This window comes from Microbacterium sp. Leaf288, assembly GCF_001422925.1.
Classification (GTDB): Bacteria; Actinomycetota; Actinomycetes; order Actinomycetales; family Microbacteriaceae; genus Microbacterium.
In genome coordinates, this window is the sequence record NZ_LMNI01000010.1 from 453370 (window position 1) to 912187 (window position 458818).

The window sequence follows — 458818 nt, forward strand, 5'->3', positions numbered from 1 at the left end:
GTTCCCGGGCCCGGTGCACGGGCGTGGCGTCCCGACGCGCGAGACGCGCCAGGGCCTGCAGCGCCTCGTCGGGATCCGCCGCGTCGACGGCTCCTTCGAGCAGCGCGTCCCGCGGTACGCCGATGAGTTCGGACAGTTCGGCGAGGAGCGCCTCGGCGTCGGTGAGGCGGCTGAAGCCGAGGCGGGCGAGGGGGGTCAGGGAACCCGGCCGGTCGCTCGCAGACATGCGTCAGCCGGTCTCAGAGCAGCTCGAGGTTGCTCTTGAGCTCGAACGGCGTGACCTGGGAACGATACTCCTGCCACTCGCGGCGCTTGTTGAGCAGCACGTGATTGAAGACCTGCTCGCCCAGCGTCTCGGCGACGAGCTCGGACTCCTCCATGTACTCCAGCGCGTGGTCGAGGCTCGCAGGCAGCGGGGCGTACCCGAGAGCCCGGCGCTCAGCATCCGTCAGCGACCAGACGTTGTCCTCCGCCTCGGGCGGGAGCTCGTACTCGTTCTCGATGCCCTTGAGGCCCGCCGCGAGCATGAGTGCGTACGACAGGTACGGGTTCGCGGCCGAGTCGAGGGCGCGGTACTCGACGCGCGACGACTGGCCCTTGCTGGGCTTGTACAGCGGCACGCGCACGAGCGCCGAGCGGTTGTTGTGGCCCCAGCAGATGAAGCTGGGCGCCTCGTCGCCGCCCCAGAGCCGCTTGTACGAGTTGACGAACTGATTCGTCACGGCCGAGATCTCGTTCGCGTGGCGCAGCAGGCCCGCGATGAACTGACGGCCGACCTTCGAGAGCTGGTACTGCGCGCCTTCTTCGTAGAACGCGTTGACGTCGCCCTCGAACAGCGACATGTGCGTGTGCATGCCGCTGCCCGGCTTGCCCGTCATCGGCTTCGGCATGAACGTCGCGTAGACGCCCTGCTCGATCGCGACCTCTTTGATGACGGTGCGGAACGTCATGATGTTGTCGGCCGTGGTGAGTGCGTCCGCGTAGCGCAGGTCGATCTCGTTCTGACCCGGTCCGCCTTCGTGGTGGCTGAACTCCACCGAGATGCCGAGGTCCTCGAGCATGCGGACCGAACGGCGGCGGAAGTCATGGGCGGTGCCGCCCGGGACGTTGTCGAAGTAGCCGGCCGAGTCGACCGGCTCGGGGCCCTCGGTGCCGAAGGACGAGGACTTCAACAGGTAGAACTCGATCTCGGGGTGCGTGTAGAACGTGAACCCCGCGTCGGCGGCCTTCGCGAGCGTCCGCTTGAGGACGTGGCGCGGGTCGGCGACGGCCGGCTGCCCGTCGGGCGTGGTGATGTCGCAGAACATGCGCGCGGTCGGGTCGATCTCGCCGCGCCAGGGCAGGGTCTGGAACGTGGTCGGGTCGGGGTGCGCCAGGAGGTCCGACTCGTAGGAGCGCGTCAGACCCTCGATCGCGGAGCCGTCGAACCCGAGGCCCTCGCTGAAGGCCCCCTCGACCTCGGCGGGGGCGATGGCGACGGACTTCAGCGTGCCGATCACGTCTGTGAACCACAGCCGTACGAACTTCACGCCTCGTTCTTCGATGGTCCTCAGAACGAAGTCACGCTGCTTGTCCATCGCGTCCTCTCCGGTGCCGGATCCCCCGAGGCGTCTCTACCACCGCGGTGAAAGCCAGACTACTGGTCGTCGCCGCCCTCGCCGGACACCGTGTCGGCGCCCCAGGAGTCCTCGCGCGCCTCCTCCGCCGCCCAGGCGCGCGAGCGCTCCTTGATGACTTCAGGGGCGCTGGCCGCCTCCTCGGGAGTGTCGAAGGGGCCTGCGCGATCGGGGGCGGGCGATTCGAAGCCCTTCTCGACCTCACCGGTCTTGAGGTTGTACCAGTACTTGTCGCTGCCGCTCGTCATCGTGCACGCTCCTCGCATCGCGGGCTGGTCGCCGTCAGCACGATCCTACTGACGCCCGCCTCGTCGGCCACGGCTTCCGCGTCGATAGGCTGTCGACATGGCATCTGACGCGGCACGCGCCGTCGGCGTGGACATCGGCGGCACCGGGATCAAGGCGGGGATCGTCGATCTCGACAAGGGCGAACTCGTCAGCGACCGCGTGAAGGTCGCGACTCCCGCCGGGGCGCACCCGCCGGACGTGCTGGCGGCGGTGCGGGAGGTGCTGTCGACCCTCGGCGTCGCCGACGACCGGTCGGTTCCGCTCGGAGTGGCCTTCCCCGCGATCGTCAAGAACGGCCGCACGCTGTCGGCCGCGAACGTGTCGGACGAGTGGATCGACTTCGCCGCCGAGAAGTTCTTCGAGGACGGCCTGGGCCGCGACATCCACTTCGCGAACGACGCGGATGTCGCGGGCGTCGCGGAGGTCCGCTATGGCGCCGCCAAGGACCGTCCCGGGCTCACGATCCTGACCACGCTCGGCACCGGGATCGGCTCGGCGCTGCTGTACAACGGCGTGCTGGTGCCGAACTCCGAGCTCGGTCATGTGCAGCGTGCCCGGCACGGGAAGGATGCCGAGGCCTACGCCGCCTACTCCGCGATGGAGCGGCACGACCTCACGTGGGAGCAGTGGGCCAAGCGGCTGCAGTGGTACTACAGCCACATCGAGTTCCTCTTCAGCCCCGACCTGTTCGTCGTGGGCGGGGGCGTGTCCAAGCACGCCGACAAGTTCCTGCACCTGCTCGACCTCACGACGCCGATCGTGCCGGCGGTGCACCGGAACAACGCGGGGATCATCGGCGCCGCGGCGCTCGCGCGCGGCTGACACGACGGCCCGCGCCGCGCGAGCGGCGGAGAGGGCGAATGGGCCGGCCTGTACGCCGGGTTCTGTCCGGGGGCGTGAGCCCCGTGGACGGTCATCTCTCTCGGCGACACGTTGCCGTGCCGCTCCAGCGGCCTACCCGGGGACTCGGCGGGCCGCGTCTTCATCCCCTGTCTGGCCTTGCTCCGGGCGAGGTTTACCGTGCGGGTCGTGTCACCACGACCCCGGTGGTCTCTTACACCACCCTTTCACCCTTACCCGGCCGAAGCCGGGCGGTCTGCTTTCTGTGGCACTGTCTCGCGGATCGCTCCGGGTGGGTGTTACCCACCGCCCTGCCCTGTGGAGCCCGGACGTTCCTCGGCGCGGAGCGGCGAACCACCCGCGACGCGACCGTCCAGCCGACCCATTCGCTCGCCCGATCTTAGGCGATCCTGCCGAGGCGCGCGTGAGGACAGAGGTTCCGCCGGGCGGAATGTGGGAGTAGAATCACGCGCGCGCTCCTCCTGGGGAGGAGGATCGTCAACCGGGCCCACCCGAGCCCGGTCACGAGCCTCTGGGGAGGCAGTTGTGAAGCGTTCATCATTCAGTGTGCTCGCCGTCGTGATCCTCGTCGCGCTGGGAGCACCGGCATCCGCGCAGGCGGATTCCGAGGATTACACGCCCAGTGAGCATCAGACGCCGACCTTGGCCGGCTCGACCGCCGTCGGCGTGTGCGACAAGGATGCCCCGTGGATATCGTTCGACGTGAGGCTCACCGATCCGGACGAGCAGGTCACGAGCGACTCAGCGAGGCTCATCCTCACCGACGGCACCAACACCTCGACCATCCCGCTGGGCACGCTCGTCGACGGCAGGCTGGCGGGCCGGGTGCTGTGGCCCGGAGCCGCGGTCAACGCCGCGGGTGAGGCGACGGGATGGCCCGGCTGGGCATTCCAGAACGGGCAGTGGGTCGAGATCGACGGCAACTTCGCGTGGACCCGCGGCAGGATCACCGCGACCATCGAGGTCAACCCCTCGGTCGTCGTGCCGCTGTCGTACCCACCGGCCACCCCGCAGTGCGACGCGAATCCGCCGGGCTCACCCGCGGCGGCATCGGCCGCTCTGCCGGCGACCGGCTTGACCGCCGCCGTCGGGCCCATCGCGGCCGTCGGAGCATCGGTGGTGCTCGCCGGACTCGTCCTGTTCCTGCTGCGACGGCGCTCAGCGCGACGCTGACGTTCCTCGACGGCGATGGCGCGGCTGCAGAGGCGTCGCCGATGGCTCTGGGTCGGCGTGCTGTCCCTGGGCGTGCTCGCGATCGGCGCCGCCTGGCTCGGATGGCGCGTGTGGACGGTGAAGGGCGAACTCGACCAGCTCGCCTCCCTCTCGAGCGAGGCACGGGCGGCCATCGATGCCGGCGATCCGACAGAGCTGTCGGATGCTGCGCAGGCGATGGCCGCCGTCGCGGGCCGAGCATCCTCGGCCATGGCGGATCCGGTCTGGCGCCTGGCCGAAGGGGTGCCCGGTGCGGGACCCAACTTCACTGCGGTGCGCGTCGTGGCGGCGGAGCTCGGCCGGATCGCGGGAGCCGCACCAGCCGTGCTGACGATCGCGGACGGCTTCGAGAACCGCCCCGACGGCGCGGTCGTGGACACCTCCCGACTCGCTGCCGGCTCCGCGGACGCCGAGGATGCGGCGACGTCGCTCGAGGCTTCGTCGAAGGCGCTGGACGCGCTGCGCACCAGCGAGCTGATCGGCCCCGTGGCGCGCGGCGTGGAGCAGGCGCGCGACGCCGTCGACGAGCTCGCGCCGCTGGCCGGTGCCGCGGCGGGCGCCGCGCGCATCCTTCCGGGTGTGCTCGGCGACCGCGGCGAGCGGTCGATCCTCGTCATGGTGCTCAACCCCGCCGAGCTGCGGACAGGTGGCGGGATCTCTGGCAGCTTCGTGGAGATGCGGGCTGAGGCCGGCCGTCTGACACTGGTCCGCCAGGCGGAGTCGTCCGAGTTCGTCCCCGTGACGCATCCGATCGCGGAGCTTCCCGAAGCCACGACGGCGCTGTACGGAGACGGTGTGGCGCGCTATGTGCAGAACGCTGCGATGACGCCGGACTTCGCGGCCACCGGGCGGATCGCCTCGGCGTGGTGGGCGGGGCTGACCGGTCATGCACCCGACATGGTGCTGGCGGTCGATCCCTTCGTGCTGCAGGCGCTGCTGGCCGTCACGGGTCCTGTCGAGCTCTCCACAGGCGCGGCGCTGGACGCCGACAACGTGCTCGACAGCCTTCTCGTGGACCCTTACCGCTCATTGACCTCCGACGAGCAGACGTCGCTGTTCTCGAGTGCGGCGGACGCGGTGTTCACCCGTCTCGCATCGGGCTCCGCGGATCCGCTCGCACTCCTGCGGGCCCTGGAGCAGCCCGTCGCCGACGGGCGGCTGTCCGCCTGGAGCGCGCACCCGGTGGAGCAGCGGCTTCTCGAGCACAGCGTGCTCGGTGGTCCTCGAGCGCGGCAGGATGCTGCGGGCCCGGGGGCGTTCGCCGTGTACTTCAACGACGCGACCGGCGGCAAGATGGCGGACTATCTGGACATCGCCATCGACACGCGGACCATCGCCTGCCGCGGGGACGGCATCGCGGAGGTCGCGGTCACCCTGACGATGGCCAGCCGAGCACCCGCGGACGTCGCCTCGCTGCCGGTGAGCGTCACCGGAGGCGGACGCTTCGGGGTCGGTGTGGGCGACATCGGCACCAACGTCACGGTCACCGCTCCCGCTGGCTCGTACGTCGGCACCGTGGATGTCAAAGGCGAGCCCTACCCGGCGCCGACGGCGATCGACGTGGACCGTGCCGCCAGCACCGCGCGGGTGAACCTGTCTCCCGATGAAGTGAATGTGCTCGAGTTCCGATTCCTGATCCCCCGGAGCGGCGCCGATTCCCTGGCCATCGTGCACACGCCGCTCATGAGTCCGGCGGAGGTGCGCATCGGCGACGGGTGCGCGGGGGACATCAGTCCTTGAGCGCGGTCTCGGCGATGCGCACGTCGAGCCTGAAGTCGAGCGGGAAGCCTCCGAAGAGCAGGTGCCCCGCGGCGGCCGCCGCCTCCGTCACCGCCTGGGCGGCAGCATCCGCGTGCTCCTCGGGTGTGTGCACGATCACCTCGTCGTGGAGGAAGAACGCGAGATGAGGCTGTCGCTCGAACGCAGGGCCGGAGCGCGGCGCGCTCCGCTCCGCGGGCACGGACGGGAGGGCGGCCAGACGCCCGCGGAGGTCGGCCAGCCACGCGAGGGCCCATTCGGCGGCGGTGCCCTGCACGACGAAGTTGCGGGTGAATCGGCCCCGATCGCGCGCCCAGCGCCGGGCGCGGGTCTCGTCGGCTCCGGATGCCTCGGCCTCGGTCGCGCGCGACTGCGCGGCCGACCACTCCGGGGACGGCGCGGGTGACGTGCGACCGAGCCACGTGGAGACGATGCCGCCGTCCTCGCCGGTGCGCGCGGCGTCGTCGACCAGCCCCATCGCGCGGGGGTATGCACGACGCAGACGGGGGACCAGCCGGCCGGACTCCCCCGTCGTGGCGCCGTACATCGCGCCGAGGATCGCGATCTTCGCCTCCTGCCGGGTCGCCACCGCGCCGCTCTCGACGATCCCGGCGTAGAGGTCGCGTCCGCGTGCCGCAGCCGCGAGCGCGGTGTCGCCCGACATCGCCGCGAGCACGCGCGGCTCGAGCTGCGCGACGTCGGCGACGACGAGCCGCCAGCCCGGGTCGGCGCGCACGGCCTCGCGCAGCTGGCGCGGAAGCTGCAGGGCTCCCCCGCCCGACGACGCCCAGCGCCCGGTCACGACACCGCCCGGCACGAAGACGGGGCGGAACCGGCCGTCGGCGACCCACTCGGCCAGCCAGGTCCACCCGTTCGCCGACAGCAGTCGCGCGAGCTTCTTGTACTCGAGGAGCGGTTCGATGACGGGATGCCGCTGCTCGGCGAGCTCCCATCGGCTCGTGGACTCGACGAGCACGCCGGCGCGGTGCAGCGACCGCAGCAGCTTCGGCTGCGAGTCGAGGCTCGCCGCGGGGTCGCCCAGTGCTGCGCGGACGCGCTCCGCCGAGGCGGCGAGCTTGGCGGGCTGCGCGCCGCCGGGCCGGCGCTCCCCGAGCGTCTCGACGAGGATGCGGTCGTGCGCCTCGGCGTCCCAAGGGAGTCCCGCGGCGCGCATCTCCGCGGCCACGAGCGCGCCCGCCGATTCGGCCGCCGTCAGCAGCCGCAGGCGGCCGGGTTCGGCACTGCCGGCGATCGCGTCGCGCTGCCGCCGGAACTCGGCCAGCGCCGCGTCGGCGTCCGCGGGCGCACCGGTGGGGCGCCCGACGGCGTCCAGCTCGAACAGGGCCGGCGCGGCCTCTTCGGTGTCGACGTGCGGGGCGGCATCCCACTCCCGCGACCGTCTCACCGGGGCCGTCTCGGAGACCAGCGCGGAGTCGCGCAGGATCGCATGGCACAGGCGCAGATCATGGCATCGGGCCACGCGGATGCCGTCGGCGAGCAGCGCGGCGTACCACTGCGGGGTGTCGTGCCAGACCCAGCGGGGTGCCCAGCGGACCTCGGCGTCCGAGATCCACGACGTCAGCGCGCCGCCGTCGACCTCCTCACGCCCGAACTCGTCGGCGTTCGCGTCGAGCAGGATGACGGCGGCTCCGCGTTCGGTCCGCCCCAGGACGATCCAGCCCGGGGCGTCAGACACGCCCACCGCAGGAGAGGCCTGGTGCGGTCACAGCCCGGATTCGTCGTCGCGGACGAGGATGCAGCCGCACTCCGGGCACATCACGACGTCGTTCTCGCCGGCCTGGCGCAGCACCTGCAGGTCGGTGCCGGCGAGCACCATGTGGCAGCCCTCGCACGTGCGACGTCGCAGGAACGCAGCACCGGCGCTGCGGACGGCGAGGCGGTCGTACAGGGCGAGGAGGTCTGCCGGGACGCCGCCGGCGACGGCCGCGCGATCACGGGTGGCGGCGTCGAAGGCCGCGGTCGCCTCGGCGACGGCGCGCTTGCCCTCGGCGCTCAGCTCGGCACCTTCGGCGTTGGTCGCCGCGATGAGCGACTCCTGCTCGGCGACGGCGGCGTCGGCGATCTCGAGCCGCTCCATGATGGCGAGCTCCGCGTCTTCGAGGTCGTTCTTGCGGCGGGCGAGGGCGGCCAGTTCGCTCTCGAGCCCCTGCGCCTCCTTCGAGTTCGTCGAGGCGGCGAGGCGGTCCGAGTCGCGAGCCGCGCGGGCGTCGACGACGGCGACGTCGGACTCGATGCGCGACAGCTCTGTGCGCAGGTCGTCACGGGCGCCCAGACGCGTGCCGAGCTCCTGCGAGAGCTCCTGACGGCGGCCCAGCAGCTCCTGCACCCGACCGGCCTGAGGCGGGTTCTTGCGTGCGTTGTCGGCCTGGCGGATGCGGGCGTCGAGCTGGGCGACCTCGACGAGGCGGCGCTGGTCTGCGGGGCTGGCGTTCACGTCACCAACCTACCGTGGGGCATCGACGGCGCGAGCGGCGGGGACTAGCATTCGACGACCGGCCCTTCCGAAGACGAAAGGCGCGAGCCATGGGCATTCTCCGCACCAAGTCCGTCGAGCAGTCGATCGCCGACACCGACGAACCGGAATTCCGACTCAAGAAGTCCCTGACGGCCCTGGACCTCACCGTCTTCGGCATCGGCGTCGTGATCGGCGCCGGCATCTTCACCCTCACGGGCCGTGCCGCGCACGAGGTCGCGGGCCCCGCGATCGTGATCAGCTTCGTGGTGGCCGCGATCGCCTGCACGCTCGCGGCGCTCTGCTACGCCGAGTTCGCGTCGACGGTGCCCGTGTCGGGGTCCGCCTACACGTTCTCCTACTCCTCGCTCGGCGAGCTGTTCGCCTGGATCATCGGGTGGGACCTCATCCTCGAGATGTTCCTGGGCGCCAGCGTGGTCGCGCAGGGCTGGAGCGCGTATCTCGGGACGCTCTTCGAGCAGCTCGGGATGCCGATCCCCGCCGAGATCGGATACGGCGGCACCGTCGACCTCATGGCGATCCTTCTCGTCCTCGTGCTCGGCGGCCTGATGACCTTCGGGATCAAGGAATCGCTGCGCGTGAACATGGTGCTCGTCGCCGTGAAGCTCTTCATCGTGCTGTTCGTCATCGTCGCGGGCCTCTTGTTCGTGAATCCGGCGAACTGGTCGCCGTTCGTGCCGGCGCCCGCGCCGAGGGAGACCGCGACGGGACTGAGCCAGCCGCTGCTGCAGTTCTTCTCCGGCGTCGAGCCCACCGCGTTCGGCGTCGGGGGCATCTTCGCCGGCGCCGCGCTCGTGTTCTTCGCCTACATCGGGTTCGATGTCGTCGCGACCACGGCTGAGGAGACGCGGAACCCGCAGCGCGACCTGCCGATCGGCATCATCGCGTCGCTGGTGATCTGCACGCTCCTGTACTGCGCCGTCGCGCTCGTGGTGACGGGGATGGTTCCCTACCAGGACCTCGACCCGGCGGCCGCTCTCGCCAACGCCTTCGCCTTCCACGGCGCGACGTGGATGGCGACGCTGATCTCGGCGGGCGCCGTGGCCGGTCTCACCACGGTCGTGCTCACCCTGCTGATCGGGGCGACGCGCATCATCTTCGCGATGTCGCGCGACGCGCTCCTGCCCGTTCGGCTCGCGAAGGTGCACCCGCGGTTCCGCACGCCGTGGGTCATCTCGATCCTCGTCACGATCATCGTCGCCGTCGTCGCGGGCTTCACGCCGATCGGCCTGCTCGAGGAGATGGTCAACATCGGCACCCTGTCGGCGTTCGTGCTCGTGTCGATCGGCGTCATCGTGCTGCGGCGCAAGCGCCCGGACCTGCACCGCAGCTTCCGCGTGCCGCTCAACCCGTGGCTTCCGGCGCTGTCGGCGGCGATCTGCGTCTATCTGATGCTCAACCTCACCGTCGAGACGTGGCTGCGATTCCTGGTGTGGCTCGTCATCGGCTTCGTGATCTACTTCGCGTACTCCCACCGGCACTCGAGGATCGGCCAGCCCGGCTATGAGGAGTTCGCGCTGCCGCACGTCGTCTCGCACCAGCGCGACGACGGCGATCGGGACGGAGACGCCGATCCGCGAGCGGATCGGTCCTGAAGAGAGTTCGGTGGGCCCTGCCGGGATCGAACCGACGACATCCACGGTGTAAACGTGGCGCTCTACCAGCTGAGCTAAAGGCCCTCGCGGCCAGTCTACGAGGTGCGTCCGGACCGTCTCGAACTCGCTAGGCTGGCAGTTGGTGCGTTTGTGCAGGGCAGACAACGCCCGCGCCGCTCCGGTAGCGATTACCTGGCACGATCTGCCAGACGACGAAAGGTCTTCTGTGACTGTCAACGATCAGGATCCGTACTCGCAGGAACCCCTCGACAGCGATCCCGATGAGACCTCCGAGTGGCAGGAATCCCTCCAGCAGCTCGTGCAGGCGAAGGGCCACGGACGTGGCCGCGAGATCATGCTGAGCCTGCTGCAGACCTCCCACGAGCTGCAGCTCAACGTTCCGCAGGTTCCCACGACGGACTACATCAACACGATCGCCCCCGAGAACGAGCCCGAGTTCCCGGGCGACGAGGAGCTCGAGCGCCGGTACCGCCGGTGGATCCGCTGGAACGCCGCGGTCACGGTGCACCGCGCCCAGCGCCCGGGCATCGGCGTCGGCGGTCACATCTCGACGTACGCGTCCTCCGCGTCGCTGTACGAGGTCGGCTTCAACCACTTCTTCCGTGGTCTGGACGACCCGACCGGCGGCGACCAGATCTTCATCCAGGGGCACGCCTCCCCCGGCATCTACGCCCGTTCCTTCCTCGAAGGCCGCCTGAGCTCCGAGCAGCTCGACGGCTTCCGCCAGGAGAAGTCGAAGGCGCCCCACGCGCTGCCGTCCTACCCGCACCCGCGCCTCATGCCGGAGTACTGGCAGTTCCCGACGGTCTCGATGGGTCTCGGACCGATCAACGCCATCTATCAGGCGATGTCGAACAAGTACCTCACCAACCGCGGCATCAAGGACCTGTCGGACTCGCATGTCTGGGCATTCCTCGGCGACGGCGAGATGGACGAGGTCGAGAGCCGCGGACAGCTGCAGGTCGCGGCGAACGAGGGCCTGGACAACCTCACGTTCGTCGTCAACTGCAACCTGCAGCGCCTCGACGGCCCGGTGCGCGGCAACGGCAAGATCATCCAGGAGCTCGAGAGCTTCTTCCGCGGCGCCGGATGGAACGTCATCAAGGTGGTCTGGGGCAGCGGTTGGGACGAGCTCCTCGCCAAGGACACCGACGGCGCCCTCGTGCACCTCATGAACACCACGCCGGACGGCGACTTCCAGACGTATCGCGCGGAGGACGGCGCGTTCATCCGCGAGCACTTCTTCGGGCGCGACGAGCGCACGGCCGCTCTCGTGAAGGACTGGTCGGACGACGACATCTGGGGCAAGCTCCGCCGTGGCGGCCTGGACTATCGCAAGGTCTACGGCGCCTACAAGGCCGCGACCGAGCACAAGGGCCAGCCCACCGTGATCCTCGCCAAGACGATCAAGGGCTACGGCCTCGGGCATCACTTCGAGGGCCGCAACGCGACCCACCAGATGAAGAAGATGACCCTGCAGGACCTGAAGTACTTCCGCGACTCGATGCGGATCCCGGTCTCGGACGCGCAGCTCGAGGAGAACCCCTACCTGCCGCCGTACTACAACCCCGGATCGAACGACGAGACGATCCAGTACATGCTGGAGCGCCGTCGCGCGCTGGGCGGCTTCCTCCCGGAGCGTCGCTCGCACCACGTCGGGCTGCAACTGCCGGGCGACGACGCGTACGCGCTGCCGAAGAAGGGCTCGGGCACGCAGGAGATCGCCACGACGATGGCGTTCGTCCGTCTGCTCAAGGACCTCCTCCGCGCGAAGGACTTCGGCCACCGCATCGTGCCGATCATCCCCGACGAGGCCCGCACATTCGGCATGGACGCGTTCTTCCCCTCGGCGAAGATCTACAACCCGCACGGCCAGAACTACACGTCGGTCGACCGCGAGCTGCTCCTGGCCTACAAGGAGAGCCCGCAGGGTCAGATCGTCCACGTCGGCATCAACGAGGCGGGCGCGGTCGCCGCGTTCACCGCTGCGGGCACCTCGTACGCCACGCACGGCGAGCCGCTCATCCCGGTGTACGTCTTCTACTCGATGTTCGGGTTCCAGCGCACCGGTGACGCGCAGTGGGCGGCGGGCGACCAGATGGCGCGCGGCTTCATCATCGGCGCCACCGCCGGACGCACGACGCTGACCGGTGAGGGCCTCCAGCACGCCGACGGACACTCGCTGCTGCTCGCCTCGACCAACCCGGCGACCGTGTCGTACGACCCGGCGTACGGGTACGAGATCGCGCACATCGTCCGCTCGGGCATCGAGCGCATGTACGGCGGCAACCACCCCGACCCGAACGTCATGTACTACCTCACGGTGTACAACGAGCCGCTGGTGCAGCCGGCCGAGCCCGAGGGCGTGGACGTCGACGGCATCGTGCGCGGCATCCACCGCGTCTCGACCGCCGAGGGCGAGGGCCCCAAGGCCCAGCTCCTCGCGTCGGGCGTGGGAGTGCCGTGGGCGCTCGAGGCGCAGCAGCTGCTGCGCGACGACTGGGGTGTGCAGGCCGACGTCTGGTCGGTCACCTCGTGGAGCGAGCTGCGCCGCGACGGCCTGGCCGCCGACGAGCACAACTTCCTCCACCCGGAGGAGGAGCCGCACACCGCTTACCTGACCGAGAAGCTGAAGGACACCGCCGGCCCCGTGGTCGCGGTGAGCGACTTCATGCACGCGGTCCAGGACCAGATCCGTCCGTGGGTGCCGAACCGCTTCGCGACGCTCGGTGCCGACGGCTTCGGCTTCTCCGACACGCGCGCCGCGGCCCGTCGCTTCTTCAAGATCGACGGCCCTTCGGTCGCGGTCCGGACGCTTCAGGCTCTGGCGGAAGAGGGTGCGGTCGACCGCAGCCTCGCCGCGCAGGCCATCCAGAAGTACCGTCTGCACGACGTGACCGCCGGTACGAGCGGGAACGCGGGCGGCGAGAGCTGACCTGCGGATGGGCAAGTCCACCGAGGTGATGGACAAGGTCGAGACGCTCGCCTGGCTGCGACGCATCTCCGGCGACCTGGCGACCGTCACCATCAAGCGCCTCGAGGAGACGCTGCCCTGGTACGCCGAGATGCCACCAGCCCGACGGTCCGCCGTCGGGCTGGTGGCCCAGGCCGGAATCACGTCGTTCATCCAGTGGTACGAGGACCCGGCCTCGACGCCGTGGATCGCGTCCGACATCTTCGCGGCCGCCCCCCGCGAGCTGCTGCGCAGCGTCAGCCTGCAGCAGACCCTGCAGCTCATCCGCGTCACCGTCGAGGTGACCGAGGAGCGGGTCGCGGGCAAGGGCGAGCACCTGCGCGAGGCGATCCTGCTGTACTCCCGCGAGGTGGCGTTCGCTGCAGCCGACGTCTACGCCCGCGCCGCCGAGGCGCGCGGCCTCTGGGATGCGCGCCTCGAGGCGCTCGTCGTCGACTCGATCCTCACGGGCGAGGCCGACGAGGAGCTGCCGAGCCGCATCGCCGCCCTGGGCTGGCACGGCCACGGCGAGGTCGCGGTCCTCGTCGGCACGACTCCCCCGCAGTTCGACGTCGATCAGCTCCGTCGTACGGCGCGCAAGCTGGGTGTCGACGTCCTGATCGGTGTCCAGGGCTCGCGCCTCGTACTGGTCGTCGGGCGCTCCGAAGCGTCGACCGGCGCGGACGACCCCGTGCTCGACCTTCCCTTCGCCGAGATCGCGCGCCGCCTCGAGCCCGGCTTCGGTGCCGGGTACCTCGTGCTCGGCCCCACGGTGCCGGCGCTCGTCGACGCGAGCCAGAGCGCGCGCGCCGCCCTCGCCGGGTTCGCCGTCGCGCGCGCCTGGCGTCACGCGCCCCGCCCCGTTGAGGCTGACGACCTCCTCCCCGAGCGCGCCCTCGCCGGAGATCCCCTGGCCAAGCTCACCCTCGTCGAGCGCATCTACCGCCCACTCCAGGCCCACAGCGCCGACCTCGTGTCGACGCTCTGGGCCTATCTCGACAACGGCCGTTCGCTCGAGGCCACCGCACGCGAGCTGTTCGTGCACCCGAACACGGTGCGCTACCGCCTCAAGCGGGTGTCCGAGGTCATCGGCTGGGACGCCACCGGCCCCCGCGAGGCCCTGATCCTGCAGACGGCGCTGATCCTCGGATCGATAGGGACGGATGCCTCGCGCCGCCGTCCGCCGCCTCGACGCAACCCCGCGTGATCTTTCCGTCGGTGTGGGCCACGCACAAAGGAGCGCGTGATTCTTGTGACGGTGTCGCCAGAACGACCTTCCTGATCCTTGACAGGATGGAACGGTGAGAATCGCGGTCTTCCCGGGGCAAGGCTCCCAGTCCCCCGGCTTCCTGACTCCCTGGCTCGAATCGGACGGCGCGGCGGATCGCCTGGCTCAGTACTCCGAGTGGTCCGGCGTCGACCTCGTCGCAGCCGGCACCGAGTGGGACGCCGACCAGATCCGCGACACCCAGGTGGCGCAGCCGCTCATCGTCGCGGCCAGCCTGCTGTCGTGGAACGCGCTGCCCGACCGTGAGCGCATCGGCGGTGTCGCCGGGCACTCCGTCGGCGAGTTCGCCGCCGCCGCGGCGGCGGGCGTCCTCAGCGAGGAATCCGCACTCACCCTCGTCGGCATCCGCGGCCGCGCGATGGCGGAAGCGGCAGCTGCCGCCGACACCGGCATGAGCGCCGTGATTGGCGGGGACGAGGCATCCGTCCTCGCCCGCCTCGCAGAGCTCGGCCTCTCCCCCGCGAACTACAACGGCGGCGGCCAGCTCGTCGTCGCCGGCGCGCTCGACGCCCTTCAGGCCCTCGCGGCCGAGCCGGTCGCCGGGACTCGCGTGATCCCGCTGCAGGTCGCGGGCGCCTTCCACACCCAGTACATGGCGCCGGCTGTCGAGGCTCTGCGTGCGGCTGCAGCCGACCACGACGTGTCCGATCCGGGGGTCACGCTGTGGACCAACCGCGACGGCTCCGCCGTGGTGTCCGGCCGTGCGTTCGTTGACCTTCTCGTCGATCAGGTCGCCTCGCCGGTGCGTTGGGACCTCTGCATGGCGTCTTTCGCCGATGCCGGGGTATCGGGCATCGTGGAGCTGTCCCCCGCAGGCACGCTCGTCGGGCTCGCGAAGCGCGCGCTCCGCGGAGTTCCCGCCGTCGCCGTCAAGACGCCCGCTGACCTGGAGGCCGCCGCCGCGCTGGTGGCCGCCGACGCCTGACCGGAGTACCCCCGCATGACCCGCAGCCTCATCCAGCCCACCGGTGCCGCCCACACGCGCATCTACTCCTACGGCGCCGCCCGTGGCGAGATCGCGGTGCCGAACGACGACCTCGTCGGCCCGATCGACTCGAGCGACGAGTGGATCCGCCAGCGCACGGGCATCGTCACGCGTACTCGTGCGGTGGCCGAGACGGACGCGATCGACCTCGCGACCGATGCCGCCCGCGAGGCGATCGAGCGGTCCGGCGTCGACGCGTCGCAGGTCGACGCGGTCATCGTCGCGACCATCAGCAACCCGAAGCAGACCCCGTCGGTGTCGGCGATCGTCGCCGATCGCGTCGGCGCCAACCCCGCCGCGGCGTACGACGTGAACGCCGCATGCGCCGGCTTCGCCTATGGCGTGGCCCAGGCCGACGCGCTCATCCGCGCCGGCGCCGCGCACTACGCCGTCGTCATCGGCACCGAGAAGCTCAGCGACATCGTCGACCCCGCCGACCGCAGCATCTCGTTCCTGCTCGGCGACGGTGCGGGTGCGGTCGTCGTCGGCCCGAGCGAGACGCCCGGCATCGGCCCCACCGTGTGGGGCTCCGACGGGTCGAAGGCCGAGGCCGTGGGCATGAACCACACGCTGACCGAGTTCCGCGACGGCGTCGCGCCGTGGCCGACCCTGCGCCAGGAGGGCCCCACCGTCTTCCGCTGGGCGGTCTGGGAGATGGTGAAGGTCGCACGCCAGGCGCTCGAGGCCGCCGGGGTCGAGGCATCCGATCTCGCCGCCTTCGTTCCCCACCAGGCGAACATGCGCATCATCGACGAGTTCGCCAAGCAGCTGGGCCTGCCCGACACCGTCCTGATCGGCCGCGACATCGAGACCACCGGCAACACCTCGGCGGCCTCCATCCCGCTGGCCACGCACCGACTGCTCGAGGAGCACCCGGAGCTCAGCGGAGGCCTCGCGCTCCAGATCGGCTTCGGCGCCGGACTGGTCTTCGGCGCGCAGGTGGTCGTCCTTCCCTGACGCGGCGAACCGCGACCCTAGACTGATTCCCGGCCCGCTCGGGCACGCCTACCCCTAACAAACAGGAGAATCCCATGGCATTCACCAACGACGAGGTCCTCGCGGGACTCGCGGAGCTCATCACCGACGAGACCGGTATCTCGGCCGACGAGGTCGCGCTCGAGAAGTCGTTCACCGACGACCTCGACATCGACTCGATCTCGATGATGACGATCGTCGTCAACGCCGAGGAGAAGTTCGGCGTCACCATTCCGGACGACGAGGTCAAGAACCTCAAGACCGTCGGCGACGCCGTCACCTTCATCACGTCGAACCAGGCGTAGGACCATCCCGGTGGGGGCCGCGGGCCCCCACCGGCCATCATCACGAGGACTCTGATCTCCATGAGCACACCCCGTATCGTCGTCACCGGCATCGGTGCATCGACCCCCATCGGCGGCACCGCCCCCGAGAGCTGGTCGGCGCTGATGAACGGAGCATCCGGCACGCACACGATCGAGCAGGAATGGGTCGCGGAGTACCAGCTCCCCGTCACCTTCGCCGCGCAGGCGCTCGTCCGGCCCGACTCCGTGCTGGAGCGCCCCGTGGCCAACCGCCTCGACCCTTCGGCGCAGTTCGCGCTCGTCGCGGCGTTCGAGGCCTGGGAGGACGCGGGCAAGCCGGAGGTCGATCCCGAGCGGTTCGCCGTGGACTTCGCGACCGGCATCGGGGGCCTGCAGACCACGCTCGCGGGCTGGGACACGCTCAAGACCAAGGGACCTCGCCGCGTCATGCCGATGAGCGTCCCGATGCTCATGCCGAATGCGCCGGCCGCGGCCGTCTCGATGCACCTGAACGCCCGCGCCTACGCGCGCACCGTGGCTTCGGCGTGCGCATCGAGCACCGAGTCGCTCGTCAACGCGTTCGAGAGCCTTCGTGCCGGTCGCGCCGACGTCGTCATCGCCGGTGGCGCCGAGGCGGTCATCCACCCGCTCACCATCGCCGCTTTCGCCGCGATGCAGGCGCTGTCCAAGCGCAACGACTCCCCCGAGACCGCGTCGCGCCCGTACAGCGTCGACCGGGACGGGTTCGTCATGGGCGAGGGCGCGGCAGCGCTGGTCCTCGAGACCGAGGAGCACGCCAAGGCCCGCGGCGCGAAGATCTACGGCGAGGTCGTGGGCGGCGGCGTGACGGCCGATTCGTACCACATCACGGCTCCGGAGCCCGAGGGTCTGGGTGCCTCGCGCGCCGTCCGCCTCGCGCTCGAGCAGGCGGGCGCCACGCCCGACGAGGTCACGCACATCAACGCGCACGCGACGTCCACTCCCACGGGCGACATCGCCGAGTACAAGGCACTCCTGAGCGTCTTCGGCGACCGCGTCCACGAGATCCCCGTCTCGGCGACGAAGGGCGCGACCGGTCACCTGCTGGGCGGCACCGGCGCGCTCGAGGCGATCTTCACGCTCCTCGCGCTGCGCGAGCGCCAGGCGCCGCCGACCATCAACGTCACCACGCAGGACCCCGACATCCCGCTGCGCATCTCGGACGCCCCGATCGCCCTCGGTGCGGGCGATCAGCTCGCGATCAGCAACTCGTTCGGCTTCGGCGGTCACAACGCCGTCGTCGCCTTCCGCTCGGTCTGACGACCCGCGACGCGAAGACGCCCCCGGCGATGCCGGGGGCGTCTTTCGTGTCAGGCGGCGGTTCGCGGTCCCAGGGCCCGGGATTCATGGCCTCCGAGCCTCGGTAGTGGCGCCTCACGCCGCCTGCGGCTGTGGGTTGTGGGCGTCAGCCGACCTTGTGCAGCCAGACGACGGGCGCATCGTCGCTCGCGTGGCGGAACGGCTCGAGCTCCTCGTCCCATGCGGCGCCGAGCGCGACATCGAGTTCGCGCTGCAGCTCGAACGCGTCGCCGCCGGCGATCTCCATCGCGTAGCGGATGCGGTCCTCGCCGATGACGACGTTGCCCGCGGAGTCGGTCTGGGCGTAATGGATGCCGAGGCCCGGCGTGTGCAGCCAACGGCCGCCGTCGCTGCGGGGCGTGGGATCCTCGGTGACCTCGAAGCGCAGGTGCTCCCAGCCGCGGATGGCGGTGGCCAGGGCCGAGCCGGTCCCGGCGGCGCCTTCCCAGTAGAACTCGGACCGCCTGCTGCCGGTCAGCACGGGCTGATCCGCCCAGTCGAAGCTGACGGCGCGGCCGAGGGCTCGCCCCACAGCCCACTCGAGGTGGGGGCACAACGCTCGTGGCGCGGAGTGGATGAAGATCACCCCACGCGCCTTTTGTGTCGCCATGATCTCTCCGTTCGTCAGGTGCGTCTTCCCCTACGACCTGCGACGGTGTCACGACGTGCTGTTCGGTTGTGCTGCCGCCATTATCGCGGAGAGGGCCCGGGAATCACAAGACTGTGATTCCCGGGCCCCCTCGGATCAGGCGGGCGGTGCTCAGGCCTCGCTCATGGCCTGGACCTCGGCCTTGCCCTTGGCGGCGTAGTACGCGGCGCGTGCGGCGTCACGGCGGGCCTGCTCGGCCTGACCGGCGTCGAGCACCTCCTGCGCCACCTCGAACTGCGGCGCGGTCGGCACGGCGTGATACTTCTCCATGTATGCGTCGAGCTCGGGGCCCGACTCCCAGGAGGTGATGAGGCAGTAGCGCGGCTCGGTGCCGTCGTGGTGCACGGCGTGCCACAGGCGCTGCGTGTCGACGATGAGCTGGGCGCCGGCGGGCAGTGCCACGCGGTACTCGATGCTCGGGTCGGTGCGGTTCTCACGCAGCACGAAGTAGGTGTTCTTGTCGTCGGTGAGGTTGAAGAAGCCGCGCACGACCCAGCCGGTGCCGTCGGGGTTGAGGCGGTTGTTGTCGTCCTGGTGGAGGTTGTACAGCGCGTCGGCGTAGGTGTTGGGCTGCAGCTCGATGATGCGGCAGCGGCCGACGTTCGCGCCCGGCTCCTGTGCGCGACGCGTCAGGGTCGGCGCCTTCTCGGTCTGCTCGGGGATCCAGACGCCGTCCTTGTCGGTGCGCGGCGGCGTGTGGTTCCAGAACCCGTTGCACTCGATCTCGCCCTTGGCGGACGCGAGCGGCGCGAAGCGGGTGTCGCCCGACGACTTCCAGTCGACGTACTCGATCGACAGCCACTCCTGCGGGTCGATCTCCTCACCGTAGGAGTCGAGCACCACGAAGCCGGTCTCGTCGAGAGCGGCGGACTTGATGTAACCCATGACGAATCATGCCTTTCGGTCAGTGAGCCAGCACGTTTTAACAGGCTCAACTTAGGCAAGCCTACCTCGGGGGTCTGGACGCCCCCCAAGCCCGCGCCGTGAATAACCGGCGGCCGTCGTCCACCCGATTCGAGGCGGGGAGCCCGGCCTAGACTGGACGGGCCATGGTCACTGCCACGAACGTCGATGCCACTGCTGTCAACACCATCGGCTGGCTCTCCGCCGCGGACTGGACGATCGTCGTCCCGGTGTATCAGCGGCAGTACCGGTGGGACATCGGCGGGTGCGAACAGCTCCTCTCCGACATCCGTGCAGTGGCGGATCTCGACGATCGGCAGATGCACTTCATCGGCTCGATCCTCTCTTCGGCGAGCGGCGAGGGATCCGACGCCGAACTCGTGCTGATCGACGGGCAGCAGCGGACGACGACGCTCATGCTGCTGGTCGCCGCCCTCCATCACACCGTGCGCGAGGCGGATCCGGACCTCGCCGATCAGCTGCAGCGCGTGCTCGTCCATTCGCACGACGCGACGCGCACGAAGCTGCGCCCGCACCGCGCATGGGCCTCGGTGTTCGAGCGTGTCGTGCTCGATCTCCCCCTCGCGGCGGGCGAGCACCGAGATTCGCGGTTCGACGACAACTACGCGTTCTTCCGCAGCCAGATCAGCCTCGAGGAGGCGCCCCACATCTGGCGAGGGCTCCAGAAGCTCGAGCACGTGGCGATCACGCTCGGCGCCGGCGCCAACGCCCAGCAGATCTTCGAGAGCCTCAACTCGACCGGGGAGCCGCTGCGCGACCACGAGCTCATCCACAACTACGTGCTGATGGGGCTCAACCACTCGGAGCAGCGGGAGATCGAGGCCGACTACTGGCAGGCGATCGAGCAGAACACCGGCGAGTCGATCGCGGAGTTCTGGCGGCAGTACCTCGTCATGCGGACAGGCCGAGAGGTCACCGTCGTCGGCGGCCGCGGCGTGTACGACGCCTTCCGTCACGAGTTCCCGCGGCTCGACTTCGAGGCACTCCTGAGCCACGCCGACGAGTGGCGAGAGCTCTCCCGCGTGTACCGCATCCTGCTGCGGCCGAAGGAGGCGCCGGATGCCGAGATCACGCGTCACCTCGCCTACCTCGGCACCTTCGGCACGGGCATGTACCCGCTCGTGATGCGGGCGTACCGCGACTTCGAGCTGGGGTCGCTCGGGCGCGACGAGCTGATCGACACGCTCGAGATGGTGCAGTCACTGCTCGTGCGCCGCGCGGTGGTCGGCACCGGGGTGGATCGCCTGGTCGCGCGCCTCTGCCGCGCGCGCGAAGAGGGTGCCGGCGCGCTCGTGGCGGCGATCTCGCGCATCACGCCGTCCGACGAGCGGATCGCGGTCGCCCTGAAGTACTCGGAGCTCCCCCACGCGGCCTACGTCCTCGGCCGCATCTCCGGTGTGGACGGCGCGGGCGGGCTCGACGTCGAGCACATCTTCCCGCTCGCCCCCGGCGACGGCTGGTCGGGTGACGGCGTGCGCGAGTGGGCGTCGTACACGGACGACGAGCAGAACAGCCATCGCGCCCTCGCGAACACGATCGGCAATCTCACCGTCCTCGAGGAGGATCTCGCCCTCCGTGCTCTCGATCGCTCGTTCCCCGAGAAGCGGGCCCTCTACGCGCGCAGCGCCGTCGCCACCACCGCCGAGCTCGCCGCGCTCCCGTCCTGGGGCACGGCGGCGATCGCGCACCGTTCGGCGCAGCTCACCGGCCGGTTCGTCGAGGTCTGGAAGCGTCCGGGCGGTCCGGCGATCGACGACGACGGCCTCACCCCGATCCTCGACGCCGTCCGCCGTCGCGGATGGCCTCCCGGATGGCACCGGGAGTGGTCGTATGTCGAGTACTGCGGCGAGCACTGGGAGGTGCCCGACGTCAAGTACCTCTTCAACCGCGTCTTCAAGCGGCTGTGGGCGGATTCCCGCGAGTCGGTCGTCGCGTACAGCGCGCGCCGGGGTGGTCCGGTCTACACCGCGCAGTCCTGGAACGGTCAGTGGGACAGTCTCGACGACGAGCACTCGCTCTACATGGGCTGGGACTCCAGCTACATGCTCAGCGCCGTGCAGGGCGTGCTCGAAGAGGCAGGGCTGGCCCCCGAGGTCTTCGTGAAGTACTCCTACATCGGCAACGCGATGTGAGAGCGGGACGGATGCCTCGCCACGAGGCATCCGTCCCGCTCATCGCTGGGACGCCGGCATCACTCGAAGGTGACGGTCGCGTTCTCGTTGTTGAGCACGATCACCGGCGTGATCGAGGGGTGCCCGGCGGCCTGGATCTTCGCGAGGTCGAAGCGCAGGAGCGGCGTGCCCGCCGTGACCTTCTGCCCCTTCTCGACGAGAGTCTGGAAACCGTCGCCCTTCATGCCGACCGTGTCGATGCCGACGTGGATGAGCAGCTCGGTGCCGTCGTCGAGGACGAGCGCCACCGCGTGGCTGCTGTCGAACGTGGCGCCGATGGTGCCGTCAGCGGGCGCGACCACGGTGTCGCCGGTCGGCTCGATCGCGACGCCCGGGCCCATGATCCCCTGCGCGAACGTCGGGTCGGGCACCGCCGTCAGGGCCACGACCCTTCCCTCGAGCGGCTGGCGGAGCTTGACGGTCGTCGTGGCGGGAGCGTCGGTCAGGACCGCGGTGCCGGCCGCAGCGGGAGCGATGGCCGGCTCGGGCGCAGCACCGGTCGGGGCTGCCACCTCGCCCGCGATGATCTGCTCCATCGCGTCTTTGACGAACTGGACGTTCGTGCCGTAGACCACCTGCACCGATTTGCCACCGGGCTTCATCGTGCCCGCCGCGCCCGCGCGCTTGAGGGCGGTGTCATCGACCTTGCTGACGTCGTCGATCTCCATTCGCAGGCGTGTCGCGCAGTTCTCGAGCTCGAGGATGTTCTCTTTGCCGCCGAGTGCGTCGATGAAGCGGCTGCCGGTGATGAGGTACTTGTCGTCCGCGGCGTGCGTGTCGTACTCGGTGCCCTCGCCGAGGATGTCATCGTCCTCGCGGCCGGGCGTCTTCAGGTTGAACCGCTTGATGAAGAAGTAGAACACCCCGAAATAGATGAAGAACCAGAACACGCCCATCACGGGGATGAGCCACGGGTTCTGGGCCATCGGATTCATCCAGTTGAGGACGAGATCCACGAAGCCGCCCGAGAACCCGAAGCCCATGCGCACCGGCAAAAGCTGACTGATCGCCATCGAGATGCCGGTGAAGAGCGCGTGGGTCACGTACAGCACGGGCGCCAGGAACATGAAAGCGAACTCGAGCGGTTCGGTCACGCCCACGAAGAAGGACGAGACCGCGCCGGCGAACAGGATGCCGTAGGCGAGCTTCTTGCGCGTGGTCTTCGCGGTGAGATACATGGCGAGGGCGGCGCCGGGCAGACCGAACATCATGATCGGGAAGAACCCGGTCATGTACTGACCGGTCACGCCATACGTGCCTTCTCCGGAGAGGAAGTTGTTGAGGTCGTTGATGCCGGCGACGTCGAACCAGAACACCGAGTTGAGCGCGTGATGCAGGCCGACAGGAATGAGGAGCCGATTCAAGAAGCCGTAGATCCCTGTGCCGAAGGCTCCCAGCGTCACGATCCACTCACCGAATGTGACGAGTCCGCCGTACACCCACGGCCACACGAAGTACAGCGCGATGGCGACGACGAGCGAGATGCCCGCGGTGACGATCGCGACCGAACGCTTGCCCGAGAAGAACGACAGGGCGTCGGGCAGCTTGGTGTCCTTGAAGCGGTTGTAGCAAAACGCGCCGATCAGGCCGCAGATGATGCCGACGAAGACGTTCTGCACCTTCAAGAACGAGGGGTCGACCTCGTTGACGTCCGCCACGCCCGTGTACAGCGCCACCGTCTCCGGCTTGAGGAGCGTCGTCACCACGAGCCACGACACCAGCCCCGCCAGGGCTGACGTTCCGTCGGACTTCTGCGCCATGCCGAGCGCGATGCCGACGGCGAACAGCAGCGCCATGTTGTCGAGCAGCGATCCGCCCGCTGCGCCGAGGAAGGCTGAGGCGATGTTGGGACTCTTCCCGCCGTCGCTGATCCAGTACGAAATGCCGGACAGGATCGCAGCCACCGGGAGCACAGCCACCGGGAGCATGATCGATCTGCCGAGCCTCTGCAAGAACTTCATTGTTCGCCTCCAAAAGGCGCGAGGGACAGTTGCTGCCGCTGACGCTACAGCCAAACCACGGCGCGCGTCACTGGGTCCCCCTCCGAAAGTTAGGGGTATGAACGAATTTCTCATCGACCCGTGATCCGCACCCGGAGAGAAGTGAGGTCCATCGCAACCCGGTGGGTTGCGACGGACCTCGATACGTAGGGCGGGTGGGACTTGAACCCACGATCGTCGGGTTATGAGCCCGCTGCCTTGACCAGCTTGGCCACCGCCCCGTGCGCGTCTGGCGCGCGGAGACGAGCCTACCTGCCCGCCGTGCCCCCGGGCTCGTCCGCGCGGTCCTTCACGGGCGGTTCGGGCCACACCTTGGCGACGGCCTCGGTCACCTTGATGGATCCCGTGCGCGGGTGCGCAGCATCCGCCGCCCCTCCGGCACTTCCCCGCTGGATCGGGAGCTCCTGGCTTTCGCTCAGCACCTGGGGATGATGGCGGGCGAGCTGGAATACGCCCCACACCGCGACCGCGCCGACCAGCGCGAACGAGATGTAGACCCACAGCGGTGCGCCTGCCGCCTCCTGCAGCACCGTCAGGCCGATGAAGATCGCGACGATCGGGTCGATGACGGTGAGGCCGGCGACGACGAGGTCGGGCGGCCCGGAGGCGTACGCGTTCTGCACGAAGTACGCGCCGACGATGGCGCCCGCGATGAGCGCAGCGAGGCACGTGAACGTGAGCCAGTTGAAGTCCTGCGACTGGATGCGCACGATCACGACCTTGGCCAGCGTCGCGACGAAGCCGTAGATGACGCCGGCGGCGATGATGTAGAAGAGCGCGCCCATGCGCGAGCGCAGCCAGATCCACAGGCCCGCGAAGACGACGGTGACGATCCCGAGCATCACCAGGATCGTGATGAGCTGGCCGTTCGACACCGGCTTCTCGGTCGCGAACAGCGCCGCGATGGTCACGAAGATGAAGATGCCGCCCACGCAGGCGCCGATCGCGGTCAGCGAGCGTCTGGTCGGTTTGTGCCCGCTGATCTGGGCGTTCAGCAGCGTCGTGATCACGAGGGCGATCGCCCCCAGAGGCTGCACGACGATGAGCGGCGCGAACGCGAGCGCCGAGAGCTGGCACACGATCGCGAGCCCCAGCATGACGGTCCCGATCACCCAGGACGGTCGCGAGAGCAGCTTCACCAGGTGGTTCGCGCCCAGCCCGCCACTCCCCTGCGAGCCGTAGAGACGCTCGACCTTCGTCACGCCGCGGTGCTGGTACTGCGCGCCGAACGACATGAAGATCGCGCCGAGCAGGGCCAGCGGGATGCCGATGAGGATTCCGGGATTCTGGAACGCGCCGACGAGCTGATCGCCTACGTCCTCGAGCTCAACCGCCGTCCACACCACACATCGACACTAGCCGCAGGCACCGGTCGATAGGCTCAAGGCGTGGCTGTTCTCCCGATTCGCATCATGGGCGATCCCGTCCTGCACTCCCCCGCGTCCGCCGTCGAAGAGATCACGGACGAGATCCGCACCCTGGTCGCCGACATGTTCGAGACGATGGATGCCGCCCCCGGCGTGGGCCTCGCGGCCCCTCAGGTCGGCGTGCCGCTGCGCATCTACACGTACAACTACACCGACGACGACGGTGCGCCCTGGCGTGGGGTGATCATCAACCCCGAGCTGTGGATGAAGCCGCTCGAGCCGGGTGCGCCCGACCCCGACGAGGAGTCCGAAGGATGCCTCTCGTTCCCCGGCGAGCGGTTCCCGCTGCGCCGGTCGGACGAGGTGCTCGTGACCGGAACGGACCTCGCGGGCGACCCTGTCCGGGTCCAGGTCGACGGCTGGCGGGCGCGCATCATGCAGCACGAGTTCGACCATCTCGACGGAATCCTCTACGTCGACCGTCTCGATGACGGCGACTGGAAGACCGTGCAGAAGCTCGCGCGCAAGCGGGGATGGGGGCGTCCCGGCAGCTCGTGGACGCCGGGCGTCGACCAGATCGACGCCTGAGTCGTCCCTTTCCTCTATACCCTCTGGGGGTATGCCGCTAGACTCGTCGAGACGCTGAGACCGCGTCCCGACGTCGAGGGGTGAACGGATGCCGCTTCTGCAGCCTGAGCCTCGCTCGGCGCGGATCCGGCTCGGTGCGCACGCGGTGATGATCGCGGCCATCGTGCTGGGACTGCTGGGGATGCACGTGCTCGCGTCCCAGGGACCTCACGCGGGGCACGGACCGTCGATGGCCGTGATGTCGGCCGAGCCCGACACGGTGACCCATCACGGGCACGACGGCGCGATGACCGAGAAGGTCGGCACGCCGGCCGGGACCACCGTGCCGGGTGTGTGGGCGGTGATCTGCGTCCTCGCCCTTCTCCTCACCGTTGTGCTCGTCGCCCCGCTCGGCTCTTCGTGGCGGCTCGGTCGACGCGATGCGTCCTGGAGGGCAGCGGCCCTGGGCGCGCCCGACGACGCGCCGCGGCATCCGCCCTCCCTTGCACTTCTCTCGATCAGTCGGACGTGAGCCCCTCGGCGCCCGACCCGTCGGGCGCTCACGCGCCGCATCCTCACGACAGAGAGAAGAAGAGATGAACAACCACCGCAAGCGCGCCCTCGTCGCCGCACTCCCCCTGGCCGTCGCGCTCGGACTGGCGGGGTGCGCGAATGTCACCGCCGGCCCGGGGTCGATGCCCGGGATGGACCACGGATCCCCGATGCCCTCGAGCTCGGCGACCTCCGTTTCGATGGCCGACCAGATGTTCGTGACCATGATGATCCCCCATCACCAGCAGGCGATCGAGATGTCCGAGCTCATTCTCGAGAAGGACGGGGTCGACACCCGCATCGTCGAGCTGGCGGAACGGATCAAGGCCGCCCAGGGGCCGGAGATCGCGCTCATGAAGGGGTGGCTCGACGACTGGGGCGTGCCGCACGACCCGGACGCAACGGGAGGCATGGACCACGGCGACGGGATGATGTCGGAGGCCGACATGACCGCGCTCCGCGAGGCCGCCGGCCCGGAAGCCGGTCGCCTGTTCCTCGAGCAGATGATCGCGCACCACGAGGGGGCCGTCGAGATGGCGGAAGCGGTGCTGTCCGACGGACAGGATCCGGACGTGCTCGCCCTCGCCGAGCGGATCATCGACGACCAGACCGCGGAGATCGCGGAGATGCAAGGGCTCCTGGCGGACGTCTGACGCGCGCGCAACGGCGTCGTGGTCCGCATCGTCCTTCGGTCCGGACCACGACCCGTCGGCGGTCAGGCAGAGGTCGCCGTGCTCCGGCGGTTCTGGCGCTCGACCCACCGGCGCAGCTCCGCATCTGCTCCGGGAGGCGCCTGGGCGATGACGTTCATGCCCTGCCGCACGAAGGTCGTGCCGACGCGCATCGGGCCCCACACGCGAGCGGTGGAGAGTTCTCCGGTGTCGACGTCGCGCACCTGCACCTGGGTGGTGTCGGTGCGCTTGCGCGCACCGGGCTTGCCCGCGACATGCTGCACGACGAGCACCGGAAGGTCGTGCGCGGCGGCGGTGGCGATCACCGAATCGAGATCGTGGGCGGCCCACTGCCGGCGGATGCCCCGCACGGTCGAGAGGGCGATCAGGACGACGGCGATCGTGGCGATGCCCGTGGGAACGAGCCAGAGGCTCGCCACGGCGGACAGCAGCGACCACAGCGCGATCCCCCGGACGGCGAGCAGGATCGCGATGATCGACGGCACGAGCGCGAGGAAGCGCCAGGGCGCCGGTGCGGAGACCGGGAACATCCAGGGATCCCCGCCGAACAGCACCACGAGCCCGACCCACAGCACGGCGCCGCCGAAGACGGCGAGGGCGATCAGAAGGGGGACCGAGCGATAGACGGGCGCCGGCGCAGGGACCCCTCCTTCGACGGCCAGACGCGGCGAAGGCTGCGCGCGAGCCGCCATGTGCACTCCTCGATGTGTTCCCCGGAGACGAAGAAAGCCTCGGGGGTGGAGCCCCGAGGCTTTCGCTCCCCCACTTGGACTCGAACCAAGAACCTATCGGTTAACAGCCGATTGCTCTGCCAATTGAGCTATGGAGGAATGTTCCGCACTCTCGTGCGGGCAACCAGTCCATACTAGCAAAGCTCGAGCCGTGCTCATGACCACGCGGGCCCGATCAGGAGTTGACGACGCGTCGATCGGCCTGCCCGTCGGGCGTCCACAGCAGATCCTCGGTGCCGTGCCCGAAGGCGACGGCGTGGCCCGCGCGCAGCACCAGGACGTCCGCGTCCAGCTCGTTCACGACCTCCGGCTCGTTGGTCACGACGAGGGCGGCCATGTCGAGCTCGCGTCGACGGCGGAGCACAGCTTCACGTGCGGCCTTGCGCACCTCGACGTCCATGTTGGCGAAGGGCTCGTCGGCGATCAGCACGCGGGGCTGCAGCACGAGGGCTCGGGCGAGCGCCACGCGCTGGCGCATGCCCGCGCTCAGTTCGTACGGGTACTTGGGCGCCGCGCCGAGGGGCAGCATGAGCTCGTCGAGCAGTGACGCCACCCGCACCGCGAGTGCTCGCGCGCTGACGTGCCGGTCGCGACTGGTGATCGGCTCGCCGATCACCTCGGCGACAGTGAGGCGGGCCGGAAGATGGGCGCCCGCGGCCTGTGGGACGTAGCCGGCGTAGTACGTGAGGTAGCGGTGGGCGCGGCCGGGACGGCGCACCGCGACGCCTTCGACGATGCCGCGGCCCCCGACGACAGCGAGGCCGGGCTCATCGGCGCCGGCCAGTACTGCGGCGAGCGACGACTTGCCGGAGCCTGTCGGGCCCATCAGCGCCAGGATGCCGCCGTGCGGCAGTCTGAACGACACACCGTCGACGACGCGCTGCGACGGACCGCCGCGACCGGAACGGGCGATCGACAGATCCGAACAGTCGATCGCGACATCCGCATCTCGCCGGTGAGCCATCTCCTCATCCTGCCTGCTGACAGGCGTCGACGCCAGCCGACGGGACCGGATCAGGGGGCCTCGTCCGCGAGGGCCTGACGCTGGGCGTCGAGCTCGCGCAGGCGCAGCCTGATGGTGCGGCCTTCCTCCGACTCCGCGGGCACGCGCTGGATCGCCCCGAGCAGCTCCGCCTTCTCGCGGTCGAACCCGCGCATCACCAGCCTGCGCGCGAGGTCGCTCGCCGAGGAGACCGCCTCGTCGTCGCTCAGCGCCGGGAAATCGGCGGCGAGCAGTTCCGCTGCGAGCGACCGGTAGGGCTCGCGGACGGTGGCGACGGCATCCACGGCCCAGCCGGGCCGCTGCATGCCGGCGGCGTCGCGCACGGCGATGCGCACGGCATCGAGTGCCGGGTGCCGGAACGGCAGGTCGAGGGCGCGCGCGACGAGCGACGGGTCCATGCGATGGCCGAACTGCAGCACGCCCATCACGGCGCCTCGCTCCAGCCCGACCTCCGGGGTGCGTGGCAGGGTTGCGAGCGTCACGCGCAGAGCGCCGTCGTCGACCGGCGGCTCCGCAGGCCCGGCCGGGCCGGGCGCGGCGTCGCGCCGGCCGCCCCCGCTGCTGCGACCCGCCCGCTCGACTTCACGGCGGACGTCCTCGGTGTCCATGCCGAGTCGTCTGGCCAGCACCCGCACGTACTCCGGCTGCAGCAGCGGGTCGCGCAGTTCCGCGACGACGGGTGCGGCGGTGCGCAGCGCGCCGACACGCCCTTCGACGCTGCGCAGGTCGTAGCCCGAGATGCGCTGGTCGAGCACGAACTCGACCATCGGCACCTTCGTCTCGAGGAGCGCCCGCACTGCGCCGTCGCCGCGCGCGAGGCGCAGATCGCACGGATCGAGTCCTTCCGGACCCGTGGCGACGTACGTCTGCGCGTTGAACCGCTTGGCGTCGGCGAAGGCGCGCAGCGCCGCCTTCTGTCCCGCGGCATCCGGGTCGAAGGTGAACACGACCTCGCCGGCCGTGGAGTCGTCGCCCATCACGCGCCGGAGCACAGTGATGTGGTCGGAGCCGAATGCCGTGCCGCAGGTCGCGATCGCGGTCGTGATGCCCGCGAGATGGCACGCCATCACGTCGGTGTAGCCCTCGACCACGACGACCTGGTGCTGGCGGGACACCTCGCGCTTGGCGAGGTCGAGCCCGTAGAGCACCTGCGCCTTCTTGTAGATGGTCGTCTCGGGCGTGTTCAGGTACTTGGGGCCGTTGTCGTCGTCGAAGAGCTTGCGCGCCCCGAACCCGATCACCTGCCCGGTCACATCGCGGATGGGCCAGACCACGCGTCCGCGGAAGCGGTCGTACACGCCGCGCTGCCCCTGCGACACGAGGCCCGCGGACGAGAGCTCCTCGTCGGTGAAGCCCTGGGTGCGCAGCGCCTTGGTCATGCCCTCCCAGCCCTTCGGGGCGAATCCGACGCCGAAGTGGGCCGCGGCGCCGGCGTCGAAGCCGCGCTGACCGAGGAAGCGTCGCGCGATGTCGGCCTCGGGCGTCATGAGCTGCGCGCGGAAGAACTCCGCGGCCGCGGCGTTCGCCGCGTACAGGCGGGCGCGACCCGTGTGCTCGGGGGCGGCGCCGCCGTCCTCGTAATGCAGGGCGTAGCCGATGCGTCCGGCCAGGCGCTCGACGGCCTCGGTGAACGTCACATGGTCCATCGCACGCAGGAACGAGTACACATCTCCGGACTCGCCGCAGCCGAAGCAGTGGTAGAAACCGGCCTGGGAGCGCACGTTGAAGCTCGGACTGCGCTCGTCGTGGAACGGGCAGAGCCCCTTCATCGAACCCACGCCGGCGGACTTCAGGGCGACCCGTTCTCCGATGATGTCGGCGATGTTCGTGCGCGCCTTGACCTCATCGACGTCCGCCTGGCGGATCCGCCCCGCCATCAGTGCGCCTCGGACGCGCGGAAGGCGCGGGAGGCCGTGTCCATGGGTCGTGCGCCGGGAGCCCATACGCCGACGGATGCCGCGTCCACAGGTCCTACGAGCGAACCGTGCCACGCGATCGCGAGCTGATCGGTGAGGCTGGCGACCTGGTCGACGATCACACGGCGGCGCGCCGCATCCGTGTCGGCCGCTGCGAAGTCCTCGGCGTGGAGCGCGTCGAGCGCGTCAGGGTGCTCCCACAGGGCTGTCGCGACGCGCTTGAGGACGCGTCGCTGCTCCTTGTAGAGGTCCTTGCGACCTTCGATCGACACGACCGCGGCGCCGATGATGCCCTTGAGCACTGCCATCTCGGCCTCGACGATGCGGGGCACGATGAGGTGGCCGCGGTAACGGGTGAGCACGGATGTTGCGTACGACTCGCGTGTCGCCGTCGTCGCGGCGCGCGCGAAGCGGCCGATGAGGTCGGAGGTGAGGTTCTTCAGCCGCGCGAGCGCGGCGCGGGTGCCGTCGAAGGAATCGATCCACTCGGGCATGCGGGTGAGGCGGAAGAGCGCGTCCTCGAGCTCGTCGCGGGCGAAGTCGAAGCCGACCCACGACTGGATCGCGGTGAGGAGCCACTCGTGCTCGCGCGGGTCGACCAGGCGCGCCGGGTCGAGGTAGCCGTTGACGACCGCGTCCTCGAAGTCATGGACCGAGTAGGCGATGTCGTCGGAGAGGTCCATGACCTCGGCCTCGATGCAGCGGAGCCGGCCCGGTGCGCCCTCGCGCACCCAGCGGAACACCTCTTCGTCTTCGGGGTACACGCCGAACTTGAGCCGGCCGCCGGGATCGGGCAGCGGGTGATCGGCCGTCCACGGGTACTTGCAGGCGGCGTCGAGGCTCGCCCGCGTGAGGTTGAGTCCGAAGCTGCGCCCGTCGGCGTCGACCACTTTGGGCTCGAGCCGTGTGAGGATGCGCAGGGTCTGCGCGTTGCCCTCGAAGCCGCCGACGTCCTCGGCCCACTCGTTCATGGCCCGCTCGCCGTTGTGGCCGAAGGGCGGGTGTCCGAGATCGTGGCTGAGGCAGGCGGTGTCGACGACATCGGCGGCGAGGTCGAGGGCCGTCGCCAGCTCGCGGCCGACCTGGGCGACCTCGAGCGAGTGGGTGAGGCGGTTCCGCGCGAAGTCTGCGGGACTGGCGGGACTGAGGACCTGGGTCTTCGCGGCGAGTCGGCGCAGCGCGGCCGAGTGCAGCACACGCGCGCGGTCGCGCGCGAAGTCGTCGCGCTGTGAGCGGTGGCGCTCGGCATGGAAGCGGGCGGCATCGGCGTCGTCGTAGCCCATCGGGCGCTCGGACGCGCCGGCCAGATCACCCGCCACTGTGGTCGAGTTCCGCTTCGGCGATGGCGGTGGTGGCCTCGGCGCTGAGCTCGCGCGATTCGAGCCAGCGGTCGGGCAGAGCGGGGCGCTTCGGGGTTCCGGCGCGACCTCGCTGCCCTTCGGCCGCCGCGCCCGGGTACGGAGCGTCGGCATCGAGGGTGGCGAGCAGGTCGTCGATCTCGGCGAGGCTCGATGCGGTGGCGAGGCTCGCGCGGAGCTCTCCGCCCACCGGGTAGCCCTTGAAGTACCACGCGACGTGCTTGCGGATGTCACGGCAGCCGCGGCCCTCGTCCTCGAAGAACTCGACGAGCAGCTCGGCGTGACGGCGGAACGCGCGCGAGACGAAACCGAGGGTCGCGTCGACCGGCTCGGCCGGTGCGGCGCCGGGGCCGCCGAGCGCGCGGGCGAGATCGCCGAACAGCCACGGACGGCCGAGGCAGCCGCGACCGACGACGACGCCGTCGCACCCGGTCTCGTCCATCATGCGCACCGCGTCGTCGGCCGACCAGATGTCGCCGTTGCCGAGCACCGGGACGCTGGTGACCGTCTCTTTGAGCCGGGCGATCGCGGACCAGTCCGCCTGGCCGGAGTAGAACTCCGACGCGGTGCGGGCGTGCAAGGCGACGGCGGCCACGCCGGCGTCCTCCGCGATGCGTCCGGCGTCGAGGTAGGTGAGGTGGTCGGCGTCGATGCCTTTGCGCATCTTCACGGTGAGGGGGATGTCCCCGGCGGCGCGGGCAGCGCGCGTCACGATGTCGCGGAACAGGCCGAGCTTCCACGGGAGGGCCGCTCCCCCGCCCTTGCGGGTGACCTTCGGGACGGGGCATCCGAAGTTCAGATCGATGTGATCGGCGCGATCCTCTTCGACGAGGAGGCGCACAGCGGCCTCCGTCGTCGCGGGATCGACGCCGTACAGCTGGATCGAGCGGGGCGTCTCGGACTCGTGGTGGGTGATCAGGCGCATCGTCGTCGCGTTGCGCTCGACGAGGGCGCGCGTCGTGATCATCTCGCTGACGTAGAGACCGGCCCCGTATTCGCGGCAGAGGCGCCGGAATGCGGTGTTCGTGATGCCCGCCATCGGCGCGAGCACCACGGGGGCGTCGAGTTCGATGGGCCCGATGCGCAGCGTCGGCGCAGGGGCGAGGGCAGTAGTCACGCGTTCCATTCTCTTACAGGAATCCGTCCCTTGGCTGAACGGCCGCGCCTCTGTGCACAGGGCTTAGCCTGGGGGGATGACCGAGGCCACGATCACCGACCTGCGCGAGATCCCCTTCACCACCGCCGATGGCGGCACCGCGACCCTCTCCGAGTACGGCGACCAGGTGCTCCTCGTCGTCAACGTGGCGTCCAAGTGCGGCCTGACTCCGCAGTACGAGCAGCTCGAGCAGCTGCAGCGGGCGTACGCCGACCGCGGCTTCACCGTGCTGGGCTTCCCCTGCAACCAGTTCATGGGGCAGGAGCCGGGGTCGATGGATGAGATCCTCGAGTACTGCTCGGTCACGTGGGGTGTGACGTTCCCCGTCTTCGACAAGGTCCGGGTGAACGGCCCCGGCGCCGCTCCGGTCTACAAGGCGCTGAAGAAGTCGCGCGATGCCGAGGGCAAGAAGGGCCCGATCGTCTGGAACTTCGAGAAGTTCGTCCTGACGCCGGAGGGCGGCATCCACCGCTTCCGCCCGAACGTCAAGCCCGACGACCCGGCGATCGTCGAGGTCATCGAGGCGAACCTGCCTCGCTGACCCGCAGACATCGAACGGGCCCGCCGCGACGAATCGCGGCGGGCCCGTTCTCGATTCGGAGGTTCAGGCGTCGACGTCGGCGGGCTCGCGGTGCTCGGACCACACCTGCCGCACGATCTGCGCGAAGGCCTCAGCGGGCTGCGCACCCGACACTCCGTACTTGCCGTCGATCACGAAGAAGGGCACCCCGTTGATGCCGTAGGCCGTGGCCTGCGCCTGGTCGGCACGCACCGCGTCGAGGTAGCGGCCGCTCTCGAGGGCCTCCCGGGCGGCGTCGGCGTCGAGTCCGGCATCGGTGGCGAGGTCGACCAGTTCGTCCTGTCGCCCGAGGTGGCGCCCTTCGGTGAAGTACGCGGCCATGAGGCGCTCGGCCAGCTCGTGCTGGCGGCCGTGCTCCTTCGCGAAGTGCAGGAGCTCGTGGGCCTTCACGGTGTTGGTGTGCTTGAGGAGGTCGAACCGGTACTCCAGCCCGGCGTCGGCGGCGACGCCGGTCACGCGCTCGAGCATCTGCTGCACCTGCGCGCGCGGCATGCCCTTGTGCTTCGCGAGGAAGTCGAGCTCATCGCCCTCGAAATCGACGGGCGTGTCGGGCGACAGCTCGAACGAGTGGTACGTCACCTCCACGGCGGGGGCGTCGTCGTCCGCGGATGCCGCGGCCAGTCCGTTCTCGAGGTTGCGCTTGCCGATGTAGCACCAGGGGCAGGCGATGTCGCTCCACACGTCGATCTTGATGGCGTCCGTCATGCTGAGGACAACCGCGCGCGTCCGCGCATCTATTCCGCCGAATGCGTCGGTCCGGTGCGGATGCTCAGGGAACGGGCGGATCGGCGTCGGGCACGAACCGGAACCGCACCCGCACGTCGTCGTACGGCACCACCAGGGTCGAGGCATCCGGCGACCAGGCGTCGGGTACGAGGTAGAGGCGCCCGCCACCCTGCGCGAGCAGCCTCAGCCCGAAGTATCGGTATGCGAACGTCTGCGGCGAGGCCGCGGGATCTTCGACGGATGCCTCGTCCCCGAGCTGCTGGAAGGTGATGGCGTCGTTGCCCGGATAGAGCCGCTCGGGGGTGTCGAGCACGACGGCGGGGAGCGTCGTGAGGTCGGCGGCGAGCGAGCGGGCCTGCCCGAGGCCCCACCACTGCGCGATGGTCGCTGTCGACCAGAACGTGCCGGCGATCATCACCAGGACGAGGAGCACGACGACGCCTCGCCCGCCGCTCGAGCGGTCGAGGGCGCGCACGGTGGCCGAGGCGTAGGCCGCGAGGCCCGCGCCGATCGCGAGGAACAGCGGGGTGAGGAGCCGGCCGTATGTCCATCCCGGCAGGAACGGCACGAGGAAGGCCAGGACGAGGCCCGCGAGGATGAAGCCGATCCCGGTCCAGGCGAGGATGCCGATCACACGCCGTTGCGCGGGGCGCTCCTGGGCCAGCAGCCATTTCCGCAGGGCGCGATGGCCGAGGATCGCGGCGGCGGCGAGCAGGGTGAGGACCATGACCGGGATGAACAGTGCGCCGGGGCTGCGCATCACGAACTCCTGCGAGCTCAGCCCGATGATGTCGACGTCGACGCCGAAGTACCGGAAGAACTCGCGCGTCGACACGTAGCCGAAGTAGAAGAGCAGCGCGGTGACCAGGGTGAGCGGAGCCACGAAGGAGGAGAGGAAGCCCATCCACTTCTCGAAGCCGAGCCCGGGGTCGACCCGCAGCGGCTCCTCGGCCGTCGGCGCGGAGGGCCCGGCGGGTGCGGGGGCGCCGTGGCCCGCGGCATCCGCTGCTGTCGGGGCCGGAGGTTCGGGCGATGCTGCGGCAGGCGGGTGAGCTGCCATCAGCCGTCCACCTCTGTGGTGGGCGTGTCGGAGGGCTGCGGCTCCTGCTGCTGATCCGGGTCCTCGACCTGCTCCTGGTCCTGCTCGGCGGACGGTTCCGGGTCGTTGACGACGATCGGGGGTCCCGGGTCGACCTCGCGCGCCGCGACCTGGTCGCAGATCTGGGCGGTCGGGCAATCGAGAGTGCCGCGGAAGCTGATCGTGGTGCCGTCTTGGAAGTCGCCGCCGGGGCGCAGGACGAGGCTGCAGAAGATGCCGGACTCGTTCGCCGCGACGAGCATGCCGAGGCAGGAGCGGTCCGCGCCGCGGGTTCCGCAGACGCCGCCGTCGACCCGCAGGCCGGGTCGATCGGTCACCGCGTTCTCGAACGTGAAGCTGACGCCGTCCGGCACCGCGTCGCCGCCCCAGAACACCGCGATCGTCTTGCACCAGACCCCCGGCTCGAGGACCTCGGCGGTGCCCTGGTCGCCGTAGGCCGGTCCGCCGTACTGGGCGACGGGGCCGGTGCGGACGCGGTCCTGGGCGGGATCCTCTCCGCCGTCGGAATCCGCCTGGCCCTGGTCCTCACCGCCGGTGTCGGTCTCCCCTTCGGCCGAGGCCTCTTCGGTGGCGTCGGTGGACGGGGAAGGGCTTGCCGTCGTCGTGCGCCCCGCGTCCTCGGTGGTCACCGGCGTCCCGCAGCCCACCAGAGCGAAGGCCGCGACAAGGCTCAGGATCGCGGCGAGGCCCACCCGAGGCCCTGACAGCGCCATGACGCGCCTCCTGACCGGCCGCATGCGCGGCTCACGTCAATGATGAGGGCGCGAGGGCTCGCTGGATACCCCGTCGGACGCAGACGTGAGATCAGGATGTGGCGGCGTCGGGGGCGTCCACGGCGCCGCCGAATCGGCGATCACGTCCGAGGTAGGCATCGATGCCGTGCCACAGGTCCTCCCGCGTGAAGTCGGGCCAGAGCGTGTCGAGGAACACGAACTCCGCATACGCCGATTCCCACAGCAGGAAGTTCGAGGTGCGCTGCTCGCCGCTCGACCGCAGGAACAGGTCCACATCCGGCATGTCCGGGCGGTAGAGGCGTCGCTGGATCAGCTTCTCCGACACCGCCGAGGGCTTCAGCCGGCCCGCCGCGACGTCGTCGGCGATCGAGCGCATCGCATCGACGAGCTCGATGCGGCCGCCGTAGTTCACGCACATCGTGAGGGTCAGTGCGTCGTTGCCGGCGGTCAGCTGCTCCGCGAACTGCAGCTCCTTGATGACGCTCCCCCAGAGGCGCGGTTTGCGGCCGGCCCACTGGATGCGGACGCCCCACTCATTGAGCTGATCGCGCCGACGGTGGAGCACGTCGCGGTTGTAGCCCATGAGGAAGCGCACCTCTTCGGGCGAGCGCGACCAGTTCTCGGTCGAGAACGCGTAGACCGACAGGTGCTTCACGCCCGCCTGGATGGCGCCGGCCACGACGTCCAGCAGCGCGGCCTCGCCCGCCTTGTGCCCCTCGATGCGGGTGAGACCCCGGCGATTGGCCCAGCGGCCGTTGCCGTCCATCACGATGGCCACGTGGTTCGGCACGGCACCGCGGGGGTACTCCGGCGGGTAGACGCCGGTCCAGTCGAGCGGGCGGTACGGCACCGCGTCGCGGTGCGTGTAGGGCTTCGGGGTCACCTGGTGCCTTCCTGCGGGGCTGCCGAGACATGGGAGAGCGAACGGATGCCGCGCTCGAGGTGCCACTGCGCGTAGGCCGCGATGAGACCCGAAGCGGCGGCGGTCGACCCCGGCGACGCGGCATCCACCGCGTCCCACTCCCCCGCCATCAGCGACTGCAGGAGCGACACCGTGGCGGCGTCGACGCGTGCGGCCCCGGTCGGAGCGCAGTCGCGGCAGACGATGCCGCCCTGCTGGGCGACGAACGTGTCGTGGGGGCCGCGGCGACCGCAGAGCGCGCATTCGCCGAGGCCGGGCGCCCAGCCCGACAGCGCCATCGCACGCAGCAGGTAGGAATCCAGCACGCTGCGCGAGGCATGCTCGCCGCGCGAGAGGGCGCGGAGCCCTCCGACGAGGAGCAGGTACTGCTGGGGCGTGGCCTCGGCCTCGTTGAGGCGATCGGCCGCCTCGACCATCGCGTGCGCGGAGGTGTACCGGTCGTAGTGGGCGACGATCTCGGCGCCGTAGGAGCCGAGCGATTCGGCCTGCTGGACGATGTCGAGCGAGCGCCCCTGGTACAGCTGCACATCGGCGACCATGAAGGGCTCGAGGCGTGCGCCGAACCGCGACGATGTGCGCCGCACCCCCTTCGCGACGGCGCGCAGCTTGCCGTGACGGCGGCTGAGCATCGTCACGATCCTGTCGGCCTCCCCCAGCTTGTGGGTGCGCAGGACCACGACTTCATCGCGGTAGGTGGGCACGGGTCAATTATCCCTGCGCACCCGTCCGATCGGGCGGCACGGCCCGCGGGTGGCGCGGGCCGTGCCGCCGGCCATGCCGCTAGGCTCCGCAATGTGATGCTGCCGCGTGCCGCCGCCGTCCTGGGCCTGGTCGGGGTGCTCTCTGGGTGCACCGCCGCGGAGACGCCCGGACCGACGCCCACCGAAGACACCCGTGTGGCGGAGTGCGACGCGGCCGCGGCCGCCGTCTCGGACGCGGTTGCGGACGTCGTGGCCGGCTACGAAGGGCCGTTGGGTCCCGACGGATCGATGACAGCCGCGCCGGAGCCGCTGCCGAGCGCAACCCCCGACACCGAGGGGGCCGGCGACCCGCTCTCCGCCGCGGTCGCCGCGGCGCGGGAGACACGCGAACGCCTCGGCTGCGACGCCGACCGCTTCGAGGACCAGCTGCAGACAGGGCTCGACCAGGTGCGTCCGGAGGGCTCGATCGCGACCGCCGTCTGGCGCAGGGTCTCGGCGACGCTCCTCGGGCGCATCCCCGCGGACACGACGGAGCGCACGCTGGAGACGGGCGAGGATCTCGCCGAAGTCGTCGCCCAGATCCCCGAGGGCGGAACCCTCGTGCTGCCGGCGGGGACGGTGGAGGCGGACGACACCGTCGTCCTCCTCGACGGCGTGACGCTGCGCGGCGCCGGTCGGGACGCCACCGTCCTGCGCTCCTCGGCGTCCGACGCCGCCGTCCTGATCGCCGCGACCGGTCTGGTGCAGGTGGTCGACATGACGGTCGAAGTCGCGGGTCCCGATCCCGCATCGGCCGTCGTCGCCGGTCCGTGGGCGTCGCTCGTGCTGCGCGGCGCGCGGGTGGCGGGCGCGACCATCGCCGACGGCATCGGCGGTGCGGGCGTGTATCTGTCCGCCGGCGCGGACGACGTCACCGGCGAGCAGACCACGCTCGAGGTGACCGACACCCTGTTCGAGCGGAACGCGTGGGCGGGCCTCGCGGTGACCGGCCGGCACCGCGTGAGCATCGAAGCCTCCCGGTTCGCCGGCAACGGCGAGGTGGGACTGCTGTTCATGGACGCGACCAGCGGCTCGGTGCGCTCGAGCACGTTCGCCGACAACACGGTCGGGGTCGCGATCGCCGGCACATCATCGCCGACACTGTTGTCGACCACTGCGAGCGGTGGGTCGGTCGCGTTGCAGACGGACGATTCCGCGGCTCCCACGGTGGACGGGATGGACATCGGCGGCGCGACCACCGCGGCCGTGATCCTCGGGGGCGAGTCGGGGGGATGGATCGGCGGCGTGGCCTGCCATGACGTGCCGTTCGGCATCGTGGTCTCCAGCGGCGCCGCACCGACGATGGGACCGAATTCCTGCGCGCTGAGCCAGGGCGGCTCCTGAGAGCCAAGACCCCGGCGACAGCTTCGCGACACGCCGGCGAGCTTTCGCGACACGCCGTAGAAGTCCAGATGTTTGAGGATTTTGCTTGTACGCGATCCGAGGTCGGTGCCATACTCGGCGACGTCGACCCCACTTCGGGTGGTGGGGTCAGGCGTGGGGGGAATCGTGCCGTCGGGGGCCGCTGAATCGAGTGCGCGCAAGAGCGCCGCTCTTCGGCGCGCGCACGGTGCCGGCTCCGCCGCCATCGCCGCCCTCGTGAGCGTCGCTCTCGTCGTCGCCGGCGTCGCACCCGCACATGCCGCCGCCCCGGAGCCCCCCGCGGTCGAGCGAGCGCCGGCGGCGCAGACAGCTCCCGCAACGACTCCCGCGCAGACCCCGGCCGAGATCATCCACCTGCGCGACGCCGAGGTCGTCGTCGTCCAGGTGCTGCCCCGCGACGAGGCTCGCGCAGCGCTCGATTCCGTCTTCGCCGCTCAAGAGGACCGGCGCACGGAGGCGGCTCGTCGCGAGCGCGTCGTGCGTGCGCAGCAGAGCGCGTATGTCACGGAGCTGGCCGTGGCCCAGCAGGCCGCGCAGGCCCAGGCGGAAGCGGATGGGAAGCTGCAGGAGGCGCTCGCGGCGCTCGCCAAGGCACTCTCGACGAGCCAGTGCACCACCGTCGGCGGGACCAACGGGCAGCCCGCGTCGATCTCGTGCCCGATGGAGAACGGCGATGCGACGATCTCCGGCGACGACGGCGCGGGAGTGACGACGCCCCCGCCCACACCGACGCCGACGCCGACCCCGCCGCCTGCGGCCGAGGAGGACGACGCCGCGCAGCCCATGACCGCGTCCAGCGCGCCCGGCGACCCCGTCGGCCCCGACCAGTTCCTCGGCGCGGGCGCGCTCGCAGGCGCCCTGGCGCAGGTCCTGGGCGAGTGGGCGAACACCGGAGCGGACGTCTCGGGCATCACCGCGTCCGTCGGTTCGCTGCCGGACGGCCGCCTCGGCGAGGCATCCGGTCGCACGATCGTGATCGACGATGACGCCGCCGGCTGGGGCTGGTCACGCATGGACCTCCTCACGGTCGTGCGACACGAGGTCGGACACGCGCTCGGCGCCGGCCACGGCGGCGGGCTCATGGCCGAGACGCTGTCGCCCGGTGAGAGCCGGGGCGTGGACGCGTCGATCCTCCCCGCGCCCGAGCCCCCTGCACCGGCGGAGCCCGCCCCGGCGGAGCCCGCACCGGCGGAGCCCGCACCGGCAGAGGTGCCCGCGCCGGTGGTCGAGCCGACGGCAGAGGCGCCGGCCGCGCCCCACACCGTGGAGCCGTCCGCCGACACGCCGCCCACCGACGCGACGACGCCGGAGATGTCGGCGCCGCCGACCGCGGCCGGCCTCGGCTGGACCGTGGCCGACGGCACCGCGACCCTCGCCCTGACCGCGGCCGAGGCCGCAGCCGGCGGCATCGCCCTCGTCGGAGGGCGGATCGTCTTCACCTCCGGCTCCGGCGCGACCGTCGCCGTCGAGGCGCAGGGGCTGACCCACGTCGTCGTGCGCGGCGTCGACGGCGCCGCGTCGTTCACCGTCGACCTCACCGGCATCGCGGGACTCGCGCTCGCGATCGACGGGGCGCTCGACGCGCTGCTGGTGAAGGGCCTCCCGGCTGCTGTCGTGCTGTCGGGCGCGCCCGCCCGGCTGCGGCTGGACGCCGTGGTCGCGAGCCTGACCTTCCTCGCCCCGCGTGTGGCGGCGCTGATCACCGGCCGCAGCGCCGTGGCCGTCGACGGTGCCGTCGTCCTTCCGGGGGCTGACCTCATGATCCAGGCGCGATCGATCACGGTGCGCTCCGGCGCGTCGGTCGACACGACCGGCACCGACCGCGACGGAGCGATCACGTTCCTCGCGAGCGACACGAGCACGCACGGAGAGGATGCCGCTGCCTCCGTCACCGTCACGGGCGCGCGGCTCTCCGGCGGCGAGGTGACGCTGCGCGCCGACTCGACGGATGCGACAGGCCCGTGGTCGTCGTCGTCCGCAGGAGTCGCGGTGGTGGACTCCGCCATCTCGGCGACCGGCGACGTGCTGCTCAGCAGCTCCTCGACGACCGCCTCCTCCGCGAACGGCTTCGCAGCCCTGGTGAAGAACCAGTCGTCGGCCGTGACGCGCGTCGGCGGCAGCACCTCGATCACCACCCCCGGCAGCGTCCGCATCGAAGCGCGCAATGCCGCATCCGCGAGCGCGATCGCCGCAGGGGGCGCCGGGATCGGACTCGCCGAGGCAGACGTCGTGCGGCTCACTCATGCCGTCGTCGAGGGCGATCAGTCGATCACCGCGGCGCGGCTCTTCCTGCTCGCGACCGCCGCGGGATCGCTGCGCGTGGTCGCGGCCGGCACCGGTGGCTCGACCCCCGCGCAGTCCGAGCTCAGCGGGGCGGCGCTCGCGGCGAACCCGCACGCGGGAGCGGTCGCCGTCGGCCGCGCGTTCCTCGAGACCATCGCGCGATTCGCCCCGTCGGCGAAGGTCGATCTCGACGACACGCAGGCGACGGTCCAGGCGGACTCGTCCATCGACGCCACCGCGGAGGCCGCCGACGGGATCACGGCTCTCGTCGTGCGCGAGGTGTCAGGCGCCGCGGTCGGCGAAGGAGCCGAGCTGAGCGGCGTCTCAGATCTCACCGTTCGCGCCACCGCGCGCCACGCCGTCGCCGCTGACGGCGGCGCGGGATGGGCGCTCGTCTCGTCGACGGCGCTCACCTCGGCCTCGATCGACGGCGGCTCGCCGCTCACGGTCGCCGGCGACCTCTCGCTCCGCGCCGAGCAGACGGCGACCGTCCGCGCCACCGGCGCGGGTGCCGCCCTCGCCCTTGGTGTCCACGACGCCAGCGTGCGACTGGCGCGCGGCGCCGATGTCGCCGGGGCGGTGGAGCTCGCCGCGGTCGGGCGGTCGGACGCCACGGCCATCGTCGCGACAGGTCGTGCCGGTGCACCATCGACCGCGGTGTCGGTGCTCGCAGGCCTCGGCGGGGCGACGGCGTCGCTGCCCGCGCTCGCCCCGACCGCTGTTCCCGTCCGCGCCTTCGGCGGCGTCGCGATCGCCGCGACGGTCACCACCTCGCTCGGCTCGCTGGGTGCCGGGTCGGCGCCGCTGCGCTCCGGTGGCGGTGTCAGCCTCGCCGCCGTGAGCGGCGGTACGACGACGACCGGCGGCTCCGGAGCCCTGGGCGGCGAGACGTTCCTGCTCCCTTCCCCCGTGCGCGCCGGCACGGTACGCGTCAGCAGCCACATCCTGTCGGGCGGCGACGTGGTGCTCCACGCCGGGCGCGGCCCCCCGGGGGCCGACGGACCCGTCTCCCTCCGCGTCGACGTCGACGCCGCCATCACCCTCCTCGACCCCACCGCCACCCTCGAGGTCTCGCCCTCCGAGCAGACGCCGGCGATCACGCCGCCTGCCGGGGCCGTCCTCGTCTCCGCCGCCGCAGGCGGCACCGTCGCCCTCGGCCGCGCCACCCTCTCGTTCGCCGCCGGCGCACTGCCCGCCGATGCCTGGGTCTCGATCACCGCACGGGATGCTGCGGTCCCCGGCATCCTCACCCGCTCCGCCGTCTTCGACCTGCGGGCGTACGACGCCCGCACCGGCGCCCTGATCTCGACGTTCCTGATCGATCCGGTGCTGACCATCGCCGTCGCCAGCACGATCGGCCAGCCGCGCATCTGGTACGTCGCACCGGACGGCTCGGTGCAGGCGATCGCGACCACCGCGGATGCCGCAGCAGGCACGCTGACCGCCGCGCTTCCCCACTTCTCGGACTATGTCGCCGGTTCCCCGCTCGCCGGCATCGTCGGCGTCATCGTGCAGCAGCTCGAGGCGTACATCGCGAGCCACCCGTACGACCAGGACCTCGACGACATCGTGCTCGGCGACGCACTCTCGCTGACCGGCATCCACCTCTCGATCGCGCTGAGCGGGCTCACCTCGCCGTACACGGGGACAGCGAGCTTCACCGCGACGCTCCAGCTCGACCTCGCGGTCGGCGCCCTGCGCATCCGGGCGAGCGCCGCGGTGACTGCGACCTACACGCTCGCGGGCGCGACGACGCTCGACGCCGGGAGCCTCCTGATCACCCTGGGCCCGGCGGCCCCCGACACGTCGTTCGGCATCTCGGTGTCGTCGGGCGGCACCGAGATCGCGGAGCTGGCGGTGTCGTCGGCCACGCTCAGCCAGGACGGCTCCGACCTCACGATCACGGCCACCGGGGTCTCCGCCGCGTTCGGCGATGCGGTCGAGATCACCGGCGGGACGCTGCGCCTGGTCTCCCGCGACGACACCGGCGACGTCGACTTCACGCTCACTGGCGGCACCGTGAGCTTCACCGCCGGCGGATCCGGACTGACGGTGTCGAACGCCACGCTGAGCTACAACGGCACCGACGGGCTCTCGCTCGCGGGCGACATCGAGCTGGACATCGCCGACACCACGCTCACCGGCAGGGTGCGCATCACGCACGCGGCGGGCGTCACGACGCTCATCGTCAGTGAGCTCCGTGCCACACTCGCCTCGGGCAGCGCGCAGACCCTCGACCTCGCCGACGGCGGCGGCACCCTCGTGCTCGCGCCCGCCGGCGTCAGCGGCGTGCTCACCGCGACGGTCGTCGCGACGGGCCTGGTCACCGCGACGCTGGCCGGACGAGTCGAGATCGACACGGCGACCGGCACGACGACCGTCGCCATCGCGGCCCGGAACCTCGGCATCGACCTCGGTGGCGGCCTCGCGCTCACGGGCGCCGTCGTCGGCCTGTACGTGGAGTCGTCGGCCACCGGCACGGCGATGGCGCTGGACGCGAGTGGCACGGTCTCCCTCACCGGCTGGACGGACGTCTCCGTCAGCGGACTCTTCCGTGCGCGCGTGAACGGGTTCACCGGCGTCGTCGACGAGGTCGTGGCGCTCGGCGACGGCTCCGGAGACGTCACCATCTCGTTCGCCGCGGCCGAAGGCGACACCTACAGCGGGACCGGACTCACGATCACGGTGCTGGGACAGGCGATGACGGGCGACCTGGCGTTCGCCACCACGGCCGATGGATTCACGGTGACCGTCGCTAATCTGTCGCTCGCGTTCGGCGCCGGCGCGGCATCCGCCCGCTTCGAGAACGCCGGAGGCACCCTCACCCTAGACGGCGGAGAGGCCACCGCCACGCTGACCGGCGACCTGCGGATCTCGGTTCCCGGTCTCGCCCTCGACACGTCGCTCGACCTCGACCTCAGCACTGCCGCCGCGGATCGCCACGTGCGGGTGAGCGGAGCGGGAGTCGTCCTGGCGCTGGCCGGACAGCAGGTCACGTTCGACGAGTTCACGGTGGAGAGCGCTGTCGTCGACGGCGCGACCCAGACGCGGATCACCGTCGCGGGCGGCGCCTTCGCGATCGCGTCGGGCACGACCGACCTCCTCGCCCTCTCGGACATCACCGGATCCCTGACGATCACATCGACGGGCGTCGCCGGGCGGCTGAGCGCGGGCATCTCGTCCGAGGTCACCGGCTTCTCGTTCGCATCGCTGGTCGGCGTCGCGGTGAACACCGGATCCGCCGCCGTCGGAGATCTGCCCGCCGGACCGTATCTGCGCATCGAGGCCACGGGCACGGTGATCACGGTCGCGGGTCAGGAGCTCACCGCCGACGTGACCTTCGAACGCGGCGTCGACGCCGCCGGCGCGGTGGTGGTCCGGGCGGGGATCGCAGGCGGCCGGCTGGTGTACTCCGCGGGCGGCACGCCCGTCGTCACGCTGACGAAGGGCGCTGGGGCGCTCGTGATCTCGGCTGCCGGCGTCGCCGCCTCGTTCACCGGCGTCGTCGCGGTCGCCCTGCCGGGCGTCTCGTTCACGGGCGGCCTGGCGGTGCGGCTGAACACGACCGGCGCGGACGTCGACACCACCGTCACCGTGGGCGGGACGGACGTCGCGCTGGTCCTCCCGGCCGGAGGTGCGAGCTACCTGCAGCTGTCGGGCACCGGCATCGTGCTCACCATCGCCGGGCAGCGCCTCACCGGCTCCGTGTCGGTCGAGCGCACCGGTGGCGTGACGACGATGGGCATCACCGACGGCAGCCTCGCCTTCGGTGACGGGATCCTGACGGTCACCGGTGTGACGGCGACGCTCGGCGTCGGCGCCGGCGGTGTCTGGGGCTCTTTCACCGGCACGCCGGCCCTCGTCCTTCCCGGAGTGAGCATCAGCGCCGGCTCGCTCACCGTGGAATTCAACACGGACACCGCGGCGCACAGCGCGATCGCGCCCGGTGCGTTCCGCGTCGGAGCCTCCTCCCTCGCGGTCACCGTCGCGGGGGTGTCGATCACCGGCACCGTCTGGTTCGAGCGGACCGTCACGTCGGGCTCGGCCTCGTACCGCGTCGCGGTGACCGGCGGCACGGCGAGCCTCGGTTCGTTCGTCTCGGTCTCCGCCATCACCGGAACGTTCCTGATCACCCCCGCCGGCGTCGCCGGCAGCATCTCGGCGACCGCGAACCTGAGCGTGCCCGAGTTCCTCTCCGTGACGGGAACGACGGTGAGCGTCGCGGTGAACACGACGCCGGGGCCGCTCGACCCGGGAAGCGGCGTCCTGCCGGCAGGACCGTATCTTCGCGTCGAGGTGTCGGGGCTCACCGCGGAGATCCTGGGGGCGGGCACGATCGAGGGCTCGTTCGCCTTCACCCGATCGACCGCGCCGGGTGGGATCTCGGACACGATCGTCGCGATGACGGGCGTCGCCGTGACCCTCGACGGCGATTCCGACCCTTCGCTGTTCGACGGGTCGGGTGCGCTGATCCTCCGCGCCGACGGTGTCGCGGGCTTCCTGTCGGGGTCGGCGTCGCTCGGCGGCGGAGGCATGTCGGTCGACGGCACCGTGCTGCTGCAGATCAACACCACAGCGGCCGCCATCGACACGGTTCTGCGCGTCGGCGGCTCGGACCTGGTCTTCAAGCTCCCGGCGCCGGCGAGCGGCGACATCATCTTCAGCCTGACCGCATCGGACCTCACCCTGACGATCGGCGACTTCGTCACGATCGAAGGCAGCCTCACCTTCAGCGACACGGTCATCGGCGGCGTGCCCGTGCGCGTCGTCGCAGCATCCGGTCTCACGATCTTCCTCGGGCGAGGCCCGGCGTTCCTCGAGTCCGGGGCGCTCAACCCTCTCGCGATGGGAGTGCTCCTCACCGACGCCACGATCGGCCTCGTGGAGATGGGCGGAGGCCACGCGTTCGTCGCGACGGGCGTGGTCAGCATCATCGGCGTGCCCGGCGTCACGATCACGGGCACGACCAGCGTGCGCGTCAACGACACCGGCCTGGCGGTCACGCAGACCATCGAGATCCCCGGCAGCACCGCGCCGGGCGTGCTGGTCGATTTCGCCACGGATGCTGCGATCACCGAGTTCGTCGTCAGCGGGGCGACGCTCGCCTTCGGCGGGCAATCGCTGAGCGGCACGTTCTCGTTCGGCCGTGACGGCACCGATCTCACCCTCTCGGTCAGCGACGGGGCGATCGCCCTCGGAGATGCCGTCGCCGTCACCGGCATCCAGGGCGACCTCGTCGTGCGCTCCGGCGGCGTGGCGGGCACGCTGAGCGCCACGATCACGATCGCCGCCCTCGGCGTGAACGCCGTGCTCGCCGAGCTCGCGATCAACACGTCGGCGGCAGCCGTGACCGTGGGCACCACGGCGCTTCCCGCCGGTCCGTATCTGCGGGTCGGCCTCACCGGCCTCGACCTCACCGTGCTCGGGCAGGCGATCCGCGCCGACCTCGCCGTCGAAAGGGTGACGGCCGGCGGCGTCGCCACCACGGTCGTCGGGCTCACGAACGTCGCGCTCTTCCTCGGCGACGACGGCGGTACCCCTGGTGACACCGGCACCGCTCTCGACGACGACCTGGGCGTGCGGCTGAGCGCGGGATCCGGCCTCCTCGTGCTCACGGCGGCAGGTTTCGCCGGACGCATCGACGGCACGATCTCGGTGCGCCTCGGCGCCGAGGCGAGCCTCGAGGGCGAGTTGTCCCTCGTGCTCAACACCACGGGAGCGCGCGTGCAGGCGTCGGTGGTCGTCGGAACCACGGCGCAGGTGCTCGACGTCGCCGCCGGTCCGTACCTCCGCTTCGAGGGAGCAGGCCTCACGCTCCAGGTGCTCGGCCAGTCGCTCACCGCGAACCTGGCGATCGAGCGGGTCACGCCGCTCGGCGCGGGAGGTGCGCCGGACACCACGAAGACGCTCCTGCGGATCGCCGCCACGGACGTCGAGCTGCGGCTCGCCGGCGACGCCCTCGTGCTGTCGCACGGAGCCGCGCTGATCCTGCTGTCGTCCGCGGGCGCCTCCTCGACCTTCGCCGGCCGCATCACCGGTGATCTGACCCTCGACGTCCCCGGCGTCGCCTTCTCGGCCGGACTGGCCGTCGAGTTCAACACCGGAACGGATGCCGTCGACCAGACGCTCCTCGTCCGCGGCCAGACCCTGACGCTCGCGCTGCCGGCGGGCGGCGCGACCGGCTACGTGCGGGTGGCCGGCACGGGAGTCGCGGTCACGATCGCCGGGCAGACGCTGACCACCGACATCGAGGTCGTCGACGACGGCGGCACGCTGACCCTCACCCTTCGCAACACGCGGATCGTGCTCGGCGGAGCGGCCCCGCTGCTCACGGTGAGCCAGCCGGCATCCGGCACCGGCTCGACGGCGACGATCGTGCTCGCACCCGAAGGGGCGTACGGCGCGATCACCGTCGCCGTCGCGTTCGGGGTCTCCGACATCGCGGTGACGGGCACCATCACCGTCGCCTTCAACACGACGGGCACGGCGCAGACTGTCGCCGGGTGGTCGGAAGCCTTCCCCGGCGGCCTGATTCGCGTCGGCGGCGAGAACCTCACGATCACCGTGCTCGGGCAGTCGCTCAGCGCCGACGTGACCTTCGAGCAGGTGACCGGCGCGACCGGGACGGTGGTGCGGGTCGGCGTCGCGAACGTCGCCCTCGCCCTCGGCCCGCTCATGGTGAGCGACGGCTCGGGGCTGTTCGTCATCACCCCGAACGGTGTGGCCGGCTCGCTCGCGCTCACGGTCGGCGTGTCCAGCTCGGCTTTCTCCCTCGAGGGCTCCTTCGACCTGCAGGTGAACACGACCTCGCTCGCGGTGAACGACACGCTCCAGGTCGGCGCCGGCATCGTGACCATCGACGTCCCCGCGGGGCCGTACCTGCGCATCGCCGGGACCGGGGTAGTCCTGACGGTGCTGGATCAGCGGATCCGCGCGGATGCCGCGTTCGAACGCGCGACCTCCTACGGTGCCGACGGCGTCGCAGGCGGCACCGACGACTCTGTGGTCACCCGCATCGCACTTGCGAACGTCTCGGTCTCGATCGGTGCGGGTTCCGCCGCGCTCTCACTCACGGGTGGCGAGGCGGTCTTCGTGCTCCCGTCGACCGGCGGACTCGCGGGCCGCGTCACGGGCACGGCCGCGCTGACCGGTGTGCCCGGCGTCAGCATCGCCGCGACGCTGACGATCGAGATCAACACCACCTCCGCGGAGGTCGACGAGACCGTCCGGGTGGGTGCGGGCACCGTGTCGGTGAACCTCCCCGCGGGCGGATCGGGCGGGTATCTGCGGGTGGTGGGCGACGACGTCGCGATCGTCATCGCGGGCCAGACCCTCGCCGGGGACATCGAGGTCGTCACGCAGGGCACCGCGCTCACGCTGACGGTGTCGAGCGGCGTCATCATTTTCGGCACCCCGGCGTCGCCCCTCGTGCGCGTCACGGGCATCCAGGGGTCCTTCCGGATCACGGCCGCCGGCATGGCGGGGTCGCTCGAGGCCACGCTGGAAGTCACGGTGCCCGGGCTGGCGGTGAGCGGCGACGTCGCGGTGCAGGTCAACTCCGGCCTCGCCGCGGTGACCCTCGACCCGGGTGGACCTGCGGAGGTCGTCGTGCAGCCGGGCCTCAAGATCGAGGTGACCGGCGCGAGCATCGCGGTCGCGGGCCAGTCGCTCGGCGCCGCCCGCGTGCTCGTCAGCCGCACCCCGACCGGCGAGGTCGCCTTCGCGGTGACCGACCTCACGCTGCAGCTCGGGACGTTCGTGAACGTCACCGCGGCGCACCACTGGTCGGGTGCCCTGGTCGTGACGCCGGGCGGTGTCGCTGCCGGCTTCTCAGGCAGCGTGACCGGGATCTTCTCGCTCCCCGCAGGTCTCACGCTCGGCGGCGACATCGAGTTCGCGATCAACACCTCGACCGCGGCGGTGCGCCGCACCGACCTGGGCATCGACGTCCCCGCCGGACCCTTCCTGCACTTCGCCGTCACCGGCGGCGTGCTGGGCGTCGCAGGCGGCCCGTCGTTCTCGGGGAACTTCCTCCTCAGCCGTACCGCGACCGGAGTCACGACCATCGCGTTCAGCGACGTCTCGGTCGCCCTGACGCCTGAAGGCGGCGATGGGCTCGAGATCGTCGACGGTCGCGGTGCGTTCCTGCTGACGACCGGCGGCATCGTCGGCACGTTCTCCGGCGCCATCGCGGCCGCGGCGGGCGGGCTCGAGGCGGAGGCCACCGTCGCTGTCCGGTACAACGGCACGACGCAGCCGCTCAACCAGACGATCGCGGTGGGCGGAGTGGACGTGCCGCTCGTCTTCGCGGCCGATGAGATCGCCGACGCCGGAGGCGCCTTCATCGCCCTGGCGGTATCGGGCTCGATCAAGCTCGGCGACTTCGTCGAGATCATCGGCAGCGTCGACTTCAGCGGCGCCGAGCTCGCCGTGTCCGACCTCACGGTGTTCGTCGGGCAAGGTCCTGGATTCGTCGAGGACGACGCACGCAACCCCTTCGCCGTCGGCCTCTACCTCACCGGCGTCAACGGCTTCGTCAAGGGCACCACCGGCAGCCGCGTCGTCGCGATCTCGGGAACGGTCGAGCTCGTGGGCATCCCGGGCGTCACCCTCGCGGGCACGGCGTGGATCTCCTACAACGAGACCACCACCGAGCAGGTGCTCGGCACGGGCGACGATGCCGTCACGGTGGCGGAGGGCGCGGCGGGAGCGCCGCATCTGCTCGTGGTCGGCGACCTCACCCTCGCAGTCGCCGGGCAGGAGCTCACCGGTACGTTCGCCTTCGAGACGCTCGCCGGAGGCGGGCTGCGCGTGCGTTTCGGGGCCGACGCCCGCGACGGCGGATCGCCCCTCACCCTCAGCCTCGGAGACGGCGTCGCCGTCGCCACCGTCGCCGCCGGGACGCTCGATCTCACGCCGCAGGGCCTCGCGACGGTCCTTGTCGCGAATCTGACGCTCAACGCGGGCGACGAGGTCGACTTGACGGGCGACATCGGCCTGCAGCTCAACACCTCGACGGCGGCCCGCACCGTCGGCGGAGTGGTGCTGCCCGCGAGTTCGCTGCGCGTTCAGGTGGGCACCCTCGCGACGCCGGCGGCCCTCACCATCGCGGGCCAGACACTCTCCGGTGTCTTCGTCTTCTCGCAGGTGCGCGGGCCGGTGCTGCCGAGCGCTCCCCCGGGGACCCCCGCACCCACCACCACCGTGATTATCGCGTCGGCGCTGACGCTGTCGCTCGGCACCGCCACTGCGGGGGTCCGGCTGACCGACGGCTCCGCCGTGTTCCTCCTGCGGGACTCGGGGCTCGCCGGACGCATCACCGGCACGGTCCGATTCCTCGTCCCCGGGGACGCCGTGCAGTTCAGCGGCACGTTCACCGTCGCGGTCAACTCCGGCCCTGCGGTGGACGAGAGCTTCCAGCTCGACGGAACCACGGTCGCGCTCGACCTGCTTGCCGGCCCCTTCCTCCGCGTCGAGGGCGCCGATGTGGCGATCGTCGTCGCCGGCCAGCGACTCTCGGGCGACTTCACCTTCACCCAGTCCGGGAGCGGTCCGTCGGCGACCACGGTGATCACCATCGCGGACGCGAGCGCCGGGTTCGGCGACGGCACCACGGACTTCGTGTCGCTCACCGGGGGCGAGGGCGAGTTCGTCCTCAGCGCCACCGGAGTCGCCGGGAGGGTGAGCGGAACCCTCGCGGTGACGCTGCCGGGGATCCTCGTGAGCGGGGACTTCGCGGTCGTGCTCGACACGACCGATCCGGCGGCGAGCTCGATCTCCGTGGCCGGTGAGAACATCACGGTCGACATCGGTGGGTTCCGGCTCACCGAGGGTGAGGTCGCCTTCTCGCAGCGCACCGTCGGCGGCGTCAGGATCGTCGACATCTCGATCGCCGCGGTCGCCGATTTCGGAGCGCCGATCGGAGAGCTCTCGCTGGCGGGAGCCCTGCAGATCGGCGCCACGGGGCTCGCCGGAATCCTCGCCATCGAAGGTGCGAGCATCTCGCTCGGCGGCGGCGTCACGGTCTCGGCGTCCGCGCTGCGGTTCGAGATCAACCGGTCGGGCCAGGCTGTCGTGCTCGCCGATCCCACGCACACGCGACTGGAGGCCGGGCCGTACCTGCGGATCGCCGGCGAAGGCATCGCGGTCGTGATCGGCGACGTGACCCTCACCGCGAACCTGCTGTTCCAGCAGGCGACGTCGAGCGGCGGGGCGGCGCGCACCGTCATCGCCGTCGCGGGTGGCGCAGTGCGGCTGGGATCCGATGCGCCGATCCTCACGGGTGTCGAGGGGATCATCGTCCTGACGCCGGCGGGCATGGCGATGCGTCTGGGGGGAACCCTCGACCTCGGCGCGCTGCTGCCGTCCGGGGTGACGATCGCCGGCTCCTTCGCGCTGGCGATGAATCAGTCGGCCACCCCGGTCACGGAGTCCGTGACCGTCGGCGGACGCACGGTCGCGCTCAACCTGCCCGGCAACCTCGCCGTCCGCGTGAGCGGCACGGGCGTCGTCCTCGCGATCGCCGGCCAGTCGCTCACCGGCGACTTCGCGTTCGAACGCTCCGGGACGACGACCACGATCGTGCTCGCGAACGTCGGTCTGCGGATCGGTGACGGCGGGACGGACATCCTGATGCTCGCGGGCGGCACGGGCACGCTCGAGCTCGGGGCGACGGGAATGTTCGGCTTCGTGTCGGGCACCGTCGCGCTCACCGTGCCCGGCGTGGCCGCCTCCGCCGCGATGACGCTCTCGATCGACACCCGACCGGCAACCAAGGCCTTCGCCCTCTCGGTGAACGACCTCGCCCTCGACCTCGCCGGTCAAACCCTCACCGGTGACTTCACCTTCGAGCAGGCGGGCGTCGGCGCCTCCCGCGTCGTCAAGGTCACCGCATCCGACGTCCGGCTCTTCCTGGGCGACCCGAAGGGCGCCGGCGACGCCGATGACGTCGGGCTTCGCCTGACCGGAGGGAGCGGTGCGTTCCTGCTGACCTCCGCCGGCATGGCGGTCGACGTCTCGGCGAACATCGACCTCGTCGGCCTCGACGCCATCCCGTTCTCGCTCGGCACCGGGCTCGCGACCCGGCTGCAGATCAACACCGCGCCCACCGCGGTGAAGACGACGCTCGGCGCGCTGAGCCTCGACCTTCCGGCCGGCCGATTCGTGCGCGTCGAGGTGACCGGTGGGGTCACGGTGTTCGGCCAGTCGCTGTCGGGAACCTTCCTGTTCGAGCAGGTGCGTGGCGGCGGAGCCGACGGGCGCGCGGGCACGTCCGACGACGTGAACATCCTGCGCATCGCGGCGACGAATGTGGCGTTGTTCGTGGGCGACGACGGCGGAACCCCCGGCGACTCCCCTGCCGACGTCGCGGACGACATCGGCATGCGGCTCACGGGCGGCACGGCTCTCGTGCTCGTGACGAGCGCCGGCATCGGCGCGTCGATCACCGCGACGGCGTCGATCCGCCTCGGCCCTGGCCTCCAGGCCACCGCGACGGTAGGCGTGCAGATCAGCGACATGCGCCGGACCGTCGGCACCAAGATCGTCCCCGTCGCGGTGGACGAGGAGTTCGTGGTCGGGGGCCAGACGCTCACCCTCGAGCTTCCGGCCGGTCCGTACTTCAGGGTCGGGGTCACCGCGCTCACACTGACGATCGCCGGTCAGCAGCTCACGGCCGACATCTCGTTCGAGAAGTCCACGGCGATCGGCCCGGATGGCAGCGTGGGCACGCCCGACGACGTGACCACCCAGAAGATCCGCTTCGCCAACGTGTCGCTGCGCCTCGGGACTCCGGATCGCGACGTCGTCGTCGTGCGCGACGGCTCCGGCGCCTTCGACATCGTCGGCAAGAGCGGGCCGGTCGCCGGCGGCATCGCGGGGCGCATCCAGGCGACCGTGGAGCTGTTCATCCCCGGGGTGTCGTTCTCCGGAACGCTCGAGGTCCAGATCAACACCCTCGTCAACCCGTACCCGGTCGACGGCGCGACGATCGCGTCAGGGCTCAAGGTCGCGGGGCTCGACATCTCCCTCGAGGTGATGGGGCAGCGCCTCACGGGCGACTTCGCGTTCGCGAAGGAGACCCCGAGCGGCCGGATCACCCTGGCGCTGTCGGACGTGGTGCTGGAGCTCGGCGACGGCATCCGCACCTACGTGACCGCCACCATCTCCGCGGGGATCATCGAGGTGACCCGCGGCGGCATCGCCGGAGCGCTCGTCGCCGGGATCACGCTGAACCCCGCAGTTCTGCCCGGCGTCTCCGTCGACGCCGACATCATCGTGCAGGTCAACAACACACTGATCGACGCTAACCCGTCGCTCGAGGTCGGCGGATCGACGGTCGCGTTCTCCATCCCGAAGAACACGCTGCGCGTGCAGGTCGGCCTCGTCGGCGACCCGGCCGCGATCGGGATCCTCGGCCAGACGCTCAAGGGCGTCGCGGTCTTCGAGCAGACCAAGACCGCCGCCGGCGCCAAGATCGTGCGAATGGCCTTCACCGACGTCGAGCTCTTCCTCGGCGACCCGGGGACGGACCTCGCGTCGACCGCTGACGACGTCGGGGTTCAGCTGACGAACGGGCGCGGCGCGTTCATCATCACGCCCACGGGCATGGCGGGCGAGATCGCCGGCAGCGTCACCACCCCGGGACTGCCCCTCACGATCACCGCCGACCTCACGCTGCAGCTGAACACGCTCGTCACGAACGGCCAGGGGGTCGTCGTGAACGAGGTGTTCCAGTTCGCCGGCGTCTCGGTGGCGACGGTGGCCGACGGCAAGGCAGGCTCGGCCGAGGTACAGCGCATCACCGTGTCGGCGCCCAGCGGCAGCTTCACGCTCGCGATCGACGCCGACAAGGACGGCGTGCTCGAGGCGAGCGAGATCAGTGCTCCGATCGCGGTCGGGGCCGCAGCATCCGTCGTCGATGCCGCGATCGAGGCGCTCCTCGACTCGGATGCCGCCACCGATCGGGTGACGGTCGCCCTCGCCGGCAACCAGTACACCGTCACCTGGAACGCGAACGGCAACCAAGCGGCCCTGCAGGCCAATGTCCGCGTGCTGCGGCTGCCCAAGGGGCCGTTCCTGCGCGTGGCCGCCGAGAACATCGAGATCGGCATCCAGAACGGCGCCGAGACCCTCACGATCACCGCGGACTTCGCCTTCGAGCGGATCGGCTCGGGCGTCAACCAGGTCAGCAAGATCGCGCTCGCGAACGTGACGCTCGATGCCGGCGAGGACACCGGCGACGACAACCCCGGCATCGTGGAGGGCTCCGGCTTCTTCGTCGTCTTCTCCCCCGGCGCCACGACGTCGACCAGCCCGGTCAGGACGACGACCACCGGAGGCATCGCGGGCATCATCACGGGCAAGGCCGCGGTCGCGGTGCCGGGCTTCTCGGCGTCGGCCTCGCTGGGCTTCACCGTCAACACCACGGGCGCCGAGGTGACGCAGTCGATCGTCGTGGGCGGCGAGACCCTCACGCTCGACGTGCCCGCGGCGCCCGTCTTCCAGTTCATCGTGCAGGACCTCGACTTCAGCTTCGGCGACGTGCTCGAGATCCGCGCGGGTCAGTTCGCGATCAGCGGCGACGCGTTCTCGGGATCGGGCCTCGAGATCTTCATCGGGTCGGGGCCGTCGAAGCTCGCGGGCGGCGGGCTCAACCCCGCCGCGGTCGGCGTGCTGATCCGCAACGCCTCCGTCGACTTCAAGCGCGACGTCACCGGGTGGGCGCTGCGCGCAACCGGCGAGCTCGCGCTGCTCGGGCTCGACGGGCTCAACATCGTCGGCACGGTGCAGTTCCAGGTGAACACCTCCGACGCCACCACGTTCACCTTCTCGAGCGCCACCGGATCAGGTGCGAACGCCATCGCCGCGGGCTCCGTGGCGGCGGGCGCCTTCAGCTTCGCCGCGACCGGCATGGAGATCCGCGCGGGCGACACGGTGAGCCTGCGCGGCTCGCTCCGCATCAACCGTCAGATCGACGGAACCCTGGCGCTCGCGCTGTCCAACGCCTCGATCTTCGTGGGCTTCAGCGCCACCAGCGTCGCGAGCATGAGCGGCCTGGCGAGCTTCACGATCTCGCCGGTCAACGGCTTCCAGCTGGTGAACTTCAAGCTCACCGCGTTCTCCATGCTCTCGGCGATGCCGGTCGCGCAGACCGCCTGCGTCGCGGCGGATCCGCGGCCGATCTGCTCCCAGCCCGCTCCGGTGGTGACGGCGGATCTCGTCAACCCGGTCCGCGGCTCGGTGTTCAACGGATCGAGCATCACGACGCTGCGGGTGCGCTTCACGCCCTCGAGCGGCACGATCCTCGCGACCTCGGTCACCGACGTCGACCCCGAGTTCTCCATCAGCGTCGCCGGCGCCTCCGGCACCTGGACGCCCGGCACAGCGGTGGCGGTCGCGGGGATGCCGAACACCTGGGACTACGCGATCACCGGCCCCGCCCTGCCCGGCGCCGCGATCGTCACGATCACCTTCATCGACGGCAGCGTGACCGCGGGCGGCGCGTCGCTGGTCGGCGAACAGGAGCAGTTCTTCCGGCTGGCGCCCGTCGCGCCGGGCGGCGTATCAGCCCCGGTCGCGTCGATCGCCACGCCGGCGATCAGCCTCGCCCAGCTGAACGCGCAGGGCTACATCGACATCACGTTCACGAACCTGCCGAAGCCCGATGGGGCGGGCGGCACGCTGCCGGCAGGCCCGATCAGCAAGGGACCGATCGAGAACGCGACGGTTGCGCCGTTCACGATCAGCGGCCTCGTCGGAGACCTTGAGATGACGGGGTCGCGCCCCACGATCGTCGGAGCGCCGCTCCTGATCGCCGGCGCCGCCGCGAGCTCGACCAGCGTCACCTACCGGTACTTCCTCAAGGACAAGAACCCGAACAACACGCTGGGCCTGTTCACCGGCACCGGCACGATCTCGATCGTGCTCGACCGCGACGCGATCGTGCAGTCCGGCGGACCGACGCAGGGCACGCAGAGCCTGTCGGTCACGGTGTCGCCCGCGGCGGCCGGTGAGATCACCACCGGCGGTCCGCTCGCGCTCGGTCCGCTGACGCTGCAGGGCCCGACGATCGGCCTCGGCGGCTTCGGGTTCGCCGACGGCAAGGTGCTCGTCTCGGTGATCGTGGGCGTCCAGCGGGCATCGCTCGCCTTCGGCGGCAACCCGACCACGGGTCAGCAGTCGGCGGCGCAGACGAGCTCCGGCGTCACGGTCGACCTCATCGGCATCCAGGGCTCGTTCGAGCTCGCCGTCGACGTGTTCGGGCTCCTCGGCGGCGACGTCGACATCCGCCTCACCGGCAAGTGGGGTCTGCAGGTCGCCGCGCTCGATGCGCAGATCCCCGGGGTCGCACGCCTCCAGGCGACGGGCATCAAGATCGGCTACGACCCGAAGGGCGCCATCGACCAGGAGATCGTCAAGATCAACACCGCCACCATCACGCTCCCGTCCTTCGGGATCACCGGGTCGCTGCGGCCCTACAACCCGGCCGCGTCCTCCAACATCAACGCCAACAACGACGTCGCACTCGGGGCGGGGCTCATCCCCGGCCTGACCGTCTACGGCAACGGCTTCCGGCTCGGCACGGCCGAGCTGGCCTACGGCATCGCCCCGACGACCGGCGGCACGCCGGATCCGGGCAATACGCTGGCGCCGACGGCGGCGGACCGGAAGATCACACTCGGCGGGATCCTCGAGCTCGACGACATCCGTGTCGGCGTCTCCGGCCTCGAGGTCCGCTTCCCGCCGGCCGGCGCGCCGAGCTCCGAGACCGCCGGGTTCACCGGCCAGATCTACATCGCGACCGGTGGCGCCAGACTCTTCCCCGGCCGCGCCTACGGCGCCACCCTGACAGACCGTCTGACGGCAGACGACCGCCGGCCGGACGGCTCGCCCGACGACGAGGCGTTCCGCATCGCGCTCACCTTCAGCGGCGGCAAGGTCGACGCGTTCCAGCTCACCGTCGACACCCTCGAGATCCGCCTCGGCACGTACGTGACCCTCACGGCCCGCGACTTCCGCCTCGACACCGGCGCCGAGGGCGCCGAGTACATGGTCCAGCTGCAGGCCGTCGGCGCGAAGGTCACGATCGGCTCGCTCGTGATCGCCGGCGAGGGCCGCAACTTCGCGATCACCGGTGACGGTTCCTTCAAGGCTCTGCCGGGCTTCGGAGTGTTCCTCTCGGTCGGCTCCGCGACCGGGGACTCCTTCAAGTGGCCGGCGTTCCTCCCGGTGCGCATCGACGCGATCGGCATCCAGTGGGACGACGTCGAGAACCGCCCGGGCGACTTCGTGCTGATCCTTTCGGCAAGCGTGACCGGCATCCAGGGGCTGCAGGGCCTGCAGATCACCGGCGCCATCCAGGGCATCCGCATCCAGCCGTCGCTGCTGCTCGAAGGCAAGTTCCCGATCATCGGCATCGACTCGATCGGCGTCACCGTCAAGGGCAAGATGTTCGGCGGCGAGGTGTCGGCAGGGCTGGTCGGCGGCATCCTGAAACTCGATTCGAACTACTCGATCATCGGCGTCTTCGACACGACGACGGCGGTGCATCAGCGTGTGTTCTACCTCGGCCTCGAGGGGACGATCTCGATCGCCGGCCTCGCCGGGTTCGGCCTGCGACTGGGCCTTTCCGAGCTCGGTCCGCTGCAGGTCTACATCACGGCGAACATCCCGGGCGGCATCATGCTGGTGCCGCAGATCGGCCTGGTGCTCAATGACTTCGCCGCCGGCGTCGAGTTCTTCAAGACGCTGCCGTCGATCGAGGATCCGTTCGCCCTGCGCTCGTCGGCCTTCCAGCTGCCGACCGTGCTCTCGGCCGCCGAGTGGCTGGTGTCGCTGCAGAACCAGGTCGCCCTGCAGGCCCGGACGATCTCGACGAACCCGGGCCAGAGCGGCTTCGCCGCCGCGTTCACGTCGCCGATGGTGATCACCGGGTCCGCCCGCATCTATTCGATCTTCACGTCGCAAGCGGTGTTCAACGGTCAGGTGATCGTCAAGATCTCGACCGACGGCAAGATCCTGATCATCGGCAAGCTGAACTTCGCGCAGGACAACATCTCGATCAGCGGCCGTCTGTACGCGGATCTGTCGAAGGTCGCCAACGGCGACGCCACGGTGCTCTTCCTCGCGGACTTCCCCGACCAGGTGCGCCTGCTCACCATCTACGGGAAGCTCAAGATGGGCTTCCGGGACTCGTCCGGCAACGAGGTCGCGTTCGACGTGCTCGACGGTGCGGACCCGATCGCCACCGGCACACCGCCGGTGATCGATCTCGGAGGTCCGACGAGCAACGGCGGCACGATCGACGTCGGCGTCGTCAACGGGGCAGCCGGTTCGACGAAGTACCTCGACATCTCGTACAGGCCGGCACCCGGTGCGAGCCTCGACCTCGCGAGCGTCCTGACCGACCAGGTGAAGTTCACCCTCACCCGGGGGTCCGACCCGCCTCGGGTGTTCACCTTCACCCGCCCTGTGCCGATCCTCGCGGTGACGACCGCGGGCGGGATGACGCTCGCCGAACTGCAGGTCGACAGCACGGGTGCCTTCTACATGGCCGACGGCGCACGCGTCGACGTCCTGACACGCGCCTCGCTCGCCGAGACCGAGGGGGTCGAGGTCGACGCCATCACCGACTCCCAGCTGCTCACCGCGGCAGTGCGGATCAGCGGCACGACCCGCTTCCGCTACGCGATCGGCACGGACGACCTCGGCATGGGGCGCTGGGTGATCGACTTCGCGCAGGGCGCGGTCAAGAACGCCGACCTCACGACGGCCGCGGGGACGACGGCCGGCGCCCCGAGCGTCGCCACGCAGCTGTCCTTCACCGTGACCGGTGCGACCGCGGTCATCACGAACCCGACCCCGGGCGCCTCGGTCGACATCAACGTCGTGAACGGACGGGCGTGGATCACGGTCACGTTCACCAAGCCGACGCTCTTCACCATCGACCAGGCGTCGATCACCGATCTCGCCGCCGAGTTCCAGCTGTCGGGCCCAGGCCTCGGCACGATCCAGCTCGACGGCACGCAGGCGCCGCAGCTCGTCGACACGACCACGACCACCCTGACGTACCGCTACTGGCTCACCGGCCGCTTCGCGACCACCGGCGCGGTCAACCTCACGTTCCTGTCCGGCAGCTGGTCGTACCTGTTCACGCTCAGCGGTGCGCTCACCGTCACGGACGAACCCACCGAGACGGGCGCGGGCAGCGTCGGCATCCTGTTCCCGACCGGTGGACAGTTCGGGCTTCCCGCCGGCTTCACCGTCGACCCCGACTCCGTCATCAGCCGCCTCGCCGGCTTGACACTCGGCGGCACGGGCTGGGCGCTGACGCGCGACGCATCCGCGCCGATCACGGCGACGGGAACGCCCGGCGAGTTCCGCATCCCGGTCATCGTCACCATCGTCGGCAGCGGCGCGCTGACCGCCACGCTGGCCGCGAGCCCGCTCGGCTACCGGGGCACCGTCTCGGCGGGCGCCCAGCCGGGACAGGCCCTCACCGTCACGCCCACGGCGTACGTCGACGTCGATTTCGACGCCGCGGTGAACGGCCGGAACCTCGACATCGCCTCGATCCTCGACCTCGCACCCGAGTTCGAGCTCTTCGGCGAGGGCCTGGGCACGATCGTGCTGGACGGCACCCGTGCGCCCGCGCAGATCACCGGCGCGCCGGCCGGCACGCTCCGCTTCCGCTTCTGGCTCACGGGACAGTACGAAGCAGGCCTCTCGGTGCAGCTGACCCGGCTCGCGGGCGGCTGGTCGTACCTCGCGGCGGTCGCCCCGACGGCGTCCTCCGTCACGGCGCCGGCACCGGCACCGCAGCCGCCGCTCGCGTGGAGTGCGGAGATCACCGTGACGTTCCCGGATGCTGCGGGCGCAGGGCTTCCGTCCGGCTACGCGGTCGATGCAGCATCCGTGATCAGTCGTCTCGGCGCGCTCGTGTTCACCGCGTCGGCCGACGGCTGGACCGTGGTGCGCGACACGTCGCGCGCCATCCGCGCGGGCGCGGGCGCCTTCGAGTTCATCGTGCCGGTCGTGGTCGAGCGCGAGACGGCGGCCGCCTCGACGTCTTCCGTCACGATCGCGGCGGTGCAGGTCGGGTACTCCGACACCACGACGCCGGTTCCGGATGCCGCGTACACGGCGCCCGAGCGCGACTACATCGACGTGCCGTTCGCGGTTCCGACGGGACTGCTCATCGACACTGCCACCCTCATCGCGGGCCTCCCCGAGATCACGCTGGAGGTCAACGGCGCGATGGTGACGCTCGGAGCGCGCACCCTGCTGTCCAGCGAGGACGGGGTCGTCTGGGTGCGGTACCAGCTGGCCGAACCGCTGGCGGCGGGCGACGACGTGGAGGTCACCTTCCTGGCCGGCGGCTGGTCGTACACGCTCCCTGACGGCACCACCGCCTACACCGGCGCGCAGCCGTCCGCGGGCACCCCGGCGGGGGTCCCGCAGGCGGTCACGATCGACGCGGCGGACCGCCAGGTCACCTACCTCGACGTGACATTCATTCCGCCCGTGTCGGTCGGCGGGATCACCTACGCGATCGTCCCGGGCTCGGTCGACGGCGACGAGTTCGTGCTCAGCGGCCCTGGGGCGAACGGGGTGCAGATCACGGGCGTGGTCCCCCTCGGCGGCAACACCTGGCGGTTCCTCCTGCGCGGCACCTTCCTCCCGGGCCGCGTGGATGTGGTGTTCGACCTCACGGCGTTCACCGTGAATCCGGACCGCGGGCCTCCGGCGGGGACGACCCTCACCCAGTCCTTCCAAGTCGTGGGCGCCACCGGCGATGTCGTGCAGACGGTGCCGGACAACCCGTCCACGCCGACCACGAACGAGGCGACGGTCCGCCAGATCGCCGGCGCCACCATCGGCCGAGACCTCGTCAACGGCCTCAAGTACTTCGAGATCCGCTTCCGCGGCGCCTCCGGCTCCGGGATCGACCACTCGACCATCAACGGCGATGAGCTCGAGTTCCGCGACGCCGCAGGCAACCTGATCACCCTCTCCGCACCGGTCCGCGTGGGCACGAGCGACACCTACCGCTACTCCTTCACAGCGAACCTGGCGGTCGGCTCCTACACGATGACGTTCCGGGCCGGCAGCTTCGCCGACATCGGCGGGGTGCTCAACTCGGCCGAGACCGAGGCCTTCACGGTCACCGCCCCCACTGCGGCGCTCATCGACCCGACGCCGGGATCCGTGCTCGACGTCGGCGAGCTCGCGCAGCGCGGCTGGGTGGACATCACGTTCCACACCCTGGGCGGCCTCCCGATCGACGGCGCGACCATCACCGACGCCGACTCCGAGATCGTCGTGAAGGTCGGCACGACCGAGCTCGACGTCATCGGCGCCGCGCTCCTGGTGACCGGCACCACGTACCGCTACTTCTTCTCGGGCCACGTCGCGGGCGACATCACCGTGGCGTTCGTCGACGGGTCGTGGAAGAACACGCAGGGCGTCATCTACTCGGCGGCGAGCCACCCCGCGGCAGCGTCCGCCGAGGCGAACCTCACCGACGCCGTGATCCGGCCGCGCACATGGATCGGGGTGCGTCTCAGCCCCGTCGCGGGCGCGGCCGTCGACACCACGAGCCTGGGCGCCGACGACCTGACGCTCACCGGCGGCGGGACGCAGGCGATGACGTACGCCGGGGTGCAGTTCGGCGACGGCATCGCCCGCTACTCGTACACGCTGGCATCCGACCTGTCCGCGGGCACCGTCACCGTGACGTTCGCGCCGGGGGCCTGGCGCGACACGGCGGGCAACCTCGCCGACGGCGGCGTGCAGACCTTCAAGCTCATCGTCCAGGGCACGTCGTTCTTCATCGAGCTCTCGGGCGGCATCATGCTGCAGGCGGGCGACTTCCTCGACGAGCCGCTCCTGCACATCCACGCGGAGGTCGTCCTCGAGATCGACACGACGCGCAACCTGTTCATGCTGACGTTCGTCGGCCAGATCGAGGTCTACAAGCTCGGGACCCTCGGCGCCACCGCCGGACGCTTCGTGCTGCTCGTCGGCGACGAGTCGACCAACCCGATGCACCCGATCCCGCAGTTCTGGGGCGTCGCGTCCGTCGAGATGAACTTCGAGTTCCTCGAGCAGTTCGGCATCCACCTCGACGGCTCGGCGCAGCTGCGCATCAACCTCACGAACGAGGTCAAGACCGAGGTCATCACGCTCCCCGGTGTCGGTCCCGGCGGCTCCGATCTGACCGAGACCTTCGTCCTGCAGCCGTTCAGCTTCGGGTTCCAGATCCTCGGTCAGCTCATCGTCGCCCCCGGCGGCACGGAGCTCATGCGGGTGCAGGGCGGGGTGTACCTGAACATCTCGCTGGACCCCCCCACGCCGAAGATGGACATGTTCCTGACCGGTCACCTCTCGTTCGGCTACGGCTCGGCCAGGCTCGAGTACGGCTCCGTCACTGGTCTGCTGATGATCCGCACGGACGGCCCGCTGCCCGGCGTCGCCGGCAGCATCCGCGTCGCCACCGGCGTCGGCATCGGGCTGCCCAACGTCGGCTCGCTCTTCTCGGCCACCGGTTCGGTGAACGTCATCTTCAACACGACGCTCGCCGATCAGACCTTCGTCGTGCCCAACGCGTTCCTGCCGCTCCTGCTGCCGGGGCAGGCGCCGGTGTTCTACATCCCGGCCGCTCCCCCGGGGATCGACGGCCAGCCCGATCCGTCGGCGACCGGGCCGAGCATCTACGTCGTGGCCGCGATCCAGGCCGAGCTGACGATCGGCGGAGCGTTCACCCTCACCGGCTTCATCGGCATCACGGCGGCGATCGACCCGACGGGCACCGCCTATCTCAAGGTCGACGGCATGGTCGGCACGACGATCCCCTACCTCGGATCCCTCACCGGCGCGCTGAATCTCGCCGTCTACGTCGGCGCGCAGACCGGCGTGGTGGGGCGCGTGCAGCTCACCCTCGGGGTCAATGCGATCCCCGGTCTGTCGCTCAACGGCCAGTTCCTCCTCGAGATCAACACCTTCTCGAACGCGCGTCAGATCCGCACATTCGTGGTCGAGTCCCAGACCGTCAACGGCAGCCCGGTATTCGGCGGGTTCGCCCGCGACGCGCAGAACCGGCTCATCGTCGAGAACCAGACGATCAACGTCATCGCCGGCTTCCGCCTCGAGATGTACGGATCGCTCAAGGTGCTGAACGTGCTCGAGATCACGGGACACGTCGTGCTCACGATCAGCGCGTCCGAGCTGTCTCTCCTGGTCAACGGCCGCGCTGCGCTGGATCCGTTCGGCGAGCTCACGATCGTCGACTCCGGCTTCTCCATCACGAGCCAGGGCGTCGTCGCCCGGTTCGCGATCGCCCTCGACGTGGGCTTCGGCGAGGACATCGGCATCGGCTTCTCGGCGAGCGCGGTCATCCAGCTCAACACGACCGGGTCGGCGAAGCTGATCGGCTCGACGAGCGTCGCGCCCGGATTCCTGCTCCGGCTCGACGGGGCGATCGACTTCCTCGGCTTCGCCCGGGGCTCCGGCTTCGCCGAGATCCGCATCGCGGCCGGCGCCTTCGAGATGTCGTTCGGCGTCGACTTCAACCTCGCCGGGCTCACGTTCCGGGCCACCGGCCGGGCGGGGGTGTACGACGACGGCTTCGTGATGGCCGTGGCCGTCAGCGCCTCGGCCGATGCGTTCATCTTCAGCCTGAGCGCGAGCGGCGAGCTGCGCATCAACACCGTCGGCGAGCGCCGCAACGGTGTCGATCCTGGATTCAAGCTCCAGCTCACCGGCTCGGTCACGCTCCTGCGGCTGTTCAGCTTCGACGCCGGCTTCACGATCGAGGTCGGCAAGACGAGTGCGACCGACACGACGTACTCCTCCGGCGGCTGGTATCTCGATGCCTACGCGACGCTCAACTTCTTCATCGCCGACCTGTCCGGCTCGATCTTCCTGAACTCCGACGGCAACTTCAGCCTCAAGCTGTCGGGGCGCATGCAGCTCGGGGGCTCGTTCATGGGCATCCGCGGCGAGTTCCACCTCGAGGTGTCGTTCCTGAAGCACGAAGACGACGGCATCGTCTGGTACACGCTGTTCATCGGCGGCGGCGCCAGCGTCGAGGTGTACTTCGACTTCAAGATCTTCGAGATCAGCCTCGGCGTCGGGCTCGACCTCTCCGTCTCCGCAGATTCCCGCGACGGCGTCGACAGCGACGGGGACGGCTTCGGCGAAGTGCCCTTGCGCTTCAAGATCACGGTGCGGTTCAAGATCCTGGGCACCTGGTATTCGCGCAGCGACACCTTCACCATCGGGACAGTGTCGTTCCCGGTCGTGCCCTACCTCGCCAGCAACGGCACCACGGGCAACCCGGATCCGTACCACGACCTGCGCGCGTGGCGTTCGACCGATCGCGACCTCTACGTCAACGTGGGCGGCAGTCCGCAGCGCACCGCGAGGAACGTCGCCACCTCGGTGACGAACGAAACCGTGTTCATCGAGCAGATCGGCAGCCTGAACAACGGGCTCGCGACCATCCGGATCACGGCGTTCGGGTACTCCCGCACCTACGCGAACGTGCAGCGCATCCACGCGAACTTCGGCGACGGCGTCGACAACCTCGTCATCGACCCCAGCGTGGAGATCCCGGTCACCATCGACGGCGGGTCCGGCGACGACACGATCCTGCTGCAGGGCTCGAGCTCCGGCAGCGTGCTCAGCGGCGGTTCCGAGAACGACACGATCACGGTCACCGGCACGGCGAGCGCGACCGTCAACGGCGGCACGGGCAACGACATCCTGCGTCACACCGGCTCCGGCACGGTCACGCTCAACGGCGACGACGGCAACGACCAGCTGTTCGGCAGCAGCATCACCGACAGCCTCAACGGTGGCGGCGACAACGACACGCTCTCGGGTCTGGCCCGCCGCTACGACGGCGGGTCCGGCGACGACTTCATCACAGCGACCGTCGCGGTGTTCACGTCCGGCGACACGCAGGTCGTGATCGGCGGGTCCGGCACCGACTCGCTCACACTCTCGCTGAGCGGCGGAGCGGACCTGCTGACGGTCGCCAACCCGGCCACGAGCACGCTGAGCCTCGACCTCGGAGGCGTCGTCAAGACGACCTCGGGGATCGAGCGTCTCATCGTGGACGCCGGCGCGGGAGCCGACCAGATCACCCTCGACGACGTCACCGGCAACTCGTCGGGTCTGACGCGGGTCGACGTCGCCCTCGGTACCGGCAGCACGGATCTCGTGACCGTCCGTGGCTCGAACACGGCGGGTGACACCTTCGCGGTCACGACCGACAGCGGCCAGACCAAGGTCACACGCACGTCTGGCGCCGCGTATGCGGTCTGGATCTCGGGCGGCGTGCGCGGCCAGGGCGACGCGCTCGTCGTGGAGGGTCGTGGCGGCGCCGACTCGATCTCCGCCGCCGGCGTCACGGCGAACCAGCTCGCGCTGACCCTCCGGGGCGGCACCGAGAACGACACCCTCGTCGGCTCGATGTTCGATGACGTCATCGACTCCGGACTCGGCGACGACACGGTGACCGGTGGGGCCGGTCAGGACCAGTTCTTCGACGAAGGGGGCAGCGACACGCTCGTCGAGGCCTTCGCCACCGGCGATTTCGGTCTCTACGGCAACCTGTTCGTCGTGGGGCTGGCCGTCGGCACCGACTTCGGCGTGGGCTCGATCGCCGAGGATCTCAAGGGCATCTTCGAGACCGCGCGCCTGACGTCCACTGGTGGCGGGGCGACCACGATCCTCGTCGGCGACGCCGACGGCACGGTCACGGTCGCCGGGTCCGTCCGCGCGGCCACGCCGTGGACCGGGACCGCGTACCTCGACGCCGGGCCGGGCGCCGACCTGGTGCGCATCGAGCTCACCCGCTCGACCGGCCTGGCCGTGCACGTCGTCGACACATCCGGCGCCGACCGGCTCGAAGTCTGGGGCTCTACCGCTCCGGACGATCTCATCGTCGACGTGGTGGCCGCGCCACCGGCGGGGACGCAGGCGAACCGCATCCGCCGTGTCGCGTTCGACGACGCCGGCGTGATGACGACGCTCGGAACGATCACGCACTCCGGCGTGGAGCTCGTCGAGCTCCGCACGCTCGCCGGCGGCGACCGCGTGGCCGTGCAGGCCATCCAGGTCGAGCACCGCATCTTCACGGGTGAGCACACCGACCGTGTCGCGGTGGGCTCGCGGGCCGCCGGCGCCGGCACCACGAACACCACCTGGACGAACACCGGCGGAAACGTCAACGCGATCGCTGCGCTCCTGGTCGTCTCGGGCGGATCCGGCCCGGGCGCGATCCTCGGTGCCGACCTCCTCGCCGTGGATGACACCGGCGACACCGCGCCCAACACCGGTGAGCTGACCGCCGATCGCATCACGGGTCTCGGCATGACCGCCGGCATCACGTACTCGGGCCTCGAGGCGCTGACGATCGACCTCGGCTCCGGCGGTGACACGTTCACGATCCACTCCACCCACACCGGGACGACGACCCTCACCACGTGGAACGGCGCCGACACCGTCATCGTGCGCAGCGTCGCGGGCGCCACCACCATCAGCACCGGGGAGGGCAGCGACACCGTGCGCGTGAGCTCGACCCTCACCGGCACCGGCGGCGTCCTGACCGGCATCACCGCGCCCCTCGCCATCTCGGGCGGCTCGGGCACCGACACGCTGTTCCTCGACGACGCCGCGACCGTGCTCGATCGCATCGGTGTCGTGAGCAGCACGTCGGTGGCAGGACTGGGGATGACCGGAGGGATGCCGCGGCCCAGCCTTGTGCAGGTGGTCACCGTCGCGGGTGCGGTCGACGGCCGGTTCGCCCTCGCCGTCACCGGCCTCGGCACGACCGGGCAGCTCGCCTTCGACGCGACCGCAGCGCAGGTGCAGGCGGCGATCGCCGCGATGGTCGGCGCGGGCAACGTCGTCGTCACGAAGGCCGGCACCCGCTGGACCGTCGCCTGGACCGGCGCACTCGCGGGAGCCGCGGGGTGGGCGCGTCTGCTCACGATCACCGCGGTCGCCGGACACCCCCTCGTGCCGGCGGGTGCTTCCGTCACCACCGGGACACTCGCCATGACCGACGGCCGCGTCGACTATGCCGCGTTCGAGACGCTCGATCTCACGCTCGGTTCGGGCTCGGACGTGCTCAACGTCGACTCCACCCACGCGGCGGCGACGACGGTCCGGGCGGCGGACGGCGACGACCGGGTGTTCGTGGAGGGGCTCTCGGGTCCGACGACGGTCCTCGGCCAGAACGGGGCCGACTGGCTGGTGGTCAATGCCGCGCCCGGGCCCGTCGGCATCAACCCGATGGACGGACAAGTCCTCGACCTCGACGGCGGCGCGCACTCCGACCACTTCGTCATCGACCTGTTCGGCGTCGGCAACAGCCGGATCAACACGCGCGACGTGGCCGATGGCGGCACCAACGTCCTCATCGTCAACGGCTCGTCGCTCGACGACACGTTCCTGTTCCGCCGGAACGCGACCCGCGCCCTCGTCGCGGCGCTCTCGCAGCCCGCTGCGACCTCCGGGCAGTTCGGCTCGGCCGAGAAGGTGACCTACGGCACCGAGATGACGGGCGGCGTCCTGGTCAACGGCCTGACGGGCGACGACACGTTCGCGTTCGACGACACCGCCTCGGTGCTCACGGTCGACGGCGGGTCCGGCAACGACCGCTTCCGCTTCGGCCAGCTCTACACCGCGTACGTGCCCGACAGCGAGTTCCCGGCATCCGCCTTCTTCTCCTCCACACGCGGCCTGCTCACGCGCGGCGTGTCGTTCACCGCGAACGTCTACGGCGGAACGGGCGATGACACCTTCGAGGTGTTCCGCAACGTCGCGACGCTCAACCTGTACGGCGACGGCGGCGACGACACGTTCGTGATCCGCTCGTTCGTGGGCGAGTCGGAACTGACTTCCCTCAACGCCGGCGAGGGGCGCAACTTCATCCAGTACGCGTCGAACGCGCCCGTCAACATCGACGGCGGCGCAGGCTACGACCTCGTGGTGATCATCGGCACCGAGTTCGGCGACACCTTCGTGATCACGTCGGGCGGCGTCTACGGCGCCGGCCGCGTCATCCGGTTCGTCAACGTCGAGCGGGTCTCCATCTACGGGATGGAGGGTGACGACGTCTTCCACGTGCTGTCGACCAACCCGGCCGTCGAGCTGTCGATCTTCGGCGGGCTGGGCTCCGACCGCATCGAGGTCGGCAGCGCCGCTCCGGCCGTCCAGGCGAACGACCTGCTGGGCCACACCGGCCTCATCCGTCACGAGGTCGAGAGCACGGTGGCCAACAGCGCCTGGGCGCTGCTGCCCGTGGACGGCATCTCCACCGAGATCATGGACAACGATGAGCCGACCGTCGTGGTCGCGCCCGTCGGCGGTTCGCTGGTCCTCGCCGAGGGCGCAGCGACGGGTGCCGTGACCGTGCGTCTCACGCGCACTCCGAGCGTCGCGGTCTCGGTGACGCTCTCCGGCCCGGCCGTCGACCCGAGCTCGACGAGCCGTGCGCGGGCCATCGAGCTGTCGCTCGACGGCGTGTCGTGGAGCACGTCGGTGACCCTCACGATCGGCGACACCGCTCAGCGCACCGTGTTCGTGCGGGCCACGGGCGACCTGGCCGCCGAGGGTGAGAGGTTCGCTCCCATCGACGCGATCGTGGTGGGCGGCGAGTACAGCGGAGCGCTCGTCGCGACGACCTTCGTCCGCGTCATCGACGACGACGCACCCGAGGTTCCCGTGGTGCTGCCCGACGGCGGCATCCGCGTCGTCGAGCCGGTCGATGCCGCAGGCACGGGGGGCACCACCGCCACCTACGAGGTCCGCGTCACCGCGGCGCCCCAGGGCTCGGTGACCGTGCGCGTCTCGGCCCCGGTCGGCCTCCTGCTCTCGACGAACGGCACCACCTGGTCCCCGACGCTCGATCTCGTGTTCGTCGCCGCCGGCGCGCGCACCCTGTACGTGCGGGCGATCGACGACACCGCCGTGGAGGGCCAGCACGTGCAGGCCCTCACCGCAGCGATCCTGTCGAGCGACCGCCGCACCGGCACCGTGGCGGGAGCAGCCGGAGTCGCGAACGAGTTCGCCTTCTCAGGCGTCGTCGTGGCCGACGGCGCGCTGAAGGGCCACCTCATCACCATCACGAGCGGACCTGCCGCGGGCCAGGTGCGCCGCATCTGGAACAACACCGCGACGACGATCGAGATCGAAGGCGAGTGGGATGCTGCTCCCGGCGCCGGTGCAGCGTTCACGATCGTCGGGTACGCGGCGCCGCTCACCGACAGCGAGCTCGTCGGCACGGTCGTCGCGATCTCGGCCGATCGCCGCACCGTGACGCTCTCGGGCGTCACGCTTCCGAACACCGCAGGGGGTCTGAGCGGTTCGCTGCTGCGTCTCGTGGACGCCAACGGAACGGCGGCCTACCGCACGATCGCGGGCAACACGGCGACGACGATCACCGTCCTCGATCCGTGGGGCACCAGCCTCGTGGTGGGCGGACGGGTCTACGTGGCGGAGCTCGCAGGCACCGTCGTCGATCGCGTGAGCGTGCTCGTGCACGACGGCGACGCGGCCGGCGTCGTGATCACGCCTACGGGCGGTGACCTCCGCCTCGTCGAGGGCGCGACGACCGGGCAGTTCGGCGCGACCGCGTCGTACACCGTACGACTCACCAGGGCCCCCGCGGCCGGCGAGACCGTGCGCGTGACGCTCAACGCGATCGCCTCGTTCACGCTCGACATCGGCGGCGCCGACTGCGGGCTGCCGAACGGATGCCACGAGCGCCAGCTCGAGATCTGGAACGGCAGCGCCTGGGTCTCGTCGCTCACCCTCGCCTTCACGGCCGCGAACTGGGCATCGGCGGTCACCGTCACGGTGCGCGCACTCGACGACGCGCAGGTCGACGGCGACGATGTGCAGGAGTTTGCCGACGCCGCCCGCCGCGTGCACCTCATCCAGGGACCGCTGTACGTGTCCGGCGGCGACGACCCGAACCCGCCGGTGTCGCTCGAACTCGACGACTACCTGCCGATCGTGCTGCCCGGCGAGAGCTCGGGACACCCGACTCCCGTCACCGCCAGCACCGGCGAAGCGATCGAGTCCGCGCAGGTGGACGTCCTGATCGTCCACAACGAGGACAGTCCGGCGAACGACTCGGGCACGCTCACGCGCGACCGCATCACCGGCCTGGGCATGGCGGGCGACTACTCCCTCGCCGGCCGCCCCGTACTCGGCGGCATCCGCTACGCCGATTTCGAGGACCTCACCATCCGCCTCGGATACGGTGACGACCGGTTCACCGTCGAGTCGACGCACGCCGGCACGACGACGATCGACGCGGGTCCCGGCGACGACCTCCTCACGATCCGCACGATCGACGGCCACACCCGCGTGATCGGAGGTCCGTCGAGTGCGGCCGCGCCGCTGTACGGCAACACCGACGACGACACGTTCGCGGTGGGCACAGCATCCGGTGTCCTGGATCTGCTGGCGGCCCTGCTGGTGCTCGACGGCGGCGTCGGGACGGATGTCGCGAACCTGAGTGACGCCGGAGACACGAACGCCGACCTCGGCTGGCTCACGCAGGACACCCTCACCGGGCTCGACATGGCGCCGCGCACCGCCGTCGACGCGCTCGGTCGTCCGCTCGACCGCCTCTACTCGGTCACGCCGCGCGGCGGCGCGTTCACCGTCATGCTGTCGCAGGTGCAGGGCGGCGTGGCCACCGGCATCGGCGCGGTCACCTTCGCGGCCGGCACGTCGGCCGAAGCCGTCCGCTCGGCTCTGCAGTCCCTCCTGTACCCGCACACCGCCGGAGCCGATCCGGGCGTCTCGATGAGCTGCGGCCAGCAGGATCGCACCCGCTGCGCCGGGAGCGTCTACGTGTGGCTCGTGGGCGGCGCGTACCTCATCGGCTTCCGCGGCGAGGTCAACGAGCACCCGGCCGACCCGATCACGATCCGGCTGGCGGCCCTCGGTGCAGCCGTGGCTGCGCCGGCGACGGATGCCTCGGCGCAGGCGGGCATCCGCTACATCGGGCTCGAGACGCTCAACCTGGCGCTCGGCTCGGGCAGCGACGTGCTCAACATCCGCGGCACGCTGCCGATCACCAACGTCTCGTTCGGCCTCGGCGACGACCGCGTGTACATCTCCTCGCGGGCCGACGTGGGCGTCGCTCAGAAGCCGCAGTTCCTCGCCGGCGACCTCGACCTCATCCAGGGCACGCTCAACCTCGACCTCGGCGCCGGCCGCCACACTCTGCTCCTCAGCGACGAGGGTGCGGGCGCCGGTGACACGAACGTCCTCATCACGGATGCTGCCGCCGCCGCCATCGCCCGGGACGCGGCGCTCGCCCCGAACGGCGAGATCTTCGTCACCGGGCTGGCGCCGGCTGGGATCTCGTGGCGCGCCGCGGCCGACGGCACCTTCGCCGACGGCATCCGCATCTGGTCGGGCGGCTTCGCCGACACGATCCTGATCGACGGCACCCACGTGCGCGCCGGCGTGCGCACGACGACGTGGCTGAACACCGGGCTCGGCAACGACACCGTCACCGTGAACCTGTCCGCGGCGGAGGACGACTTCTTCGTCCTGAACACGCAGGGCCCGAACGACAACGTGATCGGGCTCGGCACCGACCTCGACGACGGCGACGAGCCGCTGCGCGCCGACATCGTCGCCGGCATCACCGTCACCCGCGCGGGCGTCACGACGACGATCGACTCGACGCTGTATGTGGTGTCGTCCCGCCTCGACACGGCGGGGCTGTTCGACTCCTTGCTGCCGGGCGACGTGGTGACCGTGCTGCTCCACCTGACGACGTGGGCGGTCCAGTCGACCGGCACCTACACGCTCGGCGCCATGGGCGACCTCGTCGGATACCGCGTGTGGGTGAACGGCCGCCTGCTCACGGCGTCCGAGCTCTCCGTGAGCGGCGGGATCCTGTCGTTCGCCACGGCGCCGCAGCGCGACGGCTCGGCGGCGCATGTCGTGATCGAGGTCACCCGGTCCTCGACCGTCACCGCGGTGATGCCCGCATCGGGCGCGATCCTTCCCGCCGGCACGACCGACGACGACGTCGTCAACGGCCACGCGTCGACGCTGCCGCTCGTCATCTTCGGCGGCATCGGCGCCGACACGCTCCACGGCGGCACAGGCGGCGACATCGTGTTCGGGGACCGCGGGGTGGTGCGGTGGGTCGACGCGTCCGGCAACGTCGTGGCGGAGTCCGGCCACGGCGGGGTCGGCGACGTCACTGACGGCGCCGTGCGCCCGCTCGGCTGGCTCGCCACGGTCGACCCGACGATCGGCGGCGCCGACGTCATCTCGACCGGCCTCGGCGCCGACATCGTCCTCGGCGGCGCGGGCGGCGACAGGATCACGACGAACCGCGGCGAGACTCCCACCGCCTCCGACGGCACCGGCATCGTCATCGGCGATCACGCCTCGATCGACTGGGCGATCGACGGCGCTCCGGCCGACATCGACCGCGTGTGGTCGATCGCCCCCGCTCTCGGCGGCAACGACACGATCACCACGGGTCGAGGCGACGACCTCGTCATCGGCGGCACCGGCGGCGACACGATCGCGGTATCGGACGGGCGCAACATCGTCATCGGCGACAACGGACGCTTCACCGCCGACAGCGGACCCGCCACTTCGCTCTGGAGCGGCGTCCCGCTCCCGGCGGGCCGCATCGAGACCACCGACCCGGCGATCGGCGGGGCCGACACGATCACATCGGGCTCGGGCATCGACCTGGTGCTCGGCGGCGCCGCCGGCGATGTCGTGGCCGCCGGAGCGAGCGCCGACATCGTGCTCGGCGACCACGGCCTGCTGCAGCTGGCCGTCCGCGCGAGCGCGCTTCACGTGATCAGCCTGGGCATCACCGACAACGCGGTCGGCGCGGGCGACACGATCCGCGGTGAGGCGGGCGACGACATCCTCATCGGCGGCACCGGAGCCGATCGGATCGACGGCGGCGCGGATCGCGACCTGATCTTCGGCGACAACGTCTCGCTCGACCGCTCGCTCACGTTCGGCAACCACACGAGCCCGCGCTTCCGGGTGCTGAGCAACGGCCAGATCTACAGCACGGATGCCTCCACCGCCGGCACCGCGAACGTGACGGCAGACTGGCAGAACGACCCGGCAGGTCCGACCGCCTGGAGCGACTTCCGCATCACCCTGCTCGATCACGAGCTCGGCACCGCGGCGGACCGGTTCGGTGCGGACGACATCGCCGGGGGCGCGCACGACGACACGATCTTCGGGCAGCTCGGCAACGACACCATCCAGGGCGACGGATCCATCGACGAGGCCGTGAGCGCTTCGCGCAACGCCGCCGGTGATCTCGTCCTCGACCCCTCGGTCGAGGCGGCGAGCGACGGCGACGACTACATCGAGGGCGGCGGCGGCTCCGACGTGATCTTCGGAAACCTGGGCCGTGACGACATCGTCGGCGGCAGCTCCGATCTGTTCTCGCTCGCCACGCCCGACCGGCGGCCGGACACGGGCGACATGATCTTCGGCGGCGCGGGCACCGACGTCGGCCGCAACGACGACACGGCTCTGCACGGACGCGACTCCGACAACATCGTGGGCGACAACGGCCGCATCCTCCGCCTCGTCGCGGCGGGCGCCGGCGGCGCGACCCAGTACCGCACATTCACCTACGACAACTACACCGGCGTCGGCGAGATGCGCCTGCTCCCCCGCGCCGTCGTGATGCTCGACTACACGCCCGGCGGACCGGACTTCGCCGCCGGGGCGCTCGCCGACGACATCGGCGGCGCCGACGAGATCCACGGCGAGTCGGGCGACGACACCGTGTACGGCGGCCGCGACGGCGACGTCATCTTCGGCGATGCGGGTGACGACGATCTCATCGGCGGATGGGGCCACGACTGGATCTCGGGCGGCACCGGAGTCGACGGCATCCTCGGCGACGACGGTCGCATCTTCACGAGCCGCAACGGCACCACCGAGCCCCTCAACGGCGTGACCACCGCGAGCGCGCAGGTGGAGATCACCACGCCCGGCCGCGTCCAGGTGGCGACCCTGTTCCCGACCGGACAGCTCACCAAGCGCGTGGACCTCACCCCCTTCGCGGCAAACGGCGACGTGTTCGACGTGGACTTCACGCCGCTGCACGCCAACGACGTGATCTTCGGCGGCTGGGACGCCGACTTCATCCACGGCGGCTCCGGCGACGACGCGATCTCGGGCGCCGAGGCGCTCCCGCTCGGCTACGGCGTGGGCGGCAAGCGCAGCGACTTCGCCCGGCCGTTCAACGACGGCACGCTCCTCGCCTTCGACCCCGTCACGGGAGAGTTCGACCGGTACGACGAGTACTTCCCGATGCGGAAGGTTCTCATCGACGGCGGAGAGTGGTTCCTCAACTTCGTCCACACCGAGGGCCGCCTGGTCACCGGCTGCTCCGCGTCGAACAACCAGGGGACGTGCACGGCGACCAGCACGGTGGCCTCCGACGGTGATGACATGCTGTTCGGCGACAACGGCAACGACTGGATGGTCGGCGGCACCGGCCGCGACACGCTGTGGGGCGGCTGGGGCAACGACCTGCTCAACGTCGACGACGTCCTGACGACCGCGGCCGGCGAGAACACCCAGCCCGACACGCACGGCACCTACGAGGATCGCGCCGTCGGCGGCGCGGGCCTCGACGTGCTCATCGCCAACACCGGCGGCGACCGGCTGATCGACTGGGTCGGCGAGTTCAACAGCTACCTCGTCCCGTTCGCGCCGTTCGGCCTCGGAACCGTGAGCCGCCAGGTGCCGCCCGCACTGTTCGAATTCCTGTACGCGCTGTCCGCGGCGCAGGGCGCGGACTTCACGGTCGCGCAGCTGTCGGGGCCGACCTACATCCCGCGCAACGGCGAGCCGTACGGTGAGATCGGCCTCGTCACGCAGAAGGACCCGCAGTGGCAGGACCAGACCGGCGGCCCGCGCGATCCGCAGCCCGGAAACGTGCCGGGCGGCAAGCGCGACGTGCTGCGGTCCGCCGGGTTCACCGACGGCGCGGAAGACTTCTTCGCCGACTCGGGCGTGTTCCAGGTGCAGGGCGGCGCCCTCACGGTCACCGCGGCCTCGACCACCGGCGACGCCGTCGCGGTGTACTACATCGACCAGTACCTGCCGATCTACTTCGAGATCCACGCGCAGGTGTACCTCACCAAACCGACGGGCGGCTGGAAGGCGAATGCCTACGTCATCTTCGACTACTTCTCCCCCACCGACTTCAAGTTCGCCGGCGTCGACCAGTCCACGAACAAGCTGGTCATGGGCCGTCGCACGTCGGCAGGATGGATGGTCGACGTCCAATCGGTCGTCACCGGCGGGGTGAAGTCGAACAAGTGGTACACGATGATGGTGGCGGTCAACGGCACCACGGTGAGCGTCGTGCTCGACGGCACCACCGCGTTCACGCACACCTTCGCCCCGCGGATCATCGACGGCGAGGCGGTCGGCCTCAACAAGGGCTTCGTCGGCGTCGGCTCCAGCCAAGCGCGCGGGCAGTTCGACAGCGTCTCCGTCCAGGTGCTGCCACCCACCATCACGTACGACGTGACCGAGGACTTCACGACCGGCCCCGGAATCGTCGGCCAGGTGCCGAGCGGCGCACTCGTACCCGGAACCGGAACTGTGAGCGGCACCGTGGCCGGCGGCAGGCCCGTGGTCGGACTCGCCGGCATCGGCGGCACGGTGTCGCCCAACGCCTACCTCGAGATCACCCAGGCGGTCACCCTGACGGCGGGCTCGCGCGCGGGCCTCGTGTACGACTACTACAGCACGTCGGACTACAAGTTCATCGTGCTGGATCTCGCGGCGCAGGCGGTCGTCTTCGGACACGTCGCCGGCGGACGCGTCGTCGTGGACCAGACGGTCAGCCGGGCCCTCACCGCCGGCACGAAGTACACCCTCTTCGTCACGATCAAGGGCGCCTCGGTGTCGCTGACACTCAACGGCGTCTTCATCGCGTCGCGCGCGTACAACGCCGCCCTCGCCGACGGGCGCTTCGGCCTCCTCGTCGCCGTGGGCTCCGCGCAGTTCGACTCGTTGCGAATACGCTCCGACGGCTATGCGCCGGGCGCGGCCATCACCGCAGCCGCGGCGCCGGTCACCCCCACTGCCCCGATTCCGGAGACATCGTCTCCGCCTGCGGAGCAGACGGTCACCCCTACGCCCGCACCGGCGCCGGAGCCCGCACCCGCCCCTGAGCCCACCCCCACCTCACCCGGCAAGGGCAAGAAGAAGTAGAGCTCGCACCCGCCGAGCGAAGTGGTGGCCATCCTTGATCATGTACTATGTTCACTATGTCCGGCACTCAGATTCTCGACACGCTTCTCGCGCTGTCCGGGGTGCTGAGCGCCGACCAGGAGCGCGAGCTCGACCGCCGAGGCCTCACGCCCGCCCGCACGCACATCCTCTGGCTCGTCTTCCACGAAGGCCCGCGCACCCAGGCGGAGCTCGCAACGGCGCTCGGTGTGACGCCCCGCAACATCACGACCCTCGTCGACGGGCTCGAGGCGACCGGTTTCACACGCCGCGAGCCGCACCCCCACGATCGCCGGGCCGTGCTCGTCACCTTGACGCCGCGTGGCGAACAGGCGATGCGCGCCATGGATGCCGAGCACACCGAGCTCGGCGCGCAGCTCATCGACGGCCTCGATCACGCGACGGCCGAGGCGACGCTGCGGGGGCTGACGCATGTCCTCGACCGGCTGAACGGGCTCATCGCGGAGCACGAGGCCCGGTCCACCGAGGAGGGTCCGTGATGAGCGCCGTCGACACTCCACTCGACAGCCCGGCTCGACCCGAACGATCGCCAGCCACCCCGGCACCGCGCGGATGGCGGACGAAGCTGGCAACCTTCGCGCGGCGCGCATGGAACATGGAGCTCGGGGTCTATCAGAGCGTCTACCGGTTCGTGTTCCGCAGGCCCCGCGTTCCGGTGGGCGCCAGCGCGTTCCGCTATCACTCCCCCGTGCTGACGCTTCTCGTCGTCTTCATCGTGCTGTCGGCCGTCGAGATCCCGATCGTCGATCTCATCGTCCACCGCTGGACCTGGGTGCGCATCCCGCTGCTCGTCCTCGGCATCTGGGGCGTGACATGGATGCTCGGCCTCCTGCTCGGCTACCTCACCCGACCGCATGCGGTCGGTCCTGCCGGAATCCGCGTGCGACAGGGTACGGAGCTCGACCTCGACCTGCCGTGGGAGGTCGTTCGGTCGGTCGAGCGCTCACCGCATCGGGTCGACAAGTCGCCCGCCGTCGTGGACGAGCCGGAGGGCCGCACGTTCGCGGCGCGCATCGCCAACGAGACCAACGTGCTGATCCGTCTCGAGCATCCGCTCGACGTGCGGGTTCCGCAGGGCCGCGACCGCGTGGAGGCGGTGCGGCTGTGGACAGACGATCTCGACGGATTCCTGTCGGCGGTGCGCACCCACATCCCCTGATCCCCGTCGACAATGGAGGGGTGGACGAGCCGGTCTTCGTGATCCCCCTGTGGGCCGACCTCATCGCCGTGGGTCTCGGCGGCATCCAGGGCGCGCTGTTCGCCTCAGGCTTCCGCGGTGAACGCCGGCTCGACCTGCTGGGCGTCGCGATCATCGGGATCGTCATGGGCATGGGCGGCGGTCTCATCCGCGACCTGCTGCTCAACGTCACGCCCACCACGCTGCAGAGCAATTGGTACCTGCTCACCGCGGTCGGCGCGGCACTGTTCGGGATGCTGCTCGCCGGCCTCTTCCAGCGCCTCAACGCCGTCATCGTCGGCCTCGACGCCCTGGTCATCGGCCTGTTCGGCGCGTTCGGGACCAGCAAGGCCCTCGTCCTCGGACTCCCGCTCGTGCCTGCCGTCTTCGTCGGGGTCTGTGCGGCGGTCGGCGGCGGCATCCTCCGCGACGTGATCATGGGCCTGCCGGTCGCGATCATGCACGTCGGCTCGCTCTACGCGGTCGCCGCGGGAGTCGGATGCCTCGTCCTCGCCACCTCGGAAGAGCTCGGCGTGAACGTGGTCATCGCCGCCGTGATCGGCATCGTCGTGACGACGGTGATCCGTCTGCTCGCCGTGATCTTCGACATCTCGCTGCCCGAGCAGCGGGCGCTCTACCGCCGCAAGGTGGCCGTGGAGACCTCGACGATCCCGATCGTCAAGCCCTGAGGCATCCGCGTTCAGACCCTGCGTCTCGACTCTGCGTTTCGACTCGCAAGCTCGCTCAACGACCGCGCTCCGCTCTCGCTCAGCGACCGGGAGCTGCGAACACCGACGGGCGCGCGCGGGGATCACCCGCGCACACCCGTCGACGGTTCGCGCTCAGACGCCCGCGAGGGCCCCGGAGCGCTGCCGCGTACGGATGGCGCGGTTCACGCCCGACACGATCGCCTTGAGCGATGCGGTCGAGATGTCCGAGTCGATGCCGACGCCCCAGAGGCGCTCGCCATCGACCTGGAGTTCGATGTAGGCGGCCGCCTGCGCGTCGCCGCCTGCGCTCAGGGCGTGCTCGACGTAGTCGTAGAGCGTCACGTCGAATCCCTGTGCGCGGATGATCTCGAGGAATGCGGCGACCGGGCCGTTGCCGCGACCGGATGCCTCGAACCGGTCGTCGCCGTCGCGCAGGGTGATGTCGAGCGCGACATCGCCCGACAGGTCGCTGCGGGTGCTGGTCGCCAGCAGCTCGAAGCGTCCCCAGCGCTCGTCGTCGACTTCCGACGGCAGGTACTCGTCGGTGAAGATCTTCCAGATCTGGTCACTCGTGACCTCGCCACCCTCGGCATCGGTCTTGGCCTGCACGACGCCCGAGAAGTCGATCTGCAGCTTGCGGGGCAGATCCAGCGAGTGGTCGGTCTTCAGCAGGTACGCGACGCCGCCCTTGCCCGACTGCGAGTTGACGCGGATGACCGCCTCGTACGAGCGGCCGAGGTCCTTCGGATCGATGGGCAGATACGGCACGGCCCAGTCGATCTCGTCGACGGTGACGCCGGACGCCGCGGCGCGGGCCTCCATCGCCTCGAAGCCCTTTTTGATCGCATCCTGGTGCGAGCCGCTGAAGGCGGTGAACACCAGGTCGCCGGCCCACGGGCTGCGCTCGTGCACGGGCAGCTGGTTGCAGTACTCGACGGTGCGCTTGACCTGGTCGATGTCGCTGAAGTCGATCTGCGGGTCTATGCCCTGCGTGAGCAGGTTGATGCCCAGCGCGACGAGGTCGACGTTGCCGGTGCGCTCACCGTTGCCGAACAGGCAGCCTTCGATGCGGTCGGCGCCGGCCATGTAGCCGAGCTCGGCGGCGGCGATCGCCGTGCCGCGGTCGTTGTGCGGGTGCAGCGAGAGGATGACGTTCTCGCGGTGCGCGAGGCGTCGGCTCATCCACTCGATCGAGTCGGCGTAGACGTTCGGCGTGGCCATCTCGACGGTCGCGGGCAGGTTGATGATGACCTTGCGCTCGGGCGTCGGCTCGAAGATCTCGATGACCTGGTTGCACACGCTCAGCGCGAACTCGAGCTCGGTGCCGGTGTAGCTCTCGGGCGAGTACTCGTAGAAGACCTTGGTCTCGGGGATGCGCTTCTCGAACTCGCGGCACAGGCGCGCACCCTCGAGGGCGATGTCGATGATGCCCTGCTCGTCGGTGCGGAACACCACCTCGCGCTGCAGCACGCTGGTCGAGTTGTACAGGTGCACGATCGCCTGCTTGGCGCCGGCGATGGACTCGTAGGTGCGCTCGATGAGGTGCTCGCGGGCCTGCGTCAGCACCTGGATCGTGACGTCGTCCGGGATGAGGTCCTCTTCGATGAGCTGACGCACGAAGTCGAAATCGGTCTGACTCGCCGACGGGAAGCCGACCTCGATCTCCTTGTAGCCCATCTTCACGAGGAGGTCGAACATGATCCGCTTGCGCTCGGGGCTCATCGGGTCGATGAGCGCCTGGTTGCCGTCGCGAAGATCGACGGCGCACCAGCGGGGTGCGGTCGTGATGCGCTGGTCGGGCCAGGTGCGGTCGGGCAGATTCACGGTGATCTGCTCGTGGAACGGCCGGTACTTGTGGGTCGGCAGGCCCGAGGGCTTCTGGGTGTTCTGCATGATGTCGTCGCTTCTCTCGTCTGTTCCGAGCTGCTGCCCGATCGGGGCGGCTCGATGCCTGATGATGCGGGCCAACGAAAAGCTCCGCGACGAGGAAGGCCCTAGAACGAGGTCTCGTCGCGGCGGCTAAGAAGGAGAAGCCGGCCGAAGCGCATGGATTCAGGCTACACCCCGTGACGAGCGGAGAGCGAACAGATGACGCACGGATGCCGCGGCATCCGTTTCTGAGACGATCGGCGTCGATGCGACACCATCCAGACATGAGAGGTCTTCGCCGCCCGCTCGGCATCGCCGCCACCGCCGCCGTCGTCCTGCTCGCCGCCTCCGCGTGCGCGAGCGGGAGTCCGGGCGGGACGCCCGCGCCGGCCTCGCTCGGGGCGGTGACGCCGATCCCGCCCGAGGGCGAGGTCGCCGCCACCGGCACCGTGCTCGACACCGGAGGGGCCGCGCAGCTGTGCCTCGGTGCGGTGGCGGAGTCGTATCCCCCGCAGTGCACCGGGATCCCGCTCGAGGGCTGGACGTGGGACGGGGTCGACGGCGCGGAGTCTTCGGGTGAGGTCACGTGGGGCGCCTACGCGGTGCGCGGCGCCTACGACGGCGAGACGTTCACCTCGACGCAGCCGCCGATCCTCCTCGCCCTGTACGACCCGATCCGGCCGGAGGACCCGACGGGTGGCAGGCCCGGCGCGGGCGACGAGGCGACCCTCACCGCCATCCAGGACGAGCTCCCCGACAAGCTCGGCGACGCCTACCTGGCCTCCTCTGCGCAGGACGGGTGGATCTGGGTCGACGTCGTCTGGGACGACGGCAGCTGGCAGGAGGCCGCGGACGCGGAGTACGGTGCCGATACCGTCATCATCCGCTCGGCGATCACCGAGACCGGTGGGTGAGAGACGCCGTCAGAAGCCGAGGCGCCCCAGCTGCTTGGGGTCGCGCTGCCATTCCTTCGCGATGCGCACGTGAAGCTTCAGGAACACCTTGGTGCCGACGAGCGGTTCGATCTGCGCGCGGGCGCGGGCGCCGACGTCGCGCAGCCGAGAGCCCTTGTGGCCGATGATGATGCCCTTCTGGCTGTCGCGCTCGACGACGATGTCGGCGTAGATGTCGGTCAGGTCGGAATCCTCGCGGGGCTGCACCTCTTGCACGACGACCGCGATCGAGTGCGGCAGCTCGTCGCGCACGCCGTCGAGGGCGGCCTCGCGGATGATCTCGGCGATGCGGTCCTCGGTCGACTCGTCGGTGACGACACCCTCGGGGTACAGTGCGGGGCCCTCCGGCATGAGGGCGAGCAGCTCGTCGCTCAGGACCTCGAGCTGGTCGCGCGTGAAGGCGGACAGCGGGATGACGGCGGCCCAGTCCTCACGAAGCTGGTCGACCTCGATGAGCCGCTCGGTGATCTCGTCACGGGTCGCGGCATCCGTCTTCGTCACGATCGCGACCTTCTTCGCGCGGCCGTACCCGCTGAGCGACTCCGCGATGCGGCGGTCGCCGGGGCCGACCTTCTCGGTCGCGGGCACGCAGAACCCGATGACGTCGACGTCGCCGAGCACCTGCTCGACGAGGTCGTTGAGCCGTTGCCCGAGCAGGGTGCGGGGCTTGTGGAGTCCGGGGGTGTCGACGATGACGAGCTGACCGCCGGGCCGATTCAGGATCCCGCGGATCGCCCGGCGCGTGGTCTGGGGCTTGTCGCTCGTGATCGCGACCTTCTCGCCGACCAGGGCGTTCGTCAGCGTCGACTTGCCGACGTTGGGGCGCCCGACGAACGTGACGAAGCCGGAACGGCCTTCATCGGACGCGCGGGTCGATTCCGCCTCGGATGCCGGCGTGGGGTCGTTCTCGGTCATGACGTCTCTTCCTTCCGAGGCAGCCGGATCTCGCCGGTGCGGGGGCTCACGATGCGGATCTCGCCCGTGCGCGGTGAGCGGCCGATGTCGAGAGCAGGATCGCCGCGCTCGACGAACACCGTCGAGATCCCGCGCCCGCGTCCGCGCGACGCACCCCCGGTGAGCACGAGGCCGGCGTACTCGGCCGTGGCGCCCGGCTGCGGCACGCGGCCCAGGGCCTTGCCCAGCAACCCGCCGATGGAGTCGACGTCCTCGTCCTCGAGCTCCAGACCGAACAGGTCGCCGACCTCGTCGAGCCCGAGGCGGGCGCTCACGCGGTAGTGACCGGGCTCGAGCTCGGTCACCTCCTCGGCGCGCGGGTCGTACTCGTCCGAGATGTCGCCGACGAGCTCCTCGATGAGGTCTTCGAGCGTGACGAGTCCGGACACGCCGCCGTACTCGTCGACGACGAGACACACGTGCACGGCATCGCGCTTCATCTGCTGCAGCAGCGTCTCGGCCTTCATCGACTCGGGGACGAACACCGCCGGCCGCGCGATCCGGCTGATCGGGGCATCCCGCCACCCGGTCTCGTCGCGGAAGCCGAACTGCACCAGGTCCTTGAGGTACAGCACTCCGACCACGTCATCCGCATCGTCGTCGACGATCGGCATACGCGAGACGCCCTTCTCGAGGAACAGCGTCATCGCCTCGCGCGTCGAGGTCGAGGCATCCACTGTCACCATGTCGGTGCGCGGCACCATCACGGCCCGCACGAACGTGTCGGTGAAGTCGAACACCGAGTGGATCAGCTCGCGGTCGTCCTGTTCGATGAGCTCGTTCTCGGCCGCCTCGTCGATGATGCTGAGCAGCTGCTCCTCCGACGCGAAGGACGATCCTCGCGACGCGCCCGGCGTGATGCGCGTGCCGAGCGCGACGAGCCCGTGCGCGAGCGGCCCCAGGATGATGCGCACCCCGCGGACCACCGGAGCCGCCCCGCGCAGCAGTCCGCGCGCGTGCAGCCGTCCCACCGACCGCGGACTGGCGCCGACGACGACGTACGAGACGCCGGTCATGAGCAGGGCCGCCGCCAGCATCGCCCACCAGATGCTGTCGAAGAGGTCGACGAAGGCGACGGTGACGAGTACGGCGGCCGTCGTCTCGGCCAGCACGCGGATGAAGATCACGGCGTTGGCGTGCGCGTCGGGGTCGTCCGCGATCTTCCGCAGCGACGCCGCGTTGCGGCCGCCTGCTCCGAGCTCGGCGAGGTCCGCGCGGGAGGTGACGCTGAGCGCCGCGTCGATCGCGACCATGAGGGCGCCGAACGCGAGCAGGAGCGCTGCGGCGACGAGAAGAAGGGCGGCGGTCATGCGCGAGGTCGTCGGCGTTCGGATGCCTGGAACGAGGTGATGAGCTCGCGCTGCAGTCCGAACATCTCCCGCTCCTCCTCCGGCTCGGCGTGGTCGAAGCCGAGGAGGTGGAGCAGGCCGTGCGTGGTCAGGAGGATGAGCTCGTCGAGCGTGGAGTGCTTCGCGGCCACCGCCTGGGTCTCGGCGACCTGCGGGCACAGCACGATGTCGCCCAGGAGGCCTGGAGGCGTGGGAGCGTCCTCCGTGCCGGGACGCAGCTCGTCCATCGGGAAGCTCAGCACGTCGGTCGGGCCCGGCTCGTCCATCCACTGGACGTGCAGCGCCTCCATCGCGCCCTCGTCGACCAGGAGGATCGCGACGTCGGCGTCGGGGCTGACGTGCAGTTCGGCGAGGTTGTGCTCCATGAGGCGCAGCAGGACCGTCTCATTGACGGCGATCCCCGATTCGTTGCCGATCTCGATGGTCATGGGCGTCCTCGCTTCGGAAGGTGGTCACGGGGTCCGCCGCCGCGCACGGTGGCGGTGCGGCGTTCGGCGCGGTTGGCGAACTCGGATGCCTCGTCCCGTTCGCGACGCGCGGCCATCCGGCGCTCGTCGTATTCGCTGTAGGCGTCGACGATGCGGCCCACCAGGGTGTGGCGCACGACGTCGTCGCTGGTCAGGTACGAGAAGTGGATGTCGTCGATGTCGCCGAGCACGCGGGTCACCAGCCGCAGGCCCGACGCGCCCTGCGGCAGGTCGATCTGCGTGATGTCACCGGTCACCACCATGCGCGTGCCGAAGCCGAGACGCGTGAGGAACATCTTCATCTGCTCGGGGGTGGTGTTCTGCGCCTCGTCGAGCACGACGAACGAGTCGTTGAGGGTACGGCCGCGCATGTAGGCCAGCGGCGCGACCTCGATCGTGCCGGTCGCCATGAGCTTGGGCACGAGCTCCGGGTCCATCATCTCGTTGAGTGCGTCGTACAGCGGGCGCAGGTACGGGTCGATCTTGTCGGTGAGCGTGCCGGGCAGGAAGCCGAGCCGCTCCCCCGCCTCGACGGCCGGCCGCGTCAGGATGATGCGGCTGACCTCCTTGCGCTGGAGCGCCTGGACGGCCTTCGCCATCGCGAGGTACGTCTTGCCCGTACCGGCCGGACCGATGCCGAACACGATGGTGTTCTCCTCGATCGCGTCGACGTACGCCTTCTGGCCGAGGGTCTTCGGGCGGATGACCTTGCCTCGCGACGACAGGATGGCCTCGCCCAGCACCTCGGACGGCCGCGGGCCGCCCTCGCTGCGGAGGATGCGGTTCGACGACGCGACGTCGTCCTCGCCGAGCGAGTGACCCGCTCGGGTCATCGCGACGAGCTCGTCGACCAGCGTCCGTGCCGCCGCGACGGCCGGCGCCTCGCCCGTGAGGGTGATCTCGTTGCCGCGCACATGCACGTCGACACCCGGGTGCTCCTTCTCGACGACCCGCAGCAGCCGGTCCTGCGGACCGAGAAGCTGCACCATCGCGACGCCGTCGACCTCGACGTGGTCGCTCACCGTCTCATGACCGGGGTGATCAGGCACCGACACTCTTCTCTTCGAGGCCTCCCGCGAGCACATGGGCGTGCACGTGGAAGATGGTCTGGCCCGCGTTCGGGCCGGTGTTGAAGACCAGGCGGAAGTCCCCGTCCGAATGATCGGCGGCGACCGTGTTCGCGAGTCCTACGAGCTCCGCCATGAGGTCCGGGTCGCCGGCGGCGAGCTCAACGACGTTGCGGTACTCGTCGGTCTTGGGGATCACCAGCAGGTGCACAGGCGCCTTCGGGGCGATGTCACGGATGGCGAATGCGTTCTCGGTCTCTGCGATGATCTCGGACGGGATCTGCCCGTCCAGGATGCGCGTGAAGATCGAAGGCTCACTCATGTCGCAAGTCTACCGACGGGGCCCTGCGACCGGCTCCGGGAGCGGTCGGTGACCCTGTCGGACCGTCACCACCGCCCGAGCGCGGTGCTGACGACGGCCAGCGCCGCGGGACCCGCGGTCGACGTGCGCAGCACCGTGTCGCCGAGACGCACGCCTCGCGCGCCCGCGGCCGCGAGGGCGTCGAGTTCTTCGGGGGCGATGCCGCCTTCGGGCCCGACGACGAGCACGATGTCGCGCTGCTCACCCGGGTCGACCGCGAGTGCACTGAGCCGCTCGGTCGCCGTCGGCTCGAGGATCAGGACGACGGATGCTGCCGCCCGGCGCACGAGCGCCGCGGTCGTGGTCAGCTCCGCCACCTCCGGCACCCACGCGCGGTGGGCCTGCTTCGCGGCCTCCCGCACGATGCTCGCCCAGCGGGCGCGGCCCTTCGCGGCCTTCGCCGCGTCCCAGCGGGACACGCTGCGCGCGGCCTGCCACGGCACGATCTCGTCGACGCCGAGCTCGGTCGCCGCCTGCACGGCGAGCTCGTCCCGATCCCCCTTGGCGAGGGCCTGCACGAGCACGATGCGCGGGCTCGGGGGCGCAGCATCCGTCCGTCCGTCGATGCGCACGACCACCTCGCGGGGCGCCACCGACTCGACCGTGCCGGTGAGCCACGTGCCGCGGCCGTCACCGACCGTGACCTCCTCGCCGACGCGCACCCGGCGCACCGTCGAGGCGTGGTGGGCCTCCGCGCCGGTGAGCGTCACGGTGTCGCCGGGAGCGGCGCCGACGGGCTCGTCGAGGAGGAAGTGCAGTGCCACGGGTCAGCTGTTCCGGAACCGATCGCGGAGCTTCGCGAACAGGCCCTGGTGGAACTCTGCGAGCTTGGGGGCCGGCGCCTTGGTGCGCTTCGCGAAGTCCTCGATGAGGGCGCGCTCCTTGTGGTCGAGACGCGTGGGCGTGACCACGTGCACGCCGACCTTGAGGTCGCCGCGCTGCGAGCCGCGCAGCGGCGTGATGCCGCGGCCCTTGATCGTCAGGATGTCGCCCGCCTGCACACCTGCCCGCACTTCGAGGTCGACCGGGCCGTCGAGGGACTGGATTGTCGTCGTCGTGCCGAGGATGGCGTCGGGCATCGACACTTCGAGCGTCGCCAGCAGGTCGTCGCCGTCACGGCTGAACACCTCGTGCGGCTGCACCGTGACCTCGATGTACAGGTCGCCGTTGGGGCCGCCGGCCGGGCCGACCTCGCCCGAACCCGGCAGCTGCAGGCGGAGTCCGGTCTCGACGCCGGCCGGGATGTCGAGCGACACGGTGCGGCGGGCGCGCACGCGGCCCTGGCCCTGGCAGGTGGCGCACGGGTACGGGATGGTGGTGCCGTAGCCCTGGCAGACGTTGCACGGCTGCGTCGTGACGACGTTGCCGAGGAGGCTGCGCACCTGGCGCTGCACGTTGCCGGTGCCGTGGCAGATGTCGCACGTGACGGGGCTCGTCCCGGGCTGGCAGCACGAGCCCTGACAGGTCTCGCACACGACGGCCGTGTCGACCTCGATGTCGCGGTGGGTGCCGAACACCACATCGCCGAGCTCGAGGGTGACGCGGACCAGGGCGTCCTGCCCGCGCTCGCGGCGCGATCGCGGCCGGCCGCCGCGCGATCCGCCCGCCGCACCGAAGAAGGTCTCGAAGATGTCGTTGAACCCGCCGAAGCCGCCGGCCCCGCCGCCGAACGGCGAGTCACCGCCGCCCATGTCGTAGCGGGCGCGCTGCTCGGGGTCGCTGAGGACGTCGTACGCGTGCGTCACGAGCTTGAAGCGCTCGGATGCCTCCTCGCCCGGGTTCACATCCGGGTGCAGCTGACGGGCCAGCCGCCGGTAGGCCTTCTTGATCTCGTCGGTGGAGGCGTCGCGTGAGACGCCGAGGACCTCGTAGTGGTCAGCCACTTTCGCCTTCCTGCCGCGGCCGCGCCGCGGGATCGTGTGTGCGCGCGTGCGTCAGCGGGAGCTGTCGTCCTGCTCGAGCATGCGCGTGAGATAGCGCGCGACGGCGCGGACCGTCGCGAGGTTCGTGGGGTAGTCCATGCGCGTCGGGCCCAGCACGCCGACGCGGGCGAGGGAGCCCGTCGCGTCGTAGTCGCTCGCGACGACGGATGCCTCGGCCAGGCCGAACGCCTCGTTCTCGCGGCCGATGCTCGCCGCGAGGCCCTGCTCGTCGGCGACCATCTCGCCCATCAGCCGCAGCAGGGTCACCTGCTCCTCGATCGCCTCGAGGAGCGGATAGATGCTGCCGCGGAAGTCGGATTCTCGGCGTGCGAGGTTGGCGCTGCCGGCCATCACGAGCTTGTCCTGGCGGAACTCCTCGAGCTCCTCGGCGACGGCGCGGACGATCTCGTCGGTCGCGCGCTCGTGCGCCGGAGCCTGCGCATCCGGTCCCTCGAGGCGCTCGGCGATGCGCTGGAGTCCCTCGCGGACGGGCCGGCCGACCAGCAGGGTCCCGAGCCCGGCACGGATGTGCGCGAGGTCGACGTCGTCGAATTCCTCGCCGACGAATGTCAGGCGCTGCGACACGCGTCCCGTGTCGGTGACCACGATCACCAGCATCCGTCCGCCGCCGAGCTGGACCAGCTCGACGTGCGTGACGGTCGCGCGCGCGAACGACGGGTACTGCACGATCGCGACCTGGCCGGTCAGCTGCGTGAGCGCGCGCACGGTGCGCACGAGGACGTCGTCGAGGTCGCCGGAGCCGTCGAGGAACGCGGCGATGGCCGCCCGTTGGGCCGGCGAGAGCGGCCGGAGCTCCGCGAGATGGTCGACGAAGACGCGGTAGCCCTTGTCTGTGGGCACGCGGCCCGACGAGGTGTGCGGTGCGACGATGAGCTCTTCGTCTTCGAGCAGCGCCATGTCGTTGCGGATCGTCGCGGCCGACACTCCGAAGGCGTGCCGTTCGACGATCGCCTTGCTGCCGACCGGTTCGCGCGTGTCGACGTAGTCCTGGACGATCGCCCGCAGCACCTGCAGACCTCGTTCGCTGACCATCCCGCCTCCCCACGCCACAGCTGGCACTCGCATGACTGGAGTGCCAATTCTATCCGATGCCCCTGCCAGGATCGTCGAGCGACGCCGGGATGGATTGCGAAGCCGTCCGACGCACGATCGCGCCGGGGCTAATCGGTGAGCGCCCGCACGACCGCGTCGGCGAGCAGCCGGCCGCGCCGCGTGAGCACGACCCTCCCGCGCAGCGCGGCGGGACCCTCGATCAGCCCGTCCGCGATCAGCGCGGCGACCGCGTGACGGCCTTCGCCGCGGAGCTCCTCGACGGGGAGGCCCTCGCGGATGCGGGTGCGCAGCAGCACGCTCTCGAGGTTTCGGGCCGCGGCATCCGGGATCTCCCGCCCAGCGGCCGGCGACTCCCCTGCGGACAGCCGCTGCGCGTAGGCGGCAGGGTGCTTGACGTTCCAGAACCGCACGCCGGCGACGTGGCTGTGCGCGCCGGGGCCGAAGCCCCACCAGTCTGCGCCGACCCAGTACGCGAGGTTGTGGCGGGAGCGGTGTGCGTCACCACGCGCCCAGTTCGACACCTCGTACCAGTCGAATCCCGCGCCCGCGAGCAGGTCGTCGGCGAGCTCGTACATGTCGGCCTGCACGTCGTCGTCGGGTGCGACGACCTCACCACGGCGGATCTGGCGAGCGAGCTTGGTGCCGTCCTCGATGATGAGCGCGTACGCCGAGATGTGGTCGGGCTCGAGGGACACCGCCGCCTCCAGCGACGTGCGCCAGTCGTCGAGCGATTCACCCGGCGCGCCGTAGATGAGGTCGACGCTGACGTCGAGCCCGGCCTCGCGCGCCGCGGCCACCGCGGTGCGGACGTTGTCGGGATCGTGCGTGCGATCCAGGGCCGCGAGGACGTGCGGGACGGCCGACTGCATGCCGATGGAGAGGCGCGTCACCCCGGATGCCGCGAGCTCGGCAGCAACCGCGGGCGTCACCGTGTCGGGGTTGGCCTCGACCGTGATCTCGGCCCCGTCCGCGACACCGAATGTGTTCCGCACGCCGGCCAGCATGCGTGCGAGGTCGCCGGGCGGGAGCAGCGTCGGGGTGCCGCCGCCGAAGAACACCGTGGACGCGGGACGGTTCCCGCCGGCGCGCTCGAGCACGGGCGCCGCCAGCTCGATCTCTCGAAGGAGCGTGTCGGCGTACTCGTCCTGGCGGGCGCCGCGCAGCTCGGAGGACGTGTACGTGTTGAAGTCGCAGTACCCGCAGCGGACGCGGCAGAAGGGGACGTGCAGATACACGCTGAACTCTGCGGCCGGATCGATGCGCGTGCCAGCCGGCAGCGAGCCGTCCGAGGGAACGGGCTCGCCGAGCGGAAGAGCGGAGCCCATCAGCGCCTCACGCGGGAGTCGTGTACAGCGGCGAGATCGCGCGCAGGTACCGCGTGAACAGCTCGCGACGACGGCGCTTCGTGAGCCCCGGAAGCATCCGGTACAGCACGGCACGGGGCGCATCGAAAGCGCGGACGGTGAACCAGACCTCGTCGTTGTCGTACCAGTCGAGCATGAACGACTCCTCGCCGCTCACGACGGAGTCGCTCACGGTCCCGAGCGCGAAGCCCACCCGCCGAGGCTCCTCGACGGCGAAGATGACGCGCAGCTCCGCGTCGGCTCGCAGCCCCTTGACGCGACCGTCGACGCGGATCGTCGTGCCGGCGCCGACGAACGGGGTGCCGTCCGCGTCGAAGCGCTGCTCGGCCTCGGAGCGACTGGGCCCCACGGGGTTGCCCTCGGCGTCGAAGCTCACCCCCGAGTACATGGGACCGGAGGCGGGCCGCACATCGGTGACGTCGAGCCCGGCACCGCGCTGCGCGGTCCACGACATCAGCGCCTCGCTCGCGGCGCGGAAGCGCGCTTCGCCGCTGCCGATCCGCCACGACTGCTCTGCCGGGATGCTGCGCTCCGGCGGATACTGCATCAGATCCGGCGCTTGGGTCGCCCCGACAGCGGCATAGTCGACGGTGTCGTCACGGAAGGTTCCTCGACGCATGGATTCCAGCCTACTTCGCGAGTCGCATCACTTCTTGGCAGGACCCTCGACGTCGCCTGAGAGCGCGGCGATGAACGCCTCCTGGGGGACCTCGACGCGACCGACCATCTTCATGCGCTTCTTGCCCTCCTTCTGCTTCTCGAGGAGCTTGCGCTTGCGGGAGATGTCGCCGCCGTAGCACTTGGCGAGGACGTCCTTGCGCATCGCGCGGATGTTCTCGCGGGCGATGATGCGGGCGCCGATGGCGGCCTGGATGGGCACCTCGAACTGCTGGCGAGGGATGAGCTTGCGCAGGCGCTCGGTCATCATCGTGCCGTAGGCGTACGCCTTCTCGCGGTGCACGATCGAGCTGAACGCATCGACCTTGTCGCCCTGCAGCAGGATGTCGACCTTCACGAGGTCGGCGGTCTGCGAGCCGGCGGGCTCGTAATCGAGGCTCGCGTAGCCCTGCGTCTTGGACTTCAGCTGATCGAAGAAGTCGAAGACGATCTCGCCGAGGGGCATGTGGTAGCGCAGCTCGACGCGGTCCTCGCTGAGGTACTCCATGCCCAGGAGCGATCCGCGGCGCGACTGGCACAGCTCCATGACGGTGCCGACGTAGTCCTTGGGGAGCAGGATGCCGACCTTCACGACCGGCTCCGACACCTCGGCGACGCGCCCATCCGGGTACTCGCTCGGGTTGGTCACGACGACGGTGTCGCCGGTGTCGGTCGTGACCTCGTACGTCACCGAGGGCGCCGTCGTGATGAGGTCGAGGTCGAACTCGCGCGAGAGGCGCTCGGTGATGATCTCGAGGTGCAGCAGGCCCAGGAAGCCGCAGCGGAAGCCGAAGCCGAGCGCCACCGACGTCTCGGGCTCGTACTGGAGGGACGCGTCCGACAGCTTGAGCTTGTCGAGGGCCTCACGCAGGTCGGCGTAGTCGCTCTGGTCGATGGGGTAGATCCCCGAGAAGACCATCGGCTTCGGGTCGGTGTAGCCGGCGAGGGCGTCGGTCGCGGGCTTGCGATGGTTGGTGACGGTGTCGCCGACCTTGGACTGGCGGACGTCCTTCACGCCGGTGATCAGATAGCCGACCTCGCCGACGCCGAGCCCCTTCGTGGGGACGGGCTCCGGGCTCGACACGCCGATCTCGAGGAGGTCGTGCGTCGCCTTCGTCGACATCATCTGGATGCGCTCGCGCGGCTCCAGCTTGCCGTCGACCATGCGGACGTAGGTCACGACGCCGCGGTAGGAGTCGTACACCGAGTCGAAGATCATCGCGCGGGCAGGGGCATCCGCGTTCCCCTTCGGAGCGGGGATCTGCTCCACGATGCGGTCGAGCAGCGTCTCGACGCCCATGCCGGTCTTGCCGCTTACCCGCAGCACGTCATCGGGCGAGCCGCCGATGAGGCCAGCCAGCTCTGCGGCGTACTTCTCGGGGTCGGCGGCCGGCAGATCGATCTTGTTGAGCACCGGGATGATGTGCAGGTCGTTCTCGAGCGCGAGGTAAAGGTTCGCGAGGGTCTGCGCCTCGATGCCCTGCGCGGCGTCGACCAGGAGGATCGCGCCCTCGCAGGCGGCCAGCGAACGCGAGACCTCGTACGTGAAGTCCACATGGCCGGGGGTGTCGATCATGTTGAGCGCGAAGGTCTGGTCGGCGGTGGCCCAGGGCATGCGCACGGCCTGCGACTTGATCGTGATGCCGCGCTCGCGCTCGATGTCCATGCGGTCGAGGTACTGCGCGCGCATGTCGCGGTCGGAGACGACGCCGGTGATCTGCAGCATGCGGTCGGCCAACGTCGACTTGCCGTGGTCGATGTGGGCGATGATGCAGAAGTTGCGGATCAGCTCGGGCGGCGTGGCAGAGGGCTCGAGGGGCTTCAGGGCGCGCGGTGACATGTCCAGACGATTGTACGGGTGCGCGCCGCTCGGCGAACCCCGGCGACGGCGTCCGGGTCAGGCAGGAGCGGGGATGCGGCTCAGCCCGTCGAGCAGCTCGTCGCGGTCGCTGGCCACGCACACGCGGATCCAGCCCTCGCCCGAGGCGCCGAACGCGCTTCCCGGGGCGACGGCGACACCCTGCTCATCGAGGAACCGCTCGCACCAGGCGACGACATCGCCGCCGGAGACGTGCGCGACGTCGATCCAGAGATAGAACGCCCCTGTGGGGTCGAGGTAGCGCAGTCCCCGGGCGTCGAGGAGCGCCGTCGCGGCGGCGAGGTTGTCGCGGTAGTGCGCCGCACTGCGGGCGACGGCCACCTGGTCGCCGGTGAGGGCCTCGGCGGCCGCCCGCTGCGACGGCTCGTCGACGCAGCTGACCACGGACTCCTGCACACGCAGCATGGTCTGCCGCCATCCCGGGGGCGTGACCAGCCACCCGACCCGCGCGCCGGTCATCGCGTAGGTCTTCGACATCGAGAACACCGACAGCACGCGGCCGTCGTCATCGAGCGTCGCGGGGCTCACGTGCGGCTCGCCCCACGTGAAGCGCTCGTACACCTCGTCGCTGATGAGCCACAGGTCGTGGCGGCGCGCCAGGGCGATGAGCGCCTCCAGCGTCGGGCGGTCGAACGTCGACCCGAGCGGGTTGGAGGGGGTGTTCACGATGATCGCGCGCGCCCGCGGGGTGACCAGCGACTCGAGCTCGGCGAGATCGGGCTGGAACGCGCGTCCGGGGCGCAGCGGATACGGCACCGGCGTCGCCTGCAGGAGATGGGCGTTCATCGTGAACGTCGTGTACCCGGGGTCGGGCACGAGCACTTCGTCGCCGTGCGAGAGGGTGAGCGCCATCGCCAGGTGCAGCGCCTGGGTCGCGCCGACCGTCACCCAGATCTGCTCCAGGTCGACGTCCAGGGCGTTCTCGCGGGCGAGCTTGTCCCGGATCGCTTCCCGCAGCGCCGGGATCCCGCCGTTCGGGGTGTAGCGGATCGCCCCCTCGCGCCACGCCTCGGAGGCGGCATCCCTGATCCGCTCCCCCGCGACCTCTGCGGGCTCGCCCACCGCGAGGATGATCGTGCCGGGGCGGCGCAGGGCGCGCTCGAGGATGTGACGCACGCCGGAGCCCGGCATGCGCGCGATGTGCGGGGCGATCTCGGGCATGCCGCCATGCTAAGCGGGCGTGCACGGCTACCCTGGCGTCATGGTCGTCCAGGTCGTGCTCGTGCACGGCATCCGGACGTCCGCCACGATGTGGCGCGCGCAGGTCGAGTACCTGGCGGCCCGCGGGAACCCCGTCACCGCTGTCGACCTGCCCGGCCACGGCTCGCGGATGACCGAGGCGTTCACCCTCGAGGCGGCGCTCGAGACGATCGATTCCGCGGTGCGTGCCGCCGCGGAGCGCGGCCCCGTGCTGTTGTCGGGGCACTCGATGGGCGGCCTGCTGTGCATCGAGTACGTCGGTGCCGAGGACCCGCCGCCCGTCGCGGGATTCGTCGCGGCGTCCTGCACAGCGATCCCTCGCGGCGTGGGGCTCGCGACGTACCGCGTGCTCGCCCGCGGCTTCGATTCCCTGCCTGATCGCGGGATGTGGCTGACCGACCGCATGCTCGATCGCATCCTCCCCGACGAGACCCGCGCAGACTTCGGCGCCGGCGGCTACGCGCTGGATGCGCAGGACATCGCGCTGCGCAGCCTCTCGGTGCTCGATCTGCTCGCGGCCCTCCATCGCATCGACGTGCCGCTGTGGTTCGTCAACGGGCAGTGGGACCAGCTGCGCGTGAACGAGAAGCTGTTCATGAGGGTCGCGCAGCACGCAGAGCTCATCGTCGTGCCGCGGACGACCCATCACGTGACGGTGATGCGTCCGCGCGTCTTCGACGCGGTGCTCGAGGTTGCGCTCACGACCCTGGAGGCGTCACACGGCTGACGGCTGCCGCTCGCGGCTGCCGATCGCGTATGTCATGAAGCCGCCCGCGATCGACAGGACGCCCCCCACGAGGAACAGCAGCCAGAAGCCGCCCACGAGGGCGACGAGACCGGCGCCGAGGAGCGGGCCGATGAGCTGGCCGAGGCTCGCCGAGACGTTCACGAAGCCGAGGTCGCGGGCGTGGTCCTCGGGGAAAGGGAGCAGGTCCGTGCCCAGGGCGAGTCCCACCGACATGTACGCGCCGTAGCCGACGCCGAGGAGAGCCGCCGCGATCATCGCGGTGGTGAGCGACGGCGCCACCACCAGGATGATCGACGCGAGACCCTGGACGACGGCCGACCACACCACGAACGGGATCCGTCGCCCGGTGCGGTCCGAGATCCACCCCGACGCGATCGAGGAGCCCACCACGAACACGGTGTAGACGAGGATCAGGAGCAGCAGCTCGTCCTCGGCCGTCGCGGGGTCGCGGTGCAGTCCGTACAGCAGGAAGAACAGCAGCAGGCCGGTTCCGAGCGCGTTGCCGATGTTCACGGTGAGGCGCCCGGCGAGCAGCCACGCGAAGTCGCGATCGCGCAGCGCCGCGAGCCGTTCGCCGAGCGTGCGCACCTGGCGGGCGACGGCGACGTCCGAACGCGCGGGCGGATCGGGCAGCAGGAGCGCCGCCGCCGTGCCCACCACCGCGAGGAAGCCGGCGAGAACGAGGTACCCGACCACCACGCCGAGCTCGAGCAGCACGATCACGCCGACACCCACGACGATGCCGAGGGCCTGCGATGAGGAGACGGCGGCGGATGCTGCTCCCCGCTGCGTCGTCAGCTGATCGGCGATGAGGGCGGTGAAGGCCGCCGAGGCCACCGCGACGCCGACGGAGACGCCGACCCACGCGAGGCCCACGCCCCACGGACCGGACGCGAACGCGATTGCGGCGAGCGACGCGGTGCCGAGCCACACTCCGCCGAGCGCCCAGGGGCGCCGGCGCCCCATCCTGCCGCGGGTGCGGTCGGACAGACCGCCGGCGACGGGGGCGGCGATCACGCCGGCGACGCCGCCCATCGCCAGCACGAGGCCGGACGACACCACACCCGACACCCACCCGTCGGCATCGTCCGGCGTGTTGAGCTGCAGCGGGATGAGCAGCTGCAGCGGCGTGAGCTGCACCGTCCACAGCGCGAGCCACGCGAGCGTGAAGAGCGTGAACCAGCCCGCGCCGACCCTGGCGCCCGGCCGGACGCTCACGCGCGTGCCTCCGCGATGAGGGCGCGGTACCAGTCGAACGACGCCTTCGGCGTTCGTGCCGAGGTGTCGAAGTCGACGTGGACGAGGCCGAACCGCTGGGACCAGCCGTCCGCCCACTCGAAGTTGTCCAGGAGCGACCACACCGTGTACTCGCGCACGTCGACGCCCGCAGCGGCGGCCGCGCCGACGGCATCGATGTGCCCCGCGAGGTACGAGATGCGCTCCGCGTCGGGGACGGGTCCGTCGACGTGGTCCGGCTCGGGGAACGACGCCCCGTTCTCGCCGATGACGAGCGATGGCAGGCGGTCGCCGTAGCGCTCGCGGAAATCGAGCAGGAGGCCCGTGAGGGCCGCGGGCACGATCGGCCACTCGGAGCCGAAGCCCGTGACGGGCGCGCCGGGCGTGGGCACGATCTCGAACGGGACGGGGCTGCCCTCGGGCGCGGCGGCGACCGTCGTCGGGTTGTAGAAGTTGATCCCGTAGAAGTCCCCCGGCGCTGAGATCAACTCCAGATCGCCGTCCTCCACGGGCATCGGCGGGATGCCGAACGCCTCGAGGTCGGGGTAGGCGCCGGTCAGTACGGGGTCGGCGAAGACGCGGTTGTGGAGCAGGTCGTACACGGCCGCGGCCGCGAGGTCGGCATCCGTCTGGCTCGCCGGGAGCACGAGGGTGTGATTGTTGACGAGCCCGACCTCCTCGGCGCCCGCCGCGCGCAGCGTGCGGAGGGCGAGGCCGTGCGCGAGCAGCTGGTGGTGCACGGTCGGCAGCGCGCCGAACAGCAGCTGCTTGCCCGGCGCGAGAGTGCCGACGGCATAGCCCTGCAGCGACGTCGAGACCGGTTCGTTGAGCGTGTACCAGTGACGGATGGTGTCGCCCAGCGACTGCGCGACGATCTCGGCGTACTCGCCGAACCGCAGAGCCGTGTCGCGGTCGAGCCACCCGCCGCGCTCTTCGAGGACGCTCGGTAGATCCCAGTGGTAAAGGGTCGCGAAGGGCGTCACGCCGGCCTCGAGCAGATCGTCGGCGAGTCGTCGGTAGTAGTCGAGTCCGGCCCGGCTGACAGGGCCGCCGGGCTCAGGCTGGATCCGCACCCACGAGATGGAGAAGCGGTAGCGATCGACGCCGAGCGCGGTCAGCAGCGCGACATCCTCGCGATGACGCCGGTAGCTGTCGGGACCCGGGTCCGCCGTCGCCCCGTCGCGCACCGCGCCAGGCGTCGCGACGAAGTCGTCCCAGATCGACCGCCCGCGTCCGTCAGCGGCACGCGAGCCCTCGATCTGGAACGCGGCGGTGGCCGCCGACCACCGGAAGCCCGGCGGGAACGGCGAGAGATCGACAGACGGATGCTGCGGCACGGCGGACTCCTTCGTCACGGAGCGCGCATCCCCAGCGGTGCGCGCACCCACGCGTAGATCATGCATCATCGAAGGGGTCTGCCGTGCAGGCCTGTGGACGTCCATGAGTGATCGGTTCACCTGGTAGAATCCTTGTTTGGCTTGCGTGTGGGTTCGCCCTCACGACCGCCGCGAAGCGCCCCTCTCTCGCTGACCGGCACATAAATCCGATTCACCTTCGAACGAAAGAACGTCGACACGTGGCGAACATCAAGTCGCAGATCAAGCGCAACAAGACCAACGAGAAGGCGCGCGAGCGCAACAAGGCCGTCAAGAGCGAGCTGAAGACGCACGTGCGTCGCACCCGCGAGGCCGTCGCGGCCGGCGACAAGGCCGCGGCCGAGAAGGCGCTGGGCACGGCGACCAAGAAGCTCGACAAGGCGGTCAGCAAGGGCGTCATCCACAAGAACCAGGCGGCGAACCGCAAGTCGGCCATCGCCAAGCAGGTCTCCGCTCTCTGAGCCTCTGACAAGCTCCGCGACCCTCGAGTCGCGTGAAGGCCCGTCCCGCGAGGGGCGGGCCTTTCGCTTGCGTTCGCGGGCGCCGCGTCAGGCGCCGTACGGTGCACGCGTGGCGATCACCGTGATCATGCGCTCGAGGGCGAACACCGCGTCGCGCGAGCCGCCTTTGACCTCAGCATCCGCCCGTGCCGTCGCCTGGATCGCACGGCCGAGGCTCTCTTCGTTCCAGCCGACCAGGTCGCGGCGCGCGCGATCGATCTGCCAGTCCTTCATGCCCAGTCGCGAAGCGAGGGCCTTCGCCGGCTCGCGGTTGCCCGCGACCCGCGCCATCGTGCGCAGCTTCATGGCGACGGCCGCGACGAGCGGCACCGGGTCGGCGCCCGAGGCCAGGGCGTGCCGGAGCGCGATGAGCGCCTCGCCGTAGCGCCCCGCGAGCGCGGTGTCGGCGACCGCGAAGGCCGACGTCTCGACGCGGCCACCGTAGTAGCGCTCGACCACCTGGTCGGTGATGTCGCCGGGGACGTCCGCGATGAGCTGCTGGCACGCCGCCGCGAGCTCGGTGAGGTCGTCGGCGAACGCGGAGACGAGCGTGCGCAGCGCGGTCGGCGCGATGCGCTTCTTCGCAGCCTGGAACTCGCCCGCGGCGAAGTCGAAGCGGTCCGAGTCGCGCTTGACGGCCGGGCATGCGATCTCGACGCCCGAGCCCTCCCCCGCACGGATCGCGTCGAGCAGCTTCTTGCCGCGCACACTCGCACCGGTGTGCCTGAGCACGACCGTCGCGCCGTCCTGCGGCGCGGCGAGGTAGGCGACGGCCTCGGCGAGGAACGTGTCGGAGCACTTCTCGACGCCGCTCACCCGGACAAGCCGAGGCTCGCCGAACAGCGACGGCGACGTGACGCCGAGGAGCGTTCCGGCGGCGTAGTCGTCCGCGCGGACGTCGGACACCTCGAGCGTCGGGTCTTCGGCGCGCAGGTAGTCGCGCACGCCCGCGATCGCCCGTTCGGCGCAGACCTCCTCCGGCCCCGAGACGAGCACGATCGGCGCCGGCTGCGGAGCCCGCCAGGACAGCTGGGGAATGGCGCTGCGCGCGGCCTTCGCGGGTGCTCGGCGTGCGGGGGAAGCCATTGCCCCAGCCTACCGACGCCCACCGACGGCGGCCGCCCTCTCCTCATCCGCCGCGGTCGCGCCAGATCGCCACGGAACCGGCCTCGGCGCTCCACAGCGCGATCGCGCCGTCGCGGTCGGTGCGTGCGATCGTCGCGTCGACGTCGGCGAGGATCTTGAGCGCCTCGTCGCGCGGATGCCCGTAGTCGTTGCCGGCGCCCACTGTGACGAGCGCGATCGACGGCCGTGCGGCGGCGTAGAGCTCTGCGTGCTGATCGGCGCTGCCGTGATGAGCCGTCTTGACGATCGCGTACGGCGGATCCAGCACCCCCGACGCCGTCAGGAGCCGCTGCGGCGAGGCCGAGAGGTCGCCGAGCAGGAGTGTCGGAGGGATGCCGCCGCCTCGGACGTCGAGCACGACGCTGGCGTCGTTGCCCGACGGGAAGGCGCGGCTGCCGGCCTTGGGCCAGAGCACCCGCCACCGTGCACCTCCCAGCGACCCGCTGAGGCCGGCCGACGCCTCGGTCGCCCGGGCTCCCCGCGCCGTCAGCGATGCGATCGCTGATTGCCCCTTCGCATCGCCCGGTCCGTGGAGCACCGTGCCGATACGACCGCGCACCGCGTCGAGCCCGCCGACGTGGTCGAGGTCGTAGTGGGTGAGGACGAGCAGGTCGATGCGATCGATGCCGGCTCGCGAGAGACAGGCGGCGAGCGCTTCAGGGTCGGGCCCGGTGTCGATCAGCGCGACGGCGCCCTCCGACCGGAGCAGGACCGCATCTCCTTGGCCGACGTCGCACGCGAGCAGCGCCCAGGTGCCGGGGAGGGTCCATCGGCCGGCGAGCGTGGTCAGGGCTGCGGCGCCGAGCCCGCCACCGGTGAGCACCGCGACGACCACGATCGCGATCCCGCGTGTGGCCCGTCGAGCCCTCGAGCCGCCACGCTCGAGCGCGATCGCGAGCCCGATCGACAGGCCGACCCCGGCGAGGGCCACCGCGCCCGGGATGCCCTCCAGCCAGGGCAGCGCGTCGGCCGGAAGCGTCGACGCGGTCGTCGCCGTCGCGGCGATCCACGATGCCGGCAGCCAGGCGAGCGCTGCGAGACCCGACTGCAGCCACGGCAGCGGTCCGCTGAGACACGCCGCGAGCCCCAGCACGGTCGCGGCCGGTGCGGCGGGTCCGGCGAGAAGGTTCGCGAGCACGCCGTAGACGGGCACCGTCGGCTCGATGAGGATCAGCAGCGGGCCGCACGCGAGCTGGGCGGCGAGGGGCACCGCGAGGGCGAGTGCCAGCGGCCGCGGGACTGCTCTGGCGAGGCCGGTGGCCAGCGGGCGCGCCCACAGCAGCAGCGACCCCGTTGCCACGACCGAGAGCGCGAATCCGAGCGAGGCCGCGAGCCACGGATCCAGCACGAGGAGCAGGGCGACGGCGACCGACAGCAGGGCCATGCCCGCACCGGCGCGGCCGAGCAGCACGGCGAGCATCGCGATCGCGGCCATCGCGGCTGCGCGCACGACGCTCGGCTCCGGCGTGACCAGCATCACGAAGCCGGCGAGGACCGCGACCCCGCAGGCGACGCGGAACCGCCGCGATGCGCCCAGCGCGGCGGCGAGGGCGAACGCGATGCCCACGACCAGCGCGCAGTTGGCGCCCGACACGGCGGTGAGATGCGACAGCGAGGACTCCTTCATCGCCGCGTCCAGCGACGGCGACACGACCGACGTGTCGCCCACCGCGAGCCCCGGGATGAGCCCTGCGCCCTCGCCGGGCAGACCGTGCACCGCCGCGACGAGCCCTCGGCGCAGCCCGCCGGCGACGGCTGCGGAGCCGCTCGGGGCCTTCACCACCTCCAGCCCGCGCGACGCCCACACCTCGAGCACCGCCCGCTCCCCCGGTCGCCCCGGCTTCGCCGTGCCGCGGGCGTCGACGGTGGAGCCGACGTCGAGCTGCCAGGGGCGGTCGACGTCCTCCGCTGAGACGCGCACCGTGATCTCGACCGGCGTCGGATGCTTCACGTCGCCGATCCGCACATGCGACGCCCGGGCATCGAAGGCGAGCGAGCCGTCGGCGCGCCGCTCGATCTTGCCGATGACGTCCGCACGGATGTCGACGGCCCGGCCGCCGGTGAGGGCGAGATCCTCGACGGCGGTCCGGGCGGGCTGCGCCAGGGCGACGTGGGACGCGGCTGCCGCAGAAGCCGCCCCCGCGAGCACGACGACCACGAGCGCACGGCGCACGGCGGGCCGAGGCATCCGGAATCGCGTCCGTGCGCCGCCGTGGCGAGACGGAACGCCCTCGCGTGTGCTGAGGCCCAGCACAGCCGTCGTCAGCCCGAGGACGAGCACCCAGAGGGTCAGAGCCATCCAGGGCGCTGCCGCAGGAGTCAGGATCGCGGCGGCGGCGACCGCCCAGCATGCTGCCGCGACCGGTACCAGCCGCAACCCGAGTCGGCGGCGCACGTCACACCGTCACGAGGTCGCGCAGCGACTCGAGCATCTTGTCGCCGATGCCGGGGACGGCGAGGAGATCCTCGACGCTCGTGAACCCGCCGTTGTCGTCGCGCCACGCGATGATGCGCTCGGCCAGCGCCGGCCCGATGCGTGGCAGCGTCTCGAGGACAGTCGCGTCCGCGGTATTGAGATCGACCCGTGTGTCGGCCGGTGCTGCGGGTCCGGGTGCCCCCGCGGTCGGCGGTGCCTCTCCTTCGCGCGGCACCGGCAGCTGTTCGCCGTCGTCGAGCGTGCGCGCCAGGTTGACCGCGTCGCGGTCCGCGTCATCGGCGAACCCGCCGGCGGCCGCGATCGCATCGACGACGCGGGAGCCCGCCGGGAGCATGTAGAGGCCGGGGGTGCGCACCGCTCCCGAGACGTGCACGTAGAGCCGGGATGCGGGCGTCGCCGCGGCCGCGGGCGTCTGGTCGATGACGACCTCGTCGACAGGGGCGATCGCGGCCCGAAGGATGCCGATCCCGACGGTGATCGCCAGCGCGGCGATCACGAGCACGACGACGGCACCGACCCCGAGGCGGCGACGCGCGGCGAGGCGGTCGGACGACGCGCCCTCGGAACGGTCGCCGGCTGTCACGGACCCACGGTAGGAGGCGGGAGGGGACGCAGACGCAGCGGGTCCCGGGGATGTGCATATCCCCGGGACCCGGTCCTCCTGTGGAGGAGGCTCAGTGCGTGCTGAAGCTCACGACCTTCGGCGGGCGGACGACCACCCGGGTGATCTCGCGTCCTGCGAGCGAGCGCACGACCTTCTCATCGGCGCGGGCGAGTCGCTCGAGCTCTGCGGCGTCGATGCGGGCGGGCACCCGGAGGGTGCCGCGCACCTTGCCGTCGACCTGCACGACCGCGGTGACGCTCTCCTCGACGAGGAGGGTCGGGTCGGCGGTGCGCCACGGCACCAGGCCGACGAACCGGTCGTACCCGAGGATCTCCCACATCTCCTCCGCCAGGTGCGGAGCGAACAGGTCGAGGATCATCGCCGTGGCCTCAGCGGCCTCGCGGACGGCGGGGTCGGCGGGCCCGGCGCCGGTGTCGATGGTCTTGCGCGTCGTGTTCACCAGCTCCATGAGGCGCGCCACGACGACGTTGAACTTGGTCTGCTCGACGAGCCCCGGAGCGTCCGCGAGCAGGCGGTGGGTCACACGCCGCAGCGAGACGTCGCCCTCGGCCCACACCACGTCGGGATCGCTCGTGACGTCCGAGGCGACCCGCCAGGCGCGGGCGAGGAACTTCTGGGCACCCGTGGTCGACACGTCCTCCCAGTTGATGTCGTCCTCGACAGGTCCGGCGAACGCGATCGCGGTGCGCACCGCGTCGGCGCCGGGATCGACCATGCTCGACGCGAACTCGACCAGGTTGCCCTTCGACTTCGACATCTTCGAGCCGTCGAGGAGCACCATGCCCTGGTTGATGAGGCTCGAGAAGGGCTCGGTGAAATCGATGAGCCCCATGTCGAAGAGGACCTTGGTGATGAACCGCGCGTAGAGCAGGTGCAGGATCGCGTGCTCGACGCCGCCGATGTACGAGTCGACGGGGGCCCAGCGGTCCGCCTCGCGCGACGGGAAAGCCTCGTTCGGGTCCTTCGGCGCCAGGAACCGCAGGAAGTACCACGAGCTGTCCACGAACGTGTCCATCGTGTCGGGGTCGCGCAGCGCCGGGTCGCCCGTCTCGGGGTCCGTCGCCCTCATCCACTCCGTCGCGCCGCCGAGCGGCGACGTGCCCTTGGGGGCGAGGTCGAGTCCGTGCGCGTCGGGCAGGCGCAGCGGCAGCTGGTCCTCGGGGACGGGCACGATACGGCCGTCCTCGGTGTGGATCATCGGGATCGGCGTGCCCCAGAACCGCTGGCGCGAGATGAGCCAGTCGCGGAGGCGATACGACTTCGCGGCGCGCCCGGTACCGCCGGCCTCGAGCTGCTCGATGATGCGCGCGATGGCGTTGCGCTTGGAGAGTCCGTCCAGCGAGCCCGAGTTGATGAGGCGTCCCTCGCCGGTCAGCGCGATGCCGGTCGTCGCGGGGTCGAGCTCGGACAGCGTCTCGAGGGGGCCCGGATCGATCGGCACACCCTCGTCGTCCAGCTCGATGACCGGGATCGCGCCCGTGATCGGCGCCGTGGTGTCGACGACGACCTTGACGGGCAGATCGAACGCCCGCGCGAAGTCGAGGTCGCGCTGGTCGTGTGCGGGCACGGCCATGACGGCGCCGTGGCCGTAGTCGGCCAGCACGTAGTCCGCGGCCCAGATGGGCAGGCGCTCCCCGTTGACGGGGTTGACGGCGAAGCGGTCCAGGAACACGCCGGTCTTCGGGCGATCGGTGCTCTGGCGCTCGATCTCGGTCTCGCGCTGCACGCTCTCGAGGTAGTCCTGGAAGCGCATGCGCACGTCGGCCGACGAGCCGGCGGCGAGCTCGGCTGCCAGGTCGCTGTCGGGGGCGACGACCATGAAGGTCGCGCCGTGGAGGGTATCGGGTCGGGTCGAGAAGACGGTGACCTTCTCGGCGCGGCCCTCGATCTCGAAGTCGATGTCGGCACCCACCGAGCGGCCGATCCAGTTCCGCTGCATGCGGATGACCTTCTGCGGCCAGAAGCCCTCGAGCTGGTTGAGGTCGTCGAGCAGCCGGTCGGCGTACTCGGTGATCTTGAAGTACCACTGTGTGAGCTTCTTCTTGATCACCTCGGCGCCGCAGCGCTCGCAGTGGCCGTCGACGACCTGCTCGTTGGCGAGCACGGTCTGGTCGTTGGGGCACCAGTTGACCGGGCTCTCCTTGCGGTAGGCCAGGCCGCGCTCGTAGAGGCGCTGGAACAGCCACTGGTTCCAGTGGTAGTACTCGGGGTCGCTCGTGTGGAGGATGCGGCTCCAGTCGTACGACGAGCCGTACTCGCGGAAGCTCTTCTTGTGCTGCTCGATGTTCGCGTAGGTCCACTCGCGCGGGTCGGCCCCGCGCTGGATCGCCGCATTCTCGGCGGGCAGGCCGAACGAGTCCCACCCGATCGGGTTGAGGACGTTGTAGCCGCGGTGACGCCAGAACCGCGCGACGATGTCGACGTAGGCGTAGCTCTCGGCGTGGCCCATGTGGAGGTCGCCGGAGGGGTACGGGAACATGCCGAGCACGTACTTGCGGGGGCGCGTGTCGTCGGCGCCGCCGGCGCGGAACGGGTCGGCCTCGGCCCAGCGCGCCTGCCACTTCTGCTGGATCGAGTAGGCGTCATAGCCCTCTGTGGGCGCAGAGGTGTCGGGGGTTTCGGTCTGACTCACGTGGAAAGTGCCAATCATGGAAGCCGGAAAGCGCGCGCAGCGCGCGAAGCGCGTCTTCCAGGTTAGCGGAACGGGCGGTTCACCAGCCCGGCGGCAATGCGGCGCCCAGCGCGGCAAGCGGCCCGCGCGCCTTGATCCCGACTTCGGCGACCTCGGCCGCGGCATCCGATCGCCACGTGATGCCGCCGCCGGCACCCACGTACGCGTGGTCGGGCCTGACGACGATCGAGCGGATCACCATCGCGAGATCGAGCGCGCCGTCGTCGCCGATCCAGCCGAAGCAGCCCGAGAACACACCGCGCGGGGCACCCTCCAGGCCGTGCAGGATGGTCATCGCAGACAGCTTCGGCGCCCCCGTCATCGAGCCCGCCGGGAATGTCGCCGCCAGCAGATCGTCGAGGGTCGCGCCGGTCGCGAGCGTGCCCGACACGGTGCTCACGAGCTGATGCACCGCGGGGTACGACTCGACCTCGAGAAGCGCGTCAACGCCCACGGTGCCGGCGACGCAGACGCGCGAGAGGTCGTTGCGCATGAGGTCGACGATCATGACGTTCTCGGCGCGCTCCTTCTCGCTCGCGCGCAGTTCCGCGGCCAGCGCGGCGTCCTCCCCGGCGTCCGCGCCGCGCGGCCGGGTGCCCTTGATCGGCCGCGTGTGCACGACCGCACTGCCGTCGGGTGCACCCTCGACGTGGAGGAACTGCTCCGGGCTCGCGCTGAGCAGAGCGGTGTCGCCCGAGCGGATGAATCCCCCGTGGGGCGCGGGCGTGGCCGCCCGGAGGCGGGCATAGACCGCGACGGGATCGACGGATGCCTCGACTTCGAAGCGCGTCGTCAGGCACAGCTGGTACGCGTCGCCCTCGCGGATCGCGTCGCGACAGCGTTCGATGAGGGCGGCGTACTCGTCGGGGCGGTGGCGGGCGCGGGCGACGGTGTCGCGGCCGGCTGTTGAGGGCAGGACGGGCTCGCCGGTCACCGCGGTGACTGCAGTGGCGAGCTCATCGACGTCCGTCGCGGAGCCGTACACGCGGACGCTCTGACGCGCGTGGTCGAATGCGACGAGACGTTCCACCCGCAGCCACAGGTCCTGCGGGACTCCGTCCGCCTCGCGGGACGCAGGCGCGCCCGCGCGCGCCGCTGCGTCGTCGTAGCCGGTCCAGCCCACCCAGCCGCCGCGCAACGGGCTCTCGTCATCGGCAGCAGTGGCGGCCGTGCAGGTCGTCGCCTTCACCTGCGCCGGGTCGTCCGGAGACCCCGCGCCCATCCAGCTCCATCCCTCACGCGCGTCGGGTCCGGCATCGAGCCAGAAGGAGTGCGGCTCGTCCGCGAAGACGGCGCTGAAGACGGATGCCGGATCCACCCAGTGCTCGACGTCCGCGGCGGCGAGGGGCTCCGTCATCTTCCCAGGTTAGAGGGATGCGCAGAGCTCTAGGCTCGTGGCGTGAACGAGTTCCTGACGTGGCTGCTCGACGCCGTGCAGAGCGTCGACCCGATCGTCAGGACGCTCCTCGCCGGATTCGCGATCATGCTCGAGACCAGCGTGCTGATCGGGCTCGTGGTTCCCGGCGACACTGTGGTGATCGTCGCCGGAACCGCCGTCTCGTCCGTGCTGGAGGGCGTGATCCTCGGGATCGCGGTGGTCATCGGCGCCCTCATCGGCGAGAGCATCGGCTTCTGGCTCGGACGCTACCTCGGCCCGCGCATCCAGCACTCCAAGCTCGGGCGCCGTATCGGAGACGAGAACTGGGCGCGCTCGGAGAGATACCTGCGGCGTCGCGGCGGGCCCGCGATCTTCATCTCGCGCTTCCTGCCGGTGCTGCACTCGCTCGTGCCGCTCACCGTAGGGATGAGCGGCTACCCGTATCGGCGGTTCCTCGCATGGACGATCCCGGCGTGCGTGATCTGGTCGACGCTCTACATCTCGGTCGCGGCCGTCGCCGCGGGCACGTACCGTGAGCTCGCGGACCAGCTCCACTACGCGGGCTACATCTTCGTGGGCGTCATCGTGCTGTTCCTGGTGCTCGTCTTCGTCAGCAAGAAGGTCATCGAGCGGGCTGAGCGCAAGCACCTCGAGCACGACGGCACTGACGAGTCCCCCGTGGCGGACATGAAAGACTGAAGGGGTGCCCCACACCGATCCTCAGCATGTGCGCGCGAAGGTCCTGTGGCTCGCACGCCTGGAGTACCGGTTCCACTCATGGCGCGAGCGGCGCGCGCGCCGTCGGGGCCAGACGCCCACCGTCACGCCTTTCCCCGGCTACGGAGGCCCCGGTTGGGTGCGCGTCCTCGGCCGCGTGATGATCGTCCCGCCGGCGAAGCAGACGACCACCGGCGAGTACGCCGGAGTGCGCGGCTGGCGCAGCTTCGCGGCCGTCCCCATCGGGTACGCGCAGGTCACGGTGACGATCGCGGGCCTCGACCACGAGGTCGTCGCCGATCGGGGCGGTGTGATCGACACCAGGCTCCCGGCGGACCTCGAGCCCGGGTGGCAGACCTTCACGGTGTCGGTGGAGGGCGGAACGCCGGTCGAGACACGGGCGTACATCGTCGCGCCGGATGTGAAGTTCGGCATCGTGTCGGACGTCGACGACACCGTCATGGTCACGGCCATCCCCCGCCCGCTCCTCGCGGCGTGGAACTCGTTCGTGGTGAACGAGCACGCCCGCCAGCCGGTCCCCGGCATGGCGGTGCTGATGGAGCGTGTCGTGCGAGAGAACCCCGGCGCCCCGCTCATCTACCTCTCGACCGGTGCGTGGAACATCGCCCCCACCCTCATGCGGTTCCTCAGCCGCCACGTCTTCCCGCCGGGTGCACTGCTGCTCACCGACTGGGGTCCCACCCACGACCGCTGGTTCCGCAGCGGCAAGGCGCACAAGCTCTCCAACCTCCGCCGCCTCGCCGAGGAGTTCCCCCACATGCGGTGGCTCCTCATCGGCGACGACGGCCAGCACGACGACGCGATCTACACGACCTTCACCGACGAGCACCCGTCACGGGTCGTGGCCGTCGCCATCCGCCGCCTCTCCCCCGCGGAGGCGGTCCTCGCCGGCGGCCGCACCGCCGTCAACGACCACGCGGCCGCCGAGGTGCCGTGGGTGAGCGACAGCGACGGCGCCGGCCTGCTCGAGCGGCTGGAGGATGTCGGCGTGCTCGGTGCCGCCGGCGCACTCGAGGGCTGACCGGTCCCCACGGCACCGATGTCGGTAGCCCCGCGTAGGCTGGCGCCATGTGCGGACGCTTCGTAGTGGCCAGCGCCGGCTCCGATCTGGTCGGGGTGCTGCGCGTCGACGTCGAGGGTGACGATCTCCCGGCTCCGTCCTTCAACGTGGCACCGACCGCCAGCGCCGCGATCGTGCTCGACTCGGCGAAGACCGAGCCGCCGACCCGCCGGCTCGAGGCCGCCCGCTGGGGACTGATCCCTTCGTGGGCGAAAGACACCAAGATCGGTGCGCGGGCGTTCAACGCCCGGGCGGAGGAACTCGAAGACAAGCCCATGTTCCGCAGCGCTCTCGAGAAGCGCCGCGCGGTGGTGCCCGTGTCGGGCTACTACGAGTGGAAGAACGTCGACGGCACCAAGATCCCCCACTACATCCATCCCGCCGACGGCGGGCCGCTGTTCCTCGCCGGGCTGTACGAGTGGTGGCGCGACAAGACCAAAGGCGACGACGACCCCGAGCGCTGGCTCCTGAGCTTCACGATCCTCACCCGCGACTCGATCGGCCACCTCGGCTCGATCCACGACCGCATGCCGCTGTTCCTCGACCCCGACCATGCCGATGCCTGGCTCGACCCGACCACCGACAACGTGCGCGATGTGCTCGACGCGGCGATCGACGCGGCTCCCGCCCTCGCCGACACCCTCGACGACCACGAGGTGTCGAAGGACGTCGGCAACGTACGCAACAATTCCCCTGAACTCATCGAGCCCGTCGAGGTCTGACCCGCACCCAGCGCTCGCCGGGGCGCGCCCGCGTATCCTCGAACGGTGACGATCGCGCCCCCTGAAACCCCGGTGCTCGCCGGCGGCGTGTGGCGCGAGCGCGAGGCGGCGCACGACGAGCGCGCGCGAGAACTCACGGCCGCGCACCGCGCCCGGGCCGCGCGCGGTGAGAAGCACCCAGTCGAGGACTTCCTCTTCACCTACTACTCGTACAAGCCGGCTGTCCTGCACCGCTGGCATCCCGGTGAGGGCCTCGAGTTGGCGGATGCCGCCTCCGACGCCCGCGCCGAATGGCGCTGGTACCGGCCCGGCAGCGTGCCCGGCGCCCTCGCCGTCGACGGTGAAGGTTTCCGCGCCGCGCGGGGCGCGCTCGTGGCGAACGTGGGGCGGATCCTCCGGGCCACGGCCGGCCGCACCCCCGGCTTCGGGTGCTTCGGTCTGCACGAGTGGGCCATGGTGTACCGGCAGCCGGAGCACCGGCATCCCGTTCCGCTCCGACTGGGGCAGGACGCGACCGACGCGGTGGTCGAGGCTCACGATCTCCGGTGCACGCACTTCGACGCATTCCGGTTCTTCACGCCCGACGCCGTTCCGCGCAACCGCGACGTACCCACGCGCGAGACCCAGTCCGCGCTCGAGCAACCCGGCTGCCTCCATGCCGGCATGGACCTGTACAAGTGGGCGGTCAAGCTCGGTCCTCTCGTGCCGGGCGAGGTGATGCTCGACGCGTTCGAGCTCGCCCGCGACATCCGCGTCCTCGACATGCGGGCGTCGCCGTACGATCTCGCGGACTGGGGCTACGCGCCCGTCCCGATCGAGACCGCGGGGGGCAAGGCGGCTTATGTCCGCGCGCAGCGCGGCTTCGCCGAGCGCGGACAGCTCCTCCGGGCCCGACTCATCGAGATCGCGGGCGCCTGACTCACTCGACCGGATCCGTGCACGTGGTGCACGGCAGTTCTCCGCCTGCGGCCTCGGCGACGGCGAGCCGAAGCTCCATCACGCGCGTCGCCGCCTCCTCCAGACGCTCGGCCGGGACCGCGCCCGACTCCACCGCGGCGACGATGCCGTCGACGATCTGCGGAGCCGTCTCGGGCGTCGACGAGACCACCGTCAGCAGCATGTCGTTGCCGGCCGCGAGGGCGTTGACGGCATTCGCCACGGGGTCGGCGTACTCGGGGAGGCCGGAGCTCTGCAGCATGCCCAGGTCGTCGGTGATCGTCACGCCCTCGAAGCCCAGTTCATCGCGCGCGATCCGGTGCCATTCGGGCGACAGGCTCGCGGGCGCCGGATCGACGGCGGTGTACGCGAGATGGCCGAACATGAGAAGCTCGGCGCCGGCGTCGACTCCCGCCTGGAACGGGAGGGCGTCGGTGGCGCGCCACTGATCGAGCGGCATCGCGGTCGACGGGATCGAAGAGTGGGAGTCGCCGGGTGCCGCGCCGTGGCCGGGGAAATGCTTGAGCGTGGAGAAGACCTTCCCCTTCTCGCCGTTCACCGCGGCGGCCACGTGGGCGGCCGCGATGTCGGGTGTCGTGCCGAGGATGCGACGATGGATGAAGGAGTCGGGGTCGGCCGTGACGTCCGCCACGATGCCGAAGTTGACCGGGATGCCCGCCTGGCGCACCAGCGCCGAGCGCCCCGCGTACGCGGCCTCCACCGTGGCGGGATCGGCCTGCTGCAGCTCCAGCGGCGACGGAAGATCGTCCCACGGCAGCCGTGACACGTCGCCGCCCTCCTGGTCGATGGCGATGAGCGGCGGGTGCGCGGGGTCGACAGTGAGCGATGCGGTGATCGCCTCGAGCGCCGCCCCGTCCGCGGGGATGTTCGCGCCCATGAGCAGGAAGCCACCGGCATCGGTGGATTCCATGTACGAGCGCAGGGCCGCGGCATCCGTCGTCGGAATGTGCCCCATCACGACGCTCGCCGCGCGCTCCCGCAGCGACATCGACGAGACGGCCTGCTCGGCCGGCGAGAGACCTGTCGCATCGGGCGTCGGGGTCATCGTGACCGAGGGCGACGAGGTCGGCGACGGCTTCGCGGTGGGGGTCGCCGCACACGACGCGCAGACGATCGCCGCGGCTGCGACGACCGCGGCGAGCAGGAGGGAACGTCGCGCCGCAGTCACCCGAACAGCCTAAGCGCGGACGGCGATCAGTGGCGCGCGACGATGGCCGCGCCATCCGTCCCCGAAGGCAGCACACCATACTGCGCGCCGCGTTCCTCGCCCAGCCGGGCGGCGATGAACGTATCGGCGTCCTGTCCCGGTGCATGGCGCAGCATGAGGGACGCCTGGAAGGCGAGCGCGAGGTCCTCGCTGAGCCGACGGGCCTGTGACGGCGCCTCATCCGGATCGGCCGCGAGACGCCGCAGCAGGGCGAGGGTGCGTTCCACGTGCCGATCGAGGACCGCCGAAGCGCCCGCCGTGGCGGCGAGCTCGTCGGCGAAGGCCTCGCCCGACTCGCGGTCGCGCGTGAGCGCCCGCAGCACGTCGAGGGCGATGACGTTGCCCGATCCCTCCCAGATCGCCATGACGGGCTGTTCGCGGTACCGACGGGCGAGCGGGAAGCTCTCGGTGTAGCCGTTGCCGCCGAGGCACTCGAGCGCTTCGTAGGCATGGTGAGGGCCGCGCTTGCACACCCAGTACTTCGACACCGGCGTGGCGAGACGGCGCAGCGCGATATCGCGATCGGATGCCTCGGCCTCGAAGAGCTGCGCGAGGCGCAGGCCGGTGAGCATCGCGGCTTCGTACTCGAGGGCGAGGTCCGCGAGCACGCCGGTCATGGCGGGCTGATCGACCAGGAGCGCGCCGAAGGCCTCGCGCCCGCGCGCGTGCCAGAGGGCCTCGGCGACCGACTGCCGCATGCCCGCGGCGGTGCCCAGCACGCAGTCGAGGCGCGTGCGCTGGACCATCTCGATGATCGCCCGGACACCACGGCCGGGCTCGCCGATCAAGAACCCGACGGTCCCGTCGAACTCGACTTCCGCCGACGCGTTCGAGCGGTTGCCGAGCTTGTCTTTGAGCCGCTGGATGCGGAACGCGTTGCGCATCCCGTGCGGCAGGACACGGGGCACGAAGACGCACGTGAGGCCCTCTTCGACGCCTCCGCTGCGCGTGTGGGCGAGCACCAGGAAGCCGTCCGACATCGGGGCGGAGCAGAACCACTTGTGCCCTGTGAGCTGGTAGGCGTGTCCGCCCATCGACTCGCCGACGGTGGTGCCGGCGCGGACGTCGGAGCCGCCTTGCTTCTCGGTCATCGCCATCCCGATGAGGGCGCTCGCCTTGCCCCCGTCGACGATGAGCCGGGGGTCGTACTCGCGCGAGTACAGTCGCGGGAGCCACTCGTCGGCGACCCACGGTGATCCCTCGATCGAGGCGACAGCGGCGTGGGTCATCGACACCGGGCACGCGTGACCCGGCTCGACCTGCGCGAACAGCATGAACATCGCCGCGCGGGCGACGTGCGCCCCCGGCCGCGGTTGCGCCCATGCCGAGGTGTGCGCGCCACGCGCGACCGCCTCGGCGATCACGCGGTGGTACGACGGGTCGTACTCGACCTCGTCGAGGCGGAAGCCCCACCGGTCGTGGGCGTGGGCGGCCGGGGTGTGGACGTTCGCGAGATCCGCGTCGCGCTGGAACGGCCCCGAGCCGACGAGCGCGCCGGCTTCACGGAGGCCGTCCTCGGCCCACTCCGCCCCGAACGCGCGCACCGCCGCGCCGAGGGGCGCATTCAGTGCGTATTCGTCCACGTCGACGCGCCAGGGCGGCTGGTTCTCCACGTAGTGCGTCGCCGCACCGATCACCCGCTGCCCCCGCGCGAACGAGGTCATGACGTCTCCGTCTCCCCCGCCCCGGCGCCCGCCATCGCGAGCGTGTACTGCTCCCCCGGGCTGAGCGGCGCGCGCGTCACGATGTCGTGGACGAAGGCGAGCTTGTGCCGCACCGGCGTCACGATCGTGAACGGATACAGGTCGCCGAAGCCCATCGACCGGTTGATGCGGTTGAACGCCTGCGACAGCCACTCCCAATCGGTGAGCAGCCTCTGGATCGGCTCGTTCTCGTACGACTCGAGCGGGACGACATCCGTGTCGCGGAGGTTCGTCACGGACGCATCGAGATGGATGCCGATGACCGCGGCCGTCTGCAGGGTGCCGGTGATGTGGAGGTAGTGGGCGAACGTCTCGGCGAAATCCTCCCACGGGTGCATCGTCGCGTACTCGGAGATGAAGGCCTCGTGCCAGTCGGAGGGCGCCCCGAACGAGTAGTGGCGCTTCAGGGCGTCGCGGTAGCTCGTGCGCTCGTCGCCGAAGAGCTCGCGACACCGCGCCCAGAGCTCGTCGTCGGTGAGGAGGACGTTCTGGTAGTAGTGACCGACCTCGTGCCGCAGATGGCCGAGGATCGTGCGGTACGGCTCGCCGAGCCGCACGCGCAGCGCCTCGCGGCGATCGTCGAGGCTCTCGGCCAGGTCGATTGTGATGATGCCGTTGGCGTGCCCGATCGTGACCGGCTTGCCGTCGGAGAGGCTGGAGATCAGGTCGAACCCGAGCCCGCCCTTCTCGACGTCCCACCCGACGATCGGCAGGCCGAGATCGGCGAGCTGCAGGAGGAGCCGGCGCTTCGCCTCCTCGGTCTTCGCGAGCTTCTCGAGCGCGACGGTGTCGTCCGCCGCCGGACGGCGGCGCGTGAGCCGGCAGGAGAAGCAGCGGCCGGCGGGCGCGTTCTCCCACACCAGCCAGTTGCACGCCCATTCGCGGTTCGAGCAGGTGTACCAGGTCTCGCCGTCGATGACGGCCTGGCCGTGACGGAGCCCGAAGAACTCGCGTGTCGGGATGTGGTAGCCGATCTCGGCTTCGCAGTTCGGACACTGCAGGGTGTCCAGGTAGACGAAGTGGCGACAATGCGGACAGCGGGGCTGCGAGGTCACGCTCTCACCGTAGCGTGCCGGGGTCCGCGCGGACGCACGCGTCACGGCGCCTCGACGAGCTCCACCCGCAGGAGCAGATCGTCGCCGGGTCGCGGCGAGCCGCGTCCATCGGTGTTGTTGGTCAGGAGCCACAGCGAGCCGTCTGTCGGCGCGACCACGTCGCGCAGTCGTCCGTGCTCGCCCACCAGGGCGGCGACGGGCTCGCCGCGCATCTTGCCGGCAGCCGTGTCGATCTGCCAGAGTCGCTCGCCGCGGAGCCCCGCCATGAAGACCGTGTCGCCGCGGGTGGCGATCCCGCTGGGACTCGCATCGCTCGTCGGCCATTGCGCCACCGGATCGGTGAAGCCCTCCCGGTCGGAGATGCCCTCGACGGCCGGCCAGCCGTAGTTCGCGCCGGGTTCGATGCGATTGAGCTCGTCCCAGGTGTTCTGACCGAACTCGCTGGCCCACATCGTGCCGTCCGCCGTCCAGGCGATCCCCTGGACGTTGCGATGTCCCATGGACCAGACGCGCGTGTTCCACGGGTTGCCGGGAGCGGGGTCGCCGTCGACGGTGACGCGCAGGATCTTGCCGCCGAGGTCGTCCGGGTCCTGCGCGGCGTCGCGCCGCTGCGCATCCCCTGTCGTGACGTACAGGTAGCCGTCCGGCCCGAACGCGAGACGCCCGCCGTCGTGGGTGCTCGCCCGCGCTATGCCGTCGACGATGACCTCAGGCCCGCCCAGCTCGAAGGATCCCGGGTCGCCGAGCAGCGGCATCCGTGCCACGCGGTTGTCGTCGCTCGCGCCGAAGTAGGCGAAGAGCGTGCGCGCGCCGTCGGCCTCGTGCAGGGCAAGTCCGTGAAGGCCGGATTCGCCGCCCGACACCACAGCGGGGATGACGCCGACCGTGCGGACCCCACCGTCCGCGGTGAGCTCGAGCACCGTGCCGTCGCCGCGTTCGGAGATGAGCGCGCCGCCTCCGTCGAGGGGCACGACCGACCACGGCGCCACCAGCTCCGACGCGAGGGTTCCCGTGACCGACCCGGCACGCCACCAAGTCTCGGCTGCCGGGGCCGTGCTCGGGCCGATCGTGGGCGCCTGCGACGAGGGCGACGGCGACGGCGCCGGGGCGGTGCACCCGGCTGACGTGGTCAGCGCCAGGACGAGGCATCCGACCGCCGCCCACCGGGCGTCGCGTCTCATCCGTCCGCCACGGCAGCCTCGAGGGCCGCGAGGTCGATGCGGCGCATGCGGAGCATCGCCTGCACCGCGCGGTGGGCGATGTCAGGGTCGGGGTGGCGGATCAGCTCGACCAGCCGGTCGGGGATGATCTGCCACGACAGGCCCCACCGGTCCTTGAGCCATCCGCAGGGCTGCTCCTGGCCGCCCTGCGCGGTGAGGGCGTCCCAGTAGCGGTCGACCTCGGCCTGGTCGCGGCAGGCGACGTACAGCGAGACAGCCTCGGTGAAGGGGAACTGCGGGCCGGCGTCCATGCCGAAGTAGTCGCGGCCGCCGAGCCGGAAGTGCACGTGCATGACCTTGCCGCCCATGCCCGGCACCTCGTCCGGGTAGCGGTCGATCGTGACGAGCTCGGAGTCCGGGATCAGCGCGGTGTAGAAGGTGACCGCCTCCTCCGCGGCATCGTCGAACCAGAGGAACGGGGTCACAGCGCTCATGCGCTCCACCCTTGTCGACGCGCCGCAGCCGCGCAATGGGCGGACTACGGATGCAGCGTGCCGAGCCGCACCGTGACGCGCAGGCCGCCTTCCGGCCGGGCCATGAGCGCGAGCGTCCCGCCATGGGCCTCCGCGATGCTCCGGACGATCGCGAGGCCCAGCCCGACTCCGGCATGATCGCCGGTGCGGGCACGCTCGCTGCCGCGCTGGAACGGCTCGACCAGGGTGGCGGCGCGCGCCGGGCTGAGCACCTCGCCGGTGTTCTCGACGACGAGCTCCACCGTGTCGCCGCGTGCGGAGGTGATCACGTCGACCGTGCCGTGCTCGGGGAGGTTGTGGACGATGGCGTTGTGCAGCAGGTTCGACACGAGCTGGAGCAGCAGCGCGTCAGAGCCGCCGGTCCAGGCGGCGACGCCGCTCACGTGGACGGTCACGCCTCGGGCCTCGGCGAGCGGCAACAGCGTCTCCACGGCCTCCTCGGCGAGGAGTGACAGATCTACCGCGTCACGGGCGAATGAGCCCTGCTCCGCCCGGCTGAGCACCAGCAGCGCCTCGGTGAGGTCGATCGCGCGCGTGTTGACCGCGCGGAGCCGCTCGATGAGCGCGTCGACGTCCCGGTCGGGGTCGGTTCGGGCGACGTCGAGCAGGGTCTGGGTGATCGCCAGCGGCGTGCGCAGCTCATGCGAGGCGTTCGCTGCGAACCGCCGCTGTTCGGCGACGTGCGCCTCCAGGCGTGACAGCATCGCGTCGAAGCTGTCGGCCAGCTCGCGGAACTCGTCGTGGCGACCGGGGAGAGCGATCCGATGCGACAGCGAACCGCTCGCGGCGAGGCGCGTCGCCTCTGTGATCCGCGCCAGCGGCGCCAGCATCCGTCCGGCGAGGATCCAGCCGCCGAGCAGTCCGAACACGAGGAGGAAGATGAGCGCCCAGGAGGCCGCCGGCGTGAAGGCGCGGACGAGGTCGCCGCGATTCGGGACGAAGGGCCCCGGGCCCGTGATCTGCCCGTCCGGAACGTATCTCAGCAGGAAGACCCCCACCACGGCGAGGAGCAGCCCGCCGGCCACCATCAGGAATCCGGCGTAGCTCAGGGTGAGCTTGAGCCGCACGCTCATGCCGGGTGCCCTAGTCATGCCGCGCGCTGTCGTCGACGTCGATCCGGTAGCCGACTCCGGGGACGGTGGCGATGGCCCAGGGCTCCCCCAGTCGTTTGCGCAGGGCCGAGACCGTGATGCGCACCGCGTTCGTAAAGGGGTCGGCGTTCTCGTCCCACGCGCGTTCGAGCAGCTCCTCGGCGCTCACGACGCCGCCTTCGGCGCTCATCAGGACCTCCAGCACGGCGAACTGCTTGCGCGTCACGGCGATGTAGCGCTCGTCGCGGTAGACCTCGCGCCGGAAAGCATCCAATCGGAGCCCCGCGAGCTCCCGGACCGGTGGCCGGATGTGGCCACGGCGACGATCCAGCGCCCGCAGCCGCAGCACGAGCTCCTGCAGGTCGAACGGCTTCGTGAGGTAGTCGTCGGCGCCCAGCTCGAATCCGGTCGCCTTGTCGTCGATACGGTCCGCCGCCGTGAGCATCAGGATCGGGATGCCGCTGCCGGATCGCACGATGTGCGCGGCCACTTCGTCGCCCGACAAGCCGGGAATATCGCGATCGAGCACGACGATGTCGTAGCTGTTGATGCTCAGCAGCTCCAGCGCGGTGTCGCCGTCGCCGGCGATGTCGGCCGCGATCGCCTCGAGGCGCAGCCCGTCACGGATCGCTTCCGCCATCAGGGGCTCGTCCTCCACCACCAGCACGCGCATGCCCTCGATGCTACGAGCCGGTGCATATCGTCCGCGTATCCGAAACTGCATACCCTCTCGCAACACGCGCGCACGTCAGCTGGGAGCATGAACCCCACAGCAACCGCCCCTGCGAGATCACGGCGCGCGCTCCGCGCCGTGCTCGTGTCGCTGCTCATCGGCGCCCTCGCGATCGCCGGTGCCGCGGTATATCGGTCGGCGTCGGCCACCGTGCCGACGGGCAGCATCGCCGAAGGTGCGTCGCTCGCCGACGTGCCGCCGCCTCTCGACGGCGCGGTCACCGAGGAAGACGGGCTGCTTCCCTCCGGTGCGACGGCGTTCGACGAGGCCTACCCGGGCATCGCGGGTCTGTCGCACGGTCTGCGAGATGCGCTGCAGCGCGCGTCGCACGATGCGGCCGCCGCCGACATCATCGTCCTTGTCAACAGCGGCTGGCGTTCCGCGGAGTACCAGGACCGGCTGCTGCAGGAGGCCGTGTCTCACTACGGCTCGGCGGAGGAGGCCGCTCGCTGGGTGGCGTCGTCCGCAACCTCGGCCCATGTGGCGGGCGACGCGGTCGATGTCGGTTCGTACGACGCCGTGGACTGGCTGACGGCGAATGGCGCCGCCTACGGGCTCTGCCAGACGTACGGGAACGAGTCCTGGCATTTCGAGCTGCGTCCCGAAGCGATCGATCACGGCTGTCCGGCGCCCTACGCCGACCCGGCCCACGACCCGCGCATGCACGGGTGACGGCAAGCGCCGAGATCCCCGCGAAAACCGAAAGGCCGCCCTGATCGGGCGGCCTTGTCGGTGGACCTGAGGGGACTCGAACCCCTGACCCCCTGCATGCCATGCAGGTGCGCTACCAGCTGCGCCACAGGCCCGGATGGTCTCGCATGTTCCCAAAACCCCTGGAATCGCGCCATTCGACTTCACTCCAGTGGTGATGACTGCCAGCATACGCGATCGGCGTTCGAAGCTTCTGGATGGTACTCGAGGGCCCTCGAGGTATCTCAACCGTCCAGTAAATGACTACAACTCGATTTGTTCGTCTGCACACAACGATTCCCCGCGCCGCCACATTTCCTGACGGTCTTCAGCACGCCGCGCGAGAGTCATCAGTGGCTCCCGTAGACCAACATCGCATCCTTGATGCTGACGTGGATCTGATCCAACACCATGTCATGAACCCGATCTCGGTTCTCAACTCTTCCCTCGCAGTCGACGCTGGCCGGGAGTAATGATTGAGCGACGACTGACTTTGCCGCAGACCCCATTCACAATCACGGTGGGCGGCGTCGAGTTGTTGCTACACGTTCCTCGGCTTCGTCCTGGGGATGCGTCCGCTATGTTCACACCATCGCAACTCGGTGCGCAGGTCACGATGGGCGCCGTCGAGCGACGCAGCATCTAATGCGGCAGAAGTCTCAGCCGGCCGGCTAAGTCGACTTCGTAGACTTCAAGACTTGCCGCCTCGACCACATCGTTTTCAGCGAGGTGTTGAAGGACGGTGGCGAGTCGGTCGTGGAACCGTTCCGGGATGCCTCGCTGGATGGCGAGCAAGGGGCGCACGGATGGGTGGTCTCCGATCGCTGCCTCGGGGGTGAGTAGTCCGATGGCGCGTCGTTGGTCGGCCACGCCTCGGAGGATCTCGACGGCTGCACCATCCGCGGCGAGCCAGCGTGACAGCAACCGCGCGTACACGATCACTTGCAGGGGCGCCCACGCTATGGTCGACGCGTTCCGAGGCTTGACCTCGATAGCGAGCAGGTCTCCGGCCCCGTCGACGGCGATCAGGTCGGCCTCGCCGCCCAGCCGTTCGGGTGCCGCCCCGGGTACGGGTGCTGACTTCGCCAGCGCGAGGAGGTCTGCGCCGGCTTCGCTGAGGATGCGGCGTCGGGTGGGGTCGTCTCGGAACTGGAGGATGAACTCGCGGTCGAGCATCGACCTCTCAAGCGAGTCGTACGACGACACTGCGGACTGAACAGCGCCCTCGACGCCCGCCGACCCGCCCGCGACCGGTGGGATCACTCGGTCGAGGTACAGCCCCAGTGAATCCAGCACGGGGCGAAGTTCGCGGAAGGCGACCGAGGCAGATCCGATTTCATCGAAGCCGCTCTGTGTGCCGCGGGTCCTATGCCCAGCGAACCGCACTGCGGATAGTCCGTCCCTGTGGACGTCGAGCACCTTCTCCGTTCCGACGTACAGGGTCGCCCGTTGCGCGTCTGTCTTGATGTCGCGCCTGAACTGAAGGTCGATCGGGTAGGGCGCCTTTCGGGCGTACTCGGCGAGAACCGACAGGTCACCGCCTGGGACGAAGAGCGACAAGAAGTCGTCGGAGACGCGACGGTCGTAGCGAAGTTCGAGATGCTCAGGCCACCGCTTGCTCACACCGCCCACCAGGTGCCCTCCATTTCGATTCCGACCACGGTATCGAAATGGGAGGCATACAGGTGTGGCGCGTCTGTGTGGATCGGTACCAACCGATCCGCGGCGATCGCACGCTCCAACCTCCTGAGATCTGCCGGGCTGGCATGTCCTGAGGTGTGGTGGTGGATGAAGCGGACGCCCGCCTTCTCCAGTGCGCCGACCATTCGGGAGTTGGCTGGTGAGTCGAGGTACCCGTCCCACATCGACCAAACGACGCACCCACCTGCCAGAGTGTCGGAGCGCACCCATCGCTCTTCTATGTTGCGGTCACGCGCGCACGAGACTGGGTCGCGCTCTCCTCGCACGGGCGGGTGACGAAGAACGCCGTGCCGGTCTCGCCCTACCTGTCGGCCTCGCGCAATATCGCGGGTGCGGGTGGCTTTGCGGAGTCCGTCGACGCGAAGACTGTCGAAGTGCCAGATCTCCAGGTGTCGTACAGCGACGTCGCCGCCTATCTTCGCTGCGGTCGTAGCTATCTTCTTCGGACGCGACTCGGCTTCCTCCCACCCGTCAGCGACGAGCTCGGCTACGGCAATGCCGTGCACCACGTCATGCGAGTGATCGCCGAACGGACGAAGGCCGAAGGTGTGCTTCCGTCGGCTGCGGAGATCGACAGCCTGATCGATTCGGACTTCTTCCTGCCCTTCGCGAACAAGCCCGCGCACAAGCAGATGAAGGATCGGGCACGGGCACTCGTCCAGTCCTACGTGGACACTTATCCCGACGAGTTCCTGCGGACGTGGGCAACCGAGCGGCCGTTCGAGCTCTACCTCGACGGAATCGTGGTCTCGGGCCGCGCGGATGTCATCTACGACGAGCATGACGGCATCCCGGAGAATCTCGCCATCGTCGACTACAAGACGGCGACCGGGCCGGAGGTCGAGCCGCTGCAGCTGCAGATCTATGCCGACGCGGGCCGGCGCGAAGGTCTCACGGTGGCGGCGGCGTTCGTGCACGACATGGGGAAGGCCACCCGCCACTCGGTCGATGTCGGGGATGCCGCCGTGCAGGGAGCCGAAGCACAAGTGGAAATGGCAGCTCAGGGACTGCGGTCGCTGTCTTTCGCAGCGTCACCGTCGAAGGACAAGTGCAAACACTGCGATGTCCGCCTGCTGTGTCGCGACGCGGCCGTGTGACGAGATCTGTCCCGAATTGCCCATGCTGTGCCGCTGTCCTCCTGCGCCGCTATGGTGTGACGCGGGAATGCTGGGGGTCTGCAAGTGGTAACCAATGAGGGTTTCGACCAGTGGGAGCGCGAGTGGCGCAATCGACTGGTGGGGCGGTCTCTTGTCGCGGAAGCGGAAGTCGACCCGGATACTGCCATTCGAGCCTTTCGCATCCTCGGTCGCAACTGGCTCAATCGTGCGCACGCCGAGGAGCGACAGCGACTCGCCCGTAAGTACCGTGCCGTACTTCTCACCGGCCTCTGCGCGATCGGTTCACGCCATTACGATGCCGGCACCTACTGGGACCATGTGTGGTCCACAATCGGCATGCCTGGAGACGTCAACAAACAGGCTGAGCTCGCCAATGGCTTTCGGCACGGACTCACGACGCTCGGACTGTCGCGCTTCACGCTGACCTCTCGGCGAAACGTCGGAGAGGTTCTTCTGCACGGAGGGGTGCCGATCAACAGCGTCGGCGCTCTGGCAAAGACGCTCGCGCGATGGGACGAGACGAACCCGTCGGGCGACGCTAAGAGCTTCGTCGCATGGTTGTCGGGTCTTTCGCAGAAGGTCGCGATCACGCGGGGCATCGACGTACCCACCTGGCTGTTCATCACCGAGACGGGTGAGATCGCGGCCGACTTCATAGACCGCTGCTTGATCGCCATAGATCATGTCGCTGGGGCCACCAGCGAGGATCCCGCACTTCCGAGTGCCGTCCTCGACGAGATCGCGCTGGCCTTGGCGGGCGCCGACACACGGCGGGGCCGGGGTGCACGTGAACGTCGAGCGATCGACGTCGCGCCCAGCCTCGTGTTCTCCGCGCAGCGCGTGCAGGTTCGATTGCCACCGCTGGAGGCTCAAACCGAGAGCGACATTCAGTGGATCGTGACCGTCGACGGAACCAGCCAGCGCGTCGAGTCCCCCGCGCCGTGGCCGGGCGATCCCGTGACGCCCAAGTTTGTGCCCGTTCGGGCGCCGGCCAGGCGCGCGGTCGTCTCCGTCGTGCCTTCAGAGCAGGCCTGGGAGCTCGACCTCATCGATGCTGACGACCCCCTCTTGGTGTTCGACTACGGCACGCAGCAGCTGATCCCCTCTCGCAATTCACTTTCGCGCGGTCGAGTGTGGGTGGCCTTCCCGAGCGAGTCCGCATCGACGGCGGAATACCTGCTGGAATGTGAAGGCAACTTCGTGGTGTTGGAGAAGGCAAGCACACCAAGCGGCTGGGACGGCTGGGAATTCGCGAGCATCGATCTGTCTGACGCGACGCGCGTGCGACTGCGAGGGTCCGACCGTTGGCGGTATGTCTCCACGACACGGCGTCCTCGCCTCATCGACGGCTCCACTGTGCCCTTTATCGAGACGCTTGACGGTCGAGCGGTTCTCGCTGAGAAGCCCCTGCTCGAGCTCCCGGGAACAGGCGGAGAGGCCACGATGACGTGGCTTGTCTCGGTGGCGACATCCGAGGGCGAAGTGCTCTCGACGGATGACTACGACGTCGGCGCCGGCACGATGACCGTGCGTCTCTGGGGTTCGACCAACGAGAGCCCACTCGGCGATTTCATCGTCAACGTACGAGGACCGCTCGGCCGCGGAGCGACTCTCCGGGTGGCGATAGCCGATGGCTTCTCGGCGGTCGCATCGACCGACTTCCGGTGGATGCGACCAGATGGCAGAGGGCTCGACAGCGCCGAGCTCACGATCCGCTCGGGTGCGATCGAACATGAGGAACTCGTCGTGTCGTTCACCGCCGAGAGATGGCGCAGAGCGCGCACTCTGCGTGCGGGCACGAACGCACTGGAGATCAGTGCGAAGCTGCCGTCGATGGCTGTAGGCGCTGCCGGAACTGCATTCAGGTCGCGGTCGGGAGGTCCCATTCCGCTCGACCTGGAATCTCTCGTCGGCACGACACTGCGCGTCGACGTTCCGCCGGGCACATGGGGAGCGCAGCTTGGGGCGGTGGCGAGCGGCGAATTCGTGCAGGCCATCAACGCGTCGCAGGCCGGAGGCGCCGCATCATTTTCGCTGGCGCAGCTGAGCGACACACTCGAGACTCATCGCTTCGCTCAGCTGCGGCTCATCCTCGGCGACCGCTCCGTCCCTGTGGCATATGTGCGACCCGGACAGCTAACGTCGGCAGCATCCGTCGACGATGGCGTTCTCGCGCTCGAGAACGCCATGCCCGTCGAGGGACTGATGGCACTCGCTTACCCGAAGTACGCCCCGTGGCGAGCGCCCGCTTCGATCCAGTTTCCGCCGGGCACCGTCGCCGTCGCGTTGCCCGAAGAGGTCCTGAGGGAGGGAGCGGCAACCTTCGTGGTCTCCGTCGCCAACCCATGGGTGCCGTTCGAGGCACCGGCTCTGCCCGACTGGTCGACCCGCAACGCGTTCGTCACGGAATGGGGCGAGGTCAGCGAGCCGGACGATCCGCGAGAACGCGGTTTCCGGTCGTGGCTAGCCACCGGATCCCCGTGTCCTTCGACACCCGAGAGCCTCCCGATCGCCCTCAAGATCTACACTCTCGTTCCACGGGTCGCCAAGCGGATCGACATCGACCGGCTGCGGAGCGAGCTAGCCGAAGCCGTCCGCTCGAATCGCGAGCAGGTCGTCGACGCAGTCCTGCGCGCCGAGTCAGATGCGAACGACCTCTTCCGTCTTTTCGTCGAAGCGGATGTCGTCACCGTCCCTCGCGAGGCGTGGGAGTCGTCGGATCTGCTGTGGTCGTTCAGTCCTGCGCTCGGGATCGTCGCAGACACCGACGAGCACGCGGGACCGCACCGGGATCAGTTGCGCGACAACCTCAGCAAGTACGTCGGCGAGTCCGCCATCGACATCCTTGATGCGGGGACTGATCCCTACGCGGCCGTCGGTCGCTTCGGTCCGCGCGATAGGGTGCTCGATTCGATGCCCCAAGATCGCATCGACGCGATGTGGGCCATCGCGAACGTTCTTCCGCGGGGCCTTCTGGACAAGGACACCCGCGCACAGGCAAGCAAGCTTCTGTTCGACCGGCGCCGAGATAGATCTCTGGACGCTGTCATCGCCGTCTCACGCACCCTGATCACCGAGGCTCGTACCGCGATTGCGACTGATCTCGGCCCCTCCGCCACCGCACCTCTCGACATACGCATCAGCGATGACGGGTGGATGAACCTCCCGGCACTCTCCCTCGCGTGTGCGTTCGTTGCGAGGACAGCCTCGCGGGGTGGACCGGCCTGCTCGCGCACATTCGAGAAGTTGAGGAAGGCATACATGCGACTCGCGGACGCCGCGCCCGATATCGTTCAGCAGGATCTTGGCCTGGCGGAACTGTGGATCACGAGGTGGAGCGAGCAATGACGACAGCGATCGACCCGGTTGCCGTATCGGGAACCATCGCCAACGCGTATCGGCGATATCTGCGATCACTCGTGTCCCCCCGAGACCCATCGATTGCGGCAGCCCTCCGCGACGCGATCGATGCGGAGGCTCACCAGCAGCTCGTGAAGGGCCCGTACCTCGAAGCCACGCCCCCCTTCGTCACGGGCCTGTCTCCGTCCGAACTCATTGAGGAAGGCATCCTCAGCCCGGCATTCGCGTCCCTCGCCTCCCCGTCCTTCCCGCTCGATCGACCCCTCTATTCGCATCAGGAAGAGTCGATTCGCGCCATCCGCGCGGGCCGAAACGTCGTCGTGGCGACGGGAACCGGGTCGGGCAAGACGGAAAGCTTCCTGCTGCCGATCGTCGACCGGCTGCTGCGCGAACATGCCGCGGGAACCCTCGGCGCGGGAGTGCGGGCCATCCTGCTCTACCCGATGAACGCGCTCGCCAACGATCAGCTGAAGCGCCTGCGGTCGCTGCTCGCCGCGACGCCGCAGATCACCTTCGGGCGCTACACCGGCGATACAGAGCAGACCACCGAGTGGGCCCGCAAGAAGTTCGGCAAGCAGTTCCCCGGCCAGCCGATGCTGCCGAACGAACTGCTCAGTCGCGAGCAGATGCGCGCCACTCCCCCGCACTTGCTCCTGACGAACTACGCGATGCTCGAGTACCTGCTGCTCCGCCCGCAGGACATGGAGCTGTTCGCATCGGTGGGTGGCTCGAGCACGTGGCAGTTCATCGTCGTCGATGAGGCGCACGTCTATGACGGGGCATCCGGCGCTGAAGTGGGGTTCCTCCTGCGCAGGCTCCGCGAGCGAGTCTCTGGGAGCGCACCGCTGCAGGCGATCGCCACCAGCGCGACGGTTGGCACCGACGCGGCGCGTGCCGCGCGCTTCGCATCGGACCTGTTCGGGCTCCCCTTCGCCTCGGGTGAGCAGGGTCCGGCGGATGTCATCTCGGCCCGCCGAGTCCGATACGACGACATACCGACATGGGGAGAATTCACCACCGAGGAACTCGACCTGGACTCTCCCGAGGCGCTGCTCGGCGCCGCCCAGCGTCACGGCAGCAACGACCCCGCCCTGCCCGCGCTCTTCGCCAGCATCACGATCTGGTCGCTGCTCTACAGCCTCGCCATCTTCCTCATCGGCTGCCTGATCCTGTGGCTGATCATCTACACGTCCGTGCGCGCCGCGCTCTCATCCCACCGGCGCGTGCAGGCCGAAGACGCTGCTTTCGCCAAGGGCATCGCCGCGCAGCGTCACAACTGAGCTGCGCTACTTCTGCTCGGTGTCGCTGAGGGGCACGAAGGTCTCTCGGCGCAGTTCAGGCTCCTCCGTGTCCAGGACCGGCTCGCCTGCGGCGGGGATGTCGGCCGCCGACACCATCTGCGAAGCCCGCGTCGGCCGATGGACCCAGGAACGCATCCTCTGGTCGAACCGCTGCGTGTCGAGGACCAGCTCGTCCTCCGCCCGGCACCTCTCGCACTCGTCGTTGGAGACCGTCCGCCGATACTGAGGCGACCACCCGCAGGTGTGCTCAGGCAGCTGGGCGCGGCGCATTCCCTGAGGCTACAGCGCCGGCTGGCTCAGCCTTGCCGAACCGACTCGGCGATGCCCGCGATCGACTCGTTGAACTCCGCTCGCCTGCCCGGCTGATTCAGCGAGAGCGGTGACGGATGCCAGATGTCCACGACGTCCGGGCCATCCGCGAACCACAGGGCGACGTGCCGGCGCCACCCCTCCTGCGCGTACCGGCCGGTGAGGGCGACCACCTCGAGGTAGGGGAGGAGGGTCAGCATCTCCCGCAGCGCCGCGGCCCCATCCACGAGCTCCCGGGCCGTCGGCTTCCGGGACGCAGCCCCGAGGTACCAGGGGACGATGTTCCATACGATCACCCCGTCATGCAGCCCCGCCGAGTCCCTGGCCGACCACATTGCAGAAGCTGTCGCATCGTCGTTGTCGACTGAGATGAACCCGCTCCCTGCACGTCGGTTGCCTGCGTTCGTCATCGGCCCAGGCGCTTCCAGGAGGAACAGCACCTTCGCGTCCACCCCGGCCTCCGCCGGGTCGAACTGAGGGATGTGCACGTCTCGACTGGCAGCCTGGTGGGCTGCCCACTCGCGCAACGGCTGAACGGACTGCTCCGTCTCGAGCATCGCGAGACGCTCGGCCACGAGTGATGGGTCACGGAAGCCGCGCGGGTGAGACAGGAACACGCCTGAATCGTATTGGCTGGCATCGGCAGTGGTCGCCCCCAGTACTACGCAGCGCGGTAGAGCTCCCCGCTCTCGCCTGTCGCGATCAGATCCCTGGCGTTGCGCGGCGAACATGCCAGGTAGCGGTGGCTCTGCGTGCGCATCGTCTCGTAGCTGGCGTATCCACAGCGCTCCGCGATCGTCGAGAGCGGCGCCTCTGGTTCAAGCACGGCCGTCACGACGAACTGCGCCAGCCGGCGATGAGCGAGTCGCTCCGCAACGCTCCGGTCACCCTCGAACGCTCTGGCCAGATGCCGTCGAGAGACATGCAGCCGTCGAGCGAGCCAAGCGTGGTCGGCGCGATGTTCGGAGAAGTGCGCGTCGATCAGCTCTAGACAGCGCGTGCGCAGTGACGTCTGAGTTCCGTTCTCCACAGCACGTCATGTCCGAACCAGCCAGCGCGGTTCCGAATTCGTCGAACCATCTCACGCGATCGCGGAGATGGAACCGAATCCGGACGGCGGACATTTCGGAGTAGAAGCCGCCAACGTGGGCGGCAGAGAGGACGAACATGACAGCTCTCAAACCGACACCGAAGCAGCAGCGGCGGCGATGGCAGAGGATCGCGGTTCTCGCCGCGGCCGCCGGCATCGTGCTGAGCCTCGGTGTCGCCGCACCGGCCTCAGCCGCCATCCAAACGGGCACCCTGGGGTGCGGCGCGAACTACGGGTGGCTCACCGCGACCGCCTAGGTGTACTCGACGCACGTGCCGCCCGGCAGCCAGAAGCGGTTCATCTCCATCACCGGCGGCACCTACACCCTCGTGGCGACGTACAACGACGGTATGCCGAAGACCGGCGGAGGTGCGTGGGGCATCGAAGGGACGACGAGCGCGTCCGGAACCCCGTCCTGCAAGAACTACGCGTGATCCTCGTGGCCGGTCGTCCGGACGACCGGCCACGAGTCCAGCCAGAGTCCGCACCCCACCAGGAGCCTTGATGAGCGACCGTCATTCACTACTGCAGCGGTGGTCGGCGATCGCCTGCATCGCTGTCCTGTCCGCGATGTTCACGAGTTGCGCGTCGAACCCGCCAAGTGAGCCCACCTCCACACCGGCGCCAGTCGCAACGTCTTCCTCGCAGATCGCCGATCAGCTGTGGGAGCAGGTGGCGGCCAAGTACCCGGATGCGGAACGGCCGACCGTCGCCGTGGTCCGCTACGTCGACCGTTTCGAATGGGCCGGTACCGTCGCGGACTGCATGACCGAGTCCGGCTTCGAAGCGGAAGCCCAGCCGAACGGGATGCTCGCTGTCAATGAGGACGCCGCGCAGGCAATGGCGAGCGACGTCGCGCAGTGGTCCTGCATGGTGATGTACCCGCTCGAGGAGAAGTACACCCGTCCGTTCGACGAAGCCCAGCTGCAAGCGCTCTACGAGTACCAGACCACGACCCTGACGATCTGCTTGCAGGAGGCGGGCGTCGAAGTGTCAGCACCGCCAAGCCTCGAGGTGTTCGAGCAGACCTGGCAGACCAACGAGCAGTGGTCGCCGTACCTGGACGTGGCAGCATCTCCGCTGGGCATGGACCAGGTCAACGAGCTCAGCACCGAATGCCCCGAGCTGCCGGAGCACGTCTATGACCTGCGGTAGCCAGCAGGACGGCGGCCGATGCAAGCGTCGGGAGAAGGGACGCTGAGGTGCGCGCGAGGGTTCAGGAGGGGCGAGATGCTCGTCAGAGCGTTAGCCACTGCGGCCTTGGTGGCCGTCTGCGGGCTGAGCTTCGCGGCCTGCGGCACAGCGGAAGCCGGCATTCAGACCAAGCAGGTCAGCGGGCTCCCGGACGCAGATGAGGTGGCGGGCGGCGTGGTCGAGCCGACGGACTTCGAGACCACTGTGTTCCTCTCCGCGGATGAGGCCTCGCTGATTATCGTCACGTTCGGCAGCGGCTCCTGCCCTGCCGTGCCGACGGCTCTTGAAGAGACAGCCCCGCAGGAGGTCGGAGTGACCCTCGGGAGCTCCGGTGGATCCATGTGCACGAGCGACATGGCTGCGACGTCGAATTGGGTGGAATTGCCCGAGGACGTCGATGTGCTTTCACCGATCACGGTCCACATCGATGACGAAGAGATCGTCGTAGAGCCAGTACCGGCACTTCGAACTGACCCGTCGGGACCCGAGAGGGAACCGGAAGCCGGGTGACGGACATACAGGACGAATCCCCCAAGGAGGAGTTCTGTGTCAAAGCGCACTCTGGCGGCCGTGTCCGCCATTCTCATCACCCTGTCCATGTTCAGCGCCACCGCGGCCGTCGCCGCGGAACCTGATGAGCCGTCTGCCTGCACGGTCGGCGGCGTCGCCGTTCCCGTGGGCCAGCCGATGCCGGAGGAGATCCCGACGGTCATCTCCTGCTTCGACACCGTGGCCGAAGCGGAGCAGTTCATCGAAGACGGAGCCCCCGGCGACATCGAACAGCTCGTCGAGTCCGGGCCCGCGGCACGCACCGCGGTCGCGGCCGCAAGCACCGTGACCATCGGGAAGGTCTGGACGGGCACGTCCCGCTCCGGGTCGGTCCTCATCCACTGGGGCACCGGAAGCGGCTGCTACGGCGTGACCTACGGGTTCCCGACCCTGGCCAGCGGATGGAACAACAACATCCAGTCCGCTGAGGGCTACAGCAGCTGCTGGGCCTCGCACTACGACACCACCAGCTACGGTGGCGACGTCCTCACCTGCGCACCGTACTGCGCCACGCTCGGCTTCATGGCCTCACGCAGCTCATCGATCGTCTACCGCCCGGTGGGCACGTTCGGTTGATAGGGGTGCAGGTGCAGCACTGAGCACTCGATGCGCCCGGGGACAACCGCAGCCTCACCGTTCTCGGTGACACAGGTCGTGAACTCCTCGGGCGCATCGCCCGGCGTGGGCGTCGGATTCAACGCATCCGGCTCCTGCAGGGAACCCGACAGCCACATCTGCTCGCAGACCGCTTCGGCGTCCTCGATCGGCACCACCCCGTCGGGTGCGGCGATGCTCACGGCAGCTCCGGGCAGCGACCCGTCGGCCCCACGGTGGGGACTGTCGAGGCAGTGCACGACGAGCGTCTCGCTCACGGGCCGAGTCTCGAGGAGGACGACACCGGCCACAGCGGTGCCGGCCACGAGCAGCGCACCGCCGGCGATCGACAACCTGCCCCACATGGTCTGCCACCACTTCGGGCGTGACAGATCGCTCCGCATCTTCTCGATGAGGAGGTCCTGGACCGCGTCGTGGTGCGGCATCCTGCCGTTGTCGGCGCTCATGCGTCTGCTTCCTGTGCAGGGGGAGCATATCGGCGCAGCGTGGTCCGCAACCGTGCCTTGACACGGGACAGGCGCGACTTCACGGTGCCCTCCGGTATCCCGAGTGCGAGAGCGGTGTCTTTGATGGGGAGTTCGTGGACGACGTTCAGCAGCAGGATGCTCGCATCGCGTGGATTCAGTGACTGGAGCACGGCCCGGATGTCCTGTGAGATGCGGAGCGCGTCCAGCGCCCCGGCGACTTCATCAGCATGGTCTGGCGCTGGGCCGTCGTGGGGGATCCGGCTGAGCAGCCTGCTGTACCGGCGGGTCGTGCGGAGCTGATTCTTCGCGACGAACGAGGTGACGGTGAGCAGCCACGGAAGAATCGAGTCGTCGACGATGCGGACGGCGTCCCGTTTGCGCCACAGTTCGAAGAACACGGTCGCCGCCACTTCCTCGGCATCCCACGGCTTGCGGACGAGCACCAACGCCACACGGTAGACGGATTGGGCGTGCCGGTCGTGAAGCTGGCGGTACGCGCGCTCATCGCCTCGCGCGAGCCTGAAGAGCAGCTCGCCGTCGCCGGCGCTCTCCTGCTCACCCTGACTCGACACGACGAAACCCCATCCGAACGTCCTGACGGCTCGTCTCCGAGCCGGTGCTGCCCCACCCCATTCTGCGTTACGAGAGTGAGCGCTTCGGACATGCGCGGTGGGACGGGGAACAACGCACCGTGCCAACTGCTCATGGCTGTCGCTCCGCCGTCCATGGGGGTCAGTACTGCAGGCCGTCGATCTCTGGGTACAACCCCGGCGCCTCGCGCGGGCACTCCGCTTGGATCTCCATGAGCACCTCGTGGTTCCGGCCGCTGGCCTCCCACGCCTCCGCGATCGGGTCCCACGCGTTCCCCGTGGCGCTGTAGTCGCTCAGCCACGTCTGCAGCGACGGCGGCTCGCTGACGTCGTAGCCGAGCGCAGTGACACACGGCGCCACGGTGGATTTGAAGAACTCGAACTGCGCCGTCGCCTGCTTCTCCGGAAGCGGTTCGTTCCGGCGAACGTCGTAGGGGTACTTCGCTTCGCACACGTACACCGCAAGATTCAGGGCAGGCCCTTGCTCCTTCGGGACGTCGGCGTACTCCACTGCTCCACCCGAGTAGACAGACGCCGAAAAGCCCTCCTCCGCCAGACAGTCAACCTGCGCTTCGGGCCACTCCTCGATGGGGACGATTCGTACGATCTCAACGTCGGGCGGGTCGGCGATGCCGGAGCCCTGGGCGCGAAACTCGAGCATGTCCCGGTACAGCACCATCCACTGATCTGCCGTCGTGGTCCAGTCTTTTGTCGCCTCGACCGTCTCGCGTGGCTGTGGGTCGGTGGCGGAACACGCGGCGACGGCCGTGACGGTGAGAGCACACACCGTCACGGCCGTCGCGAGCCTTGCTATCCGGCGCACGTGGCTCCGGACGGGCAGTAGACGTACGCCGACTTCGAGGAGAACGTGCCCGGCGTGATCATCGTCGTGTTGTGATACCCGGCCGAGACCGCCTGGTTCCAGCTGAGCGCCCCAGACGGGCTGCTGACCTTGATCACCGAGTCGACGTAGTACTGCGTGCTCGACGAGGTGTTGGACGACATCTGCAGCCGGTTGTTCGTGCCTGCATTGTGGCTCAGCTGCCAGTTCTCGTAGGCGAATGCGGGCGTCGCCGCGAGGGACAGGCTTGCCCCGAGAACCGCTGCCGTGAGTACTGCCGCCAACTTCTGCCGTCCTGTGCGCATGTTCCACTCCTTGAACCCCAGCATGGACGCTGAACGTCGCCACCAGAGATGTAGGTGGCGTGAGAAGCATCGTGGAATGACCAGCTCCGCGTCACTCCACGATCTGGGACATGTTCGCGCGGGTCGGCCCGATCGGCCGGAGAGCAACAGGGCGGATCGGTTAGGTTGACGCAATGACGAGGATGGCAATAGGTGTTGGCGGCGTCAGCGTCCAGGGCCGGTCGCATGAGGCCATCTGACGCAAAGGTGCGGCGTTGGCCCTGGGTCGTGATCGGCTCGATCGTTCTCCTGGGCGTCGGCGCTGCGGCCGGTTGGGCGGTCACGACCGTGCTCACCCCGGCCGAGGACGTTCTCGAGTCAACGCCGTACACCTACGTCTCCGTCGAGCCTGGCGAGGTCGGGGCAAGCATCCAACTGAACACGGTGGCGGAATGGACTCCGGTGCCCGTTGGGGCGAACCGGGCAGCCGGGGTCGTCACCGGGGTCACCGTGACCGCCGGCGATGAAGTCTCACAGGGATCGACGCTGTACACCGTTGACCTGAAGCCAGTTGTCGTGGCCCAGGGCGATGTCCCGGCGTTCCGGGCGATCGGGCAGGACACCGAGGGTACGGACGTCGCCCAGCTTCAGACGATGCTCGCGGCCCGCGGGTTCTACTCCGGTGCCGTGGACGGGAAGGCGAAAGCTGGCACTGTCCGGGCCATCAAGGCGTGGCAGAAGAGTCTGGGTGTGCCGCAGACCGGGGCGGTCGACGCCGGCGATGTCATCTACGTGCCGACTCTGCCCACCCGTGTCGCCCTCGACGAGGAGCTGATCTTCCGCGGCGCGACGCTGGCCGGGGGTGAGGAAGCGGTGCAGGGGCTCCCGGCGGCGCCGGTGTTCGAGGTTCCGGTCACCACCGCGCAGGCCGCGATGATGCCGGCGGGCACGCGTGTGCAGATCACCTCGCCGGAAGGCGCGGAGTGGGCGGGGTTCGTGGTCGAGCAGAAGCCGGAGGCGGACACCGGCAACGTGATCGTTTCGCTCTCAGGGGAGGGCGGCGCGGTGATCTGCGCCGATCAGTGCGCACAGGTGCCGGTGTCCGGAGAATCCATCCTGAGGTCTCGGATCGTGACTCAGGAGACGGTCGCCGGTCTCGTGGTGCCCTCCGCGGCCCTTGTCACCGGCAGCGACGGGCAGGTCGCGGTCATCGACGAGACCGGCGGCCGTGTTCCGGTCACCGTGGTGGCGGCGGCGAAAGGGATGACCGTCGTGGAGGGCATCAGCGACGGCACCCGAGTTCGCATCCCCGGTGAGGGATCCTGATCTTGCTGCGCGCCCAGGACCTGTCCTTCTCGTATGGACGTGGCACCGCACCGGTCATTGACGGCTGGTCGGCGGAGTTCCCCGAAGGCACCACCACTGCGCTGACCGGCCCGTCCGGGCGTGGGAAATCGACGCTGCTGTACCTGCTCGGGCTGATGCTCCGACCGACCGCCGGAGAGATCCTCATCGACGGCATGCCGGCCTCCACCGTCCGGGACGCCGCGAAAGCACGCCTGCGCGCAGACCGGTTCGGGTTCGTTTTTCAGGACGCCGCGCTCGATCAGACCCGGACGGTCATCGACAACGTCACCGAGACAGCGCTCTACCGGGGCGCGCGCCGAAACGATGCCGCCCGCCGCGGGATGGAGCTCCTCGACAGGTTCGGGGTGGACGTTCCCGCCGACCGGAAGCCTGGCCAGGTGTCCGGCGGTCAAGCGCAGCGGATCGCGCTGTGCCGGGCCCTGCTCAGTGAGCCTCGCATCCTGCTGGCCGACGAACCCACCGGGAACCTCGACCCGGCCACCACCGCGGTGGTCGTGGACGCGTTGCAGGAGCACGCGGCCTCCGGCGCCGCGGTCATCATCGTCACCCACTCGCCCGAGGTCGCGGACGCCTGTGACCGGAGGATCGAGCTGTGACGGCCCGCCCCGCAGCGGTCGTGAGGGAAGCGTGGGCATCCGCACTGTCGCAACCGATCGCGTCGGTCGTCACCGTCCTCGTCGTGGTCGGGATGGTGCTGACCGTCATGCTCACCACCGGCCGCACCGTCGGCGCGGAGCAGCGGGTGCTCGGTTCCATCGACGACGCCGGCACCCGCACGATCCAAGTCCGGGCCGAGACCGGCGCCGGTCTCACCAGTGACGTGCTCGACCGGATCGCGACCATCGAAGGCATCGAATGGGCTGCCGCGTTCTCCTCCGCCGTGGACGCCACCAACGCCGCCGTCCCAGACGGCACCCGAGTCCCTGTCCGCCTCGCATACGGGGCGCACCTCAGCCGGCTCGGCATCCCCGCCACCTCGCCGCTACCCGGCGACCTCGCGTACGCCTCACCGCAAGCCCTCGAACAGCTCGGCCTTCCCGACATCGCGGGCTCCATCACTACGACCACAGGCACCAACTACGCCATGGCCGGCTCGCTCACCACCCCGGACTTCCTCACCGGCTTCGAACCCGTCGTCCTCGCCCCGCAGCCCGATGCCGCCGGCGACGAGACCGTCAATGTCCTCCTCGTGATCGCCGACCGCCCCGACCTGGTCACGCCCGTCTCCAACGCCGTGTTCTCCGTGCTCGCCGTAGACGACCCCACGAAGATCTCGGTCCAGACCTCACAGGCGCTCGCCGACCTCCGCGCGATCGTGCAGACCCAGCTGGGGACCTTCTCCCGCGGGCTCGTGCTCGTCACCCTCGCGGTCACCGGCGTCCTCGTCGCGGTCATCCTGTACGCCCTCGTGATGATGCGCCGCAAAGACTTCGGCCGCCGCCGCGCCCTCGGCGCCACCCGCGGCCTCATCATCGGGCTCCTGCTCACACAGACCACCTTGCTCACCGTCGCCGGCGTGGTGGCCGGCCTCGCCGTATCCGCGATCGCGCTCGCCGCAACCGGCGACCCGTTCCCAGGACTGGCGTTCACCGCCGCACTCGCCATCCTCACCATCAGCACCGCCGCGATCGCATCACTGCTACCCGCCGCGGTCGCCAGCACACGAGAACCGATCCGAGAGCTTCGCGTGCCGTAGCCGAACGAACCTGTCCCACCGTGCCCGAAGAGAGGTAGTTGACCATGAGTTCGATCGCCGACCAACTCGCCAAGAAGTCCACCCACAAGACAGGCGTGAAGCAGGTACGCCTCCGGCTGGTGTACGTCGACTTCTGGTCCGCGTTGAAGCTATCCTTCCTGGCCGCCATCGCCGTCGCCGTCGTCACCGTCGTCGGATTCGTGCTCCTCTACCTCGTCGTGCGAGCGACGAACGTCATCGCCGAGGTCGACGGGGTCATGGCGGGCTTCTCGGACGGGAGCATCCTGCTGTCACAGTTCCTGGGGTTGCCTCAGGTGCTCTCGTTCGCAGCGGTGGTCGCCATCCTGAACCTTGTCGTCGTCACCGTCCTGGGCGCGGTCCTCGCCGGCATCTACAACCTCGCGGTCAAAGTGACCGGGGGTCTGCTGGTCGGTTTCAGCTCGAGCACGCATGTCTAGGGCGCGCGGGGCCCAGACGCGGCGAGCCACCCACCGTAGGGTTGAGAGCATGGGGACTCAGAGCGTTCGTCAACGTGAGCATGTCTCCGTAGGACTGGTGATCGCGGCGACGCTGCTGGCGGTCGGCACCATTGTGTTCCTCTGGTTGGTGGCGGTTCCATGGGGCCCGATCGTCTGCCCCGCCATCGAACCTGCACCGCTGAACTGTCAGCAGCCCCACCGAGCAGACAGCGCGACGGTAGCTACTTGGGTGGTACTGGGCATCTATGCCTTGACGATGCTCTTCGCACTGGTCGCACCCATAAGGCGCCGATCTGTCGTTGTCGTCGGCGTTACTCTGCTCGCGATTTGCCCGATCGCGGCATATGTTTTCGTCGCATGGGTGGGGTAAACGGCCCACCATGAAGGGCTTCCCGGAGTTGCCCGCCCGTAGTTGTGCCCCCAGGACCTTCGAATCGGTTCCTGGGGGCACAGCAGGCTCTCGCAAGTTCTAGGGGATGTACGAAAGGCCCCAGTTTCCGCCGCTGCCGATCGCTGCGACCACGGGTGCGAACAGTGCGACAGGGCTGCAGTTTCGGGTCGCTGTGCCCGGGTCCCCGGTGCAGGTCTGCGACCCTCCGACAATGCCGCTGATCACGCCCGACGCCATCGCCTTACCGGCGACCATCTGGTACACCGGGCCACCGCTGTCGCCGTTGCCGGCCGCTTCGATGCTCGACCGCTGACTGGTCCAGGTGATGCCCGCGTAGCACTGCGTGACGGAGTAGCAGATTGTCAGTCCGGTGAAGAGGACTTCATTGCTGCACACGTTCCCTGACCTTGATCCGGTGTAGCAGACGTCAGTCCCGACGGCCGGGTAGTTTCCACCGCGGACGAACTCACCCGTGGAGATGTCGGTGTAGCTGCCCGTGTAGATGGCAGGAATCATCTTCGACAGGCGTCCGCCTGTCCACAGTGCGGTGTCAGAGTTGAAGCCCGCCGTGGAGAGGAATCCCTGGAAATCTCCAATGTGATTCTGTGTCACGTTGTTGGTACGCGAGTACTGCCAGGCGGTATAGGTCTTGTCCCTTCCGCAGTGCTCCGCTGAAAGCATGCCTGGCGCCGATGTGGTGAGATGGGACTGCTGCACGGATAGGTGACATCTGATCTGGCTTGCCCGAGGGGTCGGCCTGGAAGGATGTTGCTGTGCCCAAGCCCTACCCGAGCGAGTTCCGTGACGACGTGGTGCGCGTCGCGAGGAACCGCGAGCCCGGAGTCACGATCGAGCAGATCGCGAAAGACTTCGGCGTTCACCCGATGACCCTGCAGAAGTGGCTCCACCGCGCCAAGGTTGACGAAGGAACCGCGCCGGGCCCGTCCCGGGCGGAGTCGGCGGAGAATCGTGAACTGCGGAAGCGGGTCCGGCTGCTCGAGCAGGAGAACGAGGTGCTTCGGCGGGCGGCGGCGTATCTGTCGCAGGCGAGCCTGCCGGGAAAAGGCTCTACCCGCTCGTGACTGAGCTCGCCGCCGCGGGGATCCCCGTGACGGTGACGTGCCGGGTGCTCAAGCTCTCCCGCCAGCCCTACTACCGGTGGCTGGCGAAGCCCATCACCGCGAGCGAGGTGGTAGAGGCGTATCGCGCGAACGCGCTGTTCGACGCGCACAAGGACGACCCCGAGTTCGGGCACCGGCTCCTCGCCGACGAAGCCCGCGACGCCGGCGAGGCGATGTCGGACCGGACCGCATGGAAAATCGCGTCAGCGAACGGCTGGTGGAGCGCGTTCGGCAAGAAGCGGGGCCGTGGCAGCGGGAAGAAGGCGGGCCCGCCCGTCCACGACGATCTCGTCGGTCGCGACTTCACCGCTGACGAACCGAACCAGTTGTGGCTGTGTGACATCACGGAGCACCGGACCACGGAAGGCAAGCTCTACCTCTGCGCGTTCAAGGACGTGTTCTCCAACCGGATCGTCGGCTACTCGATCGACTCCCGGATGAAGTCGAGCCTGGCCGTCACCGCCCTGAACAATGCGGTCGCCCGGCGCGGCGACGTCGCCGGCTGCGTGGTCCACAGCGACCGCGGGTCGCAATTCCGCAGCCGGAAATTCCTGCGCGCTTTGGCCCACCACGGCATGGTCGGATCCATGGGCCGGGTCGGCGCCGCGGGTGACAACGCCGCCATGGAGAGCTTCTTCGCGCTGCTCCAGAAGAACGTCCTCAACCGCCGCAGCTGGACCACCCGCGATGAGCTCCGCATCGCGATCGTGACCTGGATCGAGCAGACCTACCACCGACGTAGACGACAGCCTCGCCTCGGCCGTTTGACGCCCGTCGAGTTCGAGGTCATCATGAACACGCCAGCCGCACTGGCTGCGTGACAAACCAACCGTCACCTATCCGTGCAGCAGTCCCGATGTCGACCTCAGTCGCTTTTGCTTGCACGTGCTTGTTGAGCTCGCCCCCGAAGAGTCTTCGCCCTGCATCCGCGAGCGGAATCACGTCGCTCCCCGCCGCGAACTTCCCCGGGACGGTCGCCTCCAGCGCGTCGGCCGCACCGCCGATTCGGTAGGACTGAGGAACCTCGCGAGTCCAGTTCGAGGGGCCAAGGAACCATCGGCACTCGACGCCGGCCTCCTGGTATCGCCTGGTACGGCGGGCAAATTCCTGATCCGACTGAGGCGACCACTGAACCTCGACCGCGATTCGTTTCTCACCGCGGATGAGCAGCACATCGGCAATCCAGTCCCGATTCTCAGAGACGTACTCGATGTGCGACTCCCATCCCGTGACTTCTCCTGCTCCGGCCAGCGCGGTCTTCGCCGCGTGGTGCTCCGCCGTCTCAGGCCCCGTCTCATGCAATTGACAGCCGACGCCGGGGTGGTGCGCAAAGAACCGCAGGCCAAGCGACGAGTGTTTCGGGATGGCCTGCTCGCCGCACGTCATTGTCAGAGATGTGTACCGGTAGTTCTCGCGAAGAGCGGCCCAAACCTCGGCAGAGACGTCGAAGGCCGAAATCCGGGCGCCTTCCAGCATGGCGGTCATCGGCATAGCGAAATCGTAGTGATCCGCGACGACATCACCGTCTGCACCAGTCGTGGCGGGATCGATCAGAGCGTGATGTCAGGTCCTCGCTTGGCGAGATCGGTAGTCAGCCAGCGAAAGACTGTCATCGACGACGTGGGTGAAGCTGCGCAGGTGCGGAAGTAGCCCCGGCTCGCGAACTCCAGCGCGTGGCGGCGTGGCTCCGTGTACACGTCGAGGGGCAGCATCCCGCCCCGGAAACGCGTGCGGGATACCTCGGCGACCCTCGCCCGCAACTCGACCTCATGATCGGCGAAGTACTCCTCGGCAATCGCAAGGATCTCGCGCACGACACGTCGGTTCTCCGACCGCTCCTGCAACGCGCGCACCAGATCCGGAGGAGTCGGCTCGTCCTGATTTCTGATTCGGGCGATGTCCTCGCCGCTCCGCTTCTGCGCGAAGAATGCGTCGGCCGCGGCATCGTTGTGACGGCGCTCCGGCGCTAGAACCCGGTGAAGCCGACGCTCAGGCAACCCTGCACGCGCGCGGCGACGCCGCAGGCGCCTCGCTTCGTTCTCGCGCTCACGATACGTTGCGCGTTGGTCGGGAGTCGGCGACCATGCCGGGTCGCGGCCGGCAGCCCGGGCGCGGTCGACCGCGCGGCGTCGCGCCTCGTTCGCCTTCTCCGGGTCTGCAGCCTCACGCGCCCGCCGGCGCTCGGCGATCGCATCGCGATTGCGGTAGTAATAGTCCCGCTGAGCCTGCTTGTAAGTCTCCGGGTGCTTCTGCTTGTACCGCTCGCGCGCTTGCTGACGCTCCTCCGGGTGCTCCGCTGCCCACGCTCTTGCGCGATCGATCCCCTTCTGGCGGCGCGCCTTCTCCTCCCGCTCGCGCTGAGCACGATCACGCTCCCGCTCGCGGTTCTTCCGGCGGATGTCCTCGCGATTCCGCTCACGGTACTCCGCGTAGTAGGTCGGGTGCGCGTCGTTCCATGCCTTCCGCTGTGCGGCCAGGCGCGCTGCCCCCTCGTCGTCCCTCGGCTGCGCGTCACTCATGGTGGTCCACTGCGAGAACGCCGTCGAGCTCAACGAGAGCTGTGAACAACTCCTCGCGCGTCGCGGTGGGGTCGGTGATCGCTCGTGCAAAGAGCGCACGCATCCGCTCCCGCTCGACGTCGGACACGTCACCAAGCCGCGCGAGACACCATTCGATGTCGTCGGCGCGGCTATAGCTCGGATCATCCACCTCGATGCCGGGGTAGTACAGGAACGCGAGCACAGCCACGTGCTCCAGGACGGCGTCAGCGCGCTCACGATCGCTCATGGCAGGAAGGTGCGCACCCAGCGCCCACGATTCGGGCGGCGATGTCTGCTGGTCGGTCTACTCTCATGCGTGTTCGGCCGGAGGAGGAAGCCCAATGGCCGAACCGCGCCGGTGGCACCCGCTCCTCGCAGCGCAGGAAGGTCCGACGGGCACGTGGACATTGCTGGACGCGTTCGACCGCGTGTACGGCACCATCGAGATCCGCCGGGTGAACGCCACCGAAATTCGCTACCGCGCCAGCTTCCGGGGTGAGGTCATCGGCTGGTCAACAACCCTCCGTCTCGCCTGCGAGCGGGTCCACGACGAGTTCCTGCGGAACCACGGCCCGAACGGCGGACCGATCGCGAGTTGGGGCATGAACGATCGAGGTAAACCGATCGAATAGGTACTAAGCCGCTTCGATGTCTTCCTCGTCGAGGAAGTCGAGCGCCGGATCATCGACCGCTCCGTCGTCGGTCGAGAGCAGCGAGGTATCGGGGTTCACGCGGCGTAGGGTCCGGTCGAGGATTCCTGCCGGCCCCCGATCCACGCTGCGGTCGGGCTCGATGTAGTGCCCTTGTGTGATCGCAGTCGATCCGTGGCCGAGGAAAGTGGCGGCAGCGTCGGCGCTCGCCCCGCGCGCGATGACCGTTGCACCGGTCCGCCGATACCAGCGCAACGTGATCCCCTCCGCCGAGAGATCTGCCAGCTCGAGGAACGCTCGGAAGGTACGTCGCACATTGAACGGGCTCAGTGGCTTGCCCACTCGATTGGCGAAGACGGTCCGTTGCGGGTCGGTGGTCGGGATGCCAGCGAGCCGTGCTCGAAGGACACCCGCAGCGAAGTCGGGGACCGCGATTCGGCGGATAGAGTGCTCGGTCTTCGGGTGGTCTTGACGGACGGCACCGCTGCCGGTGCGCAACACGACCGTCCCCCTTACCGAGACCGCCATCCCGCCGGGAGCGTCCTCGACATCGCACACGCGGAGAGCGAGGCACTCGCCGATGCGCAGTGCGGTGCCGAGGAGCACCTCGATGATGTCGCGCACCTGCCCGTCGGGCCTGGGTCCCTTGACGTCGGGTCCGGTCCGCCAGCGACCCGCGGCATCGCGGATCGCGTTGATCTGCTCGACGGTCAACGCCTGACGCTCGCCCTTCGGCCGGCGCAGTGGGCTCGTTCCCTGCACCGGATTCCGCGGGATCGCGTCGTGCCGGAGAGCAAAACCGAAGAGTTGATTGAGAATCGTCCGCGAGTGGTGCGCACGAGAGAACGACACGGCCCTCTCCGAGCGGAGGAACCACTCCACGCGGCCCGTGGTGATCTCACCGAGCGAGAAATGCTCGAACTGCGGCCGCACGCGGAGGCGGAGATCATCGCGGTAGTTCTTCTTCGTCCCATCCGACAGCTCGCGCATCTCCAGATCCTCGAGCCACAGATCAGCGAGGTGACGGAAGGAGCTGCTGAAATCGAGCAGGCCTCCCGCCCCGAAGCCCGGCCTGTCCAGCAGGCGCTCCTTCAAACGGGCTCGAGCGGCCGACTCCGTACGTGCAGCACCCGTCACTCTGCGCAGGCGCCCGTCTGCGTCGCGAATGCGCGCCAACGCTACGTACGACGCGCCTCGCCTGGTCACGCTGATGGTTCCGTACGAGCCGATCAGGGTGCGTGGCCGCCCGCCGTTCACGACGCACCGCCGGCGTGACGCCGCTCGTCGGCCAGCTCCATGCGCTGGACCCACGCGTCGATCTCGCTCTCACGGAATCTCAGCTGCGTGCCGACACGGAACCCGCGGGGGCCACGACCCTTGCTCCGCAGGTCGTAGATCGTCTGCACGGAAACTTTGAGCTGCGCGGCAAGTTCAGCCAACGACACGTAGTTCCCGTGTCCCGACTCTGAGGTGCCCGCACCGTCCATATAGCGAAGGTGCGCGGGCCTTGCCGTGTACCTTCCAGATACTCCGAGAAGGTCCGAGAGAGCACTGCGGCGACCCGGCGAAGTGTCCAGTAAACGACTACCAAACATTCAAGCTCCCTGATCAGGGAATGAAGATTTGGGACTTTACCGGGAGTTTTGGTGGACCTGAGGGGACTCGAACCCCTGACCCCCTGCATGCCATGCAGGTGCGCTACCAGCTGCGCCACAGGCCCGGATGTTGTCCCCACTCTCGCGGGGCAACTCGTCTAGCTTACAACATTCTGAGGGGTGCTCCGTACCAGCGTCACTCCTCGACGGTGGCCCGAGCCGGCAGGGTGATGGGCACGACGGGGCAGTCCTTCCACAGCCGCTCGAGGCCGTAGTAGACGCGCTCCTGCTCGTGGAACACGTGCACCACCAGGTCGCCGAGGTCGATGAGGATCCACCGCGACTCGTCGCGGCCCTCGCGGCGCAGCCGCTTGTGGCCGGCTTCGAGCAGCTTGTCCTCGATCTCGTCGGCGATCGCCGCGACATTGCGTTCGCTGCGCCCGGTGACGAGCAGGAAGATGTCGACGAGCGGAAGGGGCTCGGACACGTCGAGCGCGACGAGATCCTCGCCGCCCTTGGCGTCGGCCGCGGCCGCGGCGATCTGGAGCATGTCGTGCGACTGCACGTTCGCCACCATCAGAACACTCCTGTCACGAAGGCGAGGATCAGAACGCCGACGAGGGCGAGGGCCAGCACGCCCGCGGTGATCGCGAGCGACATCATGAGCTTGCCGCCCTTCTCGGGCACCGGGGGCTTGATGACGTCGCCGGGCGCCTTCGCGGTGCTCACGGCGGCGCTTGCGGCGATCGGCGTCGGCGACGAGTGCGACGGCAGCTCGCCGTCGACCAGCGTGGCGTCGATCTCCTTGCCGTCAGCGGTGCCCTTCGCGTGCCCGGTCGAGCCGAGTCCCTCGGGCAGGTTGAAGGTGCCGGTGACGATGACCTCGCCGGTGGCGGTGACGGGCGCCACGAGGGGCCCCACCTCCGGCGCCTGCGACACGATCAGCGCGTTGGGGATCGCGATGGCACCGGTCGTGCGCGTGAGCAGCTGGTCGAACGAAGGCGGGAACTCGACGGCCGCGGGCTGCCCAGCGGCGGGTGCGTCGTCGAGGAGACTGGCGCCGAGGAGCGGGCTGACGGCCTTCGGCGCCGCAGGGGCCGCTTCGGCCTCGGTCTCGGTCTCGTCGTCGTCGGAGGCGCCGAACACGCTGTCGAACGGGCGGTCCTCGACCTCGGGCGCCGGGGACTGTTCGGCGAAGCCGGGAACCGGAACGGGGGCGACGGGCGCGGCCTGCTGCCAGACCGGTGCGGGGGCCGGCGCGGAGTCCGCCTCGCGAGGGATGCCGAACAGCGTGTGCATGCCGCTGTCGGTCGATACCGAGGACGCGTCGGTGGCAGGGGTGAACATCGACGGCGCGGGCTCATCGAAGGGGGCCACGGGCGGCGGGGCGACGGGGAACGCGAATGTCGGGGCAACGCCGCCGCTGGCGGCCGCGTGGGCGGCGACGACCTCCGGCGTGATCACGGGCACCGAAGCGGTGCGGATGCGCTCCTGCTGTCGCGCCTGGCGGCGGGTGAGCGGAGACACGCCCAGGTCCACGGCGGAGTCCGGAACGGGCGCCGGCGCCACGGCGGCCGGCTCGGACGGGCGCGGGAAAGGCGCGACGGCGACGGTCGCGGGAGGCGGGGTCGACAGCGCGGCGTCGACGGGGGGCGCCACGACGGGCGCGGCCTGGGTCTCGATGGCCTCGTCGTCGGCGGGGATCGCCGTGATCACGGGGGTGGACCCCGTGTTGCGCAGTTCGCGGATCTGCTTACGTGTGAGGGCTGGCGTCGCCGGGTGCTCGGGTGTACTCATTCCTTGCTCCGGTAGAGATGGTGCTTCGCAATGTATTGGACGACCCCGTCGGGTACGAGGTACCACACCGGGTGTCCTCGCTGAACTCGATCGCGGCAGTCCGTCGATGAGATCGCGAGGGCGGGGATCTCGAGCTGGCTGACGTCGTCGCTGGGCAGGCCATCCGTATTCAGTACGTGTCCAGGCCTGGACACCGCGACGAAGTGGGCGAGGTCCCACAACTCATCATGGTCCCTCCAACTGAGAATTTGCGCTATGGCGTCGGCCCCGGTGATGAAGAACAGCTCCGCGTCCGGCCGCTGGGCCTTGAGATCGCGGAGCGTGTCGATGGTGTAGGTGGGGCCGTCGCGGTCGATGTCGACGCGGCTGACCGTGAATCGGGGGTTGGATGCCGTGGCGATGACGGTCATCAGATAGCGATGCTCGCTCGGCGAGACGTCAGCCTTCTGCCAGGGTTCGCCTGTCGGCACGAAGACGACCTCGTCGAGGTCGAACCACTGCGCCACTTCACTGGCGGCGACCAGGTGCCCATGATGGATGGGGTCGAAGGTGCCGCCCATGACCCCGATCCGCGGGGCTGTCGCCAAGGACATGCAGCAGCCTCAGTGGCCGTGCCCCGCTCGCTGGACGTCGTTCGCGTGGGCCTTGGCGTACGCCTCGGCCTTGTGCGCGTGGCGGTTCGCCACGTTGCGGTACGACAGCGTCACGATCGCCAGCGCGGCGAAGACCACGATCGCGGTGATGCCGTACCCGACGGTCTCGAGGGCGACGTTGCCGTGGTGCTCCGACTCTTCGGCGGCAAAGGCGATGATCGTGGCGAGTGTCATTCGGGCTCCGTTCGGATTCGCCTCTGGGGCGCGGGACGGGACAAGTCTATTCCGTTATGCGCGGACCTGCCCGGCACCCCGCGCGAGCCACTTCGAGCTCGTGAGTTCGGCGAGGCCCATGGGGCCGCGCGCGTGCAGTTTCTGCGTCGAGATGCCGACCTCGGCGCCGAAGCCGAACTCGCCGCCGTCGGTGAACCGGGTCGAGGTGTTGGCCATCACCACGGCTGAGTCGACCTCGGCGAGGAAGCGCGCCTCGTTGGCGGCATCCTGCGTCACGATCGACTCCGTGTGGTGGGTCGAGTACCGGCGGATGTGCGCCAGCGCGTCGTCGAGGTCGTCCACGACACGCATCGCCAGATCGAGGCTCAGGTACTCGGTCGCCCAGTCCTCGTCGGTCGCGGGTGTGACGCCCGCAGCCAGGCGCTCGACGGTCTCGTCGCCGTGGACGGTGACGCCGCTCTGCTGCAGGGCCTCGACGACGGGGCCGACGAGGCGGTCGGCGGCGCCGCGATGCACGAGCACGGTCTCGACCGCGTTGCACACGCTCGGCCGCTGCGTCTTGGCGTTCACCACGATGTCCCGCGCCCAGTCGAGCGGCGCCGTCTCGTCGAGGACGATGTGCACGACGCCCGCGCCCGTCTCGATGACCGGGACCGACGACTCGGTCACGACCGTCTCGATCAGCTGCGCGCTGCCGCGCGGCACGAGGACGTCGACGACGCCACGGGCGTGCATCAGCTCGCGCGCTCCCTCGCGGCCGAACTCGTCCACCGTCTGGATGGCCTCGGGGTCGATCCCTCGGTCTGCCAGTGCGCCGCGCATCGCGCGAACCAGCGCCGCGTTCGTGTGCTCGGCCGCCGTGCCGCCCCGGAGCACGACCGCGTTGCCGGACCGCAGGGCGAGGGCCGCGATGTCGACAGTGACGTTGGGTCGGGCCTCGTAGATCGAGCCCACCACGCCGAAGGGGACGGCGATCTTGGTGAGCGAGACGCCGTTCGCCAGGGTGCGCTCGTCGAGGACCCTGCCCACCGGGTCGGGAAGCGCGGCGATCTCGCGCACCGCCGCGGCCAGGGACGTGACGCGCGGCTCATCGAGCCGCAGTCGATCCTGCAGGGCCGTCGACAGCCCGGTCTCAGCTCCACGCCGGAGGTCATCCGCATTCGCCGCCACGATCTCCGCCGCCGCAGCCTCGATCGCGTCGGCGATCGCGAGGAGCGCATCGCGCTTCGCTTCGTCGCCGAGGAGGCCGATGCTGCGTGCGGCGTCCTTGGCGAGCAGCATCCGTTCGCGTGCCGTCGTGGCGGTGGTGGTCATCCGCCCAGTGTATCGACCGCCGTGCGCACAGGACCGGTCGCGGCGGGCGCTGTGGGCTCGGGGTTGGGCTGGAACCACGTGCCGATCTCGTTGCCCGACAGCGCCTCGCCGACGAGGTCCGCGCTCGTGACGAGGACGCCGATCCCGGATGCTGCGGCCAGCCGCGCCGCGGACACCTTGGTCGCTGCTCCCCCGGTGCCGACGCTGTTGACGACGACCGAGCCGAACTCGAAGCCGTGCAGGTCGTCGCCGTACGTGACGCGCGGGATCGGCCGCGCGCCGGGCTCGTCGGGCGGACGCGTGTAGAGGCACTCGATGTCGCTCAACAGCACCAGGGCGTCGGCGCCGATCAGCTGGGCGACCATAGCCGCGAGCCGGTCGTTGTCGCCGAAGCGGATCTCGTGCGTGGCGACGGTGTCGTTCTCGTTGACGATCGGGAGGATGCGCAGGCCCAGGAGCCGTTCCATGGCGCGGCGCGCGTTGGAGCGGTGAGTCGCGTTCTCGAGGTCGCCCGCGGTGAGCAGCACCTGACCGGCGACGATGCGGAAGGGTCGGAGCGACTCCTGGTACCGGTAGATGAGCACGTTCTGGCCCACCGCGGCCGCCGCCTGCTGGGTGGCGAGGTCGCTCGGACGCTCGTCGAGGAGCAGATACGGCATCCCTGTCGCGATGGCGCCCGATGAGACGAGCACGACCTCGGTGCCGCGCCCGTGGGCGGCTGCGAGGGCGTCGACGATCGGCTTGATCTTGTGGGCGTTGTCGCCGCTGATCGACGAGGATCCGACCTTGACGACGACCCGTCGGGCGAGCGGGAGGTCGCTGCGCTCCCGCGTGCTCACTCCTCGTCCTCCCGGTCGCGGTAGCGCTCGGCGATCCGCTCGGCCTCGAGCTCGGCGCGCGCGTGGGCCTTGGCGTCCATCATGTCGTGGTACCGCTCGCGGCGCTCCGAGGTGGTGCGACGGGTGTCGCGCAGCAGACGCGGGTCGGTGCCGCGCGGGGCGGTCATCAGCTCCGCGTTCGACGAGATCGAGGGCTCCCAATCGAAGACGATGCCATCGCCCTCGCCGATCACGACGGTGGCGCCGGGGGTCGCGCCGGCGCGGAACAGCTCGACTTCGACGCCCAGCTTCTCGAGGCGGTCGCCCAGGTAGCCGACGGCCTCCTCGTTCTGGAAGTCGGTCTGCTGCACCCACTTGAGCGGCTTGTCGCCGAGGATGCGGTAGATGTTGCCGTACGTGCCGCCTTCGACGCGGACCGAGAACTCCTTCTCCGAGCCCTTCGGCCGGATGACGATGCGCTCGGGCGCAGGAGCCGCCGCCTGCTCGGCGCGGTGCTTCGCGACGATGTCGCCGAGTGCGAAGGTGAGCTGACGCAGTCCTTCGTGGCTCACGGTCGAGATCTCGAACACGCGGAACCCGCGGGCCTCCAGGTCGGGGCGGACCAGGTCGGCGAGATCCTTCGCCTCGGGGACGTCGACCTTGTTGAGCGCCACCAGCTGCGGGCGCTCGAGCAGCGGCAGCTGCCCGTCGGGAACAGGGTAGGCGGCGAGCTCGGCGAGGATGACGTCGAGGTCGCTGAGCGGGTCACGGCCGGGCTCGAGCGTCGCGCAGTCGAGGACGTGGACGAGCGCCGTGCACCGCTCGACGTGGCGGAGGAACTCCAGCCCCAGGCCCTTGCCCTCGCTCGCGCCCTCGATGAGCCCCGGCACGTCGGCGACGGTGAAGCGCTGCTCCCCCGCCTGAACGACCCCGAGGTTCGGGTGGAGCGTGGTGAACGGGTACTCGGCGATCTTGGGCCGTGCGGCGGAGATCGCGGCGATGAGGCTCGACTTGCCCGCCGAGGGGAAGCCGACGAGCGCCACGTCGGCGACGGTCTTCAGTTCGAGGAGGACATCGCCCTCCCAGCCGGGGGTGCCGAGCAGTGCGAAGCCCGGCGCCTTGCGCTTGGGGTTGGCGAGCGCGGCGTTGCCGAGCCCGCCGAGACCACCGGGGGCGGCGACGAAGCGCATGCCCGGCTCGATCATGTCGACGATCACGTCGCCGGAGGTGTCCTTCACGACGGTGCCGACGGGCACGGGCAGCTCGAGCGGCTCGCCCGCGGCACCTGATCGGTGGTCGCCCATGCCGAAGCCACCGTTGCCGCTGGAGCGGTGCGGCGAGTGGTGGTAGGACAGCAGCGTCGTGACCTGCGGGTCGGCGACGAGGACGACGTCGCCGCCGTGGCCGCCGTTGCCGCCGTCGGGTCCGGCGAGCGGCTTGAACTTCTCACGCTTGACCGACACGCAGCCGTTGCCGCCCTTGCCGGCACGCAGGTGAAGCGTCACCCGATCGACGAACGTGACCATGCGGTCCCCCTGAGGTCTTGATGCTTCCCGGTGGTCCGGGAAAGGGATAAAGGGAAGGGGCGAGCCGAAGCCCGCCCCTTCCGGAAGTCTGTGAGACTCGCTGGATTACTCCGCGACCGCCACGATGTTGACGACCTTGCGGCCGCCCTTCTGGCCGAACTCGACCGAGCCCGCGGCCAGTGCGAACAGCGTGTCGTCGCCACCGCGGCCGACGTTGGCGCCGGGGTGGAAGTGCGTGCCGCGCTGGCGAACGAGGATCTCGCCGGCGTTCACGGCCTGGCCACCGAAGCGCTTCACGCCGAGGCGCTGAGCGTTGGAGTCACGACCGTTACGGGTGGAGCTTGCGCCCTTTTTGTGTGCCATCTCTGCGTCTCCTGTGGCTTTACTTGATGCCGGTGACCTTGACGCGCGTGAGGTCCTGACGGTGCCCCTGGCGCTTCTTGTAGCCGGTCTTGTTCTTGAACTTCTGGATCACGATCTTGGGGCCGCGCTCCTCGCCGAGCACCTCGGCGGTCACGGTGACCTTCGCGAGCTTGTCGGCGTCGGTCGTGACCGTGTCACCGTCGACGAAGAGCACCGCGGGGAGCTCGATCTTGTCGCCGATCTTCGCGGCCTGACGGTCGAGAACGACGATCGTGCCGACCTCGACCTTCTCCTGCCGGCCGCCGGCGCGCACAACTGCGTAAACCACTTCACACCTGTTTCTTCTGGGAGCGCGCGCACGCACTCGGGGACGTCAACGAAGACTTGGTGCGGATATCTCGACGCACCAAGGGTCTACTTTATCAGATGCCGGAACACTCCGCGAAAGCGCGCCGGGCCGTGTCGCGGGATCAGGTGCGTAGGATCTGGACGTGGCGATCCTCATCGACGATCCTCTGTGGCCGGCGCACGGTCGTCTGTGGGCGCATCTGGTGACCGACACCGACCTCGCGGAGCTTCACGCGTTCGCCGCCGCGAACGGCATCCCTGCGCGCGGCTTCGACCTCGACCACTACGACGTGCCCGAAGAGGCGCACGCGCGTCTGGTGGCGGCCGGCGCGCTGCACGTGAGCGGTCACGATCTGGTGCGGCGCCTCATCGCATCCGGTCTTCGTGTGCGGGGGCGCGACCGCCGCTGACTCACCGGGCCGCCGCCGCCGACAGCTCGAGGACGTCTGCCGCGCGGCCGGGGCCGTCCATGGCACGGATCGCGTCGCCCAGCCGCTGCGCGCGCACGCGGGTGGGACCATCGGCCAGCGTCCGCCGGATCGCGCGCCGGATCGTGGCGGGCTCCGTCCGCCGCGACATCGTCGCTCCCACACCCGCGCGGGCCACGGCGCGGCCGATACGCGGCTGGTCGGAGGTCGGCTCCAGGGGCAGCGTGAGCACCGGCACGCCATGGGCCAACGCGGCCAGAGTGGTGCCGTGTCCGCCGTGACCCACCACGAGGGAGGCCTCCGGGAAGAGCTCGTCGTGCGGCATCCATTCGTGCACTTCGATGCCGCGGGGCACCCGCACCTCCCCTATCGTGACCGCCGGGCCGAGGGTGGCGATCACCCGCAGGTCGAGGCCGTCGACGGCGTCGAGCAGCCGCTGCCAGGTCGCGACGAGCTCGGAGAACCGGAAGGTGCTGAGGCTCAGCACGACCGTCGGCGCGGCGGGCTGTGCGGCGACGGCGCGCGTCATCGCTCCCGTGTACACGACCGCGCCCGGCGTCGCAGCGAGCTCGCGCTGGGAGGGGAACGGGATGTCGAGACCGGGGACGGATGCCACGACGATGGGCATCGCGTGCCGGCGGGGTGTCGCCACGCGGACCCCGCACGGCCAGACCATGGCGCCGAGCACCCGCGATCCCGACGCAAGGAAGTCGTGCATGGTGTGCTCGAGCACGGCGAAGCGCTGGTCCATCCGGTCCAGGACGTCGAGGACGGCGAGCAGCATGCAGTCGACGACCACGACATCGGCCGGGAAGGCGGCCAGCTGCGCGACCGTGTCATCGGCGAGGCCGTGGTCGGTGAACAGCCGGAGCATGCCCGCGGGGCGTGGATCGAGCACGAAGCCGGGTGCGCTCGCGAACGCCGTGAAGGGCAGACCGGCGGCCCGGTAGGCGCTCGCCTGGGAGTCGTGGCCGAGGACGCGGACATCGTGCCCACGCCTCACGAGCGCACGCGCGATGGTGATGGTGGGCATGCGGTTGCCGCCGCCGTCCCACGTCACGAACACGTAGCGCGCCATCGCGCCCCCGATCCCCAGTTCCCGGGATTCACCCTATCGAGGGGGCGTGAGGGCCGACAGAGGGGCGCCGTCCCGGCCTGGGGCCGGGACGGCGCGAGATGCTCAGTCCTCTGACGGCGTGTGGGGAACCGGGGTGCCCGTGAGTGCCGCGGTCGTCACGCGACGACGCGCGCGTCCCTGCCCCGGAGCCTTGGGCTCGGGAAGGGCGTTCAGCACCGAGTCGAGGAGGAGGTCCTTCTCGGTGCGGTTCTCCTTCTTCACGCCGGAATCCTGACGCTTCTTGCGCGGCTTCTTCGGGCGCTCGGCCGGAGCCTGCTCGACGACGGGGGCCGCCTCGACGTGCGGAGCCTCCTCGCTGTGGTGGATCGTGGATGCCGCGATCTGTGCGAGCGCCGACTTCACGCCCTCCGTGATCACGTGCGTGCCGTTCGAGCCGCCGCCGGTCGTGGGCGCCGGCGCGCCGCCCCGCGGGCGACGGCCGGACGACGGCGCACCGCTCGCGGCGGGCACGCGATGCTTGACGACGGGGTCGTGGTGCACGATCAGGCCGCGCCCCGCGCAGACCTCGCACGCCTCGCTGAACGTCTCCAGGAGACCCAGTCCGAGCTTCTTGCGCGTCATCTGCACGAGACCGAGCGAGGTGACCTCGGCGACCTGGTGCTTCGTCCGGTCGCGGCTCAGGCACTCGACGAGACGGCGCAGCACGAGATCACGGTTGGATTCGAGCACCATGTCGATGAAGTCGACGACGATGATCCCGCCGATGTCGCGCAGGCGCAGCTGGCGGACGATCTCCTCCGCGGCCTCGAGGTTGTTCTTCGTGACCGTCTCTTCGAGGTTTCCGCCCGAGCCGACGAACTTGCCGGTGTTGACGTCGACGACGGTCATCGCCTCGGTGCGGTCGATGACCAGCGAGCCGCCGGAGGGCAGCCACACCTTGCGGTCGAGCGCCTTCTCGATCTGCTCGGTGACGCGGAACACGTCGAACGGGTCGTGCTCGCCCTCGTACCGCTCGACGCGCTCGAGGAGGTCGGGCGCCACGGACTCGAGGTACTTCGAGATGGTGTGGTGCGCGTCCTCGCCCTGGATGAGCATCTTCGAGAAGTCCTCGTTGAAGACGTCGCGGACGATCTTGACGAGGAGGTCGGGCTCCGAGTGCAGCAGCGCCGGCGCCTGGATCGTCTCGATCTGCTTCGAGATGTGCTCCCACTGGTTGGTGAGGCGCTGCACATCGCGCGTCAGCTGGTCCTCCGTGGCGCCCTCCGCGGCGGTGCGCACGATCACGCCCGACGACTCGGGGAGCACCTCCTTGAGGATCTTCTTGAGGCGCGCGCGCTCGGTGTCGGGCAGCTTGCGCGAGATGCCGTTCATGTTGCCGCCCGGCACGTACACGAGGTAGCGGCCCGGAAGCGAGATCTGGCTGGTCAGACGCGCGCCCTTGTGCCCGACGGGGTCTTTCGTGACCTGCACCAGCACACGGTCGCCGGTCTTGAGCGCGAGTTCGATGCGGCGCGGCTGGTTGCCGGTCTCGACGGCATCCCAGTCGACTTCGCCCGAGTACAGCACGGCGTTGCGGCCGCGCCCGATGTCGACGAACGCCGCTTCCATGCTGGGCAGGACGTTCTGCACGCGGCCGAGGTACACGTTGCCGATCAGCGACGCGTCCTGGTTGCGCGCGACGTAGTGCTCGACCAGCACGTTGTCTTCAAGCACGGCGATCTGGATGCGGCCGTTGCGCGAGCGCACGATCATGTCGCGGTCGACGGCCTCACGACGGGCGAGGAACTCCGCCTCGGTCACGACCGCACGACGGCGACCTGCCTCGCGGCCGTCACGGCGGCGCTGCTTCTTGGCCTCGAGACGCGTCGAGCCCTTGATGCGCTGCGGCTCGGTGATGAGCTCGACGGCGCGCTGACGCGGCTGCGACGGCTCGGCGGGCGCGGATGCCTCGTCCCGGCCCTCGCCGCGACGACGGCTGCGGCGGCGCGAGGTGCTCGACGACGCTGCGGCCTCGGGCTCCGGCTCGGGCTGCTGACGGCCCGGACGTGCCGGAAGCGGCGCGATCTCGGGCGCATAGAACATGAGCTGCGTCGACACGGCGGACACGAAGACCTCGGGGAGAAGCCCCAGGGTCACCGCGGTCACGGCTTCGGGCTCGGCGGGCGCCTCCGGCTCGGCAGGAACGTCGGCCTCGGCGGACGCCTCGGGGGCGGACGCGGCTTCGGGATCGCCGTCGGCCGGTGCCTCGGCGTCGGCCTCAGCCTCGGCCGCGGGCTCGCCCTCGTGCTCAGGCGCCGCCTCGGCCGCGGGCTCAGCTTCGACCGCCGGCTCGGGCGCCACCTCGGTCGCCTCCGCCGGGCTCTCCTCGGACTCCGCGGAGACCTCGACGGTCTCCTGCGGCTCCTCGACCGGCGAGTCCGCGTCTGCCGCGGGTGTCGCCTCGTCGCCCGCTGTGGTCAGCGGCGCGTCCGGTTCGGTCTGAGAGGTGAATTCTGCATCTGTTCCATCGGCCATCACTGGCGTACTCCTAGCGGGGCGACACCGCGCGTCGCCCGGCGAAATCTCGTGCAGCGCCGCCCATGCCCCTCTGGACGGGGCGGTGCCGCGAACTCACTCGGTCTGCAGCGGTCGTCCGGCGCTAAGCGGATGCTCGCGCTGCCAAGGGCATTCGTCGCCCTGAAGTCTTCTGGTGATGATCGTCACGGCGCGGCCGTGAGTCATCGCCCCCCATTATCGCACTTACACCGCCAGAATGCCCATTCGCCCGACGACCGCGCCTTCCCCACGCCGCAGATCGGCGTTTTGCCACGGCGCGGGGGTGCGGCATCCGTGCAGAACTCGATGCCATAATCCGAGGCATGCCCGAGCAGCAGACCCACACCCGTCCGACCGGACTCGCCGTATGGCTCGTCATCGCGGGTGTGATCGGCTGGTGGGCGGCGTTCTCGCTGACGGTGGAGAAGTTCGAGAAGCTCGCGAACCCCGACGCGATCGCGTCGTGCGACCTGAGTGTGCTGGTGCAGTGCAGCGCCAACCTCGAGTCGTGGCAGGGCAGCGCGTTCGGGTTCCCGAATCCGGTCCTCGGACTCACCGGCTGGGTGGCCCCGATCGTCGTCGGCATGGCGATCCTCGCGCGGGCCCGCTTCGCGCGGTGGTTCTGGTGGTGCTTCTGGGGCGGGATCGCCTTCGCGTTCGGGTTCGTGATCTGGCTCATCAGCCAGAGCATCTACGCGCCCAACCTGCACACGCTGTGCCCGTGGTGCATGGTGACCTGGGCCGTCACGATCCCCACGTTCTACGCGGTGACGCTCCACATGCTCCGCGCCGGCCTCGTTCCGGCATCCGACCGGGTCCGCGACGTCGCCGACCGGCTGATGGTGTGGGTCCCGTTGGCGGCGATCGTGAGCTACGCGATCATCCTGCTGCTGGCGCAGCTCGAAATGAACGCCGTCGTCAACATCTGGCAGACGCTGTTCGGCTGACCCCGCAGGCGCGTCCGGGGCCAGCCGACTGAGCGATCAGCCGAACCAGATCTCGAGCTCGCGCGCGGCGGACTCAGGGCTGTCGGAACCGTGCACGAGGTTCTGCTGCACCTTCAGGCCCCAGTCGCGGCCGAAGTCGCCGCGGACGGTGCCGGGCGCGGCCGTCGTGGGATCGGTCGTGCCTGCGAGCGAGCGGAATCCCTCGATCACGCGGTTGCCGGCGAGCCGGATCGCGACCGACGGGCCCGACATCATGAACTCGAGCAGCGGCTCGTAGAACGGCTTGCCCTCGTGCTCGGCGTAGTGGCGCTCGAGCCTCTCACGGTCGGGCTCGACGAGGCGGATGTCGACGAGGGCGTACCCCTTCGCCTCGATGCGGGCGAGGATCGAGCCGGTGAGGCCGCGAGCGACGCCGTCGGGCTTGACGAGGACGAGGGTCTCTTCGATGGGCATGCGGGACCTTTCGTTGCTGATCAGGCGTGGGGAGGAGGATCCGCCGCGAGGCGCGCGTTGCGCCGGTCGAGAGCGGCCCCCTTGATCGTCGCATACCCGTACATGCCGCCGAAAATGAGCGCGACGATGGCGAGCGCCGGCACGAGGAAGGCGCCGAGCAGCACGACGACCTGCAGCACCCACCCGAGCACGATGCCCCACCGGTAGCGCACGACCCTCGTCGTGAGGATCATCAGCACGGCCAGTCCGGCCCCGGCGACGATGCCCCACCACGGCTCGATCGACGCGGGGAACGCCTTCAGACCGTAAACGGCCAGACCTCCGAGGAAGACGACGATCGACTCGAAGCCGAGCACGATCGTCGCGAGCGACTCCGCCGCACCGCGGGGGCGACGGGCCTTCGGCTGCCTCTCGCCGGTCACGCGTTCCACCCGGCCTTCCAGTCCTCGTCGGCAGCGAGGGCGAGGGCCTCCCCCGCGAGCACGACCGACCCCGCGATCACGACGGCACGTCGATCGGATGCCGCGGCCCACGCCCGCGCCGCCTCCGCGGCATCGGCGAGGTCGCGGTGAACCGAGACGCGCAGATCGTGCGCCTCCGCGAGGTCGGCGATGGCATCCGCGTCCTCCGCCCGCTCCGAGTCGGGGGCGGTGGCGAACACCTGGGCGGCGACGGGTGCGATCTCGGACACGATGCCGGCGGCATCCTTGTCGGAGAGCACACCGAGCACCACACCCCATTCGTCGAAGTCGAACGCCTCGCGCAGCGCGGTGACGAGAGCACGCGCACCGTGCGGATTGTGTGCCGCGTCGACCAGCACGGTCGGTGCGGCACCGACGAGCTGGAGGCGTCCGGGCGAGGTCACTGCGCCGAGGCCTTCCGCCAGCACGTCCCCGGCGATCGGCTGCGACGCACCGCCGACGAGCGACTCCACCGCCGCGATCGCGAGCGCCGCGTTGAAGCCCTGGTGGGCTCCGTAGAGCGGCAGGTACTCGTCCTCGTAGGTGCCGGCGAGGCCGCGCACGCTGATCTGCTGCCCGCCGACCGCGAGGCGCTGCTGGGCGAGTGCGAACTCGGAGCCTTCGAAGGCGATCGAGGCGCCGTGGGCGGCCGCAGCTTCGCGCAGCACCGCCTCGGCGGCGGGATCCTGCCGAGCCGACACCACGGCTGCGCCGTCCTTGATGATGCCTGCCTTGACGCTCGCGATCTCGGCGATCGTGTCGCCGAGCCGGTCCGCGTGGTCGAGGTCGATGGGCGCGAACACCGCGACGTCACCGTCGGCGGTGTTGGTGGAATCCCACGACCCGCCCATGCCGACCTCGAGCACGAGCACGTCGATCGGCGCGTCGGCGAACGCGACGAACGCGAGCACCGTCAGGAGTTCGAAGAACGTGAGGGGTGCATCGTCGCTCGCGGCGAGCTCCGCATCCACCAGCTCCACGAACGGTGCGATCTCGTCCCACGCGTCGGCGATCGCCGCGTCGTCGACCGGCTCGCCGTCGACCATGATGCGCTCGGTGAACCGCTCGAGGTGCGGACTGGTGAACAGGCCCGTGCGCAGGCCGTGTGCGCGCACGAGGGTCTCGATCATGCGGCTGGTCGACGTCTTGCCGTTGGTTCCGGTGACGTGGACGACGCGGTACGTCTTCTGGGGGTCGTCGAGCAGCTCGAGCACGCGCCGCGTGCGCTCTACGCGCGGCTGCACCCACCGCTCTCCCTGGCGCTGCAGCAGCGCCTCGTAGACGGCGTCGGCGCGCTTGCGGCCGCGATCGCTCATGCTGTGGCCTCCGTCCGGCCGACCGAGACGGTGAAGGCGCCGCGGTTGGCATACGTTCCCGCGTCGACCACCGCCTCGAACTCGATGGGTGTCCCGGAGTCACCGGCTGCTGCGAGCTCGGCTGTCCGCGTGCGCACGCTGTGGGCGAGCGCGAGCGTCTCGCCTGCCACGTCGGCGATGTCGAAGGCCGCGGAAACCGCCTCGCCGTCGGCCTCGTCGTCGAACACGAGGCCGAGGCGGATGCGGTCGCTCACATCGAAACCTGCCGCCTTGCGGGTGTCCTGGACGGCGCGGATCACGTCGCGGGCCAGACCTTCCGCCTCGAGCTCGGGCGTCGTCGTCGTGTCGAGCAGGACGAAGCCCTCGCCCGCCAGAAGGGCGATCGCCGTGCCGTCGGCGACGCCGCCGGCCTCGAGCGTGAGGTCGTACTCCCCTGGCTCCAGCGCGATGCCGTCGACGACCACGACACCGTCGCGCTCCTCCCACACGCCCGCCTTCGCGCCCGAGATCACGTGCTGGACCTGCTTGCCCAGGCGTGGACCCGCGGCGCGCGCGTTCACGCTGAGCCGCTTGCTGATGCCGTAGCGCTCCGCGACGTCGTCGCCGAGCTCGATCAGCTCGACCGACTTCACGTTGAGCTCGTCGCGCAGGATGCCGTCGAACTGCGCGAGGGACGCAGCATCTGCAACCGCCACCGTCAGGGTGGGAAGCGGCAGGCGCACGCGACGGCCCTCCTTCTTGCGCAGCCCGTTCGCGACGCTGGTTGCCTCGCGGACGGCGTCCATCGCGGCGCGGATGTCGTCGGCCGCGGGGAAGGCGTCGGCGTCGGGCCAGTCCTGCAGGTGGACGCTGCGTCCGCCGGTGAGGCCCTGCCAGATCTTCTCGGAGACCAGCGGGATGAGCGGCGCCGCGACGCGCGTGAGCGTCTCGAGCACGGTGTAGAGCGTGTCGAACGCCTCGCGGCTCTTGGCGTGATCGGGGCTGCCGTCGGCGGAGACGCCCACCCAGAACCGGTCGCGCGAGCGGCGGATGTACCAGTTCGTCAACGCCTCGGCGAAGTCGCGGACCTTCGCCGCGGCGAGCGTCGAATCGAGCACCTCGAGGTCGGCGGCGACATCGCGCACCAGGTCGCCGGTGAGCGCCAGGATGTAGCGGTCGAGCACATCCGTCGAGTCGGTGCGCCACGACGCCTGGTAGCCCTCGCCACCCGCGCCGCCGGCCGCATTGGCGTACGTCGCGAAGAAATACCACGCGTTCCAGAGCGGCAGCAGGAACTCCCGCACGCCGGCGCGGATGCCCTCCTCGGTCACGACGAGGTTGCCGCCGCGCAGCACGGAGCTCGACATCAGGAACCAGCGCATCGCGTCGGATCCGTCGCGGTCGAACACCTCACTGACGTCGGGGTAGTTGCGCAGCGACTTCGACATCTTGAGCCCGTCGCTGCCCAGGACGATGCCGTGGCACGACACGCCCGTGAACGCCGGGCGGTCGAACAGCGCCGTCGAGAGCACGTGCATCACGTAGAACCAGCCGCGCGTCTGCCCGATGTACTCGACGATGAAGTCGGCCGGCGAGTGCTCGTCGAACCACTGCTGGTTCTCGAACGGGTAGTGCACCTGCGCGTACGGCATCGACCCCGAGTCGAACCACACGTCGAACACGTCCTCGATCCGGCGCATCGTGCTCTTGCCGGTCGGGTCGTCCGGGTTCGGGCGCGTCAGGTCGTCGATGTACGGGCGGTGCAGATCGACCTCGCCGTCCGCGTTCGTCGGGAGACGCCCGAAGTCCCGCTCGAGCTCCTCCAGCGACCCGTAGACGTCGACGCGCGGGTGCTCCGGGTCGTCGCTCTTCCACACCGGGATCGGCGAGCCCCAGTACCGGTTGCGGCTGATCGACCAGTCCCGCGCGCCGTCGAGCCACTTGCCGAACTGGCCGTGCTTGACGTTCTCGGGCACCCACGTGATCTGCTCGTTGCCCGCGAGCATGCGGTCCTTGATGTCGGTGACGCGCACGAACCAGCTCGACACCGCCCGGTAGATGAGGGGGTTCCGGCAGCGCCAGCAGTGCGGGTACGAATGCTCGTAGCTCGCCTCGCGCAGCAGGCGCCCCTCCTGCTTGAGCAGGCGGATGAGCGGACGGTTCGCGTCCATCCACAGCTCGCCGGCGACGTCCGTCACCTGCGGCAGGAAGCGCCCGCCGTCGTCCAGGCTCATGATGAGGGGGATGCCGGCGGCCTCGGTCACGCGCTGGTCGTCCTCACCGAACGCCGGCGCCTGGTGGACGATGCCGGTGCCGTCGCCCGTCGTGACGTAGTCGTCGACGAGCAGGCGCCACGCGCTCTGCGTGCCCCAGATCGAGGCATCCGCGTAGTAGTCGAAGAGGCGGTCGTACGTGACGTTCTCGAGGTCGGCGCCCAGAACCGTCTGCTCCACGGCTTCGCGCGCGGCCTCGACGGAGTCGTACCCGAGGTCCTTCGCGTAGCCCGCGAGCAGATCCTCGGCGAGGAGGTATCGGTGCGCGGTGGCGCCCTCGGGATCGTCCCCCGCCGGGACGTCGGCCGCCCCGTGGGGACCGCCGGGAACGACGGCGTAGCGGATGTCGGGACCCACCGCGAGGGCGAGGTTCGTGGGCAGGGTCCACGGGGTCGTCGTCCACGCGAGCGCACGCACGCCGGTGAGCCCGAGCGCCTCCGCCTTCACACCGGTGAGCGGGAACGTGATGGTGACCGACGGGTCCTGGCGCATCTTGTAGACGTCGTCGTCCATGCGCAGCTCGTGGGCCGAGAGCGGCGTCTCATCGCGCCAGCAGTACGGCAGCACGCGGTGCCCCTCGTAGGCGAGGCCCTTGTCGTAGATCGTCTTGAACGCCCACAGCACGGATTCCATGTATGTGAGGTCGAGCGTCTTGTACCCGCGCTCGAAGTCGACCCAGCGCGCCTGGCGGGTGACGTAGTCCTCCCACTCCCTGGTGTACGCCAGCACCGACTCGCGCGACTTGGCGTTGAACGTGGCGATTCCCATCGCCTCGATCTCGCTCTTCTCCGTGATGCCGAGCTGCTTCATCGCCTCGAGCTCGGCCGGGAGGCCGTGGGTGTCCCAGCCGAAGACGCGATCGACCTTCTTGCCGCGCATCGTCTGGAAGCGCGGGAAGACGTCCTTCGCGTAGCCGGTCAGGAGGTGGCCGTAGTGCGGCACCCCGTTGGCGAAGGGCGGGCCGTCGTAGAAGACCCACTCCTCGGCGCCATCGCGCTGGTCGATGGACGCGCGGAAGGTGTGGTCGGCCTCCCAGAACGCGAGCGTCTGCTGCTCGATCTCGGGGAAGCGGGGGCTCGGAACGACGGCGGCCGGCGCGGCGTCGGCCGCGGGCCCGAAGGCGGAGGGGCGGGGGTAGGTCATCTTCTCTCGCAGGTGCTCGCTCGTGTGCTTCCTGCGGGGACGACACTGCCTGGATCCCTGACCAGACGTACCGCGGTACCACCCTGCATTGACGCTCGGGCCCTTCGACAGGCTCAGGGACCGAGACGCCCTCTCTCACAGCGGCTATGACGGGCCTGACCCGCTCGGTTCTACTGGGGGCGCCACGTGCGTGGGGTCCTGTTCTTCCGAGAGCTCCCCGGTGATGGCCGGATCCGCGCTGGTCCGACGAGTCTACCGTGGCTGTGCAAGAGGGAATGCGGCACCCGCCGTCGGGGTTTCTGGACTCGTGCCAAGATTGACGCCCGTGACCGCAGCAGCACCCGAACCCGCGCTCGCCCTCGAGACCGCCCCGACGCGTCGCGTCGCGTGGGCGTCGATGGTGGGCACCTCCTTCGAGTCCTTCGATTTCTACCTCTTCGCCTACTTCTCGGCGTTCTTCGTCGGCCCTCTGTTCTTCAACCCGCTGGGTGAGTTCGGCGCGACCAGCGCGGCCTTCCTCACCATCGCCCTCGCGTTCGTCGTGCGCCCGATCGGTGCGGTGATCTTCGGCTACATGGGCGACCGGCTCGGCCGCCGCGCAACCCTGCTGTGGACCGTCGCCATCATGGGTGTCGCGACCGGCGGCATCGGCCTTCTCCCCACCTATGCGCAGGCGGGCTGGCTGGGCGCCGTCCTTCTGATCCTCCTCCGCATCGTGCAGGGCCTGTCGCTCGGCGGGGAGTGGGGCGGCTCGATCCTCATCGCCACCGAGAACTCCGGACCCGTTAAGCGCGCCTTCTACGCCGCGGTCCCCCAGCTCGGATCGCCCGTCGGCTCGATCCTGTCCGCGACGGTGTTCCTCGTGCTGACGGCAGTCCTCCCGGCGGAGCAGATCGCGCAGTGGGGCTGGCGCATCCCGTTCCTCCTCGCCATCCCGCTGCTGCTGGTGTCGCTGTACCTGCGGTGGTCGATCACCGAGACACCGGTGTTCGAGCGCGTCGTCGCCGAGGGGCGCCGCGACCGCGTCCCCTTCCTCACGATGTTCGCGAAGCGCCCCGGCGCCATGGCCATCGCCATCGGCGCCGCCCTCCTCGGTATCGGGTCGTACTCGCTGATGAACACGTACACCGTCAACTACGGCGTGGACCAGCTGGGCTTCAGCTTCCAGGACCTGCTTATCGCGACCACGATCGGCGGCCTGCTGCAGCTCGTCACCATCCCGCTGTTCGGCGCATGGGCCAGCCGTGTCGGCTCCGCGAACGTCGTCGCGTGGGGCGCCCTGGGCACACTCCTCATCACGTTCCCGATGTACTTCCTCCTCCAGTTCGCGACCTTCCCGATCCTCATCGCGACGATGCTCGTCGGCGGCATCCTGCCGACGATGGCCTGGGCCGCGCTCGGGGGTCTCATGAACGACCTCTTCCCCGATCGCTTCCGCTACTCGGCGCTGTCGTTCGCGTACGCCCTGGCGGCGACGATCAGCGGCTTCGTGCCCTACCTCACGTTCGAGCTCGGCGTGGCCACGGGCTTCGCGTGGTGGCATCCCGGGGTGATCCTCGCCATCATGTCGGTCATCACCCTCGTCTCCGCGTGGCTGGCCTCCCGCCGCAGCGTCGAGCCCGAGCTCGCGAGCGACCCGGCGACCGCGACGACTGGCGCCTGAGCGAAGACAGCTGGAAGCGAGCGGATGCCGGAACCCCGGCGTCCGCTCGCTTCTGCCGGTGCACGGGTACCCGGGTAGAATCGAGCGACATCCCACACTCAGGCACGCTCACACAGTGCCGCACATATCGCCTCGAGGAGACGCCATGACCGACGCCCGCCCCGCACAGGGTCAGATTCCGGACAAGCCCGCGCTGGAGGGCCTCGAGGAGAAGTGGGATGCTGCCTGGTCCGGGCAGGGCACGTACCTGTTCGACCGCGCTCGTGCCGCACAGGTCGGTCGCGCCGGGGTGTACTCGGTCGACACTCCCCCGCCCACGGCGTCCGGGAGCCTGCACATCGGGCACGTGTTCTCGTTCACGCACACCGACCTCAAGGTTCGGTACGAGCGCATGCGCGGGAAGACGGTGTTCTACCCGATGGGCTGGGACGACAACGGGCTCCCCACCGAGCGCCGCGTGCAGAACTACTACGGCGTGCGCTGCGACCCGTCGCTGCCGTACGACGCCGACTTCACGCCGCCGTTCGAGGGCGGCGACAACAAGTCGAGCCGCGCCGCCGACCAGGTGCCCATCAGCCGCCGCAACTTCATCGAGCTGTGCGAGAAGCTCACCGTCGAGGACGAGAAGCAGTTCGAGGCGCTCTTCCGCCAGTTGGGCCTCAGCGTCGACTGGACCCAGACCTACCGCACCATCTCCGACGACACGATCCGCACGAGCCAGCGCGCGTTCCTGCGCAACCTCGAGCGCGGCGAGGCGTACCAGGACCTCGCGCCGACGATGTGGGACATCGACTTCCGCACCGCCGTGGCCCAGGCAGAGCTCGAGGACCGCGAACAGCAGGCGTCGTTCCACACCATCGACTTCCCGTTCGCGGACGGCTCCGGCGCGATCACGATCGAGACCACTCGTCCCGAGCTGCTTCCCGCGTGCGTCGCGATCGTCACCCATCCCGAGGGTCCCCACAAGCACCTCATCGGCACGAAGGTTCGCAGCCCCTTCTTCGGCGCCGACATCGAGATCCACGGCCACCACCTCGCGCAGCCCGACAAGGGCACGGGCGCGGCGATGGTCTGCACCTTCGGCGACGTGACCGACATCGTGTGGTGGCGGGAGCTGCGCACCACCGACGGCCGCCACCTGCCGAACATGACCACGATCGGACTCGACGGGCGCTTCCTGCCCCAGGCGCCTTCGATCGTCGCGAACGCGGAGGCGAGCGCGTGGTACGAGGTGGAGATGGCAGGCAAGACGGTCTTCTCCGCCCGCAAGGCCCTGGTCGAGAAGCTGCAGGAGACCGGCGACATCACCGCCGTCGGCAAGCCGTTCAGCCACGCGGTGAAGTTCTTCGAGAAGGGCGACCGTCCGCTGGAGATCGTCTCGACACGCCAGTGGTACATCCGCAACGGCGCGCGCGACGCCGAGCTGCGCGACAAGCTCATCGCACTCGGACAGCAGATGTCGTGGCATCCCGATTTCATGCGGGTCCGCTACGAGAACTGGACCAAGGGTCTCACCGGCGACTGGCTCGTGTCGCGCCAGCGCTTCTTCGGCGTTCCGATCCCGCTGTGGTACGGGCTCGACGAGAACGGCGAGCGCGACTACGACCGCGTGCTCACCCCTGACCTGGCGTCCCTTCCCGTCGATCCGTCGACCGACGTCCCTCCCGGCTACAGCGCCGACCAGCGCGGCGTCGCGGGTGGCTTCGAGGGCGAGAACGACATCTTCGACACGTGGGCGACGTCGTCGCTCACGCCGCAGCTCGCGGGCGGCTGGGATCGCGATCCTGAGCTCTGGAGCCTCGTGGCACCGTTCGACGTGCGCCCGCAGGGTCAGGACATCATCCGCACGTGGCTGTTCTCGACCATGCTGCGCAGCGCCCTCGAGGACGACCGCGCGCCCTGGTCGGATGCCGCCATCTCCGGCTTCATCGTCGACCCCGACCGCAAGAAGATGTCGAAGTCGAAGGGCAACGTCGTCACGCCCGCTGACATCCTGGCGCAGCACGGCTCGGACGCGGTGCGGTACTGGGCGGCCTCGAGCCGTCTGGGCACCGACGCGGCGTTCGACCCGCAGAACCCGACGCAGATCAAGATCGGCCGCCGCCTCGCGATCAAGGTTCTCAACGCCGCGAAGTTCGTGCTGTCGTTCCCGGTGCCGGAGGGTGCCGAGGTGACCCACGCCCTCGACGCATCGATGCTCGCAACGCTCCACGGCGTCGTGCGCGACGCCACGAAGGCGCTCGAGAACTACGACCACGCGCGTGCGCTCGAGGTGACCGAGTCGTTCTTCTGGACGTTCTGCGACGACTACCTCGAGCTCGTCAAGGAGCGCGCGTACAACCAGACCGACGCCGGTCAGGCCTCCGCCGCACTCGCGCTGCGCCTGGCGATGTCGGCGCTGCTGCGGCTCCTCGCCCCTGTGCTGGCGTTCGCGGCCGAAGAGGCCTGGTCATGGTTCAACGACGGTTCGGTGCACACCGCAGACTGGCCCGTGGCGCCTGAGGAGGAGTGGGGCGACCCCGCCGTGCTGACCGCCGCGAGCGCGGCGCTCATCGGCATCCGCCGCGCGAAGACCGAGGCGAAGGCCTCGCAGAAGACCGCGGTCGCCCGTGCCGTCCTCGCCGGACCGGCCGCCGCGCTCGACGCGCTGCAGCTCGCGGAGGGCGACCTCAAGGCGGTCGGCCGGATCGCCGAGATCGAGTACGCCGACGCCGATGCCGTCTCCGTCACGGAGATCGAGCTCGCCCCTCAGGAGGTCTGACATGCAGCTCGGAACACGCTGGACCTCGGGCGACGAACCGCCGAAGGCCGTCCCGGCCGCGCTGGTGCGCGGCATCCGTTCCGTCGACGAGACGATCCCCGCCGACCAGCTGGGTCAGCCGCGTCCGCGCTGGACGCTCACGTGGCTGGAGGGCAAGCCGATCGCGGAGCTCGACACCGGCGTGATCGTGTCGCTGGACGCCGACGGCGAAGCCGTCGTCCGGCATGATCCGGACGACGGCTTCGCGTAAGCCTCAGCGGCTCATTCCTCCGGTGCGTCGTGATGCGACGCCGAGAGGAGCAGCCGGACGGCGAACAGGGTCGCGACGAGAGTCACTCCCGCGGCGATGAGGAACGGCAGCCGCAGATCGATGCGGGCGACCCAACCGCCCAGAAGCGTCGCGAACGGGAAGATGCCCCACGTGAAGGTGCGGGTGATTCCCAGCACGCGACCGAAGATGTGACCCGGCACGATCGTCTGGCGCAGCGCCCCCCACGGCACGTTCCACACGGAGACGGCTGCGGCCATGAGGCCGTACGCGATGGTTCCCGTGATCGCCTCGGGCGCCGCCCACACCGCAGCGAGGCTGATGGCCGCGACGACGTTGGCGCCGAGCATCACCGGGCCGCGGCCGAACTTCGCGACGAGCGACGAAGCCACCAGCGACCCCGCGAGTCCCCCGAGCCCGATCCCGGCGGTGACGACGCCGATTGCGGCCGCAGGCACGTGCTGCACGTCGAGGAAGTACAGGTACACGGGTGCCTGGGCGAACGCGAAGGCCGAACCGACGATCGAGGTGAAGATCACCATCGAGCGCAGGAACCGGTGGTTCCAGAGGTACACGAATGCGTCGCGAGCCGAGACGTTCGAAGAAACAGGGGCAGCAGCATCCGTCTCCGCAGCCTCTTCGGAGGCCGCCAGCGGGTCGCCGGCTGCGACCGCCGCCTCAGCCCGCACGGACGTGGCGCGCGCATCGCGCAGCGGACGAGCGGCTGAGAGCGGAAGCATCACCGCGAGCACGATCGGGATGAGGTAGCCCGCAGCGCCCACCCACAGCGGCAGCGCGAGGGAGATCGCGAACAGCACGCCGCCGATCGGCGATGAGATGAAGCTGTCGATCGTGATCTGCGCGGCCTGCATCCAGCCGTTCGCGCGATCCAGTGCCGGCCGCTTGACGACCGCCGGCATGATCGCGTTCGTCGCGTTGTCGAACAGCGTCTCGCCGAGACCGAAGACGAGCACGCCGGCGAACAGCCACCAGATGTCGAGCGCCCCCGAGACGGTGAGCACAGCGAGCCCGACCGCAGCGAGTCCACGGATGCCGTTGGCGATGGCCATGATCCAGCGGCGGTCGAACCGGTCGACGAGCATGCCGGCGGGCAGGCCGAAGACGAGCCACGGGAGGAACGCGAGCGCGGTGATCGCCGAAATGGCGAGCGGGTCTCGGGTCAGGGTGGTGGCGATGAGCGGGACCGCCACGCGACCGAGGCCGTCCGCGAGGTTGCTGAACGCGGCTGCGGTCCACAGCTTTCCGAAATCGCGGCCGAGCGGGACCCCGCGTGCCCGCCCGGCCGACGATCCGGTCCGCTCTGCCGTGTCGACGCTGTCGCTCATCGCGGCAGCAGCCCCATCGCGGCGTGGGCCTCGGCTTCACGTCGAGCCCCGATCGCGGCGGCCTGTGCGGTCAGTGCGCGACGCTCTTCGGCGTCGTCTCGCTTCTCGACGCGTGCGACGACATACGCGTCGAGAGCGGATGCTGCGCGCAGCAGCGCGCGGTCGAATCGGGTGGCGGATGCCCGGAACCCACGTGCCGCGAGTTCGTCTGCCGTGATGGCGGTCATGACTGTCCTCCTATTTGCGGGAGCGGGAACAGGTCGGCCCGGATGGTGACGGGGCGGACGTTCTCGCCTGTCTGATTGCGGTAGTTGTCGACGGTCTCGTCGATGAGCGCCATGATCTTGAGCGCGAGGTCTTTGCTCTGCTCGGGGGTGAGACGCGCGGTCGCGGTGGAGATCAGCGTGCCGTCCTGCCACATCTGGTCCTCACCGCCGATCCCGCGGTTGACGAAGTCGAGCAGCTGGTCGTTGCGGTTGCGCAGGAACTCGTTCATCACGACCTGCGTCGCCGCACGACCGGCGGGCGTCGCCATCGCATCCGGGTTGGCGAACGACACGCCACCGACGGGACGCTCCCACCACCGCTCGCGGCCGGTGCCGCGGTCTTCGGCCTCCCGGATGAGGTCTTGCTTGGCGAGCGCGCGGAGGTGATAGCTCGTCGACCCGCTGGACTCCCCCAGCCGCTCCGCCAGAGAGCTCGCCGTCTGCGGGCCGTACTGGCTGAGGATGTCGTAGATCTTCACGCGCAACGGGTGCGCCAGAGCGCGGAGCGCCCCGGAGTCGAGGACGCGATCCTGGTTGTGTCGCTCCTCGGTGCGGGCGGCGGCATCCGCAGTCTCGGGTGTCTCGTTCTCTGCCATGACCTCAGATTAGCGATGCAAAGAGTTCTTTGCAAGTACTTCTTTGCAATGAATCGTTTGCAAGTGGATCTTTGCAAAAGAGTCGCGGCATAGCCGGTCCGCGTGACTAGGCTGGACGCCATGCCGAACGAGAACCCGCTCCTGTCTCCCAGCACGCTGCCGTATGGACTGCCCCGGTACGCGGTCATCCGCCCTGAGCACTACCTGCCGGCGTTCGAGCAGGCGTTCGCGGATCACACCCGCGAGGTGGCGGCGATCACGCGCGTGCGCTCGATGCCGACGTTCGAGAACACACTGGTGCCGCTGGAAGAGAGCGGACGTCTTCTGGGTGACGTCGCCCGCACGTTCTACACCGTGTCTTCGGCCGACGCGACGCCCGAGATCCAGGAGATCGAGGAACAGCTCGCGCCCCTCATGTCGGCGCACCAGGACTCGATCCAGCTCGACTCGGACCTGTTCTGGCGCATCAGGACGATCCACGAACAGCTCGATGAGCTCGATCTGTCGCCCGAGCAGCGGTACCTCGTGGAGCGCCACCACACCGAGATGGCGCACGCCGGCGCGGGACTGGACGACACGGCGAAGCAGCGTCTCACGGAGCTGAATCAGCGGCTTTCGACCCTGACGACACAGTTCGAGAAGAACCTCCTTGCCGACACCAACGACCTCGCGATCGTGTTCGACGACGCGTCCGAACTCGACGGGCTCTCGGAGGGCGAGCTGTCGGCAGCGGCGCAGGCCGCCGCGGACCGCGGACTCGATGGGAAGTGGGTCGTGACCCTGACGCTCTTCACGGGGCATCCTTACCTGTCGAGCCTGACGGACCGCGGATCCCGTGCGCGCCTGCTCGCGGCATCACGCTCCCGGGGCTCGCGCGGCAACGAGCACGACAACCGTGCCACCCTGCTCGAGATCGTCCGCCTCCGCGCCGAGCGGGCGGCCCTGCTCGGCTACGACTCTCACGCGTCGTACATCACGTCGGACGAGACCGCCGGCTCCCCCGCGGCGGTCCACGACCTCCTGCGCCAGCTCGCCGCACCCGCCGCACGCAACGCCCGGCGCGAGCAGGCCAAGCTGCAGGCCATCGTCGACGCCGAGCCGGAGCCGTTCCCGCTGGAGGCGCAGGACTGGGCGTTCTACACCGAGAAGGTGCGCGCGGCCGAGTACGACCTCGACCGCGCCGCGCTGCGGCCGTGGTTCGAGGCGGAGCGGGTGCTCCAGGACGGCGTCTTCCGGGCCGCCACCGATCTGTACGGCATCACGTTCGCCGAGCGCCCAGACCTCGCCGGCTATCACCCCGACACCCGCGTGTTCGAGATCCACAACGCCGACGGATCGACGCTCGGGCTGTACATCCTCGATCTGTACACGCGTGACACCAAGCGCGGCGGCGCATGGATGAACTCGATCGTGCTGCAGTCGCGGCTGCGCGGCACGCAGCCGATCGTGGTCAACAACCTGAACGTGCCGAAGCCCGCCGAAGGGCGGCCCACGCTGCTCAGCCTCGACGAGGTGACCACGCTGTTCCACGAGTTCGGACACGCCCTGCACGGACTGTTCGCGACCGTGACGTACCCGCACTTCGCCGGCACCAACGTCTACCGCGACTTCGTCGAGTTCCCGAGCCAGGTCAACGAGATGTGGATCTACTGGCCCGAGATCCTCGCCTCGTATGCCCGCCACATCGACACCGACGAGCCGCTGCCCGCCGAGATCGTCGAGAAGCTGCATGCGTCGGAGGCGTTCAACCAGGGCTTCGCGACGAGCGAGTACCTCGCGGCGGCATGGCTCGACCAGGCGTGGCACTCGCTGTCGGTCGATGGCGCCGCGGCGGACATCGACGTCGCGGACTTCGAGGCGGCCGCACTCGCCGACATCGGGCTCGACAACGCGGTCGTGCCGACCCGCTACTCGTCGACGTACTTCGCCCACGTCTTCTCGGGCGGTTACAGCGCCGGCTACTACTCGTACATCTGGAGCGAGGTGCTCGACGCCGACACAGTGGAATGGTTCCGCGAGAACGGCGGCCTCCGTCGCGAGAACGGCGATCGCTTCCGCGGCCGGCTGCTGGGGGTGGGCGGTTCGAAGGACCCGCTCGAGGCCTACCGCGACTTCCGAGGCCGCGACGCCGAGATCCAGCCGCTGCTCGAACGCCGCGGACTGGCAGGGTAGCCGACGCTCACAGCAGGTCGAGTCCGCGGGCGAACTCGCGCACCCGCTCGGCCATCACGGCGGGCACCTCGGCGATCGCGAAGTGCCCGCCCTCGTCGAGCCGCTCGAATGCGCGCAGGTCGCGGTAGAAGCGTCGCGCCAGCGATTCGGGATAGTCGCCTTCGTGGCGCTGGATGTGTACGGATGCCGGAACCCCGACGGGCGGCATCTCGTCGGGCTGGTCGGCGCCCTCGTAATACGGCCGGAACGATGTGCCGATGCTCTGGGTCGTCCAGTAGATCATCGCCTCGGTCAGGATGCGGTCGCGAGAGATCCGTCGCTCGACCGCGCGCGGGTCCGCTTGTGGAGTGTCGCTCCACTCCACGAGCTTCTCGGTCAGCCAGGCGAGCAGACCCGCCGGTGAGTCGTTGAGGGCGGCCGCGAGCGTATCGGGCCGGGTCGCCTGCACGTGCCCGTAGGCGCCGTTGGTGCCACCCCATTGCTCGAGGCGCGTGAAGAAGGCGACCTCGTCAGGGGCGGTGAGCAGCTCGCGCTCGGCCATGGCGGGGAAGTGCGAGTGGGTGACGACGACACCCGACACCGCCTCCGGGTACGATCCCGCGATCAGGTCGTTGACGTTAGCCGACACATCCTCGCCGTAGGTCAGGTAGGTCCGATAGCCGAGCACGTCGGTCATGAGGACATGCATCGTCGCGGCGAGCCGGGTCTCGGTCATCGGGCCTTCGGCGTAGGCGGACGAGTACGCGAAGCCGGGGAAGCTCGGCACCACGACGTGGAAGTCCGGCAGCAGATCCGCGAAGTCGAGCTGCAGCGCGAACGTGTGCGGCCAGCCGTGCATCACCAGGAGCGCGGGCGCGTCGTCACGCGCGGAGCGCAGATGCGCGAAATGGATCGTCGTGTCGCCGACGTCGGCGAGGAACTGCGCATGCGCGTTCAGCCACGCCTCGCGCGCCCGCCAGTCCCAGTCGCGCCACGCCGCGACGAGGGTGGCGAGATAGCCGGCGTTCATGCCCGAGGGCGGTCGCCGCGGCGATTCAGGAAGAGGCCGGAAGCGCTCGAGGCGGTCCTGCAGATCGGCGAGTGCGGCGTCGGGCACGTGGATCGAGAAGGGGCGAACGGTCGGCATGGGCCGAAAGCTACCCGGCCCTTCCGACACCGCCTGCCCGGATCGCGCCCATCAGCTCGCGGACGCGCACGAAGGTCGGCACCTCGACGTTCGCGAGGCCGGTGACGGTGGTCGCCGTCGGCGGATGGTGCCGGCTCACCGCCACTACGCCGTGGTCACCGCCTGAGATGACGAGATCCTCGCCATCGAGCCACACGCCGCGGCCGTAGCCGAGGTCGTCGCCCGCGTCGGCGGTCACCCGCTCGGTGAGCAGCGCCACAAGCGAGGGAGCGATGATGCGCCCTGCCAGGAGCGCCGGCCAGAACCGGTGGAGATCGCCCACAGTGGAGTGCGCTCCCCCGTCGCCGGACCCGACGACCGGCAGTTCGAACACGTTGGTGCGGCCGTCATCCTTATAGCCGGTCGCGGTGCCCGGCGGGAGCAGATCGGAGCGGGGAAAGCCTGTTGATGTCATGCCGGCGGGCTCGAACACACGTGCCCGCACGAGGTCGGCGAACGGGGTGCCCGAGACGCGCTCGGCGATGATCGCGAGCACGACATAGCCGCCGTTGCAGTATGAGAACCGTTCGCCCGCGCGGAACTTCGTCGGAAAGCCCTCGAGCATCGGCAGATAGGCGGGTGTGGAGTCCAGGCTCTGCACCGGCACGCTGAGGGGCGCCAGCGCATCCACCTCCTCGTCGAGATAGTCCCCGATTCCCGACGTATGGCTCAGCAGGTGGTCGATCGTGACGTCGTCGGCGATGAGCGGCAGGTCGTCCTGGAGGATCTCACGCGCGGGGCTGTCCTGCCGCAGCAGACCGTCGCCGATGAGCGAGAGCGTGGCGACCGCGGTGAAGGTCTTCGTTCCGCTCGCGAGCCCGAATCGCGTCGCGGGGGTGTTCGGCGCACCCGCCGTGCGGTCGGCGAGCCCGACAGCCCACTCCCCCAGCACGTCGTCACCACGACGCGCGCTGATGACGCCGCAGAAGCCCTCGAGGTCCGGTACGACATCGCCCATGCGTGGGACTCCCGCGGTCGTGGAATCCGGTCAGGCGCTCTTGCGCTTCTCCCGCAGCACAAGAGTCGGCGGAGCGCCCTCGTCGACGGAGGCACGGGTCACGATGACCTTGTCGACGTCGTCGGTCGACGGGATCTCGAACATGATCGGGCCGAGGACGTCCTCGAGGATCGCACGCAGGCCGCGCGCACCGGTCTTGCGCGCCACCGCGAGGTCGGCGATCGCCTCGAGTGCCTCGCGATCGAACTCGAGGGTCACCCCGTCGAGTTCGAACATGCGGTGGTACTGCTTCACGAGCGCGTTCTTCGGCTCGGTGAGGATCTCCATGAGCGCGTCGCGGTCCAGCGGCGAGACCGAGGCGATGACGGGGAGCCGCCCGATGAACTCGGGGATCAAGCCGAACTTGTGCAGGTCTTCCGGCTGCACGTCGCCGAACAGGTTCAGGTCTTCGTCCTTGCGGTGCAGCGAGGCGCCGAAGCCGACGCCGTGTTTCCCGACGCGAGAGGAGATGATGTCTTCCAGCCCGGCGAACGCGCCGGCCACGATGAACAGCACGTTCGTCGTGTCGATCTGGATGAACTCCTGGTGCGGGTGCTTGCGGCCGCCCTGGGGCGGGACCGAGGCGACGGTGCCCTCGAGGATCTTCAGGAGCGCCTGCTGCACGCCCTCTCCCGACACGTCCCGCGTGATCGAGGGGTTCTCCGCCTTGCGGGCGATCTTGTCGACCTCGTCGATATAGATGATGCCGGTCTCGGCGCGCTTCGTGTCGAAGTCTGCGGCCTGCAGCAGCTTGAGGAGGATGTTCTCGACGTCCTCGCCGACGTAGCCGGCCTCCGTCAGCGCGGTGGCGTCGGCGACGGCGAACGGCACGTTGAGGCGCTTTGCGAGCGTCTGTGCGAGGTAGGTCTTGCCGCAGCCCGTCGGGCCGAGCAGGAGGATGTTGCTCTTCGCGAGCTCGATCTCGTCGGCGCGCTGCTCTGCGGACTGGATCGTTCCGTGGGCGCGGACGCGCTTGTAGTGGTTGTACACGGCGACCGACAGCGCACGCTTCGCGTCGGTCTGGCCGACGACGTACTCCTCGAGGAAGGCGAAGATCTCGCGAGGCTTCGGCAGGTCGAAATCGGCGACGACGCCGGACGACGACTCGGCCATGCGCTCTTCGATGATCTCGTTGCACAGCTCGACGCATTCGTCGCAGATGTAGACGCCGGGGCCGGCGATCAGCTGCTGGACCTGCTTCTGGCTCTTGCCGCAGAAGGAGCACTTGAACAAGTCGGCGCTCTCACCGATGCGTGCCATGCCGCTCCTCCTCGTACGTCGGGGGCGAGCCCCCAGCTGTTCTCCGAGCCTAATAGCTGACGCCGACATGCGGCGGCATTGCGACGCACGTTGTGGACGACCCGCGGTTCGCGGAGAGAGAACCCCTGCCGCACACGCGAGTGCCCCGCCGCCCGGTCATCCAGGCGGCGGGGCACTGAGCTCCGCGTGGAGCGACTACTTCGTCAGGGCCTGCTGGCCGCGCTTGCGCGTGGTCAGCACCTGATCGACGAGACCGTAGGTGACCGCCTCCTCCGCGGAGAGGATCTTGTCGCGATCGATGTCCTTGTTGACCTCGGCCTGCGTCTTGTTCGAGTGCTTCGCGAGCGTCTCCTCGAGCCAGGTCCGCATGCGCAGGATCTCGGCCGCCTGGATCTCGATGTCCGACGCCTGACCGTGGCCGGCCTCGCCGACGGCGGGCTGGTGGATGAGGATGCGGGCGTTCGGCAGCGCCAGGCGCTTGCCGGGTGCGCCGGCCGCGAGCAGCACGGCCGCAGCGGACGCCGCCTGGCCCAGCACGACCGTCTGGATCTGCGGCGACACGTACTGCATCGTGTCGTAGATCGCGGTCATCGCCGTGAACGAGCCACCGGGCGAGTTGATGTACATGATGATGTCGCGGTCGGGGTCCTGGGACTCGAGCACGAGCAGCTGGGCCATGACGTCATCTGCCGAGGCATCGTCGACCTGGACGCCCAGGAAGATGACGCGGTCCTCGAACAGCTTGTTGTACGGGTCCTGGCGCTTGTAGCCGTAGGCGGTGCGCTCCTCGAACTGCGGCAGGATGTAGCGGCTGCCGGGCATCTGGAGGCCCTGGGGCGCCATCGGCGCTCCGCCGAAGGTGGGGGTCAGCATTGCGAGTTCTCTCTCTTTCGCCTTCGGGTCGTTCAGTTCGAGGAGCCGGCGGTGCCGCCGCCGCCGATGACGTCGCTCGCAGATTCGCGGATGTGGTCGACGAAGCCGTACTCCAGGGCTTCCTCGGCGCCGAACCAGCGGTCGCGGTCACCGTCGGCGTTGATCTGCTCGACCGACTTGCCGGTCTGCTTGGCGGTGATCTCGGCGAGGCGCTTCTTCATGTCGAGGATGAGCTGCGCCTGCGTCTGGATGTCGCTCGCGGTGCCGCCGAAGCCGCCGTGCGGCTGGTGGAGCAGGACGCGGGCGTTCGGCGTGATGTAGCGCTTGCCCTTCGTTCCCGCCGTGAGCAGGAGCTGGCCCATCGAGGCGGCCATGCCGATGCCGACCGTTACGATGTCGTTGGGCACGAACTGCATCGTGTCGTAGATCGCCATGCCCGCCGTGATCGAGCCACCGGGCGAGTTGATGTAGAGGTAGATGTCCTTCTCGGAGTCCTCTGCGGCGAGAAGCAGGATCTTCGCGCAGATCTCGTTGGCGTTGTCATCACGCACCTCCGACCCCAGCCAGATGATGCGGTCCTTCAACAGCCGGTCGAAGACGCTGGTCGCGACAAGTGGTTCGGCCATGTGTACTCCTGTTTCCTTGGGTCGCCATCGAATCTACCGGCGCCTCGCGAACGACCCGCCCGTGTTCGCCCTGGGCAGAGCGCGCAGAAGACAGAAGAGGACGGATGCGGCGGCATCCGTCCTCTTCTGTCAATCGGTCAGCCGACCGAAACGCGTCTCACTCGGCGTCGGCGGCCTTCTTGGCCGGGGCCTTCTTGGCGGCCGGCTTCTTGGCGGGAGCCTTCTCCGCGGCCTCGGCGTCCTCCGCGGCAGCCTTCTTCGCGGCGGGCTTGCGCGCGGGGGCCTTCTTGGCGGGCTTCTCGGCGGCCTCGGCCTCTTCGGCCTCAATCACGGCGTCGGCGTCGGCTGCGGCATCCGCAATCTCCTCCGCCTCCTCGACGACCTCTTCCTCGTCCTCGGTGGCGACGAAGCCGCTGAGGTCGACGGGCTTGCCGTTCGTGTCGACGACCTTGACCTTGCCGAGCGCGACGGCGAGAGCCTTGTTGCGGGCGACCTCGCCGACGATGGCGGGGAGCTGGTTGCCCTCCTGCAGCGCGTTCACGAAGTCCTGCGGTGCCATGCCGTACTGGGCGGCCGACTGCACGAGGTACTGCGTGAGCTCGTCCTGCGAGACCTGCACGTCGACCGTCTCGGCGATCTTGTCGAGCAGCATCTGCGTCTTGAACTGCTTCTCGCTCGCCTCGGCGACCTCGGCACGGTGGACGTCGTCCTCGAGACGGCCCTCGCCCTCGAGGTGGTTGTGCACCTCGTCCTCGATGAGCTGCGGCGGGACGGGGATCTCGACCTGCTCGAGCAGCGTCTCGATCAGCTTGTCGCGAGCGGCGGAGCCCTGCGTGAAGGCGCCCTGCTGGCCGACGCGCTCCTTGAGGCTGTCGCGCAGCTCGGCGATCGTGTCGAACTCGCTCGCGATCTGGGCGAAGTCGTCGTCGGCCTCGGGCAGCTCGCGCTCCTTGACGGCCTTGACGGTCACCGAGACCTCGGCCTCGTCGCCGGCGTGGTCGCCGCCGACGAGCTTCGAGCGGAAGGTGGTGTCCTCACCGGCGGTGAGCGAGTCGATGGCCTCGTCGATGCCCTCGAGCAGCTCGCCCGAGCCGACCTCGTAGGAGACACCCTCGGCGCGGTCGATCTCGTTGCCGTCGATCGCGGCGACGAGGTCCAGCTCGACGAAGTCGCCGGTGGCGGCGGGACGGTCGACGGTCACGAGCGTGCCGAAGCGGGCGCGCAGGCGGTCGAGCTCCTCGTCGATCGCGGCCTCGTCGACCTCGATCGCGTCGACCTCGACGGTCGTGCCCTCGAAGGACGGCAGGTCGAACTCGGGACGCACGTCGACCTCGACGGTGACCTCGAGGTCGCCCGAGAAGTCCTTCTCGTTCGGCCACGTGGTGACGTCGGCGGACGGACGGCCGAGCACGCGCAGCTCGTGGGCTGCGGCGGCCTCGCGGTAGAAGGTGTCGAGACCCTCGCTGACCGCGTGCTCGAGCACCGCGACACGACCGATGCGCTGATCGATGATCGGCGCGGGCACCTTGCCCTTGCGGAAGCCGGGGATCTGCACGTCCTGCGCGATGTGCTCGTACGCGTGCTTGATCGACGGCTTGAGCTCGTCGGGGCTGACCGTGATGTGCAGCTTGACCCGGGTGGGGCTGAGCTTCTCGACGGTGCTGTTCACCATGCCTGTACTTCTCCTCTTTCCGGCCGCACGCGGCAGCGTGCGGTTGAAGGTCTGGGTTCGAAAATTCCGAGGGCCGTGATGTCGGGGCGACAGGATTTGAACCTGCGGCCTCCCGCTCCCAAAGCGGGCGCTCTACCAAGCTGAGCTACGCCCCGGGCGGGTTCGCACGCGTGCGTGCGCCTTTCGGCCCCGAGAAGTCTAGCCGACGCGCCCGCGACGTTCCTGCGCGCCTACATCTGCTCGACCCAACCCGCGCGCCAGTCGGGGGCCGGGAACGGCTTCGTCCAATACGCGGTCTCTTTCGAGATGAGTCCGTCGCGCAGCTCGAAGACGAACACCGTCTGGTAGGGATCGCCGTCACCGTAGTCCAGATCAGCCTCCAGCACCCACAGGTCCCCGGCACCGGTGAGGCGGCGCGGCGAGATCGCAGGAAGCTGCGGAAATGCGCCGTAGATGGCGCGCCGGTTGTCTGCGCCCACGATGCGCTCGCCCGACTGCGGCCACTCGATGACGGCATCGTCGTGGAACACATCGTCCATGCCCGCGACATCGCCCGCATTGAGTGTGGCGACGAGCGCCTCGACGACCTGTCTCCCCGTGCGTTCCATGACCGGCCCCTTCGCTCGGCCGCGCGTCTGGACAGCGGGTCGGAACGGGAAGGCCGTCGCGATGTAATACGATTGACCGGTGCCCGTCCGCGGGCGCACGGGGATGTAGCTCAATGGTAGAGCCTCAGTCTTCCAAACTGATGGTGCGGGTTCGATTCCCGTCATCCCCTCCAGAAGCCCTTCCGCGGTCGGCCCCAGGCCGTCGACGGACGGGCTTTTCCCATCTGCGCCGCACGAATCCCCTGCGCGCCCTACTGTTCCCGGGTCGCCCTCTCGCGGCACACTGGGTGTGGAACTGTTCCATGCCCTCCAGGAGCCGCGATGAGCAGCCGTAAGCCGATTCCCGAGCCGGGTGAGCGCAAGCTCCCGCGGCGCCCTGCGTCGCAACTCGCCGAGAGGTGGACCCGCATCGACGGCGTCGACGTCTTCTACCGGGAGTCGCCGAATCCGACCAAGGACGAGCGCGTCATGGCGCACGTGCACGGCTTCGGACTCTCCGGCCGCTACCTGCTGCCGACGGCCGAGCGGCTCGCCGACGAGTTCCACACCTATGTCCCCGACCTTCCCGGATTCGGCCGCAGCGGCAAGCGCAAGGACATGCTCGACATCCCCGATCTCGCGCGTGCCGCGGTCGACTTCTTCGACGACCGCGGCGTCGAAAAGGCGACGCTCGTCGGCAACTCGATGGGCTGCCCCGTCATCATCGAGTTCGCGCACCGCTACCCCGAGCGCATCGACCGCGCGGTGCTGGTCTCGCCGGCGGGCGGACTGTTCAACCAGCCGCTGCGTCGGGCGATCAAGCAGCTCTCGCAGGATGCTCCGCGCGAGCCGGTGAAGATGGCGCGGGTCGCCGTGCCCGACTACGTGCGCTTCGGCGTGCCGAGCACGATGAAGATGTTCCGCTCGCTCACGCAGTACCCGTCACTGCAGCGGCTGCTCGAGATGCGCATCCCCACGCTGGTCGTGCTGGGCCAGCGCGATCCGCTCCTTCCGCACGCGCACCGCGTCGACGAGATCGCCAGTCAGACCGACAGCCATGTGCTCGTCGTGATGCTCGAGGGCGCCGCCCACGCGATCAACTTCAGCCATCCGGGGCAGCTGGCCCACGTGATCCGTCACTTCATGGACGACCTGCCGATCGAGAACGATCCGGCCTGGCCCGGCCACGTGCGCCTGTACGAGGTGCACCGAGGCAAGCACCACCCGCCCGCGCAGCCGCGCGGCTGACACCTCGCGCCGCCTCAGCCGAGGGGCGTCGCGTCGCGGTGCTCGTCGATGTGCGCGAGGTAATGCTCGGCGTTGCGGAGAAGCCCTGCCCGCTCCTGCGCGGTGAGCTCCCGGCGCACCTTCGCGGGCACACCCGCGACCAGGGATCCGTCGGGGATCTCGGAGCCCTCGAGCACGACCGCCCCACCGGCCACGAGGCATCCCGATCCGATCTTCGCGCCGTTGAGCACCACCGCGCCCATGCCGATGAGCGAGCCGTCGCCGATCGTGCAGCCGTGGACGACGGCGTTGTGGCCGACGGAGACGTTCTCGCCGATCACGACGGGCCTGCCGGCGTCCACGTGGACCGAGACGTTGTCTTGGAGGTTGCTGTTCGCCCCCACGGTGATGGTGTCGCCGTCGGCGCGGAGCACCGCGTTGTACCAGACGCTCGCACCGGGGCCGAGGGTCACGCCCCCGACGACACGTGCACCGGTGGCGACGAACGACGTGGGGTCGAGCGAGGGCGTCCTGCCCGCTGCGACGAGGACCGATGCTCCGGGTGCGACCGTCATGGTCCGACCCTAATCGCCAGCGCCTTCTCGATGGCGTCGGTGTACCAGGGCGCCAGCGTGTCGGCGAACGTGACCGTCAGGTGGTCCTGGTCGCGGTAGATGTTCGCCCCGCCGACGACCGGCGCGCAGGTGTCGGCGCTGCAGAACACGTCGGTGAAGTCGAGCAGTGTGACGGAGTCGAGACCGGATGCTGCGCCCCGGAGCGGATCGTCCTCCACCAGCACGTCGGATCGCGGACCATCGCATTCAGACATGTCGCGCGTGCGCAGGCACTTGTTCGGGTCGGTCTCCCACACCGGGTTGTCGACGACGGTGATGACCGGGATGCCGCGGTCGGTGACCGTGCTCCACGCGTCGCGGTAGCCGGCGACGGCCGCGTCGTAGGAGGAGTCGTAGCCGGCCGCCGAGTACGGGGTGGTCGCGATCGCCGCGGTGAACACGGCGTCGAGGTCGGCGTCGTCGATCGCGTTCTGCACGCGGTCGCGCCACTCGGCGCAGGCCGCGCCGAACGCCCCCGGCGTAGCCAGCGGTGTGGCGTTCCAGGGACAGGCCCCCTTGAACCACGTCACGAGCTGCCAGCCGTTCTCGTCCGCCATGCGCTGGAACGTCGACAGCAGCTGGTAGGCGTGACTGTCGCCGATGAGCGCGACGCGCGGGGCGTCGGGGTCGTCCGAGCCGAAGGTGCACGAGACGGGTCGCGAATCGGTGAGCTGCACGAAGCAGTCCGGATTCTCGGGCCGGTCGATGCCCGCGAAGCCGGGAGCGGGAAGGATCGTGTCGCCGAAGTCCGCGTCCGCGCAGGAGGAGTCGAGGACCGACGCTGCGCCGAAGCAGTCGGGCGGATTCTGCTGCAGCTCCGCGATGTCGCGGGTGCCCTGGCTGTACAGGGGCGCGTTGACGAACCACGCGGAGGCGGCCACCAGCGCGACCACGATCATCGCGGCGAGCGACGACCACAGGGTCACGCGAGCGGGGCGAGAGGTGAGCACCTTCCAGCCGCGGGCGGGATCCTCGACGAATCGCTTCGTGAGCCATGCGAGAACGAAGCACAGCACCAGCAGTGCGACGCGATGGTAGATCGTGAGACCCCAGAACGGCACGGAGGGTGCGATGACGATCAGCGGCCAGTGCCAGAGGTAGAGCGAATACGAGATGTCTCCGACGAACTGAGCGGGACGGATCGCGAGGATGCGGGTGGGGTACCACCAGCGCTCGGTGTTCGAGGCCGCGATGACCGCGGCCGCGCCGAGAGTCGGCAGCGCCGCCATGTAGCCGGGGAACGGCGTCTGCCCGTCGAACGTGAAGGCGACGTAGACAAGGAGCAGGATGCCGCCCCAGCCGAGCACGAAGCTCCCGATTGCGCCCCGGACCCTGAGCATCGGGACGAGCGCGATCAGGGCGCCCACGCCGAACTGCCACATGCGGCCGAACGTGACGAAGTACGCGGGCGCGGGGTTCGTGATCGTGAAGACGACGCAGAACACGAACGAGACGGCGGTCACGATGCCGAGCGTCGTGATGATGACGCGGCGACGGGCGCCGCGGAAGAACTTCACGCCGATCCACGCGGCCAGCAGCATGATGAGCGGCCACATCACGTAGAACTGCTCTTCGAGCGACAGCGACCAGTAGTGCTGCACCGTGGTGGGCGAACCCGAGTGGTTGAGATAGTCGGCGGAGTTGAGCGCCAGGTACCAGTTCTCGACGTAGAACGTCGACGCGAGGATCTCGCGCACTTCGTTCGGCAACGCCGACGTGGGCATGAGATACGGCGACATCACCACTACTGCGCAGAACAGCAGGACGAGGAGGGAAGCCGGGAGCAGGCGCCGTGCGCGTCGCGCCCAGAACTGGCCGAGCTTCACCGAGCCGGTGGCGGTCAGCTCGCGCATGAGATGCGCGGTGATGAGGAAGCCCGAGATCACGAAGAAGATGTCGACGCCGATGTAACCGCCCGTGAGCCGGCCCGGCCAGAAGTGGTACAGCACGACGCACAGCACGGCGATCGCACGCAGGCCCTGCACATGCGGGATGAAGCGCGAGGGCTCGGCGTGTTCGGGCGAGCGGGCGCGGGGCTCGCGGGTCACGGTCTTTGCGGGAACGCTCAGATGCTGCGGTCCGAGGTCGTGATCGGCGGAAGGCACGAATCGACGTTAGCCGCTGTCGCACCGTCGGCCCGCACCGACGGTGCGGATTCCCCGGTTTAGCCCAGCCTTCTCTTGCTTGCGGAATGACTCCCGCTGAGTAGCGTTGCAGTCACCAGAGGCCGAAAGATGGAGACGAGCGACATGACGAACACCCAGACCACCCCCGCAACCGCAGCGAACCCCGACGTCGCCGCCGCGACGGCGCAGTTCCTCACCCCCGTCGTCCTGGGCCTGCAGGCCCTGGCTGTCAACGGAAAGCAGGCGCACTGGAACGTGCGCGGCGCGAACTTCATCGCGATCCACGAACTGCTCGACTCTGTGGTCGCCCACGCTCAGGCCGGCGCCGACCAGGCCGCCGAGCGCATCGTGGCCCTCGGGCTTCCGATCGACGCCCGCGTCGGCACGGTCGCCCAGAAGACCTCGACCGCGGTCCCCGCAGGCTTCACGCAGTGGGATGCGCTCATCCGCAACGTGATCTCCGACATGGACACGGTCATCGCCGACACGCAGGCCGCGATCGACGGACTGGACGAGTTCGACCTCACGAGCCAGGACATCGCGATCGGCATCAAGGAGTCGCTCGAGAAGGACCGCTGGTTCCTCTTCGCGCACCTCGCCGAGTGATCGCCATCTGATGACGAAGGCCCCCGAGATCTCCCGGGGGCCTTCGTCGTGTCACGGATGCTGCAGGAAGGCGAGCACCGCGAGGACCCGGCGGTGCTCGGTGCCCGACTCCTCGAGCCCGAGCTTCGCGAAGATCGCGCTGATGTTCTTCTCCACCGCTCCCACGCCGATGAACAGCCGCCCCGCGATGCTCGCGTTGCTGCGTCCCTCGGCCATGAGTGTCAGAACATCGCGCTCGCGCGGCGTCAGCGTGGCGAGCGGATCGGGTCGCGCCGAGAGCAGCCCCTGTACGACGAGTGGATCGAGCACGGTCCCCCGCTCGCGGACGCGGCGGACGGCGTCGGTGAACTCGTCGAGGGACGTGACGCGGTCCTTCAGGAGGTAGCCGACGCCGCCCTCGCCGCCGGCGAGGAGCTCCTTCGCATACACCCCCTCGACGTACTGGCTGAGCACGAGGATGCCGACCGCCGGCAGCGCGGCGCGCACGGCCAGCGCCGCTCGGATCCCCTCATCACGGAAGCCGGGCGGGAGGCGGACGTCGAGAATTGCGACGTCCGCACGCGCTTCGCGCACGCGGGCCACCACGTCATCGGCGTCGCCCCAGGCGCCGGCCGTGACGTATCCCGCCTCGTCGAAGAGCCGGACGAGGCCCTCACGCAGGAGGACCGAATCCTCGAACAGGACGACGCGGAGCGGGGCGGAGCGGAGCGACGAGATCACTCCCTCAGGATAGGGATCGGTCATGGCAGGGCCGTGAGCGGGATGTGCGCGCCGACCGAGGTCGGCCCTCCGACCGGGCTGGTCACGACCAGCACGCCACGGAGTCCGGCGACGCGCTCGCGCAGGCCCTCGAGCCCGTGACCCGACGTGATGGCGGCGCCGCCGCGGCCGTTGTCGACGACCCAGACGTCGAGGTGCGTGGGTGTCCCCGCAGCCGTGCGTCGCAGCGACGCGCGCAGCGTGACCCCGGTGGCGCCGGAGTGCTTGACCGCGTTCGTGATCAGCTCCGCGACGATGAAGTAGACGGTACGGGCCACTTCCTGGCTGACGGCGCGGTCGACCGCGGGGTCGACCTCCACCTGGACCCACAGCGGCGAGCCCGTCGCGAGCGCGTCGAGCGCGGCGGCCAGGCCACGGTCCTGCAGGAGGGGCGGCGCGACGCCGCTCGACAGCGCACGCAGCTCGTCGAGTGCGGCCTTCGCGTGGCCCCGCGCGTCACGGGCGAGCTCGGCGGCAGCATCCGTGTCTCCCGACTCGGCGCGGCGCTCCAGCGCGGCGAGGTCCATCTGCAGCCGCACCAGGCGCTGCTGTGGACCGTCGTGGATGTCCCGTTCCAGGCGGCGCAGCGCCAGGTCTTCGGCATGGACGGCGGCACCGCGGGCGGCCGCCTCCGCACGGACCTCGGCGGCGAGCTCGTCCGAGTTCCACCGGCCGAGCATGCCCTTCGCGACCGCGTGGTGACCGCGGGCGAGGCCGCCGAGCACCCACGGCATCGTGAAGGTGAACACGATGCCCGCGACCAGGTACAGCGTGACCTCGACCGCCCAGCCGCTCCATCCGCCGAACAGCCCCGGCACGGCGTCCGCGACGAAGTGGCCCCAGTCGCCGCCGTCGCCTCGGGGCAGGAAGACACCCCAGAACCAGTACGTGAGTCCACCCAGCCCGACGCTCAGCCACACGGTCGTCAGCACGAACGAGATGGTGCTGATGATCGGGCTCACGATCATGCCGTGAACGAGGTACAGCCAGTAGTGGGCATTGCGGATGGGACGCGTGAGCGTCATCCAGAAGCCGGAGGTGTCGAGCTTGTCGCGGTTCCACTCCGGCTCGGCGATCTCGGCCAGACCCGTGAGCAGCAGCAGGAACCGGTCGGCCACGCCGAACCCGCGCGCGATGAGCAGGGTCAGCACGACGAGCGGCAGGCCGATCACGAGGATGAGCAGGCCCACACCCGTCCAGAAGAGCGCGGCGAGCACGCTCACCGAGATCATCGCGAGGACGAAGACGGCGAGAAGGTACAGCGCGCTGCCCGGTGTGCGCGCCCAGGCGCGTCCGTAGTGCGCCCAGAACCCGGGGGCGGGTTCAGTCGCGGCCGGCTGCAGCGGGGCCGGCTCAGTGGTCGTGACGGTCATCGGTGTCTCCCTCGGGACGCTTCAGGTCGGGCCGCTGGGCCGGTTCGACGACCAGGAACTGTCCCATCATGCCCTGGTCCTCGTGCCACAGCAGGTGGCAGTGATACATGTACGGAGTGGTCGGATCGGCGTAGTCCTCGAACCGCACGAGCAGGCGGTACTCGCGTTCGCCCTCGAGCGCGATCGTGTCCTTGAACCCTGCGAGTCGCGGCGGCGGCGGAGCGCCGTCGACGCTGAGGATCCGGAACTGCGTGTCGTGGACGTGGAACGAGTGCGGGAGCGGATTGCCGTTGCGCACGGTCCACACCTCGCTCGTGCCGACGGTCGCGACGACGTCGGCACGGCCGAGGTCCATCTCCCGGTCGTTGATGCTGTGCCCCGACATGACGAACGTGCGCTCGGTGGCGGCGTCCGCGTCGTCCGCGGCCGGCAGGCTCGCGAGCCGCGTCGGCACCTCCGGCGAGGGGGTCAGGGATGCCGCGGCCCGCAGCTCCATCACGTCGAACGCCGCCCAGCCCGCGTGCAGCGCCGGGTCGGGAGCCTGGGAGCGCAGCACGACCCGCTCCCCCGGGCTCATCGCCACCACGATCTCCGCGCGTTCGCCGGGCGACAGCGGGATGTCGGTCGCGCGCACCGGCTCCTCAAGCAGGCCGCCGTCGGTCGCGATGAGGTCGAACGGGCGACCGTCGGCGAACGCGAGGTCGTACATGCGCGCGCTCGAGCCGTTGAGCAGGCGCAGCCGCACCCGCTCGGTCCCGACCTCGAGATACGGCGCGACGGTGCCGTTGACGAGGATCGTGTCGCCGAGCACGCCGTCGAACTGCATGCCGAGACCGCCGGCGAACGAGCCGTCGCTGTGGAACGAGCGGTCCTGGACGATCACAGGGAAGTCGTCGACGCCGTACTCGCGCGGAAGCGGGAGCGCCGACTCCTCGTCGTCGCGGACCAGGAACATGCCGGCGAGCCCCGCGTCGACCTGCTCCCTCGTGCGCTCGTGCAGGTGCGGGTGGTACCAGAGCGTCGCGGCGGGCTGGTCGATCGTCCACTCCGGATGCCACGTGGCCCCGGGCGCGATCGGCGAGGACGGACCTCCGTCCATCGCCGCGGGCAGATGCATACCGTGCCAGTGCACCGTCGTGGGGTCGGACAGGCCGTTCGTCACATCGACGCGCACCGTCTCGCCACGCTGGGCGACGATGGTGGGTCCGAGGTAGGCGCCGTCGTAGCCGAGCGTGGGCGTTTCGCCCCCGGTGACGAACGACGAGCTCCCTTCCTGAGGGGTCAGCTCGAAGACCCGCACGCCGTGCTCGACGCGCGACGGGGCGAGCGGCGGCACGGCGAGCGGTGCACTGAAGTCGAGGGTGCCCGCGGGGGGAGGTGTCGCCCGCACGGCGTTCGTCGCGAACCAGATTCCCGCGGCCCCGACGAGCAGGACGATGACGGCGAGGGGGATGGTGACGAGTGCGATGACAAGCCGGCGTCGTCGCCTTCTCCGTGGCGGAGCCGGCGGTGCGGCGGCGCTCACGGCAGCCGGAGGGAGGGTCATGCCTCCAGCCTCGCGACGACGCCGGCGCGGCGGCATCCGACTCCCTCCCGAACCCGTACGGGGGAAGACCCCCGAACGGGCCGCGGGATTACACGCGGTGTGTCAGGCGCCCGCCCAGGAGCGTCGCAGATACGGGCATGCCTCGCAGGGCCATCTCATCGGCGCAGAGCGGGTCGCGTTCGACGATCGCGAGGTCGGCGACGTCGCCGGGACCGATGCGCGCCGGTTCCGCGGAGCCTCCGCGTGTCGATGCCGCCAGCGCCGTCGCCGCGTCGACGCGCTGCGCCGGCTGCCAGGCGTCGCGGCCGTCGCGCGTGCGGAACACCGCCGAGGCCATCGCCGCCCACGGATCGAGCGGCGACACGGGTGCATCGGAGCCGAACAGCATGTTCGCACCGGAATCGGCGAGTGCCCGCAGCGGATACGGCTGCGCCGTCTGGCCCGCCCAGACGGTGTCGGTCAGGTCGCGGTCATCGAGCGCGTGCTCGGGCTGCACGCTCGCTCCGATGCCGAGGCGGGCGAACCGCGGGATGTCGGCATGCGAGACGAGCTGCGCGTGCTCGATCGTGCCCCACGCCCCGGTCGCGGCGAAGGCGTCGAGCGCGTGCGAGTTCGCGACATCGCCGATCGCGTGAATGGCCGAGGCGATGCCCGCCGCTGTCGCACGCGTCATCAGGTCGACGAGCGTGGCGAGATCGACGGTGAGCAGGCCGTGGTTGTGCGGATCGCCGGGATACGCGTGCGAGCACGCGGCCGTGCGAGTGCCGAGCGATCCGTCGGTGATGACCTTGAGCGGGCCGACACGGACGAGATCGGATGCTGCGCCCCGGGCGACGTCTCCGGACTTGAGCCCGTCGGCGACCGCGCGATCGAGGAACTGAGGGTAGATCCCGAACGAGATGCGCAGCGCGTCGAACCCGGCGGCGAGGCGACGGACCCACGCGTCCTCGTTCCACGACATGTCGAGGTCGACGAGCCCCACCACACCGCGGGCGGCGGCATCCCGTGCCATGCGCGCGACGAGCGGGTCGGACACCGACGCGTCGACGGCGTTGAGCCTGCGGGAGATCTCGAACGCCGGCTCCTCGCGGAGGATGCCGTGGTCGTCTGGTTCGAAGCCCTCGCGGCGGAGCGCCGCCGAGTTGAGCCACACGCTGTGCACGTCGGCGTTGATGAGGTAGGTCGGGACCTCGCCCGTGGCGGCATCGAGCACATGGAGATCGGGGGTGTCGGCCCAGAACGCGTCGCGGAAACCGCTGCCGACGCGGCGCCCGTCGGGGAGCGGGTCCGCGGCTCCCATGAGACTCGCCGCCTGCGCGGCGGACGTCGCTCCCCCGAGCGGCACGCGCTGGGCCGAAAGGGCCCACTGCACGGTGTGGACGTGGTGGTCCCAGAGCCCGGGGACGACCCAGCCGCCCTCAGCGTCGAGCACGCTTCCGTTGCGCGCGAGCGCACCGGCGGGCGCGATGTCGACGACGAGGCCCTCGGCCAGGTGCACGTCGACCGGATCCGCACCGAAAGGATCTGTGCGGTCGGAGCCGGTGAGACGCGCGTTCGCGATGACGTCGACGGTCTCGCCGCGCGCCGCCGTCACCGAGCGGCCTTCCGGGTCTCGAAGTCGCGGCGCATCTCTGCGGCCAGGCGCGGGTCGGCGTACGGACTCGCGCCGGCCTCGAGCTCCATGATGACGGTCTCGACGGTCTCGTCGGGCTTGTTCTGGCTCAGCTTGCGCTTGCCGACGACCTTCGTCGGCGTGAGCCGGAAGCCCGCGGTGCCCCTCTCGAGCCGGCGCACGTACTCCGGATCGTTCGGCGGCTCCCACATCAGGCGCGGCTGCGGCAGGCCGCTCTCGAACCGCGCGACGAGGCGTTCGAGCACTTCGAGGTTCTCCTCCGGCGCGAGCAGCTCCGGGATGCCGCGGAGGTGCGCCGAGACGAAGTTCCAGGTCGGGACGCTCTGCACGTCGCCGTACCAGCCGGGCGAGATGTACCCGTGGGGTCCCTGCACGACCACGAGCAGCTCACGATCTCCCAGCCCGTGGATGAGGTCGTCAGGCTTGCCGACATGGCCGACGATCGTCAGGTCTTCGCGTTCGGCGTCGAGGAGCACGGCGTAGTGCGAGGCGACGAGCCCGTCCTCGGTCGACGAGACGATCGTGACCCACGGGTTCTGCTCGATGAGCCGGCGGATCTCACCGACATCCGACATCGCGAAGCTCGGGTTCTGACGCATGCGCCCAGCCTATTCGCGCAGGCTGCCACCGCGGATCGGCGTCACGCCTGGCAGCGCGGGCACCAGTAGAGCTTCCGCCCCGCGGCCTCCTCCACCACGATCGCCGTGCCGCACACCCGGCACGGCAGGCCGGCGCGGTGGTAGACCCAGTGGCGATCGTCGCGACTCGCCATCGCGGCACGGTAGGCCTCGGGGTCGAGGTCGTCCATCGTCATCATCTGGCCGGTCTCGACGCCGATGGCGAGCAGTCGCACCCAGTCCCGCCAGATGTCGCGCACGACCTCCTCGGGGACGTCGCGCCCCGGCGTGTGCGGGTTCTGCCGAGCCCGGAACAGCAGCTCGGCGCGGTACACGTTGCCGATGCCGCTGACGACGTTCTGGTCCATGAGCAGCAGGCCGATCGATGTCGGCTTGCGGCGCACGACCGAGGTGAAGCGCTCCTCCCCTTCCGCGACGTCGTCGACGAGCGGGTCGGGCCCGAGTTTGGCGATCGTCGCGGCGACCTCGTCGGGTGTCTGCAGCTCGCACGCGGTCGGGCCGCGCAGGTCGGCGCAGGTCACGTCCGTGAGAAGGCGCAGGCGCACCTGCCCGACCACGGGCGGCGGCCACTCGTCGCCCTCGTCGGCGAGCCCTGTGGTCTGCTCCGACATGCGCACGTGCACGCGGGTGCGCCGCGGGGCGCCGATCGAGGTCAGCGAGTTCTCGCCGGCGCTGTCGAGGATCGGGTCGTCGAGATCCGTGCCGCGCTGGTTCGTCTGTCCCATGCGGCCATTGGCCGAGGCGATCGTCGGATCGACCAGGATCTCACCCGCGAAGTCCCACGCCCCGTACATGCCCAGGTGCACGCGCAGCCAGAGGTCATCGTCGAACTCGAGGAACATCTGCTTGCCGACGGCCCGCACCGAGGTCGCGGCGCGCCCGCTCAGGATCTCCGCGCCCTCGACGAATCGGCCCTGGGGGCTCGAGGCCAGGGCGGCGCGCCCGACGAAGTTGCGGTCGAACTGGCGGGCGATGCGATGGACGGAATGCCCCTCGGGCACGGCTCAGCCGGCTTCGGGGTCGAATGAGCTGTCGTCGGCGGCGAGGACGTCCGGCTGCCCGGCAGTGGCACGCGGGTCGGGCTCGAGGGCGCCGTCCTCCTCGTAGGCCGCGAGCTGGGCGATGCGGCGCGCGTGGCGCTCCTCGCCCGAGAACGGCGTCGCGATGAAGCGGTCGATGAAGGTCGCCGCCTCCTCGAAGGTGTGCTGGCGCGCCCCGATCGCGATGACGTTGGCGTCGTTGTGCTCGCGGGCGAGCTCTGCCGTGGCGATGCTCCACGCGAGGGCGGCGCGGACGCCCACGACCTTGTTCGCGGCGATCTGCTCGCCGTTGCCGGAGCCGCCGAAGACGACGCCGAGCGCCTCGATGCCCGCTGTCTGGTCGCGCACGACGGCCTTGGCGGCACGGATGCAGAACGCGGGATAGTCGTCGAGCGGGTCGTACTCGATCGGGCCGTGGTCGACGACCTCGTGACCGGCGGCCGCGAGGTGGTGCTGCAGCTGCGTCGAGAACTCGAGGCCGGCGTGGTCGGTCGCGATATGGATGCGCATGGGCTCAATCCTAGAGAGGGCGGGAAGCGGACGACGAAGGATGCTGCGCCGCGGCGAGCGGTCCGTTCAGGCGGTTCGCTCGCTCAGGGCGCGATGCCCGCGGCTGCCGGCTTGAAGCCCGCGCGCACGTTCTCGCAGCAGGCGGGACGACAGACGTCGAACCAGGGTCCGAGGTCGGTCGCGTGGGGCCGTTCCCCCGCAGGCATGCCGTTCAGACGCTCTTCGACGAGGTCGATCAGCCCCGACACGAACACGGGGTCGACGCCGGGCGTCGGCGTGCGCACCGCGCGGATGCCGGCCTCGGCCGCGGCATCCATCGCCTCGGTGTCGAGGTCCCACAGCACCTCCATGTGGTCGCTCATGAAGCCGAGCGGCACGATCGCTACCGCCTGCACACCCGCCGCGGGCAGCTCGGCGATCACGTCGTTCACGTCGGGCTCGAGCCACGGCTGGCTCGGCGGGCCGGAGCGCGACTGGTAGACGAGATCCCACGCGACGCGGTCGGCGCCGGGGACCTCCGCGGCCACGGTCGCCATGACGACCTCGGCGACCGCGAGATGCTGTGCGGCGTAGGCGCCGCCCTCACCCAGGTCGCGGTGCAGCTCGTCGCCCTCGCGCGGGCCGGAGCGCTCGGCATCCGCCGTCGGGATGCTGTGGGTCGAGAACAGCACCCGCACGGCCTCGGGGGCGATGCCGTCGGACAGGAATCCTGCCACGGCGTCGCGCACACCGTCGATGAACGGCTGCACGAACCCGGGGTGGTCGAAGAACTGGCGGACCTTGTCGATCGTGACGCGCTCGCCCAGGTCCGTCTCCGTCAGCACGCGCGCGAAGTCCTCGCGGTACTGCCGGCAGCTCGAGAACGACGAATAGGCGCTGGTGGCGAGCGCCAGGAGCTTCGTGTGGCCGGCGTTCGCGGCATCCGTCACGGCCTCGCCCAGGTAGGGCGCCCAGTTGCGGTTTCCCCAGTAGACGGGGAGGTCCAGTCCGCGCCGAGCGAGCTCGGTCTCGAGGGCGGCCTTGAGCGCGCGATTCTGCGCGTTGATCGGGCTCACGCCGCCGAAGTGACGGTAGTGGTGCGCGACCTCTTCGAGGCGCTCATCGGGGATGCCGCGGCCGCGCGTGACGTTGCGGAGGAAGGGGATGACATCGTCCTGACCCTCGGGGCCGCCGAAGCCGGCGAGGAGGAGGCCGTCGTAGGCGACGGGCTGCTCGACGAAGGGCGAGCCGGGCGCGGCGGCGGGAGAGGCGAAGGGGACGACGTGCTGCTCGGGAGAAGTCACCCCTCCATCCTGACACCGCATCCGGGTGCTTTCAGCCACGGGATCGGGCGTTCGCGGGCCCGCTGACATAGGCTGGGACGGTTGTCATCGGTGCCAGCAGCGCTGGTGGCGGCCGCCGGATCGAGCGCTCGCGCGACGAGCCGATCGACCACCTCCGTCATCCTCACCCATGGGAGCCACAGCAGTGCCTGGAGAGAACCTCACCCGCATCGAGGCGCAGGAGCGCCGCGCGATCGTCGACACGCAGTCGTACGAAGTCGCGCTCGACCTGACGAAGGGCGCCGAGGTCTTCGGATCCCGCTCCGTCGTCCGCTTCACCGCGACGCCCGGTGCCGCGACGTTCATCGACCTGATCGCGCGCGAGGTGCGCGAGATCACCCTCAACGGCCGCTCGATCGACCCCGCCACGGCGTTCGCCGATTCACGCATCGCGCTCGACGACCTGGCCGCCGACAACGAGCTGGTCATCGACGCGGACTGCCTGTACACGAACACCGGCGAGGGCCTGCACCGTTTCGTCGACCCGGTCGACGGCGAGGTGTACCTCTACTCGCAGTTCGAGGTGCCCGACTCCCGCCGTGTGTTCGCGGTGTTCGAGCAGCCCGACCTGAAGGCCACGTTCGCGTTCACGGTCACGGCCCCCGAGCCGTGGAAGGTCGTCTCCAACTCCCCCACCCCCGAGCCGAAGAAGCACGGTGACGGCACGGCGACCTGGCGCTTCGAGCCGACGCCGCGCATCTCGTCGTACATCACCGCGCTCATCGCAGGCCCGTACGAGGCGACGTTCTCCGAGCTGACCAGTTCGTCGGGCCGGGTCATCCCGCTCGGCGTGTACGGCCGCAAGAGCCTCTGGCAGTTCCTGGACGCGGATTACATCTTCGACAAGACGCGTCAGGGCTTCGCGTACTTCGAGGAGAAGTTCGACTACGCCTACCCGTTCGCGAAGTACGACCAGCTGTTCGTGCCCGAGTTCAACGCCGGGGCGATGGAGAACGCCGGCGCCGTCACCTTCACCGAGACGTATGTCTTCCGCTCGAAGGTGACGGATGCCGTCAAGGAGCGTCGCGTCGTCACCATCCTGCACGAGCTCGCCCACATGTGGTTCGGCGACCTCGTCACCATGAAGTGGTGGAACGACCTGTGGCTGAACGAGTCGTTCGCCGAGTGGGCGTCGACGATCGCCACCGCCGAGGCGACCGAGTGGACCGAGGCGTGGACCACGTTCAACGCGATGGAGAAGACCTGGGCCTACCGCCAGGACCAGCTCCCCTCCACGCACCCGGTGGTCGCGCAGATCAACGACCTCGAAGACGTGCAGGTCAACTTCGACGGCATCACGTACGCCAAGGGCGGCTCGGTGCTCAAGCAGCTGGCCGCGTGGGTGGGCATCGAGGCGTTCTTCGCCGGTGTCGCCGCCTACTTCAAGAAGCACGAGTGGTCGAACACCGAGGTGGGCGACCTGCTCGCCGAGCTCGAGGCCACCAGCGGTCGTGAACTGTCGACGTGGTCGAAGAAGTGGCTCGAGACGGCGGGCGTGAACACGCTGTCGCCCGAGATCGTGACGGACGTCGACGGCACCATCACGCGCTTCGCGATCGTGCAGACCGCGCCCGCGGACTACCCGACGATCCGCCCGCACCGCCTCGGGGTCGGCTTCTACGAGCTCCGGAGCGAGGCTCTGGTGCGCGTTCACCACGTCGAGCTCGACGTGGACGGCGATCTCACCGAGGTGCCCGAGCTCAAGGGGCACAAGCGCCCGGCGCTCGTGCTCCTGAACGACGAGGACCTCGCCTACGCGAAGATCCGCCTCGACGACCAGTCGCTTCAGACCGCGATCGACCACCTCGGCAAGATCAGCGACCCGCTCGCCCGCTCGCTGGTGTGGGGTGCCGCGTGGGACCAGACCCGCGATGCCGAGGCATCCGCTTCCGACTACGTCGACCTGGTGCTGCGCAACATCGGCGCCGAGACCGAGTCGACCACCGTCCGCACCACGCTCGCGCAGCTGCAGCTCGCCGCGAACTCGTACGTCGCGCCCGAGAAGCGCGACGTCACGCGTGCCAAGGTCGCCGACGCTCTGTGGGCGCTGGCCGGCTCGGCCGAGGCCGGCGGCGACAGCCAGCTGCAGTTCGTGACCGCGTTCGCGTCCGCCGCAGCCACCCCCGGCCAGTGGGAGAAGGTCCGTCAGCTGCGCGACGGCGAGGCGACGTTCGACGGCCTCGACATCGACACCGACCTCTCCTGGCAGCTGCTCGTGTCCCTCGCCGCCGGCGGGGTCGTGACGGCCGCCGACATCGACGAGGCCCTCGCCGCCGACAACACCGCCAAGGGCGGCGAGTTCGCCGCGCAGGCCAAGGCGGCGCTCCCGTCGGCGGAGGCGAAGGCCGCCGCGTGGTCGTCGCTCGTCGACAGCGACGACCAGCCCAACACGATCGTGCGGGCCGCAGCTCTCGGCTTCGTGCACCCCGCAGGACGCGGACTGCTCGCCGACTTCGTCGCGCGCTACTTCGCGTCGCTGCTGCCCATCTGGAACTCGCGCACCTACCAGATCGCGCAGTACCTCATCGTGGGTCTGTATCCCGCACCGCTCGCCGACGTCCCACTTCGCGACGCCACGCGCGCGTGGCTCGAGGCGAACGGCGACGCCGCTCCGGCCCTGCGCCGCCTCGTCGCCGAGAACCTCGCCGGCGTCGAGCGCGCGCTGTCGGTGCAGGACCGCGACTCCCAGTAGGCAACGACGACGGATGCCTCGACCCCGCGTGGGTCGAGGCATCCGGCGTCTTCGGCACCCTGGTACCACGTCGTCCGCGATTGTTCATCCCGAAGACTGACGCGCACGGGCACAGCTGACTCATAGCGTTGTGGGCATGATCGTTGCAGAACAGCTCACGAAGCGCTTCGGAGACAAGACCGCGGTGTCCAACGTGTCGTTCACCGTGCAGCCGGGGAAGGTCACCGGGTTCCTCGGTCCGAACGGCGCCGGCAAGTCGACCACCATGCGGATGATCGTCGGCCTCGACCGGCCCACATCCGGCACTGTGACCGTCTCCGGCCAGAATTACGCGCACCTGCGCTCACCGCTGACCGAGGTCGGCGTCCTGCTCGACGCGAAGGCCGTGCACACGGGTCGCTCGGCCCGCAACCACCTGCGCGCCATGGCCGCGACCCACGGCATCGGCCGCTCGCGCGTCGACGAGGTGATCGAGCTCACCGGCATCTCGTCGGTCGCCGGAAAGCGGGCGGGCAAGTTCTCGCTCGGCATGGGCCAGCGGCTGGGCATCGCGGCGGCGCTGCTCGGCGATCCGCGCACGCTCATCCTCGACGAGCCCGTGAACGGCCTCGATCCCGAGGGCGTGCGGTGGGTGCGCCAGTTCGTGCGGCACCTCGCCGCCGAGGGGCGCACCGTCCTGCTCTCCAGCCACCTCATGAGCGAGATGGCGCAGACCGCCGACCACGTCATCGTGCTCGGCCGCGGGCAGGTGCTCGCCGATGCCGAGCTGTCCGAGCTCGTGCAGGCGTGGACCACCAGCATCGTCATCGTGCGGTCGCCGCGCCTGTCGGAGCTCGTCGCCGCCCTCGCGGGCCCCGACGTCACCGTGACGGCGTCGTCGCCCGGTGTCGCAGAGATCTCAGGCGTCACCGCCGCGTCGATCGGCGACCTCGCCGCTTCGCTCGGCATTCCCGTCCACGAACTCACCTCCCGCACCGGATCACTGGAAGACGCCTATCTCGCCCTCACCGGCGACGCCGTCGAGTACACCTCCAAGGAGATCGCATGACCGCCCTCGCCCCCGCCACGCGTGCCGACGCCGGAGCGCGCGCCGCATCGCCGTACCGACTGACGTTCGCGAATCTGCTGCGCAGCGAGTGGATCAAGATCACGACGCTCCGCTCGACGTGGTGGTCGCTCGCGATCACCGCTGTGCTCTCCATCGGCATCTCGATGATGATCGCGTCGGCGTCCGCCCAGTTCGGCGGCGGATTCCCCGCGGTCAGCGCGATCCTCTCGCCGACGCAGTTCACCATGCTCGTCGCCGGCATCCTCGGGGCGATCGTCATCACCGGCGAGTACTCGACAGGGATGATCCGCTCGACACTCACCGCCGAGCCGCGCCGCGGCGCCGTCGTCGTGGCGAAGGCGGTCGTCATCGGCGTGCTCATCGCGCTGACGACCGTGGTGACCTACGCCCTCGCGATCGCGGCGACCGCCCCGTTCCTCGCTGAGGGGATCGACTGGTCGGAGCCAGCGCAGTCGATCGTGCCGCTCGCGCTGGGCGTGCTCTCGATGGTGGTCTTCACCCTCATCGGCCTCGGGTTCGGGTTCATCCTGCGCAACGGCGCCGGAGCCATCGCGGTGACCGTCGGCGTCCTGTTCGTCCTGCCCATCGTGTTCAGCCTGTTCTCGATGTTCGGTGAGAGCTGGAGCTGGATCGCCGACCTCGCCGAGTACCTCCCGATGAATGCCGCGTCGGCGGTGACCGCACCGGGCGCGGAGGACCTCACCGTACCGCTGGTCACGTTGGCCGCCTGGGGCCTCGTGCCGCTGGTGGGCGGCTGGGCGGTGCTGCGCGGACGCGACGCGTAGAGTCGACCGAATGCCGCGATCCGCCAGCCAGGCCGTCGTCGGTGCCGCTCCCGGCGCCGACGACGGCCTGCTGCTGCCGCGACCCCCGGGGGTCTTCCGGCGCTTCTGGGCGCGGCATCCGCGAGCCGCCGATGTGATCGTCGCGGTCCTCGCGTTCCTCCTGTCCGCACCCACTGCCGCGTTCCGCTCCGAATACCCGATCCCCCCGACGGTGCCGCAGACGGTGTACGCGATCGTCGTGGTCGTCGGCGCCTGCGTCGCCCTGGTGTTCCGCCGCTCGCGGCCGCTCCTCGTCTTCGCCGCGGCGGCGCTGCCCCTGGTGATCCTGCCGCCGAGCCTGGTCCCGGCATCCCATCTCCTTCCGGCCTTCGCGATCTACGCGGTCGCGGTCTATCGGTCGGTGCGGTCGTGCTGGATCGCCTTCGCCACGGCGACCGGCCTGATGGCGGTCTACACGGTCGTCGCCGGCCTCGCGGATCCCACAACGTGGGGCTACCTCGTCACTTCGCTGGTGTCGGGCGCCATCGCCATGCTCATCGGGGCGTTGATCGGGGTCAACGTCGGCAACCGGCGACGCTATCTCGAGGCGCTCATCGACCGATCCCGCCAGCTGCTCGTAGAGCGCGATCAGCAGGCGCGCCTGGGTGCCGCCGCCGAGCGCACGCGGATCGCCCGCGAGATGCACGACATCGTCTCGCACAACCTGACCGTCATCGTCGCCCTCGCCGAGGGGGCGACCGCGACTGCGGACCCGGCCCGCGCGCGGGCGGTCACCGAGCAGATCGCCGACACGGCACGCGGCGCCCTGACCGAGATGCGTGCGATGCTCGGCGTGCTGCGCGATCCCGAACTGTCCCCGGACGCGCCCCTCGCGCCGGTCGACGCGGCGTCGGTCGCGGATGCGGTCGAGTCGGCGCAGCGCGCCGGGTTCCCGGTCGTGCTGCACGTGGAGGGTCGCCTCGACGATGTCCCCGCGGAGGTGCGGTTCGCAGTGGCGCGCATCGTGCAGGAATCCCTCACCAACGCGATGCGGCACGCTCCCCTCGCCACCACGATCGACGCGCGGATCGCCGTGCGGGCGGACGCCGTCGACCTCGACATCGTGAACGACGGCGTGCGGCCGCGCACCGAAGCCGCAGATTCGCCCGGGGGCGCGGGGTTCGGCCTCCCGGGGCTCCGCGAGCGCGCGGCGCACGTGGGCGGCACCCTGCAGGCCGGACCCGTCGACGGCAGACGGTGGGCCGTGCGCGCTTCCCTGCCGCTGTCGGCCCAGGCAGGCGCGAAGACCGACCTGGAGGAGAACGCACCATGACGACACCCATCCGCGTCCTCCTGGTCGACGACCAGGAGCTCATCCGACTCGGCTTCCGTCTGGTGCTCGAGGCCGAACCGGACGTCGAGGTGGTCGGTGAGGCGGCCGACGGCGACGAGGCGCTGCGTGCGGTGGCCGCCCATGCACCGGATGTGGTGCTGATGGACATTCGGATGCCGCGCACCGACGGCATCGCGGCGACCCGGTCCATCGTCGCCGCACACCCGTCGACGCGCGTTCTCGTGCTCACCACGTTCGACCTCGACGAGTACGCCGTGGGAGCGCTCGATGCCGGCGCCAGCGGATTCCTCCTCAAGGATGCGCACCGCTCCGAGCTCACCGCGGCGATCCGCGCCGTGCATCGGGGCGACGCCGTGCTGGCGCCGTCGGTCACACGGCGGCTCATCGACCGGCTCCACGCGGCGCCGCCCGTCACGGAACCCCCGAGCCCGGCGGGCGACCCGACGGCCGAGCTCACCCAGCGCGAACGGGAGGTGTTCCTCGCGATCGCGCGCGGGATGAACAACGCCGAGATCGCGGCCCATCTGTTCCTCAGCGAATCGACGGTGAAGACGCATGTCGGCCGCGTGCTGGCCAAGATCGGGGCGCGCGACCGGGTTCACGCAGTGATCCTCGCCCACCGTCATCGCCTGGTCGACGAGTCCGCGCCGCCCGACGGTGAGCGGTCCACAACCTGAGCGCCGCCCAGGCTGAGCGCGTCCTCACCTCGTTAGGATCGTGACGATGATCAGCCTCCCCCTCGACACAACGACTCCCGACGAGCCGACCATCGCAGACATCGAGTTCTGGCAGCAGGTCGGCGATTTCTTCGTCAAGGCCGGCTGGAACCTGCTCACCGTCGCCGGCATCATCGTCGGCGCATTCATCCTCGCCTGGATCCTCCGCTTCGTGATCCACCGGGTCGTCAGCCGCATCGTCAACGGCGCCAAGAACAAGGCGAACGTCGACGACACCCAGGCGCTCGAGCGGTCACCGCTCGCGTCGGTGCGGCTCGTCCAGCGCACGCGCACGCTCGGTTCGATCCTCGGCAACATCGTCAACGTGACGATCGTGATCATCGCGCTGCTGCTGATCATCAACGTGCTGGCGCCGACCGCTCTCGGATCGCTCACGCTGCTCACCGCCGCCATCGGCGCCGGTCTCGGCTTCGGCGCGCAGAACATCGTGAAGGACGTGCTCAACGGGATCTTCATCGTGGCCGAGGATCAGGTGGGGATCGGCGACGTGGTCGACCTCGGACTGGCGACGGGCGTCGTCGAGTACGTGAGCGTCCGCGTCACGCACGTCCGCGACGTCAACGGCACCCTCTGGTACGTGCGCAACGGCGAGATCCTGCGCATCGGCAACCTCTCGCAGGGCTGGTCGCGGGTCATCCTCGACCTCTCGGTGGCCACCGACTCCGACATCGGCGAGGTCGAGAAGGCGATGCTCGACACCGCCAAGGAACTCTCGAAGGATCCGAAGTGGCGCACGCGCATCCTCGAGCAGCCCGAGGTGTGGGGCCTCGAGTCGATCTCGGGCGACGCGCTCGTCATCCGTCTCGTCATGAAGACCCGCGCGAACGCGAAGGACGACGTGGCACGCGAGCTGCGCATGCGGCTGAAGCACACGATCGATGAGATGGGCATCACGCTGCCCGCCCTCACCGCGGTCATGCCGAGCGGCCTCGAGGGCGCTCAGCGTGTGCGCGGCGCCAACCCGCCCAAGACCAAGCCCACGCCGGTCGCTTCCACGCCGGAGCGTCCCGTGTGGAAGCCGAAGCGAACCCCCAAGAAGCCGTCGACACCGCCCACGGGCGACGAGTCCGGCCCGACCACCGGAGGAACCCCATGACGGACCCGGCCACCCCGCTGAGCTTCTACGACGAGGTCGGCGGCCACGACACGTTCGTGCGGCTCGTCGACGCGTTCTACCGCGGGGTCGCAGAGGACGAGGTCCTTCGCCCCATGTACCCCGAGGAGGACCTCGGCCCGGCGCAGGAGCGGCTCACGCTGTTCCTCGAGCAGTACTGGGGCGGTCCGACGACGTACAGCCAGGAGCGCGGGCACCCCCGGCTGCGCATGCGTCACGCGGCGTTCCACGTGGACCCCGACGCGCGCGACCGCTGGCTCGCGCACATGCGGGCCGCCGTGGACGAACTCCAGCTCCCGCCGCTGCACGAGGCCACCCTCTGGGATTACCTCCAGCGCGCCGCGTATGCCATGGTGAATACCTTCGAGCCCTCGGGCATCGGACCCGCCGCAGGACCCCGGGCTGCGGCATCCATTCCCGTCACGGCGGCACCGCCGGCCGACACCGACCCCGCTCGCTGAGCTTCGCCTCAGCCTCCCCTCGCCGACGAAGGAGTCGACATGCCCTCACACCACACCGACATCCTCGTCATCGGATGGGGACTCGCCGGTCTCGTCGCCACCGCGGAGGCGGTCGCGGCAGGCAAGCGCGTGACGATCGTCGACCAGGAGCCCCGGTCGAATCTCGGCGGGCAGGCGTGGTGGTCGTTCGGCGGCCTCTTCTTCATCGATTCGCCCGAGCAGCGACGCCTCGGCATCCGCGACTCGCTCGAGCTCGCCCGGCAGGACTGGTTCGGCAACGCCGGGTTCGACCGCGACGAGGATCTCTGGCCCCGACGCTGGGCCGAGGCCTACCTGCAGTTCGCGCACGAGGAGAAGCGCGCGTGGCTGCGCGAGAAGGGCGTCGGCTTCTTCCCGATCGTCGGCTGGGCGGAGCGAGGCGGATACACCGCGACAGGTCCGGGCAACTCGGTGCCGCGCTTCCACATCACGTGGGGCACCGGGCCCGGGATCGTGGCGCCGTTCCAGGCGGCTGTGGAAGCCGGTGAGGCCGACGGCCGCGTGACGATCCTCCCCCGCCATCGCGTCACCTCTCTCACCGTCGACGGTGGCATCGTCACGGGCGCGGCCGGTGACGTCCTGGCTCCGTCCGGCGCCGCGCGCGGCGTCGCGAGCTCGCGCGAAGTCGTCGACACCTTCGAGGTCACGGCGGACGCGACGATCGTCTCGTCCGGAGGCATCGGGGGCAACCACGACCTCGTGCGCCAGTGGTGGCCCGAGCGCCTCGGCACTCCCCCCGCGACGATGGTGACCGGCGTTCCGGCGTACGTCGACGGCTCGATGCAGCCCGTGTCGGCGGCCGCGGGCGCGCGCCTGATCAACGGCGACCGCATGTGGCACTACGTCGAGGGCATCCAGAACTGGGATCCGATCTGGCCGGATCACGGCATCCGCATCCTTCCCGGGCCTTCGTCGGTGTGGCTCGATGCGACGGGCAATCGCCTGCCGGTGCCGCTCTTCCCCGGGTTCGACACATTGGGCACGCTCGCACACCTGCGCGCCACTGGGCACGACCACTCATGGTTCGTGCTGTCGCAGAAGATCATCGAGAAGGAGTTCACGCTCTCCGGCAGCGAGCAGAACCCCGACCTCACCGGCAAGGACGTCAAGCTCCTCGCGAAATCCCGCCTCGGAAAGGGCGCCGCCGGTCCCGTGCAGGCGTTCATGGATCACGGCGCCGACTTCGTCGTGCGCGACAGCCTCGACGACCTCATCGCGGGCATGCAGGCGCTCCCCGGCGGCGACGTGCTCGACGCCGACCGCGTGCGGTTCGAGGTCGAGGCTCGCGACCGTGAGATCGACAACGACTTCACCAAGGACGCCCAGATCGCGATGCTGCGCTCGGCGCGCGCGTTCCGCGGCGACCGCCTCATCCGCACCGCGAGCCCGCACCGCATCCTCGACCCCAAGTCCGGGCCGCTCATCGCCGTGAAGCTGCACGTGCTCACCCGAAAGTCCCTGGGCGGCATCGAGACCGACCTGTCGGGCCGCGCCCTCGGTGCCGGCGGCGAGCCCGTTCCCGGCCTGTACGCCGCGGGCGAGGCGAGCGGATTCGGCGGCGGCGGCATCCACGGCTATCGCGCCCTCGAGGGCACTTTCGTCGGCGGATGCCTCTTCTCGGGGCGGGTCGCCGGGCGCGCGGCGGCGGCGGCCGTGTGACCGCGAGGGTCGGGCTCAGCTCGCGGAGGATCCCGTACGACGCACGGCGGTGAGTCCGCTCGCCACCGGTCCACGCACCAGCACATGCCCGCGGCTGAGGCTCACTCGCGTCCACGGTCCGCTGGCGAAGACCCGAGCGGTCTCGCCGCCGCTGATGAAGCCGAGGCTCAGAGCTGCGAACGCGACGCCGAGCGGCAGACCTCCCAGCTCGTCATCGGGCGCGCCCCACACGGCGGCACGGACGGTGCGCACCACGTCCTCGCCGGCGTCCGTCGGCACCGTGTCGGCGACGCGGGCGATCCCCCCTTGGGCTTTGGCGGCGAGCGTCGAGGCCTCGATGCCGGGCCGCGCGTCCCAGCCGCTGCGCGGCGGGGTGATGCCCGCCCAGGCGGGCGACAGGGCGGTCTCGGGAAGCGAGAGCGCGCGCGGATCATCGGCGGTCGCAGACAGGGCGGATGCCTCGACCACGAGGTCGCACACGAGCTCGGGGTCCGCGTTCAGCGATCGGAGCGCAAGGACGGTCGGGGTCGGATCCCCGAAGCCGCGCGGTGCGAGCGGTGCCGCAGTCATCGCCAGGATCCCGCCGGAGGCCTGCAGCCGCACGCCCTCGACGGTGAAGCGCGCTGCCCGACCCGCGAAGGTGAGGGCGTCGGCGGCGGACTCGGGATCGGCGAGCAACAGGCGCGGTGACATCGCCCTCTAAGCTACCAAGCGGACCGACGGGCGGCCGCCGCCCCGGAGAGGAGCACCCGTGGATGCCGAGCCGAACGCCGAGACCGTGCCGGAGAAGGACCCGGTCGCGTCGATGCTGTCGGTGATCGATCTGAGCGCGTCCGACGCGCGCACCACGGAGGACATCTTCACCGGCGCATCGCAGTCGATGCCGCTCGGGCGCGTCTACGGCGGCCAGGTGCTCGCGCAGTCCATCGTCGCCGCGTCGCGCACGATCCCCGAAGAGCGCATCGTGCACTCGATGCACGGGTACTTCCTCCGCCCCGGCGACTCGGCGAAGGGCATCACGTTCTCGGTGGATCGCATCCACGACGGCCGTTCGTTCTCGACCCGGCGCACGCAGGCGTTCCAGGAGGGAGTCCCGATCTTCTCGATGATCGCGTCCTTCCAGGACGAGGACCCGGGGCTCGAGCATCAGGAGCCGATGCCGGAAGGCGTGCCCGCGCCCGAGGACCTCCCCGACATCGAGTCGCACCTCGGCGGCCTGCATCCGATGTCCAAGCGGCTCTTCACCGATCGACCCGTGGATCTTCGGCACGTTCCGGCGCCGATCTATGTCACGGCGGACGCCGAGAAGGCGCCGCGCCAGGCGGTCTGGATGCGCGTGCGCCGCCCGATTCCGGACGACCCCGCGATCCACCGCGCCGCGCTCGCGTACCTGAGCGACCTGACCATCCAGGAGTCGATCCTGCGCGCACACGGCGTCTCGTGGGCGACGCCGGGTCTGAAGGTCGCGAGCCTCGACCACGCCATGTGGTGGCATCGGTTCGGCCGCGTGGACGAATGGATGCTGTACGTCCAGGAGTCCCCGAGCGCCCGCGGTGGCCGGGGCCTGGCGTCAGGACGGATCTACGCCGCTGACGGCACCCTGCTGGCCAGCGTCGCCCAGGAGATCATGATCCGGGTTCCCGGGGCCGGCGGCGACGCCGGCTGAGTCGGTCGGCCGGTCAGCGCCGGTGGGCGTAGTGGATCGGCTCGCCGACGTAGGGCCCCCACGCCGCGCGCTCCTCGCCCGTGAGCCGGAGCGGGCGCCCGGTCTCGGCATCCACTTTCACGATGACCGTGGTGGCGCGTGCGTACAGCGTTCGACCGCCGGCAGCGGACTCGACCGGGCTGTAGACCTCGTAGCAGACCTCGATGCTCGACCCGCCCAGCTTGCCGAACCACATCTGCACGTCGAGCGGATGCCGCTGATACGGGACCGGCGCCAGGTACTCGATCTCCTGCCGGGCGATGAGCGTCAGCATCCCGCTGAAGATGCTCGAGTCCAGCACCGCCGTCGACGGAGCGTCCTCGCCGGGCTCGGGTAGCCAGAACGCTCGCACCCGGGCCTCTTCGAGCAGCTTCAGCATCGACGTGTTGTTGACGTGGTTGAATGCGTCGAGGTCTCCCCATCGCAGGTGGATGGGGATGTGCAGGCGGCGGTCGCCGGCCGTGGCTGCGACCGCCGCGTCGCCCATCTCAGTCACGCGTGAGCTTGCGGTACGCGGTGCGGTGCGGACGCGCCGCCTCCGCACCCAGGCGCTCGACCTTGTTCGCCTCGTACGCCTCGAAGTTGCCCTCGAACCAGTACCACTTGTCGGGGTTCTCGTCGGTGCCTTCGTAGGCGAGGATGTGGGTCGCGATGCGGTCGAGGAACCAGCGGTCGTGCGTGATGACCACCGCACACCCGGGGAACTCGAGCAGCGCGTTCTCGAGCGACTGGAGGGTCTCGACGTCGAGGTCGTTCGTCGGCTCGTCGAGGAGCAGCAGGTTGCCGCCCTCCTTGAGCGTGAGCGCGAGGTTGAGGCGGTTGCGCTCACCGCCGGAGAGCACTCCGGCCTTCTTCTGCTGATCAGGACCCTTGAACCCGAACTTCGACACATACGCGCGCGAGGGGATCTCGGTCTTGCCGACCGTGATGATGTCGAGCCCGTCCGACACGACCTCCCACAGCGTCTTGTTGGGGTCGATGTTGGCCCGCGACTGGTCGACGTAGCTGATCTTGACCGTCTCGCCCACCTTGAGGTCGCCGCCGTCGAGGGGCTCGAGCCCCACGATGGTCTTGAAGAGCGTCGTCTTTCCCACGCCGTTCGGGCCGATGACTCCGACGATGCCGTTCGGCGGGAGCGTGAAGCTCAGCCCGTCGATGAGCGAGCGGCCGTCGAAGCCCTTCTGCAGCTTCTTCGCGTCGATCACGACGCTGCCCAGGCGCGGCCCGGGCGGGATCGTGATCTCCTCGAAGTCGAGCTTGCGCGTGCGGTCGGCCTCGGCCGCCATCTCCTCGTAGCGCGCGAGACGCGCCTTGGACTTGGCCTGGCGCCCCTTCTGGTTGGAGCGCACCCACTCCAGCTCCTCAGCGAGGCGCTTGGCGAGCTTGGCGTCCTTCTTGCCCTGGATGGCGAGACGCTCCGCCTTCTTCTCCAGGTAGGTCGAGTAGTTGCCCTCGTAGCCGATGAGGCGCCCGCGGTCGACCTCGGCGATCCACTCGGCCACGTTGTCGAGGAAGTACCGGTCGTGGGTGATCGCGATGACGGCGCCGGCATACTTCTGCAGGTGCTGCTCGAGCCACAGCACGCTCTCGGCGTCGAGGTGGTTCGTGGGCTCGTCGAGCAGCAGCAGGTCGGGCTTCTGCAGCAGGAGCTTGGTCAGCGCGACACGGCGCTTCTCACCGCCCGAGAGCGGGCCGATCTGGGCGTCGCCCGGCGGCGTGCGCAGCGCGTCCATCGCCTGCTCGAGCTGGGAGTCGAGATCCCAGGCGTCGGCGGCGTCGATCTCTTCCTGCAGCACGCCCATCTCGGCCAGAAGTGCGTCGAAGTCGGCGTCGGGATCTGCCATGAGGCCCGAGATCTCGTTGAACCGGTCGACCTTCGCCTTGATCGCGATGCCGTCCTGAATGTTCTCGAGGACCGTCTTGGTCTCGTCGAGCTCGGGCTCCTGCATCAGGATGCCGACCGTGAAGCCGGGGCTCAGCTTCGCCTCGCCGTTGGACGGCGTGTCGAGCCCGGCCATGATCTTCAGGATCGTCGACTTTCCGGCGCCGTTGGGGCCGACCATGCCGATCTTCGCACCGGGGAGGAACGCCATCGTGACGTCGTCGAGGATCAGCTTGTCGCCGACGGCCTTACGGGCGCGGACCATCGAGTAGATGTACTCAGCCATGCGGGTTTCTGTTCTCCTTGGACTTCAGACGTCAGCGTCCCAGCCTACCGGGCGACGCGACGAGCGGCGTGAGCCGACTCACGTCCGTCATGGTGTGAGCGGCGGTCGGACCTCACCAGTCGATGGGCCGCGTCTGCCCGACGAGGCAGGTCCCCTCGGCGAGCACCGGCACCACGACGGTGACCGGGTCACCCGTCGCCGGGCCCACCTGGCCGATCAGGCACTGATCGTTCCAGCGCACCGAGAACTGGATGCTCTCGGCGGGATTGCCCACCGTCGACTGATCCTGGGTCACCTGCATCGCGGCCTTGTCGAACCCCGCCGCAGTGAGCGCATCGATGTACGCCCGCCCGGTCACCCGGGCGTCCGTCGCCCACACCGCCGCGGTGACCGACGAGAACAGCGGGAGGTTGTCGTCCGCGGTCCCGTCCGGCACGAGCGTGGGCTCGGCCGGCGTCGTCGGCGTTGCGCTCGGGCTCGGGGCGCCGTCGGTGGGGGTTGCAGTGGGGGTCGGTGTCGCCTCCGGGGCGCCGGGGCTGCACGCCGTGAGCACCCCGACGAGCGCAACGGTCAGGATCACCCGTGCGGCGCGCAGTGAACGGACATCGAAGCGAGCGCGGGGCGGGAGGTCTCGGGCCACGGGGAGAGTTTAGGGCCGCCGGCCCCGCGCAAGCTGAACGCCTCAGAAGGGCGCCTCCACGCCGTCCGTCGACGGGTCGTCCCCCGCCCCGACAGCGACGAGCATCGGCCTCGCGGCCGGTTCGACCTCGCCCGCAGGCCCACCATCGATCCCGGGGGCCGCCCACGCGTCGGCGCCCACGGGAGTCGACCGCGCCGGTGCGACGTCGATCGTCGCGCTGCGGGAATCCTTCACGAACGTCGTCGTCCCCCAGAGCAGGTCGTGCCCGATCGCCTCCGCGTCGATCTCGATCGCCGTGCCACGACGCGTGCCGTTGTCCCATTCCCGCAGCCGGAGGCGGCCCGTGAGGATCACCCGATCTCCCTTCTGCAAGGACTGGTGAGCATGGTCGGCCAGCGAACGGAACACCGACACGGTGTACCAGTTCGTCCCGGCGTCGGTCCAGGCTTCCGCTTCGCGGTCGTAGCGGCGCTGGCCGCTCGCGACACGGAAGGTGGTGATCGGCACCCCGGCCGGCGTCCGTTTCAACTCCGGAGGTGTCGCCACGTTGCCGGTGATCGTGATGGTGTCGCCTCTGTCGCTCATCGCTCATCCTCTCTGTCACCCGAGGACCCTCCTCGGTCCTGCCGGCGCCCCGTGCCCGAGGACGCCGGCAGTGGATCCAGACTCGCCGCGCCGAAGCGCTCGGAGTGCGGCGTGCGGGCGATCTGTGGACAGCGGCGTGGCGCGCTCGCCTGGGGAGGAAACGCCGGAGGACATCGCCACCCTGAATGTCGGAGGTCGTAGCTATGTTCGACTCTGAAGGAGGCACCATGTCAGCTCTCGTCGAAACCCGCACATCGGGCGCTCCCCTGCTCCGGTCGCGGACCAGCATGCGTCTCGTCGCCGCGGCACCTTCCCTGTGGCGGGTCGTGGACCCGGGCGGCCGCGTGATCGGCCATCTCCAAGAAGTCGCCCAGGCCGGCGCCATCCGCTTCCGCGCGCGGCGGTACAGCCCCGCAGCTCGCGTCTTCCGCGATCTGGGCGACTTCTGGAACGCAGACGACGCTGTGGAGTGCCTGGCATTCGCCCGTTGAACCCCGTCCAGCGGGCATGGGCGCCACCCGGTGGTTCAGATGACGGCGCCGACCTGCTCCACGAGCGTCGAGGGCGCGCCGGCACGGACCGACGACCAGGCGTCCGCGAGCACGTCCGCGGCGCGCACCGTCTCCTCGGGCGGTGCTGTGAAAGGCACGCGGAGGTGTCTCTCGTGCCCGCCCTCCACGGAGAAACGCGGCCCGGCGCTCAGCAGCACGCCGCGCGCCCGTGCCTCGATGACCAGCGCGGAACTGAGCGGGGCACCCAGCTCGATCCAGAGCGAGACGCCACCATGCACGTCAGGGACGTCCCACGCAGGCAGACGCTCCCCCAGCGCGCGCACCAGCGCGTCGCGACCCGCTCGCAGCAGCTCCGAGCGCTGCCGGACGATGTCGTCGAACTGCGAGTGCAGCCGGGTGGCGATCGCCTGCTCGAACTCGGGCGTACCGAGGTCGTGCGCCGGCCGCGCGGCGACCAGCCTGCGGATCAGGTCGCCGTCGGCGCGCACCCACCCGAGCCGCAGCCCGCCCCACACCGTCTTGCCCAGTGAGCCGATGCGCACGACCGTCCCGGGCTCGGACGCCGTGAAGCCGGCCGCGAGCGGGCCGCGGTCGATGTCCAGCTCCGCGGTCGTCTCATCGAGGACGAGCACCGATCCCGACCGCTCCCCCGCCGCGAGCATCGCCTCACGCTCTCCGACGCTCATGCTCCGGCCCGTAGGATTCTGGAAGTCGGGCATCAGGTACGCCATCACGGGAAGGGTGCGCGCGAAGGCCTGCTCGGCCCGATCGAGGTCCCAGCCTTCTCCGGTCGTGACGGGGACGCCCACCAGCCGGGCGCCGGCCCGGCGGAGAGCGTCGGCCGCGTGCGGATAGGTCGGCGTCTCGACCAGCACGCGGTCCCCGCGGCCGATGAGCACGGTCGACACGAGATGGATCGCGCTCTGGGCGCCCGTCGTCACGAGCACCTCATCAGCGCGCGTCGGCACCCCGCGCGCGGTGTACCGGTCGGCGATCGCCTCACGCAGCTCGATGCGCCCGAGGACGTCGTACCCCACGCGCGACACCAGCGCGGACGCACCGCCCGCCATCTCGGCCATGATCCCGGCCAACCCCGGCCATGCGGGCGGGCTGGCCTGCTGGAGATCGATCATCCCCTCGCCGGCGTCGGCGCGCCCGGGCTCCCGGCGTCCGAGCGGCAGCGTGACGCTGCCCGACCCGCGCAGACTCGCGATGTGGGCCGTCTCCCGAAGGCTCCGATAGGCCGCGGCCACCGTGCTGCGACTCAGGTGCAGGGCGGACGCCAGCTCGCGCTCGGCCGGCAGTGCGGTGCGAGGGGCGAGACGGTTGTCCAGGCAGAGCAGACGGATGCCGTCGGCCAGCGCTTCGTACGCAGGCTCGCGCGTGCGCCAGCCACCGAGGGCCGCCGCCAGGGCGCGCGCAGAGATGCGGGAGTCCATGGGGCCAGAGTAGTCGCATTGGACTGGAAGCTACGATCCAATTCTGCGATTGGATGGATCCATGCCACGCCGCATCGTCCAATTGCTCGTCGGTCTCTTCCTTTACGGAGCGGGCTGCGCCCTGACCGTCGAAGCCGGCCTGGGCGTCGATCCCTGGACCGTCTTCGCCCAGGGGCTCTCCGTCCGCACGGGGATCGGCATCGGCTGGATCACCAATATCGTGGGCTTCTTCGTGCTCCTGTTGTGGATTCCGCTCCGGCAGAAGCCGGGCGTCGGCACGATCGCGAACATCCTCCTGGTCGGCACCAGCATGCAGATCGTCCTCGGTGTCGTCCCGCCGGTCTCGGGGTTCGTCGCCCAGTTCGCGACACTGCTCGGCGGGATCATCCTGGTCGCGATCGCGTCGGGCCTCTACATCGGGGCGCATTTCGGCCCCGGGCCACGCGACGGCCTGATGACAGGCATGCACGCGCGCCTCGGGTGGCCCATCTGGCTGTGCCGTGCCCTGGTCGAGGTGTCGGTGCTGATCGTGGGATGGCTCCTCGGCGGCACGGTCGGGATCGGCACGGTGCTCTTCGCGGTCCTGATCGGCCCGCTGGTGCACGTCGCACTGCCCCTGCTCGACACCCGCAGGAAGCCGACGCGCGTCGCCGCCGAGCACTCGGCGTGACGCGCGGCACCCGGCGGCGCACCCGCGACCGGGCGCGCCGTGCGGGTCAGTGCTCGCGGAACATGGGCCAGTCGCTGCCCGGCGTCATGTGCGAGTGAAGTGCGCTCTTCGCGATCTCCATCGTCGGGTACGTACCCGTCGCTTCGCTCGCGCCTGCCATCGTGACCGTGTAGCCGTCGTCGTCCTTGCGGATGCTGCCGGCGACACCCGATGCTCCGTAGGCGACCCAGAGAGGGTGGTGCGTCTGCGTGGTGCTCATCGGTGAACTCCTTTCGATGCCTCCGGTCCTGACGCTACGCCGAGAGACGGTCATCCGCCAGCGTCCGCGACGGCGTGGTGCGACCCGGTAGTGTGGAATGACCCTTCCCTCCGTAGCTCAGGGGACAGAGCGAGCGGTTTCTACCCGCCAGGTCGGGGGTTCGAATCCTCCCGGAGGGGCGAACGGGTCCGGCGTGGGAGTCGGCACCCGAGTCCAGGCCCGTGGGATGTCTGGACTAGTGACAAGGATGGAGCACATGGTGGGTGCATCCGAGAACGACCGTCTGGTGTGGATCGACTGCGAGATGACCGGGCTCGACCTGGGCGTGGACGAACTGGTGGAGATCGCTGTGGTCATCACCGATTTCGAGCTGCGCACTCTCGATCCGGGATTCTCCGTCGTGATCAAACCCGACGACTCGGCGCTGGCGAACATGAACGAGTTCGTCACCAATATGCACCGCAGCTCCGGGCTGCTCGACGAGATCCCGCACGGCGTGAGCCTGGCGGACGCCGAGTTCCAGGTCCTCGAGTACATCCAGCGGTTCGTCCCGCTGGAGGGCAAGGCCCCTCTCGCCGGGAACACCATCGGCACCGACCGAATGTTCCTGGCGAAGTACATGCCGCGGGTCGACCGATGGCTCCACTACCGCAACGTCGACGTGTCGAGCATCAAAGAGCTGTCGCGCCGCTGGTACCCGCGCGCGTACATCCACGCACCCGCGAAGGACGGCGGTCACCGCGCCCTGGCCGACATCCTCGAGTCGATCCGCGAACTCGCCTACTACCGCCAGGCGGTGTTCGTTCCGGAGCCCGGTCCGACGAGCGATGGCGCGCGCGCCGCGGCCGCTTCCGTCGTGTCGTCGTTTGCTCCGGAGGTGTGAGAGAATCGTCTGGTTGCCCGCGCGAGCGGGAGACATGGTGGGTATAGCTCAGTTGGTAGAGCACCTGGTTGTGGTCCAGGGGGTCGCGGGTTCAAGTCCCGTTACTCACCCCAAATCGATCGAATGGGGCGCGTCTTACGCGCCCCATTCGCGTAGAAGCGGGGCATCATGATGGAGATGGATGCCGCGACCTTCGAGACGCTCGTGATCGACGAGCTGGATGCGCTCCCGGACGACATGGTCGAGGGCCTCGACAACGTCGTGTTCGTGGTCGAAGACCGACCCGAGGACGGCAGTCTCGACCTGCTGGGACTCTACGACGGCTGGGCGCTGACCGAGCGGGAGCGCTACGGCATCGGCGAGCTGCCCGACCGCATCATCGTGTACCGGGAGCCGCACCTCGCGGTCTGCGACGACGAGGACGAGCTGCGCGACGAGGTGCATACGACGCTCGTGCACGAGATCGCGCACTTCTACGGAATCGATGACGACCGCCTGCACGAGCTGGGCTGGGCATGATGGCTGCGCTCGCCACACCGTCGGTCGACGAGGACATCGACCTCTCCGAACGCGTAGACCCTGCGCGCCCCTGGCAGACCGTCGTCTGGGACGATCCGGTCAACCTCATGAGCTATGTCACGCACGTGTTCCGCGAGTACTTCGGCCTCGCCCGCCCTGACGCGGAGCGCCTCATGCTCGCGGTTCACAACGAGGGGCACGCGGTCGTCTCGCGCGGCCCCCGCGAGCAGATGGAGTTGCACGCGCAGGCGATGCACGACTACGGCCTGTGGGCCACCGTGAGACAGGAGCCCCGATGAGCGACCGGATCGTCGTGCTCGAGGTCGCCCGCCTCGAGGCCGCCCATCTCGCGGGCCTGGTCGGCCAGTTCGCCGAACTGCTGCGCCAATCCGCGCCCGACGACGGCGACCCCGCCATCGCCCGGCTGGTGCCGTCGGCTTACTCGGACGACGAGGACGCGGCGCGGGAGTTCCGGGCGCTCACGCAGTCCGACCTGCTCGATCGGCGTGCCACCGACGCAGGTCTCGTGCTGGCATCCCTCCAGGAGGCGGCCGAGATCCCGGAGGACCCCGACGACCCGGCACTGCTGGAGCAGGTGGAGATCAGGCTCGCCCCCGAGACGGCTCAGGCCTGGTTGCGCACCCTCGCCGCCGTACGACTGGTGCTCGCCACCCGGCTGGGCGTCGTCGAGGAGGACGAGCACGAGCACGATGATCCGCGATTCGGCGTCTACGACTGGATCGGGTACCGGCTCGACGGTCTCGTGGCGGCTCTCGACAGCGAGGACTGAACCGCGCTCACGGCACGGGGAACACGAGGGACGCGAGGCTCATCGGATCGTCGCGGGTCACGTGCCGCTGTTCCTGGCGCGCCCACCGATCCCAATGAGGACGGTACGTCTCGCCGTCGCGAGCCAGGGCGCGCTCCTTGCGCGACGCCGCCGGCGACTCGAGCCACACCCGCACATCGGCGAGCCGAGCGGTCGCCGGGGTGAGCACACCGGCACCTTCGACGATGAGCGGCAGAGACGGATCGACGGCATGCGCCTCGGCAGGTTCGCCGACGGTCCAGTCCCACCGCTGCCACACCCCCACGATTCCCTTGGCGTGCGGGGTCAGGATGAGCTCCCTCGCGAGCTCGACGCCGTCGTCCAGGCCGTCCCAGCCCGGGTAGATCGAGTCGAGCGCCACGAGTTGAACGCGGCCGCGCAGCGGCCATCGTGCGACGAGCGTGCGTGCCAGCGATGTCTTGCCCGCACCGCTTCGTCCGTCGATGAGGACCACGGGATTGGATGCAGCGACCTGCGCGACTGCCGCGATGATCCGATCGACCGCGATCCCGAGCGAATGGCCGACCGCGTCCGGGCTACTTCTTGAGGGTGCGGATGACACGGCTGAGCGCGCGACCGGCGAAGAAGACGAACGGAACCGCGACGGCCAGGAGCGCGATGATGTTCGGCTCGAACCGGAGATCGTCGCCCCGACGGATATATGCGCCAACCGGGATGGCCCAGCCGCCACCGCCGCCACCGCCGTTCCCCGCCTCGTCGGATCCGCCGCCGAATCCTGACCACGTCAGCGCCACCGGGATGATGCGGACGCCGTCGACGTCCTGCTGATCGCCGTATGCGCTCTTCACGCCGAAGGACGCGGACTGCTTGCCGAGTTCGAGTGCGATGTTGGGCATGGGTCCAACGTACCCGCCGCCGCGCCGCGCGCACAGCGCGGAGGCGAACTCCGGCGACGCTGCCGAGCCTCGTGCGAGCGCGTCACCCCTGGTCGAGCCGGGGCGGGGGCGGGCTGGACGGCAGGGTGCCCCCACCACGCGTACCGAGCAGTGTCGCGCGGGTGACCGCGCCGCGTCCGAACTTCGCGGCGGCACCGTCGAGCGCATCCTCGATGCGCCGCCATCCCTCGTCGTCGTCCCACAGCGTCGGCATCGCCGCACCCGCCGGGCGCAGCTTCTCCGCGCGCACGCCGATGAGCCGTACCGGCAGCGCGCGATCCACCGACGCGAACAGTTCGTGGGCGGCATCGCCGATGCGCTGCCCGACGGCCGTGGGCTCGGGGAGCGTCTGCGAGCGGGAGATCGTCGTGAAGTCCGCGTAGCGCACCTTGATCGCGACGGTCGATGCCTCCCACCCGGTGCTGCGCAGTCGGGCGCCCACACGGTCGGCGAGGCGTCGGAGTTCGGAGCGCAGGATGGCGGTGTCGCCGATGTCTTCGTGGAAGGTCTCTTCGTGCCCCACGCTCTTCTCGACGCGGGTCGTGTCGACCTCGCGCGCGTCGATCCCCCGCGCCAGGTGCCAGATCCGATCCCCCATCGCGACCCCGAGCGCCCGATCCAGCAGCTCGCGGGGCGTGTCGAGCACGTCGGCGATGGTACGGATGCCCCGTGCCTCGAGCGCCTCGGACGTCTTGGGGCCGACGCCCCACAGTGCGCGCACCGACCGCGGCGCGAGGAACGCGGCCGTGTCGGCCTCCGCGACGATGAGCAGCCCGTCGGGTTTGCTCATCGTCGAGGCCATCTTCGCGACGTGCTTGGTCGCTGCGACGCCCACGCTGCACGTGAGGCCGGTCTCTTCGAGGACGCGGCGGCGCAGCATCCGTGCGATCTCTCCGGGACTCCCCCACAGCCGGCGCGCGCCTCGCACGTCGAGGAACGCCTCGTCGATCGAGAGCGGCTCGACCAGGGGGGTGACGTCGCGGAAGATGCGCATGATCTGCGCCGACGTCTCGAGATACCGGTCGAAATGCGGGGGGACGACGATCGCGTGCGGACACAGTCGGAGTGCCTGGCCGACCGGCATGGCCGAACGCACGCCGAAGCGGCGGGCCTCGTAGGACGCGCTGGACACGACCGAGCGGCTGTCGGGCGCGCCGATGATGATCGCCTTACCGCGCAGCGACGGATCGTCCAACTGCTCGACCGACGCGTAGAAGGCGTCCATATCGACGTGCAGGATGCCGGCGCCACTGTCGTCGGCACCTTCAGGTGAGACGACCCGGCCAGTCCCGTCGCCACGCCCCATGGCTCGATCCTTCCACCAACCTCGGACATCGAACGCGAGAGGGCGGATCCCGGTCGGAATCCGCCCTCTCGAAGCAGCACGGGTGCTCGTGCACCCTCGGCCGTTACGCGCCCGTCGAGCCGGCGCGCTCGAGCACGAGCTCGCGCACGCGCGCGGCGTCCGCCTGACCCTTCATCGCCTTCATGACCGCGCCGATGACGGCGCCCGCCGCCTGCACCTTCCCGTCGCGGATCTTGTCGAGCACGTCGGGCTGAGCGGCCAGCGCCTCGTCGATCGCCGCGATGAGCGCGCCGTCGTCCGAGACCACCGCGAGGCCGCGGGCATCGACGATCTCCTGGGGCGTGCCCTCACCGGCGATCATGCCTTCGAGCACCTGGCGCGCGAGCTTGTCGGTGAGCGTTCCCGCGTCGACCAGCGCCTGCAGCGCGGCCACGTCCGCGGGGGTGGCGAGCTCAGCGGGCTCGCGACCCTCGGCGTTCGCGATGCGCAACAGCTCGCCAGTCCACCACTTGCGCGCCGCCGCGGGCGACGTGCCTGCGGCGATCGTCGCCTCGACCTCGGCGAGAAGACCGGCGTTGACGACGCCCTGGAAGTCGATGTCGGCGAACCCCCAGTCCGCCTTGAGACGGCGGCGGCGGGCTGCCGGCGGTTCGGGCAGCGCGGCGCGCAGCTGCTCGATCAGCTCGACGGACGGCGCCACCGGCAGCAGGTCGGGCTCGGGGAAGTAGCGGTAGTCGTCCGCGTCGGACTTGGGACGACCGGGCGACGTGGTGCCGGTGTCCTCGTGCCAGTGGCGCGTCTCCTGCGTGATCGTCCCGCCTGCGGCGAGGATGGCCGCCTGACGCTGGATCTCGTACCGCACGGCCCGCTCGACCGAGCGCATCGAGTTGACGTTCTTGGTCTCGGTGCGCGTGCCGAGCTTCTCCTGGCCACGAGGGCGCAGCGAGACATTGGCGTCGCAGCGGAGGTTTCCCCGCTCCATGCGCGCCTCCGAGATGCCCAGTGCGATCACGATGTCGCGGATCGTCGCGACGTACGCCTTCGCGATCTCGGGCGCGCGGTGCTCGGCGCCGAAGATCGGCTTGGTGACGATCTCGACGAGCGGCACGCCGGCTCGGTTGTAGTCGACCAGCGAGTACTCGGCGCCCTGGATGCGACCGGTCGAGCCGCCGACGTGCGTGAGCTTGCCGGCGTCCTCCTCCATGTGCGCGCGCTCGATCGGCACCGTGACGATCTCGCCGTCGGCAAGCTCGATGTCGACCGAGCCCTCGAAGGCGATGGGCTCGTCGTACTGCGAGATCTGGTAGTTCTTGCCGAGGTCGGGGTAGAAGTAGTTCTTCCGCGCGAACCGGCTCGACGGCGCGATCGAGCAGCCGAGGGCAAGGCCCAGGCTGATCGAATACCGCACCGCGGTCTCGTTGACGACGGGGAGCGCGCCCGGCAGTCCCATGTCGACGGGAGCGACGAGGGTGTTCGGCTCGGCACCGTGGTTCGCGTCGTTCGCCGGGTTGGCCGCCGCCGAGAACATCTTAGTCTCGGTGTTGAGCTCGACGTGCACCTCGAACCCGAGCACCGGCTCGTAGAGCTCGAGCGCCTTGTCGAAGTCCATCAGCTTGTCCTTCGCCATCAGCGGGCACCTCCGTTCGCGCCGAGCGCCGGCGCCCTGTCGAGGAGCGGACCGCCCCAAGAGTCGACGAGCAGGGACTCCAGCGCCGCACCGACGCGGTACAGGCGAGCGTCCTCGTGTGCCGGGGCGAGGAACTGGATGCCGACCGGCAGGCCATCCTCGGACGCCAGGCCGGACGGGATCGAGATTCCGGGCACGCCCGCGAGGTTCGCCGGGATGGTCGTCACGTCGTTGAGGTACATCTGCAGTGGGTCGTCGATCTTCTCGCCGAGCTTGAACGCCGTGGTGGGGGCCGACGGTGTCGCGATGACATCCACCTTCGAGAACGCGTCCGCGAAGTCCTGCTGGATGAGCGTGCGCACCTTCTGGGCCGAACCGTAGTAGGCGTCGTAGTAGCCCGCCGAGAGGGCGTAGGTGCCGAGGATGATGCGGCGCTTCACCTCCTCGCCGAAGCCGGCGTCGCGGGTCTTGGCCATGACGTCCTCCACGGTGCCGCCGGGAACGTCGACGCGCAGTCCGAAGCGGACCGAGTCGAACTTCGCCAGATTGCTGGATGCCTCGGCCGGGAGGATCAGGTAGTACGCGGCGACGCCGTACTCGAAGTGCGGCGCACTGATCTCGACGATCTCGGCGCCCTGGGACTCCATTGCGGCGAGAGCCGCGCGGAACGACTCCGACACGCCGGCCTGGAAGCCGCTGTCGGGAAGCTCCCGGATCACGCCGACCTTGAGGCCCTTGAGCACCTCGCCGGTCGCGCCCTCGCGGGCCGCGGCCGCGAACGACGGCCAGTCGTGGGCCAGCGACGTGGAGTCGTGCGGGTCGTGCCCGCCGATCACGTCGTGGAGGAGGCCGGCGTCGAGCACCGTGCGCGTGACGGGACCGACCTGATCGAGACTCGAAGCCAGCGCGATCGCGCCGTAGCGGCTGACGCCGCCGTAGGTCGGCTTGATGCCCACGGTGCCGGTGACGTGCGCCGGCTGGCGGATGGATCCGCCGGTGTCGGAGCCGAGGGCGAGCGGGGCTTCGAAAGCCGCGACCGCGGCGGCCGAGCCACCGCCCGATCCGCCGGGGATGCGCGAGAGGTCCCAGGGGTTGCGCGTCGGACCGTACGCCGAGTGCTCGGTCGACGAGCCCATCGCGAACTCGTCCATGTTCGTCTTGCCGAGCGGGACGAGACCGGCGGCGCGCGAACGCGCGACGACGGTCGCGTCGTACGGCGACATGTAGCCCTCGAGGATCTTCGAACCGCTGGTCGACGGCATGTCGGTCGTGACCAGCACGTCCTTGATCGCGAGGGGAACGCCCGCGAGCGGGCCGAGGTCGTCGCCTGCTGCGCGCCGGCGGTCGATGTCGGCAGCCACATCCAGCGCGTGCTCGCTGACGTGGAGGAAGGCGTGCACATCGGCATCGACGGCGGCGATGCGGTCGAGGTGGGCCTGCGTGGCCTCGACGCTCGACACCTCGCCGGCGGAGAGCTTGTCTGCGAGCGCGGCGGCGCTCAGCTTCGTGAGATCGGTCACGTCGGGCCCCTTACTGCTCTTCGCCGAGGATCGCGGTCACGCGGAATCGGCCGTCCGCGGAATCCGGTGCGTTCTGCAGCACCTGCGCGAGCGTCAGCAGATCGCCGGGCACGTCCGAACGGAAGACGTTCTCGAGGGGGATCGGGTGACTGGTGGCGGGGACATCGGGCGTGGCGACCTCGGAGACCTTGGCGATGTTGTCGACGATCGCGTCGAGCTGGCCGGTGAGGCGCTCGACCTCTCCGTCGCTCAGCTGGATCCGGGCGAGCACACCGAGATGGCGCACGAGATCGGGGGTGATTTCAGACACCACACAAGACTACCGGGGCCGCGCCCATGGCCCCGGGCGTCCCCGGCGTAGGCTGTGCCCGTGACGACCTACGACCCGCCGCGCCCCTGGATCGCCAGCTATGCCGAAGGGGTTCCGGAGGACCTCGCCCCCGTGACCGGCTCGCTCGTCGACATCGTCGATGCGTCGGCACGCGATTACCCGGATGCTGCGGCCCTGCAGTTCTTCGGACGCGAGACGTCCTACCGTTCCCTGCACGAGCAGATCGAGCGCGCGGCCGCCGGACTCCGTGACCTCGGGGTGAAGGCCGGCGACCCGGTCGCGATCGTGCTGCCGAACTGTCCGCAGCACATCGTCGCGTTCTACGCGATCCTGCGCCTGGGTGCGGTCGTGATCGAGCACAACCCGCTCTACACGCCGCGCGAGCTCCGCAAGCAGTTCGAGGACCACGGCGCGAAGCACGCGATCGTCTGGACCAAGGTCGTGGCGACTGTGCAGGAGTTCCCCGCGGACCTCGCCGTGACGAACCTCATCTCGGTCGACGTGATCACAGCGATGCCGTTCGGCACACGCCTGGCGCTCAAGCTCCCCATCGCCAAAGCCCGCGAGGCGCGCGAGGCGCTGACCGAGCGGGTCTCGGGGACGGTGACATGGGAGAAGGTCGTCGGGTCGCCGGCGCTGCCGGCATCCCATCCGCGCCCCGGCACGGACGACCTCGCGCTCATCCAGTACACGAGCGGAACCACCGGCACTCCGAAGGGCGCCTCGCTCACGCATCGGAACCTGCTCTCGAACGCGGCGCAGGCGCGCGCGTGGGTCCCGTCGATCGTCCGCGGAGACGGATGCGTCGTCTACGCGGTGCTGCCGATGTTCCACGCCTACGGACTCACGCTGTGCCTGACGTTCGCGATGTCGATGGGCGCCCGCCTGGTCCTCTTCCCCCGCTTCGACCCCGACATGGTGCTCGACGTCACGAAGAAGCATCCCGCCACCTTCCTCCCGCTCGTCCCGCCGATCGCCGATCGCCTCCTCAAGGCCGCGCGTGAGAAGGGCGTGTCGCTCGCGGGCACCCAGGTCGCGATCTCGGGAGCCATGGCGCTCCCGCATGAGCTCGTGGTGCCCTTCGAGGCGGCGTCCGGCGGGTTCCTCGTCGAGGGCTACGGGCTCAGCGAGTGCTCGCCGGTTCTGATGGCCAACCCGGTCGCCGACAACCGGGTCCCGGGGACGGTCGGCCTGCCGCTGCCGGGCACCGAGTGCCGCGTCGTCGACCCGGACGATCCGACGCAGGATGTGCCCGCCGGCGAACGGGGTGAGCTGGTCGTGCGTGGCCCGCAGGTGTTCAGCGGCTACTACGGCAAGCCAGAAGAGACCGAGGCGGTGTTCACCGATGGCTGGTTCCGCACCGGCGACATCGTCACGATCGACGACGCCGGGTTCGTGCGCATCGTCGATCGGATCAAGGAGCTGATCATCACGGGCGGCTTCAACGTCGCGCCCACCGAGGTCGAGAACGCGCTTCGCCAGTACCCCCAGGTCGAGGACGCGGCCGTCGTCGGACTCCCGAGCGAGCACTCCGGCGAGGAGGTCGTCGCCGCGATCGTGGTCGCCCCGGGCCAGGAGATCGATGTCGAAGCCGTGCGCGACTTCGCGCGGGGCATCCTCACGCCCTACAAGGTGCCGCGACGCGTCTATGTGGTCGACGAGCTGCCCAAGTCCCTGATCGGCAAGGTGCTGCGCCGCCAGGTGCGCGACCGCCTGCTCGCGCTGAACACGGGGGCCTGACGGCTCAGTCCTCGAGGCCGTCGCGCGCGACGGCGATCCGATAGGGATGCAGCGACGCGACGAAGACGCCGGCGGCCACCGCAGGATCGGAGTTCATCACCTCGCGCGCCGCGGGCTCGTCGTCTGCCTCGAAGATCGTGATGCCGAACGTGCCGTCGGTCTCCTGCGTCCGCCCTGCGATGACCAGCACACCGCGGTCGCGCAATGCGACCAGGTAGGCGAAGTGCTCGCCCACGATGCGCTGCTCGTCGGGCGTCGCATCGGCGACCATCTCGGGCCGCGAGGGGACGATGCGATAAAGCCACTGCGCCATGCGGTCATCATTCCAGCCGTCGCCCGCTGCCGCATCGACCGGCCCAGGCGCTGTCAGCCTGCGTCGGGCACGAGCGCGTCGACCGCCTCGGGTCCTTGCGTCACGAGGATGTGGAACTGTGCGGCATCGAGGATGCGGATGCCGAGCTCCTCCGCTTTCGTGAGCTTCGAACCGGCGCCCGGGCCGGCCGCGACGAAGTCGGTCTTCTTCGACACGCTCGACGCGGCCTTGCCCCCGGCCTTGAGAATGGCTTCCTGCGCCCCCTCACGGCTGTAGCCCTCGAGTGAGCCGGTCGCGACGACGGTGAGGCCGTCGAGCACTCCCCCGGTGCTGACGGCCGCTCCGGGACCGGGGTGGCCGGGCGTGGCGAGCTGGGCGCCTGCCGCCGCCCACCGATCGACGATGTCGCGGTGCCAGTCCACCTCGAACCATTCCCTGAGCGAATCGGCGATGATCCCCCCCACGCCCTCGACCGCGGCGAGGTCGTCGCGGGATGCCTCGCGGATCGCCGCGACCGAGCCGAACCACTGGGCCAGCGCCCGCGCCGCCACCGGCCCGACGTGGCGGATGTTGAGAGCCACCAGGAAGCGCCACAGCTCTTTGGACTTCGCGCGCTCCAGCTGATCGATGAGCGTGAGCGCCTGCGCCGACGGCTGTGCGTCGGTGACGCCGGCCTTCCTCTCGGCGGGTGTGGGATTGCGCCGGAAGGGCGCCCGCCGGACGACCTCACCGGACTTGTCATCGACGCGTGGCTCGCCGGTCTCGGCGTCGCGCACGACCACCTCGATCGGCACCAGCTGCTCGACCGTGAGCTCGAAGAGCGTCGCCTCGGTCTCGAGAGGAGGCACCTCGGGCACCGACGGCTGCGTGAGCGCGGCCGCGGTCACCTCGCCCAGCGCCTCGATGTCGAGCGCACCGCGCGAGCCGATGTGCTCGACGCGGCCACGCACCTGGGCCGGGCAGGCCCGCGTGTTGGGGCAGCGCAGGTCGATGTCGCCCTCCTTCGCCGGCGCGAGCGGGAAGCCGCACTCCGGGCAGTCGACGGGCATGACGAACTCGCGCTCGGTGCCGTCGCGGAGCTCGACCACGGGACCGAGGATCTCGGGGATCACATCGCCGGCCTTGCGCAGCACGACCGTGTCGCCGATGAGCACACCCTTCGCGCGAACGACGTCCTGGTTGTGGAGTGTCGCCTGACGCACCACCGACCCGGCGACCCGCGCCGGCGCCATCACGGCGAACGGCGTGGCGCGACCCGTACGACCCACCGAGACGACGATGTCGAGCAGCTTCGTGTTCACCTGCTCGGGCGGGTACTTGTACGCGATCGCCCACCGCGGAGCGCGGCTGGTCGCGCCGAGCTCGTCGTGCAGCGCGAGCTCGTCGACCTTGACGACGACGCCGTCGATCTCGTGCTCGACGTCATGGCGGTGCTCGCCGTAGTGCTCCACGAACTCCAGCACGCCGTCGATGCCGTCGGACGTGCGGAAGTAGGGGCTGGTCGGGAGGCCCCACTCGGCGAGGAGGCCGTACGTCTCGCTCTGCGAATCCACCGGCGGGCGACTCCACGCGCCGACGCCGTGCACGAAGAGGCGGAGCGAATCGAGCCGGGCCTGCCCGGCCTCGCGTTCCAGGCCGTCCTTCTTGTCGAGCTGCTGGCGGAGGCCGCCCGAGGCGGCATTGCGCGGGTTGGCGAACGACGGGAACCGCCGCTCCGCGCTCAGTCGCGCCTTGGCCTCGTCGAACGTGCGTCCGCGGGCGCGCGTCTCTTCGACGGCGCGATCGCGCATGTCGGCCTGCAGCGCGTTCAGCGCCTCGAAGGCCGCGACCGGGATGAACACCTCGCCACGCACCTCGACGAGGTCGGGGTGTCCGCTGCCTGCGAGTCGCTGCGGGATCCCCGCCACGCGGATCGCGTTGATCGTCACGTCCTCACCGGTGCGGCCGTCGCCGCGCGTCGCCGCCGAGGTCAGGACGCCCCGCTCGTAGCGCAGGCTGATCGCGAGTCCGTCGATCTTGAGCTCGGTGAGCCACCGCACCTTGCGGCCGGCCGCCGTCTCGGCCTTGACGCACCAGTCCCGCAGCTCGTCGAGGCTGAACACGTTGTCGAGGCTCAGCATGCGCTCCGCGTGCTCGACCGGAGCGAACATCGAGCTCTCGGCCGCGCCGACGGTCTGGGTCGGCGAATCCTGGCCCTGGAGCTCGGGGTGCAGCCGCTCGAGCTCCTCGAGCCGGTGCATCCACCCGTCGTACGTCGCGTCGTCGACGAGTTCGGCGTTGCGTCCGTAGTACGCGTCGCGGGCGTCGATGATGCGGTCCGTCAGCTCCTGCGCCTCGGCGCGCGAGGCCTCCAGACCGGAGTCGGCGGGGAGGTGGGCCGCCGCATCGAGCGGGGCGGAGGCTGGCGTACCGAGGTCATCCGTCACCGCACCAGTCTAGGAGCGGGGTCGGACACCGCCAGGGCGCTCAGGCGCCCGCAGAAGCGAGCGGCGCAGCATCCGTTCCGGTCCAGGCGTCGACCGGAACGGCCGACACCGTGCGATCGATCGTGAACTGCCCGATCACGCGCGTGCCGTCGTACAGCACGGCCGTCTGACCCGGAGCGACGCCGTCGAACGGCTCCTCGGGAACCACCGTCAGCAGGCCGTCCGCGAGCGTCGCGGTCGCCGGCACGGGGTCCGCGTGGGCGCGGATCTGCACATGGCAGGCGAACTGGCCGGCCGCCTGGGGACGCCCGGCCCAGGAGTACCGCTCCCCCGCGATCTCGGCGGTGGCGAGGGCCTCTTTCGGACCCACGACGACGGTGTTGGACACCGGTCGCACCTCGAGCACGAAGCGCGGCTTGCCATCGGACGCCGGAACGCCGAGCTGAAGACCGCGGCGCTGGCCGACGGTGAAGGCATGCGCGCCGTCGTGCGCTCCCACGACCGCGCCGGTCCGGTCGACGATGTCACCGCGCTCGGCGCCGACCTTCTCGGCGAGCCAGCCGCGCGTGTCGCCGTCGGGGATGAAGCAGATGTCATGGCTGTCGGGCTTGTGCGCGACGGTCAGGCCGCGTTCCTCGGCCTCAGCGCGCACGAGGGCCTTCGACGGTGTCGCACCCAGGGGGAAGTAGGTGTGGGCGAGCTGCTCGGCATTCAGGACGCCCAGCACGTAGGACTGGTCCTTCGCCGCATCCGAGGCCCGGTGCAGTTCGAGACCCTCCGGGCCGTCGACCAGCGTGGCGTAATGCCCCGTGCACACCGCGTCGAAGCCGAGCTCGATCGCGCGCTCCAGCAGCGCGGCGAACTTGATCTTCTCGTTGCACCGCATGCACGGGTTCGGCGTGCGACCGGCGCGGTATTCGGCGACGAAGTCGTCGATGACGTCGTCACGGAACCGCTCGGAGAAGTCCCACACGTAGAAGGGGATGCCGAGGCGGTCGGCGGCCCGGCGTGCGTCCATGGCGTCCTCGATCGTGCAGCAGCCGCGGCTGCCGGTGCGCAGCGTGCCGCCCGCCCGTGAGAGCGCCAGATGCACGCCGACGACCTCGTGCCCCGCCTCGACGGCCCGGGCGGCCGCGACGGCGGAGTCCACTCCACCGCTCATGGCCGCAAGGATCCGCATGGGTCCAGTCTACGAAACCCTGCCTGACCGCGGCCCGGACGCCGCCCGCGCGCGCTCGACGACGTCGGGCAGCACCGCGAGCACGGCGTCGACGTCGGAGTCGGTCGTGGTGCGCCCCAGCGTGAACCGCAGCACCTGGCGCGCTTCGGCATCGGTCCGTCCCATCGCGAGCACGACGTGCGACGGCTCGGGCACTCCCGCCTGACAGGCCGATCCCGTGGACACCTCGACGCCCGCCATGTCGAGGAGGAAGAGCAGCGTCTCGCCCGATGCCCCGGGGAAGAGCAGGTGCGCGTTGCCGGGCACACGGTCGATCGGGTCTCCGAGCAGCTCGGCATCGGGGATGGAGCTCAGGATGCTGCGCACCAGCCGTTCCCGCAGAGCCGCCAGCCGTCCCGCCTCGGACACCCGTTCCGCCTCCGCCAGCTCGGCGGCGACCGCGAAGGCGACGGCGCCTGGCACGTCCTGCGTGCCGGCGCGCAGTCGCCGCTGCTGACCACCGCCGTGCAGGAGGGCGATGAGCTCCGCGCCGCGCGCCACGACGAGCGCGCCGACGCCTGGCGGCCCCCCGATCTTGTGCGCGGACAGGCTCATGGCCGCCAGCCCGGCGCGGCCCCGCGCATCACCCCGCCAGTCGCGGAACGACACCGGCACGTGACCGAACGCGGCCACCGCGTCGAGGTGCAGCGGCACGCCCGCCGCCGCGGCCGCGGCCGAGAGCGCGGCCCCGTCGTTCACCGTGCCGGCCTCGTTGTTCGCGACGAGCGCGGTGGCCAGGGCTGCGCCCGACAGCGCCGCGGCGAACTCGTCGACGCGGATGCGCGCAGCGTCGTCGATGCCGACGTGCCGCAGGTGCGCTCCCTGCGCCTCGAGCCACTCGACCGCGTCGAGGGTGGCGTGGTGCTCGCCGTCCGGCAGCACCACGGCGTCGGAATCCGGTCGGCGCGCCCACCACAGGCCCTTCACCGCGAGGTTGACGGCCTCGGTGCCGCCCGAGGTGAACACGATCTCGATCGGGTCGGCACCCACGACCGCGGCGAGGCGCTCGCGCGCCTCCTCCAGCACGCGTCGCGCGTGCTGGCCCGCGCCGTGGATGGACGAGGCGTTGCCTGCCGTCACCGCGGCACCGACCCACGCGTCTCGCGCCTCCGGTCGCAGCGGCGAAGTCGCGGCGTGATCCAGATAGATCCGCACGTCGCTCATGACCGGTGAGCCCCCTTCGCGATCGGAGCGGCAGGCTGCTGCATCCGAGTTCCGTGTCCGGTAGGACCCGGTGTCGTAACACCGCCGACTCGGACCATGGTTATGGTAGTCCGCATGGTCAGCCCGGTCTCCGTGATCTCCCCCCCGGACGCGGATCTGCTCGATCCCCAGCTCGATGGGCTGGGCGTCGTGCTGCTCGACGGGCACGCACGCCTGCGCGTCTGGTCGGACGCGGCGGACGCGATCGACCTCGTCGTCTTCGACGACACCGACCTCGACTGGATCACCGCGACCGAGCCTCTGGTCGCGATCGGTGGCGGGGTCTGGGAGATCACGACGCCGCTCCTGCGCCCCGGCACGAGATACGCGATCCGCGTCGACGGGCCGCAGGCCCCCGGCAACACCTTCAACCGCGGCACGCTCCTGCTCGAGCCCTACTCCCGCGGCCTGGTCCGCACCGGGTACGACGGCTGGCGCTCGGAGGTCGTCGACGGATCGTTCGACTGGGGCGGCGTCGCCAAGCCGGCGATCCCGATGGACCGCACCGTGCTGTACGAGGGCCATCTCAAGGGCCTGTCGAAGCGGCATCCCGACGTCCCGGGCGCCCTCCGCGGCACGTACGCCGGCCTCGCCCACCCGGCCATGGTGCAGCATTTCCTCGACCTCGGCATCACCAGCATCGAGCTGCTGCCGATTCACGCGTTCACGACCGAACCGCGGCTGCTCCAGCACGGCCTCACCAACTACTGGGGTTACAACTCGCTGAACTTCTTCACCCCGCACGCCGCCTACGCCACCGAGGATGCACGTCGACAGGGCCCTGAGGCGGTCCTGCGCGAGTTCAAGGGCATGGTCAAGCTGCTGCACGAGGCGGGGCTGGAAGTGATCCTCGATGTCGTCTACAACCACACGGCCGAGGAAGGCATCGGCGGTCCGCGCTCGAGCCTGCGCGGCATCGACAACCGCGCCTACTACCGCCAGCAGGACGACGGTGCGTACATCGACGTCACCGGCTGCGGCAATGCGGTGAACACGTCGACGGATGCTGCGGCCCGCCTGGTGCTGGACTCCCTGCGCTACTGGGCGAACGAGGTCCAGATCGACGGCTTCCGCTTCGACCTCGCCGCGACGCTCGGACGCGACGCGGGGCACGTGTTCACCCCGGAGCATCCGCTGCTGCGCACCATCCTCGACGACCCCGCGCTCGCCGGCGTCAAGATGATCGCCGAGCCGTGGGACGTGGGTATGGGCGGCTGGCAGACCGGCAACTTCGGCGACGGCTGGAGCGAGTGGAACGACCGCTACCGTGACCGCGTCCGCAACTTCTGGCTGAGCGACGTCGACTACGCCCGCCGCGCCTCGACCTCCCCGGTCGGCATCGGCGGGTTCGCGAACCGCCTCGCGGGTTCCGCGAACACCTTCGCGGACGTCCGCGGTCCGCTGGCGGGCATCAACTTCGTGACGGCACACGACGGCTTCACCATGCGCGACCTCGTGTCGTACGACGTCAAGCACAATCTCGGCAACGGCGAGCAGAACCGCGACGGCGCCGACACCAATCGGTCCTTCAACCATGGCGCGGAGGGACCGACCGACGACGAGCGCATCCTCGCGACGAGGCGCAAGGCCATGCGCAACCTCCTGGGTACGCTGCTGCTGTCGGCCGGCGTGCCCATGCTGACCGCCGGCGACGAGTTCGCCCGCACGCAGCGCGGCAACAACAACGCCTACTGCCACGACTCGGTCCTGACGTGGCTGTCGTGGGAGCACGCGCCGTGGCAGCGGGACCTGTACGCGCACGTGCGCCACCTGCTCCGGCTGCGTCGCGAGAACCCGGCGCTGCGCCCCAGCCGCTTCGCGCGGCTCGGCGAACGCACGCCGTCGGCGTCCGTCATGGAGTGGTACGACGAGCACGGCGAGACGATGTCGATAGAGCGGTGGACCGATCCCTCGCACCGCACTCTGCAGTACGTCGCCGCGTCGACGCCCGAGTTCGAAGGGTTCAACCGCGTGCTGCTGATGGTCCACGGCACGGAGCGGGCGATCGACGTCACGCTTCCCGACGTGGAGGACGTGACACGGTACGTCTCGCTGTGGTCGAGCGCCGACGAGACGCCTTCCGAGAGCGGGGAGACCTTCGCACCCGGGGACACCGTCTCGCTCGCCGGCACGTCGATGCGCCTCTTCCGTGCCGAGTAGCTCCGAACCGCCGGTGAAATCGCGGCACCGCGTCACGTCGCTGTCATCCCGGTCGGGCGCGCGATAGGTTCGACTCGTGGTCACGAAGACGCGCTCCGTGCGCTCCCGCCCGTGGCGGAGCGCCTCGGCACTCCCTGTCCGCAAGACCCGCGCCTGGCAGCCGGAACGCGATACCGCAGCGCGGCGCGTTCCCCTCGCCCAGCCGACGCCGGCGGTTCCGTGGGGCGATTACCGGCCCACGGCGTTCGCCGGCGAAGTCGTCCCGTTCGGGGTGACGTCGTTCCGCGAAGGGCATGACCGCATCGGCGTGCAGCTGCGGCTGTTCTCGCCCTCCGGCGACGAATCGCTGCATCGCCTCGAGCCGCTCGAAGACGGCTTCGACCGGTGGCGGACCGAGGTGGCCCTGCTCGAGCAGGGCATCTGGCGGTTCCGGTTCGAGTCGTTCGGCGACGACTTCGCCACGTGGGAGCACGCCGCATCGCTCAAGATCGCGGCGGGGGTGGATGCCCCTCTCATGCGCGAGATGGGCGCTCGTCTGTTCGACCAGGCCGGTGCCGAGAGGGGCCGCCCCGCGGCGGAACGCCGGGCGCTCGCCGACGCGGCGGCGTCCCTGCGCGACACCGAGGTCGACGACGCCGGGGCGCTGTCGATCGTCGAGGACCCTGCGATCGCACGGTACTTCCACGAGCGGCCGGTCATGTCGCTCGTGACCATCGGGGACGACCTCGAACTGCTCGTCGAGCGCGAGCGCGCCGGCGTCGGCGCGTGGTACGAGTTCTTCCCTCGCTCCGAGGGCGCCCGTCGCCTCAAAGACGGCACCGTCAAGAGCGGCACGTTCCGCACGGCGGCCAAGCGGCTCCCGGCTGTCGCGGACATGGGCTTCGACGTGCTCTACCTGCCGCCGATCCACCCGATCGGCACGCTCAACCGCAAGGGACCGAACAACACCCTCGACGCGGGTCCCGGCGACCCCGGCTCGCCGTGGGCGATCGGCTCGGCGGCGGGCGGCCACGACAGCGTCCACCCCGACCTCGGCTCACTCGCGGACTTCCGCTCGTTCGTGCGCAAGGCGCGCGAGGAGGGCATCGAGATCGCCCTCGACCTCGCGCTGCAGGCCGCGCCCGACCACCCGTGGGTCGCCGCGCACCCGGAGTGGTTCACCACGCTCCCCGACGGGTCGATCGCCTATGCCGAGAACCCGCCGAAGAAGTACCAGGACATCTACCCGGTCAACTTCGACAACGATCCGGCAGGGATCCGCGCCGAAGTGCTGCGCGTCGTGCGCCACTGGATCGCGCAGGGCGTGCGCATCTTCCGTGTCGACAATCCCCACACGAAGCCGCTGCAGTTCTGGGAGTGGCTGATCGCGACGATCTCTGCCGACGAGCCGGACGTCGTGTTCCTCGCCGAGGCCTTCACGCGGCCCGCTCCCCTGCAGAGCCTCGCGTCGGCCGGCTTCCAGCAGAGCTACACGTACTTCACGTGGCGCAACACCAAGGCGGAGCTCGAGGAGTTCCTCTCGGGCCTCGCGCACGAGACCTCCGCCTTCCTCCGCCCCAACCTCTTCGTCAACACGCCCGACATCCTCACGGAGTACCTGCAGTTCGGCGGCAGGGCGGCGTACCGCATCCGCGCAGCCATCGCGGCGACCGCCGCCCCCAGCTACGGCGTGTACGCGGGTTACGAGCTCTACGAGAACGTCGCACGCCCGGGGTCCGAAGAGAACATCGACAACGAGAAGTACGAGTACAAGGTCCGCGACTGGGCGGGGGCCGTCGAGCGCGGCGATTCGCTCGCGCCGTTCCTCACCCGCCTCAACGAGATCCGCCGCGCCCACCCGGCGCTGCGACAGCTGCGCAACCTCAGCGTCCACTGGAGCGACGACGACGCCATCCTGGTGTACGCCAAGCACCTCGACGCGGCACTGTCGCCCGACGGCCGCAGCGACACGATCATCGTGGTCGTCAACACCGATCCCCACTCGGTACGTCAGACGATGGTCCATCTCGACACCCGTGTGTGGGGCGTCGAGCCCGGTACGCCGTACGAGGTCGAGGACCTCGTGACCGGCGGTCGCTGGACGTGGTCGGATCACAACTACGTGATGCTCGACGCGTTCACCGAGCCGGTCCACATCCTCCACGTGAAGGAGCCCCGATGACGCCCACCGACCAGGTCCTCGATGCCGTCGCGACGGGCTCGCACCACGATCCCCACGCCGTGCTCGGCATCCATCCCGACACGGATGCCGAGGGCACCGCGACCTGGATCATCCGCGCCCGCCGGCCGCTGGCGCGCAGCGTGACCGCGGTGTTCGCCGACGGCACCCGGGTGCCGCTCGAGCACGTGCACGCCGGGATCTGGGAGGGGACGCGCGCGGGAGCGCTGAACCGGTACGAGCTGCTGACCACGTACCCCGACGGCCCCGACTTCACAGCCGACGACCCCTACCGTCACTCGCCCACCATCGGCGAGCTCGACCTGCATCTCATCGGAGAGGGACGCCACGAGGAACTGTGGCGTGTGCTCGGCGCCCACCAGCGCGAGCACGACGGCTCGCGGGGAACCGCCTTCACGGTGTGGGCGCCCAACGCCCGCGCGGTGCGCGTGGTGGGCGACTTCAACGGCTGGGACGGCCAGGGGCACGCGATGCGCTCGATGGGCGGGAGCGGCGTGTGGGAGCTGTTCATCCCCGGGGTCGGCCAGGGCGCGGCGTACAAGTTCGAACTGCGCGCCCGCAACGGCGACTGGGTGCTCAAGGCCGACCCGATGGCCCGGTTCGCCGAGGTGCCGCCGGCCACAGCATCCGTCGTCGTCCAGTCCTCCTACTCGTGGGGCGATGCCGCCTGGCTGACCCAGCGCGCGACGTCGACCCCGGTGTCGCGCCCGATGTCGGTGTACGAGCTGCACCTCGGCTCGTGGCGTCAGGGGCTGTCGTACCGCGAGGCCGCCGACCAGATCATCGACTACGTGAGCGCGCAGGGCTTCACCCACGTCGAGTTCCTTCCGCTCGCCGAGCACCCGTTCGGGGGGTCGTGGGGCTACCAGGTGACCGGGTACTACGCGCCGACGAGCCGGTTCGGGCACCCCGACGACCTCCGGTACCTCATCGACAGGCTCCACCAGGCCGGCATCGGCGTGATCATGGACTGGGTGCCGGGCCACTTCCCGAAGGATGCCTTCGCCCTCGCCCGCTTCGACGGTGAGCCGCTGTACGAGCACGCCGACCCGCGGCGGGGCGAGCACCGCGACTGGGGCACGTACATCTTCGACTACGGTCGCAACGAGGTGCGCAACTTCCTGGTCGCCAACGCGCTCTACTGGTTCGAGGAGTTCCACGTCGACGGGCTGCGCGTGGACGCCGTGGCCTCGATGCTCTACCTCGATTACTCGCGCGAGGACGGCGAGTGGGTGCCCAATGTGCACGGCGGCCGCGAGAACCTCGAGGCGATCCGCTTCCTGCAGGAGGTGAACGCCACCGCATACAAGCGGTACCCCGGCATCGCGATGATCGCCGAGGAGTCCACGAGCTTCCCCGGGGTCACCGCGCCCACCAGCCAGGCCGGACTCGGTTTCGGCTTCAAGTGGAACATGGGCTGGATGAACGACTCGCTCCAGTACATCACGCGCGATCCGATCTATCGTTCCCACCACGAGGGCGAGCTGTCGTTCTCGTTCGTGTACGCGTTCAGCGAGAACTACATGCTGCCGATCAGCCACGACGAGGTCGTCCACGGCAAGGGCAGCCTCTTCTCGCGGATGCCGGGCGACCATTGGCAGAAGCTCGCCAACATGCGCGCGTTCCTCGCCTACATGTGGGGGCACCCCGGCAAGCAGCTGCTGTTCATGGGCCAGGAGTTCGGCCAGCTCTCGGAGTGGTCGGAGGGCCGCTCGCTCGACTGGTGGCTGCTCGACCAGCCCACGCACGCCCAGCTCCAGCAGTTCGTCGGCGCGCTCAACCGGGTCTACCGCGAGGAGTCCGCGCTCTGGGCGCGCGACAGCGACGGCGCGGCGTTCACACGCCTGGGTGCGCCGAAGTGGAACCCCAACGTGATCGCCTTCGCCCGCAGGGACTGGCACGGCAACACGGTCGTCGTCGCGGCCAACTTCTCGGGCAACCCGATCTCGTCCTATGAGCTCGACTTGCCCGAGACCGGGGTGTGGGACGAGATCCTGAACACCGATGCGCAGCTGTACGGCGGGTCGGGCGTCGGCAACCTCGGCGTGGTCCACGCGGGCGCGGGCGGCCGTGCGTCGCTCGTGCTGCCGCCGTTGGGCGTCCTGTGGCTCCGCCACCGGACGGACGCCCACATCCCCTCGCCGACGCAGGGCTGAGAATCCTCCGACGCGCGACGAGGGCCCCGGATGCAGCATCCGGGGCCCTCTTCCGTGGAAACGGATGATCCGTCGTCAGGTGCGAGAAGCGCTCAGAACAGCAGCGACGCCAGGCGGCCGCGCGCGGCGATGACGCGCGGGTCGGCGTCACCGACGAGCGCGAACAGCTCGAGCAGCCGCTCGCGCACCGGGGTGCGCTCATCAGCCGGAAGCTGGGCGAACAGGTCGAGCAGGCGCCCGTAGGCGTCTTCGACGTGCCCGCCGGCGAGGTCGAGATCGGCGACGGTGAACTGCGCGGCGACGTCCTGAGGGGCGGATGCTGCGGCCGCGCGGGCAGCCTGCAGGTCGACGCCCTGCACCCGGTCGAGCAGGCGCACCTGGCCGAGGCCCGCGCGCGCCTCCGCGTCGCGGGGGTTCTCGACGAGGGCCTGCTCGTACGCGGCGACCGCGCGCGCGTAGTCGCCCTGCTCGATGGCCGCGAACGCCTCGGCGTGCAGCGGGGGAAGCGGCGGTTCGGCGGGGGCCTCCTGCGGGGCCTCCCCGTCGACGGTCGCGGAGCCGGTCACGCCGTTCTGGGCGGCGAGCTGGAGCAGCTGAGCGAACACCTCGCGCACCTGCTGCTCAGGCACGGCGCCCGTGAACATCGGCACCGGCTGACCGGCGACCAGGGCGACGACCATCGGAATGGACTGGGCGCGGAACGCCTGCGACAGCTGGGGGTTGGCGTCGACGTCGACCTTGGCCAGCACGACCCGGCCGCCGAGCTCGACCACGACCTTCTCGAGGATCGGGCTCAGCTGCTTGCAGGGTCCGCACCACTCGGCCCAGAGATCGACGACCACGGGGACGGTGCGCGACAGCTCGAGCACCTGCGGGAACGTGTCGTCCGTGACGTCCAGCACGAGGGACGGAACCGCGACGCCGGCGCTGGCGCCGGCCGGCGCTTCCTCACCCGGCGCGGCGGGCGCCGGACGATTGCGGAGGGAGGACAGGTCGACGGCACCGCGCAGCGAGGCGCCCAGAGTGGGATCGGTCACTACAGAATCTTCGCATCGAGGATGTCGGACGAGTAACCGAGGAGCCGGATCTTCTCGTTCGACCCCGGACCGGGCACGTAGAAGAACACCTGGTCGCTGAAGGTCGTGGCGAATCCGGTCTGCGACTGGTCGACGCCGGCGAGCGTCTTGACCGTCCGGTTGTCGTTGACCTTGATCACGGCGTCCGCGTTGGTCGGCTTCACGGTGTCGATCTCATTGATGTTCACGGCGACGATCGCACCGCTCTCGACCGTCTGCAGGGCGAACGGCGCCTGCACCCCGGCGGCCGAGCTGAACTCCAGGTTTCCGGTCGACGATGCGGTCTTGTTGAACTCGTCGAGCCGGCGCTGGCGGTCTGCCGCGATGCTGGCTCGGAGCTGGTCGCCGTCGGCCTCGAAGAGGTCGTAGTACTGGCTCGACTCACCGTTGGTGATGATGTCCGAGTACGCGGCGGCGATCTCGTTCGGCGGCAGGAGGAGGAACGGCGAGTCCGGCTCGACCTGCGGGGCGCCGATGTACGCCGGCGCCAGGTCGGGAAGGGATGTCGAGGCCTCGAGGCTTCCGACATAGGACAGCTTGTAGTCCGCCCACTGATCCTGCTGGGTCAGCACCATGATGCTCGACGTCTTGGATTCGTCGTCGTCCGCAACGGCGATGACCGAGCGCGGCCAGCCGTCGTACGCCTGCGGCAGGATGATCTCGAGCGGCTTGGCCAGGATCGGCGCCGGCGCCGGGTAGTCGCCGAGGGCAGCGCGCAGCTTGTAGTTCGTGTCGCGCGCCGCGAGTGCCGCGCCCTCGAGGCGCGTGTCGGCGAGGTCGCCGTCCATCGCCGCGTCGGCGTCGGCCACCGTGGCGGCGATGCGGGTGAGGATGCGCTCGGCCTGGGCCTTCGTGACGGCCGGCGCCTGCTGCCCGTCGGGGGCGATGACGGTGGCGGTGGGCGACGGAGTCGGCGACGAGCCGAGCTGCGGCCAGGCGTCGGCCGAGCAGCCCGAGAACAGCAGCGCCGACACGGCGACCACCGGAAGCACCGCGAACGCGCGTCGCCCGCCGCTCGAGACGGCACGGCGCGTCGACTTCGAACTGCTGATCACGCCCTTGTCGTCGTGGTCGATCGCGATGTCGATGGGTTCGGTGACAGGCAGCGGCAGGCCCTTGCGTCGCGGCCCGCGCTTGCGGCGCGCGTGGCGGATGCCCAGGATGTACAGGAACACGCCGACGGCCATCAGGATGCCGCCGCCGACGATGAGCGGCCCCGCCCACGGCGTCGACGTCTGCAGCGGCCAGGAGACCGTCACCGTGCTCGGCGCGGGGGCGGTGCCGTCAGCGGCGACGAGCACGCTCATGTCTTCCGGCAGCTGCAGCGGAGCGATGAGAAGGTCCGTCTGCTGGTACTCGTCGAGCCACAGGTCCGATCCGACGGGAGTGCGACCGGCCGTGTCCGCGGCGGCGTCCCCGCTCGTCGCGTCGGGGGCGGCGGCCTCGTCTGCTGCGGCATCGCCGTCAGCGGGATCCTCGGCGGGTGCTTCCGCGGTGGGATCCACCGTCGCGTCGACCGCGGGCTCGACCACCGCGGTCTCGAGGGCGCCCTCGTCGTCCAGCGTGACGTGGGTGTAGGTCGAGTCGGAGAGCCATGCCTCCATGTCGGCGGTGCGGCCGTAGGAGGCGAAGATGTCGCCCTCGGCCTGGGCGCGCAGCGTCTGCGTGCCGGGCATCTGGTTGAGCACGGCGCCGTCGATGAGGAGATAGGGAGTCTGCTCTTCGACGGAGATCGCCGTGGTCTCGGTCTTGGGTCCCTGGAAGATCGTCCGCTGGGCGATGCCGGCACCGATCATCACGGTGGCGAGCACGAACGCCGCCACGGCCCACACGAAACGCACGAAGAACACCTTTCCCGGGGCGCGCGGACACGGCGCAGCCCTTCGATTCGACAGTTCAGACTAGCGAACACGACCTGTGAGGCGCGTGGGAGGCGGCATTCCCGGGCCTGAACGTCACTGATGCGTATCCTGGGCGGACAGACGAATCGACGCCATGTCGATCTGAGGGGGAACTCGATGAAGCTGCACAGCCCGTTCCGCACAGCGCTTCTCGCTACGCTGGGAGTCGGCCTCGGGCTGCTGCTCATCGGAAGCATCCAGAACCTCCAGACGATCCTGCTCTACGTCGGCACGGCGCTCTTCCTGTCGCTGGGCCTGGATCCGATCGTCGCCTGGCTGGAACGCCGCAAGCTGCCGCGGTGGGCGGCCGTCCTGATCACGATCCTGGGGGTGCTCGCGGTCTTCGCGGGCATCATCCTCATGGTCGTGCCAATCATCGTGCAGCAGATCGGCCAACTGGTCACGACGATCCAGGACCTCGCCGACAAGGGCGAGTTCGATGATCCCGTGGGTGCGATCCAGGACTGGCTGCATGCCGTCTTCCCCGCGCTCAACGTCGATGAAGTGTGGGGCTACATCGAGGACTGGTACGCCTCGCTCGACGTCGGCGCGATCGGCTCCGAGGTCGGCGGCAGCATCATCGCGATCATCGGCGCCCTCATCGCCGGGTTCGCGGGCGCGTTCATCGTGCTGATCCTCACGATCTACTTCACCGCCTCGACGCCGAACCTGAAGCGCGCCGTCTACCAGCTGGTTCCGGCATCCAAGCGCGCCCGATTCATGGACCTCGGCGAGCAGATCACCGACTCGGTCGGCTATTACGTCATCGGCCAGGTCACGCTCGGCCTCATCAACGGCGTGCTCAGTGCGATCTTCCTCACGATCATCAAGGCGCCGTTCCCCGCAGTGCTGGCGGTCATCGCCTTCTTCTTCTCGCTGATCCCGCTCGTGGGCACGCTCACCGGCTCGATCATCATCGTGTTCACGTGCCTGGTCGTGGGCTCCCCGACGACCGCCCTGATCGCCGCGATCTACTACCTGATCTACATGCAGATCGAGGCGTACGTGATCTCGCCGCGTATCATGGGACGCGCAGTGGCGGTGCCGGGTGCCGTCGTGGTGATCGCCGCCCTCGCGGGTGGATCGCTGCTGGGCCTGCTCGGCGCCCTGGTCGCGATCCCCGTGGCGGCCAGCATCCTGATCATCTACCGGCAGGTCGTGATCCCGCGTCAGAACGAGCGCTGACGCTCAGCCCTCCGCGGCCGGTCGGTGCCATTCGAGGGGCAGCGGCAGGGCGTCGGGATTGACAGCCGCGACGATCTCGGTCAGCACGCGGCGGGTCTGGTTCTCCCCCACCCACAGGTGCTTGCCGCCCTCGACCGGGATCAGGACGGCCTCCGGGACGCTCGCGAAGCGCTGGGTCGCGGCATCCGGTCGAAGGTAGTCGTCGAACTCGGGGACGAGCACGATCAGACGACGCTCGTCGCCCGCCCACGCCGCGACCTCTTCGTCGGTCGCGCGGTGCAGCGGCGGAGACAGCAGCACAGCGCCCTCGACGCCGTGGTCGCGACCGTACTTGAGTGCGAGCTCGGTGCCGAACGACCAGCCTACGAACCACGGCCGCGGGAGGCCGCGCTCGCGCACGAAGTCCATCGCCGCAGCGACGTCGAACGCCTCGGCACGACCGCCGTCGAACGAGCCTTCGCTGGTGCCGCGCGGCGAGGTCGTGCCGCGGGTGTTGAATCTCAGCACGGCGAGATCGGCGAGGGCGGGCAGGCGCCCGGCGGCCTTGCGCAGGATGTGCGAGTCCATGAAGCCGCCGGCCGTCGGAAGCGGATGCAGCGTCACGAGCGTCGCGACAGGCTCGCGGGTCTCAGGCAGGGCGAGTTCGCCGACGAGGGTCAGCCCGTCGAGCGTCTCGAGCTCGATGTCCTCGCGGCGCGCGGGCAGCAGCATCGGTCCGCGGATCTCCATGTCAGGCCACCTTCCAGCAGTGCTGATGCCAATGCCGCCGGGCGGCGAGGTCCGCGGCGTCGCCCAGCACGCCGTCTGCGCGCCACGCCACCAGGTGCGCGACGCCGACGTCGATCTGCCGGCCGCACCCGGGGCACGTGTACGGCTTCTGCGCCTGTGCGGCGGAGACCGGCTGCACGGTCCACTCGACACCGCGGCGCATCTCGGTGCGCTTCCAGCCCGCGAGCAGGCGCTCGAACGAATCGTCGCCGCCCGAATCGTGTCGACGGCGGTGGGAGCGCGGCACGACTCAGTACCAGCCTGTGCGCTGCGAGTGGTCCCACGCGCCGCACGGCGAGCCGTAACGGCCGCCGATGTAGCCGAGACCCCAGGCGATCTGCGTCGCGGGATTCGTCTCCCAGTCGGCGCCGGCGCTGGCCATCTTGCTGCCCGGGAGCGCCTGCGGGATGCCGTAGGCGCCGCTGCCCGCGTTGTACGCGTTGACGCGCCAGCCGGACTCCTTCTTCCAGAGCGCGACGAGGCAGGCGAACTGGTCGTCTCCCCAGCCCCGTGCCAGCACCATGTCGTAGGCGATGGCCTGCGCGCTGCCCGGGTCCGGCGTGACGAACGGAGGACGCCATCCACCGGATGACGACGATGTGGAGGTCGATGCCTGGGGGGTCGGCGTCGGCTTCGGCTTCACGTAGACCGTGTAGTTGCCCCGGTCGAGAGCCGCGGGCTCCGGATCGGCCGCGGACTCGTCGCCGGCGCGGGACTGGACGTCATCCAGTCCGCTGGCGTAGAGCGAGACCTGCGACTCGTCGTCCACGCTCGCCTGCGCCAGCGCGAGCCCGGTCGGACCGATGTACGCGACGACGAAGCCGAGAACAGCGAAGGCGGCGAACGCGCCGACGACACCACGACGACGAGACCAGCGCGGAGCGGGCTTGCGGGGCGGTGACGGCGGCGCCGAGGGACTGGATGCTGCCACCGCGACCGGCCGCGCAGACCGGGCCGCCACCTCGTGACGTCGGGCGCGTCTGGTCGGGTACCGCTCGTTTCCAGAAGTCACAGTGTCCCGATTCTCGCATACCGGCGCGACGAGGTGCCATCCGCGGACCCGCGCGTCTCACTTGACGGCGAGCATCACCTCGACGACGGCGTCGAGCACGGCGTCGACCTGCGTCTCGCGGTAACCCCCGCGCTGCATGCGGAACGCGACCGAGCGCACCTGCTCGACGGTGACGGAGTCGCCCGTCTCGAGGAACCGCGCGAGCTTGTCCGTGACGAGGTCGACCTCCGCGATGCGGTAGCCGTAGCGCAGCGGGGACACGCGGTCGAAGCGGCGCTTGGCCGGCCGCGAGAGGCGGTCCAGCACCTCCTGGGCGAGTTCACGGGTGTGGCCGACCCACTCCCTGGCCCCGGTGGCGGCGACGGCCGACGAGCGCTCGCGGGCGGCGAAGGCATCCTCGATGCGGCCGAGTGCGGCGTCCACCGAGGCGATGGCGTAGCCGTGGCGCACGAGCGGGAACGCGACCTGACGGATGTCGGCGGACGTGAGTGCGTCGGTGCCGCGCTCGAACGACGCACGTGCCCGCGCGAGGAACTCGTCGACGGGCTGCTTGTCGTAGCCCTTCTCGCGCCCGCGGGCTTCGGGGAAGGACGTTCGGGCGGTCGTCTCGGATGCGGTCATGATGCCACCAGCGGAGTGAAGAGGTAGTAAAGGGTCAGCGCCGCGACGACCGACAGGAGGATCGAGTCGAGGCGATCCAGGACGCCGCCGTGACCCGGGAGCCACGAGCTCATGTCCTTGATCCCGAGATCGCGCTTGATCATCGACTCTCCGAGGTCGCCGACCGTGGCCGTGGCGAGGATGAGGATTCCGAACACGGCGCCCATCCACCACTGAAGGCCGAGCATGAAGAGCCCGACGAGCACACCGGCGAGGATCGCGGCAGCAGCGGCACCCGCGAAGCCCTCCCACGTCTTCTTCGGGCTGATCCGGGGAGCCATGGGGTGCTTGCCCATCGTGATGCCCGCGGCGTACGCGCCCGTGTCGACCGCGACGGCGACGATGATGAACGACAAGACCCACCACTCGCCGCCCTCCTTCGCCAGCAGAACGAGCGTGAGGCTTCCGAGGAAGGCGACGTAGAGCTGGAGGAACGTCGCGATGAGCACGTCGCCCAGCACCAGACCGTACGCACGGCCGTCGTGCGACGCCATCTGGCCGACCAGTCGCCACACCACGACGAACGCGAGTGCCACGAACAGGAGCACCCAGTGCAGCCAGGAGTCGACGAAGAACGCCGACAGCACGACCACCGCACCCGCGATGAGCTGCGGGATCAGATCGACCCGGCGACCGCTCGCGATGAGAGCCCGCGCGAACTCGAAGAGCGCGAGCAGCGCCGCGGCCAGCGCGAACGGCACGAACGCCCACTTGACGAACAGCAGCGACCCCAGCAGGACGAGCCCGATCGCGAGGCCGATGAGGATCGCGACGATCAGGTCGCGCCCCGTCCGCTCCTTGATGCGCTCGTTCGCCTCCTCGAAATCGGCCCGCGCCTGTGCGACGTGGCCTTCCAACTCGCTGCGCGCCGCGCGCAGGTGAGACTGCAGTGCGGGGCCCGTGTCAGGGGTCTCGGCGGCACGGCGTGCCTCACCGGCCTCGCGCCGCGTCTGCGGTGAGGAAGGCTGTTCGCTCCGCGGCGGGTCGGATGCGTCGGTCATGGGCAGACCTCAGACCTCGAGGAGCTCGGCCTCTTTGCGCTTGAGCGCCTCGTCGATGGCGTCGACGTGCGCGCGCGTGAGCGCGTCGAGCTCCTTCTCGCCGCGAGCGAGCTCGTCCTCGCCGACCTCGCCCTTCAGCGCGTCGATGTCGTCCTTCGCCTTGCGACGGATGCCGCGCACGTGGACCTTCGCGTCCTCGCCCTTGGTGCGCGTGAGCTTCACGTACTCCTTGCGGCGCTCCTCGGTGAGCTCGGGCATCGTGACGCGCACGAGGTTGCCGTCGTTCGTCGGGTTCACACCGAGGTTCGGGATGTCGCGGATCGACTGCTCGATCGCCTTCAGCGCCGACTTGTCGTAGGGCGTGATGAGGAGCGTTCGCGCCTCGGGGTTGTTGATCGACGCGAGCTGCGCAAGCGGCGTCGGGCTGCCGTAGTAGTCGACGAGGACCTTCTGGAACAGCTGCGGGTTCGCGCGTCCGGTGCGCACCGTGGCGAAGTCCTCCTTCGCTGCCTCGACGGCGCGGTCCATGCGCACTCCGGCATCGGCCAAGACGTCCGCGATCACAGTGTCTCCTTCGCGTAGATGGGGCTGGTCAAGTCTATCGACGCGGGACGCGTCACGCCGTGACCAGCGTGCCGATGGTGTCGCCCAGCAGAGCCTTCGTCACATTTCCCGCGGGCTCCATGCCGAACACGCGCATGTCCATGCGGTTGTCCATGCAGAGGCTGAACGCGGTCGAGTCGACCACCTTGAGACCCCGCTGCAGCGCGTCGAGATACGTGATGCGATCGATCAGGGTGGCCGAGGCATCCTTCTTCGGATCCGCGGTGTACACCCCGTCGACGCCGTTCTTCGCGACGAGCACCTCCTGCGCGTCGATCTCGAGAGCACGCTGCGCGGCGACCGTATCGGTGGAGAAGTAGGGCAGGCCGGCGCCGGCGCCGAAGATGACCACGCGACCCTTCTCCATGTGCCGCTCGGCGCGACGCGGGATGTAGGGCTCGGCGACCTGCGTCATCGAGATCGCCGACTGCACGCGCGTCGCGGCGCCCGCCTGCTCGAGGAAGTCCTGCAGGGCGAGGGCGTTCATGACGGTGCCCAGCATGCCCATGTAATCGGCGCGGCCGCGGTCCATGCCGCGCTGACTGAGTTCGGCGCCGCGGAAGAAGTTGCCGCCACCGACGACGATCGCGATCTCGACGCGGTCGACGGCGGCCGCGATCTCCTGGGCGATCTGGCTGACCACGTCGGGGTTCACACCCAGCTGGCCTCCGCCGAACGCTTCGCCGGACAGCTTCAGAAGGACGCGGCGGCGCCCGGTGTTCTCGTTGATCACTGTGGTCCTCTCGTCTACGACAAACTACCGAAGGGCATGAGAAAAGGCCCGCATCGGCTTGCCGATGCGGGCCTTCTCAGAAGGTCAGGCGCCGACCTTGTAGCGGGCGAAGCCCGTCAGGGTCAGACCGGCGTCCTTCGCGACCTGCGCGACCGACTGCTTGTTGTCCTTCGCGTAGTCCTGGTCGAGCAGCGAGACCTGCTTGAAGAACGCGTTGACGCGACCCTCGACGATCTTCGGGAGGGCGGCCTCGGGCTTGCCCTCGTTGCGGGAGATCTCGGTGACGATCTCGCGCTCCTTCTCGACCTCGGCCTCGGGCACCTCGTCGCGCGACAGGTACGACGGGTTCGCGAACGAGATGTGCTGTGCGAGGCTGCGCGCCGTCTCGGCGTCGTCGCCCGAGTAGGCGAGGACGACACCGACCTGCGGCGGCAGGTCCTTGCTGGTCTTGTGGAGGTAGATCTCGAACTTGTCGCCCGAGAGCGTGTTCACGCGACGCAGCTCGACCTTTTCGCCGATGATCGCGGCCTCGTCCGAGATGAGCTCGGCGACCGTCTGGCTGCCGGCGGACGCGGCGAGAGCGGCCTCGGCCGAGTCGGCGTGCGCGGCGGCTGCGGCGTCGAGGACCTTCTCCGCGAGGGCGATGAAGCGCTCGTTCTTCGCGACGAAGTCGGTCTCGGTGTTGAGCTCGATGATCGTGACCTGACCGTCGACCTCCTTGGCCGCGACCAGACCCTCGCTCGTGGAGCGGTCGGCGCGCTTGGCGTTGCCCTTCGCACCCTTGAGGCGCAGGATCTCGACGGCCTTCTCGAGGTCGCCGTCGGCCTCCTCGAGCGCCTTCTTGGTGTCGACCATGCCCGTGCCGAGCTGCTCGCGCAGCGTCTTGATGTCAGCGATCGTGAAGTTTGCCATGGGTGGCTGCTCCTTGAATTGGTGAGTTCTCGTGGATGCCTCGGCGGGACCGTCCGGACCGTTCGATCGGGGCGATCCCGCCGGGGCGGAGTGTGTGTGAGCTTTACTCGGCGGAGGTCGCCTCAGCGGCCTCAGCAGCCTCGGCGGTTTCGACAGCCTCGACGGCCTCGGCGCCCGCCTCGTCGGCGGCCGACTCGGTCGCGACGGTCTCGACCTCGGCGACGTCGGTCACCACGGCCTCGTCGGAGGGCGCGGGCTGCTCGAGCAGCTCGCGCTCCCAGTCGGCGAGGGGCTCCGCGTCAGCGGTCTCGTCGGTGGGCTGGTGGCGCTGGATCAGGCCCTCGGCGGCGGCGTCGGCGATGATGCGCGTGAGCAGGCCCACCGAGCGGATCGCGTCGTCGTTGCCGGGGATCGGGTACTGGAACTCGTCCGGGTCGGCGTTGGTGTCGAGGATGCCGATCACCGGGATGCCGAGCTTGGACGCCTCGTTGATGGCGAGGTGCTCGCGCTTGGCGTCGACGACCCAGATGGCCGAGGGGGTCTTCTGGAGGTTGCGGATTCCGCCGAGCGACTTGTGGAGCTTGTCGAGCTCGCGCTTCTTGAGAAGGAGCTCCTTCTTGGTGAAGCCGCTCTCGGCCGGGTTCTCGAAGTCGAGCTCCTCGAGCTCCTTCATGCGCGCGAGACGCTTCGACACGGTCGAGAAGTTGGTGAGCAGACCGCCGAGCCAGCGCTGGTTGACGTAGGGCTGGCCCACGCGGGTCGCCTGCTCGGCGATGACTTCCTGCGCCTGCTTCTTGGTGCCGACGAAGAGGATGGTGCCGCCGTGAGCGACCGTCTCCTTGACGAACTCGTACGCCTTGTCGATGTACGTCAGCGACTGCTGCAGGTCGATGATGTGGATGCCGCTGCGCTCCGTGAGGATGAAGCGCTTGACCTTCGGGTTCCACCGGCGGGTCTGGTGTCCGAAGTGGACGCCGCTGTCGAGCAGCTGGCGAATGGTGACGACGGCCATGGCCGTTCTCCTGTTCCGGCGCGTGTGCGCCTGTTGCGGTTGTTCTCGCGCCGGCTCGTGGCCGGCGTGGCCTGGCGCCCGGCTCATTCCCGCCTCGCGATCGCTCGGAAGCGTTCGCGAAGACCGTCGGGGATGGATGCCGCGCCGTACCCTTCGTCAGACTCGGGGCTTGCGGCGCTGTGGGCACGCGGAGTCACCCCGACATGCGGAGTGCACAGTCAGTGTATCAGGAGAGGCCGGGCCGCTCCTCCTCCCCCGGCGGCCGAGCGCGCGGCTTCTCCACGGGTGTCGGTGCCACGGATCCGCAGCGTTCCCCGCATGGTCACGGTGGGATCATGACTCGATCCGTCCCCGCCCGCCAGCGCGGATTCCGTCGCGGCTGGGCCCGCCGCGCCCGGGGCGCGATCGCCCTCAGCGTCCTTCTTGCGGTCGCACCCGTTGCAGCGCGGGCCGACGCCGTCCGGGAGCCCGAGACTGTCCCGGTCGCCGACGGCGGCGCGGTGTCGCTCGCACGGGACTGGACCTGGCCGGTGCACCCGTTCCGGCTCGTGCACCCCTTCGTCGCACCAGCGCACGAGTACGGACCAGGTCATCGGGGAATCGACCTGCTGCCGTCACGAGACGGCGTCGTGCGCGCCCCGGCACCAGGTGTGGTGGCGTTCTCCGGACAGGTCGCTGGGCGCGGAGTGATCACCGTGGACCATGGCGACGGCCTGGTGTCCACACTCGAGCCGGTCGACCCCGGGCTCCCGGTCGGGACGCCGGTCGAACGATCCACTCCTCTGGGCACGATCTCGGCCGGAGGACACGCCGAGCTCGGCGCCGTGCATTTCGGCGTCCGGCTGGACGGTGCGTACATCAACCCGCTCGTGCTGCTGGGCGGGGTGCCGCGGGCCGTGCTCCTCCCGTGCTGCTAGCTGCCCCTCAGGCCCGCGGGTGCGCGAGGCGGTAGGAGGCAGCCAGTCGCTCGCTGGAGACGTGCGTGTAGATCTGCGTGGTCCCGAGGCTCGCGTGGCCCAGCATCTCCTGGACGGCGCGGAGATCTGCGCCACCGTCGAGGAGGTGGGTCGCCGCCGAGTGACGCAGCGCGTGCGGTCCCACCTGCGCCCCGAGCTCGGGCCCGAGTTCGCGCGAGACGAGGTCGTACACCGCACGGGCGCCGATCCGACCGCCCCGGGCGCCGAGGAACAGGGCCGGCAAGGGCAGCTCGTCCGCACGCCTGGCGAGGAGCGACGGTCGGCCGCGAACGATGTAGGCGTCGACCGCCCGGAGCGCCGGGAGGCCGAACGGCACGACCCTTTCCTTCGATCCCTTTCCGAGGACCCGAGCCGTGCGTCGGTCGCGGTCGAGGTCGCCGACGTCGAGCCCGCAGAGCTCGGAGACACGCACGGCAGCTCCGTACAGCAGTTCGAGGATGGCGTGATCGCGCAACGCGATCGGGTCGCCGTCGGCGGCGGCGGATGCCAGCCGATCGAGCACCCCGCTGAGGGTATCCGCTGTCGCCACCTTGGGAAGCGTCTTGCCGCGCTTCGGGGCGACCAGGCGAAGGCTCGGGTCGGCCGGCACCGCGCCGGTCTCGGCCGCCCAGGCGAAGAGGCCCCGGACGGCCGCCGTGCGCCGCGCGATCGTGGCGCGGCTGTCGCCGCGCTGGACGGCGTGCCAGAGCCAGTCGCGGAGGTTCTCGAGATCGACGGCGACCAGGTCGATGTCGCCGCAGGCGGTGGCGAGTCCTTCCAGATCGGAGCGATAGGCCCGCACCGTCGCCGGAGACAGGCGGCGCACCTCCGCGAGGTGACGCAGGTACGCCCCCGCTGCCTCGTGGATGTCCATGCGTCCAGCTTGCGCCCGCGCGTGCGCGCGGCGGTGCTGCGACGCACCCGAAGACGCTCCGCCGTCCGTCGATCATGCTCCGACCCGTGGCAGCCGCCACCCCTCGATCCCCGACTCGACCGCTCCATCGAGCGCCAACAGCCCGAGGATCCCCTCCACGACGTCGGCCGCCATCCCCGCGCGTTGCGCGATCGCTCGGGGGTCGCGCCACACGCGTGTGCTCATGGCGTCCTTCACGCGGGTCGCGTCCCCGGTGTACGTCCCGCCGACGGCAGGGGCGGCATCCATCGCCCCTCCCATCCCCAGCAGCTCGCGCACGTCATCTGCACTCGTGATGCACTGGGCGCCGTACTCCCGGATGAGCCGGTGCGTGCCTGCCGACGTCGCGGATGTGATCTGGCCCGGGACGGCGCCCAGCGGGCGCGACAGCGTCGCCGCATGACCCGCGGTGTTGAGCGAGCCGCTGCGCCATCCGGCTTCCACGACCACCGTGGCGGCCGAGAGCGCGGCGATCAGGCGGTTCCGCTGCAGGAAGCGCCACTTCGTCGGCGCCGAGCCGCATGCGACCTCGCTCACCACGACACCTCGTCGGGCGATGTCGTCGATCAGCTGCGTGTGGCCCGCGGGGTACGCGCGGTCGGCACCGCCCGCCAGCAGAGCGACGGTGAGTCCGCCGGCGAGAAGGGCGGCCCGGTGCGCTGCGCCGTCGATGCCGTACGCGCCGCCCGACACCACGGCGATGCCGCTGCCCGCCAGGTCGGCGGCGAGCTCCCTCGCCACGTGGTCGCCGTAGTGGGAGGCGGCCCTGGCGCCGACGATGGCGACGGATGCCTCGAGCCGGCGCAGCGCCGAGGCGTCACCTCGCAGCCACAGGCACAGTGGCGCGTGCGCGCCGAGGTCGTCGATCTGGGTCGGCCAGTCCGGATCGCCGCGCGTGAGCAGCGTCACGCCCCGTGCCGCCGCCGTGGCCAGGGACTCGGCCACCGCGCCCGCCGACAGTCGCGGAAGCCAGCGCCCCCGCCCTTCGGCGAGCTCCTTCGGTGTGAGTTCGGAGAGCTCCGCGCCCGCCAGCACGGCTTCCAGCGCCGCGACGGGGCCGCGCGCGCCGATGATGCGGCCGGCGACGGAATCGCCCGGCTCGATGAGCAGGCACCAGACAGCCGTCGCATACCGTGCCCGGGCCTCATCCGCGTCGTACTCGATGCCCGCGGGCGACAGAGCCCGCCGGGCGGAGTCGGCGCTCAGGTCGAATGCGATCACAGTGCGATCCCCTTCTTCAGGTACAGAGCCCGCCCGACATGCTCCGCCCCGAGCTGGGCGCGGCCCTCGATATCGGCCAAGGACCAGGCGACGCGCAAGACCCGGTCGTACGCCCGCAGGGTGAGCGCTCCGCGGTGGAGTGCGGCGTCGAGCGGGCGGCGGACGACCGGGGACGGCGCGGCCGGTCCCTCGCGCAGCCACGTTCCCGGCACGTCGGCGTTCACCTTCCACGGCGTCTCGGCCAGGCGGTGGCTCGCTCGTGCCCGCGCATCGGCGACCTGAGCTCGCGCGCTCTCGGTCGAGACCGTCGGCCCGGCGCCGCGCTGCGCCACGGCGACGCGCGTCAGCGTCAGCTCGATGTCCATGCGGTCCAGGAGCGGTCCGGACAGCCGGCCGAGATAGCGGCGGATCGCCGCCGGTGGACACGTGCACGTGCCCCCGCGGATGCCGTAGTCGCCGCAGGGGCACGGGTTCGTGGCGAGCACGAGCTGGAACCGGGCCGGATACTCGGCGTGCGCGCCCGCGCGGTCGATCGTGATGGCGCCGGACTCGAGGGGCTGCCGCAGGGCGTCCAGCGCACTGGCTGCGAACTCGCCGGCCTCGTCGAGGAACAGCACACCCTCGCTCGCGCGCGCGATCGCCCCGGGCCGCACCACACGGGAGCCGCCGCCGACCAGGGCGGCGACGCTCGCGCTGTGGTGCGGGGCGACGAACGGCGGGGTGCGAGAGAGCTCGACCACCCGGGAGCCGGCGAGACTCCGGATGGAGGCCGCAGCCAGCGCCGCGCGGTCGTCGAGTTCGGGGAGTATGCCGGGCAGCCTCCGTGCGAGCATCGTCTTGCCCGCGCCCGGCGGCCCGCACATCAGCAGATGATGACCGCCTGCCGCTGCGACCACGAGCGCCTCGACGGCGTCGCGCTGGCCGATCACCTCCGCGAGATCCAGCGAGGGCTCGGGCGCCTCCTCGTCGTCCGGGAGAGCGACCGGTTCGTCGTCGGTGACTTCGACGTCGCCGCCGTGCCAGGCGATCACCTGCGCCAGGTTGACGGCGGCGAGGACCTCGACGCCGTCCACCAATGAAGCCTCGGGGCCGTTGGCGTGGGGAACCACGACTCGTCGATGCCCCGCTCGCCGAGCGGCGACCACGGCCGGAAGCACACCCGGCACCGGCCGGAGGCGCCCGTCGAGCCCGAGCTCACCGATGTGGACCGCCGACGCGACAGAGGCCGCATCCATGGAGGTCTCGGTGGCGAGAGACGCGACGGCGATGGCGACGTCGAATCCGGAACCCTGCTTGGGCAGACTCGCGGGCGACAGGTTGACCGTGAGGCGCCGTCGCGTGAGCGGCGTACCGGTGTTCGCGCAGGCGTTGTGCACGCGCTGGACCGACTCGCCCAGAGCCTTGTCGGGAAGCCCGATGATGCGGAAGTCCGGCTGCTGATTCGAGAGGTCCGCCTCGACTTCGACGCATTCGCCCTCGGCACCCACGAGGGCGACGGCCCATGTGCGTGCGACCTTCACGGCACCTCCACGTTGACGAGGTGTTCCAAGCGCGCCGTGCGAGGATCGGCGCCGATGAGGCCGACGGCGTCGATGCGGAGCCGTCGTCCCTGCACGAGCTCGCGGTGTGCACTCGCCCACGCGATCGAAAGGCGCCAGAGCCTTCCGCGTTTGCGGGCGTCGATCGCCTCGAACGGGTGCCCGAATCCCTCATCACGCCGCGTCTTGACCTCGACGATGACCACCGCCGAGCGATCGGCGACCACGAGGTCGATCTCGCCGTCGCGACATCGCCAGTTCCGCGCCAGGACGGTGAATCCCTGCGCCTCGAAGTACCGGGCCGCGCGGTCCTCGCCCGCTCGCCCGAGAACGTCTTTATGTGCCATTCCGGCATCGTCGCGCGCGAGTGCCGGCGCGCGGACGCGAGGCCGCGGCATCCGTTCAGAACTCGCGGTGAGTCCCGGAATCGTCGGACTGGGGAGGAGGCGTCAGGCCCGCTCAGGTGTCGAGCGAGAGCTCCTCGGGGAGATGGAAATCACGGCGCGAGAGCTCCTCGACGTTGACGTCCTTGAAGGTCAGCACGCGCACCGCCTTCACGAAGCGGTCAGCGCGGTAGATGTCCCAGACCCAGACGTCGGACATCGAGATCTCGAAGTAGAAATCGTGCTCGGTGTCGCGGCGTACGACGTTGACCTCGTTCGCTAGGTAGAAGCGCCGCTCCGTCTCGATCACGTACTGGAACTGCGAGACGACATCGCGGTACTCGCGGTACAGAGCGAGTTCGAGCTCGCGGTCGTAGTCTTCGAAGACCTCGTCATCCATGGTGAATCCATCCTATGGGCGCGAACGGGTGCGGCGCCCCGCCTGTGCGTGTGGCGAACGCTCAGAAGAGCGTCGGCGCCTCGGCGATCGACCACGAGGCCCGGTGGTGCCGGCTGATGCCGTGCGTGCGGATGGCTTCACGATGGTCGGGGCTCGCGTAGCCCTTGTTGCGCGCCCAGTTGTACGCGGGAAGCTCGTCGTGCAGCTCGGTCATGAGGCGGTCGCGCGCGACCTTGGCGATGACGGATGCCGCGGCCGCCGAGGCGCAGTCGCGGTCGGCTTTGATCACCGGGCGCACGGTGAGCCCCCACTCGCCCGCTGGACGGATGTAGTCGTAGTTGCCGTCGAGGATGACGATGGCGTCCTCCGGCACGACGCCGTGCGCGCGGAGATCCGCGATGGCGCGGATCGAGGCGAGCCCGAGGGCGCGCATGATGCCGATCTCGTCGATCTCCTCGGAGCTCGCCCACCCGACGGCGCTGGCGGCGACCCACGAGGCCGCGCGTGCCGCGACGTCGGCGCGCTTCGGTTCGGGAACCAGCTTCGAGTCGCGAAGCCCCTGCGGGATGCGTTTGCGCGATCGCGGGGCGTCCACGACCGCCGCGCCGACCGCGACCGGACCCGCCAGCGCCCCTCGCCCCACCTCGTCGCACGCGATGACGAGCGTGTGCTCGCGCAGGAGCCGGCGCTCCAGCGTGAGGCGGGGCTCGGCGACGGTCACTTCCCGCCGCCCTCCGGCTCCGCGTCGGGGACCCCGGCGAACACGTCGTGGTGGAAGTCCAGCAGGCCGAACCGGTCGAACGGCCACGTCACGAGGAACGCGCGCCCGACGAGGTTGTCGATGGGCACGAAGCCCTTGCCCGGCTGATCGGTGTTGTACCGCGAGTCCTTCGAGCGGTAGCGGTTGTCGCCGAGCACCCAGAGGCTGCCCGCGGGAACTGTGACGTCGAACGGATCGCCCGAAGCGGCGGTCTCGCCCGCCGGCAGCTTGACGTACGCGCTCTCGTCGATCGGGACATCGTTGACGGTGATCTGCCCAATGGCGTTGCAGCACACCACGTGGTCGCCGGGAACCCCGATGATGCGCTTCACGAGATGGTCGTCGCTGTCGGGCGCCGCGAGGCCGACGAGCGACAGGACCCATTCGACACCCTCGACGATCGGAGGACGCGCGGGGGCGGTGCTGGGCGGCAGCCATCCGCCCGGGTCCTGGAACACGACGATGTCGCCGCGCTCGTAACCGCCGAAGCGCGGCGTGATCTCGTCCACGAGGATGCGGTCCTTGACGTGGAGGGTGTCCTCCATCGACCCCGAGGGAATGTAGAACGACCGCACGAGGAACGTCTTCACCACGAGCGAGACGAGAACGGCGATCAGGATGATCACGACGACATCGCGCAGGAACACCAGCCAGCCCCGACGACGCGGCTGAATGGTCGCAGCGGGCTCGGGCCGGGGCGCCGGCTCGGCCGGAGCCGACTTCTCGGTCGTCATGAGTTCCTTCGCGGGTGCCGGCGGTCGCGGCGGCCCGCCTTCAAGGGTCGCACATTCCGGCCCTTCCGGCGTACGGACGAAGCCCCGGACCTGGTCGGTCCGGGGCTTCGTGACAGCGCTTGCGGGGAGAGCGTCAGTTGCTCTCGCGCTTCTCCTTGATCTTGGCCTTCTTGCCACGGAGGTTGCGCAGGTAATAGAGCTTCGCGCGACGCACGTCACCACGGGTCACGACCTCGATGTGGTCGATGACCGGGGAGTGCACCGGGAAGGTGCGCTCGACGCCGACCTGGAAGCTGATCTTGCGGACCGTGAAGGTCTCGCGAACGCCGTCGCCGGAGCGGCCGATGACGACGCCCTGGAAGACCTGGATGCGCGAGCGGTTGCCCTCGGTGATGTTGACGTGCACCTTCACGGTGTCGCCGGCGTTGAAGGCGGGGATGTCGGAGCGGAGTGAAGCCGCGTCGACGGCGTCGAGGATCTGCATGATCGTCTCTCTCTGCGGCCGCCACAGGTCGACCGCGGGAAGGATGGTAAAGGACTGAGTGTGCCGCAGGCCTTCGGCGTGACGCCGTCCAGCTGGTTCCCCTGAGGCAGAACCGGTCAGGGCACAAACAGCCATTCTGCCATGGATGCCGCACCCGGCCAAACCGCGTCAGTTCGCGGGTGGCGTCTGCTTCTCCGAGATGACGATGACTTCGCGCGGAGCAGCCTGCGGCGCGTCGGTCTCCGCGGGGATGTACGCGACCCCTTCGGAGGTGTGCAGGACGAATCGCGAGGGCCGCGCCTCGCTCCACAGCTGCCACAGCTCGAGCCAGAAGAGGCCGACGCCGGCGAGGATGGCCACCACCATGACGGGCGCCCACCACGCCTCGGCGAAGAAGCCGAGCGAGATCACGAGCAGGTGCCACACGGTGAACCCGAGCACGTCCCACCAGGAGACGGCGCGATGAGCCCGCACCGTTCCGCGCGCCCGCACCAGGACGGTGAGGAGCAGCTGCCACAGGAAGACGCCCGGAATGGCGAGGAACAGCACCCAGAGGAACGCCCAGCCGCCCGTGCTGAACACGGCCCATCCGACCAGGAGCCACAGCGGCAGCAGGAAGGCGGACGGGATCAGCCAGCCGAAGAATGCGCGACGCAGCCACATGTCACTGATGCTACGCCCGCACACGACCCCCGTGGTCCGCTTCCGCGCGCCGCGGAGCATCCTCCCAGCCCCGTGCTGACGGGTCAGACAGAATGGAGGGGAACGAGAGGATCCCCCACATGATCGAGTTGCGCACGCCTGCCGAGATCGAGGCGATGAAGCCCGCAGGGCGATTCGTCGCCGAGACGCTCGCGACGCTGCGCGATGAGACCAAGGTGGGCACGAACCTCCTCGCTATCGACCGTCGCGCGCACGACCTCATCCGCCGCGCGGGCGCCGAGTCGTGCTACATCGACTACCACCCGTCGTTCGGCGCCCGTCCCTTCGGGAAGGTCATCTGCACCTCTGTGAACGACGCCGTCCTGCACGGACTCCCCTTCGACTACGCACTGCGCGACGGCGACCTCGTGTCGCTCGACTTCGCGGTCTCAGTGGACGGGTGGGTGGCTGACTCCGCGGTCTCGTTCGTCGTGGGATCCCCGCGCGACGAGGACCTCGCGCTCATCGACACGACCGAGCGTGCACTGGCCGCCGCCATCGGCGCGGCGACGGTGGGCAACCGCATCGGCGACATCTCGGCATCGATCGCCGCGGTCGCGCACGCCGACGGCTACGCCATCAACACCGACTTCGGCGGCCACGGCGTCGGCAGGATCATGCACGGCGACCCGCACGTGCCCAACGACGGCAAGGCCGGCCGTGGCTACCCGCTCCGCGCCGGCCTCGTTGTCGCGCTCGAGCCGTGGTTCCTGCAGACCACGGACGAGCTCGTGACCGACCCCGACGGCTGGACGCTGCGCTCGGTCGACGGCTCCCGCGGGGCCCATGCCGAGCACACCGTCGCGATCACCGAGGACGGCCCCATCGTCCTCACCGACCGGTCCTGGCTCGGCGTCGCCTGACCGCGTGCACCTGACCGGTCCGGTCAGGTGCGCAGCTCCGCGCGGGGGGCGTGCGCGGGCGTCCCCGCGCCGGCGAGTGCGGCGAGCGATGCGGCCACCGAGTGATCGACCTCACGCTCGACCCGCGGGTGCTCGCTCAGCACGATGAGCGACTTCGCCGCGAGGCGCAGGGTGTCGCCCGGCTCGATGAGCGCCGAGTCCGCGCGCTCGCCCGCGGTGTCGATGACGACCTCCCAATCGGGGCTGAACTCGACCACCGGGATGCGGAAGTCGATGATGTCGTCGCCGGCGTTGAAGAGGACGATGAAGTGGCGGTCGCGGATCGGTTCGCCGCGCCGGTCCTTCTCGCGGATGCCCTGACCGTTGAGGAACACGCCGACCGCGCGCCCGAATCCGGACTCCCAGTCTTCCGGCTGCATGAGCGTCCCATCGGGACGCAGCCACGCGATGTCCTGGATCGGAACACCCGCGTCGCGCCGCACCGGACGGCCCTCGAAGAACCGGCGCCGGCGGAAGGTGGGGTGGTCGCGCCGCAGCCGGCTCATCGCCGCGGTGAATTCGAGCAGCGGGCGGTCCACGGCATCCCAATCGATCCACGTGGTCTCGTTGTCCTGCGCATAGCCGTTGTTGTTGCCCTGCTGCGTGCGGCCGAGCTCGTCGCCGTGCAGCAGCATGGGCACGCCCTGGCTGAGCATGAGCGTCGCGATGAAGTTGCGCTGCTGACGGGCGCGCATGGTCAGCACCGCGGGGTCGTCGGTGGGGCCCTCGACGCCGAAGTTGTCGGAGCGGTTGTCGTCGGCGCCGTCGCGGCCGTCCTCGCCGTTGGCCTCGTTGTGCTTCTCGTTGTACGACACGAGATCGCGCAGAGTGAACCCGTCGTGGGCCGTGACGAAGTTGACGGATGCCACGGGCCGGCGCCCGGAGTGCTCGTAGAGGTCGCTCGACCCGGTGAGGCGGGAGGCGAACTCGCCGAGTGCCTGCGGCTCACCGCGCCAGAAGTCGCGGACGGTGTCGCGGTACTTGCCGTTCCACTCGGTCCACTGGGGCGGGAAGTTGCCCACCTGGTAGCCGCCGGGACCGACGTCCCACGGCTCGGCGATGAGCTTCACCTGCGAGACCACCGGGTCCTGCTGGACCAGTTCGAAGAAGGTCGACAGGCGGTCGACATCGTAGAACTCGCGCGCGAGCGCGGAGGCGAGGTCGAAGCGGAACCCGTCGACGTGCATCTCGAGCACCCAGTACCGCAGCGAGTCCATGAGGAGCTGCAGTGAGTGAGGGTTGCGCACGTTGAGGCTGTTGCCGGTGCCCGTGTAGTCGGTGTAGAACCGCTTGTCGTCGTCGAGCTTGTAGTAGGCGGCGTTGTCGATGCCCCGCATCGACAGGGTCGGCCCGAGGTGGTTGCCCTCGGCCGTGTGGTTGTACACGACGTCGAGGATGACCTCGATGCCCGCCGCGTGCAGCGCGCGCACCATCGCCTTGAACTCCTGCACCTGCTGACCGCGGTCGCCGGTCGCGGCGTAGCGGTTGTGCGGGGCGAAGTACGAGATCGAGTTGTAGCCCCAGTAGTTCGAGAGCCCCTTCTCCTGCAGCACCGCGTCGTCGACGAACTGGTGCACCGGCATGAGCTCGATCGCCGTCACCCCGAGCTTCGTGAGGTGCTCGATGATCGCCGGGTGCGCGACGGCGCTGTAGGTGCCGCGCATGTCCTCCGGGATCGCGGGGTGGCGCTCGGTGAGTCCGCGGACGTGCGCCTCGTAGATGAGCGTCTCGGAGTAGGGAGTGCCGGGGCGGCGGTCGCCCGCCCAGTCGAAGAAGGGATTGACGACGACGCCCTTGATCATGTCGCCGGCGGAGTCGTCGTCGTTGCGCGAGTCGGGATCCCCGAACGTGTAGCCGTAGACCGATTGTCCCCACGTGACCGCGCCCTCCACCGCCTTCGCGTAGGGGTCGAGGAGCAGCTTGGCGGGGTTGAAACGCAGGCCGTTCGCGGGATCGTACGGGCCGTGGACGCGATAGCCGTAGCGCTGGCCGGGCTGGATGTTCGGCACATACGTGTGCCACACGAACGCGTCGACCTCGACGAGATCGAGGCGCGTCTCGGCGCCGCGTTCCCCGAACAGGCAGAGCTCGACGCGCTCGGCGCCCTCGCTGAACAGTGCGAAGTTCGTGCCGCTGCCGTCGAACGTCGCTCCGAGCGGATATGCCGATCCCGGCCAAGTGTGCACGAATCTTCTCCTCGAATCGGGTCGCTACACCCTATCCGAGCAGGGTCGACGAACCGCGGGCGGTCCTTCGGGTCGCGGCATCCATTCCGCTCTTCTCACTTCTGCGCGCCGGCCGGTGTGATCGAAACGTTCGCTCGGGGTAACCGCCCGTGGTCCGGCGGTGAAACACCGCACTCGTAGCGTCAGCGTCACCGAGACGTCTGCCCCCCGAGGAGGAGCCATGGCCCACCGCGACCGTGTCAACAGCCGGAAACATGACGCTGACGCTGCTGCAACATCACCGGCGTACGGTGACGACATGAGCGAGACCCCTGCCCTCGGCACCCACGTGGTGATCGTCGGCGCGGGCATGGTCGCGCACCGCTTCGTCGAGAGCCTGCTCAGCCGGGCCGGCGAGGAGTGGCGCATCACGCTCATCGGCGAAGAGGAGCGTCACCCCTACGACCGGGTCGGCCTCACCGGTTTCTTCGCCGGTGCCTCGGCCGAAGACCTCGAGCTCGAGCGCGCGGTGCTCGACGACGAGCGCGTGCGGTTCCTCCGCGGCGAGGCCGTCACCCGCATCGACCGCGCTGCGCGCCGTGTGACGACCCGCAGCGGCACGAGCCTCGCCTACGACCGGCTGATCCTCGCGACAGGGTCGTACGCCGCGCGCCTCGCGGTCGACGGCTTCGGTCTCGAAGGCTGCTTCGTCTACCGCACGCTCGACGACGTCGAGAAGCTCGAGGAGTTCGTCCAGCGCCGCTCGGCGGAGCTCGGAAGGCCCCTGGTCGGCACGGTGATCGGCGGCGGACTCCTCGGCCTCGAGGCCGCAGGCGCCCTGCAGGGACTCGACGTCGCCTGCACGGTGGTCCAGTCCTCCGACCGGCTCATGTCGGCGCAGCTCGACCTTCCCGCGGGCAACGCCCTGCGGCGCCTCATCGAGTCGCGCGGGATCGCCGTGAAGACCGAAGCCGTCACCACCCGTCTCGACCCTGATCGGTCGGGGCAGGTGACGGGCCTCGAGTTCCGCGACGGCACGTACGCGCGCACCGACGTCGTGGTCTTCACCGTCGGCGTGCGCCCGCGCGACGAGCTGGCGCGGGGCGCCGGCCTCGACGTGCACCCCCGCGGCGGCGTGCTGATCGACGCCGGCTGCCAGACCTCCGACCCCCGCGTGCTGGCGATCGGCGAGGTCGCCAACTACGACGGCATGTGCGTGGGGCTGGTCGCACCCGGGTATGCGATGGCAGAGGTCGCCGCCACCCGACTGCTCGGGGGCGAGGCATCGTTCCCCGGGTACGACCTGTCGACCAAGCTCAAGCTGTCGGGCGTCGACGTCGCCAGCTTCGGCGATGCATTCGCCGAGACGCCCGGCGCACTCGACGTCACATACGCCGACCCGGTGGCCGGCGTCTACAAGAAGCTCGTCCTGTCGGACGACGCGAAGACGCTGCTCGGCGGCATCCTCGTCGGCGATGCGTCGGCCTACGGCTCGCTGCGTCCGCTCGTCGGCGGCGCGCTCGGCGGCGACCCCGCCGCCTACCTCATGCCCGAGGGCGGCGTCGCCGCGCCGACCGGCGACCTCCCCGACGAGGCGCTCGTCTGCTCGTGCAACAGCGTCACGGCGGGCGCGATCCGTCACGCGGTGCATGAGGAAGGCTGCACGGATGTCGCGGCCATCAAGTCCTGCACCAAGGCCGGGGCGGCATGCGGCTCGTGCGTGATGATGGTCAAGAAGATCGTCGGCACCGAGCTCGCCAAGTCCGGCGCTGCGCTCAGCAACGCGATCTGCGAGCACTTCGACATGTCGCGTCGGCAGCTCTTCGACGCGGTGCGCGTGTCAGGGCTCACGACCTTCAGCGCCGTCATCGAGCGCTTCGGATCCGGCCGCGGCTGCGACATCTGCAAGCCCGCTCTCGCCAGCATCCTGTCGACGCTCGTTCGCGGGCACGTGCTGGAGGGCGAGAACGCCACCCTGCAGGACACCAACGACCACGTTATGGCGAACCTGCAGAAGGACGGCAGCTACTCGGTGGTCCCCCGCATCCCCGGTGGCGAGATCACTCCGGAGGGACTCCTGGTCATCGGCCAGGTCGCGAAGGACTTCGGCCTCTACACGAAGATCACGGGCGGACAGCGGATCGACATGTTCGGCGCCCGCCTCGAGCAGCTCCCCGAGATCTGGAAGCAGCTGGTGGATGCCGGCTTCGAATCCGGCCACGCGTACGGCAAGTCGCTGCGCACCGTGAAGTCGTGCGTCGGCTCGACGTGGTGCCGGTACGGCGTCCAGGACTCGGTCGGCATGGCGGTGCAGCTCGAGCTGCGCTACCGCGGTCTGCGCTCCCCGCACAAGATCAAGCTCGGCGTCTCCGGCTGCGCGCGCGAGTGCGCGGAAGCGCGCGGCAAGGACGTCGGCGTGATCGCCACCGAAGCGGGCTGGAACATGTACGTCGGCGGCAACGGCGGCTTCACGCCGCGCCACGCCGTGCTGCTCGCGGAGGGGCTCAACGACGACGAGCTCCTCACGGCGATCGACCGGTTCCTGATGTACTACATCTTCACCGCCGACCGCCTGCAGCGGACCGCACCGTGGTTCGAGGACCTGGACGGCGGGATCGAGGGCCTCCGCGAAGTCATCTTCGACGACAGCCTCGGCATCTGCGCCGACCTCGACGCCGCGATGGCGGCCCACCTCGACTCGTACGAGGACGAGTGGAAGGCGACCCTCGAGGACCCCGAGAAGCTCCGCCGGTTCGCGTCGTTCGTCAACGCCCCGACGACGCCAGACCCCTCGCTGGCCTACACCGCCGAGCGTGGACAGCCCCGACCCGCCACCGAGGAGGAGCGCGCCGACTCGCGCGTGCTCATCGCCGGAACGACCCTGGAGGTGCGCCGATGACCCTCGTCGACCCGCAGACGGCCGAGTACACCGCTCCCGACGGCTGGGTGCGCGTATGCGCACTCGCCGACCTCGAGATCGAGCGTGGCCGCGCCGCCCTGCTCGGAGGAACGCAGATCGCGCTGTTCCTGCTGCACGGGCCCGACGGCTCGACGGGCCGCGTCCACGCCGTCTCGAACCTCGACCCCTACAGCCACGCGCATGTCATCTCGCGCGGCATCGTCGGCACCCGGCAGGACGTCCCCACGGTCGCCTCGCCGATGTACAAGCAGGTCTTCGATCTGCGCACCGGCGTCTGCCTCGACACGCAGGGCAAGGAGCCCAAGAACCTGCATGTCTGGCCCGTGACCATCGACCACGGGCATGTCCTGGTCCGCTGGGAGGGCGAGCGATGACCGGGCGCGCCAAGACCGACGTCGGGCGCGTCGACCTCATCGGCGGCGGCCCCGGGCCGATCGATCTGCTCACCCTGCGCGCGTGGCGCCTGCTGACGCGCGCGGAGGTCGTGGTGATGGACCGGCTCGGTCCGACCGACATCCGCGACCACGTCGGCCCCGACGTGGAGATCATCGACGTGGGCAAGCTCCCCGGCCACCACCCGGTGCCGCAGGACGAGATCAACGAGATCCTCGTCGACCGCGCCCGTGCCGGCAAGCGCGTCGTGCGGCTCAAGGGCGGCGACCCCTTCGTCTTCGGCCGCGGCGGCGAGGAGGTGGCGGCCTGCCTCGCGGCCGGTATCCCCGTCGACGTCGTGCCCGGCATCTCGAGCGCCGTCGCGGTGCCTCAGGCAGCCGGCATCCCGATCACCCATCGCGGTGTCGCGGGAGCGGTGCACATCATGAACGGACCGTCCGAGGTGACCGAGGCCACGCTCGCGGCCCTCCGCGACGACAGCGTCACGACGGTCATCCTGATGGGCGTCGGCGCACTGCCCCGCATCGTCTCGGACGCCCTCCACGCCGGTGTCCCCGCGGATCGCCCCGTCGCCATCGTCGAGCGCGGTCACCACCGTGACCAGCGCACGACGCGCAGTACCCTGGGGTCGGTCGTCGTCGATGCCGGCCTCGCCGGCGTGCGCAACCCCGCCGTCATCGTGGTCGGCGAGGTGGCCCGCGCCGGGCTGCTGCTTCCCGACCCCCAACTGGCAGGTGACATCGTCCTTTGAGCTCCACCCCACGCCCCACCCTCTCGGCCGCACTCGACGGCTGCACGATCGTCATCGCCGTCGACCGTCGCTCTTCCGAGTTGGCCGCTGCGCTCGAGCGCCATGGCGCCCACGTGCGCCACGCGCCCGCGCTGACGATCGTCCCCCACATCGATGACGACGCCCTCATCGCCGCGACGCGCGAGCTGATCGCGCAGCAGCCCGACGTGGTCGTCGCGACGACCGGCGTGGGCTTCCGGGGCTGGATGGAGGCCGCCGACGAAGCCGGACTGCTCGACGACCTCCACGCCGCGCTGTCCCGCGCCCAGATCGTCGCACGCGGCCCGAAAGCGCGCGGCGCGATCCAGCAGGCGGGGCTCACCGCAGACTGGGTGGCGGAGTCCGAGACCTCTGCCGAGCTGGGCGAATACCTCCTCGCCGAGGGCGTCGCCGACCGGCGCGTGGCGGTGCAGCACCACGGCTCGGGCGCCGACGGCCTCGACGAGCTGTTCGAAGGCGCAGGCGCCGACGTGGTGAGCCTCACCGTGTATCGCTGGGGTCCTCCCCCGGACCCCGCCGCGGTCTCGCGCTCCGTCATCGCCGCCGCACAGGGCGAAGTCGACGCGGTGCTGTTCACGTCCGCCCCCGGCGCCGCCGAGTGGATCACCGCGGCGCGGAACGAAGGCGTGCTCGACGAGATCGTCGACCGTGAGGCGGAAGGACGCCTGCTCATGGCCGCCGTCGGCCCCATCACCGCAGGCCCGCTCCAGGACGCGGGCCTGCAGCCGCTGATCGCCGAGCGGGGTCGCCTCGGCTCACTGGTGCGGGCCGTCGTCACCCACTTCGGCGGGGGCGGCGCAGCGTCGCTGCCGACCTCTGCGGGGCGGCTCGAACTGCGCAGCACGGGCATCGTGCTGGACGGCCGGCACATCCCGCTGTCGCGCAGCGCCACCGATATCGTCGCTGCGCTGTTCGATGCCCAGGGCGGTGTCGTGTCGCGGCCTCGGCTGCAGGCGGCGCTGCCGCGGTCCGGCGAGAACACGCACGCCGTCGAGATGGCCGTCGCGCGACTGCGCGAGTCGCTGGGCGTCCCCGACCTGGTGAAGACCGTGGTGAAGCGCGGCTACCGGCTCAACGTCATCGAACCCGCCTGACGCCTCCCCGGCGATTTCGCCGGGGCCGCGGCATCCGCCTCAGGCCGCAGGATCGGGCTCGCTCAGCAGGTCCGGACGATGCACCCGCGTGCGTTCGAGACTCTGATCGTGCCGCCACGCGGCGATCGCGCCGTGGTTGCCGCTGAGCAGGACCGGCGGCACCTCGAGCCCACGCCATTCGGCGGGCTTCGTGTAGCTCGGGTACTCGAGCAGACCGAGCTCATGCGACTCCTCGACGAGGCTCTCGGGGTTGCCCACGACGCCCGGGATCAGCCGGGACACCGCCTCGATCACGGCCATCGCGGCGACCTCTCCCCCGTTGAGCACGTAGTCGCCGAGGCTCACCAGCCTCACCCGCCCGCGCGCCGAGTAATGGTCGACGACGCGCTGGTCGATCCCCTCATAGCGTCCGCAGGCGAACACGAGGTGCTTCTCGTCGGCGAGCTCCCGGGCCAGCGGCTGCGAGAAAAGCTCGCCGGCGGGCGACGGCACCAGCAGCACCGCATCGTCGCTCAGCACCTCGTCGAGCGCCTCACCCCATGGCTCCGGCTTCATCACCATTCCGGCGCCCCCGCCATAGGGGGTGTCGTCGACGGTGCGATGGCGATCGTGGGTCCAGTCCCGCAGATCGTGGACGTGCATGTCGAGGATGCCGCGGTCACGGGCCTTCCCGATGAGCGAGACGCCGAGCACGTCGAAGAACGTCGGGAAGATCGTGACGATGTCGACGCGCATGCCTTCGAGTCTAGAAGCCCCGCGTGTTTCCGACGTGTGACGGGGTGCCCACCTCGGGCGGCGGCATCCGTGATCGAGAAGTGACGGAGAGGTAACCGCGCGAGCAGTCGGGCGGAAACACCGCCTTCCTAGCGTGGAGACACACTCACCCCCAGTGTGTGCTCACCTTCAGGGAGGCGCCATGACCACGACCGACACCCCGTCGATGACGGATACCGCTGCTCCATCCCGCACCATCGCACCGGCCGACGCGCCGGTCACCCTCACGCATCGCCCCGGCCGCTGGATCGACGGCTGGAACGCCGAGAACCCGGCGTTCTGGGCGGAGTCCGGCCGCGCCATCGCCAGACGCAACCTCGGCTGGTCGATCTTCGCCGAGTTCCTCGGGTTCATCATCTGGCAGCTGTGGAGCATCGTCGTCGTGATGCTGCCCGCCGCCGGCTTCCAGCTCACCAGCTCCGAGTCGTTCTGGCTCATCTCGCTGCCCAGCCTCGTCGGCGCGACCCTGCGCTTCCCGTACACGTTCATGGTCGCGATCTTCGGTGGTCGCAACTGGACGATCGTGTCGGCGGCGCTGCTGCTGATCCCCGCGACACTGCTCGGCATCGTCGTGTCGAACCCCGAGACCCCATTCGGCGTGCTGCTGCTCGTCGCGGCGCTCGGCGGCGTCGGCGGCGGCAACTTCGCGAGCTCGATGGCGAACATCACCTACTTCTTCCCGCAGAAGGAGAAGGGCTGGGCCCTCGGTCTGAACGCCGCCGGCGGCAACCTCGGCACCTCGGTCGCCCAGTTCGCCGTGCCGATCGCGGTGACCATCGGCGCCGGCGCGACCCTCAACATCTCGCTCGCCGGCTGGATGTGGATCCCGCTCATCCTGCTCGCGATCTTCGGCGCCTGGCGCTACATGGACAACCTATCGTCGGCGAAGGCGGACTTCGGCAGCTCCGCCGCGGCACTGCGCGAACCGCACCTGTGGGTCATGGCGCTGCTCTACATCGGCACCTTCGGCTCGTTCATCGGGTTCGCGAGCGTCTTCCCGAAGCTCATCGCCGACCAGTTCCCCGAGTTCTCCACGCTCCAGGTCGGCCAGGCGGCGGTCTCGGTCGCGTTCCTCGGCGCGCTCGTCGGCTCGCTCGCGCGCCCCTACGGCGGCCGTCTCGCCGACCGCTTCGGCGGCGCACGCGTGACGGTGTGCGCCTTCTCGGTGATGGCGCTCGGCGCGCTCGCTCTGGTCTGGACGCTGCCGATGCACAACTTCGTCGTCTTCCTCGCGTGCTTCCTCGTGCTGTTCGCGGCCACCGGCATGGGCAACGGGTCGACCTACCGCATGATCCCGAGCATCTTCGCCGCGCGCTCGCAGGCGCGGGGCTACGAGCCCGGCACGCCGGAGGCCACGAAGATGATCCGCAAGGCGGCTGCGGCGCTCGGCCTCATCTCGGCGATCGGCGCGTACGGCGGGTTCCTCGTGCCCCAGGTGCTCAACGCCTCCCAGCTCGCCACCGGCGGCTACCAGGCCGCGTTCTACGGCTTCGTCGCCGCGTACGTGGGGCTCCTGCTGCTCACGGTGTTCGTGTACGTGATCCCCCGGGCGTCGCTGGCGAAGCAGCGCATCTGACCGCACCTGCTCTGACGGAGAGCGGATGCCTCGACCCGAGGCATCCGCTCTTCTGCGTGTCCGTCCGCATCGCCGTCGACGGAGTTCGTTCGCCACCTGTGCACGCGAAACGCGCCGATTCGCGTGCACAGGCGACGAACGAACACAGCGGAGGCGACCGCGTCGGTGTGGCGACGACGCGGAGGGGGCGCGGCGGGGCGACCCGGCGACCCGAAATGCCGCGACGGCGCGACGGCGCGACGTCAGTAGACGTCGCGGACGTAGCGCTCATCGGCGGCGAGGCCGCGGACGTACTCGGCGGCGGCCTCCTCCGAGAGCTTGCCGTGCTGCTGGGCGATGGCGACCAGCGTGGCGTCGACGTCCTTGGCCATGCGCATCGCGTCACCGCACACGTACACGTGTGCGCCGTCGTCCTGGAGCCAGCGCCACAGGTGGGCGCCGTGCTCGATCATGCGGTCCTGCACGTAGATCTTCTGCCGCTGGTCGCGCGAGAAGGCGACGTCGAGGCGCGTGAGGAACCCGTCCTCGCGCATCTCATCGAGCTCGTCGCGGTAGTAGAAGTCGCTGGCGGCGTGCTGCTCGCCGAAGAACAGCCAGTTGCGGCCGGTGTGCCCGTCGGCGCGGCGGTCGTGGAGGAACGCGCGGAACGGCGCGATCCCGGTGCCTGGGCCGATCATGATCATCGGGGTGTCACCGGCCGCCGGCGGGCGGAAGGCGGGCGAGCGCTGCAGATACACGGGCGCGGCGAGGGCGTCGCCGTCCGCGAGGAACGTCGAGCACACGCCGCCGCGGGCGCGTCCGGAGTCGGTCTCGAAGCGGACCACCGAGACGGTCAGCTCCACGGTGTCTGGGTCCGCCTTCGGGCTCGACGAGATGGAGTACTGGCGGGGCTGCAGTCGCTTGAGCACGCCGGCCCAGTCGGCGGCGGTGGCCTGCACCGGGAAGTCGCGCACGAGGTCGACCGCCTGCTGGCTCCACAGGAACTGCTCGAGGCGTCCCTTGTTCTCACGCCGCAGCAGACCGGCGAGCATGCTGTCGCCGCTGCGCTCCGCGATGAAACGCACCAGGTCGACGGGCGTCTTCGTGATGTCGAGCCGCGTGCGCAGGGCGTCGGCGAAGGTGCGCTCCTCGCCGTCGATCTCCACGATCTCGAGCGGTGCGATGCCGGTCGCGTCGAGCCATTCTGCGACGACCGCCGGGGCGTTCGCGCACACGACGCCGAGCGAGTCACCGGCCTCGTAGGTCGCGCCCGAGTCCGAGAGGTCGAACGCGATGCGCCGAACCTCCTTCTGCGAACCCGGCCCGCTCAGCAGGTCGTTGCGCACGAGCGGTGCCTGCACCGGGTTGGACCGGCTGAACAGGCGCTTCGCCGGCGGAGCCTGGAGGGCGACGGATGCTGCACCCGTCGTCCCTTCCGCTGCCAGGGTGTCGAGGATCTGGGCCAGCCACGCCTCGCGCGGTTCGTCGGCGTCGGGCTCGAGATCGACCCGCTCCAGGAGCGCGGTCGCGCCGAGCTCGCCCAGGCGGCTGTCGAGCCGCCGACCGTGGCCGCAGAAGTCGTCGTAGTTAGAGTCGCCGAGCGCGAGCACCGCGTAGCGGAGCCCCGACAGTTCGGGCGCGCCGTCGGCGTTGAGCTCGTGCCAGAGCGCGGCGGCGTTGTCGGGGGGACCGCCGTCGCCGAACGTGGAGGTGACCACGAGCAGACGCTTCACCGCGGTCAGGTCCGTCGCGCGCAGCTCCGCCATGCTCCGTGCACGCGCGGGGATGCCGCGCGCGCCGAGCGCAGCGGTCGCCGCCGTCGCGAACTCCTCGGCGTTCCCGGTCTGCGAGCCCCAGAGCACCACGACCTCGTCGATGCCCTCGGCCCCCGGCATCCCCGTGCCGACCGACGTGCGGGAGAACGCCCCCGCGAGCACGCCGTCGAACCAGGCCCGCACGAGCGCACCGAGCGGGGCTTCGACGGGCAGCACCGGCACCTCGCCCGGAGCGAGCACCACCGACCGCACTGTGGAGAGGAAGCCTGCGAGGTACGCGCCCTCCAGATCGCTCAGCTGCGGCGGGGCCAGCGCCACGCCGGCGCTCGCGAGCGCCTCGTCGGCGGACGCGGTCGACGATCCTGCTCCCCCGACCGCCGGGCCGACGCGGCGAAGGGTCACAGCGGCGAACTTGAACTCCGGCTGCGCCGACAGCGGGTCCACCGCGTCGCTCGTCACGGCGTTGACGGTGACGTACTCTCCGTGCTCGTCGTTCCAGTGGAACGGCGCGAACAGTCCGCCCGGCTGGACACGATCGGTGAGCACCGCGGGCACGACGAATCGGCCGCGGCGCGAGGCGACCTCGACCTGATCGCCCTCGGCGATTCCGAGCCGTTCTGCGTCGACCGGGTGCACCTCGACGAAGGGTCCGGGGTGCAGCTTCGCGAGCTTGGCGACCCGGCCGGTCTTCGTGAGCGTGTGCCAGTGGTGCGGGAGACGCCCGGTGTTGAGCACCCAGGGGTAGTCGTCGTCGGGAAGCTCCGCCGGTGCCAGATGGGGCCGCGCGAGGAACTGCGCGCGCCGCGACGGCGTCGCGAACGCGAGGCGCGGCACCGTGCCGTCGTCTTCGACGTGCAGCGACTGGCTCACCCCGTCGTTCAGGTACCGGATCGGATGCCGCGTCGCGCTGTCGTCCGGCGGTGCGGGCCATTGCACCGGGGTCTCGCGCAGGCGCTCGTAGGTCACGCCGCGCAGATCCCACCCGGTCTGGGGGTTCCAGAATCGTCGGATCTCGTCGAACACGTCAGCGCTCGAGGTGAAGTCGAATCCCTCGAAGCCCATCGCACGGGCGATCTGGCAGATCGTGAGCCAGTCCGGCTGCGCCTCGCCCGGCGCGGCGATCACGTCGCGCACGAGCGTCAGGGTCCGGTCGCTGTTCACCGTCACGCCATCGGCTTCGACCCACAGCGTGGCCGGCAGCAGGATGTCGGCGTAGGCGGTGGTCGCCGTCTCGGTGTAGACGTCCTGCGCGATGACGAGCTCCGCGGTCTCCAGCGCCTCGATCACGGTCTTGCGATTCGCCACCGACGCGACGGGGTTGCTGCAGATGATCCAGACAGCCTTGATCTCGCCGTCGGCCGCGCGCCGGAACATGTCGATCGTTCCCGAGCCCGACTCCGCGCGGATCGCGCCCGGCTCCAGTCCCCACACGTCCTCGACGAACGCGCGGTCGGGCGCGCTGAACACGGCGCGCTGGCCGGGCAGCCCGGGCCCCATGTACCCCATCTCGCGCCCGCCCATCGCGTTGGGCTGGCCGGTCAGCGAGAACGGGCCGCTTCCGGGGCGGCAGATCGCGCCGGTCGCCAGATGGAGGTTGCAGATGGCGTTCGTCGACCAGGTGCCGTGGGTGGACTGATTGAGTCCCATCGTCCACAGCGTCATCCATTCGCCGGCCTCGCCGATCCAGCGGGCGGCGGTGCGGATGTCGTCTTCGGCCAGACCGGTCAGCTCCGCGACCCGAGCGGGCGGGTACTCGGCGAGGAGCTCGTCCATGTGCTCCCAGCCCTCGGTGTGGGCGGCGATGAACTCCTCATCGATGTCGCCCGCGGTCACCAGGAGGTGCAGCAGGCCGTTCAGCAGCGCGAGGTCCGTGCCGGGCCGGATCTGCAGGAACAGGTCGGCGCGGTCAGCGGTGGTGGTGCGACGCGGGTCGACCACGATCAGCTTCGCACCCTGCTTCAGCCGGTCAGCCATTCGCAGGAACAGGATGGGGTGGCAGTCGGCCGTGTTCGAGCCGATCACGAAGAAGAGGTCGGCGCGGTCGAAGTCCTCGTACGATCCGGGCGGCCCGTCGGCGCCCAGCGACTGCTTGTAGCCGGTGCCGGCCGACGCCATGCACAGCCGCGAGTTCGACTCGATGTGGATACCGCGCAGGTACCCTTTGACCAGCTTGTTCGAGAGGTACTGCGCCTCCATGCTCATCTGCCCCGAGACGTACAGCGCGATCGCATCGGGACCGTGCTCATCGAGGATCGCGCGAAGGCGGGCCGCAGCATCCGTCACCGCATCGGAGACCGGAACGGGCGCCGCGGGCTCACCGCGGGACGGCCGCACGTGCGCCGTGGTCATGCGACCCGGCGCCTGCATGAGCTCGGCGTGGGTCGCACCCTTCGTGCACAGTCGTCCGGCGTTCGTGGGGTGCGCGCGGTCGCCCGCGACCTTCGCGATGGCGAGCGGATGCCCCGCCCCGCCGTCCGAGGTCGTCACCGAGATACCGCAGCCGACGCCGCAGTAGGAGCACACGGTGCGCACTTCGACCATGTCTTCGATGGTCCCGGATGGACATTCCGGGGCGTTTCCCGCCGTGTTTCCCGCAGATCACATCTGCCGCACGCCGAGCGGCCGCGCGCAGTGAAGAGGAGTCAGTCGGTGGAGTCGTCGGTGTCGGGCTCGGAAGGAGCCTCGCCGGCGTCGTCCGCGATCTCTTCGAAGAGTCCTGCGGGCGGCGTCACGATGACGCGACCACCCGCGATGTCGACCTCGGGCACGATCGCCTTGACGAACGGCACCAGAACCTCGTCGTCGCGGACCTTCACAATGAGCAGGTCCTGCGAGGGGAAGTGGTCCACGCGTGCGACCCTGCCGACGGTCTCACCGTCACGCACGACGTCGAGGCCGACGAGCTGGTGGTCGAACCAGGCGTCCTCCTCGGCGGGCGAGGCCTGCATGTCTTCGTCGACCCAGAGGATCGCGCGAAGGAGCCCTTCGGCCGCGTCGCGGTCGTCGACGCCCTCGAAGAAGGCGACCGGGTGGCTGTTCATCCACTTGAACTCGCGCACCGTGAGCGGCTTGCCGTGCCACGGCGACGACTCGGGCACCTGGAGAGTGAACGTCGCGCCGGGGACGAAGCGCCCCTCGGGGTCGTCGGTGTACAGCTCGAGCTTGATCGCGCCCTTCAGGCCGTGCGCCTTCACGAGGCGGCCGACCCGGAGCTGCGTCTTGCCCGCGGGGGGAACTGCGTTCACGGGCTTGCGGGCGTCAGCGCCCGATCCCGTGGTGTCGCCGGCGGACACCTCAGTCGTCCGCGACGTCGACGCGCACGCGGCGGCCGTCGGCGAGAGCAGAGATGAGGGTGCGCAGGGCTTTGGCCGTGCGGCCGCCGCGCCCGATCACGCGACCCCGGTCATCGGGGTGGACGTGCACCTCGAGCACGTCGCCTCGCGGCGACGTGGACGAGTCGATGCGGACGTCGTCCGGGTGATCGACGATCCCCTTGACGACGTGTTCGAGCGCGGCGGCGAGCAACGGATTACTCGGCGGACTCGGCGGCGGCCTCATCGGCCGCGTCGGTCGCCTCGTCGGCGGGAGCCTCGGTGGGCTCCTCAGCCTTCTTCTCCGCCTTCGGCTTCACGACCGACTTCTTCGAGGCGTCGACCTCGAAAGCGGCCTTGTCCTCGCGGGTCTTCACGGTCGAGACCGCGTTCTTGTCGCCCTTGAACTGACCCCAGTCGCCGGTCAGCTTGAGGATGGCGAGCACCTGCTCGGTCGGCTGGGCGCCGACGGACAGCCAGTACTGCGCGCGCTCCGAGTCGACCTCGATGAACGAGGGCTCCTCGGTGGGGTGGTACTTGCCGATCTCCTCGATGACGCGACCGTCGCGCTTGGTGCGCGAGTCGGCCACCACGATGCGGTAGTAGGGCGCACGGATCTTGCCGAGGCGCTTGAGACGAATCTTGACAGCCACGATTCTCCTGAATGTGTGGAAAGTGATTGAACCGGTCGCCTGGAGCGTGGGGTGCACACCCGGCGGAAGCTCTGAAGGGAGGATCTCCGCGCTGGATAGAGGGTCGAGCGGGTGATCCAGCCCTCTATTCTGCCAGATGTCTTCCTGTGCCGTGAACCAAACGGTTCCGGCGAGTCCTCATGTCAGACTGTGCCCATGACGGTGCCCTTCGCGACATCCGCCCGATCGTCCGTCGGTCTCGAGTGGGAACTGATGCTCGCCGATGCCGCCACCGGAGACCTCATCCCCGGCGCGCCCGGGCTGCTCGCCGCCCTCGAGGAGCGCTCGACACTCGAGCGCTACACGGTCACCGGGGAACTGCTGACCAACACCGTCGAGGTGACCAGCGGGATCGGCGACACGGTCGCCGCCGCCGTCGACGACATCGCCGACGCGATCGCCGAGGTGCGTACCTACACCGACCCCCACGGCATCGATCTGCTGTGCGCCGGCAGCCACCCGTTCGCGCAGTGGTACGACCAGAGCGTCACCGACAAGACCAGGTACCACAAGCTCATCGAGCGCACCCAGTGGTGGGGTCGCAACATGATGATCTGGGGCATCCACGTGCACGTCGGCGTCGACGACGTCGACAAGGTGTTCCCGATCATCAACGCCCTCGCCGTCTATCTCCCCCACCTCCAAGCGTTGTCGGCGTCGAGCCCGTTCTGGGCGGGCGACCGCACCGGCTACGCGTCCAACCGCGCCCTCGTCTTCCAGCAGCTGCCGACCGCGGGACTCCCCTGGCCGCTGCACGACTGGAACGAGTTCGAGGGCTACCTCGACGACATGGTGAGGACGGGCGTGATGGAGGACGCCTCGGAGGTGCGGTGGGACATCCGCCCCGCGCCTCGCTGGGGCACGATCGAAGTCCGTGCGTGCGACGGGATGTCGACGCTGCCGGAGCTCGCCGCGATCGCCGCGCTCGTCCAGGTGCTGGTCGAGCTGTTCTCGCGCCGACTCGACGAAGGTCTGCCACTCGAGACGATCCAGCCCTGGTTCATCCGCGAGAACAAGTGGCGTGCCGCCCGCTACGGCCTCGATGCCCGCGTGATCGTGGACCACCTGGGCACGCAACGCCCGGTCGTGGACCACCTCCGCGAAACCCTGGAGGAGGTGGGCGACCTCGCCGTCGAGCTCAAGTGCGCGCGTGAGCTCGAAGGGATCCGGACGATCCTCAGTGACGGCGCGAGCTACTCGCGTCAGCTCGCGATCGCCGACGCTGCAGACGGCGACCTCCGTGAGGTCGTCCGTCACCTCGTGGGCGAGTTCCGCTCAGGCCCCACCCTGCGCGAGCATCTCGCCGCGCTCGGTCACTGATCCGGCGCGGCCGTGTGGGCTCACGGATGCTGCGGCCTGCAGCATCCGATTCCTCCCTGTCAGCCGCGGCCGAGCATCTTCTGCAGCTCGGCGAGGTCGGCTTCGGTCGGCGCGCCCTTCGCGCCGCCGCCGCCGAGCCCGAAGCCGGAACCGGTGGGCGCCTCCGCGGCCTGAGCCGCGATGCCGGCGTTCTCGGCGGCGCGCTTGGCCGGATTGCCCGACCGCGAGCCCTTCGCCTTCTGCTGCTTGCCGCGCTTCGACGACGCACCCGGACGCCCGGCGCCGGGGATCGGGCCCATGCCGGGGATGTTCGGCACACCGCCGCGGGCGACGGTCTTCATCATCTTCGCGGCCTGGTCGAACCGCTGCACGAGCTGGTTCACGTCGGTCACGGTCATGCCCGAACCGCGGGCGATGCGCAGGCGGCGCGAGCCGTTGAGAAGCTTCGTGTTGCGGCGCTCGGCGGGGGTCATCGAGCGGATGATCGCCTCGGTGCGATCGATCTCGCGCTCGTCGAAGTTGTCGAGCTGATCCTTCATCGAGCCCATGCCCGGGAGCATCCCGAGCATCTTCTTCATCGAGCCCATCTTGCGCATCTGCTGCATCTGCGCGAGGAAGTCCTCGAGGGTGAAGGTCTCGGTCGCGAGCTTCTCGGCGACCTTGAGCGCCTCTTCTTCATCGAACGCCTGCTGCGCCTGCTCGATGAGGGTGAGGATGTCACCGAGGTCGAGGATGCGCGACGCCATGCGGTCGGGGTGGAACGCCTCGAGGTCGTCGAGACCTTCACCCGTCGACGCGAAGATGATCGGGCGGCCGGTCACCGAGGCCACCGACAGCGCGGCACCGCCGCGTGCGTCGCCGTCGAGCTTCGAGAGCACGACTCCGGTGAAGTCGACGCCGTCCTGGAACGCCTTCGCCGTGTTGACGGCGTCCTGACCGATCATCGCGTCGATGACGAAGAGGACCTCGTCGGGATCGGTCGCCTTGCGAATGTCCGCGGCCTGCTTCATCAGCTCGGCGTCGACACCGAGACGGCCGGCGGTGTCGATGATGACGACGTCGTGCTGCTGTCGACGGGCGACCTCGACGCCGTCCTTGGCGACCTTGACCGGGTCTCCGACCCCGTTGCCCGGCTCGGGCGCGTAGATCGCGGCACCGGCGCGCTGGGCGACCACCTGCAGCTGGTTGACGGCGTTGGGCCGCTGGAGGTCGGCGGCGATGAGGAGCGGCGTGTGGCCGTCCTTCTCGAGCATCTTCGCCAGCTTGCCCGCGAAGGTCGTCTTTCCGGAGCCCTGGAGGCCTGCGAGCATGATGACGGTCGGCGGGTTCTTCGCGAACTGCAGGCGGCGCTGCTCGCCGCCGAGGATCGCGACGAGTTCCTCGTTGACGATCTGCACGACCTGCTGGGCCGGGTTCAGCGCCCGGTTGACCTCGTCGCCGAGCGCGCGCTCGCGCACCTTGGCGGTGAACTCCTTGACGACGGGCAGGGCCACGTCGGCGTCGAGCAGGGCGCGCCGGATCTCGCGGACCGTGCCGTCGACATCCGCGGGCGTGAGCTTGCCCTTGGTGCGGAGGTTGCGGAAGGTCTCGGTGAGCCGGTCGGAAAGGGTGCCGAAAGTCGCCATGATCCCCCGATTCTACGGGAGCGCGCCACGTGCTTCGCCGTGCGGTGTCGCCGTGCCTTTCCGGCCCGCTTCACGTGCGGGCACCCTCCGGTGCCCGCTCATAGCCGGACGGGGTGAGCGTCAGCTCCGCCTGACCACCGGTGAGCGCGCGCAGGTCGAGCACGTACCGCGCGAGCTCCGCGTCCGGGACGGTCGCGACGACGCGGGTGCGGCCGTCTGCGTCGGTCTCCGACTGGACCACGCGACCCCGTCGTCCCGACAGGTCCGTCAACACATGTCCCTGTCCGGCAGCCGGCACGACGACGACCACCGTCGAGACGGGTTCGAGCAGCACGGCCCCCGCTTGCGCGAGAGCCGCTTTCACCCCGATGGCCGCGGCGGTGCGGAAGGCCATCTCCGACGAGTCGACCGAGTGCGACTTGCCGTCGTAGAGCTCGACGCGAACGTCGACGACCGGATGCCCGAGCGTGCCTCCTGCGGCGAGGGCGTCGCGGGCGCCTTTCTCGACGGCCGGGATGTACGAGCGGGGCACGGCACCGCCGACGACGGAGTCGACGAACTCGAAACCTCCTCCGGGAGCGAGCGGCGAGACCCGCAGCATGACGACGGCGAACTGCCCGTGCCCGCCCGACTGCTTCTTGAGCTTGCCCTCGGCCGCCGCGCCGTGCGCGATCGTCTCCCGGTAGGCGACCGGCGCCGGGCCGGTCGTCACATGCACCCCGAGCACGCGCGCGAGCCGCTCGACGGCGACCGCCACATGCGTGTCGCCGAGTCCGCGCAGGATCGTGTCCGGCCCGACGCGATCCACGACGAGCGTCGGGTCCTCGGCGAGGAGGCGGCCCAGCGCCGTCGTGAGCTTCGTGTCGTCCGACTGCGACACCGGCTGCAGGCTCATCGCGAACACCGGCGGCCGGTGGGGCAGCCGCGCAGGACGGGCGTTCGTCTGCGGCCGGCTCCACAGCAGCGAGCCCGAAGGCGTGCCGGCGAGCTTGGCGACGGCCCCGATCTCGCCGGCCTGCAGCGCGTCGACCGGCAGATGGTCCGCTCCACGAAGCCGGAACAGCGCGGGCATCCGCTCGTCCACGCCTGTCGTGGCGTTGCGCAGGCGATCACCGGGTCGCAGGACTCCCGAGAGGACTTTGAGCATCGCGATCTGCCCCACGAACGGGTCTGCCACGGTGCGGAACACGTGGACCAGCTTTTCGCCTGAAGGCTCGGGCGCGACGCTGTGCGCGCTGCCTCCCGCGCCGTCCTCGTCCACGCCGAGCACGATGCTGCTGTCGCGGTGCGCGACGGCGGGGGCGAGCTCGCCCAGGAGATCGAGCACGCGGTCGACGCCTGTCCCGGTCATGGCAGAACACACGACCACGGGCACGCCGTCTCCGGCGGCGACGGTGCGGGCGAGCGTGCGCCCGAGTTCTGCAGCCGCCGGCTCGCGTCCATCGAGGTACGCCTCGAGCTGGTCGTCATCCCGCGACACGATCTCCTCGGTGATCGCCTGATGAAGGCGGTGCTCCTCCTCAGCGAGGTCGGCGGGCACCGGTTCTTCGTGCTGTCCGCCGTCCGCGTCGTAGAGCACAGCCTGCTCGGAGAGGACGTCCGCGATGCCCTGGAAGGACTGCGCCTCCCCGACAGGCAGCTCCAACGCCCAGATGCGGTCACCGAACTCCTCACGGAGCTGAACGAGGACTCCGCGGAAAGACGCCCGTGCACGGTCCTCCTGGGTCACGACGACGACCCGGGCGACGCCGGCGGCCTCCGCTGCGGACCACGACGCCCGGGCGCCGGCCGTCACGCCGTCGATGGCGCTCACGACGAGCACCGCCGCATCGGCGACCGCGAGCGCGGCGTCCACGGCGCCCGCGAAGTCCGGGTGCCCGGGTGTGTCCAGGAGCGTGATGCCGCAGTCTGCGTCGCCGACACGCCAGGACAGCCACGCCGGTGTCAGCCCGAGCGTCGTATGACGCGCGACCTCCTCGGGTTCGTGATCGCACACGGTCGTACCCTGCTCGATCGCCCCCCGCCGCGAGATCGCTCCCGAGCGGTGCAGCAGCGCCTCCGCCAGCATCGTCTTGCCCGAACCCGTCGCGCCGATCAGGGCGACGGAGCAGTGCATGGAGAGTGCGGATGCCGATTCCACGGTGACCTCCCACGACGATGTGCGCTGGGCACCATCGTGCCCCGTCTCCGAGGCGGCTGCCAGAGGACCCTGCGCAAGGCCTTCGCGCTCGGCGAAGGTCACTCCGCGGGCCCGAGCTCCTGGAAGAGCGTGAGCTGCAGGCCGGCCGGGCCGCGCAGGCGCGCGTTGACCGAGCGCCAGGGCGTCTCGCGTGCGGAGGCCTCGATCTCGGCGCCCGCGTCGGACAGCCGTGCCGCAGTGCTCGCCGTGTCTGCGACCTCCAGGGCCAGACGGATCCGATCGCTCGGAGCATCACCGTCGGTCTCGACACGGTCGATGAAGTCGACCTGGGCGCGATTGGCGATCTCAAGCGTTGCGCGACCAGCCGCGAGGATGGCGACCCGCGCGCCGCCCTCCGCCTCGTATGCCTCGGCCTGAGGCATCCCGACCACGTCGCGATAGAACGCCAGGGTCTGCTCGAAGGCTGCCGCCTGCACCACCACACGAAGCTGCGCGACGTCGCCGACCGGAGCGGCAGACGAGACCGGCGCCGCGACGTCGGCCGCGAGGGAGAGGAAGCGGGCGAGCGACGTGCGTCCGGCGCCGTCGTGCGCCCACGCTTCGACGGCGGCGAGGACCGCACCGCCCCACGCCGCTCCGGCGACCTCGGCGCGGACGCGGTCCGCGCCGCCCGCCAGAACACGAGCGGAGACCGCTCGCGCCACACGCGCTCGCCGCAGCGCGGCATCACGCTCGTATTCCGCCTCCAGGCCCATCGCAGTGGCGTTCACGATCCCGAGGGCGAGGCTGTCGGGCGCGAAGGACTCGGCGATGCCCAGCGTCGCGGCGCGAACGGCGGCGGAGGCATCCGTCCCATCCGCTTCTTCGAGGCGCCGCTCGAAGACGGTGAGCCTTTCGTCGAGACCCGCCCAGAGAACGTCGGACTTCGAGGAGAAGTAGTTGAAGAAGCTGGATCGGCTGACCCCCGCACGACGGGCGATGTCGACGATCGACGTCTGCTCGTACCCCTGCTCGAGGAAGAGCTCGCACGCGGCCTCGGCGATGGTCTCGCGCGACGACGCCTTGGGGCGTCCCGCGCGCGGCTCGGTGGACATGAAGCCCACCCTATTGGCCGCCCTCGGCGCGCGTGCCCGGCGGTGCCCGGCAACGACGGCGCCGTTCGTCGTCGATGTATTGTTGGACGCGATCCATCAATCGCCACAAGCGAAGAGCGAAGGAGCACGATGCTCGACATCCAGACTGTCGGCCTCTCCCCCGACTACGTGCCGTACCTCGACGGGTGGGCGCTGCAGCGCAGCCTCCACGCCGACATCGTCGCGGGGACCCGGCCCGACACCCTCCTGCTGCTCGAGCACGAGCCGGTCTACACCGCGGGGGCGCGCACAGCGCGCCACGAGCGGCCGACCGACGGCACGCCGGTCGTCGACGTCGACCGCGGCGGCAAGATCACGTGGCACGGGCCCGGTCAGCTGGTCGGCTACCCGATCGTGCGCCTCGCCGAGCCGGTGGACGTGGTCGCGCATGTGCGCCGACTCGAGCAGCTGCTCATCGACGCCCTGCACGAGTTCGACGTGGACGGCTACCGTGTCGAGGGGCGCAGCGGCGTGTGGGTGCGCCGCCCGCTCGGCGAGGACAAGGTCGCGGCCATCGGCGTGCGAGTACAGCGCGGCGTCACGATGCACGGCTTCGCGCTGAACTGCGACAACTCCCTGGCAGGCTTCCGCGGAATCATCCCCTGCGGGATCACGGATGCCGGGGTCACGACCGTCAGCGAGATCGTCGGCGCCGACATCTCCCCGAGCGACGTGATCGACACCGTGTCACGGGTCTTCGCCGACGACTTCGCGGGGGTGCCGGCATGAGCGCCTGCGGCACGCCGGGTGCGGCTTCCGCCCCCTCCTCCGCTCCCGACGGACGGAAGCTGCTGCGACTCGAGGTCCGCAACGCGCAGACGCCGATCGAGCGCAAGCCGGAGTGGATAAAGACGCGGGCGAAGATGGGGCCGGAATACCAGGCGCTGCATTCGCTCGTGAAGACCGAGGAGTTGCACACCGTCTGCCAGGAGGCCGGCTGCCCGAACATCTACGAGTGCTGGGAGGACCGGGAGGCGACCTTCCTCATCGGCGGCTCGCAGTGCACCCGCCGGTGCGACTTCTGCCAGATCGACACCGGCAAGCCCGCCGACTACGACACCGACGAGCCCCGCCGCGTCGCCGAGAGCGTCGTGCGCATGAACCTGCGCTACGCCACGGTCACCGGCGTCGCCCGCGACGACCTGCCCGATGGCGGCGCGTGGCTGCACGCCGAGACGGTGCGCGCGATCCACGCGGCGAACCCGAACACGGGCGTCGAGATCCTCGCGACCGATTTCAACGGCGACCCGGCGCTGCTCGGCGAGGTGTTCGACAGCCGCCCCGAGGTCTTCGCGCACAATGTCGAGACAGTGCCCCGCATCTTCAAGCGCATCCGCCCGGCGTTCCGGTACGAGCGCTCGCTCGACGTCCTCACCCAGGCCCGGGATGCCGACCTCATCACGAAGTCGAACCTGATCCTCGGCATGGGCGAGGAACCGGCGGAGGTCGTGCAGGCTCTCGAGGACCTGCACGCGGCGGGCACCGACATCATCACGATCACGCAGTACCTGCGGCCGTCGCCGCGTCACCTGCCGGTGTCCCGCTGGGTCAAGCCGCAGGAGTTCGTCGAGTTCAAGGAGGAGGCCGAGCGCATCGGATTCCTCGGCGTCCTCGCCGGACCGCTCGTGCGCTCGTCGTACCGCGCGGGGCGCCTCTGGGCGCAGTCGATGATCTCCAAGGGCCGCGAGATCCCGTCCCACCTCGCACACATCGCGGAGGACGTGCACGTCGACCGCGGGTTCGCCCAGGCGGTCTGAGGGCGAGCGGACGCTAGTCGGCGCTCGTCACCGACAGCACGCCGCCGTCGGAGTCGAGGTTGACGAGCAGGACATCGTCGGTGGCGTCGGGGTCAAGCGCGTACTCGAGAACGGCGAACGGGTCGGAGCCGCCGTGCTCGTCGGCGAGGATCGTCATGCTCATCAGCTGCAGCGAGCGGATCACGTCGATGTGCACGTCGCCCGAGATGTCGACGAGTGCGTCCTCGAGGGCGTCTCCGAGCGCCTCCTGCTGCTGCAGGATGTACTCGGTCACCTCGCTGGTGCGGTCACTCAGCTCGTTGACCATCGCGTTGCGGGCGCTGCGGTCGATGTCCTCGATCGCGGAGATGAGCGCGGCGGCGACGTCGAGGGCTGCCTCCGAGACGTCGTCCTGGTCGGGAGCCGTCAGATCCACCGTGACGGACTGGTCTCCCAGTTCGACGTTCTCCGACCAGAAGATCGATCCGTCAGGCCCCGATTCGAGGAGTCCGAAGTAGTCGTGCTCGATCGCCATGACCCCATGAAACCGCAACGAGCGCGTCCGCGATAGCCCGAACACGGCATGGCGCGGATTCGGTCGGATCCGCGCGGCTATTCAGTCGACGAGGGATGCCGCGAACACGTGCGGAGTGAAGCCGGTGAGGTCTCCGATGCCCTCGCCCTGGCCCAGCAGCTTGACCGGGATCCCGGTGCGCTCCTGCACGGCGAGCACGAAGCCGCCCTTCGCGGAACCGTCGAGCTTCGTGAGGACGAGGCCGGTGACGCCGGCGTGCTCGAGGAACGCCTGCGCCTGCATCACACCGTTCTGTCCGGTCGTCGCATCGAGCACGAGGAGCACCTCGCTGATGGGCGCCTGCTTCTCGATGACGCGCCGGATCTTGCTGAGCTCGTCCATGAGCCCGCCCTTGGTGTGGAGGCGTCCCGCGGTGTCGACGAGCACGATCTCGGTACCGGTGCTCTTCGCGTACTCGATCGTCTGGAAGGCGACGGATGCCGGATCCTGGCCCTCCTGCTGCGGCCGGACGATCGTCGCGCCGCCGCGCTCCGCCCACGTCGCGAGTTGGTCCACGGCCGCCGCACGGAACGTGTCGGCCGCCCCCACGACCACCGAGCGGCCGTAGCGCTGGAGGAACTTCGCGAACTTGCCGATCGTCGTCGTCTTGCCGACGCCGTTGACCCCGACGACCAGCACGACGGCCGGGCGTTCGGTCAGACGCAGCGTCGTGTCGAACTTGGCGAAGTGCTCCTCGAGCGTCTCCTTCAGCATCCGCTGCAGGTCCCTCGGGTCGGTGGTGCGGTAGCGCTCCACCTTCTCGCGCAGTTCGTCCACGATGCGCTCGGTGATGTCGGGTCCGAAGTCCGCGGTGAGCAGTGCGGTCTCGAGGTCGTCCCACGTCGTCTCGTCGATGGTCGGCTTGACGAACATTCCGCGCAGCGCGCGTCCGAGCGACCAGGAGCTCTCTGCCATGCCTCTAAGCCTAGGGTCCGATCAGGAGGCGACGCGTTCGGCGATGCGCTGGCCGACCACGGCCGAGACGCCGTCCTGGCGCATCGAGACGCCGTAGAGCGCGTCGGCGATCTCCATCGTGCGCTTCTGATGCGTGATGACGATCAGCTGGCTCGAGGCGCGAAGCTGCTCGAAGACCCCGAGGAGGCGTCCGAGATTCGCGTCGTCGAGGGCGGCCTCGACCTCGTCGAGGATGTAGAACGGGCTCGGGCGGGCCTTGAAGATCGCGGTCAAGAGCGCCACCGCCGCAAGCGACCGCTCGCCGCCCGACAGCAGCGAGAGCCGCTCGATCTTCTTGCCGACAGGCCGCACGGCCACCTCGATCCCCGTGGTGAGGGGCGAGTCCGGATCCGTGAGCGCGATCGAGCCCGTGCCACCGGGGAAGAGGATCGGGAACACCTCTCCGAACGCCACCTTCGTGTCTTCGAACGCCGCGAGGAAGATCGTCTGCATGCGCTCGTCGAGTTCTTCGATGATCGTGAGCAGGTCCTTGCGCGTCTGGGTGAGATCGGCGAGCTGCTCCGTCATGAACTTGTGACGCTGCTCGAGCGCTTCGAACTCCTCGAGCGCGAGCGGGTTCACCCGGCCGAGCTGCGCCAGCTTGCGCTCGGCCTCCTGCAGGCGTCGGCGCTGCTGCGGGCGATCGTAAGGAATGGATGCTGCGCCCTCAGGAGCGTCCTCTTCTCGAGTCGATCGGGCGACCGGATCGACGGGAACAGGCTGATCCGGACCATATTCCGAAACAAGAATATCCTCGCCCAGTCCGAGCTCCGACTGCACCCGCTCGAGAAGGCCGGTGACGTGGAGACGCTTCTCGTGGATCTGCAGCTCAAGGCTGTGAACACTCTCCGTCAGGCCGGCGAGCCGTTCCCGCACCCCGCTCTCCTGTGTGCGCAGCGCGGCGAGCTCCGAAGTCACCGCCGTACGCTCGGACTCCGCGGCGGCGAGCTCGGCGCGGGCCTGCGCGAGGGAACGGTCGACCGAGTCGATCACGGCGGGCAGCTGGCCTGCGACGCCGGCGGCGATCTCGCGCTGCGCGCGACGAACCACGGCGCGACGCGCTGCCTCGGCCGCCGCATCGCGCTCCCGCTCACGCTGGCGTTCGAGCGCGACGACGCGCGCTTCGCCCGCCCGGATGCGTTCCCGAAGCGTCTCGACGTCGAGACGGGACCGCATCTCGCCGTCGCGAGCCTCTTCGAGCGCCGCGAGCATGCCCTCCCGCGCAGAGGCGTCGAGGATCGGACGCGGGGCTTCGAGCGCCGCGGTGAGCTGGTCGTCTGCGGACCGCGCCGACCCCTCGGCTTCCTCGACCGCGGCGGCCGCCTGGGCGAGTCCTGCGGCGAGTCGCTCGCACTCGGCGACGGCGGCCTCATGGCGCACCGTCGCCCGGTTGACCTGCTCGGCGTGGGCGGCGAGGGCGGCGTCGTGATCGCGGAGGGTCGCGAGCGTGGTCTTGGTGCGCAGTCGCGCCGACTCGAGCTCGTTCGTCGCGTCGGTCAGCGCGGCACGCAGCGAGTCCGCCACGACGGCGATCTCGTCGCGGCGGTCGGCGGCAGCATCCCGTTCCGCCGCGAGCTCCAGTCGCGATCGCGAGGAGCCCGCGCCTGCGCGGAGGGAGTACTCGGTGTACACCTCGCCGCGGCGGGTGACGAGGGTGATCGGGCCGCCCAGCTCGGCATCGGCCAGCTCGGGCGCGGCGTCGCGGGCGGTCTCGAGATCGTCGGCGACCACGACGTACGACAGCAGGCCGAGCACGCCCTCAGGAGCGGTCACGACCTCTCGGGCCGGCACCACCCCGCGCACACTCGGGAACTGCGGACGCATCATGCCCGCGGTGGCGATCACGATATCGACGACGCCCGCTTCGGCAGCGCGGGCGGCGTCCGCCACGGCGAACGCGCTGTCGCGGTCCTCGACCAGCACACCTTCGGCGATCGGCCCCAGCACCGCCGCGATCGCGGCCTCGAAACCCGACTTGACCTGCACGGCGTCGCCGACCAGTCCGCGTACGCCCTCGCGCCCCTCGGCGATCAGCGATGAGGCGCCGTTCTTCACATCGAGGGCTCGGCTCAGCGCCGCCGTCTGCGCGGTGAGGGCCTCGCGCTCGCGTTCCGCGGCATGAAGGCGCTCACGGAGCGAGGAGACGGCGGCCTCGGACTCCGAGGCGTCGCGCTGTGCTCTGTCGTACGCCGCGGCGTGATCGGCCGAGGACTCCTCGGGGACGAGGTCGGGGTCGACGCCGGCGAGGATCGCCTCGGCCTCCGCGCGCCGCGCGAGCGCGGCATCCAGCGCCTTCTGCTGGCGTTCGACGGCCGCGCGCACCGCAGCGAGAGCGGATGCCGCGGCCTCCGCCGTGCCGCGCAGCGCGGTGATGCGCATGTCGTGCTCCGAGACCAGCGCACTCTGGGCGGCGATGTCGACGTCGAGCGCGTCCAGCTCGGCACGCGCGCGCATCACGTCGCGCGCTGCCTCGGCGGCGGCATCCTGCGCGGCACCGAGTCCGTCGGACACGTCGTCGATCTCGGCACGCGCCTCGTCGATCATCGCCTGCGAGACCGTCGTGAGCTCGATGCGGTCCTCGTCCTCAGCGTCGCCGAGGAGTGCGAGACGCTGGCCCGCCAGGGCATACAGCCCGCGCAGGCGCTCCTGTACGCGCTCGAGCCCGAACGCCACGCGGCGCGCACGGTCCACGCTCTCGGATCGCTGATCGCTCTCGAGCTGCTCGATGCGCACGCGCGCGTTGTCGAGCCGTTCCTGCAGCACCATGCGCTCGGCATGCCGCTCGTGCTCGCTGTGCGCATGCGAGGCGAGCTCGACGCGGAGTCCCACGATCTCGTCGGCGAAGAGGCGCGCCTTCGCGTCACGCACGACCGCGGCGATCGTGGCCGCTTCGCGGGCGATCTCAGCCTGACGGCCGAGCGGCTTCAGCTGCCGGCGCAGCTCGCCCGCGAGGTCGCTGAGTCTGGTGAGATTCGCCTCCATCGCATCGAGCTTTCGCAGGGTCTTCTCCTTGCGACGGCGGTGCTTGAGAATGCCGGCCGCCTCCTCGATGAAGCCCCGGCGATCTTCGGGCGTCGCCTGAAGAACGCTGTCGAGGCGGCCCTGTCCGACGATCACATGCATCTCCCGGCCCAGGCCGGAGTCGCTCAGCAGCTCCTGCACATCGAGCAGGCGGCAGGACTCGCCGTTGATCGCGTAGTCGCTGGAGCCGTTGCGGAACAGCGTGCGGCTGATCGTGACCTCGGAGTACTCGATCGGAAGGGCGCCGTCGCTGTTGTCGATGGTGAGCTGCACCTCGGCGCGACCCAGCGGCCCGCGCGTTGCGGTGCCGGCGAAGATGACGTCCTCCATCTTCCCGCCGCGGAGGGTCTTCGCGCCCTGCTCCCCCATCACCCACGCGAGCGCGTCGACGACGTTGGACTTGCCGGAGCCGTTGGGACCGACGATGCAGGTCACGCCGGGTTCGAGGGCGAAAGTCGTCGGCTGGGCGAACGACTTGAACCCTTTGAGCGTCACGCTCTTCAGGTGCATGGATACGCCTTCCACCCCGGTCGTTTACCCGCCTACGCTACCGGAGCGCGGCTCTCCCGCCGGGATGACCGGCCGAGCGCCACCGGATGCCGCGACACGCCATGAGATCACCGAATCTGCGAGAAAGCTTGACGCCGGTATCCCGCACCCGCTATGGTCACTGTCTGCGTCTGAAGTCGAGAAAGGAGGTCCCCCGATGATGCTGATGACTCCCACCGGAATCGCCGCCCGTGATGGCGGAGCGATTCGTGCCGTCGCGTCGGGGACCGTCTCCTTCGGCGCTGTGCCGAGCGGCCGCTTCCCCGCCGCCATCTGATCCCCGCAGGGGACGAGTCTGCCCGTTTTCGGGCGACGACCGTCTGCTGCGCCGCACCCGCTTCGCGGTGCTGAGCGCTCTCCCCCTGCATCCACGTCCCGTCGTGCTGCGGCACGGCATCCCCCGCCTCCGGCGCCTGCCGAGGCATCCCTTCCACAACCGGAAAGAACACTGATGAATACTCTCCTTGCGCCGCAGCGCCCCTCGGGGCTTCCCGATACGCTGCGGCTTCCGAGCCGCGACACCCGCACCTCGCTCCTGGACCGCCTCGCCCTCCACCTGGGTCTGCGGCTGCTGCTGTGGAGCACCCGCACCCCGCGGCTCGCGGACGACCGCCGCCGGCACGCTCAGACGTACCGGCACCAGGAGGCCACTGCAGAGCGCGAACGCGCCTACCTCCGCGAGGCCAGCCTCGCACCCCGGCCGTGACGGCCACCGGGTCCGCCGCCCGCACGCGGGCGGCGGACTCCACCCCTCGACCACACGTATCGACACCGCAAGGACGCACTGACATGACCACCATCACGGGGCTCGAGTTCCGCCCCCTCGTCGTACCCGCCTCCATCGACGCACCGGACGCCGCCGACTTCGTCGAGATGGTGCGCGTGCGCAACCTCATCTACCGCGAGATCTCGGGGCATGACGACCACGGGATCACCGCGGACGAGCTGCTCCCGCACTACCAGGCTTCCGAATACCAGACCCGGCTCGGCTGGGTGATCGTCGACGACGGCGCGATCGTCGGTCGCATCGGCCTCGACGTCCCGCACGAGGACGGCTCCACCGCCGCGTTCTGGCTCATCGAGCTGCTCCGCGAGACGTGGGGCCGGGGCATCGGCTCCGCCGCCTACGAGCTCGTCGAGCGCACGGCACGCGAACACGGTCGCACCGTGCTTCAGTCGTGGGCCGAGCACCCGGCCGCGCGGGGACCGCAGCTCGCACCGCCCACGGGTTTCGGCGAGATCCCCGAGGACCACGTCGCCCGGTTCTATCTCCGGCACGGATACAAGCTCGAACAGGTCGAGCGCAACAGCGCCTTCGACCTGACGGGCTCGTTCGCCGGTGTCGAGCGACTCCTCGCCGAGGCGGAGGCTGCATCGCCGGCCTACCGCCTCGTCCAGTGGTCCGCGCCGACCCCGGACGAGTACGTGGCCGGCTACGCCTGGATGAAGTCCCGCATGTCGACGGATGCGCCGGCGGCGGCACTCGAATTCGACGAGGAGGCGTGGGACGCCGCGCGCATCGCCGAGCACGACGGGCGATACACCTCGTCCGGGCGCACGATCCTCGTCACGGCGGCACAGCACATCGAGACCGGTGAGCTGTGCGCGTTCAACGAGCTGGTGATCGGCAAGGACCACACCGAGGCGACGCACCAGGAGGACACCCTGGTGCTCAAGGAGCACCGCGGGCACAAGCTCGGAACGCTCGTGAAGTGCGCGGGGCTCCTGTCCTGGCGCGAGATCGCGCCGGACTCGGCGCGCGTCATCACCTACAACGCAGAGGAGAACCGGCCCATGCTGGATATCAACGAGGCGATCGGCTTCGTGCCGATCGCGTACGAGGGTGCATGGAAGAAGGTGCTCGATGACTGACCTGGCCGAAACCGCCGTCGTGACCGTTCAGCGGATCGTCGTCCCCGAGACGGCGGACGCCCCCGACGCCCGCGTGTTCCTCGAGATGGTGCGGATCGCGAACGCGGTCTGCCTCGAAGACGCCGGACACGACTACCTGCACGAGGAGCCCGACGAGATGCTCGGGTTCTGGCAGGACCAGACCGATTGGACGCAGCTCGGATTCGCCGCGATGCGCGCAGACCAGGTGCTCGGGGCCGTGACGCTCATGATCTCGAACGAGGACGCCGCGAGCACGGTCGAATTCGACCTCATGGTGGATCCGCCGCACCGGGGTAACGGTCTCGAGGAGCTGCTGCTCGCCGAGGTCGAGCGGGAGGCACGCGAGCGCGGACTCGCAACGATCCAGACCTGGACACTTCATCGACCGGATGCCGCGGGCCCGCGCCTTCAGCCCTCCACAGGGTGGGGTGCCGTCCCTGCCGACGACGCGCAGACGAAGTTCCAGCTGGCGAGCGGCTTCACGCTCGAGCAGGTGGAGCGAAACAGCGTCTTCGATCTGACCGGCGACTTCGCTCTCGTGCAGCGCATGCTCGCGGACGCGGTCGCGGTCGCCGGTGAGGAGTACCGCCCGATCCAGTGGACGTCGCCGACACCGCCGGAGTACGTCGACGGGTTCGCCTACGCGCTGTCACGCATGTCGACCGACGTGCCGGCCGGCGGCCTCGTCATCGACGAGCAGCACTGGGACGCCGCGCGGGTCGAGCGCCGCGACGCGCGCCTGAAGGCACAGGGGCTCACCGTCTCGGTCGCGGCCGTGCTCCACGTGCCGACGGGCCGGGTCGCCGCGTACAACGAGCTCGTGATCGGCGAGGACCGTTCCGGTGCGACCCAGCAGTACGGCACGCTCGTCGTGAAGGAGCACCGTGGCCACCGCCTGGGAACGATCGTCAAGTGCGCGAACCTGCTGCGCTGGCGCGACCTCGTGCCCCAGTCGCCGCGGGTCTCGACATTCAACGCCGAGGAGAACCGCCACATGCTCGACATCAACGAGACCATCGGCTTCGTGCCGGCGTCGTACGCCGGGGCGTGGAAGAAGGTGCTCGAGCTCTGATCTGCGGCCCGCACCGCAGATCACTCAGACGTGTGCCGCGCTCGGTCCGTCCACACCCGAGCGCGGCACCCGCTGGCAATGCGCGCAGAAGTGACTCGAACGATTCGTGAACGACACGCGCACGATCGGACGGCCGCACCGGGGGCACGGCTCACCGGTGCGGCCGTACGCGTTGAGCGAGTGAGCGAAGTAGCCGGCCTGGCCGTTGACATTGACGTATTGCGCATCGAAGCTCGTGCCACCTTCGGCCAGCGCCTTGTCGAGCACGTGGCGCACTTCGCCGAGGAGGCGGTTCACGGCGCGTGTCGGCAACGCGCGGGCGGGCGTCTCGGGGTGGATGCGCGCGGCCCACAGCGACTCGTCGGCGTAGATGTTGCCGACTCCGCTGACGACAGTCTGGTCGAGCAGCACGCGCTTGATCGCCGAGTCTTTGCGCGCGAGAGCACGCCGGAACCCGGCATCCGAGAACGCCGGGTCGAGGGGATCGCGCGCGATGTGCGCCACCTGCGCGGGGACGGATGCCTCGTCCGACCCGTGACCCCCGGGCGCCCCGTCGGGCGTGGCGATCAGGTCGTCGATTGCGAGCGAGCCGAACGTGCGCTGGTCGGCGAACACGACCGAGAGCTCACCGTGCACCGGATGTGCGAGGTCGATGCGCACGCGCTCATGCCGTTCAGGCGCCGCGCCCGGCGCACGCAGGAGCAGCTGTCCGCTCATGCCGAGGTGGCCGATCACCGCCTCCTCGGAGGAAGCTCCCGCCGCGTCGGCCTCCAGCGGAAGCCATAGGAATTTGCCGCGGCGGGCGGCGGCGGTGACGATGCGCCCTGTCAGGCGCGCCTCGAAGTCGGAGCCGCCGCCGGCGTGTCGCGTCAGCGCGCGTTCGTCGAGCACGGTGACGCCCACCACGAGCGCGCCGGTCACGGCTGGGGCGAGGCCGGCACGGACGACCTCGACCTCGGGAAGCTCAGGCACGCCCGCTGAGTGCGCGCCACGCCGTGAGCGCGGCGGCCATTTCCGCGTGCTTCTTGCTCGTACCGGCGCCTTCCGCCGAGAGTTCGCCCACCGTCACGATCGCGGTGAAGCGTCGGTCGTGGTCGGGTCCCGTCGAGGTGACCTCGTACGCGGGAGGCAGCAGGCCGGCGTGCGCGGCGAGCTCCTGCAGCGCCGTCTTCGGATCCATCGCCGCGCCGTAGCGCTCGGGATCGGCGAGCAGCGGTTCCACGAGCCGCAGCACGAGTCCGGTCGCGGCGTCGGATCCGGTCGACAGGTAGGTCGCCCCGAAGATCGCCTCCATGGTGTCGGCGAGGATCGAGTCCTTGTCGCGTCCGCCGGTGAGGATCTCGCCGCGGCCCAGCTTGAGGTGCGCGCCCAGGCCGATGCCGCGGGCGATCTCGGCCAGGGCGACCGTCGAGACGACGCTGGCGCGCCGCTTCGCGAGTGCGCCCTCTTCGAGCTCGGGATGACCCGTGAAGAGGCGCACCGTGACGGCCAGGCCGAGCACGGAGTCGCCGAGGAACTCGAGACGCTCGTTGTGCGGAGCCTGTCCGTTCTCATACGCCCAGGAACGATGCGTCAGCGCCAGCGACAGAAGCTCGGGGTCGATATCGACTCCGAGCTTCTGTGTGAGGTCTGAGAGCGTTTTGCGCTCCGCTGCGACGTCTGTCACGTCAGACCGTGCGCGACGATCAAACGTCGGCGACCTTGCGGCCCTTGTACTCGAGGAACAGCTCGGTGCCCTGCGAGTCGGTGACGACCTTCGCCTGGTGCGGACGGCTGTAGACGGTCTTGCCGTTCTCGACGGTCTTGACGAGCGTGGGGGCCTCGGCCTTCCACTGCGCGCGACGCGAGCGAGTGTTGGAGCGGGAGACCTTCCGCTTCGGGGGGTTACCTGCCATGGCTAGCTCTCTTCTGTGTTCTCGACGCCGCTGTCAACCGCGGGGGCGCGGTGCATCGTCGTCGTGGCTCGTGGTGAAGTCCTGGAGCGCGGCCCATCGTGGATCGAGGGGCTCGCTCTGCGGCGTTCCGGCGTTCTCAGCCAGTCGCTCGCCCGTCATCGGATCGAGTCCGGGGCAATCCGGCTGGCACACCGGCTGAAACGGAAGCGACAGGACGACCGCTTCCCTGACCAGAGTTTCAAGATCCACGTGGTCGTCTTGAACCTCGAAGTCAGTTTCTTCCTCCCCAGGATACGTGAAAAGCTCCTGAAACTCGACTTTGAGCCCTTCGGCGATGTCGATGAGGCAGCGACTGCAGATGCCGGTGTACTCGGTGTCGATCTCGCCGGACACGAGAATGCCCTCGTGCACCGACTCGAGGCGCACGTCCAGGACGACCGGTTCGCCCTCGGGGACGGCGACGAGCCCTTCGCCCCACTTCTCGGGAGCGGGGACCTCGAGGGTGTGCTCGCGCATCTCTCCGGATCGGTGGGCGATGTCGCGGACCGGGAGGACGAACGGACCCGTCACATGCTTTCTGACCACGGCTCCAGCCTAGCCGCGGTTTCTGGTCAGATGCCGCGCGCGCCGGTGTCGAGGAAACGCGCGACGGCGGGCGGGACGAACGGCGACACATCGCCCCCGAGCGACGCGACCTGCCGCACCAGCGAGCTCGAGACGAGCGCGTGCGCAGGATCGGGCAGCAGGAACACCGTCTCGACGTGCGCGAGGTGACGGTTCACGATCGCCATCGGCGTCTCGTAGGCCACGTCGACCTGCGATCGGATGCCCTTGACGAGGACGCCGGCTCCGACATCCGTCGCGTAGTCCACCAGCAGGCCCATGCTCCACGAGGCGACGATCACGTCCCCCTCGATCTCGGCCTCGGCGATCGACTGCTCGAGCAGCGACTGGCGCTGCGCGATGGGGAGCATCGCCTCCTTGCCGGGGTTGTGCACGACCAGCACGTGAAGCTGGTCGTACAGCGAGGCGGCGCGGCGGATCACGTCGAGATGACCGAGGGTCGGCGGATCGAACGATCCCGGGACGACGGCGATCCGGCTGCTCATGCGGTCCAGCCTAGTGGGCCGTCCGGAGGCCCTCGGACGCGTCAGTTCTTGGCGAGGGCCGCGCGCTCCGCCATGCCGACGTTGCGCTCGAGAGCAGCGGCGAGCCCGGGATGCCGCAGCAGCGCGGGGTCCTCGGCGAGAAGCCGCTCGGCCGCCACACGTGCCTCGGAGATGATGTCGGCGTCCTTCACGACCCGCAGCAGTCGCAGCGACGAGCGCGCCCCGGACTGCGCATCGCCGAGCACGTCGCCCTCACCCCTCAGCTCGAGGTCGATCTCCGCGAGGGCGAAGCCGTCGAGGGTCGAGGCGACGGCTTCCACACGCTCGCGGGCGGGGGTGCCGAGCGGAGCCTCGGTCACCAGCAGGCAGAGCCCCGGGACCCCGCCGCGTCCCACGCGTCCGCGCAGCTGGTGCAGCTGCGAGACACCGAACCGGTCGGCCTCGAGGATCGCCATCGTCGAGGCGTTCGGCACGTCGACGCCGACCTCGACCACGGTCGTCGCCACGAGCACATCGATGTCGCCCCGTGCGAAGGCCTGCATGACCGCGTCCTTCTCGTCCGACGGCATCTTGCCGTGGAGGACCTCGACGCGGATAGTCGAGAACGACGGATGCCGCGACAGCAGGTCCGCGACCTGGACGACGCCCCAGCGGGTCCGGGTCGACTCGCCCCCCGTGTCGCCGGCGGGCTCGTCGGCGGTGTCGTCCTTGGTGAGCTTCTCGGCGTCGATGGCGGCGCACACGACGAACGCCTGACGCCCCTGTGCGACCTCCTCGGCGACGCGCTCCCACACTCGCGCGAACCAGCCCGGACGCTCCGCGAGCGGCGCGACGAAGGTCTCGATGCCCGCGCGGCCCGCGGGCATGGTGCGAATCGTCGACACATCGAGATCGCCGAACACCGTCATCGCCACCGTGCGCGGGATGGGGGTGGCGGTCAGCACGAGCGCGTGCGGCGAGGATCCCTTGGCGCGCAGCGACTCGCGCTGCTCCACGCCGAAGCGGTGCTGCTCGTCGACGACGACGAGACCGAGGTCGGCGAAGGTCGTGCTCTCGCTCAGGAGCGCGTGCGTCCCGACGACGATGAGCGCCTGTCCGGACGCGGCGCGCAGCGCCGCCTTTCGGCGCTCCGCCGCCGGGAGCTGCCCCGTGAGGAGCGTGGGCATGAGCTCGGGGGCGAGCTTCGGCCCCAGCATCCGTGCGATCGACCGCACGTGCTGCGCCGCCAGGACCTCGGTCGGCGCGATGAGGGCCGACTGACCACCCGACTGCGCGACCTGGAGCATGGCGCGCAGCGCGACGAGCGTCTTGCCGGAGCCGACCTCGCCCTGGACCAGGCGGTTCATGGGCCAATCCCCCTGCAGGTCACGCGCGACGTCGTCGCCGACGGTGATCTGGTCGGGCGTCCGCGGGAACGGCAGTGCCTCGTCGAATCGCTCGAGCAGCGTTCCCGCAGCACGCTTGGTCGCCGACAGTGCGCGGACGAACTGCCGCTGCTGCAGGAGCGCGACCTGGAGGACGAACGCCTCCTGCATGCGCAGTGTGGCCCGCGCCGGGTCGATCTGCTCGAAGTCGGTCGGACGGTGGATGTGCTCGATGGCGGACCGGGCGTCGATGAGGCCGTGCCGTGCGCGCAGCTCGTCGGTGAGCGGCTCGGGCACCTCGCCGAGTCCGTCGAGGACGAGTTCGACGATCTTCTGCAGCTGCCAGCTCGCGACCGTGCTCGTCGCCGGGTAGATCGGGATGGGAAGGTTGGCGTTCGCCTGCACCTTGAGCCGCGCCGTGTCGGCATCTTCGAACAGCTCGTAGTCGGGGTGCGCGAGCTGCTGTGCACCCTTGTAGATGCCCACCTTGCCCGCGAAGATCCCCTGCCGGCCGGGCTGCAGGTCGCGCACCCGCCACGACTGGTTGAAGAAGGTCAGCGACATCTCGCCGTTGCCGTCGCTGATCACGACCTCGAGCAGCGAACCGTTCCGGTTCTTCATGCGCCGTTCGCTCACACGGCGCACCTCGGCGACGATCGTCACCGGCTCGCCGAGCGGCAGCGTCGAGATCGGCGTCAGCTCGCCATGGCGGGCGTAGCGGCGGGGGTAGTGGACGAGCAGATCGCCGACCGTCGTCATGCCGAACGCACGCTCGAGGGCCGCCGCCGTCTTTCCGCCGATCGCGCCGCCGAGGCTCGAGTCGAGGGTGAAGGAGGCCACGCCACGAGTCTAGGAGCGACCGGCGACGTCCCGTGCGCCAGCCGAAGATGCACTCGACGATCTCGGAGAGGAACGCGCGCCCGTTCCGGTTCACCGTGGAGAGGTAGATCCACACCCCGTCGCGTGCGACCCCGCCGCCGCTCGCGTACCCCGCGAGCACGAATGTGGCAGAGGCGCGGCCGCGACCGGGCCGCACGGAGGAGGGCCGATATCGTGGGAGGGTGACGCGCATCATCGCCGGCCGTGCGGGCTCGCTCATGCTCGCCGTGCCGGACGCCGGCACCCGGCCCACGAGCGATCGCGTGCGCGAGTCCCTCTTCGGCGCACTGGAGTCCGCGGACGCGCTCCGCGGCGCCGCCGTGCTCGACCTCTACGCCGGCTCGGGTGCACTCGGCCTCGAAGCGGTGAGTCGCGGTGCGGTCTCCGCCGACCTCGTCGAGAAGTCCCCACGCGCCGCGACCATCGTCCAGCGCAACGCGGGCCGGGTGACGAAGGCCGTCGGGTCCGGCAGCACGATCCGCGTGCACCGCGCATCGGCCGACGCCTTCCTGCGCTCGGCGCGCGGCCCCTTCGACCTGGTCTTCCTCGATCCGCCCTACGACCTCGGCGAGACGGAGCTGTCGTCGACCCTGGCGCTGCTCGTGCCGGTCCTCGCCGCCGGTGCGGACGTCGTGATCGAGCGCGCCACGCGCTCCCCTGAGCCGAGCCTGCCCGAAGGCCTCGTCGCCACGCGCTCGAAGCGCTACGGCGACACTGCGATGTGGTGGGCGACCACGGCGGACTGATCGACGGAGGGCGTCGAAGCGTCGCTCCGACGCCGGATCAGCCGGTGCCCGCGTCCCAATCGCGGTAGGGGTCCCAGCCGCCACGTCCGTCGTGGGCCCGGCCGTCGACGAGCACGGCGTCCTGGCCCCGCGCCTGCACCACGCCCACGCGGACGAACCCGTGCGGCAGCGGTCGGTCCGCCGGGAACGTCGCCAGCAGCGCGTGATCCTCACCGCCCGCGAGGGCCGATGCGACGTCGGATCCCAGCGCCGCCGACTCCAGGGCGATGGTGACTCCGGATGCCGCGGCCATGCGCGACGCGTCGAGCACGAGGCCGTCCGACACGTCCATCATCGCCGTCGCGCCCGCGTCGGCCGCCTCGGGACCGAGCCACACAGGAGGCGATGGACGCAGCTGGGCCGCGAGATCGGCGAGCTCCGCGTGGTCGAGCAGACTCTCGTCGACCGGGATCGGGTGGCCCGCGGCATCCGTGAAGCGTTCGAACAGGATGTCGAGGCCGCGCGCCGCGCGCCCCAGTTCGCCCGCCACGGCCACGAGGTCGCCGGGTTCGGCGCCGGAGCGCAGCACCGGTGAGCGGCCCGCGAGAGCCCCCAGCGCGGTCACCGCGATCGTGAGGGTGTCGGAGACCGTGAGGTCGCCGCCTTCGACCCGGCAGCCGGGCGCGAGGTCGCGGCAGGCGGCGCGCAGGCCGTCCGCGATGCCGGTGACGAACGAGAGACGCGTCGCATCGGGCATGGCGAGGGCGACGAGCAGGGCGGTGGGGGTCGCACCCATGGCCGCGACGTCCGCGAGGTTGACAGCAGCCGCCTTGTAGCCGAGGTCGAACGCGCTCGACCACGCAAGGCGGAAGTCGGGACCGTGGACGAGCGTGTCGACCGTCGCCACCACCCGGCCGTCCGCGGCGGCGATCACGGCGGCATCGTCACCGGGTCCGACCAGGGCGTTCGACTCGCCGAGGCGCTCCAGGATGCGCCGCAGGATGCGCCCCTCGCTGAGCTCGCCCACCGTCGGATCCATGCGCTCGTCGACCACACGACCACGCTACCGGTGCCGACATCGCCCGCCGCGCCGCCGGGTTAGCCTGGAACGGTGCGTGTTCTCCCCTCCCTGATTGCGTTCGGGCTCGCGATGGTGGCGGCCGTCGGCTTGACGGGGTGCACCACCACCGTCGACCTGGATCCCGCGGAGGCCGCGAACGACCCGCTCTGCGCGGAGGTCACCTCGAACCTCCCGGGAATGGTCAGCGGTCAGGCGCGCCGGTGGACCGATGCGCAGGCCACGGGAGCGTGGGGCGATCCGGCCAAGGTGCTGCTCACGTGCGGCGTCGAGCCGCCGGGGCCGACCACCCTCCCCTGCCAGGACGTCGCGGGCGTCGACTGGATCATCGACGACTCCGACGCGCCCCGCTTCCGCGTGACCACGTTCGGCCGCACCCCGGCCGTTGAGATCTACCTCGACACGACCGCGGACGAGAACGGCGACGGCGTGTCGAGCCGCGACGTGCTCGACGCCCTGTCGCCGATCGTCAGCGTGCTGCCGGTCGACGGCCAGTGCCTCGATCGGGGCGAGGCGACCCCCGCTCCCTGATGCCCCGGCTCAGCGAGCCGCGCGGACGGCGACCGTCTGCCCGGCGCGCTCGAGTGCGGTGTCGATGAGTTCCGTGATGAGCTCGGGGTACGACATCCCCGACGCGATCCAGCACTTCGGGAACATCGAGATCGGCGTGAACCCCGGCATCGTGTTGAGCTCGTTGACGTAGAGCCCGTCCGCCGCGAGGAAGAAGTCGACGCGCGCGAGACCCTTGCCGTCGACCGCCTGGAACGCACGGATGCCGAGCTGCTGGATCGCGGCGATCTCACTGTCGGTCAGGTCCGCGGGGCAGACCACCTCGGCACCGTCGCCGCCGAGGTACTTGCCCTCGAAGTCGTAGAACTCGCGCGTCGTGAGGACGATCTCGCCGGGCAGCGAGGCGCGCGGGGCGGCGCCGCCGCGTCCTTCGAGGATCGCGACCTCGACCTCCCGTCCGACGATCGCCGACTCGATGAGCACCTTGTCGTCCTCGGCGAACGCGAGAGCGAGCGCCGCATCGAGCTCGGACGCGTCATGGACCTTCGAGACGCCGACGCTCGACCCGGCGCGCGCAGGCTTCACGAAGGACGGCTCACCGAGGGCCGCAGCATCCGCTCGCACTCCCTCGGGGTCGCGCTCCCAGCGCTCCTGCGTCACGGTGACCCACGGGGAGACGGGCACGCCCGCCGCCTGCAGGACGATCTTCATGAAGTGCTTGTCCATGCACAGCGCGGAATCGAGCACGCCACCGCCCGCGTACGGGATCTCGAGCGTGTCGAAGTAGCCCTGGATCGTGCCGTCCTCACCGTGCACGCCGTGCAGGATCGGGAGCACGACATCGAGGGCGCCGAGGTCCTCGACCGTTCCGTCGGCGCGGCGAACGCGCAGTTCGCGGTCACCGACCTCGGGCCACAGCACACGGGTGCCGTTGTCGACGACCTCCGGAAGCCGTTCGGCGTCGAGGGCGAACTTGTCGGGGTCGTCGTCCTCGAGGACGAAGACCCCGTCCCGCGTGATCCCGACGGGGATCACGCGGTAGCTGTCACGGTCGATCGCCCGCAGCACCCCGCCCGCCGTTGCGGAACTGATCGAGTGCTCGCTGGATCGACCGCCAAAGAGCACCGCCACCGCCGGCTTGTCCATTCGTCGTCCTCTCGCCCTGGGGGGTGTCGTCGTCGGTCGTGAGATGCGGCGCGATGTCGCGAGGGTTCATGGTGCCGTCGAGCACCATCTTCACCTGCTCGACGATGGGCATCTGCACGCCCACCTCCCGCGCCAGCTGCAGGATGGGCGCGACGGACGCGAGCCCCTCCGCCGTCTGGTTCATCTGCTTGACGACGTCGTCGAAGCGATAGCCCTGGCCGAGCAGTCGCCCGGCCGTGTTGTTGCGGCTCAGCGGCGACTGGCAGGTCGCGATGAGGTCGCCGAGCCCGGCGAGGCCCTGGAGCGTCTCGTGCTGGGCGCCGAACGCCACCGCGAAGTCCGTCATCTCGACGAGGCCGCGCGTGATGATCGAGGCCTTCGTGTTCTCGCCGTAGCCGACGCCGTCGACGATGCCGATCGCCACCGCGATGAGGTTCTTGAGCACGCCGCCGAACTCGGTGCCGATCACGTCGGTGTTGACGAAGGTGCGGAAGTACCTGTTGCGAGCGCGCCGGGCGACAGCCTCGGCCGTCTCCTGGCTCGTCGACGAGATGACGGCCGCGGTCGGCTGCTCGCGGGCGATCTCGAGGGCGAGGTTGGGGCCGGAGGCGACCGCGATGCGCGCGGGGTCGCAGTGGAGCTCCTGCTCGATGACCTGGCTCATGCGCAGGCCCGTCCGCCGCTCGACACCCTTCATGAGCGACACGATGGGCGCGTCGCTCTGCGCGATCAGCGGGCGGACCGCTTTGAGGTTCTGGCGCACCGCCTGGCTCGGGATCGACAGATAGATCTGCTCCGCGCCCTCGAGGGCCTCCGACAGATGATGGGTGGCGTGCATGTCGCGCGGCAGGTTGATGCCGGGGAGGTACTCGCTGTTGCGCTTGCCCTCCTGGATCTCGCTCGCGAGCTCGGGCCGCCGTGCCCACATCGTGACGTGGGCGCCGCCGTCGGCCAGGATCTTGCCGAACGTCGTGCCCCAGCTGCCCGCGCCGATGACGGCGACGCGCGGGCGCGCGGCATCCTGCCTACGACTCAAGGCGCCCCGTCTCCTTCTGGCCGTGATCGGCCGGGTTCCAGCGCTCCGGGGGTGCGGGCTCGCCGCGCAACTGCGAGAGGAGTCCCGAGATGTCGGCCATCACGGCGTCCGTCGCAGCGACGAGCGCGGTCTGCGACGAGGCCGACCCGGCATACGCCGACAGGTCCACCGGGTCGCCCACGATCACGCGCACGCGGCGCCGCAGCGGCCAGAGCTTGAGCTTTCCGTAGCGCGGGAGCACCTGCTGCGAGCCCCACTGCGCCATGGGGATGACCGGGATGCCTCCCGCCAGCGCAAGACGGACAGCTCCGGTCTTGCCGCGCATCGGCCAGAGGTTCGGCTCGCGGGTGAGCGAGCCCTCCGGGTAGACGATCACTCCGCGACCGTGCTCCACGAGGGTCTGCGACGCCTCCAGCGTGGCGCGAGCCGCGGCGGCCGACGTCGCCCGAGCGACCGGCACCATTCCCGTGATACGCAGGACCCACCCCAGCACCGGCACGCGGAACAGGCTCTCCTTCGCCATGAACCGAGGCGCACGGCCCAACCGCCACACGGCGAGGGCGACCACGAGTGGGTCGATCTCGCTCATGTGGTTCGGAGCGAGCACGTAGGCACCATCGCGCGGGAGCTTCCTGCCGTCTTCGATCTCCAGTTTGAAGAGCAGACTCAGGAGCGGCACGAGGAGGCCGGCCAGCGGCCAGAAGGCGCTCGGTCGCGTCTTCTCAGCCGACGCGCGCGGACGATCGGTGGCCACCGGGGGTTATCCGATGACGTCGAAGTCGGCGCCGAGCTGGTCGAGCTTGGCGAAGAACTTCTCGTAGCCGCGACGGATGATCCCGACGTTGCGGACGACCGACTCCCCCTCGGCTGCCAGTGCCGCGATCACGTAGCTGTAGCCACCGCGGAGGTCGGGGACGACCACATCGGCGCCGTGAAGAGGCGTCGGGCCGTTGATCACGGCCGCCTGCTCGAGGGCGCGGCGCGGGACTCGGCGGCCAGGCGCATCGATGCCGTCGCGATGCACGACGATGTCGGCGCCCATCAGGTTGAGCGCCTCGGTGAATCCGAGCCGGTTCTCGTACACGGTCTCGTGCACTGTCGACGTGCCCTGAGCCTGCGTGAGCGCGACGATGAGCGGCTGCTGCCAGTCGGTCATGAAGCCGGGGTGCACATCGGTCTCGACGACGACCGGCTTCAAGGCCCCGCCGCGGCGGAACTGAATGCCGTCCTCGCGGACGTCGAACCATCCGCCGGCCTTGCGGAAGACGTTGAGGAAGGTCAGCATCTCCTGCTGGCGCGCTCCGCCGACGAAGATGTCGCCGTCGGTCGCCAGCGCCGCGCACGCCCACGATGCGGCCTCGTTGCGGTCGAAGATCGCGCGGTGGTCGTATCCGCGCAGCGAGTCGACGCCCTCGATGAAGATGACGCGGTTCGGCTCGTACGAGATGATGGCGCCCATCTTCTGGAGCACCGCGATGAGATCCATGATCTCGGGCTCGATCGCGGCGTTCCGCAGCTCCGTCACGCCCTTCGCGCGCACGGCCGTGAGCAGCACCTGCTCGGTCGCGCCGACGCTCGGATACGGCAGCTCGATGTTCGCGCCGTGCAGCCCGTCGGGCGCGGTGATGCGGATGCCCTCGTAGCTCTTGTCCACGACGGCCCCGAAGGCGCGTAGCGCATCCATGTGGAAGTTGATCGGGCGGTCCCCGATGCGGCAGCCGCCGAGGTCGGGGATGAGCGCCTCGCCGAGGAGGTGCAGCAGTGGTCCGCAGAAGAGGATCGGGATGCGGGAGGCCCCGGCGTGCGCGTCGATCTCTTCGAAGTGCGCGGCGACGGCGCCACTCGGGTCGAGGTGGATCGTGCCCTCCTCCTCGCCGTCCACGACGCGGACGCCGTGGACTTCGAGAAGGGAGCGGACCACCTGGACGTCGCTGATGTCGGGGACGTCGCGCAGCGTGCTGGCGGTCTCTCCGAGGAGGGCCGCCACCATCGCCTTCGTGACGAGGTTCTTGGCGCCCTTGACTTCGACGCGCCCGGTCAGCGGTCGCCCGCCCCGGATCGCGAGGACTTCGCCGGTCAGTTCCTGCTCTCCCGCTTCGGCAGTGGTGCTTTCGCCGGCGGCGACGTTCAGGAGCGGCTTCATCCGGTGGTCCTCACTTGGTGTGCAGAGGGGGCTTGCGACGGTCGGGTGCCCGGGGTCTGGGCTCCCGGCCCGGCTTACGGAACGGGAAGTGTCCGCGGCCGCCACGCCTCTCGGCGAGCCTCGAACTGCGCGATCTTGTCTGCGTCGCGCAGCGTGAGCCCGATGTCGTCGAGCCCTTCGAGAAGCCGCCACCTAGTGTAATCGTCGATCTCGAAAGGGAGCTCCAGCGCGCCGATGCGCGCGGTGCGGGCGTCGAGGTCGACCGTCATCGACACGCCCGGATCCGCCTCGATGGCGGCCCACGCGGCCTCGAGGTCGGCCTCGGAGATCACCCCGGCGACGAGCCCCTGCTTGCCCGCGTTCCCGCGGAAGATGTCGGCGAACCGCGGGCTCAGCACGACCTTGAACCCGAAATCGCGCAGCGCCCACACGGCGTGCTCACGGCTCGAGCCGGTGCCGAAGTCGGGGCCGGCGACGAGGATGCTGGCACCCGCGTACGCGGGCTGGTTCAGCACGAACTCGGGGTCCTGGCGCCAGCTGGCGAACAGGGCGTCCTCGAAACCCGTCTTGGTGACGCGCTTCAGGTAGACGGCGGGGATGATCTGGTCGGTGTCGACCGCGGAGCGCTTCAGCGGCGCGGCGATGCCGGTGTGCGTCGTGAACTTCTCCATGTCAGGCCTCCGTGCCTTCGGCTGCGGCCGCGACGGGCGCGGGAAGATCGCCCGGGCTCGCGAGGCGGCCCATGACGGCGGTGGCCGCGGCGACGAGCGGCGAGACGAGGTGCGTGCGGCCGCCCTTACCCTGACGGCCCTCGAAGTTGCGGTTGCTCGTGGAGGCGCAGCGCTCCCCAGGAGCGAGCTGGTCGGGGTTCATGCCGAGGCACATCGAGCAGCCGGCGAAACGCCACTCGGCGCCGAAGTCCTCGATGACCTTGTCGAGGCCCTCGGCCTCGGCCTCGAGGCGGACCCGAGCCGAGCCCGGGACGACCATGACGCGCACACCGTCCGCCTTCTTGCGGCCTTCGATGACCGACGCGAACGCACGGAGGTCCTCGATGCGGCTGTTCGTGCACGACCCCATGAACACGGCGTCGACGGGCACCTCTTTGAGCGGGGTGCCGGGCACCAGATCCATGTACTCGAGCGCACGCTCTGCGGCGGCGCGCTCGTTGGGGTCGGCGAAGTCTTCAGGCGACGGGACGGATGCGCTCAGCGAGACGCCCTGGCCCGGATTGGTGCCCCACGTCACGAACGGCTCGAGCTCGGCGGCGTCGAGGAACACCTCGGCGTCGTAGACCGCGCCCTCGTCGCTCGGGAGCGTCCGCCAGTAGGCGACGGCGTCGTCCCAGTCCTGACCGGTCGGCGCGTGCGCACGGCCCTTCACGTACGCGAAGGTGGTCTCGTCGGGCGCGACCATTCCGGCGCGGGCGCCGGCCTCGATCGACATGTTGCAGATCGTCATGCGGCCCTCCATGGAGAGGGAACGGATGGCGCTGCCGCGGAACTCGAGCACGTACCCCTGCCCGCCGTTCGCACCGATCTTGGCGATGATCGCGAGAACGATGTCCTTGGCGGTGACGCCGGGCTTCAGCTCGCCCTCGACCGTGATCGCCATGGTCTTGAAGGGCTTGAGCGGCAGCGTCTGCGTCGCGAGGACATGCTCGACCTCGCTGGTGCCGATGCCGAACGCCATCGCGCCGAACGCGCCGTGCGTGGAGGTGTGCGAGTCTCCGCAGACCACCGTGATGCCCGGCATGGTCAGACCCAGCTGTGGTCCGACGACATGGACGATGCCCTGCTCCTTGTCACCGAGCGAGTGCAGGCGCACGCCGAACTCCGCGGCGTTGCGCCGCAGCGTTTCGATCTGGGTGCGGCTCGTGAGGTCGGCGATCGGCTTGTCGATGTCGAGCGTCGGGGTGTTGTGGTCCTCGGTCGCGATCGTCAGGTCGAGGCGCCGCACCGGGCGGTCCTCCGCCCGCAGACCGTCGAACGCCTGGGGGCTGGTGACCTCGTGCACCAGGTGCAGGTCGATGTAGATCAGGTCCGGCTGACCGTCTTCGCCGCGGACGACGACATGGTCGTCCCAGACCTTCTCGGCGAGGGTGCGGGGACGATCGGGAATACCGGATGCATCGGTCGTGCTCATTGCTAGTCGTTCTCCTCTGTGGGACTGCGCCCGAAAGGGGTGGGGCCCGCGACGAACTCCGCGACGAGGGAGGCCTGGGGACTAGGACTCGTCGCGGCCGCTAAGGAGAAGGCGAGCGATCCGCACGTGCCCAGGCTACCACCGTCGAAACGGGCACCCGCGCCGCCGCCGTCATCTGCCGCCTCCCCGCGCTCCCGCACCTCGGGCCGCCGACGACGGTCGGCGGCCCGAGGGATACGGCTGGAAGAAGGCGATCAGCGAGCGTCGTCCGAACGGGGCTGATCGACCGTGGGTGGGGTGCCCTTCTCGTCCGCCACGACGGCGGCCGCAGCATCCGCGTTCGGCATCTTCTTCTCACGCGCGGACGCGACGAGGCTCGCCACCGTCGCGACCAGCATCGAGACGATGATGACGCCGAGCGACATCCACGTCGAGATCTCGGGTGCCCATTCGATCGGCTCGCCGCCGTTGATGAACGGAAGCTCGTTGACGTGCATGGCATGGAAGACGAGCTTCAGACCGATGAAGGCCAGGATGAACGCGATGCCGTAGTGCAGGTAGCGAAGGCGATCGAGCAGGTCGCCGAGGAGGAAGTAGAGCTGGCGCAGGCCCATGAGAGCGAAGATGTTCGCAGTGAACACGATGAACGCGCTCTGGGTGATGCCGAAGATCGCGGGGATCGAGTCGATCGCGAACAGCAGGTCGGTCACGCCGATCGCCGCGAACACGATGATCATCGGCGTCCACATCTTCTTGCCGTCCACGACCGTGCGGATCTTCGCGCCGTCGTAGTGGTCGCTGATGTCGATCGTGCGGCGCAGCATGCGCACCACGAAGTTCTCCTGCTTCACGTCGGAGTCGTGATCGCCGCCGGGGAAGGCCTGGCGCCAGGCGGTCCACACCAGGAACGCGCCGAAGATGTAGAAGATCCAGCTGAACTGCTCGATCACCGCGGCGCCGACCAGGATGAAGATGCCGCGCAGCACGAGGGCGATGATGATGCCCACCATCAGCACCTCCTGCTGGTAACGGCGAGGCACCGCGAACTGCGACATGATCAGCACGAAGACGAACAGGTTGTCGATCGACAGGCTGTACTCGGTGAGCCAGCCGGCGACGAACTGGCCGGCGTACTCGGGCCCGGCGACGATCCACATGATGCCCGCGAAGATGAGAGCGAGCGTCACGTAGAAGACGACCCACAGCGTCGACTCGCGAGTCGACGGGATGTGCGGCCGCTTCAGGATCAGCAGGAGATCCGCGAGGAGGATCAGGGTGAGGATCACGAGCGATCCGATTTCGAACCACAGCGGGAGTTCGAGGTCCATGGAGGGCCTTTCGAAGGGGACGTGAGAGGGGTCGGCGGAATTCCGAAAGTCTCTCCCCCGCCGGCTGACCGCCTGCGGCGCGCACCCGGGGTCGCAATGTCGGGACCCGTGATGACGGATGCGCGGTGTCGGGATACTCCCTCTCGCTCGCAACAGGATACAGGCTCGGCGAAGCGCGACCGGCGCCGGTGAGACGATCCGGACGATGCGGACACTGACACGGTGAGAGACAATTCGGAGGATGGGGATGACGGGCGAGGACCTGCCGGGCGACGCCGAGCTCGTAGTGCTGGCTGCGGGCGGGAGCGAGCACGCCTTCCGCACGCTGTACCGGGCGTACGTGCGCCCGGTCTACTGGCTGGCGCACGGGCTCGTCGGCAACCCGGCGGACGCCGAGGAGGTCACGCAGGAGACGTTCCTCGTCGCCTGGCGCAAGCTCCCCGACCTCGACCTGCTCGGCGATTCGCTCCTGCCCTGGCTCGCGACGATCTGCCGGTTCCAGTCCGCGAACCGCATCCGCCGGCAGCGGCGCGACCGCGAGCACACCGAAGCCGCGGCCGACGAGACCCTGCCGTCCACGGTCGACGTCGAGCAGCAGGTGATCGACGACCGCCTGGCCGAGGCGATCCTGCACGAGGTCGCCGGGCTCGGCGAGCTCGATCGCGCCATCTTCCGGCTGTGCGCGACCGAAGGGTACGCGTACCAGGCGGCCGCCGACGAGCTCGGCGTCGCGCACGGCGTCGTCCGCAATCGTCTCTCCCGCATCCGCACCCGTCTGCGGACCGTCGTGAAGGAGAGCACATGAGCACGCAGCCCACGGGTCCCGAGACCCCCGCATCCCTCCCCGAACTCAGCTCAGAGCGCATCGACGACATCGAGGACGCTCTCTTCGCCGACATCGCACACGAGCGGACCCGCCGATCCGCACGGCGCACGCGGCGAGGACGCCTCTGGATCGCCGGCGGCGCGGCAGCCGCGGTGATCGCCGTCGCGGCCGTGATCGCCCCGTCCGTGGGCTCGCTGGTCAGTCCCTCAGGCAGCGTCGGCGACGAATCCGCCGTCGCGCCCGTCGCGCCCGCCGACTCCGGCGCCGGCGCGAACACGACGGACTCCTCGGGTGGTGCCGACACCCGCGAATCCGCACCGCTCACGGTCGCACCCGGCGCAGCCGGTGACACCGCCGCCGGCGCGGCGGCTGCTGATCGCGACATCATCACCACGGCCTCCGCGACGGTCACCGCTGAGGAGGTGGACGCGGCTGCACGGGCCATCGCCAACTCGGCAGTCGCCCACGGCGGCTATGTCGAGTCGCTGAGCGTCGGCAGCGACGGCACGGTGTACCCGGTGAGTCCCACCGACGGCGGCATCGTCTACGACACCATGCCCTACCCGTATCCGACGGACGGCGCGTGGATCACCGTCCGCGTCCCCGCCGACCAGCTGCAGGGCGTCGTCGACGAGCTCGACGACGTAGGCGAGGTGACGGCGACCAACCTGTCCCGTCAGGACGTCACCGAGCAGACAGTGGACCTCGAGGCGCGCATCGATGCGGCGCAGGCGTCCGTGGACCGCCTCACCGAGCTGATGACGCAGGCGCAGAGCGTCGCCGACCTCATCGCCGCGGAGTCCGCGCTGGCGGAACGCCAGGCGACGCTGGAGTCCTACCAGCAGCAGCTCGAGATGCTCGACGACCAGGTCGCCATGTCGACACTGTCGGTCACGGTCGTCCCCGAGGTCGAGCCGGTGACCGCCGATCCCGCCGGGTTCGGCGACGGCCTCGCCGCGGGCTGGAACGGCCTCGTCGCCACGCTCAACGGCATCGTGGTCGCGCTCGGCTTCCTCCTGCCCTGGCTCGCCGTGGCGGCCGTGATCGCGGTCGTGGTGTGGGCCATCGTGCGACTCGTCCGCGGGCGTCGGCGTCGGCGGACGGATGCTGCGCCCCCTGCTTCGCCGACCGTCGACGCGGACCGTTCCACCGACTCGTCACGATGACGGTCTCGGCGCCGTCCGCCCCCTAGGGAGTCGCCCCGGGGCGGCCCTACGGAGAACAGGAGTTGCTCTCGACACCCGAAGCCCGCGGGCGTAGCGTCCCCCACGCCGGGCACCGCGCCCGGGGTGGGGAGGTAGGGAAATGGGAATCAGATCGCGAATCGCCGTCGGCATCGTCGCCGGCCTCGTCCTGGGCATCACCGGGTCGGCCGCGGCCGGGGCCGCGCCGGTGGGCTTTCCGGTCGACGTGGTGGTGCACACCGAGATCGGCGGCGGACCCAACGACTTCGAGGGCAATATCCCGGGATGCGAGACCGGCACCGTCCTCGACGTCGACCCTCGCGCGACGTTCACGCCGTGGGGAGGCGTGTTCAAGGGCGACAAGGAATTCACCTGCGACAGCGGGAACGGGGGCTTCACCGTGCAGCTGAACGCGCGGTTCGGTGAGCCGGGGTCCACAGGGTCGTGGACGCTCGTCGATGCGTGGGGTCTCTATGAGGGCGTCAAAGGCTCCGGAAAGCTGACCGGGACATACACAGACTTGGGGATCGACGACCGGTACACCGGCAGCGCGCGCTGAGCGCCCGCCGTCTCGACCCGGCCGGGGTGCCGCGCCACGGCCGGGTCGACAGGCGTCGCAGCTACGGTGTGAGGGTGACCCGCACCCGCTCCCCCGCCGCCGTCTACGGCACCGGCGATGAGCCGGACGCGCGCTTCAGCCTCGCGAACGAGCGGACGTTCCTCGCGTGGAACCGCACCGCTCTCGCGGTCTCGCGTTCGCCGTGGTGCTCTGGACCCGCGCCGGCGCCCGGCATCGCCGCATCACCCGCGCCCTGCTCGACGACCGGCCTGACGCGCTGCCCGGCGCCGGCCTGCTCCTGCTCCTGCTCCTTACGGTGTTCGTCATCGCATGCGGCGTGGTGGCGGCCGTCGTGATCGCGCTGCCCCGCCTCATCTGAGCGGAAATGAAAGACGCCCCGGTCCTTCTGGACCGGGGCGTCGATGGTGACCCCAGCGGGATTCGAACCCGCGTTACCGCCGTGAGAGGGCGGCGTACTAGGCCGCTATACGATGGGGCCGTACAGCGCGCCGCAACCGGAGTTGCGACGTTGTTGCCTGACTGGTGACCCCAGCGGGATTCGAACCCGCGTTACCGCCGTGAGAGGGCGGCGTACTAGGCCGCTATACGATGGGGCCGTTCAGGCAACCGTTCGATTATGCCACGGCCCGCATGCCCTCTCCAAATCGGCGCGGGCACCGGCGCGCCGCCCCCTCGTCGCTTGCTCCGACGACGCCGTGGCGCTTGACTCGACGCATGCTAGTCACGAAGTTCGAGCACGCCACCCTGACACTCGTCGACACCGGAAGCACGGTCGTCATCGACCCGGGTTCGTTCACGGCACCGCTCGGAGAGCTCGAGGGCGTCGTCGCGATCGTCATCACGCACGAGCACCCCGACCACTGGACGCCGGACCACCTGGACCGCATCCTCCAGACTTTCCCGGGAACGCCGATCTTCGCCCCAGAGGGCGTGTCCAAGGCGGCCGAGGGCTACAACGTGACGATCGTCCATCCGGGCGACGTCGTCGAGGTCGAGCCGTTCCGCCTCGAATTCTTCGGCGGCCGGCACGCGGTGATCCACGAGTCGATCCCGGTCGTCGACAACGTCGGAGTGCTCGTGAACGACGAGTTCTACTACCCCGGAGACTCGTACGCCGTCCCGGAGGGCCGCGCGGTGAAGCTGCTGGCATCTCCGGTCGGCGCCCCATGGCTCAAGATCGGGGAGGCGATGGACTTCGTGCTCGCCGTCGCCCCACGACGCGTCTTCGGCACGCATGACATGACGCTGTCGGTCGCCGGCCGCGACATGGGCCGCGCGCGCCTGGGCTGGGCGGCCGAGCAGGGCGGCGGGGAACTCCTCGCGCTGAACCCCGGAGACAGCACCGACATCTGAACCGGAAGCGCCGAAACACCCCGCAGAACGCGGACGACGGATGCCGCAGCGGCTTCGACCCGCGGCATCCGTCGTCACATTCTTCGGTGCTTACTGTGCGTCGAGGTCCGTCTCGAGCAGAGCGACCAGGGCGTCCAGCGCCTCTTCGGCGCCGTCCCCGTCGGCCTTCAGGGTCACGACGGTCCCCTGCGAGGCACCGAGGCCCATCAGCGACAGGATGCTGCCGGCGTTGAGATCGGCACCGCCCTCGACCGCGATCGTGACCGGGACGGGCTGCGCCTGCACGGCCTGCACGAAGAGCTTCGCGGGGCGGGCGTGGAGTCCCGAGCTGCTGGCGATGGTGGCCTGACGTTCTGCCATGGTTCTCTCCTGTCTGTGTCGGACCTCGGCGGTCGACGATTCCGATTCTGGCGGACGACGCCCTCAGGCCGCCACGGGTACACGCGCTTCGGCCTCTTCGAGCTCCTTCGGTGCGATCCACTTCTTGAGAGCGATCACCGTGAGGGCCGAGACGACCGTGCCCGCCGCGAGAGCGATCAGGAAGCCCCAGATCGGGTTGATCGCGAAGAGGACGAAGATGCCGCCGTGAGGCGCCAGGGACTCGACGGCGAACGCCATGCTGAGGGCGCCCGTGACCGCGCCGCCCGCCATCATCGCGGGGATGACGCGCAGCGGGTCCGCCGCGGCGAACGGGATCGCGCCCTCGCTGATGAACGCCGCGCCCAGCAGCCAGGCCGCCTTGCCGTTCTCACGCTCGACCGGGGGGAACATGTTGCGTGCGAGCACCGTCGACGCCAGCGCCATCGCGAGCGGCGGGACCATGCCGGCGGTCATGACCGCGGCCATGATCAGGTACGGCGTGGTGTTATCCGCCGAAGCGGACGCAAGGCCCGCGACCGCGAACGCGTACGCGACCTTGTTGACCGGACCACCCAGGTCGAAGCACATCATGAGACCGAGGATCACGCCGACGAGGATGATCGCGCCGGTCGCGGCGAGGCCCGTGAGCCAGTCGTTCAGCCCGACCATCAGGGTCGCGATGGGGCGGCCGAGGAACAGGATCATGAGCCCCGACGCCACGATCGACGCCACGAGCGGGATGATCACGACGGGCATGAGGCCGCGCAGCCAGCGCGGGGCGTTGAATCGCCCGATCCACCATGCGACGTAACCCGCGAGCAGACCGCCGATGATGCCGCCGATGAACCCGGCGCCCATCAGCGCGGCGATCGCGCCGGCGACGAAGCCGGGCGCGATGCCGGGCCTGTCCGCGATCGCGAAGGCGATGTAGCCGGCCAGCGCCGAGACGAGGAAGCCCATCGACGTCACACCGATCACGAAGAACACCGACCCGAAGTACTGGGCGAGCCCGCCCTCCGGAAGCGCCCACAGGGCGTTGTCCTTGATGACGGTGAACGCCGCGTCGTCCGCGTTGACGTTGACGCCGCCGATGAGGAAGCCGAGGGCGATCAGCAGACCGCCGCCCGCGACGAACGGGATCATGTAGCTGACGCCGGTGAGGAGGATCCGCTGGATGCGGGCACCCCACGACATCGTCTCGGCGGGGGCCGCAGCGGCGGCGGCCGCCTCTCCCCCCACGCGGGTGGCCGACGGGTCGTTCGCGGCGGCGACGGCCTCCGAGATCAGCTGATCGGGCTGCTCGATGCCGCGCTTGACGCCCGAGCGCACGACCGGCTTGCCGGCGAACCGCTGCGGTTCCCGTACGTCGACGTCGGTGGCGAAGATCACGGCGTCGGCGTTGCGGATGACGTCCGCCGGAAGCGCCTGGTAGCCGCTGGAGCCCTGCGGCTCGACGACGAGGTCGATCCCGGCCTTCTTGCCCGCCGCGGTGAGGGCGTCGGCGGCCATGAACGTGTGCGCGATGCCGGTCGCGCAGGCCGTGACCGCGACGACGCGTGCCGGGCGGCCGTCGACGACGAGGCCCGATGCGGCGCTGGGCACCGAGGCCGCGGCAGCCGGAGCGGGCGCTGCGGCCTCGCGCTCCCCGATCGCCGCCTGCACGATCGCGACCACGTCGTCGTCGGACGACGCGGCGCGCAGTCCCGCGGTGAAGTCCTCCTGCATGAGGCTGCGGGCGAGCTTCGAGAGCACCGCGAGGTGCGCCTCGGCGGCGTCCGCGGGGGCCGCGATGAGGAATACGAGATCGGCGGCGCCGTCCGGCGCACCGAAATCGACGCCCGGGTTCAGTCGCGCGAAGGCGAGGGACGGGGTCGACACCGCGGCGCTCTTGGCGTGCGGGATGGCGATGCCGCCGGGAAGCCCGGTCTCGTCCTTCTCTTCGCGGGCCCACGCGTCGGCGAAGAGCGCTTCGGCGTCGGTCGCGCGACCCTGCGCGACCACACGTGCGGCGAGGGCCCGGATGACGGCGGCCTTGTCGGCGCCCAGCGGGACGTCGAGACTCACCAGGCCTGGGGTGATGGTGTCGGACACGGTGACCTCCTGCGGTCGTGGGGTGTGGTGGGTGGGTGTCAGTCGAGACGCGTGACAGGCACGTCGCCGGTGGGAAGGTCTGCGGGAGCCGGCGCTTTCGTGCCGGGAAGGGATGCTGCGGCCGACCCGTACCGGACCGCGAGGCGCAGCCGCTCGTCCTGGTCGGCGCCGCGCGTCGCAGCGAGCACGTATCCCGCGAGCGAGCTGTCGCCCGCGCCGACGGTGCTCACGACCTGGATCGGCGGCGGCGTGGCCGCCCAGGCGCCCTCGGCGGCGACGAGCACGGCACCGCGGGAGCCGAGGGTGATGAGCGCCGCCCGCACGCGGGCGGGAACGAGAACGCGCGCCACGTCGAGCACCGCCTGCGGGTCGGCGCCGTCGATGGCGACGCCGGCGAGCTCGGCGAGCTCTTCGTCGTTCGGCTTGATGAGATCGGGCGCGCCGTCTGCGACGACGGCGGTGAGCGCCGGGCCGGAGGTGTCGACAGCGATGAGCGGGGCGTCCGCGCCGTGCGCGCGGCGAACGGCGGCGATCACGCGCACGTAGAAGTCATCGGCGACGCCGGGAGGCAACGAGCCGGCCAGCACCAGCCAACGCGCGCCCACGGATGCGGAGACCACCGCGTCGATCACCGCGGAGACCTCGTCGGGCGAGAGTTCCGCACCCGGCAGGTTCAGCTTCGTGGTGACCCCGGCGGGGTCGGTGATCGCGATGTTCGCGCGCACGTTGCCGTGGATCGGAACGCGCCGTGCGTCGACCTCGGCCGCGCGGAGGGCCGCGTCGAACGGATCACCCGGCGCGAGCGGCAGCACCGCGGTGCAGTCCTCGCCCGCGGCGGCGACGGCGCGGGCGACGTTGATGCCCTTGCCGCCGGCGTCCTCCCGTGCGGAGGCTGCGCTCTGCACGTCTCCGACCTGCAGAGGGGCGGGGAGCATCACCGTGCGGTCGAGGGACGGGTTGGCGGTGAGCGTCACGATCATGCGAGCCAGACCTCCACATCGGCGTCCGCGAGCGCGGACGCGAGTTCTGCGTCGGGTGCGGCATCCGTCACCAGCACGTCGATGTCGGACAGCGACGCGAAGCCGACGAGCAGCTCCGCACCGAGCTTCTCGGCGTCGGCCACGACCACCACCCGACGCGCCGACTCGACGATGGCGCGCTTCACAGCCGCCTCGTCGGGGTCGGGCGTGCTGAGACCGAACGTCGCGGAGACACCGTTGGTGCCGACGAAGGCGACGTCGGGACGCAGGGCGCCGATGGCGCGGACCGTGTCGGCGCCGACGGCCGCGGCGGTGAGTCCGCGCACGCGACCCCCGACCAGCGAGAGCGAGGCGCCCGGGATGCCGGCCAGCGTGTTTCCGAGTGTCAGCGAGTGCGTGACGACCTCGATCCGAGCGCTCGAGAGGCGCGGGATCAACGCCGAGGCGACGGCCGAGGTGGTCGTGCCGGCGTCGAGGAAGACGGATCCGGTGAATTCGGCGCCGAGGGCGTCCAGGGCGCGCTGACCGATGGCGGCCTTGGCGCCGCCGTGGTGCTCGAGGCGCTCAGCGAGCGAGGGCTCGCGCGTGCTGGCGCGCTCCCGGCTCACCGCTCCCCCGTGAACGCGGCGCAGCGCGCCGGCGGACTCGAGGTGATCGAGATCGCGACGGATGGTCTCGGTCGTGACGTCGAAGCGCTCGGCGAGCTCGACGACGCTCACGCGGCTCCGCTCTGCCACCAGGAGCTCGATCTGCTCGTGGCGCTCCGTCGCGTACATGTGGGACAACCCTCCGTTGGATTCCCACACAATACAACACAGTCCCACATAAACGCAAGAGAGTATCGTCGTACGGTGCCCGACAAACCCGCCGCTGAGGTCTCGTTCGACACCGCACTCATCCGAGGACTGCTCGCCGACCAGGCGCTCGCGACCATCCCCGCCGCCCGCGAGCTGCCGCTCCGGAAGGTCGCGGAGGGCTGGGACAGCGAGGTGTGGCGGCTGGGTGGCGAGTACGCCGTGCGACTCCCCCGCCGCGCGCTCGCCGCACCCCTGGTCCTGCACGAGCAGGCCGTGCTGCCGGGGGTGGCCGAGCGGCTCGCGCCGCTGGACGTGCGCGTTCCGGCGCCCGTGGTGGCCGGTGTGGCGGGCCACGGCTACCCCTGGGCGTGGTCCGTCGTGCCGTGGATCGACGGCGTCTCCGCTCTGGACCAGCCGCGCGCCGAGCGCGGCGAATGGGCCGACACGCTCGCTCGCGCGCTCGTGGCACTGCATGCCGACGCACCGGAGGATCACCCGGTCAATCCCTTCCGCGGTGTGCCCCTCGCCGCTCGCACGGGCGCTGTCGAGGAGCGACTGCGCACGCTGCGCGCGGGAGGCCTCCTCGACGACACTTCAGCGGACGCCGTGCACGCGCTGTGGCAGGCGGGACTCGAAGCGGCTGCGTGGGATCGGACGCCGGTGTGGATCCACGGCGACCTGCACCCGGGCAATCTGGTCGCGCGCGACGGCGCGCTCGCCGGAATCATCGACTTCGGCGACGTCACCGCGGGCGACCCGGCCTACGATCTGGCGGTCGCCTGGCTGGCATTCGACGCCGCGGGTCGCGAACGGTTCATCACGGCGGCGGGCTCAGCCTACGACGCCGACGTCTGGGTGCGAGCGCACGCCTGGGCTGCCGCCGTCGTGCTCATGCTGCTGGCACACAGCGACGACAACCCCGCCTACTTCGCGCTGGGACGGGATGCTGCCACCGAGGTGCTCGCAGACGCCTGAGGCCGCGATATCCATGTTCGATGGAAAACGAAAAACCCCCGCTCAGCGGGGGTTTTCTCGTTTGGCTGGGGTACCTGGACTCGAACCAAGAACAACTGAACCAGAATCAGCCGTGTTGCCAATTACACCATACCCCAAGGCTGTCAGCCGAAGCCGTGCCGAGGAATGAGTCTACGCGACGCAGGCACGTGCTCCAAACCGAGCCGTCACCCGCGCGCGTCGAGCAGTGCTCCGAGGCGGCGGATCGACTCGGACTTGCCGAGCAGCTCCATCGACTCGAACAGCGGCGGTGACACCCGACGGCCGCTCAGCGCGACGCGCAGCGGGCCGTAGGCGATGCGGGGCTTGAGACCGAGGCCCCCGTCCTCCGCGGGCGAGATCAGCGCGCCGGCGAGGGCGTCCTGCACCGCGGCGGCGGTGAACTCGGTGTCGGGCACGAGCTCGAGGGCGCCGACCGAGGCGACCAGCACCTCATTCGTGTTCGCCGGCAGCGATGCAAGGGCGTCGTCCTGATAGCCGACGGTGTCGGTGAACAGGAAGCCGAGCAGTCCCGGCGCATCACCGAGCAGCTGCATGCGCTCCTGCACGAGCGGGGCGGCGGAGGCGAGCATGGCCGCCTGGGCCGGCGTCGGGTTCTCGTCGACCACTCCGGCAGCGGCCAGGTACGGCACCAGCCGATCGGCGAAGTCTCGGGGCTGCAGCATCCGGATGTGGTCGCCGTTGATGGACTCCGCCTTCTTCTGGTCGAAGCGCGCGGGGTTCGGGTTGACGTCGACGATGTCGAACGCCGCCACGAGCTCCTCGAGGGAGAACACGTCGCGGTCGGGGCCGATCGACCAGCCGAGGAGAGCGAGGTAGTTGAGCAGGCCCTCGTGGATGAAGCCCTTGTCGCGCTGCAGGAACAGGTCGGCCTTCGGGTCGCGCTTGGAGAGCTTCTTGTTGCCCTCCTCGCCGAGCACGAGCGGCATGTGTGCGAACCGCGGGACGAACGATGTGACGCCGGCATCGACCAGTGCGCTGTACAGCGCGAGCTGACGGGCGGTCGACGGCATGAGGTCCTCGCCGCGGATGACGTGGGTGATGCCCATGAGTGCGTCGTCGACGGGGTTCACGAACGGATACAGCGGCACGCCGCCCGCGCGCACGAGGACGAAGTCGGGGAACGAACCCGCCGGGAAGGTCACCTCGCCGCGGATCAGGTCGACGTAGGTGAGGTCCTCGTCGGGGACCCGCAGGCGCCACGCGGGCTCACGGCCCTCGGCGCGGAAGTCCGCCTTCTGCTCGTCGGTGAGGTCACGGTCATAGTTGTCGTAGCCGAGCTGCTTCGCGCGGCCGTTCGCCTCGTTGCGGGCGTCGATCTCCTCGGCCGTCGAGTAGCTCTCGTACACGGCTCCGGCGGCGATGAGCTTGTCGAGCACCTCACGATAGATGTGGTGGCGCTGCGACTGGCGGTACGGGGCGTGGGGGCCGCCGAGCTCGACCCCCTCGTCCCAGTCGATCTTGAGCCAGCGGAGGGCGTCGAGAAGCTGCTGGTAGCTCTCCTCGCTGTCGCGCGCCGCGTCGGTGTCTTCGATGCGGAACACGAGCTTGCCCCCGGTATGACGCGCATACGCCCAGTTGAACAGCACCGTGCGGATCAGTCCGACGTGCGGAAGACCGGTCGGCGAAGGGCAGAACCGGACGCGGACGTCGGTGCCGGTGGCGGTCGTGGTGCGAGGATCAGGCGAAGAAGACATCACCCCTGAGTCTAGTTGCGGGATGCTGCGGAACCAGGCTCGGCCAGGGGCTCGGCGATGAGCCGCGCAAGGGCGTTCAGCGTCGCGCGCACCGCGGGAACGCGGTCCGCGCCGCGCGCCGTCACGGTGTGGATGCGACGCTGCTCCCCCGCCGGCAGCGGCACCACCGCCACCCCCGGCAGCTGCGGGAACGACTCGACCGCCATCCGGGGCAGCGTCGCGACGCCGATCCCCTGCGCGACGAGCCCTTCGACGGCGACGAAGTTGTCGGTCTCGAACGCGATGCGCGGCGCGAACCCGGCGCGCCCGCACAGCTCGAGCAGGTGACCCCGGCAGCGCGGGCACCCGGCGATCCAGTCGTCGTCGGCAAGGGTCGCGACATCGATGATCTCCGCGGTCGCCGCCGGGTGCTCCGCGGGAAGCACCGCGAGCAGCTCGTCGGCGCCGACCGTCTGCACGGCGAGGCCGCGGGCGCTCGAGCCGTGCGGATCGTCGCGGTCGCCCGGGTAGCTGAAGGTGAGGGCGATGTCGGTGCGGTCCTCTCGCACGGCCTCGACGGCCTCCGGGGGCTCCGCCTCGACGTAGGTGAGGGAGATTCCCGGATGCCGCTGCGCGAGGTCCGCGAGCAGGCGCGGCACGATCGTGGGCGAGGCCGACGGGAAGCCGACGAGGCGCACGCGCGCGGCGCGGAGACCGCGGAGCTCGGCGAGCTCGCCGGCGGCAGCATCCAGAGCCGTCGTCACGGCGGGAGCGTGCCGCGCGAGGATGCGGCCGGCGTCGGTGAGGCGCACGCTGCGACCGACACGTTCGACGAGCGCGACCCCGAGGCGCTGTTCGAGGCGCTTGAGCTGCTGACTCACCGCGGGCTGGCTGTAGCCGAGAGCGAGGGCGGCGCCCGTGATGGACCCTTCGTCGGCGATCGCCTTCACGACGCGCAGTTCGCGCGCGTCGAAGCCCGGGTCGTCGTCCCACGCATCCGTCATGCATGAATCATAAGTCTTTGTTATGTCCAGCATGGAACACCTGCCATAGACGTAGGCAATCGCCGCCGTCAACCTGGATGCATGCCCGCGATCGCTCCTCACCCCACTGTCGACGCCGCGAGGCGTGAGTTCACCGGAGGCCGCGACTACCTCGCGGCGTGCACGGTGGGCCTGCCGAGCCGCGCGACGCGACGCGCCGTGGTGGCGGACCTCGACGCGTCCGCCTCGGGCCGCCCCGACCTCGCCGCCTACTGTGCGGCGGTCGAGCGCTCGCGGGCGCTGTTCGCCTCCCTCGTCGGCGTCGGGGCCGAACGGGTGGCCATCGGCTCGCAGACCTCGGTCGCGGCGGGAATGGTGGCTTCCGCGCTCCCCCGCGGCGCGGAGGTGCTCGTGCCCGACGGCGAGTTCTCGTCGCTCGTACTGCCGTTCATCCACTCCGGCCGCGGGCTCGTCGTGCGCACCGCGCCGCTGGCCGACCTGGCAGCGCACGTGCGTCCGACCACGGCGCTGATCGCGTTCTCCGTCGTGCAGTCGGCGACAGGGGAGGTGGCGGATGCTGCGGCGATCGCCGCCGCAGCGGCCGCGCACGATGCCCTCACGCTGTGCGACGCGACGCAGGCCGTCGGCTGGCTTCGCGTCGAGGCATCCGTCTTCGATGCCGTCGTGTGCCACGCGTACAAGTGGCTCTGCGCGCCGCGGGGTGTGTCGTTCCTGACCGTGTCGGACCGCCTGGGTGCGCGCATGACACCGCTCAACGCCGGCTGGTATGCCGGGGACGATCCCTGGTCGTCGTGCTACGGCACGGAGGTCGAACTCGCATCCGATGCCCGCCGCTTCGACGTGTCGCCGGCGTGGCAAGCCTTCGTCGGCGCAGCCCCGGCACTCGGGCTCTTCGCGTCGCTGGATCCTGCGGAGCTCCATGAGCACGCGACCGGGCTCGCTGCGGCCTTCCGCACCGGCCTCGGCCTCGCACAGCCGGAGCGCGCGTCGGCGATCGTCACGTGGGACGACCTGGACGGGTGCGACCTCGCACGACTGACCGCGGCGGGGATCACCGCATCCGGCCGGTCGGGCCGCGCACGCGTGGCGTTCCACGTCTTCAACGACGCCGACGACGTCGACCTCGCACTCGCGGCGCTGGGCCACTGACGGCACGCCCTCGGCGCATTCCGGCGACTGCGTAGACTGCCAACGCGGGTCAGCCGGGCCCCGCACGACGGAGGCCGCATGACCGCCCACCCCGACCGCACGGTGCTGCGCGGCGGCATCGTGGTCGACGGCACGGGAGGCGATTCCCGCGAAGCCGACGTCGAGATCCTCGGCGATCGGATCGGCGTGATCGGCGACATCCCGGCGCAAGAAGGCGATGACGTCGTCGACTGTCGCGGGCGCCTGGTGATGCCGGGCTTCATCGACGCGCACGCGCACGCCGACGGAGCCGTCTTCCGGTCGGACGTGCAGCTCGCACTGCTGCGCCAGGGAGTCACGACCGTCATCGGCGGGCAGGACGGCGTCTCTTACGCCCCCGGCGATGGCGTCTGGGCGAGCCGGTACTTCGCGGCGATCAACGGCACGCACCCGACCTACGCGGGCGGCGGCGTCGCAGAGCTGCTCGGCACCTACGACGGCACCACGCCCCTCAATGTCGGCTACCTCGTGCCTGCCGGCACCGTGCGCCACGAGGTCATGGGCATGGCGACGGGACGAGCGGATGCCGCGCAGCTGACCCGGATGCAGCGGCTCGTGGCCGACGGTCTCGGCGCCGGCGCGCTCGGGCTGTCGACCGGGCTCGACTACGTACCCGGCATCTTCGCCGACGCGGACGAGCTCGCACAGCTGTGCGCTCCTCTGGCCCCGGCGGGCGCGCTCTACGTGACGCACATGCGGGGCGGCTACGAGACCAACACCGCGGCCGGCATCCAAGAGGTCGTCGCGATCTGCGCGCCGGGCACGGCGCACGACGGCGTCCGCGGCCACGTCTCGCACCTTCACGTCGATGCCGACGACGCCGAACGGCTGCTGACGGAGGCCGCAGCATCCGGAGCCGATCTCTCCTTCGACATGTACCCGTACACGCGGGGCTGCACGCTCGTCTCGATGGCGGTGCTTCCGCCGGAGTACAGCGCGATGGACGTCGACGAGGCGATCGCCCGGCTGTCGGATCCGGCCGAGCGCGCGCGGCTGCGCGACGAGTGGTTCCCCACCGTCGCACACAAGCCGAGTCTCGGACCCGACTGGCCCTCGATGATCCGCGTCGGGCACACGCCCGCGAAGGACTGGGCCTGGGCGCCCGGACGGACCCTCGCCGAGATCGCCGATCGTCGGCAGACCTCGGTCGAAGAGGCGACGCTCGACCTCCTCGTCGCCGGGCGCATGGAGGTCAACGCGGTGATGGCGGTGCGAGACGAGCGCCCGGTCGAGAATCTGGCGCAGCTGTTCGCACATCCAGGGCACACCGGCGGCTCGGACGGCATCTTCATCGGGGCGGTGCCGCACCCCCGCGCGTGGGGCGCGTTCGGCCGGTTCCTCGGCACCTACGTCGGACGCTCGTTCACGTGGGAAGGAGCCGCCGTCCACCTCGCCGCGCGCGCCGCCGAGCGGTTCGGACTGGCCGATCGCGGCATGCTGCGTTCTGGCGCTGCCGCGGATGTCGCCATCGTGGACCCGGCGACCGTCACGGATGCCGCCACCTACGACGACCCTCAGCAGCCCGTGCGCGGCATCGATGACGTCTTCGTCAACGGCACGCACGTGCTGCGCGGCGGAGGACTCACCGGCGCTCTGGCCGGGCGCGGCCTTCGCCGTTCGAATCAGACTGCTCCCCTGTCGCGAACTGCCGCCCCGGCCGGCACTTCTTGACAGGCGAGCAACCATTCGCCCCCAGGAGAGGAACCCCATGACCAAGCACGCCGTCCTCATCGAGAACGCTCCGAAGCCCGCCGGGCCATACAGTCACGGCGTCGCCGCCGCGGGCCTGCTCTTCACCGCGGGGTTCGGCCCGCAGGACCCCGCGACGGGAGAGCTCGTGCCCGGCGGCGTCTACGAGCAGACGCAGCAGGTGCTGCGCAACGTCGGCAGCGTGCTCGCCGCCAAGGGCGCCTCGTTCGACGACGTCGTCAAGGTGACGGCGCACCTGCAGCACCTCAAGCGCGACTTCGCCGAGTACAACCGCGCCTACGCCGAGTTCTTCACCGAGCCCTACCCGGTGCGCACCACGGTCGGCTCCGACCTGTACGACATCCTCGTCGAGATCGACGTCGTCGCCGTCCTCCCGGGCGAGTGATGTCAGCCCCGCAGCGCGGTGTCGCGGCTCGCCTGCTCGACGCGGGCGACAAGGCGCTGCCGTCGGATGCCGCGGGCCTGACCGTCGCCGGATTCCTGGCGCGCAGGCCACGGCTCGCCGACCTGTGGACGCCCCTCGTCGTGCTCGACGACGGCGTGCTCGACGACAACATCGCGTTCCTGGCCGGCTGGGTGGCCGCGCGTGGGCTCGAACTGATGCCGCACGGCAAGACCACGATGGCGCCGCAGCTGTGGCGTCGGCAGCTTGAGGCGGGAGCCACCGGCATCACGGTGGCGAACCCCTCGCAGCTGCGCGTGGCGGTGGATGCCGGCATCCCGGCGATCATGCTCGCCAACCAGCTCGTGCAGCCGGAGGCGATCCGCTGGACCGCCGACGTCGTCACGGCGGGCACGAGGATCTGGAGCTGGGTCGATGACGTCGCCGGGATCGAGGCGATCGAGCGTGCCCTCGGCGAGCCGGCGGAGCGTCCGCTCGAGGTTCTCGTGGATGTGGGCCGTCCCGGTGGCCGCACGGGCGCCCGATCGCTCGAGGCGGCGGTCGCGGTGGCCGAACGCGCGGCGGCCTCGCCGGCCGTGCGCCTCGCCGGCGTCACCGGGTACGAGGGCTCCGTCGCGCACGGGCGCGGCGAAGAGGCGCTGGCGTCGGCGAAGGCGTACATCGACGAGCTGCTCGCCGTCCACGACGCGGTGGCCGAGTTCTACGACGACGGCGACGTGCTGGTGTCCGCCGGCGGCAGCGCCTATCCGGACGTGGTCGGCGCGGCGTTCGCCGCCGCAGCCGTCGGCGGCGACCGCGCGCGTTTCGTCCTGCGCTCGGGGGCGTACCTCGTGCACGACCACGGCTACTACCGGCAGAACTCGCCGTTCGAGGGATCGGGACTCCGCCCCGCGGCGCGCGGACTCGCACGAGTGGTGTCGCGACAGGACGCCGACACGGCGATCGTCGATGCCGGCAAGCGCGACTTCCCGTACGACGAGGGGCTGCCGACGCCGCTGTACGCGATCACGAGGGACGGTGGGCGGATGCCGCTTCCCGGCGCCGAGACGACCAAGCTCAGCGATCAGCACGGCTTCGTGCGCATCGGGCGCGATTCGCCGCTGTCCGTGGGCGATCTCGTGGTGTTCGGACTCTCGCACCCGTGCACGATGCTCGACAAGTGGCGGCTCGTGCCGGTGGTGGATTCGGTGGAGGATCTCGAGGCGGCGATCGTGACCGACCTCGTCGAGACGCTGTTCTGACGGGCCTGTCGGGCGGTCAGGCGCCCGACGCGGCCTCCGGCGCCCGCGCGGTGGACGCCCGCCAGCCCAGCGGGGAAAGCACCACCGAGGCGGCGACGAGCACCATCACGACGAGCGCGAGCCCGCCGTAGCCGATCCAGCCGAGCAGTGCGCCGGCGGTGATCGCGCCGACGCCGCCGACGATGCTCATCGTGAAGTCGCTGATCCCCTGCCGCCTGGTGCGCAGCTCCTCCGACGACGACTCGGTCAGCAGCGTCGAGCCGGCGACGGTCGACGCGCTCCACCCGAGCCCGAGCAGCACCAGCGCGACCGTCACCGCCGTCGTCGAGGCCTGGCCGAACGACGCCGTCAGCAGCGCGGCGGCGAGCAGCACCTGACCCACGAGGATCGTCGGGACGCGCCCGAGCTTGTCGGCGAGGATGCCGAAGACCGGCGAGAGCATGTACATGCCGGCGATGTGCAGGCTGATCGTGAGACCGATGATCGACAGGGTCGCGGCCTCCGTCGCGCCGTGCGTCAGGTGCGCCAGGTGCACGGGCGTCATCGCCATGACCGAGACCATCGTGCCGTGGGCCGCGGCGACCGCGAAGATCGCGTAGCGCGCAGCCACGGGCCGGTCGGCCTTGGCGATCGTCCGGCTCGCCGCCTTCGCGGAGGCCACGACGCGCTGCGCGAGCAGCAGCGGGTCGGGTCGCATCGCGACCAGATAGAGGACGATGGCGAGCCCCTGCGCGACGATGGTGAACAGGTACGCACCCGTCAGCGGCGGCATCCCGATGGCGCCGCCGATCAGTTCGCCGGGGCCGGTGAGGTTCGGGCCGAGGACCGCTCCCACGGTGGTCGCCCACACCACGATCGACAGATCCCGGCCGCGGGAGGCATCCGTCGCGAGATCCGCCGCGGCGAAGCGGGACTGCAGGTTCGCGGCCTGCCCTGAGCCGATGATGAGGAATCCCGCGAGCAGGACCGGGAACGATCGCAGCGCGACGGCGAAGATCACGAGGCCGACACCGATGAGTGCGACGGCCATGCCCGTGGTGAGTGACAGCCTGCGGCCGCGGCGGCGGGCGATCGCCGCGAGCGGCACCGCCGTCAGCGCCGTGCCGAAGGTGACGGCGGCCGCCGCCAGCCCCGAGAACGCGTCTTCGCCGGACAGCTCGGCCGCGAGCACCGCGCCCAGCGACAGCGTCGCACCGAACGCGAGCCCGCCGAGCACCTGCCCGCCCGACAGGACCCATACGGTGCGTCGCTGGACGCGCGCGAGCTCGTCTTCGGTCGGCGCGATGTCGACCGCCGGTTCTGATCCGGTCTCAGCCATCGCGGGCGGGATTGCGGAGCGTCCCGAGCCCGGTGATCTCGACCTCGACGGTGTCACCCGCGCTGATCTGGCCGACGCCGGCGGGGGTGCCCGTGAGGATGACGTCGCCCGGCAGAAGCGTGAAGGCGGCCGAGGCGAAGGCGATGACATCGGCGAGCGAGAAGATCATGTCGCTGATCGGACCCTGCTGGCGCACCTCGCCGTTGAGACGGGTCGTGATGACCGCGGGGCCGTTCACGTCGAAATCGGTCTCGATCGCCGGACCCAGCGGGCAGGACGTGTCGAAGCCCTTGGCGCGCGCCCACTGGCCGTCCGACTTCTGCCAATCGCGTGCCGTGAGGTCGTTCGCGATCGTGTAGCCGAAGACGTAGTCGAGCGCGTTCTCGGCCGAGACGTTCTTGGCGATGCGGCCGATGACGGCGGCGAGCTCGCCCTCGAAGCTGATGAAGTCAGACCCCTTGGGCAGCACGACCGCGTCGCCGGGGCCGATCACCGACGTGTTCGGCTTGAAGAACAGCATCGGCGACGTCGGCACGTCGTTGCCCAGCTCGGCAGCGTGGTCGCGGTAGTTGCGGCCGACCGCCACGATCTTGGAGCGGGGGATCACGGGCGCCAGCAGCGCGACATCGGCGAGCGGCACGCGCTCCCCCGTCGTCTCGTAGCCGGCGAACATCGGGTCGCCCGCGAGGACGACCAGCTCGCCCTCGTCGACGATTCCGAATCTGATGGCGTCGTTGTGGCTGAAGCGCGCGATCCTCACCCGCTCAGCCTAGCGAGAAGCGCCGACGCCGGCCCCGGTGGCGTGCACCACAACGACGGAGCGGACGGATGCCGCAGCATCCGTCCGCTCCAGGGGATTCGGTGTGGGCGCCGCTCAGCCGTCGAGGCGCACCAGCCAGTTGTGCTTGTCCTCGCGGCGGCCGTACTGGATGTCGGTGAGCTCCTCGCGCAGCGAGAGGGCGAGCGAGCCGGTCGGCTGCTCGTCGAGGAAGTCCTTGCCCTTGAGCGCGCCGATCGGGGTGACCACGGCGGCCGTGCCGCAGGCGAACACCTCGACGATGTCGCCGGATGCCACACCCTGACGCCACTCGTCGAACGACACGGCACGGCCCTCGACCTTGTGGCCACGGTCGGCGGCGAGCTGGAGGATCGAGTCGCGCGTGATGCCCTCGAGGATCGAGTCGGACTGCGGAGTGACGATGGTGCCGTCCTTGTAGACGAACACGACGTTCATGCCGCCGAGCTCCTCGACGTTGCGGTCCTGGTCGAGGAAGACGACCTGGTCGCACTCGTTCTCGTACGCCTCGGACTGGGGCAGCAGGCTCGCGGCGTAGTTGCCGCCCGTCTTGGCCGCACCCGTGCCGCCCTTGCCGGCGCGGGCGTAATCCTCGCTGAGCCAGATCGACACCGGCTGCACGCCGCCCTTGAAGTAGGCGCCGGCGGGCGAGGCGATGACGTAGTAGCCGACCTTGTGCGCGGGGCGGACGCCCAGGAACGCCTCCTTGGCGAACATGAAGGGGCGCAGGTACAGGCTCTGGTCATCGCCCGACGGCACCCACGCGCCATCGACGGCGATGAGCTCGCGCAGCGACTGGATGAAGTACGAGACCGGCAGTTCGGGCAGCGCGAGGCGGCGGGCGGAGCGCTGCAGCCGGCGGCCGTTCTGATCGGGACGGAACGTGTGGACCGACCCGTCCGCGTGGCGGTAGGCCTTGATGCCCTCGAAGATCTCCTGGCCGTAGTGCAGCACCGCCGCGGCGGGATCGAGCGACAGCGGGCCGTACGGCTGGACGCGCGGTCGGTGCCATCCGCCGCCGACCGACCAGCAGATGTCGACCATGTGGTCGGTGAAGCTGGTTCCGAAGCCGGGGTTCGCGAGGATCTCCTCGCGCTGCGCCGTGGTCTTCGCCTGGAGGTTGCGGTTGACGGTGAACTCGAGAGGCGCGAGGCCGGTGTCGGGATCGGAATCGATGAGGGTCATGACGAGCCTGTGCTTTCGTGCGGTCGAGCCGCTGGATGGAGAGGCGCTTGCCGGTTCCAGGTTACGCCGGGAGCCGGCCGGCGATGGCGTCGCCGATCTGCGCGGTGGTGCGCGCTGCGGTGCCCCGGTTCGCGATGTCCGCTTCGACAGCCGTGGTGACGCGCTGTGCCTCGTCGGTGAGCCCGAGGTGATCGAGCAACAGTGAGACGGAGAGGATCGCGGCCGTGGGATCGGCCTTCTGCAGTCCTGCGATGTCGGGCGCCGATCCGTGCACGGGCTCGAACATCGAGGGGAACGCGCCGTCGGGGTTGATGTTGCCCGAGGCTGCGAGGCCGATGCCACCGGTCACGGCGCCGGCCAGGTCTGTGAGGATGTCGCCGAAGAGGTTGTCGGTGACGATCACGTCGAAACGGCCCGGGTTCGTGACCAGGAAGATGGTTGCCGCGTCGACGTGCAGATAGTCTACGGCGACGTCGGGGTGCTCCCGCGCCACGTCGTCGACGAGCCGCTTCCAGATCCCGCCGGCGTGCACCAGCACGTTGGTCTTGTGCACGAGGGTGAGCTTCTTGCGGCGACGCTCGGCGAGGTCGAACGCGTAGCGCACCACCCGCTCGACGCCGAAGGCGGTGTTCACCGAGGTCTCGTTGGCGACCTCGTGCGGCGTGCCGGTGCGGATCGATCCGCCGTTGCCGACATACGGCCCCTCGGTGCCCTCGCGGACGACGACGAAGTCGATGTCGCCCGGCTCGGCCAGCGGCCCCGGTACGCCCGGGTACAGCTTCGACGGACGCAGGTTGACGTAGTGGTCGAGCTCGAACCGCAGCTTGAGCAGCAGCCCGCGCTCGATGTTCGCGTTCTTCAGCCGCGGGTCGCCGGGCACTCCCCCGACGGCGCCCAGGAGGATCGCATCGTGCGTCTTGATCGCGTCGAGGTCGTCGTCCGTGAGCGTGTCGCCGGTCTCGAGGAAGCGGGCGGCGCCGAGCGAGTACCGCGTCTTCTCGAAACGGATGCTGCTGCCCGCGGTCGCGGCGTCCAGCACCTTCTCCGCTTCGGCGATGACCTCCGGACCGATGCCGTCACCCGGGATGACGGCCAGCTTCACGACACGCGACATGGTGCTCCTACGACTTCTGGCGGGACCCTCCCAGGGTAGTGGCCGCGATGACCCCTGCGACGACCACGAGGGCCGCTCCGATGAGCGCAGTCACCGTGACACCGGCGTCGAACGCCGTGGCCGCCGCTTCGAAGAGCGCCTCGCCCGTGGCCCCGCCGAGCTGGTCGGCCGCGTGCACCGCACCCGCCAGGGTCTCGGACGCCGCCGCGGCCGCGGCATCCGGAACACCGTCCGGCACCACGAGATTCGTGCGGTAGAGAGCCGTCAGGATGCCGCCCAGCACCGTCGTGCCGAGAACAGCACCGAGCTCGTACGCCGTCTCCGAGACGGCGCTCGCGGCACCCGCCTTCGCGGGCGGTGCGCTCGAGAGCACGAGTTCGTTCGACACGGTCTCGGCCGCGCCGATGCCGATGCCGAGCGAGATGAACGCCGCGACCAGCGTGCCGATGCTGTCCGGCCCGGTGGCGAACGCCACCGCGATGTAGCCCGCGACGGAGAACACCAGGGCGATCGGGACGACGATCCGTGCAGGCCACTTCTTCGAGATCGGCACGACGGCGAGGCCCGCCAGGATCATCATCGCGAGGCCCGGGACGAGTGCGAGACCGGCTTGCATCGGCGACAGCCCGACGATGAGCTGCAGGTGTTGCGCGACGAAGAAGAGGAAGCCGACCAGCGCGATCACGCTGAGGAGGTTCACCAGCAGCGCACCGCTGAAAGTGCCGAGGCCGAACAGCCGCATGTCGAGCATCGGGGTCTTGGCACGGAGCTGGCGGCGTACGAAGAGCACGCCGAAGCCGAGGCCGACGAGCATCGGCAGCCACGCGGCGACGGTGAACCCGTGCACCGCGAGTTCCTTGATGCCGTAGACGACCGGGATCATCGTCGCCATCGACAGCGCGATGCTGAGCGGGTCGATGCGGCCGGGCTTCGGGTCGCGGCTCTCGGGCACCAGCAGCGGCGCGAGCACCAGAAGCGGGATCAGCACCGGCACCGACATGAGGAACACCGAGCCCCACGAGAAGTGCTCGAGCAGCAGTCCGCCCACGATCGGGCCGAGCGCCGCTCCCGCGGAGAACATCGATGCCCAGACCGCGATCGCGAGACGTCGCTGATCGCGGTCGGTGAAGATGCTGCGCAGCAGCGAGAGCGTCGACGGCATGAGCATCGCGCCGAACACGCCCATCGCCGCGCGGGCTGCGATGAGCCACGCGGCGCTCGGCGCGAAAGCCGCGAGCACCGACACGGCGGCGAAGCCGGTCGCGCCGATGAGCAGCATCCGTCGCCGGCCGAACCGGTCCCCGAGCGTGCCCATCGTGACGAGCAGGCCCGCGAGCACGAGCGGATACGCGTCGATGATCCACAGCTGCTGGGCGCTCGAAGGCCCGAGTTCGAGGGCGATCGACGGCAGCGCGAAGCTCAGCACCGTGTTGTCGACCGACACGAGCAGCACCGGCAGCATGAGCACGACCAGCGCCGCCCAGCCGCGCCAGCCGACCTTCCGGCCCTGGGCGTCGGCGAGCGAGAGTTCTTGAGTGAGAGTCATCATTTCTATACCGTCCAGCCGGTATAGTAACAGGATGCTCCGACACCTGTCGATACCATCGAGGCCATGAGTCGTCCTCCCCTCGCCCGCGAGAAGGTGCTCGATGCCTTCGAGCAGATCCTCATCGAGGAGGGCGAGCGCGCGGCGACGATGGACGCCACCGCGAAGGCCGCGGGGGTCTCCAAGGGCGGACTTCTCTACCACTTCGGCACGAAGGAGGCTCTCGAAGCCGCGCTCATCGAACGGCTGCGGGCGCTCGTGCAGGCGGACGTCGACCTGATGGCATCCGCGCCGGAGGGCCCCATCGCCTACTTCCTGCACACGTCGGTCATGGCGAACGACCCGATCGACCGAGCGATCCTCGCGACATCGCGACTCGCACAGGGGGGTGACGCGACGGCGAGCGACGCGCTGCGTCACATCAGAGACGACTGGGCCTCTGTGCTTCGGCCCCACACGAAGGACGCCACGGCGCTCGATCTCGTGATGCTCGTGAGTGACGGCCTCTACTTCAACAACGCGCTCGCGGGCGGCTCCATCCCCGGCCCGGTCCCCCGCGGCGAGGCGCTCGACGCGCTGGTCGCGCTCGTGGAGCGCGCCGCGCGCCCCTGACCTCCGCCGGGTCTGGCCCGCACGCGACGACGGATTCCGCGCCCTGGCCCTCGCCGAGGACTCAGGGACGCGGCATCCGTCGTGGAATCAGGACTCGGTGATCTCGATCTGGCGGAACAGGTCTGCCTGGATCGCGGTGCTCACCTCGTCGAGCAGGGCGTCGGGCACCGGCGAGTCGACCGTGAGGACCGACAGCGCCTGGCCGCCGGCCGTCTGGCGCGCGATCTGCATGCCGGCGATGTTGATGCCCGCCTCGCCGAACTTCTGGCCGTAGATCGCGACGATGCCGGGTCGATCGGTGTACAGCATGACGACGTGGTTCGTCTCGATCGGCAGCTCGATCGCGTAGTCGTTGATGCCGACCAGCTTCTCGACCTGCTTCGGGCCGGTGAGCGTGCCCGAGATCGCGAGCTGCGAGCCGTCCGACAGGGCGCCGCGCAGCGTGATGACGTTGCGGTACTCGGGGCTGTCGTCGTCGACGAGCAGGCGCACCTCGACACCGCGCTGTTCGGCGAGCAGCGGCGCGTTCACGTACGACACGGTCTCGCTGACGATGTTCGTGAAGACGCCCTTGAGGGCGGCGAGCTTGAGCACGCTGACGTCGTAGCCCTGCAGCTCGCCGTGCACCTCGACGTCGAGGCTCGTGAGCGGCGACCGCGCGAGCGCCGAGAAGATCTGACCGAGCTTCTCGACGAGCGGGATGCCGGGGCGCACGTACGGGTCGATGACGCCGCCCGCGACGTTCACGGCGTCGGGAACGAGCTCGCCGCCGAGCGCGAGGCGCACGGACTTCGCGACCGAGACGCCCGCCTTCTCCTGTGCCTCTTCCGTGGAGGCGCCGAGGTGCGGGGTGACGACGACGTTCGGGAGGTCCAGCAGCGCCGCGGCGGTGCCGCCCTCCGCCGGGGGCTCCGACGTGAACACGTCGAGGCCGGCGCCTGCGATCTCGCCCGCGGTGAGGGCGGCGTGGAGGGCCTCCTCATCGATGAGGCCGCCGCGCGCGACGTTGACGACGTACGCCGTCGGCTTCATGATCTTGAACTGCTCGGCGCCGATCATGCCCGTGGTCTCGGGGGTCTTCGGCATGTGGATCGTGACGAAGTCGCTCTGCTCGAGCAGCTCGTCGAGCGTGACCAGCTGCACACCGAGCTGCTGCGCGCGGGCGCTCGTGACGTAGGGGTCGTACGCGATGACGCGCACGTCGAACGCCTGCAGGCGTGCCGTGATGAGGGCGCCGATCCGGCCGAGGCCGATGATGCCGACGGTCTTCTCGAAGAGCTCGGTGCCGGTGTACGAGCTGCGCTTCCACGCACCGCCCGCGAGCGACGCGTGCGCGGCGGGGATGCGGCGCGCGAGGCTGAGGATATGGCCGACGGTGAGCTCGGCCGCCGAGATGATGTTCGAGGTCGGCGCGTTCACGACCATGACGCCGGCGGTGGTGGCCGTCTTGATGTCGACGTTGTCGAGGCCGACGCCGGCGCGGGCGACGACCTTGAGGACGGGGGCCGCGGCGATCGCCTCGGCGTCGATCTTCGTCGCCGAGCGGATCAGCACCGCGTTGGCGTCGGCAAGGGCCGAAAGAAGCGCGGGGCGGTCGGTGCCGTCGACGTTGCGCACGTCGAAGTCGGGACCCAGGGCATCGATCGTGGCGGGAGAGAGCTCTTCGGCGATCAGGACGACAGGCTTCGGCACGGGTGTTCCTTAGTGGGGCGGTGCGCGAACGCGCGGAGCAGAACCGGATGCCGCGCCGCACGCCGTCGGGGGGCGAGGCCTGTGCCAGCCTACCGCCCGCAGGGCGAGGCGCCCGACCGTGTGACGACCTGCGACAGGCTCAGCCCAGGAAGGATGCGGAGTTGAGCGTCGTGTACGCGACGACGTTCAGCCAGAACACCGCCACCAGCGCGAGGCCGGTGAGCATCACGAGGAGCAGCTCGTGCGGTGCCCGTCGGTGTCCGATCGCGAACGCTCCGCCCCACACCAGCAGCGGGAACACTGCGGCGAAGATCCAGATGAACCAGCCGAGGGCGTTGAGTGTGACACCCGCGCCACCGAACGTCTGAAGCGTGATCACGAGGTTGCCGATCGCGTTCCAGACGGCGTACGCGTAGAACAGGCCCACGGCGCCCGAGATCGTCGCCACGAGCCACGTGGGCGTCTTGCCGCGCTTCGCGGCCGAGGGCGCAGCATCCATCACGTTCTCGCTCATTGTCCGATCGCCCCGATCATCACGAACGGCCAGGGCAGCAGCAGCACGACTCCGGCCGCGAGCCACGTGAACCGCAGCCACGCGCGCGAGGTGCGGGTGAGCAGCAGGGTGGTGGCGAACCACAGCAGCGGGGCCAGGACGGCGAGCCACAGGCTCCCCTGGTACATCACGTCGGTCACGAGGTACTGAGCCCTGCCCTGCAGGCGCAGGCCGCCGATGAGCCAGCCGATCGCATAGAGGGCATACACGCCGCCGAGCACACCGAACGCGATCAGCGCGCCGTTGCCCATCGGCTGACGGCCCGGGGTGACGGCCGGCGCCTCGGACGAGCCCTCGGGCACCGATCCGGCGGCCGGCGCATCCGTGGAGTCCAGCGTCTCGCTACCTTTGCCCACGGCGGTGAAGCCCTTCGGGAGCTCCGCAGTCGTCGACGCGGGTCGCGTCTCGAGCTCATCTTCCGGCTCTGCGGCCGCACCGTGGTCGAGCGTGGGATCGTCGTCGCCGTCCCAGGTGAGGGCGTCGTCGTCGCGTCCGGTCGTCACGTTCTCAGCGTAGTGCCGCGGCCCGGCAAGCCCGGATGCCACCCGCGCTGGTCGCGGCACCCGGGCCCGCGTCGCTCATTCGAAGAGCCGAAGCATCAGCGTGTGCCAGGTGTCCGGGCCCACGATGCCGTCGACGGGCGGCGCGAACAGCTGCTGGAACTCACGGACCGCGGCGTCGGTGGCCGGACCGAAGTCGCCGTCGACGGCGAGGCCGGCGAGGAGCGTCTGCACGGCGCGCACGGCCTCGCCCTTCGCCCCGCCCGGGCCGTCACCCTGCTTCACGGTGATGATGAGGCTCGGCCAGTCCAGCTGCCCGAGCGTGGTCGAGATCTCGACGGCGCGCAGCGTCTGCTGGAAGGTCTTGACGGCCTGACCGCTCTGCGGTCCGAATGCACCGTCGGCCGCGATGGTCGCGCCATGCGCACGCAGCAGGTGCTGCGCGGCGAGGACGCGCCAGTTCGTGGCCTGCGACGACCCCTGCTTGACGAGCGCCCACGGGCGGTCGCCCGGCATGAACGTGCTGAAGAACGACCAGGTCTCGCGACCGGCGACGCCGTCGAGGGTGAGGCCCCACGACTCCTGGAAGAACTCGACCCGCTCCTTGGTGATCGGGCCGAAGTCCCCGTCCACGACGAGCGGGTCCTCCCCCGGCGATCGCGCGAGCCCGAACTGCTGCACGGCGCGGACGGCGTCGCCGGTCGACCCCTGGTGCACCGCGATGACGAGCTTGGGCCAGGTCACGGGTCCGACGATGCCGTCGGCGGGCACGCCCTGCGCGGTCTGGACGGCGGAGACCGCGGCCGCGGTCGCGGGCCCGTAGTCGCCGTCGACGACGACGGCATGCCCGTGCGCTCTCAGCAGGTACTGGATGCCGGGGACGATCGCCGCTGACGATCCCGGCCCGACGGTGCTCCATGGTTCGACGTTCATGACGGCTCCTCTGATCTGGGGGTGGACTGGGGGCGTGCCGCCCCTCATGCTTCCGAGGCGTCACCGGCGCGCCGTGATACCTCAGTCCCGCACGGTGGAGACGGCATCCGTCTCCACCGCCTTCGCGTACTGCAGCGCCAGCGGCACCGCGAACGCGTCGTCCTCCTCGGTGTAGCGGTGCTGCAGTCCCTGCGCAAGGATGCGCCAGGGACGTTCGTTGGACGCGGTCGCGGCGTCGCCGTCGTCGGGGAGGAACTGCGTGTAGTCGTACGGATGACTCGCCGTGGCGCCGAGCGGCACCGAGAACGTGTCGACCGCGAGCATTCCCGCGGCGAGATCGACCTGGAGCAGTCGCTGGAAGCCCGTCGCCCGTTCCCCCGTCGGCGTGCGGAACTCCTGATAGTCGGCGAGCGCCTCGAGCACGGTGTGCCCGGGGATCCCCCCGGCGTTCTCGGTGATGATCGCGCCGAGCCCGTGGAAGTGCCCCGACAGCACGAGAACGACGTTGCGGTTCGGCGCGACGACCCGCTCCCACAGCAGATCGCCGTGCGAGACCCATCGCGAGGTCGTCGAGCGCTCCGCCTCGTCGGTGGCCGTCGCCGGCATGAGGTGCTCGTGCGTCGAGATGACGACGTTCGCATCGCGGTGGGCGGCGACGACGTCCTGTGCCCAGGCGACCTCGCGCTCGCCGTACGCGTACGGCAGCGAGATCATCACGAACCGCGCGCCGCCCGCCGCGAACGACGACCAGTTCGCGCTGTTGTCGTCCGCGGTGAGCGAACCGCCGAACCACGGCCGGTCCCGATATCGCTCCGGCCCGAAGTACTCGTTGAAGAGGTCGTTGCTCACGCCGCGCTTGTTGTCGTGGTTGCCCGGAAGCACGCTGTTCGCGATTCCGTTCGCATCCAGCACGCCTTGCAGCCGCGACGCCACCTCGTACTCGCGGCGGGCACGCTCCTCCGTCTGGCCCGGATCGACCCAGTTCTGGATGAGATCGCCCGTGTGGGTGACGAAAGCGAGCTTTCGCGCGTCGGCATTCTCCGCCAGCCACGCCACCTCTCCCGCGTACACCTCGGGGTACGCCTCCGAGTAGTACTGCGTGTCGGTGATGTGCCCGAGAGCCAGGTCGTAGTCCGCGGGGTCGGCGAGCCCGTCCGCGTCGGCCGCCGCCGACTCCGCTCTCGGCACCACCTGCACCAGCAGGTCGACCGCGCCGCCGACGACCTCTTCGCCGCGCACGACTCCGTCGAGTCGCACCGATGCGGTGGCTGCGGCATCCGCTGCCGCCAGGGCGCCTGCGGCTTCGTCGAGAGCGCGCCATCCCGCCCGGCCCGTGGTGCCGGCGCCCGGAGCCCAGACCGACAGCCGCACTTCGGCCCGCCCGACGGTGCGGCCCTGCCACGAGATGGTGCCACCGCCGTCGGGCACCCGCACGCGCATCCGCACGTAAGGCAGGTCGTACCCGTCGTCGCGCGCCGTCAGTCCTGCGGCTGAGACCTCGTGCTCGCCCGGTGCCGTCCTGCTGGTGAGCGGCGAGGGCCAGGAGCCGGCGTGGGCGGCCAGCACCTCCAGCGGCGTGCCGTCGCCGGCCTGCGGGGCGACCGCGACGGCCGCGGCCCGGCCGACAGCCGCATCGACGGCTTCCGATCGGGCGTCGTCGAGCGCGCGTCGGATCACATCGTCGGCAGACGATGCACGGCGCACGGCGAGGACGCCCGGGGTCGCCGGGGCGGGGAAGAAGTCGCTCGCGTCATCGCCGGTGAACGCGGCGCGCTGCAGTGTCTCGCCGCGCACCCGATCCACGGCGAAGGTCGACAGTGCGAGTCCCTTCGTGCAGGGGCTCGGGACGTCCACGCTGCTGTCCATCTCGTTGCGGTGGAAGACGCCGACGCTGTCGACACGGCGCCCTTCGGCGTCCTGCACCCACACCCCCGCGCCCGCAAGCTCGAGCGGGTCGGCGTACGCCGCGCCGGCCACGCCGGCCGCCGGTGTTCCTTCAAGGGCGGCTGTCCACGTGTCGTCGGGGCCCAGCACCGTGCCCGGAGCCACGACGGCGAGGTCGTCCAACCTGCGGAAGCCGTCGGCACCGCACGCGACCAGCGTCCAGCCCGAGATGTCGACCTCGCGTGCTCCGAAGTTCGCGAGCTCGACGAAGTTGCGCCGAGGCATCCCGTCGATCTCGGGGTCGGTCGCGATCTCGCTCACCGCCAACCCCGGCCGATCGTCGTACGCGAACGCCGTCGCGATCGAGGAGGCCGCCGAGCGCGACCGCTCCGCGTTCGGGGCCCCCGGCGTGCGACTTGCGATCGCGAAGCCGCCATCGGCCTGCCGCTGCCAGCTCTCCCCGGTGCGGTAGTCCAGCGTCGAGGTCAGCTTGTCGCGGCCGGTCTGGCAGGCGGTGTCCTCGCGGGAAGACACTCCGACTCCGTCGACCCGGCGTCCGTCGGCGTCGACGAGGAGCACACCGTGCACGGGGTCGGCCAGCGACGTCTCGACGCGGACGTCAGCGTCTTCCGCGAATCCGGGACCGCCGATCACCAGACGCTCCCCCGGTCGAAGCGTCGCGCTCGCGTCGAACACGTGCTGGAGCGCCTCGCTCGGGGCGGCCCCGGTGGCGGTGCAGCGGTAGAGCCGCCAGCCGTCGAGGTCCACGACCACCGGGCCGGCGTTCTCGAGCTCGACGAAGTCGTCGCTGCGCCCGGCCGGGCCTGCCGCGGCGATCTCCGACACCCGCACCGGCTCGTCGCCGGCGACCGCAAGCACGTTCGACCCACCCGGGGTCGCGATCGCGCGCACCCAGCGCCCGTCGGCGGACGCCCCGGCGCGCTGCCAGCTCTCGCCGAGCGCCGCCGCAGTGGTCACCGGCAGCTCGACACCCCCGCATTCCGACGTCGTCGGCGCAGGATCGTCCGAGTACACGGCGAGAGCGTCGACGGTCTCGCCCGACGGGGCGATGACGATGAGCCCGTATCCGCGCTCAGAGAGTCGGGTCGTCGGGAACGCCCGCCGCTCCCCCGCCGCGAGGACGACTGCGCCCAGGTCGGCCTCGGGATCCGACGGGCGGGCCCGCAGACCCTCGTCGTCGCAGCGGAAGACCGCGTACCCCGTGAGATCGACCGGGCGATCACCGGGATTCGCGAGTTCGAAGAAGCCGGAAGCCGAGCCCCGAACTCCTGCCGGCGCGACCTCGACGAGCGACACCGTGCCCGTCGACGTGACGATTCGGGGCGATTCCGCCGCACCGGCAGGACCGCCGACCGAGGCCGCAATCCCGATGAGGAGGATGGAGGCCGCAAGGAATGTGGTCACACGTTTCGTGGCGCGCACGCCATGACGGTGACCCGGCGAGGTGAACCGGCACGGGCCTGGCGGCGATCATCCGGTGTACGGCTGCGGGACGCTTGCCTCAGCCGGCGGCGGCGGCGACGGCCGCCGCCACGACTGCGGCGTCGGTGACGTCGTGGCCCGGCGACCCGCCGCCCGGGCCGGACGGCGCATCGTGGCCCGCGCGCGCTCGCGCCGACAGGTGCACCGCGTCGACCCCGGCCGCGAACAGTGCCGGGATGTCGGCCGGCTGCACGCCGCCGCCCGCCATCACCTCGACAGCTCCCGAGCGTTCCGCGAACACCGCCAGCATGGCGAGGCCGTCGATGGAGCGCGGCGCACCGCCCGAGGTCAGCACACGGTCGACCCCCTCGGCCACCAGCGCGTTGAAGACGGCCGACGGATCGGCCGCGGCGTCGACGGCCCGGTGGAACACGAGCGTCGCGGGGCCCGCAGCATCCCGCCATCGGCGCAGCGTCTCGACGTCGAGGCCGCCCGCCGAGGTCAGCGCGCCCACGACCACACCGCCCGCGCCGCGATCCACGCACGCGCGGATGTCGGCCGCCACGAGCGCGACCTCGTCGGGGTCGTAGACGAACCCGCCTCCGCGAGGACGCACGAGCACGTTCACGGTCGCGGGGTCGACGGCCGCGAGCACGGCCTCGAGGGTCGCGAGCGACGGTGTCAACCCGCCCACGTCGAGGGCCTGGCACAGCTCGAGACGGGTGGCCCCGGCCGCGATCGCGGAGCGGGCCCCTGCGGGGTCTTGGACGGCGATCTCGACAGGGCGCGGTGCGGACATGCCGCGAGCCTAGTCCGACGGTGAGCCCGGCCGCAGACATGGTGAGACCCGCCGCGCTCCCGGGCGGCGGGTCTCGACGGATTCAAGAGAATCGCAGCTGCCGCGGCCTCGTGAAGAGGTGACGGAACCACACGCCGATGCCTGCGACGACGTGCGACGCCGGGCTCTCGGGCGTGATCGTCGCGCCGCGGTCGGCGATGCTGCGGAGAATCTCGTTCTCGCGATCCAGGGCGGCCGCCCGCTCGCGATCGAGCCGGTCGGCCGTGTAGGTCAGGGTGTTCCCGTCCATGGCCGTTCCTTTCATGATGCTCGCCCGGGTTGGCGAGGGTTGTGTGGTGTGAGTCGCGGTCGCGGTGCGGTGATACGCCGGGCCGTGAACACAGCGTCGCGGCATCCGGTATCGGGATCGGGCGCGTCCGGTACTGGTCCGGTACTGATCAGGGGCGGATGCCGTTGACGCTCGTATCGGCGGAGATCACACTGCAAAGATGGCCATCAGGGTCTTGGGGCCGCTCGACACGGGGACCGAGCACACCCTGAGCCCGCGGGAGCGGGTGGTTCTCGCCGCACTGATCGTGCGAGCGGGACGCACTGTCGCGCCGGGCGACCTCGCGGAGGCGTGCTGGGGCGAGGATCCGCCGCGCACATGGCCGCAGCAGGTGAAGACCTGCGTGGCCCGCATCCGGGCCGGGCTCGGGAGCGCCGCCGTGGTGACCCGGGGCTCCGAGTACACGCTGGGGATCGATCCCGCGACGATCGACGCGTTCGAGTTCGAACGCCTGGTCTCGAGTGCGCGGCAGCATGCCCTGCATGACGAGCACGATCGCGCGGTCGACGCGTACCGGCGCGCGCTCGAGCTGTGGCGCGGCGAACCCTACGCGGAGCTGGTCGACTGGGCGCCCGCGGCGGCCGAAGCCGAGCGTCTCATCGAGATCCGCGACAGCGCCCAGGAGGAGCTGCTCGAGGCCCGCCTCGCCGAAGGCGAGCACCGCGCGGTCATCGCCGACGCCGAGCGCCTCGTGCGCGCGGCCCCGCTCCGCGAGGATCGCTGGGCGATCCTCGCGATCGCCAACTATCGCGCCGGGAGGCAGGCCGAGGCGCTCGCCACCGTGCGCGCCGCTCGCACGCGACTCGTCGACGAACTCGGCATCGACGTCGGGCAGCGGCTGCGCGAACTCGAGGCGTCGATGCTGCGGCAGGATCCGGCCCTCGCCCTCGTCAAGACGCTGCATCGCGTGAGCGACGCGTGCCCGTACCGCGGCCTGGCGGCCTTCTCGACCGCCGACGCGGACGAGTTCTTCGGACGCGAGAGCGACATCGAGGCGCTCCTGCAACGCGTGCGGCCGGGAACGCTGACCGCGGTGGTGGGGGCGTCCGGCTCGGGGAAGTCGTCGCTGGTGTTCGCGGGCCTGCTCCCGCACGCCTCGGAGGACCGCCGCGTGGCTATCGTCACCGCGGGACGCGAAGCCGCGCCGCGACTTCGCGGACGGCTCGAGCAGCGGGGCGCGGCCGACCTCGTCGTCGTGGACCAGTCGGAGGCGGTGTTCCAGCTCCCCGAGCGCGAGCAGGAGGAGTTGTGCGCGCTCGTCGCGAGTGTCCTGTCGACCGGGTCGGCCGTGATCATGACCCTCCGCAGCGACTTCCTCGACCGCGCGACGGGTCTGCCTCACATCGGAACCCTGATCGGCCGGGGCGTCTACGCGATCGGGCCGCTCAGCCTCGCCGGTCTGCGCGAGGCGATCGAGTACCCGGCCACCCGCGCCGGTCTCCGGCTGGAGCCGGGACTCGTCGAAGTGATCGTGAGGGATGCCGCCGACCGGCGCAGCACGCTTCCCCACGTCTCGCACGCCCTGGTCGAGACCTGGGTCCGGCGCGAGGGAGCGACGCTCACCGTCGCCGGGTACGAGGCGTCCGGAGGTCTGGTCGGCGCCATCGCACAGTCGGCCGAGAGCCTCTACCGATCGCTCGACGCCGAGGATGCCGATGCGTGCCGATCTCTGATGCTGCGACTCGTGCACCGTGGCGCCGACGGCGCCTCGGTTCGGCATACCGGTCAGCTCGCACCGCTCGTCGCGGACCCGGCGCGCCGCAGGGTGCTCGACCGCCTGGTCACCGCGCGACTCCTGACCACCGACGGGGACGAGGTGACGATCGCCCATGAGTCCATCGCGACGGCGTGGCCGCGCCTTGACCGCTGGCTCGAGGAGGACGCCGAGGGAGCGCGCCTCGTCCCGGTCGTCGCGACGGCGGCGGAGCTGTGGAACGGGTCCGGCCGGCGGGACGAGGACCTGCTCCGCGGAGCGCGCCTGCAGGCGGCGCTTGACTGGCGTGGCGAGGCGCAGCCCGACCTCACCGCCGTGGAGCGGGAACTGCTGGACGCGTCGGCCGAACGCGAGCAGGACGAGCTGCGCGAGCTCGGCGAGCGCGCCGCCCGCGAGAAGCGGAGCAACCGACGGCTGCGGTGGGCGGTGGGAGGTGCGGGCGTGCTGGTGGTGGCGGCGATCGTCGGCGGAAGCCTCGCGGTCGTGCGGGGCGGGGAGGCGCAGGTCGCTGCCGAGAACGCGAGCGTCGAGGCACTCGTTGCGACGTCGCTCTCGCTGCTCGACCAGGACCGCGAGGTCGCCGCATTGCTCGCCGCTGAGGCGTACCGCCGATGGCCCGACGATCCGCGGACGCGATCCGCGCTCTGGGGTGTCGTGACGAACTCCGGAGGCGTCGTCGCCGTCCACCACGGGGCCGACGCGTCAGTCCCCTGGCTCGATGTCATTCCGGGGACGGGCACCGCGGTGCGAGTATCGGCGGCTCCGACCGATCGCACAGCGTCGACGGTCGACATCGTGGATCTGGCGACCGGCGACTCTATCGACGTGCTCGACGCCGAGCTGCCGGCGGCGGTCGCCGGGTCGGAGCGGAGCGTCTCGGTGAGTCCCGACGGATCTGCTGCGGCGATCACCGTCTTCGTCTCCACTGATCCGGTAGATGCGGACGAGTGCTGCTGGACGCACCTTTCGGTGATCGATCTCGCGAGGGGACGAGCCCGGCCGGAAATCGACGTGGTTCGAGCCATGTTGTGGCCTGGCGCGGTGTGGGATGCGGCGGGTCGGAGTCTGTTCATGGTCGACGCGGAGACGGCCGAACTGATCGCGGTCGACTCGGCGTCAGGCGTCGTGCGGGTATCGAGCGGCTGGGCGCCCTCCCCGCCTTCGAACATGGACGACGTGCAGGTGTACGCGAGCCCCGCCATCGTCGACGAGGAACTCGTCGCCGTCGGCGCAGGCCACGAGATCCGGTTGCACGAACAGGATTCACTCGCGCTCGCGCGAACGATTCCCCTCGACAGCGACAGATCGAGCGAAGCGATCATCACCGACGGCGGGGGTGGATTGGTGGCCGCAGGGTGGGACGGCACGGTCCGCATCGCCTCCGACGGAACCGTCCTGTGGCGCCGCAACGTGGAACCGACGGAGACCTGCGTAACGCTGCATCTCGTAAGCCCCGACACGATCGCCTGCGGATCATACGGAGGATTGTCGATCCTCGATCTCCACACCGGCGAGGCGACGGGTGCGCGTGCGCCACTGCAGTACAACCGGAAGGCGTTCTTCGAAACCATCGACGATCAGTCCCTGCTCGCTTTCCCCACGATCCCGCCGGTCTGGCTGCGCTGGCGGATCGACGGCGGTGGCGCGGGCGCGGAGGTCGTCGCGAAAGGACGCGAGCTTCTCGAGGGCCCCGAGGCAGGAGGCTCACTCGTCGTCACACAGCCATCAGGTGGCGGGCCGATGCGGCTGTGGGACATCGACCGCGACGTCGCCGTCGGCGAGGAGTCGGCGAGGATCGTGCCGCTCGGCAGCGGAGTGGTGGCACGCTTCGCCGAGTACGAGTCAGGCCCGTTGTACGCGCGGTACTGGCAGCAGTGGGGGCGGCCGACGCTCGAGCACGTGTCGACGGGCGACGAGATCCCCCTGCGCATCGGCGATCTGCCCGACTCGGTGAACGTCTACCCGGGGGGCTGGGCGACCCCGGCCTTCGCCGCATGGCCTGGCGCCGTGGTCGCCTTCGACCCTTCGACGGGCGAGGCCCTCGGACCGATCATCAGGCTCGCCGAAGGGCGCTTCACCGACGTGGGTTCGATCAGCGAAACGCCCGACGCGACGCGCGCCGTGATCACCTGGTGGAACGTGAAGCGGGCCACCTCGGAGACCGGGGTCTTCGAGATCTCGACCGGAGACCTCATCGCGCGCGGTCTCTACGGCCTGGAGGGGAGCCTGGCCGTCGACGACGACCGCTTGGTCGGCGTCGCGGAGGATGAAGCCCGGATCTACGACCTGCGCACACTCGAGCCGATCGCCGCCCTTGCGCGGGCTGCAGGCGGCGGCAACCGGATCGCGGTCAGCGCGGACGGTCGCACGCTGCTGAACGTCGGGTACAACAACACGCTCACGCTCTACGATCTGGCGGGGAACGTCGCCCTCGCGGGTCCGCTCGACGGTGCGGCGGATGCGACTCTCATCGCCGGCGGGTTCCTCACCGCCGACGGCGAGAGCCTGATAGAAGCCCTGCCCAGCGGCATCCGGATCTGGGAGCTGGGCGCCCGGCAGCAGTCGACCCACGCGTGCACGCTGGCCGGCCGAGAGCTCACCACGGACGAATGGACGACGTACTTCCCCGGCGAGGAGCGTGTCGAGACGTGCGCAGCGCTCGCCTCCGCTGCCGGTGAATGAAGCCCACGGGGCGCGCGGATCCCGAGCAGGAATTCGCCGCAGGATGCTCGCTCACCCCGCGCCCGCGCTTCACCGGGCCGCGCGTGGTCAGAACACCGGCACGCCCGCGCGCACCAGCCGCCAGTTCGCGACGTGGAAGTCGGCGGGGTCGATCACTCCCGTCGCCGAGGCGTACGCCACAATCGCCTCGCGGATCGCGACCTGCGCGTTGTAGACCACGGGCGCGGTCGCGACGTGCGGGAACCCGCCGCCACCTGATTGCCGATAGTTGTTGATCGCCACCACGAACCGCTGGTCGGCCGCCACCGGCGCTCCGCCGAAGGCGAGGTTCGCGATGCGCGAACCCTGCGGCTGGGAGATCTCGATGTCGTATGTGACGCCCGAGAACTGGTCGAAGTTGTAATCCGGGGTGTTGAGCGCGTTCGTCCAGGTGGCCGGTGCGACCGGGGCATCGGGTGCCACCTGCTGGAAGTACTTGGCCGAGTATTCGAGATAGTCCTTGATCTGGGCGCCCGTGATCACCGACCCGAGCAGCGTGTTGTCGTAGATGTACAGCCCCGCGACGTCCTTGATCGTGACCTGCCCGGCCGGGAACGTCGCGGCGCGGTTGAACGGCGCCGCGAGGGAGATGATCGGAAGGGATGCCTCGGGGGTGCCGGCGATCGCCTTCGACACGGTGTCGATCTGCACGTGGTGGATGTAGTCGAGGATCGCGGTGTCTTTCCAGCACGACTCGGCGGCAGAGAGCACCTCGGTGGAGGTCGCGACCGGCGTGTTGACGTACGCGACGACGGCGTCGTGCTGCGCCTTCACGACCTGGACGAGCGCGGGGTCGTCGGCGACCGTGTTCGTGTTGACGGTGAGGGACTTCGCTCCGGTGACCGCCCACTTGCCGCGGTCGATCGTGAGCGTGAGGTCGAACACGCTGAGGCGCTGACCCCAGTTCTTCGGCTCGCTCATGACGACCTGCCTGCCCGTAGCCTTGTTCGTCACGAACCGCTGCGGGACGTCCTGGTGGGCGTGACCGAAGAGGACCGCGTCGATGCCGGGCACCTGCTCGGCCAGCAGGGCGGACGCGTTCTCGACCGGGATGTCGGAGCCGTACGACGACAGCCCGCTGTCGCCCGCGTGCACGCTCACAACGACCACGTCGACGCCCTCCGCCCGCATCACGGGCACCCAGCGCGCCGCCGACTCCACGACGTCGAGCACGTCGATGCGGCCGCTCACGTTCGCCTTGTCCCAGATGACGACGCCGGGGTTGGTGAGGCCGAGCACGCCGACGCGGATCGGCTTGTAGCCGGGAATGTTCATCTTCTTGACGACATAGGGGCGGAACGCGGGATCGGTCGTGCCCGCGTGCACGGCGTTCGCGGCCAGGGCCGGGGCATCCAACTGTGAGATCCAGTTGTCGAGGAAGTCGAGCCCGTAGTTGAACTCATGGTTGCCGAGGGCCACGGCGTCGTAGCCGATCGCGTTGAACGCGGCCGCGATCGGATGCATCGCACCCGACGCGGTGACCGGGTCGACGGTCGCGTAGTAGAAGCCCAGCGGCGACCCCTGAATCGTGTCGCCGGCGTCGAACAACAGCGTCCGGCCGCGTCCCCGATCTGCACGGATCTGGTTCACGAGGCTCGACACGCGAGCCAGCCCGATCGTGTTGCCCGCACTGTCGCTGTAGGCGGCGTCCTTGTAGTAGTCCCAGTTGAGCGCGTTCGCGTGGATGTCGGATGTGCCCATGATGGTGATGGTCACGGACTTCCCGCCGGGTGCGGCCAACGCCTGCGGCGACTGCACCCATCCGGCCGCGGCGAGCACACTCGCCGCGGAGACACCCACGAGGAAATTGCGTCGACTCAGACCCGAGTGGGGCGGGTTCTCCGCCGTGGTCCCGAGGTCGTGGTCGGATGCGTGATCAGGCATGTTTTCTCCCATGGCGAGGATCGAACCACGCTCCCGGGCACGGCGACAAGAGTCCGCGGATGAGGAAACTCTCAGCAACCGCTCCGACCGGCAGCGGTGCTCAACCCCGGGCGGCGGCCACCGCTTCCGCCACGATCCCCGGATCGGTGACATCGTGCCCGTCCGTGCCGCCGCCGGGTCCCGCGGACGCGCCGAGCCCCGCGCGCCGGCGCGCCGAGAGGTGCACGGCGCCCACGCCGGCGCGGACGAGGTGGCGGATGTCGGCCGGCGCCACTCCCCCGCCTGCCGTCACTTCGAGGTCCGGCCCGGCGAGGCGGGCGTACGCCTCGAGGCGGTCGATCCCCTGGATGCTGCGCTCCGCGCCCCCCGACGTCAGCACCCGGCCGATGCCCTCGGCCAGCAGGGTCTCGAACACCTCGGCGCTGCGCGGCGACGCGTCGATCGCACGGTGGAAGACGAGCGTCGCAGGGCCCGCGGCATCCGTCCACCAGCGAAGCGCCTCGCGGTCGGCGCGGCCGTCGCGCTCGAGCGCGCCGACCACGACGCCGCCCACCCCCCGCGCGACGCAGGCGCGGATGTCGGCCGTGACGACTGCGACCTCGTCGGCGTCGTACACGAAGCCGCCGCCCCGGGGACGCACCAGCACGTTCACCTTCTCGGCCCCGACCGCGTCGCACACGGCCTCGATCGACCCGATCGACGGGGTGAGACCGCCGACGACGAGCGCCTGGCACAGCTCGAGTCGATCGGCGCCGGCCTCGATCGCCGCGCGAGCACCCGCGGCGTCCTGCACTGCGATCTCGACGACCGTCGGGATCACAGCTCGACCCGGAGGGCGACCGCCGGCTCGGTCCGGAAGGCGTCGGGGACGGTCGCGTACACGCGACCGTCGGGCGCACGCTCGAGCGCAGCCTCGGTGCCGTCCGCCCAACGGGCAGGCCGGCCGGCGAGCTCCTCGGGAAGATCGAACTCGCCCGAGGCGGGGTCGAGCGCGATCACGTTGACCACACCCTCGGCAGCGGTGTAGGCGCGCGGCGCGCCGGTCTCCTCGTACGCGCGCACCCACGGGCGCGTGGCGTAGATCGCGTCGCCGTCGCGGCGGAGCCACGCTCCGAGCTCCCGCATGGCGCGTTGCTGCAGCTCGGGGATCGATCCGTCGGCGCGCGGGCCGACGTTGATCAGGAGATTGCCGTTCTTGCTCACGACGTCGGCGAGGAGCCGGATAAGGGCGTCGCCCGACAGCGAATGACTCGCATCCTCCGCTTGGTTGTAGCCGAAGGAGTACCCGAGTCCACGCGTCGACTCCCAGGGCTCGGCGACGATGTCGGCGACGTGGGTGTACTCGCGCGTGAGGAAGCCGTGCCGAGGCACGCCCCAACGGTCGTTCACTGCGCCGTCCGGCACGGCGGCGAGGTAGCGGCGCAGCAGAGCGGCGACCGCGTAGTCCTGCTGCCCCTTGCCGCCGTCCGGCCACTCGATGTCGTTCCAGAGCAGGTCGGGGCGGAAGCGGTCGACGAGCTCGTCGAGCTGGGCGGCGGCGTACCGCGAGAACCACTCGTCCGCCCGGCGGAACCGGAACAGGTCGGTGTCGGACTCGATCGGCGGGTGGTCGCTGACGTGCCAGTCCAGCGCGCCCGAGAAGTAGACGCCGAACCTCGTGCCCGCGCGACGCGTCGCGTCGTGGAGTTCGGCGATCAGGTCGCGGCGCGGCCCGCGGCGGGCCGAGCTGAACGTCGTCGTCGCGGTGTCCCACAGGCAGAAGCCGTCGTGATGCTTCGTCGTGGGCACGACGTAGCGCGCGCCCGCGTCGACGAGCGCGCCGACGAATGCGTCGGCGTCGAACCCATCGGGATTCCACTGTTCCGCGAGGTCCTCGTAGCTCGTGCCCGTGCCGTAGAGCTCCTGGTGGCGCCGCCACGTCGGGCTCCCCGCGATGCGCACCGTGTTGGCGTACCACTCGGCGTACTGGTGGTGGGCATAGGCGTCCTCGGTCGGCACTCCCCCGGGAGGGTGGGCCGGCGCCCATGCGGGCACCGAATACACGCCCCAGTGGATGAAGAACCCGAGCTTCGCGTCGCGATACCAGTCGGGAACCGGCGTCTCGGGGTACTCGGGCGCCGCGTCGCCGAGGTCGGGTCCGGTGCGGGTCTCGAAGTTCATGCGCGTGCCTCCGTGCCGCGGCGTCGGGTGACGAGTGCCGCAAGGTCGGGCTCGTCGTCGGTCGTGGCGAACGGGTAGGTTCCGGGGCGCAGCCGGGAGTGGCCGAGGCGCAGCAGATCCTGGTCGACGCCGCCGGGGGTGAGCGCGAGCGTCCAGCCCGCGGCGAGATCGTAGAGCTCGGGTTCGAGATAGCCGATCTTCACGATGACGATGTCGGCCGATTCAGGGTCGAGTCCCAGCATCCGGAAGTCGTCGAGGGAGTGGAAGGGCTTGCGCCGCTCGGTCACGATCGCGTGCACGGCTCCACGGCGTACCACGACCTGCGTGCCCGCGACCGGGTCGCCGTCGGTGATCGAGAACACCTCGCCGGTGACCTCGACCGGCCCCCGCGGCCCGGGGTCGACACGGCCGCCCACGTGCACCGTGACCGTGCCGCCGATCCCCGCCGCCTGGGCGGTGCTCACGGCCTCCGGATCGAACACGGAAGCCGCGAGCACCGTGCGCGACGCATCGTCGAGGTCGGCCCGCTCGAGCAGGCGACCGAGGGTCCACGAGACGTCTCCGGCGCCGCCCGCGGTGGGGTTGTCACCGGAATCGGAGATGACGTAGGGCCGCGGCGCGTCGTCCGCCAGAGCCTCGTCGAGCGCCTCGTCGAGGCTCGCCGTCGGACCCACGAAGACGAAGTCCGCTCGTGCATCCCAGTACCGCCGTCCGAGCCGCTCCGATTCGCGGGCGATCACATCCGGGTCGTCGCCGGTCACGATGACGGTGGCGTGGCAACGGGGTTCGTCGGCCCACGCGTAGCCCACCCAGACCGCGGCGTCGACGACGCCCTCGAGCTCCTCGACATCCGGGATGGTGCCGTACAGCCCCTGGGCGGGCTCGAGCCGCGTGCTCGTCTTCTCGCCGGGCAGCAGCACCGGGACGCGCACCCACGCCTTGTAGGGGCGTCGCGCGTCCGGGTCGGCACCCAAGGCACCACGCAGTCGCTCGAGCAGGTTGTGCACCGCGCGCTGCTTGGTGTTCATCCAGTCCTCGTGCGGCGCCATCCGGTAGCAGGTGATGAGGTCGACGGCGTCGAAAAGGGCGTCCGACACGTTGCCGTGCAGATCCATCGACGCCGATACGAGGGTGTCTGGACCGAGCGCCTCGCGCACCGCAATCGCGAGGTCGCCCTCGGCGTCGTCCATGCCCACGACGCTCATCGCTCCGTGGATGTCGAAGAAGAACGCGTCGAACGGGCCTTCCGCACGGATCCCCTCGACGATCGCCTGCTTCATGCGCGCATAGGTCTGCGGGTCGACCGCCCCGCCGGGCAGGGACCGCCCGTGCGTGAGCGGGACCCAGGTCGCAGCATCCCGCAGCTCCTCCCCCTCGGAGAGGAAGGGGTAGTACGCGAGCAGCTCATCTCCGGTGCGGATCGTGAACGCCTCGTCACCCGAGATGTGCGGTGAGAACGTGCTCGACTCGATCGAGATGCCGCCGATGCCTATACGCGGGCGCGCGAGCCCCGCCGGGTGGAGCGGGCCCAGGGGGCCTTTCCAGATCTGGTCGTGGTCAGGACGCGACGTCACGGACGAGCTCACCTTCTGCGAACGATTCGGAGGGGATGGAACGATCGGATGCCGCCACCAGGGCCGCGGCACCGAGCACGACCGCGTCACCGCGCAGGGTTCCGGGAACGATGCGCAAGGGAGCGCCGGACACCGGCGGATCGGTCAGGAGCGTGGCCTCGACAGCAGGAGCGAGCAGGTCCCATGCGGAGGCCACCCCGCCCCCGACTACCGCGAGGGGCACGTCGACGAGGGTCGCGGCGGAGATGCACGCGAGGGCGACCGCCCTCCCGGCGTCGTCGAACACGGCCTTCGCAACGGGGTCGCCGGTTCGCGCCCGGTCGGCCACGACCCGCGCGGATACGACGACCTCGCCGGTCGCGGCCGCATAGCGGCGCGAGATCGAGGTGCCCGAGGCCAGGGTCTCAAGGTGGCCGGTGCGACCGCAGGTGCAGACCAGATCGCTGTAGCCCGGAGTGTGGCCGATCTCGCCGGCAGCGCCGTATGGACCGTGGCGCAGTGCTCCGTCGAGCACGAGCGCTCCGCCGACACCGGTGCCGAGCATCACGCCGAGCACGTCGCTCCCCCGCCCCGAGCCCCACGCGGTCTCGCCGAGGAGGAAGGCGTTGACGTCGTTCTCGACGCGCACCTCGAGCTCGAGTCGGTCGCCGAGGCGCTCGCCGAGCGGGAATCCCGCCCAATCCACGAACATGTCCGACGCGGCGCGGATGGCACCGCTCTGCGGATCGACGACCCCCGCCGCGCCGACGCCGACCGCATCGGGACGCACGCCCGTGTCGTCGGCGAGCTCCTCGACGAGGAGCGCCGCCGTCTCTGCCATCGCGGCGCCGCCGGCGCGGGCGGGGGTGACGCGCGTCGCGCGCGCCAGCACCTTGCCGTCCGCGGCGACGAGGGCGCCGGAGGTCTTCGTGCCCCCGATGTCGATGCCGGCGACGACGGCGGGGGCCTCTGCGCACCCGCTCATCGGCCGCCCAGCCCGGCCATCGCGATGCCCTTCACCAGGTGCTTCTGCAGGACGATCACGAGAATCGTGGTGGGGATCATCGAGATGATCGCGGCCGCCATCTGCAGATCCCAGCGCGTGCCGGTGAGACCCGAGAAGCTGGCGAGGCCCACGGGAAGCGTGCCCAGCGTCGCGTAGTCGACCGTCACGATGAGCGGCCAGAGGTAGCTGTTCCAGAACGACAGGAAGGTGAACACCGCGAGCACAGCCACCGCCGACTTGGACAGCGGAAGGATGATCTGGAGGAAGGTGCGCACCGGACCCGAGCCGTCGACCCGGGCAGCCTCTTCGAGCTCGAACGGGATGCCGCGGAAGAACTGACGCATGAGGAAGGTGCCGAACGCCGTGAAGGCGAACGGGAAGATGAGCGCCTGATAGGTGTTGACCCATCCGAACCACTGCATCACCTGGAACATCGGGATGACGAGCACCTCGGCCGGCACCATGAGCGTGGCCAGGAACAGCACGAAGACCGCGTCACGCCCCTTCCAGCGCAGGCGCCCGAACGCGTAGCCAGCGGTCGTCGAGACGATGAGGACGACCAGGGTGCCGGCGATCGCTACGAACAGCGAGTTGCCGATATAGGTCAGGAACGGCCCGTAGGCGAAGACCTCCGCGAAGTTGCCCCACTTGATCTGCGAGCCGACCAGCGTGGGCGGCATCGAGAACATCTCCTCGTTGGGCTTGAGCGCCGAGAAGAACGCATAGACGAGGGGCGCGACGAAGATGAGCGCCGCGAGGTAGATGCAGATGTGCGCGAGAACAAGTCGGATGCGCTCGCCGGGCGTGCGGGCGGCGGTGCGGCGGCGCGCCGGGGGCTCCTCGACGAACTCGTCGTCGGACGTCATGAGCAGCGTCTGCTCGATCACCGACGCTTCCTTGTCGGTCTCGGTCTCGGTGTCAGTGCTCATAGTGCACCCACTTCCGCTGCGCGGCGAACTGCATGCCTGTGATGAGGATGATGATCGCGAAAAGGATCCACGCCGCTGCTGCAGCGAGTCCCAGGTCGCCGAAGGTGAACCCCTGTTCCCAGATGAACATGACGAGCGGCTTCGTCGCGTTGCCCGGGCCGCCGCCGGTCAGCAGCTGCGGCTGGGCGAACACCTGGAGGGCGGTGATCATCGTCATGATCGTCGCGAAGAAGATCGACGGCGAGATCATCGGGATCATGACGCTCCAGACGAGGCGGAAGCCCCGGGCGCCGTCGATGCTGGCCGCCTCGAGCACGCTCTCGGGGAGCTGCTCGAGCGCCGCGGAGAAGATCAGCATGTTGTAGCCGAGCCCCTGCCACACGCTCATCGCGACCACCATGATCATCGCCCACGAGGGATCGGCGAGGAAGTTCGGCAGCGTGATGCCGAACCAGCTCTGCGCCAGCCCGTTGAACAGGCCCTGCGGCTGCAGCATCATCTTCCACACCAGGACGTTGGCCACCATGGGCACGACGACCGGGATGAAAAAGAGCACGCGGAGGGCTCCGCGACCGCGGATGCGCGGCCCCAGCCCGATCGCGAGCGCGAGCGAGAGGGCAATGCTGAGCGGCACGTACAGCAGCGTGTAGACCGCGGAGTTGCGCAGCGCCGGCCAGAAGTCCGGGCTGCTGGTGAACAGCTTGGCGTAGTTCTCGACGCCGTTGAAGGTGCGGTCGCCGAACGTCGGCCAGTCGTAGACGCTCATCACGATCGAGAGCCCGACGGGCACGATCGTGAACAGGGCGAGCCCCACCAGGGCCGGGCTTGCGAAGCCCAGCGCCTGGCGGGCCTCGGCCCTGGCGAGCGACCCGCGACGTGTCGTCGTCGTGGTCGTCATTGCTCTGCTCTCTTGCTCACGTGCGAGGGTTCGAGGCCGAACCCGGTCAGTTGCCGAACTGCGCCTGGGCGCTCTCCAGCAGGTCCGACATCTCCATCTGGCCGTTGTAGACGCTGACGAGGTTCGGCTGGATGTAGCTGTCGAGCTTCTCCCAGTTCTTCGTCATGTACAGCGGCACGGTGGTGGCGAACGCCGACTCGAAGACCGTCTGGACCTGTTCGCGGTACTGCTCGTCGATGGAGTCGAAGTACAGCGGCTGCGACTCGGTGCGCGCCGGGTACGAGCGGCCCGACGAGGCGATGTAGTCCTGCGCGTCCTTGCCGAGCAGCGAACCCATGACCTTGAGGGCGGCCTCGGGGTTGTCGCACGTCTTCGAGATGCCGTAGCCCGATCCGAGGATCGGTCCGGAGTTGCCGTGGTCACCTGCCGGGAGCGGCGCCATGCCGGCGGCGAAGCCCGACTCGTTGTTGAGGTAGCTCACCGCATTCCACGTGCCGTCGACGGCCATGGCCGCGTTGCCGCCGGTGTACTGGTTCTCTCCCCAGCCGGTGTCGGAGGCCGAGGCGACCGGTGCCGCGACTCCGAGGTCGGTGACCAGGCCGGAGTACCACGAGGCCGCGTCCACGAAGTCGGGGTCGTCGATGTGAAGCGTGCCGTCCTCCGACGCCGGCTGCTTGCCGGACAGCGCGATCGGCATCGACATCCACTGGTATCCGCCCATGCCCATGCCGAATCCGTACTTGCCGTCGGCGGTCGCGGTCGTCGCGACGTCCTCGAAGTCGTCGAAGGTCCAGCCGATCTCGGGCGTCGCCGCACCGGTCGCGGTCAGCATGTCCTGGTTGTAGTAGACGAGCATCGTCGCCACGTCGAAGGGAACGCCGTACAGCCCGCCCTCGAAGCTCAGGATCCCCTCGGCGCCCGGGTTGAAGTCGGCGAAGTCGAGGCCCGCCGTCTCGAGGTCTTCCGCCGTCAGCTCGCGGAATCCGTCGGTGAACCCACCGAGCTGCGCGCCGCTCATGCCCGTGACGCACGCCATGTTCCCGCTGGCCATGTTGGTGGTGAGCTTCGTGAAGAAGTCGTTCCACGGCGCGGTCTGCAGCTTGATCGTCACATCGGGGTTCTCCTCCTGCGCGATGGCGACCTGCTTCTCGAGAGCCGTGGTGTCGTCCTCGCTCCCCGCCCACATGTCGACGACGATGGTGGGCTTGCCGTCGGTGGAACCCTCGCCACCGGAACCGCTCGCGCACCCCGTCAGCACCACCGCTACGCCGGTGGCTGCGGCCACCGCGCCAACGCGCAACTTCTTCATCGAATGCCTCCTATGGCAGCCAGTTGGTTCAGGTTATTTCGATTCTCGAAACAACCTTGTACTCTTGTGTCGCAAGTCACCCTCGCAGGTTTCGATCGGTGACGCAACCCGAACATCGGATGTTTATCGACGTGTGATACTTCGTCACGTCTCGGAAACACGGCCGCCTACACCCGCGAGAGGGAACATGACCCCCGACACCGACCGCTCTTCCGCCGACGAGGACCTGTCCCGGCGGATCATCGATCTGATCGCGCGCGGGCGGGCGAGCTCGCGCAGCGAGCTCGCCGCGGCGCTGGGCCTCGCGCCGTCGACCGTCAGCCTGAGGGTGCAGACGCTGATAGACGCCGGGCTCGTGACCGAGCGCGGCGACGGCACGTCACGCGGCGGTCGGCGTCCACGGCTTCTGGGCATCGACGAGGGTTCGGGGATCGTGCTGACGGTCGACCTCGGAGGCGGCCACGCCCGCATCGGCGCACACTCGCTCAGCGGCGAGCTGCGTGAGACGCGTTCCATCCCGGTCGCCCTCGCGGACGGCCCCGAGGCCACGCTCGACGCCGTGTGTGATGTCTTCGACGAGCTCGCGCGGGACACCACGATCCATGCGATCGGCATCAGCCTTCCTGGCCCGGTCGACATCGACCGCGGAACCGTCACGCAGCCGTCGCGCATGCCCGGGTGGCCCGGCTTCCGTGTCCCCGACTACGTGCGGCGCCGCTACGGCGTGCCTGTTGCCGTCGACAACGACGCGAACCTCGCCGCACTCGGCGAGCACCGCGCGCAGTTCGGCGCGAACGGCCACAGCATCACCGTCAAGGCTGGCACGGCCATCGGCAGCGGCATCATCGTGGACGGCCACATCCACCGAGGGGCCACGGGTGCGGCAGGCGATATCACGCACACGCGCATCGACGGCAGCGGCGACATCCCGTGCTCCTGCGGAAACACCGGCTGCCTCGAGACCGTCGCCAGCGGCGCAAGCCTCGTCCGCCAGATGCGCGAGCGCGGACGGACGGATGTCGAGACCACCGCGGACGTCTTGGCGCTGGCCCGCGACGCCGAGCCCGAGGCGACCACCATCGTCCGCACCGCCGGCACCCACCTGGGCCAGGCGCTCTCGGGCGTGGTCAACTTCTTCAACCCCCATGCCGTGTTCCTGACCGGCAGCATGAGCGCGTCGGAGCCCTTCATCGCCGCAGTGCGCAGCCGCGTCTACGAGGCGTGCCACCCCCTGGCCACTCAGCAGCTGCGGATCGAGGCCGCGCAGACGCGCGCCGACGCGATCCTGCACGGTGCCGCGCGGTGGGCCCTCGACAACCTCGAGATGCCCACCGCCTGACTGTCAGTCCTCGCTGAGCGTGAGTTCGATCACGGGCACGAGCACGTCCGGCCTGGCGACCGGGAGGTGTACGGTGAGCGTCCCCTCCGCCTCGCCCGCCGGCGTCATGTTGACCGCCTTCTGACCGGGATCCGCCGCCGACGCGCGAAGCCAGGAGCCGTCGTGGAGGAATCGCGCGTACCTGACATTGCCGGCAAGACCAGGAAGGTGCACGAAGCCCAGCGGCCACGACAGCAGGTGCAGATAGAGCTTCCGCCCTCGCCTGGTGTAGACGCCCTCACGCGGCGGCTCGAAGCCCGCGTGGCCGGCGCCGACGATCGCACCCCGGTGCAGCCGCATCCATTCGCCGATCTCGGCCAGCGTGCGCTCGTCCCGCGGGGCGATCGCCCCGCGGCCGTCCGGGCCGATGTTGAGGAGCATGTTGCCGTCCATCGAGACCGAGTCCGCGAGCATCTGGACGAGCAGCGTCGCCGGCTTCTGCTCGGTGTTGTCGCGGTGGTAGCCCCACGAGCCGTTCATCGTCTGGCAGGCCTCCCACACCTGAGGGACGCCGTCGACCACGAGCGGGGACGTCGGCTGGTACTGCTCGGGCGTGACGAAGTCTCCCGGGATGCCGAGCCGGTCGTTGACGAGCATCTCGGGCTGCAGTTCGCGGCACATCGCTAGCAGCGCCTCGGCGTCCCAGTCCTCCGGGCCCTTGCCCGCGAGCCCGTCCATCGACTCGGGGTAGGTGAAGTCGAAGAACAGGTAGTCGATCTGCCCGTAGTCGGTCAGCAGCTCGCGCACCTGGGCGTGCAGGAACTCGCGATACCGCCCCATGTCGCGACCCTCGTTGAGGGCGGCGACGTCCTCGTCGGCCCGTCGCGGGTGGTTCCCGTCGACCGTGAAGTCGGGGTGGTGCCAGTCGATGAGCGAATGGTAAAGGCCCACCCGCACCCCTTCTGCGCGGAGCGCGTCGACATACTCCCGCACGAGGTCCCGGCCGCACGCCGCGACCGCGTTGAAGTCACTTACCGCCGTGCCCCACAGTGCGAAGCCGTCGTGGTGCTTCGTGGTGAGCACCGCGTAGCCCATGCCCGTCTCCTTCGCGCGCCGGGCCAGCGCCCGCGCATCGAACAGGTCCGGGTCGAAGTTCTCGAAGTACGGGAGGTAGTCCTCGTCGGTCAGGAACTCGTAGTTCTGCACCCACTCGTGCCGTGCTGCACCGCTGTACAGGCCGAAGTGCACGAACATCCCGAATCGCGCCTCGTCGAACCACTGCTGTCGCATTCTCGCCCCACTCGCCTTCCGTGTGTGTGCTCCCATCCTGACACAAACATCCGATGTCTCCGCACGTCGGCACCTCAACCCACTTCGGAAACGCCGAAGGCCCGACCCCGCGAGCGGGAACCGGGCCTTCGGTGAATCGGGGTCAGCGCGCGGCCGAGCCCTCGACGTAGTCCGCGTCCTGCTGCTTCCACGCGAAGAGCGAGCGCAGGTCCTTGCCGACCGACTCGATCGGGTGGGCGGCGGCCTTCTCACGCAGCTCGAGGAACTCGACGCCGCCGTTGTCCTGGTCGTCGATGAAGCGCTTGGCGAACGCGCCCGACTGGATGTCGGCGAGCACAGCCTGCATGTTCTCCTTGACGTGCGGGTCGATGACGCGCGGGCCCGAGACGTAGTCGCCGTACTCGGCGGTGTCGGAGACCGACCAGCGCTGCTTGGCGATGCCGCCCTCCCACATGAGGTCCACGATGAGCTTGAGCTCGTGCAGCACCTCGAAGTAGGCGATCTGCGGCTGGTAGCCCGCCTCGGTCAGGGTCTCGAAGCCGTACTGGACGAGCTGCGACACACCGCCGCAGAGGACGGCCTGCTCGCCGAACAGGTCGGTCTCCGTCTCTTCCGTGAAGGTCGTCTTGATCACGCCGGCACGGGTGCCGCCGATGGCCTTCGCGTACGACAGCGCGGTCGCCCAGGCGCCACCCGTCGCGTCGCGCTCGACGGCGATGATGTCGGGGATGCCGCGGCCCGCGACGTACTCGCGGCGCACCGTGTGGCCCGGCGCCTTGGGCGCGACGAGGATGACGTCGACACCCTCGGGCGCCTCGATGTAGCCGAAGCGGATGTTGAAGCCGTGCGCGAACGCGAGCGTCTTGCCCGGGGTCAGCTTGTCCTTGATGCTGTCGTTGTAGATCCCGCGCTGGTGCTGGTCCGGCGCGAGGATCATGATGACGTCGGCCCACTCGGCCGCGTCGGCGACCGACTTGACCTCGAAGCCCTCGTCCTGCGCCTTCTCGATCGACTTCGAGCCGTCCTTGAGCGCGATGACGACCTCGACACCCGAGTCGCGAAGGTTCTGGGCGTGCGCGTGGCCCTGCGAGCCGTAGCCCACGATCGCCACCTTCTTGCCCTGGATGATGCTCAGGTCGGCATCGGCGTCGTAGAAGATCTCAGCCATCTTCGTGTTTCTCCTTGATTGATCGGTTCTGGAAGTAGTGGATGCCGGGGACTCAGCCGCGCAGCACACGCTCGGTGATGCTCTTGCCGCCGCGGCCGATCGCGACGAGGCCGGACTGCGCCAGCTCCTTGATGCCGAAGGGCTCGAGCGCGCGCAGGAATGCGTCGACCTTGCCCTTGTCGCCGGTGACCTCGACCACGAGCGCGTCGGGCGCGTAGTCCACGATCTGGCCGCGGAAGAGGTTCACGACCTCGAGCACATTCGAACGGGTCTGGTTGTCGGCGCGCACCTTCACGAGCATGTGCTCGCGCTGGACGGATGCCGCGGGGTCGAGCTCGACGATCTTGATGACGTTGATGAGCTTGTTGAGCTGCTTGGTGACCTGCTCGAGGGGAAGCTCGTCGACGTCCACGACCACCGTGATGCGCGAGAGCCCGGGCACCTCGGTGACGCCCACCGCGAGCGACTCGATGTTGAAGCCGCGCCGGGCGAACAGGCCGGCGACGCGCGTCAGCAGACCGGGCTTGTCCTCCACGAGGAGGCTCAGCACGTGACTCGTCATGTCTCAGTCCTCCTGCTCGTCGAAGGCGGGCGAGTGGTCCCGCGCGTACTGGACGAAGCTGTTGCTCACGCCCTGCGGCACCATCGGCCACACCATCGCGTCGGCGCTCACGACGAAGTCGATGACCACCGGGCGGTCGTTCGTCTCGAGCGCCGTCTGGATCGCAGCATCCACGTCCTCTTCCTTCTCGACGCGGATCGCGAGGCAGCCGTACGCCTCCGCCAGCTTCACGAAGTCGGGGATGCGCACCGTGCCGTGGCCGGTGTTGAGGTCGGTGTTCGAGTGGCGGCCGTCGTAGAACAGCGTCTGCCACTGGCGCACCATGCCCAGCGACGAGTTGTTGATGATCGCGACCTTGATCGGGATGTTGTTGATCGCGCAGGTGGCGAGTTCCTGATTGGTCATCTGGAAGCAGCCGTCGCCGTCGATCGCCCACACGACGCGATCGGGCTCGGCGACCTTCGCGCCCATCGCCGCGGGAACCGAGTAGCCCATCGTGCCGGCGCCGCCCGAGTTGAGCCACGCGTTCGGACGCTCGTACTTGATGAACTGCGCGGCCCACATCTGGTGCTGGCCCACGCCGGCGGCGTAGACGCCCTCGGGGCCGGTGAGCTCGCCGATGCGCTGGATCACGTACTGCGGTGACATGTGGCCGTCGGTGGGCTGGGTGTAGCCGAGGGGGAACTCGTCGCGCAGCCCATCGAGGAACGACCACCACTCGGCGATGTCGGGCGCGGTGCCGCCGCTGACCGCGCGGAACGCCACGTCGAGGTCGACGAGCACGTCCTTGAGGTCGCCCACGATCGGCACGTCGGCGGTGCGGATCTTCGAGATCTCCGCGGGGTCGATGTCGACGTGCACGACCTTCGCGTTCGGCGCGAACAGGGCCGCCTTGCCGGTGACACGGTCGTCGAAGCGGGCCCCGAGGGCGACGATGAGGTCGGCCTCCTGCAGCGCGAGCACCGCCGGCACCGTGCCGTGCATGCCGGGCATGCCGAGGTGCTGCGGGTGTGAGTCCGGGAACGCACCGCGAGCCATCAGCGTGGTCACGAGGGGCGCACCCGTCGTCTCGGCGAGCGAACGAAGCTCCTCGGAGGCCCGGGCGCGGATCACGCCGCCGCCGACGTACAGCACGGGCTTCTTGGCGTCGGCGATCAGCTGAGCCGCAGCCTGGATCTGCTTGCCGTGCGCCTTCGTGACCGGCCGGTAGCCCGGGAGGTCGATGTTCGGCGGCCAGACGAACGGCGCCTCGGCCTGCTGGGCGTCCTTCGTGATGTCGACGAGCACGGGGCCGGGGCGACCGGTCGCGGCGATCTCGAAGGCGGCCGCGATGGCACCCGGGATGTCTTCCGCGCGCTTCACCAGGAACGAGTGCTTGGTGATCGGCATCGTGATGCCGACGATGTCGGCTTCCTGGAAGGCATCCGTTCCCATGAGGGTGGAGAAGACCTGGCCGGTGATGCAGACGATCGGCACCGAGTCCATGTAGGCGTCGGCGATCGCGGTGACGAGGTTCGTCGCGCCGGGACCGGACGTCGCGATCGCGACGCCGACACGACCCGATGCGGCGGCATAGCCTTCGGCCGCGTGACCGGCGCCCTGCTCGTGCCGGACGAGGATGTGGCGCACCGACTCGTCGTCCATGAGGGGGTCGTACACGGGCATGATGGCGCCACCCGGAAGACCGAAGACGTCGGTCACCCCGAGCAGGTCGAGAGAACGGACGACCGCTTCCGCGCCCGTGAGCACGGGCGTCGAGGCGGTGCGGGCTGGCGGCCGGGGAACGGCCGCGGCGGTGTCGGCTGACATGGTGATTTCCTCTGAAATGGGTCGGAGGCGGATGTCGGAAGCCAGGCTCAACCGGTGGTCGCGCCCTCCGCAGCGGAGCGCACGAGTCGGGAGTACTTGGCAAGGACGCCACGGGTATAGCGCGGGGGAAGCGGCTCCCAGCCAGACCGGCGGGAGTCAAGCTCAGCCTCGTCGACGAGTAGGTCGAGAGTGCGAGCCGCGATATCGACCCGTATCAGATCACCATCGCGCACGAAGGCGATGGGACCTGCGTCCACCGCTTCGGGTGCTATGTGGCCGATGCACAGGCCGGTTGTGCCGCCTGAGAATCTGCCGTCCGTCAAGAGTAGTACATCTTTTCCGAGCCCAGCGCCCTTGATGGCAGCGGTGATCGCGAGCATCTCGCGCATGCCCGGGCCGCCCTTGGGGCCTTCGTAGCGGATCACGACGACGTCGCCGGCGGCGATCTCGCCCGCCTCGAGCGCGTCCATCGCGGCACGCTCGCGCTCGAACACGCGGGCAGGGCCCTCGAACACGTCGGCGTCGAAGCCGGCCGACTTCACGACCGCACCCTCGGGGGCGATCGAGCCGTGCAGGATCGTGATGCCGCCCTTGGCGTGGATCGGGTCGTCGAACGAGTGGATGACGGTGCCGTCGACAGGGTCGGGATTCAGGTCGGCGAGGTTCTCGGCCAGCGTCTTGCCGGTGACGGTGAGCGCGTCGCCGTGGAGCAGACCCTCGTCGAGCATCGCCTTCATGATCACCGGGATGCCGCCGTGCCGGTCGACGTCGTTCATGACGTACTTGCCGAACGGCTTCATGTCGGCCACGTGCGGCACCTTGTCGCCGATGCGGTTGAAGTCGTGCAGGCTCAGGTCGACATCGGCCTCGCGGGCGATCGCGAGCAGGTGCAGCACGACGTTGGTCGAGCCGCCCAGCGCCATCGCGAGCGCGATCGCGTTCTCGAACGCCTCCTTGGTGAGGATGTCGCGCGTCGTGATGCCCTGACGCAGCAGGTTGACCACGGCCTCGCCCGAGCGGTGCGCGAAGTAGTCGCGGCGGCGGTCGGCCGACGGCGGCGCGGCCGAGCCGGGAAGGCTGAGTCCGAGCGCCTCGGCGACGGAGGCCATCGTGTTGGCGGTGTACATGCCGCCGCAGGCGCCCTCGCCCGGGGCGATCGCGCACTCGATGCGCTTGAGGTCGGCCTCGCTCATCTTGCCCGCGAGGCACGCGCCCACGGCCTCGAACGAGTCGATGATGGTGACGTCCTTCTCGGTGCCGTCGGAGAGCTTGACCCAGCCGGGCGCGATCGAGCCCGCGTACAGGAAGACGCTCGAGAGGTCCAGGCGCGCCGATGCCATGAGCATGCCGGGGATCGACTTGTCGCAGCCGGCGAGCAGCACCGATCCGTCCAGGCGCTCGGCCATGATGACGGTCTCGACGGAGTCGGCGATCACCTCGCGGGAGACGAGCGAGAAGTGCATGCCCTCGTGGCCCATCGAGATGCCGTCCGAGACGGAGATGGTGCCGAACTGCAGCGGGTACCCGCCGCCGGCGTGCACGCCCTCTTTGGCGCCCTGCGCGAGCCGGTCGAGGCTCAGGTTGCAGGGGGTGATCTCGTTCCAGCTCGAGGCGATGCCGATCTGCGGCTTCTCCCAGTCCGCGTCGCCCATGCCGACGGCACGGAGCATGCCGCGGGACGTCGTGGCTTCGATGCCGTCGGTGACGACGCGACTGCGGGGCTTGATGTCGATGGAGTTGTCAGCGAGCGAATCGGGCTGGGCCATTGACTCAGTGTATTCCCGTGACACGACCCGCTCGCCCCGAGTGACGGAGCCCGGGGCGATCCCTAAGAGCGACGCTGCGAGCGCTCAGCTGCCAGGCGCTTCAGCAGGGCGGCGAGACCCGCGATGTCGGTCGCGCGCACCGCTGCGGCGGTCTCACCCTCCCCCACGCGCACGCCGAGGTCGCCGTCTCCGAGGCTCGCCAGCGCGTCCTCGTCGGTGACGTCGTCGCCTGCGAACAGCACCGCCGTAGCGCCCACGCGCTCGCGCAGCTCGGCGATGGCGGAGTCCTTGCCCTCATGCCGGAAGGCGAACTCGACGATGTTGTGTCCCGTGCGCCGGCGCCAGTGCGGGGCCTCGGCCGCGACGATCTCATCGACCACGCGGTTCGCCTCGGCCGCGGCCTCGACGGTCGCCCGGCGCGTGTGCACACCGAACCCGAAGGTCTTCGGCTCGATCCAGACACCATCCAGGTGCGCTGTGGCCTCCTCGGCATGCCCGCGGAGCGCGTCGCGCAGGGCGACGTCGGCCTCTTCTTCGCCGTGGCTCACAATGCCCTCGCCCGGGAGCCAGAACTCGGCGCCGTGCGATCCCGCCAGCAGCACCTGAGACGAGTCGTCGTGCTCGGCGATCACGCGAAGGTCGACGAGGCTGCGCCCCGAGACGAAAGCGACGATCGTGTCCGGCGCCGCGACCAGCGCGTCGACGGCTTCGCGCGCGGCGGGCAGCATCCGTGCGTCCATCGGCTCGTCCTCGAGCGGCGACAGCGTGCCGTCGAAGTCGAGGGCTGCGAGAAGGCGATCGGATGCCGCGAGCTTGTCGATCGCCGCGGCCGCGGCGCGCGAGTCGACGGTCATGCGCGGGACCCCGCAGCCTTGTTGAGCGCGGGGAACCTGTTGCGCTCGCGCGCCCCGTCGAGCGCGTCGAGGAACGACTGCGACCATCGTGCGACGTCGTTCTCGAGCACCTTCCTCCGCAGCGCCCGCATGCGACGACCCTGCTCGGCAGGGGGCATCTCGATGGCCCGCATGATGGCGTCCTTCATCCCATCGATGTCGTGGGGATTGATCCGCACCGCGCTCGGCAGCTCGTCCGCGGCGCCGGCGAACTCGCTCAGCACGAGCACGCCCCGGTTGTCGATGCGTGCAGCGACGTACTCCTTCGCGACGAGGTTCATTCCGTCGCGGAGGGCGGTGACCAGCATGACGTCGGCAGCCATGAACAGGGCCACCATCTCCTCCCGCGGATACGCCTGGTGGAGGTACCGGATCGCCGTGTGCCCCATCGTGTCGTGGTCGCCGTTGATGCGACCCACGGTGAGCTCGATCTCGTCGCGCAACTGCATGTAGGCCGCGACCCGCTCGCGGCTCGGGCTCGCGACCTGCACAAGCGTCACATCCTCGACCGTGATGCGGCCGTCCTCCAGCAGCTCGCCGAATGCCTTCATGCGGTGACGAATGCCTTTGGTGTAGTCCAACCGGTCGACGCCGAGCAGGATCTTCTTCGGATTCCCCAGGCTCTCGCGGATCTCCTTCGCGCGCGCCTTCACGTCATCGCGCTGAGCGAGCTCCACGTACGAGGAGGCATCGATCGAGATCGGGAACGCCTTCGCCAGCGCGCGGCGGGTGGTGCCGTCGGGGTTGGGCACGGTGATCCCGGACGCCTTCGTCTCGTAGCGGAACTGCCGGCGCACCGCGCGGGCGAAGTTTCCGGCGTCGGCAACACGCTGGAATCCGATGACGTCTGCCCCCAGCAGCCCTTCGAGCACTTGCCGTCGCCACGGCAGCTGCGAATAGAGACCGTATGCCGGGAAGGGAATGTGGTGGAAGTAGCCGATCGTCAGGTCGGGACGCGCCTCGCGAAGCATCTGTGGGACGAGCTGAAGCTGATAATCCTGCACCCACACGGTCGCGCCCTGCGCCGCGACCTGGGCGGCCGATTCCGCGAACCGCCGGTTCACCTTGACGTACGAGTCCCACCACACCCGGCGGTACCGGGGCTCGGCGATGACGTCGTGGTAGAGCGGCCAGAAGGTGTCGTTCGACATGCCCTCGTAGTAGAGCTCGACGTCTTCGGCGCTGAGCTTCACGGGCACCAGGTAGGTGCCCTCGAACTCGAAAGGATCGAGCTCGATGTCGGGCTGCCCCGGCCAGCCGACCCACGCACCGTCGGTGCGGCGCATCATCGGCTCGAGCGCCGTCACGAGGCCGCCGGGCGAGCGCCGCCAGCCCGGCTCGCCATCCCCGTCCACGACACGGTCCACCGGCAGCCGGTTGGCGACGACGACGAGTTCGGCGGTGTGGGCGGCGGGCTCTGTCACGCGGTCTCCTGACGGTTTCGTGGACTCGGCACGCCCAGGCTACCGCGCGCCGGGTCGCGTCCGAGTCCCCTTGACTCATCGGGCGGCGCCATGTCAAGGCGCGCGGCATCCGCATGCCCCGCGCTAACGTGGCCCCATGCGCAAGTACCTTTTCGGCACCGGCCTGCTCACCGCGATCACCGGCGGGCTGACGTTGATGAGGGGACTCCGCGAGAACGAGCCGTTCACGTGGCGCATGGCGCTCGGGTGGCTCAGCTGGGGCATCTCCCTGGCCCTCGCGATCGGAGCGATCGTCGACGTGCGCCGCGCATCGCGTGGCGAGCTCATCGCGAACGACTCCCCCGTCCACGGCCGCGAGAAGAAGCTCCTCAAGCGCCGCATCCAGCCCTGACCCGCACAGGCAAGCGCCACGAGACCCGTCCGGGTCCCGTGGCGCTTCCGTCTTGGGGTCGAAAGTGCTCAGCGCGTGAGGATCAGCGCGTCGCCCTGACCGCCGCCGCCGCACAGCGCCACCGCCGCCGTGCCGCCGCCGCGCCGCACGAGTTCGTGGACGGCGTGGACGACGAGGCGGTTGCCGGATGCCCCGATCGGGTGTCCGATCGCGATACCGCCGCCGTGCGGGTTGACGACGTCGTCCGAGAGGCCGAGCTCGGCCTGCGAACGCACCACCACGGCGCCGAACGCCTCGTTGATCTCGACGATGTCGAGGTCGCTCGCGGCGAGGCCCTGCTTGGCCAGAGCCTTCTCGATCGCGCGCGCGGGCTGCGAGTGGAGTGAGTTGTCGGGGCCGGCCACCTGGCCCGACGCCCCGACGACTGCGAGCACGTTCCAGCCGTTCTCGTCGGCGTGCGAGCGCGTTGTCAGCACGACCGCGGACGCGCCGTCCGAGATCTGCGACGAGTTGCCCGCGGTGATCGATCCGCTGGACGCGAACGCCGGGCGCAGGCCCGCGAGCGTCTCGACCGTGGTCTCGGGGCGCACCCCTTCGTCCTTCGTCACGACGACCGGCTCGCCCTTGCGCTGCGGGATCTCGACCGGCACGATCTCGGCGTCGAAGAGCCCCTCGGCCTGCGCGGCGGCCGCACGCTGATGCGACCGTGCGGCCACAGCATCCTGGGCCTCTCTCGTCACCTCGAGCCGTTCGTTGTGTCGCTCGGTCGATGCGCCCATGCTCTCGCGGTCGTAGGCATCGGTGAGCCCGTCGAACGCCATGTGGTCGAGCACCTCGATCGAGCCGTAGGCCCAGCCGTCACGCGAGCCCATGAGCAGGTGCGGGGCGCGGGTCATCGACTCCATGCCGGCGGCGACCACGACCGTCGCGTCGCCCACCGCGAGCATGCGTGCGCCGTCGATGATGGCCGTGAGGCCGGAGAGGCACACCTTGTTGACCGAGCCGGAATGGACGTCCCACCCGATGCCCGCGCCCACCGCCGCCTGACGCGCGGGGTTCTGGCCGCTTCCGGCCGCGAGCACCTGACCGACGAGGACCGCGTCCACGGCGTCCGCGGGGATGCCGCCCTTCTCGAGTGCGCCCTTGATCGCGGCGCTGCCCAGCTGCACCGCCGTGAGCGGAGCCAGCTGGCCCTTCAGCCGCCCCTGCGGAGTGCGCGCAGCGGCGACGATGACGACGTCGTCGTGGTTCATGCTTCGATTCTCTCTCCGACGGCGACCGTCAGCTCCGGTTCGGTGGCCGCGATGACCTCTGCCACAGTGACGCCGGGGGCCGTCTCGACCAGCACGAGTCCGGCATCCGTCACGTCGATGACGGCCAGGTCCGTGATGATGCGGTCGACCACCCCGCGTCCGGTGAGGGGCAGCGAGCACTCGTTCACGATCTTCGCCGAGCCGTCCTTGGCGACGTGCTCCATCAGCACGATCACCTTCGCAGCGCCGTGCACCAGGTCCATCGCGCCGCCTGGCCCCTTCACCATCTTTCCGGGGATCATCCAGTTGGCCAGGTCGCCTGTCGCCGACACCTGCATCGCGCCGAGGATCGCGGCGTCGATCTTGCCACCGCGGATCATTCCGAAGCTCGTCGCCGAGTCGAAGAAGGCGGCTCCGGGCAGCGTCGTCACCGTCTCCTTGCCGGCATTGATGAGATCGGGGTCGACGTTCTCCTCGGTCGGGTACGGCCCGACACCGAGGATGCCGTTCTCGGACTGCAGCACGACGGTCACGCCCTCGGGCACGAAGTTCGGCACCAGGGTCGGCAGGCCGATGCCCAGATTGACGTAGGCGCCGTCGGCGAGCTCCTCGGCCGCGCGGGCGGCCATCTCGTTGCGGGTGAGCGGCATGTCAGGCTCCTTCCGGCATCTCGCGCGCGGCGGCCTGTGCGACCGAGACCGTGCGCCGTTCGATGCGCTTCTCGATGTCGGATCCGACCTCCACGATGCGGTGCACATAGATGCCGGGGAGATGGATGCTGTCGGCCTCGAGCTCGCCCGGTTCCACGAGCTCCTCGACCTGGGCGATGCACACGCGCCCGGCCATCGCGGCGAGCGGGTTGAAGTTGCGTGCGGACTTGTTGAAGACGAGATTGCCGTGGCGGTCGCCCTTCAGCGCGTGCACGAGAGCGAAGTCGGTGACGATCGCTTCTTCGAGCACGTAGTCGCGCGGCGTGCCCGAAACGCCGAAGCTGCGCACGTCCTTGACGGGCGACGCGACCGCGATGCTGCCGTCCTCGGCGTAGCGGCGGGGCAGCCCGCCCTCGGCGACCTGCGTGCCGACACCGGTCTGGGTGTAGAACGCGGCGATGCCCGATCCGCCGGCGCGGAGCTTCTCGGCGAGCGTGCCCTGCGGCGTCAGCTCGAGCTCGAGCTCGCCCGAGAGGAACTGCCGCTCGAACTCCTTGTTCTCGCCGACGTACGAGGAGGTCATCTTCCGGATGCGCTTGGCGTTCAGGAGGATGCCGAGCCCCCAGTCGTCGACGCCGCAGTTGTTGCTCACGATGCTGAGGTCGCTCGTGCCCTGTGCGAGCAGCGCCTCGATGAGGGCGATGGGGTTGCCGGACAGCCCGAACCCTCCCACCGCGAGAGACGCCCCGTCGGGGATGTCGGCGACGGCCTCGGCCGCCGACCTCCAGGTCTTGTCGATCATTGTGCTCCTTCGCATTCCGGTCGCCCGGCTTCCATCGTCCGGCTTGACGGCGCGCACCGCCACCTCCCCGCTTGCCATGTGGCCACCCCGCGTCGTAGCGTCCATATTGTGGACACCACAGCCAAGCGCACCGTTCCCGGCGCCCAGTCGATCGCCCGCGCCGCCCAGCTCCTGCGACTGGTCACCACGGGTGGAGAAGAGGGGATGCCGGTGGCCGAGCTCGCCCGCCGCGCCGAACTCACCCGCCCGACGACGCATCGACTCCTCACCGCACTGCGCCACGAGGGCCTGGTCGATCAGGACGAGCGCACCGGCCGCTGGATGCCCGGACCCGAGCTGTACCTGATGGGCACGGTCGCAGCATCCCGCTACGACATCACCGCTGTCGCGCGCGACATCGTGCGCTCACTGGCCGTCCGCACCGAAGAGAGCGCGTTCCTGTCAGTCCGCCGGGGCGACGAGACCGTGTGCCTGCTGCGCGAGGAGGGCAGCTTCCCGATCCGCTCATTCGTGCTGTCGGAGGGCGTGCGGTTCCCGCTCGGCGTCGCCTCCGCAGGGCTCGCGATCCTGTCGTTCCTGCCACCTCACGATGTGGACGCTTACTTCGAGCGCCACCCCGAACTCTCCCGCGAATGGGGCGCCGCCCATAACGAGCAGCGGCTGCGCACGCGCCTGCGTGACACCCAGGAGCGCGGCTACGCCGTCAACCCCGGGCTCATCGTCGAGGGCTCCTACGGCATCGGAGCGGCGGTCTTCACTCGTGAGGGCCACCCGCAGTGGGCGCTGAGCCTCACCGGCGTGGAGTTCCGCTTCGGCCCCGACCGCCTCCCCGAGCTCGGTCGCACACTGCTCGCCCACGCGCACCAGCTCACGACCCGCATCGCCGCGTCGCGCTGATCGCGTTCGGCGGCCGGCCGCAGCGTCACCTCAGGCCTCGGCTAAGTTGCCCGCAGTTGCTCATCAGATTCGTCACACGTCGGTTATGTTGTTCGCACCCGTGCGGCAAAGAGGCCTCGTCGGGGAGCAGTACCCCTGGGGAGGGACCAATGAAACAACGGACGTCTGTGCTGTCCGCAATCGCTCTGGCGGTGTCAGCACTCCTGGTTTCGATAGCGGGCGCGGCTTATGCCGACAATCTCGTCGTCGACGGCGATGCGCTCGTGACCGGCACGCAGGCCGAGATCGACTTCGGCACCGTGGCGTGCGGCGCGACGGCGACCGAGCAGGTCGCGATCTACGTGCAGCGGGTCGGCCAGGGTCAGGTCTTCCAGGGCGGTGCCCTCGTCGACGTCACGGCGACAACGTCTGCACCGCTGTCCGTGAGTGGGCCTATCGACGGCGCGGAAGACATCAAACTGCCGTCGAACTGGACGACCACCTACCCGAACAACACTCTGTCGACGGACGGCGTGGCCGCGACCGTGCGTCTCACCGCCGGGACCACCGCCGGCAGCTTCAGCCGTTCGATCGAGTTCTCGGGGGCAGGCGCCGCACTGCAGGAGAAGCCGCAGGATCCGGCGAGCATGACCCGTTCGGTCACCGTCACCGCCCGCTGGACGGTGAGCGACTGTCAGACACCGACCACGACGACCGTCGCCTGCCCGACCTCGGTCCCGTATTCCGGCTCGGCCGTCACCCCGTGTGAGGCCACCGTCACGGGCGCGAACAATTTCTCCGAGTCCGTTCCCGTCACCTACACCGCCAACACGAATGTCGGCACCGTGACCGCCTCGGCCCAGTTCGCCGGCACCGCCGCTCACAAGCCGAGCAGCGGCAGCACTGATTTCACGATCACGAAGGCATCGTCGACGACAACGCTGGCCTGTCCGGCATCCGTCGCCTTCACCGGCTCCGCGCTCACGCCGTGCACCGCGGCCGTCAGCGGCCCAGGCCTCAGCACGTCGGTGACTCCGCGCTACACAGACAACACGAATTCGGGCACCGCGACCGCCTCCGCGGCTTTCGCGGGCGATGCCAACCACACCGGCTCCGCCGACACGAAGACCTTCGAGATCGACCCGGCACAGGCGACGTGCGACATCAGCGGTTTCACCGGCGACTACGACGGGAACCCGCACGGCGCCAAGGGCTCGTGCACCGGACTCGGCGGCGCCGACGTCAGCCACGGACTCGTCCGCGGGGCCTCGTTCACCGACGTGCCCGGCGGTATCGCTGACTGGTCGTTCGCGCTGCCGAACTACGCCTCGCAGTCGGGCTCGGTCGGGGTCGCAATCGACCAGGCAGCCTCGTCGATCGCCCTCGTCTGCTCCGACACCGTCTACAACGCCAAGCCGCAGGAGACCTGCACCGCGACGGTCACCGGGGCGGGCGTGCTGTCGGAGGATGTGGACGTCGAGTACACCGCAAACACCGGTGCCGGGACCGCGACGGCGAAAGCAGCGTATGGCGGTGACACCAACCACAAGGCGAGTGCGGCGTCGACGACGTTCAGGATCGCGAAGGCGCCGACCTCAACCGAGGTCACCTGCACCGGACCGAACACCTACACAGCTGGCGCGCTGACGCCATGCACCGCGCGAATCACCGCCGCCTACGGTCTCAACGAGACGGCGACGCCGTCGTACGTGAACAACACGAACGCGGGAACCGCCTCGGCGTCATACACGTATGCGGGCGACGCCAACCACGAGCCGAGCAGCGACTCGATGACGTTCACCGTCGACAAGGCGTCGTCGTCGATCACGCTGAGCTGCCCGGTCTCCGTCGTCTTCACCGGCGACGCGCACGAGCCGTGCACGGCGGTCGTCTCGGCCGTCGGGCTCGTCGACTTCACCATCGACGTGGTCCACACCGACAACACGGATGCGGGGAACGCCACCGCGACCGCCGCGTGGGCGGGCGACCCCAACCACGTCGGCAGCTCGGCCAACGGCGGATTCGAGATCAGAAAGGCACCGTCGGAGGTCGTGGTGAGCTGCCCGACGACACCGATTCCGTTCACCGGGTCGCCGATCGAACCGTGCTCGGCCTCGGTGACGGGCGCCGGTGGCCTCGACCAGCCCGTGAGCCCCGTCACTTACAGTGACAACACCCTGGCAGGCACGGCGACGGCATCCGCGACGTACGCCGGCGATGCCAACCACCTCGCCGGTGGAGGCTCAGCGAGTTTCACGATCGAGGCGTGGAAGCTCAACGGCTTCTACAAGCCTGTCGACATGGGCACCGCCGTCCTCAACATCGTGAAAGGCGGCTCGACGGTGCCACTGAAGTTCATGGTGCTGGCCGGCACGACCGAGGTCACCGAGCTCGCGAAGCTGGGCGCGGACTTCGTGGTCAAGGGTGCGAGCTGCGACCCGGCCGATCCCACGAGTGACGACTTGCTCACGACGACCGGCAACACGACGCTCCGGTACGACGCGACGACACATCAGTGGATCCAGAACTGGCAGACGCCGAAGACGGCCGGCAAGTGCTACACCGTCGTCCTCAAGACGGCCGACGGATCGACCCTGAAGGCGCAGTTCAAGACGAAGTAGGCAGCAACATCAGAGCGCCCGGCGGCTTGCGATCCTCGCAAGCCGCCGGACCTCGTCCGAATCGCTCACACTCGCGCCGCGAGCTCCTCGCGCACTGCGGCGGCGACCACATCCGCCCCCGAAGGCGACATCACGATCGTGTAGTGGTTGAAGCCGTCCACCCGCTCGTGCTCGACCGTCGGGTACTCCGAGAGCAATCGCCCGAGGTGGTGCGGGGCGTACAGCCCGGGCGGCTCGTTCTGCAGGCCGCGGGGCACGGTAATGAGGCGGGTCGGATGCTGGAGCCCGGCCAGCGCCGCCGGCAGGGCGTCGCCCGTGTTCATGTCGAGGGTGTCGTCGGCGGTCGTCGCGTAGCTCGTCGCGGGGCGGAACGCGCCCGTCCCGTCGTCGACGAGGTCGTACGCGAGATAGCGTTCGAGCTCGGGCGTCCAGGCGCCGGCGAAGGCCGGATGCTGCCGCCAGAAGTCCAGGTACTCCCCCGTGTCCGCGAACCTCATCGACAGCCGCGCCGCGGTCGGGCCGAGGATGCCGGCGACGAGCTCGTCGGTGCTGAGTCCCGCCGGGACGTCGAGCGGCAGCCCGCCGTCGACGAGCAGCAGCCGCGAGACGCGCTCGGGGTACCGGTGCGCGAACACGACGGACACGAACCCGCCCATCGAGTGCCCGACGACCACGGTGCGGTCGATGCCGAGCGCATCGAGCAGCGCCCTGAGGTCCGCCGCGTGTGCGGCCATCCCCGCGGCGCCGTCGATGCCGTTGCTGCGCCCGCGCCCGCGCAGATCGGGCGCGACGATGCGCACTCCCGGGAGGCGCTCCACGACGAACGGCCACGCCAGGTGCGAGGCCGTGACCCCGTGCACCAGCAGCACCGTCGGCGCCTCGGGCCCGGCATCCACCGGCTCCCAGACTCCCGCGCGCAGCGCGCCGCCGTCGACGGGCACATCGATCGTCCGATACTCGTGGTTCACCGCGCCGTCCATCCGCCGTCCATCGTGTACGAGGCGCCCGTGACCATGCCGGCCTTGTCCGACACGAGCCATCCGGCCAGCGACGCGACCTCGTCGGCTTCGACGAGCCGCTTCACCGCGCTCTCGGTGAGCATGATCTTCTCGACGACTTCGCTCTCCGCGATCCCGTGCACGGCGGCCTGGTCCGCGATCTGCTTCTCCACGAGGGGTGTGCGCACGTAGGCGGGGTTGATGCAGTTGCTGGTCACGCCGTGCGGGGCGCCCTCGAGCGCCGTCACCTTCGACAGGCCCTCGAGCCCGTGCTTCGCGGAGACGTAGGCCGACTTGAACGCGCTCGCCCGTAAACCGTGCGCGCTCGAGATGTTGATCACTCGGCCCCATCCGCGCTCATACATCGCCGGGAGCGCCGCGCGGATGAGCAGGAACGGCGACTCCAGCATGAGCCGGACGATGAGCCGGAAGGCGTCCGGATCGAACTCCGTGATCGGGGCGACCCGCTGGATGCCGGCGTTGTTCACAAGGATGTCGACGTCGAGGGTCAGATCGTCGAGCGCGGCGGTGTCGGCGAGGTCGACGGCCCAGGACTCACCGCTGACGGCTGCGGCGGCATCCGTCGCGGCATCCGCGTTCAGGTCCGCGATGATGACGTGCGCGCCGCGCGCCGCGAACTCGTGCGCGCAGGCGAGGCCGATGCCGCTCGCCCCGCCGGTGACGAGTGCGCGCTTGCCCGCGAGATCCTTCTCCGCCATCAGGCTTCCTTTCCTGCGTCGTCCGCTCGCGGCGCGAGGGCGTTGTCGATGAAACGGGTCATGCCGGCGAAAACCACGGGGTCGAGCTGCGCGGGCGGCTTGCCCTCGGCGTCGCGCTCCCACAGCAGGAACCGCATGCCGATGAGCTCACCCATGCCCATGAGGGCCCACGCCGTCGTCTCGGGGTCGAGGGCGCGGTCGACGTCGCCCATCGCCTGTGCGGCGCGCAGGCCGGCCTCATAACCCTCGACGATGCGCGTGTAGTGCGTGCGCAGCACCTCGGGCGAGACGAACTCCGCCTCGCGGACGACCCGGTACAGCGCGGGGTGCTCCGCGGTGAACCGGAAGAACCCGGCGAACCCCGCGCGCTCCGCCTCCAGACGGCCGGATGCCCCGACCATCGCCTCCGACATGGAGTGGCGCACGCGGCGGTTGAGGTCGAGCACGAGCGCCTCGAAGATCGACTGCTTGCTGTCGAAGTACAGGTAGAACGTGCCGAGGCCGATGCCCGCGCGCTCGGTGATCTTGACGATGGATGCCTCGTGGTACCCCTGTTCGGCGAACACGAGCTCCGCCGCCTCGAGCAGGCGACGTCGGGTCGCCTCGCCCCGCTTGGTGAGGGGGCGTCCGGTGGCGGAGGAGACCAGCTCCTCTTCCCGGTCGACGAGTTCGTCGGACATGCTCATCGGGATTCCCCCTTCGTACGCTCGTGCACCACTCCGTGCGCGCGCTCCCCAGCACGATCTTCCTGCTCCCGCCGCCGTTCGACCAGCAACCTGGCCTCTTCGCGGAGACGGGATCGTGCGAGCTTCTCGATGGTCGACCGCGGCAGCGTGTCGACGAACTCCACGTGGACCGGGATCTTGAAGGCGGCGAGGTTGCGTCGCGCGTGGGCCAGCACCTCGTCGACCGACAGCGCGGCCCCCGCCACGGGCACGACGAACGCGACTCCCCGCTCGCCCCACACCGCATCGGGCACGCCGACGACGGCCGCCTCCTCGATGAGCGGGTGCAGACACAGCGCGTACTCGACCTCCGCGGGAGCAACGTTCTCGCCGCCCGAGATGAAGATGTCCTTCAGGCGATCGACGATCCGGTACACGCCGGACGCGTCGCGCGACGCCAGATCGCCGGTGCGCAGCCACTCGCCACTCATCGCACGGGCCGTCGCATCGTCGTCGTCGAGATAGCCGGCGAAGACGCTGGGGCCGCGCACCGACAGTTCGCCGGTGGCCTCGCCCTCCAGCACGAGCCCCGAGGCGGGGTCGACGATCCGCACCGACACGTGCGGGTACGGCCGGCCGACGGCGCCCGGCGCCTCGATCGACTCGGCAGCCGGCAGGTGCAGCACGTTGGGTGCCGCTTCGGTGAGCCCGTACCCCTGCGTGAGCGGGATCCCCCGCGCTGTCCACTCCTCCTGCAGCTCCACCGGCATCGTCGCGCCCCCGACGAGAGCGAGGCGCAGCGACGAGGCTGGGCCCACGCGGCCGGAGGCTCCGCCCGACGCGCCAGCGGCGGGKGGAGGGGCCGTGGGGACCTTCGTCCGCCACTCGCGGTCGCCCGCGAGCAGCGCGTACTGCGTCGGCACGCCCATCATCGCGGTGACCTTGCGGTCGGCGATGAGCTGCAGCACGCGCGCCGGCTGGAACGACCGCTCGAGCACGACCGTCGCGCCGACCCACCACGCGAGCAGCGGCTGGCAGTTCCACGCCGCGACGTGGAACTGCGGCAGCATCGCGAGCACGACATCGTCCTGCGCGAGCGGCAGCGCCTGCGCGAGGGCCAGGTTGTTCCAGAAGCAGTTCGCGTGCGTGAGCACGACGCCCTTCGGCGCGGCTTCGCTCCCCGACGTGAAGATCACCAGCAGCGGGTCGTCGTCGCGCACCGGCCGGCGAGTCCTCGGGTTCGTCGCGCGGGGCACAGATGCTTCGACCCCTGTCGTGCCCAGACCTGCGACCGGCGCTGCCACCGCCGCGATCCGCAGCGCTTCGCCCGCGAGTGCGGCGTGCTCGTCCTCGATCAGCGCCAAGGCCGGTGAGGAGCGTGTGAGCACGTCGGCCAGCTCGCGCGGCGTGAGCCGCCACGACAGCGGCACGAAGGCGATGCCCGCGATCGCGCACGCGAAGAACGCGACGACGTGGTCGGTGGAGTTGCCGGACACGGTCGCGATGCGGTTACCCGGCCCGTAGCCCGCCCGGCGCAGCCGGTCGGCAAGTTCCGAGGAACGGGCGGCGAGGGTGGCGTAGTCCGTCGTCACTCCGCGGTCGTCGATCGCGATGCGCTCGGGCGAGCGGGTCGCGCGGTCCACGATCCACCGGCCGACCGTGTGCGGCCCGTCGTCGATGTCGGGATCGGCGGTCCAGCTCATGCGCGCACCTCAGCCGGCGTCTCCACGGAGTCATCGGCGTCGTCGAGCTGCCGGAGCGACCCGCGGACCTTCTCCCCGCGCCGACGGCGGACCGCGGCGTCGATAGTGCCCGCGATGCCGCCCGGGAGGAACATCACCACGATGATGAACAGCACGCCGAGGAGGAAGAGCGGCTCCGACAGTGGAATCCGCAGCACGTCGGGAAGCCCGGCGATCGCCTCGGAACCCGCGAGCACGGTGAGCCGCTGATCGAGCAGCGTGTAGAGCACACCGCCCACGATGGCACCCCAGCGGAATCCGACGCCACCCAGCACCACCATCACCAGAACCGTGATCGTGAGGTCGGCGGAGACCGACCGCGGAACGGTGCCCGACTGCAGGAGCATGTACGCGACTCCGGCGAGACTCGCGAGACCCGCCGCGATGACGAACACGATGAGCCGGACGCGGTAAGGCGACAGACCCAGCACACGCACGCGCTGCTCGTTCTCGCGCGTCGCGCGGGCGAGATGGCCCAGACGCGAGGTGTCGACCCACAGCACCACGAGGTACACCAGGACGAGCACGACGAGCGTGAACCAGTACAGGTTGCGGGTGTTCACGACCCCGATGAGGAAGTCGGGCACCTGCGCCGTGTTGAGGCTGAGTCCTTCCTCGCCGCCGGTGACCTGCGAGTTGCGGCGCACCAGCACCGAACCCGCCTGCGCGAACGCCAGCGTCACCATCGCGAAGGGGATGCCCGAGACCCGCATCGACACCGCGCCCGTCACCAGCGCGATCACCATGCCGCCGATCAGCGCGATGAAGACGCCGGGCCACAACGGCACGCCGAAGTGCTCGAGCGCGATGCCCAGACCGTACGCGCCGGCGCCGAAGTAGAGGGCGTGGCCGAACGACAGCATCCCACCCGATCCGAGCAGCAGGTTGTACGACAGCGCGAGCGCGGCGAACACCATGCAGAGGGACAGCAGCGCAAGGGTGCCGGGCAGGTACGTCGGCGTGGGCAGGATGCCCGGGAGCGAAAGGTTGAGCAGCGGGAGCATCGCCATGAACGCGACGAGGACGACGCCCACGAGCGCGGGGAGGAAGCGACGGATGCTGCGCTCCTCGGCCGCCCCGCGTCCCTGAGCCTGTCGAAGGTTCATGCCTTCCTCCCCAGGAGTCCGGTCGGACGCACCAGCAGCACGAGTGCCAGCAGGATCACGACGATGAAGTCCCCGGTGCCGCCGAGGTAGAAGTTCGCGAACTGCTGGAGCACCGCGACGAGGACGGACGCCACCGCCGCACCGGTGAGCGAGCCGAGACCGCCGACGACGGTGACGATGAACGCGAAGATGAGGAGTGTCTGCCCGAGGTGCGCCGACACGAAGGTCGAGTAGTGCATCGCCAGCACGCCGCCGATTCCCGCGGCCGCGCCGCCGATGGCGAAGACGAGGGTGAACGAGCGACGGACGTCGATGCCCAGGGCCGTCACCATCGAACGGTTCTCGACGCCGGCGCGGATGATCATGCCGTACCGCGTCTTCTGCAGGAACAGCACGAGGGCCGCGAGCACGAGCACGGCCGCGATCATCAGGACCCAGTACGTGTTGGGGATGCGGGCGCCGAGCACGTCGGTCGTCTGCTTGAGCCACGGGGGTCCGCCGATGTGGATCGGGTCGGTGCCCCAGATCCCCTCGAACAACGCCACCGCAGCGAACGAGAGACCGACCGTGACGAGCACCTGCTCGATGTGCCGCTCGTACAGCGGTCGGATGAGCACGAGCTCGGTGAGCGTCGCGAACACGGCGCCCACGCCCGCGCCGACGAGGACCGACAGCAAGAAGGATCCCCATGAGTCGGTGCCGAGCGCCTGCGCGACCATCCAGCCCATGAATGCGCTCAGTGTGAGGAAAGCGCCGTGCGCGAAGTTGAGCACGTGCATGAGGCCGTAGATGAGGCTCAGGCCACTGGCGACGAGGAAGTAGAGGGCGCCGAGACCGACGCCGGTGATGAGGGTGAGGATCAACGTGCTCATGCGGCGTGCTCCACGTGGACGCCCAGCAGGCGGCGGGTGAGGTCTTCGTCGTCGAGGATGTCGCGCGCCTTGCCGACGTGCGCGACGCGACCGCCGGCGATCACGATGGCGTCATCGGCGAGCCGGCGCACGACCTCGAGGTTCTGCTCGACGAGGAGGATCGGCACGATCTTCGACGCCTCCTGGAGCGCGTCGGCGACCTCGGTCACGATCTTCGGCGCCAGGCCCTTCGTCGGCTCGTCGACGAGGAGCAGCCGGTTGTCGTTGAGCAGCGCCCGTGCGACCGACACCATCTGCTGCTGACCGCCCGAGAGCGTGCCGGCCTGCTGGTCGCGGCGCGCGACGAGGTCGGGGAACAGCTCCGCGACGAACTCGCGCCGCGGGTTGCGCTGACGTTCGGCCAGAGCCAGGTTCTCGGCGACGGTGAGCTTCGAGAACACCTCGCGGTCCTCCGGCACATACCCGACGCCGCGCCGCACGATGCGATGGGTGGGGAGGCCGTCGATGCGGTCGCCCGCGAGCGTCACCTCGCCACGGCGGGAGATCAGGCCCAGGATGCCGCGCAGGGTCGATGTCTTGCCGACGCCATTGCGGCCGAGCACCGCGGTGATGCCGGTGGCCGGCACGTCGAACGACACGTCCTCGACGACCTGCTGGCCCGCGATCGTGCAGCGGAGGTTTCGGACGGTCAGGATGGGCGTGCCGGAGAACGCCCCGGTTCCAGTAGAAGCCCCGCTCATGCCGCCGCCTCCCCCGCCGATCCGGTGCCCAGGTAGGCACTCTGCACGAGAGGGTTCTCCATGATCCGCTGCGGCGTGTCGTACGCGATGATCGTGCCGAAGTACATGACGGCGACCTTCTCGACGAGGCCCATCAGCACGTCGATGTGGTGCTCCACCATCAGCAGCGTGCAGCCCTTCTCGCGCTGCATGTCGCGGATGTTCTCGACGAGCCCGGAGACGTCGCCCGAGGCCACGCCCGCCATGGGCTCATCGAGCAGCACGATGCTCGCCTCCGTCGCCAGCAGCACCGCGATCTCGAGCTTGCGCTTGTCGCCGTGCGAGATGTCGCCCGCGAGCGCGTCGCGCTTGTGGCTGAGTCCCACGACCTCGAGCTTCGTCAGCGCGAGCTCGGTGGCGGCATCCGTCCGCTTCGGGAAGTGCAGGAGAGAGCCGGAGCCGCCCAGCGACACCTGGGCCGCCAGACGCACGTTCTCGAGCACCGACAGCTTGGGGAAGAGGCTCGACGTCTGGAAAGTGCGACCCAGCCCCGCCCGCGCCCGCGCCGGCACCGACGCCGTCGTGATGTCTCGGTCGTCCAGCACGACACGGCCGGCAGTGGGCTTCATGAGCCCCGAGATCACGTTGAAGAGCGTGGTCTTGCCGGCGCCGTTGGGACCGATGACGCCCACGAGGGAGCCGGCGGCGACGTCGAGCTCGACGTCTTTGAGGATCGTCGCGCCGCCGATCTGCAGGCCGAGGCCCTCGATCTTCAGCGGAGAGCCGCGGCGCGCGGTCTCCGCGGCGGGCGCGGACGGGACTGTGGTGCTCATCGTTTCGCGAAGCCCCGGATCACTCGGCTTCGGCGGGGGCGACGTCGTCGGCCGAGACCGTGTCGACGAGCTCGGGCACGAATGTGCCGTCCTTCGCGACGAGCTTGACCTGGTACATCTCCTGGATGAGGGCATGGTCGCTCGCGCGCACCGTCATGCTGCCCTTCGGCCCCTCGAACTCGAAGCCTTCGAGCGCCGCGACCATCGCGTCGACGTCGCCCTGGCCCGACTCGATGGCGTGGACGATCATGATCGCCGCGTTGAAGCCGTCGGGGCTGAACAGGTCGGGCGTGCCGCCGGCCTCCTCGATCGCCGCGACCATCGCGGTGTTGACGTCGTTGTCGGGGGCCTCGGCGAAGTAGTGGTTCAGGAAGCTGATCTTCTCGGATGCCTCGCCGTACGCGCCGAACGTCGCCGAGTCGCCGAGGCCGGTCACGACGGGAATCTCGTCCATGACCCCCTGCTGGCTCATGGCCTGCCACATCGCGCCCGAGGTCGCGCCGGCCCAGGCCACGAACACGAGGTCGGGAGCGCCCGCGAGCACCTGCTGCGCGAACGGCGTGAACTCGGTCGCGTCCTCGGCCACGAGCACGGAGTTCACCGTGGCGCCCTGGCCGCCGAGGATCGCCTGCACCGCCGCGACATTGCCCTGGCCGAACGCGTTGTCCTGCGCGAACACCGTCACGGTCCTGCCCTCGATGTCGTCGAGGAACGTGCCCGCGGTCGCGACGTCCTGCGCGCTCTGCCGGCCCGAGCGGAACGTGTAGTCGTTGATGCCCGTGATCGCGTCCGCGGCCGCCGGGCCCGAGATGTAGAGCACCTTGTTCTGCTCCGCCTGCTCGGCGACGGCCAGCGCGACGCCCGACGATGCGGTGCCCGCGATGATGTTGACGCCGGAGCCGATGAGCTCCTTGACGGCGGTGACGGCCTTGTCGGGGTCGCCGGCGTCGTCGCGGTACTCGACGTTGATCGTCGTCCCGTCGATCTCGCCGGTGCCGTCGGTGGCGTAGTCGAGCCCTGCCTTGAAGGCGTCGAGGTACTGCTTGCCGTAGCCGGCGAGCGGCCCGGACTCGCTCGTGACGATGCCGACGGTGACCTCGGACACCCCGCCCGGCTCGGTGGACCCGTTGTCGGGATCGCCGGACGGCGCGCACGCCGCCAGGGCGAGCGCTGCCGTGACGACCACGGAGCCCAGGAGCAACTTCTTCGTAACCCGCATGTGCGTGCCTTTCCCCATTGGAAGGTTCTGGTGCGTGAATCGGTGCTTCATCCTCAAACATGAGATCCGATTCAGGTTCTTGCAATGTAGGAAACGGAAGCCGTGCAGGTCAAGTCGGCGAGCCCGCTCCTCTCCCGTCGTTACCGAATCGGGACGAACTCCCGCGCTTCGGCGAATTCGCATACCTGCGGTATATAACAGCGGTATGCTTTCTTGGTGACCCACGATCAGGACATCGAGACCCTCATCGTCGCCGCCCACGCACTGACCCGCGTCGCGGCGCTCGAGACCGCCAACGAAACACCCGCCGCGCAGTGGCGCACGCTCACGATCCTCCGCGACCACGGCGCGCTCCGCATCGGCGAGCTCGCCCGCCTGAGCCGCGTGACCCAGCCCGGCATGACGCGTCTGGTCGGCCAGATGGCCGACCACGGGCTCGTGGCGAAGATGACGGATGCCGCGGACTCGCGCGCGACGGTCGTGGAGGTCACCCCGCTCGGCCTCGAAGCACTCCAGACCTGGCTGCTGCAGCTCACCGCCGCGCTCGCCCCTCACTTCGACGACCTCCAGCCCGAGGAGTGGGACGCACTGCGGACCACGGCATCCGTCCTCATGCGCAAGCTCGACCGCACGCGCACGGCCGCCGCCGACACGGCCGAGGTCACCCGATGAGCGCCCACGGCAGCACCACGGGCTCGGTGTGGCGCCAGCCCGCGCAGGTGTGGGCAGTCGCCTTCGCCTGCGTCGTGGCGTTCATGGGGATCGGCCTCGTGGACCCGATCCTCCCCGCGATCGCGGAGTCACTGCAGGCGAGCCCCGTGCAGACCGAACTCCTGTTCACGAGCTACCTGCTGGTGACCGGGCTCGCGATGCTCGTCACGAGCTGGATCTCGAGCCGCATCGGTGCGAAGGCGACTCTGCTCATCGGCCTCGCGCTGATCGTCGTGTTCGCACTCCTGTGCTCGCTGAGCGGCAGCGTCGATGCGATCATCGGCTTCCGGGCCGGATGGGGCCTCGGCAACGCGCTCTTCATCTCGACCGCCCTCGCCACCATCGTGGGCGCGGCGTCGGGCGGCAGCGGCGCGGCCATCGTGCTCTACGAGGCGGCACTGGGTCTCGGCATCGCGATCGGTCCGCTCCTCGGCGGCCTGCTCGGCGAGATCAGTTGGCGCGGACCGTTCTTCGGCGTGGTGGTGCTCATGGCCATCGCCTTCGTCGCCGTCCTCGTGCTCCTGCGCGGGCCGAGCGAGAAGCCGGTGCCGGTGCCCCTGTCGGCGCCCTTCACTGCGCTGCGCATCCCGTCGCTGGCTCTGCTCGCCGTCGCCGCTCTGTTCTACAACATCGGCTTCTTCGTGCTGCTCGCCTTCTCGCCCTTCCCGCTCGGCTTCGGCGCCATGGGCATCGGCTTCACGTTCTTCGGCTGGGGCGTCGCCCTCGCGATCACCAGCGTGTGGGTCGCGCCGCTGCTGCTGCGCTTCATGGCCCGCACCACCGTCATGCTCCTGACGCTGCCCCTGCTCGCGGTCGACCTGGTCATCGCCGGAATCCTCGTCGAAGACACCACGGCCCTGGTGGTCTGCATCATCGTCGGCGGACTGCTCCTGGGCGTCATGAACACGGTGCTCACGGAGTCCGTGATGGAAGCGACGGATCTCCCCCGTTCCGTCGCGTCCTCGTCGTATTCGGCGGTCCGCTTCCTCGGTGGCGCCGCCGCTCCACCGCTCGCCGCGCTCCTGTGGCACCTGTACGGCCCGACCGTGCCGTACCTCTTCGCCGCGGCATCCGTCCTGATCGCCACCGGCACGATCCTCTTCGGCCGGCGCGCGCTCGCCCGCATCGACGAGAACGAAGCGGATGCCGCCGATGAGGCCGCGGCCGTGCTGGTGGGCGACGCGGCCTGAGTCGGCCGCCGAGGCTCGGAGCGGACATCGCGCCGGACAGCAGAAAGGCCCCGGATGTTCCGGGGCCTTTCTGGTCGGTGCACCCCCTGGGACTTGAACCCAGAACCCACTGATTAAGAGTCAGTTGCTCTGCCGATTGAGCTAGAGGTGCGTTGTTCACTTACGAGGCGAACGAGGATCAACATTAGCATCACGATCGCGTCTCGTGAAATCGAGGCGGGAGCGCCCCGGCTATCCTGGATTCCGTGACCTCCCCCTCCCCCGTTTCGACGTTCGACACGCCGTTCGAGGGAGACCTCCGGGCAGATCTCGATCTCGCCCTGCGGCTGGCGGATGCGGCGGACGCGGCATCCATGTCCCGCTTCGATGCGGTCGATCTCGACGTGCGACTGAAGGCCGACGCGAGCCATGTCACCGAGGCGGATCTCGCCACCGAGCGGGCGCTCCGCGACCTGCTGGAGACAGAGCGTCCGGGCGACGGGGTGTTCGGCGAGGAGTACGGCGTCACCGGCGATTCGGCGCGGCAGTGGATCATCGACCCGATCGACGGCACCGCGAACTACCTCAAGGGCATCCCGATGTGGACGACCCTCATCGCCCTCGCCATCGACGGTGTGCCGCGCGTGGGGGTCGCGAGCCAGCCGGCGATCGGACGCCGCTGGTGGGCCGCGAGCGGCCTCGGAGCGTGGACGAACACGCCGACGGGCGAGACGAAGCGTCTCGCCGTGTCGGCGGTCGACACGATCGCCGACTCGAGCGTGAGTTTCCAGAGCATCGGGCAGTGGCGCGACGCCGGCAAGCTCGACGCCCTGGAGCGCCTGACCTCGTCGGTGTGGCGCGATCGCGGGTACGGCGACGCGTGGCCGTACATGCTGCTGGCCGAAGGTCGTCTCGAATTCGTCGCCGAGTTCGGCGTCAAGGAGTACGACATCGCCGCGCTGGTGCCGATCGTGACCGAGGCCGGCGGCAAGTTCACGTCGTTCGAGGGCAACGACTCTCTCTCGGATCTCTCCTCGCTCGCGACCAACCGCGTGCTCCACTCGGCCTATCTCGACCTGCTCCACACCGCCTGATCCCGCTCCGACTGACACCCGACCGCCTCCCATCCCCCACGGAGACTCTCTGATGCCCTTCCCCCGCATCCTCGGCACCGCTGCCGCCCTCGCGCTCTCCGCCGTCCTCCTCTCGGCCTGCGCCGGAACGCCCGAGGCCGCGCCCGAAGAGACCGGCAACGCGAAGACGCCGACCGCGGCCGCACCCGAGCCTTCGGCGACGCCCGAGCCGGCGCCCGCCTCGACCGAGGACCCGACCTGCACCACGATCATCGGAGAGTCGGTGGTGGCCGACTTCGAGAGCCTCGGCTGGAGCTCGCAGGCGTCGCCGCTGTACATCGGCAGCACCGAGATCGAGGACGGTCTGCAGTGCATGTGGGCGGACTTCGAGGGTCCCGCCGGCGACCACGGGCAGATGTTCGGCTGGGCGCCCGTCTCCGATGCCGACGCCGTCGACCTGCAGGAGGAACTCGAGTCCCAGGGGTGGCTGCGCGAGGAGGATTCCGCGGGCGTGTACATCACCGAGAGCGCGGACACCGCGATCGCGACGGATGCCGAGGGCTACGGCATGACGTACCTGTTCGCGTCCGGCCAGGTGAAGGTCGCCGACACGAAGCAGGGCCTCCTGCTGATCGAGTGGCCGAAGAGCTGACGCCCGGGGTCCGCGCGGGTCACTCGGGCAGCACGCGCTCGGTCCGCGCCCGCGCGGCCTCCTCCAGCACGATCCGGCCTCCGCGCTCGTAGAGCTCCATCGCACGCTCGCGCGTGTCGCCGACCGCTGTCATGCCGATGCGGCCCTGTTCGGTGATCGAGCTGATCATGTGGAACACGATCCCCTCCTGCCGCGACCGGTCGAAGTGCAGGTCGTGGCGCGCCACGACATCGAAGAGGTCTCCCACAGATAGCGCGCGCAGGTCGTCGCCCTCGAGGTGGTCCGTCGCGACCAGGTGCTTCGGCACGCCCTCCGGGGTGAGGAACGCGCCGTCCTCGCCGTCATAGCGGCCGTCGGTGAGGAACTGCAGGGTGAGGAACGGATGCGTCGTGCCGCCCTTGCGGAGATTGAGCTCGATCGCCCACGAAGACCATTCGCCCGCAGCATCCCGCACGACGACGAAGTCCAGCGCGAAGCGCCCGCGCACCCCCATGTCCGCCAGGCGCCGGGCGACCGCGAGCGCCGGCTCGCTGATGAGCCGCGAGTACGCCGGATCGGCGGGGAACACGCATCCGAGGTAGCTCTGTCCGCTCGGACCGCCGAGCAGCTGGTCGTGCGTCGAGAGCAGCTCGATCGTGCGGTCGGGAAGCACCCGCAGCTGCACGCTCGGGCTCAGGATCTCCTCGCCCACGATGCGCTCCTCGACGATGCCGTGCCGGGTCGCGAGGGCGTCGAGCATGTCGGCCGGGCTCAGGGTCTCGACCTCCGGCTGCATCGCCTGGAGGGCCTGGACGATCGCGTCACGGCGGGCGTCGCCGCCGAGCTCGCCCACGCCGGCGAGGTTCACGAGCGCGTTGCCCGACCCCGATACGCCTTCGTCGAGCTTGAAGATCATCTGCCGCACCGTCGGCTTCTCGTCCAGCACCGCCTCGATCGCCCGCACGGCGTCGTCCCGGCTGCGCAGATCCTCGACACCGAGCGGATGCTGCACGCCGACGTCGCGGAACAGCCGCCGGCATCCGGTCTTCGTGCCGAGCGGGGCGAGACGGTGGTCGGCGCCGTACATCGGGATGCCCAGCATCAGCGCGAGATCGCGCTCGCGCTCGGTGGTGTTGTACGGGATCAGGTGGCACCGCTCACGGTCGGGGATGCTGCGCGCGATGCGTGCGAGTACGCGGGGACGTTCGAGCACCTTCTCGCTGAGCGTGCGGTGGGTGCCGTCACCCACCGAGACGAGTGTGAGCCGCGCGAGGGCATGGCTCGGGATGACTCCCGGGAGGAGCGCGAGGTAGTACTCGATGATGCGGGGGTCGATGGGCTGCGAGGTGACGTAGGTCATGCGCAGCATGGGCTGGCGCAGCAGGAGGAGCAGGAACAGGAACCGTTCCTCGTACGCCTGCACCATCGTCGCCGAGGTCGCGCGGCTGCCCACCGTGAGAGAGGGGACGACGACGACCGATTCGTCCTCGAGGTTGTGCTGCATCGATGCCCAGACCCCCGGCATCCGTTCCTGCAGGCGGTCGAAGCGGTCATCGCGTTCGGCGTCGGAGAGCGACGAGAGCGTCGCGGGCGCCGCGGGCGCCGTGTCGGTGAGGGTCATGGTGCGACTCGATTCTCGGGATGACGGATGCCGTCCACGGCGTACGCGCGGACGGCCCGGCTGAAACCGCGAACGTCGAGCTCCCCCACCGGGTTCGCGGCGATGTGCTCCTCGACGGCGGTGAACGCGCGCTGCGCGACGAGGATCTGCCCGGCGGCGGCGGCCGCGCAGAGGCGGGCGGCGAGGTTGGTGACGCTGCCGATGGCGGCGTAGTCGAACCGGCCCTCGAACCCGATCCGGCCGAGTGTCGCGTACCCCTGCGCCACACCGATGCCGATGCCGAGATCGATCGCGCGGCGGTGCCACGCGGCGGTGAGGTCGCCCACCCTGTCGCGGATCTCGATCGCCATCTCGATCGCGCGCCGCGCCGGGTCCTCGAGCGGCAGCGGGTCGTTGAAGAACACCATGACGCCGTCGCCGGTGAAGCGCTCGAGCGTCCCCTCGTAGCGGTCGATGAGCTCGCCGAGCACCGCGTGGTACTCCGACAGCACGCCCATGACCTCTTCGGGCTCGCTGGCCTCGGCGAACGGGGTGAAACCACGCAGATCGCAGAAGACGACCACGATGTCCCGCCGGTGGCTCGCCAGCACGGCCTCGTCGCCGTGGTCGAGCACGACGTCGACGACCTGCCGTGACAGGAAGCGCCGCAGTCGGTTCACCCGCTCGAGCTCGTCGACCTGGCTCGCGACCCGGGCCTCGAGTTCGACATTCCAGCGGGCAAGCTCGGCGGCCTGCCGCTCGATCGTGTCGTGGTACCGCTTCAGGCGTGCGAGCGACGCGACGCGCGCGATGAGCTCTGCCTGATCGAACGGCTTGCTCACGAAATCGTCGGCGCCGGCTTCGAGCGCATGCCGCTTCTCCTGATCTCCGCTCGCGGTGATCATCACGACGGGGAGGAACCGCCAGCGCGGCACCGCACGGATGCGACGGCACACCTCGTACCCGTCTATGCCCGGCATCATGATGTCGAGCAGCACGAGGTCGATGTCGTGCCGCTCGAGCTGCTCGAGGGCCTCCTCGCCCGACGCCGCGGTGATGACGCCGTAGCCCCGCGGGCTCAGCACCGCGTCCAGCAGTCGCAGGTTCTGCTCGAGGTCGTCGACCGCGAGCACGAGGATCGGGTCATGAGACATCGGCGCGGCCCCTGCCGATGAATGCGTCCACCTGCCCGGCCAGCTCGCGGATGCTGATCGGCTTCTCGAGGTACCCGTCGAAACCCGATTCCTTGGCCCGCTCTCGGTCCTCGCGCATCGCGAACGCGGTCACCGCGACGACGGGTACGTCCTGCAGGGCGGGATCCTCCCGCAGTCGCCGCAGCGCCTCATACCCGTCGAAATCGGGCAGCTGCAGATCCATCAGCACGAGGTCGGGCTCGCAGGTCGCCGCGAGCGTGACCCCCTCCTCGCCGGTGACTGCAGGCAGCACCTCATAGCCCGACGCCGTGAGCACGTCGCGCACGAGCTTGAGGTTGAGGGGGTTGTCTTCGACGACGAGCACCCGATGTCCGGTTGTCACGGCGCCTCCCCTCCGCCCGCGCTCGCCGCGATCGCGCCCGCGAGGGCACCGACGTCGCGCAGCGCCCCGACGAGCGCGTCGCGACGGACGGGCTTGACGAGGTAGGCCGAGGCGCCCATCGCCAGCCCGCGCGCCCGCTCGTCCACGATCGACACCACGATGACCGGCACCGCGGCAGTGGCGTCATCCGCTCGCACGCGTCTCAGCACCTCCCACCCGTCCGTCCGCGGCAGACGGATGTCGAGGAGCACCGCCGCGGGCACGTGCCGGCGGATCGCCGACAAGCCCTCGTCCCCGTCGCGCGCGATCACGACCTCGACCCCGAGCCCGTCGAGGTAAGCCGAAGTGAGATCGAGCGACGCGCGGTCGTCCTCGACGACGACGATAATCGGCCGTCCCGCCTCGTCGTCCGCCGCGGGCATCGGGAGTGGCACACGCCGCGGGATCGTGAACCCGAAGGTGCTGCCGACGCCGACCTCGCTCTCGAGCCACATCGTGCCGCCGAGGATGGCCACGATCCGCCGGCAGAGGGTGAGGCCGAGGCCCGTGCCCTCCTCGCTCTGCAGTCCCCTCCGGCCCTGCTGGAAAGACTCGAAGATCCGCTCGCGGTCGGCGGGCGCGATGCCGATGCCGGTGTCGGCGACCGCCACGGCGATCTCATGCTCGCTTCCCCGGGCGGTCACCGTGACGCTGCCGCCGTCCGGCGTGAATTTCACGGCGTTGCTCAGCAGGTTCACCAGCACCTGCTTGACGCGCAACTCGTCGGACTCGACCGTGTCGAGGTCGGCGTCGACATCGATGGACAGACGGATGCCGTGCCTCGCGGCCCGCTCGCGCACCATCGAGGCGCCGTACTCGAGTGCAGAGCGCAGCGAGAACGTCGACGGTTCGAGTGCCATGCGGCCGGCCTCCACCTTCGACAGGTCGAGGATGTCGTTGAGCAGCTGCAGCAGGTGGCGGCCGGAGCCCAGGATGTCGCGCAGGTACTCGTCCTGCCGGTCGTTGAGCTCGCCGAACATGCGCTCGAGGAGCACCTCCGAGAACCCGATGACGGCGTTGAGCGGGGTGCGCAGCTCATGCGACATGCTCGCCAGGAACTCGGACTTGTGGCGGCTCGCGATCTCCAGCTCGGCGGACTTCGTCTCGAGCTCGCGGAACAGCTGCGCGTTCCACACGGCGAGCGCCGACTGGCTCGCGAAGTTCTCGAGGAAGTCCATCGTGTCGGCCGAGAACTCACCGGGCGTGCGTCGGCGCACCACGAGCGCGCCGACGATCCGATCACCCCGGAGGACGGGCACTGCCACCATCGACCGCCAGCCGTCCTCGTGCAGCAGGCGCAGGTGGATGTCGAGTTCGACTTCGTCGAGATCGGCGACGGCGATGGGATGCCGCTCCCTCGCGGCACGGCCGACGAGGGTGGTGTCGAGGTCGACCTTGATGCCGCGCAGCCGCTCGAGGAGTCGGTCGCTGGCGTACGCGCTTCTCACCGTGAACGCGTGCTCGTGCTCGACGTACTCCATGATCGAGCCGCCGTCGCATCCGGCGAAGCGCACCGCGTTCATGATGATCGTCGTCAGCACCTCGTCGAGGACGAGGCTCGAGCTCACCGCCTCGCCGACCTCGCTGAGCGCTTCGAGCTGGTCGACCTTGCGCGCGAGCTCGACGCCGCGGTCCTCGAGCGCACGCACCAGATCTATCTGCCGCACCACGACAGCCGCCTGCGCGGCGAACGCCTGCAGGGCGGCCTGCGCGCTCTCATCGAACGGCGACACATGGGTGCGCCACAACGAGAGGACGCCCACGACTTCGTCATCGAGGAGCATCGGCGCAGACATCAGGGTGCGATAGTGGCCGAGCTCCTGCGCGTCTTGCCGGCCGTACTCGGCATCGCTGAGCACGTCCGGAATCTGTTGAAGCTTCCGATCCCGCGCAACGCGTCCGAGAAGACTGGCCCGATCGATGCGGAAAGGATGGGCTGTGATGTGCTCGACGAGCGCGGAGGGCACCCCTACCCAGGACGACAGCGCGAAGTAGTCCCCGTCGACCAGATAGACCTGAGCGGCGTCGCTGCGGCAGAGCCGTCGCGCACTCTCCACGATCGTGTCCAGAGCCGAATCGGGATCCGAAGCGGAGCGCCCGAGTGCAAGCAGCACTTCGTTCATCGCTGCGAACTGCTCGGTGGCGTCGGTGTAGCCACGCTGGGGGGTTTCGAGTTCCCCCTCGCCGGCTCCATCCGAACGCTCCACGGGTGGCCTCCTCCCAGTGAGACCTCGCGTTCGCCGCGATGACAGGCCACATTGTCCTCGCGCCCGGGACTGCTTTCAAGACGAGGGGATTCAGGCGTGCGGAGCGCCCGGAAGGTTCGCCGCGAACGCCTGCTCGGCGCAGTCGGCGAGGATCTCCAGCCACTCGTCGTAGGCTCGATTCCCATGGCGATCGGCGTGACGATGTACACCTTCGATATCCAGCTGGCCGACGTCGATCGAGGCGTCTACGAGGATCTCTCGGTGCGCGTGGCGCGGCATCCCTCCGAGACCGACGCCTTCATGCTGACCCGAGTCCTCGCGTACGCACTCGAGTACGAGGAGGGCATCGCGTTCAGCGAGGGCATCTCGGCCACCGACGAGCCGGCTGTGCTCGTACGCGACCTCACCGGCGCGCTGGTGTCGTGGATCGAGGTCGGGGCGCCCGACGCCGCACGCCTGCACACCGGCAGCCTGGCCGGCGCGCGCGTCGCGGTGTACACCCATCGCGACCCCGCGAAGGTGGCCGCGCCCTGGGTGGGGAAGAAGATCCACCGCGCCGAGGAGATCAGCCTCTACAGCTTCGACTCGGGCTTCTTCGATGCGGCGACGGCGGTGCTCGAGCGCCGCAACCAGATGACCGTGTCGATCACCGAACGCCGGTTGTACCTCGACCTCAACGGCTCATCGTTCGAGTCGGACGTCCACGAGGTGGCGGCAGGCTGACACGCGGGTCACGGCAGGAAGTTCTCCCGCGCGAGCGGCGCGATCTCGAGCTCCAGGGCATCAGCGCGCGAGACCCAACGCAGTTCCTCGATCTCGGCGTCGATCACGGGCACCTGGGTGCCGATGTCGGCGACGAACACATCCGCCACGACGAGGAAGCCCGGTTCGTTCGCCGCTGCCGCGGTGTACAGACCGAGCGACTGCAGCGCACCCGGATCCACCGAGAGCCCCAGTTCCTCGAACAGCTCGCGGCTCAGCGTCTCGGCCGGCGTCTCCCCCGCCTCGGGCTTGCCGCCCGGCTGCATGAACGCCGTCGTGCCGGCTTTTCGCACGAGCAGCAGCTCGTCGTGGTCGTTCAGGATGACCGCGGCCGACACGTGGATGCTGCGCGTCGACGTCGATGCCGGGTTCGAGGTGCTCACGAAGGCACGCTAACAGCAACCGCGGAACCGGCCCGGCGTAGAATCACGTGTGCTTCCCGATTCCCCCGACCCCTCCGACCTGCCGCCGAGCGGCATCGACCCGGAAGATCTGGCGACCACCCTGCGGGTGCTCGCGATCATGCCGGGCGTCGACGAGTCGCACCCCGACTACGTGGCCGTCCGCCGTGCCACCGCCGCGATGTTCAAGGCCGTCAAGAAGGTGCGGCGCCGGGAGATCCGCGAGGCGATCGCCTCCGCCGATCGCGCAGTGGTCGCCGCCACGGCCACCGGAGCGCCGGACCGGATCGACGACGAGACCCGCGGCATCCCGATCAGCTCGTCCACCACGGCTGCCAGTGCCGGCACCCTCCTCAAGGCTCGCGCCTGCTACATCTGCAAACAGCCGTACACGGTGGTCGACGCGTTCTACCACCAGCTCTGCCCCACATGCGCGGCCATGAGCCACGCGAAGCGCAACGCGCGCACCGACCTCACCGGCAAGCGCGCGCTGCTCACCGGCGGCCGCGCGAAGATCGGCATGTACATCGCGCTGCGCCTCCTGCGCGATGGCGCACACACGACGATCACGACGCGCTTCCCGCGCGATGCCGTGCGCCGCTTCAGCAGCCTCCCCGACTCGCCCGAATGGATCGACCGCCTGAAGGTCGTCGGCATCGACCTGCGCGATCCTGCCCAGGTGATCGGTCTGGCGGAGGATGTCGCTGCCGCCGGTCCTCTCGACATCCTCATCAACAACGCGACCCAGACCGTGCGCCGCTCCCCGGGCGCGTACCAGCCGCTGGTCGACGCCGAGCTCGCGCCACTGCCCGATGGCCCGCTGCCGGAACTCGTCACGTTCGGCCACACGAACGACCGTCACCCGCAGGCGCTCGAGCGCTCCGTGACAGCGCACCCGATCCTCGCCGCGGCAGCCGCGCGCGCCGACGAGCTGACGGAGCAGGCCATGGCCGCGGGTTCCAGTTCGCTCGAGCGTCTCGCCGCCGGCACCGCCATCGACGCCGGCGGGCTGATCCCCGACCTCGACCACACCAACTCGTGGGTGCAGAGCGTCGAGGAGGTCGACCCCCTCGAGATGCTCGAAGTGCAGCTCGCGAACACGACCGCGCCGTTCCTGCTCGTGTCGAAGCTGCGCGCGTCACTGGCCGCGAGTCCGGCACGCCGCACGTACGTGGTCAACGTCAGTGCGATGGAGGGCGTCTTCAATCGCGGATACAAGGGGCCGGGGCATCCGCACACCAACATGGCCAAGGCTGCTGTCAACATGCTGACGCGCACGAGCGCCCGGGAGCTGTTCGAGACCGACCGCATTCTCATGACCAGCGTCGACACCGGCTGGATCACCGACGAGCGCCCGCACCCGACGAAGGTGCGGCTCGCCGAGGAGGGCTTCCACGCCCCGCTCGATCTCGTCGACGGCGCCGCCCGCGTCTACGATCCGATCGTGCGCGGCGAGGCGGGCGAGGACCTGTTCGGTGTGTTCCTCAAGGACTACGCACCCGGCCAATGGTGAACCTGCCTGAGCCGGGTCACCGGGTGGTGGTGCGCTACATCCTGCCGACGGGCCAGGCGACAGACGCCCTCGGCGAGCTGCTGAGCGCGGATGCCGAATGCGTCGTCGTCGACGGCAAGCGCGGCGTCGAACGCATCCCGCACGGCGCGATCATCGCCGCGAAGGAAGTCCCGCCGCCGCCCGCACCCCGGGCGCCGCGGCGCCCGCCGACCGACGAGCTCTGACCCCGGGGGAAGAACTTCGCCCCGTCGGTGGTTCGACGATCCCATGAGCACAGTCGCAGAACTCCTCCGTCTGAACCTCCACGGCGTCTTCGGGAACCGGGATGCCGCCCACCGACGGGATGCGGCGGCTCGCGCCTACTCCCCCGGCGTGGTGCTGACCGACCCAGAGGGAACGGTCGTCGGCCCTGAGGCGCTTCTTTCCAGCGCGGAGGGGCTGCTGAAGGACGCGCCGGAGGAGTTCGTGCTCGTCGAGGACGGACCGGCCTACGTCTCGGAGACGACCGGGGTGCTGCCATGGGCGTTCGGACCCGCCGGCGCCCCCGTCGTGCGCGGCGTCGATCTCATCACCGTCGAGAGCGGCGTCATCACGTCGCTGACCGTTCTCCTGGCCGAAGCGTGAAGCCGCGTGGGCCGCGCCGCCGCGGCCCACGCACCCACCTCAGAACCGCAGCAGCACCTTGCCCGCCCGGCCCGGAACCGCGCTCGCGGCGGCGGCCTCGCGCGCCCGATCGAACGGGAACACCTCGTCGACCGGCAGCGACACCTCACCCGACCCGATGCGCTGCACCAGCTCGGCGAACAGCGCACCGCGGGTGGCGGCATCCATCGTCTGGCTCACCTTGCTGCCCCAGAAGCCCTTGACCGTCGCCTGCTTGAAGATGAGGTCACCCGCCGACAGCTGCAGTGTGCTCGAACCCATCGATCCGAACGACACGAGGGTGCCGCCCTCGCCGAGCAGCGAAAGCAGGTCGCCGGCCGCTTCGCCGCCGACCGAGTCCACCGCCGCGCGCGGAGCGTTCTCGCCGAGGATCTCCGCTGCCCGTTCCCGCCAGTCGTCCGACGCGGTGGATACGACATCACGGATGCCGAGCCCGGCCAGTTCGGCGACCCCCGCATCGCGGCGCACCAGACCGAGAACGTGCACCCCACGCGCCGCGGCGAACTGGGCGACGAGCTTGCCGACGGCCCCGTTGGCCGTGTTCTGCACGATCCAGTCGCCCGGTTGCACGTCCAGGAAGTCGAGCAGGCTCAGCGCGCTGAACGGCATCGAGATCAGCTGCGCAGCCGTCTCGTCGCTCACGGCCTCAGGCACGGGGACGAGTCCGGCAGCCTTCGCGACGAAGTACTCGCTCCACACGCCGAATGTTCCGCCGGTGGCGACGCGCTGCCCGAGGTTGAGCGAGTCGACGCCCTCGCCGACCGCGTCCACGACCCCGACGGCCTCTGTCCCGGAAGCGGCAGGAAGCTCGGGCTTGTAGCCGTACGTGCCCCGGATCGTCCAGAGGTCGTGGTTGTGGATCGGCGAGAGGACCGTCCTCACCCGCACCTGCCCAGGACCCGGCTCGGGCAGAGGTCGTTCCGCGACCTCCAGAACCTCGGTCGGATCGCCGAAAGCGGAGTGGATGAGTGCGCGCACGGTGGTGCTCCTTGGTAGATCTCGGGCCGCGGGTGCGCGGCCCTCGAAGGTAAACCCGCATGCCTGCCGCGCGCATTCCCGGGCTCAGCGGCTCCCTAGTGTGCGGACCTGGGCCGTCTCGGTCGGAACAGCGGCGGAGGTGCCCACGTGCCCTGTGGCACGCGGACCCCTCCGCCTCCCGGGATCAGCTGCGCGCCGGGTTCGCCGGCAGCCACTCCTCGAGGGTCGTCTCGAACACCTGGACCCCGGCCACGGGCATGAGCGTGCGCTCCTGCATTCGCGCACCGAAGTACGGCGCCTCGGCGTCCGTCACGACCTCGCGCGGGTCCCCGCGGAAGGTGAGGCCGCGGCGCACCATCTCGTCGAGGCCCATGACCTCGGGGCCCGCGATCTCGACGTCGGTGTTCAGCGGGGCGCCGGCGGCGGTGCGCGCCACGGCGGTCGCGACATCCTCCGCGGCGATCGGCTGCACGAGGTTGCCCGGCAGGTGGATCGCCTCACCGTTGCCCGACACACCCGCGATGCCGGTGATGAACTCGAAGAACTGCGTCGCGTGCAGGATCGAGTACGGGATGCCGGAATCCCGGATCAACTCCTCCTGAGCGGTCTTCGCCGCGAAGTACGAGATCGCGTTCGGACGGTTCGTGCCCACCACGGTGAGGGCGACGAAGTGCCCGACGCCAGCGTCGCCTGCGCCCGCGATGAGGTTCCGCGTCGACGTCGTGAAGAAGTCCATCACGTCCTCCGGGGCGAACGACGGCGAGTTCGACACGTCGACCACGACGTCCGCTCCCTGCAGCACGTCCGCGAGTCCCTCGCCGGTGATGGTGTTGACGCCGGAGTTCGGCGATGCCGGAACGGCCTCGTGGCCGTGCTCAGTGAGCTTCGCGACGACCTTCGAGCCGATGAGCCCGGATCCTCCGATGACGACGATCTTTGCCATGATGTGCCTTTCGTTCAGGGAGCGCGTGGGGCGCTCACCAGCTGAGACAGTCCTCGCCGCCGATCTGTGACAGCCCCGACTCAGCAGCTCCAGTGCGTGAGCTTCTCGGGATTCGAGACGAGCCACGCCTCGAGGATCAGGCGGCCCCGCACGGAGATGCTGAGCACGCCGGTCACCCGCCCTTCCCGGCAGACGACGATCCCCGGCACGCCGTTCACAGACTCCACGCGCAGCGACACCACCTCGTCCAGCAGCACGCCGCGGAGATGCCCGCCGACGTCCGGCGCGCCCTCCAGTGCGGCGGCCGGCGCTGCCACGATCCCGCCACCGTCGACGGTGAGAACCACGCCGGGGTGCAGCATCCGTGTCAATCCGCGGGAATCACCCTGCTCGGCGACGGCGACCAGCGCCCTCACGACGCGCTCGTGCTGCGCGGCGCTCGCCCTCGAGCGTCGCGCAGAGCGGTGCAGCCACGAGCACGGGCGCGCGGTCACGCCCCGACCTGGGCGACGTGCCCGAGCTTTTCGGGGCTCATCACCCAGAGGAGGCGCCGGATGCCGTCCTCCGCCGCTGTGACGGTGACGAGGGTGGTGACCTCTCCCCCTTCCGAGAGGGTTGCTGCGGGTCGGCCGTTGACCTCCACCCAGTCGATCTGCTTGCCGGTCCAGAAATGGCTCGAGAACGCAGCCACGAACTGGGCGACGCGACTTCGCCCGGCCACCGGGATGCGCGCGGCGAGCTTGACGCCGTTGCCGTCGGTGTAGCTGACGACGTCCTCGGCGAACAGCCGCTCGAGATCGCTCACGTCGCCCTTCTGCGCGGCGACGAGGAACGCCTCCAGCAGGCGCCGCTGCTCTGCGGCGGCCACCTCCGCCTTGCGCGCCGACTCGAGGTGCTTGCGGGCACGGCTGACGAGCTGCCGGGCGCTCGCGACCGTGGCGCCGATGACGTCGGCGATCCGCTCGTACGGGTAGTCGAGCGCCTCGCGGAGGATGTACGCGGCCCGCTCGGTGGGCGTCAGCTTCTCGAGCACGAGCAGGATCGCGTACTGCAGGGCCTCGCCGCGCTCCGCGCCGAGCGCGGGGTCGGCGTCGGTGTTGACCGGCTCGGGCAGCCACGGCCCGATGTACGTCTCGCGGCGTGCGTGTGCGGACTGCGTGGCGTTGATGGAGAGCCGCGTCGCGACCGTGGCGAGGAACGCGCCCGGCTCGCGGACCTCGGCGCGGTCGGCGTTCTGCCAGCGGATCCAGGTCTCCTGGACGATGTCTTCGGCGTCGGCCACCGTGCCGAGCATCCGATACGCGATGCCGAAGATGCGCCGGCGGTGCTCGTCGAAGACGGTGACCGCGCGTCTGATGTCGTCCGGATCGATCACAGGTTGCGTGTGCTCGCCCATTGCGTCTGCCGCTCCCGTCGCCGCGCTCAGCGTACGCCCGCCGCGGACGGCAGCAGCGCGTCGCCGGCTTCGCCGGCAGAGATCTGCCAGTCGTGGAAACGCGTCGGCGCGATGACGGCGCCCGCTCCGGGCAGCAGCTCGAACCGGTCGAGCTGCGCACCGAAGTAGGTCGCGAGCGGGTCGGCGGCGACCTCGCGCTCGTCGCGACGGAACCGGAGCTCGCGCTGCGCGAGGTAGCCGAGCTCGAAGACCTCGGGTCCCGCGTGCTCTGTGATCCCGCCGGTGGGTCGTGCGAGTGCGGCGCGGGCCACCGCCGCGGCCACGTCGTCGGCGGCCATGGGCTGGGTGAGGGCGTCGGCGACGTATGCGATCCCGCTGCGGGTCGCGGCATCCGTGATGCTGCGGATGAATTCGAAGAACTGCGTCGCGTGGACGATCGAGTAGGGGCGACCGGATGCGGTCAGCAGGCGCTCCTGCTCGGCTTTCGCCTGGAAGTACCCGCCCTCGGAGCGCGCGAGCCGGTCGGTGCCGACGACCGACAGCACGACGTGGTGCGCCACCCCGGCGGCGGCGCCGTACGTGAGGAGATTCAGCGTCGACCCGGAGAAGAACTCGCGCGCACCGGCCTCGTCCGTGTACGACGAATTCGACACGTCGACGAGGGCCTCGACTCCGTCGAGGGCGTGCTCCAGCCCTTCGCCGGTGAAGGAGTTCACGCCCGCCGCTCGCGCCACCACGACGACGTCGTGCCCCGTGGCTTCGAGCGCGGTGACGACCCTCGAGCCGATCAGTCCGGTTCCCCCGATGACAGCGATCCTCATGTCGAACCCTCTCTGCTTCATCGCGTGCGGAACGCGCGCGTCACAGCTGAGACCGGATGACTCGGCGTTCTGTGACAGGTCCGCGATCGATCTGCGGAATCAGCCGGCCGGGGCTTTCGGAGGATTGTGCATGAACTCGATGCGGATGCCGTTGTCGTCCTCCACGAAGGACGCGTAGTAGCGCTCGTTGAACCGCGGGTACGGCTTGGGATCGCGCACCGCGCTCCATCCCGCGGCGAGCGCGATGGCGTGGAGCCGATCGACGTCGTCACGGGAGTCCACGGCGAACGCCAGATGCTGCCAGCCGACCGAGCCGTGCACATGGGGGCCGGTCCCCGGCTCCCGCGCGGCGAAGAGGATGAGCTCCGTCTCATCCTCGACGTACCACGAGACCCCGTTGTCGCCGTCGGTGCGTTCCATGCCGAGCGCCGTGAGCACGGGATCGAATTGAGCGACCGCGCGGGGCAGGTCTTCCACGGTGATGCCGAGGTGATCGAGCAGGGGCATCGGGCCAGTCTCCCCGATGCCCGTTGCGTCCGCCCTGTCGACGCGCGGCCCCTGTCACAAGTCCGGGCCCCACCCGGTCCTAGCTCACAGTCTGCAAGACCCCACCCTCGAAAGGATCTCGACATGACCGCTCAGAAGCCCACCATCGTCCTCGTCCACGGCGCTTTCGCCGAGTCGTCGTCGTGGAATGGAGTCATCGCCCAGCTGCAGCAGCACGACGTCCGCGCGATCGCGGTCGCCAACCCGCTGCGGAGCCTCGCCGGCGACGCGGCCTACGTCCGTGACGTCCTCGCCTCGATCGAAGGCCCCATCGTCCTCGTCGGCCACTCGTACGGCGGGCTCGTCATCACCGAGGCGGCCGCGGGCAACGAGGCCGTCGTCGGGCTCGTCTACGTCGCAGCGTTCGTCCCCGAGACCGGGCAGAGTGCGTTCGAGCTGTCGAACAGCGCTCCCGGAGGCACGCTCGGCGACGCACTCACGGCGTACCCGGTGACGAGCGGCGGCGATGAGTTCGCCATCCGTCCCGAGCTGTTCCACCACCAGTTCGCCGCCGATGTGTCGCCCGAGGTGGCCGCACTGATGGCCGCGACCCAGCGTCCGGTCACGCGCGCGGCGCTGTCGGAGGCCCTCCCGACGGATCGTCCGGCCTGGCACGACATCCCGTCATGGCACGTCTTCGGCGACCAGGACCTCAACATCCCGGTCGCCGTGCACCGAGCCGGCGCTGAGCGTGCCGGCTCGCGCGGCACCCACGAGATCGCCGGCGCGTCGCATGCGATCACGGTGTCGCAGCCGGCGGCCGTGGCCGCGACCATCGCAGAGGCAGGAAAGGCGTACGTGGCTTCTCAAGAGATCGCCGCGTGACGGACCGGCGGCGCCCCGGACGATGGTCCGATCTCCGGGGCGCCGTCTCCACCTCGCGCGGCTGAACCGGCGCGCGAAACGCAGTGGCGGCGGTTGCTGGGGCAGACTTGACCTGTCCCTCGGTGCACGGAAGGTCGCCAGTGAAGATCAGTGAGCTGCAGCGGTTCGTCACCATCGTCGACCAGGAACTGCATGTTCCGCGCGCCGCCGATGCGCTCGGGGTCCCCTTGGCGTCGCTGTACTCGACGATCGACAAGCTCGAAGCAGAGGTCGGGCATCCGCTCTTCACCCGCAGCAAGCCGAGCTGGTCACTGACCCCGGCGGGCGTGCTCCTGCTCGAAGAGGCCAGGAATCGGATCGCCCGAGCCCCGGCTCCCGTCACGGCACCGAAGGCTTCCGCAGGCGGCAAGGCGAAGGCCTCCAAGGGCAAAGGCCGAGCGCCCATCGTGAAAGGCCAGCCGAAGCCGTACAAGAAGCGCCAGGGGCGTTAGCGGGCCGCGACTACAGCTCGATGACGCGCCCGGCGTCGACGCGCCAGTGACGGTCGAGGTGGACGGCGTCGAGCATCCGCCGATCGTGCGTCACCAGCAGCAGCGTCCCCTGATACGAGTCGAGCGCCTGCTCGAGCTGCTCGATCGCGGGCAGATCGAGGTGGTTGGTCGGCTCGTCGAGCACCAGCACGTTGACGCCGCGAGCCTGCAGAAGCGCCAGGGCGGCCCTCGTGCGTTCGCCCGGCGAGAGCTCGTCGACCGGTCGGCCGACGTGATCCGCTTTCAGACCGAATTTGGCGAGCAGGGTCCGCACCTCGCCGGACTCCATGTCCGGCACGAGCTCGCCGAATGCCGCCGCGAGCGGCTGTGACCCCACCAACAGCGACCGCGCCTGGTCGATCTCGCCGATCTCGACGTTCGCGCCGACGCTCGCCGTGCCCGCGTTCGGCGCCTGCCGGCCGAGCAGAGCCCGCAGCAGCGTGGACTTGCCTGCGCCGTTGTGCCCCGTGATGCCGATCCGCTCTCCCGCGTTCACCTGCAGCGACACCGGCCCGAGCGTGAACGAGCCCTGCTCGAACACCGCCGAGCTCAATGTCGAGACGACCGTGCTCGAGCGTGGCGCGGCGCCGATCGTGAACTCGAGCTGCCATTCTTTGCGCGGCTCCTCGACCTCTTCCAGCCGCGCGATCCGGCTCTCCATCTGGCGGACCTTCTGCGCCTGCTTCTCACTCGACTCGCTGTTGGCCTTGCGGCGGATCTTGTCGTTGTCGGGCGACTTCTTCATCGCGTTGCGGACGCCTTGGCTCGACCATTCCCGCTGCGTGCGCGCCCGGGCCACGAGATCGGCCTTCTTCTCGGCGAACTCGTCGTACTTCTCCCGCGCATGCCGGCGAAGCGTCGCGCGCTCCTCGAGATACGCATCGTAACCACCGCCGTAGACGCGGTTCGAATGCTGAGCCAGGTCGAGCTCGAGCACGCGCGTCACGCAGCGGGCCAGGAACTCACGATCGTGACTGACCAGCACGACACCGCCACGGATGCCGCGTACGAAGGCCTCGAGCCGCTCGAGACCATCGAGGTCCAGGTCGTTGGTGGGCTCGTCGAGCAGTGCGATGTCGAATCTCGAGAGCAGCAGCGCCGCGAGCCCGACGCGAGCGGCCTGCCCGCCCGACAGCCCGGTCATCGTCGCCCGATCCGCAGGCGTGCCACCGAGATCGAGTCCCAGATCGGCGAGAACGGCGGGCAGCCGCTCCTCGAGGTCGGCGGCACCACTGGCCAGCCAGCGGTCGAGTGCGGTCGAGTACATGTCGGCGGGATCGACGCCGTGCGCAGCGAGCCCGGGGTCGCCGAGCGCGGCGGCCGCAGCATCCATGTCTCTCGTCGCCTGCGTGCACCCCGTTCGACGAGAGATGTACTCGGCGACAGTCTCGCCCTCGACGCGTTCGTGCTCCTGCGGAAGCCAGCCGACGAAGGCGTCGGCGGGTGAGAGCGAGACAGTGCCGGCCTGCGGCTCGTCGATGCCGGCGAGCAGGCGAAGCAGGGTCGACTTGCCGGCTCCATTGGCGCCGACCACGCCGACGACGTCGCCGGGCGCGACGGTCAGGTCGAGCGAGTCGAAAAGTGTGCGGTGGCCGTATCCGCCGGCCACGCCGCGCGCCACGAGTGTTGCGGTCATCAGCCAATCCTCTCAGCGCCGGCACGCTGCGCTGACCCGGCTGATGCCCGCGAAGGCGGCTCCGGCTCACGCCGGCGCGTTGAGCCCGATCCTGTTGCCCTCGCTGTCCTCGATGTAGGCGTAGACGCCGCGACCGCCCATGATCTCGGTCTTTGGCACGAGGATGCCTCCGCCCGCCGGCTCGACCCGCGCCAGCCACTCATCGATCGAGGGGCTCGCGTCGAAGTAGACGCGCGAGCCGACGTGCGACGGCTCGTCTTCCGGGGCGGCGAACAGGCATCCCGCCGCGCCACCGTCCGCCGCGGCGAAGATGGCGGTCTCCTTGTCGGGCCCGACCGGAAGCCGGATGAGCTTCTCTTCGGTGAGCGCCTCATAGAACGCGATGGCTCGTGTCATATCGGTGACGGGGATGTCGAACCACACGACTCTGGACATTGCTCGGTCCTCCTTCTGGCGTCAGGCGGCCTGACCGGACGATCATCTCGCGTGATCAGGACGGATGCTGTCCGCGATGCGGTACCGGAACGGTATCGATCATCTTGTGCGCACGGGACGGCGGGTCTACCGTCACGCACAGAGGGAGATGCCCGTGCTCGCCTGGGGTCGATGGGTCGTGTTGCTGGGGGCGGTACTGCTTCTGGCAGGCTGCAGCGCACCCTCTCCCGCGAGTCCACCCGTGCCGATTCCCGCACGCGCGGTCTCGGCGCCTCCGCCCGACGAGGAGGCGACACCTCCTCGGTCGGATCCCACGGGCTCGGCCCTCGTCACGATCGACCCGATCGGATTCGGCCTTCGGCCCGGCGCCGGGTCGCATCGCCTGGTGGCATGGGCGACGCAGTACTGCGAAGCGGCCGGGCTGTCGCCCTGCTCGGACATCGCCGATCGCGCCGAGCGCCTCTGCATCGAGCGATGGGACTGCCACCCGGCGCTGCTCGTGCCCTTCAGAGAGGGCACTGCCGCGTTCCTGTCGGGCGGGCGGTTCACGTCGCCGGTGGTCTACGCCGTGTGGCTTTCGGAGAACCCGATGGTCGCCGTGGCCGGCGGCAGTCGGCACCTCCTCGAGTCATACCTGCTCACCGTCGGCGTGTGCCCCGACCAGGGAGGCGGCTACCCGCGCGGACCGGAGTGCCCGGCGTAGGAGGAGCCCGCCGTTTCTCCCTAAGGGCTATGCCCAATCGACGCAGGCGCGGCGCGGTGGGACAGTGAGGCAGGCTCTCCGAGCCTGTGCCTCAGATCCCCACTTGTGAGGTTGATCATGAATACTCGTCGATCCATCGCCATCATTGCGGCGGCACTCATCGCGTCGGTCTCACTCGGAGCCGCGGGGGCCTCGGCCGCACCGCCGACAGCCACGAACGCCACCGCCGTCGTCCATTGGAATGAGGTGGCGGCGAACACGCTCGCCGCCGTCCCCGGGCCGAACGGCGGCGCGCCGCCTGCGTATCAGATCAACATGGCCATGACACAGGGTGCCGTGTACGACGCGGTGACCGCGATCGGCCCGAAGCAGTACCAGCCGTACGTCCTCAAGCAGAGGTTCGGGGCGAAAGCGTCGATCGAGGCGGCGGTCGCCACGGCGGCGTACGACGTGGTCCACGCACTCGTCTCGACGGCGCCGGAGATCGCGCCGTTCCCCGGCAGGGGCGGCCTCCTGACGACGCTGGACGCGCAGTACGCGGCGTCGGTCGACGCCATCGCCGAGAGCTCGTTCAAGAAGCAGGGCATCGCCGCCGGCCACGCAGCGGCGGACGCGATGCTGCAGGCCCGACAGGGCGACGGGCGATTCGGTCCGTCGCAGTGGGTGCGCGACCCTCGAGCGGGGCACTGGTCCCCGCTGCTCAACGCGATGGGGCAGGAGATCCTCGACCCGACACCGTGGGTGGGCGGTGTCGAGCCGTTCCTCGTCGAGAGCGCGACCCAGTTCCGCTCGGCACCGCCGCTCGCGCTCGACAGCCCGGAATACGCGGCCGAGCTCAACGAGGTGCAGATGATCGGCAGGGCGACTGGGTCCAGCCGGACGGAAGCCCAGACCTACGTCGCACAGTGGTGGCAGTGGGCGCCGATCCTCGCATGGAACGAAGTCGCGCGGCAGCTGATCGTCGCCAACGAGCTCAGCGCCGCCGATTCCGCACGGCTTCTCGCGATGCAGAACCTGAGCGGTGCCGATGCCCTGATCACGTGCTGGGCGGACAAGTACTACTACGACTTCTGGCGGCCGTGGAACGCGATCCCGCGGGCGGACGAAGATGGCAACGGTGGGACGACCGCCGAACCAGGCTGGACGGCACTCCTCACGGCCCCGTACCCGGATCACCCGTCCGGACACAACTGCAACGACGGCGCGCATGCGGCTGTCCTTCGCATGTTCTTCGGCGATGTCGTCGCGGGGGGCTTCCACATGACGAGCACGTCAGCGGCGCTGCCCGCCGGTGCGCAGCGGGTTCGCACATTCGACACGTTCTCGCAGCCGCTCAGCGAACTCATCGATGCGCGCATCTGGGCCGGCCTGCACTTCCGCTACGCGGACGTCGAGGGCCAGCGCCTGGGCGTCAACGTGGCGCAGTACGGGGCAGCGCACTACTTCCAGTCGGTGGGCCACTGACTGCCCGCGCATACGGTGACGGGCGAGGCGCCCGAGATCACCGACCCGCGCCTGCGCGCGAGCGCTCTGGAGCGTCAGCTGGCCGCCACGAACCGGGGCAGATCCAGCGCACCCCCGCGCGCCGCCTCGACGGCGGCGCGCACAGCTCCGACCGACACGATGTCGGCGCCCAGGTCGGACGCGACGATCTCGGGCGCGGGCAGGTCCAGCTCCTGCGGCAGCGCGTCGAGCGCCGCGTCGATCACCGGCCCTGCGCCGGCGGCGACGGCGCCCGACACGATGATCCGTCGGGAATCGAAGAGGCTCCCCAGGACTCCGGCGATGACGGCGAGCGTCTCTCCCACCTGCCGCGCGACGAGCACCGCACCCGTGTCGCCTTCGGAGGCGAGCGCGAGCACGGTCTTGGCGTCGATCTGGGCGGAGTCCAGTCCCCACAGCGCACTTGACGATGGCAGCGATGCCTCCGCCAGCGCACGACGTGCCAGCTCGGCCACCCGGTAGCCGAGCCCCCACGCCCCTTCGACGCCCGCGACGTGGTCGAAGGCGACCATCTCGGCGGCGCCGCCATGCGCACCACGGAGCGGAGTCCCGTCGACCCACACGCCAGCGCCGAGGCGCTCTCCTGCGAGAAGCGTCACGAAGTCGTCGCAGCCGACGGCCGCGCCGACCGCCCGCTCCGCCACCGCCGCCAGCGACGCATCGTTCTCGACCCGCACGATCGGCGCCCATTCGCCGAAGAGGTCGCCGAACGACGGGTTCATCCGACGCCAGAAGTCATCCCGGTGAGGAGGCGACGCCCCGTTCCGGTCCACGGGCGCCGGAACACCGACGCACAGCGCAACGACGTCGGTTCGCGTGATCCCGGCCGCCGCCAGCGCATCATCGACCACACGCGCGGCGTCGCGACGCCGGTCTTCGGGTGAATCGTGAGACGCATCGGCTGCCAGATGGCGCACCGCCCGCGCGGCGCCGCGCAGATCCGCGACGGTCGCCGTGAGGTGGGCGCGACCGGCGTCCAGCCCGACCACGTATCCGCTGTCCTCGCGGAACGCGAACCGCCGAGCCGGTCGCCCCTTCTGGTACTCCCCCACCGCACGGGCGTTCGGCAGCTCGGCGAGCAGCCCGCGCTCGACGAGTTCATCGACGACGTCGATGGCGGTCGACCGCGTGAGCCCGACGTGTCCGATCACGTCCGAGGCTGTCAGTGCGTCGGCGTCCCAGGCGAAGCCGAGGACAGCGTCCAGGCTCGCGCGACGCAGTGCCGTCGGGGTGAGCAGCGATTGTGACATCGAGGTCTTGACCTTTCACGCGTTCCTCAGCATTATGGTCCATATCCAGTTGATTCGACGAGTAAATCTACTCTTCGAACCAACGAGACCCACAACCCACGGAAAAAGGACAACGACGTGCCTGCAGCATCCGTCTTCCTCCGCCGCGCGAGCGCGGCGGGCGCCGTCATCGCGATCCTCGGCACCTCCCTGGTCGCGTGCTCCGGCGCATCGACCGGCCCGGCCGAGGTGAGGTTCCATCTCAGCAAGCCGGAGGCGATCCCCTACTTCCGCGATCTCATCAAGGAGTACAACGCGAGCCAAGACGAGGTCGAGGTCGTCTTCGACACCTCTTCGAACCTGCAGGCGGGCTTCCTGCGCGGCAACCCGCCGGACCTCGGTCTGCTCAACTACAACATGGAGATGGCGCGCTTCATGGAACGCGGCGCCCTCAGCGACCTGAGCGACATGCCCGAGGCCGACCGCATCCTCCCCGAGGTGCAGGATCTGGTCGACCAGTACGCCACCTACCCTGGGCGCACGAGCGTGCTGCCGTACTCGGTGATGGCGGCGTCCGTCATCTACAACAAGCAGATCTTCGACGAACAGGGTCTCGAGGTCCCCACCACGTGGGACGAGCTCGTCGAGGTCTGCGACGCGCTGAAGGCGGCGGGCATCACGCCGTTCTACGCCACCTTCAAGGACCCGTGGACCGTCGGGCAGGGATGGTTCGACTACGCCGTCGGCGGTGAGGTCGACGTCGCCTCGTTCTACGACGAGATGAACGAGCTCGGCACCGAGGTCGGCCCGGACTCGCCGGTGTCGTTCGAGAAGACCCTCGCCGACCCCGTCGAGCGGATGACGCAGCTCACGAGCGAGTACACGAACGCGGATGCCGCGAGCCGGGGCTACGGCGACGGCAACCTCGCCTTCGCGAAGGGCGAGGCGGCGATGTACCTCCAGGGGCCGTGGGCGTTCGGCGAGATCGACAAGACGAACCCCGACCTCGACCTCGGCACGTTCCCGCTGCCGATGACCGACGACCCCGATGACAACAAGGTGCGGGTCAACATCGACCTCGCCGCGTGGATCCCCGAGGCATCCGATCAGAAGGAGGGTGCGCGCGACTTCCTGAGCTACCTGTTCCGCAAGGACGTGATGGACGAGTACAACGCCGCGTTCCTCGGCTACGGCACCACCACCGACTCTGCACCGGTCACCGACGAGCGCATCCTCGGCATGAAGGAGTACTACGACTCCGCGAAGTTCTACCAGGGCGCCTCGAAGGCGATCCCGCTGACCATCCCCACCGACAACTACATGCAGGGCATCGTGACCGGGTCCGACATCGAGAGCACACTGCGCACCCTCGACGCCGACTGGGCTCGGCTGGCACTGCGCCAATAGCAGACACGAAGGGAACGCACTCATGGCAACCACCACGGCCACCCTCACGGTGCCCAAGGCGGGCAGGCGCTCCGGCGCGGCGACGATGCCGCGCACGCGCCGACGCGTCGAAGGGGTCTACTACCTCTTCCTGCTCCCCGCCCTCATCCTGTTCACACTCGCCATCACGATCCCGGCGGTCATCGGCATCTTCTTCAGCTTCACCGACTCGATCGGGTTCGGCGACTGGGAGTTCGTCGGGCTCATCAACTACGTGGCCGTCTTCACCGACCCGGCGATCCTGCAGAGCTATCTGTTCACCTTCGGCTTCGCTGCTGTCACCGTCATCGTCGTGAACGTGCTGGCGTTCCTGCTCGCGGTCGGGCTCGTCTCGCGCGTGCGGCTGAAGGCCGGGCTGCGAGCGATCTTCGTCATCCCGATGGTGATCTCGGGCATCATCATCGCCTACGTCTTCAACTTCCTGTTCTCGAACTCCCTGCCCGGGCTCGGGCAGGCGTGGGGCATCCCATGGCTCAGCGAGAGCATCCTCGCGAATCCGGATCTCGCGTGGATCGCCATCGTGATCGTCACGGCGTGGCAGGCGATCCCCGGCACGCTCCTCATCTACATCGCCGGCCTCCTGTCCATCCCGGGCGACGTGTACGAAGCGGCCGACATCGACGGCGCCGGCAAGATGCAGCAGCTCCTGCGGATCACGCTGCCACTGGTCGCGGGGTACGTCGTGATCAACGTCATCCTCGGCTTCAAGAACTTCCTGAACGCGTACGACATCATCGTCGGCCTCACCAACGGCGGCCCCGGCACCGCCACCCGCAGCATCGCGATGACGATCTTCACCGGCTTCTCGGGTGGCGACTACGCCTACCAGATGGCCAACGCCACGATCTTCTTCGTCATCGCGCTGATCCTCTCCCTCCTCCAACTCCGTCTCACTCGCGGAAGGAACGTGTTCTGATGACCACGCAAGCAGCCCTCGCCGTCGAGGACATCAACGCCGAACGCGTGCTCGACGGCGACGCCGTCCGCAAACCCGCCCGCTCGCGCTTCGCGATGGAGCGCGTGAACTGGTCCGGCACGATCGTGCTGATCCTCTGCGCCTTCACGGTCCTGATCCCGCTGTACGTCACGATCACTATGGCGTTCAAGACGCAGGGTCAGGCCGTCGACGGCAACGCGTTCTCGCTTCCGGCGCCGTGGAGCATCGAAGGGTTCGTCGCCGCCTGGGAGCTGACCGACTTCCCACGGGCGTTCACCATCTCGCTCCTCGTGACGGCGTTCACCGTCGCCGGCACGATCATCCTGGCCGCGCTGGCGTCGTTCGCCATCTCGCGCAACTGGGATCGCAAGCTCTTCCGCTACTCGTTCTACTACCTGCTTGCGGCGATGTTCCTGCCGTTCCCGGTGGTGGCGCTCCCCCAGATCCAGTTGACGGGACTCGCCGGGCTCGACAATCCCGTGGGCGTGACGATCCTGCACATCATGTTCCAGCTGAGCTTCAGCATCCTGCTGTTCACAGCGTTCCTGCGGTCGATCCCCGGTGAGCTCGAAGAGGCCGCCCGCATCGACGGCGCCACGACGTGGCAGACGTTCTGGCGGCTCATCTTCCCGTTGCTCGCGCCGATGAGTGCCACTGTCGGGATCTTCGCATTCCTGGCATCGTGGAATGACTTCATGATGCCGTCGCTCATCATCTCGGACCCGGCATCGCAGACGCTTCCGGTCGTCCAGAACATCTTCCAGACCCAGTTCAGCAACAACTACAACGTGTCGTTCGCCTCGTACCTCATGGCGATGGCGCCCGCGATCATCGTCTATCTGTTCACCCAGCGATGGGTCATGGAAGGCGTGACCCAGGGAGCCGTCAAGGGCTGAGGCCGCGGCATCCCACTCTCCCACCGAAGAATCACCTCGAAAGGAAACGCGTCTCCGTGACGACTGTGCACTCCGCACCGCTGACCGCAAAGCTGAATGACCTCACGACCCCCGATTGGTGGCGTCAGGCGGTCGTCTACCAGGTGTATCCGCGGAGCTTCGCGGATGCCGACGGCGACGGCATCGGCGACATCCGAGGCGTCACCTCGCGCGTGCCCTACCTGAAAGAGCTGGGGATCGACGCGGTCTGGCTGAGCCCGTTCTATCCGTCGGCGCTGGCTGACGGCGGCTACGACGTCGCCGACTACCGCGACGTCGACCCTCGCCTGGGCACGCTCGAGGACTTCGATGAGATGCTCAGGGCGCTGCACGGCGCGGGCATCAAGGTGGTGGTCGACATCGTGCCGAACCACACGTCGGATCAGCACGAATGGTTCCAGGAGGCACTCGCGGCCGGCCGAGGCTCGGCCGCTCGCGCACGGTACATCTTCCGCGACGGATCCGGGCCGGAGGGCTCCGAGCCGCCCGCTGACTGGGTGTCGGTGTTCGGCGGCTCGGCCTGGGAGCGCGTGGCCGACGGGCAGTGGTACTTCCACAACTTCGCGGTCGAGCAGCCCGACCTCGACTGGTCGAACCCGGAGGTGCGCGCCGACTTCGTGAAGACGCTGCGTTTCTGGTCGGACCGGGGTGTCGACGGCTTCCGCATCGACGTGGCGCACATGCTCACAAAGGATTTCGTCGATCCCCTCCCCTCGCAGGCCGAGCTCGACGCGATGCCTCGCGACGGCAACCACCCGATGATCGACCGCGACGATGTGCACGAGGTGTACGCGGAGTGGCGCGAGGTGTTCGACTCCTACGACCCGCCGCGCACCGCCGTGGCCGAGGCGTGGGTCGAGCCTTCCCGCATCCCGCTGTACGCGCGCGCCGAGAGCCTGGGCCAGGCCTTCAACTTCGACTTGCTCGAGGCAGACTTCGACGCCGCGCAGTTCCGCCGGATCGTCGGGGACAACCTCGCGCTCGCCGGGAAGTCGGGCTCGTCGACCACGTGGGTGCTGTCGAACCACGACGTGGTGCGTCATGCGACGCGTTACGGACTGCCCGACGTCGAGCGCGACGACAAGGGACGCCCCACGCGCAAGCACGGCAACGAGTGGCTGCTGTCGGGCGGTACGTCGCCCGTGCTCGACACCGAGCGCGGACTGCGCCGCGCCCGCGCCGCGACGCTCTTCGTGCTGGGCCTGCCGGGTTCGGCGTATGTCTACCAGGGCGAAGAACTGGGCCTGCACGAAGTGGCCGCGATCCCCGACTCCCAGCGCCAGGACCCGACCTTCTTCCGCAGCCCCGGCGAGGACATCGGACGGGACGGATGCCGCGTTCCGCTGCCGTGGTCGGCTTCGGGGTCCTCCCTCGGTTTCGGCGACGGCGGCGCCCACCTGCCGCAACCCGAGTGGTTCGCGGATCTCGCGGTGTCGGTAGAGGAGGACGACCCGCGCTCGACGCTCGCGCTCTACCGCCAAGCCCTCGCGCTGCGCCGGCTGCTGCAGACCGGCGAATCGCTGGAGTGGATCGACACCGGTCGCGAGGACGTGCTGGCTTTCCGCCGTCCGAACGGGTGGACGGTCTTCACCAACTTCGGTGAGACACCGTACGATCTGCCCGACGGAGGCGCGATGTCGCTCTCGAGCCACCACGTCGAGGGTCGCGAGCTCCCGGGCGAGGCGACCGTCTGGATCTCTGGGGCCTGACCGCCCCTCCCGAGCGCAGGGCAGCGGATGCCGCGGCAAGCGAGAGCCGCGGCATCCGCGTCTGGGAATCACCTCGAGAGAAGGCGGCGCGACATCGATCACCGCCCCGCTTGCGAAGCGTGCCGGAGGAAGTCCGGGAACTTGGCAGAACACCGTGGACGGAGCGTCATCCGGACCAGCGACGGCTGCAGCTTTGATCCGCCGGAGCCCCGCGCCGCCGTTGTTCTCTGCGTCCTGTCGGTGGCGTTGGAGTTGCCGATGGCCGTTGAGATCGCAATGATCGCCGGAGCTCTCGTGCTGCTGGCATCTGCGGGTGGGTTGATCGGTGCGGCTGCGGTGGCGCGAAAGACGTGAGTGGGCTGTGTCTCGGCAGGTACCGCCCGTTTAGGCTTGCCCGATGCCTGAGGAATTCCGCGTCGTGTCGCATGGCGCACTGACCGCCTCACAACTCTCCGCTCTGCGGGGGTTGTTCGACCGGGAGTACCTCGCAGAGTACGGAGGGTGGGATCCGGATCGGCCCTACGGATACTCGCCTGCCAGCGTGCACATCCTCGCCTTCGTGGGCTCTGCGCTGGTGGGCCACGTCGGGTTTCAGACCCGGACGCTCACCGTCGGGGAAGCGGAAGTCACGGTCGCCGGCACAGGCGGCGTCTTGGTAGACGAGGTTGCGCGCGGCAGCGGGCTTGGTCGGCGCCTCATGCGTCGCGCGCAGGAAGCGATGTGGGAGGACGAGCGAATACAGTTCGGCTACCTCGGTTGCCGAGAGGGAGTCATTCCGTTCTACGAGAGCGCCGGGTGGCAACGAGTGCGAGCCGTCGAGCGTCACACATCGATGCAGGATCCGCGGTCGACGGTGGTGTCGTCCGACGGTCCACTGCTGATCTTCCCCATCCGGGGACGCGATTGGCCGGCCGGCGAAATCGACCTGCGCGGCACCCCCTGGTGAGGCTCGAGCTGACCGGCACGGCGGCTCCGGCCTAGGCCAGCTCACTGATGGACCGGGTTGCGATCGCACCTTGCCCGGGGCGAGCATCCGTCCAAAGTGCGGCGTCACGGTAGGCCGAGCAACCCCTCCAGACGCTCGTTGACGAACCCAGCCCGAGCTGCGGCGGTCTGCCCCGATCACCGGTCGATCGAGGCCATGTTGGCTTGGTCGTGTCGTTCACCGGCGGCGGGTTCGAGCGCGCTGAGGCGATCGGCCTGCTCCTGAGTCAGCTCGAGGGCGTCGGCTGCGGTGTTCTCCTCCACACGCGCGACTCGCCGCGTGCCGGGGATTGGGGCGATGTCGTCTCCTCGGGTGAGGATCCACGCCAGCGCGGTCTGTGCCGGGGTGGCTCCGATCTCGGCACCGATGGCACGGACCTCGTCGACGAGGCGGAGGTTGCGGGTGAAGTTCTCGCCCACGAACCGGGGGTTGGTCTTGCGCCAGTCGTCGTCGGGGATGTCGGCAGCGGAGCGGATTTGCCCGGTGAGCAGCCCGTGACCGAGGGGTGAATAGGGAACGAACCCGATGCCGAGCTCGCGCAGCAGAGGAAGGATCTCAGCTTCCACGTCGCGGGTCCACAGCGAGTACTCGGTCTGGAGGGCGGAAACGGGCTGTACGGCGTGCGCCCGGCGAATGGTCTGTGCGGATGCTTCGGACAGTCCGAAGTGGAGCACTTTGCCTTCGGCGATCAGGTCAGCGACGGCACCTGCGGTGTCTTCGATGGGCATGTTCGAGTCGACGCGGTGCTGGTAGTACAGGTCGATGTGGTCGGTACCGAGACGGCGCAGGGACCCTTCGACCGCGGCTTTCACGTTCATCGGGGCGCTGTCTGTGACACCGGGTCCGCCGCCGGAGTGTGAGACGAGCCCGAACTTGGTGGCGATCTTCACCTGGTCGCGTCGTCCGCGAAGTGCTTGGCCGACGATCTGCTCGCTGAGGTACGGACCATAGATCTCCGCGGTATCGATGTGGGTGACGCCGAGGTCCAGGGCGCGGTGTATGGTGCGGACGGACTCGTCGTTGTCGAGCGCTCCACCCGTCGTGTAGGTGCCGGCCATCGTCATCGCACCAAGGCCGATGCGAGAGACCTCGAGGGATCCCAGGTGTGCGTTCTTCACGGGTGGTGTGTGCCTTTCTCGAATGTCGCCGTTCGTTCTGCGGCTGATGGTTCGAGTCAACGCTTCTTCCGCCGGGTGAGCGTGGCCCTGTCTATGGGTGCCCCGACAGGAACCCCCTACGCGCCCCGAGTCGGCGTAACTTCGAAAGATGGATGCCTCGGACGCGATCAGCGACTTCCTCACCACGCGGCGCGCCAAGCTCACGCCGTCGCAGGTGGGGCTGCCGGACTTCGGCGGCCGCCGTCGGGTGCCCGGACTCCGCCGGGAAGAAGTCGCACTGGTGGCCGGGATGAGCGCGGAGTACTACAAGCGGCTGGAGCGTGGCAACGCCGCGGGGGTTTCCGAAGCCGTCATCGACGGCGTCAGCCGCGCCCTGCAGCTCGACGAAGCCGAGCACGCCCATCTGTATGACCTGATCCGCGCCGCGAATGCCGGCACCCACCCACAACGGCGAGCGAAGACCACCCGCACGTCGCAACTCACGCCCGGTGCGAGGCAGACGATCGACGCGATGTCGACGGTGCCCGTTTACGTGCAGAACGGCCGTCTTGATGCCGTCGCCACCAACCGGCTCGGGCGAGCGCTCTACTCTGAGATGCTCGATGACGGCCCGCACCCGGCCAACGCCGCCCGGTTCATCTTCCTCGACCCGAGGGCGCGGTCCTTCTACCGGGAATGGGAAGCGCAGACACGTCAGATAGTGGCTGTCCTTCGCACCGAGGCCGGCCGCTCCCCCTACGACCGTCGACTGACGGGGCTTGTCGGCGAGCTCTCAACCCGAAGCGATCTGTTCCGAAAGCTCTGGGGAGCCCACGACGTCCGCGAGCACCGCACCGGCCTCAAACTGATCCACCATCCGGTCGTCGGCGATCTCGACCTCACCTTCCAAGCCATGGACCTCGCGTCCGACCGCGGACTCCAGATGATCGTCTTCTCCGCCGAACCCGGAACCCCCAGCCACGAGCGCCTCCAGCTGCTCGCCAATCTGGCAGAAACCGCCGTCCCTGCGCAATCCGCCGAGAGATCAAGCTACCCAGCCTGAAACGCCGCTCGCCGAGGACCGGCCTACGGGCACTGCACGGATATGGATCGAGCGATCGCCTCAAACGGAAGGCTCCGTTTCGGTAGGAAGTACCTCGGCCCCCTTCCAACGTGCTTCCGTCGAGGCAACGCAGAAAGTCGTCCGCGGTCATGACCTCGATCTCCTGCCCCTGGTCCTGCAACTCGAACGCTTTGCGCGCTTTGCCTGTGACGCTGGAGCCGGGCCGGAGCACTGCGGGATTGATGTCGCCCACGACGAGCACGGGGCAGAATCCACGTATGCTCGGCCGCATGACCGACTACGCGTTCAAACCCGGGACGATGTCTTCACCCAGGGCGCACGCGGCACTGTGATCGACGTCCGGGCAACTCCGTCCGGCAAGTGGGTCTTCGGTGTCGAGGACGCCAACGGGACGGTCGACTACTACACGGCTAGGGCTCTCCGGTTGGCGTCGAGCTAGCGTCGGCCTCGAACCTCCTTCGAAGGAGGACACCTCACGGGACAGGGCGCGAGGCCAACTCGGATGAATCGAGCCGTCCACACAAAGAAGAAGCCCCGACTGTTACCACACAGCCGGGGCGAGACGAATGAGAAGTTCGCCTATCTCGCCCAGAGTACCGCGCGCACCTGGGAGATGACTGGCGACGACCATTTGGGTCTGAGCGCTCTATCGAGCCGACCGACAAGGGAGCGCGCATCGAGCGACGCGATGCGGCCCAGGTCGACCGGAGCGGCGACAATTGGCTTGTGAAGATCGAGCGAGTATCGGATGTCGATCTCGAGGAGATTCGCGCGTTCCTTCGTGAAGCCGATCTGACACTTGCAGGCCTCGAAGCCCCCACTGTCCAACTCTGGATCGAGCGCGACAAATGTGGGGAGATCGTCGGCAGCGCGGGATTCGAGCTAAGCGCAAATCGGAAGCACGCCCTGATCCGAAGCGTGGCGGTGGCGCAGCAGCGCCGATCCGCTGGGGCGGGATCGCGTCTTGCGAAGTTTGCCTTGGAGCGAGCGCACGAAGCCGGCGCTACGCGCGCGTGGCTGTTCTCGCGACGGTCCGGGCCGTTCTGGCAGAACCTCGGCTTCACCCGCGCCGACCGTGAGCAACTCGCGGCGACTCTGCCGGACACGCACCAGGTGCTTCTCTTCGTTGAGACGGGTCAACTCGACCGCAAAGTCGCGTGGTCCCGGAGCCTCAGCGACGACGCGCGCTGAGCGACCGGCCAAGTGAGCCGGCGCGTCCTAAGGTCGACGCATGAGGCGCTCCACCCCGCAATCATCGACGGCCGCAGCGCCCGAAGCCGCGGTGGTGTGGGTGAGTGGTTCGCAGGGCAAGCTCGGGCGCGAGGTGTGCCGCCAGTTGCGCGCGGCCGGCGTCCGCGTTCTGGAGGCTGATCTGCAAGGACCATCCTCCGTGGATCTGGCCGACGCGGACGAGGTGGCACGTTCGATGCAAGGCGCGACCGCGATCATCCACTGCGCCGCGATCCCTTCCCCGGAGCACACCGAGCCCAGCGAACTCGTCCGCAACAACACGATGGCCTGCTTCAACGCGCTGAAGCAGGCGTGGGAGGCGGGCATCAGCACTGCTGTGCTGGTTTCGAGCGGCGCCATCTACGGCACGTCATTCTCGCCTGAGCCGCTCCTCTTCTCGACCCTCCCGGTGAATGAGTCGACGCCGCTCGCCTTTGTTGACCCGTACGCGCTGACGAAGGACTTCACTGAGCGCATGGGCGAGATGTACGCGCGACGCGGAATGACGGTCACGGCGCTGAGGCCGCACTGGATCCTCACTTCCGGCGAGGCCGAGCGTGTCGCCCGCACCCGCAGCGACGCCGACGGCGCCGCGAGCCTGTGGGGCTGGATCCACCTCGAGGACGCCGCTCGAGCATGCGTGCTCGCCCTGCAGCCTCGACCCGAGCACCGCGGATACGAAGCGGTAGTGATCGCAAGCGACGACACGCTCTCAGAAACTCCGACGAGCGACTTGCTGGCCCGCCACCTCCCGGGCGCGACTCGCCACGGGGACTTCCCAGACCACAGAGGCGGGTTCGACACCTCGCGCGCAGCCACCGTTCTCGGCTGGCATGCGACGCGCTCGTGGCGACATGGCTGATGCGCCAGCACGATTCCCTGCCCCCGCCAAGGTGGAACGACAGGGCTCCGACAGCAGCCAGAGTCAGTACGGTGAGGGACCCGGTCAGCGCCCGATTCACCAGGTCGGCTAGCGTCTTGAGCGTGAGCCGTATTCTTGTCACCGGCATGTCTGGGGCGGGCAAGACGACGCTTCTCGATGAGCTCCGACGTCGCGGCCACCAAACGGTCGACACTGATTACGACGGTTGGACGCAGGGTGACGGCACTTGGGATGAGCCGCGCATGGCCGCACTGCTGGCGAATGGGGGCCCTGTCATCGTTTCCGGGACGGTCGAGAACCAGGTGCGGTTCTACGACAACTTCGACGCGATCATCCTCCTGACCGCACCACTCAGCGTGCTCCTGGAACGCGTCTCGGCACGCGTCAATAACCCGTACGGCACAACGAGCGAAGAGCGTGAAGAGATCTCACGCAACCTCCGTGATGTCGAACCGCTCCTCAGGTCGGGAGCAACGCTCGAACTGGACGGCCGCGAGACCGTCTCGGCACTCGCCGATCGCGTCGAGGCCGTCATCCGCGACACGAGGTCACACTAGCGACCGATCAGGGACCGATGAACGGACGGGCCGGGAGCCCTCACTGGGCAAGCAGATCGGTGAGCTGGCGGCGTGAGCTGATCTGGAGTTTCCGGAACACCTTGCGCAGGTGGTAATCGACCGTATTCGGGCTGATGAACATCGACGCGGCAATCTCGGTATTCGTCGCACCGCGCGCTGCCAGCAGTGCGACCTCCCGTTCCTGGCTGGTGAGGAGGTCCGGCGCTTTCGGTTCGCTGAGGACCTGCGCGCCTGCGGCTTGGATCTCGCGGCGAGCGCGTTCGGCGAAGGTGACCGCACCGCGTGCGGTGAAGGTCTCGTACGCGAGCTGCAGCTGTACGCGGGCGTCGTTCCTCCGCCGCACACGACGCAGCCATTCTCCATACAGCAGGCGGGCGCGGGCGCCGTCACCGTCGTGGTCGCCGACGAGCGCGTCGATGGCCGAGAGGTAGTGCTCCTCAGCGCTCTGATCGTCGGCGAGGAGGGCGCGGGATCGGTCTCGCAGCCCGCGCGCGACGACGGAGCCGCTCACATCGGCGTAGGACTCCAGCTTCGCGAGCGCCCAGTGGGCCGATGAATGGTTTCCGCTTCGGGCGGCAGCCTCAATGTATTCGGGGATGTGATGAAAGCTCGCTTGAAGAAACGGATGGCGGACGAGCGGCGAAAGGCGCTCGAACGCCGCCTCGTAAGCTCCGGCGGCGATCTCGTTGATCGCGATCGCACCGATGGCCATGCGGGTGATGCCGCCCCACCCTGCTTCGTGAATCGCGTGGGTGATCTGCTCGACCACCGCCGGCGGTGTGCCCTGCCAGGCGAGCAGCCCCGCGTTCACCGCCTGTTCGTCGATCACCCCGAGCGCACGTCGGAGCTCCGCAGATTGGTCGATATAGCCGGCGGCGGCCTTCGGGTTCATCCTGCTCATCTCGACCGCGCTGAGGATCCACAGACAAGCGTCGACGTCGCGCAGTGCGCCGACGGTCCGGCTGACTCGCGCCGCGCGCTGGAGCAGTTCGGACGCGGCATGCCAGTCCCAGAGCGCGACGCACGGGATGGTCACATAGAAGGCGAGGCCGGTGGGCTCTTCGCCCATCCCGTCCAGCAGCGCGTCGAGCGCTTCCCGGAGCAGGGGCGCCGCGATCACGTAGTCATCGAGGATGAACGCGCTCATCGCGCGGAGAAGCATCGCGGTGAGGTCTTCGCCGTCGGAAGCGGCCCTCATCCGGAGTCCGAGATCTCGAATGTCGGCGCCGACGGCCTGCTCCTCCGTGACGGTGCCCGAGTTGAGGGCGAGAAGCAGCGTCTGGCGGGACAGGTCCGGCGCAAGCTCGCTCACGAGATCCGCCGCGGCGATCAGCTTGCCCAGCCCGCCTCGAAGACCCTCCGGGTGGGACAGGAACATCCCGGACATCGCCTCGACGATGAGCTTGCGGCCTCGGCCGACGTCGTTGAGGGCGGCTTCGTCCACTCGATCGAGCAGCTGCACGGCGAGTCGCGCAGCGCCCGCGCTGAGGGCGGCCTCGGCGGCCGCCACGGATCGCTCGCTGCGATCGGCGACCGTCGTCGACAGGGAGGCGGCGCGGGCGAGCAGGTGCGCGCGCGAGAGCATGCCACCGCGCGCACCGGCAGTGTCGGCCGCCGAGGCGAGTTCCGCGGCAACGCCATCGTCGGGCCTGTCGACCGCGGCCGCCGCGTGGTACGCCGCGATCTCGGGCCAGCCGTGCGATCTCGCGTGGTCGCCGAGCGCGCGGTGCGCTCTCCTTCTGTCTGCGCCGGTGGCGTCGGCGTAGACGGCTGAGCGAATGAGCGGATGCCGGAAGCGGATTCTGTCGCGCGTGCGCACGAAGTCGATCCGCTCGGCGTCGGCGGAGGCATCGGTGGGGATGCCGAGCGCGTCGGCGGCGGCGCTGACCGCGCCGATATCGCCGCTCGACTCGGCGGCGGCGATGAGAAGCCATTGCCTGCTGGCTTCGGGAAGCTCCCGCAGCCGGCGCGCGTAGATCTGCTCGAGTCGGCGACCGATCGGAATCGGCGAGTGGGAGATCGCGGTCGCGGTGAGCTCCTCCGCGGACCATTCCACGGCGAGTTCTCGCAGCGCGAGCGGATTCCCCGCCGTGTATGCGACGTAATCGGCTGCCACGGTGTGATCGAGGACTCCTCTCGTCGCCCCGCGAATCAGTGTGGAGCCGGAATCCGGGTCCAAGCCGCCCAACTCGAGACGAGGTACGCCGGCCAGGGTGCCTTCGACCGCGTCGTCCATGCGGGCGGCGATCACAATGCCGGCGCGCCGACTACGCGCTCGACTGGGCTGTCAGCCACGCGAGACCCACGCGGTCCGCCGTCGCCGGGTGATCCGACGGCACGTCGAGCGCCCGCAGAACCAGCACACCTCACACCGCACACCGCACACCGCACACCGCACACCGAAAGGAAACTCCATGATCAATCGAAAGGGCAGAGGCCTGCTGGGCCTCGCCGCAGCAGCCATCGTTTCGGTCGCCGTGGTCACGGGAATCGCCGCCCCAGCGGCTGCGGGGCCCACCGCAACCACCGGGTCCGGCACGCCGAAGCCCACGATCGTCCTCGTGCACGGCGCGTTCGCCGACTCCAGCGGATGGAACCTCGTCGCCCCTGCCCTCGAAGCCGGCGGCTATCCGGTCATCGCCTTCTCCAACCCATTGCGCGGCATCCAATTCGACAGCCAGTACCTGCGCGACTTCCTCACCACAGTCGAAGGACCCGTCGTGCTCGTCGGACACTCCTACGGCGGCGCACTCATCACGAACGCCGCCACGGACAACCCCAACGTGAAGTCGCTCGTCTACATCGCGGCCTACGCCCTGGCCGAAGGCGAATCCGTCGCTGCGGCGAACGGACTCGGCGGCGGGCACTCCGAGGTCACGGAGCACCTCGTCATCCGCCCGTTCCCGGGTGCGTCCGAGAACGACGCAGACGCCTATATCGACCCGGCGGTGTTCCCGGAGCTGTTCGCTCAGGACGTCCCCAAGGTGGTGGCGAAAACGATGGCCGCCTCGCAGCGCCCCGGCTCCTACGCCTCGCTCGTCACGCCCTCGGGACCGCCGGCGTGGGAGAGCATCCCGAGCTGGTACATGGTCGCCAAGCAAGACCGCATCATTCCACCCGAGGCCGAACGCGCGATGGCCGAACGCGCCGGCGCGACCACGGTCGAGGTCAACACCTCGCACGTGCCGATGATCAGCAAGCCCCTCTCGGTAATCGCTCTGATCAAGCAGGCCGCCAAGTAGCGTGCGAAGATCGCTGGCTCCGCGGGTCGGACCCGCGGCGCCGGCGATCTGTGCTGGGCGCACACGCTGTGGTCGCGGCTCAGGTGTCGGCGAAGCGCTGTTCGTTCTTTGATCTACCGCGATGTGGGGCCGAGGCTGCCAAGTGCGGCAGGATGGCTCCAAATGCCAACGCCAGACGATCCTCGCCTCGAGGAGCTTCGTGACCTTCGCACCCGCGCATACGGACCGCACGCCGACATTCACGAGGACGCTGCGGCACTGGCTCGGCTCCGCGAACTCGAAGCACACGCCAGCGGCGCGGTCGCCGATCCTGCGATCCGAACGCCGATCACTGGACCTCGCGTGGAGCCAACGGCGTCTGATGCATCGGCCCCCGCAGACGACGGGCACACGTCGGCGGCGGGTAGCGTCACACCGACCGGGCCGGCCACTGCTGTGGAGTCGCCGGCATGGTGGCGCAGGCGCGTCCCCCTGCTCTGGACCGCCGCGGGCGTCTTCGGTGGTCTCGTGATCGGCGCCGGATCGATGTTGCTCGTGCAGCCAACCCCGCCTCAACAGGTCGCGGTGCTCCATGCCGATCCAGACGCCGAGTGGCCGAACCAGATGTTCGGTGCGAGCCCCGAGGACGGCCAGCGCTACAACGAGTTTCACGGATTGACCGTGGTCACCTACGACCAGAACACCGGCGATGGCGCCTCGCGGCCATGCCTCGCCGTCCTCACCACTCCGAGCGGTGCGGGCTTCGCCGCGGGAGGCTGCGGCGCAGGGCCATTCCCGGCCACCGTTTCGCTGCAGATCACGTCGCTGTTGCCTCAGGCGCTGCGCGACGAGTTCCCTGAAGATACCTCGCTCCAATTCGTGCACGACGATGCGGGGGTGCAGGTCTACGCGGCCCAGCCGACCACCGCACGACCGAACCCCTGAACGTTGCCGGTGCAGGCCTCCACAGTCGCTGGCTCGGGGACCGGCTCGCGGGCGGGCTGAGTGGGGCGACGATAACGATCCGACGACTGTCGGCGGCTCGAGCGGCCAACCGCACCTAGCCTGAGGCGATGTCTGGAGCGACGCAGGGCGATGCCACGTCTCGTGAACGATTGCGAGTGCCGCTGGGACGGCTTGCGATCGCGACCGTGCTCACGGCCGCAACCCTCGCCGTAGTCTGGTTCGTCGCTGTCCCATTGGGGCCCGTGGCGTGCCCTGCGATCATGCCCCCACCGACCAATTGCATGTCGTCCTACCGGGAAGGCACGGCGCTCGTCATCTCCGTCGCGACTGTGTCCATCTACGCCGCGATGGTCGTCGGTGCCCTCACGATTGGTCGCCGACGCCCCGCGATCGTGACGGCCGGCATCGTCGTACTCACTGCTCTGCTCGTCACAGCGTGGCCCCTGATCGGTTTGCTCGCAGGCTTTCCCCTGGCCTGATGGCTGAATCGACGCCTCGGTTCGTGATCGAGAACGACGCCATCGCCGTGTAGGCAAGATCACCGTGACCGACGACGTGATCCCCACGGTCCGCGATGCGACGGTCGACGATCACCCAGCCGATCCGCGCGTAGGCACCGGTAACCGCGCCGAGGCGTTCGCCGACCTCAGGGTGACGCGACAGTTCATCGCGAAGCGGGCATCACCCCGATTCGGCGAGCTCGTCGGGCAAGGGAGGCCGCCGCCACGGCCGGCGCGTCAGCTTACGACGACGCGCACGAACCATACCGGAGCGACGCCGTCATTGACGTATGAGTATTTCTGCGCGCTGGAGTACATGACGTGCTGCCCGGCTGTCAGGTGGGTGATGCCGTCTTCGCGCTCGACGCGCAACGCCCCTTCGGTGACGAGGATCATTTCCTGCCAGCCGGCCGGATCGGCGTTGGCGTCGTATCGCTCTCCTGCCCCGAGCGTCCAGGTCCACAGCTGCGCCTCCCTCGTGGCGCGTGCGGATCCCAGCAGGGTGCCGACGCTGTCTGCGGAGTCACCCCGCCACGCCACTTCACGGATCGCGTCGCGCGGTACGGACGGCGCGGCGACGAGATCGACGAATGTCACCCCCAGCGCAGCCGCGATGTGGTCCAGCGCCGACAAGCTGACGTTCGCCTCACCGGCCTCCAGATTGATGATCGTGCGCCTGCTCACACCGGACTCCGCCGCGAGGGCGGCCTGACTCACGTCGGCGGCGACGCGGAACCGCCGCACGTTCGCCCCCACATGCGCCAGTACTTCACCCCGGGACCCATCGAGTTGCATGTGCACAATTCTGCACTATACGATGTGCAATATGCTGCACATTCGGGATGTCTTGGGTCGGATCCGGTGGGGTCGTGCCGAACTGGCTCTCATCGGGATCACGATCGTCTGGGGAGCGACCTTCCTCATCGTTCACCTGACCCTCGAGCACACCGGGCCATGGTTCTTCGTCGGCATCCGTTTCCTCACCGCAGGCCTGCTCAGCGCCATCGTCTTTCACCGCGTCCTGCGCGGCCTGCGCTGGAAGGAATTCGCCGCGGGGTCGGCGATCGGCGTCACGATCTATCTCGGATACGGCCTGCAGACCGTGGGCCTGCAGACGATCGACAGCAGCACATCCGCGTTCCTCACCGCCCTCTACGTCCCCCTCGTGCCGCTGCTGCAATGGCTGGTGTTCCGCAAAGCGCCCACCCGGATGGCACTCCTCGGCATCGCGCTGGCATTCATCGGCCTGATCCTCCTCACCGACCCCAGCAGCGTCGGCCTTCACTGGAGCACCGGCGAGATTCTGACGCTCCTCAGCACCGTGCCCATCGCCGCAGAGATCGTCCTCATCGGGCTGTTCGCCAAACGCGTGAACGTCGGACGCGTCACCGTCATCCAACTCCTCGTCGCCGGAATCCTCGCGTTCCTGACCATGCCGATCGTCGGCGAGCAAGCGCCCGCGTTCTCCTGGGCATGGCTGGCCTCGGCGCTCGCCCTGGGCGCGGCGAGCTGCCTCATTCAACTCACGATGAACTGGGCGCAACGCTCGGTCAGCCCCACCCGGGCGACCATCATCTACGCCGGCGAACCAGTCTGGGCCGGCATCATCGGCCGCATCGCAGGCGACCGCCTCCCACCCATCGCCATCCTCGGCGCCGCACTCATCGTCATCGGCTCACTCGTCAGCGAACTGCGACCTCGGAGCGCACCGGATGCCGAACACCCCACCGACACCACACCGCACGACGGAGACACGCGGTACGCCGAGCCTGCAGACACGCATGCACCCTCCCCAGGCGCTCGCTGATCGACCGCCTCCCGGGCCGCCTACAGGCGAGCCACATCGTTGCCTGAGGATGCCGTGGGACAGTCCCCTCGGTTCATCGGGGAGGTGGAGGGCGCCGACTTGTACCTTGCTCGCGGCACGAACAACAGCTTGTGCCTCATTCAGATTCGGGATGAAGAATGGGAGCAGATGGGGTGCGGTGCAGGCCTTGGCGTTGGAAGCACACTCGAAAGCGGCACGCGAATCGAAGCCGGGACGTTCAAGTTCCCCGACAACGAAGTCGGAGAGGGCAAGCGCACACCGCTCAGTGACAGCGTGACAGTGATCTACTTCCCCTAGTTGGTTCGCAGTCAGCCGGGGCCACGCTAGCCTCGCCCCGTATATCGGTCCCTAACGGACCGTCTCTTGACAGCGCACGCCATTCCAGTCCCCCCTGTTCGCCGACCTATCGCAACAGCCACAATCGCTGTTGTGCGGGACCACGTGCTCATGTCCAAGATTGCGAACGCGCTCATCGAGGATGCTCAAGTGCGCGCTTCCAGCCTCCTGCCCGTTCTGTCCGCGTTCCGCGCGATGTGGGGAGGACTGTGGGTGGGCGGACGAGTGACGCTCACCCCGGAGTCCGTCTCCTTCGCGGCGAACACGCTGAACCGCGTCGCGCAGGCGGGCACGATGGATGTCGCCGTGCCGCTGGACCAGGTGACGAATGTGGAAGTCCTGCCCGGCTTCTTCACCAACATCGTGGCGATCAGCACCCCGGTCCGTGTCTTGAAGGTTCGCTGCTACGGGGCGCGTCGCTTCGCAGACGCGGTGATCGCAGCTCGCGATGCTGTCAGCGGTGCACGATAAGCAAGGCTGTCGGATCGAGGACGACAGCTGAACTGTCGTCCGCGCAAATCGCCACACCTGGTCGTCACGTCCGGGAACTCCGCAGCATGACGTGACGATGGTGATGTAGCTGACCCAGATCGCGGGCCGATCCAGACACGCTGGCACCCGCATCGGGCCGCCGCCGGGGCGTTTGTGCTTCGATACGGTGAGTTCATGAAGACGCAGATCGCCGGAACGACGATGCCGGTCCTCGAAGTCACTCTCGACACCGGCGAACGGATCATCGCGGAAGGCGGCGACGTCGCCTGGCTCACACCCGGGTTCGACATCGAGACGTCGACGGGATTCGGATCCGGCGGCAAGGGCGGCTTCCTGAGCGGCCTGAAGCGGATGGTCGGCGGCGGTCAGCTGTTCCTCTCTCAGTACACCGCGTCCGCTCCCGGCAGCATGGTCGCGTTCGCCGCACAGTTGCCCGGCACCATCCGAGAACTCACCATCGACCCGAGCGATGAGTTCATGGTCCAATCCGGTTCCTACATGGCCAGCACCCCGGATGTCGAGGTCTCGTGGGTCTGCAGACGAAGCTCGGCGCCGGGATCTTCGGCGGCGCCGGTGTGGTCTTCCAGATGCTCGCCGGAAACGGCACGGCCTGGGTGCAGCTGGCCGGCGAGATCGTCGAGTACGAGTTGCCCGCGGGCGGTTCGCTCCTCGTCCACCCGGGGCACCTGGCGCTGTATCGTGCGGAGATGCAGCTGGAGTTCGCCACGATCAAGGGCGTCAAGAACAAGTTCTTCGGCGACTCGCTCTTCCTCGCGCAGGTGCACGGTCCCGGGCATGTCTGGCTGCAGTCGATGACGCCGGCGAAGCTTGCCGCGGCGATCGAACCGTACCTGCCCGACAAGAGCTCCTCGTCGAGCAGCTGAGATCGACGCGACGTGATCGAAGTAGAGAACCTGACGCAGGTCTTCGGCGACAAGGCCGCCGTCGACGATCTCACCTTCACGGTCGGCTCGGGGACCGTGACTGGTCTGCTCGGGCCGAACGGCGCGGGTAAGTCCACGACGATGCGGATGATCGTCGGCCTCGATCGCCCCGCCCGCGGCTCGGCGCGCGTGAACGGGGAGGATTTCCGGCCCGCCGAACACACGAGAAGAGCCCGAGATCCGCGCAATTACGCGGATCTCGGGCCCTTCTCTGTGACAACGGCTGTGGAGATGGGGGGAATCGAACCCCCGTCCATCGCTGGGTAACTGCGGTTTCTCCGGGCGCAGTCTGTGAAATCGTTCTACTCGGCTCCGACCTTTGTCACAGACACCTAAGTCGACAAGCCCATCCTGAAAAGAGTCCCACGCGACGCTCAGGCGACGTCACGCAGCAAGATCCCTAGATGACGCCAATACCCGTGACGGGATCAGTCACGGATTGACGGCGTCGGGCTCGCTGCTCAGGCAGCGAGGGCGAACGCGGACTGCTTCTTTTCGGCAGTTATTGGTTTGCAAGGAGCGTTTACGAGATAACCCTGCATCCTCGGCCCGCTTCACGCAGATTCACAGGCGATGTCGAAACCGATCATCCCCGTTACCTCTTCAGAGGTGTCCTTCTCGCGAAGGGCCGCTGTCACACTGTGGAGTTGCCAACACTCGGCGCCGAAGCATCCGAGCACATCAGAATACAACGGATGCTGCGTCCCCGCCATTCCTGGACGCGAAGCCGGATCGCAGCATCCGTTCTCTAGCATGTAAGGGTGACCTCACCTCGCGCCGCGCGCCCGCAGACCACCCTGTTCGTGACCGGGAGCGCCTGGCTCTCGCCCGACCTGGTGCGGGTGACGCTGGCGGGCGACGAGTTCGCCGACTTCGCCGACCGGCCCGAGACCGACAAGTACGCGAAGCTGTACTTCCCGCCGGCGGGCAGCGCCCTCGAGCCGCCGTACGATCTCGCCACGCTGCGTGAGACGGTGCCGTTCGACGAGCTTCCGACGATCCGCACCTACACGATCCGGCGTGTGGATGCCGCAGCCCGCACCATCGAGATCGACTTCGTCGTGCACGGTGACACCGGCATCGCCGGGCCGTGGGCCGCGAACGCGAAACCCGGCGATCGGCTGACGATGTCGTCCCCCGGAGCGGGTTACTCCCCCGACCTCACCGCAGATCACCACGTGCTGATCGGCGACGAGTCGGCGATCCCGGCGATCTGGTCCGCGCTCGAGGCGCTGCCCGCGGAAGCTGCGGTGACGACGATCATCGAGACGCGGTCGGCCGCGCACCGGATCGAGGTGCCGTCGGGCGCCGTGGTCCAGTGGGTCGACGAGGACCACGACGCTCCCGGCGCGCGGCTCGTCGCGGCAGTGGATGCTGCGGCGTGGCCGGCCGGCCGCGTGCAGGTCTTCGCACATGGTGAGAGAGGTGCGATGAAGTCGCTGCGGCCGCTCCTGCTCGACCGCGGCGTCGCGCGGGCCGACCTGTCGCTGTCGGCGTACTGGGCGTACGGACGCACCGAGGATGCGTTCCAGGCCGAGAAGCGCCTTCCGGTCGGGCAGATCTTCCCCGATTGACCCACCGGTCACGGGTTAGGGTCTGAGGATGAGCGACGTCGTCATCACGGTTCGCGGGGAGCACGAGACCCGCATCGCCCCCGAGCGCGCGATCGCGCACCTGACCATCCGCGCCGAAGGACCCGAGCGCGGCGCCGTCGTCGAGCGCATGGCCGCGCTCACCGAGCCGGTGCGCGACGACCTCGCCTCGCGGAAGTCCGCGGGCACCGTCACCGAGTGGACGAGCCAACGCGTATCGGTGTGGTCGGAGCGCCCCTGGAACAACGAGGGCAAGCGCCTGGCACCGGTGCATTATGCGACCGTGGACTTCTCCGTCACGTTCACCGACTTCGCGGTGCTGTCGTGGTGGGCCGGCGAGGTCGCCGAGCGCGAGGGCGTGCAGCTGGGCTGGATCGAGTGGAAGCTCACCCCCGAGACGAAGGCATCCGTGGAACGGGAAGTCGCCACGCGGGCCGTGGGAGTGGCCGTTGGGCGAGCGAGCGCGTACGCCGGGGCGCTCGGCCTCGCCGATGTGACCGCCGTCGAGCTCGCTGACGTGGGGCTGCTGACGCAGCAGAGCCACGCCGAGACGGCACCGGCGCCCCGCATGCTCATGGCGAAGGCGTCGTTCGCCTCGGACGCTGCGGGCGGGGGGCCCGCTGTGCAGCTCCAGCCCGAGGACATCGTGATCTCGGCAGCCGTCGAGGCCCGGTTCGCCGCCCGATGAGCCCTGCCGACGTCGTGCCCCGCGCGGGCATCGCCGAGCGACTGTCGCGCATGATCCAGCTGCCCACCGTCTCGGCGGAGCGCGCTGAACGCGGGCAGGGGCCGTTCGATGCGTTCGCCGACGTGCTCGTCGAGCTCTACCCGCTCGTCCACGAGCACCTGGAGCGCGAGCGCATCGGCGAGCTGGGGATCCTGTACCGGTGGCGCGGGCGCGCCGAAGAGCAGCCGACGGTGTTGATGGCGCACTTCGACGTCGTCCCGGTCGACGAGAGCGACGCCTGGACCCACCCGCCGTTCGAGGGGCGCATCGATCGTGGCTGGGTGTACGGCCGCGGCGCGCTCGACGACAAGGGACCGCTCGTCGTCGTGATGGATGCCGTCGAGAACCTGCTCGCCTCGGGCTTCACGCCCGCGCGCGACGTGTACCTGTCGTTCGGAGGCGACGAGGAGACTTTCGGTGGTGCCGCCCGCATCATCGCCGAGACGCTGCGGGAGCGCGGCGTCGAGCCGTGGCTCGTGCTCGACGAAGGAGGCGCCGTCGTGGACGCGCCGCTGCCCTTCATCCGCGGCACGGCCGCCATGGTGGGCGTGGGGGAGAAAGGCGTGCTGACGCTCCGTCTGAGCGCCCGCGGCGAGGGCGGGCACGCGTCCGCTCCTCCCGCCCGCACCGCCGTCCGGCGCATCGCGCGCGCCGTCGAGCGGCTGTCGCCCCAGACGTTCCCTGCACGCACGCCGGCGGCGGTCACGCGCATGCTCGAGCTCTTCGCGACCCGGACGGGCGGCATCCCTCACGCTCTGTACCGGCTGCTGTCGAGGGCACCGTGGCTCACCGCGCGCGCCTTCACCGCGATGGGCGGCGAGCCCGCGGCGCTCGTGCGCACAACCGTCGCCGCCACCATGCAGTCCGGCGGAACGGCTGCGAACGTCCTCCCCTCGCAGGCGACGGCGACGCTCAACCTGCGCATCGCACTGGGCGAGTCGGTCGCGAGCACCGTGAAGCGGGTCCGCAAGCGGATCGCCGACCGGCACGTGAAGGTCGAGGTGCTCGAGGGCGACGGACCGTCCCCGGAGTCGTCGACGGAGAACGCGCAGTTCGCGCTCATCACGGACGCGGTGAAGGTGTCGCACCCCGGCGCAGCGACCGTGCCGTACGTGATGATGGCGGCCACAGACTCGCGGCATTTCCACCGGTTCTCGCCGGCGGTCTACCGCTTCGCGCCACTGGAGATGAGCAAGGCGCAGCGCGCGTCGATCCACGGCGTCGACGAGCGCGTCGAGATCGCGGCGCTCGAGCGGGGCGAGCTGTTCCATCGCACCCTCCTCCAGCGCTTAGAGTGATTCGCACCGCCTTCGGCATGCCCGGGGGCGGTGCGCAGCAGTGACCGGGTCTGGGGCCCGAGCGAAGGAGCACCGATGACGCGCAGCGCCGTGTCCTCACGCGTCACCATCGGCGCGCTCGCGGGAGTCGTCGGCTTCCTCGCGTTCGTCGAGTTCACGAGCGGTGTGATCCAGGGCTTCTACACGCCCATGCTCACCGACATCGCCCGTCACCTCGGAGTGCACGACGCCGACGTCAATTGGCTCGAGGGCACCCAGCTCATGCTCTCGGCGCTCGTCGTCCCCGCATTCGCGAAGCTCGGCGACATGGTCGGACACAAGCGGATGCTGGTGATCTCGACGGCGATCACGGCCGCAGCATCCCTCGTCCTGCCGTTCACCGACTCGTTCGGCGTCTTCCTCGCGGCGTGGGCCGTCCAGGGGTTCTACGTCGTGTGGCTGCCTCTGGAGATCGCGCTGATCTGGTCGCGCTCTCGGCGCATGGAGGGCCGGGCGACCATCACGGCGCGAGCCGCCGGATTCCTCGTGGCGGCGCTCGAGACCGGCGCCATCACCGGCGCCCTCGTGGGCGGCATGCTCATCGACAGCCTGCCGCTGTGGATCGTGCTGCTCGTGCCCGCTCTGCTCGTCGTCGTGTGCTTCTTCGTGATCCTGTTCGGAGTCAAGGAGTCGCCCGAGCCCACCGGCGGCCGCCTCGACAACGTCGGCCTGGTTCTCATCTCGCTCGCACTCGTCGCCTTCACCGGCGGACTCAGCCTGCTGCGCCTCAACGGCCCGGCTGATCCGATCGCCTGGCTCGTCACGGTTCTCGGGGTGCTGCTCGTGGTGCCCTTCGCGCTGTGGGAGCTGCGGCACGACGATCCGCTCATCGATGTGCGGATGTTCCGCTCCCCCGCCCTCGGGCCCGTCTTCCTCACGGCCGGCCTGTTCGGTGTGAGCGTGCTCGGCGCGCAGGCCCCGCTGTCGACCTTCGCCCGCACCGACCCGTCGGTGTACGGCTATGGCCTCGGCACGACGGGCTTCCAGACCTCGCTCATCATCGGCGTCTACCTCATCGCGATGATCACGGGCGCGCTGCTGTTCCCGCTCGTCGCCCGGCTCACCGCGCCCCGCCTGACTCTCATCGGTGCGGCGACGCTGGTCGGCATCGGGTTCCTCATGTTCCTGCCCTTCCACGACACCTACACCCAGGTCATCGTGAACATGGTGGTCGTCGGCCTCGGGTCGGGAGCGCTGGTCGCGGCGCTGCCCGCGGCCGCAGCATCCGCCGCCCCTCCCACCCAGACGGGTGTCGCGACCGGTCTCACGAACTCGGTCAAGACCGTCGGCGGTGCGATCGCGTCGTGCGTGTTCGGCATCGCGCTGCTGCACGGCGCGACCGGCGCGGCGACCGAGGGCACCGCGGGCTCGTTCTCGGGCTACGTCACGGTGTGGGTGGTGTGCGGCGTGACCGCGCTGGCCGCCGCGGTGCTGCTGTGCTTCGTCCCGAAGACGGCGTTCAGCGACCGCGCCGCGCACGGCGCGGACGCGGCGGAAGCAGTGAGCTGAGCCTCTACTCGCCGAGGCGGTTGCGCGAACGCATCGCGCGTTCCGCCTCGCGCTTGTCTTCGCGCTCGCGGATCGTCTGGCGCTTCTCGAACTCGCGCTTGCCCTTGGCGACGGCGATCTCGACCTTGGCGCGACCGTCCGAGAAGTACAGCTTCAAAGGGATGAGCGTGTAGCCGCCCGCCGAGATGGCGTGCGAGAGCTTGACGATCTCCTCCTTGTGCAGGAGCAGCTTGCGCGTGCGCTTGGACGAGTGATTCGTCCAGTGGCCCTGCGAGTACTCGGGGATGTGCACCGCGTCCAGGTACGCCTCGCCGTTGTCGATGTACGCATAGCCGTCCGAGAGGTTCGCGCGACCTTCACGCAGCGACTTCACCTCGGTGCCGGTCAGCACGAGGCCCGCCTCGTACGTCTTCTCGATCGCGTACTCGTGGCGCGCGCGACGATTGGTCGCCACGACCTTCTCCCCGCGTTCCCTGGGCATGGTGTCTCCTCGCTGATGCCGGCCTGCTGGTCCCCGAGCCTGTCGGAGGGCGGACGGCAGCCTGTCAGTCTACCCCTGCGGCGGGGTGGACGATCACGCGCGCAGCCACCTGCGGATCGCGAAGCTCGCCGACAGCGCCGCGAGCACCACACCGACCAGGATCAAGACGGGCACCACGAGCCACGCGTCGGCCATGCCGACCCAGGTCGTGACGAAGTCGACGCGGTTGCGCAGATAGTTGTTCACGCCGAAGTGCACGCCGGCGATCACGGCGGCGCTGGCGAGGATGGATCCGAGCAGCGCCGCGAAGACACCCTCGAGGATGAACGGAGTCTGGATGAAGCGGTTGGATGCCCCGACCAGGCGCATGATCCCGAGCTCCCGTCTTCGCGCGAACGCGGAGAGCCGGATGGTGGTCGCGATCAGCAGCACCGCGGCGATCAGCATGAGCACGGCGATGCCGACCGCGATGTAGGTCGCGATCGTCAGGGCCGAGAACAACGGATCGAGGTACTGCATCTGGTCCTTCACCAGCTCGACCCCCTGCATGCCGCTGAAGGCCTCGATGATGACGTCCGACTGCTCGGGGTCGACCAGCGTGATGCGGAACGTCTCGTTGACCTGATCGGGCGTGATCACGCTCGCGTTCTCTTCGCCGGCGATCTGCAGCAGCTCGTCGTACGCCTGCTGGTGGTCGAGGAACGTCAGGTCGCGAATGAGAGGCGCCAGCGCGCTGCCCTCGAGCTTCGCGCGCACCTCTTCGACCTGCTCGGGCGACGCCTCGCCGTTCGAGCACGTCGAGGGCGTCGAGATGCTGGTGCACATGTAGACCGCGACCTGCGCGCGCTCGACCCAGAAGTCGCGCATCGTGCCGATCTGCATCTGCATGAGGATCGCCGCACCGACGAACGTGAGCGACACGAAGGTGACCAGCACCACCGAGACGACCATCGAGACGTTGCGCCGGAGGCCCGTGAAAGCCTCCGACATGATGAGTCCGAACCTCATGAGGTGGGCCCCACTTCGTCGTCAGGATCGGTGGCGCCGAGGCCGAGCCGATCGGCGAGACCGAGCTCCTCGACCTGCAGCTCGACGGCGTCGACGAGCGGGATCGGCTGGGTGTGGGTGGGCTTCGCGGGAGCGGATGCCTCGGCCGCGGGCGCGGGTTCGACGACCGGCTCCTCGAGGGCCTGCGCAAGGCCCTCCGCCTGCTGCGCCTCTGCGGCCGTGACGGCGACAGCGGCTGCTGCGGCGGCCGCAGCCGCCGCGACACCGGCGGCCGGCGACGCCGCATCCGGTTCCACGCCGACGAGCTCCTCGTCATCCTGCACGGCCGTCGGATCGAGGCCTGCGGCGGCAGCGATCGCGGCCTCGCGCTGCACCTCGAGCACCGCGGTCAGGGCGGCGACCGCGGCGGCGCCGCGCTCCGGCTCTGGAGCGAGGCTCGGCAGGCTCGACCGGTCGCCGTACCCGCCGTGGCGCTCGTCGCGGATGATCTCGCCGTGGCGCAGCTCGATGACGCGGCGCTGCATCTGGTCGACGAAGCCCGCCTCGTGCGTGGCCATCACGACAGTGGTGCCGCCCGCGTTGATGCGCGCGAGCAGCTGCATGATGTCGATGGATGTCGCGGGGTCGAGGTTTCCGGTCGGCTCGTCCGCGAGCAGGATCTGGGGCCGATTCACCAGCGCACGCGCGATCGCGACGCGCTGTTGCTCACCGCCCGACAGCTCGTGCGGGAACCTTTTCTCCTTGCCGGCGAGGCCGACGAGCGCGAGCACCTCGGGGACCGCCTGCTGGATGAAGCCTCTCGACGATCCGATGACCTGCAGCGTGAAAGCGACGTTCTGGAACACGGTCTTGGTCGGCAGCAGCCGGAAGTCCTGGAAGACCGCCCCCACATGGCGCCGGAAGTACGGAACCTTGCGGTTCGACAGCGTGCGCAGGTCGCGACCGAGGACGACCACACGCCCTTCGGACGGCGTCTCCTCGCGGAGGATCAGACGGAGGCAGGACGACTTGCCGGAGCCCGACGCACCGACGAGGAAGACGAACTCCCCGCGCAGCACCTCGAAGTCGACATCGCTCAGGGCGGGTTTGGAAGTGCCGCGAAAGCGCTTCGTGACGTTTTCGAACCGGATCATGGCCTAACGAGCCTATGCGGACGCCACCGGCCCCGGTCCAGCGACACTCATCGTTTGCGCATCGGTTCGCCGAGTGCGGGCTGGATCAGTCGTCGTCGTCTTTGCGCTTGCGCCAGCGGATGCCGGCGGAGATGAAGCCGTCCAGGTCGCCGTCGAAGACGATGGCCGGGTTGCCCACCTCGTGGCCGGTGCGGAGATCCTTGACGAGCTGCTGGCCGTACAGGAAGTACGACCGCATCTGGTCGCCCCAGCTCGCCGTGATCGTGCCCGCGAGCTCCTTCTTCTTCGCCGCCTCTTCCTCGCGCTTGAGCAGGAGCAGGCGGGTCTGGAGCACGCGCATCGCGGCGGCGCGGTTCTGGATCTGCGACTTCTCGTTCTGCATCGACACGACGATGCCGGTCGGGAGGTGCGTGAGGCGCACGGCCGAGTCCGTCGTGTTGACGGACTGGCCGCCGGGACCCGACGAGCGGAACACGTCGACGCGCAGGTCGCCCTCGGGGATGTCGACCTCGACGGCCTCCTCCATCACGGGGATGACCTCGACCGCGGCGAACGACGTCTGCCGCTTGTCAGCGGAGCCGAACGGGCTGATGCGCGCGAGGCGGTGCGTGCCGGCCTCGACCGACAGCGTGCCGTACGCGTACGGAGCGTCGATCTCGAACGTCGCCGACTTGATGCCGGCCCCCTCGGCGTACGAGGTGTCCATGACCTTCACCGAGTACTTGTGGCGCTCCGCCCAGCGCAGGTACATGCGCAGGAGCATCTCCGCGAAGTCTGTGGCGTCGTCGCCGCCCGCGCCCGAGCGGATCGTCACGACCGCGGATCGCTCGTCGTACTCGCCGTCGAGGAGCGTCTGCACCTCGAGCTGGCTGACGATGTCCTCCAGTTCGGCGATCTCGTGGCGCGCCTCTTCGGCGGAGTCCTCGTCGTCCATCTCGTTGGCGAGCTCGACGAGCACATCGAGATCGTCGAGGCGCTGCTCGACGTCCGTGACGCGCTTGAGCTCGGCCTGGCGGTGGCTGAGGGCGCTGGTGACCTTCTGCGCCTTCTCGACGTCATCCCACAGATTGGGGGCGCCGGCCTCCTCGCTGAGTCGGGCGATGTCGGCGTTGAGTGCCTCGACGTCGACCACGGCCTTGATGTCGGCGAACGTGGAACGCAGGGCCTGGATGTCGGCGGAGGGATCGAAGTCGAGCATGACACTCCAGACTAACGTGGAAGCGATGACCGATCACGCAGGCTCCCCCACCGCCCGTGACGTGCTGTGGCGGTTCGGGCCGATGGTCTACGGCCCCACCGTACTGTTCGCGCTCGGCGAGGGCGCCGTCATCCCGCTGATCCCCGTCATCGCCGCACAGCTCGGAGCGGATGTCGCGACCGCCGCCCTCGTCGCCTCCGCGCTCGTCGTGGGGCAGCTCTGCGGCAACATCCCCGCCGGCTGGGCGGTCGCCCGCGTCGGCGAGCGGCTGACCATGGTGATCGCTGGAGTCGTCTCCCTCGGCGGGGTGGTGGGCATGGCGCTGGCACCGTCGCTCGGCATCTTCGCCCTCGCGGTCTTCCTCATCGGCTTCTGCGCCGCCGCCTTCGGCCTGGCCCGCCATTCGTTCATGACGACCCGCGTCCCCCTGGCGTTCCGCGCCCGCGCACTGTCACTGCTGGGCGGCACGTTCCGTCTCGGCATGTTCGTCGGACCGTTCGTCGCGGCCGGCCTTCTCGCCCTGTTCGGCGACGAGCACGCCACGATCTGGTTCTTCGGCGGATGCCTCGTGGCCACGGTCCTGCTGGTGCTCCTCGGCCCCGACCCCGAGAAGCAGTTCCTCATGCCGCAGGAGCAGGCGGCACGCGACGCTTCCGTCGACACCGAAGACACGGGTGAGCCGGTTACCGGTTCGATCCGCCTTCCGCGGAAGAAGACCTCCGGCACCGGTCCCGGAACCGGCGTGATCCGCACGATGTGGCGGCACCGCCGTATGCTGTCGACGCTCGGCCTGGCCGCGGCATCCCTGTCCGCCGTCCGTTCGGCGCGCCAGGTCGTACTGCCGCTGTGGGGTGTGTCGATCGGCCTCGACGCGCAGACGATCGCCCTCGTGGTCGGCATCTCGGGTGCGATCGACTTCGCCCTGTTCTACGCGAGCGGCCAGGTCATGGACCGCTTCGGTCGACTGTGGGCGGCCCTGCCGGCCATGATCCTGATGGGTGCGGGCTTCGTCGCCCTCGCGTTCACGCACGACCTCCCCCAGGCCGCGATGTGGTTCGCGATGTTCGCGGCGGTCCTGGGCGTGGGCAACGGCCTGTCGAGCGGCATCCTGCTGACCCTCGGCGCCGACGTCGCGCCCAAGGCGGACCCGGCGCCCTTCCTCGGCTCGTGGCGAACGCTCACCGACGCGGGGGGCGCGGTCGCACCGCTGCTCGTATCGGGCATCGCCGCCGTCGCCTCGCTTTCCGTCGCGGCCGGGATCATGGGCGCGATCGGCCTCGTCGGCGCGCTCGCCTTCGTGCGGTGGGTGCCGCGCCACGTACCGCGGGCCCGCGCATGAGCGAGGTCGTGACCTTCTGCCGCAGCCGCAATGACGGGCGGCGCTGCACACGACCCCTCGGGCACGCGGGACTGCACCGCCACCGGACGATCATGTGGTCGGATGCCGGGGCGGATCCCGCGCACTGCTCCGGCTCGGGCGAGCCGGGCGAGCCCGCCGCACCCCTCGACGACGGCTTCCCCGACGGCCGCGCGCTGTGCCCGGTGTGCCTGAGGTTCATCCCGCTCGACGCTGACAGCCGCCTCCTCGCGCACGACACCGCCGACGAGACGGAGACGGATGTCGAGGCATCCCGCCGCCGCGACTGGCTGAACGCTCACGGCTGGTAGCACTCGCCGCGGCTTCGAGACCGGCCGTGTGCGCCGAGACCGGGGTTCCCTCCCGAAACCCACGCGCTCACCAGCGGTTTCGCGGCATCACACGGGTTCGCGATGAAGCGCGGGCCGCCGAAGGTCAGACCCAGGCGCGCCGCACGGCCTCTGCGCCGAGCTGCATGCGCGTGGTGACCCCGGCGGTGTCCATCAGGTCGGCCACTCGGCGCTGGACCGTTCGCAGCGAGATGCCGAGCTGCGCGGCGGCTGCGGCATCCGTCACCCCCAACAGGAGCAATCGCAGAAGATCGCGGTCCACGTCCTCGGTGGTCGGCGCCGCGGCGATCGGAAGGAACTCGGTGGCGGCCCGCCAGTACTCCTCGAAGATCGATGACACGAGGTCGAGCAGGCCGCTCGGATGGATGAGAAGGGCGCCGAAGCCCTGGTCCTCGTCCTGCGAGTGCATGGGCACCAGCGCCATCTGGTCGTCGGCGATGAACATGCGCGTCGGCAGCGTCGGCAGCACCCGGATCTCCTCGCCGATCTGAGCCATCTCGCGGGCCGCCGCGAGGAATCCGGGTCGCTCGAGCACAGCGCTCTCGACGATCACGCGGTATCGCACACCGCGTGCGAGAGCGCGGTCCTCCTCGATGTTGTCCTCGCCGCTGAGCAGCGCGATCTCGTGGAGCACGAGCACCCGCACCTGCTCGATCGAAGCGGCCTGCAGCTGCGCCACGCGCTGGCGCACGGCGTCGTCGCCGATGACCACGTCGACCACGTCCGCGATGCTGCGCTGCTCCGCGGAACGCCGGTAGAGATCGCTCAGCTCGACGAGCGCTTCGTGTGCGCGGGTCAGCCCGCGCTCGCGCTCGAGCAGCAGCGGACGCAGCGAGATCGACGGCGGGGATGCCACGAACCGGTCGCTCGCCGACGCCTGGCGTGCGAGCAGCCCGAGCCGCTCCAGCTCGGCGACGATCGGCCTCACGCGCGGCAGCGACATGCTGAGCAGCGAGGCGATCTCGGCCGTGGACGCGGAGGGCTGCTGCAGGACGCACCGATAGACGGACGTATGGGCCTCGTCGAGGCCGAGCGCGTCGAGCACGGTCACCTTCTCCATGTGGTCCATCGTCACCCGCCGACCCTGGCGGATGATGGCCATGGCATTTCTCCGCCATCCACTTTATGCACTCCGGCCACGAAGGTGGGGGTTACACGGATCCCCACACCGGAAGGCTCGCGCATGTCACGACCCCAGCCCTTCGGCCGTCGCCTCGGACCGATCGTCGCCGCCACAAGCGGACTGGCGATCGGCATCGCAGGCATCGGCCTCGCCTCGCTCCCGGCGGCCGCCGCCGCCCCCGCCCCCAGCGGTCCCCCCACCGCCGGCGCGGTCGCCGGCAGCCCGCACACGGTCACCCTGATCACGGGCGACCACGTCACCGTCACCGACCTGACCGACGGCACCCACGCGGTGTCGATCGACACCGCGGTCGAGGGCGCCGGCGCCCGCACGTACGAGGCGGCGGGCGACCTGCACGTCGTCCCCGACGCGGCGATGCCGTATCTGGCGTCGGGTGCCCTCGACGAGGACCTGTTCAACGTGTCGCTGCTCATCGAGTACGGCTACGACGACGCGTCCGTCGACGCGACGCCGATCATCGTCGAACAGGATGCGGCCGCGACCCGCTCATACTCCGCACCCGTTCCGGGTCTCGAGGTGCGGACCCCGCTCGAGAGCATCGGCGGCGCCGCGGCGACGCTCGGACACCAGGACGCGGCATCCGCGTGGCAGGCGCTCTCCACCCCCACCGCGCGCAGCTTCTCCGCAGCGCCTGCCCTGGCCGGCGGCATCGAGGCGATCCACCTGGACGGCAAGGTGCGTGCCACGCTCGACTCGAGCGTGCCGTACATCCACGCGCCCGAGGCGTGGGCCGAGGGGCACACCGGCGAGGGCGTCACCGTCGCCGTGCTCGACACCGGCTACGACGACACCCACCCCGACCTGCAGGGCCACGTGCTCCCCGACTCGAAGAGCTTCGTGCCCGGCGAGGAGGTGGCGTCCGATCCGAACGGCCACGGCACGCACGTCGCCTCGACGATCGCCGGCACCGGCGCGGCCAGCGGCGGCACCCACCGCGGCGTCGCCGACGGCGCCCAGCTGCTCGTCGGCAAGGTGCTCGGCGCCGACGGCTACGGCCAGGACTCGTGGATCATCGACGCCATGGAGTGGGCGGGACAGAACGCCCCGATCGTCTCGATGAGCCTCGGCTCGCAGAGCCCCTCCGACGGCAAGGACCTGATGGCGGAGTCCCTCAACCGGATCTCGGAAGAGACCGGCGCCCTGTTCGTCGTGGCGGCCGGCAACTCGGGCGCTCCCGAGACGATCGGCGCCCCGGGCTCCGCCGAGCAGGCGCTCACCGTCGGCTCGGTCGACGACCCGTCGGGCGCACTGTCGTGGTTCACCAGCCAGGGCCCGCTCGCGCGGTCGGGTGCGCTCAAGCCCGACGTCACCGGGCCCGGCAACGACGTCACGGCGGCACGATCCGCCGACAGCGGCGGCGCGGGCAGCTACATCACGATGAGCGGCACCTCCATGGCGACGCCGCACGTCGCCGGTGAGGCCGCGATCCTCCTCAGCGCCAACCCCGACTACACGAAGGACCAGCTCAAGGCAGCGATCGCGAGCACCGCGACCGACGTGGGTCACACGGCGTACCAGAGCGGCACCGGTGTCGTCGACGTGGCCGCCGCGCTCGGCGCCCCGGTCATCGCGTCCGGTTCGGGCGACTTCGGCATGCTCGTGTGGGGCGAAGAGGCAACGCCGGTCGAGCGCACCGTCGAGTACACGAACCGCACGGATGCCGACCTCACGGTGGCCCTCACCGCGACGCTCTCCGACACCACGCCGGGTGGCGGCGACGGCGGGCCCGGCCCGCTGTCGGCCGGGATCGCGTTCGACGCCCTCACCATGGACGTCGACACGCTGACCATCCCCGCGGGCGAGACGCGTTCGGCGAAGCTGACGGTCGACCCGGCGAAGGTTCCCGCCGGCACGCAGCTGTCGGGCGTGCTCGTGGCGTCGGTCGACGGCGAGGCCGTCACGCGCACCGCGCTGGGCACGATCGCGGAGGCGGAGCGCTACGACCTCACGCTCACGGCGACGGACTTCGAGGGCAATCCGACCACCACCTACGCGTTCCTCTGGGACCCGGCGACCGAGTGGGCGGAGCCCGTGCTGGTCGAAGGCGAGACCACCCTGCGCCTCATGAAGGGCGACTACACGGTCATGTCGTTCATGGAGCTGAACCGCACCCCCGACACGATCGCCAGCGTGCTGGTCGGCGAGCCGACGCTCACCCTCGACCAGGACCGCACCGTTGCCCTCGACGCGCGCACGGCCGAGCAGGTGACCGTCGACGTCGGTCAGAAGGGTCTCGACCCCGTCTTCCGGCGAATGGACGTGACGGTCGACGCGTTCGTGGCGAGCGCGATGATGCCGGTGTGGACCGACGAGATGTGGGCGCAGCCCATGACCGTCGACGACGCCGACTTCTCGTTCGCGACCCGCTGGCGCCTCCAGACGCCGATGCTGACGGTGTCGTCGGGCAAGAAGCCGATGGACCTCATCGTGCAGATCGGCTCGACGTTCCTCGACGGCTCGTTCAAGGCAGCCGCCGTGGACGCCGGCAAGGGCAGCGCCGACGAGCTCGCCGCGGCGGGCGTCGCCGGCAAGATCGCGGTGGTCACTCGATCGGCGGAGGTCTCGGCATCCCAGCGGGCCGCCAACGCGGCCGCCGCCGGCGCGAAGCTGCTGATCGTCGTCAACGACGCCGATGGCGAGTTCAACGAGTGGGTCGGGTCGGAGGACTACACGACGGATGCCCCGATCCCGGTCGCCGGCGTCAGCGGTGTCGAGGGGCGCGCGCTGCGCGCACAGCTCGCGCAGAAGAAATCCACGCTCTCCGCGATCGGCGTGCCGACCTCGGACGTGGTCTACGACATCGCGGAGTTCGGCGACGGTGAGATCCCGTCCGACATGTCGTACGCGCACACCGCCGAGGACCTCGCTCGCATCGACACCCGCTACATCGGGCAGAAGGAGGAGATCGGCGAGTTCCGCTACGACTTCGTGCCCGGCGCTGAGTACGGCAGCGGGTTCCCGATGCGCACGCAACGGGGCACCGAGCGCCAGGACTGGGTCAACACCGACGGACTCCGCTGGTACCAGGACGCGACCATCACGTCCGTGGGGTGGCAGATGCGCGACATCAAGCGCACGTACGAGCGCGGCGAGCGCACCGAGGCCGACTACTACGGCGGCATCGTCCGTCCCTACGTCGGCACCGGGTACTGGGTGCCGTACCTCGCATCGGACTACGCGCAGATCAACATCCCGAGCTGGGCCGACGGCGGCGACGGTGAGCACACCGGCGCCTTCGACACCTGGATCGAGCCGTCGACCGTGCAGCAGCTGACCGACATCTACATCGACGGCGAGCTGTTCGCACAACGCGAGCACCAGGGGGCCAACGTCTACGACCTGCCCGACGGCGAGCACGATTGGCGTGTGGTCAGCACCGCGACCCACGACGGCTCGCACCTCGCGGGGTCGACGAAGACGGTCAGCGACTGGACGTTCCGCGCGTCGGGCAAGCTCGGCGACTGGGACTACCGGCTGCTGCCGATGATCCAGGCGTACTACGACGTCGAGGTGAATGCTGAGAACCGCGTCGGCGAAGGCCGTCGCAAGGGCTCCGCCATCCCCCTCGGTCTCGAGCTCGGCCACGTCGCCGGCACCGCGCCGGCCGGCGCGATCACCGAGGCCACGCTCGAAGCCCGCACCCCGGGCGGCGAGTGGAAGCCGGTCGCTCTCGACACCGCGAAGACGGATGCCCCCACCGGCGCGGTCGAGGGCGACGGGTACATCTTCGCCGAGTCGCGCGCGTGGGTCAGCGGCTACTCGGCGCAGATCCCGGTGTCGGACAAGGGCGGCTGGGTCGACCTGCGCGTGACCGCGACGGACGCCGAGGGCAACACGTTCACGCAGGAGATCGAGAAGGCGTTCGAGGCCACTCCGGCCAAGGGCGTCCGCTAACCCCCCGCCCCCGGAATCCGGCAACCCCGGCGCACGCGCGCCGGGGTTGCCGGCGTCTGCGGGGATCCGCCTGAACCAGCATCACCAGAGCATCGCGACGAGGTGGGCGAACACCTGCTCGGGGTCGTTCTCGAGCCCGCGACGGGTAAACCACGTCGAGACGTTGACGACGTCACGGTGGAGGAAGTCGAGGCCCTGCGGGTTCGCGGCGACGTCGACGATCTGTGGAAGATCGATCACGACGACACGGCCGTCGTGATCGAGCAGGTTGTAGGGCGAGAGGTCACCGTGCGCGAATCCCGCGTGCGCGAACGCCTCGAGGATGCCGACGACCTGGTCGAAGGCACTGCGCAGCTGCTCACCGTGCAGCCGGCTCTGCGCCAGCCGCGGCGCGGCCGCCCGCCCTTCGCCGACGAACTCCATGAGCACCTCGGTGTCGCTCACCTGCACCGGGTACGGTACCGGGACCCCCGCGCGCCAGGCGCGGCAGAGCGCGTCGAACTCGCTCACCGCCCAATGGCCGGCGGCGACCGAGCGTCCGTACGCCGACCTGCGACTCACCGCCCGGGCGTCACGGGTGTTGCGCATCGTGCGTCCCTCCTCGTAACTGCCCGAGCGGTGGAAGTCACTGTGATGCGAGTTGCGGTAGCGCTTGGCGGCCAGGAGCACGCCGGCGGTGCCGGGCACCGCGCGCTCGATGAGGTGCACGTCGGCTTCTTTGCCGGTCTTCACGACACCGAGCTCGGTGTCGAACGCGCCGGACGCGGTGACGACCCATTCCGGGTGCGGCAGCGGTCCACGCTGGGTGGGCGGGGATGCCGGCCACGTGGACCAGCGCTGATCGGGGCCGGGTTCGAGATCCGGCGAGAGAACGGATGCGGACGCGTCGAGGCGTTCGGATGACATCGGCAGGACACTCCAGGACTGGAGGTCGCCGATCTCAGTGCGTGCGGGCGACCTCGGAGGAAAGGGAAGGGGCAGGGAGCATGACGAAGACGGTCATCGTTCTCCTCCTTTCCGGTCGAGGTGCCTGGGGCACCGATCCGGCACCACTGTAACGGACGCCGGGCTGCGGCATCCAGCCCTCCGTCTCGGCGGGCGCGGCGAAGCGGCGACGGGCACCGGTTCCGTCGCCGCTTCGTCCGCTGCTGATCGGTCCCGCCTCCGGCGAATGGACCAGTCCTTATGAGCGGGCTTCACCCCCCAGTCATGGCAGCGGTGGGATCGTTCCTCCGTTCGTGATGATCAGCGACGACGTCTCGTGGCAACTCGGGAGGATGTCATCCTGCGCCGGGTTGGTGCTGTCGTAACTCACCTTCCAGGAGAACGGCCCGCCGGTGGTGACGGCGACGGTGGTGTTGTTGGTTCCCACCGTCTGCGGCGACGCGCCCGAGACCCCTTGGTTCACTGCCGGGAACACCGGAGTGCCCGAGCAGTCGGTCGAGGGATACAGCGTGAACGTCACCGTCCCGGCAAGAGGCCCACCGGCCGAAGCCGAGATCGTCGCCGAATCGTTCGGATACCACCGCTGCGCGGTCGACATCCTCGCCTGCACCGTGCTGACGACGACGTCTTCGTTGCCGTCGGTGCACGGGGCGTTGTGGGTCTTGCCGAGGGTGTTCGGTGAGCTCCCGCTGTATGTCGCAACCCAGTGGTAGGTGCCCGCGGCGGTCGGCGTCACCGTCGGCGACTCGTAGTTGCCGTTGCCGCTCACGTTCACCGCGGTGGTCGTCTGCACGAGCGGGCCGCAGCCGGTGGTGCTCGGTCCGTACAGCGAGAACGTGATCGTGCCCCCCGCGGAGGCGCCCGGGACCGGCTGGGCTCCTGTGCGGATGACGGGGTCGAGCGGCTGGGCGGTGGTCCCGCCGAGTGTCGCCGTGTCCTTGACCGTGCCGCCGAGCACGATGCCCGCGCTCGCCTGGGTGGTGAGTGTCGGTTCCACCGGATTAACGGTGAAGCACTCCGTCGCCCTCGAATCGCTCGAGCCCGTGACCCCACTGCCTTGGACCGGCGTGTACTCCGCCCTCCAGCAGTAGCGGCCGGCGGCCGTCACCCACGCGGTGGCCGACTCGACCGTCACCGGATAGGTCGCACCGGTGAGGTTGGTCGATCCGACGTCGGTCCCACCCTCCGCGCACAGTCCAGGTGCGTCCACCTTGCAGAGGTGGAACTGCACCGAACCGCCCACGGCGGTCGTCCCTCCGGTGATGTTCACGACGGCGGAGTCCTTGACGCCGACGACCCCAGTGCCGATCGAGATCTCCGAGCCGGGGATGGTTGCGCCGGCGGCGGTCTTGGGTGTGGTCTCCGTCGTCGATTCGCAGCTGCCGAACTCGGGCGCGGGTGCCAGGATGGTGTCCTTGTAGTCGGCCGTGTCGGAGTTGCCCGTCACGGTGCTCGGGATCACGTTCGCGATCGTGAGGCACTGCTGCACCCCGCCGAACACGGTGTCAGTCAGGTTGATGGCCGCCTCGCCCTTGAATCTGTCCGGACTGTACGCGGCCTGCGATACCGTCGCGTTGAGTGGGATCGCGGCTCCGAGCGTCAGATTCGGCGCCGTTCCGCTCCAGATGCGCAGCGACAGGGCGGTGCTCCCGCCTTGCTGGTCCCAGAGGATCATGAAGTCGCCGGGCACGACCGGCGGTCCCGCGGATCCGCCCTGACGATTCGCCCACGGATTGCAGTTCGCGATCAGCTGAGCGTCGGTGGCCGTCTCGTAGGCGCATCCGGCCGGCACGTCGTTCTGCATGAACTCGAAGGCGATGAACCCGCTGCCGTTGGCCGAGTCGCGCTCCCACGCGAAGTAGAGCCAGTCGTCGCCCGCCGCGTCCTTCTCCGCGTCGACCCACGCACGCCGCAGGTCGACCTGGGCGTTCGGGTTGGTGGGGTCGAGCGTCGGCAGCCCGTCGTTGTGGATGACCGCGATCTTCGTCGTGTTGGAGTTGAGTGGTCCGAGCTCCTTCACGTTGCCGAATTCGTCCTCGATCGATTCCATCGCGGGATCCGTGACATCGGGTACGACGATTCCGTCGATCGCCCACGGGCCGTCCGCCGCGGTGGCCGCGGATGCTCCCCCCAGAACGAAGGCCGCCACCATACAGCCCGTGACTCCCGCGGCGATCGAGCGCCGCCGCTTCTCCTGAGACATGGTCCTCCCCTTTCCCCAGGCCATTGCTGGCCCTAGGCTATGAACCGCGTGGAGACGCGACCATCGGGAGAAATGCGGATGGGGTTCCGGGGAACTCCCTAGGTCGTCAGTCTCGGGCGGGAGGCGCGCGATTCGGGGAGGAATCGTGAGCACGGAAGAGTCATTCGCACTCGTGGTCGCTGGTGACCACGTCAGGGCCGAGTACGTAACGCTGCTGGGCCGGCTGGGGCTGTCCGCGGTCGCATTCGCGACGGTGACGCAGGCCGCCGCACAGCTGAACGGCGTGGCGCCCGAGGTGGCGATCCTCGAGGTCGAGGACGGCGGGTGCGGGTTCCTGCGGGAGCTTCGAGATCGCTACGGACCCGAGCTGCCCGCGGTGCTCGTGTCGGCGGATCGGACGACGCCCGCCGACGTCGTCGCCGGGCTGCTCGTGGGCGCCGACGACTACGCCGCGGAGTCCATGGACGCCGAGGAGTTCCTCGCCCGCGTGAGACGGCTCATCGAGCGCACCCGGCCGGCTCGCGGCGCGACCGTGGACCTCCGGCGGCTCTCAACGCTGACCCCGCGCGAGAGACAGGTGCTCGCGCTCACGACCGAGGGGATGTCGCAGAAGCAGGTCGCCACCGAGATGGGCATCAGCATCAAGACGGTCGGCGCGCACATGCAGAACCTCCTCGGCAAGCTCGGCGTGCACTCGCGCATGGAGGCGGTGGCGCTCGCCGCGCGCGCCACGGCGACCTCCGAGGGGTAGCACCCGCGGCGCCCCCGCGTCAGCGCAGCGCCGTGCGGCTCGTGGCGGTGGACTCGAGGACGACGCCGTCAGGTACGAACACGGTGACGATGGGCGGATGCCACTGCCCGGCGACCGTCACCCGCGCGGAGACTCCGTCGGGGGTCGAAGCCGAGATGAGTCGCGCCTCGGGGTCGAGGGTTCCCATCATCGCCTCGGCTTCCCGACGGACGCCCGCGTCGGTGAGCGTGGCGACAGGCTCGCCGTCGACCACCGAGAGGTCGAAGCCGTCCGCCGCAGCCAGAGCCGCCGCATCCGCCATCGCGTCGAGCTGCTTCTGCGCGAGGTACAGGCTCGTCGCGGCCGTGCAGACGAGGATCACCGCGATCGCGAGCACGGCGTAGCCGAGGGTGAGGATCAGAACGCTGCCCGCCTCGTCGGGGTCGGCCGCCTTGGTTCTCCGCGCGAGCACGCGCGTCACCTGGGCGATCATCGCTCGCTCCAGAAGCGTGAGACCTTGTGCGCGGACGACGCCTCGATCGGGACCGCGGCGATGCGGTCGAGGTCGAGCACCGGCGGCACGAGCGGCAGCGTGACCGTCGTGCGGACGCGCACGTGCAGCGTCGCACCCGCCCGCGGACAGGCGGCGCCCGATGGCGTGCAGTCGATGGAGAGGTCGACGTCGTCGAGGCCGTACTCCTCCGACACCGCTGCGAGCACCGCGTCAGCCCGGGCGCGCGCGTCGTCCACGTCGCTCGCGGTCGACACCGCGCGCGCGATGTGACGTGCGGCGGCCTCGGCACCGAGGCTCTGCCCCTGGATGAGGCCGAGCGCCACGACCACGTAGACGAGGGGCACGAGGAGGAGGAGCCCGACGAGGATGAACTCGAGGGCTGCGGAGCCGCGGTCGTCCGCGAGCGGATCCGCTGCGAGGCTGTCAGTCGAACGATTCGACAGGCGCATGCGCCGTCACCTCCATTCCGCGCGGCGCACCGAGCAGGCCCACGAGGGGCAGGGTCGCCTGGACTCGTACCTCGACGGTCCGCTGGCCGAGCGCCGCCGACTCCTGCACTCTGACCTCCGTCGCGTATTCGGCGCCGATCGCGCGACCCACGATGTCGCGCGTGCGCTGCGCGCCGTCGGCGAGCGTCGTGTCGGCGAGGGCCGCGTGATAGGCCCCCTCGACGGCCGCGTCGTGCACGACGTTGCGGACGTACACGGCGAGGCCGAACTGCAGCACACCGAGGGTGAGCACGGTGAGCAGCGTGCCGACGAGGACGAACTCGACGGGGCTCGCTCCGGCGTCGTCGCGCAGGTCAGCGCCGAGTCGGGCGCGCAGGCCCGACAACGCGCGGACCAGGCCCACACGCAAGACGTCAGAGCCCGGAGACGCGGCTGATCGCCTGCTCGAACAGGTCGGCCAAGGCGGGCCCGGCCATCGCCCAGATCACGACGACCAGCCCCGCGGTCATCAGCGTGATGAGGACCCACCCGGGGACGTCACCCCTCTCGTCGTCTGCGAGGTCGCGCGCTGTGGTGCGAAGCCGAGCCGTGAGGCGCAGCATCCGTGCTTTCATCATTTCTCCTTCCGGCCGTCAGCCGAGTCCGAGTCGAAGCATGAAGATCCCCGGGAACACCGCGAACAGCACGCTGAGCGGCAGGATCAGGAAGACGAGGGGAAAGAGCATGTAGATCTCCTTCCGGCCCGCGCGCTCGATGAGTGTGCGCTTCGCGTCCTCGCGGGCGTCGATCGCCTGCGCCTGGAGAACGTGAGCGAGCGGCGCGCCTCGCTCGATCGCCGCCACGAGCTGGTCGATCGAGCGGGTGAGAGTGGGGATCTCGAGGCCTGCGGCCAGGCGAGTGAGCGATTCCGACAGCGATGAGCCGGTGCCCACCGCGACGACGACGCCCCGCAGCTCCGCGGTGAGCTCCCCCGCCCCCACGTCGCTGACGCGACGCAGCGAGTCGAGGATTCCCTCGCCCGCCGAGAGGCACAGCGCGAGGAACTCGAGCACCGTCGGCAGCTCCTCCTCGATGCGTGCGGCCCGCGCCCGCGCCGCGCGGGTGAGCCACGCGTCGTACGCGAGCGCCGCGGCGACGGCGGCGACCGGCGGAAGCAACCCGAGGACCGGCGATCCGCGGCCGACGAGCACGAGCACGACGACCACTGTGCCGCCGACCGCCAGCCCCGCGATCGCCCAGGCCAGCTGCCGTCCGCGGAAGCGGGCGGCGTCGATCGTCCACGCGGCCTGATGCAGGCGTCGGGTGAGCGACGCGTCACCGCCTGCCAGCCGGCCGAGGCGACGCTGCACGAACGCCGACCACGCGAACGGCGACCCTCCGACCGCAGGACCCGCCACGTCGAGGCCCCGCGGATCGGTCACGTCGCGGATGTAGGGCGCGATCCGCCGCGCCAGGCTGGGCGCGCCCCATCGCGGTGCGAGCGAGATCAGCAGGCACACCCCGACACCGAGCGCCGTGCCGAGCACGACGGCGTAGGCGACGTCGCCCATCGCGAATCCGATCACCCGAACCACCGCCGCGGTTCGGGAAGGCGGCCGAGACGGATCATGAGCCGGTACGCGATCAGCGACACCGCCGCGCCGACGAGGATGAGCGCGATGCCGCCCGCGCTCCCGTACGCGCGGGCGCCCTCCGGACGCATCGCGAGCATCGCGAGGATCACCCACGGGGCGACCACGCCGAGCACGGCCGCCCCGCGGATCCACGACTGGCGCGATTCGACCTCGGCCCGCAGCGCCGCGTCCGCTCGCACGGAAGAGGCGAGCGCGCGCAGCACCGCGGTGAGCTCCGTGCCGCCCACCTGACGGGCCATGCGCAGGGTCTCGACGATGCGGTCGGCGACCGGGTCTGCCAGATTCGTCTTGAGGCGCTGGATGCTCGAATCGAAGTGCCCCGACGCGGCGATGTCGCGCGCGAACGCCGCGAACGCCGGCCGCAGTTCAGCGGGAGCCGAGTCTGCGAGACTCGCGACGGCATCGGGCAGCGACATCCCCGCGCGCACCGACGCGATGAGCAGATCACATACGTCCGGCCAGAGGCCGCGTCGCGTGCGCAGCAGCTTCGAGCGACGCGAGCGCAGCCAGGCGAAGGGCGCGAGCGCCCCCGCAGCCGCAGCGACCAGAGCGAGCGCGGCGACCGGCGCGATGAGCCACGCCACGGCGGCCGTCACCGCAGCGGACACCACCGCGACCACGATGATCGACGACGCGGACACGCGGGGCATCCCCGCGTCTTCGAGCAGACGCGAGATCCGCCCGCGCCGGGGCGCACCCGGACGACGCGAGCCCGCCGGCCAGAACCACGGCGACAGCATCAGCAGCAGCCCGGCGGCGAGCACCGCTGCCCACACGAAGGTCACGCGGCGACCGCCCGGTAGAGGGTGTGCGCGGTGAGCACGCCGTCCGCGACTCCCGTCGGCGCGACGATCTCGACCACCCGTCGTGCGCCGCTCGCGTCGCGCTGGCAGTGTGCGACGAGATGGACGGATGCTGCCACCGCCGGCTGCACGAAGCTCGCGTCGATGTTGCGCCCGGCCAGCAACGGCAGCGCGGCGAGCTTGCCGAGCGCTTCGCGAGCGGAGTTGGCGTGGATCGTGGCGGCACCGGGAACGCCGGTGTTGAGAGCCAGCAGCAGATCGAGCGCCTCAGCGTCGCGCACCTCGCCGACGACGAGCCGGTCGGGGCGCATGCGCAGCGCCTCCTTCACGAGTCGGCGAAGCGTGACCTCGCCGGTCCCCTCGAGGCTCGGCTGCCGACCCTGGAGAGCGACGAGGTCCGGCGCCGCGACCGCCAGCTCGAAGGTCTCCTCGACCGTCACGATGCGGTGCTCGGGTGGGCACGCGGCGATGAGCGCGCCGAGCAGCGTCGTCTTCCCCGCGTGCGTCGCCCCCGAGACCAGCACCGACTGCCCCGCGATCATCGCGTCGCGCAGCAGCGTCGCGGCCTCCGGGGCGATCGAGCCTGCCGCGACGAGGCGTGCGAGATCCCGGTACGCGGGGAGGAACTTGCGGATGTTGACCGCCCAGTGCCGGCGCGTGATGTCGGGGATCACGACGTGAAGCCGGGAGCCGTCTGGAAGCGACGCGTCGACGAACGGCTGACTCAGGTCGACCCGACGACCGCTGGATTGCAGCATCCGTTCCACCAGATCGCGCACCGCCGTGTCAGTGAGCATGAGCGGCGTGCGCTCGGGGACACCGCCGCGGGCGACGAAGATGCGGTCGGGTGCGTTGATCCAGACCTCTTCGACGGTCGGGTCGTCGAGGTACGCCTGCAGGGGGCCGAACCCGGAGACCGCGGCGAGCACGTCGCGCACGCAGGCCGTCTCGTCATCGACGGGCGCGAGGCCGCGCGCGAGGGCGAAGTCGTTGTGGCGGCGCACCTCTGCGCGGGCGACCTGGGCCGCGAACTCGGGGTCGCGGGTCGGATCCGACCGTTCCGCACGCAGCCGTTCCCGCACGCGCTCCGCCACGACGGATGCGACGGGGGCGGCGGCAGAAGTCACGTCTGCATCCTGCCAATTCGCTGCCGAGCCAGCCGAAAGTTATCCACAGATGCGGGCGGACGGCCGGCGCGGCAGGATGGAGGAACAGACGAAGGGACGAAGATGACCAAGACGGAGATGGCCCCCGCGGCGAAGGCGGGACTCGGCGTGCTCGGCATCGTGCAGGTCGCGTTCGCGTTCCTCGCATTCTGGGATCTCGCCCACCGCGACGCCGATGAGGTCCGCGGGCCCAAGGTCGCGTGGATCCCCGCGATCCTCGTGAACTGGATCGGTCCCGCGAGTTACTTCCTGTTCGGCATCCGCCGCTGATCCCCCGGCCGGAACGGGGGCCAGCCCCACAGCCGACCCCCAGTCGCCTCACTAGACTGAGAGCCTCGCGGGAGTGGTGAAATTGGCAGACACGCAGGATTTAGGTTCCTGTGCCTCCGGGCGTGTGGGTTCAAGTCCCACCTTCCGCACGCGAGTTCTCGCATCCTCCGCCGACTGACGACGGGACGACCATCGTGCACGCAGTTCCCACAGCCCTGATCCCCTGGCTGGATCCGGCCGCCATCATCGAATGGGCGGGCCCCTGGGCGCTCGTCGCCGTGTGCTTCATCGTCTTCGCCGAGACGGGCCTGCTCATCGGGTTCCTCCTCCCCGGAGACACGCTCCTCGTGATCTCGGGCCTGCTGTCGCACCCCCAGTCGTATGCGCCGCACGGCGTGTTCGGCATCAGCGTGTGGTGGGTGGCGCTGCTGATCGGTCTCGCCGCATTCATCGGCGGAGAGGTGGGCTACTACATCGGCCACAAGGGCGGCCCGGCGGTCTTCGAGAAGAAGGAGTCCGGGCTGTTCAGCGTCAAGAACGTCGAGCGCACGAACGCGTTCTTCGAGCGGTTCGGCGGACTGACCATCATCCTGGCCCGCTTCGTCCCGATCGTGCGCACCTTCGCTCCCGTCGCGGCGGGCGTCGGGCACATGAACAAGTGGAAGTACACGCTCTACAACTTCATCGGCGCGGTGCTGTGGGGTTTCGGTCTGACCATGTTCGGCTACGCCATCGGGTTCATCCCGCCGGTCGCCACGTTCGTAGAGAACTACATCGACCTCATCCTGCTCGCGGCGGTCGGCGGCACGGCGCTCGTGACGCTGTGGCACTACTTCCGCGAGCGCGGCAAGGCGAAGAAGGCTGCGGCAGCGGGCGAGGATGTCGTCACCGACCACAGCGAGGCCGAGGCGCTCGTCCTCGACGCCGAGGTGTTCGACCGCGGTCCCGACCACCACGAGGGCGGCGCCCCCAAGGCCTGATCGGACGGCGAGCCGCGGCCCGATCCGTCAGGAGGCCTTCTTCTTGGCGGCCGGCTTCTTCGCCGACGACTTCGCGGCGGGCTTCTTGGCGGATGCCTTCGCCGCCGGCTTCCCATCACCCCCGGCATCCTCGTTGCCTGACGCGTTCGCGTCGCCGACTTCGCGGGCTGCCCGGGACTTCTCGACGCTGGCGCGGAGCGCAGCCATCAGGTCGATGACCTCGCCGCCGGCCTCCTCTTCCTCCTGCTCGCCGAAGGTCTCGGAGGTGTCGAGCGCGTCGCCCTTCTCGAGCTTCGCCTCGATGAGGGTGCGCAGCTCCTCCTGGTACTCGTCCTTGAACTCTTCAGGATCGAAGTCGCTCGAGAAGCTCTCGACCAGCGACGCCGACAGCTCGAGCTCCTTCGCCGAGATGCGCACCGACTCGTCGAGCGACGGGAAGGCGGCTTCTCGCACTTCGTCGGACCACAGCAGGGTCTGCAGCACCAGCACGTCGTCACGCACGCGAAGCGCCGCCAGCCGGGTCTTCTGCCGAAGGGAGAAGCGGACGATGGCCGTACGATCGGTCTGCTCGAGCGTTTTGCGCAGCAGCACGTAGGCCTTGGGAGAGGCCGAATCCGGCTCGAGGTAGTACGCACGGTCGAGCGTCAGGAGGTCGATCTGCTCGCTCGGCACGAACTCGACGACGTCGATCTCGCGGCTGCGCTCCGCCGGCAGCGACTCGAGGTCCTCCTTCGTCAGGACGACGGTCTTCTCACCGTCGTCGTAGGCCTTGTCGATGTCGGAGTACGGCACGACCTGACCGTCGATCTCGCAGATCCGCTGGTAGCGGATGCGCCCGCCGTCCTTGTTGTGCACCTGGTGCAGCGAGACGTCGTGGTCCTCGGTCGCCGAGTACACCTTCACCGGCACGTTGACGAGTCCGAACGTCAGTGCACCCTTCCAGATCGCTCTCACCCCACCAGTGAACACCAGGGCGCCGACACGCGGCCACCCCTTGCGTCACGCCGCGCCGATACTCTGAGCCCATGGCGGGCGACGAGCAGCTGGTGCGCATCGGCGGCCGTCGCCTGCGCATCACGAACCTCGACAAGGTGCTCTATCCCGAGACCGGCACCACCAAGGGCGAGGTCATCGACTACTACTCGCGCATCGCCGAGCTCCTCATCCCCCACGTCGTGGGACGACCCGTCACCCGCAAACGGTGGCCGGACGGTGTCGGCACCGACGACGACCCCGGCATGGTCTTCTTCGCGAAGGACCTCGAGCGCGGCGCGCCGTCGTGGGTGCGACGGATGCCGATCGCCCACTCCACGGGCACCAAGGAGTATCCGCTGGTGGGCGACGTGCCGACGCTGGTCTACCTGGCCCAGGTGGCGAGCCTCGAGCTGCACGTGCCCCAGTGGCGCTTCGCGCCTGAGGAACGAGCAGGCGGGCGCTTCGACGCCGGCGGAGGACGCGGTCCGGCCGACCGGCTCGTGCTCGACCTCGATCCCGGGCCCGGCGCCGGCCTTGCGGAGTGCGCGGTGGTAGCGGGCTGGGCCCGCGAGATCCTGCTCGACATGGGGCTCGAGCCCTACCCCGTCACGAGCGGCAGCAAGGGGATCCACCTGTACACGGCGCTGCCCCCGGGGCAGTCGACCGAGCAGGCCTCCGCGCTCGCGAACGAGCTCGCCCGCGCGATCGAGGCCGATCACAAGGACCTCGTGGTCAGCAGCATGAAGAAGACCGAGCGGCACGGCAAGGTGCTCATCGACTGGAGCCAGAACAACGGGTCCAAGACGACCATCGCGCCCTACTCGCTGCGCGGCCGGCCGCATCCTACGGTCGCCGCGCCGCGCACCTGGGAGGAGCTCGACGATCCTGGGCTGCGCCACCTCGAGTACACCGAAGTGCTCGAACGGGCCGAGAACATCGGCGACCCGATGGCTGCGCTCGGCTTCCACGCCGGTGGCCGTGACGCCGAGTCCGGACCGCTGTCGGCATACATCTCCAAGCGGAGCGCCGACCGCACCCCGGAGCCGGTGCCGGCGAACCCCCTCGGCGCGTCGCCGCACGGCGAACTTCCGAGATTCGTCATCCAGGAGCACCACGCGACCGCGCTGCACTGGGACTTCCGCCTCGAACACGACGGCGTCCTGGTGAGCTGGGCCGTTCCGCGCGGCGTCCCGCACTCGTACACGCGCAACAACCTCGCGATCATGACCGAGGACCACCCCATGGAGTACGCCACGTTCGAGGGCACGATCCCCGCGGGCGAGTACGGGGGCGGCACCGTGACCATCTGGGACGACGGGCGCTACGAGCTCGAGAAGTGGCGCGACGACGAGGTCATCGCGACCCTGGAGGGCCGCCCCGGCGGCCCGCTCGGGCGCGTCCGGCTGGCGCTGATCCGCACCGCCGGCGACGGCGAGAAGTCCAGCTGGCTGCTGCACCGCATGAAGACGGATGCTGCGGGCCGAACACAGCCGGACGGCGCGGTCGTCGAGCCCAGTCCCCAGGCCGACGCGGTTCGCGACACACCGGGCGGGCGGGGTGCTGCCACCGGTCGAAGACCCTCTGTGAGCTCCGGTTCACACAGCGGCCCCGGCGCTGGGGCCGGCGCGGCCGACGTGGGGACCCGTGTGAACCGGAAGTTCAGCGGGGTTCCAGGAGCATCTGCACCGGCCGCCACAGAGCTGCGGCCCATGCTCGCGACGAGTGCGACTCCCGCCCAGGCGCGTCTGGCCGCGCGCACCTGGACCGACCGCGAGCACGGCGCCGAGGCCTGGGTCGAGATGAAGTGGGACGGCATCCGCGCGGTCGGCGCGTGGGACGGGCAGCGCCTGCGCCTGTTCGCGCGCAGCGGCAACGAGGTCACGCACCGCTACCCCGAGCTGACGGCGGTCGACGCCGGCCTCGGCGCGGAGCCGTGCGTGGTGGACGGCGAGCTCGTCGCCCTCGAACCCGACGGCCGGCCCAGCTTTCCGCTCCTGCAGACCCGCATGAACCTCGAGCACGCCGGCGACATCGCTCGCGTGGCGCGGCGCACGCCCGTGCGGTACTACCTGTTCGACGCGCTCTCGCACGACGGAGACGACCTCGCCGGGCTGGCCCTGCGCGAACGCCGTGACGTGCTCGAGGCGGTGGCCGCAGCATCCGTCGAATCGATCACCGTGCCGCCCGTGTTCGACGATGTCGACGCGGCGCTCGACACCAGCGAGCAGCTGCGCCTCGAGGGCATCGTCGTGAAGGACCCGGCGTCGCGATATCTCCGCGGCGGCCGCTCGGAGTCATGGTTGAAGGTCAAGAACACCAGAACCCAGGAGGTCGTGATCGCGGGCATCCGACCCGGCAAAGGCGGGCGCAGCGGCACCTTCGGGTCGCTGCTGCTCGGCATCCCCGGCGCCGACGGCCTGCGGTACGCCGGCCGCGTCGGCAGCGGATTCAGCGACTCGACACTGTCGATGCTGCTCAAGAAGCTGACGCCGCTGCGCACCGACCAGAACCCGCTCGTCGGGGTGCCGCCGCTCGACGCGCGGGACGCACTCTGGGTGCGGCCCGACCTCGTCGCCGAAGTGGAGTACGGCGAATTCACCCCGGGAGGCATCCTCCGTCACCCCAGGTGGCGCGGACTGCGTCCCGACAAGTCGCCCGCCGAGGTGCGGCGCGAGGACTGACGCGCCGCGTCACGCGTGGGCTTCGTGCTCGACGTGCCCGGCGGGCTCGAGCTGGAAGGTCGAGTGCTCGACGTCGAAGTGGTCGGACAGGCACGACTGCAGGGTGCTGAGGATGCCGGCGGCCCGACCGTCGGTGAGTGCCGCGGTGTGGACGACGACATGCGCCGTGAACACGGGTGCCCCACGCGTCAGCTGCCACACGTGCACGTCGTGCACGTCGACGACCCCGGGTGTGGCGAGGATGTGCTCGCGGATCTCGTGCACGTGCGTGCCCTCGGGCGCCGACTCGGCGAGCACCGACACGACCTCGCGCAGCAGGCCGACAGCCCGCGGGATGATCATGGCGGCGATGAACAGCGAGGCGATCGCGTCGGCCTGATACCAGCCGGTCGTGACGATCACGATCGCCGCGACGATCACGGCCGCCGAGCCGATGAGATCGCCGAGGACCTCGAGATACGCGCCGCGCACGTTGATGCTGTGTCGCTGGGCGGAGCTCAGCAGCCACATCGCCACACCGTTGGCCACGAGGCCGACGACCGCGACGACGAGCATGAGGCCACCGGCGACCTCGGTCTCGCCCGGGTGGAGCAGGCGCGAGATGCCTTCGAACGCGACCCATCCCGCCAGCACGATCAGGATGACGCCGTTGATCAGGGCCCCGAACACCTCGGCGCGCTGATACCCGAAGGTGCGGCGGTCGTTCGCCGGCCGGCCCGCGACGGTGTTCGCGATGAGGGCGATCACCAGTGCGGCGGCATCCGTGAACATATGCGCGGCATCGGCGAGGAGCGCGAGCGAGCCCGATAGCACCGCGCCCACGATCTGCACCACCATGACGGTGGAGGTGATCGCGAGCGAGATCGCGAGCAGGCGGCGGTTGCCCGCCCCTCGGATCCCGGTCGGCGCGTGGTCGTGCATGTGCCCAGGCTAAGCCCGGGACCGCCCCGGAACCGGCAGTCGCGCCCAGTCGGGAATGAGTGTGATTCTCAGTCGCAGCGCGATGACCGCTACCGGTGCCCGCGTGTGCCCCCCGGCCTCGCCACGATGATGCTCGCGGCGAGGTCCATGGTCCGGCTCGACTCCGCAGGAGGCACCGGCCGGCGGACCAGGCGGGGCCGAAGGACGAACCACAGCACGACGCCCATGACGACCGTCGCCCCCAGAGCGCCGTTCGAGCCGAGGACGGTACGGGCTCCGCCCACGGTCCCCAGCAGCCCGGCAACGCCCCAGGACAGGCTCACCGTCGCCGCCCACGCGAGCGCGATACGCCACCGGCGTCGCAGCAACGACCCCTGGGCGACCCCGACCACGCCGCCCGTGACGAGTGCCGTCGCCGCGGCCGCGGCCGGCGTGACCGCGGGGCCGAACCAGACAAGGCTGAGCGCGCAACCCACACCCGTCGCGCCGAGCGTCCAGACCGCCCAGCGCCAGTCCACGAGGCGGCCCAGCGCAAGACACTGCGCGGCTCCGACGACGCCGCCGACGATCGAGCCCGCCGCCAGCGCCGTCAGCGCGCTGCGATGCGTCCCCAGGACCGCTGAGGCGATCGACTCCCCCAGCGGAAAGGCGAGGAAGGTGGGGATCCAGCGAAGGAAGAACATCGGCCGCTCCGGACAAGGCTGCGTGCACAACAGCATGCCTCTCCCGGGCGGCGATGGCGAGGCATGCAGGGATTCTCCCCCCTTCGATGCTCTCCACCTGATACCGCCGCGCCCGTGAAGGACGGTGTCGAAGGAGTGACCGATCGCCCCTCGCGTCAGAGCTCGGCGAGCAGCGCGGCCAGCGCGACGAACGCACGCGAGCGATGGGATGCCGCGTTCTTCTCGTCGGCTGTCCACTCTCCGACCGTCCGCTCGGCGCCGGTCGCCTGCCCGTCGGGCACGAAGATCGGGTCGTAGCCGAAGCCGCCGGCGCCTGACGGCGCCGTCGCAAGGCGTCCGGGCCAGATCCCCTCGACCACGTGCTCGTCGGCGTCCCCCTCGGCCACCGGCACGACGAGCGCGATCGTGGAGACGAACTGCGCGGTGCGATGCGGGTCGCCGATGTCGGAGAGCTGGTCGAGCAGCAGGTTCAGGTTGGCCGAGGCATCCTTGGCATGCCCGGCCCAGTAGGCCGAGAACACCCCGGGCGATCCGCCGAGCACGTCCACGCACACGCCCGAATCGTCGGCCAGTGCCGGCAGTCCGGTGTGGTCGGCGGCCGCGCGCGCCTTGATGAGGGCGTTCTCTGCGAAGGTCACGCCGTCCTCGACAGGCTCGGGCCCGTCGTATCCCACGACCTCGAGGTCAGGGCGCGTCGCCGCGACGATCGCCTGGAATTCCTCGACCTTGTGCGGGTTGTGGGTCGCGAGGACGATCTGTCGCGGCATCCGTCACTCCCCTTCCGCGGGCTGCAGGGCCGCGAGCTGATGTGTCCGGAGGTCCGCGCAGCCGTTGACGCCGAGCTCGAGCAGGGCGTCGAGCTCGCGCTTGTCGAACGGTGCGCCCTCTGCGGTGCCCTGCACCTCGACGAACAGGCCGCGGCCGGTGACCACGACGTTCATGTCGGTCTCGGCGCGCACATCCTCGACATACGCGAGGTCGAGCATGGGCTCGCCGTCGATGATGCCGACCGACACCGCCGCGACGGAGTCGAACAGCACCTGCGCCTTCTGGCCGATGAACTTCTTGCCGCGGCCCCACTCGATCGCGTCGGCGAGCGCGACGTAGGCGCCGGTGATGGCGGCCGTGCGTGTGCCGCCGTCGGCCTGCAGCACGTCGCAGTCGATGACGATGGTGTTCTCACCGAGCGCCTTGGTGTCGACGACGGCGCGCAGCGCCCGGCCGATGAGGCGCGAGATCTCGTGCGTTCGGCCGCCGATCTTGCCCTTGACGCTCTCGCGGTCGTTGCGCTCGTTGGTCGCGCGCGGCAGCATCGCGTACTCGGCGGTGATCCAGCCCTTGCCCTTGCCCGTCAGCCAGCGCGGCACGCCGTTCGTGAACGACGCGGTGCACAGCACCTTGGTGTTCCCGAACGAGATCAGGGCGGACCCCTCGGCCTGGCTCGACCAGCCCCGCTCGATGGTGATCGGACGCAGCTGGTCGACGGTACGGCCGTCGGCACGGGTGATGTCGGTCATGCAGTTCTCCTCCGGAGGGACGGATGCCTCAGCCGAGACGGCGGGCAGGGTTCGAGGCACGCGGAAGGTCGATGGCGCCGGTCTGGACCAGGCGCACGTCGGTGACCTCGCGGCCCATCAGGCGGTGCGCGAGGCGCAGGAACTCATCGGCCGACGCACCGGTGGCTTCGTAGACGTGGCGGGGCTCGGCATCCGGCCCCGCGAGCAGGTCGCGGGAGACCAGCTGACGGTAGACGTCCTTCGCGGTCTCGGAGTCGCTCGACACCAGGCTCACGTCCGGGCCCATGACGTAGCTGATCGCGCCCTCGAGGAACGGATAGTGCGTGCAGCCCAGCACGAGCGTGTCGACCTCGGCTGCGCGCAGCGGCGCAAGGTACTCCTCGGCGACGGCGAGCACCTCCGGCGAACCGGTGACGCCGGCTTCGACGAACTCGACGAACCGCGGGCAGGCCTGCGCGAAGACGGTGAGACGCTCATTGACACCGAGCATGTCCTGGTACGCGCCGGAGCTGATGGTGCCGGCCGTGCCGATGACGCCGACACGCCCGTTGCGCGTGGTCGACATCGCCGTGCGCACCGCGGGGTTGATGACCTCCACCACCGGCACGTCGTACCGCTCGCGCGCGTCGCGCAGCATCGCCGAGGACGCCGTGTTGCACGCGATCACGAGCATCTTCACGCCCTGGGCGACGAGATCGTCGAGCACCTCGAGCGCGTAGCGCCGCACGTCGGCGATCGGCTTCGGGCCGTACGGCGAACGCGCGGTGTCGCCGATGTACAGAATCGACTCCTGCGGCAGCAGCGCCGAGACGGCCCGCGCGACGGTGAGCCCGCCGACTCCGGAGTCGAAGATTCCGATCGGCGCGTCGTTCACGAGAGTCCACCCTACGCCAGCGGGTCGCCGCGGGGCACGGCGAAGCCGCGGCGAGCAGAGCGAGCCCTCGGGGGGAACCCCCGCGTCATGAAAAGCTAGGCTGACCCGCATGGCCGCCTCGACCGCCCTGCTGACGGACCGCTACGAGCTCACGATGGTCGACGCGGCGCTGCGCGACGGCACCGCTCACCGACGATGCGTGTTCGAGCTGTTCGGCCGGCGGCTTTCCGGTGGCAGGCGCTTCGGCGTCGTCGCGGGCACGGGGCGGCTGCTGTCGCTCATCCGCGAGTTCCGCTTCGCAGACCAGGAGCTGCGCTTCCTACGCGACGAGAAGGTGGTGGATGCCTCGACCCTCGATTTCCTGGAGGGCTACCGGTTCACCGGCTCGGTGACGGGGTATCGCGAGGGCGAGCTGTACTTCCCAGGCTCCCCCATCCTCACGATCGAGGGAACGTTCGCCGAGGCCGTCGTGCTCGAGACCCTCGCGCTCAGCGTGCTCAACCACGATTCGGCGATCGCGACCGCCGCCGCCCGCATGAGCATCGCCGCCGGGGATCGTCCACTGGCCGAGATGGGTTCGCGACGGGCCGGAGAGTCGTCGGCGGTCGCCGCAGCACGTGCGGCCTACATCACCGGGTTCAGCGCCACCTCCAATCTCGAGGCCGGTCGCCGATGGGGCATCCCGACCATGGGCACGGCCGCCCACGCCTGGACGCTCCTGCACGACACCGAGGAGGACGCGTTCCGCGCGCAGATCGAGGCCCTCGGCGTCGGCACCACGCTGCTCATCGACACCTACGACATCCGCCAGGGCGTCGAGACGGCCATCCGGGTCGCGGGGACGGGGCTCGGCGGGGTCCGGATCGACTCCGGCGACCTGCCCACCGTGGCCGCCGAGGTGCGCGCCCAGCTCGACGAACTCGGCGCCACCGGCACGCGCATCACCGTGACGAGCGACCTGGACGAGTACGCGATCGCCGCGCTCGCGGCATCCCCCGTCGACTCCTACGGCGTCGGCACGTCGGTGGTCACCGGGTCGGGCACGCCGACCGCCGGCATGGTCTACAAGCTCGTCGCACGGCAGGACTCCGACGGCGGGTGGGTCGGCGTGGCGAAGGCTTCGACAGACAAGGCGTCGAAGGGCGGCCGCAAGGCGGCGTTCCGCACGCTCGACGCGGGTACGGCGACGAGCGAGCTCATCGTCGTGTCCGACGGCTTCGAAGCACTCGACACCGCCGCCGCCCATCCCGGATCCCGCGCGCTGCAGGTGCCGCTCGTCGTCGACGGCGAACCGGATGACGCGTACGAGGGATCCGACGGCGTCGAAGCCGCTCGAGCGCATCACGCTCGCGTACGCGAAGAGCTTCCGGTGCGCGGGCTCGCGCTCAGCCGCTCCGACCCGGCGATCCCGACGGTGTACGCCGACGCCGAGTGATCAGCTCTGCAGCGACTCGTAGATCTCTTTGCAGGTGGGGCACACGGGGAACTTCTCGGGGTCGCGGCCCGGCGTCCACTTCTTGCCGCACAGCGCGCGCACCGGCTTGCCCGTGATGGCGGACTCGAGGATCTTGTCCTTCTTCACGTAGTGCGAGAAGCGCTCGTGGTCACCCGGCTCGATGTTCTCTTCTTTGAGGAGCTCTTCGAGCTCGCGATCGAGGGTCGCGATTCCGCCCTGGTCGGGGCTGTCCAGCGGGGTGCTCATGGTCTGCCAGTGTAGTCGGGGCGGACCCGGCTGGGGCGCGTCCGCACGAGTCAGGTGGACTCCGCGAACTCCATGAGCCGCCCACCACGACGCTCGAAGACGATGGCTCCGATGCCGATGCCGACGACGAGCACGCCGAACCCGATCGCCAGGCCTCCCCACAGCGCCGTGTTCGCGGCCTCCGTGTCCCCCTGCAGGGCCAGCCAGCCGCACCACAGGACAGGTGCCGACAGGACGAGCGCACCGGCCATGACGCTCCCCTGCGCGATCGCGCCGTTCGCGCCGGTGCGCTGCGGCTGCTGGAACGGGCTCTCGCCCGGCCGCGACACCGCGTAGGGCGCGACCACCGAAGAGATGCTCGAGAGCCCCAGGCCCGAAAGGAACAGCGCGGCGCACACGCCGGTGAGAGCCGGGAGCACTGCCCAGCGTCCGTGCAACAGCGTCGCCACCGGGATCGCGAGGGCGAGCAGAGGGACGCCGACGAGCAGCACCGGCACGAGCCGGCCGAGTCGGTCGGAGACGCCCCGCACGCCGCTGGCGATGTGCATCCACACCGCAGTGGAGTCGTAGGCGATGTCGTCGTGCGGCAGCCAGCCGAGGAAGAGCGCCGCGAAAGGCACGGGCACGAGGGCGACCAGCTCGGGCGGGACGCCGGCGATGAGCAGCGGCACCACCGTGATCGCGGCTGCGAACGGGATCACGAGGCCGTTCACGACGTAGCGTCGGTCGCCGAACCAGTAGACGAGGCTGCGCGCCGCGATCGCACCGCCGGGAGTCCCCGGGGCGACGCCGAACCATCCGAGCCCACCTCGCTCGCGCCCGGTCCCGGGGCGCTCGGTCGTGGTCAGCAGTCGATTGACCGCCCATACCCAGAGCATCGCCAGCAGGACGATGGTGCCCACCGCGATGAGCGCGGACAGCCACGCGTCGCCGCCGGTGATGACCATGCCGGGCAGGGCCCACGCGGCGCCGAGCGGGGTGAGTGCCAGCCAGTCCACGGCCTCGAGCAGCTGCGGCGGCACACTCCCCTGCCACTCGAGCGAGGCGAGGAAGACACCCACCGGAACCACGACGACGAGCACGACGAGCACGAAGACGCCCGAGAGCTCGCGCGAGCGCCGGTCGCGGAGGAAGAGCGAGGCCAGCGCCATGCACACGCGCGCCAGCAGGACGCACGTGAGCACTCCGAGCAGCACGCTCACGACTCCGACGATCACCGGCACACCGTGATCGGCCCACACGATGGCGGAGCACACCGCGACTGCGAGCAGGACCAGGATGGGCACGCTGAGCAAGCCCGCGACCGCCAGCACGAGGGCGAGGCTTCCCCGTGGAAGGCCGAACAGGGCGAATCGCCGGGGATCCAGCGGGTCCTCCACGGCGCCGAACAACGGAGCGAGCGCGAAGCCGAGGGTCACTGCGGAGCCCCCGAGCACGGTGACCGCGAGCACCTCCTCGGTGGAGGCATCCCCCAGCGTCAGCAGCGCCCAGCAGGCGGACGCCGTCGCGGCGACGAGGATCACCAGCCCGATGACCACCCGCGTCACATGGCCGCCGTCACCGCGGAACGTGCCGAACAGCAGCGCGAGCCTCAGTCGGAGAATGTGTGCAGCCACTCGAGGCCCTCCACATCGCTGAGCCCTCCGGCCAGTTCCACGAAGCGCTGCTCGAGCGTCAGCTCGCCGCGCACCTCGTCGACGGTGCCCTCCGCGAGCACCTGACCGGCCACGATGACCGCGACGCGCGTGCAGACGCGCTCGACGAGGTCCATGCCGTGGCTCGAGAGGATCACCGTGCCGCCGTGCGCGACGTAGGTGGAGAGGATGTCGAGGATGATCGCACTCGAAACCGGATCGACCGCTTCGAACGGCTCGTCCAGCACGAGCAGACGCGGCGAGTGGATCAGCGCGCCCGCGAGCATGACTTTCTTGAGCATGCCCGCCGAGTAGTCCGAGACGCTCCGGCCCAGCGCGTCCTCGAGGTCGAAGGCGCGTGCGAGGTCAGCGGTCCGGCTCTCGACGACGGCGGGCGGGAGCTTGCGCAGCACCCCGTAGTAGTACAGGAGCTGACGGCCCGTCAGCCGGTCGAAGGTGCGCAGCCGATCAGGGAGGACCCCCATCATCCGCTTGGCCGCGAGCGGCTTGGCCGCCGCATCCACTCCTCCGACATGGATCGTGCCGCGATCGGGTTCGAGCAGGCCCGCGATCATCGAGAGCGTGGTCGTCTTGCCGGCACCGTTGGGGCCGACGAGACCGTAGAAGGTGCCCGCGGGGATCGTGAGGTCGATGCCGTCGACGGCGACGGTGCTGCCGAATCGCTTGGTGACGCTGCGCAGCACGAGGGCATTGGCGGATGCCGCGGCCGCCGTTGCGGCCTCGTCCAGCGAGACGGCCGCGGCCAGGGCCTCGGGGTCGAGGGTCGTCATCGGCTCCGGGGTGGGCAGAGGCACCGGCTGGAGTTCAGCGGGCGTGGGAGCGTTCTCCAGCGCGGCCGCGTCCGGCTCGGCGGGCGCAACGGAGGGCTCGACCGCGGGCGTGGGCTCCACGACCCCCGCGGGCTCGGCCACGGGCGCGGACTCGACCACGGGCTCAGCATCGACCACCGCCGCGGTTTCGGCAAGAGTCGTGTGTTCGACGTCGGCCTCGGACTCGGCGGCCGGTTCGGGCGCGTCCGGAGTTTCGGGCGCGTCCGGGGTTTCGGGCTCGACCGCGGCCGCCGGCTCAGCCTGCGGCTGCGCCGGGAGCGCGGGCTCCCGCTCGGCCTGCGGCCCCGCCTCGATCGCGGCGTCGTCCGCTGCCGTGCCGTCGTCGACGGGTGTCGCCTCCTCGACCGACGCCGCCTGCGCGGTCTCCGCGGGCGAACCCTCGCCGACGTCGGGAAGCGGCGGGCGCGGCGGCACGACGATGCCTGCGGCAGCGCTGGCCGCGAGCTCGAGATCGCTCGGAAGGGGCGGCGGCGGCCCCGGATCCGGAGCGGGGTCCGGCTTCGGCGCGGACGCAGCCGGCGTGCGCTTCTTGCGCGGAGCGGCGGGGGGTTGCGATCCCGCGTCGGTGCGCGGCTTGCGCGGCGGGCGGCGGGGCTTGTCGGGAGCCGGTGAGACCGTGTCTGCGAGGTGTACGACGCGCGCGCTGGAGTGACGGTCCGGCTCTTCCGGATCGATGTCATTCGGCACCGGGAGGGAGGCTGTCACTGAACCAACGTATCAAGCGGGCCTGATCGCGACGGAGTTCGTCTCGCCGCGTCGCGGCATTCGCGTTATGTCACAAATCGGCAACGGGAGCCGCCTATTATGCGCCTTCCCAGGCCTCATCGCTACCATGGTCGAGGCACGAAGGGGTGTCGCGCCGGTGAACCGGCAGTGAATCACGCACTTCAGGAGCAGATTTTGACCCTTCAGACCGTCATCCTCGCAGCCGGAATGGGCTCGCGACTCGGCCGCAGCCTGCCCAAGCCCCTCACGGAGCTCGGCGACGGCCGCAGCATCATGCAGCAGCAGCACGACAACATCCGTGCCGCTTTCGGCCGCGAAGCCAAGATCACCACCGTCGTGGGCTACCGCGCCGAGACCATCGTCGAGGCGTTCCCCGACGTCGACTACGTCTACAACGACCGTTACGACCAGACCAACACGTCCAAGAGCCTGCTGCGCGCCCTCGCCAAGACGGGCAAGGGCGGCGTCCTCTGGATGAACGGCGACGTGGTCTTCGACCCGCGCGTGCTCGGCCGCGCCATCGAGCTGATCGAGCGCGACCAGTCGTTCGTCACGGTCAACACCTCCAAGGTCAGTGACGAAGAGGTCAAGTACACGGTGACGCCGGAGGGCTTCATCAACGAGCTGTCGAAGACCGTCAAGGGCGGCATCGGCGAGGCCGTCGGCATCAACTACATCTCGAGCCGTGACAAGAAGGCGTTCATGCGCCACCTCACGCGCGTCGACGACCAGGACTACTTCGAGCGTGGCCTGGAGCTCGCGATCGCCGAGGACGGCGTACTGCTGGAGCCGCTCGACATCTCGGACCTGTACGCCGTCGAGGTGGACTTCGCCGAGGATCTCGAGCGCGCCAACCTCTTCGTCTGACGGGTCGCTCCGCGGCTGTCAAGCCCGAGCCTGCGATCAGACTCGGCCGCATAGACTCGGCGCGATGACCGACAAGGTTCACCAGATCCACTCCCTGCCCGGCGACGCGCCGTGGCAGGGAGGGCTGCCGCCCGCAGGATCCGACGAGCACCCCTTCACGATCCGTGCGCTCGACCGGGTGCTCGCGATCCAGCGGCCGGTCGTCCTCGCGCACCTTCGCAGCATCCGTCTCCGCCATCCGGACTCCTCTCCCGCTGACATCGTCCGCATCCTCGAGCGGCGCTATCTCGCTGCGGTGACCACCGGCGGCGCCGCGGTCGGCGCGACCGCGGTCGTTCCCGGGATCGGCACGGGCGTGACGCTGGCGCTCAGCGGCGTGGAGACGGTCGCGTTCCTCGAGGCGACCACGCTGTTCGCACAGTCGGTCGCCGAGGTGCACGGCATCCCGGTGTCGGATCCTGATCGGGCGCGGGCCCTGGTGCTGACGCTCATGCTCGGCAAGGAGGGTGTCGACCTCGTCGCGCAGCTCGCCGGCCAGGCCGCCGGGCGCGGTCCCTCCCGTTCGGGCTACTGGGGCGAGCTGATCACGAAGTCGCTCCCGCGCGCGGCCGTCGGGCCGCTCGTCGACCGGCTCAAGACGACGTTCATCCGTCAGTTCGCGGCGCGGGGCGGCGCCTCGTGGATCGGCAAGGCGCTGCCGTTCGGCATCGGCGCGGCCATCGGCGGCGCCGGCAACAACATCCTCGGGCGGCGGGTGCTCACCGGCTCCCGGCGGGCGTTCGGGGTGCCCCCGCACGCGCTGCCTCCCGAACTCGAACCGCGCCCCGGCGCCGACCGTATCGAGCGGCTCGCCGGACGCGGCATCCGTCGCGCCGGCGAGGCGGTCGTCGACGGCGTCACGCGCGGCGCGTCCGGTGCCCGCCGCATCACGGCCCGCGTGATCCGGCGCGCGCCGGAAGCGATCGAAGCGCCCGTTCCGACCGAGGACGGAGCCTCCTCCCCGCCGGCGGGGTGACAATGGCGGTATGGGTCTGTTCAGCAAGCTTCCCGAAGAGCCCGTCGAATGGGCGGGTCTGCCGTCAGAGCCCGCCCGCTCCGAGACGCAGGCCGAACGATTGACCGAAGCCGCATCCGTCGATCTCGGCGGCCTCGGCCTCGGCGACATCGCCGTCGGCGGCGGCGCCGTCGAATCCATCGTCATCCCGGTGGCGCCTGTCATCGAGATCGCCGAGCACCAGGAATCGGGCGAGGACGAGTAGCGCGCGAACCCCGCCCGCTCTGCAAGCGCTTGCAGCGCGTCCTCGACACACGCACGACCACGGGCATACGCTCACAGGTATGGACAGCACGTTGGCGTGCCTTGCGGCGTGGATGCCACGGCAGCGGTGGTACGCCGCCAAGGGGCGCCCGCCCAGCCTGCGCCTGCTCGCGTGGTGGGATCTGAGCGCGGAGTCCGGCGGCGCGGAAGACGCCGACACCGGCACACGCATCCGCACATTCCTCGTCGCGGACGAGGGCGCTCTGCCGGCCGTGCTGTACCAGATCCCGGTCGTCGAGCGCGCGACGGAGGACGTCGACGCCGACCCCGACCACGTCATCGGCAGTCCGGTGCCGGGAACGACCTTCATCGACGGCCCGTTCGACCCCGCGTACGCCCAGGCTCTGCTGCGCCTCATCACGGTCGGGGGCACCGCACACGGACCGCAGACCACGGCGATCGGGCGGGTTGCAGGCTCAGGCGGAGCTCCGTCTCGGGCGACCTCGCGGGTGATCAGCGGAGAGCAGTCGAACACGTCGCTCATCTTCGAAGGCGACGGCGCCCCGGTGATCTGCAAGGTCTACCGGCAGCTGCACGCGGGCCTCAACCCCGACATCGAGCTGCAGGAAGCGCTGGCCGGGGCGGGATCGCCCCATGTGCCGCGTCCGGTCGGCTCGATCGAAGGCACGTGGCCGGACCTGGCCACCGCGCACGGCACCGTGCACGGGTCCCTCGCCTCCGCGCAGGAGTTCCTGCCGGGCGTCGAAGACGCATGGCGCGTCGCGCTGCAGGCAGCAGCCAAGGGTGACGACTTCCGCGACGCGGCGCGCGCGCTCGGCACCGCGACGGCCGAGGTGCATGTCGCCCTGGCGGAGTGCTTCCCGACCCGCACGGCGACGGACGCCGACCGCGCGGCGACGGCGGCCACGTGGGAGCGAAGGTTCGCGATCGCCATCGCGGAGGTCCCCGAGATCGCCGGACAGCGGGATGCCGCCGCAACGGTGTACCGGCGCGCGCTCGAGGTGCCGTGGCCGCCGCTGCAGCGCATCCACGGCGACTTCCACCTCGGGCAGGTGCTGCACTCCCCCGAGCGCGGCTGGATCATGGTCGACTTCGAGGGCGAGCCGCTGCGCCCGATGGCCGAGCGCACGCAACCCGATCTCGCACTGCGCGACGTCGCGGGGATGCTCCGCTCGTTCGACTACGTCGCGGGTTCGCTGCGCCTGGACGACCCGGATCGCTCCGCCGACGCGGTGCGCGCGTGGGCGCGGGACGCACGCCGGGCGTTCGTGGACGGATACGCCGCGTCGGCGGGAGGGCTCGACCCCCGGCATCCGCTCCTCGCCGCGCTCGAGCTCGACAAGGCGGTGTACGAGGCGATCTACGAGGCCCGCAACCGGCCGACGTGGGTCGCGATCCCGCTGCGCGCGATCGCGCGGCTGGTCGAGCGTCCTGCCCCGGTGGCCTGACGCCGTCGGCCGAGCGTCGCGGGCTCAGCCCTCGTCGTCGAGTTCCGCCTCGTCCTCGGGCTCGTCGTCCTCGGCGTCGGCGACCGACCGTGCGTACCAGGAGTCCCAGTCATCCATGAGGCGCTGCACGGCCCCGTGGAATCTCGCCGTCGCCGAGCCCGGTGCGGTGTCGCCGAAGTAATGGGTGACCCACTCCTCCAGGCGCGCGACGGCCTCGGGGTCCGAGAGGACGCGCTCGGTCTGGGCGACGATGTCAGGGGCGGCTGTCGCGTCGAGCCACTCGCAGGCCGACAGGTACCCGTGCGTATCGATCGCGGCGGCGGGGTCGGCCGGCCGCGTGATCATGAGCGGCTTGTCGGCCGCGAGCCGGTCGTAGACCATCGCCGAGATGTCGACGATCGCGACGTCCGCGGCGGACAGCTGCCAGCCGAGCTCCGGCCCGTCGTCGAAGACGTGCTGGCCCGAGGGATCCGAGGCATTCGCTGCGTTCAGGGCCGCGATGATGCGCTTGTTCGCCGCCCCGTACTCGTGGTTCACGACACCCGAGCGCGGGTGGGGCCGGTAGATCACGCGATGGCGACCCGTGGCGAGGAGCGCGGTCACGAGCGCCTCACCGTGCGTGGCTATCGAGCCGTAGTGGGCCGACGGGCGGTCCCCCTCCCACGTGGGCGCGTAGAGCACCACCGTGCGCGCGTCGGGTGTGTAGGGCAGGGTGCCCGAGTAATGGTCGGCCTGCGGACGCCCGATCTCGATCGTGCGGCGCGCGATGTCGTAATCCCACAGCACCCGCGAGAGTCGCTCCCGCGCGGCGTCGCCAGCGATCATCGCGTAGTCGTACGCCTTGTACTGGTTCGTGGTCATGTACATCTTGTCGGACTCGCCGTGGTTGATGAACACGTGCCAGCGACGGCCGTAGCGGAACATCTGGAAGTTGCGCGTGTTCTGGTTGACGTACAGCACGACGCGGATGTCCTGCTTGGCGATGAAGCGCTCGAGATCGCGCACCGTCGGAACGAACGCCACCGGGAGCGCCCCGTCGGCCAGCAGCGCTTCGGCGCCGGTGGCGGCGCGGCTCAGCACCACGACGGGCCAGGTCTTCGCGAGGTCTGCGAGCGGCTTGTACCACTGCCGCATCTGGTACATGTTGACCGCGCCGTCGGCGAAGTAGACGGCCACCCGGTACTGGAAGGGCGGGTGCGGCGGCCGGGCCGCGAGGGTGCGCCTCACGTCGATCACGGCCGAACGATTGCGCACCGCCTTGCGGACGAGAGCGACCGCCTTCTTGCCATCCGAGACCAGACCCACGCTTCCAGCCTACCCAGGGCTCTCATGACATGATCGACGCGTGCATGTCGAGCAACACGGGCGCAGGGACGCTCCGGTCCCTCCCCCCGGCTCCGGCGTGAGCTTCGTGATGCCGGTGCTCAACGAGCGCGACTACCTCGGCCGTGCGGTCGAGACGGTGCTCGCGCAGGACGTTCCCGGCCCGACCGAGCTGGTCCTGGCTCTCGGCCCCTCGACGGACGGCACCAACGCGCTGGCGGCGAAACTCGCCGCCGGCGATGATCGCATCGTGCTCGTCGAGAACCCGGGCGCAGACATCCCGATCGGCCTCAACCTGGCGATCCGCGCCGCGCGGCACCCCACCGTGGTTCGCGTGGACGCACACTCCGAGCTGGATCCGACATACGCGCGACGCGCGCTGGCGACCCTCGACCGCGTGCGCGCCGCGAACGTCGGCGGCGTGATGCGCGCCGACGGCCGCACGCCGTTCCAGCGTGCCGTCGCGCGCGCCTACAACTCCCCCATCGGCCTCGGCGGCGGCGCGTACCACGGCGGCACGCAGGAGGGCGAGGCGGAGTCCGCCTACCTCGGCGTCATGCGCCGCAGCGTGCTCGAGGAGGTCGGACTGTTCGACGAGAGCATCCGGCGCGGCGAGGACTGGGAGCTGAATCTGCGCATCCGTCGTGCCGGCTACCGCGTCTGGTTCGATCCCGCGCTGGCCGTGACGTATTGGCCGCGCGAGAGCTGGGCGCGCCTGGTGCGCCAGTTCTCGGCGACGGGCCGGTGGCGAGGGGAGCTCGTCCGCCGCTTCGGGCGCGGCAACTCGCTGCGGTTCTTCGCGCCGCCGGCGCTCGTGCTGACGATCCTGCTGGGGATCATCATCGGCGTGCTCCAGCTCACGGGTCTGCTGCAGGGTTGGTGGTCGGTGGCGGCTTGCGTCGTCTACCTCCCCGTGCTCGCGTACGCCGTCCTCATCGCCGTCGTCGCTCTCGGCCGGGGTGGCGGGCACGGCTGGCGCGACAAGCTGTGGACAGCGGCGGTGCTGCCGTCCATGCATCTCGCATGGGGCTGGGGCTTCCTCCTCGGAGTGATCGGCGGTGCACACGACACCGTCGACACGTCCCGCCTCGGAAGCCGCAACACGCCGCTGCCGTGACACCCGGCGGGCGGGCGGCCGTCAGGCGTCGATGAAGCCCTGGTCGAGGATGCGTGCCACGACCCGCTCGGCGGCGCGGCCGTCGTCGCGGGCGTTGAACTTGTCGCGCCACCGCGCGTACCGCGACGCGTACTTCGCGGTCTCGTCCGCGGCGAGCGCGGCCACCAGTTCATCCTGCGTGCGCACCATCGGGCCCGGCGCGTGCGCGGCCAGGTCGAAGTAGAACCCGCGCAGTTCCCCTCGGTAGTGCTCCATGTCGGGCACGAGGAAGTACATGGGCTTCCCGGTCACCGAGTAGTCGAACATCACGGACGAGTAGTCGGTGATGAGCGCGTCGGCGACGAGCAGCAGCAGCGAGGTGTCGGGGAAGCCTGTGACGTCGATCACGCGCGGGCCTTCCGCGTCACGTCCGGGCAGCAGCGTGCGCGAGTGCCCGCGCACGAGCACGACCGCATCGGTGGCCGCGGCGAGCGAGACCGGATCGATGAAGTCCACGATCTGGTCGCGGTCGTCACGCCACGTCGGCGCGTACAGCAGGACGCGCTCGCCGGGACGGATGCCGAGGGCCTCGCGCGTCGCCGTGCCGTCGCCCGTGGTCAGCACATCGTTGCGCGGATACCCCTCGACCCAGATCGGTCGTGTGAGGAATGCGTACGCCTTGCCGAGGATGCGCGCGGCATAGGGGTTCTGCGCCAGCAGGATGTTCCACCGCCGCGACTCGCGGACGACCGCCGCCGTCCGGCGCGGGTCGAACCCGGGCCGGTGCAGCGCCAGGCGCTTGAGGGGCGTGCCGTGCCAGGTCTGCAGCACCACCTGCCCCTTGCGTCGCGCGAACCGGCGGCGCAGCCAGTCGTTGACCACGAGCAGTCGCGCGGCGCCGCGGGCCCGCCACCATTCGGGGCTGCCCTCGACCACGGCAATCGCGCCGGCCGGCACGGCGACCGACAGGTCGACGACGCTCCAGTAGCGGGTCACGCCCGGCGCGCGGCGCGCGACCTCTCGGTCGATCGCGAGAGGGTTGCAGCTGGCGTTGCGGCCATAGAAGCTCTCGAAGAACACCGCGTTCTCGAACCCCGTGGCGGGTCGGGTCGCATAGCGGCGTTCGAGGGCGTCCTGCCCCTCACCGGAGTCGTACGCGGGGTCGATCGGCGGCCCGACACGCAGGGTCCACCCCTCGAGGCTCGCTCTGAGTGTTCCGAGCTGTGTGAGCGGGAGGACTTCGGGGGGACGGATGCCGCGGGCCGTGGGGTCCGTGATGCGCACCTCGTACGAGCCCGCGGGCAGCGGCAGTTCCGGGCCGCCCCAGCGCGCGGCGCGCAGCGGGAGCGTCGCGGTCCACGTCTTGCCGCGGCCGGTGAGGCGCGCGGTGACGCGGGCGCGGGCGCCGACGATCTCGACGGATCCGGGCCGTTCCCCCTCGCCCGAGAGCACGAGAGCCGGGCTCCCCTCCGTCGTGAAGCGCGCGTCGGTCATCCGGTTCCTTCCCTGGGGCCGTCGTGGGCCGTTCCGGCCAGAATCGCACGGTACACCCTCTCGGCGTTGCGCCCGTCGCGGAACGCGTGCACCCGCGCGTCCAGCGCGACCGCCCGTTCGACGCGGCGCGCGCGCTCGGCATCGTCGCCGAGCACCGCGTCCAGCTGGGTCGCCGCCTGGGTCCAGTCGATCGCCCAGTCGTCGCCCGCCACGTCGGCGTAGGTGCCGTAGAAGCCGCGCCTGCGCGCGTACTCGTCGACGTCGGGCGCGAGGAACAGCGTGGGCAGCGGCACGAGCGAGGCGTCGAACGCGAGCGACGAGTAGTCGGTGACGAGGGCGTCGAGGCCGGGCAGCAGCGGGGTCACGTCTGCGACCAGGTCGCTGCCGAGCGACTGCACGCGGTCCGTCGGGAACGGCGGGGCGTAGTCGCCCGCGCCGAGCGGGTGCGAGCGGACGAGGAGCGTCGCGTCATGACGCCCCAGCACGTCGACGATCTGCGACCACTCCTCGGTGGTCGGCACCGCGGGGTCGACCGCACCGTCGCGCCAGGTGGGCGCATAGAGCACGAAGCGGGTCGAGGGCTCCACGCGGGCAACCGCGCGCCCGATCGCGGCGCGGGCCTGCACGCGGCGATCCTCGGCGGTGCCGCGCGAGAGCACGTCGACGCGCGGCTCGCCGGTCACCGGCACGCTCGCGTCGGGCAGGGCGAAGGCGGATTCGAGACGGCCGCGGACGAGGTGCGAGGCGGCCGGAATCACGCGGATGCGGCGCGCGGCGCCGCGGTACATCGATCTCAGGAGCCCGCGCACCGCCCCGGCGGCGGGGGTGGCCGCGACGACGTCGGGCACCCTCAGCGTCTCGGGGGAATCGACCCCGATCCGCTTGAGCGGGATGCCGTGCCACAGCTGCACGACGAAAGCGCCCGACACGGCGTAGCGGTTGACGTCGCCGAATCCGTGCGTGACGACGACCACCCGGGCGCGCGCGGTGCGCCACAGCCCGTTCAGGGAGCGCTTCGGAACCGTACGGATGCCGCGGGCCGCGGCATCCGTCGCCTCCTGGGCCGACCCGACCAGCCACACCGGGCGGCGTCCGTCGGCGGCCGCCACCTCCCAGAGCGCCAGCGCACCGTCGCCGATGCCGATCGCACAGCCGATGACCCACTCGTCGCGCGAGCGAGGCACGAGGAGGGTGAGGAGGCGTCCGGCGGCGTAGAGCGGGATCGTCGCGAGCTTTCGGGCGTTCCCCGCGCCGAACGAGAAGGACGCCATCCCGCGAGCCTACCTGCTCGCCGGATGGCGTCCCTGGGGGGGGTGTGGACTACTGCTGGAGCGATCCCAGCGTGACCTGGACGGTCTGCGTCTTGCCGTCGCGGACGTACGTCACTTCGGCGTCGCTGCCGGCCGCGGCCGCACGCACCTGAGCCGTGAGGTCGGTCGCGTCGGTGACCGGCACGCCGTTGAAGGCGGTGACGATGTCGCCCTTCTGCAGGCCGGCGGCGGCGGCCGCACCGCCGTCGGTGACGGCATCGATGTAGGCGCCGGTGATCGTGGAACCCTCGACGGATGCCGCGGCCTTCACGTTCGCGCCGAGCAGACCGTGGGTCGCCTCGCCGTTGTCGATGATCTCGCCGGTGATGCGCTTGACGATGTCGGACGGGATCGAGAAGCCGACGCCGATCGAGCCCGAGCCGTCGGACGACGACCCGCCCGCGGTCGCGATCGCCACGTTGATGCCGATCAGCTTGCCGTCGGAGTCGACCAGCGCGCCGCCCGAGTTGCCCGGGTTGATGGCGGCGTCGGTCTGGATGACGGAGATCGAGATGCTCTCGGTGGCCGTCGACTGCTGGTCGCCCTGACCGAAGTCGAAGCGGAACGGGCCTTCCTGGCTGTTCTGATCCTGCTCGTCCTGGCTGTCGCCGCCCGCGTCGGGCGCCGCCGACGACGCGATCGAGATCGAGCGGTTGAGCGCGCTCACGATGCCTTCGGTCACCGAGTTCGCAAGTCCCAACGGCGCGCCGACCGCGACGGTCGTGTCGCCGACGTTGAGCTTGCTCGAGTCGGCGATCTCGATCGGGGTGAGGTCCTCGGCGCCCTTCAGCTTGATAACGGCCAGGTCGTACGTCGGGTCGGTGCCGACGACCTCGGCGTCGTAGACGCGGCCATCGGACGTGGTCACGCGGACGGTCGCGTCACCGGTCGCGCCATCGAGCGTCACGACGTGCGTGTTGGTGACGACGTAACCGTCCTCCGTGAGCACGACGCCCGAACCGGTGCCGGCCGCCGACGAGCCGGTCGCCTCGATCGTGACGACGCTCGGCACGACCTTCGCGGCGATCGCGGTGGTCTGGTTGACCGAGTCGGTGTCGTTGACCGTGACCGTCGACGGTCCCGCGGCGGGCGAGGCGCTCACCGGGGCGAACCAGGTGACGCCGGCGTACGCACCGCCGAGGCCCGCGGCGCCGCCGACGATGGCGGCCGCGACGATCAGGCCGACGACCTTGCCGGCTCCGGACGGCTTCCTGGGCGCCTTGGTCGCCGTCGGCACCGCGCCGGTCGAGCCCGCGATCGGCAGCGTCGGCTGGGCGTCCGCAGCGGTGACGCCGAACGCGGCACCGGGGGCGCCGGGCGCCGGCTGGCCCGCGTAGGAGTGGGGGTAGGGCGCGGGCTGACCGGCGTAACCCTGCGGACGGGCGTAGGCGTGTGCCGCTGCCGGGTAACCGGCGGGCGGCACGGGCTGGGTCGGCGCGGTCGGCTGCACGTGGGCCGCAGGCTGCGCGGCGGGTGCGCTCGGCGGGACCGGGGGCAGCGCGGCGGCGGCCGCGGCCGGGGTCACGGGCGGCGCGGGCTGGGCCGGCGCGGCGGGCTGCGCGGGCTCGACGGCTTCCGGCGCGGCCGCGGCGGGGGCCGAGGTCTCGGGCTGGGCGGGCGTCTGCGCGGCGGCCTCCGCGGCCGACTGCGAGGGGACGGCGGGGGTCTGGTCTTCCGGGCGATCGCCCTGGATGTCGCTCATGGTTGCTCCTTCTGCCAAGCACTCACCACTGTGCCCACCGATGCTGTGCGTTTCTTATGTCGCGAATGGGACTCGGCTATGCAACAGGGATGAGCCCGCCCGGTATTACGGTGAAGCGATGCGACAGATCCCCGGAGCATGGCGCCGCACAGCCGCGGGCGCCGGACTCGTCGGTTCCGACGGGTCGATCCACCCCACCATCTTCGCCGAGATGTCGGCCCTTGCGGCGCGTACGGGCGCGATCAATCTCGGGCAGGGCTTCCCCGACGAGGACGGCCCGGCCGAGGTGCTCGAGGCAGCCCGCTCGGCGATTGCGAACGGCGCCAACCAGTACCCGCCGGGTCGCGGCATCCCGGATCTCCTCTCAGCCGTGGCCGAGCACCAGGAGCGGTTCTACGGGCTGCGCCTGGATCCCGCCCGCGAGGTGCTCGTGACGGCGGGCGCGACCGAGGCGCTCGCCGCGGCGCTTCTCGCCCTCATCGACGGTCCCGACGACGAGGTCGTGGTGTTCGAGCCCTACTACGACTCGTACGCGGCGGTCGTCGCCCTCGCCGGCGCGCGGCTCGTGACGGTGCCGCTGAGGTGGCCCGATTTCCAGCCCGACCTCGACGAGCTGCGCGCCGCCGTGAGCGATCGCACCCGCGTCATCCTCGTGAACGATCCGCACAATCCCACCGGGGCTGTCTTCGGCGCCGAGGTGCGCGACGAGGTCGTGCGCCTCGCCGAGCGCCACGACGCCGTCATCGTGACCGACGAGGTGTATGAGCACCTCGTCTTCGACGAGCCGCACGTGCCGATCGCCACGCTCCCCGGCGCCGGGGAGCGCACGCTGACGATCTCGTCGGGCGGCAAGACGTTCTCGACGACCGGCTGGAAGATCGGCTGGATCTCAGGCCCCGCCCCGCTCGTCGACGCGGTGCTCGCGGTCAAGCAGTTCCTCACGTACGTCAACGGCAGCCCGTTCCAGCCCGCGATGGCCACCGGACTCCGCTTGGACGATGCGTTCTTCCAGAGCATCGCCGGCACGCTGCGTGCGAAGCGCGACCTGCTCGGCGCGGGGCTGCGCGCCGCCGGGTTCGATGTGTCGACGCCCGCCGGCTCGTACTTCACCGTCGTGGACGCCGCGCCGTTCGGAGCGACGGATGCTGCGGCCTTCTGCCGCGCCCTCCCCGAGCGCGCCGGGGTCGTGGCCATCCCCCTCACCGCGTTCGCGACGCCGGACCGGCGTGAGCAGTACGCCACGCTCGTGCGCTTCGCCGCCTGCAAGCGCGTCGAAGTGCTGGAGGACGCGGCATCCCGCCTCGCCCGCCTCGGATGAGCCTCGGCGTCAGCGCGGCCCGACACCGAATCGCCGGAGCGTCAGCGCAGGGTTGACACGGCGCACGCGCTCGATCGCTCCGACGTCGAGGTGGGCGACCGCGACGTCGGTCGACGTGCCGACGGCGGCGAGCTCCACGCCCTGCGGGTCGACGACGAGCGAGTGGCCCACGCCCAGGGGCGGCGGATGGTCCGCGGCGGCGACGAACACCGTGTTCTCGATCGCGCGGGCGTGCAGCAGGGTGCGCCAGTGGTGCTCCTTGAGCGGACCGCGCACCCATTCCGCCGGAACGAGGAACACATCGGCCCCGGCGTCCACGAGCAGCCGCCCGACCTCGGGGAATCGGAGATCGTAGCAGGTCATGAGACCGAACCGGAGTCCCCCGAACTCGAACGTCTGCGGTTCAGCGGGCTCGCCGGCTTCGACCCAGTCCGACTCCCGCTGGCCGAACGCGTCGTACAGGTGCAGCTTCCGGTAGTGCGCGATCAGGCCCGTCGCATCGACCGCGACCGCGGTGTTGCGCACACGCTCGCCGTCGCCGGCGCGCTCGAGCAGGCCGGCGACGATCGTCAGGTCGTGCTGCGCCGCGAGTCGCGTGAGCGCCTGCACGAACGGGCCGTCCAGCTCCTGGGCGTTCGCGGCGAGCGACTCGTCGAACGGGTCGACGAAGTAGCTGGAGTACTCGGGGAGCACGACGACCCGCGCTCCGCGATCGGATGCCGTGGCCACGAGCTGCGCGATGGACTCGAGGTTCACCGCGGCATCGGCCGTCGGCGCGAACTGCGCCACCCCGATGGGGAGGGTCTCGGTCATCGTCACGCTCCGTTCGTCCGGCGGCGTGCCCGGAGGATCGCGGGCAGGACCAGCCACATCGCGCAGACCAGCAGCCCGAGCGGGATGAGGGCCCACCAGAACGCCGACCCGCCCAGCACGACATCGAACACGAAGGCCACGACACCGACAAGGAGCACGGCGACGGTTCCGAGCGCGGTGACGAGGGCGAGGTGTCCGTACCGCACGACTTCGGCCTTGGCGCGCTGCTGGAACAGCGCGCGATGCAAAGCCACCGGTGCGAGGGCGACGATCGAGCTGAGGGCCGACAGCACGACGAGCCCCAGATAGAACGACTTCTGAGACTCGGTGAGGTCGCCGAAGGCCGGCTGGAACGCCAGCGCGAGCAGGAAGCCGGTCAGGATCTGCGTGCCCGTCTGCAGAACGCGCACCTCCTGCAGGACCTCGCTCCAGTTGCGGTCGGCGCGCTCCTCCGGCGTCTCGGCGCGGCCGTCGGCGCGCTCTTGTCG

Annotated in this window: 396 protein-coding genes, 14 tRNA genes, 2 other RNA genes and 3 pseudogenes (2 of these 415 running past the window's edge); 153 read left to right on the top strand and 262 right to left on the bottom strand. The window is 70.0% G+C overall.

The window, feature by feature from the left end:
• The 3 genes in view from ASF40_RS06300 to ASF40_RS06310 are tightly spaced (at most 59 nt apart) and all read right to left on the bottom strand, a layout consistent with a single transcriptional unit that may run on beyond the window.
• Window positions 1-226 carry the beginning of a bifunctional [glutamine synthetase] adenylyltransferase/[glutamine synthetase]-adenylyl-L-tyrosine phosphorylase gene (locus ASF40_RS06300; RefSeq protein ID WP_056367345.1) on the bottom strand. It extends 2777 nt beyond the left edge of the window, so only the first 226 of its 3003 coding nucleotides appear in the window; the start codon lies at window positions 224-226; its stop codon lies off the left edge, out of view.
• A 13-nt stretch (window positions 227-239) separates the two neighbouring features.
• Entirely contained in the window at window positions 240-1577 is a 1338-nt protein-coding gene (glnA, locus tag ASF40_RS06305; protein WP_056367346.1) for a type I glutamate--ammonia ligase, read from the bottom strand.
• A gap of 59 nt (window positions 1578-1636) precedes the next feature.
• On the bottom strand, window positions 1637-1864 hold the full coding sequence (locus tag ASF40_RS06310; protein ID WP_056367347.1) for a hypothetical protein: 228 nt from the start codon (window positions 1862-1864) through the stop codon (window positions 1637-1639).
• A gap of 97 nt (window positions 1865-1961) precedes the next feature.
• Here ASF40_RS06310 and ppgK point away from each other — a divergent pair, with 97 nt between their 5' ends.
• On the top strand, window positions 1962-2726 hold the full coding sequence (gene ppgK, locus ASF40_RS06315; protein WP_056367348.1) for a polyphosphate--glucose phosphotransferase: 765 nt from the start codon (window positions 1962-1964) through the stop codon (window positions 2724-2726).
• Between the two features lie 35 nt (window positions 2727-2761).
• Here the strand turns inward: ppgK and rnpB are convergent.
• Window positions 2762-3129: RNase P RNA component class A (gene rnpB / locus ASF40_RS09450), an RNA gene on the bottom strand.
• A 161-nt stretch (window positions 3130-3290) separates the two neighbouring features.
• Here rnpB and ASF40_RS06320 point away from each other — a divergent pair.
• On the top strand, window positions 3291-3938 hold the full coding sequence (locus ASF40_RS06320; protein WP_162239846.1) for an LPXTG cell wall anchor domain-containing protein: 648 nt from the start codon (window positions 3291-3293) through the stop codon (window positions 3936-3938).
• Window positions 3939-3953: 15 nt separating this feature from the next.
• Window positions 3954-5717: a DUF4012 domain-containing protein gene (locus ASF40_RS06325; RefSeq protein WP_056367349.1), complete on the top strand. Its 1764-nt coding sequence runs from the start codon at window positions 3954-3956 to the stop codon at window positions 5715-5717.
• Here ASF40_RS06325 and ASF40_RS06330 read toward each other — a convergent pair.
• Together ASF40_RS06330 and ASF40_RS06335 are read right to left on the bottom strand one after the other, a co-directional pair.
• A complete protein-coding gene (locus ASF40_RS06330; RefSeq protein ID WP_082496954.1) occupies window positions 5707-7431 on the bottom strand; it encodes a bifunctional 3'-5' exonuclease/DNA polymerase in 1725 nt (574 codons plus the stop codon). The two genes, ASF40_RS06325 and ASF40_RS06330, sit on opposite strands and share 11 nt — an antisense overlap.
• A gap of 27 nt (window positions 7432-7458) precedes the next feature.
• Window positions 7459-8190 carry a zinc ribbon domain-containing protein gene (locus ASF40_RS06335; RefSeq protein ID WP_056367350.1) on the bottom strand — a complete coding sequence of 244 codons (732 nt, stop codon included), beginning with the start codon at window positions 8188-8190 and terminating at the stop codon, window positions 7459-7461.
• 89 nt (window positions 8191-8279) lie between these two features.
• Between ASF40_RS06335 and ASF40_RS06340 the strand changes: the two genes are divergently transcribed.
• Window positions 8280-9824: an amino acid permease gene (locus tag ASF40_RS06340; protein ID WP_056367351.1), complete on the top strand. Its 1545-nt coding sequence runs from the start codon at window positions 8280-8282 to the stop codon at window positions 9822-9824.
• Window positions 9825-9835: 11 nt separating this feature from the next.
• On the opposite strand, the gene ASF40_RS06345 is transcribed toward ASF40_RS06340, so the two are convergent.
• Window positions 9836-9908 (bottom strand) — tRNA-Val (locus tag ASF40_RS06345).
• 142 nt (window positions 9909-10050) lie between these two features.
• Between ASF40_RS06345 and aceE the strand changes: the two genes are divergently transcribed.
• The 6 genes from aceE to ASF40_RS06375 all read left to right on the top strand — a co-directional run bounded on the left by aceE (window position 10051) and on the right by ASF40_RS06375 (window position 17650).
• Entirely contained in the window at window positions 10051-12780 is a 2730-nt protein-coding gene (aceE, locus tag ASF40_RS06350) for a pyruvate dehydrogenase (acetyl-transferring), homodimeric type (protein ID WP_056367352.1), read from the top strand.
• Window positions 12781-12787: 7 nt separating this feature from the next.
• Complete coding sequence (locus ASF40_RS06355; RefSeq protein WP_056367353.1) at window positions 12788-14005, top strand: PucR family transcriptional regulator; 1218 nt, start codon at window positions 12788-12790, stop codon at window positions 14003-14005.
• A 94-nt stretch (window positions 14006-14099) separates the two neighbouring features.
• Window positions 14100-15011, top strand: a complete 912-nt coding sequence (locus ASF40_RS06360; RefSeq protein ID WP_056367354.1) for an ACP S-malonyltransferase — start codon at window positions 14100-14102, stop codon at window positions 15009-15011.
• Window positions 15012-15026: 15 nt separating this feature from the next.
• On the top strand, window positions 15027-16028 hold the full coding sequence (locus tag ASF40_RS06365; RefSeq protein ID WP_056367355.1) for a beta-ketoacyl-ACP synthase III: 1002 nt from the start codon (window positions 15027-15029) through the stop codon (window positions 16026-16028).
• Window positions 16029-16102: 74 nt separating this feature from the next.
• A complete protein-coding gene (locus ASF40_RS06370; RefSeq protein ID WP_013586517.1) occupies window positions 16103-16351 on the top strand; it encodes an acyl carrier protein in 249 nt (82 codons plus the stop codon).
• Between the two features lie 60 nt (window positions 16352-16411).
• Window positions 16412-17650, top strand: coding sequence for a beta-ketoacyl-[acyl-carrier-protein] synthase family protein (locus ASF40_RS06375; RefSeq protein WP_056367356.1), 1239 nt, complete (start codon window positions 16412-16414; stop codon window positions 17648-17650).
• Window positions 17651-17795: 145 nt separating this feature from the next.
• On the opposite strand, the gene ASF40_RS06380 is transcribed toward ASF40_RS06375, so the two are convergent.
• Both ASF40_RS06380 and ASF40_RS06385 read right to left on the bottom strand, forming a co-directional pair.
• Window positions 17796-18299: a DUF3145 domain-containing protein gene (locus ASF40_RS06380; protein WP_082496903.1), complete on the bottom strand. Its 504-nt coding sequence runs from the start codon at window positions 18297-18299 to the stop codon at window positions 17796-17798.
• Between the two features lie 150 nt (window positions 18300-18449).
• Window positions 18450-19223 carry a hypothetical protein gene (locus ASF40_RS06385; RefSeq protein ID WP_056367358.1) on the bottom strand — a complete coding sequence of 258 codons (774 nt, stop codon included), beginning with the start codon at window positions 19221-19223 and terminating at the stop codon, window positions 18450-18452.
• 164 nt (window positions 19224-19387) lie between these two features.
• On the opposite strand from ASF40_RS06385, the gene ASF40_RS06390 reads away from it, so the two are divergent.
• On the top strand, window positions 19388-21394 hold the full coding sequence (locus ASF40_RS06390) for a DUF262 domain-containing protein (protein ID WP_056367359.1): 2007 nt from the start codon (window positions 19388-19390) through the stop codon (window positions 21392-21394).
• A gap of 59 nt (window positions 21395-21453) precedes the next feature.
• Here ASF40_RS06390 and nagE read toward each other — a convergent pair whose 3' ends face one another.
• The 3 genes from nagE to ASF40_RS06405 form a co-directional block, all read right to left on the bottom strand.
• The gene (gene nagE, locus ASF40_RS06395) at window positions 21454-23394 is read right to left on the bottom strand and encodes an N-acetylglucosamine-specific PTS transporter subunit IIBC (protein WP_056367360.1); all 1941 of its coding nucleotides are present in this window, start codon (window positions 23392-23394) and stop codon (window positions 21454-21456) included.
• Between the two features lie 186 nt (window positions 23395-23580).
• Window positions 23581-23654: transfer RNA gene (locus tag ASF40_RS06400), tRNA-Ile, on the bottom strand.
• A gap of 27 nt (window positions 23655-23681) precedes the next feature.
• Window positions 23682-24779, bottom strand: a complete 1098-nt coding sequence (locus ASF40_RS06405) for a DMT family transporter (protein WP_056367361.1) — start codon at window positions 24777-24779, stop codon at window positions 23682-23684.
• A 42-nt stretch (window positions 24780-24821) separates the two neighbouring features.
• Between ASF40_RS06405 and def the strand changes: the two genes are divergently transcribed.
• The 3 genes from def (at window position 24822) to ASF40_RS06420 (ending at window position 26572) form a co-directional block, all read left to right on the top strand.
• Window positions 24822-25388, top strand: a complete 567-nt coding sequence (gene def / locus ASF40_RS06410) for a peptide deformylase (protein WP_082496904.1) — start codon at window positions 24822-24824, stop codon at window positions 25386-25388.
• A gap of 88 nt (window positions 25389-25476) precedes the next feature.
• Window positions 25477-25899, top strand: a complete 423-nt coding sequence (locus ASF40_RS06415) for a DUF6153 family protein (RefSeq protein ID WP_056367362.1) — start codon at window positions 25477-25479, stop codon at window positions 25897-25899.
• Window positions 25900-25963: 64 nt separating this feature from the next.
• The gene (locus ASF40_RS06420; RefSeq protein ID WP_056367363.1) at window positions 25964-26572 is read left to right on the top strand and encodes a DUF305 domain-containing protein; all 609 of its coding nucleotides are present in this window, start codon (window positions 25964-25966) and stop codon (window positions 26570-26572) included.
• A 62-nt stretch (window positions 26573-26634) separates the two neighbouring features.
• Here the strand turns inward: ASF40_RS06420 and ASF40_RS06425 are convergent, their stop codons facing one another.
• From ASF40_RS06425 to dusB, 6 genes are all read right to left on the bottom strand, one after another.
• Entirely contained in the window at window positions 26635-27303 is a 669-nt protein-coding gene (locus ASF40_RS06425; protein WP_056367364.1) for a hypothetical protein, read from the bottom strand.
• Between the two features lie 65 nt (window positions 27304-27368).
• A tRNA-Asn gene (locus tag ASF40_RS06430) sits at window positions 27369-27441 on the bottom strand.
• Window positions 27442-27517: 76 nt separating this feature from the next.
• Window positions 27518-28306, bottom strand: coding sequence for an ATP-binding cassette domain-containing protein (locus tag ASF40_RS06435; RefSeq protein WP_056367365.1), 789 nt, complete (start codon window positions 28304-28306; stop codon window positions 27518-27520).
• 50 nt (window positions 28307-28356) lie between these two features.
• Entirely contained in the window at window positions 28357-30222 is a 1866-nt protein-coding gene (dnaG, locus tag ASF40_RS06440; RefSeq protein ID WP_056367366.1) for a DNA primase, read from the bottom strand.
• The gene (locus ASF40_RS06445; protein WP_056367367.1) at window positions 30222-31580 is read right to left on the bottom strand and encodes a deoxyguanosinetriphosphate triphosphohydrolase; all 1359 of its coding nucleotides are present in this window, start codon (window positions 31578-31580) and stop codon (window positions 30222-30224) included. Before ASF40_RS06445 ends, dnaG begins: the two co-directional genes overlap by 1 nt.
• Window positions 31570-32736 (bottom strand): tRNA dihydrouridine synthase DusB, encoded by a 1167-nt coding sequence (gene dusB / locus ASF40_RS06450; protein ID WP_056368277.1) that lies wholly within the window; start codon window positions 32734-32736, stop codon window positions 31570-31572. The genes ASF40_RS06445 and dusB overlap by 11 nt, the downstream gene beginning before the upstream one ends.
• Window positions 32737-32812: 76 nt before the next feature.
• Here dusB and ASF40_RS06455 point away from each other — a divergent pair, with 76 nt between their 5' ends.
• Window positions 32813-33316, top strand: a complete 504-nt coding sequence (locus ASF40_RS06455) for a glutathione peroxidase (RefSeq protein WP_056367368.1) — start codon at window positions 32813-32815, stop codon at window positions 33314-33316.
• A 63-nt stretch (window positions 33317-33379) separates the two neighbouring features.
• On the opposite strand, the gene ASF40_RS06460 is transcribed toward ASF40_RS06455, so the two are convergent.
• The 5 genes from ASF40_RS06460 to recO all read right to left on the bottom strand — a co-directional run bounded on the left by ASF40_RS06460 (window position 33380) and on the right by recO (window position 37537).
• Window positions 33380-34060, bottom strand: coding sequence for a DsbA family oxidoreductase (locus tag ASF40_RS06460; protein ID WP_056367369.1), 681 nt, complete (start codon window positions 34058-34060; stop codon window positions 33380-33382).
• 64 nt (window positions 34061-34124) lie between these two features.
• Window positions 34125-35141 (bottom strand): hypothetical protein, encoded by a 1017-nt coding sequence (locus ASF40_RS06465; protein WP_056367370.1) that lies wholly within the window; start codon window positions 35139-35141, stop codon window positions 34125-34127.
• On the bottom strand, window positions 35141-35893 hold the full coding sequence (locus tag ASF40_RS06470; RefSeq protein WP_157549456.1) for a hypothetical protein: 753 nt from the start codon (window positions 35891-35893) through the stop codon (window positions 35141-35143). Before ASF40_RS06470 ends, ASF40_RS06465 begins: the two co-directional genes overlap by 1 nt.
• A gap of 91 nt (window positions 35894-35984) precedes the next feature.
• Complete coding sequence (locus tag ASF40_RS06475) at window positions 35985-36797, bottom strand: isoprenyl transferase (RefSeq protein WP_056367372.1); 813 nt, start codon at window positions 36795-36797, stop codon at window positions 35985-35987.
• Entirely contained in the window at window positions 36794-37537 is a 744-nt protein-coding gene (recO, locus tag ASF40_RS06480) for a DNA repair protein RecO (protein ID WP_056367373.1), read from the bottom strand. Before recO ends, ASF40_RS06475 begins: the two co-directional genes overlap by 4 nt.
• 96 nt (window positions 37538-37633) lie before the next feature.
• Between recO and ASF40_RS06485 the strand changes: the two genes are divergently transcribed.
• The 5 genes from ASF40_RS06485 (at window position 37634) to ASF40_RS06505 (ending at window position 78424) form a co-directional block, all read left to right on the top strand.
• Window positions 37634-38920, top strand: a complete 1287-nt coding sequence (locus tag ASF40_RS06485) for a right-handed parallel beta-helix repeat-containing protein (protein ID WP_056367374.1) — start codon at window positions 37634-37636, stop codon at window positions 38918-38920.
• 153 nt (window positions 38921-39073) lie between these two features.
• On the top strand, window positions 39074-76519 hold the full coding sequence (locus tag ASF40_RS06490; RefSeq protein ID WP_157549463.1) for a hypothetical protein: 37446 nt from the start codon (window positions 39074-39076) through the stop codon (window positions 76517-76519).
• Between the two features lie 56 nt (window positions 76520-76575).
• Window positions 76576-77037: a MarR family winged helix-turn-helix transcriptional regulator gene (locus tag ASF40_RS06495; RefSeq protein ID WP_056367376.1), complete on the top strand. Its 462-nt coding sequence runs from the start codon at window positions 76576-76578 to the stop codon at window positions 77035-77037.
• 116 nt (window positions 77038-77153) lie between these two features.
• Complete coding sequence (locus ASF40_RS06500; RefSeq protein ID WP_235560151.1) at window positions 77154-77717, top strand: hypothetical protein; 564 nt, start codon at window positions 77154-77156, stop codon at window positions 77715-77717.
• Between the two features lie 20 nt (window positions 77718-77737).
• A complete protein-coding gene (locus ASF40_RS06505) occupies window positions 77738-78424 on the top strand; it encodes a trimeric intracellular cation channel family protein (RefSeq protein WP_056367377.1) in 687 nt (228 codons plus the stop codon).
• Window positions 78425-78577: 153 nt separating this feature from the next.
• On the opposite strand, the gene leuA is transcribed toward ASF40_RS06505, so the two are convergent.
• Window positions 78578-80338 carry a 2-isopropylmalate synthase gene (gene leuA, locus ASF40_RS06510; protein ID WP_056368280.1) on the bottom strand — a complete coding sequence of 587 codons (1761 nt, stop codon included), beginning with the start codon at window positions 80336-80338 and terminating at the stop codon, window positions 78578-78580.
• 260 nt (window positions 80339-80598) lie between these two features.
• Here leuA and ASF40_RS06515 point away from each other — a divergent pair, with 260 nt between their 5' ends.
• Window positions 80599-81228, top strand: a complete 630-nt coding sequence (locus ASF40_RS06515; RefSeq protein WP_056367378.1) for a hypothetical protein — start codon at window positions 80599-80601, stop codon at window positions 81226-81228.
• 9 nt (window positions 81229-81237) lie between these two features.
• Here the strand turns inward: ASF40_RS06515 and era are convergent, their stop codons facing one another.
• The 12 genes from era to ASF40_RS06575 all read right to left on the bottom strand — a co-directional run bounded on the left by era (window position 81238) and on the right by ASF40_RS06575 (window position 93522).
• Window positions 81238-82182 (bottom strand): GTPase Era, encoded by a 945-nt coding sequence (gene era / locus ASF40_RS06520; protein ID WP_056367379.1) that lies wholly within the window; start codon window positions 82180-82182, stop codon window positions 81238-81240.
• Window positions 82179-83531 (bottom strand): hemolysin family protein, encoded by a 1353-nt coding sequence (locus tag ASF40_RS06525; protein WP_056367380.1) that lies wholly within the window; start codon window positions 83529-83531, stop codon window positions 82179-82181. The genes era and ASF40_RS06525 overlap by 4 nt, the downstream gene beginning before the upstream one ends.
• The gene (gene ybeY / locus ASF40_RS06530) at window positions 83528-83998 is read right to left on the bottom strand and encodes an rRNA maturation RNase YbeY (RefSeq protein ID WP_056367381.1); all 471 of its coding nucleotides are present in this window, start codon (window positions 83996-83998) and stop codon (window positions 83528-83530) included. Before ybeY ends, ASF40_RS06525 begins: the two co-directional genes overlap by 4 nt.
• Complete coding sequence (locus ASF40_RS06535) at window positions 83995-85026, bottom strand: PhoH family protein (RefSeq protein ID WP_235560184.1); 1032 nt, start codon at window positions 85024-85026, stop codon at window positions 83995-83997. The genes ybeY and ASF40_RS06535 overlap by 4 nt, the downstream gene beginning before the upstream one ends.
• A gap of 52 nt (window positions 85027-85078) precedes the next feature.
• Complete coding sequence (locus tag ASF40_RS06540) at window positions 85079-85426, bottom strand: HIT domain-containing protein (RefSeq protein WP_056367383.1); 348 nt, start codon at window positions 85424-85426, stop codon at window positions 85079-85081.
• Window positions 85427-85491: 65 nt separating this feature from the next.
• The gene (locus ASF40_RS06545) at window positions 85492-86229 is read right to left on the bottom strand and encodes a 16S rRNA (uracil(1498)-N(3))-methyltransferase (protein ID WP_056367384.1); all 738 of its coding nucleotides are present in this window, start codon (window positions 86227-86229) and stop codon (window positions 85492-85494) included.
• 3 nt (window positions 86230-86232) lie between these two features.
• Complete coding sequence (gene dnaJ, locus ASF40_RS06550; RefSeq protein WP_056367385.1) at window positions 86233-87348, bottom strand: molecular chaperone DnaJ; 1116 nt, start codon at window positions 87346-87348, stop codon at window positions 86233-86235.
• Between the two features lie 51 nt (window positions 87349-87399).
• Window positions 87400-88440, bottom strand: coding sequence for a heat-inducible transcriptional repressor HrcA (gene hrcA / locus ASF40_RS06555; RefSeq protein ID WP_056367386.1), 1041 nt, complete (start codon window positions 88438-88440; stop codon window positions 87400-87402).
• 128 nt (window positions 88441-88568) lie between these two features.
• Entirely contained in the window at window positions 88569-89786 is a 1218-nt protein-coding gene (gene hemW, locus ASF40_RS06560; RefSeq protein WP_056367387.1) for a radical SAM family heme chaperone HemW, read from the bottom strand.
• A gap of 7 nt (window positions 89787-89793) precedes the next feature.
• A complete protein-coding gene (locus ASF40_RS06565) occupies window positions 89794-90444 on the bottom strand; it encodes a DUF1990 family protein (protein WP_056367388.1) in 651 nt (216 codons plus the stop codon).
• A 27-nt stretch (window positions 90445-90471) separates the two neighbouring features.
• Window positions 90472-92322, bottom strand: coding sequence for a translation elongation factor 4 (lepA, locus tag ASF40_RS06570; RefSeq protein ID WP_056367389.1), 1851 nt, complete (start codon window positions 92320-92322; stop codon window positions 90472-90474).
• 57 nt (window positions 92323-92379) lie between these two features.
• A complete protein-coding gene (locus ASF40_RS06575; protein WP_056367390.1) occupies window positions 92380-93522 on the bottom strand; it encodes a pyridoxal phosphate-dependent aminotransferase in 1143 nt (380 codons plus the stop codon).
• A 40-nt stretch (window positions 93523-93562) separates the two neighbouring features.
• Here ASF40_RS06575 and ASF40_RS06580 point away from each other — a divergent pair, with 40 nt between their 5' ends.
• A complete protein-coding gene (locus ASF40_RS06580; RefSeq protein ID WP_056367391.1) occupies window positions 93563-94288 on the top strand; it encodes an alpha/beta fold hydrolase in 726 nt (241 codons plus the stop codon).
• On the opposite strand, the gene ASF40_RS06585 is transcribed toward ASF40_RS06580, so the two are convergent.
• Window positions 94277-95527 (bottom strand): MFS transporter, encoded by a 1251-nt coding sequence (locus ASF40_RS06585; protein ID WP_157549469.1) that lies wholly within the window; start codon window positions 95525-95527, stop codon window positions 94277-94279. The two genes, ASF40_RS06580 and ASF40_RS06585, sit on opposite strands and share 12 nt — an antisense overlap.
• On the bottom strand, window positions 95524-96882 hold the full coding sequence (locus ASF40_RS06590; protein WP_056368284.1) for a GH1 family beta-glucosidase: 1359 nt from the start codon (window positions 96880-96882) through the stop codon (window positions 95524-95526). The genes ASF40_RS06585 and ASF40_RS06590 overlap by 4 nt, the downstream gene beginning before the upstream one ends.
• Window positions 96883-97121: 239 nt before the next feature.
• Between ASF40_RS06590 and rpsT the strand changes: the two genes are divergently transcribed.
• A complete protein-coding gene (gene rpsT / locus ASF40_RS06595; RefSeq protein WP_056367392.1) occupies window positions 97122-97382 on the top strand; it encodes a 30S ribosomal protein S20 in 261 nt (86 codons plus the stop codon).
• 87 nt (window positions 97383-97469) lie between these two features.
• Here the strand turns inward: rpsT and holA are convergent, their stop codons facing one another.
• The 5 genes from holA to ASF40_RS06620 all read right to left on the bottom strand — a co-directional run bounded on the left by holA (window position 97470) and on the right by ASF40_RS06620 (window position 105636).
• Window positions 97470-98507: a DNA polymerase III subunit delta gene (holA, locus tag ASF40_RS06600; RefSeq protein ID WP_056367393.1), complete on the bottom strand. Its 1038-nt coding sequence runs from the start codon at window positions 98505-98507 to the stop codon at window positions 97470-97472.
• A gap of 43 nt (window positions 98508-98550) precedes the next feature.
• The gene (locus tag ASF40_RS06605; RefSeq protein WP_056367394.1) at window positions 98551-100941 is read right to left on the bottom strand and encodes a ComEC/Rec2 family competence protein; all 2391 of its coding nucleotides are present in this window, start codon (window positions 100939-100941) and stop codon (window positions 98551-98553) included.
• A 1-nt stretch (window position 100942) separates the two neighbouring features.
• A complete protein-coding gene (locus ASF40_RS06610; protein WP_056367395.1) occupies window positions 100943-101566 on the bottom strand; it encodes a ComEA family DNA-binding protein in 624 nt (207 codons plus the stop codon).
• Between the two features lie 91 nt (window positions 101567-101657).
• Entirely contained in the window at window positions 101658-104258 is a 2601-nt protein-coding gene (gene leuS / locus ASF40_RS06615) for a leucine--tRNA ligase (RefSeq protein ID WP_157549472.1), read from the bottom strand.
• A gap of 61 nt (window positions 104259-104319) precedes the next feature.
• On the bottom strand, window positions 104320-105636 hold the full coding sequence (locus ASF40_RS06620; protein ID WP_056367397.1) for an anthranilate synthase component I family protein: 1317 nt from the start codon (window positions 105634-105636) through the stop codon (window positions 104320-104322).
• Between the two features lie 42 nt (window positions 105637-105678).
• Between ASF40_RS06620 and ASF40_RS06625 the strand changes: the two genes are divergently transcribed.
• Genes ASF40_RS06625 through ASF40_RS06640 form a run of 4 tightly spaced genes read left to right on the top strand, consistent with a single transcriptional unit; the run spans window position 105679 to window position 109095 of the window.
• Entirely contained in the window at window positions 105679-106356 is a 678-nt protein-coding gene (locus ASF40_RS06625) for a DedA family protein (RefSeq protein WP_056367398.1), read from the top strand.
• Window positions 106357-106360: 4 nt separating this feature from the next.
• A complete protein-coding gene (locus ASF40_RS06630; RefSeq protein WP_056367399.1) occupies window positions 106361-107416 on the top strand; it encodes an App1 family protein in 1056 nt (351 codons plus the stop codon).
• Between the two features lie 47 nt (window positions 107417-107463).
• Window positions 107464-108177 (top strand): SOS response-associated peptidase, encoded by a 714-nt coding sequence (locus ASF40_RS06635; RefSeq protein WP_056367400.1) that lies wholly within the window; start codon window positions 107464-107466, stop codon window positions 108175-108177.
• A gap of 45 nt (window positions 108178-108222) precedes the next feature.
• Window positions 108223-109095, top strand: a complete 873-nt coding sequence (locus ASF40_RS06640) for a hypothetical protein (RefSeq protein WP_056367401.1) — start codon at window positions 108223-108225, stop codon at window positions 109093-109095.
• Window position 109096: 1 nt separating this feature from the next.
• On the opposite strand, the gene ASF40_RS06645 is transcribed toward ASF40_RS06640, so the two are convergent.
• The 7 genes from ASF40_RS06645 to ASF40_RS06675 are packed head-to-tail and all read right to left on the bottom strand — an operon-like array spanning window position 109097 to window position 116556.
• Window positions 109097-110302, bottom strand: a complete 1206-nt coding sequence (locus tag ASF40_RS06645; RefSeq protein ID WP_235560153.1) for a glycoside hydrolase family 3 N-terminal domain-containing protein — start codon at window positions 110300-110302, stop codon at window positions 109097-109099.
• Window positions 110303-110328: 26 nt separating this feature from the next.
• The gene (locus tag ASF40_RS06650; RefSeq protein ID WP_056367402.1) at window positions 110329-112005 is read right to left on the bottom strand and encodes an acyl-CoA dehydrogenase family protein; all 1677 of its coding nucleotides are present in this window, start codon (window positions 112003-112005) and stop codon (window positions 110329-110331) included.
• A complete protein-coding gene (locus tag ASF40_RS06655) occupies window positions 112002-113099 on the bottom strand; it encodes a zinc-binding metallopeptidase family protein (RefSeq protein WP_082496957.1) in 1098 nt (365 codons plus the stop codon). Before ASF40_RS06655 ends, ASF40_RS06650 begins: the two co-directional genes overlap by 4 nt.
• Window positions 113100-113140: 41 nt before the next feature.
• Complete coding sequence (locus tag ASF40_RS06660; protein WP_056367403.1) at window positions 113141-114280, bottom strand: PQQ-dependent sugar dehydrogenase; 1140 nt, start codon at window positions 114278-114280, stop codon at window positions 113141-113143.
• Window positions 114277-114753 (bottom strand): VOC family protein, encoded by a 477-nt coding sequence (locus tag ASF40_RS06665; protein WP_056367404.1) that lies wholly within the window; start codon window positions 114751-114753, stop codon window positions 114277-114279. The genes ASF40_RS06660 and ASF40_RS06665 overlap by 4 nt, the downstream gene beginning before the upstream one ends.
• Window positions 114754-114797: 44 nt before the next feature.
• A complete protein-coding gene (locus ASF40_RS06670) occupies window positions 114798-115865 on the bottom strand; it encodes a sensor histidine kinase (protein WP_327037399.1) in 1068 nt (355 codons plus the stop codon).
• A gap of 10 nt (window positions 115866-115875) precedes the next feature.
• On the bottom strand, window positions 115876-116556 hold the full coding sequence (locus tag ASF40_RS06675) for a response regulator transcription factor (RefSeq protein WP_056367406.1): 681 nt from the start codon (window positions 116554-116556) through the stop codon (window positions 115876-115878).
• 87 nt (window positions 116557-116643) lie between these two features.
• Between ASF40_RS06675 and ASF40_RS06680 the strand changes: the two genes are divergently transcribed.
• Window positions 116644-117288 (top strand): M15 family metallopeptidase, encoded by a 645-nt coding sequence (locus ASF40_RS06680; RefSeq protein WP_082496907.1) that lies wholly within the window; start codon window positions 116644-116646, stop codon window positions 117286-117288.
• Window positions 117289-117349: 61 nt separating this feature from the next.
• On the opposite strand, the gene ASF40_RS06685 is transcribed toward ASF40_RS06680, so the two are convergent.
• The 3 genes from ASF40_RS06685 to ASF40_RS21425 all read right to left on the bottom strand — a co-directional run bounded on the left by ASF40_RS06685 (window position 117350) and on the right by ASF40_RS21425 (window position 119132).
• A tRNA-Ala gene (locus tag ASF40_RS06685) sits at window positions 117350-117422 on the bottom strand.
• 526 nt (window positions 117423-117948) lie between these two features.
• On the bottom strand, window positions 117949-118929 hold the full coding sequence (locus ASF40_RS06690; protein ID WP_157549475.1) for a hypothetical protein: 981 nt from the start codon (window positions 118927-118929) through the stop codon (window positions 117949-117951).
• On the bottom strand, window positions 118926-119132 hold the full coding sequence (locus ASF40_RS21425) for a hypothetical protein (protein WP_157549478.1): 207 nt from the start codon (window positions 119130-119132) through the stop codon (window positions 118926-118928). The genes ASF40_RS06690 and ASF40_RS21425 overlap by 4 nt, the downstream gene beginning before the upstream one ends.
• Window positions 119133-119279: 147 nt before the next feature.
• Here ASF40_RS21425 and ASF40_RS06700 point away from each other — a divergent pair, with 147 nt between their 5' ends.
• The 3 genes from ASF40_RS06700 (at window position 119280) to ASF40_RS06710 (ending at window position 124765) form a co-directional block, all read left to right on the top strand.
• On the top strand, window positions 119280-120104 hold the full coding sequence (locus tag ASF40_RS06700; protein WP_056367409.1) for a RecB family exonuclease: 825 nt from the start codon (window positions 119280-119282) through the stop codon (window positions 120102-120104).
• Window positions 120105-120188: 84 nt separating this feature from the next.
• On the top strand, window positions 120189-123473 hold the full coding sequence (locus tag ASF40_RS21430; RefSeq protein WP_157549481.1) for a hypothetical protein: 3285 nt from the start codon (window positions 120189-120191) through the stop codon (window positions 123471-123473).
• Entirely contained in the window at window positions 123470-124765 is a 1296-nt protein-coding gene (locus ASF40_RS06710) for a DEAD/DEAH box helicase (protein WP_056367411.1), read from the top strand. Before ASF40_RS21430 ends, ASF40_RS06710 begins: the two co-directional genes overlap by 4 nt.
• Before the next feature lie 6 nt (window positions 124766-124771).
• Here ASF40_RS06710 and ASF40_RS06715 read toward each other — a convergent pair whose 3' ends face one another.
• From ASF40_RS06715 to ASF40_RS20830, 3 genes are read right to left on the bottom strand one after another with little or no spacing between them, the layout of a single operon-like run.
• The gene (locus tag ASF40_RS06715; protein ID WP_056367412.1) at window positions 124772-125056 is read right to left on the bottom strand and encodes a hypothetical protein; all 285 of its coding nucleotides are present in this window, start codon (window positions 125054-125056) and stop codon (window positions 124772-124774) included.
• 26 nt (window positions 125057-125082) lie between these two features.
• On the bottom strand, window positions 125083-125712 hold the full coding sequence (locus tag ASF40_RS06720) for a uracil-DNA glycosylase (RefSeq protein ID WP_235560154.1): 630 nt from the start codon (window positions 125710-125712) through the stop codon (window positions 125083-125085).
• 44 nt (window positions 125713-125756) lie between these two features.
• Window positions 125757-126125, bottom strand: coding sequence for a helix-turn-helix domain-containing protein (locus tag ASF40_RS20830; protein ID WP_082496908.1), 369 nt, complete (start codon window positions 126123-126125; stop codon window positions 125757-125759).
• Between the two features lie 137 nt (window positions 126126-126262).
• Between ASF40_RS20830 and ASF40_RS06725 the strand changes: the two genes are divergently transcribed.
• The 5 genes from ASF40_RS06725 to ASF40_RS06740 all read left to right on the top strand — a co-directional run bounded on the left by ASF40_RS06725 (window position 126263) and on the right by ASF40_RS06740 (window position 128504).
• Window positions 126263-126442 (top strand): hypothetical protein, encoded by a 180-nt coding sequence (locus ASF40_RS06725; protein WP_056367413.1) that lies wholly within the window; start codon window positions 126263-126265, stop codon window positions 126440-126442.
• A gap of 15 nt (window positions 126443-126457) precedes the next feature.
• Window positions 126458-126619 (top strand): hypothetical protein, encoded by a 162-nt coding sequence (locus ASF40_RS21065; protein ID WP_157549484.1) that lies wholly within the window; start codon window positions 126458-126460, stop codon window positions 126617-126619.
• Between the two features lie 70 nt (window positions 126620-126689).
• Window positions 126690-127340: a hypothetical protein gene (locus ASF40_RS06730; RefSeq protein ID WP_157549487.1), complete on the top strand. Its 651-nt coding sequence runs from the start codon at window positions 126690-126692 to the stop codon at window positions 127338-127340.
• A gap of 75 nt (window positions 127341-127415) precedes the next feature.
• Complete coding sequence (locus ASF40_RS06735; protein ID WP_056367415.1) at window positions 127416-127889, top strand: hypothetical protein; 474 nt, start codon at window positions 127416-127418, stop codon at window positions 127887-127889.
• Between the two features lie 36 nt (window positions 127890-127925).
• A complete protein-coding gene (locus ASF40_RS06740) occupies window positions 127926-128504 on the top strand; it encodes a hypothetical protein (protein ID WP_157549490.1) in 579 nt (192 codons plus the stop codon).
• Here ASF40_RS06740 and ASF40_RS06745 read toward each other — a convergent pair.
• The 4 genes from ASF40_RS06745 to ASF40_RS06760 form a co-directional block, all read right to left on the bottom strand.
• The gene (locus ASF40_RS06745) at window positions 128477-128989 is read right to left on the bottom strand and encodes a hypothetical protein (RefSeq protein ID WP_056367417.1); all 513 of its coding nucleotides are present in this window, start codon (window positions 128987-128989) and stop codon (window positions 128477-128479) included. The two genes, ASF40_RS06740 and ASF40_RS06745, sit on opposite strands and share 28 nt — an antisense overlap.
• A complete protein-coding gene (locus ASF40_RS06750; protein ID WP_056367418.1) occupies window positions 128986-129582 on the bottom strand; it encodes an RNA polymerase sigma factor in 597 nt (198 codons plus the stop codon). Before ASF40_RS06750 ends, ASF40_RS06745 begins: the two co-directional genes overlap by 4 nt.
• A 160-nt stretch (window positions 129583-129742) precedes the next feature.
• Window positions 129743-130393, bottom strand: coding sequence for a hypothetical protein (locus ASF40_RS06755; RefSeq protein WP_157549493.1), 651 nt, complete (start codon window positions 130391-130393; stop codon window positions 129743-129745).
• A gap of 17 nt (window positions 130394-130410) precedes the next feature.
• Window positions 130411-130746, bottom strand: coding sequence for a hypothetical protein (locus ASF40_RS06760; RefSeq protein ID WP_056367420.1), 336 nt, complete (start codon window positions 130744-130746; stop codon window positions 130411-130413).
• A 225-nt stretch (window positions 130747-130971) separates the two neighbouring features.
• On the opposite strand from ASF40_RS06760, the gene ASF40_RS06765 reads away from it, so the two are divergent.
• The 5 genes from ASF40_RS06765 to ASF40_RS06785 are packed head-to-tail and all read left to right on the top strand — an operon-like array spanning window position 130972 to window position 134638.
• Window positions 130972-132051 carry a peptidoglycan-binding domain-containing protein gene (locus ASF40_RS06765; RefSeq protein WP_082496910.1) on the top strand — a complete coding sequence of 360 codons (1080 nt, stop codon included), beginning with the start codon at window positions 130972-130974 and terminating at the stop codon, window positions 132049-132051.
• 2 nt (window positions 132052-132053) lie between these two features.
• The gene (locus tag ASF40_RS06770; RefSeq protein WP_235560155.1) at window positions 132054-132689 is read left to right on the top strand and encodes an ABC transporter ATP-binding protein; all 636 of its coding nucleotides are present in this window, start codon (window positions 132054-132056) and stop codon (window positions 132687-132689) included.
• Complete coding sequence (locus ASF40_RS06775) at window positions 132686-133789, top strand: ABC transporter permease (RefSeq protein WP_056367422.1); 1104 nt, start codon at window positions 132686-132688, stop codon at window positions 133787-133789. Before ASF40_RS06770 ends, ASF40_RS06775 begins: the two co-directional genes overlap by 4 nt.
• Window positions 133790-133833: 44 nt before the next feature.
• Complete coding sequence (locus tag ASF40_RS06780) at window positions 133834-134247, top strand: DUF3566 domain-containing protein (protein ID WP_056367423.1); 414 nt, start codon at window positions 133834-133836, stop codon at window positions 134245-134247.
• A 49-nt stretch (window positions 134248-134296) separates the two neighbouring features.
• The gene (locus ASF40_RS06785; RefSeq protein ID WP_157549499.1) at window positions 134297-134638 is read left to right on the top strand and encodes a hypothetical protein; all 342 of its coding nucleotides are present in this window, start codon (window positions 134297-134299) and stop codon (window positions 134636-134638) included.
• Window positions 134639-134737: 99 nt separating this feature from the next.
• On the opposite strand, the gene ASF40_RS06790 is transcribed toward ASF40_RS06785, so the two are convergent.
• Complete coding sequence (locus tag ASF40_RS06790; RefSeq protein ID WP_157549502.1) at window positions 134738-135340, bottom strand: trypsin-like serine protease; 603 nt, start codon at window positions 135338-135340, stop codon at window positions 134738-134740.
• Between the two features lie 92 nt (window positions 135341-135432).
• On the opposite strand from ASF40_RS06790, the gene ASF40_RS06800 reads away from it, so the two are divergent.
• A protein-coding gene (locus tag ASF40_RS06800; RefSeq protein WP_157549505.1) for an IS3 family transposase occupies window positions 135433-136601 on the top strand; the annotation gives its coding sequence in 2 pieces (ribosomal slippage) (window positions 135433-135717 and window positions 135720-136601; 1167 coding nt in all).
• Here the strand turns inward: ASF40_RS06800 and ASF40_RS06805 are convergent.
• The 3 genes from ASF40_RS06805 to ASF40_RS06815 are packed head-to-tail and all read right to left on the bottom strand — an operon-like array spanning window position 136570 to window position 138567.
• Complete coding sequence (locus ASF40_RS06805) at window positions 136570-137271, bottom strand: competence protein CoiA (protein WP_056367428.1); 702 nt, start codon at window positions 137269-137271, stop codon at window positions 136570-136572. The genes ASF40_RS06800 and ASF40_RS06805 overlap by 32 nt on opposite strands.
• A gap of 59 nt (window positions 137272-137330) precedes the next feature.
• Window positions 137331-138299: a hypothetical protein gene (locus tag ASF40_RS06810; protein WP_056367429.1), complete on the bottom strand. Its 969-nt coding sequence runs from the start codon at window positions 138297-138299 to the stop codon at window positions 137331-137333.
• A complete protein-coding gene (locus ASF40_RS06815; protein WP_056367430.1) occupies window positions 138292-138567 on the bottom strand; it encodes a hypothetical protein in 276 nt (91 codons plus the stop codon). The genes ASF40_RS06810 and ASF40_RS06815 overlap by 8 nt, the downstream gene beginning before the upstream one ends.
• 94 nt (window positions 138568-138661) lie before the next feature.
• Here ASF40_RS06815 and ASF40_RS06820 point away from each other — a divergent pair, with 94 nt between their 5' ends.
• The gene (locus tag ASF40_RS06820; RefSeq protein ID WP_056367431.1) at window positions 138662-138952 is read left to right on the top strand and encodes a hypothetical protein; all 291 of its coding nucleotides are present in this window, start codon (window positions 138662-138664) and stop codon (window positions 138950-138952) included.
• A 3-nt stretch (window positions 138953-138955) separates the two neighbouring features.
• Here the strand turns inward: ASF40_RS06820 and ASF40_RS06825 are convergent, their stop codons facing one another.
• The 12 genes from ASF40_RS06825 to rplU form a co-directional block, all read right to left on the bottom strand.
• Window positions 138956-139960, bottom strand: coding sequence for a site-specific integrase (locus ASF40_RS06825; RefSeq protein WP_157549508.1), 1005 nt, complete (start codon window positions 139958-139960; stop codon window positions 138956-138958).
• A gap of 263 nt (window positions 139961-140223) precedes the next feature.
• Window positions 140224-140565 carry a helix-turn-helix transcriptional regulator gene (locus ASF40_RS06830; protein WP_327037400.1) on the bottom strand — a complete coding sequence of 114 codons (342 nt, stop codon included), beginning with the start codon at window positions 140563-140565 and terminating at the stop codon, window positions 140224-140226.
• Window positions 140566-140614: 49 nt separating this feature from the next.
• A tRNA-Ala gene (locus tag ASF40_RS06835) sits at window positions 140615-140690 on the bottom strand.
• Window positions 140691-140761: 71 nt separating this feature from the next.
• Window positions 140762-141142: a ribosome silencing factor gene (gene rsfS, locus ASF40_RS06840; protein ID WP_056367434.1), complete on the bottom strand. Its 381-nt coding sequence runs from the start codon at window positions 141140-141142 to the stop codon at window positions 140762-140764.
• Window positions 141142-142362 (bottom strand): hypothetical protein, encoded by a 1221-nt coding sequence (locus ASF40_RS06845; protein ID WP_056367435.1) that lies wholly within the window; start codon window positions 142360-142362, stop codon window positions 141142-141144. Before ASF40_RS06845 ends, rsfS begins: the two co-directional genes overlap by 1 nt.
• Entirely contained in the window at window positions 142359-142955 is a 597-nt protein-coding gene (gene nadD / locus ASF40_RS06850) for a nicotinate-nucleotide adenylyltransferase (protein ID WP_045302733.1), read from the bottom strand. The genes ASF40_RS06845 and nadD overlap by 4 nt, the downstream gene beginning before the upstream one ends.
• Window positions 142956-142964: 9 nt before the next feature.
• Window positions 142965-143189, bottom strand: coding sequence for a hypothetical protein (locus ASF40_RS06855; protein ID WP_056367436.1), 225 nt, complete (start codon window positions 143187-143189; stop codon window positions 142965-142967).
• A gap of 54 nt (window positions 143190-143243) precedes the next feature.
• Window positions 143244-144503: a glutamate-5-semialdehyde dehydrogenase gene (locus tag ASF40_RS06860; RefSeq protein ID WP_056367437.1), complete on the bottom strand. Its 1260-nt coding sequence runs from the start codon at window positions 144501-144503 to the stop codon at window positions 143244-143246.
• Window positions 144500-145342 carry a glutamate 5-kinase gene (proB, locus tag ASF40_RS06865; protein WP_056367438.1) on the bottom strand — a complete coding sequence of 281 codons (843 nt, stop codon included), beginning with the start codon at window positions 145340-145342 and terminating at the stop codon, window positions 144500-144502. Before proB ends, ASF40_RS06860 begins: the two co-directional genes overlap by 4 nt.
• Window positions 145339-146847, bottom strand: coding sequence for a GTPase ObgE (gene obgE / locus ASF40_RS06870; protein ID WP_056367439.1), 1509 nt, complete (start codon window positions 146845-146847; stop codon window positions 145339-145341). The genes proB and obgE overlap by 4 nt, the downstream gene beginning before the upstream one ends.
• 105 nt (window positions 146848-146952) lie before the next feature.
• A complete protein-coding gene (gene rpmA, locus ASF40_RS06875; protein ID WP_045302739.1) occupies window positions 146953-147210 on the bottom strand; it encodes a 50S ribosomal protein L27 in 258 nt (85 codons plus the stop codon).
• Window positions 147211-147229: 19 nt separating this feature from the next.
• The gene (gene rplU / locus ASF40_RS06880; RefSeq protein ID WP_026059456.1) at window positions 147230-147538 is read right to left on the bottom strand and encodes a 50S ribosomal protein L21; all 309 of its coding nucleotides are present in this window, start codon (window positions 147536-147538) and stop codon (window positions 147230-147232) included.
• A 163-nt stretch (window positions 147539-147701) separates the two neighbouring features.
• On the opposite strand from rplU, the gene ASF40_RS06885 reads away from it, so the two are divergent.
• Window positions 147702-147968: a DUF4031 domain-containing protein gene (locus ASF40_RS06885; RefSeq protein ID WP_056367440.1), complete on the top strand. Its 267-nt coding sequence runs from the start codon at window positions 147702-147704 to the stop codon at window positions 147966-147968.
• A gap of 1 nt (window position 147969) precedes the next feature.
• On the opposite strand, the gene ASF40_RS06890 is transcribed toward ASF40_RS06885, so the two are convergent.
• Together ASF40_RS06890 and ASF40_RS06895 are read right to left on the bottom strand one after the other, a co-directional pair.
• On the bottom strand, window positions 147970-149064 hold the full coding sequence (locus ASF40_RS06890; protein WP_056367441.1) for a glycosyltransferase: 1095 nt from the start codon (window positions 149062-149064) through the stop codon (window positions 147970-147972).
• A gap of 102 nt (window positions 149065-149166) precedes the next feature.
• Window positions 149167-151578: an Rne/Rng family ribonuclease gene (locus tag ASF40_RS06895; RefSeq protein ID WP_056367442.1), complete on the bottom strand. Its 2412-nt coding sequence runs from the start codon at window positions 151576-151578 to the stop codon at window positions 149167-149169.
• A gap of 344 nt (window positions 151579-151922) precedes the next feature.
• On the opposite strand from ASF40_RS06895, the gene ASF40_RS06900 reads away from it, so the two are divergent.
• Entirely contained in the window at window positions 151923-152546 is a 624-nt protein-coding gene (locus ASF40_RS06900) for a vitamin K epoxide reductase family protein (protein ID WP_056367443.1), read from the top strand.
• A gap of 36 nt (window positions 152547-152582) precedes the next feature.
• Here the strand turns inward: ASF40_RS06900 and ndk are convergent, their stop codons facing one another.
• The 4 genes from ndk to ileS are packed head-to-tail and all read right to left on the bottom strand — an operon-like array spanning window position 152583 to window position 158171.
• The gene (gene ndk, locus ASF40_RS06905) at window positions 152583-152999 is read right to left on the bottom strand and encodes a nucleoside-diphosphate kinase (RefSeq protein WP_056367444.1); all 417 of its coding nucleotides are present in this window, start codon (window positions 152997-152999) and stop codon (window positions 152583-152585) included.
• 20 nt (window positions 153000-153019) lie between these two features.
• Window positions 153020-153430 (bottom strand): DUF4233 domain-containing protein, encoded by a 411-nt coding sequence (locus ASF40_RS06910; protein WP_056367445.1) that lies wholly within the window; start codon window positions 153428-153430, stop codon window positions 153020-153022.
• Entirely contained in the window at window positions 153418-154776 is a 1359-nt protein-coding gene (locus tag ASF40_RS06915) for a bifunctional folylpolyglutamate synthase/dihydrofolate synthase (RefSeq protein ID WP_056367446.1), read from the bottom strand. Before ASF40_RS06915 ends, ASF40_RS06910 begins: the two co-directional genes overlap by 13 nt.
• Window positions 154773-158171: an isoleucine--tRNA ligase gene (gene ileS / locus ASF40_RS06920; RefSeq protein ID WP_056367447.1), complete on the bottom strand. Its 3399-nt coding sequence runs from the start codon at window positions 158169-158171 to the stop codon at window positions 154773-154775. Before ileS ends, ASF40_RS06915 begins: the two co-directional genes overlap by 4 nt.
• Window positions 158172-158496: 325 nt before the next feature.
• Between ileS and ASF40_RS06925 the strand changes: the two genes are divergently transcribed.
• From ASF40_RS06925 to ASF40_RS06935, 3 genes are all read left to right on the top strand, one after another.
• Window positions 158497-159834: an MFS transporter gene (locus tag ASF40_RS06925; protein WP_235560157.1), complete on the top strand. Its 1338-nt coding sequence runs from the start codon at window positions 158497-158499 to the stop codon at window positions 159832-159834.
• Between the two features lie 145 nt (window positions 159835-159979).
• Window positions 159980-162595 carry a valine--tRNA ligase gene (gene valS / locus ASF40_RS06930; protein WP_056367449.1) on the top strand — a complete coding sequence of 872 codons (2616 nt, stop codon included), beginning with the start codon at window positions 159980-159982 and terminating at the stop codon, window positions 162593-162595.
• Between the two features lies 1 nt (window position 162596).
• Complete coding sequence (locus ASF40_RS06935; RefSeq protein ID WP_056367450.1) at window positions 162597-162845, top strand: hypothetical protein; 249 nt, start codon at window positions 162597-162599, stop codon at window positions 162843-162845.
• Between the two features lie 11 nt (window positions 162846-162856).
• Here ASF40_RS06935 and ASF40_RS06940 read toward each other — a convergent pair whose 3' ends face one another.
• The 3 genes from ASF40_RS06940 to ASF40_RS06950 are packed head-to-tail and all read right to left on the bottom strand — an operon-like array spanning window position 162857 to window position 165071.
• Window positions 162857-164209, bottom strand: a complete 1353-nt coding sequence (locus tag ASF40_RS06940; RefSeq protein WP_056367451.1) for an MFS transporter — start codon at window positions 164207-164209, stop codon at window positions 162857-162859.
• Complete coding sequence (locus ASF40_RS06945; RefSeq protein ID WP_056367452.1) at window positions 164206-164436, bottom strand: hypothetical protein; 231 nt, start codon at window positions 164434-164436, stop codon at window positions 164206-164208. Before ASF40_RS06945 ends, ASF40_RS06940 begins: the two co-directional genes overlap by 4 nt.
• Entirely contained in the window at window positions 164433-165071 is a 639-nt protein-coding gene (locus ASF40_RS06950) for an ArsR/SmtB family transcription factor (protein ID WP_082496912.1), read from the bottom strand. Before ASF40_RS06950 ends, ASF40_RS06945 begins: the two co-directional genes overlap by 4 nt.
• 120 nt (window positions 165072-165191) lie before the next feature.
• Here ASF40_RS06950 and ASF40_RS06955 point away from each other — a divergent pair, with 120 nt between their 5' ends.
• Window positions 165192-167243, top strand: coding sequence for a M3 family metallopeptidase (locus ASF40_RS06955; protein ID WP_056367453.1), 2052 nt, complete (start codon window positions 165192-165194; stop codon window positions 167241-167243).
• Between the two features lie 7 nt (window positions 167244-167250).
• Here the strand turns inward: ASF40_RS06955 and ASF40_RS06960 are convergent, their stop codons facing one another.
• From ASF40_RS06960 to ASF40_RS06995, 8 genes are all read right to left on the bottom strand, one after another.
• A complete protein-coding gene (locus ASF40_RS06960; protein ID WP_056367454.1) occupies window positions 167251-168369 on the bottom strand; it encodes an epoxide hydrolase family protein in 1119 nt (372 codons plus the stop codon).
• 10 nt (window positions 168370-168379) lie between these two features.
• Window positions 168380-169366, bottom strand: coding sequence for a serine hydrolase domain-containing protein (locus tag ASF40_RS06965; protein WP_056367455.1), 987 nt, complete (start codon window positions 169364-169366; stop codon window positions 168380-168382).
• A 30-nt stretch (window positions 169367-169396) separates the two neighbouring features.
• Window positions 169397-170665: an ATP-dependent Clp protease ATP-binding subunit ClpX gene (gene clpX / locus ASF40_RS06970; RefSeq protein WP_056367456.1), complete on the bottom strand. Its 1269-nt coding sequence runs from the start codon at window positions 170663-170665 to the stop codon at window positions 169397-169399.
• Window positions 170666-170860: 195 nt separating this feature from the next.
• A complete protein-coding gene (locus ASF40_RS06975; RefSeq protein WP_056367457.1) occupies window positions 170861-171538 on the bottom strand; it encodes an ATP-dependent Clp protease proteolytic subunit in 678 nt (225 codons plus the stop codon).
• Between the two features lie 32 nt (window positions 171539-171570).
• Window positions 171571-172164, bottom strand: coding sequence for an ATP-dependent Clp protease proteolytic subunit (locus ASF40_RS06980; RefSeq protein WP_045302773.1), 594 nt, complete (start codon window positions 172162-172164; stop codon window positions 171571-171573).
• Window positions 172165-172321: 157 nt separating this feature from the next.
• Complete coding sequence (gene tig / locus ASF40_RS06985) at window positions 172322-173836, bottom strand: trigger factor (protein ID WP_056367458.1); 1515 nt, start codon at window positions 173834-173836, stop codon at window positions 172322-172324.
• Between the two features lie 81 nt (window positions 173837-173917).
• A tRNA-Pro gene (locus ASF40_RS06990) sits at window positions 173918-173991 on the bottom strand.
• 75 nt (window positions 173992-174066) lie between these two features.
• Window positions 174067-174444 carry a nuclear transport factor 2 family protein gene (locus ASF40_RS06995; RefSeq protein ID WP_056368297.1) on the bottom strand — a complete coding sequence of 126 codons (378 nt, stop codon included), beginning with the start codon at window positions 174442-174444 and terminating at the stop codon, window positions 174067-174069.
• Between the two features lie 99 nt (window positions 174445-174543).
• Between ASF40_RS06995 and ASF40_RS07000 the strand changes: the two genes are divergently transcribed.
• Together ASF40_RS07000 and ASF40_RS07005 are read left to right on the top strand one after the other, a co-directional pair.
• A tRNA-Gly gene (locus tag ASF40_RS07000) sits at window positions 174544-174617 on the top strand.
• A 148-nt stretch (window positions 174618-174765) separates the two neighbouring features.
• Window positions 174766-175671, top strand: coding sequence for an alpha/beta fold hydrolase (locus tag ASF40_RS07005; RefSeq protein WP_056367459.1), 906 nt, complete (start codon window positions 174766-174768; stop codon window positions 175669-175671).
• A gap of 14 nt (window positions 175672-175685) precedes the next feature.
• On the opposite strand, the gene ASF40_RS07010 is transcribed toward ASF40_RS07005, so the two are convergent.
• Together ASF40_RS07010 and ASF40_RS07015 are read right to left on the bottom strand one after the other, a co-directional pair.
• Entirely contained in the window at window positions 175686-176225 is a 540-nt protein-coding gene (locus ASF40_RS07010; protein WP_056367460.1) for a gamma carbonic anhydrase family protein, read from the bottom strand.
• Complete coding sequence (locus ASF40_RS07015) at window positions 176222-178369, bottom strand: acyltransferase family protein (RefSeq protein WP_056367461.1); 2148 nt, start codon at window positions 178367-178369, stop codon at window positions 176222-176224. The genes ASF40_RS07010 and ASF40_RS07015 overlap by 4 nt, the downstream gene beginning before the upstream one ends.
• A 144-nt stretch (window positions 178370-178513) precedes the next feature.
• On the opposite strand from ASF40_RS07015, the gene ASF40_RS07020 reads away from it, so the two are divergent.
• Window positions 178514-178996 carry a Dps family protein gene (locus ASF40_RS07020; protein WP_056367462.1) on the top strand — a complete coding sequence of 161 codons (483 nt, stop codon included), beginning with the start codon at window positions 178514-178516 and terminating at the stop codon, window positions 178994-178996.
• A gap of 51 nt (window positions 178997-179047) precedes the next feature.
• Here the strand turns inward: ASF40_RS07020 and ASF40_RS07025 are convergent, their stop codons facing one another.
• From ASF40_RS07025 to ASF40_RS07060, 8 genes are all read right to left on the bottom strand, one after another.
• Window positions 179048-179740, bottom strand: a complete 693-nt coding sequence (locus ASF40_RS07025; RefSeq protein WP_056367463.1) for a response regulator transcription factor — start codon at window positions 179738-179740, stop codon at window positions 179048-179050.
• A complete protein-coding gene (locus tag ASF40_RS07030; protein ID WP_056367464.1) occupies window positions 179737-181128 on the bottom strand; it encodes a sensor histidine kinase in 1392 nt (463 codons plus the stop codon). Before ASF40_RS07030 ends, ASF40_RS07025 begins: the two co-directional genes overlap by 4 nt.
• Window positions 181109-182674, bottom strand: coding sequence for a multicopper oxidase family protein (locus ASF40_RS07035; protein WP_056367465.1), 1566 nt, complete (start codon window positions 182672-182674; stop codon window positions 181109-181111). Before ASF40_RS07035 ends, ASF40_RS07030 begins: the two co-directional genes overlap by 20 nt.
• Before the next feature lie 88 nt (window positions 182675-182762).
• On the bottom strand, window positions 182763-184268 hold the full coding sequence (locus ASF40_RS07040; RefSeq protein ID WP_056367466.1) for an amidohydrolase: 1506 nt from the start codon (window positions 184266-184268) through the stop codon (window positions 182763-182765).
• Complete coding sequence (locus ASF40_RS07045; protein WP_056367467.1) at window positions 184265-184906, bottom strand: FMN-binding negative transcriptional regulator; 642 nt, start codon at window positions 184904-184906, stop codon at window positions 184265-184267. The genes ASF40_RS07040 and ASF40_RS07045 overlap by 4 nt, the downstream gene beginning before the upstream one ends.
• A gap of 41 nt (window positions 184907-184947) precedes the next feature.
• Window positions 184948-185946: an Fpg/Nei family DNA glycosylase gene (locus tag ASF40_RS07050; RefSeq protein WP_056367468.1), complete on the bottom strand. Its 999-nt coding sequence runs from the start codon at window positions 185944-185946 to the stop codon at window positions 184948-184950.
• A gap of 3 nt (window positions 185947-185949) precedes the next feature.
• Window positions 185950-186495: a ribose-5-phosphate isomerase gene (locus tag ASF40_RS07055; protein WP_056367469.1), complete on the bottom strand. Its 546-nt coding sequence runs from the start codon at window positions 186493-186495 to the stop codon at window positions 185950-185952.
• Between the two features lie 83 nt (window positions 186496-186578).
• Complete coding sequence (locus ASF40_RS07060; RefSeq protein WP_056367470.1) at window positions 186579-187799, bottom strand: ferrochelatase; 1221 nt, start codon at window positions 187797-187799, stop codon at window positions 186579-186581.
• Between the two features lie 163 nt (window positions 187800-187962).
• Between ASF40_RS07060 and pepN the strand changes: the two genes are divergently transcribed.
• The 8 genes from pepN (at window position 187963) to ASF40_RS07100 (ending at window position 197706) form a co-directional block, all read left to right on the top strand.
• Window positions 187963-190509 carry an aminopeptidase N gene (pepN, locus tag ASF40_RS07065; RefSeq protein WP_056368299.1) on the top strand — a complete coding sequence of 849 codons (2547 nt, stop codon included), beginning with the start codon at window positions 187963-187965 and terminating at the stop codon, window positions 190507-190509.
• Window positions 190510-190645: 136 nt separating this feature from the next.
• Complete coding sequence (locus tag ASF40_RS07070; RefSeq protein ID WP_056368301.1) at window positions 190646-191557, top strand: ABC transporter ATP-binding protein; 912 nt, start codon at window positions 190646-190648, stop codon at window positions 191555-191557.
• Window positions 191554-192363 (top strand): ABC transporter permease subunit, encoded by an 810-nt coding sequence (locus ASF40_RS07075; protein ID WP_056367471.1) that lies wholly within the window; start codon window positions 191554-191556, stop codon window positions 192361-192363. The genes ASF40_RS07070 and ASF40_RS07075 overlap by 4 nt, the downstream gene beginning before the upstream one ends.
• 10 nt (window positions 192364-192373) lie before the next feature.
• A complete protein-coding gene (locus ASF40_RS07080) occupies window positions 192374-193675 on the top strand; it encodes a sensor histidine kinase (protein ID WP_056367472.1) in 1302 nt (433 codons plus the stop codon).
• Window positions 193672-194373, top strand: a complete 702-nt coding sequence (locus tag ASF40_RS07085) for a response regulator transcription factor (RefSeq protein ID WP_056367473.1) — start codon at window positions 193672-193674, stop codon at window positions 194371-194373. The genes ASF40_RS07080 and ASF40_RS07085 overlap by 4 nt, the downstream gene beginning before the upstream one ends.
• A 46-nt stretch (window positions 194374-194419) precedes the next feature.
• Window positions 194420-195529, top strand: coding sequence for a mechanosensitive ion channel family protein (locus tag ASF40_RS07090; protein WP_056367474.1), 1110 nt, complete (start codon window positions 194420-194422; stop codon window positions 195527-195529).
• Window positions 195526-196008: a globin gene (locus ASF40_RS07095; RefSeq protein ID WP_056367475.1), complete on the top strand. Its 483-nt coding sequence runs from the start codon at window positions 195526-195528 to the stop codon at window positions 196006-196008. The genes ASF40_RS07090 and ASF40_RS07095 overlap by 4 nt, the downstream gene beginning before the upstream one ends.
• A gap of 39 nt (window positions 196009-196047) precedes the next feature.
• Window positions 196048-197706, top strand: a complete 1659-nt coding sequence (locus ASF40_RS07100) for an FAD-binding dehydrogenase (protein ID WP_056367476.1) — start codon at window positions 196048-196050, stop codon at window positions 197704-197706.
• Between the two features lie 15 nt (window positions 197707-197721).
• Here ASF40_RS07100 and ASF40_RS07105 read toward each other — a convergent pair whose 3' ends face one another.
• Window positions 197722-198399: a hypothetical protein gene (locus tag ASF40_RS07105; RefSeq protein WP_056367477.1), complete on the bottom strand. Its 678-nt coding sequence runs from the start codon at window positions 198397-198399 to the stop codon at window positions 197722-197724.
• A 112-nt stretch (window positions 198400-198511) separates the two neighbouring features.
• On the opposite strand from ASF40_RS07105, the gene ASF40_RS07110 reads away from it, so the two are divergent.
• Complete coding sequence (locus ASF40_RS07110) at window positions 198512-199372, top strand: acyl-CoA thioesterase (RefSeq protein WP_056368303.1); 861 nt, start codon at window positions 198512-198514, stop codon at window positions 199370-199372.
• A 13-nt stretch (window positions 199373-199385) separates the two neighbouring features.
• Here the strand turns inward: ASF40_RS07110 and ASF40_RS07115 are convergent, their stop codons facing one another.
• The 4 genes from ASF40_RS07115 to ASF40_RS07130 all read right to left on the bottom strand — a co-directional run bounded on the left by ASF40_RS07115 (window position 199386) and on the right by ASF40_RS07130 (window position 202804).
• Window positions 199386-199898: an acyl-CoA thioesterase gene (locus ASF40_RS07115; RefSeq protein ID WP_056367478.1), complete on the bottom strand. Its 513-nt coding sequence runs from the start codon at window positions 199896-199898 to the stop codon at window positions 199386-199388.
• Between the two features lies 1 nt (window position 199899).
• On the bottom strand, window positions 199900-201579 hold the full coding sequence (gene ettA, locus ASF40_RS07120) for an energy-dependent translational throttle protein EttA (RefSeq protein WP_056367479.1): 1680 nt from the start codon (window positions 201577-201579) through the stop codon (window positions 199900-199902).
• A gap of 112 nt (window positions 201580-201691) precedes the next feature.
• Window positions 201692-202219 (bottom strand): DUF6993 domain-containing protein, encoded by a 528-nt coding sequence (locus ASF40_RS21340; RefSeq protein ID WP_396822923.1) that lies wholly within the window; start codon window positions 202217-202219, stop codon window positions 201692-201694.
• A gap of 42 nt (window positions 202220-202261) precedes the next feature.
• Complete coding sequence (locus tag ASF40_RS07130) at window positions 202262-202804, bottom strand: single-stranded DNA-binding protein (RefSeq protein WP_056367480.1); 543 nt, start codon at window positions 202802-202804, stop codon at window positions 202262-202264.
• A 227-nt stretch (window positions 202805-203031) separates the two neighbouring features.
• Here ASF40_RS07130 and ASF40_RS07135 point away from each other — a divergent pair, with 227 nt between their 5' ends.
• Window positions 203032-203295, top strand: a complete 264-nt coding sequence (locus tag ASF40_RS07135) for a hypothetical protein (protein ID WP_157549514.1) — start codon at window positions 203032-203034, stop codon at window positions 203293-203295.
• A 35-nt stretch (window positions 203296-203330) separates the two neighbouring features.
• Here ASF40_RS07135 and yczR read toward each other — a convergent pair whose 3' ends face one another.
• Window positions 203331-204755, bottom strand: a complete 1425-nt coding sequence (gene yczR, locus ASF40_RS07140) for a MocR-like transcription factor YczR (RefSeq protein ID WP_056367482.1) — start codon at window positions 204753-204755, stop codon at window positions 203331-203333.
• Window positions 204756-204816: 61 nt separating this feature from the next.
• Between yczR and yczE the strand changes: the two genes are divergently transcribed.
• On the top strand, window positions 204817-205425 hold the full coding sequence (yczE, locus tag ASF40_RS07145; protein WP_056367483.1) for a membrane protein YczE: 609 nt from the start codon (window positions 204817-204819) through the stop codon (window positions 205423-205425).
• Between the two features lie 46 nt (window positions 205426-205471).
• Here yczE and ASF40_RS07150 read toward each other — a convergent pair whose 3' ends face one another.
• Window positions 205472-205684 carry a hypothetical protein gene (locus ASF40_RS07150; protein WP_056367484.1) on the bottom strand — a complete coding sequence of 71 codons (213 nt, stop codon included), beginning with the start codon at window positions 205682-205684 and terminating at the stop codon, window positions 205472-205474.
• Window positions 205685-205790: 106 nt separating this feature from the next.
• On the opposite strand from ASF40_RS07150, the gene ASF40_RS07155 reads away from it, so the two are divergent.
• The 6 genes from ASF40_RS07155 (at window position 205791) to ASF40_RS07180 (ending at window position 207876) form a co-directional block, all read left to right on the top strand.
• Window positions 205791-205863: transfer RNA gene (locus tag ASF40_RS07155), tRNA-Arg, on the top strand.
• A 77-nt stretch (window positions 205864-205940) separates the two neighbouring features.
• Entirely contained in the window at window positions 205941-206567 is a 627-nt protein-coding gene (gene orn / locus ASF40_RS07160) for an oligoribonuclease (protein WP_056367485.1), read from the top strand.
• 37 nt (window positions 206568-206604) lie between these two features.
• A tRNA-His gene (locus ASF40_RS07165) sits at window positions 206605-206680 on the top strand.
• A gap of 58 nt (window positions 206681-206738) precedes the next feature.
• Complete coding sequence (locus ASF40_RS07170; RefSeq protein ID WP_082496959.1) at window positions 206739-207086, top strand: metallopeptidase family protein; 348 nt, start codon at window positions 206739-206741, stop codon at window positions 207084-207086.
• Complete coding sequence (gene clpS, locus ASF40_RS07175) at window positions 207086-207385, top strand: ATP-dependent Clp protease adapter ClpS (RefSeq protein WP_056367487.1); 300 nt, start codon at window positions 207086-207088, stop codon at window positions 207383-207385. Before ASF40_RS07170 ends, clpS begins: the two co-directional genes overlap by 1 nt.
• Complete coding sequence (locus tag ASF40_RS07180) at window positions 207382-207876, top strand: DUF2017 family protein (RefSeq protein ID WP_056367488.1); 495 nt, start codon at window positions 207382-207384, stop codon at window positions 207874-207876. Before clpS ends, ASF40_RS07180 begins: the two co-directional genes overlap by 4 nt.
• Window positions 207877-207883: 7 nt before the next feature.
• On the opposite strand, the gene ASF40_RS07185 is transcribed toward ASF40_RS07180, so the two are convergent.
• The 6 genes from ASF40_RS07185 to gatC form a co-directional block, all read right to left on the bottom strand.
• On the bottom strand, window positions 207884-208408 hold the full coding sequence (locus tag ASF40_RS07185) for a hypothetical protein (RefSeq protein ID WP_157549571.1): 525 nt from the start codon (window positions 208406-208408) through the stop codon (window positions 207884-207886).
• Between the two features lie 43 nt (window positions 208409-208451).
• A complete protein-coding gene (locus ASF40_RS07190; protein ID WP_056367489.1) occupies window positions 208452-208772 on the bottom strand; it encodes a hypothetical protein in 321 nt (106 codons plus the stop codon).
• An 82-nt stretch (window positions 208773-208854) separates the two neighbouring features.
• A complete protein-coding gene (locus ASF40_RS07195) occupies window positions 208855-210117 on the bottom strand; it encodes a DNA polymerase IV (protein WP_056367490.1) in 1263 nt (420 codons plus the stop codon).
• Window positions 210118-210220: 103 nt separating this feature from the next.
• Complete coding sequence (gene gatB / locus ASF40_RS07200; protein ID WP_056367491.1) at window positions 210221-211744, bottom strand: Asp-tRNA(Asn)/Glu-tRNA(Gln) amidotransferase subunit GatB; 1524 nt, start codon at window positions 211742-211744, stop codon at window positions 210221-210223.
• Window positions 211744-213264 (bottom strand): Asp-tRNA(Asn)/Glu-tRNA(Gln) amidotransferase subunit GatA, encoded by a 1521-nt coding sequence (gene gatA / locus ASF40_RS07205; protein WP_056367494.1) that lies wholly within the window; start codon window positions 213262-213264, stop codon window positions 211744-211746. Before gatA ends, gatB begins: the two co-directional genes overlap by 1 nt.
• A 10-nt stretch (window positions 213265-213274) precedes the next feature.
• Window positions 213275-213574: an Asp-tRNA(Asn)/Glu-tRNA(Gln) amidotransferase subunit GatC gene (gatC, locus tag ASF40_RS07210; protein ID WP_056368308.1), complete on the bottom strand. Its 300-nt coding sequence runs from the start codon at window positions 213572-213574 to the stop codon at window positions 213275-213277.
• 60 nt (window positions 213575-213634) lie between these two features.
• On the opposite strand from gatC, the gene ASF40_RS07215 reads away from it, so the two are divergent.
• Window positions 213635-215335, top strand: coding sequence for a long-chain-fatty-acid--CoA ligase (locus tag ASF40_RS07215; RefSeq protein ID WP_056367495.1), 1701 nt, complete (start codon window positions 213635-213637; stop codon window positions 215333-215335).
• Between the two features lie 4 nt (window positions 215336-215339).
• Here ASF40_RS07215 and ASF40_RS07220 read toward each other — a convergent pair whose 3' ends face one another.
• The 4 genes from ASF40_RS07220 to ASF40_RS07235 all read right to left on the bottom strand — a co-directional run bounded on the left by ASF40_RS07220 (window position 215340) and on the right by ASF40_RS07235 (window position 220448).
• The gene (locus ASF40_RS07220) at window positions 215340-215648 is read right to left on the bottom strand and encodes a YciI family protein (protein WP_056367496.1); all 309 of its coding nucleotides are present in this window, start codon (window positions 215646-215648) and stop codon (window positions 215340-215342) included.
• A 53-nt stretch (window positions 215649-215701) separates the two neighbouring features.
• Window positions 215702-218002 (bottom strand): NAD-dependent DNA ligase LigA, encoded by a 2301-nt coding sequence (ligA, locus tag ASF40_RS07225; protein WP_056368309.1) that lies wholly within the window; start codon window positions 218000-218002, stop codon window positions 215702-215704.
• Window positions 218003-218114: 112 nt separating this feature from the next.
• The gene (mnmA, locus tag ASF40_RS07230; RefSeq protein WP_082496913.1) at window positions 218115-219254 is read right to left on the bottom strand and encodes a tRNA 2-thiouridine(34) synthase MnmA; all 1140 of its coding nucleotides are present in this window, start codon (window positions 219252-219254) and stop codon (window positions 218115-218117) included.
• Between the two features lie 9 nt (window positions 219255-219263).
• The gene (locus ASF40_RS07235; RefSeq protein ID WP_056368311.1) at window positions 219264-220448 is read right to left on the bottom strand and encodes a cysteine desulfurase family protein; all 1185 of its coding nucleotides are present in this window, start codon (window positions 220446-220448) and stop codon (window positions 219264-219266) included.
• Between the two features lie 123 nt (window positions 220449-220571).
• On the opposite strand from ASF40_RS07235, the gene glgX (ASF40_RS07240) reads away from it, so the two are divergent.
• The 3 genes from glgX (ASF40_RS07240) (at window position 220572) to glgB (ending at window position 226991) form a co-directional block, all read left to right on the top strand.
• Window positions 220572-222656: a glycogen debranching protein GlgX gene (gene glgX / locus ASF40_RS07240; RefSeq protein WP_157549517.1), complete on the top strand. Its 2085-nt coding sequence runs from the start codon at window positions 220572-220574 to the stop codon at window positions 222654-222656.
• A 76-nt stretch (window positions 222657-222732) separates the two neighbouring features.
• Window positions 222733-224817 (top strand): maltotransferase domain-containing protein, encoded by a 2085-nt coding sequence (locus ASF40_RS07245; protein ID WP_200919447.1) that lies wholly within the window; start codon window positions 222733-222735, stop codon window positions 224815-224817.
• A complete protein-coding gene (glgB, locus tag ASF40_RS07250; protein ID WP_056367501.1) occupies window positions 224814-226991 on the top strand; it encodes a 1,4-alpha-glucan branching protein GlgB in 2178 nt (725 codons plus the stop codon). The genes ASF40_RS07245 and glgB overlap by 4 nt, the downstream gene beginning before the upstream one ends.
• Window positions 226992-227083: 92 nt before the next feature.
• On the opposite strand, the gene ASF40_RS07255 is transcribed toward glgB, so the two are convergent.
• Together ASF40_RS07255 and ASF40_RS07260 are read right to left on the bottom strand one after the other, a co-directional pair.
• The gene (locus ASF40_RS07255; protein ID WP_056367502.1) at window positions 227084-228028 is read right to left on the bottom strand and encodes a tetratricopeptide repeat protein; all 945 of its coding nucleotides are present in this window, start codon (window positions 228026-228028) and stop codon (window positions 227084-227086) included.
• Window positions 228028-229908 carry a hypothetical protein gene (locus tag ASF40_RS07260; protein WP_056368315.1) on the bottom strand — a complete coding sequence of 627 codons (1881 nt, stop codon included), beginning with the start codon at window positions 229906-229908 and terminating at the stop codon, window positions 228028-228030. Before ASF40_RS07260 ends, ASF40_RS07255 begins: the two co-directional genes overlap by 1 nt.
• A gap of 177 nt (window positions 229909-230085) precedes the next feature.
• Between ASF40_RS07260 and ASF40_RS07265 the strand changes: the two genes are divergently transcribed.
• Entirely contained in the window at window positions 230086-231153 is a 1068-nt protein-coding gene (locus tag ASF40_RS07265; RefSeq protein ID WP_056367504.1) for an AI-2E family transporter, read from the top strand.
• A gap of 3 nt (window positions 231154-231156) precedes the next feature.
• On the opposite strand, the gene ASF40_RS07270 is transcribed toward ASF40_RS07265, so the two are convergent.
• The 9 genes from ASF40_RS07270 to rpsB form a co-directional block, all read right to left on the bottom strand.
• Window positions 231157-231882, bottom strand: a complete 726-nt coding sequence (locus tag ASF40_RS07270) for an alpha/beta hydrolase (RefSeq protein WP_056367505.1) — start codon at window positions 231880-231882, stop codon at window positions 231157-231159.
• 1 nt (window position 231883) lies between these two features.
• Entirely contained in the window at window positions 231884-232168 is a 285-nt protein-coding gene (locus tag ASF40_RS07275) for a hypothetical protein (RefSeq protein WP_056367507.1), read from the bottom strand.
• A gap of 3 nt (window positions 232169-232171) precedes the next feature.
• Window positions 232172-232933, bottom strand: coding sequence for a lytic transglycosylase domain-containing protein (locus ASF40_RS07280; RefSeq protein ID WP_056367509.1), 762 nt, complete (start codon window positions 232931-232933; stop codon window positions 232172-232174).
• 57 nt (window positions 232934-232990) lie between these two features.
• Window positions 232991-233554, bottom strand: a complete 564-nt coding sequence (locus tag ASF40_RS07285) for a DivIVA domain-containing protein (RefSeq protein WP_056367510.1) — start codon at window positions 233552-233554, stop codon at window positions 232991-232993.
• Window positions 233551-234594, bottom strand: coding sequence for a phosphatidate cytidylyltransferase (locus ASF40_RS07290; RefSeq protein WP_056367513.1), 1044 nt, complete (start codon window positions 234592-234594; stop codon window positions 233551-233553). The genes ASF40_RS07285 and ASF40_RS07290 overlap by 4 nt, the downstream gene beginning before the upstream one ends.
• Before the next feature lie 9 nt (window positions 234595-234603).
• Window positions 234604-235158, bottom strand: a complete 555-nt coding sequence (gene frr, locus ASF40_RS07295; RefSeq protein WP_056367515.1) for a ribosome recycling factor — start codon at window positions 235156-235158, stop codon at window positions 234604-234606.
• A gap of 52 nt (window positions 235159-235210) precedes the next feature.
• Window positions 235211-235930, bottom strand: a complete 720-nt coding sequence (pyrH, locus tag ASF40_RS07300) for a UMP kinase (protein WP_045297882.1) — start codon at window positions 235928-235930, stop codon at window positions 235211-235213.
• A gap of 84 nt (window positions 235931-236014) precedes the next feature.
• Window positions 236015-236842, bottom strand: coding sequence for a translation elongation factor Ts (gene tsf, locus ASF40_RS07305; protein WP_056367517.1), 828 nt, complete (start codon window positions 236840-236842; stop codon window positions 236015-236017).
• A gap of 103 nt (window positions 236843-236945) precedes the next feature.
• A complete protein-coding gene (gene rpsB, locus ASF40_RS07310) occupies window positions 236946-237854 on the bottom strand; it encodes a 30S ribosomal protein S2 (RefSeq protein ID WP_056367519.1) in 909 nt (302 codons plus the stop codon).
• A gap of 335 nt (window positions 237855-238189) precedes the next feature.
• On the opposite strand from rpsB, the gene ASF40_RS07315 reads away from it, so the two are divergent.
• On the top strand, window positions 238190-238771 hold the full coding sequence (locus tag ASF40_RS07315; protein ID WP_056367522.1) for a murein hydrolase activator EnvC family protein: 582 nt from the start codon (window positions 238190-238192) through the stop codon (window positions 238769-238771).
• 7 nt (window positions 238772-238778) lie between these two features.
• Here ASF40_RS07315 and ASF40_RS07320 read toward each other — a convergent pair whose 3' ends face one another.
• From ASF40_RS07320 to ASF40_RS07360, 9 genes are all read right to left on the bottom strand, one after another.
• On the bottom strand, window positions 238779-239684 hold the full coding sequence (locus ASF40_RS07320) for a tyrosine recombinase XerC (RefSeq protein WP_056367523.1): 906 nt from the start codon (window positions 239682-239684) through the stop codon (window positions 238779-238781).
• Window positions 239685-239756: 72 nt separating this feature from the next.
• Window positions 239757-240944 carry a DNA-processing protein DprA gene (gene dprA, locus ASF40_RS07325; RefSeq protein ID WP_235560160.1) on the bottom strand — a complete coding sequence of 396 codons (1188 nt, stop codon included), beginning with the start codon at window positions 240942-240944 and terminating at the stop codon, window positions 239757-239759.
• Entirely contained in the window at window positions 240941-242464 is a 1524-nt protein-coding gene (locus ASF40_RS07330; protein ID WP_056367525.1) for a YifB family Mg chelatase-like AAA ATPase, read from the bottom strand. Before ASF40_RS07330 ends, dprA begins: the two co-directional genes overlap by 4 nt.
• Window positions 242461-242829 (bottom strand): YraN family protein, encoded by a 369-nt coding sequence (locus ASF40_RS07335; RefSeq protein WP_056367527.1) that lies wholly within the window; start codon window positions 242827-242829, stop codon window positions 242461-242463. The genes ASF40_RS07330 and ASF40_RS07335 overlap by 4 nt, the downstream gene beginning before the upstream one ends.
• Before the next feature lie 112 nt (window positions 242830-242941).
• Window positions 242942-243265 (bottom strand): DUF2469 family protein, encoded by a 324-nt coding sequence (locus ASF40_RS07340; protein WP_045297888.1) that lies wholly within the window; start codon window positions 243263-243265, stop codon window positions 242942-242944.
• Window positions 243266-243326: 61 nt separating this feature from the next.
• On the bottom strand, window positions 243327-243986 hold the full coding sequence (locus ASF40_RS07345; RefSeq protein ID WP_056367530.1) for a ribonuclease HII: 660 nt from the start codon (window positions 243984-243986) through the stop codon (window positions 243327-243329).
• Window positions 243983-244759, bottom strand: a complete 777-nt coding sequence (gene lepB / locus ASF40_RS07350; protein WP_056367532.1) for a signal peptidase I — start codon at window positions 244757-244759, stop codon at window positions 243983-243985. Before lepB ends, ASF40_RS07345 begins: the two co-directional genes overlap by 4 nt.
• Before the next feature lie 133 nt (window positions 244760-244892).
• The gene (rplS, locus tag ASF40_RS07355; protein WP_045297891.1) at window positions 244893-245243 is read right to left on the bottom strand and encodes a 50S ribosomal protein L19; all 351 of its coding nucleotides are present in this window, start codon (window positions 245241-245243) and stop codon (window positions 244893-244895) included.
• A 168-nt stretch (window positions 245244-245411) separates the two neighbouring features.
• Window positions 245412-245906 (bottom strand): hypothetical protein, encoded by a 495-nt coding sequence (locus ASF40_RS07360; protein WP_056367534.1) that lies wholly within the window; start codon window positions 245904-245906, stop codon window positions 245412-245414.
• A 119-nt stretch (window positions 245907-246025) separates the two neighbouring features.
• Between ASF40_RS07360 and map the strand changes: the two genes are divergently transcribed.
• On the top strand, window positions 246026-246808 hold the full coding sequence (gene map / locus ASF40_RS07365; protein WP_056367536.1) for a type I methionyl aminopeptidase: 783 nt from the start codon (window positions 246026-246028) through the stop codon (window positions 246806-246808).
• Between the two features lie 23 nt (window positions 246809-246831).
• Here map and glgX (ASF40_RS07370) read toward each other — a convergent pair whose 3' ends face one another.
• Window positions 246832-249033 (bottom strand): glycogen debranching protein GlgX, encoded by a 2202-nt coding sequence (gene glgX, locus ASF40_RS07370; protein ID WP_056367539.1) that lies wholly within the window; start codon window positions 249031-249033, stop codon window positions 246832-246834.
• 298 nt (window positions 249034-249331) lie between these two features.
• On the opposite strand from glgX (ASF40_RS07370), the gene nirB reads away from it, so the two are divergent.
• From nirB to ASF40_RS07390, 4 genes are read left to right on the top strand one after another with little or no spacing between them, the layout of a single operon-like run.
• Window positions 249332-251911, top strand: coding sequence for a nitrite reductase large subunit NirB (gene nirB, locus ASF40_RS07375; protein ID WP_200919448.1), 2580 nt, complete (start codon window positions 249332-249334; stop codon window positions 251909-251911).
• On the top strand, window positions 251908-252306 hold the full coding sequence (gene nirD / locus ASF40_RS07380) for a nitrite reductase small subunit NirD (RefSeq protein ID WP_056367541.1): 399 nt from the start codon (window positions 251908-251910) through the stop codon (window positions 252304-252306). Before nirB ends, nirD begins: the two co-directional genes overlap by 4 nt.
• Window positions 252303-253076, top strand: a complete 774-nt coding sequence (cobA, locus tag ASF40_RS07385; protein WP_056367544.1) for a uroporphyrinogen-III C-methyltransferase — start codon at window positions 252303-252305, stop codon at window positions 253074-253076. The genes nirD and cobA overlap by 4 nt, the downstream gene beginning before the upstream one ends.
• Window positions 253073-254209 carry a uroporphyrinogen-III synthase gene (locus ASF40_RS07390; RefSeq protein ID WP_056367546.1) on the top strand — a complete coding sequence of 379 codons (1137 nt, stop codon included), beginning with the start codon at window positions 253073-253075 and terminating at the stop codon, window positions 254207-254209. The genes cobA and ASF40_RS07390 overlap by 4 nt, the downstream gene beginning before the upstream one ends.
• Before the next feature lie 39 nt (window positions 254210-254248).
• Here ASF40_RS07390 and trmD read toward each other — a convergent pair whose 3' ends face one another.
• Window positions 254249-254944 (bottom strand): tRNA (guanosine(37)-N1)-methyltransferase TrmD, encoded by a 696-nt coding sequence (trmD, locus tag ASF40_RS07395; RefSeq protein ID WP_056367547.1) that lies wholly within the window; start codon window positions 254942-254944, stop codon window positions 254249-254251.
• Window positions 254945-255125: 181 nt separating this feature from the next.
• On the opposite strand from trmD, the gene ASF40_RS07400 reads away from it, so the two are divergent.
• Window positions 255126-256559, top strand: a complete 1434-nt coding sequence (locus ASF40_RS07400) for an MFS transporter (protein ID WP_082496914.1) — start codon at window positions 255126-255128, stop codon at window positions 256557-256559.
• Window positions 256560-256801: 242 nt separating this feature from the next.
• Here the strand turns inward: ASF40_RS07400 and ASF40_RS07405 are convergent, their stop codons facing one another.
• From ASF40_RS07405 to rpsP, 4 genes are all read right to left on the bottom strand, one after another.
• Window positions 256802-260854 carry a bifunctional nitrate reductase/sulfite reductase flavoprotein subunit alpha gene (locus ASF40_RS07405; RefSeq protein ID WP_056367549.1) on the bottom strand — a complete coding sequence of 1351 codons (4053 nt, stop codon included), beginning with the start codon at window positions 260852-260854 and terminating at the stop codon, window positions 256802-256804.
• Window positions 260855-260955: 101 nt separating this feature from the next.
• Window positions 260956-261606, bottom strand: a complete 651-nt coding sequence (gene rimM, locus ASF40_RS07410; protein ID WP_442922684.1) for a ribosome maturation factor RimM — start codon at window positions 261604-261606, stop codon at window positions 260956-260958.
• A 1-nt stretch (window position 261607) separates the two neighbouring features.
• Window positions 261608-261838 carry an RNA-binding protein gene (locus tag ASF40_RS07415; RefSeq protein ID WP_045276246.1) on the bottom strand — a complete coding sequence of 77 codons (231 nt, stop codon included), beginning with the start codon at window positions 261836-261838 and terminating at the stop codon, window positions 261608-261610.
• A 4-nt stretch (window positions 261839-261842) separates the two neighbouring features.
• Complete coding sequence (rpsP, locus tag ASF40_RS07420; protein WP_056367551.1) at window positions 261843-262277, bottom strand: 30S ribosomal protein S16; 435 nt, start codon at window positions 262275-262277, stop codon at window positions 261843-261845.
• A gap of 195 nt (window positions 262278-262472) precedes the next feature.
• On the opposite strand from rpsP, the gene ASF40_RS07425 reads away from it, so the two are divergent.
• Window positions 262473-263636 (top strand): glutamate--cysteine ligase, encoded by a 1164-nt coding sequence (locus ASF40_RS07425; protein WP_056367553.1) that lies wholly within the window; start codon window positions 262473-262475, stop codon window positions 263634-263636.
• Window positions 263637-263695: 59 nt separating this feature from the next.
• Here ASF40_RS07425 and ffh read toward each other — a convergent pair whose 3' ends face one another.
• The 3 genes from ffh to ASF40_RS07440 all read right to left on the bottom strand — a co-directional run bounded on the left by ffh (window position 263696) and on the right by ASF40_RS07440 (window position 268495).
• Window positions 263696-265261 carry a signal recognition particle protein gene (ffh, locus tag ASF40_RS07430; RefSeq protein WP_056367555.1) on the bottom strand — a complete coding sequence of 522 codons (1566 nt, stop codon included), beginning with the start codon at window positions 265259-265261 and terminating at the stop codon, window positions 263696-263698.
• A gap of 70 nt (window positions 265262-265331) precedes the next feature.
• Window positions 265332-267401 (bottom strand): elongation factor G, encoded by a 2070-nt coding sequence (locus ASF40_RS07435; RefSeq protein WP_327037402.1) that lies wholly within the window; start codon window positions 267399-267401, stop codon window positions 265332-265334.
• Between the two features lie 98 nt (window positions 267402-267499).
• Entirely contained in the window at window positions 267500-268495 is a 996-nt protein-coding gene (locus ASF40_RS07440; protein ID WP_056368327.1) for a TetR family transcriptional regulator, read from the bottom strand.
• A gap of 129 nt (window positions 268496-268624) precedes the next feature.
• On the opposite strand from ASF40_RS07440, the gene lipB reads away from it, so the two are divergent.
• Window positions 268625-269263, top strand: coding sequence for a lipoyl(octanoyl) transferase LipB (gene lipB, locus ASF40_RS07445; RefSeq protein WP_056367557.1), 639 nt, complete (start codon window positions 268625-268627; stop codon window positions 269261-269263).
• Complete coding sequence (gene lipA, locus ASF40_RS07450) at window positions 269260-270291, top strand: lipoyl synthase (protein ID WP_056367560.1); 1032 nt, start codon at window positions 269260-269262, stop codon at window positions 270289-270291. Before lipB ends, lipA begins: the two co-directional genes overlap by 4 nt.
• Before the next feature lie 13 nt (window positions 270292-270304).
• On the opposite strand, the gene ASF40_RS07455 is transcribed toward lipA, so the two are convergent.
• The 3 genes from ASF40_RS07455 to smc form a co-directional block, all read right to left on the bottom strand.
• On the bottom strand, window positions 270305-270805 hold the full coding sequence (locus ASF40_RS07455; protein WP_056367562.1) for a DUF2004 domain-containing protein: 501 nt from the start codon (window positions 270803-270805) through the stop codon (window positions 270305-270307).
• Between the two features lie 81 nt (window positions 270806-270886).
• On the bottom strand, window positions 270887-271759 hold the full coding sequence (ftsY, locus tag ASF40_RS07460) for a signal recognition particle-docking protein FtsY (RefSeq protein ID WP_056367563.1): 873 nt from the start codon (window positions 271757-271759) through the stop codon (window positions 270887-270889).
• Window positions 271760-271780: 21 nt separating this feature from the next.
• Window positions 271781-275329, bottom strand: a complete 3549-nt coding sequence (smc, locus tag ASF40_RS07465; protein ID WP_056367565.1) for a chromosome segregation protein SMC — start codon at window positions 275327-275329, stop codon at window positions 271781-271783.
• Window positions 275330-275819: 490 nt separating this feature from the next.
• Here smc and ASF40_RS07470 point away from each other — a divergent pair, with 490 nt between their 5' ends.
• The 3 genes from ASF40_RS07470 to ASF40_RS07480 all read left to right on the top strand — a co-directional run bounded on the left by ASF40_RS07470 (window position 275820) and on the right by ASF40_RS07480 (window position 278333).
• Window positions 275820-276074 carry a hypothetical protein gene (locus ASF40_RS07470; RefSeq protein WP_056367567.1) on the top strand — a complete coding sequence of 85 codons (255 nt, stop codon included), beginning with the start codon at window positions 275820-275822 and terminating at the stop codon, window positions 276072-276074.
• Between the two features lie 83 nt (window positions 276075-276157).
• A complete protein-coding gene (locus ASF40_RS07475) occupies window positions 276158-277240 on the top strand; it encodes a GNAT family N-acetyltransferase (protein ID WP_056367569.1) in 1083 nt (360 codons plus the stop codon).
• Window positions 277233-278333, top strand: coding sequence for a GNAT family N-acetyltransferase (locus ASF40_RS07480; protein WP_056367570.1), 1101 nt, complete (start codon window positions 277233-277235; stop codon window positions 278331-278333). The genes ASF40_RS07475 and ASF40_RS07480 overlap by 8 nt, the downstream gene beginning before the upstream one ends.
• 24 nt (window positions 278334-278357) lie before the next feature.
• On the opposite strand, the gene mutM is transcribed toward ASF40_RS07480, so the two are convergent.
• The 6 genes from mutM to ASF40_RS07510 are packed head-to-tail and all read right to left on the bottom strand — an operon-like array spanning window position 278358 to window position 283541.
• Entirely contained in the window at window positions 278358-279305 is a 948-nt protein-coding gene (gene mutM, locus ASF40_RS07485; RefSeq protein ID WP_056367572.1) for a bifunctional DNA-formamidopyrimidine glycosylase/DNA-(apurinic or apyrimidinic site) lyase, read from the bottom strand.
• Window positions 279298-279999, bottom strand: a complete 702-nt coding sequence (gene rnc, locus ASF40_RS07490) for a ribonuclease III (protein ID WP_056367574.1) — start codon at window positions 279997-279999, stop codon at window positions 279298-279300. The genes mutM and rnc overlap by 8 nt, the downstream gene beginning before the upstream one ends.
• Window positions 280000-280018: 19 nt before the next feature.
• Window positions 280019-280228: a 50S ribosomal protein L32 gene (gene rpmF, locus ASF40_RS07495; RefSeq protein WP_045297913.1), complete on the bottom strand. Its 210-nt coding sequence runs from the start codon at window positions 280226-280228 to the stop codon at window positions 280019-280021.
• A 33-nt stretch (window positions 280229-280261) separates the two neighbouring features.
• Window positions 280262-280798, bottom strand: a complete 537-nt coding sequence (locus ASF40_RS07500) for a YceD family protein (RefSeq protein ID WP_056367577.1) — start codon at window positions 280796-280798, stop codon at window positions 280262-280264.
• A 41-nt stretch (window positions 280799-280839) separates the two neighbouring features.
• Entirely contained in the window at window positions 280840-281337 is a 498-nt protein-coding gene (coaD, locus tag ASF40_RS07505) for a pantetheine-phosphate adenylyltransferase (RefSeq protein ID WP_056367579.1), read from the bottom strand.
• 41 nt (window positions 281338-281378) lie between these two features.
• Complete coding sequence (locus ASF40_RS07510) at window positions 281379-283541, bottom strand: ATP-dependent DNA helicase RecG (protein ID WP_056367580.1); 2163 nt, start codon at window positions 283539-283541, stop codon at window positions 281379-281381.
• A gap of 221 nt (window positions 283542-283762) precedes the next feature.
• On the opposite strand from ASF40_RS07510, the gene rsmD reads away from it, so the two are divergent.
• A complete protein-coding gene (gene rsmD, locus ASF40_RS07515) occupies window positions 283763-284326 on the top strand; it encodes a 16S rRNA (guanine(966)-N(2))-methyltransferase RsmD (RefSeq protein ID WP_082496915.1) in 564 nt (187 codons plus the stop codon).
• Between the two features lie 37 nt (window positions 284327-284363).
• On the opposite strand, the gene thiL is transcribed toward rsmD, so the two are convergent.
• A complete protein-coding gene (gene thiL, locus ASF40_RS07520) occupies window positions 284364-285359 on the bottom strand; it encodes a thiamine-phosphate kinase (protein ID WP_235560161.1) in 996 nt (331 codons plus the stop codon).
• A 57-nt stretch (window positions 285360-285416) separates the two neighbouring features.
• Between thiL and ASF40_RS07525 the strand changes: the two genes are divergently transcribed.
• On the top strand, window positions 285417-285914 hold the full coding sequence (locus ASF40_RS07525) for a DUF3515 family protein (protein ID WP_235560162.1): 498 nt from the start codon (window positions 285417-285419) through the stop codon (window positions 285912-285914).
• A gap of 9 nt (window positions 285915-285923) precedes the next feature.
• Here ASF40_RS07525 and ASF40_RS07530 read toward each other — a convergent pair whose 3' ends face one another.
• From ASF40_RS07530 to ASF40_RS07560, 7 genes are all read right to left on the bottom strand, one after another.
• Window positions 285924-287039, bottom strand: a complete 1116-nt coding sequence (locus ASF40_RS07530; protein ID WP_056367584.1) for a D-alanine--D-alanine ligase family protein — start codon at window positions 287037-287039, stop codon at window positions 285924-285926.
• A complete protein-coding gene (locus ASF40_RS07535; RefSeq protein ID WP_056367586.1) occupies window positions 286939-288075 on the bottom strand; it encodes an NAD(P)H-dependent glycerol-3-phosphate dehydrogenase in 1137 nt (378 codons plus the stop codon). The genes ASF40_RS07530 and ASF40_RS07535 overlap by 101 nt, the downstream gene beginning before the upstream one ends.
• Window positions 288065-288829, bottom strand: a complete 765-nt coding sequence (locus ASF40_RS07540; RefSeq protein ID WP_056367588.1) for a lysophospholipid acyltransferase family protein — start codon at window positions 288827-288829, stop codon at window positions 288065-288067. Before ASF40_RS07540 ends, ASF40_RS07535 begins: the two co-directional genes overlap by 11 nt.
• Window positions 288830-288835: 6 nt before the next feature.
• The gene (gene murA, locus ASF40_RS07545) at window positions 288836-290218 is read right to left on the bottom strand and encodes a UDP-N-acetylglucosamine 1-carboxyvinyltransferase (protein WP_235560163.1); all 1383 of its coding nucleotides are present in this window, start codon (window positions 290216-290218) and stop codon (window positions 288836-288838) included.
• 74 nt (window positions 290219-290292) lie between these two features.
• Window positions 290293-290889, bottom strand: coding sequence for a 3-isopropylmalate dehydratase small subunit (gene leuD, locus ASF40_RS07550; RefSeq protein WP_056367590.1), 597 nt, complete (start codon window positions 290887-290889; stop codon window positions 290293-290295).
• Between the two features lies 1 nt (window position 290890).
• The gene (leuC, locus tag ASF40_RS07555; RefSeq protein WP_056367593.1) at window positions 290891-292363 is read right to left on the bottom strand and encodes a 3-isopropylmalate dehydratase large subunit; all 1473 of its coding nucleotides are present in this window, start codon (window positions 292361-292363) and stop codon (window positions 290891-290893) included.
• 254 nt (window positions 292364-292617) lie between these two features.
• Window positions 292618-293691, bottom strand: a complete 1074-nt coding sequence (locus ASF40_RS07560) for a TerC family protein (RefSeq protein WP_056367595.1) — start codon at window positions 293689-293691, stop codon at window positions 292618-292620.
• A 247-nt stretch (window positions 293692-293938) separates the two neighbouring features.
• On the opposite strand from ASF40_RS07560, the gene ASF40_RS07565 reads away from it, so the two are divergent.
• The 5 genes and pseudogenes from ASF40_RS07565 to ASF40_RS21440 all read left to right on the top strand — a co-directional run bounded on the left by ASF40_RS07565 (window position 293939) and on the right by ASF40_RS21440 (window position 296639).
• Window positions 293939-294496: an RNA polymerase sigma factor gene (locus ASF40_RS07565; protein WP_056367599.1), complete on the top strand. Its 558-nt coding sequence runs from the start codon at window positions 293939-293941 to the stop codon at window positions 294494-294496.
• Entirely contained in the window at window positions 294493-295683 is a 1191-nt protein-coding gene (locus tag ASF40_RS07570) for a DUF4349 domain-containing protein (RefSeq protein ID WP_056367601.1), read from the top strand. Before ASF40_RS07565 ends, ASF40_RS07570 begins: the two co-directional genes overlap by 4 nt.
• Window positions 295684-295822: 139 nt before the next feature.
• Complete coding sequence (locus ASF40_RS07575) at window positions 295823-296260, top strand: hypothetical protein (protein ID WP_056367604.1); 438 nt, start codon at window positions 295823-295825, stop codon at window positions 296258-296260.
• A 74-nt stretch (window positions 296261-296334) separates the two neighbouring features.
• A pseudogene (locus ASF40_RS21435) lies at window positions 296335-296451 on the top strand (YidH family protein); the annotation flags it as partial.
• Window positions 296427-296639: a hypothetical protein gene (locus tag ASF40_RS21440; protein WP_056367605.1), complete on the top strand. Its 213-nt coding sequence runs from the start codon at window positions 296427-296429 to the stop codon at window positions 296637-296639. The pseudogene ASF40_RS21435 and the gene ASF40_RS21440, both read left to right, overlap by 25 nt.
• A gap of 44 nt (window positions 296640-296683) precedes the next feature.
• Here ASF40_RS21440 and ASF40_RS07585 read toward each other — a convergent pair.
• A tRNA-Glu gene (locus ASF40_RS07585) sits at window positions 296684-296759 on the bottom strand.
• Window positions 296760-296801: 42 nt separating this feature from the next.
• Window positions 296802-296877: transfer RNA gene (locus ASF40_RS07590), tRNA-Glu, on the bottom strand.
• Window positions 296878-296995: 118 nt separating this feature from the next.
• Here ASF40_RS07590 and ASF40_RS07595 point away from each other — a divergent pair.
• Window positions 296996-297634 carry an MBL fold metallo-hydrolase gene (locus ASF40_RS07595; RefSeq protein ID WP_056367607.1) on the top strand — a complete coding sequence of 213 codons (639 nt, stop codon included), beginning with the start codon at window positions 296996-296998 and terminating at the stop codon, window positions 297632-297634.
• Between the two features lie 90 nt (window positions 297635-297724).
• Here ASF40_RS07595 and ASF40_RS07600 read toward each other — a convergent pair whose 3' ends face one another.
• The 4 genes from ASF40_RS07600 to ASF40_RS07615 form a co-directional block, all read right to left on the bottom strand.
• The gene (locus ASF40_RS07600) at window positions 297725-297994 is read right to left on the bottom strand and encodes an HPr family phosphocarrier protein (RefSeq protein ID WP_045297931.1); all 270 of its coding nucleotides are present in this window, start codon (window positions 297992-297994) and stop codon (window positions 297725-297727) included.
• A gap of 63 nt (window positions 297995-298057) precedes the next feature.
• Window positions 298058-300085, bottom strand: a complete 2028-nt coding sequence (locus ASF40_RS07605; protein WP_056367609.1) for a PTS fructose transporter subunit IIABC — start codon at window positions 300083-300085, stop codon at window positions 298058-298060.
• A gap of 38 nt (window positions 300086-300123) precedes the next feature.
• Window positions 300124-301065: a 1-phosphofructokinase gene (gene pfkB / locus ASF40_RS07610; protein ID WP_056367611.1), complete on the bottom strand. Its 942-nt coding sequence runs from the start codon at window positions 301063-301065 to the stop codon at window positions 300124-300126.
• Window positions 301062-301841, bottom strand: a complete 780-nt coding sequence (locus tag ASF40_RS07615; protein WP_056367613.1) for a DeoR/GlpR family DNA-binding transcription regulator — start codon at window positions 301839-301841, stop codon at window positions 301062-301064. The genes pfkB and ASF40_RS07615 overlap by 4 nt, the downstream gene beginning before the upstream one ends.
• Window positions 301842-301916: 75 nt before the next feature.
• Between ASF40_RS07615 and ASF40_RS07620 the strand changes: the two genes are divergently transcribed.
• Window positions 301917-302837, top strand: coding sequence for an aminoglycoside phosphotransferase family protein (locus ASF40_RS07620; protein ID WP_056367614.1), 921 nt, complete (start codon window positions 301917-301919; stop codon window positions 302835-302837).
• Between the two features lie 62 nt (window positions 302838-302899).
• On the opposite strand, the gene ASF40_RS07625 is transcribed toward ASF40_RS07620, so the two are convergent.
• The 3 genes from ASF40_RS07625 to ASF40_RS07635 form a co-directional block, all read right to left on the bottom strand.
• Window positions 302900-302974 (bottom strand) — tRNA-Gln (locus ASF40_RS07625).
• Between the two features lie 69 nt (window positions 302975-303043).
• Complete coding sequence (gltX, locus tag ASF40_RS07630; RefSeq protein WP_056367617.1) at window positions 303044-304573, bottom strand: glutamate--tRNA ligase; 1530 nt, start codon at window positions 304571-304573, stop codon at window positions 303044-303046.
• A gap of 11 nt (window positions 304574-304584) precedes the next feature.
• Window positions 304585-305556 (bottom strand): LysR family transcriptional regulator, encoded by a 972-nt coding sequence (locus ASF40_RS07635; protein ID WP_056367619.1) that lies wholly within the window; start codon window positions 305554-305556, stop codon window positions 304585-304587.
• Between the two features lie 81 nt (window positions 305557-305637).
• Between ASF40_RS07635 and ASF40_RS07640 the strand changes: the two genes are divergently transcribed.
• The 4 genes from ASF40_RS07640 (at window position 305638) to ASF40_RS07655 (ending at window position 310098) form a co-directional block, all read left to right on the top strand.
• Complete coding sequence (locus tag ASF40_RS07640) at window positions 305638-306705, top strand: aminotransferase class V-fold PLP-dependent enzyme (protein WP_056367622.1); 1068 nt, start codon at window positions 305638-305640, stop codon at window positions 306703-306705.
• 78 nt (window positions 306706-306783) lie between these two features.
• On the top strand, window positions 306784-308415 hold the full coding sequence (locus tag ASF40_RS07645; RefSeq protein ID WP_056367624.1) for an N-acyl-D-amino-acid deacylase family protein: 1632 nt from the start codon (window positions 306784-306786) through the stop codon (window positions 308413-308415).
• A 37-nt stretch (window positions 308416-308452) separates the two neighbouring features.
• Entirely contained in the window at window positions 308453-308839 is a 387-nt protein-coding gene (locus ASF40_RS07650) for a RidA family protein (protein ID WP_056367626.1), read from the top strand.
• Window positions 308839-310098 (top strand): alanine racemase, encoded by a 1260-nt coding sequence (locus ASF40_RS07655; protein ID WP_056367628.1) that lies wholly within the window; start codon window positions 308839-308841, stop codon window positions 310096-310098. Before ASF40_RS07650 ends, ASF40_RS07655 begins: the two co-directional genes overlap by 1 nt.
• Before the next feature lie 16 nt (window positions 310099-310114).
• Here ASF40_RS07655 and ASF40_RS07660 read toward each other — a convergent pair whose 3' ends face one another.
• The 5 genes from ASF40_RS07660 to ASF40_RS07680 all read right to left on the bottom strand — a co-directional run bounded on the left by ASF40_RS07660 (window position 310115) and on the right by ASF40_RS07680 (window position 316060).
• Window positions 310115-311416 (bottom strand): MFS transporter, encoded by a 1302-nt coding sequence (locus tag ASF40_RS07660; protein WP_056367630.1) that lies wholly within the window; start codon window positions 311414-311416, stop codon window positions 310115-310117.
• Window positions 311409-312176 carry a fumarylacetoacetate hydrolase family protein gene (locus ASF40_RS07665; protein ID WP_056367632.1) on the bottom strand — a complete coding sequence of 256 codons (768 nt, stop codon included), beginning with the start codon at window positions 312174-312176 and terminating at the stop codon, window positions 311409-311411. The genes ASF40_RS07660 and ASF40_RS07665 overlap by 8 nt, the downstream gene beginning before the upstream one ends.
• Before the next feature lie 114 nt (window positions 312177-312290).
• Window positions 312291-313397, bottom strand: coding sequence for a branched-chain amino acid aminotransferase (locus ASF40_RS07670; RefSeq protein WP_056367634.1), 1107 nt, complete (start codon window positions 313395-313397; stop codon window positions 312291-312293).
• Between the two features lie 61 nt (window positions 313398-313458).
• Window positions 313459-314511, bottom strand: coding sequence for a 3-isopropylmalate dehydrogenase (locus ASF40_RS07675; RefSeq protein WP_056367637.1), 1053 nt, complete (start codon window positions 314509-314511; stop codon window positions 313459-313461).
• Between the two features lie 7 nt (window positions 314512-314518).
• Entirely contained in the window at window positions 314519-316060 is a 1542-nt protein-coding gene (locus ASF40_RS07680) for an MFS transporter (protein WP_082496917.1), read from the bottom strand.
• Between the two features lie 63 nt (window positions 316061-316123).
• Here ASF40_RS07680 and ASF40_RS07685 point away from each other — a divergent pair, with 63 nt between their 5' ends.
• Window positions 316124-316669: a TetR/AcrR family transcriptional regulator gene (locus ASF40_RS07685; protein ID WP_056367639.1), complete on the top strand. Its 546-nt coding sequence runs from the start codon at window positions 316124-316126 to the stop codon at window positions 316667-316669.
• Between the two features lie 87 nt (window positions 316670-316756).
• Here the strand turns inward: ASF40_RS07685 and serA are convergent, their stop codons facing one another.
• The 7 genes from serA to ASF40_RS07720 form a co-directional block, all read right to left on the bottom strand.
• Entirely contained in the window at window positions 316757-318361 is a 1605-nt protein-coding gene (gene serA / locus ASF40_RS07690) for a phosphoglycerate dehydrogenase (protein ID WP_056367640.1), read from the bottom strand.
• Between the two features lie 139 nt (window positions 318362-318500).
• Window positions 318501-318875: a bacitracin resistance protein gene (locus ASF40_RS07695; RefSeq protein ID WP_235560164.1), complete on the bottom strand. Its 375-nt coding sequence runs from the start codon at window positions 318873-318875 to the stop codon at window positions 318501-318503.
• Window positions 318872-319417: a hypothetical protein gene (locus ASF40_RS07700; protein ID WP_056367641.1), complete on the bottom strand. Its 546-nt coding sequence runs from the start codon at window positions 319415-319417 to the stop codon at window positions 318872-318874. The genes ASF40_RS07695 and ASF40_RS07700 overlap by 4 nt, the downstream gene beginning before the upstream one ends.
• A 75-nt stretch (window positions 319418-319492) precedes the next feature.
• A complete protein-coding gene (locus tag ASF40_RS07705) occupies window positions 319493-320347 on the bottom strand; it encodes a peptidoglycan-binding domain-containing protein (RefSeq protein WP_056367643.1) in 855 nt (284 codons plus the stop codon).
• Window positions 320348-320428: 81 nt separating this feature from the next.
• Window positions 320429-323656, bottom strand: a complete 3228-nt coding sequence (locus ASF40_RS07710) for a lamin tail domain-containing protein (RefSeq protein ID WP_056367645.1) — start codon at window positions 323654-323656, stop codon at window positions 320429-320431.
• A gap of 97 nt (window positions 323657-323753) precedes the next feature.
• Entirely contained in the window at window positions 323754-324473 is a 720-nt protein-coding gene (locus ASF40_RS07715; protein WP_056367647.1) for a copper homeostasis protein CutC, read from the bottom strand.
• Between the two features lie 82 nt (window positions 324474-324555).
• Window positions 324556-324762 carry a hypothetical protein gene (locus ASF40_RS07720; RefSeq protein WP_056367649.1) on the bottom strand — a complete coding sequence of 69 codons (207 nt, stop codon included), beginning with the start codon at window positions 324760-324762 and terminating at the stop codon, window positions 324556-324558.
• 199 nt (window positions 324763-324961) lie between these two features.
• On the opposite strand from ASF40_RS07720, the gene ASF40_RS07725 reads away from it, so the two are divergent.
• Window positions 324962-329197: an AfsR/SARP family transcriptional regulator gene (locus ASF40_RS07725; RefSeq protein ID WP_056367651.1), complete on the top strand. Its 4236-nt coding sequence runs from the start codon at window positions 324962-324964 to the stop codon at window positions 329195-329197.
• An 87-nt stretch (window positions 329198-329284) separates the two neighbouring features.
• Here the strand turns inward: ASF40_RS07725 and ASF40_RS07730 are convergent, their stop codons facing one another.
• The 8 genes from ASF40_RS07730 to ASF40_RS07765 all read right to left on the bottom strand — a co-directional run bounded on the left by ASF40_RS07730 (window position 329285) and on the right by ASF40_RS07765 (window position 338975).
• Window positions 329285-331120, bottom strand: coding sequence for a 5'-nucleotidase C-terminal domain-containing protein (locus tag ASF40_RS07730; RefSeq protein ID WP_056367655.1), 1836 nt, complete (start codon window positions 331118-331120; stop codon window positions 329285-329287).
• A gap of 100 nt (window positions 331121-331220) precedes the next feature.
• A complete protein-coding gene (locus ASF40_RS07735) occupies window positions 331221-331940 on the bottom strand; it encodes a copper homeostasis protein CutC (protein WP_327037403.1) in 720 nt (239 codons plus the stop codon).
• Window positions 331937-333280 carry an alpha-L-fucosidase gene (locus ASF40_RS07740; RefSeq protein WP_056367657.1) on the bottom strand — a complete coding sequence of 448 codons (1344 nt, stop codon included), beginning with the start codon at window positions 333278-333280 and terminating at the stop codon, window positions 331937-331939. The genes ASF40_RS07735 and ASF40_RS07740 overlap by 4 nt, the downstream gene beginning before the upstream one ends.
• On the bottom strand, window positions 333277-334854 hold the full coding sequence (locus ASF40_RS07745) for a M81 family metallopeptidase (protein ID WP_056367659.1): 1578 nt from the start codon (window positions 334852-334854) through the stop codon (window positions 333277-333279). The genes ASF40_RS07740 and ASF40_RS07745 overlap by 4 nt, the downstream gene beginning before the upstream one ends.
• Complete coding sequence (locus tag ASF40_RS07750) at window positions 334838-335818, bottom strand: ROK family protein (protein ID WP_056367662.1); 981 nt, start codon at window positions 335816-335818, stop codon at window positions 334838-334840. Before ASF40_RS07750 ends, ASF40_RS07745 begins: the two co-directional genes overlap by 17 nt.
• Window positions 335815-336768 carry a carbohydrate ABC transporter permease gene (locus ASF40_RS07755; protein ID WP_235560165.1) on the bottom strand — a complete coding sequence of 318 codons (954 nt, stop codon included), beginning with the start codon at window positions 336766-336768 and terminating at the stop codon, window positions 335815-335817. Before ASF40_RS07755 ends, ASF40_RS07750 begins: the two co-directional genes overlap by 4 nt.
• Complete coding sequence (locus tag ASF40_RS07760; protein ID WP_056367664.1) at window positions 336758-337666, bottom strand: carbohydrate ABC transporter permease; 909 nt, start codon at window positions 337664-337666, stop codon at window positions 336758-336760. Before ASF40_RS07760 ends, ASF40_RS07755 begins: the two co-directional genes overlap by 11 nt.
• A gap of 46 nt (window positions 337667-337712) precedes the next feature.
• Entirely contained in the window at window positions 337713-338975 is a 1263-nt protein-coding gene (locus ASF40_RS07765; RefSeq protein ID WP_235560166.1) for an ABC transporter substrate-binding protein, read from the bottom strand.
• 187 nt (window positions 338976-339162) lie between these two features.
• Here ASF40_RS07765 and ASF40_RS07770 point away from each other — a divergent pair, with 187 nt between their 5' ends.
• Window positions 339163-340314 carry an ROK family transcriptional regulator gene (locus ASF40_RS07770; protein ID WP_056367666.1) on the top strand — a complete coding sequence of 384 codons (1152 nt, stop codon included), beginning with the start codon at window positions 339163-339165 and terminating at the stop codon, window positions 340312-340314.
• A gap of 3 nt (window positions 340315-340317) precedes the next feature.
• On the opposite strand, the gene ASF40_RS07775 is transcribed toward ASF40_RS07770, so the two are convergent.
• The 7 genes from ASF40_RS07775 to ASF40_RS07805 form a co-directional block, all read right to left on the bottom strand.
• Window positions 340318-341583: an alpha-L-fucosidase gene (locus tag ASF40_RS07775; protein ID WP_056367668.1), complete on the bottom strand. Its 1266-nt coding sequence runs from the start codon at window positions 341581-341583 to the stop codon at window positions 340318-340320.
• A 142-nt stretch (window positions 341584-341725) separates the two neighbouring features.
• Window positions 341726-342820 (bottom strand): ketol-acid reductoisomerase, encoded by a 1095-nt coding sequence (gene ilvC / locus ASF40_RS07780; RefSeq protein WP_268776122.1) that lies wholly within the window; start codon window positions 342818-342820, stop codon window positions 341726-341728.
• Entirely contained in the window at window positions 342804-343313 is a 510-nt protein-coding gene (ilvN, locus tag ASF40_RS07785; protein WP_045297961.1) for an acetolactate synthase small subunit, read from the bottom strand. The genes ilvC and ilvN overlap by 17 nt, the downstream gene beginning before the upstream one ends.
• Before the next feature lie 3 nt (window positions 343314-343316).
• Window positions 343317-345122, bottom strand: coding sequence for an acetolactate synthase large subunit (locus ASF40_RS07790; RefSeq protein ID WP_056367670.1), 1806 nt, complete (start codon window positions 345120-345122; stop codon window positions 343317-343319).
• 47 nt (window positions 345123-345169) lie between these two features.
• Entirely contained in the window at window positions 345170-346888 is a 1719-nt protein-coding gene (ilvD, locus tag ASF40_RS07795) for a dihydroxy-acid dehydratase (protein WP_056367672.1), read from the bottom strand.
• Between the two features lie 62 nt (window positions 346889-346950).
• Window positions 346951-347742: a trehalose-phosphatase gene (gene otsB, locus ASF40_RS07800; RefSeq protein ID WP_056367674.1), complete on the bottom strand. Its 792-nt coding sequence runs from the start codon at window positions 347740-347742 to the stop codon at window positions 346951-346953.
• Window positions 347739-349205 carry an alpha,alpha-trehalose-phosphate synthase (UDP-forming) gene (locus ASF40_RS07805; protein ID WP_056367675.1) on the bottom strand — a complete coding sequence of 489 codons (1467 nt, stop codon included), beginning with the start codon at window positions 349203-349205 and terminating at the stop codon, window positions 347739-347741. Before ASF40_RS07805 ends, otsB begins: the two co-directional genes overlap by 4 nt.
• 136 nt (window positions 349206-349341) lie before the next feature.
• Here ASF40_RS07805 and ASF40_RS07810 point away from each other — a divergent pair, with 136 nt between their 5' ends.
• Complete coding sequence (locus tag ASF40_RS07810) at window positions 349342-349596, top strand: hypothetical protein (protein WP_056367677.1); 255 nt, start codon at window positions 349342-349344, stop codon at window positions 349594-349596.
• 68 nt (window positions 349597-349664) lie between these two features.
• Here ASF40_RS07810 and ASF40_RS07815 read toward each other — a convergent pair whose 3' ends face one another.
• Genes ASF40_RS07815 through ASF40_RS07825 form a run of 3 tightly spaced genes read right to left on the bottom strand, consistent with a single transcriptional unit; the run spans window position 349665 to window position 352301 of the window.
• Window positions 349665-350849, bottom strand: coding sequence for an acetyl-CoA C-acetyltransferase (locus ASF40_RS07815; RefSeq protein WP_056367679.1), 1185 nt, complete (start codon window positions 350847-350849; stop codon window positions 349665-349667).
• Window positions 350846-351499 carry a CoA transferase subunit B gene (locus tag ASF40_RS07820; protein ID WP_200919450.1) on the bottom strand — a complete coding sequence of 218 codons (654 nt, stop codon included), beginning with the start codon at window positions 351497-351499 and terminating at the stop codon, window positions 350846-350848. Before ASF40_RS07820 ends, ASF40_RS07815 begins: the two co-directional genes overlap by 4 nt.
• 1 nt (window position 351500) lies before the next feature.
• A complete protein-coding gene (locus ASF40_RS07825) occupies window positions 351501-352301 on the bottom strand; it encodes a CoA transferase subunit A (protein WP_056367680.1) in 801 nt (266 codons plus the stop codon).
• A 108-nt stretch (window positions 352302-352409) separates the two neighbouring features.
• Between ASF40_RS07825 and ASF40_RS07830 the strand changes: the two genes are divergently transcribed.
• Both ASF40_RS07830 and ASF40_RS07835 read left to right on the top strand, forming a co-directional pair.
• A complete protein-coding gene (locus ASF40_RS07830; protein WP_056367681.1) occupies window positions 352410-353198 on the top strand; it encodes an IclR family transcriptional regulator in 789 nt (262 codons plus the stop codon).
• A gap of 191 nt (window positions 353199-353389) precedes the next feature.
• Window positions 353390-355798 carry a PxKF domain-containing protein gene (locus ASF40_RS07835; protein ID WP_056367683.1) on the top strand — a complete coding sequence of 803 codons (2409 nt, stop codon included), beginning with the start codon at window positions 353390-353392 and terminating at the stop codon, window positions 355796-355798.
• Between the two features lie 65 nt (window positions 355799-355863).
• Here the strand turns inward: ASF40_RS07835 and ASF40_RS07840 are convergent, their stop codons facing one another.
• The 9 genes from ASF40_RS07840 to ASF40_RS07880 are packed head-to-tail and all read right to left on the bottom strand — an operon-like array spanning window position 355864 to window position 364671.
• Window positions 355864-356778, bottom strand: a complete 915-nt coding sequence (locus ASF40_RS07840; protein WP_056367685.1) for an alpha/beta hydrolase — start codon at window positions 356776-356778, stop codon at window positions 355864-355866.
• Window positions 356763-357515, bottom strand: coding sequence for a 3-hydroxybutyrate dehydrogenase (locus ASF40_RS07845; RefSeq protein WP_056367688.1), 753 nt, complete (start codon window positions 357513-357515; stop codon window positions 356763-356765). The genes ASF40_RS07840 and ASF40_RS07845 overlap by 16 nt, the downstream gene beginning before the upstream one ends.
• Window positions 357515-358201 (bottom strand): TetR/AcrR family transcriptional regulator, encoded by a 687-nt coding sequence (locus tag ASF40_RS07850; RefSeq protein ID WP_056367690.1) that lies wholly within the window; start codon window positions 358199-358201, stop codon window positions 357515-357517. Before ASF40_RS07850 ends, ASF40_RS07845 begins: the two co-directional genes overlap by 1 nt.
• Window positions 358198-359883: a class I adenylate-forming enzyme family protein gene (locus tag ASF40_RS07855; protein ID WP_056367692.1), complete on the bottom strand. Its 1686-nt coding sequence runs from the start codon at window positions 359881-359883 to the stop codon at window positions 358198-358200. The genes ASF40_RS07850 and ASF40_RS07855 overlap by 4 nt, the downstream gene beginning before the upstream one ends.
• The gene (locus ASF40_RS07860; RefSeq protein ID WP_082496920.1) at window positions 359880-361028 is read right to left on the bottom strand and encodes a branched-chain amino acid ABC transporter permease; all 1149 of its coding nucleotides are present in this window, start codon (window positions 361026-361028) and stop codon (window positions 359880-359882) included. The genes ASF40_RS07855 and ASF40_RS07860 overlap by 4 nt, the downstream gene beginning before the upstream one ends.
• Window positions 361025-361900 (bottom strand): branched-chain amino acid ABC transporter permease, encoded by an 876-nt coding sequence (locus ASF40_RS07865; protein WP_056367694.1) that lies wholly within the window; start codon window positions 361898-361900, stop codon window positions 361025-361027. The genes ASF40_RS07860 and ASF40_RS07865 overlap by 4 nt, the downstream gene beginning before the upstream one ends.
• Entirely contained in the window at window positions 361897-362640 is a 744-nt protein-coding gene (locus tag ASF40_RS07870) for an ABC transporter ATP-binding protein (protein ID WP_056367696.1), read from the bottom strand. Before ASF40_RS07870 ends, ASF40_RS07865 begins: the two co-directional genes overlap by 4 nt.
• Window positions 362637-363452, bottom strand: coding sequence for an ABC transporter ATP-binding protein (locus ASF40_RS07875; RefSeq protein WP_056367698.1), 816 nt, complete (start codon window positions 363450-363452; stop codon window positions 362637-362639). Before ASF40_RS07875 ends, ASF40_RS07870 begins: the two co-directional genes overlap by 4 nt.
• Before the next feature lie 19 nt (window positions 363453-363471).
• Window positions 363472-364671 (bottom strand): substrate-binding domain-containing protein, encoded by a 1200-nt coding sequence (locus ASF40_RS07880; RefSeq protein WP_056368346.1) that lies wholly within the window; start codon window positions 364669-364671, stop codon window positions 363472-363474.
• A gap of 216 nt (window positions 364672-364887) precedes the next feature.
• On the opposite strand from ASF40_RS07880, the gene ASF40_RS07885 reads away from it, so the two are divergent.
• Both ASF40_RS07885 and ASF40_RS07890 read left to right on the top strand, forming a co-directional pair.
• Window positions 364888-365343: a MarR family winged helix-turn-helix transcriptional regulator gene (locus ASF40_RS07885; protein ID WP_056367699.1), complete on the top strand. Its 456-nt coding sequence runs from the start codon at window positions 364888-364890 to the stop codon at window positions 365341-365343.
• Window positions 365340-366572 carry an MFS transporter gene (locus ASF40_RS07890; protein WP_056367701.1) on the top strand — a complete coding sequence of 411 codons (1233 nt, stop codon included), beginning with the start codon at window positions 365340-365342 and terminating at the stop codon, window positions 366570-366572. The genes ASF40_RS07885 and ASF40_RS07890 overlap by 4 nt, the downstream gene beginning before the upstream one ends.
• 78 nt (window positions 366573-366650) lie before the next feature.
• Here ASF40_RS07890 and ASF40_RS07895 read toward each other — a convergent pair.
• Window positions 366651-366723: transfer RNA gene (locus tag ASF40_RS07895), tRNA-Lys, on the bottom strand.
• A gap of 94 nt (window positions 366724-366817) precedes the next feature.
• Between ASF40_RS07895 and ASF40_RS07900 the strand changes: the two genes are divergently transcribed.
• Window positions 366818-367645, top strand: a complete 828-nt coding sequence (locus ASF40_RS07900) for an inositol monophosphatase family protein (protein WP_056367703.1) — start codon at window positions 366818-366820, stop codon at window positions 367643-367645.
• 52 nt (window positions 367646-367697) lie between these two features.
• On the top strand, window positions 367698-368276 hold the full coding sequence (locus ASF40_RS07905) for a hypothetical protein (RefSeq protein ID WP_056367705.1): 579 nt from the start codon (window positions 367698-367700) through the stop codon (window positions 368274-368276).
• Window positions 368277-368295: 19 nt separating this feature from the next.
• Here the strand turns inward: ASF40_RS07905 and ASF40_RS07910 are convergent, their stop codons facing one another.
• The 4 genes from ASF40_RS07910 to ASF40_RS07925 are packed head-to-tail and all read right to left on the bottom strand — an operon-like array spanning window position 368296 to window position 373637.
• Complete coding sequence (locus ASF40_RS07910; RefSeq protein ID WP_056367707.1) at window positions 368296-369876, bottom strand: peptide ligase PGM1-related protein; 1581 nt, start codon at window positions 369874-369876, stop codon at window positions 368296-368298.
• Window positions 369873-371009, bottom strand: a complete 1137-nt coding sequence (locus ASF40_RS07915) for a response regulator (protein WP_056367709.1) — start codon at window positions 371007-371009, stop codon at window positions 369873-369875. Before ASF40_RS07915 ends, ASF40_RS07910 begins: the two co-directional genes overlap by 4 nt.
• Entirely contained in the window at window positions 370999-371391 is a 393-nt protein-coding gene (locus ASF40_RS07920; RefSeq protein WP_056367711.1) for a response regulator, read from the bottom strand. The genes ASF40_RS07915 and ASF40_RS07920 overlap by 11 nt, the downstream gene beginning before the upstream one ends.
• Window positions 371388-373637, bottom strand: a complete 2250-nt coding sequence (locus ASF40_RS07925) for a hybrid sensor histidine kinase/response regulator (RefSeq protein WP_056367713.1) — start codon at window positions 373635-373637, stop codon at window positions 371388-371390. The genes ASF40_RS07920 and ASF40_RS07925 overlap by 4 nt, the downstream gene beginning before the upstream one ends.
• Before the next feature lie 183 nt (window positions 373638-373820).
• Between ASF40_RS07925 and ASF40_RS07930 the strand changes: the two genes are divergently transcribed.
• Window positions 373821-374360, top strand: coding sequence for a YaeQ family protein (locus tag ASF40_RS07930; RefSeq protein WP_056367715.1), 540 nt, complete (start codon window positions 373821-373823; stop codon window positions 374358-374360).
• Between the two features lie 8 nt (window positions 374361-374368).
• Here ASF40_RS07930 and ASF40_RS07935 read toward each other — a convergent pair whose 3' ends face one another.
• Entirely contained in the window at window positions 374369-374782 is a 414-nt protein-coding gene (locus tag ASF40_RS07935) for an NUDIX hydrolase (protein WP_056367717.1), read from the bottom strand.
• A 49-nt stretch (window positions 374783-374831) separates the two neighbouring features.
• Here ASF40_RS07935 and ASF40_RS07940 point away from each other — a divergent pair, with 49 nt between their 5' ends.
• From ASF40_RS07940 to ASF40_RS07950, 3 genes are read left to right on the top strand one after another with little or no spacing between them, the layout of a single operon-like run.
• Window positions 374832-376313, top strand: coding sequence for an SDR family NAD(P)-dependent oxidoreductase (locus ASF40_RS07940; protein ID WP_056367719.1), 1482 nt, complete (start codon window positions 374832-374834; stop codon window positions 376311-376313).
• Window positions 376307-376537: a putative acetyltransferase gene (locus ASF40_RS07945; RefSeq protein WP_056367721.1), complete on the top strand. Its 231-nt coding sequence runs from the start codon at window positions 376307-376309 to the stop codon at window positions 376535-376537. Before ASF40_RS07940 ends, ASF40_RS07945 begins: the two co-directional genes overlap by 7 nt.
• A 43-nt stretch (window positions 376538-376580) precedes the next feature.
• Window positions 376581-376937 (top strand): nuclear transport factor 2 family protein, encoded by a 357-nt coding sequence (locus ASF40_RS07950; protein WP_056367723.1) that lies wholly within the window; start codon window positions 376581-376583, stop codon window positions 376935-376937.
• A gap of 39 nt (window positions 376938-376976) precedes the next feature.
• Here ASF40_RS07950 and ASF40_RS07955 read toward each other — a convergent pair whose 3' ends face one another.
• The 6 genes from ASF40_RS07955 to ASF40_RS07980 form a co-directional block, all read right to left on the bottom strand.
• Window positions 376977-377954, bottom strand: a complete 978-nt coding sequence (locus ASF40_RS07955; RefSeq protein ID WP_056367725.1) for a zinc-binding dehydrogenase — start codon at window positions 377952-377954, stop codon at window positions 376977-376979.
• Window positions 377955-378138: 184 nt separating this feature from the next.
• Window positions 378139-378897, bottom strand: a complete 759-nt coding sequence (locus ASF40_RS07960; RefSeq protein WP_056367727.1) for an SDR family oxidoreductase — start codon at window positions 378895-378897, stop codon at window positions 378139-378141.
• 80 nt (window positions 378898-378977) lie between these two features.
• On the bottom strand, window positions 378978-379391 hold the full coding sequence (locus tag ASF40_RS07965; RefSeq protein WP_157549520.1) for a hypothetical protein: 414 nt from the start codon (window positions 379389-379391) through the stop codon (window positions 378978-378980).
• Complete coding sequence (locus tag ASF40_RS07970; protein ID WP_235560167.1) at window positions 379388-380272, bottom strand: RNA polymerase sigma-70 factor; 885 nt, start codon at window positions 380270-380272, stop codon at window positions 379388-379390. Before ASF40_RS07970 ends, ASF40_RS07965 begins: the two co-directional genes overlap by 4 nt.
• Window positions 380273-380319: 47 nt before the next feature.
• Window positions 380320-381114, bottom strand: a complete 795-nt coding sequence (locus ASF40_RS07975; RefSeq protein ID WP_056367731.1) for an SDR family oxidoreductase — start codon at window positions 381112-381114, stop codon at window positions 380320-380322.
• 99 nt (window positions 381115-381213) lie between these two features.
• Window positions 381214-381621, bottom strand: a complete 408-nt coding sequence (locus tag ASF40_RS07980) for a VOC family protein (protein WP_056367733.1) — start codon at window positions 381619-381621, stop codon at window positions 381214-381216.
• Between the two features lie 123 nt (window positions 381622-381744).
• On the opposite strand from ASF40_RS07980, the gene ASF40_RS07985 reads away from it, so the two are divergent.
• Window positions 381745-382485, top strand: a complete 741-nt coding sequence (locus tag ASF40_RS07985) for an alpha/beta fold hydrolase (protein ID WP_056367735.1) — start codon at window positions 381745-381747, stop codon at window positions 382483-382485.
• A gap of 140 nt (window positions 382486-382625) precedes the next feature.
• Window positions 382626-382976 (top strand): LysR family transcriptional regulator, encoded by a 351-nt coding sequence (locus tag ASF40_RS07990; RefSeq protein ID WP_056367736.1) that lies wholly within the window; start codon window positions 382626-382628, stop codon window positions 382974-382976.
• Window positions 382977-382986: 10 nt separating this feature from the next.
• Here the strand turns inward: ASF40_RS07990 and ASF40_RS07995 are convergent, their stop codons facing one another.
• Entirely contained in the window at window positions 382987-384651 is a 1665-nt protein-coding gene (locus tag ASF40_RS07995; protein ID WP_056367739.1) for an ABC-F family ATP-binding cassette domain-containing protein, read from the bottom strand.
• A gap of 66 nt (window positions 384652-384717) precedes the next feature.
• Window positions 384718-385086 (bottom strand): VOC family protein, encoded by a 369-nt coding sequence (locus tag ASF40_RS08000; RefSeq protein WP_082496922.1) that lies wholly within the window; start codon window positions 385084-385086, stop codon window positions 384718-384720.
• Between the two features lie 241 nt (window positions 385087-385327).
• Between ASF40_RS08000 and ASF40_RS08005 the strand changes: the two genes are divergently transcribed.
• A complete protein-coding gene (locus tag ASF40_RS08005; protein WP_056367743.1) occupies window positions 385328-385789 on the top strand; it encodes a hypothetical protein in 462 nt (153 codons plus the stop codon).
• 117 nt (window positions 385790-385906) lie between these two features.
• Window positions 385907-387253 (top strand): vanadium-dependent haloperoxidase, encoded by a 1347-nt coding sequence (locus tag ASF40_RS08010; protein ID WP_157549525.1) that lies wholly within the window; start codon window positions 385907-385909, stop codon window positions 387251-387253.
• Between the two features lie 74 nt (window positions 387254-387327).
• Here ASF40_RS08010 and ASF40_RS08015 read toward each other — a convergent pair whose 3' ends face one another.
• A complete protein-coding gene (locus ASF40_RS08015; protein ID WP_056367747.1) occupies window positions 387328-388542 on the bottom strand; it encodes an ROK family protein in 1215 nt (404 codons plus the stop codon).
• Between the two features lie 117 nt (window positions 388543-388659).
• On the opposite strand from ASF40_RS08015, the gene ASF40_RS08020 reads away from it, so the two are divergent.
• The 5 genes from ASF40_RS08020 to ASF40_RS08040 all read left to right on the top strand — a co-directional run bounded on the left by ASF40_RS08020 (window position 388660) and on the right by ASF40_RS08040 (window position 394494).
• Window positions 388660-389928, top strand: coding sequence for an ABC transporter substrate-binding protein (locus ASF40_RS08020; protein ID WP_056367748.1), 1269 nt, complete (start codon window positions 388660-388662; stop codon window positions 389926-389928).
• 22 nt (window positions 389929-389950) lie between these two features.
• On the top strand, window positions 389951-390883 hold the full coding sequence (locus ASF40_RS08025) for a carbohydrate ABC transporter permease (RefSeq protein WP_056367750.1): 933 nt from the start codon (window positions 389951-389953) through the stop codon (window positions 390881-390883).
• A gap of 95 nt (window positions 390884-390978) precedes the next feature.
• Window positions 390979-391800, top strand: coding sequence for a carbohydrate ABC transporter permease (locus ASF40_RS08030; RefSeq protein ID WP_056368349.1), 822 nt, complete (start codon window positions 390979-390981; stop codon window positions 391798-391800).
• Window positions 391801-391865: 65 nt separating this feature from the next.
• Window positions 391866-393548, top strand: a complete 1683-nt coding sequence (locus tag ASF40_RS08035) for a glycoside hydrolase family 13 protein (protein WP_396822989.1) — start codon at window positions 391866-391868, stop codon at window positions 393546-393548.
• A 397-nt stretch (window positions 393549-393945) separates the two neighbouring features.
• Window positions 393946-394494 carry a GNAT family N-acetyltransferase gene (locus tag ASF40_RS08040; RefSeq protein WP_056367754.1) on the top strand — a complete coding sequence of 183 codons (549 nt, stop codon included), beginning with the start codon at window positions 393946-393948 and terminating at the stop codon, window positions 394492-394494.
• Between the two features lie 176 nt (window positions 394495-394670).
• Here the strand turns inward: ASF40_RS08040 and ASF40_RS08045 are convergent, their stop codons facing one another.
• Window positions 394671-395651, bottom strand: a complete 981-nt coding sequence (locus ASF40_RS08045; RefSeq protein ID WP_056367757.1) for an aldo/keto reductase — start codon at window positions 395649-395651, stop codon at window positions 394671-394673.
• 148 nt (window positions 395652-395799) lie between these two features.
• Here ASF40_RS08045 and ASF40_RS08050 point away from each other — a divergent pair, with 148 nt between their 5' ends.
• The 4 genes from ASF40_RS08050 to ASF40_RS08065 all read left to right on the top strand — a co-directional run bounded on the left by ASF40_RS08050 (window position 395800) and on the right by ASF40_RS08065 (window position 399384).
• Window positions 395800-396693, top strand: a complete 894-nt coding sequence (locus ASF40_RS08050; RefSeq protein WP_056367758.1) for a helix-turn-helix transcriptional regulator — start codon at window positions 395800-395802, stop codon at window positions 396691-396693.
• Window positions 396694-397440: 747 nt separating this feature from the next.
• Complete coding sequence (locus ASF40_RS08055) at window positions 397441-397905, top strand: GNAT family N-acetyltransferase (RefSeq protein ID WP_056367761.1); 465 nt, start codon at window positions 397441-397443, stop codon at window positions 397903-397905.
• A 40-nt stretch (window positions 397906-397945) separates the two neighbouring features.
• Window positions 397946-398806, top strand: a complete 861-nt coding sequence (locus ASF40_RS08060) for an NAD-dependent epimerase/dehydratase family protein (protein WP_082496926.1) — start codon at window positions 397946-397948, stop codon at window positions 398804-398806.
• A 122-nt stretch (window positions 398807-398928) separates the two neighbouring features.
• Window positions 398929-399384: an AAA family ATPase gene (locus tag ASF40_RS08065; RefSeq protein ID WP_056367764.1), complete on the top strand. Its 456-nt coding sequence runs from the start codon at window positions 398929-398931 to the stop codon at window positions 399382-399384.
• A gap of 40 nt (window positions 399385-399424) precedes the next feature.
• Here the strand turns inward: ASF40_RS08065 and ASF40_RS08070 are convergent, their stop codons facing one another.
• Entirely contained in the window at window positions 399425-401521 is a 2097-nt protein-coding gene (locus tag ASF40_RS08070; RefSeq protein ID WP_056367767.1) for a helix-turn-helix domain-containing protein, read from the bottom strand.
• Window positions 401522-401819: 298 nt separating this feature from the next.
• Here ASF40_RS08070 and ASF40_RS08075 point away from each other — a divergent pair, with 298 nt between their 5' ends.
• The 3 genes from ASF40_RS08075 (at window position 401820) to ASF40_RS08085 (ending at window position 404071) form a co-directional block, all read left to right on the top strand.
• Window positions 401820-402647, top strand: a complete 828-nt coding sequence (locus ASF40_RS08075; RefSeq protein WP_082496928.1) for an alpha/beta fold hydrolase — start codon at window positions 401820-401822, stop codon at window positions 402645-402647.
• Between the two features lie 507 nt (window positions 402648-403154).
• Window positions 403155-403571, top strand: a complete 417-nt coding sequence (locus ASF40_RS08080; protein ID WP_157549527.1) for a hypothetical protein — start codon at window positions 403155-403157, stop codon at window positions 403569-403571.
• 128 nt (window positions 403572-403699) lie between these two features.
• Window positions 403700-404071: a hypothetical protein gene (locus tag ASF40_RS08085; protein ID WP_157549529.1), complete on the top strand. Its 372-nt coding sequence runs from the start codon at window positions 403700-403702 to the stop codon at window positions 404069-404071.
• A 258-nt stretch (window positions 404072-404329) separates the two neighbouring features.
• On the opposite strand, the gene ASF40_RS08090 is transcribed toward ASF40_RS08085, so the two are convergent.
• Window positions 404330-404887: an XRE family transcriptional regulator gene (locus ASF40_RS08090; RefSeq protein ID WP_056367772.1), complete on the bottom strand. Its 558-nt coding sequence runs from the start codon at window positions 404885-404887 to the stop codon at window positions 404330-404332.
• Window positions 404888-404918: 31 nt separating this feature from the next.
• Between ASF40_RS08090 and ASF40_RS08095 the strand changes: the two genes are divergently transcribed.
• The 4 genes and pseudogenes from ASF40_RS08095 to ASF40_RS08115 all read left to right on the top strand — a co-directional run.
• A complete protein-coding gene (locus ASF40_RS08095) occupies window positions 404919-405899 on the top strand; it encodes a DMT family transporter (protein ID WP_082496929.1) in 981 nt (326 codons plus the stop codon).
• 507 nt (window positions 405900-406406) lie between these two features.
• The gene (locus ASF40_RS08105) at window positions 406407-406727 is read left to right on the top strand and encodes a hypothetical protein (RefSeq protein WP_157549531.1); all 321 of its coding nucleotides are present in this window, start codon (window positions 406407-406409) and stop codon (window positions 406725-406727) included.
• A gap of 222 nt (window positions 406728-406949) precedes the next feature.
• Window positions 406950-407632, top strand: a pseudogene (locus ASF40_RS08110) (AIM24 family protein).
• A 12-nt stretch (window positions 407633-407644) separates the two neighbouring features.
• Window positions 407645-407854: pseudogene (locus ASF40_RS08115) on the top strand (ATP-binding cassette domain-containing protein); the annotation flags it as partial.
• Window positions 407855-407915: 61 nt separating this feature from the next.
• Here ASF40_RS08115 and ssrA read toward each other — a convergent pair.
• Window positions 407916-408286: a transfer-messenger RNA gene (gene ssrA / locus ASF40_RS20835) on the bottom strand.
• Window positions 408287-408453: 167 nt separating this feature from the next.
• Between ssrA and ASF40_RS08120 the strand changes: the two genes are divergently transcribed.
• The 4 genes from ASF40_RS08120 to ASF40_RS08135 all read left to right on the top strand — a co-directional run bounded on the left by ASF40_RS08120 (window position 408454) and on the right by ASF40_RS08135 (window position 412857).
• Window positions 408454-409266 carry a siderophore-interacting protein gene (locus tag ASF40_RS08120; RefSeq protein ID WP_056367780.1) on the top strand — a complete coding sequence of 271 codons (813 nt, stop codon included), beginning with the start codon at window positions 408454-408456 and terminating at the stop codon, window positions 409264-409266.
• 28 nt (window positions 409267-409294) lie between these two features.
• The gene (locus ASF40_RS08125) at window positions 409295-409972 is read left to right on the top strand and encodes an SIMPL domain-containing protein (protein WP_056367783.1); all 678 of its coding nucleotides are present in this window, start codon (window positions 409295-409297) and stop codon (window positions 409970-409972) included.
• Window positions 409969-411309, top strand: coding sequence for a M20/M25/M40 family metallo-hydrolase (locus ASF40_RS08130; RefSeq protein WP_056367784.1), 1341 nt, complete (start codon window positions 409969-409971; stop codon window positions 411307-411309). Before ASF40_RS08125 ends, ASF40_RS08130 begins: the two co-directional genes overlap by 4 nt.
• 75 nt (window positions 411310-411384) lie before the next feature.
• Window positions 411385-412857 carry an MFS transporter gene (locus ASF40_RS08135; protein WP_056367785.1) on the top strand — a complete coding sequence of 491 codons (1473 nt, stop codon included), beginning with the start codon at window positions 411385-411387 and terminating at the stop codon, window positions 412855-412857.
• Window positions 412858-412861: 4 nt separating this feature from the next.
• Here ASF40_RS08135 and smpB read toward each other — a convergent pair whose 3' ends face one another.
• From smpB to prfB, 4 genes are all read right to left on the bottom strand, one after another.
• Window positions 412862-413338 carry an SsrA-binding protein SmpB gene (smpB, locus tag ASF40_RS08140; protein ID WP_045296901.1) on the bottom strand — a complete coding sequence of 159 codons (477 nt, stop codon included), beginning with the start codon at window positions 413336-413338 and terminating at the stop codon, window positions 412862-412864.
• A gap of 93 nt (window positions 413339-413431) precedes the next feature.
• The gene (gene ftsX, locus ASF40_RS08145) at window positions 413432-414346 is read right to left on the bottom strand and encodes a permease-like cell division protein FtsX (RefSeq protein ID WP_056367786.1); all 915 of its coding nucleotides are present in this window, start codon (window positions 414344-414346) and stop codon (window positions 413432-413434) included.
• Window positions 414343-415479 carry a cell division ATP-binding protein FtsE gene (ftsE, locus tag ASF40_RS08150; RefSeq protein WP_056367787.1) on the bottom strand — a complete coding sequence of 379 codons (1137 nt, stop codon included), beginning with the start codon at window positions 415477-415479 and terminating at the stop codon, window positions 414343-414345. Before ftsE ends, ftsX begins: the two co-directional genes overlap by 4 nt.
• Before the next feature lie 85 nt (window positions 415480-415564).
• Window positions 415565-416677 (bottom strand): peptide chain release factor 2, encoded by a 1113-nt coding sequence (gene prfB, locus ASF40_RS08155; protein ID WP_056367788.1) that lies wholly within the window; start codon window positions 416675-416677, stop codon window positions 415565-415567.
• Window positions 416678-416702: 25 nt separating this feature from the next.
• Between prfB and ASF40_RS08160 the strand changes: the two genes are divergently transcribed.
• Together ASF40_RS08160 and ASF40_RS08165 are read left to right on the top strand one after the other, a co-directional pair.
• Complete coding sequence (locus ASF40_RS08160) at window positions 416703-418016, top strand: MFS transporter (protein ID WP_056367789.1); 1314 nt, start codon at window positions 416703-416705, stop codon at window positions 418014-418016.
• A complete protein-coding gene (locus ASF40_RS08165; RefSeq protein ID WP_056367790.1) occupies window positions 418013-418345 on the top strand; it encodes a hypothetical protein in 333 nt (110 codons plus the stop codon). Before ASF40_RS08160 ends, ASF40_RS08165 begins: the two co-directional genes overlap by 4 nt.
• A 124-nt stretch (window positions 418346-418469) precedes the next feature.
• On the opposite strand, the gene ASF40_RS08170 is transcribed toward ASF40_RS08165, so the two are convergent.
• Window positions 418470-419486 (bottom strand): MarR family transcriptional regulator, encoded by a 1017-nt coding sequence (locus tag ASF40_RS08170; protein ID WP_235560168.1) that lies wholly within the window; start codon window positions 419484-419486, stop codon window positions 418470-418472.
• 81 nt (window positions 419487-419567) lie between these two features.
• On the opposite strand from ASF40_RS08170, the gene ASF40_RS08175 reads away from it, so the two are divergent.
• Window positions 419568-423422: a S8 family serine peptidase gene (locus ASF40_RS08175; RefSeq protein ID WP_056367791.1), complete on the top strand. Its 3855-nt coding sequence runs from the start codon at window positions 419568-419570 to the stop codon at window positions 423420-423422.
• Between the two features lie 81 nt (window positions 423423-423503).
• On the opposite strand, the gene ASF40_RS08180 is transcribed toward ASF40_RS08175, so the two are convergent.
• Complete coding sequence (locus ASF40_RS08180; RefSeq protein ID WP_056367793.1) at window positions 423504-424328, bottom strand: serine protein kinase RIO; 825 nt, start codon at window positions 424326-424328, stop codon at window positions 423504-423506.
• Between the two features lie 301 nt (window positions 424329-424629).
• A complete protein-coding gene (locus tag ASF40_RS08185; RefSeq protein ID WP_157549533.1) occupies window positions 424630-426570 on the bottom strand; it encodes a hemagglutinin in 1941 nt (646 codons plus the stop codon).
• Window positions 426571-426715: 145 nt separating this feature from the next.
• On the opposite strand from ASF40_RS08185, the gene ASF40_RS08190 reads away from it, so the two are divergent.
• Window positions 426716-427321 carry a response regulator transcription factor gene (locus ASF40_RS08190; RefSeq protein ID WP_056367797.1) on the top strand — a complete coding sequence of 202 codons (606 nt, stop codon included), beginning with the start codon at window positions 426716-426718 and terminating at the stop codon, window positions 427319-427321.
• Between the two features lie 19 nt (window positions 427322-427340).
• Here the strand turns inward: ASF40_RS08190 and ASF40_RS08195 are convergent, their stop codons facing one another.
• From ASF40_RS08195 to ASF40_RS08225, 7 genes are read right to left on the bottom strand one after another with little or no spacing between them, the layout of a single operon-like run.
• A complete protein-coding gene (locus ASF40_RS08195; protein ID WP_056367798.1) occupies window positions 427341-427793 on the bottom strand; it encodes a pilus assembly protein TadG-related protein in 453 nt (150 codons plus the stop codon).
• Window positions 427790-428263, bottom strand: a complete 474-nt coding sequence (locus ASF40_RS08200; RefSeq protein WP_056367799.1) for a TadE family protein — start codon at window positions 428261-428263, stop codon at window positions 427790-427792. The genes ASF40_RS08195 and ASF40_RS08200 overlap by 4 nt, the downstream gene beginning before the upstream one ends.
• A complete protein-coding gene (locus tag ASF40_RS08205) occupies window positions 428238-428666 on the bottom strand; it encodes a TadE/TadG family type IV pilus assembly protein (protein WP_442922685.1) in 429 nt (142 codons plus the stop codon). Before ASF40_RS08205 ends, ASF40_RS08200 begins: the two co-directional genes overlap by 26 nt.
• A 10-nt stretch (window positions 428667-428676) precedes the next feature.
• Window positions 428677-428877, bottom strand: a complete 201-nt coding sequence (locus ASF40_RS08210) for a hypothetical protein (protein WP_056368355.1) — start codon at window positions 428875-428877, stop codon at window positions 428677-428679.
• A gap of 18 nt (window positions 428878-428895) precedes the next feature.
• Window positions 428896-429813 carry a type II secretion system F family protein gene (locus tag ASF40_RS08215; protein WP_056367801.1) on the bottom strand — a complete coding sequence of 306 codons (918 nt, stop codon included), beginning with the start codon at window positions 429811-429813 and terminating at the stop codon, window positions 428896-428898.
• A gap of 11 nt (window positions 429814-429824) precedes the next feature.
• Window positions 429825-430682, bottom strand: a complete 858-nt coding sequence (locus ASF40_RS08220) for a type II secretion system F family protein (protein ID WP_082496930.1) — start codon at window positions 430680-430682, stop codon at window positions 429825-429827.
• Window positions 430679-431827, bottom strand: coding sequence for a CpaF family protein (locus tag ASF40_RS08225; RefSeq protein WP_056367804.1), 1149 nt, complete (start codon window positions 431825-431827; stop codon window positions 430679-430681). The genes ASF40_RS08220 and ASF40_RS08225 overlap by 4 nt, the downstream gene beginning before the upstream one ends.
• Window positions 431828-431929: 102 nt before the next feature.
• Here ASF40_RS08225 and ASF40_RS08230 point away from each other — a divergent pair, with 102 nt between their 5' ends.
• From ASF40_RS08230 to ASF40_RS08240, 3 genes are all read left to right on the top strand, one after another.
• Window positions 431930-432136, top strand: a complete 207-nt coding sequence (locus tag ASF40_RS08230) for a PLDc N-terminal domain-containing protein (RefSeq protein WP_056367805.1) — start codon at window positions 431930-431932, stop codon at window positions 432134-432136.
• Between the two features lie 67 nt (window positions 432137-432203).
• Window positions 432204-432285, top strand: a tRNA-Leu gene (locus tag ASF40_RS08235).
• Window positions 432286-432330: 45 nt separating this feature from the next.
• Window positions 432331-433116 carry a DedA family protein gene (locus ASF40_RS08240; RefSeq protein WP_056368359.1) on the top strand — a complete coding sequence of 262 codons (786 nt, stop codon included), beginning with the start codon at window positions 432331-432333 and terminating at the stop codon, window positions 433114-433116.
• A gap of 27 nt (window positions 433117-433143) precedes the next feature.
• On the opposite strand, the gene ku is transcribed toward ASF40_RS08240, so the two are convergent.
• The gene (gene ku, locus ASF40_RS08245; RefSeq protein WP_056367806.1) at window positions 433144-434070 is read right to left on the bottom strand and encodes a non-homologous end joining protein Ku; all 927 of its coding nucleotides are present in this window, start codon (window positions 434068-434070) and stop codon (window positions 433144-433146) included.
• Between the two features lie 71 nt (window positions 434071-434141).
• Between ku and ASF40_RS08250 the strand changes: the two genes are divergently transcribed.
• Window positions 434142-436772 (top strand): ATP-dependent DNA ligase, encoded by a 2631-nt coding sequence (locus tag ASF40_RS08250; protein WP_056367808.1) that lies wholly within the window; start codon window positions 434142-434144, stop codon window positions 436770-436772.
• Between the two features lie 9 nt (window positions 436773-436781).
• Here ASF40_RS08250 and ASF40_RS08255 read toward each other — a convergent pair whose 3' ends face one another.
• From ASF40_RS08255 to murI, 5 genes are all read right to left on the bottom strand, one after another.
• A complete protein-coding gene (locus ASF40_RS08255) occupies window positions 436782-437693 on the bottom strand; it encodes a cation diffusion facilitator family transporter (protein ID WP_056367810.1) in 912 nt (303 codons plus the stop codon).
• An 89-nt stretch (window positions 437694-437782) separates the two neighbouring features.
• On the bottom strand, window positions 437783-438376 hold the full coding sequence (locus tag ASF40_RS08260) for a hypothetical protein (RefSeq protein ID WP_056367811.1): 594 nt from the start codon (window positions 438374-438376) through the stop codon (window positions 437783-437785).
• 155 nt (window positions 438377-438531) lie between these two features.
• Window positions 438532-439143 carry an RdgB/HAM1 family non-canonical purine NTP pyrophosphatase gene (rdgB, locus tag ASF40_RS08265; protein WP_056367813.1) on the bottom strand — a complete coding sequence of 204 codons (612 nt, stop codon included), beginning with the start codon at window positions 439141-439143 and terminating at the stop codon, window positions 438532-438534.
• A 3-nt stretch (window positions 439144-439146) separates the two neighbouring features.
• Window positions 439147-439893, bottom strand: coding sequence for a ribonuclease PH (rph, locus tag ASF40_RS08270; RefSeq protein WP_056367814.1), 747 nt, complete (start codon window positions 439891-439893; stop codon window positions 439147-439149).
• Window positions 439894-439921: 28 nt separating this feature from the next.
• Window positions 439922-440767, bottom strand: coding sequence for a glutamate racemase (gene murI, locus ASF40_RS08275; RefSeq protein ID WP_056367816.1), 846 nt, complete (start codon window positions 440765-440767; stop codon window positions 439922-439924).
• Window positions 440768-440876: 109 nt separating this feature from the next.
• Between murI and ASF40_RS08280 the strand changes: the two genes are divergently transcribed.
• Window positions 440877-442202, top strand: coding sequence for a nicotinate phosphoribosyltransferase (locus tag ASF40_RS08280; RefSeq protein WP_056367818.1), 1326 nt, complete (start codon window positions 440877-440879; stop codon window positions 442200-442202).
• Here the strand turns inward: ASF40_RS08280 and ASF40_RS08285 are convergent, their stop codons facing one another.
• From ASF40_RS08285 to ASF40_RS21650, 3 genes are read right to left on the bottom strand one after another with little or no spacing between them, the layout of a single operon-like run.
• Window positions 442203-442469 carry a DUF3039 domain-containing protein gene (locus ASF40_RS08285; protein ID WP_056367819.1) on the bottom strand — a complete coding sequence of 89 codons (267 nt, stop codon included), beginning with the start codon at window positions 442467-442469 and terminating at the stop codon, window positions 442203-442205.
• Between the two features lie 50 nt (window positions 442470-442519).
• Window positions 442520-444085, bottom strand: coding sequence for a hypothetical protein (locus tag ASF40_RS08290; protein ID WP_056367822.1), 1566 nt, complete (start codon window positions 444083-444085; stop codon window positions 442520-442522).
• A complete protein-coding gene (locus ASF40_RS21650) occupies window positions 444061-445659 on the bottom strand; it encodes an ABC transporter ATP-binding protein (protein ID WP_327037404.1) in 1599 nt (532 codons plus the stop codon). Before ASF40_RS21650 ends, ASF40_RS08290 begins: the two co-directional genes overlap by 25 nt.
• Before the next feature lie 195 nt (window positions 445660-445854).
• Between ASF40_RS21650 and ASF40_RS08300 the strand changes: the two genes are divergently transcribed.
• From ASF40_RS08300 to ASF40_RS08315, 4 genes are all read left to right on the top strand, one after another.
• Window positions 445855-446547 (top strand): phosphocholine cytidylyltransferase family protein, encoded by a 693-nt coding sequence (locus ASF40_RS08300; protein ID WP_056367826.1) that lies wholly within the window; start codon window positions 445855-445857, stop codon window positions 446545-446547.
• A gap of 64 nt (window positions 446548-446611) precedes the next feature.
• Window positions 446612-447562, top strand: a complete 951-nt coding sequence (locus ASF40_RS08305; protein ID WP_056367828.1) for a hypothetical protein — start codon at window positions 446612-446614, stop codon at window positions 447560-447562.
• Window positions 447563-447572: 10 nt separating this feature from the next.
• Window positions 447573-447806, top strand: coding sequence for a hypothetical protein (locus ASF40_RS21070; protein ID WP_056367830.1), 234 nt, complete (start codon window positions 447573-447575; stop codon window positions 447804-447806).
• Between the two features lie 79 nt (window positions 447807-447885).
• The gene (locus ASF40_RS08315) at window positions 447886-449274 is read left to right on the top strand and encodes a phosphotransferase (RefSeq protein ID WP_056367832.1); all 1389 of its coding nucleotides are present in this window, start codon (window positions 447886-447888) and stop codon (window positions 449272-449274) included.
• Between the two features lie 24 nt (window positions 449275-449298).
• On the opposite strand, the gene ASF40_RS08320 is transcribed toward ASF40_RS08315, so the two are convergent.
• Window positions 449299-450579 (bottom strand): CDP-glycerol glycerophosphotransferase family protein, encoded by a 1281-nt coding sequence (locus ASF40_RS08320; protein WP_056367834.1) that lies wholly within the window; start codon window positions 450577-450579, stop codon window positions 449299-449301.
• Window positions 450580-450688: 109 nt separating this feature from the next.
• On the opposite strand from ASF40_RS08320, the gene ASF40_RS08325 reads away from it, so the two are divergent.
• The gene (locus tag ASF40_RS08325) at window positions 450689-451714 is read left to right on the top strand and encodes a glycosyltransferase (protein WP_056368360.1); all 1026 of its coding nucleotides are present in this window, start codon (window positions 450689-450691) and stop codon (window positions 451712-451714) included.
• Between the two features lie 21 nt (window positions 451715-451735).
• Here the strand turns inward: ASF40_RS08325 and ASF40_RS08330 are convergent, their stop codons facing one another.
• Genes ASF40_RS08330 through ASF40_RS08340 form a run of 3 tightly spaced genes read right to left on the bottom strand, consistent with a single transcriptional unit; the run spans window position 451736 to window position 456199 of the window.
• Window positions 451736-453187, bottom strand: coding sequence for a CDP-glycerol glycerophosphotransferase family protein (locus ASF40_RS08330; RefSeq protein ID WP_056367836.1), 1452 nt, complete (start codon window positions 453185-453187; stop codon window positions 451736-451738).
• On the bottom strand, window positions 453184-454458 hold the full coding sequence (locus ASF40_RS08335) for a CDP-glycerol glycerophosphotransferase family protein (protein ID WP_056367838.1): 1275 nt from the start codon (window positions 454456-454458) through the stop codon (window positions 453184-453186). Before ASF40_RS08335 ends, ASF40_RS08330 begins: the two co-directional genes overlap by 4 nt.
• A 49-nt stretch (window positions 454459-454507) precedes the next feature.
• Window positions 454508-456199 carry a S1C family serine protease gene (locus ASF40_RS08340; RefSeq protein WP_056367840.1) on the bottom strand — a complete coding sequence of 564 codons (1692 nt, stop codon included), beginning with the start codon at window positions 456197-456199 and terminating at the stop codon, window positions 454508-454510.
• 118 nt (window positions 456200-456317) lie between these two features.
• Between ASF40_RS08340 and ASF40_RS08345 the strand changes: the two genes are divergently transcribed.
• Window positions 456318-457517 carry an aminotransferase class I/II-fold pyridoxal phosphate-dependent enzyme gene (locus ASF40_RS08345; protein WP_056367842.1) on the top strand — a complete coding sequence of 400 codons (1200 nt, stop codon included), beginning with the start codon at window positions 456318-456320 and terminating at the stop codon, window positions 457515-457517.
• A gap of 9 nt (window positions 457518-457526) precedes the next feature.
• On the opposite strand, the gene ASF40_RS08350 is transcribed toward ASF40_RS08345, so the two are convergent.
• Together ASF40_RS08350 and ASF40_RS08355 are read right to left on the bottom strand one after the other, a co-directional pair.
• Window positions 457527-458330, bottom strand: a complete 804-nt coding sequence (locus ASF40_RS08350) for a carbon-nitrogen hydrolase family protein (protein WP_056368362.1) — start codon at window positions 458328-458330, stop codon at window positions 457527-457529.
• A 2-nt stretch (window positions 458331-458332) separates the two neighbouring features.
• Window positions 458333-458818, bottom strand: partial view of a DUF6328 family protein gene (locus tag ASF40_RS08355; RefSeq protein ID WP_056367843.1) — the 3' portion only. The gene runs 27 nt beyond the window's last position; 486 of the gene's 513 nt are visible here — the last part of the coding sequence; the start codon falls outside the window, past its right edge — the gene reads right to left on this strand; its stop codon occupies window positions 458333-458335.

Bases quoted from the DNA above. Each gene is read 5' to 3' on its own strand.
- ASF40_RS08135 (WP_056367785.1), top strand. From the start codon at position 411,385: ATGACGCGCAGCGCCGTGTCCTCACGCGTCACCATCGGCGCGCTCGCG.
- ASF40_RS08330 (WP_056367836.1), bottom strand. From the start codon at position 453,187: ATGACCGACGCGCGCTTCACGACGGAGGGGAGCCCGGCTCTCGTGCTC.
- ASF40_RS06325 (WP_056367349.1), top strand. From the start codon at position 3,954: ATGGCGCGGCTGCAGAGGCGTCGCCGATGGCTCTGGGTCGGCGTGCTG.
- ASF40_RS07950 (WP_056367723.1), top strand. From the start codon at position 376,581: ATGAGCACAGTCGCAGAACTCCTCCGTCTGAACCTCCACGGCGTCTTC.
- ASF40_RS08050 (WP_056367758.1), top strand. From the start codon at position 395,800: ATGGATGCCTCGGACGCGATCAGCGACTTCCTCACCACGCGGCGCGCC.
- ASF40_RS06660 (WP_056367403.1), bottom strand. From the start codon at position 114,280: ATGAGACGCGACGCCCGGTGGGCGGCGGTCGGATGCCTCGTCCTGGCG.
- coaD (WP_056367579.1), bottom strand. From the start codon at position 281,337: ATGAGCAGCCGGATCGCCGTCGTCCCGGGATCGTTCGATCCGCCGACC.
- ASF40_RS21070 (WP_056367830.1), top strand. From the start codon at position 447,573: ATGGGTCTGTTCAGCAAGCTTCCCGAAGAGCCCGTCGAATGGGCGGGT.
- ASF40_RS07890 (WP_056367701.1), top strand. From the start codon at position 365,340: ATGAGCGCCCACGGCAGCACCACGGGCTCGGTGTGGCGCCAGCCCGCG.
- ASF40_RS07360 (WP_056367534.1), bottom strand. From the start codon at position 245,906: ATGTGGCTGCGTCGCGCATTCTTCGGCTGGCTGATCCCGTCCGCCTTC.
- ASF40_RS07085 (WP_056367473.1), top strand. From the start codon at position 193,672: ATGACGACACCCATCCGCGTCCTCCTGGTCGACGACCAGGAGCTCATC.
- ASF40_RS06975 (WP_056367457.1), bottom strand. From the start codon at position 171,538: ATGCTGACCCCCACCTTCGGCGGAGCGCCGATGGCGCCCCAGGGCCTC.
- ASF40_RS07220 (WP_056367496.1), bottom strand. From the start codon at position 215,648: ATGGCGCAGTGGCTTTATCGCATCGTCCCCTCGCGGCCCGAGATGGTC.
- ASF40_RS06580 (WP_056367391.1), top strand. From the start codon at position 93,563: ATGGTCGTCCAGGTCGTGCTCGTGCACGGCATCCGGACGTCCGCCACG.
- ASF40_RS06575 (WP_056367390.1), bottom strand. From the start codon at position 93,522: ATGCCCGAGATCGCCCCGCACATCGCGCGCATGCCGGGCTCCGGCGTG.
- ASF40_RS07730 (WP_056367655.1), bottom strand. From the start codon at position 331,120: ATGCCTGATCACGCATCCGACCACGACCTCGGGACCACGGCGGAGAAC.
- ASF40_RS07290 (WP_056367513.1), bottom strand. From the start codon at position 234,594: ATGACCGACGCATCCGACCCGCCGCGGAGCGAACAGCCTTCCTCACCG.
- ASF40_RS08015 (WP_056367747.1), bottom strand. From the start codon at position 388,542: ATGTCACAATCGCTGCTCACCCCGACGGCACTGCGTCGCGCGAGCCTG.
- ASF40_RS07650 (WP_056367626.1), top strand. From the start codon at position 308,453: ATGACCAAGCACGCCGTCCTCATCGAGAACGCTCCGAAGCCCGCCGGG.
- nirD (WP_056367541.1), top strand. From the start codon at position 251,908: ATGACCCTCGTCGACCCGCAGACGGCCGAGTACACCGCTCCCGACGGC.
- era (WP_056367379.1), bottom strand. From the start codon at position 82,182: ATGACCGAGAACGACCCCACGCCGGCATCCGAGGCGGAATCGACCCGC.
- leuA (WP_056368280.1), bottom strand. From the start codon at position 80,338: ATGCAGAACACCCAGAAGCCCTCGGGCCTGCCGACCCACAAGTACCGG.
- ASF40_RS06960 (WP_056367454.1), bottom strand. From the start codon at position 168,369: ATGCCGACCGTTCGCCCCTTCTCGATCCACGTGCCCGACGCCGCACTC.
- ASF40_RS07110 (WP_056368303.1), top strand. From the start codon at position 198,512: ATGCTGTCGGTGATCGATCTGAGCGCGTCCGACGCGCGCACCACGGAG.
- ASF40_RS08030 (WP_056368349.1), top strand. From the start codon at position 390,979: ATGGAGCGCGTGAACTGGTCCGGCACGATCGTGCTGATCCTCTGCGCC.
- rdgB (WP_056367813.1), bottom strand. From the start codon at position 439,143: ATGCCGCGACAGATCGTCCTCGCGACCCACAACCCGCACAAGGTCGAG.
- ASF40_RS07570 (WP_056367601.1), top strand. From the start codon at position 294,493: ATGAGCACGCAGCCCACGGGTCCCGAGACCCCCGCATCCCTCCCCGAA.
- rplS (WP_045297891.1), bottom strand. From the start codon at position 245,243: ATGCAGATCCTCGACGCCGTCGACGCGGCTTCACTCCGCTCCGACATC.
- dnaG (WP_056367366.1), bottom strand. From the start codon at position 30,222: ATGGCGGGGCGGATCCGCCAGGCGGACGTCGATGAGGTCAAGGCGCGC.
- ASF40_RS06375 (WP_056367356.1), top strand. From the start codon at position 16,412: ATGAGCACACCCCGTATCGTCGTCACCGGCATCGGTGCATCGACCCCC.
- ASF40_RS07190 (WP_056367489.1), bottom strand. From the start codon at position 208,772: ATGCCCAACATCGCACTCGAACTCGGCAAGCAGTCCGCGTCCTTCGGC.
- ASF40_RS07865 (WP_056367694.1), bottom strand. From the start codon at position 361,900: ATGAGCACGTTGATCCTCACCCTCATCACCGGCGTCGGTCTCGGCGCC.
- ASF40_RS06805 (WP_056367428.1), bottom strand. From the start codon at position 137,271: ATGCCGATGACCGCCATGCTGGAAGGCGCCCGGATTTCGGCCTTCGAC.
- ASF40_RS07075 (WP_056367471.1), top strand. From the start codon at position 191,554: ATGACCGCCCTCGCCCCCGCCACGCGTGCCGACGCCGGAGCGCGCGCC.
- ASF40_RS07915 (WP_056367709.1), bottom strand. From the start codon at position 371,009: ATGTCTCATGACCCGATCCTCGTGCTCGCGGTCGACGACCTCGAGCAG.
- yczR (WP_056367482.1), bottom strand. From the start codon at position 204,755: ATGGACTCCCGCATCTCTGCGCGCGCCCTGGCGGCGGCCCTCGGTGGC.
- ASF40_RS06830 (WP_327037400.1), bottom strand. From the start codon at position 140,565: ATGTTTGGTAGTCGTTTACTGGACACTTCGCCGGGTCGCCGCAGTGCT.
- ASF40_RS07530 (WP_056367584.1), bottom strand. From the start codon at position 287,039: ATGGACAAGCCGGCGGTGGCGGTGCTCTTTGGCGGTCGATCCAGCGAG.
- cobA (WP_056367544.1), top strand. From the start codon at position 252,303: ATGACCGGGCGCGCCAAGACCGACGTCGGGCGCGTCGACCTCATCGGC.
- smc (WP_056367565.1), bottom strand. From the start codon at position 275,329: ATGCACCTGAAGAGCGTGACGCTCAAAGGGTTCAAGTCGTTCGCCCAG.
- mnmA (WP_082496913.1), bottom strand. From the start codon at position 219,254: ATGCGGATCCTTGCGGCCATGAGCGGTGGAGTGGACTCCGCCGTCGCG.
- ASF40_RS07170 (WP_082496959.1), top strand. From the start codon at position 206,739: ATGGAGATGGATGCCGCGACCTTCGAGACGCTCGTGATCGACGAGCTG.
- ASF40_RS06460 (WP_056367369.1), bottom strand. From the start codon at position 34,060: ATGACGGACGCCATCAAGATCGACGTGTGGAGCGACATCGCCTGCCCC.
- orn (WP_056367485.1), top strand. From the start codon at position 205,941: ATGGTGGGTGCATCCGAGAACGACCGTCTGGTGTGGATCGACTGCGAG.
- ASF40_RS08255 (WP_056367810.1), bottom strand. From the start codon at position 437,693: ATGCACGACCACGCGCCGACCGGGATCCGAGGGGCGGGCAACCGCCGC.
- ASF40_RS07845 (WP_056367688.1), bottom strand. From the start codon at position 357,515: ATGGCGGAGAAGGATCTCGCGGGCAAGCGCGCACTCGTCACCGGCGGG.
- ASF40_RS06900 (WP_056367443.1), top strand. From the start codon at position 151,923: ATGCCCGAGCAGCAGACCCACACCCGTCCGACCGGACTCGCCGTATGG.
- ASF40_RS06435 (WP_056367365.1), bottom strand. From the start codon at position 28,306: ATGGCTCACCGGCGAGATGCGGATGTCGCGATCGACTGTTCGGATCTG.
- glgB (WP_056367501.1), top strand. From the start codon at position 224,814: ATGACGCCCACCGACCAGGTCCTCGATGCCGTCGCGACGGGCTCGCAC.
- ASF40_RS06860 (WP_056367437.1), bottom strand. From the start codon at position 144,503: ATGACCACCACCGCCACGACGGCACGCGAACGGATGCTGCTCGCCAAG.
- ASF40_RS06965 (WP_056367455.1), bottom strand. From the start codon at position 169,366: ATGGGCGATGTCGTACCGGACCTCGAGGGCTTCTGCGGCGTCATCAGC.
- ASF40_RS07195 (WP_056367490.1), bottom strand. From the start codon at position 210,117: ATGGGGCGTGGCGACGGGACTGGCCGGGTCGTCTCACCTGAAGGTGCC.
- ASF40_RS07960 (WP_056367727.1), bottom strand. From the start codon at position 378,897: ATGGCAAAGATCGTCGTCATCGGAGGATCCGGGCTCATCGGCTCGAAG.
- ftsY (WP_056367563.1), bottom strand. From the start codon at position 271,759: ATGGCAGAGAGCTCCTGGTCGCTCGGACGCGCGCTGCGCGGAATGTTC.
- tig (WP_056367458.1), bottom strand. From the start codon at position 173,836: ATGGTGAACAGCACCGTCGAGAAGCTCAGCCCCACCCGGGTCAAGCTG.
- ffh (WP_056367555.1), bottom strand. From the start codon at position 265,261: ATGGCGACTTTCGGCACCCTTTCCGACCGGCTCACCGAGACCTTCCGC.
- rpmF (WP_045297913.1), bottom strand. From the start codon at position 280,228: ATGGCAGGTAACCCCCCGAAGCGGAAGGTCTCCCGCTCCAACACTCGC.
- ASF40_RS07685 (WP_056367639.1), top strand. From the start codon at position 316,124: ATGAGTCGTCCTCCCCTCGCCCGCGAGAAGGTGCTCGATGCCTTCGAG.
- ASF40_RS06785 (WP_157549499.1), top strand. From the start codon at position 134,297: ATGGGGACTCAGAGCGTTCGTCAACGTGAGCATGTCTCCGTAGGACTG.
- ASF40_RS07440 (WP_056368327.1), bottom strand. From the start codon at position 268,495: ATGTCCACCGAGCCGCGCGCGGGACGCCCCAAGGCGTCGTCGCGCGAG.
- ASF40_RS06425 (WP_056367364.1), bottom strand. From the start codon at position 27,303: ATGGCGGCTCGCGCGCAGCCTTCGCCGCGTCTGGCCGTCGAAGGAGGG.
- ASF40_RS06710 (WP_056367411.1), top strand. From the start codon at position 123,470: ATGACGACAGCGATCGACCCGGTTGCCGTATCGGGAACCATCGCCAAC.
- ASF40_RS08230 (WP_056367805.1), top strand. From the start codon at position 431,930: ATGACCAAGACGGAGATGGCCCCCGCGGCGAAGGCGGGACTCGGCGTG.
- ASF40_RS06420 (WP_056367363.1), top strand. From the start codon at position 25,964: ATGAACAACCACCGCAAGCGCGCCCTCGTCGCCGCACTCCCCCTGGCC.
- ASF40_RS08060 (WP_082496926.1), top strand. From the start codon at position 397,946: ATGAGGCGCTCCACCCCGCAATCATCGACGGCCGCAGCGCCCGAAGCC.
- ASF40_RS06935 (WP_056367450.1), top strand. From the start codon at position 162,597: ATGCAGCTCGGAACACGCTGGACCTCGGGCGACGAACCGCCGAAGGCC.
- ASF40_RS07045 (WP_056367467.1), bottom strand. From the start codon at position 184,906: ATGCGTCAGAACCCGAGCTTCGCGATGTCGGATGTCGGTGAGATCCGC.
- ppgK (WP_056367348.1), top strand. From the start codon at position 1,962: ATGGCATCTGACGCGGCACGCGCCGTCGGCGTGGACATCGGCGGCACC.
- ftsX (WP_056367786.1), bottom strand. From the start codon at position 414,346: ATGAGGTTCGGACTCATCATGTCGGAGGCTTTCACGGGCCTCCGGCGC.
- gatB (WP_056367491.1), bottom strand. From the start codon at position 211,744: ATGGCGAAGGACAAGCTGATGGACTTCGACAAGGCGCTCGAGCTCTAC.
- ASF40_RS07810 (WP_056367677.1), top strand. From the start codon at position 349,342: ATGCGCAAGTACCTTTTCGGCACCGGCCTGCTCACCGCGATCACCGGC.
- ASF40_RS07660 (WP_056367630.1), bottom strand. From the start codon at position 311,416: ATGGCTGAGACCGGATCAGAACCGGCGGTCGACATCGCGCCGACCGAA.
- ASF40_RS08180 (WP_056367793.1), bottom strand. From the start codon at position 424,328: ATGTCATCCGAACGCCTCGACGCGTCCGCATCCGTTCTCTCGCCGGAT.
- nirB (WP_200919448.1), top strand. From the start codon at position 249,332: ATGAGCGAGACCCCTGCCCTCGGCACCCACGTGGTGATCGTCGGCGCG.
- ASF40_RS07930 (WP_056367715.1), top strand. From the start codon at position 373,821: ATGGCGATCGGCGTGACGATGTACACCTTCGATATCCAGCTGGCCGAC.
- ASF40_RS08125 (WP_056367783.1), top strand. From the start codon at position 409,295: ATGAGCGACGTCGTCATCACGGTTCGCGGGGAGCACGAGACCCGCATC.
- ASF40_RS06735 (WP_056367415.1), top strand. From the start codon at position 127,416: ATGCTCGTCAGAGCGTTAGCCACTGCGGCCTTGGTGGCCGTCTGCGGG.
- ASF40_RS06955 (WP_056367453.1), top strand. From the start codon at position 165,192: ATGCCGAACGAGAACCCGCTCCTGTCTCCCAGCACGCTGCCGTATGGA.
- yczE (WP_056367483.1), top strand. From the start codon at position 204,817: ATGCCACGCCGCATCGTCCAATTGCTCGTCGGTCTCTTCCTTTACGGA.
- ASF40_RS07105 (WP_056367477.1), bottom strand. From the start codon at position 198,399: ATGTCACCGCGCCTGTTGCTCGCCGATCCCGAGTCCGCCGCCGACGCC.
- ASF40_RS07640 (WP_056367622.1), top strand. From the start codon at position 305,638: ATGCCCGCGATCGCTCCTCACCCCACTGTCGACGCCGCGAGGCGTGAG.
- ASF40_RS07595 (WP_056367607.1), top strand. From the start codon at position 296,996: ATGCTAGTCACGAAGTTCGAGCACGCCACCCTGACACTCGTCGACACC.
- ndk (WP_056367444.1), bottom strand. From the start codon at position 152,999: ATGCCCATCGAAGAGACCCTCGTCCTCGTCAAGCCCGACGGCGTCGCT.
- ASF40_RS07750 (WP_056367662.1), bottom strand. From the start codon at position 335,818: ATGAGCGGGTGCGCAGAGGCCCCCGCCGTCGTCGCCGGCATCGACATC.
- ASF40_RS08195 (WP_056367798.1), bottom strand. From the start codon at position 427,793: ATGATCGCCCAGGTGACGCGCGTGCTCGCGCGGAGAACCAAGGCGGCC.
- ASF40_RS07005 (WP_056367459.1), top strand. From the start codon at position 174,766: ATGAGCAGCCGTAAGCCGATTCCCGAGCCGGGTGAGCGCAAGCTCCCG.
- ilvN (WP_045297961.1), bottom strand. From the start codon at position 343,313: ATGACGAGTCACGTGCTGAGCCTCCTCGTGGAGGACAAGCCCGGTCTG.
- ilvD (WP_056367672.1), bottom strand. From the start codon at position 346,888: ATGGCCCAGCCCGATTCGCTCGCTGACAACTCCATCGACATCAAGCCC.
- rsfS (WP_056367434.1), bottom strand. From the start codon at position 141,142: ATGGTGGCGAACGTGCAGTCGCACGACATGCTCCAGATCGCCGCGGCC.
- ASF40_RS08090 (WP_056367772.1), bottom strand. From the start codon at position 404,887: ATGCAACTCGATGGGTCCCGGGGTGAAGTACTGGCGCATGTGGGGGCG.
- hrcA (WP_056367386.1), bottom strand. From the start codon at position 88,440: ATGGTCAGCGAACGAGGTCTGCAGGTGCTGCGGGCGATCGTCCAGGAC.
- rpsB (WP_056367519.1), bottom strand. From the start codon at position 237,854: ATGGCCGTCGTCACCATTCGCCAGCTGCTCGACAGCGGCGTCCACTTC.
- ASF40_RS07670 (WP_056367634.1), bottom strand. From the start codon at position 313,397: ATGACCCTCATCGATTCCGATCCCGACACCGGCCTCGCGCCTCTCGAG.
- ASF40_RS07405 (WP_056367549.1), bottom strand. From the start codon at position 260,854: ATGGTCGAAGTGCGCACCGTGTGCTCCTACTGCGGCGTCGGCTGCGGT.
- ASF40_RS08000 (WP_082496922.1), bottom strand. From the start codon at position 385,086: ATGTCCAGAGTCGTGTGGTTCGACATCCCCGTCACCGATATGACACGA.
- ASF40_RS08095 (WP_082496929.1), top strand. From the start codon at position 404,919: ATGCTGCACATTCGGGATGTCTTGGGTCGGATCCGGTGGGGTCGTGCC.
- ASF40_RS07695 (WP_235560164.1), bottom strand. From the start codon at position 318,875: ATGAGCGAGAACGTGATGGATGCTGCGCCCTCGGCCGCGAAGCGCGGC.
- ASF40_RS07775 (WP_056367668.1), bottom strand. From the start codon at position 341,583: ATGCGACAGCAGTGGTTCGACGAGGCGCGATTCGGGATGTTCGTGCAC.
- ASF40_RS07820 (WP_200919450.1), bottom strand. From the start codon at position 351,499: ATGCCGCTCACCCGCAACGAGATGGCCGCCCGCGCGGCCGAGGAGCTC.
- ASF40_RS07615 (WP_056367613.1), bottom strand. From the start codon at position 301,841: ATGTACGCGACGGAGCGCCACGAGCAGATCGAGCTCCTGGTGGCAGAG.
- glnA (WP_056367346.1), bottom strand. From the start codon at position 1,577: ATGGACAAGCAGCGTGACTTCGTTCTGAGGACCATCGAAGAACGAGGC.
- ASF40_RS07600 (WP_045297931.1), bottom strand. From the start codon at position 297,994: ATGGCAGAACGTCAGGCCACCATCGCCAGCAGCTCGGGACTCCACGCC.
- ASF40_RS06495 (WP_056367376.1), top strand. From the start codon at position 76,576: ATGTCCGGCACTCAGATTCTCGACACGCTTCTCGCGCTGTCCGGGGTG.
- ASF40_RS07265 (WP_056367504.1), top strand. From the start codon at position 230,086: ATGAAGCTGCACAGCCCGTTCCGCACAGCGCTTCTCGCTACGCTGGGA.
- tsf (WP_056367517.1), bottom strand. From the start codon at position 236,842: ATGGCAAACTTCACGATCGCTGACATCAAGACGCTGCGCGAGCAGCTC.
- ASF40_RS06525 (WP_056367380.1), bottom strand. From the start codon at position 83,531: ATGACCGCCGCCCTTCTTCTCGTCGCCGCAGCGCTCCTGCTCGCGTTC.
- ASF40_RS07975 (WP_056367731.1), bottom strand. From the start codon at position 381,114: ATGAGGATCGCTGTCATCGGGGGAACCGGACTGATCGGCTCGAGGGTC.
- ASF40_RS07035 (WP_056367465.1), bottom strand. From the start codon at position 182,674: ATGACCCTCCCTCCGGCTGCCGTGAGCGCCGCCGCACCGCCGGCTCCG.
- leuS (WP_157549472.1), bottom strand. From the start codon at position 104,258: ATGATTGGCACTTTCCACGTGAGTCAGACCGAAACCCCCGACACCTCT.
- ASF40_RS07130 (WP_056367480.1), bottom strand. From the start codon at position 202,804: ATGAGCGACAGAGGCGACACCATCACGATCACCGGCAACGTGGCGACA.
- ASF40_RS07655 (WP_056367628.1), top strand. From the start codon at position 308,839: ATGTCAGCCCCGCAGCGCGGTGTCGCGGCTCGCCTGCTCGACGCGGGC.
- ASF40_RS07150 (WP_056367484.1), bottom strand. From the start codon at position 205,684: ATGAGCACCACGCAGACGCACCACCCTCTCTGGGTCGCCTACGGAGCA.
- ASF40_RS06675 (WP_056367406.1), bottom strand. From the start codon at position 116,556: ATGCGCGTGCTGGTGGTGGAGGACGAGCCCCTGATGGCGGAAGCGATC.
- ettA (WP_056367479.1), bottom strand. From the start codon at position 201,579: ATGGCTGAGTACATCTACTCGATGGTCCGCGCCCGTAAGGCCGTCGGC.
- ASF40_RS06620 (WP_056367397.1), bottom strand. From the start codon at position 105,636: ATGACGGAGCCCCTCGCCGCCGCGGACGTCGAGCACTGGGTGGATCCG.
- ASF40_RS08350 (WP_056368362.1), bottom strand. From the start codon at position 458,330: ATGACCGAGACCCTCCCCATCGGGGTGGCGCAGTTCGCGCCGACGGCC.
- ASF40_RS06415 (WP_056367362.1), top strand. From the start codon at position 25,477: ATGCCGCTTCTGCAGCCTGAGCCTCGCTCGGCGCGGATCCGGCTCGGT.
- ASF40_RS07340 (WP_045297888.1), bottom strand. From the start codon at position 243,265: ATGGATGACGAGGTCTTCGAAGACTACGACCGCGAGCTCGAACTCGCT.
- ASF40_RS08315 (WP_056367832.1), top strand. From the start codon at position 447,886: ATGGACAGCACGTTGGCGTGCCTTGCGGCGTGGATGCCACGGCAGCGG.
- ASF40_RS07755 (WP_235560165.1), bottom strand. From the start codon at position 336,768: ATGAGCACTGACACCGAGACCGAGACCGACAAGGAAGCGTCGGTGATC.
- ASF40_RS06465 (WP_056367370.1), bottom strand. From the start codon at position 35,141: ATGGCAGCTCACCCGCCTGCCGCAGCATCGCCCGAACCTCCGGCCCCG.
- rph (WP_056367814.1), bottom strand. From the start codon at position 439,893: ATGACCGACATCACCCGTGCCGACGGCCGTACCGTCGACCAGCTGCGT.
- ASF40_RS08085 (WP_157549529.1), top strand. From the start codon at position 403,700: ATGTCTGGAGCGACGCAGGGCGATGCCACGTCTCGTGAACGATTGCGA.
- ASF40_RS08010 (WP_157549525.1), top strand. From the start codon at position 385,907: ATGAATACTCGTCGATCCATCGCCATCATTGCGGCGGCACTCATCGCG.
- ASF40_RS06715 (WP_056367412.1), bottom strand. From the start codon at position 125,056: ATGCGCCGCGCCCAGCTGCCTGAGCACACCTGCGGGTGGTCGCCTCAG.
- ASF40_RS07055 (WP_056367469.1), bottom strand. From the start codon at position 186,495: ATGCGCATCCATATCGCGACCGACCACGCCGGCCTCGAGTTCTCGACG.
- smpB (WP_045296901.1), bottom strand. From the start codon at position 413,338: ATGCCCAGGGAACGCGGGGAGAAGGTCGTGGCGACCAATCGTCGCGCG.
- map (WP_056367536.1), top strand. From the start codon at position 246,026: ATGATCGAGTTGCGCACGCCTGCCGAGATCGAGGCGATGAAGCCCGCA.
- ASF40_RS07860 (WP_082496920.1), bottom strand. From the start codon at position 361,028: ATGAACCTTCGACAGGCTCAGGGACGCGGGGCGGCCGAGGAGCGCAGC.
- glgX (WP_157549517.1), top strand. From the start codon at position 220,572: ATGGTCAGCCCGGTCTCCGTGATCTCCCCCCCGGACGCGGATCTGCTC.
- ASF40_RS07400 (WP_082496914.1), top strand. From the start codon at position 255,126: ATGACCACGACCGACACCCCGTCGATGACGGATACCGCTGCTCCATCC.
- ASF40_RS07090 (WP_056367474.1), top strand. From the start codon at position 194,420: ATGATCAGCCTCCCCCTCGACACAACGACTCCCGACGAGCCGACCATC.
- rpmA (WP_045302739.1), bottom strand. From the start codon at position 147,210: ATGGCACACAAAAAGGGCGCAAGCTCCACCCGTAACGGTCGTGACTCC.
- ASF40_RS06950 (WP_082496912.1), bottom strand. From the start codon at position 165,071: ATGGCAGAGAACGAGACACCCGAGACTGCGGATGCCGCCGCCCGCACC.
- ASF40_RS06765 (WP_082496910.1), top strand. From the start codon at position 130,972: ATGAGGCCATCTGACGCAAAGGTGCGGCGTTGGCCCTGGGTCGTGATC.
- obgE (WP_056367439.1), bottom strand. From the start codon at position 146,847: ATGGTCACGTTCGTCGATCGGGTGACGCTTCACCTGCGTGCCGGCAAG.
- ASF40_RS08325 (WP_056368360.1), top strand. From the start codon at position 450,689: ATGCCGGTGCTCAACGAGCGCGACTACCTCGGCCGTGCGGTCGAGACG.
- ASF40_RS08170 (WP_235560168.1), bottom strand. From the start codon at position 419,486: ATGGCCATCATCCGCCAGGGTCGGCGGGTGACGATGGACCACATGGAG.
- ftsE (WP_056367787.1), bottom strand. From the start codon at position 415,479: ATGATCCGGTTCGAAAACGTCACGAAGCGCTTTCGCGGCACTTCCAAA.
- ASF40_RS08200 (WP_056367799.1), bottom strand. From the start codon at position 428,263: ATGCGCCTGTCGAATCGTTCGACTGACAGCCTCGCAGCGGATCCGCTC.
- otsB (WP_056367674.1), bottom strand. From the start codon at position 347,742: ATGACCGTCGACTCGCGCGCCGCGGCCGCGGCGATCGACAAGCTCGCG.
- gltX (WP_056367617.1), bottom strand. From the start codon at position 304,573: ATGTCTTCTTCGCCTGATCCTCGCACCACGACCGCCACCGGCACCGAC.
- ASF40_RS06845 (WP_056367435.1), bottom strand. From the start codon at position 142,362: ATGAGTACACCCGAGCACCCGGCGACGCCAGCCCTCACACGTAAGCAG.
- ASF40_RS06730 (WP_157549487.1), top strand. From the start codon at position 126,690: ATGAGCGACCGTCATTCACTACTGCAGCGGTGGTCGGCGATCGCCTGC.
- lipB (WP_056367557.1), top strand. From the start codon at position 268,625: ATGCTCGACATCCAGACTGTCGGCCTCTCCCCCGACTACGTGCCGTAC.
- ASF40_RS07985 (WP_056367735.1), top strand. From the start codon at position 381,745: ATGACCGCTCAGAAGCCCACCATCGTCCTCGTCCACGGCGCTTTCGCC.
- ASF40_RS06980 (WP_045302773.1), bottom strand. From the start codon at position 172,164: ATGGCCGAACCACTTGTCGCGACCAGCGTCTTCGACCGGCTGTTGAAG.
- ASF40_RS07575 (WP_056367604.1), top strand. From the start codon at position 295,823: ATGGGAATCAGATCGCGAATCGCCGTCGGCATCGTCGCCGGCCTCGTC.
- ASF40_RS07705 (WP_056367643.1), bottom strand. From the start codon at position 320,347: ATGAACGTCGAACCATGGAGCACCGTCGGGCCGGGATCGTCAGCGGCG.
- ASF40_RS06370 (WP_013586517.1), top strand. From the start codon at position 16,103: ATGGCATTCACCAACGACGAGGTCCTCGCGGGACTCGCGGAGCTCATC.
- ASF40_RS07635 (WP_056367619.1), bottom strand. From the start codon at position 305,556: ATGACGGATGCGTGGGACGACGACCCGGGCTTCGACGCGCGCGAACTG.
- ASF40_RS07455 (WP_056367562.1), bottom strand. From the start codon at position 270,805: ATGGCGATCGAGCACGACTACTTCGGACTCCTCGAATCGGGGCCTGAC.
- ASF40_RS07565 (WP_056367599.1), top strand. From the start codon at position 293,939: ATGACGGGCGAGGACCTGCCGGGCGACGCCGAGCTCGTAGTGCTGGCT.
- ASF40_RS06820 (WP_056367431.1), top strand. From the start codon at position 138,662: ATGGCCGAACCGCGCCGGTGGCACCCGCTCCTCGCAGCGCAGGAAGGT.
- ybeY (WP_056367381.1), bottom strand. From the start codon at position 83,998: ATGACCATCGAGATCGGCAACGAATCGGGGATCGCCGTCAATGAGACG.
- ASF40_RS08280 (WP_056367818.1), top strand. From the start codon at position 440,877: ATGGCCGCCTCGACCGCCCTGCTGACGGACCGCTACGAGCTCACGATG.
- ASF40_RS21425 (WP_157549478.1), bottom strand. From the start codon at position 119,132: ATGGTCGGCGCACTGGAGAAGGCGGGCGTCCGCTTCATCCACCACCAC.
- hemW (WP_056367387.1), bottom strand. From the start codon at position 89,786: ATGGGCTCCGCTCTTCCGCTCGGCGAGCCCGTTCCCTCGGACGGCTCG.
- ASF40_RS08285 (WP_056367819.1), bottom strand. From the start codon at position 442,469: ATGAGCACCCCGCTGGACAGCCCCGACCAGGGCGGAATCGCGACCCTC.
- ASF40_RS06455 (WP_056367368.1), top strand. From the start codon at position 32,813: ATGACCGAGGCCACGATCACCGACCTGCGCGAGATCCCCTTCACCACC.
- leuC (WP_056367593.1), bottom strand. From the start codon at position 292,363: ATGAGCACGACCGATGCATCCGGTATTCCCGATCGTCCCCGCACCCTC.
- ASF40_RS07910 (WP_056367707.1), bottom strand. From the start codon at position 369,876: ATGACCCTCACCGACACGGCGCCCGCGGCGCCCGCGACGCTCTCGTCG.
- ASF40_RS06895 (WP_056367442.1), bottom strand. From the start codon at position 151,578: ATGGCCGATGGAACAGATGCAGAATTCACCTCTCAGACCGAACCGGAC.
- ASF40_RS07980 (WP_056367733.1), bottom strand. From the start codon at position 381,621: ATGCCCCTGCTCGATCACCTCGGCATCACCGTGGAAGACCTGCCCCGC.
- ASF40_RS06815 (WP_056367430.1), bottom strand. From the start codon at position 138,567: ATGAGCGATCGTGAGCGCGCTGACGCCGTCCTGGAGCACGTGGCTGTG.
- ASF40_RS07675 (WP_056367637.1), bottom strand. From the start codon at position 314,511: ATGTCGCGTGTCGTGAAGCTGGCCGTCATCCCGGGTGACGGCATCGGT.
- ASF40_RS06635 (WP_056367400.1), top strand. From the start codon at position 107,464: ATGTGCGGACGCTTCGTAGTGGCCAGCGCCGGCTCCGATCTGGTCGGG.
- ASF40_RS08335 (WP_056367838.1), bottom strand. From the start codon at position 454,458: ATGGCGTCCTTCTCGTTCGGCGCGGGGAACGCCCGAAAGCTCGCGACG.
- ASF40_RS06565 (WP_056367388.1), bottom strand. From the start codon at position 90,444: ATGCGTCGAGGAACCTTCCGTGACGACACCGTCGACTATGCCGCTGTC.
- nagE (WP_056367360.1), bottom strand. From the start codon at position 23,394: ATGAAGTTCTTGCAGAGGCTCGGCAGATCGATCATGCTCCCGGTGGCT.
- ASF40_RS07840 (WP_056367685.1), bottom strand. From the start codon at position 356,778: ATGGACGGCGCGGTGAACCACGAGTATCGGACGATCGATGTGCCCGTC.
- trmD (WP_056367547.1), bottom strand. From the start codon at position 254,944: ATGCGCGTCGACATCGTCACGATCTTCCCGACGTTCTTCGACGTGCTC.
- ASF40_RS07880 (WP_056368346.1), bottom strand. From the start codon at position 364,671: ATGCGGGTTACGAAGAAGTTGCTCCTGGGCTCCGTGGTCGTCACGGCA.
- ASF40_RS06385 (WP_056367358.1), bottom strand. From the start codon at position 19,223: ATGGGTTACATCAAGTCCGCCGCTCTCGACGAGACCGGCTTCGTGGTG.
- ASF40_RS07115 (WP_056367478.1), bottom strand. From the start codon at position 199,898: ATGGGCGACGCGGCGGTCGCAGCCACGGCCGGCGACCGCCGCCTGCAC.
- ASF40_RS06670 (WP_327037399.1), bottom strand. From the start codon at position 115,865: ATGAGCGTGCGGCTCAAGCTCACCCTGAGCTACGCCGGATTCCTGATG.
- ASF40_RS06535 (WP_235560184.1), bottom strand. From the start codon at position 85,026: ATGGTGCAGCTTCTCGGTCCGCAGGACCGGCTGCTGCGGGTCGTCGAG.
- ASF40_RS07180 (WP_056367488.1), top strand. From the start codon at position 207,382: ATGAGCGACCGGATCGTCGTGCTCGAGGTCGCCCGCCTCGAGGCCGCC.
- ASF40_RS07875 (WP_056367698.1), bottom strand. From the start codon at position 363,452: ATGAGCACCACAGTCCCGTCCGCGCCCGCCGCGGAGACCGCGCGCCGC.
- ASF40_RS07995 (WP_056367739.1), bottom strand. From the start codon at position 384,651: ATGACCGCAACACTCGTGGCGCGCGGCGTGGCCGGCGGATACGGCCAC.
- ASF40_RS07720 (WP_056367649.1), bottom strand. From the start codon at position 324,762: ATGGACGGGAACACCCTGACCTACACGGCCGACCGGCTCGATCGCGAG.
- ASF40_RS07850 (WP_056367690.1), bottom strand. From the start codon at position 358,201: ATGAGCATGTCCGACGAACTCGTCGACCGGGAAGAGGAGCTGGTCTCC.
- ASF40_RS08175 (WP_056367791.1), top strand. From the start codon at position 419,568: ATGTCACGACCCCAGCCCTTCGGCCGTCGCCTCGGACCGATCGTCGCC.
- ASF40_RS07760 (WP_056367664.1), bottom strand. From the start codon at position 337,666: ATGACGACCACGACGACGACACGTCGCGGGTCGCTCGCCAGGGCCGAG.
- ASF40_RS07030 (WP_056367464.1), bottom strand. From the start codon at position 181,128: ATGACCGTCACGACCACTGAGCCGGCCCCGCTGCAGCCGGCCGCGACT.
- ASF40_RS06500 (WP_235560151.1), top strand. From the start codon at position 77,154: ATGGAGCTCGGGGTCTATCAGAGCGTCTACCGGTTCGTGTTCCGCAGG.
- ASF40_RS07945 (WP_056367721.1), top strand. From the start codon at position 376,307: ATGGTGAACCTGCCTGAGCCGGGTCACCGGGTGGTGGTGCGCTACATC.
- ASF40_RS06725 (WP_056367413.1), top strand. From the start codon at position 126,263: ATGACAGCTCTCAAACCGACACCGAAGCAGCAGCGGCGGCGATGGCAG.
- nadD (WP_045302733.1), bottom strand. From the start codon at position 142,955: ATGTCCTTGGCGACAGCCCCGCGGATCGGGGTCATGGGCGGCACCTTC.
- ASF40_RS06940 (WP_056367451.1), bottom strand. From the start codon at position 164,209: ATGAGCGACAGCGTCGACACGGCAGAGCGGACCGGATCGTCGGCCGGG.
- ASF40_RS08345 (WP_056367842.1), top strand. From the start codon at position 456,318: ATGCGACAGATCCCCGGAGCATGGCGCCGCACAGCCGCGGGCGCCGGA.
- valS (WP_056367449.1), top strand. From the start codon at position 159,980: ATGACCGACGCCCGCCCCGCACAGGGTCAGATTCCGGACAAGCCCGCG.
- ASF40_RS07025 (WP_056367463.1), bottom strand. From the start codon at position 179,740: ATGACCGATCCCTATCCTGAGGGAGTGATCTCGTCGCTCCGCTCCGCC.
- ASF40_RS06790 (WP_157549502.1), bottom strand. From the start codon at position 135,340: ATGCTTTCAGCGGAGCACTGCGGAAGGGACAAGACCTATACCGCCTGG.
- ASF40_RS08210 (WP_056368355.1), bottom strand. From the start codon at position 428,877: ATGAAAGCACGGATGCTGCGCCTCACGGCTCGGCTTCGCACCACAGCG.
- ASF40_RS07815 (WP_056367679.1), bottom strand. From the start codon at position 350,849: ATGAACCACGACGACGTCGTCATCGTCGCCGCTGCGCGCACTCCGCAG.
- lipA (WP_056367560.1), top strand. From the start codon at position 269,260: ATGAGCGCCTGCGGCACGCCGGGTGCGGCTTCCGCCCCCTCCTCCGCT.
- ASF40_RS06540 (WP_056367383.1), bottom strand. From the start codon at position 85,426: ATGAGTGAGCCTTCGATCTTCACGCGCATCCTGGACGGGCAGATCCCG.
- ASF40_RS07095 (WP_056367475.1), top strand. From the start codon at position 195,526: ATGACGGACCCGGCCACCCCGCTGAGCTTCTACGACGAGGTCGGCGGC.
- ASF40_RS07765 (WP_235560166.1), bottom strand. From the start codon at position 338,975: ATGAAGAAGTTGCGCGTTGGCGCGGTGGCCGCAGCCACCGGCGTAGCG.
- ASF40_RS06365 (WP_056367355.1), top strand. From the start codon at position 15,027: ATGACCCGCAGCCTCATCCAGCCCACCGGTGCCGCCCACACGCGCATC.
- ASF40_RS07740 (WP_056367657.1), bottom strand. From the start codon at position 333,280: ATGAACTTCGAGACCCGCACCGGACCCGACCTCGGCGACGCGGCGCCC.
- ASF40_RS06650 (WP_056367402.1), bottom strand. From the start codon at position 112,005: ATGACCTCGTTCGCGCGGGGGCAGCGGGTGATCGGTGCGGCGACGCAC.
- ASF40_RS06995 (WP_056368297.1), bottom strand. From the start codon at position 174,444: ATGGAACGCACGGGGAGACAGGTCGTCGAGGCGCTCGTCGCCACACTC.
- lepA (WP_056367389.1), bottom strand. From the start codon at position 92,322: ATGTCACCGCGCGCCCTGAAGCCCCTCGAGCCCTCTGCCACGCCGCCC.
- ASF40_RS06745 (WP_056367417.1), bottom strand. From the start codon at position 128,989: ATGAGCGCCGACAACGGCAGGATGCCGCACCACGACGCGGTCCAGGAC.
- ASF40_RS06890 (WP_056367441.1), bottom strand. From the start codon at position 149,064: ATGGCGCGCTACGTGTTCGTGACGTGGGACGGCGGCGGCAACCGCATG.
- ASF40_RS07905 (WP_056367705.1), top strand. From the start codon at position 367,698: ATGCCCTTCCCCCGCATCCTCGGCACCGCTGCCGCCCTCGCGCTCTCC.
- ASF40_RS07335 (WP_056367527.1), bottom strand. From the start codon at position 242,829: ATGGCACATAAAGACGTTCTCGGGCGAGCGGGCGAGGACCGCGCGGCC.
- prfB (WP_056367788.1), bottom strand. From the start codon at position 416,677: ATGCTCGACTTCGATCCCTCCGCCGACATCCAGGCCCTGCGTTCCACG.
- leuD (WP_056367590.1), bottom strand. From the start codon at position 290,889: ATGGAGAAGTTCACGACGCACACCGGCATCGCCGCGCCGCTGAAGCGC.
- ASF40_RS07100 (WP_056367476.1), top strand. From the start codon at position 196,048: ATGCCCTCACACCACACCGACATCCTCGTCATCGGATGGGGACTCGCC.
- ASF40_RS06915 (WP_056367446.1), bottom strand. From the start codon at position 154,776: ATGAGCGATCGCGGCCGCAAGCGCGCCGACGCCGTCTACGAGGCGCTG.
- ASF40_RS06760 (WP_056367420.1), bottom strand. From the start codon at position 130,746: ATGCGCACAGGACGGCAGAAGTTGGCGGCAGTACTCACGGCAGCGGTT.
- ASF40_RS06390 (WP_056367359.1), top strand. From the start codon at position 19,388: ATGGTCACTGCCACGAACGTCGATGCCACTGCTGTCAACACCATCGGC.
- pfkB (WP_056367611.1), bottom strand. From the start codon at position 301,065: ATGATCGTGACGCTCACCGCCAACCCGTCCCTCGACCGCACGGTGATG.
- ASF40_RS07470 (WP_056367567.1), top strand. From the start codon at position 275,820: ATGAATACTCTCCTTGCGCCGCAGCGCCCCTCGGGGCTTCCCGATACG.
- ASF40_RS08075 (WP_082496928.1), top strand. From the start codon at position 401,820: ATGATCAATCGAAAGGGCAGAGGCCTGCTGGGCCTCGCCGCAGCAGCC.
- ASF40_RS07475 (WP_056367569.1), top strand. From the start codon at position 276,158: ATGACCACCATCACGGGGCTCGAGTTCCGCCCCCTCGTCGTACCCGCC.
- ASF40_RS07010 (WP_056367460.1), bottom strand. From the start codon at position 176,225: ATGACGGTCGCACCCGGAGCATCGGTCCTCGTCGCAGCGGGCAGGACG.
- ASF40_RS06340 (WP_056367351.1), top strand. From the start codon at position 8,280: ATGGGCATTCTCCGCACCAAGTCCGTCGAGCAGTCGATCGCCGACACC.
- ASF40_RS07870 (WP_056367696.1), bottom strand. From the start codon at position 362,640: ATGAGCGGGGCTTCTACTGGAACCGGGGCGTTCTCCGGCACGCCCATC.
- ASF40_RS08305 (WP_056367828.1), top strand. From the start codon at position 446,612: ATGACCGACAAGGTTCACCAGATCCACTCCCTGCCCGGCGACGCGCCG.
- ASF40_RS07645 (WP_056367624.1), top strand. From the start codon at position 306,784: ATGACCGCCCACCCCGACCGCACGGTGCTGCGCGGCGGCATCGTGGTC.
- ASF40_RS06355 (WP_056367353.1), top strand. From the start codon at position 12,788: ATGGGCAAGTCCACCGAGGTGATGGACAAGGTCGAGACGCTCGCCTGG.
- ASF40_RS07135 (WP_157549514.1), top strand. From the start codon at position 203,032: ATGTCAGCTCTCGTCGAAACCCGCACATCGGGCGCTCCCCTGCTCCGG.
- clpX (WP_056367456.1), bottom strand. From the start codon at position 170,665: ATGGCACGCATCGGTGAGAGCGCCGACTTGTTCAAGTGCTCCTTCTGC.
- holA (WP_056367393.1), bottom strand. From the start codon at position 98,507: ATGGCTTCCCCCGCACGCCGAGCACCCGCGAAGGCCGCGCGCAGCGCC.
- ASF40_RS08260 (WP_056367811.1), bottom strand. From the start codon at position 438,376: ATGTTCTTCCTTCGCTGGATCCCCACCTTCCTCGCCTTTCCGCTGGGG.
- ASF40_RS07560 (WP_056367595.1), bottom strand. From the start codon at position 293,691: ATGGACCTCGAACTCCCGCTGTGGTTCGAAATCGGATCGCTCGTGATC.
- ASF40_RS07315 (WP_056367522.1), top strand. From the start codon at position 238,190: ATGACTCGATCCGTCCCCGCCCGCCAGCGCGGATTCCGTCGCGGCTGG.
- ileS (WP_056367447.1), bottom strand. From the start codon at position 158,171: ATGACCTACCCCCGCCCCTCCGCCTTCGGGCCCGCGGCCGACGCCGCG.
- ASF40_RS08185 (WP_157549533.1), bottom strand. From the start codon at position 426,570: ATGTCTCAGGAGAAGCGGCGGCGCTCGATCGCCGCGGGAGTCACGGGC.
- ASF40_RS07715 (WP_056367647.1), bottom strand. From the start codon at position 324,473: ATGTCCGCACCGCGCCCTGTCGAGATCGCCGTCCAAGACCCCGCAGGG.
- ASF40_RS07825 (WP_056367680.1), bottom strand. From the start codon at position 352,301: ATGATCGACAAGACCTGGAGGTCGGCGGCCGAGGCCGTCGCCGACATC.
- ASF40_RS08340 (WP_056367840.1), bottom strand. From the start codon at position 456,199: ATGAGCGACATCCAGGGCGATCGCCCGGAAGACCAGACCCCCGCCGTC.
- ASF40_RS07725 (WP_056367651.1), top strand. From the start codon at position 324,962: ATGGCCATCAGGGTCTTGGGGCCGCTCGACACGGGGACCGAGCACACC.
- murA (WP_235560163.1), bottom strand. From the start codon at position 290,218: ATGAAGCCGCTCCTGAACGTCGCCGCCGGCGAAAGCACCACTGCCGAA.
- ASF40_RS07425 (WP_056367553.1), top strand. From the start codon at position 262,473: ATGACGGTGCCCTTCGCGACATCCGCCCGATCGTCCGTCGGTCTCGAG.
- ASF40_RS06485 (WP_056367374.1), top strand. From the start codon at position 37,634: ATGCTGCCGCGTGCCGCCGCCGTCCTGGGCCTGGTCGGGGTGCTCTCT.
- ASF40_RS08130 (WP_056367784.1), top strand. From the start codon at position 409,969: ATGAGCCCTGCCGACGTCGTGCCCCGCGCGGGCATCGCCGAGCGACTG.
- ASF40_RS06380 (WP_082496903.1), bottom strand. From the start codon at position 18,299: ATGGCGACACAAAAGGCGCGTGGGGTGATCTTCATCCACTCCGCGCCA.
- ASF40_RS08165 (WP_056367790.1), top strand. From the start codon at position 418,013: ATGAGCGAGGTCGTGACCTTCTGCCGCAGCCGCAATGACGGGCGGCGC.
- ASF40_RS08160 (WP_056367789.1), top strand. From the start codon at position 416,703: ATGACCGATCACGCAGGCTCCCCCACCGCCCGTGACGTGCTGTGGCGG.
- ASF40_RS06470 (WP_157549456.1), bottom strand. From the start codon at position 35,893: ATGGCGCTGTCAGGGCCTCGGGTGGGCCTCGCCGCGATCCTGAGCCTT.
- ASF40_RS08025 (WP_056367750.1), top strand. From the start codon at position 389,951: ATGGCAACCACCACGGCCACCCTCACGGTGCCCAAGGCGGGCAGGCGC.
- ASF40_RS06825 (WP_157549508.1), bottom strand. From the start codon at position 139,960: ATGCGCGAGCTGTCGGATGGGACGAAGAAGAACTACCGCGATGATCTC.
- ASF40_RS07270 (WP_056367505.1), bottom strand. From the start codon at position 231,882: ATGGAGATCCGCGGACCGATGCTGCTGCCCGCGCGCCGCGAGGACATC.
- ASF40_RS07060 (WP_056367470.1), bottom strand. From the start codon at position 187,799: ATGCGGTGTCAGGATGGAGGGGTGACTTCTCCCGAGCAGCACGTCGTC.
- ASF40_RS07070 (WP_056368301.1), top strand. From the start codon at position 190,646: ATGATCGTTGCAGAACAGCTCACGAAGCGCTTCGGAGACAAGACCGCG.
- ASF40_RS06665 (WP_056367404.1), bottom strand. From the start codon at position 114,753: ATGAGCGCTGTGACCCCGTTCCTCTGGTTCGACGATGCCGCGGAGGAG.
- ASF40_RS07080 (WP_056367472.1), top strand. From the start codon at position 192,374: ATGCCGCGATCCGCCAGCCAGGCCGTCGTCGGTGCCGCTCCCGGCGCC.
- ASF40_RS06810 (WP_056367429.1), bottom strand. From the start codon at position 138,299: ATGAGTGACGCGCAGCCGAGGGACGACGAGGGGGCAGCGCGCCTGGCC.
- clpS (WP_056367487.1), top strand. From the start codon at position 207,086: ATGGCTGCGCTCGCCACACCGTCGGTCGACGAGGACATCGACCTCTCC.
- ASF40_RS06680 (WP_082496907.1), top strand. From the start codon at position 116,644: ATGAACCCCACAGCAACCGCCCCTGCGAGATCACGGCGCGCGCTCCGC.
- ASF40_RS06780 (WP_056367423.1), top strand. From the start codon at position 133,834: ATGAGTTCGATCGCCGACCAACTCGCCAAGAAGTCCACCCACAAGACA.
- ASF40_RS07320 (WP_056367523.1), bottom strand. From the start codon at position 239,684: ATGGACATCCACGAGGCAGCGGGGGCGTACCTGCGTCACCTCGCGGAG.
- ASF40_RS07770 (WP_056367666.1), top strand. From the start codon at position 339,163: ATGACCCCCGACACCGACCGCTCTTCCGCCGACGAGGACCTGTCCCGG.
- ASF40_RS07285 (WP_056367510.1), bottom strand. From the start codon at position 233,554: ATGACCGCATCCGAGACGACCGCCCGAACGTCCTTCCCCGAAGCCCGC.
- ASF40_RS08215 (WP_056367801.1), bottom strand. From the start codon at position 429,813: ATGGGCGACGTCGCCTACGCCGTCGTGCTCGGCACGGCGCTCGGTGTC.
- ASF40_RS06310 (WP_056367347.1), bottom strand. From the start codon at position 1,864: ATGACGAGCGGCAGCGACAAGTACTGGTACAACCTCAAGACCGGTGAG.
- ASF40_RS06855 (WP_056367436.1), bottom strand. From the start codon at position 143,189: ATGACACTCGCCACGATCATCGCCTTTGCCGCCGAAGAGTCGGAGCAC.
- lepB (WP_056367532.1), bottom strand. From the start codon at position 244,759: ATGACGACCGAGAAGTCGGCTCCGGCCGAGCCGGCGCCCCGGCCCGAG.
- ASF40_RS07680 (WP_082496917.1), bottom strand. From the start codon at position 316,060: ATGATGACTCTCACTCAAGAACTCTCGCTCGCCGACGCCCAGGGCCGG.
- ASF40_RS07020 (WP_056367462.1), top strand. From the start codon at position 178,514: ATGACGAACACCCAGACCACCCCCGCAACCGCAGCGAACCCCGACGTC.
- ASF40_RS08040 (WP_056367754.1), top strand. From the start codon at position 393,946: ATGCCTGAGGAATTCCGCGTCGTGTCGCATGGCGCACTGACCGCCTCA.
- ASF40_RS07480 (WP_056367570.1), top strand. From the start codon at position 277,233: ATGACTGACCTGGCCGAAACCGCCGTCGTGACCGTTCAGCGGATCGTC.
- ASF40_RS07790 (WP_056367670.1), bottom strand. From the start codon at position 345,122: ATGTCAGCCGACACCGCCGCGGCCGTTCCCCGGCCGCCAGCCCGCACC.
- ASF40_RS06515 (WP_056367378.1), top strand. From the start codon at position 80,599: ATGAGAGGTCTTCGCCGCCCGCTCGGCATCGCCGCCACCGCCGCCGTC.
- ASF40_RS06945 (WP_056367452.1), bottom strand. From the start codon at position 164,436: ATGACCGCCATCACGGCAGACGAACTCGCGGCACGTGGGTTCCGGGCA.
- ASF40_RS08250 (WP_056367808.1), top strand. From the start codon at position 434,142: ATGGCGGGCGACGAGCAGCTGGTGCGCATCGGCGGCCGTCGCCTGCGC.